General features: G+C 66.7%; 380 protein-coding genes, 7 tRNA genes and 19 pseudogenes (2 of these 406 running past the window's edge). 247 read left to right on the forward strand and 159 right to left on the reverse strand.

The annotated features are described in order from the left end of the window. On the forward strand, nt 1-1008 hold the 3' portion of the coding sequence (locus IPP91_00490; GenBank protein MBL0140570.1) for a HAMP domain-containing protein. The gene continues 702 nt to the left of window position 1, outside the view; the window shows 1008 of its 1710 coding nt (coding positions 703-1710); its start codon lies beyond the left edge, outside the window; the stop codon is at nt 1006-1008. A gap of 79 nt (nt 1009-1087) precedes the next feature. On the opposite strand, the gene IPP91_00495 is transcribed toward IPP91_00490, so the two are convergent. The 4 genes from IPP91_00495 to IPP91_00510 are packed head-to-tail and all read right to left on the reverse strand — an operon-like array spanning nt 1088 to nt 5895. Then, on the reverse strand, nt 1088-2293 hold the full coding sequence (locus tag IPP91_00495; protein MBL0140571.1) for a pyridoxal phosphate-dependent aminotransferase: 1206 nt from the start codon (nt 2291-2293) through the stop codon (nt 1088-1090). Next, nucleotides 2290-3951 carry an iron ABC transporter permease gene (locus IPP91_00500; protein ID MBL0140572.1) on the reverse strand — a complete coding sequence of 554 codons (1662 nt, stop codon included), beginning with the start codon at nt 3949-3951 and terminating at the stop codon, nt 2290-2292. Before IPP91_00500 ends, IPP91_00495 begins: the two co-directional genes overlap by 4 nt. After that, nucleotides 3948-4907 carry an ABC transporter ATP-binding protein gene (locus tag IPP91_00505; protein ID MBL0140573.1) on the reverse strand — a complete coding sequence of 320 codons (960 nt, stop codon included), beginning with the start codon at nt 4905-4907 and terminating at the stop codon, nt 3948-3950. Before IPP91_00505 ends, IPP91_00500 begins: the two co-directional genes overlap by 4 nt. Before the next feature lie 4 nt (nt 4908-4911). Next, nucleotides 4912-5895, reverse strand: a complete 984-nt coding sequence (locus tag IPP91_00510) for an extracellular solute-binding protein (protein MBL0140574.1) — start codon at nt 5893-5895, stop codon at nt 4912-4914. Nucleotides 5896-6034: 139 nt separating this feature from the next. On the opposite strand from IPP91_00510, the gene IPP91_00515 reads away from it, so the two are divergent. The 7 genes from IPP91_00515 to IPP91_00545 all read left to right on the forward strand — a co-directional run bounded on the left by IPP91_00515 (nt 6035) and on the right by IPP91_00545 (nt 18010). Next, the gene (locus tag IPP91_00515) at nt 6035-8164 is read left to right on the forward strand and encodes a PA0069 family radical SAM protein (GenBank protein ID MBL0140575.1); all 2130 of its coding nucleotides are present in this window, start codon (nt 6035-6037) and stop codon (nt 8162-8164) included. A gap of 371 nt (nt 8165-8535) precedes the next feature. Next, nucleotides 8536-8611, forward strand: a tRNA-Glu gene (locus IPP91_00520). 253 nt (nt 8612-8864) lie between these two features. Then, a complete protein-coding gene (locus IPP91_00525; GenBank protein ID MBL0140576.1) occupies nt 8865-9509 on the forward strand; it encodes a response regulator transcription factor in 645 nt (214 codons plus the stop codon). A 102-nt stretch (nt 9510-9611) separates the two neighbouring features. Then, nucleotides 9612-10001: a hypothetical protein gene (locus tag IPP91_00530; protein MBL0140577.1), complete on the forward strand. Its 390-nt coding sequence runs from the start codon at nt 9612-9614 to the stop codon at nt 9999-10001. 188 nt (nt 10002-10189) lie between these two features. Beyond that, nucleotides 10190-12661, forward strand: coding sequence for a hypothetical protein (locus tag IPP91_00535; protein ID MBL0140578.1), 2472 nt, complete (start codon nt 10190-10192; stop codon nt 12659-12661). A gap of 45 nt (nt 12662-12706) precedes the next feature. Continuing rightward, nucleotides 12707-16138, forward strand: coding sequence for a hypothetical protein (locus IPP91_00540; GenBank protein ID MBL0140579.1), 3432 nt, complete (start codon nt 12707-12709; stop codon nt 16136-16138). A gap of 18 nt (nt 16139-16156) precedes the next feature. Then, nucleotides 16157-18010, forward strand: coding sequence for a caspase family protein (locus tag IPP91_00545; GenBank protein MBL0140580.1), 1854 nt, complete (start codon nt 16157-16159; stop codon nt 18008-18010). Nucleotides 18011-18079: 69 nt separating this feature from the next. Here the strand turns inward: IPP91_00545 and IPP91_00550 are convergent, their stop codons facing one another. Further along, nucleotides 18080-19054, reverse strand: coding sequence for a DUF72 domain-containing protein (locus IPP91_00550; GenBank protein ID MBL0140581.1), 975 nt, complete (start codon nt 19052-19054; stop codon nt 18080-18082). Between the two features lie 108 nt (nt 19055-19162). On the opposite strand from IPP91_00550, the gene IPP91_00555 reads away from it, so the two are divergent. After that, nucleotides 19163-22681, forward strand: a complete 3519-nt coding sequence (locus tag IPP91_00555) for an indolepyruvate ferredoxin oxidoreductase family protein (protein ID MBL0140582.1) — start codon at nt 19163-19165, stop codon at nt 22679-22681. A 3-nt stretch (nt 22682-22684) separates the two neighbouring features. Here IPP91_00555 and IPP91_00560 read toward each other — a convergent pair whose 3' ends face one another. Genes IPP91_00560 through IPP91_00570 form a run of 3 tightly spaced genes read right to left on the reverse strand, consistent with a single transcriptional unit; the run spans nt 22685 to nt 26286 of the window. Then, on the reverse strand, nt 22685-23626 hold the full coding sequence (locus IPP91_00560) for an LD-carboxypeptidase (GenBank protein MBL0140583.1): 942 nt from the start codon (nt 23624-23626) through the stop codon (nt 22685-22687). After that, nucleotides 23619-23996, reverse strand: coding sequence for a VOC family protein (locus tag IPP91_00565; GenBank protein ID MBL0140584.1), 378 nt, complete (start codon nt 23994-23996; stop codon nt 23619-23621). The genes IPP91_00560 and IPP91_00565 overlap by 8 nt, the downstream gene beginning before the upstream one ends. A 13-nt stretch (nt 23997-24009) precedes the next feature. Next, the gene (locus IPP91_00570) at nt 24010-26286 is read right to left on the reverse strand and encodes an NADP-dependent malic enzyme (protein ID MBL0140585.1); all 2277 of its coding nucleotides are present in this window, start codon (nt 26284-26286) and stop codon (nt 24010-24012) included. A 145-nt stretch (nt 26287-26431) separates the two neighbouring features. On the opposite strand from IPP91_00570, the gene IPP91_00575 reads away from it, so the two are divergent. From IPP91_00575 to IPP91_00670, 20 genes and pseudogenes are all read left to right on the forward strand, one after another. Further along, nucleotides 26432-26743, forward strand: coding sequence for a winged helix-turn-helix transcriptional regulator (locus IPP91_00575; protein ID MBL0140586.1), 312 nt, complete (start codon nt 26432-26434; stop codon nt 26741-26743). Beyond that, a complete protein-coding gene (locus IPP91_00580) occupies nt 26740-27990 on the forward strand; it encodes an amidohydrolase family protein (GenBank protein MBL0140587.1) in 1251 nt (416 codons plus the stop codon). Before IPP91_00575 ends, IPP91_00580 begins: the two co-directional genes overlap by 4 nt. A 3-nt stretch (nt 27991-27993) precedes the next feature. Further along, nucleotides 27994-29881: pseudogene (locus IPP91_00585) on the forward strand (MFS transporter). Nucleotides 29882-29939: 58 nt separating this feature from the next. Next, nucleotides 29940-31097 (forward strand): chorismate synthase, encoded by a 1158-nt coding sequence (gene aroC / locus IPP91_00590; protein ID MBL0140588.1) that lies wholly within the window; start codon nt 29940-29942, stop codon nt 31095-31097. A 54-nt stretch (nt 31098-31151) separates the two neighbouring features. Continuing rightward, nucleotides 31152-32561, forward strand: a complete 1410-nt coding sequence (gene leuC, locus IPP91_00595) for a 3-isopropylmalate dehydratase large subunit (protein ID MBL0140589.1) — start codon at nt 31152-31154, stop codon at nt 32559-32561. Between the two features lie 14 nt (nt 32562-32575). After that, nucleotides 32576-32704, forward strand: a complete 129-nt coding sequence (locus IPP91_00600; protein ID MBL0140590.1) for an entericidin A/B family lipoprotein — start codon at nt 32576-32578, stop codon at nt 32702-32704. A gap of 37 nt (nt 32705-32741) precedes the next feature. Continuing rightward, complete coding sequence (gene leuD / locus IPP91_00605; GenBank protein ID MBL0140591.1) at nt 32742-33380, forward strand: 3-isopropylmalate dehydratase small subunit; 639 nt, start codon at nt 32742-32744, stop codon at nt 33378-33380. Nucleotides 33381-33387: 7 nt separating this feature from the next. Further along, complete coding sequence (gene leuB, locus IPP91_00610) at nt 33388-34449, forward strand: 3-isopropylmalate dehydrogenase (protein MBL0140592.1); 1062 nt, start codon at nt 33388-33390, stop codon at nt 34447-34449. Between the two features lie 80 nt (nt 34450-34529). Continuing rightward, nucleotides 34530-35658: pseudogene (gene asd / locus IPP91_00615) on the forward strand (aspartate-semialdehyde dehydrogenase). 171 nt (nt 35659-35829) lie between these two features. Further along, the gene (locus tag IPP91_00620) at nt 35830-38376 is read left to right on the forward strand and encodes a FimV family protein (protein ID MBL0140593.1); all 2547 of its coding nucleotides are present in this window, start codon (nt 35830-35832) and stop codon (nt 38374-38376) included. A 63-nt stretch (nt 38377-38439) separates the two neighbouring features. Beyond that, nucleotides 38440-39225 carry a tRNA pseudouridine(38-40) synthase TruA gene (gene truA / locus IPP91_00625; protein MBL0140594.1) on the forward strand — a complete coding sequence of 262 codons (786 nt, stop codon included), beginning with the start codon at nt 38440-38442 and terminating at the stop codon, nt 39223-39225. Next, a complete protein-coding gene (locus tag IPP91_00630; GenBank protein MBL0140595.1) occupies nt 39222-39866 on the forward strand; it encodes a phosphoribosylanthranilate isomerase in 645 nt (214 codons plus the stop codon). Before truA ends, IPP91_00630 begins: the two co-directional genes overlap by 4 nt. Continuing rightward, nucleotides 39847-41076, forward strand: a complete 1230-nt coding sequence (trpB, locus tag IPP91_00635; protein ID MBL0140596.1) for a tryptophan synthase subunit beta — start codon at nt 39847-39849, stop codon at nt 41074-41076. Before IPP91_00630 ends, trpB begins: the two co-directional genes overlap by 20 nt. Before the next feature lie 34 nt (nt 41077-41110). Beyond that, a complete protein-coding gene (locus IPP91_00640) occupies nt 41111-41932 on the forward strand; it encodes a tryptophan synthase subunit alpha (protein ID MBL0140597.1) in 822 nt (273 codons plus the stop codon). Beyond that, a complete protein-coding gene (locus tag IPP91_00645) occupies nt 41929-42798 on the forward strand; it encodes an acetyl-CoA carboxylase carboxyltransferase subunit beta (protein ID MBL0140598.1) in 870 nt (289 codons plus the stop codon). The genes IPP91_00640 and IPP91_00645 overlap by 4 nt, the downstream gene beginning before the upstream one ends. 28 nt (nt 42799-42826) lie before the next feature. Next, a complete protein-coding gene (folC, locus tag IPP91_00650) occupies nt 42827-44107 on the forward strand; it encodes a bifunctional tetrahydrofolate synthase/dihydrofolate synthase (protein ID MBL0140599.1) in 1281 nt (426 codons plus the stop codon). A gap of 12 nt (nt 44108-44119) precedes the next feature. Further along, nucleotides 44120-44767 carry an SPOR domain-containing protein gene (locus IPP91_00655; protein ID MBL0140600.1) on the forward strand — a complete coding sequence of 216 codons (648 nt, stop codon included), beginning with the start codon at nt 44120-44122 and terminating at the stop codon, nt 44765-44767. 119 nt (nt 44768-44886) lie between these two features. Then, nucleotides 44887-46413 (forward strand): amidophosphoribosyltransferase, encoded by a 1527-nt coding sequence (purF, locus tag IPP91_00660; GenBank protein MBL0140601.1) that lies wholly within the window; start codon nt 44887-44889, stop codon nt 46411-46413. Nucleotides 46414-46420: 7 nt separating this feature from the next. Next, the gene (locus IPP91_00665; protein ID MBL0140602.1) at nt 46421-47599 is read left to right on the forward strand and encodes an O-succinylhomoserine sulfhydrylase; all 1179 of its coding nucleotides are present in this window, start codon (nt 46421-46423) and stop codon (nt 47597-47599) included. Between the two features lie 78 nt (nt 47600-47677). Continuing rightward, nucleotides 47678-48496, forward strand: a complete 819-nt coding sequence (locus tag IPP91_00670; GenBank protein ID MBL0140603.1) for a hypothetical protein — start codon at nt 47678-47680, stop codon at nt 48494-48496. Between the two features lies 1 nt (nt 48497). On the opposite strand, the gene IPP91_00675 is transcribed toward IPP91_00670, so the two are convergent. Genes IPP91_00675 through IPP91_00690 form a run of 4 tightly spaced genes read right to left on the reverse strand, consistent with a single transcriptional unit; the run spans nt 48498 to nt 52227 of the window. Next, on the reverse strand, nt 48498-49220 hold the full coding sequence (locus tag IPP91_00675) for a UDP-2,3-diacylglucosamine diphosphatase (GenBank protein MBL0140604.1): 723 nt from the start codon (nt 49218-49220) through the stop codon (nt 48498-48500). Nucleotides 49221-49280: 60 nt separating this feature from the next. Continuing rightward, on the reverse strand, nt 49281-49919 hold the full coding sequence (locus tag IPP91_00680) for a peptidyl-prolyl cis-trans isomerase (GenBank protein MBL0140605.1): 639 nt from the start codon (nt 49917-49919) through the stop codon (nt 49281-49283). 20 nt (nt 49920-49939) lie between these two features. After that, nucleotides 49940-51175: a L,D-transpeptidase family protein gene (locus IPP91_00685; protein ID MBL0140606.1), complete on the reverse strand. Its 1236-nt coding sequence runs from the start codon at nt 51173-51175 to the stop codon at nt 49940-49942. Further along, nucleotides 51172-52227, reverse strand: coding sequence for a tetratricopeptide repeat protein (locus IPP91_00690; protein MBL0140607.1), 1056 nt, complete (start codon nt 52225-52227; stop codon nt 51172-51174). Before IPP91_00690 ends, IPP91_00685 begins: the two co-directional genes overlap by 4 nt. Nucleotides 52228-52477: 250 nt before the next feature. On the opposite strand from IPP91_00690, the gene IPP91_00695 reads away from it, so the two are divergent. Further along, nucleotides 52478-53935, forward strand: coding sequence for a cysteine--tRNA ligase (locus tag IPP91_00695; GenBank protein MBL0140608.1), 1458 nt, complete (start codon nt 52478-52480; stop codon nt 53933-53935). Nucleotides 53936-53991: 56 nt separating this feature from the next. Here IPP91_00695 and IPP91_00700 read toward each other — a convergent pair whose 3' ends face one another. The 7 genes from IPP91_00700 to hrcA form a co-directional block, all read right to left on the reverse strand. Continuing rightward, nucleotides 53992-55113, reverse strand: coding sequence for an ABC transporter substrate-binding protein (locus IPP91_00700; GenBank protein ID MBL0140609.1), 1122 nt, complete (start codon nt 55111-55113; stop codon nt 53992-53994). Nucleotides 55114-55190: 77 nt separating this feature from the next. Next, a complete protein-coding gene (dnaJ, locus tag IPP91_00705) occupies nt 55191-56318 on the reverse strand; it encodes a molecular chaperone DnaJ (GenBank protein MBL0140610.1) in 1128 nt (375 codons plus the stop codon). An 81-nt stretch (nt 56319-56399) separates the two neighbouring features. Further along, entirely contained in the window at nt 56400-58343 is a 1944-nt protein-coding gene (gene dnaK / locus IPP91_00710) for a molecular chaperone DnaK (protein MBL0140611.1), read from the reverse strand. Nucleotides 58344-58422: 79 nt separating this feature from the next. Continuing rightward, a complete protein-coding gene (gene grpE, locus IPP91_00715) occupies nt 58423-58983 on the reverse strand; it encodes a nucleotide exchange factor GrpE (protein MBL0140612.1) in 561 nt (186 codons plus the stop codon). A gap of 93 nt (nt 58984-59076) precedes the next feature. Next, nucleotides 59077-59427, reverse strand: coding sequence for a phage holin family protein (locus IPP91_00720; GenBank protein ID MBL0140613.1), 351 nt, complete (start codon nt 59425-59427; stop codon nt 59077-59079). Nucleotides 59428-59449: 22 nt separating this feature from the next. Beyond that, nucleotides 59450-60550: a ferrochelatase gene (locus IPP91_00725; protein MBL0140614.1), complete on the reverse strand. Its 1101-nt coding sequence runs from the start codon at nt 60548-60550 to the stop codon at nt 59450-59452. Further along, the gene (gene hrcA / locus IPP91_00730; GenBank protein MBL0140615.1) at nt 60551-61567 is read right to left on the reverse strand and encodes a heat-inducible transcriptional repressor HrcA; all 1017 of its coding nucleotides are present in this window, start codon (nt 61565-61567) and stop codon (nt 60551-60553) included. A gap of 84 nt (nt 61568-61651) precedes the next feature. On the opposite strand from hrcA, the gene IPP91_00735 reads away from it, so the two are divergent. The 4 genes from IPP91_00735 to IPP91_00750 are packed head-to-tail and all read left to right on the forward strand — an operon-like array spanning nt 61652 to nt 65953. Further along, nucleotides 61652-62527, forward strand: a complete 876-nt coding sequence (locus tag IPP91_00735) for an NAD kinase (protein ID MBL0140616.1) — start codon at nt 61652-61654, stop codon at nt 62525-62527. A gap of 16 nt (nt 62528-62543) precedes the next feature. Then, nucleotides 62544-64283 (forward strand): DNA repair protein RecN, encoded by a 1740-nt coding sequence (recN, locus tag IPP91_00740; protein MBL0140617.1) that lies wholly within the window; start codon nt 62544-62546, stop codon nt 64281-64283. A gap of 9 nt (nt 64284-64292) precedes the next feature. After that, on the forward strand, nt 64293-65519 hold the full coding sequence (locus tag IPP91_00745; GenBank protein MBL0140618.1) for a patatin-like phospholipase family protein: 1227 nt from the start codon (nt 64293-64295) through the stop codon (nt 65517-65519). Further along, nucleotides 65519-65953, forward strand: a complete 435-nt coding sequence (locus tag IPP91_00750) for an acyl-CoA thioesterase (GenBank protein MBL0140619.1) — start codon at nt 65519-65521, stop codon at nt 65951-65953. The genes IPP91_00745 and IPP91_00750 overlap by 1 nt, the downstream gene beginning before the upstream one ends. Here the strand turns inward: IPP91_00750 and IPP91_00755 are convergent. Genes IPP91_00755 through IPP91_00765 form a run of 3 tightly spaced genes read right to left on the reverse strand, consistent with a single transcriptional unit; the run spans nt 65943 to nt 67743 of the window. After that, on the reverse strand, nt 65943-66626 hold the full coding sequence (locus tag IPP91_00755; protein MBL0140620.1) for an alpha/beta hydrolase: 684 nt from the start codon (nt 66624-66626) through the stop codon (nt 65943-65945). The two genes, IPP91_00750 and IPP91_00755, sit on opposite strands and share 11 nt — an antisense overlap. 20 nt (nt 66627-66646) lie before the next feature. Next, a complete protein-coding gene (gene mog / locus IPP91_00760) occupies nt 66647-67243 on the reverse strand; it encodes a molybdopterin adenylyltransferase (GenBank protein ID MBL0140621.1) in 597 nt (198 codons plus the stop codon). After that, nucleotides 67240-67743, reverse strand: coding sequence for a DUF615 domain-containing protein (locus tag IPP91_00765; protein MBL0140622.1), 504 nt, complete (start codon nt 67741-67743; stop codon nt 67240-67242). Before IPP91_00765 ends, mog begins: the two co-directional genes overlap by 4 nt. A gap of 102 nt (nt 67744-67845) precedes the next feature. Between IPP91_00765 and pmbA the strand changes: the two genes are divergently transcribed. Continuing rightward, on the forward strand, nt 67846-69201 hold the full coding sequence (gene pmbA / locus IPP91_00770) for a metalloprotease PmbA (protein ID MBL0140623.1): 1356 nt from the start codon (nt 67846-67848) through the stop codon (nt 69199-69201). A gap of 106 nt (nt 69202-69307) precedes the next feature. Further along, nucleotides 69308-70408, forward strand: coding sequence for a TRAP transporter substrate-binding protein (locus tag IPP91_00775; GenBank protein ID MBL0140624.1), 1101 nt, complete (start codon nt 69308-69310; stop codon nt 70406-70408). Nucleotides 70409-70472: 64 nt separating this feature from the next. On the opposite strand, the gene IPP91_00780 is transcribed toward IPP91_00775, so the two are convergent. Together IPP91_00780 and IPP91_00785 are read right to left on the reverse strand one after the other, a co-directional pair. Further along, complete coding sequence (locus IPP91_00780; protein ID MBL0140625.1) at nt 70473-72308, reverse strand: TRAP transporter large permease subunit; 1836 nt, start codon at nt 72306-72308, stop codon at nt 70473-70475. Further along, nucleotides 72308-72898: a TRAP transporter small permease subunit gene (locus tag IPP91_00785; protein MBL0140626.1), complete on the reverse strand. Its 591-nt coding sequence runs from the start codon at nt 72896-72898 to the stop codon at nt 72308-72310. The genes IPP91_00780 and IPP91_00785 overlap by 1 nt, the downstream gene beginning before the upstream one ends. Before the next feature lie 324 nt (nt 72899-73222). Here IPP91_00785 and IPP91_00790 point away from each other — a divergent pair, with 324 nt between their 5' ends. Genes IPP91_00790 through IPP91_00805 form a run of 4 tightly spaced genes read left to right on the forward strand, consistent with a single transcriptional unit; the run spans nt 73223 to nt 76684 of the window. Beyond that, complete coding sequence (locus IPP91_00790) at nt 73223-74497, forward strand: serine hydroxymethyltransferase (GenBank protein ID MBL0140627.1); 1275 nt, start codon at nt 73223-73225, stop codon at nt 74495-74497. A 21-nt stretch (nt 74498-74518) separates the two neighbouring features. After that, nucleotides 74519-74971 (forward strand): transcriptional repressor NrdR, encoded by a 453-nt coding sequence (nrdR, locus tag IPP91_00795; protein ID MBL0140628.1) that lies wholly within the window; start codon nt 74519-74521, stop codon nt 74969-74971. 1 nt (nt 74972) lies between these two features. Then, nucleotides 74973-76064, forward strand: coding sequence for a bifunctional diaminohydroxyphosphoribosylaminopyrimidine deaminase/5-amino-6-(5-phosphoribosylamino)uracil reductase RibD (gene ribD / locus IPP91_00800; GenBank protein MBL0140629.1), 1092 nt, complete (start codon nt 74973-74975; stop codon nt 76062-76064). A 29-nt stretch (nt 76065-76093) separates the two neighbouring features. Continuing rightward, on the forward strand, nt 76094-76684 hold the full coding sequence (locus IPP91_00805; protein MBL0140630.1) for a riboflavin synthase: 591 nt from the start codon (nt 76094-76096) through the stop codon (nt 76682-76684). Nucleotides 76685-76715: 31 nt separating this feature from the next. Here the strand turns inward: IPP91_00805 and IPP91_00810 are convergent, their stop codons facing one another. Further along, nucleotides 76716-77513 carry a cytochrome c5 family protein gene (locus IPP91_00810; protein MBL0140631.1) on the reverse strand — a complete coding sequence of 266 codons (798 nt, stop codon included), beginning with the start codon at nt 77511-77513 and terminating at the stop codon, nt 76716-76718. Nucleotides 77514-77770: 257 nt separating this feature from the next. On the opposite strand from IPP91_00810, the gene ribB reads away from it, so the two are divergent. The 7 genes from ribB (at nt 77771) to IPP91_00845 (ending at nt 83022) form a co-directional block, all read left to right on the forward strand. After that, the gene (ribB, locus tag IPP91_00815; protein MBL0140632.1) at nt 77771-78889 is read left to right on the forward strand and encodes a 3,4-dihydroxy-2-butanone-4-phosphate synthase; all 1119 of its coding nucleotides are present in this window, start codon (nt 77771-77773) and stop codon (nt 78887-78889) included. Next, the gene (locus tag IPP91_00820; GenBank protein ID MBL0140633.1) at nt 78886-79356 is read left to right on the forward strand and encodes a 6,7-dimethyl-8-ribityllumazine synthase; all 471 of its coding nucleotides are present in this window, start codon (nt 78886-78888) and stop codon (nt 79354-79356) included. The genes ribB and IPP91_00820 overlap by 4 nt, the downstream gene beginning before the upstream one ends. Further along, nucleotides 79353-79853, forward strand: a complete 501-nt coding sequence (nusB, locus tag IPP91_00825; GenBank protein ID MBL0140634.1) for a transcription antitermination factor NusB — start codon at nt 79353-79355, stop codon at nt 79851-79853. The genes IPP91_00820 and nusB overlap by 4 nt, the downstream gene beginning before the upstream one ends. Then, complete coding sequence (gene thiL / locus IPP91_00830; protein MBL0140635.1) at nt 79850-80821, forward strand: thiamine-phosphate kinase; 972 nt, start codon at nt 79850-79852, stop codon at nt 80819-80821. Before nusB ends, thiL begins: the two co-directional genes overlap by 4 nt. Further along, complete coding sequence (locus IPP91_00835) at nt 80793-81308, forward strand: phosphatidylglycerophosphatase A (GenBank protein ID MBL0140636.1); 516 nt, start codon at nt 80793-80795, stop codon at nt 81306-81308. Before thiL ends, IPP91_00835 begins: the two co-directional genes overlap by 29 nt. Beyond that, the gene (gene ugpQ / locus IPP91_00840; GenBank protein ID MBL0140637.1) at nt 81305-82054 is read left to right on the forward strand and encodes a glycerophosphodiester phosphodiesterase; all 750 of its coding nucleotides are present in this window, start codon (nt 81305-81307) and stop codon (nt 82052-82054) included. Before IPP91_00835 ends, ugpQ begins: the two co-directional genes overlap by 4 nt. Nucleotides 82055-82218: 164 nt before the next feature. Further along, the gene (locus IPP91_00845) at nt 82219-83022 is read left to right on the forward strand and encodes a ParA family protein (GenBank protein ID MBL0140638.1); all 804 of its coding nucleotides are present in this window, start codon (nt 82219-82221) and stop codon (nt 83020-83022) included. A gap of 7 nt (nt 83023-83029) precedes the next feature. Here the strand turns inward: IPP91_00845 and IPP91_00850 are convergent, their stop codons facing one another. The 3 genes from IPP91_00850 to IPP91_00860 are packed head-to-tail and all read right to left on the reverse strand — an operon-like array spanning nt 83030 to nt 85523. After that, complete coding sequence (locus IPP91_00850) at nt 83030-83269, reverse strand: hypothetical protein (GenBank protein ID MBL0140639.1); 240 nt, start codon at nt 83267-83269, stop codon at nt 83030-83032. 37 nt (nt 83270-83306) lie between these two features. After that, on the reverse strand, nt 83307-84716 hold the full coding sequence (locus tag IPP91_00855) for a dihydrolipoyl dehydrogenase (protein ID MBL0140640.1): 1410 nt from the start codon (nt 84714-84716) through the stop codon (nt 83307-83309). Between the two features lie 57 nt (nt 84717-84773). Continuing rightward, a complete protein-coding gene (locus tag IPP91_00860; GenBank protein ID MBL0140641.1) occupies nt 84774-85523 on the reverse strand; it encodes a glutathione peroxidase in 750 nt (249 codons plus the stop codon). A gap of 113 nt (nt 85524-85636) precedes the next feature. On the opposite strand from IPP91_00860, the gene IPP91_00865 reads away from it, so the two are divergent. Next, complete coding sequence (locus tag IPP91_00865) at nt 85637-86551, forward strand: hydrogen peroxide-inducible genes activator (protein ID MBL0140642.1); 915 nt, start codon at nt 85637-85639, stop codon at nt 86549-86551. Here IPP91_00865 and IPP91_00870 read toward each other — a convergent pair. From IPP91_00870 to IPP91_00885, 4 genes are all read right to left on the reverse strand, one after another. Next, nucleotides 86548-87132 (reverse strand): DUF3501 family protein, encoded by a 585-nt coding sequence (locus IPP91_00870; protein MBL0140643.1) that lies wholly within the window; start codon nt 87130-87132, stop codon nt 86548-86550. The genes IPP91_00865 and IPP91_00870 overlap by 4 nt on opposite strands. Nucleotides 87133-87154: 22 nt before the next feature. Next, entirely contained in the window at nt 87155-88495 is a 1341-nt protein-coding gene (locus tag IPP91_00875) for a Fe-S oxidoreductase (protein ID MBL0140644.1), read from the reverse strand. Between the two features lie 84 nt (nt 88496-88579). After that, nucleotides 88580-89002 carry a rubrerythrin gene (locus tag IPP91_00880; protein MBL0140645.1) on the reverse strand — a complete coding sequence of 141 codons (423 nt, stop codon included), beginning with the start codon at nt 89000-89002 and terminating at the stop codon, nt 88580-88582. Between the two features lie 139 nt (nt 89003-89141). Further along, a complete protein-coding gene (locus IPP91_00885; protein ID MBL0140646.1) occupies nt 89142-89600 on the reverse strand; it encodes a hypothetical protein in 459 nt (152 codons plus the stop codon). 172 nt (nt 89601-89772) lie between these two features. Between IPP91_00885 and IPP91_00890 the strand changes: the two genes are divergently transcribed. Further along, entirely contained in the window at nt 89773-90354 is a 582-nt protein-coding gene (locus IPP91_00890; GenBank protein ID MBL0140647.1) for a hypothetical protein, read from the forward strand. A 22-nt stretch (nt 90355-90376) separates the two neighbouring features. Here the strand turns inward: IPP91_00890 and IPP91_00895 are convergent, their stop codons facing one another. The 6 genes from IPP91_00895 to IPP91_00920 form a co-directional block, all read right to left on the reverse strand. Further along, nucleotides 90377-91369 carry a zinc-dependent alcohol dehydrogenase family protein gene (locus IPP91_00895; protein ID MBL0140648.1) on the reverse strand — a complete coding sequence of 331 codons (993 nt, stop codon included), beginning with the start codon at nt 91367-91369 and terminating at the stop codon, nt 90377-90379. 96 nt (nt 91370-91465) lie between these two features. Further along, nucleotides 91466-92272, reverse strand: coding sequence for a Crp/Fnr family transcriptional regulator (locus IPP91_00900; GenBank protein ID MBL0140649.1), 807 nt, complete (start codon nt 92270-92272; stop codon nt 91466-91468). Nucleotides 92273-92303: 31 nt separating this feature from the next. After that, the gene (locus tag IPP91_00905) at nt 92304-92687 is read right to left on the reverse strand and encodes a response regulator transcription factor (GenBank protein ID MBL0140650.1); all 384 of its coding nucleotides are present in this window, start codon (nt 92685-92687) and stop codon (nt 92304-92306) included. Between the two features lie 137 nt (nt 92688-92824). Continuing rightward, nucleotides 92825-93472: a response regulator transcription factor gene (locus IPP91_00910; protein MBL0140651.1), complete on the reverse strand. Its 648-nt coding sequence runs from the start codon at nt 93470-93472 to the stop codon at nt 92825-92827. Continuing rightward, nucleotides 93469-94947: a PAS domain S-box protein gene (locus IPP91_00915; GenBank protein MBL0140652.1), complete on the reverse strand. Its 1479-nt coding sequence runs from the start codon at nt 94945-94947 to the stop codon at nt 93469-93471. The genes IPP91_00910 and IPP91_00915 overlap by 4 nt, the downstream gene beginning before the upstream one ends. Nucleotides 94948-95029: 82 nt before the next feature. Further along, a complete protein-coding gene (locus IPP91_00920; GenBank protein MBL0140653.1) occupies nt 95030-96412 on the reverse strand; it encodes an MBL fold metallo-hydrolase in 1383 nt (460 codons plus the stop codon). Nucleotides 96413-96612: 200 nt separating this feature from the next. Between IPP91_00920 and IPP91_00925 the strand changes: the two genes are divergently transcribed. The 4 genes from IPP91_00925 (at nt 96613) to IPP91_00940 (ending at nt 100616) form a co-directional block, all read left to right on the forward strand. After that, nucleotides 96613-97860 carry a cytochrome c3 family protein gene (locus IPP91_00925; GenBank protein ID MBL0140654.1) on the forward strand — a complete coding sequence of 416 codons (1248 nt, stop codon included), beginning with the start codon at nt 96613-96615 and terminating at the stop codon, nt 97858-97860. Then, nucleotides 97860-98732, forward strand: coding sequence for a hypothetical protein (locus IPP91_00930; GenBank protein MBL0140655.1), 873 nt, complete (start codon nt 97860-97862; stop codon nt 98730-98732). The genes IPP91_00925 and IPP91_00930 overlap by 1 nt, the downstream gene beginning before the upstream one ends. Before the next feature lie 124 nt (nt 98733-98856). Beyond that, nucleotides 98857-100263 (forward strand): NapC/NirT family cytochrome c, encoded by a 1407-nt coding sequence (locus tag IPP91_00935; protein ID MBL0140656.1) that lies wholly within the window; start codon nt 98857-98859, stop codon nt 100261-100263. A gap of 65 nt (nt 100264-100328) precedes the next feature. Next, the gene (locus IPP91_00940) at nt 100329-100616 is read left to right on the forward strand and encodes a cytochrome C' (GenBank protein MBL0140657.1); all 288 of its coding nucleotides are present in this window, start codon (nt 100329-100331) and stop codon (nt 100614-100616) included. Nucleotides 100617-100679: 63 nt separating this feature from the next. On the opposite strand, the gene IPP91_00945 is transcribed toward IPP91_00940, so the two are convergent. Together IPP91_00945 and IPP91_00950 are read right to left on the reverse strand one after the other, a co-directional pair. Further along, nucleotides 100680-100994: a class I cytochrome c gene (locus IPP91_00945; protein MBL0140658.1), complete on the reverse strand. Its 315-nt coding sequence runs from the start codon at nt 100992-100994 to the stop codon at nt 100680-100682. A 141-nt stretch (nt 100995-101135) separates the two neighbouring features. Next, a tRNA-Val gene (locus tag IPP91_00950) sits at nt 101136-101210 on the reverse strand. Between the two features lie 94 nt (nt 101211-101304). Between IPP91_00950 and gltX the strand changes: the two genes are divergently transcribed. The 4 genes from gltX to IPP91_00970 all read left to right on the forward strand — a co-directional run bounded on the left by gltX (nt 101305) and on the right by IPP91_00970 (nt 103853). Further along, entirely contained in the window at nt 101305-102687 is a 1383-nt protein-coding gene (gene gltX / locus IPP91_00955; protein ID MBL0140659.1) for a glutamate--tRNA ligase, read from the forward strand. A 49-nt stretch (nt 102688-102736) separates the two neighbouring features. Next, nucleotides 102737-102812: transfer RNA gene (locus IPP91_00960), tRNA-Ala, on the forward strand. 44 nt (nt 102813-102856) lie between these two features. Continuing rightward, nucleotides 102857-102932: transfer RNA gene (locus IPP91_00965), tRNA-Glu, on the forward strand. A 297-nt stretch (nt 102933-103229) separates the two neighbouring features. Further along, complete coding sequence (locus tag IPP91_00970) at nt 103230-103853, forward strand: lytic transglycosylase domain-containing protein (protein ID MBL0140660.1); 624 nt, start codon at nt 103230-103232, stop codon at nt 103851-103853. Between the two features lie 75 nt (nt 103854-103928). On the opposite strand, the gene IPP91_00975 is transcribed toward IPP91_00970, so the two are convergent. The 3 genes from IPP91_00975 to IPP91_00985 all read right to left on the reverse strand — a co-directional run bounded on the left by IPP91_00975 (nt 103929) and on the right by IPP91_00985 (nt 108527). Then, entirely contained in the window at nt 103929-107024 is a 3096-nt protein-coding gene (locus tag IPP91_00975) for an efflux RND transporter permease subunit (protein MBL0140661.1), read from the reverse strand. 16 nt (nt 107025-107040) lie between these two features. Beyond that, nucleotides 107041-108168: an efflux RND transporter periplasmic adaptor subunit gene (locus IPP91_00980; protein MBL0140662.1), complete on the reverse strand. Its 1128-nt coding sequence runs from the start codon at nt 108166-108168 to the stop codon at nt 107041-107043. Nucleotides 108169-108314: 146 nt separating this feature from the next. Then, nucleotides 108315-108527, reverse strand: coding sequence for a YdcH family protein (locus IPP91_00985; protein ID MBL0140663.1), 213 nt, complete (start codon nt 108525-108527; stop codon nt 108315-108317). Nucleotides 108528-108702: 175 nt separating this feature from the next. On the opposite strand from IPP91_00985, the gene IPP91_00990 reads away from it, so the two are divergent. Further along, a complete protein-coding gene (locus IPP91_00990) occupies nt 108703-109623 on the forward strand; it encodes an HD domain-containing protein (protein MBL0140664.1) in 921 nt (306 codons plus the stop codon). 164 nt (nt 109624-109787) lie between these two features. On the opposite strand, the gene IPP91_00995 is transcribed toward IPP91_00990, so the two are convergent. The 5 genes from IPP91_00995 to IPP91_01015 all read right to left on the reverse strand — a co-directional run bounded on the left by IPP91_00995 (nt 109788) and on the right by IPP91_01015 (nt 115510). Continuing rightward, nucleotides 109788-109863: transfer RNA gene (locus IPP91_00995), tRNA-Arg, on the reverse strand. A 31-nt stretch (nt 109864-109894) separates the two neighbouring features. Further along, nucleotides 109895-110491 carry a hemerythrin domain-containing protein gene (locus IPP91_01000; GenBank protein MBL0140665.1) on the reverse strand — a complete coding sequence of 199 codons (597 nt, stop codon included), beginning with the start codon at nt 110489-110491 and terminating at the stop codon, nt 109895-109897. Between the two features lie 2 nt (nt 110492-110493). Further along, nucleotides 110494-113085, reverse strand: coding sequence for a TRAP transporter permease (locus IPP91_01005; GenBank protein MBL0140666.1), 2592 nt, complete (start codon nt 113083-113085; stop codon nt 110494-110496). 80 nt (nt 113086-113165) lie between these two features. After that, nucleotides 113166-114134 carry a TAXI family TRAP transporter solute-binding subunit gene (locus IPP91_01010; protein MBL0140667.1) on the reverse strand — a complete coding sequence of 323 codons (969 nt, stop codon included), beginning with the start codon at nt 114132-114134 and terminating at the stop codon, nt 113166-113168. 29 nt (nt 114135-114163) lie between these two features. Continuing rightward, a complete protein-coding gene (locus IPP91_01015) occupies nt 114164-115510 on the reverse strand; it encodes an aspartate aminotransferase family protein (GenBank protein ID MBL0140668.1) in 1347 nt (448 codons plus the stop codon). Between the two features lie 85 nt (nt 115511-115595). Between IPP91_01015 and IPP91_01020 the strand changes: the two genes are divergently transcribed. From IPP91_01020 to IPP91_01095, 16 genes and pseudogenes are all read left to right on the forward strand, one after another. Beyond that, complete coding sequence (locus IPP91_01020) at nt 115596-116129, forward strand: redoxin domain-containing protein (protein ID MBL0140669.1); 534 nt, start codon at nt 115596-115598, stop codon at nt 116127-116129. Between the two features lie 60 nt (nt 116130-116189). Continuing rightward, a tRNA-Ser gene (locus tag IPP91_01025) sits at nt 116190-116279 on the forward strand. Nucleotides 116280-116771: 492 nt separating this feature from the next. Beyond that, nucleotides 116772-117296 carry a DUF11 domain-containing protein gene (locus IPP91_01030; GenBank protein MBL0140670.1) on the forward strand — a complete coding sequence of 175 codons (525 nt, stop codon included), beginning with the start codon at nt 116772-116774 and terminating at the stop codon, nt 117294-117296. A 104-nt stretch (nt 117297-117400) separates the two neighbouring features. Then, nucleotides 117401-120109 carry a DUF11 domain-containing protein gene (locus tag IPP91_01035; GenBank protein ID MBL0140671.1) on the forward strand — a complete coding sequence of 903 codons (2709 nt, stop codon included), beginning with the start codon at nt 117401-117403 and terminating at the stop codon, nt 120107-120109. 166 nt (nt 120110-120275) lie between these two features. Beyond that, complete coding sequence (locus IPP91_01040) at nt 120276-121130, forward strand: hypothetical protein (GenBank protein MBL0140672.1); 855 nt, start codon at nt 120276-120278, stop codon at nt 121128-121130. Beyond that, a complete protein-coding gene (locus IPP91_01045) occupies nt 121034-127039 on the forward strand; it encodes a DUF11 domain-containing protein (protein MBL0140673.1) in 6006 nt (2001 codons plus the stop codon). Before IPP91_01040 ends, IPP91_01045 begins: the two co-directional genes overlap by 97 nt. Then, the gene (locus tag IPP91_01050) at nt 127036-134127 is read left to right on the forward strand and encodes a DUF11 domain-containing protein (protein ID MBL0140674.1); all 7092 of its coding nucleotides are present in this window, start codon (nt 127036-127038) and stop codon (nt 134125-134127) included. The genes IPP91_01045 and IPP91_01050 overlap by 4 nt, the downstream gene beginning before the upstream one ends. A gap of 691 nt (nt 134128-134818) precedes the next feature. Next, a pseudogene (locus IPP91_01055) lies at nt 134819-136696 on the forward strand (hypothetical protein). A gap of 99 nt (nt 136697-136795) precedes the next feature. Beyond that, a pseudogene (locus IPP91_01060) lies at nt 136796-137473 on the forward strand (hypothetical protein). A 99-nt stretch (nt 137474-137572) separates the two neighbouring features. Next, a pseudogene (locus tag IPP91_01065) lies at nt 137573-138646 on the forward strand (hypothetical protein). 477 nt (nt 138647-139123) lie between these two features. After that, nucleotides 139124-140581 (forward strand): hypothetical protein, encoded by a 1458-nt coding sequence (locus IPP91_01070; GenBank protein ID MBL0140675.1) that lies wholly within the window; start codon nt 139124-139126, stop codon nt 140579-140581. Between the two features lie 45 nt (nt 140582-140626). Further along, nucleotides 140627-141667 (forward strand): DUF11 domain-containing protein, encoded by a 1041-nt coding sequence (locus tag IPP91_01075; protein ID MBL0140676.1) that lies wholly within the window; start codon nt 140627-140629, stop codon nt 141665-141667. Nucleotides 141668-141744: 77 nt separating this feature from the next. Further along, entirely contained in the window at nt 141745-142356 is a 612-nt protein-coding gene (locus IPP91_01080; GenBank protein ID MBL0140677.1) for a hypothetical protein, read from the forward strand. After that, entirely contained in the window at nt 142311-142625 is a 315-nt protein-coding gene (locus IPP91_01085) for a hypothetical protein (protein MBL0140678.1), read from the forward strand. Before IPP91_01080 ends, IPP91_01085 begins: the two co-directional genes overlap by 46 nt. Before the next feature lie 12 nt (nt 142626-142637). After that, nucleotides 142638-142901 (forward strand): annotated as a pseudogene (locus IPP91_01090) (DUF11 domain-containing protein). Nucleotides 142902-142949: 48 nt separating this feature from the next. Then, entirely contained in the window at nt 142950-143432 is a 483-nt protein-coding gene (locus IPP91_01095) for a hypothetical protein (protein ID MBL0140679.1), read from the forward strand. Between the two features lie 40 nt (nt 143433-143472). Here IPP91_01095 and IPP91_01100 read toward each other — a convergent pair whose 3' ends face one another. Both IPP91_01100 and IPP91_01105 read right to left on the reverse strand, forming a co-directional pair. Next, the gene (locus IPP91_01100; GenBank protein MBL0140680.1) at nt 143473-143829 is read right to left on the reverse strand and encodes a hypothetical protein; all 357 of its coding nucleotides are present in this window, start codon (nt 143827-143829) and stop codon (nt 143473-143475) included. Between the two features lie 9 nt (nt 143830-143838). Beyond that, complete coding sequence (locus IPP91_01105; GenBank protein ID MBL0140681.1) at nt 143839-144552, reverse strand: hypothetical protein; 714 nt, start codon at nt 144550-144552, stop codon at nt 143839-143841. Nucleotides 144553-144557: 5 nt separating this feature from the next. Between IPP91_01105 and IPP91_01110 the strand changes: the two genes are divergently transcribed. The 3 genes from IPP91_01110 to IPP91_01120 all read left to right on the forward strand — a co-directional run bounded on the left by IPP91_01110 (nt 144558) and on the right by IPP91_01120 (nt 151454). Continuing rightward, on the forward strand, nt 144558-149273 hold the full coding sequence (locus IPP91_01110; protein MBL0140682.1) for a DUF11 domain-containing protein: 4716 nt from the start codon (nt 144558-144560) through the stop codon (nt 149271-149273). A 32-nt stretch (nt 149274-149305) separates the two neighbouring features. Beyond that, nucleotides 149306-150235: a DMT family transporter gene (locus IPP91_01115; GenBank protein MBL0140683.1), complete on the forward strand. Its 930-nt coding sequence runs from the start codon at nt 149306-149308 to the stop codon at nt 150233-150235. Between the two features lie 232 nt (nt 150236-150467). Next, nucleotides 150468-151454, forward strand: coding sequence for a malate dehydrogenase (locus IPP91_01120; GenBank protein ID MBL0140684.1), 987 nt, complete (start codon nt 150468-150470; stop codon nt 151452-151454). A gap of 270 nt (nt 151455-151724) precedes the next feature. Here the strand turns inward: IPP91_01120 and IPP91_01125 are convergent. The 11 genes and pseudogenes from IPP91_01125 to IPP91_01175 all read right to left on the reverse strand — a co-directional run bounded on the left by IPP91_01125 (nt 151725) and on the right by IPP91_01175 (nt 159887). Then, a pseudogene (locus IPP91_01125) lies at nt 151725-151949 on the reverse strand (hypothetical protein). A 165-nt stretch (nt 151950-152114) separates the two neighbouring features. Beyond that, nucleotides 152115-152711, reverse strand: coding sequence for a YeeE/YedE family protein (locus tag IPP91_01130; protein ID MBL0140685.1), 597 nt, complete (start codon nt 152709-152711; stop codon nt 152115-152117). Beyond that, on the reverse strand, nt 152711-153244 hold the full coding sequence (locus IPP91_01135; protein ID MBL0140686.1) for a YeeE/YedE family protein: 534 nt from the start codon (nt 153242-153244) through the stop codon (nt 152711-152713). Before IPP91_01135 ends, IPP91_01130 begins: the two co-directional genes overlap by 1 nt. Nucleotides 153245-153280: 36 nt before the next feature. Continuing rightward, nucleotides 153281-154327, reverse strand: a complete 1047-nt coding sequence (gene nrfD / locus IPP91_01140; GenBank protein MBL0140687.1) for a polysulfide reductase NrfD — start codon at nt 154325-154327, stop codon at nt 153281-153283. A gap of 12 nt (nt 154328-154339) precedes the next feature. Beyond that, on the reverse strand, nt 154340-154879 hold the full coding sequence (locus IPP91_01145; protein MBL0140688.1) for a 4Fe-4S dicluster domain-containing protein: 540 nt from the start codon (nt 154877-154879) through the stop codon (nt 154340-154342). A 1-nt stretch (nt 154880) separates the two neighbouring features. Beyond that, the gene (locus tag IPP91_01150) at nt 154881-157076 is read right to left on the reverse strand and encodes a molybdopterin-dependent oxidoreductase (GenBank protein ID MBL0140689.1); all 2196 of its coding nucleotides are present in this window, start codon (nt 157074-157076) and stop codon (nt 154881-154883) included. A 107-nt stretch (nt 157077-157183) separates the two neighbouring features. Continuing rightward, nucleotides 157184-157513 carry a hypothetical protein gene (locus tag IPP91_01155; GenBank protein MBL0140690.1) on the reverse strand — a complete coding sequence of 110 codons (330 nt, stop codon included), beginning with the start codon at nt 157511-157513 and terminating at the stop codon, nt 157184-157186. Beyond that, a complete protein-coding gene (locus tag IPP91_01160; GenBank protein ID MBL0140691.1) occupies nt 157510-157863 on the reverse strand; it encodes an RNA polymerase sigma factor in 354 nt (117 codons plus the stop codon). Before IPP91_01160 ends, IPP91_01155 begins: the two co-directional genes overlap by 4 nt. Before the next feature lie 3 nt (nt 157864-157866). Next, complete coding sequence (locus tag IPP91_01165) at nt 157867-158058, reverse strand: hypothetical protein (protein MBL0140692.1); 192 nt, start codon at nt 158056-158058, stop codon at nt 157867-157869. Further along, entirely contained in the window at nt 158055-158429 is a 375-nt protein-coding gene (locus IPP91_01170) for a hypothetical protein (GenBank protein ID MBL0140693.1), read from the reverse strand. Before IPP91_01170 ends, IPP91_01165 begins: the two co-directional genes overlap by 4 nt. A 141-nt stretch (nt 158430-158570) precedes the next feature. After that, nucleotides 158571-159887, reverse strand: a complete 1317-nt coding sequence (locus IPP91_01175) for an MFS transporter (GenBank protein ID MBL0140694.1) — start codon at nt 159885-159887, stop codon at nt 158571-158573. A gap of 200 nt (nt 159888-160087) precedes the next feature. On the opposite strand from IPP91_01175, the gene IPP91_01180 reads away from it, so the two are divergent. Together IPP91_01180 and IPP91_01185 are read left to right on the forward strand one after the other, a co-directional pair. Continuing rightward, on the forward strand, nt 160088-160714 hold the full coding sequence (locus IPP91_01180) for a DUF47 domain-containing protein (protein ID MBL0140695.1): 627 nt from the start codon (nt 160088-160090) through the stop codon (nt 160712-160714). Nucleotides 160715-160733: 19 nt separating this feature from the next. After that, nucleotides 160734-161741: an inorganic phosphate transporter gene (locus IPP91_01185; GenBank protein ID MBL0140696.1), complete on the forward strand. Its 1008-nt coding sequence runs from the start codon at nt 160734-160736 to the stop codon at nt 161739-161741. 4 nt (nt 161742-161745) lie between these two features. Here IPP91_01185 and IPP91_01190 read toward each other — a convergent pair whose 3' ends face one another. The 10 genes from IPP91_01190 to IPP91_01235 all read right to left on the reverse strand — a co-directional run bounded on the left by IPP91_01190 (nt 161746) and on the right by IPP91_01235 (nt 172957). Beyond that, complete coding sequence (locus IPP91_01190; protein MBL0140697.1) at nt 161746-162423, reverse strand: energy-coupling factor ABC transporter permease; 678 nt, start codon at nt 162421-162423, stop codon at nt 161746-161748. Between the two features lie 7 nt (nt 162424-162430). Further along, complete coding sequence (gene acnA, locus IPP91_01195) at nt 162431-165127, reverse strand: aconitate hydratase AcnA (protein ID MBL0140698.1); 2697 nt, start codon at nt 165125-165127, stop codon at nt 162431-162433. Nucleotides 165128-165169: 42 nt separating this feature from the next. Then, nucleotides 165170-165619 (reverse strand): hypothetical protein, encoded by a 450-nt coding sequence (locus tag IPP91_01200; protein MBL0140699.1) that lies wholly within the window; start codon nt 165617-165619, stop codon nt 165170-165172. A gap of 163 nt (nt 165620-165782) precedes the next feature. Beyond that, entirely contained in the window at nt 165783-166187 is a 405-nt protein-coding gene (locus IPP91_01205) for a DUF3617 family protein (protein MBL0140700.1), read from the reverse strand. A gap of 13 nt (nt 166188-166200) precedes the next feature. Next, on the reverse strand, nt 166201-167652 hold the full coding sequence (locus IPP91_01210) for a bifunctional 2-methylcitrate dehydratase/aconitate hydratase (GenBank protein ID MBL0140701.1): 1452 nt from the start codon (nt 167650-167652) through the stop codon (nt 166201-166203). Between the two features lie 180 nt (nt 167653-167832). After that, nucleotides 167833-168996, reverse strand: coding sequence for a 2-methylcitrate synthase (gene prpC / locus IPP91_01215; protein ID MBL0140702.1), 1164 nt, complete (start codon nt 168994-168996; stop codon nt 167833-167835). Nucleotides 168997-169009: 13 nt separating this feature from the next. After that, a complete protein-coding gene (gene prpB, locus IPP91_01220; GenBank protein MBL0140703.1) occupies nt 169010-169894 on the reverse strand; it encodes a methylisocitrate lyase in 885 nt (294 codons plus the stop codon). 89 nt (nt 169895-169983) lie between these two features. Beyond that, nucleotides 169984-170976 (reverse strand): CoA ester lyase, encoded by a 993-nt coding sequence (locus IPP91_01225; protein ID MBL0140704.1) that lies wholly within the window; start codon nt 170974-170976, stop codon nt 169984-169986. 34 nt (nt 170977-171010) lie between these two features. Beyond that, nucleotides 171011-172075: a MaoC family dehydratase gene (locus IPP91_01230; GenBank protein ID MBL0140705.1), complete on the reverse strand. Its 1065-nt coding sequence runs from the start codon at nt 172073-172075 to the stop codon at nt 171011-171013. Nucleotides 172076-172078: 3 nt separating this feature from the next. Then, nucleotides 172079-172957, reverse strand: coding sequence for a CoA ester lyase (locus tag IPP91_01235; GenBank protein MBL0140706.1), 879 nt, complete (start codon nt 172955-172957; stop codon nt 172079-172081). 172 nt (nt 172958-173129) lie between these two features. Here IPP91_01235 and IPP91_01240 point away from each other — a divergent pair, with 172 nt between their 5' ends. The 15 genes from IPP91_01240 (at nt 173130) to IPP91_01310 (ending at nt 189889) form a co-directional block, all read left to right on the forward strand. Next, nucleotides 173130-173864 carry a GntR family transcriptional regulator gene (locus tag IPP91_01240; protein ID MBL0140707.1) on the forward strand — a complete coding sequence of 245 codons (735 nt, stop codon included), beginning with the start codon at nt 173130-173132 and terminating at the stop codon, nt 173862-173864. Nucleotides 173865-174080: 216 nt separating this feature from the next. Then, on the forward strand, nt 174081-174467 hold the full coding sequence (gene sdhC / locus IPP91_01245) for a succinate dehydrogenase, cytochrome b556 subunit (protein ID MBL0140708.1): 387 nt from the start codon (nt 174081-174083) through the stop codon (nt 174465-174467). Beyond that, nucleotides 174467-174817: a succinate dehydrogenase, hydrophobic membrane anchor protein gene (gene sdhD, locus IPP91_01250; protein ID MBL0140709.1), complete on the forward strand. Its 351-nt coding sequence runs from the start codon at nt 174467-174469 to the stop codon at nt 174815-174817. The genes sdhC and sdhD overlap by 1 nt, the downstream gene beginning before the upstream one ends. Before the next feature lie 4 nt (nt 174818-174821). Next, nucleotides 174822-176588 carry a succinate dehydrogenase flavoprotein subunit gene (locus IPP91_01255; protein MBL0140710.1) on the forward strand — a complete coding sequence of 589 codons (1767 nt, stop codon included), beginning with the start codon at nt 174822-174824 and terminating at the stop codon, nt 176586-176588. Between the two features lie 128 nt (nt 176589-176716). Next, nucleotides 176717-177412, forward strand: coding sequence for a succinate dehydrogenase iron-sulfur subunit (locus IPP91_01260; protein MBL0140711.1), 696 nt, complete (start codon nt 176717-176719; stop codon nt 177410-177412). A 27-nt stretch (nt 177413-177439) separates the two neighbouring features. Further along, nucleotides 177440-177664 (forward strand): succinate dehydrogenase assembly factor 2, encoded by a 225-nt coding sequence (locus IPP91_01265; GenBank protein MBL0140712.1) that lies wholly within the window; start codon nt 177440-177442, stop codon nt 177662-177664. Between the two features lie 25 nt (nt 177665-177689). Beyond that, a complete protein-coding gene (gltA, locus tag IPP91_01270; protein MBL0140713.1) occupies nt 177690-178997 on the forward strand; it encodes a citrate (Si)-synthase in 1308 nt (435 codons plus the stop codon). A 37-nt stretch (nt 178998-179034) separates the two neighbouring features. Further along, nucleotides 179035-181881: a 2-oxoglutarate dehydrogenase E1 component gene (locus IPP91_01275; GenBank protein MBL0140714.1), complete on the forward strand. Its 2847-nt coding sequence runs from the start codon at nt 179035-179037 to the stop codon at nt 181879-181881. A gap of 34 nt (nt 181882-181915) precedes the next feature. Next, nucleotides 181916-183115 carry a 2-oxoglutarate dehydrogenase complex dihydrolipoyllysine-residue succinyltransferase gene (odhB, locus tag IPP91_01280; protein ID MBL0140715.1) on the forward strand — a complete coding sequence of 400 codons (1200 nt, stop codon included), beginning with the start codon at nt 181916-181918 and terminating at the stop codon, nt 183113-183115. A gap of 40 nt (nt 183116-183155) precedes the next feature. Further along, entirely contained in the window at nt 183156-183416 is a 261-nt protein-coding gene (locus IPP91_01285) for a hypothetical protein (GenBank protein ID MBL0140716.1), read from the forward strand. A 25-nt stretch (nt 183417-183441) separates the two neighbouring features. Then, nucleotides 183442-184872 carry a dihydrolipoyl dehydrogenase gene (gene lpdA, locus IPP91_01290; GenBank protein ID MBL0140717.1) on the forward strand — a complete coding sequence of 477 codons (1431 nt, stop codon included), beginning with the start codon at nt 183442-183444 and terminating at the stop codon, nt 184870-184872. 202 nt (nt 184873-185074) lie between these two features. Beyond that, entirely contained in the window at nt 185075-186292 is a 1218-nt protein-coding gene (locus IPP91_01295) for an AFG1 family ATPase (protein ID MBL0140718.1), read from the forward strand. A 62-nt stretch (nt 186293-186354) separates the two neighbouring features. Continuing rightward, nucleotides 186355-187338 carry an oxidoreductase gene (locus IPP91_01300; protein ID MBL0140719.1) on the forward strand — a complete coding sequence of 328 codons (984 nt, stop codon included), beginning with the start codon at nt 186355-186357 and terminating at the stop codon, nt 187336-187338. A 149-nt stretch (nt 187339-187487) separates the two neighbouring features. Further along, nucleotides 187488-189383, forward strand: coding sequence for a propionate--CoA ligase (locus IPP91_01305; GenBank protein ID MBL0140720.1), 1896 nt, complete (start codon nt 187488-187490; stop codon nt 189381-189383). Continuing rightward, nucleotides 189380-189889 carry a mismatch-specific DNA-glycosylase gene (locus IPP91_01310; GenBank protein ID MBL0140721.1) on the forward strand — a complete coding sequence of 170 codons (510 nt, stop codon included), beginning with the start codon at nt 189380-189382 and terminating at the stop codon, nt 189887-189889. Before IPP91_01305 ends, IPP91_01310 begins: the two co-directional genes overlap by 4 nt. 45 nt (nt 189890-189934) lie before the next feature. On the opposite strand, the gene IPP91_01315 is transcribed toward IPP91_01310, so the two are convergent. Then, nucleotides 189935-190405: a DUF3617 domain-containing protein gene (locus IPP91_01315; GenBank protein MBL0140722.1), complete on the reverse strand. Its 471-nt coding sequence runs from the start codon at nt 190403-190405 to the stop codon at nt 189935-189937. An 85-nt stretch (nt 190406-190490) separates the two neighbouring features. On the opposite strand from IPP91_01315, the gene pabB reads away from it, so the two are divergent. From pabB to IPP91_01340, 5 genes are all read left to right on the forward strand, one after another. Beyond that, the gene (pabB, locus tag IPP91_01320; GenBank protein MBL0140723.1) at nt 190491-192464 is read left to right on the forward strand and encodes an aminodeoxychorismate synthase component I; all 1974 of its coding nucleotides are present in this window, start codon (nt 190491-190493) and stop codon (nt 192462-192464) included. Continuing rightward, nucleotides 192461-193342, forward strand: coding sequence for a bifunctional methylenetetrahydrofolate dehydrogenase/methenyltetrahydrofolate cyclohydrolase FolD (gene folD, locus IPP91_01325; GenBank protein MBL0140724.1), 882 nt, complete (start codon nt 192461-192463; stop codon nt 193340-193342). Before pabB ends, folD begins: the two co-directional genes overlap by 4 nt. 22 nt (nt 193343-193364) lie before the next feature. Beyond that, nucleotides 193365-194999: an acyl-CoA synthetase gene (locus IPP91_01330; protein ID MBL0140725.1), complete on the forward strand. Its 1635-nt coding sequence runs from the start codon at nt 193365-193367 to the stop codon at nt 194997-194999. A gap of 180 nt (nt 195000-195179) precedes the next feature. After that, a complete protein-coding gene (locus tag IPP91_01335; protein MBL0140726.1) occupies nt 195180-196016 on the forward strand; it encodes an alpha/beta hydrolase in 837 nt (278 codons plus the stop codon). Between the two features lie 16 nt (nt 196017-196032). Further along, nucleotides 196033-197634, forward strand: a complete 1602-nt coding sequence (locus IPP91_01340; GenBank protein MBL0140727.1) for an NAD(P)/FAD-dependent oxidoreductase — start codon at nt 196033-196035, stop codon at nt 197632-197634. A gap of 261 nt (nt 197635-197895) precedes the next feature. Here the strand turns inward: IPP91_01340 and IPP91_01345 are convergent, their stop codons facing one another. Next, a complete protein-coding gene (locus IPP91_01345) occupies nt 197896-198702 on the reverse strand; it encodes an enoyl-CoA hydratase (GenBank protein MBL0140728.1) in 807 nt (268 codons plus the stop codon). A gap of 239 nt (nt 198703-198941) precedes the next feature. Between IPP91_01345 and IPP91_01350 the strand changes: the two genes are divergently transcribed. The 13 genes from IPP91_01350 to IPP91_01410 all read left to right on the forward strand — a co-directional run bounded on the left by IPP91_01350 (nt 198942) and on the right by IPP91_01410 (nt 219785). Then, nucleotides 198942-200321: a tetratricopeptide repeat protein gene (locus tag IPP91_01350; protein MBL0140729.1), complete on the forward strand. Its 1380-nt coding sequence runs from the start codon at nt 198942-198944 to the stop codon at nt 200319-200321. Nucleotides 200322-200333: 12 nt separating this feature from the next. Then, complete coding sequence (locus IPP91_01355) at nt 200334-202712, forward strand: FecR domain-containing protein (GenBank protein ID MBL0140730.1); 2379 nt, start codon at nt 200334-200336, stop codon at nt 202710-202712. 289 nt (nt 202713-203001) lie between these two features. Continuing rightward, a complete protein-coding gene (locus IPP91_01360) occupies nt 203002-206220 on the forward strand; it encodes a choice-of-anchor D domain-containing protein (GenBank protein MBL0140731.1) in 3219 nt (1072 codons plus the stop codon). 115 nt (nt 206221-206335) lie between these two features. After that, nucleotides 206336-209677: a choice-of-anchor D domain-containing protein gene (locus IPP91_01365; protein MBL0140732.1), complete on the forward strand. Its 3342-nt coding sequence runs from the start codon at nt 206336-206338 to the stop codon at nt 209675-209677. A gap of 174 nt (nt 209678-209851) precedes the next feature. Next, nucleotides 209852-210616: an ABC transporter ATP-binding protein gene (locus IPP91_01370; GenBank protein ID MBL0140733.1), complete on the forward strand. Its 765-nt coding sequence runs from the start codon at nt 209852-209854 to the stop codon at nt 210614-210616. Next, nucleotides 210609-211313, forward strand: coding sequence for an ABC transporter ATP-binding protein (locus tag IPP91_01375; protein MBL0140734.1), 705 nt, complete (start codon nt 210609-210611; stop codon nt 211311-211313). The genes IPP91_01370 and IPP91_01375 overlap by 8 nt, the downstream gene beginning before the upstream one ends. A gap of 28 nt (nt 211314-211341) precedes the next feature. Then, nucleotides 211342-212559, forward strand: a complete 1218-nt coding sequence (locus tag IPP91_01380) for an ABC transporter substrate-binding protein (protein MBL0140735.1) — start codon at nt 211342-211344, stop codon at nt 212557-212559. Between the two features lie 76 nt (nt 212560-212635). After that, a complete protein-coding gene (locus IPP91_01385) occupies nt 212636-213520 on the forward strand; it encodes a branched-chain amino acid ABC transporter permease (protein ID MBL0140736.1) in 885 nt (294 codons plus the stop codon). Nucleotides 213521-213524: 4 nt separating this feature from the next. After that, complete coding sequence (locus IPP91_01390) at nt 213525-214502, forward strand: branched-chain amino acid ABC transporter permease (protein MBL0140737.1); 978 nt, start codon at nt 213525-213527, stop codon at nt 214500-214502. An 11-nt stretch (nt 214503-214513) separates the two neighbouring features. Further along, on the forward strand, nt 214514-216142 hold the full coding sequence (locus IPP91_01395; protein MBL0140738.1) for an acyl-CoA synthetase: 1629 nt from the start codon (nt 214514-214516) through the stop codon (nt 216140-216142). A gap of 121 nt (nt 216143-216263) precedes the next feature. Beyond that, entirely contained in the window at nt 216264-217013 is a 750-nt protein-coding gene (locus IPP91_01400; GenBank protein ID MBL0140739.1) for an electron transfer flavoprotein subunit beta/FixA family protein, read from the forward strand. 2 nt (nt 217014-217015) lie between these two features. Next, nucleotides 217016-217942: an electron transfer flavoprotein subunit alpha/FixB family protein gene (locus tag IPP91_01405; protein ID MBL0140740.1), complete on the forward strand. Its 927-nt coding sequence runs from the start codon at nt 217016-217018 to the stop codon at nt 217940-217942. Nucleotides 217943-217994: 52 nt separating this feature from the next. After that, a complete protein-coding gene (locus IPP91_01410; protein ID MBL0140741.1) occupies nt 217995-219785 on the forward strand; it encodes an acyl-CoA dehydrogenase in 1791 nt (596 codons plus the stop codon). 83 nt (nt 219786-219868) lie between these two features. Here the strand turns inward: IPP91_01410 and IPP91_01415 are convergent, their stop codons facing one another. The 4 genes from IPP91_01415 to mmsB form a co-directional block, all read right to left on the reverse strand. Further along, on the reverse strand, nt 219869-220840 hold the full coding sequence (locus tag IPP91_01415; GenBank protein MBL0140742.1) for a GGDEF domain-containing protein: 972 nt from the start codon (nt 220838-220840) through the stop codon (nt 219869-219871). Nucleotides 220841-220893: 53 nt separating this feature from the next. After that, on the reverse strand, nt 220894-221667 hold the full coding sequence (locus tag IPP91_01420) for a fumarylacetoacetate hydrolase family protein (protein ID MBL0140743.1): 774 nt from the start codon (nt 221665-221667) through the stop codon (nt 220894-220896). A gap of 177 nt (nt 221668-221844) precedes the next feature. Beyond that, on the reverse strand, nt 221845-222612 hold the full coding sequence (locus IPP91_01425) for an enoyl-CoA hydratase (GenBank protein MBL0140744.1): 768 nt from the start codon (nt 222610-222612) through the stop codon (nt 221845-221847). After that, nucleotides 222609-224285, reverse strand: a complete 1677-nt coding sequence (gene mmsB / locus IPP91_01430; GenBank protein ID MBL0140745.1) for a 3-hydroxyisobutyrate dehydrogenase — start codon at nt 224283-224285, stop codon at nt 222609-222611. The genes IPP91_01425 and mmsB overlap by 4 nt, the downstream gene beginning before the upstream one ends. 929 nt (nt 224286-225214) lie before the next feature. On the opposite strand from mmsB, the gene IPP91_01435 reads away from it, so the two are divergent. From IPP91_01435 to IPP91_01455, 5 genes are all read left to right on the forward strand, one after another. Then, nucleotides 225215-225922: an FCD domain-containing protein gene (locus IPP91_01435; GenBank protein ID MBL0140746.1), complete on the forward strand. Its 708-nt coding sequence runs from the start codon at nt 225215-225217 to the stop codon at nt 225920-225922. After that, nucleotides 225919-226893, forward strand: coding sequence for a tripartite tricarboxylate transporter substrate binding protein (locus IPP91_01440; protein ID MBL0140747.1), 975 nt, complete (start codon nt 225919-225921; stop codon nt 226891-226893). Before IPP91_01435 ends, IPP91_01440 begins: the two co-directional genes overlap by 4 nt. 3 nt (nt 226894-226896) lie before the next feature. Then, the gene (locus tag IPP91_01445) at nt 226897-228267 is read left to right on the forward strand and encodes an MmgE/PrpD family protein (protein ID MBL0140748.1); all 1371 of its coding nucleotides are present in this window, start codon (nt 226897-226899) and stop codon (nt 228265-228267) included. After that, nucleotides 228264-229244 carry a D-2-hydroxyacid dehydrogenase family protein gene (locus IPP91_01450; protein ID MBL0140749.1) on the forward strand — a complete coding sequence of 327 codons (981 nt, stop codon included), beginning with the start codon at nt 228264-228266 and terminating at the stop codon, nt 229242-229244. Before IPP91_01445 ends, IPP91_01450 begins: the two co-directional genes overlap by 4 nt. Before the next feature lie 149 nt (nt 229245-229393). Beyond that, a complete protein-coding gene (locus IPP91_01455) occupies nt 229394-230446 on the forward strand; it encodes a class I fructose-bisphosphate aldolase (GenBank protein ID MBL0140750.1) in 1053 nt (350 codons plus the stop codon). A 21-nt stretch (nt 230447-230467) separates the two neighbouring features. On the opposite strand, the gene IPP91_01460 is transcribed toward IPP91_01455, so the two are convergent. The 3 genes from IPP91_01460 to IPP91_01470 are packed head-to-tail and all read right to left on the reverse strand — an operon-like array spanning nt 230468 to nt 233988. After that, entirely contained in the window at nt 230468-232465 is a 1998-nt protein-coding gene (locus tag IPP91_01460; protein MBL0140751.1) for an acetyl/propionyl/methylcrotonyl-CoA carboxylase subunit alpha, read from the reverse strand. A gap of 14 nt (nt 232466-232479) precedes the next feature. Continuing rightward, the gene (locus IPP91_01465; protein MBL0140752.1) at nt 232480-232872 is read right to left on the reverse strand and encodes a hypothetical protein; all 393 of its coding nucleotides are present in this window, start codon (nt 232870-232872) and stop codon (nt 232480-232482) included. A gap of 57 nt (nt 232873-232929) precedes the next feature. Further along, the gene (locus IPP91_01470) at nt 232930-233988 is read right to left on the reverse strand and encodes an AraC family transcriptional regulator (protein MBL0140753.1); all 1059 of its coding nucleotides are present in this window, start codon (nt 233986-233988) and stop codon (nt 232930-232932) included. A gap of 134 nt (nt 233989-234122) precedes the next feature. Between IPP91_01470 and IPP91_01475 the strand changes: the two genes are divergently transcribed. From IPP91_01475 to IPP91_01510, 8 genes are all read left to right on the forward strand, one after another. Beyond that, nucleotides 234123-237407, forward strand: coding sequence for a methylmalonyl-CoA mutase family protein (locus IPP91_01475; protein MBL0140754.1), 3285 nt, complete (start codon nt 234123-234125; stop codon nt 237405-237407). A gap of 9 nt (nt 237408-237416) precedes the next feature. Further along, the gene (locus IPP91_01480; GenBank protein MBL0140755.1) at nt 237417-238400 is read left to right on the forward strand and encodes an oxidoreductase; all 984 of its coding nucleotides are present in this window, start codon (nt 237417-237419) and stop codon (nt 238398-238400) included. Between the two features lie 3 nt (nt 238401-238403). After that, on the forward strand, nt 238404-239219 hold the full coding sequence (locus IPP91_01485) for a cobalamin-binding protein (GenBank protein ID MBL0140756.1): 816 nt from the start codon (nt 238404-238406) through the stop codon (nt 239217-239219). After that, nucleotides 239216-239569, forward strand: coding sequence for a DUF1289 domain-containing protein (locus IPP91_01490; protein MBL0140757.1), 354 nt, complete (start codon nt 239216-239218; stop codon nt 239567-239569). Before IPP91_01485 ends, IPP91_01490 begins: the two co-directional genes overlap by 4 nt. A gap of 8 nt (nt 239570-239577) precedes the next feature. Continuing rightward, entirely contained in the window at nt 239578-240129 is a 552-nt protein-coding gene (locus IPP91_01495) for a cob(I)yrinic acid a,c-diamide adenosyltransferase (protein MBL0140758.1), read from the forward strand. Between the two features lie 59 nt (nt 240130-240188). Continuing rightward, on the forward strand, nt 240189-240497 hold the full coding sequence (locus IPP91_01500) for a hypothetical protein (protein MBL0140759.1): 309 nt from the start codon (nt 240189-240191) through the stop codon (nt 240495-240497). A gap of 141 nt (nt 240498-240638) precedes the next feature. Continuing rightward, on the forward strand, nt 240639-240995 hold the full coding sequence (locus tag IPP91_01505) for a hypothetical protein (protein MBL0140760.1): 357 nt from the start codon (nt 240639-240641) through the stop codon (nt 240993-240995). Between the two features lie 99 nt (nt 240996-241094). Beyond that, complete coding sequence (locus tag IPP91_01510; GenBank protein MBL0140761.1) at nt 241095-241343, forward strand: hypothetical protein; 249 nt, start codon at nt 241095-241097, stop codon at nt 241341-241343. A 98-nt stretch (nt 241344-241441) separates the two neighbouring features. Here the strand turns inward: IPP91_01510 and IPP91_01515 are convergent. Both IPP91_01515 and IPP91_01520 read right to left on the reverse strand, forming a co-directional pair. After that, a pseudogene (locus IPP91_01515) lies at nt 241442-242379 on the reverse strand (IS481 family transposase). Nucleotides 242380-242562: 183 nt separating this feature from the next. After that, nucleotides 242563-242862, reverse strand: coding sequence for a hypothetical protein (locus IPP91_01520; GenBank protein ID MBL0140762.1), 300 nt, complete (start codon nt 242860-242862; stop codon nt 242563-242565). A gap of 196 nt (nt 242863-243058) precedes the next feature. On the opposite strand from IPP91_01520, the gene IPP91_01525 reads away from it, so the two are divergent. Together IPP91_01525 and IPP91_01530 are read left to right on the forward strand one after the other, a co-directional pair. Continuing rightward, on the forward strand, nt 243059-243430 hold the full coding sequence (locus IPP91_01525; protein MBL0140763.1) for a TIR domain-containing protein: 372 nt from the start codon (nt 243059-243061) through the stop codon (nt 243428-243430). Continuing rightward, nucleotides 243430-244416, forward strand: coding sequence for a caspase family protein (locus tag IPP91_01530; GenBank protein ID MBL0140764.1), 987 nt, complete (start codon nt 243430-243432; stop codon nt 244414-244416). The genes IPP91_01525 and IPP91_01530 overlap by 1 nt, the downstream gene beginning before the upstream one ends. Nucleotides 244417-244853: 437 nt before the next feature. On the opposite strand, the pseudogene IPP91_01535 reads toward IPP91_01530, so the two are convergent. Next, nucleotides 244854-246014: pseudogene (locus tag IPP91_01535) on the reverse strand (IS110 family transposase). A gap of 177 nt (nt 246015-246191) precedes the next feature. Here IPP91_01535 and IPP91_01540 point away from each other — a divergent pair. Then, nucleotides 246192-246502 (forward strand): annotated as a pseudogene (locus IPP91_01540) (type II toxin-antitoxin system RelE/ParE family toxin). Then, on the forward strand, nt 246499-246840 hold the full coding sequence (locus IPP91_01545) for a helix-turn-helix transcriptional regulator (protein MBL0140765.1): 342 nt from the start codon (nt 246499-246501) through the stop codon (nt 246838-246840). The pseudogene IPP91_01540 and the gene IPP91_01545 overlap by 4 nt, the downstream one beginning before the upstream one ends. 265 nt (nt 246841-247105) lie before the next feature. Here IPP91_01545 and IPP91_01550 read toward each other — a convergent pair. Then, nucleotides 247106-247315: pseudogene (locus IPP91_01550) on the reverse strand (IS110 family transposase). 270 nt (nt 247316-247585) lie between these two features. Between IPP91_01550 and IPP91_01555 the strand changes: the two are divergent. The 4 genes from IPP91_01555 (at nt 247586) to IPP91_01570 (ending at nt 249172) form a co-directional block, all read left to right on the forward strand. Next, nucleotides 247586-247759 (forward strand): type II toxin-antitoxin system HicA family toxin, encoded by a 174-nt coding sequence (locus IPP91_01555; protein MBL0140766.1) that lies wholly within the window; start codon nt 247586-247588, stop codon nt 247757-247759. Nucleotides 247760-247766: 7 nt separating this feature from the next. Then, the gene (locus IPP91_01560) at nt 247767-247979 is read left to right on the forward strand and encodes a type II toxin-antitoxin system HicB family antitoxin (GenBank protein ID MBL0140767.1); all 213 of its coding nucleotides are present in this window, start codon (nt 247767-247769) and stop codon (nt 247977-247979) included. Nucleotides 247980-248100: 121 nt separating this feature from the next. Beyond that, nucleotides 248101-248457 (forward strand): cupin domain-containing protein, encoded by a 357-nt coding sequence (locus tag IPP91_01565; protein MBL0140768.1) that lies wholly within the window; start codon nt 248101-248103, stop codon nt 248455-248457. A 367-nt stretch (nt 248458-248824) separates the two neighbouring features. After that, complete coding sequence (locus tag IPP91_01570; GenBank protein ID MBL0140769.1) at nt 248825-249172, forward strand: nuclear transport factor 2 family protein; 348 nt, start codon at nt 248825-248827, stop codon at nt 249170-249172. Nucleotides 249173-249205: 33 nt separating this feature from the next. On the opposite strand, the gene IPP91_01575 is transcribed toward IPP91_01570, so the two are convergent. The 9 genes from IPP91_01575 to IPP91_01615 all read right to left on the reverse strand — a co-directional run bounded on the left by IPP91_01575 (nt 249206) and on the right by IPP91_01615 (nt 257956). Beyond that, complete coding sequence (locus IPP91_01575) at nt 249206-250039, reverse strand: enoyl-CoA hydratase/isomerase family protein (GenBank protein ID MBL0140770.1); 834 nt, start codon at nt 250037-250039, stop codon at nt 249206-249208. 68 nt (nt 250040-250107) lie between these two features. Beyond that, nucleotides 250108-251721 carry a methylcrotonoyl-CoA carboxylase gene (locus IPP91_01580; protein ID MBL0140771.1) on the reverse strand — a complete coding sequence of 538 codons (1614 nt, stop codon included), beginning with the start codon at nt 251719-251721 and terminating at the stop codon, nt 250108-250110. A 40-nt stretch (nt 251722-251761) separates the two neighbouring features. After that, entirely contained in the window at nt 251762-252916 is a 1155-nt protein-coding gene (locus IPP91_01585; protein MBL0140772.1) for an acyl-CoA dehydrogenase family protein, read from the reverse strand. A gap of 10 nt (nt 252917-252926) precedes the next feature. Continuing rightward, nucleotides 252927-253169, reverse strand: coding sequence for a hypothetical protein (locus IPP91_01590; protein ID MBL0140773.1), 243 nt, complete (start codon nt 253167-253169; stop codon nt 252927-252929). After that, nucleotides 253166-253444 carry a TfoX/Sxy family DNA transformation protein gene (locus tag IPP91_01595; GenBank protein MBL0140774.1) on the reverse strand — a complete coding sequence of 93 codons (279 nt, stop codon included), beginning with the start codon at nt 253442-253444 and terminating at the stop codon, nt 253166-253168. Before IPP91_01595 ends, IPP91_01590 begins: the two co-directional genes overlap by 4 nt. Then, nucleotides 253441-254619 (reverse strand): acetyl-CoA C-acyltransferase, encoded by a 1179-nt coding sequence (locus IPP91_01600; protein MBL0140775.1) that lies wholly within the window; start codon nt 254617-254619, stop codon nt 253441-253443. Before IPP91_01600 ends, IPP91_01595 begins: the two co-directional genes overlap by 4 nt. A 43-nt stretch (nt 254620-254662) precedes the next feature. Then, on the reverse strand, nt 254663-255847 hold the full coding sequence (locus IPP91_01605) for an acetyl-CoA C-acyltransferase family protein (GenBank protein ID MBL0140776.1): 1185 nt from the start codon (nt 255845-255847) through the stop codon (nt 254663-254665). 49 nt (nt 255848-255896) lie between these two features. Then, complete coding sequence (locus IPP91_01610; GenBank protein MBL0140777.1) at nt 255897-257051, reverse strand: isovaleryl-CoA dehydrogenase; 1155 nt, start codon at nt 257049-257051, stop codon at nt 255897-255899. A 140-nt stretch (nt 257052-257191) separates the two neighbouring features. Further along, nucleotides 257192-257956 (reverse strand): SDR family NAD(P)-dependent oxidoreductase, encoded by a 765-nt coding sequence (locus IPP91_01615; GenBank protein MBL0140778.1) that lies wholly within the window; start codon nt 257954-257956, stop codon nt 257192-257194. Nucleotides 257957-258043: 87 nt separating this feature from the next. Here IPP91_01615 and IPP91_01620 point away from each other — a divergent pair, with 87 nt between their 5' ends. After that, complete coding sequence (locus tag IPP91_01620; protein MBL0140779.1) at nt 258044-258988, forward strand: MBL fold metallo-hydrolase; 945 nt, start codon at nt 258044-258046, stop codon at nt 258986-258988. 81 nt (nt 258989-259069) lie between these two features. Here the strand turns inward: IPP91_01620 and IPP91_01625 are convergent, their stop codons facing one another. From IPP91_01625 to IPP91_01635, 3 genes and pseudogenes are all read right to left on the reverse strand, one after another. Then, nucleotides 259070-259429, reverse strand: a complete 360-nt coding sequence (locus IPP91_01625; GenBank protein MBL0140780.1) for a hypothetical protein — start codon at nt 259427-259429, stop codon at nt 259070-259072. Between the two features lie 173 nt (nt 259430-259602). Continuing rightward, nucleotides 259603-260488, reverse strand: a pseudogene (locus IPP91_01630) (IS481 family transposase). 96 nt (nt 260489-260584) lie between these two features. Further along, nucleotides 260585-261259 (reverse strand): Crp/Fnr family transcriptional regulator, encoded by a 675-nt coding sequence (locus IPP91_01635; protein ID MBL0140781.1) that lies wholly within the window; start codon nt 261257-261259, stop codon nt 260585-260587. Nucleotides 261260-261442: 183 nt separating this feature from the next. On the opposite strand from IPP91_01635, the gene IPP91_01640 reads away from it, so the two are divergent. The 8 genes and pseudogenes from IPP91_01640 (at nt 261443) to IPP91_01675 (ending at nt 270027) form a co-directional block, all read left to right on the forward strand. Beyond that, nucleotides 261443-263404, forward strand: coding sequence for an AMP-binding protein (locus IPP91_01640; GenBank protein ID MBL0140782.1), 1962 nt, complete (start codon nt 261443-261445; stop codon nt 263402-263404). Between the two features lie 10 nt (nt 263405-263414). Then, entirely contained in the window at nt 263415-264206 is a 792-nt protein-coding gene (locus tag IPP91_01645) for an ABC transporter ATP-binding protein (GenBank protein ID MBL0140783.1), read from the forward strand. Nucleotides 264207-264306: 100 nt separating this feature from the next. Then, entirely contained in the window at nt 264307-265203 is an 897-nt protein-coding gene (locus tag IPP91_01650) for a branched-chain amino acid ABC transporter permease (protein ID MBL0140784.1), read from the forward strand. A gap of 45 nt (nt 265204-265248) precedes the next feature. Next, nucleotides 265249-266313, forward strand: coding sequence for a branched-chain amino acid ABC transporter permease (locus IPP91_01655; GenBank protein MBL0140785.1), 1065 nt, complete (start codon nt 265249-265251; stop codon nt 266311-266313). 61 nt (nt 266314-266374) lie between these two features. Then, entirely contained in the window at nt 266375-267700 is a 1326-nt protein-coding gene (locus IPP91_01660; GenBank protein ID MBL0140786.1) for an ABC transporter substrate-binding protein, read from the forward strand. A gap of 60 nt (nt 267701-267760) precedes the next feature. Further along, nucleotides 267761-268576, forward strand: a complete 816-nt coding sequence (locus tag IPP91_01665; protein ID MBL0140787.1) for an ABC transporter ATP-binding protein — start codon at nt 267761-267763, stop codon at nt 268574-268576. Further along, nucleotides 268576-269811 carry an AMP-binding protein gene (locus IPP91_01670; protein MBL0140788.1) on the forward strand — a complete coding sequence of 412 codons (1236 nt, stop codon included), beginning with the start codon at nt 268576-268578 and terminating at the stop codon, nt 269809-269811. The genes IPP91_01665 and IPP91_01670 overlap by 1 nt, the downstream gene beginning before the upstream one ends. A gap of 123 nt (nt 269812-269934) precedes the next feature. Then, nucleotides 269935-270027, forward strand: a pseudogene (locus IPP91_01675) (gamma-glutamyltransferase). Between the two features lie 16 nt (nt 270028-270043). Here IPP91_01675 and IPP91_01680 read toward each other — a convergent pair. Further along, a complete protein-coding gene (locus IPP91_01680) occupies nt 270044-270823 on the reverse strand; it encodes a helix-turn-helix domain-containing protein (GenBank protein MBL0140789.1) in 780 nt (259 codons plus the stop codon). 155 nt (nt 270824-270978) lie between these two features. Here IPP91_01680 and IPP91_01685 point away from each other — a divergent pair, with 155 nt between their 5' ends. The 4 genes and pseudogenes from IPP91_01685 (at nt 270979) to IPP91_01700 (ending at nt 276519) form a co-directional block, all read left to right on the forward strand. After that, entirely contained in the window at nt 270979-272790 is a 1812-nt protein-coding gene (locus tag IPP91_01685) for an MmgE/PrpD family protein (protein MBL0140790.1), read from the forward strand. A gap of 12 nt (nt 272791-272802) precedes the next feature. Next, on the forward strand, nt 272803-273975 hold the full coding sequence (locus IPP91_01690) for an iron-containing alcohol dehydrogenase (protein MBL0140791.1): 1173 nt from the start codon (nt 272803-272805) through the stop codon (nt 273973-273975). A gap of 54 nt (nt 273976-274029) precedes the next feature. After that, a complete protein-coding gene (locus tag IPP91_01695) occupies nt 274030-275496 on the forward strand; it encodes an aldehyde dehydrogenase family protein (GenBank protein ID MBL0140792.1) in 1467 nt (488 codons plus the stop codon). Nucleotides 275497-275531: 35 nt separating this feature from the next. Next, nucleotides 275532-276519: pseudogene (locus IPP91_01700) on the forward strand (tripartite tricarboxylate transporter substrate binding protein). A 24-nt stretch (nt 276520-276543) separates the two neighbouring features. Here IPP91_01700 and IPP91_01705 read toward each other — a convergent pair. After that, nucleotides 276544-277098: a lytic transglycosylase domain-containing protein gene (locus IPP91_01705; GenBank protein MBL0140793.1), complete on the reverse strand. Its 555-nt coding sequence runs from the start codon at nt 277096-277098 to the stop codon at nt 276544-276546. Between the two features lie 453 nt (nt 277099-277551). Then, a complete protein-coding gene (locus IPP91_01710) occupies nt 277552-278616 on the reverse strand; it encodes an ABC transporter ATP-binding protein (GenBank protein MBL0140794.1) in 1065 nt (354 codons plus the stop codon). Nucleotides 278617-278759: 143 nt separating this feature from the next. On the opposite strand from IPP91_01710, the gene IPP91_01715 reads away from it, so the two are divergent. Further along, nucleotides 278760-279773: a Fe(3+) ABC transporter substrate-binding protein gene (locus IPP91_01715; protein ID MBL0140795.1), complete on the forward strand. Its 1014-nt coding sequence runs from the start codon at nt 278760-278762 to the stop codon at nt 279771-279773. Between the two features lie 27 nt (nt 279774-279800). Here IPP91_01715 and IPP91_01720 read toward each other — a convergent pair whose 3' ends face one another. Continuing rightward, complete coding sequence (locus IPP91_01720) at nt 279801-281453, reverse strand: iron ABC transporter permease (GenBank protein MBL0140796.1); 1653 nt, start codon at nt 281451-281453, stop codon at nt 279801-279803. 334 nt (nt 281454-281787) lie between these two features. On the opposite strand from IPP91_01720, the gene dksA reads away from it, so the two are divergent. From dksA to IPP91_01735, 3 genes are all read left to right on the forward strand, one after another. Next, nucleotides 281788-282210: an RNA polymerase-binding protein DksA gene (dksA, locus tag IPP91_01725; GenBank protein ID MBL0140797.1), complete on the forward strand. Its 423-nt coding sequence runs from the start codon at nt 281788-281790 to the stop codon at nt 282208-282210. 118 nt (nt 282211-282328) lie between these two features. Then, nucleotides 282329-283192, forward strand: coding sequence for a dienelactone hydrolase family protein (locus tag IPP91_01730; protein ID MBL0140798.1), 864 nt, complete (start codon nt 282329-282331; stop codon nt 283190-283192). Between the two features lie 73 nt (nt 283193-283265). Continuing rightward, nucleotides 283266-284018, forward strand: coding sequence for an EAL domain-containing protein (locus IPP91_01735; protein ID MBL0140799.1), 753 nt, complete (start codon nt 283266-283268; stop codon nt 284016-284018). A 42-nt stretch (nt 284019-284060) separates the two neighbouring features. Here IPP91_01735 and IPP91_01740 read toward each other — a convergent pair whose 3' ends face one another. Beyond that, the gene (locus IPP91_01740) at nt 284061-284678 is read right to left on the reverse strand and encodes a hypothetical protein (GenBank protein ID MBL0140800.1); all 618 of its coding nucleotides are present in this window, start codon (nt 284676-284678) and stop codon (nt 284061-284063) included. A gap of 179 nt (nt 284679-284857) precedes the next feature. Between IPP91_01740 and IPP91_01745 the strand changes: the two genes are divergently transcribed. The 4 genes from IPP91_01745 to IPP91_01760 are packed head-to-tail and all read left to right on the forward strand — an operon-like array spanning nt 284858 to nt 290029. Further along, the gene (locus IPP91_01745; protein MBL0140801.1) at nt 284858-286186 is read left to right on the forward strand and encodes an alpha/beta fold hydrolase; all 1329 of its coding nucleotides are present in this window, start codon (nt 284858-284860) and stop codon (nt 286184-286186) included. Further along, nucleotides 286183-286929, forward strand: coding sequence for an ATP-binding cassette domain-containing protein (locus IPP91_01750; protein MBL0140802.1), 747 nt, complete (start codon nt 286183-286185; stop codon nt 286927-286929). The genes IPP91_01745 and IPP91_01750 overlap by 4 nt, the downstream gene beginning before the upstream one ends. Beyond that, nucleotides 286926-288101: an ABC transporter permease gene (locus IPP91_01755; GenBank protein ID MBL0140803.1), complete on the forward strand. Its 1176-nt coding sequence runs from the start codon at nt 286926-286928 to the stop codon at nt 288099-288101. The genes IPP91_01750 and IPP91_01755 overlap by 4 nt, the downstream gene beginning before the upstream one ends. A 2-nt stretch (nt 288102-288103) precedes the next feature. Further along, a complete protein-coding gene (locus IPP91_01760) occupies nt 288104-290029 on the forward strand; it encodes an ATP-dependent DNA helicase (protein MBL0140804.1) in 1926 nt (641 codons plus the stop codon). Here the strand turns inward: IPP91_01760 and IPP91_01765 are convergent, their stop codons facing one another. The 4 genes from IPP91_01765 to ompR all read right to left on the reverse strand — a co-directional run bounded on the left by IPP91_01765 (nt 290030) and on the right by ompR (nt 293016). Continuing rightward, on the reverse strand, nt 290030-290629 hold the full coding sequence (locus IPP91_01765; protein MBL0140805.1) for a hypothetical protein: 600 nt from the start codon (nt 290627-290629) through the stop codon (nt 290030-290032). Nucleotides 290630-290771: 142 nt separating this feature from the next. Beyond that, nucleotides 290772-290924, reverse strand: coding sequence for a hypothetical protein (locus IPP91_01770; protein ID MBL0140806.1), 153 nt, complete (start codon nt 290922-290924; stop codon nt 290772-290774). 47 nt (nt 290925-290971) lie between these two features. Then, nucleotides 290972-292279, reverse strand: a complete 1308-nt coding sequence (locus IPP91_01775) for a HAMP domain-containing protein (GenBank protein MBL0140807.1) — start codon at nt 292277-292279, stop codon at nt 290972-290974. Beyond that, a complete protein-coding gene (gene ompR / locus IPP91_01780) occupies nt 292276-293016 on the reverse strand; it encodes a two-component system response regulator OmpR (protein MBL0140808.1) in 741 nt (246 codons plus the stop codon). Before ompR ends, IPP91_01775 begins: the two co-directional genes overlap by 4 nt. Nucleotides 293017-293206: 190 nt before the next feature. Between ompR and IPP91_01785 the strand changes: the two genes are divergently transcribed. The 9 genes from IPP91_01785 (at nt 293207) to IPP91_01825 (ending at nt 300735) form a co-directional block, all read left to right on the forward strand. Then, nucleotides 293207-293890 carry an EF-hand domain-containing protein gene (locus IPP91_01785; GenBank protein MBL0140809.1) on the forward strand — a complete coding sequence of 228 codons (684 nt, stop codon included), beginning with the start codon at nt 293207-293209 and terminating at the stop codon, nt 293888-293890. A 13-nt stretch (nt 293891-293903) separates the two neighbouring features. After that, on the forward strand, nt 293904-295403 hold the full coding sequence (locus IPP91_01790) for a DUF1800 domain-containing protein (GenBank protein MBL0140810.1): 1500 nt from the start codon (nt 293904-293906) through the stop codon (nt 295401-295403). An 8-nt stretch (nt 295404-295411) separates the two neighbouring features. Beyond that, entirely contained in the window at nt 295412-296560 is a 1149-nt protein-coding gene (locus IPP91_01795; GenBank protein ID MBL0140811.1) for a DUF1501 domain-containing protein, read from the forward strand. A gap of 92 nt (nt 296561-296652) precedes the next feature. After that, the gene (gene tsaB, locus IPP91_01800; protein ID MBL0140812.1) at nt 296653-297363 is read left to right on the forward strand and encodes a tRNA (adenosine(37)-N6)-threonylcarbamoyltransferase complex dimerization subunit type 1 TsaB; all 711 of its coding nucleotides are present in this window, start codon (nt 296653-296655) and stop codon (nt 297361-297363) included. Between the two features lie 35 nt (nt 297364-297398). Continuing rightward, nucleotides 297399-297821: a ribosomal protein S18-alanine N-acetyltransferase gene (gene rimI, locus IPP91_01805; protein ID MBL0140813.1), complete on the forward strand. Its 423-nt coding sequence runs from the start codon at nt 297399-297401 to the stop codon at nt 297819-297821. After that, a complete protein-coding gene (locus IPP91_01810) occupies nt 297793-298632 on the forward strand; it encodes a uracil-DNA glycosylase (protein MBL0140814.1) in 840 nt (279 codons plus the stop codon). Before rimI ends, IPP91_01810 begins: the two co-directional genes overlap by 29 nt. A gap of 65 nt (nt 298633-298697) precedes the next feature. Further along, nucleotides 298698-299345 carry a LemA family protein gene (locus IPP91_01815; GenBank protein ID MBL0140815.1) on the forward strand — a complete coding sequence of 216 codons (648 nt, stop codon included), beginning with the start codon at nt 298698-298700 and terminating at the stop codon, nt 299343-299345. Then, the gene (locus tag IPP91_01820; protein ID MBL0140816.1) at nt 299342-300238 is read left to right on the forward strand and encodes a TPM domain-containing protein; all 897 of its coding nucleotides are present in this window, start codon (nt 299342-299344) and stop codon (nt 300236-300238) included. The genes IPP91_01815 and IPP91_01820 overlap by 4 nt, the downstream gene beginning before the upstream one ends. Then, complete coding sequence (locus IPP91_01825) at nt 300238-300735, forward strand: TPM domain-containing protein (protein MBL0140817.1); 498 nt, start codon at nt 300238-300240, stop codon at nt 300733-300735. Before IPP91_01820 ends, IPP91_01825 begins: the two co-directional genes overlap by 1 nt. A gap of 4 nt (nt 300736-300739) precedes the next feature. Here the strand turns inward: IPP91_01825 and IPP91_01830 are convergent, their stop codons facing one another. The 9 genes and pseudogenes from IPP91_01830 to ccmI form a co-directional block, all read right to left on the reverse strand. After that, entirely contained in the window at nt 300740-301216 is a 477-nt protein-coding gene (locus IPP91_01830) for a cytochrome c-type biogenesis protein CcmH (protein MBL0140818.1), read from the reverse strand. Next, nucleotides 301213-301743, reverse strand: coding sequence for a DsbE family thiol:disulfide interchange protein (locus tag IPP91_01835; protein ID MBL0140819.1), 531 nt, complete (start codon nt 301741-301743; stop codon nt 301213-301215). The genes IPP91_01830 and IPP91_01835 overlap by 4 nt, the downstream gene beginning before the upstream one ends. 11 nt (nt 301744-301754) lie before the next feature. After that, nucleotides 301755-303736, reverse strand: a pseudogene (locus IPP91_01840) (heme lyase CcmF/NrfE family subunit). Beyond that, nucleotides 303733-304203: a cytochrome c maturation protein CcmE gene (gene ccmE, locus IPP91_01845; protein ID MBL0140820.1), complete on the reverse strand. Its 471-nt coding sequence runs from the start codon at nt 304201-304203 to the stop codon at nt 303733-303735. Before ccmE ends, IPP91_01840 begins: the two are co-directional and overlap by 4 nt. Then, a complete protein-coding gene (gene ccmD, locus IPP91_01850; GenBank protein MBL0140821.1) occupies nt 304187-304363 on the reverse strand; it encodes a heme exporter protein CcmD in 177 nt (58 codons plus the stop codon). Before ccmD ends, ccmE begins: the two co-directional genes overlap by 17 nt. A gap of 2 nt (nt 304364-304365) precedes the next feature. Continuing rightward, a complete protein-coding gene (gene ccsA, locus IPP91_01855) occupies nt 304366-305091 on the reverse strand; it encodes a cytochrome c biogenesis protein CcsA (GenBank protein ID MBL0140822.1) in 726 nt (241 codons plus the stop codon). 91 nt (nt 305092-305182) lie between these two features. Continuing rightward, on the reverse strand, nt 305183-305827 hold the full coding sequence (gene ccmB, locus IPP91_01860) for a heme exporter protein CcmB (protein ID MBL0140823.1): 645 nt from the start codon (nt 305825-305827) through the stop codon (nt 305183-305185). A gap of 79 nt (nt 305828-305906) precedes the next feature. Continuing rightward, nucleotides 305907-306554: a cytochrome c biogenesis heme-transporting ATPase CcmA gene (ccmA, locus tag IPP91_01865; GenBank protein MBL0140824.1), complete on the reverse strand. Its 648-nt coding sequence runs from the start codon at nt 306552-306554 to the stop codon at nt 305907-305909. 13 nt (nt 306555-306567) lie between these two features. After that, a complete protein-coding gene (ccmI, locus tag IPP91_01870) occupies nt 306568-307884 on the reverse strand; it encodes a c-type cytochrome biogenesis protein CcmI (protein ID MBL0140825.1) in 1317 nt (438 codons plus the stop codon). Nucleotides 307885-308055: 171 nt separating this feature from the next. On the opposite strand from ccmI, the gene IPP91_01875 reads away from it, so the two are divergent. From IPP91_01875 to IPP91_01905, 7 genes are read left to right on the forward strand one after another with little or no spacing between them, the layout of a single operon-like run. Next, on the forward strand, nt 308056-308889 hold the full coding sequence (locus tag IPP91_01875) for a hypothetical protein (GenBank protein MBL0140826.1): 834 nt from the start codon (nt 308056-308058) through the stop codon (nt 308887-308889). Nucleotides 308890-308907: 18 nt separating this feature from the next. Continuing rightward, complete coding sequence (locus IPP91_01880) at nt 308908-310650, forward strand: hypothetical protein (GenBank protein ID MBL0140827.1); 1743 nt, start codon at nt 308908-308910, stop codon at nt 310648-310650. Continuing rightward, entirely contained in the window at nt 310568-312556 is a 1989-nt protein-coding gene (locus IPP91_01885; GenBank protein ID MBL0140828.1) for a heme-binding protein, read from the forward strand. The genes IPP91_01880 and IPP91_01885 overlap by 83 nt, the downstream gene beginning before the upstream one ends. A gap of 31 nt (nt 312557-312587) precedes the next feature. Beyond that, on the forward strand, nt 312588-314408 hold the full coding sequence (locus tag IPP91_01890; protein MBL0140829.1) for a hypothetical protein: 1821 nt from the start codon (nt 312588-312590) through the stop codon (nt 314406-314408). A gap of 32 nt (nt 314409-314440) precedes the next feature. Next, on the forward strand, nt 314441-318238 hold the full coding sequence (locus IPP91_01895) for a hypothetical protein (GenBank protein ID MBL0140830.1): 3798 nt from the start codon (nt 314441-314443) through the stop codon (nt 318236-318238). Further along, nucleotides 318235-319548, forward strand: a complete 1314-nt coding sequence (locus IPP91_01900; GenBank protein MBL0140831.1) for a hypothetical protein — start codon at nt 318235-318237, stop codon at nt 319546-319548. The genes IPP91_01895 and IPP91_01900 overlap by 4 nt, the downstream gene beginning before the upstream one ends. Nucleotides 319549-319553: 5 nt before the next feature. Then, on the forward strand, nt 319554-321983 hold the full coding sequence (locus IPP91_01905; GenBank protein ID MBL0140832.1) for a cyclic nucleotide-binding domain-containing protein: 2430 nt from the start codon (nt 319554-319556) through the stop codon (nt 321981-321983). Nucleotides 321984-322017: 34 nt separating this feature from the next. Here IPP91_01905 and lplT read toward each other — a convergent pair whose 3' ends face one another. The 5 genes from lplT to IPP91_01930 form a co-directional block, all read right to left on the reverse strand. After that, nucleotides 322018-323316: a lysophospholipid transporter LplT gene (lplT, locus tag IPP91_01910; protein MBL0140833.1), complete on the reverse strand. Its 1299-nt coding sequence runs from the start codon at nt 323314-323316 to the stop codon at nt 322018-322020. Next, nucleotides 323313-324629, reverse strand: coding sequence for a GGDEF domain-containing protein (locus tag IPP91_01915; GenBank protein MBL0140834.1), 1317 nt, complete (start codon nt 324627-324629; stop codon nt 323313-323315). Before IPP91_01915 ends, lplT begins: the two co-directional genes overlap by 4 nt. Continuing rightward, a complete protein-coding gene (locus tag IPP91_01920) occupies nt 324626-326080 on the reverse strand; it encodes an HD-GYP domain-containing protein (protein ID MBL0140835.1) in 1455 nt (484 codons plus the stop codon). The genes IPP91_01915 and IPP91_01920 overlap by 4 nt, the downstream gene beginning before the upstream one ends. A 110-nt stretch (nt 326081-326190) precedes the next feature. Further along, complete coding sequence (locus tag IPP91_01925; protein ID MBL0140836.1) at nt 326191-327567, reverse strand: DUF1501 domain-containing protein; 1377 nt, start codon at nt 327565-327567, stop codon at nt 326191-326193. A 5-nt stretch (nt 327568-327572) separates the two neighbouring features. After that, complete coding sequence (locus IPP91_01930; protein ID MBL0140837.1) at nt 327573-329690, reverse strand: DUF1800 domain-containing protein; 2118 nt, start codon at nt 329688-329690, stop codon at nt 327573-327575. A 405-nt stretch (nt 329691-330095) separates the two neighbouring features. On the opposite strand from IPP91_01930, the gene IPP91_01935 reads away from it, so the two are divergent. The 21 genes from IPP91_01935 to ltaE all read left to right on the forward strand — a co-directional run bounded on the left by IPP91_01935 (nt 330096) and on the right by ltaE (nt 353057). Next, complete coding sequence (locus tag IPP91_01935; GenBank protein ID MBL0140838.1) at nt 330096-330425, forward strand: energy transducer TonB; 330 nt, start codon at nt 330096-330098, stop codon at nt 330423-330425. A gap of 491 nt (nt 330426-330916) precedes the next feature. Continuing rightward, nucleotides 330917-332224 (forward strand): HAMP domain-containing protein, encoded by a 1308-nt coding sequence (locus IPP91_01940; GenBank protein MBL0140839.1) that lies wholly within the window; start codon nt 330917-330919, stop codon nt 332222-332224. 170 nt (nt 332225-332394) lie between these two features. Continuing rightward, nucleotides 332395-334224 (forward strand): FAD-dependent oxidoreductase, encoded by a 1830-nt coding sequence (locus IPP91_01945; protein ID MBL0140840.1) that lies wholly within the window; start codon nt 332395-332397, stop codon nt 334222-334224. A gap of 157 nt (nt 334225-334381) precedes the next feature. Further along, nucleotides 334382-334849: a cache domain-containing protein gene (locus IPP91_01950; GenBank protein ID MBL0140841.1), complete on the forward strand. Its 468-nt coding sequence runs from the start codon at nt 334382-334384 to the stop codon at nt 334847-334849. A 55-nt stretch (nt 334850-334904) separates the two neighbouring features. Continuing rightward, nucleotides 334905-336602 carry an MCP four helix bundle domain-containing protein gene (locus tag IPP91_01955; GenBank protein ID MBL0140842.1) on the forward strand — a complete coding sequence of 566 codons (1698 nt, stop codon included), beginning with the start codon at nt 334905-334907 and terminating at the stop codon, nt 336600-336602. A gap of 65 nt (nt 336603-336667) precedes the next feature. Continuing rightward, a complete protein-coding gene (locus IPP91_01960; protein ID MBL0140843.1) occupies nt 336668-337504 on the forward strand; it encodes a cytidylate kinase-like family protein in 837 nt (278 codons plus the stop codon). After that, nucleotides 337505-338308 carry an FHA domain-containing protein gene (locus IPP91_01965; GenBank protein ID MBL0140844.1) on the forward strand — a complete coding sequence of 268 codons (804 nt, stop codon included), beginning with the start codon at nt 337505-337507 and terminating at the stop codon, nt 338306-338308. Between the two features lie 3 nt (nt 338309-338311). Next, nucleotides 338312-338839 carry a hypothetical protein gene (locus IPP91_01970; GenBank protein ID MBL0140845.1) on the forward strand — a complete coding sequence of 176 codons (528 nt, stop codon included), beginning with the start codon at nt 338312-338314 and terminating at the stop codon, nt 338837-338839. A gap of 12 nt (nt 338840-338851) precedes the next feature. Further along, a complete protein-coding gene (locus IPP91_01975; GenBank protein MBL0140846.1) occupies nt 338852-339214 on the forward strand; it encodes a response regulator in 363 nt (120 codons plus the stop codon). Nucleotides 339215-339226: 12 nt separating this feature from the next. Next, complete coding sequence (locus IPP91_01980; GenBank protein MBL0140847.1) at nt 339227-341023, forward strand: chemotaxis protein CheA; 1797 nt, start codon at nt 339227-339229, stop codon at nt 341021-341023. Continuing rightward, nucleotides 341020-341886, forward strand: coding sequence for a chemotaxis protein CheR (locus IPP91_01985; protein ID MBL0140848.1), 867 nt, complete (start codon nt 341020-341022; stop codon nt 341884-341886). The genes IPP91_01980 and IPP91_01985 overlap by 4 nt, the downstream gene beginning before the upstream one ends. Beyond that, nucleotides 341886-342506 (forward strand): chemoreceptor glutamine deamidase CheD, encoded by a 621-nt coding sequence (gene cheD, locus IPP91_01990; protein ID MBL0140849.1) that lies wholly within the window; start codon nt 341886-341888, stop codon nt 342504-342506. Before IPP91_01985 ends, cheD begins: the two co-directional genes overlap by 1 nt. Next, on the forward strand, nt 342503-343591 hold the full coding sequence (locus IPP91_01995; protein ID MBL0140850.1) for a chemotaxis response regulator protein-glutamate methylesterase: 1089 nt from the start codon (nt 342503-342505) through the stop codon (nt 343589-343591). The genes cheD and IPP91_01995 overlap by 4 nt, the downstream gene beginning before the upstream one ends. After that, complete coding sequence (locus IPP91_02000) at nt 343588-344091, forward strand: purine-binding chemotaxis protein CheW (protein MBL0140851.1); 504 nt, start codon at nt 343588-343590, stop codon at nt 344089-344091. The genes IPP91_01995 and IPP91_02000 overlap by 4 nt, the downstream gene beginning before the upstream one ends. Beyond that, nucleotides 344088-345428, forward strand: coding sequence for a protein kinase (locus IPP91_02005; protein MBL0140852.1), 1341 nt, complete (start codon nt 344088-344090; stop codon nt 345426-345428). The genes IPP91_02000 and IPP91_02005 overlap by 4 nt, the downstream gene beginning before the upstream one ends. A 160-nt stretch (nt 345429-345588) precedes the next feature. Next, nucleotides 345589-346086 carry a chemotaxis protein CheW gene (locus tag IPP91_02010; GenBank protein ID MBL0140853.1) on the forward strand — a complete coding sequence of 166 codons (498 nt, stop codon included), beginning with the start codon at nt 345589-345591 and terminating at the stop codon, nt 346084-346086. Beyond that, complete coding sequence (locus IPP91_02015; GenBank protein MBL0140854.1) at nt 346083-347375, forward strand: methyl-accepting chemotaxis protein; 1293 nt, start codon at nt 346083-346085, stop codon at nt 347373-347375. Before IPP91_02010 ends, IPP91_02015 begins: the two co-directional genes overlap by 4 nt. A 78-nt stretch (nt 347376-347453) precedes the next feature. Next, entirely contained in the window at nt 347454-349307 is a 1854-nt protein-coding gene (locus IPP91_02020) for a 2-oxoacid:acceptor oxidoreductase subunit alpha (protein MBL0140855.1), read from the forward strand. Between the two features lies 1 nt (nt 349308). Next, nucleotides 349309-350364 (forward strand): 2-oxoacid:ferredoxin oxidoreductase subunit beta, encoded by a 1056-nt coding sequence (locus tag IPP91_02025; GenBank protein ID MBL0140856.1) that lies wholly within the window; start codon nt 349309-349311, stop codon nt 350362-350364. Next, nucleotides 350348-352048, forward strand: coding sequence for a mechanosensitive ion channel (locus IPP91_02030; protein MBL0140857.1), 1701 nt, complete (start codon nt 350348-350350; stop codon nt 352046-352048). The genes IPP91_02025 and IPP91_02030 overlap by 17 nt, the downstream gene beginning before the upstream one ends. Beyond that, a complete protein-coding gene (gene ltaE, locus IPP91_02035) occupies nt 352041-353057 on the forward strand; it encodes a low-specificity L-threonine aldolase (protein MBL0140858.1) in 1017 nt (338 codons plus the stop codon). The genes IPP91_02030 and ltaE overlap by 8 nt, the downstream gene beginning before the upstream one ends. 127 nt (nt 353058-353184) lie before the next feature. Here the strand turns inward: ltaE and IPP91_02040 are convergent, their stop codons facing one another. The 3 genes from IPP91_02040 to IPP91_02050 all read right to left on the reverse strand — a co-directional run bounded on the left by IPP91_02040 (nt 353185) and on the right by IPP91_02050 (nt 356238). Continuing rightward, nucleotides 353185-354618: a PhoH family protein gene (locus IPP91_02040; protein ID MBL0140859.1), complete on the reverse strand. Its 1434-nt coding sequence runs from the start codon at nt 354616-354618 to the stop codon at nt 353185-353187. A gap of 120 nt (nt 354619-354738) precedes the next feature. Continuing rightward, on the reverse strand, nt 354739-355197 hold the full coding sequence (locus IPP91_02045) for a peroxiredoxin (GenBank protein ID MBL0140860.1): 459 nt from the start codon (nt 355195-355197) through the stop codon (nt 354739-354741). Nucleotides 355198-355257: 60 nt separating this feature from the next. Then, nucleotides 355258-356238 carry a 4-deoxy-4-formamido-L-arabinose-phosphoundecaprenol deformylase gene (locus IPP91_02050; GenBank protein MBL0140861.1) on the reverse strand — a complete coding sequence of 327 codons (981 nt, stop codon included), beginning with the start codon at nt 356236-356238 and terminating at the stop codon, nt 355258-355260. A gap of 140 nt (nt 356239-356378) precedes the next feature. Between IPP91_02050 and typA the strand changes: the two genes are divergently transcribed. Beyond that, a complete protein-coding gene (gene typA, locus IPP91_02055; protein MBL0140862.1) occupies nt 356379-358199 on the forward strand; it encodes a translational GTPase TypA in 1821 nt (606 codons plus the stop codon). 47 nt (nt 358200-358246) lie between these two features. Continuing rightward, nucleotides 358247-359443, forward strand: coding sequence for a DNA recombination protein RmuC (locus IPP91_02060; GenBank protein MBL0140863.1), 1197 nt, complete (start codon nt 358247-358249; stop codon nt 359441-359443). Here IPP91_02060 and IPP91_02065 read toward each other — a convergent pair. Continuing rightward, the gene (locus IPP91_02065; GenBank protein MBL0140864.1) at nt 359388-360812 is read right to left on the reverse strand and encodes a sensor histidine kinase; all 1425 of its coding nucleotides are present in this window, start codon (nt 360810-360812) and stop codon (nt 359388-359390) included. The two genes, IPP91_02060 and IPP91_02065, sit on opposite strands and share 56 nt — an antisense overlap. Further along, nucleotides 360809-361480, reverse strand: coding sequence for a response regulator (locus IPP91_02070; protein ID MBL0140865.1), 672 nt, complete (start codon nt 361478-361480; stop codon nt 360809-360811). The genes IPP91_02065 and IPP91_02070 overlap by 4 nt, the downstream gene beginning before the upstream one ends. 130 nt (nt 361481-361610) lie before the next feature. Here IPP91_02070 and IPP91_02075 point away from each other — a divergent pair, with 130 nt between their 5' ends. The 6 genes from IPP91_02075 (at nt 361611) to moaE (ending at nt 365920) form a co-directional block, all read left to right on the forward strand. Then, entirely contained in the window at nt 361611-362588 is a 978-nt protein-coding gene (locus tag IPP91_02075; protein MBL0140866.1) for a tripartite tricarboxylate transporter substrate binding protein, read from the forward strand. A 63-nt stretch (nt 362589-362651) separates the two neighbouring features. Then, a complete protein-coding gene (locus tag IPP91_02080; GenBank protein MBL0140867.1) occupies nt 362652-363089 on the forward strand; it encodes a tripartite tricarboxylate transporter TctB family protein in 438 nt (145 codons plus the stop codon). Between the two features lies 1 nt (nt 363090). Beyond that, nucleotides 363091-364584, forward strand: coding sequence for a tripartite tricarboxylate transporter permease (locus tag IPP91_02085; GenBank protein MBL0140868.1), 1494 nt, complete (start codon nt 363091-363093; stop codon nt 364582-364584). Between the two features lie 46 nt (nt 364585-364630). Continuing rightward, nucleotides 364631-365158 (forward strand): molybdopterin-guanine dinucleotide biosynthesis protein B, encoded by a 528-nt coding sequence (gene mobB, locus IPP91_02090; protein ID MBL0140869.1) that lies wholly within the window; start codon nt 364631-364633, stop codon nt 365156-365158. Between the two features lie 30 nt (nt 365159-365188). Further along, complete coding sequence (moaD, locus tag IPP91_02095) at nt 365189-365443, forward strand: molybdopterin converting factor subunit 1 (protein ID MBL0140870.1); 255 nt, start codon at nt 365189-365191, stop codon at nt 365441-365443. Nucleotides 365444-365446: 3 nt separating this feature from the next. Next, on the forward strand, nt 365447-365920 hold the full coding sequence (gene moaE / locus IPP91_02100; GenBank protein ID MBL0140871.1) for a molybdopterin synthase catalytic subunit MoaE: 474 nt from the start codon (nt 365447-365449) through the stop codon (nt 365918-365920). Here the strand turns inward: moaE and IPP91_02105 are convergent. After that, nucleotides 365917-366246 (reverse strand): winged helix-turn-helix transcriptional regulator, encoded by a 330-nt coding sequence (locus tag IPP91_02105; protein MBL0140872.1) that lies wholly within the window; start codon nt 366244-366246, stop codon nt 365917-365919. The two genes, moaE and IPP91_02105, sit on opposite strands and share 4 nt — an antisense overlap. Before the next feature lie 282 nt (nt 366247-366528). On the opposite strand from IPP91_02105, the gene soxY reads away from it, so the two are divergent. The 14 genes from soxY to IPP91_02175 all read left to right on the forward strand — a co-directional run bounded on the left by soxY (nt 366529) and on the right by IPP91_02175 (nt 380976). Beyond that, the gene (soxY, locus tag IPP91_02110) at nt 366529-366999 is read left to right on the forward strand and encodes a thiosulfate oxidation carrier protein SoxY (GenBank protein ID MBL0140873.1); all 471 of its coding nucleotides are present in this window, start codon (nt 366529-366531) and stop codon (nt 366997-366999) included. Between the two features lie 14 nt (nt 367000-367013). Then, nucleotides 367014-367325 (forward strand): thiosulfate oxidation carrier complex protein SoxZ, encoded by a 312-nt coding sequence (soxZ, locus tag IPP91_02115; GenBank protein MBL0140874.1) that lies wholly within the window; start codon nt 367014-367016, stop codon nt 367323-367325. 74 nt (nt 367326-367399) lie between these two features. Next, complete coding sequence (locus IPP91_02120; protein ID MBL0140875.1) at nt 367400-367810, forward strand: DsrE family protein; 411 nt, start codon at nt 367400-367402, stop codon at nt 367808-367810. Between the two features lie 54 nt (nt 367811-367864). After that, complete coding sequence (soxA, locus tag IPP91_02125; GenBank protein ID MBL0140876.1) at nt 367865-368674, forward strand: sulfur oxidation c-type cytochrome SoxA; 810 nt, start codon at nt 367865-367867, stop codon at nt 368672-368674. Nucleotides 368675-368686: 12 nt separating this feature from the next. Further along, nucleotides 368687-369307, forward strand: coding sequence for a sulfur oxidation c-type cytochrome SoxX (gene soxX, locus IPP91_02130; GenBank protein ID MBL0140877.1), 621 nt, complete (start codon nt 368687-368689; stop codon nt 369305-369307). Between the two features lie 73 nt (nt 369308-369380). Next, nucleotides 369381-369881, forward strand: a complete 501-nt coding sequence (locus tag IPP91_02135) for a heme-binding protein (protein MBL0140878.1) — start codon at nt 369381-369383, stop codon at nt 369879-369881. Between the two features lie 44 nt (nt 369882-369925). Further along, the gene (soxB, locus tag IPP91_02140; protein MBL0140879.1) at nt 369926-371635 is read left to right on the forward strand and encodes a thiosulfohydrolase SoxB; all 1710 of its coding nucleotides are present in this window, start codon (nt 369926-369928) and stop codon (nt 371633-371635) included. Next, nucleotides 371635-372594: an MBL fold metallo-hydrolase gene (locus IPP91_02145; GenBank protein ID MBL0140880.1), complete on the forward strand. Its 960-nt coding sequence runs from the start codon at nt 371635-371637 to the stop codon at nt 372592-372594. Before soxB ends, IPP91_02145 begins: the two co-directional genes overlap by 1 nt. Before the next feature lie 41 nt (nt 372595-372635). Then, the gene (locus IPP91_02150; protein ID MBL0140881.1) at nt 372636-373085 is read left to right on the forward strand and encodes a thioredoxin fold domain-containing protein; all 450 of its coding nucleotides are present in this window, start codon (nt 372636-372638) and stop codon (nt 373083-373085) included. A gap of 176 nt (nt 373086-373261) precedes the next feature. Next, nucleotides 373262-374185: a sulfide/dihydroorotate dehydrogenase-like FAD/NAD-binding protein gene (locus tag IPP91_02155; protein ID MBL0140882.1), complete on the forward strand. Its 924-nt coding sequence runs from the start codon at nt 373262-373264 to the stop codon at nt 374183-374185. 47 nt (nt 374186-374232) lie between these two features. Next, entirely contained in the window at nt 374233-375747 is a 1515-nt protein-coding gene (gltA, locus tag IPP91_02160) for an NADPH-dependent glutamate synthase (protein MBL0140883.1), read from the forward strand. Between the two features lie 87 nt (nt 375748-375834). Beyond that, complete coding sequence (locus tag IPP91_02165) at nt 375835-377721, forward strand: 2-oxoacid:acceptor oxidoreductase subunit alpha (protein ID MBL0140884.1); 1887 nt, start codon at nt 375835-375837, stop codon at nt 377719-377721. Between the two features lie 2 nt (nt 377722-377723). Beyond that, nucleotides 377724-378710, forward strand: coding sequence for a 2-oxoglutarate oxidoreductase (locus IPP91_02170; GenBank protein MBL0140885.1), 987 nt, complete (start codon nt 377724-377726; stop codon nt 378708-378710). A gap of 43 nt (nt 378711-378753) precedes the next feature. Beyond that, nucleotides 378754-380976, forward strand: a complete 2223-nt coding sequence (locus IPP91_02175; GenBank protein MBL0140886.1) for a ferredoxin — start codon at nt 378754-378756, stop codon at nt 380974-380976. 3 nt (nt 380977-380979) lie between these two features. Here IPP91_02175 and IPP91_02180 read toward each other — a convergent pair whose 3' ends face one another. The 3 genes from IPP91_02180 to IPP91_02190 are packed head-to-tail and all read right to left on the reverse strand — an operon-like array spanning nt 380980 to nt 385868. Next, nucleotides 380980-381285 carry a hypothetical protein gene (locus IPP91_02180; GenBank protein ID MBL0140887.1) on the reverse strand — a complete coding sequence of 102 codons (306 nt, stop codon included), beginning with the start codon at nt 381283-381285 and terminating at the stop codon, nt 380980-380982. Nucleotides 381286-381341: 56 nt separating this feature from the next. Further along, nucleotides 381342-384119: a TonB-dependent hemoglobin/transferrin/lactoferrin family receptor gene (locus tag IPP91_02185; GenBank protein MBL0140888.1), complete on the reverse strand. Its 2778-nt coding sequence runs from the start codon at nt 384117-384119 to the stop codon at nt 381342-381344. 12 nt (nt 384120-384131) lie between these two features. Continuing rightward, entirely contained in the window at nt 384132-385868 is a 1737-nt protein-coding gene (locus IPP91_02190) for a c-type cytochrome (protein MBL0140889.1), read from the reverse strand. A 328-nt stretch (nt 385869-386196) separates the two neighbouring features. On the opposite strand from IPP91_02190, the gene IPP91_02195 reads away from it, so the two are divergent. Beyond that, nucleotides 386197-387567 carry a TrpB-like pyridoxal phosphate-dependent enzyme gene (locus IPP91_02195; protein ID MBL0140890.1) on the forward strand — a complete coding sequence of 457 codons (1371 nt, stop codon included), beginning with the start codon at nt 386197-386199 and terminating at the stop codon, nt 387565-387567. Between the two features lie 15 nt (nt 387568-387582). Beyond that, nucleotides 387583-389016, forward strand: coding sequence for a hypothetical protein (locus tag IPP91_02200; protein ID MBL0140891.1), 1434 nt, complete (start codon nt 387583-387585; stop codon nt 389014-389016). A gap of 7 nt (nt 389017-389023) precedes the next feature. On the opposite strand, the gene IPP91_02205 is transcribed toward IPP91_02200, so the two are convergent. Next, nucleotides 389024-389296, reverse strand: coding sequence for a DUF2249 domain-containing protein (locus IPP91_02205; protein MBL0140892.1), 273 nt, complete (start codon nt 389294-389296; stop codon nt 389024-389026). Nucleotides 389297-389341: 45 nt separating this feature from the next. Then, nucleotides 389342-389626: a ferredoxin family protein gene (locus tag IPP91_02210; protein MBL0140893.1), complete on the reverse strand. Its 285-nt coding sequence runs from the start codon at nt 389624-389626 to the stop codon at nt 389342-389344. Nucleotides 389627-389711: 85 nt separating this feature from the next. Between IPP91_02210 and IPP91_02215 the strand changes: the two are divergent. Further along, a pseudogene (locus IPP91_02215) lies at nt 389712-390820 on the forward strand (IS3 family transposase). A 163-nt stretch (nt 390821-390983) separates the two neighbouring features. Continuing rightward, entirely contained in the window at nt 390984-391256 is a 273-nt protein-coding gene (locus IPP91_02220) for a hypothetical protein (GenBank protein MBL0140894.1), read from the forward strand. Nucleotides 391257-391349: 93 nt separating this feature from the next. Here IPP91_02220 and IPP91_02225 read toward each other — a convergent pair. The 8 genes and pseudogenes from IPP91_02225 to IPP91_02260 form a co-directional block, all read right to left on the reverse strand. Then, nucleotides 391350-391425 (reverse strand) — tRNA-Asn (locus IPP91_02225). A 40-nt stretch (nt 391426-391465) separates the two neighbouring features. Then, the gene (locus tag IPP91_02230) at nt 391466-392824 is read right to left on the reverse strand and encodes an HD domain-containing protein (GenBank protein MBL0140895.1); all 1359 of its coding nucleotides are present in this window, start codon (nt 392822-392824) and stop codon (nt 391466-391468) included. A gap of 364 nt (nt 392825-393188) precedes the next feature. Continuing rightward, nucleotides 393189-394296: pseudogene (locus tag IPP91_02235) on the reverse strand (IS3 family transposase). 357 nt (nt 394297-394653) lie between these two features. Continuing rightward, nucleotides 394654-396543 (reverse strand): HD domain-containing protein, encoded by a 1890-nt coding sequence (locus IPP91_02240; GenBank protein ID MBL0140896.1) that lies wholly within the window; start codon nt 396541-396543, stop codon nt 394654-394656. Nucleotides 396544-396681: 138 nt separating this feature from the next. Beyond that, nucleotides 396682-397382: pseudogene (locus tag IPP91_02245) on the reverse strand (ATP-binding protein). Between the two features lie 27 nt (nt 397383-397409). Continuing rightward, nucleotides 397410-398927: pseudogene (locus IPP91_02250) on the reverse strand (IS21 family transposase). Between the two features lie 1365 nt (nt 398928-400292). Then, nucleotides 400293-402353, reverse strand: a complete 2061-nt coding sequence (locus IPP91_02255; GenBank protein ID MBL0140897.1) for a peptidase domain-containing ABC transporter — start codon at nt 402351-402353, stop codon at nt 400293-400295. After that, nucleotides 402353-403582, reverse strand: coding sequence for an HlyD family efflux transporter periplasmic adaptor subunit (locus IPP91_02260; GenBank protein ID MBL0140898.1), 1230 nt, complete (start codon nt 403580-403582; stop codon nt 402353-402355). Before IPP91_02260 ends, IPP91_02255 begins: the two co-directional genes overlap by 1 nt. Nucleotides 403583-403776: 194 nt before the next feature. On the opposite strand from IPP91_02260, the gene lexA reads away from it, so the two are divergent. From lexA to IPP91_02280, 4 genes are read left to right on the forward strand one after another with little or no spacing between them, the layout of a single operon-like run. After that, nucleotides 403777-404418: a transcriptional repressor LexA gene (lexA, locus tag IPP91_02265; protein MBL0140899.1), complete on the forward strand. Its 642-nt coding sequence runs from the start codon at nt 403777-403779 to the stop codon at nt 404416-404418. Further along, on the forward strand, nt 404415-405140 hold the full coding sequence (imuA, locus tag IPP91_02270; protein ID MBL0140900.1) for a translesion DNA synthesis-associated protein ImuA: 726 nt from the start codon (nt 404415-404417) through the stop codon (nt 405138-405140). Before lexA ends, imuA begins: the two co-directional genes overlap by 4 nt. Before the next feature lie 12 nt (nt 405141-405152). Further along, nucleotides 405153-406598, forward strand: coding sequence for a DNA polymerase Y family protein (locus tag IPP91_02275; GenBank protein MBL0140901.1), 1446 nt, complete (start codon nt 405153-405155; stop codon nt 406596-406598). Between the two features lie 10 nt (nt 406599-406608). After that, complete coding sequence (locus tag IPP91_02280) at nt 406609-409683, forward strand: error-prone DNA polymerase (protein ID MBL0140902.1); 3075 nt, start codon at nt 406609-406611, stop codon at nt 409681-409683. A gap of 38 nt (nt 409684-409721) precedes the next feature. On the opposite strand, the gene IPP91_02285 is transcribed toward IPP91_02280, so the two are convergent. Genes IPP91_02285 through IPP91_02305 form a run of 5 tightly spaced genes read right to left on the reverse strand, consistent with a single transcriptional unit; the run spans nt 409722 to nt 414238 of the window. Continuing rightward, complete coding sequence (locus tag IPP91_02285; protein MBL0140903.1) at nt 409722-410543, reverse strand: phosphodiesterase; 822 nt, start codon at nt 410541-410543, stop codon at nt 409722-409724. 1 nt (nt 410544) lies between these two features. Then, nucleotides 410545-411594, reverse strand: coding sequence for an ABC transporter ATP-binding protein (locus tag IPP91_02290; GenBank protein ID MBL0140904.1), 1050 nt, complete (start codon nt 411592-411594; stop codon nt 410545-410547). Further along, nucleotides 411591-412388, reverse strand: coding sequence for an ABC transporter permease subunit (locus IPP91_02295; protein MBL0140905.1), 798 nt, complete (start codon nt 412386-412388; stop codon nt 411591-411593). The genes IPP91_02290 and IPP91_02295 overlap by 4 nt, the downstream gene beginning before the upstream one ends. Nucleotides 412389-412395: 7 nt before the next feature. Next, nucleotides 412396-413217 carry an ABC transporter permease gene (locus IPP91_02300; GenBank protein MBL0140906.1) on the reverse strand — a complete coding sequence of 274 codons (822 nt, stop codon included), beginning with the start codon at nt 413215-413217 and terminating at the stop codon, nt 412396-412398. Between the two features lie 19 nt (nt 413218-413236). After that, a complete protein-coding gene (locus IPP91_02305; GenBank protein ID MBL0140907.1) occupies nt 413237-414238 on the reverse strand; it encodes an extracellular solute-binding protein in 1002 nt (333 codons plus the stop codon). Nucleotides 414239-414507: 269 nt separating this feature from the next. Here IPP91_02305 and IPP91_02310 point away from each other — a divergent pair, with 269 nt between their 5' ends. Next, entirely contained in the window at nt 414508-415050 is a 543-nt protein-coding gene (locus tag IPP91_02310) for a hypothetical protein (GenBank protein MBL0140908.1), read from the forward strand. Between the two features lie 220 nt (nt 415051-415270). Here IPP91_02310 and IPP91_02315 read toward each other — a convergent pair whose 3' ends face one another. Next, a complete protein-coding gene (locus tag IPP91_02315; GenBank protein MBL0140909.1) occupies nt 415271-416071 on the reverse strand; it encodes a hypothetical protein in 801 nt (266 codons plus the stop codon). A gap of 146 nt (nt 416072-416217) precedes the next feature. Between IPP91_02315 and IPP91_02320 the strand changes: the two genes are divergently transcribed. Next, a complete protein-coding gene (locus tag IPP91_02320) occupies nt 416218-416688 on the forward strand; it encodes a MarR family transcriptional regulator (protein MBL0140910.1) in 471 nt (156 codons plus the stop codon). 184 nt (nt 416689-416872) lie between these two features. Here the strand turns inward: IPP91_02320 and IPP91_02325 are convergent, their stop codons facing one another. Then, on the reverse strand, nt 416873-417574 hold the full coding sequence (locus IPP91_02325) for a hypothetical protein (protein ID MBL0140911.1): 702 nt from the start codon (nt 417572-417574) through the stop codon (nt 416873-416875). A 402-nt stretch (nt 417575-417976) separates the two neighbouring features. On the opposite strand from IPP91_02325, the gene IPP91_02330 reads away from it, so the two are divergent. From IPP91_02330 to IPP91_02360, 7 genes are all read left to right on the forward strand, one after another. Then, complete coding sequence (locus IPP91_02330; GenBank protein ID MBL0140912.1) at nt 417977-418420, forward strand: MarR family transcriptional regulator; 444 nt, start codon at nt 417977-417979, stop codon at nt 418418-418420. Continuing rightward, complete coding sequence (locus tag IPP91_02335; protein ID MBL0140913.1) at nt 418410-418964, forward strand: cytochrome b; 555 nt, start codon at nt 418410-418412, stop codon at nt 418962-418964. Before IPP91_02330 ends, IPP91_02335 begins: the two co-directional genes overlap by 11 nt. A 3-nt stretch (nt 418965-418967) precedes the next feature. Then, a complete protein-coding gene (locus IPP91_02340) occupies nt 418968-419534 on the forward strand; it encodes a YceI family protein (protein ID MBL0140914.1) in 567 nt (188 codons plus the stop codon). Nucleotides 419535-419547: 13 nt separating this feature from the next. Further along, a complete protein-coding gene (locus tag IPP91_02345; GenBank protein ID MBL0140915.1) occupies nt 419548-420117 on the forward strand; it encodes a polyisoprenoid-binding protein in 570 nt (189 codons plus the stop codon). Nucleotides 420118-420202: 85 nt separating this feature from the next. Continuing rightward, the gene (locus IPP91_02350) at nt 420203-421363 is read left to right on the forward strand and encodes an aminotransferase class V-fold PLP-dependent enzyme (GenBank protein MBL0140916.1); all 1161 of its coding nucleotides are present in this window, start codon (nt 420203-420205) and stop codon (nt 421361-421363) included. Between the two features lie 10 nt (nt 421364-421373). Beyond that, a complete protein-coding gene (locus IPP91_02355) occupies nt 421374-422345 on the forward strand; it encodes a tripartite tricarboxylate transporter substrate binding protein (GenBank protein MBL0140917.1) in 972 nt (323 codons plus the stop codon). Between the two features lie 11 nt (nt 422346-422356). Further along, nucleotides 422357-422797: a DUF3429 domain-containing protein gene (locus IPP91_02360; protein ID MBL0140918.1), complete on the forward strand. Its 441-nt coding sequence runs from the start codon at nt 422357-422359 to the stop codon at nt 422795-422797. A 6-nt stretch (nt 422798-422803) separates the two neighbouring features. On the opposite strand, the gene IPP91_02365 is transcribed toward IPP91_02360, so the two are convergent. Further along, nucleotides 422804-424798: a S9 family peptidase gene (locus IPP91_02365; GenBank protein MBL0140919.1), complete on the reverse strand. Its 1995-nt coding sequence runs from the start codon at nt 424796-424798 to the stop codon at nt 422804-422806. 32 nt (nt 424799-424830) lie between these two features. On the opposite strand from IPP91_02365, the gene IPP91_02370 reads away from it, so the two are divergent. After that, complete coding sequence (locus IPP91_02370) at nt 424831-426039, forward strand: acyl-CoA dehydrogenase (GenBank protein MBL0140920.1); 1209 nt, start codon at nt 424831-424833, stop codon at nt 426037-426039. Between the two features lie 21 nt (nt 426040-426060). Here the strand turns inward: IPP91_02370 and IPP91_02375 are convergent, their stop codons facing one another. The 5 genes from IPP91_02375 to IPP91_02395 are packed head-to-tail and all read right to left on the reverse strand — an operon-like array spanning nt 426061 to nt 433558. Further along, the gene (locus tag IPP91_02375; protein MBL0140921.1) at nt 426061-426504 is read right to left on the reverse strand and encodes a DUF1178 family protein; all 444 of its coding nucleotides are present in this window, start codon (nt 426502-426504) and stop codon (nt 426061-426063) included. Between the two features lie 49 nt (nt 426505-426553). Then, on the reverse strand, nt 426554-427873 hold the full coding sequence (locus IPP91_02380) for a malonyl-CoA decarboxylase (protein ID MBL0140922.1): 1320 nt from the start codon (nt 427871-427873) through the stop codon (nt 426554-426556). A gap of 2 nt (nt 427874-427875) precedes the next feature. Beyond that, a complete protein-coding gene (locus IPP91_02385; GenBank protein ID MBL0140923.1) occupies nt 427876-429393 on the reverse strand; it encodes a malonyl-CoA synthase in 1518 nt (505 codons plus the stop codon). An 8-nt stretch (nt 429394-429401) separates the two neighbouring features. Continuing rightward, a complete protein-coding gene (locus IPP91_02390) occupies nt 429402-430655 on the reverse strand; it encodes a hypothetical protein (protein MBL0140924.1) in 1254 nt (417 codons plus the stop codon). Then, entirely contained in the window at nt 430652-433558 is a 2907-nt protein-coding gene (locus IPP91_02395) for an FAD-binding protein (protein ID MBL0140925.1), read from the reverse strand. Before IPP91_02395 ends, IPP91_02390 begins: the two co-directional genes overlap by 4 nt. 108 nt (nt 433559-433666) lie before the next feature. Here IPP91_02395 and IPP91_02400 point away from each other — a divergent pair, with 108 nt between their 5' ends. The 5 genes from IPP91_02400 (at nt 433667) to IPP91_02420 (ending at nt 438285) form a co-directional block, all read left to right on the forward strand. Continuing rightward, nucleotides 433667-434860, forward strand: coding sequence for an aminotransferase class V-fold PLP-dependent enzyme (locus IPP91_02400; protein ID MBL0140926.1), 1194 nt, complete (start codon nt 433667-433669; stop codon nt 434858-434860). Nucleotides 434861-434952: 92 nt separating this feature from the next. Further along, the gene (dctP, locus tag IPP91_02405; protein ID MBL0140927.1) at nt 434953-435948 is read left to right on the forward strand and encodes a TRAP transporter substrate-binding protein DctP; all 996 of its coding nucleotides are present in this window, start codon (nt 434953-434955) and stop codon (nt 435946-435948) included. A 79-nt stretch (nt 435949-436027) separates the two neighbouring features. Beyond that, on the forward strand, nt 436028-436546 hold the full coding sequence (locus IPP91_02410) for a TRAP transporter small permease (GenBank protein ID MBL0140928.1): 519 nt from the start codon (nt 436028-436030) through the stop codon (nt 436544-436546). Nucleotides 436547-436549: 3 nt separating this feature from the next. Beyond that, nucleotides 436550-437866, forward strand: coding sequence for a TRAP transporter large permease (locus tag IPP91_02415; GenBank protein ID MBL0140929.1), 1317 nt, complete (start codon nt 436550-436552; stop codon nt 437864-437866). 29 nt (nt 437867-437895) lie between these two features. Continuing rightward, the gene (locus IPP91_02420) at nt 437896-438285 is read left to right on the forward strand and encodes a polyhydroxyalkanoic acid system family protein (protein MBL0140930.1); all 390 of its coding nucleotides are present in this window, start codon (nt 437896-437898) and stop codon (nt 438283-438285) included. Here the strand turns inward: IPP91_02420 and IPP91_02425 are convergent. Next, complete coding sequence (locus IPP91_02425) at nt 438242-438910, reverse strand: hypothetical protein (GenBank protein MBL0140931.1); 669 nt, start codon at nt 438908-438910, stop codon at nt 438242-438244. The two genes, IPP91_02420 and IPP91_02425, sit on opposite strands and share 44 nt — an antisense overlap. Nucleotides 438911-439129: 219 nt before the next feature. Between IPP91_02425 and IPP91_02430 the strand changes: the two genes are divergently transcribed. From IPP91_02430 to pntB, 5 genes are all read left to right on the forward strand, one after another. Continuing rightward, the gene (locus IPP91_02430; GenBank protein ID MBL0140932.1) at nt 439130-440518 is read left to right on the forward strand and encodes a coniferyl aldehyde dehydrogenase; all 1389 of its coding nucleotides are present in this window, start codon (nt 439130-439132) and stop codon (nt 440516-440518) included. A gap of 4 nt (nt 440519-440522) precedes the next feature. Next, nucleotides 440523-441053, forward strand: a complete 531-nt coding sequence (locus IPP91_02435; GenBank protein MBL0140933.1) for a twin-arginine translocation signal domain-containing protein — start codon at nt 440523-440525, stop codon at nt 441051-441053. Further along, nucleotides 441050-442654 (forward strand): GMC family oxidoreductase, encoded by a 1605-nt coding sequence (locus IPP91_02440; protein MBL0140934.1) that lies wholly within the window; start codon nt 441050-441052, stop codon nt 442652-442654. Before IPP91_02435 ends, IPP91_02440 begins: the two co-directional genes overlap by 4 nt. Before the next feature lie 112 nt (nt 442655-442766). Then, nucleotides 442767-444347 carry a Re/Si-specific NAD(P)(+) transhydrogenase subunit alpha gene (locus IPP91_02445; GenBank protein ID MBL0140935.1) on the forward strand — a complete coding sequence of 527 codons (1581 nt, stop codon included), beginning with the start codon at nt 442767-442769 and terminating at the stop codon, nt 444345-444347. A gap of 12 nt (nt 444348-444359) precedes the next feature. Further along, nucleotides 444360-445772, forward strand: a complete 1413-nt coding sequence (pntB, locus tag IPP91_02450) for a Re/Si-specific NAD(P)(+) transhydrogenase subunit beta (protein ID MBL0140936.1) — start codon at nt 444360-444362, stop codon at nt 445770-445772. 57 nt (nt 445773-445829) lie between these two features. On the opposite strand, the gene IPP91_02455 is transcribed toward pntB, so the two are convergent. After that, nucleotides 445830-447512 carry an AMP-binding protein gene (locus IPP91_02455; protein ID MBL0140937.1) on the reverse strand — a complete coding sequence of 561 codons (1683 nt, stop codon included), beginning with the start codon at nt 447510-447512 and terminating at the stop codon, nt 445830-445832. Between the two features lie 226 nt (nt 447513-447738). Here IPP91_02455 and IPP91_02460 point away from each other — a divergent pair, with 226 nt between their 5' ends. Further along, nucleotides 447739-448230 carry a phasin family protein gene (locus IPP91_02460; protein ID MBL0140938.1) on the forward strand — a complete coding sequence of 164 codons (492 nt, stop codon included), beginning with the start codon at nt 447739-447741 and terminating at the stop codon, nt 448228-448230. A 122-nt stretch (nt 448231-448352) separates the two neighbouring features. On the opposite strand, the gene IPP91_02465 is transcribed toward IPP91_02460, so the two are convergent. Then, nucleotides 448353-448613 carry an acyl-CoA-binding protein gene (locus IPP91_02465; protein MBL0140939.1) on the reverse strand — a complete coding sequence of 87 codons (261 nt, stop codon included), beginning with the start codon at nt 448611-448613 and terminating at the stop codon, nt 448353-448355. A 116-nt stretch (nt 448614-448729) separates the two neighbouring features. Here IPP91_02465 and IPP91_02470 point away from each other — a divergent pair, with 116 nt between their 5' ends. The 3 genes from IPP91_02470 to IPP91_02480 all read left to right on the forward strand — a co-directional run bounded on the left by IPP91_02470 (nt 448730) and on the right by IPP91_02480 (nt 454850). Further along, entirely contained in the window at nt 448730-450283 is a 1554-nt protein-coding gene (locus tag IPP91_02470; protein MBL0140940.1) for a wax ester/triacylglycerol synthase family O-acyltransferase, read from the forward strand. 122 nt (nt 450284-450405) lie between these two features. Next, entirely contained in the window at nt 450406-453456 is a 3051-nt protein-coding gene (locus tag IPP91_02475; protein MBL0140941.1) for a DUF1800 family protein, read from the forward strand. 14 nt (nt 453457-453470) lie between these two features. Then, a complete protein-coding gene (locus tag IPP91_02480) occupies nt 453471-454850 on the forward strand; it encodes a DUF1501 domain-containing protein (protein ID MBL0140942.1) in 1380 nt (459 codons plus the stop codon). 90 nt (nt 454851-454940) lie between these two features. Here the strand turns inward: IPP91_02480 and IPP91_02485 are convergent, their stop codons facing one another. From IPP91_02485 to IPP91_02505, 5 genes are all read right to left on the reverse strand, one after another. Continuing rightward, complete coding sequence (locus tag IPP91_02485) at nt 454941-455348, reverse strand: SWIB/MDM2 domain-containing protein (GenBank protein MBL0140943.1); 408 nt, start codon at nt 455346-455348, stop codon at nt 454941-454943. Nucleotides 455349-455521: 173 nt separating this feature from the next. Beyond that, on the reverse strand, nt 455522-456301 hold the full coding sequence (locus tag IPP91_02490) for a hypothetical protein (GenBank protein ID MBL0140944.1): 780 nt from the start codon (nt 456299-456301) through the stop codon (nt 455522-455524). Between the two features lie 13 nt (nt 456302-456314). Next, the gene (locus IPP91_02495; protein ID MBL0140945.1) at nt 456315-456995 is read right to left on the reverse strand and encodes a TetR/AcrR family transcriptional regulator; all 681 of its coding nucleotides are present in this window, start codon (nt 456993-456995) and stop codon (nt 456315-456317) included. A gap of 14 nt (nt 456996-457009) precedes the next feature. Continuing rightward, a complete protein-coding gene (locus IPP91_02500) occupies nt 457010-458308 on the reverse strand; it encodes a patatin-like phospholipase family protein (GenBank protein ID MBL0140946.1) in 1299 nt (432 codons plus the stop codon). A gap of 3 nt (nt 458309-458311) precedes the next feature. Next, nucleotides 458312-458755: a phasin family protein gene (locus tag IPP91_02505; GenBank protein MBL0140947.1), complete on the reverse strand. Its 444-nt coding sequence runs from the start codon at nt 458753-458755 to the stop codon at nt 458312-458314. Nucleotides 458756-458966: 211 nt separating this feature from the next. Between IPP91_02505 and IPP91_02510 the strand changes: the two genes are divergently transcribed. Both IPP91_02510 and IPP91_02515 read left to right on the forward strand, forming a co-directional pair. Beyond that, complete coding sequence (locus IPP91_02510; GenBank protein ID MBL0140948.1) at nt 458967-460958, forward strand: SDR family oxidoreductase; 1992 nt, start codon at nt 458967-458969, stop codon at nt 460956-460958. 10 nt (nt 460959-460968) lie between these two features. Further along, nucleotides 460969-461373, forward strand: the 5' portion of a protein-coding gene (locus tag IPP91_02515; GenBank protein MBL0140949.1) for a peroxiredoxin. 66 nt of this gene lie beyond the right edge of the window; the window shows 405 of its 471 coding nt (coding positions 1-405); the start codon lies at nt 460969-460971; its stop codon lies off the right edge, out of view.

Below are 461373 nucleotides of genomic sequence, written 5' to 3' on the forward strand. Positions count from 1 at the left end.
ACGGCCATCGTTGTCGATCGCCGGGACGAGCTGGGGAAGCTGCTGCAGGCGCTTGGCGAGATGCAGGACGCGCTTCGCCGGGTCGTCGGGGACGTGCGTTCGTCCGTGCAGGACATCGCCACCGCCTCCATCGAGATCGCGCAGGGCAATGCCGACCTTTCCTCGCGCACCGAGGAGCAGGCCTCCTCGCTCGAGGAGACGGCCTCGTCGATGGAAGAGCTCACCAGCACGGTGAAGCAGAATGCAGGGAACGCGCAACAGGCGAATGAGCTTGCGGCCGGAGCCTCGAGCGTGGCGGTGCGCGGCGGCAAGGTGGTCAGCCAGGTCGTCGAGACGATGGACGGGATCTCGCAAAGCTCCAGGAAAATCGCCGACATCATCGGGGTCATCGACGGCATTGCGTTCCAGACCAACATCCTCGCGCTGAATGCCGCAGTGGAAGCCGCAAGGGCGGGCGAGCAGGGACGGGGGTTCGCGGTGGTGGCCAGCGAGGTGAGAAGTCTCGCCCAGCGCAGCGCGGAGGCGGCCAAGGAGATCAAGTCGCTGATTCAGGACTCGGTGGGCAAGGTGGAGTTCGGGGCCCGGCTCGTGGACGAAGCGGGCAAGACCATGGACGAGATCGTCACCAGCGTGAAGCGCGTGACGGACATCATGACCGACATCACCGCCGCGAGCCAGGAGCAGAGCAGCGGCATCATGCAGGTGAACCGGGCGATCACCCAGATGGACCAGGTGACGCAGCAGAACGCGGCGCTGGTGCAAGAGGCCTCTGCCGCCGCCGAGAGCCTGAAGGGGCAGTCGAGCCGTCTTTCGCAGGCGGTCGCGGTGTTCCGGCTGGGCGACGATCGGGACCACCTCGATGCGTCCGGCGCGCCGGCCCGGGCGAGCCACGCGCCGCGCGCGGAGCGATTGGTGTCTCTGCCAAAGCACGAGCGCAGAGACGTGAGCCTCGGCAGATCCGTCCAGAGAGTGGACGACGGCGGCGCGCAGGAGTGGCAGGAATTCTGACGCCTGCGCTGCACGCGACTTCCTGGCGTTCGATCCGCGGCACGCTTTTCCCGGAAGGAGTTGCTCTCCCGCGGCACGTTTACCCCAGGTTGCCGCACGCTTCCTTCAGCCGCTTCATCCCTTCCTCCAGCGTGGCGTCGGACGCGGCATAGGAAATCCGGAAATGCCCGGCCAGTTCGAATGCGCTGCCGGGCACGAGGGCCACGCCGGCCTCCTCGAGGAAATACATGCACAGGTCCATGTCGGTGGCGATGAGCTTGCCCTTGGGCGTGCGGCGTCCGAGCAGGGCGTGGCAGCCGGGAAAGACGTAGAACGCACCGTCCGGGACCGTGCACTCGACGCCTTCGATGCCGCGCATGGCGGCAACGACCAGGTCGCGGCGGCGGCGATAGGCCGCGACGAAGGGGGGGAGGAAATCCATGGGTCCGTCGAGCGCCGCGACGGCTGCCGCCTGGCTGATCGAACTCGTGTGCGAGACCGATTGCCCCTGCACGAGATTGATGCCGCGGATCAGCTCCGCCGGTCCCGCGCCATAGCCGCAGCGCCAGCCCGTCATCGCGAAAGCCTTGGAGACGCCGTTGATGGTGAGGCAGCGCGACGCCATCTCGGGCACTACCGCGGCCATGGTCGGGAAGGGCGTGTCGAGGTACCGGATTTTTTCATAGATGTCGTCGGACATGAGCCAGACGTGCGGGTGGCGCAGCAGGACCTCGGCCAGTGCCTGCAGCTCCTCGCGCGTGTACTCCGCCCCGCTCGGATTGCTCGGCGAGTTGAGCATCAGCCACTTGGTGCGGGGCGTGATGGCAGCCTGCAGCTGCTGCGGCGTGATCTTGAATCCGCTCGCGGCGGGACAGGGCACGATGACGGGCACGCCCTCGGCCAGGCGCACCATCTCCGGATACGAGACCCACGCCGGCACTGCCACCACCACTTCGTCGCCCGGATCGACCGTGGCCTGCAGCGCGTTATAGAGCACCTGCTTGGAACCCACGCCAATGGTGATCTCCCCGGGCTTGAACGCGATGCCGTTGTCGCGCTCGAACTTGCGCATGATCGCGGCGGTGAGCTCGCGCGTGCCGGGCACGTCCGTGTAACGCGTCTTGCCTGCGTCGATGGCGGCCTTGCCCGCCTCGCGGACGTGAAGCGGCGTATCGAAGTCCGGCTCGCCCTGCGCGAGCGACATGATCGAGCGCCCGGCGCGCGCAAGCTCGTTGCCCAGGCGCGTCATCTCGCGGGTCATCGGAGGCTGCACGCTCGCCACGCGCCGGCTGAGGAATGTCGTCATTGGATTGCATCCACCTTCACGCGGAAAACCCATCGCGCGATCGCGAGGGGCACGAAGATCGCCAGCATGAGGATCACGCTGTAGGCGCTGGCGAGGGCCAGACGGCCGCTATCGACCTGCTGGAAGATCTCGATCGGCATGGTGCTCATGCCGCCGTAGTACAGAACGATGGTGGTCGACAGCTCCGAAAGCGACGTGACCCACATGAGGATCGCCGCCGCGGCCACCGCCGGCCTGATGAGCGGCATGACGACCTTGAAAAAGCTGCGCAGCGGCGGCACACCGAGGCTGATCGACGCCTCCTCGATGGAATCGCGCACGTTGTGCAGGGGCCCAACGGCTGCGCGCACGCTGTTCGGGATCCGCCGCAGGAAATAGGCTAGCGCCATGATGATCCACGTGCCGGTGAGCACCAGCCAGCCGGTATTGAACGTGTTCACCAGCGCGATGCCGAGCACGGTTCCGGCGATGGTAAGCGGCAGCATCACGAGGACGTCGAGCGTGCCGGTGAGTGCGCTGCGGCGCTTCACCACGAGGTACGCAACGGCCACCGAGAAGATCACGCCCGCCACGGTGGCGATGGCAGCGAGCGAGAGCGAATTCCAGAGCGGTTGGGCGGACTTGGTGAGCGCCGTGGTCATGTGAATCAGCGTGAAGCCACCGTAGCTCAGCACCGGGCCCCTGGACGGCGTGAACGCCGTGATGACGGCGACGACGGCCGGCGCCATCGACAGCATGACCACGAGCACCACGAGTGCCGCGGCGACCGTTCCCGCGACACCGCGGATGGGAATGGCGAGCGGTGTGCGCCCCGACTCCATCTGGTACTGTCCGCGCTCGATCACGAGCTTCTGCACGGCGAGCATCACGACGCCGAGCAGCACCAGCAGCGTGGCCATGGTGGTCTGCATCTGCGGGTTGCCGCCCAGCTCGCTCACGAACTCGTTGTAGGCCTTCACCGCCAGCACCGGCGTGCGTGCGCCCAGGATCGCCGGTATGCCGAAGCTGCCGATCACGTGGGTGAAGACCACCAGCGCCGCGCCGAAGATAGACGGGAGGATGAGCGGCAGCGTCACTCCCGTGAGCACGCGAGGCAGCGGGCGCCCCAGGCTCATCGCCGCCTCCTCGAGATTGCCGTCCACCGCCTTCAAGCCGACCAGGATCATCACAAACGCGTACACGTAGCTGTTGAGCGTCATCACGAAGATGAGACCCCACCACGAATAGAGCGAGCCGATCTGCCAGTCCGCCGGCAAGAGCCACGTGTTGACGATGCCCTGCCGCCCGAGGATCAGCGTCCATGCGGCGGCGACCACCACGTCGGGGATGACGAGCGTGACCAGCGGTAGCGCCGTCACCCAGCCGGAGAAGCGGAACCTGCATCGCGCAACCAGCACGGCGAGCGCGCCACCGACGATCATCGAGGTGGCCGTTACCGCGCCGCCGAGGATGAGCGTGTTCCACAGGGAATCCCGATACGCGCGATCACGGAAGAATGTCGCGTAACCGCCGAGCCCGTAGCTGCCGTCGGTGCCTCGGAAGCTGTACGCAAACGTGGTCACCAGCGGCCAGACGAGGAACAGACCGAGGACCGCGAAACCCGCGAGCGTCACCATCGTCCACGCCGGATCGCGCTTCCAGGACATGACCGCGCTCATGTGCCCTCCACCACACGCGCATCGGCCGGAATCTTCAAGAGCACTTCCTCGCCGCGCTCGTGGACACGGCCGTGCTGCACGCTCCAGGTATCGACATGGACGATGCCTGTGGCCGTCCTGATCCGGTAACCCGTGATCGATCCCCGGAACTCGACACCCTCGATCACTCCCGGAAGGTCACCTCCCCCGATCTCGATCTCCTCGCGCCTCACCACCTTGAACTTCCCATCCCCCAGCGGAATCAGGTTCGCGCTGCCCAGGAAATCCGCGGCGTATCCATTCGCGGGCCGCGCATAGATCTCCACCGGCGTCCCCATCTGCACGATTCTGCCGCGATCCATGACCGCGACCACGTCGGACATCGCCAGCGCCTCTTCCTGGTCGTGGGTCACGAATACCGTGGTGACCTTCAACTCGATCTGCAGCTCGCGGACCATCGCGCGCAACTCCACCCGCAGCTTCACGTCGAGCGCCGCCAGCGGTTCATCGAGGAGGAGCAGTTGCGGATCGATCACCAATGCGCGCGCCATGGCGACGCGCTGGCGCTGCCCGCCCGAAAGCTTCGCGGGCGGGCGATTGGCCATCGAACCCAGCCCCACGCGCTCGAGCATCGCCATGGCCCGGGCTTTCGCCTCCTTCGCTGCCACCCCGCGCGCCTCGAGCCCGTACATCACATTGGCGAGGGCGGAGCGGTCGGGGAAGAGCGCATAGTCCTGGAACACCATGCCCACGCCGCGCCGGTGCACGGGCAACGCGGTGACGTCGCGATCGCCGAACCACACGCGGCCAGCGTCGGGCACCACGAAGCCTGCGAGCATGCGCAGCAGCGTGGTCTTGCCGCAGCCCGAGGGCCCGAGGAGGGTGAATAGGCGGCCCGACGGGAACTCGAGGTCGAGGTCCGTGAAGAGCGCCTGTCCGTCGTACGCCTGGGTGACGCGTTCGAAGCGGATGCGCATGCGGCTAGCGCGCTGCGGCGACCATTTCCTTCCACGAAGCGATGAAGGCCGGCTGCGCGGCGGCAGCCTTCACGTCATCGATGGGCGCCACCTTGAAGGTCGTGGTGCGCGGGAGGCCCACCTTGGTGGTGTCGACGTCGTCGCGGATCGGACGACGGAAGAATCTCTTCACGAGCATCTCCTGCGCCTGGCTGGAGGAAAGGAAGTCGTAGAATGTCTTCGCCTCCGCAGGATTGGGCGAGCCCTTCACGAGCGCCATGCCCTCCGGCGCGATGAAGGTGCCCTCGCTGGGATAGACGATCTCGATGTCCTTGTTGCCGCCGGAGACGTACTCCTGCGCGGCGTACTCCATCGTCATGCCGACGGCGTATTCGCCCTTGGCCACGCCGTCGAAGACCTGCGAGGCGGTGTTCACGATCGTCGCGTTCCTGGCGATGCCCTTGAGGACCTCCTTGCCGAGGGACTGCTCGATACCCCAGAGCGTTGCGAGGGACGAACTGGTCTTCTCCGGATCGCTCACGACCAGGCGGTCCTTCCAGCGCGGGTTGACGAGATCCGACCACGTCCTGGGCATCGGATCGCCCTTCAACGCACGCTTGTTCACCATGATCACCATCACGTGGGCGTTGGTGCCGACCCACAGGCCGTTCTTGTCCTTGTAGGCCGCCTGCACGCCCGCGGTCTGCGCGGACTGGTACGGCGCGAAGTAGTCCTGGTAGAGGCGCAGCACCGAAAAGCCGCCGGACCAGAAGATGTCCGCCTTTGGCGCGCCCGCCTCGGCCTTGATCCGTTGCATCATCGCGCCCGTGCTGCCGCGCACCGCCGAAATCTTGATGTCGGGGTACTTCTTGTTGAACTCCTCGGTGACGGCGTTGATGGCGTCCACGCTGTTGGAGGAATACAGGACGACTTCACCGGCATTTGCATGGATCGTGGCGAGAGCGGCGGCGGCTGCGAGGGCGAGGGAAGCCAGGCGTGTGCGGGACATGGGATCTCCGGGGTTTCAGGCAAGACGCACGCATTATCACCCAACATGGCGGACTCGGCTTTTTCTGGGCAGGCCCGGCCGGTTATCCACAATCGCGCGCGTCCGTGGATACCCGGATGAGCCCGCCATACCATTCGCCATGGCGATGAAGACGACGGCGGGAAATCACGGCGCGACGGCGAAAGGCCGGGGCGCGGGCGCCAACCCCGAGGGCCGCTTCGAGAAGGTCCGGCGCGAGGCTGTCGACGACGGCTGGCTTCGGGAGCCGACGGACGATCCGGCACGGCCGAAGACCACGGTCACCATCGAGCTGGCGAAGTCCATCATTTCGCGACACGATTCGCCTGACCTCAACTTCACGCAATCGGTGAATCCGTATCGCGGCTGCGAGCATGGCTGCATATATTGCGCATCGGGCGATACCCTGATCCTGATGGGAGATGGCCGGACGCGACCGCTGTCCGCATTGCGCGTGGGCGACGAGATTTTTGGCACGAGGCGGGTGGGATGGTACCGCCGCTACGTCAAGTCACGCGTGCTGGCGCACTGGAGCACGATCAAGCCCGCATGGAGGATAACGCTGGAGGATGGGACGTCGCTCGTCACCAGCGGGGACCACCGCTTCCTGACCGAACGCGGCTGGAAGTTCGTGACGGGCGCCGTGTCGGGCCGCCTTCGCCGGCCGCACTTGACGCTGGTCAACAAGCTTTTGGGGACCGGCGCGTTCGCCCAAGGTCCGGTGCAGGGCGGGGATTACCGGCGCGGCTACCTTTGCGGACTGATTCGCGGAGACGGGCACCTCAAGTCGTACCAATATGAGCGCTGCGGCAGGTGCTGCAACCTTCACGGTTTCCGTCTTGCCTTGTGCGATCCGGAAGCGCTGCTGCGGGCGCAGGACTACCTTCTGGACTTCGAGATTGCCACGCAGGAGTTCGCGTTCCAGTCCGGGGCCCGGGCGCGGCGCGCGATGCATGCCATACGAACCCATGCATTGCCGAAGATAGACTCGATTCGACGCCTGATTGGCTGGCCTTCGCAGGCGAACCGGGAATGGTCGGCCGGCTTTCTCGCGGGTATTTTCGATGCCGAGGGAAGCTTCAGCCAAGGCGTCCTGAGGGTTTCGAATGCCGATGCCGAATTCATCGGGTGGATCGCGAAGTGCATGAGTTCCTTCGGTTTCGAGTTCGCCGTGGGGCGCGGTGAGCGCGGGCGCCTCCGGCCGATAGAGGTGGTGAGATTGAGGGGAGGATTGCGTGAGCACTTGCGGTTTTTCCACAGCGTTCTACCCGCGATAACACGCAAGCTGGATATCACTGGCCAGGCGCTCAAGAGCGATTCGCGCCTGCGCGCTACCTGCATAGAGCCCCTGGGAAAGGCCTATCGCCTGTATGACATCACGACGGAAACCGGGGATTTCATCGCCAATGGGGTCGTGAGCCACAACTGCTACGCCCGTCCGTCCCACGCCTACCTCGGCCTCTCGCCCGGCATCGACTTCGAGACGCGGCTCTTCGCCAAGGACGACGCAGCGCGCCTGCTTCGGGAGGAACTCGCCCGCCCGGGCTACCGGTGCGAGCCGATCAACATCGGCTCCAACACCGACGGCTACCAGCCCATCGAGCGTTCGCGCCGCATCTCGCGCTCCATTCTCGAAGTGCTTCACGAAACGTCGCATCCGGTGGCCATCATCACGAAGTCGGCGCTGGTGGAGCGCGACCTCGACCTCATCGCGCCGATGGGAGCAGAGGGGCTTGCCGCGGTTGCCGTTTCGGTCACGACGCTGGACGCGGGCCTGGCGCGGCGCATGGAGCCGCGCGCGAGCGCGCCCTCGCGCCGGATCGAGGCCATTCGCCGGCTTGCCGCTGCAGGCGTCCCCGTGGGCGTCAACGTCGCCCCGATCATTCCCTTCCTCACCGACCACGAAATCGAGTCCATCCTCGACGCGGCGGCGCAGGCGGGGGCCGCCTGGGCGAGCTGGACGCTGGTTCGCCTGCCCTGGGAAGTGAAGGACCTGTTCCGTGACTGGCTCGAGCATCACGTGCCGCTCAAGGCCGCGCACGTCATGTCGCGCCTCAACGAGATGCGCGGCGGTCGCGACAACGATCCTCGCTTCCGCACCCGCATGACCGGCGAAGGGCTGCTCTCGGACCTGCTGCGCCGCCGTTTCGAGGCGGCCTGCACGCGCCTTGGTGTCGATGCCGGGCCGCCAATCCTCGCGCGCGATCGATTCCGCCCGCCCCGGATCGGCGGGCAGCTGCGCCTCTTCTAGGCGCCGCCCTCCACGATGGCGCGCGCCAGCCACTCTGGAGGGGGGGGGTTCGGTGGGGGGGTGAGCCGCCCCTGGGCGGCGGGGGGGGGGGGGAACGGGTCGGCCGGGGGCGGTCGGGGGGGGGGGGGGGGGGGGGGGGGGGGGCCGGGGGGGGGGGGGGGGGGGGGGGTGGCGAAGACGTGAGGGTGCTGATCTGTGGTTTGAAGAAGAAGCAAGAAGAGGCTTGTTCGTGGCGGGCGCATGGTCCAGGTAGGCGACTGTTGCGCCTGCAAGGGGCATAGTGGGTCAGAGCGCGAACTGGACGAATTGCATGATAATTCCGTGTCCTCGATTGCCCTCTGAACCGCGCGGCCACCCCTGCCGATTCTCTTGTCCCCATCGTCTAGAGGCCTGGGACACCGCCCTTTCACGGCGATAACCGGGGTTCGAATCCCCGTGGGGACGCCAAAAAAAAAGCGACACAGCCCGCATTGCGCGGGCTTTGTCGCTTTTGGCTCCAAACCAACGGGTTAGCTTCAAAGGGGCCAACCCCGCACTTATCGGTTCGGCTTGCGGGAGCGCAAACAATTTAACAGATGTTGCGCAAGACACGGCATATGTAGCAGACTTTCAGGACCTTCCGGTGGCACAAGAGCAGAGCCGCAAGGCTGCGGTGCGCTGAGCGCGCTGCTCACGGAAAGCAGGCAGCAGGGAGGCTTCGATGATCCGGATCCTGATCGCAGTGGAAGTGCCCTTCTACCGGGAGGGCTTGGCCGAGCTGCTGAACAAGAGCGGCGAGGTCCAGGTGGCTGCCGCCGCGAGCGACGCGGAATCGGCCGAGCGCCTCGCGCGAATCGAGCTTCCCGACCTGGTCCTCTTCGACGTGGGCATGGCCGACATCGCGGAAGCAATCGAGCGGCTCCGGGTCCTGCCTTCGCCGCCCAAGCTGGTCGCGCTGGCGGTGAACGAGACCCCCGAAGCGGTGCTGACGTGGATCGAGCACGGCGTCGCGGCCTACGTTCCCCGCAGCGCAGCGCTCGAGGACCTGCTCTCCATTCTCAAGGGCGTCGCGCACGAGGAGTTCCACTGCTCGCCGCGCATGGCGGCGCACATCATCCACCGCATGGCGCTGCTCGCCTCGGGCTCCAGGTCCGGGGCCAGCCTGATCGACGAGCTCTCCCCGCGAGAGCACGAGGTGCTCTCGCTCCTCGCGCGGGGGCTGCCCAACAAGGCGATCGCTCGCCATCTCGAGATCTCGAACGCGACCGCGAAGAACCACGTCCACAACATCCTCGAGAAGCTGAGGCTGCACCGCCGCAGCGAGGTTGCCTCGCTGATGAGCGAGTCGCATCGCCGCTCGGCCTAGGAGCCGCGCAGGGCTCGCGGGTCCGGCCCGGACCCCTCGGTCCATTGCCGCTTTCGAGCGGCGTTCGCATACTCGGCGCGTTTCTTCGAGCAGGCATTTGCGATGTCCATGACGCGCGTTGCGTTCGCGGGACTTTCCCCGCTTCGCGAGGGAATCGTCCGCGATGCCCTCGGCCGCGCGGGAAAATTCCAGGTGGTCGAGCCCTGGACGAGCCTCTCGGCCCTGCATCAAGGCGGGCAAAGAGGCGCGCAAGGGGAGGAGGGAACCGACATCCTGTTTGTCGAGCTGGAGGAGGCGCACCTGCCCGGCGCGTTGCGCGCCATGCTCGCCGGCACGTCGCGGCTGCGCATCATCGGCCTGTCGGTCGACGCGGCCTGGGCGACCGTCTTCGAGCTGCGCGAGCACCAGACGGTGCTCCTGCAATGCGTTGCCGACGATCTTTGCGCCGCCATCGATGCCGCCGCCGGCACCGGCGAGGCGCGACTGGTCTGAACCTTCGCTCCATCCAGTCCGGACCCTAGGGTTCATTTACCGCCGCCATCGGAACCTCTAGTCTCGCCGGGAGCTTGAAGGGCGAAAGGTGGCGTGCAATCGAGCTTGACGGTCGCTCGCAACCGGGGTGGATTTCCCGCCGCGGTCGCGCGAACGAAGACCAAACCCCATTCGTACGGAGGCTTCATATGGCTGCAAACGCAATTGGCCCGGTCATGGTCGGCGGGTTCGAGGAATTTGTCATCCAGGACGAGTCCGGCGAGGAATACACGCTTCTCTTCCTGCCCGATCGCAACAACGACGAACTGCAGGCCGCGCGCCAGCCGCCGGTCTTCTACTACGTGCCGGAACAGGTGAGGCTCGCGCGCAAGGGCGACACCAAGGACTTCAAGTTCCGCCACATCCACTTCGTCGGCATCGCCGACGAGTCCTCGATCGGGGTCGAAAAGGGCGAGACGCAGGGCGGCGTGCTGGCGTTCACCACGACCTCGCGCTATCCGACTTCCGTGCTCAAGCAGGCCGAGAAGCAGATCCTCGAGCGGTTCAGCGGCAAGAACGACAAGTACTGGGGCCTGCGCACGAACGTCGCGCCCTCCATCCGCATTGCGCCGATCGCGAAGAACACGACCGCGGTCGCCAACATCGCGCCGCAGGCGGACGGCTCGCTGCCCTCCGAGGCCGCGGGCACCGAAACGCCCGCAGCCGGCGGTGGAGCGGCCGCGCCTGCCGTCCCGGGCGGTGTACCTGCCGGCGGCGTTCCCGCCGCGGGGGGTGACGCTGGCTCGGCACCGGGCGCAGACGCCGGCCCGCGCGGGGTCATCACGCGCGGCTTCAACGCCATGCGTCCCGTGCCGCACGGACGCGACTTCCGCGCGCCTTCGTCCGCGCTGAATCCGTGGGCGTGGAAGATGGAGGGGCAGGGGCCGGGCTCCGTCACCGGCGGGGAGAACGCCTTCGCCGCCCTGCTCGGCCCGATGCCGAGCGAGATCCTGTGGGCCGGAGCCCACGGCGCGTACACGCCGCTGGTAGTCACGCAGAACCTGGTGCTGCCGATGTGGACGCAGCTCATGCGCGTGAAGATCACCGGGAGCTGGAGCCGCATCTTCACGCATTTCTCGAGCCACGTGAACGCGCGTTACATGTGGGCGTCGGCGGACATCAAGGCCGAGTTCAACCAGCTGCGGCTCAAGGGCGACATCAAGGTGGTGGTAGACATCGACGGCACGATGCCCGGCGGCGCCGAGCTGGAGAAGTCTATCAATCAGCGCATCGACCTGATCGTGCAGCTCTTCACGGAGCAGGCGAAGAAGGTGATCTTCGATCCCGCGCCGCCCAACCTGCAGCCGGCCGAGGCGCCGAGCGGCGGCTTGCTGGGCAGCCTCTTCGGCGGCAGCGCCGGGCTCGCGGTCAAGTTGCGCCGCGACGAGACCTACGTGGACCTGAGCTACGACGAGACGCGCTATTTCCGCTACCTGCAGCCGCACACGATCAGCTCGTCCCTGCAGGGCTTCTTCAACGAGATCCAGAACGACCCGACCGCCGAGAAGAAATACTTCCAGCGCCTGGTCCTGGGCGGCCTCGGCACCAAGGTGCGGCGCTTCGTGAAGCCGGTGGTGAACTGGCCCGACAAGGCGGCGCGCTGGGCCGGCCAACCGGTCGCTTTCCTGTCCGCACAAGTGGGCTATCCCGGGCAGCAGGGGCAGATCCAGTGGAAGCCGTGCACGTTCCAGAAGTCGGATCCCGCCGATACCACGTTCAAGCCGGAATTCGTCGAGCTTCGCAAGGACGAGGTCACCAATCCGCCGGCCAACTGGGAACCCGACAAGACCTTCGTGAAGCGCAAGGTCCACCTGCTCGAGCCGCCCGGCGCGACGGAGTTCCCGTTCCAGCAGGTCGTTGTCGAGCGCAACGTCATGGAGCTCGATGCCGGGCCCAACGGCACGCTCACGAACGACAACATCCTCGAGGTGCGCGCCGACCAGATGGGCATGCTTGACCTCGGGCCGATCGCGCTCGGCGCGTCGCTCGGATCCAACGCCGAGGTGGTGGAGGTCGAATTGCGCGTGAAGGGCCGCCGCACCGACGGCGTGGACCGTATTAACACCTCGTACCGCTTCCGCTGGACCAACGCCGACCAGGATGAGGGACGGTTCCTGATGGTGTTCACCGGACAGCCGGATTTCGTCGCGGCGTACCAGTACCGCGTGCACGTCACCGTGAAGGGCACGATCTTCACCAAGGGCCAAGCGTGGTCCGGCCCCTGGGTCGACGGGGCCGGCAACGGAGCGCTCATGGTCGATGTGCCGTCGCCGGACGCTCCGGGCGTCACCATGCGCAGCCTCACCGCGCGCGAGATGTTCGTCGAGGGCGTGGTGCGTGCCGTGGAAATCCCGGCGGCTGTCGGCGAGCCTGCTGTTGCCCCGGGCGAGCCCGGCGCGCCGCCCTTGCCGGCAGCCCCGGGAGTGGGTGCGCCGGGTGCGCAGGGTGCACCGGGCGTGCCTGTCGCTGCCGAGGCCGGGGCCCCGTCGGCGCCGGGCGAGTCGCGGACGGCTCGCGGGATACCCGAGCCGCCGCCTCCGCCTCCGCCGCCCTCCCGCGGGCGCGGCGTAGTTCCGGCGACGGCCGATCGCACGGTCTCCGGCTACGAGACGACGTCCTGACGAGAGGTCGAGGGTGAAAAGCGAGGGTCTTAACGGAGCTGCATCATGACGGCGCCCCAGGGCCCTCGCGCCGGTGTGCCGTGGCAAACGATGGAGACCGGGGTGGCGCCTCCGTGGCCGGCCCAGTGGCTCATCCTGCTGCCGGATGCAACGGAAGAGCTGGATCACGCGCTCCTCCGGGACCCGATCGTGGCGCGCGGCGCGCAGGGCGATCCGGTCTTCTCGCTCACGCTGCTGCTCGAGCGCGCGCCGCGGCCGGAGGAGGGCAACGTCTCGCCCCTCGTCGCCGGTGGTTTCCTGTCGCTCGACCTGATGCTTTCGGTTCCGCCTTCCGTGCGCGAGGCCGCCTCGCGGCAGGTCGGCCGCGACGTGATGCCGATGTTCATTCGGCAAGGCACCGTCCGGCTCGGCGCCACGCGCGAAGGCGAGTCGCAAGTGCTGGCCTCCGCGACCTGGAGCGGAACGAGCCTGCGCGCGGGACTCTCGGCCGCGCTGCGCCGGGACGAGGCGCTCGAAGTGCTGCGCGCGCTCGACGGACAAGCCGGCACACTGCTGCGCGCGAGCTACTCCGCGGACTTCCGCACATCCGCCGCGGACGCGAAGGCCATCGTCAGCGGCTACTACGCGGAGGTCTTCGATTTCTTGCGGTCGCGCTTCGGCGAGCGCGACTCGATCCAGATGCGCGAGCTGGAAGATGCATTCGCCGAAATGCTCGCTCGAGGCATTATCGATGCGAGCGGTCCAAGCGGGGGCCGCATCGAGGGGCACGAAGCGGGGCCTGCCTTGAAGGGATTCCTTCGGATCGCATCGCCGATCCTTTCGCGGGAGGCCGATGGCGGATTCCGGATCCGCCGCGAGCGGCCGCATCCCGTGATGCGATTCGAGTTCGAGGAAAGCATGGGCTGCTCGCCGGAGCAGCGGCACGCGGGCGAAGCGCCGCTCTCGAAATCGCTCGCGGGCCTGCTCGACGGGCGCAAGCGCGATGCCTTCATCCGGCTCACGGTTCCCGGCAGCGATCTTTCGCCGGAGAATCCCATCGGTCCCGCACCACGGCGCATGCGCATGCGCAGCGCGCCGCGAAGCTCATCCGGCTCCTCGCGCCTGGCGGTGCAGGGAGAAGGGGCCGTGTCCATGACCTCAGCGATGCGCGCGAACGTCCCGGCGGTCGCTGCAGGCAAGCTGGCGCATTCGGGCCTCGCGCGGATCGACACGAGCATGGTCCACGCGGCCGGCCGCGTGAATCTTTGGTGGCTCGACGATGTGGTGGCCCACGGCGGCGAATCGCCCGCGCGTCTGCCGATCGTGCAGAAGAGCGATGCGCCGCTGTGGCGCGATCGCGTCGATGCGCGCCGGTACTGGTACGCACCGGCCATCGCGCCGGTGCTGCCCGCGGCCAGCGCCGACCCTGCCGCGAGCCCGTTCCTCTTCAGCTTCCAACGCGTGGGCTCGGGACCCGGCGGGGAGGCGGCGCTCCAGGGCACCGTGCGCATCTCGGCGCGACTGGCGATGTCCGACGCGTCCAAGGCCGCGCTCAATGCGGCTGCGGGGGACGGCGCATCCCAGGTGCCGCTCGGCAACCTCTCGGTCATCTTGTCGGTGCCGTACCTGGACACGCAGGCCAATTTGCTTCGACGCGCTGCGTTCCAGGGCAGCGCCACGCTGGGCGGCGACACGCTCACGGCGAGCTTCGCGCTCATCAACAGCTCGCTGCGCATGACGTATGGCGCGCTATCGGGCGTCGAGCCCCAGTCCGAGCCCCCGCGGCTCGAGATCTCGTACACCTATCCCGCGTACGTTCCTTCCGACGAGACGAAGCTCGATGCCGCATTCGCCGGCAAGATCTCGATGACTGCCCTCGCGGCGAACAGGATCGACGCGACGCGCATCGGCTCGCGCGGCTATGCCGAAGGCGGCGCGGCGGTGTTCGATTTCGGCGGCGGCGAAGTGCGATTCCGGCCCGAGGCGCCCATGCCTTCGCGCGGCGACCGTCCGGCATTCGCCGCCGTGGCGCTCTCGCCGGCTGCGGCTCACGGGGGCGGGACGGCGGTGGCCGCGGCCGCCGCGCCCGTGACCGTCATGGCGAGCCCGGTGATCGCACCCGCCGTCGTGGCGCACGTCCAGCCCGCCATCGCGCGGCCGCCGCTCGCCGTTTCCGCCGCGGTCTCGGAGCTGCTGCGCAAGGTCCAATACGTGCGCCGGACCGTCCTGCGCCAGGAAATCCTCGACCTCTCGTTTCCGTGCAATTCAATGGGAGCGTTCTACCGCGAAGTTCGCGAGGGCCTCGGCGTAGCCATCGGCTGCACGCAGGCGATCCGCCTCGGGCAAGCCGTCGTGCGCCAGTACGAGGAGATCGCCGCGCTCGCCACGGCGAGCTTCCGCGTGTATCGCTCGCTCCAGCAGCCGGAGCGATTCCTCGTGCTTCCGGCCGCCTACCGAATCACGCGCTATTCGCCGGCGATTCCCGGCAGGGGCTGGCGTCCCGCGGTCGCGGCATTCACGGTTCTTGACCCGGGCGTCGAGGCGAACAACCGCATCCTGTTCGAGGCGACGCTGGAGCCCGACCTCGCGCTGCATGCGCGCCGCGAGCTCGTCGATCGCCTGGTGGCCGAGGCGCGCAATCCCGTGATCGAGTATCCGACCGAGATCGACGCCGAGGTGGAGTACGCGTGGCTCGTGGGAGCCGCCGCGAAGGTGGAAGTCGAAGTGCTGAAGCTGGCCGACTCCTTCCAGGTGAGCCTCGCCACCGATCTCGCCGGGGCGCTCCTGCTGAAGGCAATGATCCAGAACACGGGCGTGAGCGGTACGGCCACGTTCCGGCTTCCCGATGGCACCTCGCTCTCGACGGTCCTCTCGTTCGAGCTCGACAAGATCGTCGGACCCTGGACCACCGGCCCCCTCGAGATCGCGGCCGCCGGGACGACGGCGAGCCTGCGCAACGCGATCGAACGTCCCGTGGACGTGGATGACGTGATCGCCTATGCCAGGTCGGGCATGTCGCAACGCGTTCCGGTGGATGCGACGCTCCAGCCGGGCGAGACACGTACCGTCGCGATCCCGGCTGGAAGCACCGAGATCTACGCCGTGGCGGTGCTCGCGCCCGGAACGCAGCCGGCGATCGAGGAGATCCGCAGCTTCGTCGAGGAGGTGAGGACGAACGCGACGTTCATCGACCTCGTCAACCGCGACAACCACGGGCTCCTGCGGCTCGACGTGGAAGCGCAGATGAAGGACGTGCCCGGCGGCGCGAGGCCGGTCGCGATGGCCGGCGAACCCTCTGCTGGGTCGCTGGACTTCCTGCTGCCGATCACGACTTACCTTGCGAAGCACGTCCTGCAGTTTCGCGTGGCCAAGACGTTCCGCCCGAAGCCGGGCGAAGCGGCAACGGCTCCCCGTTTTACGCGATGGATCGACTGGGATCTCGAAACGGCGGGCGCGGTCGTGAGCCTGACCTGGGATCTCTTGGGCGAAGGCGATTAGCCAAAAGGAGACGACATCATGCCAAGAGGGCTTTCCATACACATCGGACTGAATTCCGTGGATCCCGCCAAGTACGGCGGCTGGGACGGCCAATTGAGCGGGTGCATCAACGATGCGCGCGACATGAAGGCCATCGCCGACCAGCTCGGCTACACGTCGTCGCTCATGACCGATTCGCAGGCCACTGGGGCGGCCGTCGTCCAGGCGATCGGCCAGGCCGCGCAGCAGCTTTCCGGCGGCGACACGCTGCTGCTCACGTATTCGGGCCACGGCGGGCAGGTTCCGGACGCCAATGGCGACGAAGCGGACGGGCAGGACGAAACGTGGGTGCTGTGGGACCGGATGCTGATCGACGACGAGCTCTTCGCCTTGTGGTCGCGGTTCGCCGCGGGGGTTCGCATCTTCTTGCTGTCCGACAGCTGCCACAGCGGCACCGTCGCGAAGATGATGCAATACAGCGAGATGACCCAGAGCCCGGTGATGCAGAAGGCCTATCGGCGAACGGCGCGAAGCCTGCCTCCGAAGTTCCGCCTCGCGCCCTGGGAGACGACGCACGAGATCTACCAGCGCGATGCCGACATGTACAAGTCGCTGCAATGGGTTGCCGGCGGCGACCGCGCGGCCGTCGTGGCCTCCGTGATCCTCATCTCGGGATGCCAGGACAACCAGCTCTCGTCGGACGGCGCCCGCAACGGCCTCTTCACCGAGACGCTGCTGAGCGTGTGGGACGGCGGCTCGTTCAGCGGCACGTACTCGACGTTCCACGGGGCCATCATGGCGCAGATGCCTGCGTCGCAGACGCCCAACCTGTTCAAGGTGGGCACGGCCAATTCCGCGTTCGAGTCGGAGAAGCCATTCACCATCGGCGGCACGGCGGCCCAGCCGGCCGGGCGGCCGAGCATCACCGCGCCGGCGCAATTCACCAACGCGTCGACGCCGCCCACGTTCACCGTGAACCCGGGCGCGAACCGGTACTACGCGGTGGAGGTCACGACCAATCCCTACTTCTTCAACAACGCGCAGTACGGCTCGCAGCGCACCGACGACAGTTTCTTCGCGACCTGGAAGACGCCGCCGTTCCTCGGTGGCCCCTATCCCGCTTCCTACACGATGCCGCAGGCCCCGTGGGATCGGTTGCGCGCGGGCGGCGGCGCGCTCTACTACCGCGTGTGGGCGAGCGACGCGGCGACGAGCTGGACGAACGCCGCGAGCAGCACCGCGGATGCGCAGGCGGCAAGTGCGCCATCGATCCAGCTGACGGCCGCCGGCGCCAGCACCGCGGTTCCCGCCGGCGACCAGGCACCTACCATCCAGGCGCCGGACAGCATGCCTTACGGGACAACGCCGAGCTTCACGGTGAATCCGGGCGCGGGCCGCTTCTACGCCGTCGAGGTCACCATCAATCCGTACTACTTCATGACGACCGAGTACGGCGCGCAGCGCAGCGATGACAATTTCTTCGCGTCGTGGAAGGCGAGGCCGTACCTGAGCGCGCCGGGCTATCCGGCGACGTACACGGTGCCGCAGTCGGCATGGGAGCGGCTGCGCAGCACCGGCCAGCGGCTGTACTACCGCATGTGGGCGACCGACGATGCGAATGCGTGGCGCAACGCCTCATGCACGACGCCGGATGCGCAGGCGCTGCAGGCGCGTTCGTTCGCGATCGCGCGCGAGGCGGCGCCCGAGGGCCGCGGCACGCCGGACATCGCGACACCCCTCTACAACGCCTGCCTGCACGCAATGGCCATCCAGGACAACATGGGCGCTAGCGAGTCGTTCACGGCCTTCCTCGCGGTGGCCGCGCCTGACGATTCGCGAAGGGCATACATCCAGCGAAAGATGAAGGAGCTGACGGCCGCTGCGCCGCGATGATGCCGGGCCGCCAATCCTGGCGCGCGATCGATTCCGCACGCCCCGGATCGGCGGGCAGCTGGGCCTCTTCTAGGCGCCGCCCTCCACGATGGCGCGCGCCAGCCGCTCGAGCGTGAGCGGCGCGGAGCCTTCCGCCTTGTGGTTCGCGATCACCCACGCTTCGTCGCCGCGCGCGACGCAGACCCTGCAGAGGCCGGCGATCGCGATGCGTGTGGCCGGATCCTCGTCCACGAGGCGATCGAAGGGGGCGTAGCGCGACTTTGCCTCCTCGTACGCAAAACCCCCGTGCAGGTTCCAGCGGATGATCATCGGCCCGGCGCCGAGCGTGGTGGCGGCCGCGGCCTGCACCTGCACCGCGGGCATGCGCGCGTGCACGCTCAGGCAAAGCCGAACGCCGGACTGCGCGAGCGCGCGCATGGTCTCCGGACCGATCAACTCCCGGTCGCGCAGTTCCACCGCGTAAAGCGGGCCGGCAGGCAGCCCTCGCAGGAATGCGCCGAGCCGCGCGGCGAAAGCCCGCGGTTCGCGCGTGGCCGCGCGGCCCTGCGGGGGAAACTGGAAGACGAGGGGCCCCGCCGACGCGCCCAGCCCGGCCAGGCAGGGGGTCACAAAGAGATCGCGGGCTGCCGCGGAATCCATGAAGTGCGGGCTGGGCTCGCGGGATTCGAAGTTGTAGGCGGCGGTCAGCGCCTGTGGCGCCTTCACGACGAAGCGGAACCCGCCGGGGACCTGCTCCCCGTAGCGGCGATACTCCCCCTCGGCGATCGGTGCGTAGAAGGTCCGGTCCAGTCCCACGGTGCGCAGCAGCGGATGACGGGCGTAGGTTGCGAGACCATCGCGCGACAGGACGCGCTCGGGAAGCGCGCGGTCGTAGACAATCCCCGCCCAGCCGGAGAACGCCCACGACGAAGTCCCGAGGCGGATGCCGGGAGGCAGCAGCGCGGAGAGGCGGCGAACTTCGTCATTGCGCGCGGCGGGGCATTCGCTGCCCGGCGCCGGGTCAGGGACCGTTGAATCGCCGAACAGGTCGAGCTGCGCGTTCAACGCCGGGCGCCATCAATGGTATTCTCTTGCCCCATTTGCTACCGGAGGACACAATTTTCCGGCACCGGCAACGCACTGCCCCAAAGCATCCATTTTGAGGATTCCCCGATGTCCGCTGTCCCCACCTCCCTGGAAGACAAGTATACCCGCGAGGCCGGCCGAGTCTTTCTCAGCGGCACGCAGGCGCTCGTGCGCCTGGCGATCGTGCAACGCAGCCGCGACCTTGCTGCGGGGCTCGATACGGCGGGGTTCATCTCGGGATATCGTGGCTCGCCCCTGGGCGGATTCGACCAGGCGCTGTGGAAGGCGAAGAAGCACCTTGAGTCGCACCACGTCTTCTTCACCCCGGGGGTGAACGAGGAACTCGCGGCGACGTCGGTGTGGGGTTCCCAGCAGGTGGGCCTTTTCCCGGCGTCGAAGTACGACGGCGTCTTCGCCATGTGGTACGGCAAGGGCCCCGGCGTGGACCGCTGCGGCGACGTCTTCAAGCACGCCAACGCCGCGGGTACCGCGAAGCATGGCGGCGTCCTGCTCATCGCGGGCGACGACCACGCGTGCAAGTCCTCGACGCTTCCGCACCAGTCGGAACACGCGTTCGACGCGGCAATGATCCCCGTGCTCTACCCGACGGGCGTGCAGGAGATCATCGAGCTCGGGTTGCATGGATTCGCGATGTCGCGCTTCTCGGGCTGTTACGTGGCCTTCAAGACGGTCTCCGAGACGCTCGATTCCTCCGCGTCGATCGAGGTCGATCCCGCGTTCCCGGGGATCGTCCTGCCGGGTGAAATGGCGCTGCCCCCCGGAGGCATGAGCATCCGCTGGCCCGATGCCCCCATGGAGCAGGAACTGCGGCTGCAGCGCCACAAGATCTACGCCGCGCTCGACTATTGCCGCGCAAACCGGCTCAACCGCATCACCATCGACTCTCCCAATCCGAGGCTCGGCATCATCGCGTCGGGGAAGTCCTACCTCGATGTCCTGCAGGCGTTGGCCGATCTCGGCATCGATGAGCGCCATGCCGCCGAGATCGGGATCCGCCTTTGCAAGGTGGGAATGCCCTGGCCCCTGGAGCCCAACGGGGTGCGCGAGTTTGCCCAGGGGCTCGACGAGATCCTGGTGGTGGAGGAGAAGCGCCAGCTCATCGAGTATCAGATGAAGGAGCAGCTCTACAACTGGCGGGACGACGTGCGCCCGCGCGTCATCGGGAAGTACGACGACCATGGAGAGTGGGAGGCGAGCCGCGGCGAGTGGCTGTTGCCGGCCGCCGGCGAGCTCACGCCGGCCATGATCGCGCGCGTCATCGCGGCGCGCATCGGCAAGTTCTACACCTCGAAGATCGTCGAGGCGCGCCTCAAGTTCCTCGAGGCGAAGGAGGCCGCGCTCGCCCGCCCGCGCCCGAAGGCCGCGCGCATCCCCTATTTCTGCTCCGGCTGCCCGCACAACACCTCGACGCGCGTGCCCGAAGGCTCGCAGGCGCTGGCCGGCATCGGCTGCCATTACATGGCCATCTGGATTCGTCCCGAGCAGACGATGACCTTCACGCAGATGGGAGGCGAGGGCGCGCCGTGGATCGGCATCCAGCCGTTCACCGGGATGAAGCACGTGTTCGCGAACCTTGGCGACGGCACGTACTCCCACTCGGGCCTCCTCGCCATTCGCGCCGCGGTCGGCGCGAACGTGAACATGACGTACAAGATCCTCTTCAATGACGCGGTCGCCATGACGGGCGGGCAGCCCCTCGACTGCGCGCTGACCGTCCCGATGGTCACGCGGCAGGTTGCCGCGGCCGGGGTCGGGCGCATCGTCATCGTGACCGACGAACCGGAGAAATACCGCGCGGTGGGCGACCTGGCAGCCGGGACCACGATCCATCACCGCGACGAGCTGGACGAGGTGCAGCGGATGCTGCGCGACATCCCCGGCGTCACTGTGCTCGTGTACGACCAGACCTGTGCCGCCGAGAAGCGACGCCGCCGCAAGCGCGGCACCTACCCAGACCCGGCCCGGCGCGTGATGATCAACGAGCGTGTCTGCGAGGGATGCGGCGATTGCGGCGAAAAGTCCAACTGCCTTTCCATCGTCCCGGTCGAGACCGAGTTCGGCCGCAAGCGGGCCATCGACCAGAGCAGCTGCAACAAGGATTTCTCCTGCGTGAAGGGCTTCTGTCCCAGCTTCGTGACGGTGGAAGGAGGCAGCCTTCGCAAGCGAAAGGCCGTGGCACGCGAGGAGCCCTGGGCGCTGCCCGAACCGGTGCTTCCGGCTCTCGATCAGCCATGGGGAATCCTCGTGACCGGCGTTGGCGGCACCGGGGTGGTCACGATCGGCGCGCTGCTCGGCATGGCGGCACACCTCGAGGGCAAGGGCGCCACGGTCCTCGACATGACGGGGCTCGCCCAGAAGGGCGGCTCGGTCTACTCGCACATCCGCATTGCGGCTAGGCCCGGGGACATCCACGCCGTGCGCATCGCGGCCGGGGAAGCCCGCGCCGTCATCGGGTGCGACATGATCGTCGCCGCCTCGGACGAGGCCATCGCGAAGATGCAGTCCGGGAAGACCCGCGCCGTCGTCAACGTGGATGTTTCGCCCACGGGCGAGTTCACGAAGGATCCGGACCTCAGGGTACCCCGCGACGACATGGCCGACGCGATCCGCGAGGCGTGCGGCGCCGGAGCGACCGACTTCGTCGCGGCCGGGGACCTTGCAACCTCGCTCCTGGGCGACTCGATCGCGACCAATCTTTTCATGGTGGGCTTCGCCTGGCAGCGCGGCCTGGTGCCGCTGGGGCGCGTGGCCATCGTGGAGGCTATCGAGTTGAACGGCGCCGCCGTGGAATCGAACCGGGCTGCGTTCGAATGGGGGCGCCGCGCGGCCGTCGATCTCGCTTCAGTTGGCAAGGCAGCGGCGCCCGCCGACGAGGACCCGGAAAGCCGGCGCGTTTCCGCGGATATCGAGGAGGCGATCGCGCTCCGCTGCAAGGAGCTGGTGAAGTACCAGGACGAGGCCTATGCCGCGCGCTATGGGGAGCGTGTCAGGCGCATACGCGAGGCCGAGTCGGGCAGCGTTCCCGGTTCGACTGCGCTGTCTGCGGCGGTCGCGCGCTACCTGTACAAGCTCATGGCCTGCAAGGACGAGTACGAGGTGGCACGGCTGCACACTGACGGCGAATTCCTCGCCCGCGTGGCGAGCCGGTTCGAGGGGGACTACCGGGTACGCGTCCACCTGGCGCCGCCCTTGTGGTCGAAGATGGACCCCGCGACCGGAGAGCCCCGCAAGCGAAGCTATGGCCCGTGGATGTTCAAGGCCATGGCCGTGCTCGCCCGGTTCAAGGGGCTGCGCGGTACGGCACTCGATCCATTCGGGTATTCGCAGGAGCGGCGCGAGGAGCGGCGGCTCCTCGCGGACTACGAGGCCGTGCTGGACGAGATAGTCGAACGTCTTTCCCCGGAGACGATCGCCACCGCCGTCGATCTCGCCTGCCTGCCGGAACACATCCGCGGGTTCGGCCCGGTGAAGGCGCGCCACATGGCTCAGGTCGCCGAGCGACGGACAGCGCTGCTCGCGCAGCTTCGGGACCCCGCGCAGGCCGCGGCACGAAACGCGGCGATCACGGTCAAGGCCGCGGCCTGACTTTCAGGGCCGTGCGAGCCCCGGCCAGGCCAGCGTATATCGGCCCGGGTCCAGCACGAGTCGTCCTTCCATCCCGAAGGGCAGGGTGAGCTTCCTCGCGACATGGCCGAAAGGCAGGCCCTCCAGGACCGGGCAAGGGGCGATCGCGCGAAGGCATTCGACCGCCTCTGCCATGGCGTACGCATAGCGTCCCGGATTCTGCGGGACGCAGTCCGTGAAATCCCCCAGCAGGATGGCGCCCTGCCGCACGAGGATTCCCGCATGGTGGAGCTGGAGGAACATCCGCTCGATGGCGTAGGGCTCCTCGGCGATTTCCTCCAGGCAAAGCAGGCCACCGTCGATCTCGGGAAGGTAGGGCGTGCCGACGAGGTGGGCAATCAACGAGAGATTGCCGCCCCAGATCGGCCCGCTGATCACGGCCGGCGGGAGACCATGCTCGAAGGAGACGGTCTGCGAATCCTGCGCTCCCCACAGCGTCGCACTGAAATGGTGGAGCATGAATTCGTCGGGTTCGCCATCGCCGAAGTCGCTCGTGATCATGGGGCCGTGGATCGTGGCGAGTTCCCCGAGCGCGAGCGCCGCGCAGTTGAAGGCGGTGAAGTCGCTGAAGCCCGCGAACACCTTCCTGCTTGCTCCCACTCGCACCCAGTCGATCGCCGGGAGGAGCCGCGTGAAGCCGTAGCCTCCGCGTGCCGCCAGCATCAAGTCGATGGACGGATCGTCCAGCAGGTTGTGGAATCCCTCGATTCGCTCCTCGTCGGTTCCGGCGAAATAACGCCACTGCCTGCGAGCCTGTCCGGCGACGACGACCCGGTGTCCCATCGCCTCCAGCCGGGCAATGCCTTCGTCGAGTCGGGCGGGATCCGTGCTGCCCGACGGCGCGAACACGCCGATGGTGGCGTGCGCGGCCGGGGGCCGCGGCCTGCGCGGCGGTGAATCAGCCACGGTTGCGGTTCAGCTCTTCGAAGGCGAAGAGATTGCCGTCGGGATCGCGAACCACGAACCAGCGTGTGCCGCGCTCGCTCACGCACGGTGAGACCACGACATGGTCCCCGGCGGGCAGTGTGTCGAAGCGCTTGTCGATGTCGTGGATATCGAGGTGGACCGCCGGACGGGACGGGGAAGCCGTCGCGGGATACCGGGAACGCTCGGCCAGGACCACCTTGATCGCGCCTCCGGAAAGGACTGCTCCGCGGCCCGACGCGGGCTCGCCCCAGGTCGAGACCACGGACCACCCGAGCGTGTCCCGGTAGAAGGCGAGGGACCGATCGAAATCAGCAGGCTGGATATGCAGGTGGTCGAAGCGGTCGATCATGGATTCCGGGATGCTAGCCGCGCTGCGCCAGCGCATCGACGACGGCAACTGCCGTCATGTTGATGATACGCCGGACACTCGCCGTCGGCGTGAGGATGTGCGCCGGCTTCGACGCGCCGAGGAGGATCGGGCCGATGGTGATGCCGTCGCCCGCGGCGGTCTTCAGGAGGTTGAAGGCGATGTTCGCGGCGTCCAGCGTCGGCATGATGAGCAGGTTGGCTTCCCCCTTGAGCTGCGAATGCGGGAAGGCGGCCTGCCGCACTTCCTCGGAAATCGCCGCGTCGCCGTGCATCTCCCCGTCGATCTCCAGGTCCGGCATCCGCTCGCGGATGAGCGCGAGCGCGGCGCGCATCTTGGCCGCCGAGGGTGCGTCGCTCGTGCCGAAGCTCGAGTGCGAGAGCAGGGCCGCGCGCGGCACGAGGCCGAAGCGCCGGATCTCCTCCGTGGCGAGCTGGGTCATCTCGGCGAGCTGCTCCGGGCTGGGGTTGTCGTTCACGTACGTGTCGCAGATGAAAACCGTGCGCCGCGGCAGCATCAGGATGTTCATGGCGTAGTAGTTCTTCACGCCCTGCCGCAGGCCGATCACCTGGTCCACGTAGTGCAGGTGCAGTTCGTGCGTGCCGAAGGTGCCGCAGATCATTCCGTCGGCCTCGCCCTTGTGCATCATCATCGCGCCGATGAGCGTGTGGCGGCGGCGCATCTCGATCTTCGCGTAGGGGACCGAGACGCCGCGGCGCTCCGTGAGGCGGTGGTACTCCGTCCAGTAGTCCCGGTAACGTGCGTCCCACTCCGGATTCACGACGTCGAAGTGCTCGCCTGCGTTCAGCCGGAGGCCGAAACGCTCGATGCGCTTCTCGAGCACCGCCGGCCTTCCCACCAGGATGGGGCGGGCCAGCTTCTCGTCCACCACCACCTGCACCGCGCGCAGGATCCGTTCGTCTTCGCCCTCCGCGTACACGATCCGCTTCGGGGACGCCTTCGCCGCGGCGAAGATGGGCCGCATGATGTGCCCGGACTGGTACACGAACTCGTTCAGGCGCTGGACGTAGGCCTCGAAATCGGGAATCGGGCTCGTCGCCACGCCGCTTTCCATCGCTGCCCTGGCGACGGCCGGGGCGATCTTCACGATGAGCCGCGGATCGAAGGGCTTGGGAATGAGGTATTCGCGACCGAAGCTCATCTGCTCCTGCTGGTAGGCCATCGCCACCACGTCGGACTGCTCGGCCATCGCGAGGTCGGCGATCGCGTTCACCGCGGCGAGCTTCATCGGCTCGTTGATCGTCGTGGCGCCCACGTCGAGCGCGCCGCGGAAGATGAACGGAAAGCACAGCACGTTGTTCACCTGGTTCGGGTAGTCGGAGCGGCCGGTGGCGATGATCGCGTCGTCGCGCACGGCCTTCACGTCGGCCGGCAGGATCTCGGGCTCGGGGTTGGCCAGCGCGAAGACGAGCGGATTGGCCGCCATGCGCTGCACCATGTCGGGCTTGAGGACGCCGCCGGCCGAAAGCCCCAGGAACACGTCGGCCTCGCCGATGATGTCGCCGAGCGTGCGCGCATCGGTCTTCTTCGCATAGCGCGCCTTGTTCTCGTCCATGAGTTCCCTGCGGCCCTCGAAGACCACGCCCGCGATGTCGGAGACCCAGATGTTCTCGAGCTTCACGCCCAGCGCAACGAGCATGTCGAGGCACGAGAGGGCGGCGGCGCCCGCGCCGGACACCGCGAGCTTCACCTCGCCGACATTCTTGCCCACCACGCGAAGCCCGTTCAGGATCGCCGCGCCCACGATGATGGCCGTGCCGTGCTGGTCGTCGTGGAAGACGGGAATCCTGAGCCGCTCGCGCAGCTTTCGCTCGATGTAGAAGCACTCGGGGGCCTTGATGTCCTCGAGGTTGATGCCGCCGAACGTCGGCTCGAGCGCGGCGATGACCTCGATCAGGCGGTCCGGGTCGAGCTCGTTCAGCTCGATGTCGAAGACGTCGATGTCGGCGAATTTCTTGAAGAGAACCCCCTTGCCCTCCATCACGGGCTTCGCGGCGAGTGGGCCGATGTTGCCCAGTCCCAGCACTGCCGTGCCGTTGGTGACGACTCCGACCAGGTTGCCGCGGGCGGTGAGGTGGCGAGCCTCGGCGGGGTTTTCCCTGATGGCTTCGCAGGCGAATGCCACGCCCGGGGAATAGGCGAGGGCGAGGTCGCGCTGGGTGGCCAGGGGCTTGGTTGGGGCGATCTCGATCTTGCCGGGCCGCGGGAAGCGGTGATAGTCGAGGGCGCTTTTCTTGAGGTCGTCGAGCATGGCGCTAAGCCCTTGAGCGGAAGGGAGTTTGTGCGAAGTCTAGCATGGCGGCCCGGCACCAGCGCGCGCGGCGCTTGACGAAACGAGTCGATATGACTAAACATATCGACATGACTGGAGACGTCGGAATCACGCGAGGCCACCGATGAACCGGAACTACCTGCGGGCCATCCCGCGCGAATGGCGCAACCTCTCGCTCGTGTTCGCCGCCCTGGGCGACGAGCATCGCCAGCGGATACTCCTCACGTTCGAGCCGGGCGAGCGCCTGAACGTGGGTAGCATTGTCGAGGTATCGACGCTGTCGCGCACCACGGTGTCCCATCACCTCAGGGTGTTGCGCGAGGCGGGCGTGCTCCGGTCGGAGAAGATCGGCAAGGAGGTGTGGTTCTGGCTGGACAAGGAGTTTCTCCTGTCGGCACTGGGCGCCGTGCGCGACTACCTGAAGGACAAGGCGTGAATCGCCGTGGCTTCCTTGGCGCGGCGGCGGCCGCCGCCTGCGCTTCGGCGCTCGCCGGCTGCCGCTACAGCCTGGAGCAGGGCCTCTTCAACGAGTGCCGGTCGCCCGGCGGGCATCGCCTTTTCCGCGACCGTGTAGTGCGTGCCGCGTGGGAGGGTGTCGATTCGACCCGCGTCTGGGATTGCCACGCGCACCTGTTCGGCAACGGGCGAACGGGGTCCGGGATCTACCTCAACCCCGGATTCGACCGGCCCTCGACCCTGGCGGGCCAGATGCGCAGGGCGCTCTTCTTCAACGCCGCCTGCGGGGAGGAGGACGAGGAGCGCCTGGATCGGGCCGTGGTCGAGCGCCTCGCGCATCTGGCCGACGAGCTGCCCGTCGGCGCCAAGGTGATGCTGCTTGCCTTCGATTTCACCCACGACGCCGACGGCACGCGCCGCGAGGACCAGACGACCTTCGCGGTTCCCGATAATTACGCGGCGCGAGTCGCGAGCGCACGGCCGGACCGCTTCGAGTGGATCGCTTCCGTCCATCCGTACCGCCGCGACGCCTTCGCCGCGCTCTCATCGGCGCACACGGCGGGGGCTCGCGCCGTCAAGTGGCTCCCGCAGGCGATGGGGATCGATCTGGCTCACGCGCGCTCCATCGCCTTTTACGCAGAGCTGCGGCGACTCGGCTTGCCGCTGCTGGTGCACGTGGGAGAGGAGCAGGCCGTGGAGGGCGCGGGACGGCACGCCCTGGGTAATCCCCTGGCGCTTCGCCATCCCCTGGATGCCGGGGTGAGGGTGGTGGCGGCGCATTGCGCCTCGCTCGGCGAGAGCCCCGACCTCGATGCCCATCCCGATTCGGCGAGGGCGCCACGGGTGAGGAATCTGGACCTCTTCGCCAGGCTCATGCGCGACCCACGCTACGCGAACCTCCTTTACGGCGACCTTTCCGCGGTGACGCAGGCGAACCGGGCGGCGACGGTGCCGGAACTGATCGAAGCGACCGCCTGGCACGCGCGGCTTCTCAACGGCACGGACTATCCGCTGCCGGGCATCATGCCGATCTTCTCGGTGCAGGGCTTCGTGCGGGCGGGCATGCTGGAGGAGGCAAGCGCCCGGGTGCTGACGGAACTGCGCCACGTGAACCCGCTCGCCTTCGACTTCGTCCTCAAGCGCTCGCTCGCCTGGCGAGGCGCGCGTTTCCCGGCGGCTGTGTTCGAGACGCGCCATTTCTTCGATACCGCCCATCGGGAGGCCTGAGCCATGTCTTCCCGCAGCCAGTTTGCCCTGCTCGGCGAACGCCGATTCGCGCCGCTCTTCTGGACGCAGTTCCTCGGCGCCGCAAACGACAACCTGTTCAAGTTCGCCTTCACGCTGCTGGCCACGTTCCATGCCGCCGATTGGGGCGGCGTCGAGCCAGCCACGGCCGGATTCGTGATCGGCGCGATCTTCATCGCGCCGTTCGTGCTCCTTTCGGCCACTTCCGGGCAGATTGCCGACAAGGTCGAGAAAGGTGCGCTGATCCGTTTCGTGAAGAACTTCGAGATCGCAGTCATGGCGATCGCCGCGACGGGCTTCGTCACCCGCAACCCGGCGCTGCTCTATACGTCCGTGTTCCTGATGGGTGTTCACTCGACGCTGTTCGGCCCGGTGAAGTACGCGTACCTGCCGCAGCACCTTCGGGACGACGAGCTCACGGGAGGCAACGGACTGGTCGAAATGGGAACCTTCGTGGCGATCCTGGCCGGCACCATCGCCGCGGGACTGCTGGCCCGCAGCGGTTCAGGTGGGGCGTCCGCGATCGGGATTGCATGTCTCGCGGTTGCCGTCCTGGGCCGGTTGGCCGCGAGCTATGTCCCGCCCTCGCCAGCGCCGGATCCGGGGCTCGCGATCAACTGGAACCCGTTCACCGAGACGTGGGCCAATCTCGTCATCGCGGCGCGCGACGCGACGGTATTCCATTCGCTGCTCGGCATCTCGTGGCTTTGGTTCTTCGGCTCGATCTTCCTCACGTCGTTCACGCCCTTTACCAGGGACGTCCTCGGTGGCGACGAGAACGTGGTCACTTTGCTGCTCGCCGCCTTCTCCATCGGCATCGGGCTCGGGGCGCTGGCCTGCGAGCGGCTCTCCGGGCGCAAGGTCGAGATCGGGCTCGTGCCGTTCGGATCGATCGGAATGACGGTGTTCGCGGTCGACCTCTGGCTGGCCACCCGCGGGCTTGCGCCGTCGGGCGTGAAGGACGTTGCGGCCTTCCTGCGGGAGGGTTCGTCGTTGCGCGTGATGGCGGACCTCTTCCTGCTGGCGCTCTTCGCCGGCTTCTATTCCGTCCCACTCTATGCGCTCATCCAGAGCCGCGCCGAGGCAAGGCACCGCGCCCGCATCATCGCCGCCAACAACATCCTCAACGCGCTCTTCATGATCGTGGCGGCGCTCATGGCCACGGCCCTCCTGCGTTCCGGGCTCGCGCTGCCGCAGCTCTTCCTCGTGGTCGGGCTCATGAATGCGGCCGTGGCCGCCTACATCTACCTGCTGGTGCCCGAGTTCCTCATGCGGTTCCTGTGCTGGCTCCTCGTCCATTCGGCCTACCGATTGCGCAAGAAGGGGCATCGACAACATCCCGGAGCGCGGTCCGGCGCTCATCGTCTGCAACCACGTGAGCTTCGTCGATGCGCTGGTGATCCTCGCGGCGAGCCCGCGGCCCATCCGCTTCGTCATGGACCATCGCATTTTCCGCGTTCCCGTCCTGTCGTTCGTGTTCCGCACCGGCAAGGCCATCCCGATCGCGCCGGCGAAGGAAGACGAGGCGCTCCTGAATCGCGCGTACGACGAGGTCGCGGCGGCGCTGGAGCATGGGGAACTGGTGGGGATCTTCCCCGAGGGAAGGATCACCGAGGACGGCGAGATCGGCCCGTTCCGTGGCGGGATCCGGCGGATCGTCGAGCGCACGCCGGTGCCGGTGGTGCCGATGGCGTTGAAAGGGCTCTACGGCAGCTTCTTCAGCCGCCAGGGCGGCGCGGCGATGACGAAACCTTTCCGCCGCGGCGTCTTCTCACGAATCGCGCTCGAGGTGGCGCCGGCGGTGGCGCCTTCCGGGGCCACGCCCGACGCACTGAGGCAGAAGATGCTCGCCATGCGCGGCGACTGGCGCTAGCCGGGCTGTCGATGCCTCGCGTGCTAAACTCGGCGCAACGTTTTTCCCCACCCGCATCATGTCCGGCAACACGCTCGGCACACTCTTCACCGTCACCACTTTCGGCGAGTCCCACGGGCCGGCCGTGGGCTGCGTCGTGGACGGTTGCCCGCCCGGACTCGCCCTCTCTGAATCCGATATCCAGCCCGATCTCGACCGGCGCAAGCCGGGGACCTCGCGGCACGTGACCCAGCGCCGCGAGGAGGATCGCGTCGAGATCCTCAGCGGCGTCCACGAGGGGCGCACGACAGGCACGCCGATCGCGCTGCTCATCCGCAATGAGGACCAGCGCAGCAAGGACTACGCGAAGATAGCCTCGAGCTTCCGGCCCGGCCATGCCGACTACGCCTACCTCCAGAAGTACGGAATCCGCGATCCGCGAGGTGGCGGGCGTTCTTCGGCGCGTCTCACCGCGCCGGCCGTGGCGGCAGGCGCCATCGCGAAGAAGTGGCTTCGCGAGCGGTACGGCGTCGAGGTGCGCGGGCACCTCACCCATCTCGGCCCGAACGTGATCCCGTTCGAGTCGTGGGAACAGGTCCATGCCAATCCCTTCTTCGCGGCCAATGCGACGATCGTTCCCGTGCTGGAGAGCTACATGGACCGCCTTCGCAAGTCCGGCGATTCGTGCGGCGCGAGGCTCATGGTCGTGGCCACGGGGGCTCCACCCGGTTGGGGCGAGCCGCTCTACGGCCGCCTCGACGCCGACATCGCCCAGGCGATGATGGGCATCAACGCCGTGAAGGGCGTGGAAGTCGGGGCCGGGTTCGCCGCGGCGGCCCAGCTGGGGACGGAGCATTCGGACGAAATGACGCCCGAGGGCTTCCTCTCGAACAACGCGGGCGGAATCCTGGGAGGCATATCGACGGGGCAGGACATCGTGGTGTCGATCGCGATCAAGCCCACGTCGAGCATCCGGCTTGCGCGGCGCACCGTGGACGTGGCGGGCAACCCGTCGGCCATCGAGACCCACGGCCGCCACGATCCCTGCGTCGGAATCCGCGCCACCCCGATCGCCGAAGCGTTTCTCGCGCTCGTGCTGGCCGATCACGCTCTTCGCCACCGCGCCCAGAACGCGGACGTGGTCACCTCCACGCCGCGGATTCCCGCGGCCGCAGCCTCGGTTCCGCGCGGCGGCGTGAGTTCCGCACTCGAGGATCCGGATCCCGAGGAGGCCTGAGGCGTCGAAGGGATGCCGGTCGCAGGGTATAATTTCCCTTCGCCCGGAATGCCCATGAACGCACTCACGCTCTACGACAAGCTTTGGAACGCCCATCTCGTCCACGAGGGACCGGACGGGACGGCGCTCATCTACATCGACCGCCACCTGGTGCACGAGGTGACGAGCCCGCAAGCCTTCGAGGGGCTCGGCCTTGCCGGCCGCAAGCCGTGGCGCATCGGCTCGGTGGTGGCGACCGCCGACCACAACGTGCCGACCCGCAACCGCGCGCAAGGCATCGCCGACCCGATCGCACGCCTCCAGGTCGAGACGCTAGACCGCAACATCGAGAAATTCGCCGTGCCGGTGTATTTCGGGATGTCCGATTCCCGTCAGGGAATCGTCCACGTGATCGGGCCGGAGCAGGGCGCCACCCTGCCGGGGATGACGGTCGTGTGCGGCGACTCCCATACCAGCACGCACGGGGCGTTCGCGGCGCTCGCCTTCGGCATCGGCACCAGCGAGGTGGAGCACGTTCTCGCCACGCAATGCCTCATCGCGAAGAAGGCGAAGTCGCTGTGCATCCGCGTCGAGGGCGCCTTGCCCCGCGGCGTGTCGGCCAAGGACGCGGTGCTGGCGGTGATCGGGCGAATCGGCACCGCAGGAGGCACCGGGCACGCGATCGAGTTCGCGGGCTCCGCGATCCGCTCCCTGTCGATGGAAGGCCGCATGACGGTCTGCAACATGGCCATCGAGGCCGGCGCCCGCGCCGGAATGGTCGCCGTGGACGACACCACCCTTTCCTATCTTTCGGGGCGCACCTTTTCGCCAAAAGGCGAGATGTTCGACCGTGCAGCGGCCTACTGGAGGACGCTCGTTTCCGACCCCGGGGCGCGGTTCGACCGCGAAATCGAGGTCGATGCCGCCACGCTCAAGCCCCAGGTCACCTGGGGCACGTCGCCCGAGATGGTGGTGTCCATCGACGATCGCGTCCCGGATCCCGCTCGCGAAATGGACCCGGTTCGCCGCGAGGCGATGGAAAGGGCGCTCGAGTACATGGGGCTCGATGCGGCCATGCCGATCACCGACATCGCCATCGACAAGGTCTTCATCGGCTCGTGCACCAATTCGCGCATCGAAGACCTGCGGGCGGCCGCGGCCGTTGTCCGCGGCCGCCGCGTGGCTGCCAACGTGAAGCTCGCCATGGTCGTTCCCGGCTCGGGGCTCGTGAAGCGCCAGGCCGAGGAAGAAGGGCTCGACCGTGTCTTCATCGACTCCGGCTTCGAGTGGCGGGACCCCGGATGCTCCATGTGCCTGGGCATGAACGACGACCGGCTATCGCCCGGCGAGCGCTGCGCGTCGACCTCGAACCGCAATTTCGAGGGCCGCCAGGGTGCCGGGGGCCGCACCCACCTCGTGAGCCCCACGATGGCCGCCGCCGCCGCGCTGGCGGGACGGTTCGTGGACGTACGCAGACTGGACTGAATCGGAGATCAATGATGAAACACATTCTTTTCGCCATCGCCGCCGCGCTTGCGCTGGCCGGATGCAACACGGTCGAAGGCGTGGGCAAGGACATCAAGAAGGGTGGCGAGGCCATCGAGAAGTCAGCCAACAAGAACAAGTAGGAAGGTCACGGGAGGGGGGGGCGCGGCAGGGCAGACAATGGAAAAATTCACGATACACACCGGATTGGCCGCACCGCTCGACAGGGAGAACGTCGACACGGACGCGATCATTCCCAAACAGTTCCTGAAGTCGATCCACCGGACCGGCTTCGGGCCGAACCTGTTCGACGGGTGGCGCTACCTCGATCCCGGCGAGCCTGGCCAGGATCCGGCATCGAGGAAGCCCAATCCCGACTTCGTGCTGAACCAGGGGCGCTACAAGGGGGCCACGATCCTGGTGGCGAGGAAGAATTTCGGCTGCGGCTCTTCGCGCGAGCACGCGCCGTGGGCGCTCCAGCAGTACGGCTTCAAGGCGATCCTGGCGCCGTCGTACGCCGACATCTTCTTCAACAACTGCTTCAAGAACGGGCTGCTTCCGATCGTGCTGCCCGATTTCCACCTGGACCATCTCTTCCAGGAGATCGCGGTGCACGTCGGCTATCGCCTGTCGATCGACCTGCCCGCGCAGACGGTCTCCACCCCGTCGGGGCTCGTGATGCGCTTCGACGTCGAGCCCTTCCGCAAGGAATGCCTCGTGAACGGCTGGGACGACATCGGCATGACGCTGCGCCGCCAGGACGCCATCCGCGCCTACGAGGAGCGTCGCCGCCTGTCCGAGCCGTGGATATTCTCGTGAGTGCGCGATGAAGATTGCGCTCCTGCCCGGAGACGGCATCGGACCGGAGATCCTGCGGGAGGCCGTGCGTGTCCTCGACGCCCTGCGTTCCGATGGCCTCGGGATCGAAACGCAGGAAGCGCCGGTCGGCGGCGCGGCCTACGACCTCTCGGGCGATCCGCTGCCTGCGGCGACGCTCGACCTGGTGAAGGCCGCGGACGCCGTCCTCTTCGGCGCCGTCGGCGGCCCGAAGTACGACACGCTTGCGCGCGACAAGCGCCCGGAGAAAGCGATCCTGGCGCTTCGCAAGGAATGCGATTTCTTCGCCAACCTGAGGCCCGCGACAGTCTTCCCGGAACTTGCCGACGCCTCCACGCTCAAGCCCGAGGTCGTCTCCGGCCTCGACATCATGATCGTGAGGGAACTCACCGGAGACCTCTACTTCGGCCAGCCGCGCGGGATCTCCGGCGAGAAGGGCCACCGCATCGGCATCAACACGATGCATTACACCGAAGCGCAGATCAGCCGCATCCTGCATGTCGGCTTCCGCACGGCCCGGCAGCGCGCAGGACGCCTGTGCTCCGTGGACAAGATGAACGTGCTGGAAACGACGCAGCTCTGGCGGGACATCGCCGAGGAAATCGCGCCGGAATACCCCGACGTCGAACTCACGCACATCCTGGTGGACAACTGCGCCATGCAGCTCGTCAGGAACCCGAGGCAGTTCGACGTCATCGCGACCAGCAACATGTTCGGCGACATCCTCTCCGACGAGGCATCGATGCTCACCGGATCGATCGGGATGCTCCCTTCGGCGTCCCTGGATGCGAACGGCAAGGGCCTGTACGAGCCGATCCACGGTTCGGCGCCCGACATCGCGGGCAGGGGCGTGGCGAATCCCCTGGCGCAAATTCTTTCGATGGCCATGATGTTCCGCTACACGTTCGGGCTTGCGGACGTGGCCGCGCGCATCGAAGCCGCGGTGAGGAAGGCGCTCGCTTCCGGCCTGCGCACGGCCGACATCGCCGCGCGCGGCGCGAAGGCGTGCACTACCGCCGAGATGGGGACGGCAGTCCTGAAGGCCCTCTAGACAGCCGGGGAAGGCGGGGCAGGGAGGCGGTCTCGCCTTCCGCAGCGAGAAAAGCGCCCCGGCAACTGAAAGAACGGAAAATGGAAAACAGGAAGACGGCAGGAATCATCGGTTGGCGCGGGATGGTGGGTTCGGTGCTCATGGACCGCATGCGCACGGAAGGGGACTTCGATCTCGTCGATCCGGTGTTCTTCACGACCTCGGCCCGTGGGCGCCGCCGGTCCGGACATCGGCCGGCCCACCGGGCCGCTCAAGGATGGGAACGATATCGCGGAACTCGCGAAGAACGAAATCCTCATCACCTGCCAGGGCGGCGACTACACCAAGTCGGTCTTCGCGAGGCTGCGCGCGGCCGGCTGGAACGGCTACTGGATCGACGCGGCCTCGGCGCTTCGCATGGACAAGGACGCGGTCATCATCCTCGACCCCGTCAATCGGCCGGTCATCGACCGGGCGCTGGCCACCGGGGTGAAGAATTTCATCGGGGGCAACTGCACGGTGAGCTTGATGCTCATGGCGATCGACGGGCTCCTCAAGGCCGACCTCGTCGAGTGGGTGAGCGCGATGACCTATCAGGCTGCCTCGGGGGCGGGCGCGCAGAACATGCGCGAGTTGCTGCAGCAGATGGGCGAGGTGCATTTCGCGGCCAAGGCCCTGCTCGACGATCCGGCCTCGGCCATCCTCGACATCGACCGCGAAGTGGCGGGAATCCTGCGCGACGAGTCGTTCCCGACGACGCACTTCGGCGTGCCGCTTGCCGGCAGCCTGCTCCCGTGGATCGACACTGACCTGGGCAATGGACAGAGCCGCGAGGAGTGGAAGGGGCACGCGGAGACCAACAAGATATTGGGGCGTGAGGCGTCGCCTGTCCCGGTCGACGGCCTTTGCGTGCGGGTCGGCGCAATGCGTTGTCACAGCCAGGGGCTCACGATCAAGCTGAAGAGGGACATCCCTGTCGAGGAGATCGAATCCATACTCGCCGCCGCCAACGACTGGGTGCGGGTCATCCCCAATCGGCGTCCTGAAACGCTCGAGCGCCTCACGCCGGCTGCGGTGACGGGAACGCTCGAGGTGCCGGTCGGCCGGTTGCGCAAGTTGCGCATGGGAGGCGAGTACCTTTCCGCCTTCACGGTCGGCGACCAACTGCTCTGGGGGGCCGCGGAACCGCTGAGACGGATGCTCCGCATCCTTTGCGGGGCGCATCGGTAGCCCCGGTCTGGCAGAGGCGGTCGCGGGGCAGAAAGGGAAAAAGTTGTTGAAAAAAGCCGGATTTACGCGATAATGTGAAAATCCGGGTGAAATTGAAACGACAAGCTGTTGATTCAATGGTATTTCATACCTAATTCCCGGGGTGGGAGAGGGCACACAATGCTGGGGAAAATGAGAACGGGAGTGGCCATCGCGCTGCTCGCCGGGGCATCTTTCGCGGCCCACTCCGCCGGCCTCGGAAAGCTCACTGTCAACTCGTCGCTCGGGCAGATCCTCGCCGCCGAGATCGATCTCGTTTCCGTGCAGGTGGGAGAGCTCGATACGCTTTCGGCGCGCGTTGCATCTCCAGAGTCCTACCGCGACGCGAAGATCGAGTACTCCTCGGTCCTTCGCCTGTTGCGCTTTTCGGTGGAGAAGCGGGCCAGTGGCCATCCCTACCTGAAGCTCACGAGCATCGCGCCGATCAACGAGCCTTTCGTCGACATGCTGATCGAGGTGACCTGGCCGGCCGGTCGCCTGCAGCGGGAGTATCCGATCCTGCTGGATCCGCCCGGGTTCTCCGATGCCCGGGCGACCGCTCCCGTCGCGGCCGCTCGTCCAGCACAACCCGCCGCGCCTGCGCCCGCTGCCGCATCCGCCGCCGCCGCCCCCATGCCTGCGCCGGCCGGTTCGCCCTCGGCGAAGACCGAGATGGCGGCTGCGGCGCCCGCGCTGGTGAAGGAGCCGGGAAAGGACACTTACGGACCGGTCGAAAAGGGGGAGACGCTGCGCAAGATCGCCGGGGAGGTGAAGCCCTCGGAGGTGAGCATGGAGCAGATGCTCGCGGCGCTCTACCGCGAGAACAAGGCCGCGTTCATCGACAGCAACATGAATCGCCTCAAGGCGGGCCAGATCCTGCGCGTTCCCTCTGCCGAGGAAGTGAGCAAGATCTCCGGGAAGGAGGCCAACCAGGAAGTGCGGACTCATGTTTCGAACTGGAAGTCCTATCGCGAAGGTCTCGCCGGTGGCGTTGCTTCAATGCCCGCGCGCAGCGAGTCGGCCCGTGCCGCGACAGGGCAGGTGGGCACCGCCGCCGTGTCCCCGCCTCCTGCGCCTGCTGCCGAATCCGGGGATGTGCTGAAGCTTTCCAAGACCGACGGCGCCAAGGGGGGGGCCGCTGGAAAGTCCGGAGCCGCGCAGGACCGGTTGAACGCGCTCCAGGAAGAGCTGACCGCCAAGGACAAGTCGCTTAGAGAGTCGCAGTCGCGCGTCAGCGAACTCGAGAAACAGATTCGCGACATGCAGCGCCTGGTGGACCTGAAGGGGGGCGCCCCCGTGAAGCCTGGCGAGCCCGCCAAGGCGCCCGATACGAAGGTTGCAGCCGCCAAGCCCGCCGAACCGGCGAAACCCGCGGAGGCCCCGAAGGCCGACACGAAGCCCGCCGAACCGGCGAAACCTGCCGAGGCCCCGAAGGCCGACGCGAAGCCCGCCGAACCGGCGAAACCTGCCGAGGCCCCGAAGCCCGCCGACGCAGCAAAGCCTGCGCCTGCGAAGTCGGCTGCGGCCAAGAAACCCGCACCGCCGCCCGAGCCGGATCTCATGGACCAGGCGATGGACAACCTGCCCATCATCGTGGGCGGTGCCGGCCTGCTCGGGGCCGTGGGATTCGTAGCGATGTTCATTCGCCGCCGCCGCCAGAAGGCGGAGGCCGGACCCACGAGTTCGATGACCAGCGGATTTCCCTCCGATCTGAAACCCAGCACCGGGACCGGCAAGGCCGGCGGTGGACTGGTCGACACGGGGAACAGTTCGTTCCTGACCGATTTCGACAAGACCGGGCCCGGGATGATCGACACCGACGAGGTCGACCCGGTGGCAGAGGCCGAGGTCTACATCGCCTATGGACGCGATGCCCAGGCCGAGGAGATCCTCAAGGAAGCGATGTCCCGCGACAAGAATCGTCACGAGATTCCGCTCAAGCTTCTCGAGATATACCATGCCCGCAAGAGCGCGACCGCGTTCGAGACAGTCGCCAAGGAGTTGCGCGGCGCAGTCGGCGATTCCAGCCCGATCTGGCAGAAGGCCGCGGCCATGGGCGCGCAGATCGATCCGACGAATCCCCTTTACGGAGGCGCGGCGGGCGCGCCGACCGCGGCAGTCGCCTTCGAGGCAGCCGCTCCCGCGCCGAAGCCGGATCTTGATTTCGACCTGGACTCCGCGCCCTCCGCCTCACCCGCGCCCGCTGCTGCCGAGTCGCCCGGCAGCTTCGATCTCGACCTCGGTACGGAACAAGCTCCGCAGCCCGATCTTCCCGTCGCGAACGACGTCCCGGCGCTCGATTTCGATCTCGCGCCGCCTGCGGCACCCGCGCTCGACATGCCGTTGTCTGCCGATGCGCCCAAGGACGAAAAATCCGCGTTCGACTTCGACCTCTCGGGGCTGGACTTCCCGTCCGGATCCCCGTCGGGCACGTCCGCTGCCGCGGCACCGGATCTCAACCTGTCCGGGGACACGCCATCCGCCAATGCACAGACCGCGTCTCTCAACCTCACCGATCTGGACCTCGGAGAAGGCGGTGATGCCGGGGGCGGCGATGGCGTGACCACCAAGCTCGAACTCGCCAAGGCCTACCTCGAGATCGGGGACAAGGATGGCGCTCGCGAGATCCTGCAGGAAGTGGCGAAGGAAGGATCGGCTGCGCAGAAGGCTGAAGCGCAGAATCTGATCGCCTCGCTCTGATCCCTTCGCTGTTGCAAGTCGCTTGATCGGCGGGGTTTCCCCCGCCGATTTCTTTCCCGCCCCATGCGAATCGCCCTCGGCATCGAGTACGACGGCGCGCCCTTTTGCGGCTGGCAGCACCAGCCCTCGGGATGCGGCGTTCAGGACTGCATCGAGAAGGCCCTGTCGGGCTTCGCGGCCGCTCGCGTCGAGATCGTGGCGGCGGGCAGGACCGATGCCGGTGTCCATGCCCGATCTCAGGTCGTCCACTTCGACACCGATGCGGTTCGCGATGACCTCGCCTGGGTGCGTGGACCGAACGCGCTGCTGCCCGCGGCGATCCGGATCGTGTGGGCGCAAAAGGTGCCCCAGGATTTCCATGCCCGCCACAGCGCCCGCTCGCGCACCTATCATTACCTCCTGCTCGACGATGCGGTAGCCCCCGCCTTGCTCGAGTCGAAGATCGGGTGGTTCCATCGGCCGCTCGACGTAGGCGCGATGCACGAGGCCGCCCGTTCGCTGGTGGGCGAGTTCGACTTCAGTGCCTTTCGCGACGCCCAGTGCCAGGCGAAATCGCCCGTGCGCGTCGTTCAGGAGGCCGAAGTCGCGCGCGATGGGCGTCTGGTGGTGATCGCCATCCGGGCCAACGCATTCCTCCACCACATGGTGAGGAACATCGTCGGAAGCCTCGTCTATGTCGGCGCGGGACGGCAGCCCGTGACATGGATCGCGCAACTCATGGAAGGGCGCGACCGACGACTTGCGGCGCCGACATTCGCGCCCGATGGGCTGTACCTTTCCGCCATCGAGTATGATCCGGCGATCGGCCTGCCGGCCTTCCGGCCGAATCCGCTCCTTCCGCCGCCATGATTGCCCACCGCACTCGCATCAAGATCTGCGGCATTCGCGACCCCGCGATGGCCCGGGCCGCCGCGCAGGCCGGCGCGGATGCGATCGGGCTCGTGTTCCACGCGGCCAGCCCGCGAGCGGTCGATCCCGCCGAGGCAAGGGCCATCGTCGATGCCGTTCCGCCGTTCGTGACCCCCGTCGGGCTGTTCGTGAATCGGGACGAGCAGGCCGTTCGCGATGTCCTGGCGCGCGTTCCCCTCGGCATGCTCCAGTTCCACGGCGATGAACCGCCGGCGTACTGCGACCAGTTCGGCCTGCCGTGGATCCGGGCCTTGCGGGTCGGACCGGGAGTCGATTTGATAGAATGCGAAGGTCGTTTTTCGCGTGCGGCGGCATTGCTGCTCGATGCGGATGTTGCAGGCCAGTTCGGCGGCACCGGCGTCGCATTCGACTGGTCCCTCGTCCCCGCCGCGCTCGCCCGACGGGTTGTTCTCTCGGGCGGGCTCGATGCGGCAAGCGTGGGCCGCGCCATCTGCGCCGTGAGACCGTGGGCGGTGGATGTCTCCAGTGGCGTCGAGACGTCGCGTGGTGTCAAGGACGCAGCCCGGATCGAGGAATTCGTGAGGAGTGTGAGAGATGCAGATGCACGAGCCGGTGGCTGAGCCCCGGTCTTCGCCGGCCTATGACCTGCCCGATGCGACCGGCCATTTCGGTCCGTATGGCGGCGCCTTCGTGGCCGAGACCCTCCAGGAGGCGCTGGGCGAGCTCCGGGACGCCTACGAGGCCTGCCGAAGGGACCCGGAATTCCAGGCGGAACTCGCGTATGAGCTCGAGCATTACGTCGGGCGGCCGAGCCCCGTTTACCACGCGAAGCGACTGTCCGGGGACCTGGGCGGTGCGCAAATCTACCTCAAGCGGGAGGACCTGAACCATACGGGCGCCCACAAGGTGAACAACACCATGGGACAGGCGCTCGTCGCCCGCCACATGGGCAAGCCGCGGGTGATTGCGGAGACGGGGGCAGGGCAGCATGGGGTGGCCACGGCGACCGTGGCGGCTCGCTATGGAATGGAATGCGTCGTCTACATGGGCACGGAGGACGTCGCACGCCAAGCGCAGAACGTGTACCGGATGAAACTGCTCGGTGCCACCGTGATTCCCGTCTCGAGCGGCTCGCGCACGCTCAAGGATGCGCTGAACGAGGCGATGCGCGACTGGGTCACGAATGTCGCGAACACGTTCTACATCATCGGAACCGTTGCCGGGCCCCATCCCTATCCGATGATGGTGCGCGACTTCAATGCCGTCGTCGGCAAGGAATGCCTGGTGCAGATGCCCGCTCTCGCGGGACGGCAGCCCGACTACGTGCTGGCCTGCGTCGGCGGCGGGTCGAACGCGATGGGCATCTTCCATTCCTACCTTTCCCACGCCGATGTGAAGCTCATCGGCGTGGAAGCGGGCGGCCTCGGCCTTTCGACCGGCAAGCATGCGGCGACCCTGTCGGCGGGCTCGCCCGGCGTCCTGCATGGCAACCGCACCTACCTCATGCAGGATTCGGACGGCCAGATCCTCGAGACCCATTCGATCTCGGCGGGACTCGACTATCCCGGCGTCGGCCCCGAGCATGCCTGGCTCAAGGATTCCGGCCGCGCCGCGTACGTCTCCGTGACCGACGACGAGGCACTCGCCGCATTCCACACGCTGTGCCGCACCGAAGGCATCATCCCGGCGCTCGAGTCGAGCCATGCGGTGGCGCACGCGATGAAGATCGCGCCGACCCTCGGCAAGGATCGCATCCTGCTGGTGAACCTTTCCGGTCGCGGCGACAAGGACATGCACACCGTCGCCACGGCTTCCGGCATCAAGTTCTAGCGCCGCCTCGTTCCTCGATCACGACAAGCCCCTCATGAGCCGCATCGCCGCCACCTTCGAAGGCCTTCGCGCCCAGCGCCGCGCCGCGCTCGTGCCCTTCGTCACGGCAGGCGACCCGACGCCCGCCACCACGCTCGGCATGCTGCGCGCCCTCGTAAAGAATGGTGCGGACATTGTCGAGCTGGGAGTGCCTTTCTCCGACCCGATGGCCGACGGCCCGACCATCCAGCGATCCTCGGAGCGTGCGCTTCGCGCGGGAACGGGCCTCGCCATGATCCTCGATACGGTGAAGGAGTATCGCCGCGAGGACGATCGCACCCCGATCGTGCTGATGGGCTACGCGAATCCCGTGGAGCACATGGGCGCCGAAAAGTTCGCCGCGCGGGCAAAGGAATCGGGAGTGGACGGCGTCCTCATCGTGGACTACCCCCCGGAGGAGAGCGGCGCCTGGGTCGAGGCCCTGGCGGGAGCCGGCATCGACCCGATCTTTCTGCTCTCCCCGACCTCGTCCGAGTCGCGCATAGACCTGGTGGCGCGCATGGCGAAAGGCTACATCTACTACGTCTCCCTGAAGGGGGTGACGGGTGCGGCCACTATCGACACGGCCGATGTGGAGCGCATGCTCACCCGCATCCGTGCGCGCACCGGCGTGCCGGTGGGCGTGGGTTTCGGCATCCGCGATCCGCAGACCGCACGCGCCATCGCGCGGTTCGCCGACGCGGTGGTCATCGGCAGCCGGCTTGTCGAGGAGATCGAGCGCTCGGAGCCCGGTCTGGCCGCGGCGAACGCCGGCGCCGTGCTCGCCGGGTTTCGTGCCGGCGTGGACGCGGCCGCAGGCGACAGGTCCGCCGAATGAGCTGGTTCCGCAAGCTCCTGCCCCCGAAGATCAAGCGCGAGGAGGGCACCCACCGTAAGGCCGTCCCGGAAGGCTTGTGGAGCAAATGCCCGTCTTGCGAGGCGGTGCTCTACTTCACGGATCTCGAGAAGAACCTGCACGTCTGCCCGAAGTGCGGATTCCACAACCGCCTTTCCTCGCGGCAGCGGCTGGACGCCTTTCTCGACCCGGAAGGCCGCGCCGAGCTCGCCTCGGAGGTCGTGCCGCTCGATCCGCTCAAGTTCAAGGACAGCCGCAAGTACTCCGAGCGCCTGGCCGAGGCGGAGAAGGAGACGGGGGAATCCGACGCCCTCATCGTCATGCAGGGGGCCGTGAAATCGGTCCCGGTCATCGCGGCGGCATTCGAATTCGAGTTCCTTGGTGGCTCGATGGGCTCGGTGGTCGGGGAAAGGTTCGTTCGTGCCGTGCAGGCCTGCTGCGACGAGCGCGTGCCCTACGTGTGCTTCACCGCCACCGGCGGCGCGCGCATGCAGGAAGGACTGTTCTCCCTCATGCAGATGGCCAAGACGACGGCGGCGCTGCACCAGCTGACCGCCGCCCGGCAGCCGTTCATCTCGGTGCTGACCGATCCCACCATGGGCGGCGTTTCGGCGAGTTTCGCGATGATCGGCGATGTGGTGATCGCCGAGCCTGGCGCTCTCGTGGGCTTCGCCGGTCCGCGCGTCATCGAGCAGACGGTGCGCGAGACGCTTCCGGAGGGGTTCCAGCGAGCCGAGTTCCTGCTGGAGAAGGGCGCCATCGACATGATCGTCGACCGGCGCGAGATGCGCGACCGGGTGTCCCGGCTCATCGCGTTGCTCAAGCGCGAGCCGGCGCCGGAGGCGTGAGCGCGATCGCGTCCGCGGACCGCGCGCGTTGAGCCGGCCCGCCACCCCCGGCCCCGGTGCCCTGCTGGGGGAATGGCTCGACTACATATCCGCCCAGCATCCCGCGCAGATCGCTCTCGGTCTGGAGCGCGTGCGCGAGGTGATGGGCCGGATGGGGCTTGCGTCCCCGCCCTTCGTCATCACGGTGGGCGGAACCAACGGCAAGGGATCGACCTGCGCCTACCTGGAATGCATCCTGCGCACGGCAGGCTACTGCACGGGCCTCTACACCTCGCCTCACCTCGTGCGCTACAACGAGCGCGTTCGCCTCGACGGGGAGGAGGCCGGCGACGAGGTGCTGGCGCGCACACTGGAACGCGTCGAGGCGGCGCGGGGCGCCACGGCGCTCACCTATTTCGAGTTCGGCACGCTCGCGGCGCTGGCCGCATTCGACGAAGCGAAAGTCGACGTGGCGATCCTCGAAGTGGGGCTGGGCGGGCGACTCGACGCCGTCAACCTTGTGGATGCGGACTGCTCGATAGTCTCGAGCGTGGACCTCGACCACCAGGCGTGGCTCGGGGATACCCGCGAGGCGATCGGTCTCGAGAAGGCCCACATCTACCGCAGCGGCCGTCCGGCGTTCTTCGGCGACGCCGATCCTCCTGCCTCTCTCGTGGCGCATGCCGTGTCCCTCGGGGCCGACCTGCAATTGCTCGGCCGCGATTTCCGGGCGGTCTCCCATGAGCGGCAATGGGATTTCGAGGGCCGGCAGGGCGCGAAGCGGGCGCTGCCCATGCCTGCCTTGCGCGGCTCCTGGCAGCTTGCGAATGCGGCCACCGCGCTGGCGGCGCTCGACCAGGTTGCCGCGCGCTTTCCGGTGTCGATCGGTGAGGTGAAGCGGGGGCTGACCGCGGTGCGCCTGGCGGGCCGCATGCAGGTCCTTCCCGGTCGCCCGACGGTGGTGCTGGATGTCGCCCACAATCCGCATGCGGCTCGCGCCCTGGCCAGAGGGCTGGGGGAGATGGGGTTCCACCCGAAAACGATCGCGGTCTTCGCGATCCTCGCCGACAAGGACATCGGTGCAGTGATCGATGCCGTGTCACCGCGCGTGGATCGCTGGCATGTGGCCACGGTGGCGAACGAGCGAGCCGCGTCCGCCGCGCATGTGGCGGCCCTCCTGGCGTCGCGGGACCTGGCAGGGCGCACGCGAATCTTTGCCACGGTGGCGCTCGCCTACGAGGCCGCGCTTCGGGAGGCGGGTCCGAATGATAGAATTCTCGTTTTCGGCTCGTTCCATACCGTCGCGGGGGTTCTCGAGGCTCCGCGATAACCGATGCCCGTCATGCCGAGTGATCCCACTGCCGAGCAGGTCGAATTTCGCCGCAAGGGCCGGCAGCGCCTGATCGGCGCGGTCGTGCTTGCCGTTGCTGCGGTGGTATTCGTTCCGATGCTGCTCGATCCCGAGCCGCGCCGGGAACGCGTCGAGCCGCTCCTCGCGATACCGCCCAGGGACGGCGCGCCGCCTCTGATGCCCGCGACGGCGTCCGTCGAGCCGGTAGCCAGGCCGGAACCAGCGAAAGTCCCCTTGAATCAGGCTCCCGGCCCGGCCGCTGCGCCGACGCCCGCGCCGGCGCAGGAGGCGTCCCCCGAGAGCCGGAAGACGGTGGAACCCAGGACCTCTGAATTCAAGCCTGCTGCGCCCAGGGCGCCGAGTGCAAAGCCCGAACCGAAACCCGCGCCCCCGGAGCCGAAGCTCGAGGGGTTCGCCGTGCAGGTGGGCGCATTCAAGGACGAATCGGTGCTCGCGCAGGCCCGCGAGAAGGTCGCATCGACTCGCCTTCCCCATTACGCCGAGCGCCTCGGAGGCGACGCGGGAGAACTCACGCGCCTTCGCGCGGGGCCGTTTCCCACCCGCGAGGCGGCTGACACGGCTGCCGCCCGGCTCAAGCGCGCCGGACTGCCCGATGCCCGCGTGGTGCCGTTGCCGTGAGGGCCTCGAGGAACGGGCGTGCAGCCCCCATCCATGGCGCTTGCGGCGCGCCACATTCGCGGGCAAAGCGCATACACTATCGCGGGGTCACGAGCCCCGGCCTGAGGAACGCCTGAAGCATGTGCGGAATCATCGGAGTCGTCGCGCGCAGCCCCGTCAACCAGATTCTCTATGACGGGCTCACGGTCCTTCAGCACCGCGGGCAGGATGCCGCGGGCATCTGCACGGCGGAAGGCCACAGCTTCAACATGCACAAGGGCAGCGGCATGGTTCGCGATGTCTTCCGCACGCGCGACATGCGCGGTCTCGTGGGAACGATGGGCATCGCCCACTGTCGCTACCCCACCGCCGGCTCGGCCTCGTCGGTGGCCGAATCACAGCCCTTTTACGTGAACTCCCCGTTCGGCATCGTGCTGGGGCACAACGGCAACCTCGTGAACGCGGAGGAACTGCGCAAGTCACTGTTCCTCGAGGATCGCAGGCACATCAACACGAGCTCCGATTCCGAGGTGCTGCTTAACGTCCTGGCCCACGAGATCGACTATGCCTGCGGCGGAGGCGACCGCCTTACCCCGGACGCCATCTTCAAGGCTGTGCGCGGCGTGCACCGGCGCGTCAAGGGCGCGTATGCGGTGGTTGCGATGATTGCCGGCTATGGGTTGCTTGCCTTCCGCGATCCCAAGGGCATCCGCCCCCTCATCATCGGACGGGGCGACACGGAGAAGGGCGTCGAGTTCGTCGTCGCCTCGGAGAGCGTGTCGCTCGACGCGCTCGGCTTCAAGGCGATGCGGGACGTGGCGCCGGGGGAGGCGGTCCTCATCGACCAGAGCGGCAACCTCTACAGCCGGCAGTGTGCCGACGCCCCGTCGCTCAACCCGTGCATCTTCGAATTCGTGTACCTCGCGAGGCCCGATTCGGTGATCGACGGCATCTCCGTCTACGAGAGCCGCCGCAACATGGGCAAGAGCCTGGCGGACAAGATCGTCGCCGCGGGGATCGCGCCCGAGATCGACGTCGTGATCCCGATCCCGGACTCGAGCCGTCCGAGCGCCCTGGAAGTCGCCTCCAAGCTGGGCAAGTCCTACCGCGAGGGCTTCATCAAGAACCGCTACATCGGGCGCACCTTCATCATGCCGGGGCAGGAGTTGCGCAAGAAAAGCGTGCGGCAGAAGCTCAACGCGATGGCCGTCGAGTTCAAGGACAAGAACGTCCTCCTGGTGGACGATTCCATCGTGCGCGGAACGACGAGCCGCGAGATCGTGCAGATGGCGCGCGAGTGCGGGGCGAAGAAGGTGTTTTTCGCATCGGCCGCTCCGCCCGTGCGCTTTCCCAACGTCTATGGCATCGACATGCCGACACGCTCCGAGCTGATCGCGGCCGAACGCGACGAGTCCCAGATCGCCGAGGCGATCGGGGCCGACGCCGTCATTTACCAGGATCTCGCGTCGCTGATTGCGGACGTGCGCGCCTGCAACCCCGCCATCGAGCGCTTCGATTGCTCCTGCTTCGACGGCGTCTACATCACGGGCGACGTCTCCAGCGAATACCTCGCGGGCATCGAGGCTTCGCGCAACGACGGCGAATCGAACGGCGGCACGCGTCTGTCGAGCTACCAGCTCGACCTCGGCCTCTCGGCCGTGGATTGAGGGCCCCATGACGGACGAATTCAAGCCAGCTACGCTGGGTGTCCGGGCCGGGGGTCTGCGCAGCGACTTCGGCGAGCATTCCGAGACGCTCTCGCTCACGTCGAGCTTCGTCTTCGCGAGTGCCGGGGAAGCGGCGCGCCGGTTCTCCAACGAGGAACCCGGCAACATCTATTCGCGCTTCACCAACCCGACAGTCACGATGTTCCAGTCGCGGCTCGCCGCCCTGGAAGGCGCTCAGGCCTGCGTGGCCACGGCCACCGGCATGGCCGCGGTGGCGACCACGGCGATGGGACTGCTGTCCGCCGGCGACCACCTCGTCGCTGCGCGCGGCGTCTTCGGAACGGTCGTCCCGCTCTTCAACCAGATCCTGGGGCGCTTCGGCATCGAGACGACCTGGGTCGATCCCCGGGACCTGGATGCGTGGCGGGCAGCCCTCAGGCCGCGCACGAAGCTCTTCTTCGCCGAGACGCCTTCGAATCCGGTCTGCGAAATCGCGGACATCGCGGGGCTCGCATCGATCGCGCGTGCAGCCGGGGTGATACTGGCGATCGACAACTGCATGTGCAGCCCGGCGCTGCAAAGGCCGGTCGCGCTGGGCGCAGACCTCGTGGTCCATTCGACCACGAAGTTCATCGACGGCCAGGGGCGCGTGCTCGGTGGGGCCATCGCAGGGCGCCGCGACCTCGTTGAAGGTTCGCTATTCAATTTCGTGCGCACGGCCGGCCCCGCGATCTCGCCATTCAACGCCTGGGTGTGCCTCAAGGGGATGGAGACGCTCAAGCTTCGTGTCGAGGCGCAATCGGCGCGCGCGCTGGAACTGGCGCGGTGGCTCGAATCGCATCCGCGGGTCGAGCGCGTGAACTACCCGGGGCTCGAGTCGCATCCTCAGCACGCGCTCGCGACGCGCCAGCAGTCGGCGGGCGGAGCCGTGCTTTCATTCGTCGTTCGCGGCGGCCGCGAGGCAGCCTGGCGTGTCATCGACGGGACACGGCTCCTGTCCATCACCGCAAATTTCGGCGACACCAAGTCCACGATCTGCCATCCGGCGTCGACCACCCATGGCCGCCTGTCTCCGGGGGAGCGCGAGCAGGGGGGCATTGCCGAAGGGTTGTTGCGCCTGGCCGCCGGCCTGGAGGATGCCGGCGACATCCGCGCAGACCTCGAACGGGGCCTGGCCGACGCCTGAGCGATTCCGGGCGCGGGTCATCTGCCCGTGTCCCTTCCGGCGCCGCCCACAAGGAGGCACCGATGCCGAGGGAGAGCCATGAAGACCCCGCACGTGTTCCTGATGTGCCCGCCGGAGTTCTTCGACGTCTCCTACATCATCAACCCCTGGATGAACGGCAACGTCCGCAGGATCGACAACGCGCTGGCCAAGCAGCAATGGCGATCACTCTACGACATCGTGACCGACCTGGCGGCCGTGCGGCTGGTCAATCCCCAGCCCGGCTCACCGGACATGGTGTTCACGGCCAACGCGGGCCTGGTGATGGGCAAACGCTTCCTGGCGTCGCGCTTTCGTTACCCGGAAAGGCAATCCGAGGAACCGTACTTCGCCGACTGGTTTCTCGATCGCGGCTACGACGTTTCGCTCATGCCGCGCCACCTGCCGTTCGAGGGCGCCGGCGATGCCCTTCTCGATCGCGCAAGCGCGAGGCTGTGGTTCGCCTACGGTCACCGCTCCGTGCTTGCAGCGAAGGAGGCGATCGTCGAGCGCTTCGGCGGCGAGGTCGTTCCTCTCAAGCTCACCGACCAGCGCTTCTACCATCTGGACACCTGCTTCTGCCCGCTCGAGCGGGGGTATCTCCTCTACTATCCCGAAGCCTTCGACGCGGCCTCGCAGGCCACCATCGACAGGCTCGTTCCCCGGGAGCGCCGCATCGCGATCGGCGAGGAGGATGCGCTCGCCTTTGCGTGCAATGCCGTCGCCCTGGGAGAGCGGATCGTGGTGAACCAGGCAAGCACGGACTTCGTCGATGCCCTCGCGCGCTGCGGTTTCGAGGTCATGCAAAGCCCGCTGTCGGAATTCATGAAGGCCGGCGGCTCGGCCAAGTGCCTCACGCTGCGGCTGGACGAGCCCTGAATCAGTCGAGGGGGACCGCCCGGATCACGGAAGGCGAAGCCTCGAGGTAGCCACCCGCCTCGTACCAGTCCGGCAGCACCCAGCGAATGCAAGTGCGTCCGCCGGCTTCGTGCTCGTGCCGTGCCGGCCGGTGCGTATGGCCGTGGATCATCAGGCGGCTGTCCGCCGCCACGAAGGCGGCCTCGACCGCCTCGGGCGCCACGTCCAGGATGGCCTCGCCCTTGCCGCCTTTCGCGTCCTCGCTTCTCTCGCGCATGCCGCGCGCGATCGCGACACGCTCAGCCAGCGGTCGCACGAGCGCCGCGGCCTGCCAGGCGGGGTTTCGCACCTGCGCGCGGAAGGCGAGGTACGCCTGGTCGCCGGTGCAAAGGGTATCGCCGTGCATGAGGAGCGCGCGCTCCCCGTACAGGTCGATCACCGTGGGGTCCGGGATGAGGCGGATCCCCGTCTCGGCGCAGAATCGTGAAGCGACCATGAAATCCCGGTTGCCGTGCATGAAGAAAACAGGCGTTGCGCGAGCCGCCAGGCGCAGGAAGTCCGCGATGCGCGCCGGAAAATCCAGCGACAGGCCGTCATCGCCTACCCAGTACTCGAAGAGGTCGCCCAGGATATAGAGCGCGTCGGCCACCGGGACGGTCTCGGCGAGGAACCGGGCGAACCGGTCTGCGGTCGACGGCCGCTCCTCGGCGAGGTGCAGGTCGGAGATGAACAGCGTGCGCTGCATCGGGGAAAAACGAAGGGCGACCCGGGGGGCACCCTGCTTCGGTTCAGCGGTTCACGGGGCTCAGATGCATTCAGCCTTCTCGATCACCACCGGCTCCAGGGGGACGTTCTGGTGCATGCCTGCGTTGCCCGTCGCGACCTTGCGGATCTTGTCCACCACGTCCTGGCCCTCGATCACCTTCCCGAACACCGCATAGCCCCAGCCTTGCGGGGATTCGTCGCGGTAGTTGAGGAAGTCGTTCGCCTTCACGTTGATGAAGAATTGCGCGGTGGCCGAGTCGCGCACGCCCGTGCGGGCCATGGCGAGCGTGTAGGCGTCGTTCTTCAGGCCGTTGGCTGCCTCGTTCTTGATGGGTGCCTGCGGCGACCTTTCCTTCATGTCCTTGGCGAATCCGCCGCCCTGGATCATGAAGCCGTCGATGACCCGATGGAAGATCGTGCCGTTGTAATGGCCGGCGTCGACGTACTTTGCGAAGTTCTCGGCCGAAATGGGGGCCTTTTCCTTGTTCAGCTCGATGGTGATGGCGCCCATCGAAGTGGTGAGCTTGACTTTCATCGGTGCGGATCCTTTCAGGTTGGCGGAACAGCCGGCGGGCCTGGCCGCCTCGGAACTGGCCTTCGCCTGCGCGGCGGCGCCCAGAGGCACGCCGGCAAGGACGAGGAGGAGGGAAGCGGCAAGGAGGCGTCGGGTCGGTTTCATCGGAGTCATGGGAGGGGTTTTCAGGAAATAACGGTTTCGAAGATGACGCGCCAGCGCCCCTGGTCGCGTGACCAGTACTGGCGCTTGACGGTGCGATTGGACAGGTTCGAGGAGCGGTAGTCCTGGGCAAAGGTCACGACGACCATGTCGTCGCCGTCGGAATTGCCGAAGACGCTGAGGTCCGATACGCCGACCTTCACCCACGACTTGCCGGCGTTCACCTTGCGCTTCTGGGCACGCCAGGCGACGAGATCCTTGCCTTCCGAGCGGAATCGCGGGGAGTAGTGGGACAGGTAGCGGTCCGTATCAAGGCTTTCCCAGTCGGCGCGCCATTGCTCGAAGGCGGCGAGGAACCCGCGGCGGTTTGCTTCCCAGCGATCCGGCGCGACCCACTCGATGCCGGCGCTGATGACGACGGGCGTGCGGCCCACGTCGACGTATCTCGACAGGCGCCGAAGGTCCTCGTTGGTGAGCACGACGCAACCGTCCGTGGCGAGCGGCGGACGGCTGTAGGTGGCCGAGGGCGTGCCGTGCAGCCATATGCCGTGGCCGTTTCGCTTGTGCAGCTTGTCCCACTCATTGGGGTAACTGATGGGGAAGGCGCCGGATCCGTAGAAATCGGAGAGCTTCGCCTTCGACGAGACGATGGTATAGACGCCCAGGGGCGTCCTCTGGTCGCCCTCGCGACGCTTGTCGGCGCCGTTCTTTCCCTGGCTGATGTAGAAATCGGTCACATAGCGGGGCTCGCCGTCTCGATTCGCGAAGACGAAGAGCCGCGAGCGAGCCGTGTCCACGAGGATCGCATGGGATTGCCCGGGGGCCATCTGCAGCATCGGCAGGGGAAGATAGCTGCGCGGTGGCGCTTCCAGGTAGTGCTTGAGGCGCACGCGCGCTTCGTCCTGGAGGGGCGCCAGGCTCGCGTTGGCCGAGACGGTGTGCGGCCCGAAGGCGACCGGATTGCCCGAGCGGGCCATCAGGAGGTCGCCCTGGATGAGGTGGCCGAGGCGGAAGTTGGGGGTCTTCGCGAGCGCCACGTCGATCTCGCCGAGCGCGCGACGAATCCCGATTTCGCGAAGCCCGACGATCGCGCGCACGAGCGAGGCCTCGACCTCGTTCGAGAAGGCGGGCGTGCCGAGATCGGGAGCGGCGTCGTCGGCGAAACTCGGAGAGGGCAGGGCTGCCGCGGCGAGGAGGGCGGCGGTTGCCGCGCCGGCGAGGGCGCGCACGATCGGGAAGCGTTGCGTTCGAGCCCTCACCCGCCCACTCGTTCCTGCTTGATGAGCCACTTGCCGCCAACCTTCGCGAACTTGAGCGTCTTCGTGCTGGTGGTCTTGAGCGTGTCGGACCGGTAGGACTGGCGCACCACCGCGGTCGCCGCATCGCCGTCGACCTTGATGGACTGGACCTTCACCGCGACTTCGATCGACTTCGGGCGCTCGATGCGTTCCTTGCGCTGCTTTTCCCAGGCGCTGCGGGCTTCGCCGCCCGGAGTCTCGAAATCCGGTGCGTACGCGGCGAGGTAGTTTTTCACGTCCTTGGCGCTCCACGCCACGGCCCAGGCATCGATCGCGGAGCCGATGGCTCCATTCGCGTCGGTGCCCGGCTGAACGGCGGCGGCTGGCGCGGGCTTCGCGGGTTCGGCCTTCGGCGTCTCCATCTTTGCGGGGTCGGCCTTGGCGACCTTCACCGGCTCGACTTTGGCAGGTTCCGGGTTCGCGGCAACGGGTTTCGGCGGCTCGGTCTTGACGCCCTTCGTCGGCACCGGCTTCGCACCAGACGCGGGCTTGGCTGAAACGAAGAGGTCCTTCACCATCGCGAGCTTTACCTGCGCGGTGGTGTTGGACTTGTCGAGCTGGAGGGCGCGGTCGTAGGCGCGGCTCGCAAGCTGCGCGTAGATGTCGCCGAGGTTCTCGTGCGCCGTGGCGTAGCTCGGATGCGTGTGGATCGCGAGCTCCAGGGCGGATTTCGCCTTGTCGTAGTTGCCCTGGGACGCGTAGAGCACGGCGAGGTTGTTGTAGGGCTCGGGGAGCTCGGGAAAGTCCTCGGTGAGCGCCGTGAACACCTGGATGGCCTCGTTGGTCTTCTTCTGCTCGGTGAGCACGAGGCCCTTGAGGAACCTGCCTTGCGGCTCGCGGGGCTGGACCTTGAGATAGGCGTCGACCTTGTCGAGCGCCGGCTGGAGCTTGCCTTGCCCGTAGAGTTTCTGTGCTTCGCGAAGGTCGTCGGCGGGAGCGGCGACGGCGGCACCCACCAGCGCCACGGCGAGCGCGGCGGCGGCGACAGGAAAGCGCAGGAGACGGAAGAGCATCGTGTTATAATTTGTTGAATTTATATGGAAAACAGATTCTACCAACCTTGGATGGGCTTCACAATCGGCCGGTCCACACGGATTACCGCCGATCATCGCACGCGCCGGTCGTTCTGGAGCGCTTCCAGTGCTTTGGCCGTGCGTTTCGGGTGTCGTTCCCTTTTCGGGTTCTGATGCCTGCGGCGGGCCCGGAGCCCGCCCCCCGGCAAGCTCCGTTCGATCCAAGGCCCTCCCGGGCCCCTTTCCCGCCATGTCCACGCTCACGATCTACAACACGCTGACCCGCAGGAAGGAAGCTTTCATCCCGCTCGTCCCCGGCCAGGCCGGCATCTATGTGTGCGGGCCAACGGTCTACGACTACATTCACATCGGCAACGCCCGCACGTTTTCCGTGTTCGACCTCGTCGTGCGCTGGCTGCGCGCGAGCGGGCTCGCCGTGCGGTATGTGCGCAACATCACCGACGTCGACGACAAGATCATGGAGCGCGCCCGCGGCCGCGGCGAGCCGATCGAGGCGCTCACGGAGCGCACCGTGGCCGCGTTCGCCGAGGATTGCGCTCGGCTGAACCTGCTGGTTCCGGACAGCGAGCCGCGTGCAACGCGCTACATCGGCCCGATGCTGGAACTCATCGGGGTGCTCGAGGAGAAAGGTCTCGCCTACCGTGGCGCCAATGGCGACGTCTATTACTCGGTGCGCGACTTCCGGGGCTACGGCAAGCTGTCGAGGCGAAACCTCGACGACCTTCGAGCGGGCGAGCGAGTGGCCGTGGAGGCCGCCAAGCGCGATCCGCTCGACTTCGTCCTCTGGAAGGCGGCCAAGCCAGGCGAGCCTTCCTGGCCCTCCCTGTTCGGCGAGGGGCGGCCGGGCTGGCACATCGAGTGCTCGGCCATGTCCTGCCGCGAGCTGGGCGCCACGTTCGACATCCACGGCGGCGGATGGGACCTGCAGTTTCCGCATCACGAGAACGAGATCGCGCAGAGCGAAGGGGCGAACGGCAGGCCGTTCGTGAATTACTGGATGCACTCGGCGTTCCTGAACATGGGCGACGAGAAGATGTCGAAGTCGATCGGCAACGTGTTCACGGCGCGCGAGGTGCTTGCGAGGCTCGACCCGGTGCAGGGAGGCGAGCAGCTGCGCTTCTTCCTGCTGCGGGGGCATTACCGCAGCGAGCTCAACTACACGTGGGACCTGCTCGAGGACGCCGGCAACACGCTGCGCGGCTTCTATACCGCGCTGCGCGAAGTGCCGGCCGAGCAGATGCCCTGCGATTGGTCGCATCCGTTTGCGCAGCGGTTCCGCGACGCGATGAACGACGACTTCGACACCCCGGTCGCACTGGCCGTGCTTCACGAGCTGCGCGGCGAGGTGAACCGGACGCGGTCCCGCGCGCTTTCGGGACTTCTCAAGGGGCTGGGCGCCGCGATCGGCTTCCTGCAGCAGGATCCTGTGGCGTTTCTGCAGGGGCGAGTGTCCCGCTTGGCCGATGACGCCGAAAGCGCGAAGGATTCCGGCTCCGCTGATGCGCGCGTGATCGTCAGGCATCCGGATGGCGACTTGCTGGACATCGAGGCACTCAGGGACGAGCGTACGGCGGCAAAGAAGGCGAAGGAATTTGCGCGCGCGGATGACATTCGCCGTCGGCTGGACGAGGCGGGCATCGTGCTTGAGGACAAGCCGGGCGGCTTGACCGAGTGGCGCAAGAAATGAAATAGGGCCCGGTCCGGAGACCGGGCCCTTCGCGGGTTTCCCTCCGGCGTTCGCGATCAGCGCACGAACTTCTGGTCCTTCGAGATGATCGTGAGATCGACGAATTTCGATCCGCTGTGGTTGTCGGGGCTGTAGCTCACCTTGAACCCCCCGGCATCGTAGGGATTGATCGATTCCATGGCCTTGATGAAGTTCTCGCGCGAGAGGTGCCGGCCCGCGCGGCGAAGCCCCTCGACCATCACCTTTGCCGCAATGAAGCCTTCGAGGGTGCCGAAACCAGGCTCGCCCTTGGCCTGCGCCAGGAGGGCGCGGTATTCCTTCACCACGGGCACCGACGTGTCCCAGGGGAAGGGGACCACCTGCGAGATCTGGATGCCGCGACCCTCGCGGTCGAGTTCCCTAGCCAGGGCCTTGCTGCCGACGAACGAGACGTTCCAGAACGTGGCATTCGCGCCTGCCTTCTTCATCTCCTTGATGAACGCCGCGCAGGACTTGTAGGCGCTGATCATCACCACCGCCTGCGGGTCGGCCTTGCGGATATCCGCCACGGATTTCACGACGTCGACGGTGTTCCGTTCCACGGTGCCCCTGGCCACCAGCTCGAGCTTGCGCTTCTTGAGGGCGCGCTCGACGCCGGCGAGGCCCGCCTGACCGTAGGCGTCGTTCTGGTAGAAGATCGCGATCTTGTTCACGCTCATCGCGGTGAGGTGCTGCACGATCGCTTCCGTCTCGTCGTAGTAGCTGGCGCGGACGTTGAAGACGTAGTGGTTCACGGGGTTGCGCAGGCTCTCGGCCCCGGTGAAGGGTCCGACGAAGGGCACCTTCGCCTCGGTGAAGATCGGCATCGACGCCGCAGAGGTGGGCGTCCCGACGTAGCCGAACAGGGCGAACACCCGCTCGTCGTTGATCAACTTCTTCGTGTTCTCGGCCGCGCGCGCCGATTCGTAGCCGTCGTCCAGGGTCTTCAGCACGATGCGCCGTCCGTTCACGCCGCCCTTCGCGTTCACCTGGTTGAAGTAGAGGCTGGCACCGAGCTGCATGTCCTTGCCGAGTTCCTCTGCAGGACCGGAAAGGGCGACCGACTGGCCCAGCAGGATCTGGGAATCCGTCACGCCCTGGGCGAGAGCGGCGCTCGCGCAGACGGCCAGTGCGAAAATCGATGCGACCGCGCGGATCATGATTCTCTCTCCCGGAAGTTGTGGAATCCTCCTGCAGGCCATGATAGCGCGCCCGACCGGCGGGCAGAAGGGCAGCTTCAGCCGGCGAAGAAGTCGCGCATCCGGTCCATGAAGGACTTGGCTCGCGGGTTGTGGCGGTCGCCGTCGTTGCGGTTGATCTCCTCCAACTCGCGCAGGAGTTCCTTCTGGCGATCGGTGAGTTTCACGGGAGTTTCCACCACGATCTCGCACAGGAGGTCGCCCGGGTGGCTCGCACGCACCCCCTTGATGCCCTTGCCCCGCAGGCGCAGCACCTGGCCGGTCTGCGTCTCCGCGTGGATCTTGACCTTGGCCTGTCCTTCGAGGGTCGGGATCTCGATGTCGCCGCCCAGGGCCGCCGTGGTGAAGCTGACCGGCATCTGGCAGTGCAGGTCGTTCGCGTCGCGCTGGAAAACCGCATGTTCCTTCAGGTGGATCACCACGTAGAGGTCGCCCGGCGGGCCGCCGTTCACGCCCGCCTCTCCTTCGCCGGAGAGCCTGATGCGGTCTCCCTCGTCGATGCCGGCCGGTATCTTCACCGCGAGCGTCTTGTGGCGCTTCACGCGGCCCGCCCCGCTGCAATCCCGGCATGGGTCGGAAATCGTCTTTCCGGCGCCGTGGCACGCGGGGCAGGCCTGCTGGACCGAGAAGAATCCCTGCGACATGCGCACCGCACCCGTGCCGCCACAGGTCGCGCACGTCTTCGCCTGGGTCCCGGGCTTCGCACCGCTGCCATGGCACGTGCCGCATTCCTCCATCGCGGGGATGCGGATCTTGGTCTCGGTGCCGCGCGCGGCCTGCTCGAGGGCAATCTCCAGGTTGTAGCGCAGGTCGGCGCCGCGATAGACGTTTGATCGCCCGCGGGCGCCGCCGAAGATGTCGCCGAAGATGTCGCCGAAGGCCTCGGCGAATCCGCCGAAGCCGGCCTCGCCCGCACCGCCCATCCCGCCCATCTGCGGGTTCACGCCCGCGTGGCCGTAGGCGTCGTAGGCGCGGCGCTTTTCCGCCTCCGAGAGGATCTCGTAAGCTTCCTTCGCCTCCTTGAACTTCCCCTCCGACTCCTTGTTGTCCGGGTTGCGGTCCGGATGAAACTTCATGGCGAGCTTGCGATAGGCCTTCTTGATGTCCTCCTCGGAGGCATCCCGGTTCACGCCCAGCACTTCGTAGTAGTCGCGCTTCGTCGCCATCGTTCCGTCCAGTCCTTCAATGCAGGAAAGGGTGAAGGAGGCCTTCCCCCTTCACCCTCTTGTGCGCGCAGCGGCCGTCCGTCAGGCCGGTTTCTTGTCCTTGACCTCGGTGTACTCCGCGTCCACCACGTTGCCGTCGTCCTTGCCGCCTTCAGCCTTTGCCTCGCCGCCAGCGCCGGGCGCGGCTCCCGCCTGGGACCCAGCCTGGGCGTCGGCGTACATCCGCTCGCCCAACTTCTGGGAAGCTGTCGCCAGGGCCTGGCTCTTCGCCTCGATCGCCGCCTTGTCGCCGTCCTTGAGGATCGCCTCGAGCTCCCTGGCCGTCGCCTCGATCTTTTCCTTTTCGGAGGCATCGATCTTGTCGCCATGGTCCGCCAGGGACTTCCTCACCGAGTGCAGCAACTGGTCGGCCTGGTTGCGCGCGGAGACGAGTTCGAGCAGCTTCCTGTCCTCCTCGGCGTGGGATTCGGCGTCCTTCACCATGCGCTGGATCTCGTCTTCCGCCAGGCCCGAGCTCGCCTTGATCGTGATTTTCGACTCCTTGCCCGTCGCCTTGTCCTTGGCGTTCACGTGAAGGATACCGTTCGCGTCGATGTCGAAAGTGACCTCGATCTGCGGCATGCCGCGCGGGGAGGGCGGGATGCCCTCGAGGTTGAACTGGCCCAGGCTCTTGTTGCCGGAGGCGACGTCGCGCTCGCCCTGCAGCACGTGGATCGTCACGGCCGACTGGTTGTCGTCGGCGGTCGAGAAGACCTGCTGGGCCTTGGTCGGGATCGTGGTGTTCTTCTTGATGAGCTTGGTCATGACGCCGCCAAGCGTCTCGATGCCGAGCGACAACGGCGTCACGTCGAGGAGGAGCACATCCTTCACCTCGCCCTGGAGCACGCCTGCCTGGATCGCAGCGCCCACGGCCACCGCTTCATCCGGGTTCACGTCCTTGCGCGGCTCCTTGCCGAAGAACTCCTTCACCTTGTCCTGCACCTTCGGCATGCGCGTCATGCCACCCACCAGGATCACGTCGCCGATGTCGGTGACCTTCACGCCCGCATCCTTGATCGCGATGCGGCACGGCTCGATGGTCCTCGCGATCAGGTCCTCCACGAGCGCCTCGAACTTGGCGCGCGTGATCTTCATGGTGAGGTGCGAGGGCGCGCCGTTCGCCATGGCGATGTAGGGCTCGTTCAGCTCCGTCTGCTGCGAAGAGGAGAGCTCGATCTTGGCGCGTTCGGCGGCCATCTTCACGCGCTGAAGGGCGATCGGGTCCTTGGAAAGGTCCACGCCCGATTGCTTGCGGAACTCCTCGACGATGTAATCGATGAGGCGCTGGTCGAAGTCCTCGCCTCCCAGGAAGGTGTCGCCGTTCGTGGAGAGCACCTCGAACTGGTGCTCGCCCTCGACCACGGCGATCTCGATGATGGAGATGTCGAACGTGCCGCCGCCCAGGTCGTAGACCGCGATCTTGCGGTCGCCCTCCTTCTTGTCGAGGCCGAAGGCGAGCGCGGCCGCGGTAGGCTCGTTGATGATGCGCTTGACCTCGAGGCCCGCGATGCGCCCCGCGTCCTTGGTGGCCTGGCGCTGCGAGTCGTTGAAGTAGGCCGGAACCGTGATCACGGCTTCGGTGACCGGCTCGCCGAGGTAGTCCTCGGCCGTCTTCTTCATCTTGCGCAGGACCTCGGCCGACACCTGCGGCGGGGCGATGCCCTTGCCTCGCACCTCGACCCACGCGTCGCCGTTGTCCGCCTTCGAGATCCGGTAGGGCATGAGCCCGATGTCCTTCTGGACTTCCTTCTCGTCGAAGCGCCGCCCGATGAGCCGCTTGACCGCGTACAGGGTGTTCTTCGCGTTGGTGACCGCCTGGCGCTTGGCCGGCGCCCCGACGAGAATCTCGTCGTTCTCCGCGTACGCGACGATGGAAGGCGTGGTGCGGGCGCCTTCGCTGTTCTCGATGACCTTGGGCTTGCCGCCCTCCATGATCGCCACGCAGGAGTTCGTGGTGCCCAGGTCGATGCCGATGATCTTTGCCATGTTCGCTATCCTTCGTTCGTGTACGGAACCAGCCTTGAATGTAGGGGTATTCGCCGGCCTTTCAAGCGGTTGGCGGCGACTAACCGGCCGGGGCGGTCTTTTCGCGGGCGACCATCACCAACGCCGGGCGGATGACCCGGTCGTTGAGGAGGTAGCCCTTCTGGATAACCGTCACCACCGTGTTGGGGGCCTGGTCCGAATCGACCATTCCCATGGCCTGATGGCGGTGAGGGTCGAACCGGGCGCCCTGCGGGGAGATCTCGACGAGGGCGGACTTCTCGAAGGCGCTCGAGAGCTGGCGATGGGTGATCTGCGTGCCCTGCCGGAGCGACTCGATGGTGGGCGACTCGAAGGCGAGGGCGGCCTCGAGGCTGTCCCGCACCGCGAGCAGGCTCGAGGCGAAGGACTCGATGCCGAACTTGTGCGCCTTGGAAACATCCTCGGCCGCCCGGCGGCGGATGTTCTCCGTCTCGGCCTTGGCTCTCAGGAAGTCCTCGCGGAGTTGGGCCACCTCGGCCTCGGCGGCTGCCAGGTCAGCTTGCAACTGGGCTACGCGCTCTTCCGGGGCAAGGACGGTGTCCGGTGTGGCTTCCAGCGCCGGGGCAATCGGGTCAGTCACGCGAATCTCCCTGCAAAACAAGTATTTGCAGGGCAGATGGGGGCGCGGGACAGGATTTCAAGTCGGGTCGGGAACCCGCTCATCCGGCCCGGCCCGATGGCCGGCAGGGGCCGGTCACTTCTTCGCGCCGCCGATGAGCCAGTTCACGACGACGGTGATGAGGCTGTAGAGGAGGGAGCCGATCAACGCCGAGACGAATCCCTGCACGGCGAAACCCTTCACGATCTCCGCCACGAGCCAGAAGAGCAGGGCGTTGATCACGAAGAGGAAGAGGCCCAGGGTGATGATCGTCACCGGCAGCGTGAGCACCACGAGGATCGGCCGGATCAGGGCGTTGACCAGGCCGAGTACCAGGGCGGCTATCGCGGCGGAGAAAAAGCTTTCCACGCGCACGCCGGGATAGAGATAGGCGACGGCGAGCAACGCCAACGCACTCAGGATCCATCGCAGGAGCAGGGAAGTCATTTCGTTTCCTTTCGGGATGTCGTCAGTTCGTGGCGCCCAGAGCGCGTGCCCGGGACGCGCTTTCGCGCGCCTGGGTCTCGGCCGCCTGCGCGTCCCAGTCGGTGCTCGCCCAGCCGCGGAGGTTCTCCAGTGCGATCTGGGTCAGCGCGGCCATGAACGCGGGCGAATCGTTGGTGGTGGGAATGTAGTGGTAGTCCTTGCCCCCGGCCGCACGGAAGGTGTCGCGGCCCTCCATCGCGATCTCCTCCAGGGTCTCGAGGCAGTCGGCCGCGAAACCCGGGCAGATCACGTCGACGCGGCCAGTGGCTTTCCGGCCGAGTTCCGTGAGCGTTTCGGCCGTGTAGGGCTTGAGCCACTCGGCACGCCCGAATCGTGACTGGAAGGTGACGAGCGTGCGCTCGTCGTTCCAGCCCAGCTCCGTGGCGATGAGGCGCGCGCTCTTGTGGCACTCGCAATGGTAGGGGTCGCCCTTGTCGAGCAAGAAACGGGGCAGGCCGTGAAAGCTCATCACGAGCCGGTCGGGGCGGCCATGCTTCATCCAGTACTCGTTCACCGCCCGCGCGATGGCCTTCACGTACCCGGGATGGTCGTGGAAATGGCGCACGGTCCGGATGGCGGGAACGTTTCGCATGCCGGCAAGCGCTGCGCCGACCGCGTCCATCGCCGAACCCGTGGTGCTCGCAGCGTATTGCGGGTAGAGCGGCAGCACGAGAATGCGGTCGCAGCCCTTTCCGCGAAGCTCCGAGAGCCCCGCGGCGACCGAAGGGTTGCCATACCGGCAGGCCCCGGCGACCGCCAGCGGGGACTTCACGCGCTCCCCGAGGTAGCCGCGCAGCAACTGCACCTGCCGGCCGAGGTGGACGCGAAGGGGCGAGCCTTCCTTGGTCCAGACGGCCGCGTACTTGGCCGCGCTCCTGGCAGGGCGTGTGAGGAGAATGATCCTGAGGATCAGCCACCACACCGGGCGCGGGATCTCGACCACGCGGGGGTCCCACAGGAATTCCGCGAGGTAGCGGCGCACCGCTTTCGCGTTCGGCTCGTCCGGCGTGCCGAGGTTCACCAGCAGGATGCCCGTGCGCGTGGCCGCGCCGTGCGCATGGGGGGGTTCCGGGAGGTAGGTCATTCAGTGCTGCGACAGCGCGGAGGAGATGAGCTTCGCGGTGACGTCGACGATCGGGATGACGCGCTCGTAGGCCATTCTCGTGGGGCCGATCACGCCGACCGTGCCCACGACCCGCCCATCGACCTCGTAGGGCGCGGTCACGATGGAACACTCGTCCAGCGGGACCAGCGCCGAGTCGCCGCCGATGAAGATCTTCACCCCTTCGGCACGTTCGCTCTCGTCCACGAGACCCAGGAGCTGCGCCTTGCGCTCGAAGAGGTCGAAGAGCTTCCGGAGCCGGACGCGGTCCGAGGAAAGGTCCTCCAGCTCGAGCAGGTTCCTTTCTCCGGAGAGCACGACGCCGTCGTCCGTCAGGCGCATCGGCTCGCCGCCCGTCTCGATCGCAGCGCGCATGAGCGAGGAGATGTCGTGATGCAGGTCGAGGAGCTCGCCGCGAACCCGGCTCGCGATCGACGCGAAATCGTGTCCGGAGTAAATCTGGTTGATGGCGCTGGCCGCCTCGATGAGCTGCGCGGCGCTGTAGGGCCGGTCCGTGACGAGCACACGGTTCTGCACCTCGCCGTCGGAGGCGACGATGATGAGGAGCACGCGCTTTTCCGAGAGATGGAAGAACTCCACGTGGCGCAGGGCCGCGCGGCGCCGCGGTGAGATCACCACCCCGGCAAAATGTGTGAGGTCCGACAGGAGTTGTGAAGCGGCCGCCACGACCCGGTGCGGGTCGTCCGGCAGGAGGCTGCCTTCGATCTGGGCGCGTTCGACCTCCTCCAGCGGGCGCACGGTGAGCAACGTGTCGACGAACAGCCGGTAGCCCTTCGGCGTGGGCACCCGGCCCGCCGAGGTGTGCGGGCTGGAAACGAAGCCCATCTCCTCGAGGTCGGCCATCACGTTCCTGATCGTGGCCGGCGAAAGCTCGAGGTTCGAGGCACGGGAGAGCGCGCGGGAGCCGACGGGCTGGCCGTCCGCAATGTAGCGCTCGACGAGGATCTTGAGCAGCGCCTGGGCGCGATCGTTCAGCATGCGGGACATTGTACGAAAAATCGGAGCGCCCGGAGCCGGGGTTTCGCCTTTGTTTGACCCGGACGCTGTGATCTAATGGGGCCCATGCCATTGCCCTTCAAGACCGTTGCCGTCGTGGGAAAAAGCGACGCGACGGTACTCCCGGAAAAGCTCGACCAGGTGGTTGCGGTGCTCCGTTCGCGCGGGGTAGCCGTGCTGATGGACACCCGGACGGCGCAGGCGGCGCGGACGCCGCCCGACGAGGCGATCGCACTCGAGGACCTGGCCGCACGCGCCGACCTCACCGTGGTCGTGGGCGGGGACGGAACGCTCCTTTCCTGCGCCCGTCTCATGGCCGCCCACGGCGTGCCGCTCATCGGAGTGAACCTCGGCCGGCTCGGGTTTCTCACGGACATTCCCGTTGACAGGGTGTCCGAGACGCTCTCGGCCGTCCTCGACGGCGACTTCGTGGCGGAGGAACGGTTGATGCTGTCGGCCCGCGTGCTGCGGGCCGGCCGCGAGATCTTCTCGACCTGCGCGATGAACGATGTGGTGGTGAGCCGCGCCGGTACCGGCAGCATGATCGAGTTCGCCGTACATGTGGACGGGGAGTTCATCTACAGCCTGCGCGCCGACGGCATCATCGCCGCCACGCCCACGGGTTCCACCGCCTACGCGCTGTCCTCGGGCGGGCCCATTCTCCACCCGGGACTGTCGGCCGTGGCGCTCGTCCCGATCTCGCCGCACACGCTCTCCAACCGGCCGGTGGCGATCCACAGCTCCTCGCGCATCGACATCGTTCTCGTTCGCGGGCCGGGCGCACGCGCCAACTTCGACGTGCAGTCGCACGTCGACCTGGACGCGAACGACGTGGTCGGCATCTCTGCAGCCCCGAAACCGGCGATCCTTCTCCATCCCCGCGGCTATCGCTATTTCTCCATGCTGCGCGACAAGTTGCGCTGGAACGAGCGCAACGCCTGACGGGGCGGTCCTTCCCATGCTCCGCGCCCTGGCGCTTCGCGACTTCGTGATCGTCGAGACGCTCGACCTCGAGCTGGCGACGGGGTTCACCGCGCTCACGGGGGAAACAGGCGCCGGCAAGTCGATCCTGGTCGATGCGCTGGGCCTCGTCCTCGGAGCCCGGGCCGATCCCGGGGTGATCCGTCCCGGCGCGGAACGCGCCGACCTCAGCGCGGAGTTCGACGTGTCCGGCCTGGAGGCAGCGCGCCGCTGGCTCGAGGCCAACGACCTGGAGGAAGAGGGTGGCGAGTCCTGTCTCCTGCGGCGCACGATCGACCGCACCGGACGCTCGCGCGGATTCGTGAACGGCCGCCCGGCCACCGCCACGCAGCTTCGCGAGCTGGGGGATTTCCTGGTGGACGTCCACGGGCAGCACGAGCATCAGTGGCTGTCGCAGCGCGACTACCAGCGGCGCCTGCTCGACGTGTTCGGGGGCGCCGAGGCCGAGGCGCGCGAGACGGCGCGCCTTCATGGAGAATGGCGGCGCGCCGCGCAGGCGCGCGCGGCCCGGGAGCGCGCGAGCGAATCATCCGCCCGGGAGCGTGAATTCCTGCGCGACGAGATCCGGGACCTGGAAACGCTCGCCTTCACCCCCGAGTCCTGGGCGCAGGAGTCGACCGAACATCGACGCCTGGCCCACGCGCAGGAATTGATCGCGCATTGCCGGGCTGCCGTGGAGGCCGCGGACGAGGCCGAGCCCAGCGCAACGGGCCTCATCGCGAACGCGGTCGCCCGTCTTGCGCAAGCCGCGCAGGTCGATGCGACCCTCGAGGAGGCCCGGCGCGACCTCGAGACCGCGGCGGCCCACGCCGCGGAGGCCGCGCATCACCTGCGCCGCTACCTTCAGGGGATCGAGCCCGATCCCGCACGTCTGGATGCGCTCGAACGCAGGCTACGGCTCGTCCACGACGCCTCGCGGCGCCTGCGGGTCGAGCCCGCCGGGCTTCCCGAGGCATTGGCTTCGCGTCGCGCGCGGCTTGCGGAGATCGGCGGCGACGGAAGTTCCGAGGCACTTCGCGAGCGCGAAACGGCCGCCGGGGCCGCGTATCGCGAGGCGGCCGGCGTGCTGTCCTCGAAGCGGCGCGATGCCGCGCGCCGGATGGGTGAAGAGGTGACGAAGAGGCTGCAGGGCCTTGCGATGGAAGGCGGGAGGCTCGAGGTGAGCCTCGAACCCCTGCCGGAGCCCGCGGCGCACGGTCATGAGGGAGTTGAATTCCGCGTTGCGGCGCACGCCGGCCAGCCCGCAGGGCCCGTGGGCAAGGTCGCCTCCGGCGGCGAACTGTCGCGACTCGCGCTCGCCATCCAGGTTCTCATGGGCGGACGCGCGGGCATTCCCACGCTTGTGTTCGACGAGGTGGACGCGGGAATTGGCGGGCGCGTCGCGGAAATCGTCGGCTCCCTGCTGGCGGAACTCTCGCGCCATCACCAGGTGCTGTGCGTCACTCACCTTCCCCAGGTGGCGGCATTCGCCAGGCACCAGTTGCGCGTGGCCAAGCTGGTTCAACCGCGGGGCACGCTGGCGGCGGTGGACGTGCTCGATGCGGCCGGGCGCATCGAGGAAATCGCGCGCATGCTGGGCGGCGCCCGCATCACCGAGACGACCCGGCGGCACGCCGAGGAGATGCTGGGTCAGGGAGCTGCGTCCGTTGCAGAGGCGAAAGCCGGAACGACAAGTGTCGCCGGACGAGTCCGCCAGCGCGGGCGGTCGGCCCACTGAGGAGCGCGAATGCAAGTCGCGGCGGAGAAGACCGGACTGGTGCTCTCGGGAGGCGGTGCTCGAGCCGCTTACCAGGTGGGCGTCCTGCAGGCGATCAAGGAGATGCTCCCCGATCCCTCAGCGAATCCCTTTCCGATCATTGCGGGAACGTCGGCCGGCGCGGTCAATGCGGGCGCGCTGGCCTGCGGAGCAGACGACTTCGGCAAGGCCGTGGACAACCTGCTGGACGTCTGGCGCAACTTCGAGCCGCGCCACGTCTATCGCGCGGACATTGCGGGTGTCACCGCCAACAGCTCGCGATGGCTTGCGGGCCTCTTCTTCGGCGCGTTCGTGCGCGACCAGCGCATCTCCCTCCTGGACAACCGTCCGCTCGGTGCGCTGCTCGCAAGGAGGCTCGAATTCGGCCGCATTGCGGACAACATCGCCAAGGGAGCGCTTGACGCGCTGGCCATCACCTGCTCGGGCTACACCTCGGGCCAGAGCGTGAGCTTCTTCGAGGCCGCGCCGCACCTGCCGGCATGGAAGCGCTCCCAGCGCGTGGGCATCCGCACGAAGGTCCAGGTCGACCACCTGATGGCCTCGAGTGCGATCCCGTTCCTGTTCCCGGCGCACAAGCTCAATCGCGAGTACTTCGGCGACGGCTCGATGCGCCAGATCGCCCCGGTGAGCCCGGCGCTACACCTGGGCGCCGACCGCGTGGTGGTGGTGGGCACGGCTCGAATCCGCAACGACGATCCCGAGCGCACCCGGGGCGATACCTACCCGACTCTCGCGCAGGTAGCCGGCCACGTGATGAACTCGATCTTCCTGGACAGCCTCGCGGTGGACATCGAGCGCCTGGAGCGCATCAATCGCACGATCAGCGCGGTTCCGCAGGAAAGGCTGCGGCAGCTCGGCCTCACCCTGCACCACGTGGACGTGCTGGTGATGACTCCCTCCGAGCCGCTCGATGCGATCGCGATCCGCCACGTGGGCAGCCTTCCCGGGCCCATCCGCTTCCTGCTGCGCACCGTGGGGGCGATGCGCCGCGGCGGCGCCAACCTCGCGAGCTACCTCCTCTTCGAGCAGGGATACTGCCACGAGCTCATCGCACTGGGCTATCACGACACGATGAAACGCCGCGACGAGGTGGAGGCTTTCCTCGGCGGCGCCATGTGTCCCGTGCCCGGCGCTTACGCGCGCACGGTGAAGTTCTTCGTGCCGACAGCGAAAACTCCCGAAACCGGAGAAGAATGATGGACCGACCCGTTCCCCATGCCCGTACCGACTACCCCCATGCCTGCGCAATCACCACCCGCTGGATGGACAACGACGCCTACGGGCACGTGAACAATGTCATCCACTACTCGTACTTCGACACGGTGGTGAACGACTGGCTCATCCGGCAGGCGCTGCTGGACGTGGAGAAGGGCGCCGTGATCGGCCTGGTCGTGGAAACCGGGTGCCATTATTTCGAGTCGCTCACCTATCCCGAGACGGTCACGGCGGCGATGCGCGTGGGGCACCTGGGAAAGTCGAGCGTGCGCTACGAGATCGCCCTTTTCGGCGAAGGGAAGGACAAGGCGGCGGCCCAGGGCCATTTCGTGCACGTGTACGTGGATCGCGAAACGCGCCGTCCCACGGCGCTGCCGGACCCCTGGCGCGTCGCCCTCGCCACCCTCACGCGGTGAGGATCGGGCTGGCGTAGCGCGCCACCAGCCACCGCGAGATCGCCGCCACCTCTTCGGCGCATACGGAATGCGGCATCGGATAGGCATGCCACTCGGGCGAGAGCCCGCGCGAGACGAGCGCCGCGCGCGAGGATTCCGCCAGCGCGAATGGAACGACCGGGTCCTGCGTGCCGTGCGCCATGAAGATCGCGACGTGATCGTTGGCATCCGCCAATTCGCGGTCCAGCGTTTCGCCGAGAGGAAGGTAGGTCGAAAGGGCGAGGATTCCTGCCAGGGGCTCGGTGTGCCTGAGGGCCGTGTGCAGCGCGATGGCGCCGCCCTGCGAGAATCCCGCCAGCACGATGCGGCTCGCGGCGATGCCGCGCGACTTCTCCCGCGCCAGGAACGCCTCGACCTGCGCCTGCGACTGGCGGATGCCCGTCTCGTCCGGAAGCCGCCCGATATCGGCCATCGCGATGTCGTACCACGCGCGCATGGCATAGCCGTTGTTGATGGTGACCGGACGCACCGGTGCATTGGGGAAGATGAAGCGCAGTGACAGGTTCTCCGGCAGGTCGAGTTCGCGCACGATGGGAACGAAGTCCCAGCCGTCGGCGCCCAGGCCGTGCATCCAGATGACGGTGCCCTGGGGTTCGGCGCCCGTGACGAGTTCGATATGGGAAAGCAGTTCCATGATGGGTTCTCGGGAAGGGGTCAGGGTCTCGGGGGACGGATCGCGGACTTCGGGCGGAAGGCCTTCACCACTTCCTCGCGGGTTTCGAGGTAGGGCCCGCCGATGAGGTCGATGCAGTAGGGCACCGCCGCGAAGATACCCGCCACGAGCGGCCGGCCGTCGGCGTCCCGGGTTCCCTCGAGGGTCTCGCGGATCGACTTCGGCTGCCCGGGCAGGTTCAGGATGAGGGCGCGACCGCGGATCACGGCGACCTGGCGCGAGAGGATCGCGGTGGGAACGAATGCCAGGCTGATCCGCCGCATCTGCTCGCCGAAGCCCGGCAACTGCCTGTCCGCCACGGCGAGCGTGGCCTCTGGCGTCACGTCGCGCGGCGCGGGCCCGGTGCCGCCTGTGGTCACCACGAAGTGGCAGCCGGCTCCGTCCACCAGTTCGACCAGTGTCGCCTCGATCGTCGAACGATCGTCGGGAATCAGGCGGCGCTCGAACCGGATCGGGTTCAGCAGCGCACCCGCGAGCCAGCCCTCGAGGGCCGGGATGCCTTCGTCGCGATAGACGCCCTGGGAAGCGCGGTCGCTGGTGGCGACCAGGCCGATGGTGACGGGGTCGCGCGTGCTCATGGCATGGGCCTCTCGTGATCCTGGATGATCGCGTTGATGACCTGGAAGAGCTCGCGAAAGCGCTTGGGGGGGCGCTCCGCGCTGCGTTCTTCGCTGGCCGCCGAGGCCAGGTCGAGCAGCCGGCGCGGATCCGCCTCGGGATACTCGAGGACGAAGCGATCGACGGCGCCGGCGTCGGCAATGATGTCGCTTCGCCAGCGTTCCGCCCGGTGAAAAAGCGCCGTCTGCCTGTGCGACGGCGCGTGCAGCGCGGCGAGCTGCGCGCTGATGGGCGCTGCATCGAGGCGGCGCATGAGCTTGCCGATGTACTGGAGCTGGCGGCGGATCGCTTCGTGCCTGGTCATCGTGCGGCACGCCAGGACGGCCTGGAGCAGGTCATCGGGGAGGTCGATGCGCGCGAGCTGGTCCGCGGGCATCCGCGTGAGGGTCACGCCGATGTCCTGCAGCTCGTGCATCTGCCGTTTGCGGCGGCTTTTGCTGATAAGATTCGCGTCGCTCATCTGGTCTTCGATCGCCGGTCAATGCCCGTCTCCGGCCCGCCGAAGTTTAGAGGTTTTGGCGGGTTCGCGTGCGAGCCGTCCGCAGGAAAGCCCCCTACACCCATGCCCGACACGCCCGTCGCCCCGGCGCTGCCCCTCGACCGCGCCGCGCTGCACTCCACCGCGCTTCGCGCCCTGGAACTGGCCCGTTCCCGCGGCGCCACCAACGCGGAAGCGGAATCCTCCGCTTCCATCGGCCAGTCGGTGACCGTTCGGCTGGGAGAGGTTGAGACCGTCGAGTACAACCGCGACAAGGGGCTCGCGGTCACGGTGTATTTCGGCCAGCGCCGGGGCAACGCGAGCACCTCGGACCTGTCGGACGACTCGATCGCGCGCACGGTCGATGCCGCGTGCGCCATCGCACGCCACACCGCCCCCGACGAGGCCGCCGGGCTTCCCGATGCCGATCGCCTTTTCCGGGGTGAGGCGTCGGGACTCGATCTCTTCCACCCGTGGAACCTGTCCGTGGAGGCCGCGATCGTTCTCGCCCGCGAGACGGAGGACGCAGCGCGCGCGGTGGATGCCCGGATCACGAACTCGGAGGGCGCCACCGTCTCGTCATGGGATGCCGACTTCGTCTTCGCGAACTCGCTCGGCTTCGTCGGCGGCTACCCCTCCTCGCGCGCGAGCATCGGTTGCGGTGTTCTTGCCGCGGAAGGCGAGGCGATGCAGCGCGATTACTGGTATGCCTCCGAACGCAACCCCGCGCGACTCGAAACGGCGGCGGCGGTGGGCCGCAGAGCCGGCGAGCGCGCCGTGCGTCGCCTCGGTGCACGCCGCGTCGCGACGGCTGAAGTGCCCGTGCTCTTCGAGGCCAACGTCGCCAGCTCGCTCCTGGGCCATCTGGTGAGCGCCGCGAGCGGCTCGAGCCTGTATCGCCGCTCGTCTTTCCTGATCGATGCGGCCGGCAAGGCCATTTTCTCGCCGATCGTGAATCTCGACGAGGAACCCCACCTGCCGGGCGCGATGGCGAGCGGTTGGTTCGACGGCGAAGGGGTTGCGACGCGGCCGCGCCGCGTCGTGGACGCGGGCGTGCTTACGGGCTACTTCCTGTCAACCTACTCGGCCCGCAAGCTCGGCCTCGCGACGACCGGCAATGCAGGTGGCAGCCACAACCTGATCCTCCAGCCGGGCATGGAGGATTTCGCGGGCCTGGTGCGCGCCATGGGCCGCGGCCTCGTGGTGACGGAGCTGATGGGGCAGGGCATCAATCCGGTGACCGGGGACTATTCGCGCGGCGCCGTGGGCTTCTGGGTCGAGGGCGGCGAGTTGCGCTACCCGGTGGAGGAAGTCACGATCGCGGGCAACCTGAGCGACATGTACCGGGGAATCGCGGCAATCGGGCGCGACGTTCTCGTGCGCGGGTCGCGGTCCACGGGCTCGATCCTGGTCGAACGCATGACGGTCGCCGGGAACTGAGTGAATGGCGCTTGATTCACCCGTGGGCCGCTTCTGGTAGCCTCGGGCGCGTCCGGGCGCAGGGAAGATGCCCGTGGCCCCATCCACCTTCAACGAGGAGACGTGCATGCAGCGCAGAGGATTTCTGAAGTCCGCGGGCGTGGGACTCGCGGCGGGTGCAGCGATGGTGCCGTCCCTTTCCCGGGCGCAGATCGCCGGGCTGCCCGAGGTCAAGTGGCGCATGACGTCGAGCTTCCCGAAGAGCCTTGACACGATCTACGGCGCCGCCGAGAAAATGGCGAAGCGGGTTGCGGCATGCACGGGCGGCAAGTTCCAGATCCAGATCTTCGCCGCAGGCGAGATCGTTCCCGCCTTCCAGGTCGTCGATGCCGTCCAGAACGGAACCGTGCAGGCCGGCCACACCGCGCCGTACTACTTCTGGGGCAAGGACCCCGCCTTCGCCCTGGGCACTTGCATCCCCTTCGGCCTCAACGCGCGCCAGATGAACGCGTGGATGATGTTCGGCGGCGGACTCGAGCTTTTTCGCGAGTTCTACAAGGGCTACAACATCCACAACATCCCTTGCGGCAATACCGGCGCGCAGATGGGGGGCTGGTTCCGCAAGGAGATCAAGACGGTCGCCGACTTCAAGGGCCTCAAGTTCCGCATCGGGGGCTTTGCCGGGAAGGTGATCGAGAAGCTGGGCGGCGTGCCGCAACTCATCCCCGGCGGCGACATCTATCCCGCGCTTGAAAAGGGCACGATCGACGCGGCTGAATGGGTCGGTCCCTACGACGACGAGAAGCTCGGCTTCAACAAGGTCGCCAAGTACTACTACTATCCCGGCTGGTGGGAAGGCGGGCCCGAACTCGATGCCTTCTTCAACATCAAGGAATGGGGAAAGCTCCCCAAGGAGTACCAGAACATCGTCGAGGCCGCCTGCTGGGAGGCCAATTCGTGGATGCTCGCGAAGTACGATGCCCAGAACCCGGCAGCCCTCAGACGCCTCGTGGGCAGCGGCACGCAGCTGCGCGGTTTTTCGCGCGCGGTGATGGTGGCTTCCTACAAGGCGGCACTCGCGGTCTACAAGGAGACACGCGAGAAGAGCCCGGCCTTCAAGAAGATCTACGACCACATGGTCAAGTTCCGCGAGGACCAGCTCCTCTGGTTTCGCGTCGCGGAAAAGGGCTACGACGACTTCATGCACGGCATCGGATCGATCAAGTAGCGCGGCTCCCGAAAGGCAGATGGCCCGCCATCCGGCGGGCCATTTTGCTTGCGCGACCGGGGTGCTACCTGCCGCCGCGCAGCGCCTTCTCGATTTCCTCGGCGGCCCGTTCCTCGGCGGTCCTTTCCTTCCTGCCGGGCGCCGGGGGCGTGCCGTCCTTGATCGCCTGCTCGATGGACCTGGCGGGATCCTCGGCCGGGAGCGGGACGGCGCCCGCCTTGTCGTTGGACTGCTGCAGATCCTTGAGGATGTCGTCGGGCTTGTCGCCCTGGTCCGCGCCGGGTGCGTCGAGCTGCTGCTCGAGCATCGCGGGATCGACCACGGGCGCGTCGTTCTTGTAGACCAGCACCATCTTCGGGAAGATGATCACGAGAGCGATCATCACGATCTGGATCATCACGAACGGCACCGCGCCCCAGTAGATGTGCGCGGTCTTCACGGGCGCGGTGAGCCTGCCGGTGAGCCTGTCGACGTACTCCTTGGCGGGCGCGACGCTTCTCAGGTAGAAGAGGGCGAAGCCGAAGGGCGGGTGCATGAACGACGTCTGCATGTTCACCCCCAGCAGGACCCCGAACCAGATGAGGTCGATGCCGAGCTTGTCCGCGACAGGCCCGACCAGCGGTACGACGATGAACGAAAGCTCGAAGAAGTCGAGGAAGAACGCCAGGACGAAGACGAGGATATTGACCACGATGAGGAAGCCGAGCTGTCCGCCGGGCAGGCCCACCAGCAGTTCCTCGACCCACTGGTGACCGTTGATGCCGTAGAACGTGAGGCTGAAGACGCGAGCGCCGATCAGGATGAAAAGCACGAAGGTGGACAGCTTGGCGGTGGCATCCATCGCCTGGCGCATGAGCTTGAGCGAAAGGCGGCGGCGGCCCAGGGCCATCGCGAGCGCCCCGGCGGCGCCCATCGCGCCTCCTTCCGTCGGCGTCGCCCAGCCGAGGAAAATGGTGCCCAGCACGAGAAAGATGAGCCCGAGGGGAGGGATCAGGACGAAGACGACCTGCTGGGCGAGCTTCGACAGGAACCCGAGACCCAGGGCGCGGCTCGCCAGGGCCGCGGCGAAGGCGAATGCCGCACCGGCGCCCGCGGCGAGCACGAGACGCTCGTCGAGCATGGCCTCGGGATAGGCCTTCGTGTAATACAAGTGGTCGAAGGCAACGGCAACGACCGCCGAAATGGCGACCAGGATGGCGAGCGATGGCGTTCCGCTCGAACCGTCCGGCTCCGTCAGCCGCCTTGCCCCGGGAGGAAGCGCCGGCGCCCAGGCCGGCTTGAACACCGCGACGCCGATCGCGAACGACGCATACAGGGCAGTGAGGATGAAGCCGGGGATGAACGCCCCGGCGTACATGTCTCCCACGGACTTTCCCAGCTGGTCCGCCATGATGATGAGCACGAGCGAAGGCGGGATGATCTGCGCGAGGGTGCCCGAAGCGGCGATCACGCCGCAGGCGAACCGGCGGTCGTAGCCGTAGCGAAGCATGATCGGCAGCGAGATGAGCCCCATTGAAATGACCGAGGCTGCCACCACGCCGGTGGTTGCGGCAAGGAGGGCGCCGACGAAGATCACGGCGAAGGCGAGGCCGCCGCGAAGCGGCCCGAACACCTGGCCGATCGTGTCCAGGAGGTCTTCGGCCATTCCGCTGCGCTCGAGTATCAACCCCATGAACGTGAAGAATGGCACCGCGAGCAGCGTGTCGTTCGACATCACGCCCCAGACGCGTTCGGGAAGAGCCTGGAACAGCGCCGGTTGCAGGAGGCCGAGTTCGATCCCGACCAGCCCGAAGAAGATGCCGTTGGCCGCGAGCGCGAACGCGACCGGATAGCCCAGCAGCAGGAAGACCACGAGCGCCGCGAACATGATCGGCGCCAGGTTGTGGACGAGCAATTCCATCAGGCCTTTCCGTCAGCGAGCTTGCGGATCTCGTCGGCGAGTTCCAACTCCGCCGAATGGCCGTGCTTCTGCTCCCGCGGGTCGGGGGCCGCACCGCGAAGGAAGCCGATTCGCTTGATCAGCTCCGACACGCCCTGGAGTGCCAGCAACGTGAAGCCGATGGGAACGAGGAGCCTCGCCGGCCACAGCACGAGGCCGCCCGCGCTGGGGGAAACCTCGTTTTCCACCCAGGTCCGCACGAAGGCGGGCCACGACAGGTAGATGAAGATCGAGGTCATCGGCAGCAGGAAGAAGACCGTGCCGAAGACATCGATCCAGGCCTGCGCGCGACCCGAGAACCGGCCCGCGATGACGTCGATGCGCACGTGCTCGTTGCGCAGGAGCGTGTAGCCGGCGCTGAAGAGAAACACGGCTGAAAACAGGTACCACTGCAATTCGAGGTACGCATTCGAGCTCATGTTGAATATCTTGCGAATGAGCGCGTTTCCTGCGCTGACCAGCACCGCAAGCAGGATGAGCCAGTAGACGCAGCGGCCGACGCGCTCGTTCAGGCCGTCGATGAGCTTCGAGATCCGGAGCAGCGTCTTCATCCTGTCTCCCTGGTTTGCCGGACGACCGGAGCGCTCACCTGCCTGCCGTCGTGTGCCTCGAGCGGCGTCCCGCTGTCGTCCGGGGGTGCGGACTTGCGGAGGTGCGGCAGATTATAGGCGAAGGCAGGGGAGGGGCAACGAATGCGCAAGCAGGTCGGGAATTTCCTGCCGGGCCCGAATGGCTACGTCAGCCGGCGCTGCCGTCTCTCGCGGCGCCGTGCGAGGACACGTTGGCCGATGCCATGGGGGACACGCGGCCGCGTGGTAGAATCCCTCGCGCATTCAATCACTTCCTTCAGGCCCCGGGGAATCCCGGCCCCGCCCATGTTCCCCGATACCCACACCATCGCCTCGTTTGATCCCGAAATCTGGCAGGCCATCCGCGACGAGTGCCGCCGCCAGGAAGACGGCATCGAACTTATCGCCTCCGAGAACTACGCGAGCCCCGCCGTGCTGGCCGCGCAGGGCACGGTCCTCACCAACAAGTACGCCGAGGGATATCCGGGCAAGCGCTACTACGGCGGCTGCGAATTCGTCGACGTGGCCGAGCGCCTTGCCATCGAGCGCGTGAAGACGCTCTTCGGCGCGGAATACGCGAACGTGCAGCCCCATTCGGGTTCGCAGGCGAACCAGGCCGTGTACATGGCGATGCTCAAGCCGGGCGACACGATCCTCGGCATGTCCCTGGCCCACGGCGGCCACCTTACCCACGGCGCGTCGGTCAACCTTTCCGGCAAGCTCTACCATTCCATCGCCTACGGCCTGAGCGAGGCGGAGGAGATCGACTACGACCAGGTGCGCGACCTGGCGCGCGAATTCAACCCGCGCATGATCGTGGCGGGCGCCTCGGCCTACGCGCTGCGCGCGGACTGGCAGCGCTTCCGCGACATCGCGGACGAAGTGGGCGCGATGCTGATGGTCGACATGGCGCATTACGCCGGCCTCGTGGCGGCGGGCCTCTATCCCAACCCCGTCGGCATCGCCGACTTTGTGACGAGCACGACGCACAAGACGCTGCGCGGTCCGCGCGGCGGGATCATCCTCGCCGCCGCGGAGCACGAGAAGGCGCTCAATTCCGCGATCTTTCCTTCCATCCAGGGCGGACCGCTGATGCACGTGATCGCGGCAAAGGCCGTCGCGTTCAAGGAAGCGCTCGAGCCGGGGTTCAGGCAATACCAGGCGCAGGTTCTCGCCAACGCGAAGCGCATGGCCGCCACGCTCGCGGAGCGCGGCCTTCGCATCGTGTCGGGGCGGACCGAAAGCCACCTGTTCCTGGTGGACCTGCGGGCGATCAGGGTCACCGGCAAGGACGCCGAGGCGGCGCTTGGCAAGGCCCATATCACCGTCAACAAGAATGCCATTCCGAACGATCCGGAAAAGCCGTTCGTCACGAGCGGCATCCGGTTGGGCTCGCCCGCGATGACCACGCGAGGCTTCGGCGAGGCGGAGGCGGGGCAGGTGGCCAACCTCATCGCGGATGCGCTGGAATCCCATGCGGACGAGGCGCGGCTCGCGGCGCTCGGACGGCAAGTGAACGCGTTGTGCGCGAAATTCCCGGTTTACGGGCCGGCCATGCGCGCCACCTATGGACTTGCCTGAGGCAAATCCCGGAGCCCTGCGATGAAATGCCCCTTCTGCGGCGCCGAGGACACCCAGGTGATCGACTCGCGCGTGAGCGAGGAGGGCGACTCCATCCGCCGCCGGCGCCGGTGCCAGGTGTGCGCCAAGCGCTTCACGACCTACGAGACGGCGGAACTGCGCATGCCGCAGATCGTGAAGGGCAACGGCCAGCGCGAGGATTTCTCGTCCGCGAAGCTGCGCACCGGCTTCCAGCGCGCATTGCACAAGCGGCCGGTCACCACGGAACTCGTCGATGCCGCGATCACGCGCATCGAGCAGAAGCTCCTGGCTCTCGGCGAGCGCGAAGTCGATTCGCGCCGCCTGGGCGAGATGGTGATGGAGGAACTGAGGAAACTCGACAAGGTGGCCTACATCCGCTTCGCCTCCGTCTACCGGAGCTTCTCGGACGTCGATGATTTCCGCGATGCGATCCGCGAGGTGCGGGACAAGTAGGGTGAGCTTCTCCGCCGAGGATCATGCCTTGATGGCGCGCGCGCTGGCGCTCGCCGAACGCGGGCGCGACACCGCCACGCCCAACCCGAATGTCGGTTGCGTGATTGCCAGGGCGGGGCGCGTGATCGGCGAGGGCTGGCACGCGCGCGCCGGGGAGCCGCACGCCGAGGCGATAGCGCTTGCCGAGTGCGCCGGCAGCGCGCAAGGGGCCACGGTGTACGTGACCCTCGAGCCGTGCAGTCACCAGGGCCGGACGCCGCCGTGCGCCGAGGCGCTGGTGGCGGCGAAGGTGTCACGCGTCGTGACTGCGCTCGAGGATCCCAATCCGCTCGTGCAAGGGCAGGGCTTCGCAAGGCTTCGCGCCGCCGGCATCCTCGTCGAAACGGGGCTGCTCGAAGCCCGCGCCCGGGAAGTCCACCTGGGATTCCTGTCCCGCATGTCGCGCGGCAGGCCGTGGATGCGCATCAAGTCGGCCGCCTCGCTCGACGGCAGGATCGCGCTCGCCAGCGGAGAGAGCCGATGGATCACGGGAGAAGCCGCGCGCCGCGACGTTCACGCTTGGCGCGCGCGTTCCTGTGCAATGCTCACCGGCATCGGCACCGTGATTCGCGACGATCCGGAACTGACCGTGCGGCATGTCCCGTGCTCCAGGCAGCCCCGGCGAGTCGTCGTGGACAGCCGGCTCGAGTTGCCGCCCACCGCCCGGATACTGTCGGGTGACCCGATCCTCGTGGTGACGGTGAGCAAGGATGCGCAGCGGCGCGAGGCCCTGGAGGCACGTGGCGCCGAAGTCGTGGTCGTGCCGGCCGAGGGAGCCAAGACGGACCTTGCCGCCGTCGCCCGCCTCCTGGCGAGCCGGGGCTACAACGAAGTCACCGTCGAGACCGGCGCCAAGCTGAACGGCGCGCTCCTGCGCGCGGGCGTCATCGACGAAATCGTCCTCTACCTCGCTCCCTTGCTGCTCGGCGACACGGCGCAGGGGCTGTTCGCCTTTCCCGCGTTCGCGGCGCTCGGCGAGGCGATGCGCCCGCGCATCATCGACGTGCGTGCCGTGGGAGCGGACATCCGCATCACCGCCCGCCTGGAGGCATGATCGTGTCTGACGACGGAGCTGAGTAAATCATGTTCACCGGCATCGTGACTGCCATCGGCCGCATCACTGCCGCGAGCCAATCCGGTGACGGGTTGCGGCTGCGCATCGAGGCGCCCGCTTTCGGCCTGGATGACGTGGCGCTCGGCGACTCGATCGCGCTGCAGGGGGTCTGCCACACCGTCGTGGCAAAGGACTCGACGGGCTTCGAGGTCGACACCTCGGCGGCCACCCTGGCGGTGACGACGGGCCTCGCGGACGGCCGCGAGGTGAACCTCGAAAAATCGCTCACGCTGGCCGATCGCCTTGGGGGCCATCTCGTGAGCGGCCACGTCGACGGCGTGGGGACCGTCATCGCGTTCTCCGATCTCGGCGCAAGCTGGCGCCTGGAGATCCGGATGCCCGGGGAGTTGGCACGCTATGTCGCGCGCAAGGGCTCGATCGCCGTGGACGGCGTGAGCCTCACCGTGAATGCGGTCACCGCCGAAACGTTCGAGGTGAACATCATCCCCCACACGCGGTCGGTCACCACGCTGCGCCGGCTGGTGGCGGGCAGCGCCGTGAACCTCGAGGTCGACATGACGTCCAGGTACCTGGAGCGCCTGATCGCGGAACGCGACTAGGGTGTCCGGCGGCCGGTCGCGGAGTTGCGCGTCAGTTGGGCCTTTCCTGGAACGTCGCCTCGACGGCCTGCGTTGCCCCGGCTTTGCGTACGCGCACCACGAAGACATAGGCAACCTTGGGAGCCAGCCGCACATAGGTGCCGTAGCTCACGCCGCCGGTAACGGTGGCCGGTTCCAGCGTCTTCGTTTCGCGGCCCATGCCGACCTGCTCGACATCGAGCTCCACGCTGGCGCCCGTCAGCTGCGCCTGGCTCGCGGAGTCGAACACGGTCACGTTCACATGGTGGTAGCCGCTGCCGCTCGGGATGCCGCCGTGCGCCTTTGCCTCCGGCGAGCCGGCAGGGAACGCGCGCATCTGCTCAGCGCTCACGCGCCCGAGATAGATGTCCAATCCGCCCGCCGAGACGCGTTGCGGGCCTGCGCCGGTGGGGACGAGGCCTTGCGCGCCTTTCGGCGGCTCCTTCGGCGGGCCGGCCGGATTGAACAGGTAGAGCACCGCATTGCGCAATTCGGCGTCCGTGAGGTCCGCCTTGCCGCCGCGCGGCGGCATTCCGCCGTGGCCCCGGATCGCGGAGTAGACCAGGGCATCCACGCCCCGGCTGAACCTCGGGGCCCAGGCGGCCTTGTCGCCCGGCTTGGGCGCCCCGGCAGTGCCGGCGTCGTGGCAGCGGGCGCACTGCGATTTCACCACCTCCGCGCCCGTGCGTTCCGCGGCGAAGCCGATCGACGCGCCTAGCGCAGCCGACAGGCCCATGACGATCATCCGGATCCCGAATCGCGAATGCGCGACCGGCGCGAAGCTGCGGATCGATGCCGAAACGCCATGCATGGAATTTCCTCCTTGCGGAATGCGGATTTCCTTCGTTCGAAAGAAACACCAATGCACTCCCGGGGATTTGACCTGGAGCAAGGCACGTGGAAAAAGTGGTCGGGAAGCCCGCGTTGTCTCGGGGAGTGGCGCAAGGGCGGCGGGCAGGGTCCCGATGGGCAGGCGCAGGAAGGCCCAAGGCCAAGGAAAGTCACTGCCATTGCGGGCGATTCCCCGCCCGATCGGGCAAAATAGAGGGTCTGGATGGAGAAACCCCCGTGAACATCAGCCCGACCTCAGAGATCATCGACGAAATCCGCCGCGGGCGGATGGTCGTCCTCGTGGACGCAGAGGACCGCGAAAACGAAGGCGACCTGGTGCTGGCCGCCGATTTCGTGACGCCCGAAGCCATCAACTTCATGGCCATGCATGCGCGCGGCCTCATCTGTCTCACGCTGGCGGAGGAGCGCTGCCGGCAGCTCGCCCTGCCGCTCATGGTGAGCGACAACCGATCGCCGCACGGGACCGCCTTCACCGTCTCCATCGAGGCTGCCACGGGGGTCAGCACCGGAATCTCGGCTGCCGACCGCGCCCGCACCGTGCGCATGGCGGTGGCGAAGCACGCGAAGCCCGAAGACATCGTGCAGCCCGGGCACATCTTCCCGGTGATGGCGCAGAATGGCGGAGTCCTGGTGCGGGCCGGCCACACCGAGGCCGGTTGCGACCTTTCGGAACTGGCGGGTCTCACCCCCGCAGCGGTCATCTGCGAGGTCATGAAGGCGGACGGGGAAATGGCGCGGCTGCCCGATCTCGTCGAGTTCGCGGGCGCGCACGGCCTCAAGCTGGGCACGATCGCCGACCTGATCCGGTACCGCAGCGAGAACGAGAAGCTCATCGAGCGCGTGACCGACCGGACGATCGCGACGCCGTACGGCCCGTTCCGCCTCTGCGTGTACCACGACAGTTCCGCCGACGAGCTTCACTACGCCCTGGTGAAGGGAGAGCCGGCCCCTGAACGGCCCCTCCTCGTGCGTGTGCACGAGCCGTTCCACTCGATCGACATGTTCGACTTCGACGCGAGCCGCCACGCCTATTCGGTGCAGGATGCGATGCGCATCATCGCCCACCACAAGGAGGGCGTGATCGTGCTTCTGCGCCGCCATGAGGCCGCCACGGAGGTCCTGGAGCGCTTCTCGCCCCACCCGGCCCAGAGCCGCGGCGTCCGCAAGTGGGATCCGAAGCTGCACGGCATCGGCGCCCAGATCCTGCGCGACCTCGGGGTCGGGCGCATGCGCGTCCTGGCCCGGCCCAAGCGCATCCCGAGCATGGCGGGGTTCGGCCTCGAGGTGGTCGAGTACGTCTCGCCGGACGACGCACCTCAGGTGAAGGCGGTATGACCGCGCCCGCCCCCGATCTCAAGGGCGACGGGCTGGCCGTCGCGATCGTCTGGAGCCGGTTCAATGAGGACATCGTCCGGGAACTCCTCACGGCCTGCGACCGCGAGCTGGTGAGCCTGGGCGTCGCGCCCGCCGACATCGACGTGGTGAGCGTGCCCGGCGCACTCGAGATACCCCTGGCGTTGCAGGCGCTCGCGCTGCGCACGCGCGGCTTCGGGCACCGCTACGACGCGCTGGTGGCCCTGGGCGCGGTGATCCGCGGCGAGACTTACCATTTCGAGGTCGTCTCGAACGAAAGCGCACGCGGCATCCTCGAGGTCCAGCTGGAGACAGGCGTGCCGGTCGCCAATGCGGTCCTCACCGCGAGCACGGAGCAGCAGGCGCGCGAGCGCGCGGCCGTGAAAGGCGCGGAAGCGGCGCGCGTCGCCGTCGAGATGGCCAACCTGCTGAAGGCGGTGAGCGGATGAGATCCCCCCGGCGCCGCGCGCGCGAGTTCGCGCTGCAGGGCCTGTACGAGTGGCAGCTCACCGGCTCCTCGGCTGTCGAGATCGCCGGCAACCTTGCCGGGCTCGAAGGCTATGGCGCGGCGGACACCGCCTTCCTCGAGTCGGAGCTTGCCGGCGTGATCGACCAGGCCGCGGGCCTGCAGGCGCTGCTCGAACCCCTGGCCGACCGGAAGTGGGCGGAGGTGAGCCCGGTCGAAAAGGCGATCCTCCTCATCGGTGCGTGGGAAATCTCGCGCGTGCCGGACATGCCGTTCCGGGTTTCCATCAACGAGGCCATCGAGCTCGCCAAGCGGTTCGGCGGCACCGACGGCCACAAGTACGTGAACGGCATCCTCGATCGGGTGGCACTGGCCCTGCGCCCCGAGGAAGTCGCGGCCGGCCGAACGGCTGAAAGGAAACCCAGAAAGTCTTCCCGGGGAGCCGTACGCGCCTCCCCACCGAAAAAGGCAGAAGCATGATCAAACCGTCCCCCGAATTCGACCTGATTGCCCGGCACTTCACGCGTCCCGCGCGCAATGCCGTGCTCGGCGTCGGCGACGATTGCGCCCTCGTCGATGTCTCGAACGGCATGGACCTTGCCGTTTCCACCGACACGATGGTGTCGGGCACCCACTTCTTCCCGGACGCGGACCCCGAGGCGCTCGGCCACAAGGCGCTCGCGGTGAACCTCTCCGACATGGCGGCCATGGGGGCGATGCCCTACTGGGCCATGCTCGCCCTCACGGTCCCGGATGTGAATCACGAATGGCTCGCCAAGTTCGCCAAGGGTTTCTTCGACCTGGCCGAGGAGTTCGGCGTCTCCCTCATCGGCGGCGACACCACGAAGGGGCCGCTCACGGTGACGGTCACGATCATGGGCGAGGTGCCCGCCGGCGCGGCGCTGCGCCGCAACGGCGCCAAGGCCGGCCACGACATCTGGGTGTCGGGCAACCTCGGCGACGCAGCCCTCGCGGTGGCGCACCGGCGCGGGCTGCTCAAGCTTGCCGAAGGCGAATACATGGAAGCCGCCATGCGCCTGTACGAGCCCATGCCGCGAGTAAGGCTCGGGCAGGCGCTGCGCGGCCTCGCCACGAGCGCCATCGACATCTCCGACGGCCTGCTGGCGGACCTCGACCACATCTGCTCCCTGTCGAAGGTGGGCGCCACCGTCGAAGCCGACCGCCTGCCGGTCTCCGCGATCGGCGCGAAACACATCGACAGCCCGGCGGGGCTCACCGCGGTGGTGGCGGGCGGCGACGACTACGAACTGTGCTTCACGGCGCCGACCAATGCGCGCGACAGCATCGAGGACCTCACGGAAGTCCTGGGAGTGCCGCTCACGCGCATCGGCGAGATCCGCAAGGGCAAGGGCGTCTCGCTGGTCGGGGCGGACGGAAAGCCGATCGCGGTTGACGGGCGTGGATTCGACCACTTCACGGCGTCCTGACGCGCGCTTCCTGGTCGCGCATCCCGCGCACTTCATCGCCCTGGGATTCGGGGCGGGGCTCGCGCCTCGCGCGCCGGGCACCTTCGGAACGCTCGCCGCGCTGGCGCTCTACTGGCTGCTCGCGCCGATCCTGCCGCCGCTGGCCATCGCCTTCCTCGCCGTGCCGCTCTTCTTCGTGGGGGTCTGGGCATGCGACGTGGCGGGAAGGAACCTCGGGGTCGAGGATCATGGCGCCGTCGTGTGGGACGAGATCGTCGCTTTCCTGCCGCTCGCGGCGCTTGCCTCGGCAAGCCTTTGGCTGCAGGCGCTCGCCTTCGTGCTCTTCCGCCTCTTCGATATCTGGAAACCCTTTCCCATTCGCCAGTTCGAGTCCCGCGTGAAGGGAGGGCTGGGCGTCATGCTCGACGACCTGCTGGCCGCCTGCTATGCCTACCTTGCCTTCGCCCTCGTGGTCATCGCGGTCCATCGCCTGCCCTTCTCGACATGAAACCCTGGCCTTATCCCCGCCTGACGGCCCACCGGGGCGGCGGCAAGCTCGCCCCGGAAAATACCCTCGCCGCCATTCGCCTGGGCCATTCCCTGGGCTTCCGGTCTGCCGAAATCGACGTTCGGTTTTCGAGGGACGGTGTCGAAGTCGTCCAGCACGATGCGCTGCTCGACCGCACGACGAACGGGACGGGACCGCTTGCGGAACGCACCTGGGCCGAACTGTCCTCGCTCGACGCCGGCGCACGGCATTCCGAGGCCTTCCGGGGCGAGCCCCTGGCGCGCCTGTCCGATGCGGCGAACCTGCTGCAGTCGCTGCGGATGTCCGTTCAGGTGGAAATCAAGCGTATCCCCGGGCTCCATCGGCAGTGCGGAGAGCGGGTGGCGCGGGCCGTCGCGAAATACTGGCAGGGGGCCGTTGAGGCCCCCCTGATCATTTCCTTCTCGTCCGAGGCCGTCGATGCGGCGAGGGTGGCCGAACCGGCACTCCCGCGGGGATGGATTGTCGAGGAGCCGTGGGACGGCGACCTGGCGCCCCTGGCCCGCCTCGACGTGGTTTCGCTGCATCTGGAGCACGTCCTGATCAACCCGGCGCTGGTCGCACGTGTCCATGGGGAAGGCCGCAGGCTGCTTGCGTGGACCGTGAACGACGTCGCCCGGGCCGAGGAATTACTGGCCATGGGAGTTGACGGGCTCGTGACCGACAACCTGCAGGAGTTCGCGACCCGCTTTCCGGAGTTGCTTTAGCGGGCTTCGTGTTTCTTCAACGCTTTGCGCGCCATTCTTCAGGCGCCGCTGCAGAAGCTATTGCCAAGCCCCTGATTTCGTGCCTAATATGGTCGCGAAATCCACGCCATGCTCGGGAATGCGCGCATGGCTCCCTTGGCTGCACAACTTCCCGGCAGGTTTCCGTGGCACGCATCGCTGTCTTCAACCAGAAGGGCGGCGTCGGCAAGACGACGACGACGCTCAACCTCGCGGCCGCCATCGCGGCTCACGGCGGCATGCCGCTCGCCATCGATCTCGACCCGCAGGCGCACCTGTCCACGATCGCGGGGGCGGCGCCGCGAAACGCGGACGCAAGCATCTACGCGTTCTACCGGGACGCCCGCCCGCTATCGAGCCTCGTCGTGGATACCCCGCTCGGGTGGCCGGTCATCGCGGCGCACATCGAGCTTGCCAAGGTGGATACCCAGTTCGGCAAGGGACCGAACGTCCTCAACCGATTGCGCGCAGGGCTCGCGCGGGACGGAATGGGCGAAGCCGGCTGCGTGCTCATCGATTGCTGTCCGATGCTGGGCGTGCTCTCCCTGTCGGCCATCTTTGCCGCAGAGAGGATCCTCGTGCCCGTCTCGGCCGATTATCTTGCCGTGAAGGGGGCGATACAGGTCGCGCGCACGCTGGACGCGTTGCAGCGTGTTGTCGGGCGGCGCATCGAACGCCGCTACGTCATCACGCGATTCGACGGGCGGCGCAAGATGTCGTGGGACATCCTGGGGACCTTCAAGGCCCGCTTCGGGGCGGACCTAGCCGAGTCCCGGATCTCGGAAAACGTGAGCATCGCCGAGAGCCCCTTCACCGATCGCGATGTCTTTTCCCACGCGCCCGCGAGCCGGGGTGCCGCGGACTACGCGGCGCTCTTCGAGGAGTTGGAACTGTCGGGATTTCTCGGGCCGTCCGTGGTCGCCCCGGCGGCCCTTGCCGCCGTCGCGTAGAGGGCGTTCAGGCGTCGTTGCGCCGACCCTCGTCGGCGATCAGCGAGATCACCCCTTCGAAGTCGGAAGCGTCCGAGGGCGCCGAATTGAGGACTTCCTTCGCCTCGACGACCTCGCAATGGTGGTACACCTGCCGCAGCTTGCGCTCGGCTTCTTCCCGGTCGCGGCCCTGGATCGTGAGGTTGTCCACGAAGGAGCCTCCGCGCGTGCGAATGCGGAAGCCGAATTTCTTCATTTCCACGGACATGGCGGTGCCCCTCCCGGAGTGGTCCCCGGCAAGCCGTCTATGCGGCGATGGCCCGGGGCGATCGTAGCTTCGCATCGAGGTCCCGGAGCGCCGTCCGGAGCCCTTCCTCGACCACCGGGTGGTAGAAGGGCATCTCGAGCATCGAAGCGACGGTCATTCTGTTCGCTGCCGCCCAGGCGAGCAAGTGCCCGATGTGCTCGGCCGCCGGCCCGGCCATCTCGGCCCCGAGGAAGAGCCCCGTGGCACGATCCGCGTACACGCGCAGGTGGCCGCGGTTCCTGCGCATGACCCGCGCGCGTCCCTGGTCGGCGAAGGAAACCTCGCCTGTCTCGAAGGTGCCCGGGGAGAGCTTTGCGTACCCTGCGCCCACGATCGCGATCTGCGGATCGGTGAACACCACCGCCAGCGGCATGCGCCGCTTCCCCGGCTGCACGGCCGGCATCCGCGCGGCATTGTCGCCGGCGATGCGGCCCTCGTCCGCGGCCTCGTGCAGCAGGGGGATGAAGTTCGCGGCATCGCCTGCGATGAAGAGGGGAGTGTCGCCAATACGCAGCGTGGTCGAGTCGAAGCGAGGGACGCCGGCGGCATCGAGATCTAGCCCGAGGGATTCGAGCCCCAGTCCGTCGATATTCGGGCGCCGGCCCGTCGCCGCGAGCACATGGTCGAAGCACTCCGTGCGCACGGTGCCATCGAGGCGCGTGTACTCCACCTCGACGCCATTCGCGACGCGCGCCACGCGCTTCACGCGGGCATCCGGGTCGAGGTAAAGCTCCGACGAAATCGCCTGCACGGCCGCATCCCGCACCACGGGGTCGGTGAGGGGGCCGACGCGGCCGCCGCGGCCCAGGACCACCACGCGCACGCCCAGTCGGGCCAGGGCCTGCCCCAGTTCGAGGCCGATGACGCCGGGGCCGAAGACGGCCACGGAACCGGGCAGATCGTCCCAGGAAAAGACATCGTCGTTCACCACAAGGCGATCGCCGGCTCCCGCGAGCATCTCCGGGACGGTGGGCCGCGAGCCGGTGGCAATCACGATCGCGCGGGCGGCGATGCGCGTGTGTCCCCCGACCTCGAGGGTATTGCGGTCGATGAAGCGAGCCATTCCGGCAACGCGATCGGCCGCAGGGATTCTCTCGACGCTCTCGAGGACGAAGCCCACGAACCGGTCTCGCTCTCGCTTCACGCGGTTCATGACCTGCCGGCCGTCAATGCGCTTGGCTCCCGTGAGGTGGATGCCGAAGCCCGCGGCATCGTCGATCACGTGCGACGCCTCCGCGGCGGCCAGGAGCAGCTTGGAAGGCATGCAGCCCACGCGAGCGCACGTGGTGCCGTGGGAGCCGCCTTCGATGAGCACGGCGCGAGCGCCGTGCGCCTGCGCTGCCCGATAGGCGGCGAGGCCGGCGGTCCCGGCTCCAATGACGGCAACATCTACGCTGAGGGTATTCATGGCGATCTCCTGAGATCACGCGGGCCGGGCCGGAAGGCCGGCCCGCGTGTGTGCCGCTTACGCCGCGAGTTTCCGGCTTGCCGCGAAATGAGCGGCGAGATCTTCCGCGCCGCCGATGTGACGCCCACCGATGAACACCTGCGGAGCCGTGCCGCGACCCGAAACCGCGCGTATTGTCGAAAAGGTCACGCCCTTGCCGAGCGAGACTTCCTCGTACGCAACGCCGTTCGACTCGAGCAGCGCCCTGGCGCGGGCGCAATGCGGGCAGCCGGGCTTGCTGAAGATGACGGCGGGCTCCGGGGCCTTCACGGCGGGCGCCAGGTATCCGAGCATCGTGTCCGCATCCGACACCTCGAACGGGTCGCCTTCCTTCTCGGGCTCGATGAACTGCTTCACGATGACGCCGTCCTTCACGAGCATCGAGTAGCGCCACGAGCGCTTGCCGAAGCCCAGGCTCGCCTTGTCGACGAGCATGCCCATCTTCTCCGAAAACTCGCCGTTGCCGTCCGGGATGAACGTGACGTTCGGCGCGTCCTGGTCCTTCTGCCACTCGGCCATCACGAAGCCGTCGTTCACCGACAGACACACGATCTCGTCCACGCCGAGCCCGGAAAAGGTGGCGGCCAGCTCGTTGTAGCGGGGCAGGTGGGTCGTGGAGCAAGTCGGCGTGTAGGCGCCGGGCAGGCCGAACACAATCACTGTCCTGCCGGCGAAGATCTGGTCCGTGGTCACGTCCTTCCACTGGTTGTCCTGGCGGGTGCGGAACGTGACGGCGGGAACGCGCTGGCCTTCGTTGTTCTTGAACATGGGGGTCTCCGGGGTTGGTTGATTAGCTTGATTCCGAATTATAGGGTTTATCGATTGGTATTTCCAATTAATTATGGATATACTTGCGATAGCCAACACCAATCGAGCAGCCCATGACCCTGACGGAACTGCGGTATGTCGTCGCCCTCGCGCAGGAGCGGCATTTCGGCCGCGCGGCGCAGAAATGCTTCGTGACCCAGCCCACGCTCTCGCTGGCGCTCGCCAAGCTGGAAGACGAGCTGGGCGTTCGCCTCTTCGAGCGCAACAAGAACGAGGTGCTGGTCACGGCCGTGGGGGTCGGGATCATCGAGCAGGCCCGGCGCGTGCTGGACGAAGCAGGCAAGATCCAGTCGCTCGCCCGCGGCAGCCAGGACCAGCTCGCGGGCGCCCTGCGGCTGGGTGTCATTCCCACGATCGGCCCTTACCTGCTGCCCGAGCTGGTGCCGATCCTGCGCAAGCGTGCGCCGGGCATGCCGCTCATGATCGAGGAGAACTTCACCGGCAACCTGGCTCCGATGCTTCGCGACGGGGAGATCGACGCGGCCATCATCGCGATGCCGTTCACCCTTCCGGGAGTCCAGACCAGGGCGCTCTACGAGGAACCGTTCAGCGTCGTGGTGCCCGTCGGTCACGCGTGGGCGACGAAGAAGCGCGTGCGCCCCAACGAGCTCGCCGCAGAGAACCTGCTGGTGCTCAAAGCGGGGCACTGCTTTCGCGAGCAGGTGCTCGAAGCCTGTCCCGGCCAGGCCAACACGGCAAACCCCGAGGGCGGGAAGTCGGGCAGCTCGCTCGAGACCATCCGCAACATGGTGGCGTCCGGGCTCGGCGTGAGCGTGCTGCCGGCCACGGCCCTGCAGGCGCGCTACACGAGCCGGCTGGTCAAGGAAATCCCGTTCACCGAACCGGTGCCTTCCCGGAAGGTGGCCATTGCCTGGCGTTCGAGCTTCTCGCGGCCGCAGGCAGTGAGCACGGTGGCCAAGGCGATCCTCGAAGTGAAGCTTGCCTGCCTGAAAATGTCGGCTGCCTAGGCGAGATCCTTCGCGAGCGCCGCACGCGTTTCGGCGCCCACCGGTTCGCAAGCGGCGGTGTACGCCGGGTGATCCACGCCGATGGAGAGCGCAACACCGTACTTCAGGGCTTCGGCCATCTCCTTCGTGAGTTCGAAGCGCAGAAAGTGCACGGCGGAGGTCTTCTCCTCGTTTTCGCGCTCGAGGTCCTCGTCGGCAATGGACCAGATACGGGGCGAGCCCTCGACCTGCATCCACACCCTGTCCTCGATGCCCTTCATCTTCGCGAGGGCCGCTCGCCGCTCCTCCACGTCTTCGTACTCGATGAGCATCGTGGCCTTGAAGTTGCGGCCGTCCGGAACCAGGGGATTATAGACATCGAGCTCGTCCTGGATGCCCGCCTCCTCGAAGGTCTTCTCGATGCGGAGCATCTCCTGCACCTGGTAGCGGATCGTGAGCTCGTCCTCGAACAGGAGCGTCAGGTGCTCGCCGAGGTGCACCGCACGCGGCCTCTTGTGCTCGAGAACCCTTGCACGGAAGTCCTTGCGGTCCTTGGCGTAGGCCTCGAGGGTCATGAGGGAGTCGCGGGTGATCTTGGGCATGGTGGTGGTCATGGTCTCGGGGTCACTCTGGCAGGCCGTAGGCGATTCGCAGGAGCGTGATCGGGTGCTTGAGCTGCGCCTGGCCCAGCGTGTCGCCCATCCCCTGCTCGATGTGCCGGCCGCCGAGCTGGCAGTCGGAGCTGATGTAATCGGGCTTCGGCTCGGCCATGGCGCGGAAGACGGGGCGCCCGATCTTCATCGCCGCCTGGTGGAACTCCTTCTTGCAGCCCCACGTTCCGGAGTGTCCCGAGCAGCGCTCGACCGTGGTGACGGTGGTTGCGGGCACCATTTCCAGCGCCTCGCGCGTCTTCTGGCCGACGTTCTGCACGCGCGAGTGGCAGGGGATGTGGTAGGAGACCTTGCCCAGAGGGGTCTTGAAGTCGCTCTTGAGCAGGCCGTCCTTCTGGCGGGCGACGAGGTACTCGAAGGGATCGAACATCGCCGCCTGGACCGCCTTCACATCCGGATCGTCGGGGAACATGAGCGGGAGCTCCTGCTTGAACATCAGCGTGCAGGAAGGGATCGGCGTCACGATGGCGTAGCCCTCGCGGGCCAGCTTCGCGAGGACCGGGATGTTCTTCTCCTTGCCGGCCTCCACGGCCGGCAGGTCGCCCAGCTCGAGCTTGGGCATGCCGCAGCAGGCCTCCTTTTCCGCGATCACATAGGGGACCTCGTTATGGGCGAGGATCTTCGTGAGGTCGTGGCCGATGCCGGGTTCGTTGTAGTTGATGTAGCAGGTGGCAAAGATCGCGACCTTGCCCGGCGTGCGCGAACCGTCCTTCACCGGAAACACCGGGCTGCGCGCCACGTTCGAGCGGAATTTCGTCGTCGCGTATTCCGGAACCCACGCGGTCCTGTCAACGCCCAGGGCGCTTTCCATCACTCCGCGGACGGCGCCGGACCGGTTGAGCGCGTTGGTCACCTGCGTGACGATCGGAATGGTGGCCAGCGTGCCGAGCGCATCCGTCGAGGCGAGGATCTTGTCCTTGAAGGGCACCTTGCCGCTCGCGAAATTCACCGCCTTCGCGCGCAGCATCAGGTGCGGGAAGTCGAGGTTCCACGGATGCGGCGGGACGTACGGGCACTTCGTCATGTAGCAGACGTCGCACAGGTAGCATTGGTCGACCACCTCCCGGTACTTCTCCTTCGGCACGCCGTCCACCTCGCCGCTCGGGCTCTCGTCGACGAGATCGAAGAGCCTCGGGAAGGATCCGCACAGGCTCACGCAGCGCCGGCATCCATGGCAGATGTCGAAGACGCGTTCCATCTCGGCAAAGAGCTTCGCCTCGTCGTAGAACTCAGGGTTCTTCCAGTCGAGGGGATGGCGGGTGGGGGCTTCGAGACTGCCTTCTCTCACGCTCATGGGAGTTGCGTCCTAGGGGGTTCGCCAGCAAGAAGGGGCGGTTGCCCGCCCCTTGGATTGCACTGCGGGGAAGCGGCTTCCGGCTCAGTCGGCGAGCGCGTCCAGGGCCTTCTGGAAGCGGTTGGCGTGCGAGCGCTCGGCCTTGGCCAGCGTCTCGAACCAGTCGCCGATTTCCTCGAAGCCCTCGTCACGTGCGGCCTTCGCCATGCCGGGGTACATGTCCGTGTACTCGTGCGTCTCGCCGGCGACGGCGGCCTTCAGGTTCTGGCGCGAGGAGCCGATCGGCAGATCCGTGGCCGGGTCGCCCACCTGTGCGATGTAGTCGAGGTGGCCGTGCGCGTGGCCCGTCTCGCCTTCCGCCGTCGAGCGGAACAGGGCCGCGACGTCGTTCTGGCCTTCCACGTCGGCCTTGCTCGCGAAGTACAGGTAGCGGCGATTCGCCTGGGATTCGCCCGCGAAGGCGGCTTTCAGGTTGTCGTGGGTTTTCGTGCCTTTGAGGGGTTTCATGCGGACCTCCTGGTTGGGTGAGGATGCCTCGGAGGCATCCTTCGGCTGATCAAGTTGTACTCCGGAAAGCTTAGATGCGGTAGCGGCCGGTAGTCCAATTGATTGTTCCGATACGCCTGATAGGCGGTCTCAATCCCGGCTACTTGAGGCGGCTTTCGACCAGGCGCGCCACCTGCATCGTGTCGACCTCGGTGGCGTTCTTTTCCCGGGCGAATGCGATGGTCACCAGCAGCTTGCCCTTGCGGAACATGCCGGTCTTGTTGGCCTGCAGCCAGAAGGCTCGATCGCCGACGCCTTCGATCCACTTCACCTTGCGGCGATAGATCTTCTCCAGGTTCTCGCGCTCGTACTGGAGTTCGTTCTCGGCCGCGTACTGCACTTCGCGGATCCTGAGCACCAGTACGGCAGCTCGGCGCGAATCCTCGAAAGCGCATTCGGATGGGTTTCCCGACTTGCGCGGCGAGATCTTCGAGGCGGTGCCGTCGGCGATGGAATTCACCTCGTCGATGGTGACCACCGTGCACGCGTCGGGCGGTACCGCGAAGCAGCTCGTCGCTGCGAGGGTGACGAGGAGGGCCAGGCGTCGGGGAGTCTTCATGAAGGGCGCTCCAGGAGGGCGAAGGAACTTCCCCTATCCTAAACCATGGCGCACATGGACTGCATCAAGGCGCGCGTGCACGTTGATCTATCTCAACGCCGTGCAGGCGCGTTCCTCTAGTCTCCTCGCGAAGGGTGGAGGCGCAAGAGGCGCCCGCACGCGAGGGAGTCCGATGATCCGGTCAGTTGCCGCCGACGAATTGCTGCGAAGCGCGCGCCGCGCCGCCGGCACCGCGAACGTGCGCGAGGCGGTCAGGAACCTCACGCTTCACGCGCTGCGCAGCCGGTTTCTCACCACCGAGCACATTGCTTCCGTGGCGCGAACCGTAGGTGAGGGCATCGAGAGTTCCGACGTCCTGCCGACCGCCCCGGTCCGGGAAACCCACCGGGGAGCCTGGGCCGGGCTGGAAGACGCGGTTGGCCAGGCGTTGCACGCGATCGAGCTTGCGGCGAGGCAGTTGGCCGAAGGCCGCGCGTGCCTGCCGATGGCGGATCGCGAGCGGATGCTGGCCGAAATCGCGCAGATGGAACGCTCTTTCGGCGAAAAGTGGGAATTTCCGCGCGCCGTTCCCGCCTCGCTCCGTGCACGGATCGCCTCGGTGGCCACGCTTCTCGAGCAGGCGGCGGCAATCGGGCCGTCCGCTCCTGCCGATTCCGGTCCGGAGGCCGGCGCGATCTTGTCGTTCGTGGCGAGCGGTGTCCTGCTCGGCCTGTCGGAGGATCTTCGCGAGCCTCCCGAAGGCGCAGCCCGCTGAGCGTCGTCGCGCGGGGGGGGCCCTAGCCCATCGTGAGCACCGCGGCGCCGTCGAACGCGCCGCGACGCAAGTCTTCCAGCGCCTCGTTGGCCCGTTCCAGCCGGTAAGGCACCGGCCGCGCATCGAGTTTCGTGCGCGCCGCGAGCGCCATGAAGGCAGCGCCATCCTGGCGCGTCAGGTTCGCGACAGAGCGCACGATCCGCTCTCCCCACAATAAGCGGTACGGAAAAGCCGGAATGCCGCTCATGTGGATGCCGGCGCACACCACGGTTGCGCCCTTGGTCGTTGCCGCGAGCGCGGCGGGCACCAGGCTTCCGACGGGCGCGAAAAGGAGTGCGGCGTCGAGCGGTACCGGGGGACGGGCATCGCTGCCGCCTGCCCACGTGCAACCCAGCTCGCGCGCGAAGGCCTGCGAGCGTTCGTCGCCCGGGCGTGTGAAGGCGAACACCTCGCGTCCCTCGGCCACGGCCACCTGCGCGATGAGGTGTGCCGCGGCCCCAAAGCCGTAGAGACCGACCCGGGCGGCATCGGGCGCCATGGCATAGGCGCGATACCCGATGAGGCCCGCGCACAGGAGGGGTGCGGCGTGCAAGTCGTCGTAGGCGTCCGGAAGGGCAAGGCAATAGCGTTCGTCGGCCACGGCGTATCGGGCATAGCCTCCGTCACGGTGATAGCCGGTGAAGACGGCCTCGTCGCAGAGGTTTTCATGTCCGGTTGCGCAGTGGCCGCAATGTCCGCACGTGCCGCCGAGCCAGGGGACGCCGACGCGCTCGCCCGGTCCGAAGCGCGGGGCGCCGGGGCCGAAGGCGGCAATCCGGCCGACCACTTCGTGGCCCGGGACGACAGGCATTCGCGGCGGCGGCAAGTCGCCATCGAGGATATGCAGGTCCGTGCGGCATACGCCGCAGGCCGCCACCTCGAGGAGGACCTCGCCGGGACCGGGATCCGGGACGGGGCGACGACTGGCAACGAGCGGCGTCCCCGGTGCGAAAAGCGTCATGGCGAGATCGTCCATGCTTCGACCCTACGCCAGTGGATCCTGGAAAAGAAGAAGGCGGCCGGGGCCGCCTTTGCGCGAAGGCCGTGCTTCAGCACGGCTACTGGTGCAGGTTCAGGCAGTCGCGCCCAGCATCTCCACCCAGGTCACGTTGCGGCGGGCTGCGCGATCACCGCGGCGGGCCCCTGAGCGCGCCATCGGGGAGGGATGCAGCTTCTGCAGGACGCGAAGCTGATCGACGTCGCGCAGTTCCAGTTCGCGCTGGGCGACATGGATGAGCCCGGCATCGGCCAGCGCGGAGAAGGCGCGGCTCACCGTCTCGAGGGTCAGGCCGAGGTAGCTGCCGATCTCCTGGCGCGTCATCGGGAGCGTGATGCGCGTGGCGGGTCGTCCGGCGCGGCCGCAGCGGTCGGCGAAGTTCGCGAGGAAACGCGCGACGCGGGCCTCCGCGCCGAGCGTGCCGACGAGCGAGCGCAGGGAATGATCCGTCACCAGCTCGCGGCTGATGGCGCGATAGATGAGCTGCTCGAAGTCGTCCAGGGACCGACCCAGGTGGGCGATGCTGCGAAACGGCACGACGACCATTTCACAGTCGGTGAGCGTGACGGCATAGGAGGCATGCCTGTGGTTGCAAAGGCCGTCGGCCCCGATCAGGTCGCCGCGCAGCGGGAAGCCGAGCACGAGTTGGTTGCCGGTCTCGTCGGCGACGAAGGTCTTGAGGTACCCCTCGGCCACGATGTAGAGGGCCTCGAAGGGCTCGCCCTGCGACGTGAGGCGGTGGCCCGCTTTCAAGCGCCGGTGCAGGAATGTCGTGTCCACCTGCCGCGCGCCGGCGACTTCGGGCAGGCCGAGCAGTCGGCAGGCCTCGGCGAGGGTGGATCGATGGGCATCGGCTTGGCTCGCGGCTCGGACGGTGCTCATGGGGGTTTCCTTTCGCTTGGATATCGGGGAATCAGTGGAAGACGCCGGAATCCGCTTCGTCGCGCCACCCGCTCAGGATGCCGCGCACGCGGCCGAACTCCGCGGACTTGTCGAGAAAGATTTCCGCGCCGGCGGCCATCGCGGCCTTGCGATAGGGCTCGGCGGCGAAGTTGGTCATGACGATCACGCGCATGTGCGGAAGGCGTGTGCGAACTGCGCGCAGCACCTGCAGGCCGCTTCCGCTGGGGAGCTGCAGGTCGAGGATCAGTGCGTCGGGCGGGGAACTCGTGAGGCCGTCGATCGCCGCGGGAACGTCCTCGGCGGTACCCACGATATCGAGCCCGGGAAGGTCCTCGATCGTGCGCACCAGGCGCTCGCGGACGGGAATCGAATCCTCGACGATGAAGAGGTTCATCGCGAGAGAGTGAATGCGCCGTGGGAGGTCATGGCGGCATTCTGCGCGGTGCTCCCCGTCCGTCCTATCGGCGCGGGCTGATTCGGGGGGTAGGAGACTGCCGCGTAATGGAGTAGGAATCGTCCTACCAGCGGGGATCAGGCGACCGGGGGTTCCGCGGAAATCCGGTGGCGGATCGCGTACCGGACGAGATCCGCGACGGAACTGGCGCTCATCTTCTGCAGGATCCGCGTCTTGTGCGTGCTGACGGTCTTCACGCTCAAGTGCAGCTGCGCTGCGATGTCGGAGACGCTGCGGCCGCTCACCAGCAGCTGGAAGACCTCGAATTCGCGGTCCGACAGGTGCTTGTGGGGCGCTTCGTCGCCGCGAGGCTGGACGTCCAGCGCCAGCTGCTCGGCCACGTTGGGACTGATGTAGAGGCGCCCCTCGGCGAGGCGGCGTATCGCCGAGACCAGCTGGCCGGGCGCGCTTTCCTTCGTGAGGTATCCCGAGGCGCCGGCGCGAATCGCGCGCACCGCGTACTGGTCCTCCTCGTGCATGGTGAGGACGAGCACGCGCAGCCTCGGGCTCTCGTCCCTGACCTGCTTGATGAGCTCGATCCCGCTCTTCCCCGGCATGGAAAGATCGAGCATGAGGATGTCGAACCCTCCCTCGCGGACGCGGTCGAGCACCTCGTGTCCGTTGGTCGCCTCCCCCGCGATCTCGATGCCCTCCTGGCCTTCGAGGATGCGCTTGAGGCCCTCACGCACGATGGCGTGATCGTCGGCGACGAGGACGCGGGTCACGGTCGGCTCCCGGCGGCCGGTCCATGGGGCAGGCGAATGTGAATTGCCGTGCCGCGGCCGGTGTCGCCGCGGATCTCGACGGAGCCCGCCAGCGTATAGACGCGCTCGCGGATGCCGACGAGTCCGAACGAGCCCTTCTTCCTGAGGTCGTCGGGGGCGAGCCCGCGGCCATCGTCATGGATGTCGAGGTGAACCTCCGGGCCGATCGCTCGCAGGGCCACGCGCACGTTCTGCGCGGCCGCGTGGCGACCGGCATTGGTGAGGCTCTCCTGCACGATGCGATAGACCTGGGAGGCCAGGGGTTCGTCGAGGCTTCCGCTTGCCTCGTCCACGGCGAGATCGACGGTGAAGCCGTGCCGGCGCGAGGTTTCCTCGGCCAGCCACTCGAGGGCGGCCAGGAGCCCCAGATCGTCGAGCATGAGCGGGCGCAGGTCGGCGGAGATGCGGCGGGTGGCCGCCACCGTGCTGTCGAGAACGGAACGCATCCCCCCGATCGTCTTCATGAACTTCTCGTTGCCCGGCGGGCAATTGGACTCGAGCCACGCGAGGTCCATCTTGAGCGAGGTGAGGTTCTGGCCCAGCTCGTCGTGCAGCTCCCGGGAGATGCGGCTGTTTTCCTGCTCGCGCGCCGTGCGCGAGGCCACCGCGAGCTCCCTGAGATCCTCGCGCGCCTGGGCGAGTTCGCGCCGCGTGCGCTCGCGCACGGCGACATCGCGAAGGATCACCGTGAAGAAGCGCTGGCCGCGAATCTCGTTCTGGGAGATCGAGGCATCGATGGGGAATTCCTCACCGCCCTTGCGCAGCGCCGTGACGATCCGCTGTGCCATCATCGGCCGGCTCGAGATGCCCGTGCGCCCGAAGCCGTCGACGTGACGGTGGTGATCGCGGTGGAAGCGGGCGGGGACCAGCAGGTCGAGCGGCTGCCCCAGCACCTCGCGCGGTTCGTAGCCGAAAATTCGCTCGGCCGCGCGGTTGAACAGCGTGATGCGTTGCTGGTCGTCTATGGAAATGATTGCGTCCATGGCCGAATCGACGATGCCTTGCAGTCGCATCTGGCTTTCGCGCGCGATGTCGCGCCCCTTCCAGAGTTCGTCGATGTCGTTCACCGTCCCGACCACGCGGGCGGCGCGCCCGTCCTCGCCGCGGCTCACGACGCGCGCGCGCCAGCGGATCCAGCGCCAGGTGCCGTCGCGCGCCCGCATGCGGATCTCCAGCGTGGCGCGCTCGAGGGAGCCGCTTTCCACCTCCGACATGCGCACCCAGAAGGCGGCAAAGTCGTCGGGATGGATGATCTCCCGGGCGGCATCGACGGATTCGTTGGGCCCCTCGGGATAGTCCCAGGTGGCAAGCATCTCCGGCGACCGGTAGACGCGCTTTGCGCGGACATCCCAATCGAACACGGCGAGGCCGGCCGTGAGAACGGCCTCGCGCCAGCGGTCGGCGGCTTCCGTGGGAGGTAGGTCGAGGGGGGACATGGGCGGGGAGGACGTTACGGGAAAGGTTACATCCTGCCCGAAAGGATAGCAGGAGCGGCAGGGCGCGTGCGCAGCGCTGCCCTCAGCATTCCGCCATCTCGCCAGGCCCGGGCGCCCGGACCTGCCAGCCGAGGGTTGCCTCGACGGTCGCGGCGAAGGCGAGGGCCGACGCCTCCTCGCCGTGGACGACGAAGGTGCTCGAGGGTGGCCGCTTGAAGCCTGCGAGCCACGCCAGGAGCGCCCGCTGGTCCGCATGGGCGGAAAGCCCGCCGAGCGTGTGGATCCGCGCACGTACCGGCACGGTCTCCCCGAACAGGCGAACGCTGCGGGCGCCCTCCACGAGCCGGCGGCCCAGCGTGCCCCCCGCCTGGAACCCGGTGAAAAGGATTCCGCACTCCTCACGGCCGAGGTTGTGCCGCAGGTGGTGGCGGATGCGCCCGGCCTCGCACATGCCGCTCGCGGCGATCACGATCGCCCCCGAGCGGATGGTGTTGATCGCCATCGACTCCTCGGGCGTGCGGGTGAAGCGCAGCCGGTACGGCAGGCGCCTGCGCCGCAGGGCCTGCGCGAACCGGGCGACCGAGGGATCCAGGGACTCAAGGTGCGCCAGCGTGACCTCGGTTGCCTGGCGGGCAAGCGGGGAATCGACGAACACGTTGAGGCCCTCGAGTTCGCCGCGCTCGCAAAGCTCGAACAGGAGAACGAGCATTTCCTGCGCGCGGCCGAGGGCGAAAGCGGGCACGATGAGGTTGCCACGGCGTTTGCCGAGCGTGTCTTTCACGGCACTCACGAGTTCGCGCACCGTCTCGTCCATCGACTTGTGCAGGCGGTTGCCGTAAGTGGACTCCACGAGGAGGACGTCGGCGAGCGGGACCACTTCGGGGTCGCGCACGACCGGGCGTGCCGGTTGGCCGAGGTCGCCGGAAAAAACGACGCGACGCTCGCGTCCGCCGTCGCGCAGGCGCACCTCGGCGATGGCCGACCCGAGGATGTGGCCCGCGTCTAGGAAGCGAACGCGGGCATCGGGGTGCGGGCGAAACTCCACGTCGTAGGGCACGCCGTTCACCTTGCGCATCGCGCGCCCGACATCCCCGACGCTGTACAGGGGAGCCGCGACGGGCGCTCCGTGACGCGCGGCGTGGGCTGCCTCGCGTGCCTGGATGTGGGCGCTGTCGAGCAGCATCACCGGAAGCAGGTCGGCCGTGGCGCGCGTGGTGTAGATCGGCAGGGCCGGCGCGCGGGACGACAGCACCGGAAGCAGTCCGCAATGGTCCAGGTGGGCGTGCGTGACCAGCGCGAAATCGAGGCCGGCGGGATCGAATGTTGGGAAGGCACGATTCTTCGGGCCCGCTTCCCGCCCTCCCTGGTGCATTCCGCAATCGACGGCGAAGCGCATCCGGCCGGTATCGACGAGGAAGCAGGAGCCGGTCACTTCGCGCGCGGCACCGAGGAAGCGGATCTGCATGCGCCGATTCTAACCGCGGAGGAAAGGGGGACGGCGAGCCTTCCCACTTGACCCATATCAACACCGGATACCCCCCACCGTGAGAAGTTGCACATCGAAGAAGTCCAGCGCCAGTGCCTCGCGCGCATCCCTCCGATGCGTGGCCCGGGTCCCGGGCAGAGGCGATGGCGATTCGCGCAGGGAAACTGAAGATGATTCGCGTGACGATTCGAGGGATCGCCCTTGCCCTGATGCTGGTGTTTTCGGCCCTGTCGATGGCCAAGCCGGCCGAGGGGAAGGCAGTCGATCCGAACGAGAAGTGCCTCGGCTGCCATGCCGAGGCCGAGCCCACGGACAAGAGCGCCGCGGGCAAGCCGGTCAAGATCGACCCCGAGCAGTTCGCGAAGACGATGCACGGTGCCGGCAAGGCCGCCTGCATCGAGTGCCATGCGGACGAGGGAGTCAGAAGGTACCCGCACAAGTCGGTCAAGCCCGCCCAGTGCTCGAGCTGCCACGAGAAGGCCGTGAAGGAGTACGCCACGACCATCCATGGCAAGGCGCGCGCCGGGGGCAACGGGGTGGCGGCGACTTGCTCGAACTGCCACGGCACGCATGACATCAAGCCCATCGCCGACGACGACTCGCTCATGAGCCGCGGCAGGATCGAGGCGACGTGCGGGGCCTGCCATGGAAACGAGGACCTCCTGAAGCGCGGCAAGATTCCCGGGGGCAATGTCTCCGCCAAGTACCACGACAGCGTGCACGGGAAACTGCTCCGTGGTGACAGCAAGGCGAAGGACAAGGTGCCCGTCTGCACCGACTGCCACGGGTCGCACGACATGCGCCCGAAGAGCGATCCGGCGAGCTCAATCTCCCGCGCGAATATTCCCGAAACCTGCGGCACCTGCCACGGCAAGGTCAAGAAGGCCTGGAGCGCAAGCGAGCACGGCAAGATGCGCGCGGCCAAGGTGATGACGGCGCCGGGCTGCACAGACTGCCACGGGGCGCACACCATCACGGAACCCAAGTTGCCGAAGTGGCAGGTGGACGTGATCAAGGAATGCGGCGGATGCCACGTGGAGCAGATGAAGACGTACCGCGACACCTACCACGGCCAGGTGACGGACCTCGGGTTCGCGCGCATCGCGACCTGCTCCAGCTGCCACGGCGCCCACGAAGTCCTGCCCAAATCCAATCCGATGTCCCGGGTTTCCGAGCAGCGCATCCTCGCCACGTGCCAGGCGTGCCACCCGAAAGCCAACGCCAACTTCGTGCAGTTCCAGCCGCACGCCAACAAGCACAGCAAGGAAAGCGGCCTGATCCTGTACTACACCACCAAGTTCATGCAGATCCTGCTCGCAGGCGTCTTCGCGTTCTTCGGCCTGCACACCATCCTGTGGCTCTACCGGTCGCTCGCGGAAATGAAGGCAAAGCGCGCCCGGCCGGCCAATGAAGCGGAGAAACACTGATGGCAAGCCAGATCCAGCCCGTACCGGCCACGGCGCAGGCAGGGCATCCTCCTGCCGCGCAGAAGTACTACCAGCGGTTCGACCGCATCGACCGCGTGATGCACGCGTTCCTGATGTTCACATTCGTCGGTTGCGCGATCACGGGCCTCCCACCGCTCTTCTCCGATCAGGCCTGGGCCGCCTCCCTCGCTCGCGCCCTCGGCGGGTTCCAGTCGGCCGCCCTCATCCACCGGATCTGCGCGGGCGTGATGATCACCGTGTGGTCCCTGCACGTGGTGCGCCTCTTCGTCGGCGCGGTCCGCCGCACCGGGTTCCTGGCGGTGGTGTGGGGGCCGAACTCGATGGTCCCGCAGCCGCAGGACGTCATCGACCTCTGGCGGCATTTCCTGTGGTTCGTGGGCAAGGGGCCCCGGCCCCAGTTCGACCGCTGGACCTACTGGGAGAAATTCGACTACTGGGCAGTCTTCTGGGGCATGGCGATCATCGGCGGCTCCGGTCTCATGCTGTGGTTCCCGGCCCAGTTCGCGGCCTTCCTTCCCGGCTGGATGTTCAACGTCGCCACCGTGGTCCATGGTGAGGAGGCGCTGCTGGCGGTGGGGTTCATTTTCACCATCCATTTCTTCAACGGCCACCTGCGCCCCGAGAAGTTCCCCATGGACCTCGTGATCTTCACCGGCCGCATTCCGGAGCACGAGATGAAGGACGAACGGCCGAACGAATACCGCCGGCTCGTGAGCGAAGGTCGGCTCGAGGCTGCCGAAGCCTCTCCGCCGACCCCATGGACGAAGGTGTTCGGCTATGTCGTGGGCGGCACCGCAGTCACCCTGGGCACCCTGACGGTGATCATGATCCTGTACAGCGTGCTCGCTTGAGATCGCGCGGCAGTACAATTCGTGCTTCAGGGCCGGCTCGTCCGGCCCTGCGACTGTCGGGGCGGGACCCGGGGGCCGGAGCGAAGTCGCGCGGGCTCGGGGTAACCAGGAGGAGTGAGGAGAGATGAGAATTCAATTGGGCCGCAAGTCGCTGATGGTGGGCGGCGTGACTGCCATCGTGTTGGGACTCGTCGGCGTTGCCGTGCTTTCGGCGGCAGGCATCGCGGGTTGGGAGTTCTCGAACAGCAACACCTTCTGCGCGGTGATGTGCCACTCCGTTCACCCCGAGGAAAGTGCCGCCCACAAGGTCGGCGCGCATGCGCGCGTGAACTGCGTCGAATGCCACATGGGGCGTACGTCCACCTTGAAGCAGTTGGCGCTCAAGCCCACGCATGCCAAGGAACTGTGGGGCATGATCGTCGGCTACGAGCGACCCATCACCTCCGGAACCCTGCGGCCCTCGCGGGAGGCGTGCGAAAGCTGCCACTATCCGGCCGCCGTGCACAATGACAGCGTGGCGGTGAAAATTCACTACGGGACCGATCCGGAAAACAGCGAGTCGCGCACCAGGATCATCCTGCACACCGGCATGGATGCGATCCGAGAGGGCTACACCAAGGGCATCCACTGGCATATCCAGAACGAGGTGAGCTTCATCTCGCCGGATCCGCAGCGCCGCGAAATTCCGTGGGTGCAGGTGAAAAAACCCGACGGCACGAAAGTCACCTACACCGACGGCGAGACGAAGCTCACCCGGCAGCAGATGTCGCTGCTGGAGCCGCGGGCCATGGCCTGCTACGACTGCCACAACGCCGTCGGCCACCCGTTCCCCAATCCCGCGGTGGTGGTGGATGAAGCCATCCGAACCGGAAAGATCGATCGCTCGCTGCCTTCGGCAAAGGCGCGCGCGGTCGCCCTCACCAATGCACTGGGCGAATTGACCGGGGAGCCCAAGGAACGCGAAGCGAAGATCGACAAGCTGATTGCGGATGCGACCGCCAAGGCCGCCACGGCCCCCGAGCACAAGCAGGCGGAGCAGAAGTTCAACAAGGCGATGCGGGAGATCCTGCTTGCCTCGTCCTTCCAGGAGAAGGGATTTTCGTGGAAATCGTTCCCCAACCATACGGGGCACGCCGACACGCCGGGTTGCTTCCGCTGCCACGACGGCAAGCACTACAACGACAAGGGCGAGGCCATCCGCCTTCAGTGCACGCTCTGCCATTCGCTTCCGCAGGTCACCCGGGAGAACGGCAAGGGCAGTGTCGCCTCGCTCCTTCCGGAAAAGGTCGGGGAGAAACAGCCCGAGAGCCACCAGCGGCCCAACTTCATGCACACCCATAGCGACGACGTTGGCCCGGAATGCGAGAAGTGCCACGGAACGCCGCTCAAGCAGGGCAAGCAGGGCGGAAACTTCTGCGCCAACCCGGCCTGCCACGGTCGCACCTGGCCGGGCGTGAACCTCTCCGTCGAGCCGCCGAAGCCGGCCGCGGCGGAACCGGCGAAGGCCGCCGAGCCGGCGAAGAAGGGCTAGCGCATCAAGGAATCACGGCCGCGCCAGGGATGGGCCCCGGGGCTGCCTTCAACCAGGGAGATGTCATGAAACGCTTGTTGATCGCTTTGGCCGCCGCCGGCGGCCTCATTGCCGCATCGATGCCGGCCTCGGCCGACGACGCCACCTACAAGTCCAAGGGCTGCGTGAAGTGCCACGACATGGAGAAGAAGAAGAAGGGCGCCTCGGTCAAGGACCTGACGGCCAAGTACAAGGGCGACAAGGCCGCGATCGGCAAGCTCGCCGGCACGGTGAAGGGCAAGGATCACCCCGAAGTCGATGCGTCCGACGACGACCTGAAGAAGGCCATCGGCTTCATGATCGGCGCGAAGTAGGCTCACGAAAGCAAAAAAAAACGCCGGCGCGAGCCGGCGTTTTTCATTGGAGCGAAACCCTCCTTACATGGCAAGGATCCACTTGGCGATGCCACCTGCCACAGCGGCATCCCCGCCCTTGACAGTCTTGTGATCCTCTTCCACGCCGTCGACCTTGATCTTGACGCCCTTGGAAAGCATGGCGGTGAGCTTGGCTTCCGCATCGGCCTTGCCCTTGTATTTCTTGGCGACTTCCTTGAATGCCGGGCCGTCCTTCTTCTTGTCGACCGCATGGCACTTCAGGCAGCCGTTGGACTTGGCGTCGCCGGCCGCGTCGGCGAGGGCGATTCCGGGAACGGCGAGGGCGGCGAAAGCGAGGGGGATAAACAGCTTCTTCATCAGGTTCTCCTGAGTTCGTTGGACGGTAGGCGGCGCTATTCTTTCACAACTCGCCTGTGGATTGCCACGACTACTAACGCCGGGGGGGGGGGGGGGGGGGGGGGGGGGGGGGGGGGGGGGGGGTGGCCCCCGTTTCAAACTTGGTGGGAGATACTGGGATCGAACCAGTGACCCCGCCCGTGTGAAGGGCGTGCTCTACCGCTGAGCTAATCTCCCGAAAGGCGCGCATTTTAGCCGAAATCGGCGCGACAGGCACGGTCTCGAGCAGCGTGACCCATTAGAATGCCGCTTTGCCTCGCGCCACATCCCCATGATCCGCACCCGCTTCGCCCCCAGCCCAACGGGCTACCTACACATCGGCGGCGCCCGCACGGCGCTTCTTTGCTGGGCCTACGCCCGGCGCCACGGCGGCAAGTTCATCCTGCGCGTGGAGGATACGGACCAGGAACGATCCACGCAGGCATCCGTCAGGGCCATCCTCGACGGCCTTTCCTGGCTCGGCATCGACTGGGACGAGGGACCTTTCTATCAGATGGAGCGTCTTGCCCGTTATCGGGAAATCGCCGAGCAGCTCGTTCGCGAGGGCAAGGCCTACCGCTGCTATTGCACGAAGGATGAACTCGACGCCATGCGCGAGGCGCAGGTCGCCCGCGGGGAAAAGCCGCGCTACGACAGGCGCTGGCGTGATTCCACCGATACGCCACCGCCCGGGCGCCCGGCGGTGATCCGGTTCAAGAACCCGCTCGAAGGCGCCGTCACCTGGAACGACCTCGTGAAGGGGCCGGTGACGGTCTCGAACGAGGAGCTGGACGACCTCGTCCTGCTGCGCGGCGACGCAGTGCCCGCCTACAACTTCGGCGTCGTCGTGGACGACGTGGACATGGCGATGACGCACGTGATCCGGGGCGACGATCACGTGAACAACACGCCCCGGCAGATCAACCTGTACCGGGCGCTCGGGGCGCAGGTGCCGCTCTTCGCCCACATGCCCATGATCCTGGGCGCCGACGGGCAGCGGCTCTCCAAGCGTCACGGCGCGGTAAGCGTTCTGCAATACCGGGACGAGGGATACCTGCCGGACGCGCTGGTGAACTACCTGGCGCGGCTGGGCTGGTCCCACGGCGACGAGGAAGTCTTCTCCCGCGAGCAGCTGGTCGAATGGTTCGATCTCGAGCACGTGAGCCGCTCGCCGGCCCGCTGGGACCCCGAGAAGCTCAGGTGGCTCAATGGCGAGTACCTGAAGCGCATCCCCGCCGAAGCGCTCGTGGAGGGCATCCGTTCGCGCAACCCGGCTCTGCACGCCGAGATCGTCGAGGCGATGGACCCGGTTGCCATGACGGCAGTCGGCCAGGGCAGCTGGTCGCTCGTGGGCGAGCATGAGGCCTTCCTGCACGAGCTTGCCTCGCCGGTGACCACCGATCCTGCCGTCGTCGAGCAATACCTCGACGCAAAGGGCCGCGCCATCGTGGGCGAACTGGCCACTGCACTCGAGCCGATCGAGTGGAGCGCAGCCGGCGTCAAGGCCGCGCTCCAGGCATTCGTGAAGGGCCGCGGATTGAAGATGCCGGAGGTGATGATGCCGCTACGCGTGGCGGTCACCCGCAAGGCCCAGACCAAGGCGATCGACGCGATCGTGGCCGCGCTGCGCAAGGAAGTCGTGCTCGAGCGCCTGCGACACGCGGCCCGCGGATGAAGTCGCTTTGCAAGACTTCGCGTCCGCCGGTATAATCGCGGGCTCTGTTGGGGGTATAGCTCAGCTGGGAGAGCGCTTGCATGGCATGCAAGAGGTCAGCGGTTCGATCCCGCTTACCTCCACCAACGAGTACGACGGGAACCGGAAGCCGCCAGGCTTCCGTTTTCATGTCCCCATCGTCTAGAGGCCTAGGACACCGCCCTTTCACGGCGATAACCGGGGTTCGAATCCCCGTGGGGACGCCAGTAAATTCAAGGGGTTACGGGAATCCGTAACCCCTTTTTCTTGGTTGTGTCGCTGGAGATGTCGCATACACCTCCGGAAATCCGGAACACTGCTGCGCGTCGAGGGCACTGATTTCAAGAAGGAAGCAGGCACACTCGGTTCGTGCCGGAGCGACTGCCACGACACGAAGCCCGGAGCGCGCGTCAGCCTGCTACCTCAAATTTTCGCGGATACACATTTAAATCCCATATCAATTAGCGGGTTATGCTTGATTATTCAAGTGGTTTCGTTACACTGGCCCGATTATCTGTCGTAGAATGACTCCCATGCGCTGGTCCCATGCCGTTTCGTTGGCCGCGGTTTGCGCGGCTTCCCTGCTGGGCTCCCTTGAGTCCCGGGCAGACATCTATTCGTTCACCGACGAGCGTGGCGTGGTCCATTTCACCAACATCCCGGCCCTGGACCGGCGCTACAAGCTCATTCGCCGCGAGCCGGGTTCGGCGCCGCGGCCCGCCCAGGTGTTCATGCCTACGGAAGCCGACATTCGTCGCTACCAGGGGATCGTGGAGGCGGCCTCGAAGAGCCATGGGGTGGATGCGGCGCTGGTTAACGCCGTCATTTCTGCGGAGTCGGGGTACAACCCGAACGCGCTGTCCCGCAAGGGCGCGTCGGGGCTCATGCAACTCATGCCCGACACGGCCCGCCGCTACGGGGTGCAGAACATCTTCGATCCGGTGCAGAACGTGCACGGCGGAGTGCGTTACCTGAAGGACCTGCTGGCGATGTTCAAGGGCGACATGCGCCTTGCGGTCGCCGGCTACAACGCGGGCGAGAACGCGGTCATCCGGGCAGGAAACCGCATTCCCCAGTACGCGGAAACGGCCGCGTACGTGCCCAAGGTCATCGACTACTACCACAAGTTCCGCGCCCGCCAGGGCTGACGGCCGGCGAACGCTGGAAGCGAAAAGGGCCGCTCGCGAGCGGCCCTTCTCATTTCTGCGCCGAGCCCCGGCCGGTCAGTCGGCCGCCGCCGGCTGGAGTTCCTGCTTGCCGGTCTCCGTGCGGTCTTCCTCGAGTCGCTGCTCGAAGGTCTTGTGGCGGCGGGCGAGGAGCGTGTAGGCCGTGGGCACCACGAAGAGCGTGAGCACGGTGCCCAGCAGCAGTCCGCCCACGATCACCCACCCGATCTGCTGGCGCGATTCGGCCCCTGCGCCGCTGGCCGTCGCCAACGGCACGGCGCCGAGCACCATCGCGCCCGTGGTCATGAGGATGGGCCGCAGGCGCAGCACCGCGGCCTTCTGGACCGCCTCCATCACGTCGTGGCCCTTCGCCTGCATCTGGTTGGCGAATTCCACGATCAGGATGCCGTGCTTGGTGATGAGGCCCACCAGCGTGATGAGCCCGATCTGGCTGTACACGTTGAGCGTTCCTCCGGAGACCTTGAGCGCGAAGAGCGCCCCCGTCATCGACAGGGGCACGGTGAGCATGATGATGAAGGGGTCGATGAAGCTCTCGAACTGCGCCGCGAGCACGAGGTAGATGAAGATCAGCGCCAGCACGAACACGAAGTAGATATCGGTCGAGGAGTCGCGGAATTCCCGGGATTGGCCGTTGAGGTCTGTCTGCACCGTGGGCGGCAGTACCCGTTTCGCCGCGTCCTGCATGTAGGCGAGGGCATCGCCCAGCGCATATCCGGGGGCGAGGGTGGCGGTGATCGTGGTTGCCCGGATGCGGTTGAAGTGGTTCAGGCTCTTGGGCGCCACCGACTCGCGCACCACGACGAGGTTCGAGAGCTGGATCATTTCGTTGGACTTGCCGCGCACGTAGATGTCGGAGATGTCCGCGGGTGAGCGGCGGTCCGTGGGGACGATCTGCACGATCACGTCGTACTGCTCGCCGTCCTTCTTGAAACGCGTCACCTGTCGGCCGCCCAGCATGGTCTCGAGCGTGCGGCCCACCGACTCCACCGTCGCGCCCACGTCCACGATCTTGTCGCGGTTCACGCTCACCTTGAGCTCGGGCTTGTCCAGGCGAAGGTCCGAATCGAGGTTCTGCAGGCCCGGGTTCCTGGCGGCCTCGGCCATGAGGCGATCGACCATCTGCTGCAGGACCTCGAAGGGCGCCTGGGTCATGACGACGAACTCGACCGGGCGGTTGCGCGGGGACTGGCCGAGCGAGGGCGGGTTGGTCGGGAAGGCGCGAACGCCGGGGATCTGGGCGAACTTCGGGGCGAGTTCCGTCGTGATCTCCTGCTGCCTGCGCTTGCGCTCATCCCAGGGCTTCAGCCTCGCGATGGCGAGCCCGTCGGCCACGGTCGGAAAGCCGGCCAGCGCGTTGTACCTGCTGGTCTCGGGGGTCTGCTCGTAGAGCCTCTCCAGGTGCTTGAGGTTGTCCGCCGTGAAATTGACGGTGGATCCCTCCTGCGCCGAGACGAAGCCGAAGATGACGCCGCGATCCTCGCTCGGCGAGAGTTCCGAGCGCATGCTCGCGAAGAGCACGTAGCTTGCAAGCGCGACGAGCACGGCTCCGGACACCACCCAGATGCGGTGGTGCAGCGCCAGGTCAAGGGCGCGGCGATAACCCTCCGTCATCCGAGTGAAGAAGCCCTCGATCGCGTTGTAGATCACGCTGTGCCTTGTCTCGTGCCGCAGCAGCTTCGAGCACAACATGGGCGAGAGCGTGAGCGCCACGAAACCCGATACCAGCACAGCCCCGGCGAGGGCCAGGGCGAACTCGATGAACAGCCGGCCGGTGCGGCCCGTGGCAAAGGCGAGCGGCGCGTACACCGCCGCCAGCGTGAGCGTCATCGCGATCACGGCGAAGCCGATCTCCTTGGCGCCCACGAGCGCCGCCTCCAGCCGCGGCATCCCGTCCTCGATGTGCCGGAAGATGTTCTCGAGCACGACGATCGCGTCGTCCACCACCAGGCCGATCGCGAGCACCATGGCAAGCAGCGTGAGCGTGTTCACGCTGAAGTTGAAGGCATACATGAACGCGAACCCGCCGATCAGGGCCACCGGGATGGTCACGAGCGGGATGAGCGTGGCGCGGGGATTGCGCAGGAAGACGAAGATCACGAGGGCAACCAGGACGATCGCCTCCACGATGGTGCGAAAGACGGCCCGGATCGACTCCTCGATGAACACGGACGAGTCGTACACGACCTCGATCTTCATGTCCGGAAGCGTCTTGTTGATCTCGACGAGTTCCTTGCGGACCGCCCGCGACAGCTCCAGAGGGTTCGCCACCGCCTGCTTGATCATGCCCATCTGCACCGATCGCGCACCCATGAAGCGCGTGATCACGCGCTCGTCGGCCGGGCCCACCTCGACGCGGCCGAGGTCGCGGATCCTCACGGGGTAGCCCGAGACTTCCCGCACCACGATCGAATCGAACTGCGCCGGGGTCTGCAGGTCGGTCTGGGACAGCACGGAGAACTCGCGCTTGTCGCTCTCGATGCGGCCGGCGGGGATCTCCACGTTCTGCCGCCGCAGGGCGTCCTCGACGTCGGCCGGCGTGAGCCGGTAGGCCGCAAGCTTGCTGCGATCCAGCCAGATGCGCATCGAGATCTTGCGCTCCCCGAAGATGCGAACGTCCGCCGCGCCGGGCAGCGTGGACAGGCGCGGCTTCACGTAGCGCGAGACGTAGTCGGAGACCTCGATGGCATCCTTCGTGGCGGACGTGACCGACATCCACAGGATGGGAAAGGAGTCGGCCTCCACCTTGGCGATCACGGGCTCGTCGATCGCCTCCGGAAGCCTCGCCCGCACGCGCGCGACCTTGTCGCGTACGTCGGCGGCCGCCGAGTCGGGATCGCGCGTGAGCCGGAAGCGCACCGTGATCTGGGAAGTTTCGGTGCGCGAAACCGAGGTCATCACGTCCACGCCCTCGATGCCGGCGAGCGAATCCTCGAGCACCTTCGTGATCTGCGACTCGACGACTTCTGCGCTCGCTCCGGTGTACGTTGTCTGGACCGTGACGACCGGCTCGTCGATGCGGGGATATTCGCGCACGGACAGCCGCGAATAGGAGATGAGGCCCACGAGCAGCACCGCGAGCGACAGCACCGTTGCCAGGACGGGACGGCGGATGCAGATCTCGGGCAGGTTCATGGCGGGGGCGATTCGCTCAGGAATTTCCCTTGGCCGGCGCGTCGTTCGCCTTGCCCACGGGGACATCGGCCGAGGCCTCGTTCACCACGCGAACGGGCGCCCCGTCGCGCAGCTTCACCACGCCTGCGGTCACCACCTGGTCGTCGGCGCTCAGGCCGGTGACGACCTCGACCTTGCCGTCGCGGCGCTGGCCGATGTCGACCCTCTGCCTTTGCGCCCTTCCATCCGCGACGCGGTACACATACTTGTCCTCGCCGACCGCGATGATCGATTCCTCGGGGATGACGAGCGTGTCGCGGATATCGCTCGTGAAGAGGCGCACGCGCGCGAACATCCCCGGCCGCAGGCGCCCTTCAGGGTTGGGGACCTGGGCGCGGATCACGATGGAGCGGCCGTTCGCATCGATCAGCGGGTTGATCGCGAAGACCTGGCCCGGGTACGACTTGCCGGGCAGGGCGTCGAGGTTCACCTGCAGCGTCTGCCCCGCCCTGACCTGGGAGAGGAAGACTTCCGGAACGCGGAAATCGGCCTTGAGGGGATCGATCGCCTCCAGGTTCACGACGTCCTGCCCCTCCTTCACGTAGTCGCCGACGCTCACGGAGCGCAGCCCGATCACTCCCGCGAAAGGGGCCATGAGCTCGGTCTTTGCCAGCCGGGCGTTCGTGAGTTCGACGTCGGCCTGGGCGACCTTGAAGGTGTTCTCGGCCTCGTCCGTGGCCTGGCTGGAGATGAACCCCTTGGAGCGCAGGTCAACGGCGCGTTCGTACTTCGAGCGCGAGAGCGTGAGGTTCGCGCGGGCACGCTCGAGGTCCGCCTTCTGCACCGAGTTGTCGAGGCGGACGAGCACCTGCCCGCGCGTGGCGCGCTGGCCTTCCGTGAACAGGATCTCGGCGATGCGCCCCGCGATTTCGGGGCGCACGATGATCGACTCGTCGGAACGAAGGCTTCCCACGGTGGTGATGGACTGCGGCAGCTTCACGGTTCCCACCCGGAACGCCTCGACCGCGATGCCCGCCGGGGCGCCGCCGGCGGCTTTCTGCGCGACCGGGGCGGGCGCAGGGCCGCTGCGGGAACCCGCCCAATAGGACAGGGATCCGACGGTTGCTAGGGCGGCAAGGGCGCCGGCGATGTGGGTGGTCTTCATGACGTGAGGCCGGGAAAAAAGCGATTATCGACCCTTCGCGGGGCGCTCACCTGCCGCCGCGAGGAATGCCGATTTCGAAAGGGAGCCTGCAAGGGGCCGGGAGTCCACTCCGGGCCGCTACCGGCGGAAAGCCGGGGGCGCTTTTGTCAGGCGGGAATATCGGGGACCAGCTGCCGCTGCAGCATGAAGATCTGGTCCTTGAGCATGAGTTTTCGCTTCTTGAGTCTCTTCAGCTGCAATTCGTCGTGGAAGGGGTTGAGTTCGAGTGCTTCGATTGCGCGGTCGAGGTCACGGTGTTCGAGGTTCAACTCCCCGATGCGCCGCTTGATTTCCTCGGCATTCTCCGCGATGGTCGGCATGGGTCTTTTTCCTCTGAAGATGTCCGTGAAACCTTACTCCCAAGGCGTCGAATTGGCTAGTCTTGACAGCGATCAGGCCGCCCTTGCGAGGGTCCGGAATTCCGCTCAAAATGGCGTGATAGCCCCTTGCCAAGGGGTGACAAAACAACAGGTTGCACTCAATAAGAGGCGCGCGATGCAATTCCGCCGCAATGATTTCGACGTGAGCAACCGGATCAACACCACGGACCCGGGCTGCGTGAAGCTGGAGATCGCCCGCATCCACCATGCGCTTTATCCCGGGTCCCAGGCACCGACGATCGAGCGCGCCTTCGACGATGTCGAGGCACTGTACCGGGGCGAAAACCCGGCGTACGAGAAGTGCGACACGGCATACCACGACCTGCAGCACGTGCTCGAAGTGTCGCTCGCGATGGCCCGCCTCCTGGACGGCTACGAGCGTACGCGCGGCGACGGTCCGGCGATCGGCGCGCGGCTATTCCAGTTGGGAATCGTGTGCGCTCTCTTTCACGACATGGGCTATATCCGTCGCCGCAACGACCGCCGCCACCGGTGCGGCGCCGAGTACACGCGCATCCATGTCTCCCGCGGGGCCCGGTTCCTGCGTGATTACCTGCCGACCGTCGGCCTGGGCGAGTTCGCGACCATCGCGGGGCCGGTGCTTCATTTCACCGGGTACGAGCGGGCAGTGGGCGCGATCCGCCTTCCGCATCCGATCTACCGCCTGCTCGGAAGCCTGCTCGGGTCGGCCGACATCATTGCGCAGATGTCGGACCGCTGCTACCTCGAGAAATGCCACGACCGTCTCTACCCGGAGTTCGTGGATGGCGGCATTGCGCGGCGAAAGACCAGCGCGGGCGAGGTGACCGTCTTCGCCTCCGCCGACGACCTCATCCGCAAGACGCCCGGTTTCTTCGTCTCCGCCTCGAAGCGGTTGGACCACGACCTCGGTGGCGCGTACGAATACGCGCGCGGCCATTTCGGCGGCGCCAACCTCTACATGGATGCGGTGCGGTGCAACATCCGCTTTGCCGAGAAGCTCAAGTCCGGGCCCTTGCTCCAGTTGCGCCGGATCCCGCCGGTGACCATCAACTGACCATCGTCGGGACCCGTTCGCGGTCTGCATGAATGAGGCCATCGGCAAGTTCCGTCACGAGTTGCGAACGGATGCCGACCTATGCATCCGCCACATTTGCGCGACTTTTGCGGGAGTCCAGGCAGGTACGACGGGAAACACATTCCTCGTTCCCCATGAATATCTGGCGCCCCGAACACGAATCGAACGTGCGACCTGCCCCTTAGGAGGGGGCCGCTCTATCCACTGAGCTACCGGGGCGCTGCCAAGCGGATTATCGCACGCGGAATGCTCACTGCCCCGCGGAGGGGAAGCCGTACCGGGCCTTGAAGAGCGTCTCGTCGCGTCCCTGTGGACCGGTGCCGAAAAACGGATCGCGGTTGTCGCGGAAGGCGTGGTCGATCGTCTCCCAGTCCTCCTGCGTGAGCACCTTCAGCGCGATCGGAACGACGATGCTGCCTTCCTTGCGCATGTGCTCCCGCGACTCTGCCGCATAGCGGTCGAGGATGATCGCGAAAGTCTCGATCTCGGCGGCGCTGCCGCCACGCGTGCGGCGCAGGGCTTCGTGCAGCTCGCGAAAATCCGCCGGACCGCGCGCGTGCCCGTGCTGCAGTTCGAGCAGCACCGCGTCCGCCTCGGTGGTCCGGGTGCGCACGGCCCGGAACAGGTGCTCATCCTCCTTGGGATGGTGGAGCCGGTCCATGAAGGTGTCGATGTACGACAGGATCGTCCCGAAGAGATCGTAGTTGGGATTCACCCGGCGCTCGCGAACCGGCGTGAGGTGGCGCATCAGCGAGTTGAGCGCCGTTGCGAAACCCTGGTGCTCCCCGCTGATGATCGACAGGGCGGATTGCGCCGACTTCGGCAGCGCGGTGTTGTTCTCCGTCATCGTTACGCGGCCCCCGTCGCCAATCTTGCGGAGGCCATCCGCCGGCGCTGCAGGAAGTAGATGAACGCAACGAGCGCGTAGGCCGGGATGAACACCCAGTGCTCGGAGGGCGCGTCGGAGCGGACCTTGATCTCCTTCACCTTCCAGCCCTGCTCGAAGCCGCCGCGCTTGGCGCGGCTTCCGAACTTCACGGTCGCCACGCGAACCTCGTCGCCCAGTATCGTGAAGGTGACGCCCACGGCGGAAAGCCGCGTGCGGCTGTCTGCCGGTTTTCCCAACTGGGCGGACACTGTCTTGGTGACCTCGTCGCCCTCGACGTTCGTGCCCTGCAGGACGACCACGAGATCCTCGTCCTCCGGCAGTTCCTTGACGATCTGGTAGAGCGTCTTCGCCGGCCGCGATTCCCAGGGCGAATACAACTGGTCCATGAAGAAGTTGGGCCGGAAGAGCATGAACACGGCAACCAGCAGTATCACCGTTTCCCACCACCGGCTGCGGGTCTGGAAATAGTTCATCGTCGCGGCGGCGAAGACGAGGCAGGCCACCGTGGCCGACGAGATCACGAGCAAGAGCTCCCACCAGCCGTGCACGTCGATGAGGAGGAGCTGCGGGTTGAAGATCCACACGAAGGGCAGCACCACGGTGCGCAGCGCGTAGACCGAGCCCTGGATGCCGGTCTGGATCGGGTCCTCGCCCGATATCGCGGCCGCCGCGAAGCTCGCCAGTCCCACCGGCGGCGTGATGTCGCCCATGATTCCGTAATAGAAGACGAAGAGGTGCACGCCGATGAGCGGGATGACGAGGCCCGACTGCGCGCCCAGCTCCACGACGACCGGCGCCATGAGGGTGGCGACCAGGATGTAGTTTGCCGTCGTGGGCACGCCCATGCCCAGCACCAGGCACACGAAGGCCGTGAAGAGCAGCATGATCATCACGTTGCCCATCGACACGAATTCGACGAATTCGGTCATGCGCAGGCCCACGCCCGTGAGCGTGATGCCCCCGACGATGATGCCCGCGGTGCCGGTTGCGATGGCGATGCCGATCATGCTGCGGGCGCCGTCGTTGAGTCCGAGGAAGATCTCGTGGAATCCGGCCTTCACCTCCGGCAGGGCGAAGCCCTTGCCGCGGAAGATATTGGTGAGCGGCCGCTGCGTGGCCATCAGCACGAGCTGCGAAAGCGTCGCCCAGAAGGCGGACAGCGCCGGCGACATCTCCTCGATCATGAGGCACCAGATGAGCATCCCGAAGGGGATGAGGAAGTGCAGTCCCGCCTTCACCGTCGGCCACGTCTCGGGCAGCACCGGGTTCTTCACGTCGATGTCCACCGGCAGGTCGGGGCATTTCGCCGCGATGCGCAGGCACCCGATGTAAAGGGCGGCCAGGAGGAATCCGAGCACCCAGCCGGCCGCTTCGCCCAGAAGGTTCTTGGCGGCCTCCGCCACGAAATAGATCGCGCAGAGCACGGCGATCGTCCCGGAGATCCCCAGGCCCCATCCGGTGATGCGCTCGCGCGCGCCGCGTGCGCGTCCCGGCGCAAAGGGTTCGAGCCCGATCTTCAGCGCCTCCAGGTGCACGATGTAGAAAAGCGCGATGTAGGAAAGCGTTGCCGGCAGGAAGGCGTGCTTGCAGATCTCGGTGTACGTGAGTCCGACGTACTCCACCATCAGGAACGCGGCCGCCCCCATGACGGGAGGCATGATCTGGCCATTCACCGAGCTCATGGTTTCGATCGCGCCCGCCTTCACGCCGCCGTAACCGGCCTTCTTCATGAGCGGGATGGTGAAGATGCCGCCCGAGACCACGTTCGAGACGGACGACCCCGAGATGAGCCCGTTCAGCGCGGAGGACACCACGGCCACCTTGGCCGGGCCGCCGCGCAGGTGGCCCAGGAGCGCCATCGAGACCTGCATCATGTAGTTGCCCGCGCCGGCGCGGTCGAGCAGCGCACCGAAGAGCACGTAGATGAAGATGAACGACGACGAGACTCCCAACGCCACGCCGTAGACACCCTCCGTCGTGAGCCACTGGTGCGAAAGCATCCGTTCGAGAGAGGCACCCTTGTGCGCGAGGATGTCCGGCATGTACTTGCCGAACATGATGTAGATGAGGAAGAGGATCGCCAGCACCATCATCGGCATCCCGACCGCGCGGCGGGTGGCCTCGAGCAGGAGCACGAGGCCCGTGCAGGCCACGATGATGTCCTGCAGGTTGGGCTGGCCGGGCCGCGTCGAAAGCTGCACGTAGAACAGCAGGAAATACGCGCCGGCGATCGCTCCGGCCACACCGAGGATCCAATCGTGCCACGGGACACTCTTGCGGCCGGAACTCTTCAGGGCCGGATAGCAGAGGTAGGCGAGGAACAGGGCGATCCCGAGGTGCAGCGAGCGTGCCTCGGTGTCGTTCAGCACGCCCCAGCCGAAGACGAACGGAAGCGGGGACGCGTACCAGAGCTGGAAGAGCGACCAGCCGACCGCCACGAACAGGATGAGCTTGCCGACCGGGCCGCCGACTTCGCGCCCGCCGGTGTCCGCGTCCGCCACCAGTTGCTGGAGATCGATGCTCGGTTCGACCGGGTTCTTGTTTTCTTCCACGATTCCCCCATCAAGCGAAAACGGGGCGGGCCAATGCCCACCCCGCGTGCGGCCTCATCCCGGCAGACGCCGGGCGGTTCTCACTTGATCCAGCCCTTTTCCCTGTAGTAGCGGGCGGCTCCCTCGTGCAGCGGGGCCGACAGGCCGTTCTTCACCATGTCCTCGGGCTTGAGGTGGGCGAGCGCCGGGTGCAGCTTCTTGAACTCCTCGAAGTTGTCGAACACGGCCTTCACGACGGCGTAGATGCTGTCGGCGGGCACCTTGGAGGAGCTCACCAGCGCGGCGAGCACGCCGTAGGTTTCGGTCGCCTGCGGGTTGTTCGGATACAGGCCCGCCGGGATGGAGACCTTGGCGTAGTACGGCTTGTCCGCGACGAGCTTGTCGATCGCGGGCCCGGTGAGGGAAATCAGCTTCGCCCCGCAGCTCGTTGTCGGGTCCTGGATGTTCGCGGACGGGTGGCCCACCGCGTAGAAGAAGCCGTCGATCTTGTTGTCGCAAAGGGCCGGGCCGTGTTCGTCAGCCTTGAGTTCCGAGGCCAGCGCGAAGTCGCTCATCTTCCAGCCCAGGGCGACCAGCAGTTCCTCCATCGAGGCGCGCGTGCCGGATCCGGGGTTGCCCACGTTGAATTTCTTGCCCTTGAAGTCGGCGAAGGACTTGATGTTGGCTTCCTTGCGCGCGACCACGGTGAACGGCTCCGGGTGCAGCGACATCACGGCGCGCAGGTCGCCATAGGCGCCAGCGTCCTTGAACTGGCCGAGACCCTTGACCGAGTTGTACATCACGTCGGACTGGGTCACCCCGAGGTCGAGCTCGCCGGCCTTGATGGTGTTGATGTTGAACACGGAGCCGCCGGTGGATTCCACCGAGCAGCGGATGCCGTGCTTGGCGCGGTCCTTGTTCACGAGGCGGCAGATGGCTCCGCCCGCGGCGTAGTAAACGCCGGTGACGCCGCCGGTGCCGATGGTCACGTATTTCTGCTGCGCGGCCGCGTCGGGCGCGCAGAAGGCCGCGGCCACGGCGAAGGCGATGCCGAGGGTGATTCGTTTCATTGTGGGTCTCCTCATGGTGGGTCGGTGGGTCATACCTGCGCCGTGCGCCGAAGGGCTGCGGTGCTGGTCTCGATGGCCTCGGCGAGCCGACCGACAATGTCGTCGAGGTCGGCCTGCGTGGCGATGAAAGGGGGCGCGAGCAGCACGTGGTCGCCACGCACACCGTCGATGGTGCCGCCCATGGGATAGACCATGAGGCCGCGCGCCATCGCGTTCGCCTTGATCTTCGCGTGCAGCCTGTGCGACGGGTCGAAGGGCTGCTTGGTCGAGCGGTCCTCCACCAGTTCCACCCCGCGGAAGAGGCCGCGACCGCGGATGTCGCCCACATGCGGGTGGCCGCCCAGCGCCTCGCGCAGGCGCTTCTCGAAATAGGCGCCACGGGTGCGCACAACCTCGAGCAGGTTGTCGCGCTTGATGATTCTCTGCACCTCGAGCGCCGCCGCCGCGGCTACCGGGTGCCCGAGGTAGGTGTGGCCGTGCTGGAAGAGGCCGCTGCCCTTGCGCAAGGCTTCCACGATTATCGCCTGGGCGAGCACCGCGCCTATGGGTTGGTAGCCGCCGCCGAGCCCCTTGGCGATGGCCACGAGGTCGGGAACGATGCCTTCCTGCTCGACGGCGTAAAGCGTGCCGGTGCGGCCCATTCCGCACATCACTTCGTCGGCAATGAGCAGGATGCCATGCCGATCGCAGATCTCGCGCACCCGCCTGAAATAACCCGGCGTGGGCGGCACGGCGCCCACTGTCGCGCCAACGACGGTCTCGGCCACGAAGGCGATGACCCGTTTCGGCCCCACCTCCCGGATCTTCGCCTCGAGTTCGGCCGCCAGGCGCTCGCTGTAGGCCTCGGGCGTCTCGTAGGACAGCCGATCGCGATATTCGTAGCACGGCGACACGCGCGCGACGTCGATGAGGAGCGGGGCGAACTGCTTGCGCCGCCATTCATTGCCGCCCACGGCGAGGGCCCCCAGCGTGTTGCCGTGGTAGCTCTGGCGGCGGCCGATGAAGACGCTGCGCTCGGGCTCGCCGGTCTCCACGAAATACTGCCGCGCCATCTTGAGCGCGGCCTCCATCGCCTCGGAGCCGCCGGAAACGAGGTAAACGTGGGACATCCCCCGGGGCGCATCGGCGATGAGTGTGTCGGCAAGCTCCTCGGCCACCTGCGTCGTGAAGAAACTCGTGTGCGCGTAGGCCACGCGATCGATCTGCGCATGCATCGCCGCGAGCACTTCCGGATGGCCGTGCCCGAGGCAGGAAACGGCCGCGCCGCCGCAGGCGTCGAGGTACTCGCGGCCCTCGCGATCGGTGATTCGCAGGCCCTTGGCCGATACGGCAAAGGGCAGGGTGCCGCGAAGGCTGCGGTGGAGGATGTTGGTCATGGCGGGGTGTCGGAAGGATAGCACCGAGAGGGCGCCCTTGAGGCGGCGCTGCTACACTGCCGGGCGCCAATCTATCCCATCCCCCATGGAAATCGTTCTTGTCGTCATGGTCGTCTTCTCCGTCATGGTCGTGACGTGGCTGGCGATCGCCCAGTCCGGCGAACCTCCCGCGCCCGGCGCCGAGGCGCCGGACTTCCGGTTGCAGGGGACCGACGGGGCGGATCATTCGCTTTCGGCCCTGCGCGGAGCGCGCGCCGTCATCGTTTTCCATCCCCAGGACGAAACGCCGGAATGCCTGGCCGTGGTCGAGCGGCTCGTCGCCGCGGCGCCCGCCATCGCTTCCGCCGGCGCATCACTTGCGACAGTGGTGGTGAGCGAGGTGGAGGCGGCTCGGGCCTACGGCCTCTCCCACGGAGTGGTGCCGGGCGTACTGTGCGACCCTGCCGGGCGGACGACGAAGGCCTACGGGGCGCTGGTGAACCTGGGCTTCCTGAAGTTCGCTCGCAAGCTGGTTGTCCTCGTCGATGCGCAGGGCAAGGTCGATCGCGTCTGGAAGGACCCCGTAGGGCCCCAGCACGTAGACGAGCTGCTCGCGGCCCTCACGAAGTTTCCGCGCTGAATTCCAGGGGTCGAACTCAGCGCCTCGGTCGGCTATAATCGCGCCCTTCGAGTTGCCTCCGGAGAGGTGGCAGAGTGGTCGATCGCGTCAGACTCGAAATCTGAAGTACCCTCCGGGGTACCGTGGGTTCGAATCCCACCCTCTCCGCCAGTTCCCCGACGAAGCCCGGCATCTGCCGGGCTTTTTTCGTTCCCCCCCCCCGGCCCCCGGAAAATGTTGCAAAACCCGTTGAGAAACGTTTTGCAACACTATGAAAACAAGGCATAATTCAGTTTCAAACAAAAGTTTCAATACGAGTGAGAAGGCGGATGCCACTTCAGGGCAGGTCGGGCCAGGATATTGCGACCGCGAAACGTTTCCTGAAGGCGGCCGCGCACGAGTTCGCCAAGCGCGGTGCCCGGCGACGCGCGAGAACTGGCGCCTGCCGTGGAGCCGTCTGACCGAGATCGTGTCGGCGCTGTCCCGCCCCGCGTCCGTGGCAACTCCCCCCGTGTTTCGCCTGTAAAGCGGGCAGGTACCGGAACTGTGCCTTTCGTCACAAGCCGCCGGGCGCCGCATCCCTACAATTTCACTCATGGCGGCCCACAAGGCCCATCACGGGTCCGATATCCGTTCCGGGCCACGAAAAGGAGATCGGCAGCAATGAGGGAGAAATTCAGCAGGGCCCTGGCCATCCTGGCGTTCGCCACGGCAACGGCCCCCGTGGCCCTTGCACAGGCGCCCGCCGAGCCGCTCGAGTCGCGCCTCGTCGCGAGCAAGGTCGTCTTGGTCGATGGCCGCGAAAGCCTCGTCGAGGCGACGAATGCCAGGCCGGGCGATGTGATCGAGTACACCGCCACCTACCGCAACGCCGGCAAGGAAGCGCTCAAGGGACTCAAGGCCACCATCCCGATTCCCTCGCAGACGGAATTCATCCCCGGGACGGCCCGCCCTGCGGGCGTGTCGGCGAGCCTCGACGCACGCCTCTTTGCCGATGTGCCGCTCAAGCGCACCGTGATGCGCGACGGCAGGCAGGTGGAGGAAGCCGTTCCCCCCGGCGAATACCGCGCGCTGCGCTGGCTGGCGGGAGAACTTTCCGGCGGGAAGGAGAAATCGTTCTCCGCGCGCGTCCGGGTACTGGACGACCGCCCGCCGAACGATCCTGGCGGCAAGGCAGGTGGCCGATGAGACATGGCCGATCGAATCCCCCGGAACCGGCCCCGCGCCGGTTTTCGTGCTTTTCAGGTTGTCGAAATTCGAGTGATTCAAGGTTTGAAAACAAGGAGAATTTGATGCACGCATCCCCGCAATTCGTCCCCCGGCGCAGCCGTCTTCGCGCCGCGATGGCGGCCCTCGCGCTGTTCGCCACCGGGGTGTTGTTCTCCTCGGCGCCGGTGACCGCGCTGGGCGCGCCCGCAGCCGGTACCGTGATCGGAAACCAGGCCACGGCGGAGTACCGCGATGCCGCGAACACGCTGCGCACGGCCACCTCCAACCTCGTCCAGACCACCGTGTCGCAGGTGAAGATCTTCACCCTGACCGCGAACGGTGCCCGCACGGCGGCCGCGGGCCAGCCGGTCTACTACCCGCACACCATCACGAACACCGGCAACGGCACGGACACGTACGCGCTGAATGCGCCCACGACCGGTGGCGCCTTCACGCACACCGGCCCCGGACCCGGCCCCGTGTACTACCTCGACTCGGACGGCAACGGCGTGCCCGACAACTTCACGGCGATCACCACGTCGGGGCCCATCGCCGCCGCGGGGATCTTCCGCTTCGTGGTGGCCGGCACGGTGCCGGGAGGCACCGCCAATGGCCTGACCGGGACGATGACCGTCTCGGCCACGGACACGGCCGCAGTCCCCAATACGCTGAGCAACACGGACACCACCACCGTCGCGAACTCGGCCGTCAACGTGACGAAGTCCCTCTCCATCACGAGCGGCCCGTCGCCCAACGCCGGCCCGATCACGGTGACCCTGTCGTACACGAACTCGGGCAGCGCCGCGGCGACCAGCCTCCTGCTTCGCGACATCATCCCGGCGGGCATGACCTACGTCGCCAACAGCGGCCGGTGGAGCGTCACCGGCGCGGGCGTCGTGCTGACGGACCTCGATACCCTCGACCAAGGCGGGGTCGTCTACGACTTCAACGTGACGACCGGCACGGCCGTGACGGCGACGATCGCGAGCGTCCCCGCGGGATTCTCCGGCAATGTCACCTTCGCGGTGTCCATCCCCGGCGGTGTCCCCCCGGGATTCGTCAATAACACCGCGCAGTTCCAGACGACGACCCAGGCAATCACGAACACGAACACCGCGAGCTACCAGGTGGTCCGCGTCGCCGACGTCGTCGCCAACGGTTCGATCGCGGACAGCACGAACGGGACGGGAGAGCCGGTGACCATCGGCTCCGCCGCTGCGGGCTCGACGTTCTCCTTCACGAACGTGATCTGGAACAGGGGCAACGCCGCCGATACCTTCGTCATCGGGATGGCGGGGCAGCCCTCGTGGCCCGTGGGCTCGACCTTCACGCTGCTGCAGTCCGACGGCGTGACTTCGCTCATCGCCAACACGACCCCCTCGATCCCGGTGTATTCCGGCGGCTGCGCGGCCGGCTTCGAGACCGATGCCGCCAACCAGCGCTGCGGCTACCGCGTGATCCTGCGCGTGCAATTGCCGGTGAGCGCCACGGGCGGCCCGTACTCGATCACCAAGACGGCAACCTCGAGCTTCGACAACACGAAGTCCGACACGGTGATCGATACCCTCACCCTGGTGGCCGCCAACAGCGTCGACCTGACCAACAACTCGGCCGGCGGCGCGGCTCCGGGCGCGGGCTCCACCGGCACGACGGTGATCACCACCAACATCGTCACGCCGTCCACCACCGGCCCCACGGTCACGCGCTTCCGGGTCTTCGTGAACAACACCGGGGCCATCAACGACTCGTTCAACCTCGCCATGGGGCCGCTTACGCCCGTGCCGGCGGGCTGGTCGGTCGTGTTCCGGGCCGACGGGGGCGTGGGCGATTGCAGCACGGTGGGCGCCAGCCTTACCAACACCGGCACGATCAACGCGGGCGCCGCCCGCCTGATCTGCGCGGAGACGACGGTGCCGATCACGACCTCGAACCAGGCGGCGCCCGGCAACTACGACCTCGACTTCATGGGGACCTCCGCGCTCAACGTCGCGGTGACGGATGTGAAGCGCGATCGCGTCACGGTGAATGCGGTTGCCAACGTCACCCTCACGCCCAACAACACGCAGCAGACCTTCCCGGGTGGATCGGTGAACTACACGCACGTGCTGACGAACATCGGCAACGCCGCGGACAGTGTCACCTTCCTGGCCGGTTTCCTCGCGGATTCGCGCTCGGCGCAGGGCTGGACGTCGGTGGCCTACCTCGACGGGAACTCGAACGGGATCTTCGACCCGGGCATCGACGACGTGCCGGCCAACCAGATCACGACGGCAACCACGATACCGCTGGCCGTGAATGCCTCGCGAACCGTCTTCGTGCGCGTCTTCGCTCCCGGCAGCGCCGTGGGCGCGGATCCCGCCAACGTGACCACGCTCACGGCCCGCTACAACGCGGGTGCGGCGTCGGTCGCGGCGACGGACTCCACGTCCGTCTCGGACGGCCTGGTCCTCCTCAAGGAGCAACGGACCATCAATTGCGACGGCACGCTGCCCGGCACCTACACCACGGCGGCGATCCCGCCCGGCCCGGGAACTGCGCCCAACATGTGCCTGCAGTACCGCATCACGGGCACGAACACGACGGCGGCCAATATCACGAACGTTGTGATCAGCGACATCATCCCGGCCAACACGAAGCAGGAGAACCTCTGCGGCGCGCCGGCGACCTCGCTGGGAACGATCGCCTCGCCGGGAACCGGAGCCTCGGGAACGATCGTCGCCACCTTCAGCCCCGGCACACTCACGCCGGCGCAGTCGATGATCGTGACCTTCTGCGTGCGGATCGATCCGTGATGCAAACAGTGTCACTCCACCCGGCCTTTCCAGTCTTCCCGATGGCGACCGGGTGATTTGCCAGGGGTGCGGGATACCGCACCCCCCTTTTCGATGCCTCTTCGCCAAGCGCGAGGGGGCACCGAAAAGTCCCTACCGACCCGAACCCGAGACCGAAGTCGAGACCGTGCCCGCCCAGAGCCTAGTGACCACCGTCCGCCGCCTCGCGCACCTCGCGCGCGGATTTGGCGTGGCCGCGGCCGTGCTGGCGTGGACCGCGATCGCGGCGCCGCCCGCGGGCACGCTCATCTCGAACCAGGCCACTTCCACCTCCGTGCTCGGCGGCGTGACGAGGGTAGCCACGTCCAACTTCGTGCAGGCCACCACGTTCGCGGCGCCGGGAGCCGCCACGGCCACACTCGTCGAGGGCCGGAGCATCACGGTGGAGCCGGGAGGCACGGCGTTCTTCCCGCACGTGCTGACCAACCTTGCCGTGGGCGCGGACACCTTCGCGCTGTCGGTGGTGAACCTTCCCGGGCTCTTCGACCTGTCCTCGATCACGATCCTTCCGGATGCCAATGGCGACGGCGTGCCGGATTCGACGGTTCCGCTGCCCTCGACGGTGACGGTCGCGGCCGGAGGCGTGTTCCGCTTCGTCGTGCGCGCCGTCACGCCAGCGGGCGCACCGGTCTTTACCTACGACAGCCTCCAGGTGAACGCCATCAGCATCACGCTGGGCGGCCCGTCGCTCGCGAACGTGGACAACGTGATCGTCCAGTCCTCCAGGGGCCCCGCACCCGACCTGGTTACCGTCCTCAAGTCCTTCTCGGTGGCGCAGGGGCCGTCGCCCCTGGAGTCGATGGGGGTCACCTTGCGCTTCGGCACCACCCATACCCCCGCCGCGACCTGCGCATCCTCGACGCGATTCCGGCGGGATTCACCTACGTGCCGGGTAGCGCGCGCTGGAGCGTTTCGGGCAGCGTTCCCCTCACCGATGCGGCGGGTGGCGATCCGCCGGGCATCGCGTTCGACTTCGGCGTGACGCAGCCGGGGGCATTCAACGCGGTCATCGCCTCGCTCGGCGCGGAGGAGGAGCAGACCCTCACGTTCCGCCTGAACGTCGCGCCCGGCCGGACGGCGGGCGAAGTCCTCTCCAACGTCGCGAAGGCGAGCTGGAAGGATCCCTCGGGCAACGACTCGGGGTGGCACGACAGCTCGCAGGCCGACTACCTCGTGACGGGCACCATCGACCTCACGCTGGCGGGCGACCGGATCGCGGTGGCCCAGCCCGGCACGACGGTCGCATTCAACAACCTGCTCACGAACCTCGGTTCGGAGGCCGAGACATTCAACATCGTCATCGGCACGGGCACATTCCCGGCCGGCACGCCGATGCGCCTCTACGGTCCGGACGGGACCACGCCGCTTGCGGACACCAATGGCGACGGCTTGCCCGATGTTGGCGTCGTCGCTCCCGGCCAGAGCGTGCGGATCGTGCTGAAGGCGGACCTGCCTGCCACGCTCGTGCCGGGCGAGTACACCGTCCAGAAGGTCGCGCAGTCCGCGCGCGCGCCGTCTCGCCGCGCGACCGCGAACGACGTCGTGGCCTCGGTGGGAACGCGCTGCCGCATCGAACTCACGCCGGACAACGAGTCGCAGAGCGCCTACGGGCGTCACGTGACCTACGCCCACTATCTGGAGAACCGGGGCAACTGCGAGGAGCCGGTGCGCGTGATCCTCGGCTTCATCGCCGACAGCCAGCCCGGATGGGTGTCGGCGGCCTACATCGACAATCCGCTGGCCGGCGGCGCTTCCGTGCCGGGCATGATCGACCGCACCGATACGCCGATCGTGGAGGGATGGACGGCGACCCTCCCCCCGGGCAAGGGGCTGCGGATCCTTGTGGACGTGCTCGCCCCCCCGCAGCCATCCTCGGCGAAGGTGCAGGTGGCCAAGGCAGTGGTCCAGACCAACACCACGACGCTCACGATTGACAGCGCCACCGGCGGGTCGCTGCGTGTAGTCGACAAGACCACGATCGACGACCAGGACGCGACAATCCAGCCGCAGGACGTCCTGCGCAATTTCACCGACGGCAGCTACCAGGTCGCCACGGCCTGGGCGGTACTCGGCGGCACCGCGTGGTTGCGCGCGGACGCGGCATCCTGCAATGCGAACCCCGCCGTCGCGGAGTCGCGCACGATCGTGATCACCGGGATCAACGGGGAGCGCGAAGAGGTCCTCGCGACCGAGACCGGGCCCGACACCGGCGTCTTCGTCGCACCGTCCATGCCGGTTCGGGCGCCGCCCGTGGTCGCCGGCGACCGCATCCTGCAGGGGCGCGCCTTCGACGTCCTCGATGCCGAGATCCTCGGCTGCGGCAAGCTCATCACGACGGCGATCACGCTCACGGATCCGGTCGGCATCGTCTTCGACAGCACGAGCAACGAGCCGGTGTCGGGCGCGGTCGTGACCCTCGTGCCGGCCACGGGTGGCCGCTGCTCGGCCGCCCCGGTGTCCCTCGACGGCAATCCCGCGACCACCGGTTCCGACGGCCGGTATTCGTTCGCCGCTGCGCCCGCCGGCGAGTACTGCGTGCTCGTCCAGGCGCCCAACGGCTACGCGTCGCCATCCTCGGTTCCCTACGGGCAACTGGTCCCGGGGCGCAATATCGTGGTGACCGGGCCCACGTCCGGCGGCTCCTACGGGCAGCCCTTCCGCTCCGGCGGCAACGGGATCGTCGTGGACATGCCGGTGGATCCGATCGCGCAGTCGGGCCTTTTCGTGGAGAAGGCCGCCTCGCGGGCAATCGTCGACCTGGGCGGCTTCGTCGACTACGTCGTGCGCGTGCGCAACGGGACGGGCAACGCGCTCAATCGCGCAAGCGTGCAGCTGGTCGACGACCTGCCGGCCGGCTTTGCCTACGTGAGCGGCAGCGCGCGGGTCGCCACCGGCACGCTGGTCGAGCCCGCCAACGGCGGGCCGCGGCTGGTCTTCGGGCTGGGCGGGATGGCCACGGCGCAGCAGATCGCGGTGACGTACCGCGTTCGCGTCGGCCCCAACGCGATGCAGGGCGACGGCACGAACCGGGTCCAGGCAACCTACACCGCCAATGGAGCGACGACCACGTCGAACGTGGCCACGGCCAAGGTCGAGGTGATCGGCGGCGTGTTCAGCGACCGTGGCTTCATCCTCGGCAAGGTCTTCCTCGACTGCAACGCCAACGGCGTCCAGGACGCGGGCGAGGCGGGAGTGCCCGGCGTGCGCCTCGTGATCGAGGACGGGACCTACGTCGTGACGGACGGGCAGGGCCGCTACAGCTTCTACGGGATCACGAACCGCACCCACGTCCTGAAGGTCGACGCGACGACCCTGCCGGCCGGAGCGAGGCTCGTGCCCCTGAGCGCGCGCAACCTGGGCGACGGCGCGAGTCGCATCGTGGACCTCAAGGCGGGCGAGATGGACCGCGGCGATTTCGCCGTGGCCGGCTGCGAGGGGGGGATCGCCGACGAGATCAAGGCGCGCGCCAAGGCGCTGGATCGCGGCGACGACCCGCTGGCGGCCGTGGCCGGTTCACAGCTCGCGACCGAGGCGCGCGCCGTGCCGGACTTGAAGGCACTTCCGGCAAGCGGCATCGTCGGTGCGCCGGGAACCGCGGCTGGCGCGCCGGCCCTGGATGCGCCTGCCGGCTCGTCCCGCGTGACGCCGTACGCCAACGTCCTCGAGGTGCCTTCCGCGACGTGGCCGAACCCGGCGCCGAAGCTCGCGATCGCCCCGGCAAAGCCGGTCCTGGAGCCCCTCGAGAACCTGATGCCCGGCCTCGACAAGGAGCTGGGTTTCATCGGAATCAAGGACGGCGACACGCTGCCGTTCGCGCAGGCGACGATCCGGGTCAAGGGGACGGCCGGCGCCGCGATGAAGCTCACGGTCAACGGTGCGGAAGTATCCGAGTCCCGGATCGGCAAGCGGTCCACGCTCGACGAGAAGCAACTGCAGGCCTGGGAGTACCTCGGTATCGAGCTCAAGCCCGGCGCGAACGAGCTCTCCCTCGCGCAGGTCGACGGGTTCGGAAATCCCCGCGGCACGGTGTCGATCCGCGTCATGGCGCCGGGCAAGGTGGCCAGGCTCGTCATCGAGGTGCCGAAGGAAGGCGCGGTCGCCGACGGCAGGACACCCGCGCGTGTCGTGGTGAAGGTGCTCGACGAGAACGGCCTGCCGGTCACGTCGCGCACGCCGCTTACCCTCGTGTCGAGCATCGGCGCCTGGAAGGTGGACGACGCCGATCCGGCGATGCCCGGCGTGCAGACTTTCGTCGACGGCGGGCGCGCCGAATTCCCGCTCGCCCCGCCCCTGGAGCCCGCCGCCACCTTGATCGTCGCGACGACCGGCAACCTGCGGGCCGAGGGCAGGCTCGACTTCCTCCCCGAGCTGCGCTCGCTCATCGCCACCGGCGTGGTCGAAGGCGTGGTGAACATGCGCAACATCAACACGCGGGCCCTCGTGCCGACGAGGGCCGCGGACGGCTTCGAGCAGGAGTTGCTCCATTTCTCCCGCGAATCGAGCGACGGCAAGAATTCCGCCGGTGCGCGCGCCGCCTTCTTCCTCAAGGGCAAGATCAAGGGCGATTTCCTCCTGACCGCGGCCTACGACTCGGACAAGGACACCCGCGACCGCCTGTTCCGGGACATCCAGCCCGACGAGTTCTACCCGGTGTACGGCGACTCTGCCGTGCGCGGTTACGACGCCCAGTCGACGAGCCGGCTCTACGTGCGCGTCGACAAGGACCGCTCCTACCTGCTGTGGGGCGACTTCACCACCCAGGCATCGGGCGACCTGCGGCGCCTGTCCAACTACAGCCGCTCGCTCACCGGCGTCCGGGGGCACTACGAGAACGAACGCGTGAGCGCCAATGCGTTCGCCACGCGGGACACGACGCGCCAGGTGATCGACGAGCTGCGCGCCAACGGCACCTCGGGGCCGTACCTGCTCTCCACCCCCGGCGTCCTCGCGAACAGCGAGAAGGTCGAGATCGTCACCCGCGACCGCAACCAGTCGTCGATCGTGATCTCGAGCGTTCCCCAGTCGCGCTTCACCGACTACGAGATCGAGCCGCTCTTCGGGCGCATCCTGTTCCGCGCCCCGGTGTCGAGCGTGGACCGTGACCTGAACTTCGTCTTTGTCCGCGTGACCTACGAGGTGGACCAGGGCGGCGAGCAGTTCTGGGTCGGCGGCGTGGACGCGCAGGTGAAGCTCACCGAACGCATCGAGGTCGGGGGCACCTACGTGAAGGACGAGAACCCGCTGCAGCCGTTCACCCTCGCGGGCGCCAACGCCGTCGTGAAGCTGGGCGAGAGCACCTACGTCATCGGTGAGGTCGCGCGCACGGAGAACGGGACGCAGGGTGCCACGGGTGACGCGGCGCGGCTCGAGGTGAAGCACGAGTCGAAGGACCTCAAGGCGCAGGCTTTCGTCGCGCGCAGCGATCCCGAGTTCAACAACCCGGGCGCCTGGCTCGCCAACGGCCGCGCGGAGGCGGGCGGCCGGGCGGAATACAAGGTCAGGGAAGGTACGTTCCTGCGGGCCGAGGCGCTTCGCACCGAGGACGTGTCGAGCGGCTCGGTTCGCGACGGGGCACTCGTCGCCGTCACGCAGGAGATCGCAAAGGCGACGACGATCGAGCTGGGCATGCGCTACGCGGCGGAGAAGGGCGTGACCTCCCCCATCCCGCCGGTGGAAGGGTTGCCGCCGCCCGAGCCGCTGCCCACCGAGGTGACCACGGTGCGCGCCCGCCTCACGGGCCCGTTGCCCTACGTCGACGGCGCGAGCGTCTACGGCGAGGCCGAGATGGACGTGCGCGATTCCGAACGCCGCATACTCGCGGTGGGCGGCGAGTACATTCTGCCGAATCGCGGCCGCGTCTATGCCCGCCACGAGTTCGTCTCCTCGATCACGGGCCCCTACGGATTGAACGCGACGGAACGCCAGAACACGACGGCCGTCGGCGTCGACTTCGACTACATGAAGGACGGGCGTCTCTTCAGCGAGTACCGCATCCGGGACGCGATGTCAGGCGGCGACGCCGAGGCGGCCATCGGCCTGAAGAACCTGTGGACGCTTGCCCCGGGCCTGCGGCTCGGCACCTCCATCGAGCGCGTCCATGCACTCGCGGGCACGGGCCAGAACGAGAACACCGCCGGCGCCGTGGCCCTCGAGTACACGGCCAACCCGCTCTGGAAGGGAACGACGAGGCTCGAGCTGCGCGACGCGTCGACATCGGAATCGCTCCTTTTCACCGTGGGCCTGGCTTCCAGGATCGGCCGTGACTGGACGGCGCTTGCGAGGAACGCCTACTCGCTGCAGCGCGCCAAGGATAGCGGGAGCGAAAAGGTCGTCGAGCGGATGCAGGCCGGCCTGGCTTGGCGCGACACCGAGACCAACAAGTGGAACGCGCTGGGCCGCGTCGAGTACCGCCTCGAGCAGGACGACACGCAGGTGGGCCTGCAGCTCAAGAGCTCGACCACGCTCGTGTCGCTGCACGCCGATTGGCAGCCGCGCCGGCCCTTCCTCGTGACCGGCCGCTACGCGGCCAAGTGGACGACGGACAATTCCAACGGACTTGCGAGCAAGTACCGGGCACAGGTCGTCGGCGGCCGCGCGACCTGGGAGTTCGCGCCGCGCTGGGACATCGGCCTCGTCACCAGCCTGCTGGTTGGCGAATCCTTCGACTCCCGGCAGTATGGCGTCGGCCTCGAACTCGGTTACCTGGTTTCCACCAACCTCTGGGTGTCCGCCGGATACAACGTGTTCGGGTACCGGGACGCCGACCTCTCGGGGGCCGACTACACCGCCAAAGGACCGTACGTGCGCCTGCGTTACAAGTTCGACGAATCATTTCTCGAGTCCGCGGGCGCAGCACCGGTCGTGAACAAGGTAGCGGAGGCCGTGCGATGAGCCTGCGCCGCCTGCTCCTGTCGGCGATGGCCCTCGCGACCTGTCTCGCGGCCGCACCGGCGGCGCAGGCGCAGGTCTGCGCAGCGCCGGGCTCGGGCGGCAACGTGAGCGTCACGGGGATCGTCAATACGTACTACCCGTCGGCGGGGAGCGCCTTCGCCGGCTCGACCTCCATTTCGGTCGGTGCGGCGGACGGCCGCGGCGCCGCCACACCCATCGCAGCGGGCGACCTGCTGCTCGTGGTCCAGATGCAGGATGCCGCGATCAGCTCGACGAACAGCGCCGCCTACGGCGGCAGCGGCGGCGGCCAGGGCTACACCACGCTCAACAACGCGGGCCTCTACGAGTACGTGACCGCCACCGGACCGGTGAGCGGTGGCCTTGTTCCACTGGCCGCACCGCTCGCGTACACCTACTCGCACGCTGCGGCCAATGCGGCCCAGGGCCAGCGTCGCTTCCAGGTGATCCGCGTCCCGCAGTACTCGAGCGCCACCCTTACCGGAACCGTGACGGCACCGACCTGGGACGGCGCCACCGGCGGCGTCGTGGCCTTCGACGTCGCAGGGACGCTCAATTGGGGCGGCCAGATCGTGGACGTGAGCGGCCGCGGGTTCCGCGGCGGGGGCGGCCAGTGCTCAGGCAGCAACGGCACCGGCGATACCGTGCTCAACACGGACTACCGTACGCGGGTCGGGACCGGCACGATCAACCTGGCCGGCATCGGCACCGTCCCGAACGGCCCGAAGGGCGAAGGGGTGGCGGGCACGCCGATCCTCGTCTTCACGCCCACCACGCCGAACGACAACACGGCTGGCACCATCACCAACACGGGTGGCGTCGACGGCGCCTCCGGCGGCTACCCCAGCGGCAGCTTCGGTCGCGGCGCGCCCGGCAACGCAGGTGGTGGCGGCACCGACGGCAACCCGACGGCGAACGACCAGAACACGGGCGGCGCGGGCGGCGGCAACTACGGCATCGGCGGGAAGGGCGGTTTCGGCTGGACCCCGGGCACGCCGCCCGGCTACGATGCCGGCGGCTTCGGCGGCATGTCGATGCCGGTGGCGCCTTCGCGACTTTTCTTCGGCGGCGGCGGCGGCGCGGCCGCCACCAACAACTGCACCGGAACGCCCGCCAACGGGCGGGCCTCCTCGGGTGCGGCTGGCGGAGGCATGGTTCTCATCCGGGCGACCGCGTCCAGCGGCGCGGGCACGGTCAGCGCGCGCGGCACCAACGCCAACAATTCCGTGCTCAACGACGCGTCGGGCGGCGGTGGTGCGGGCGGCAGTGTCCTGCTCTTCATCGACAATGGCGGTGCCGCCACGGGCGCGACGGTCAACATCCAGGGTGGCAACGGTGGCAGCAACACGGGCGGCGGCTCGCCGCACGGGCCGGGCGGCGGCGGTAGCGGCGGCTACGCGGCCGTATCGGGGTCGGCCACTGTCAATCTGGCCGGGGGCGTGGGCGGCACGACAGCCACGAGCGCCACGTCGACAGCGGACTACGGCTCCACGTCGTCCGTCGGGGGATTCAACATCGTGAACCTGGGACCGGGACAGATCCCGGGGTCCGGCGTCTCGACGGCGTGCTTCCCGGTGCTGACGGTCACCAAGGCCACTTCGACGCCGTACGTCTCGGCAGGCGCGCCTGCGACCTGGACGATCACGGTGGCGAACCAGGCGGGGAAGGGGGCGGCGGAATCGGTCGCAATAGCGGATGCGCTACCCGCGAACCCGAACATCACCTATGCCGCAACCAGCGCCGTCGCGCTCGCCGGCGGTGCGACCCGGCCAGTGACCACGAACCCGGGCGCAGGTACACCCACGCCCTCCTGGAGCAGCTTCCGCATCCCGGGCGGCGGCAGCGTTTCCCTCACGTTCACCGCCAATGTGCTGCCGGCCGTGGTCTCGGGCGTCTACCAGAACCCGGCCGCGGTCACGTACCTGGATCCCACGCGCACCGCCGCGCAGACCGTCACGCCGGGCGGCACGTACACGGCAGGCGGCACGGTCCCGGGGAGCAACTACGCGTCGGCGTCGACGACGAACGAGGACATCACCGTTGTCAACCCGCCGCCCGGCTTCACGAAGTCGTACAGTCCCGCAGCGGTGGCGCCGGGAGCGGCCACGGTGATGACGGTGGTCGTGAGCAATGCCAGTGCCGTCGCGCTCACCAACGCCGGGTTCGTCGACAACTACCCGCCGGGTCTCGTGAACACCGCGGCGCCGGGCGCCACGTCGAGCTGCGGCGGGACCGTGACGGCGGCCGCGGGCGGCGGGTCTCTTTCGCTTGCGGGCGCCACCATCCCGGCCAGCGGGTCGTGCACGCTCACGGTCAACGTCACCACGACCGCCAACGGCAGCTACGCCAACACGATTCCCGTGGCGGCGCTCACCAACACGCAGGGCATCACCAATACCGCGGCCGGGACGGGAACGCTCTACTCCACCGTGACAGTGGCCAAGTCCTTCAGCCCGACGGCGGTCGCGCCCGGCGCCGATGCGACGCTTTACATCGCGATTGCCAACCCGAATTCGGTGGCGGTGTCGCTCGCCAATCCCGGGCTCACGGACGGCTTCCCGCCGAACCTGCGCGCCACGGGCGGTGCGATCACGGTGACGGGGGCCGGGTGCGTCGCTTTTGCGCCGGCGGCGCTCGTAGCCAACGTCACGAGCCTCACCGTCACCGCAGGGACCGTGCCGGCCGGGGGGACCTGCACGCTCTCCTTTGCGGTGAACAGTGCGATCACCGGCATCTACAACAACACGACCTCCGGCGTCACGACGACGGCCGGCACGACCGGACCGCCCTCGAACACCGCGAGCCTCGGCGTTGGCCTCGTCAACATTGCGAAGAATTTCGGGCCGACGCAGATCCAGTCAGGCGGCACGACGACGCTCACCTACACACTCACCAACCCTACGGGCGTGGCGCAGACGGGCGGAGCCTTCGCCGACACGCTTATCAACATGCAGGTCTCGGGGGCCCAGGCGGTCGGCGGCAGCTGCACGGGCGTCACGCCCGCGGCGCTCGCCAACGGGCAGACGGTCCTCAACTTCACCGGCATCAACATCCCGGCAGGCAGTTGCACGATTACCGTGGTGCTGACGAGCAACGTCGTCGGCACGCACCCCAACGCCGCCAACGGGGTCACCACGACCCTGCTGCCGCAGGGCCCGGGCTCCAACACCGATTTCCTCACGGTCATCGGCAAGCCCTCGATAGCCAAGGCGTTCTCGCCGGCGGGCATGCCGGTGAACTCGACCAGCACCCTGACCTTCACGATCACCAACCCCAGCACGGTCGCCCTGACGGGCCTCAACTTCACCGACGCCTATCCGGTCGGGATCACGAACGCGTCGCCGCTCACCGTGGGAGGCACGTGCCCCGGCGTGGCGCATACCGCGATCGCCGGCGGCGCCACCTTCAACGTGACGGCCGGAACGATTCCGGCCTCCTCGAGCTGCACCATCACGGTCCTCGTGCTGGCGAGCGGGGCCGGGGTGTACTCCAACACGGCCTCCGGGGTGGCGAGCACGGAAAGCGGCACGGCCGGCGCGGTGTCGAACACGGCCACGCTCACCGTCGTGAATTCGCCGACGATCTCCAAGGCCTTCGGCACCAGCCCGATCTCGCAGGGCGGAACGAGCGTCATCACCTTCACGCTCACCAATCCGAACACGACGGCGCTTGCCAACCTGCGCTTCACCGACGCCCTCACGAACATGACGGCGTCCTCGGCCATCATCGGCGGCACCTGCACCGGAACCGCGAGCACGCCCGCCCTGGTGGTCGGCGCCACCTCGCTCGACCTCACCGTGCCGGCGCTGGCCGGGTCGGCGAGCTGCACGATCCAGGTGACGGTGACGAGCGCCATATCCGGAACCTGGGCGAACACGACGAGCGGCGTGAGGACGACGCAGACGCCCATCGCCGGGACGCCCTCGAACACCGCGAACCTCGTGGTGCTCTCGCCGCCCACCCTCTCGAAGAACTTCGTCAACGGCGCCATCGAGGCCGGGGGCACCGCCTCCATCGTCTTCACGCTCGTCAACCCGAATGCGTCGACGGCGCTCACCAACGTCCAGTTCAGCGACACGCTGGCGAACATGAGCCTCGCGGCGGGCACGGCGGCGAGCGACACGTGCGCAGGATCGAATGTCACGGCGACAGGGGTCGCGGCCGCCAGTACGTTCTTCACCCTCACGCTGCCCACCCTCAACGCGGGCGAGACCTGCACGATCACGGTCACGAACGTCACGTCCTCCATCGCGAGCCCGGCCGGGGGCCACCCGAATACGACGAGCACCGTGTCGAGCACGCAGACGGCGGTCAATCCCGGGGCTGCGGCCACCGGGCGCCTCGTGGTGTACCAGCCGCCCACGATCACGAAGACCTTCGCGCCGCAGACTGTGGTCCTCAACGCCACCTCGGTCATCACCTTCACGATCACGAACCCGAACACGGCGGCGCTGACCAACATCCGCTTCACCGACGACCTGCCGGCGAACCTCTCGAACAACGCGGCGCAGAACTTCATCGGGGGCCTGCGCGGCACGTGCGCCTCGGCCGTGCCCAGCGCCAAGGTGGTCGGCGTCATCGACCCCATCACGTTCAACGCGATCAACCTGGCCGCCGGCGCGAGCTGCACGGTCATGATGGACGTCTTCTCGGGGACGGCGGCCTTCTACACGAACACCGTCACGAACGTCCTCTCGGACCAGACGCCGACCGCGACGACGGGCGGATCCGACACGCTCACGGTCGGTGCCCTGATGAATCTTGCGAAGACGTTCTCGCCGGCGTCTATCGAGGTGGGCGGCACGAGCACGATGCGCTTTACCGTGACGAACACGGCGGCGGGCAACAACCAGGCGAACATCGACCTCTCCGACACGATGCCTGCGGGCATGCAGGCCGTGGGCGGCGCCGTCACGTTCGTGAACGTGTTGGGAACCTGCACGTTCAACGGCACGGTGCCGACGATCGTCGCAGGCGCGACCACGATCACGCTCACCAACTTCATCGTCGACATCGATAACGGCGACACCTGCGCCGTGGACATCGCGGTCACCGCCACGACCGTGGGCGACAAGGTGAACACGGTCACCGCGCCTGCGGCCGGCAACCCCGCCTCGATCGACAACGCCACCGACACGGCGACCCTCATCGTCTATGCGCGCCCGACGATCGCCAAAGCCTTCGCGCCGGCCAGCATCGCGGCCGGCGGCACCTCGACCCTCACCTTCACGCTCACCAACACGCATCCGACGCGGGCGCTCACGGGCGCCGCGTTCACGGACACGCTGACCGGAATGTCGGTCTTTGGCGCCCAGACCGTCGGCGGAACCTGTGCCGGCATCACGCCGGCGGCATTGGCCAACGGCGTCACGAGCCTCAACTTCTCGGGCATGACGATCCCCGCCGCCGGAAGCTGCACGGTGAGCGTCGTGGTGACCGGCCCGACGCCGGGCACCTGGCCCAATGCGTCCTCCGGCGTGAACACGACCCAGACGCCGACGGCCGGCACGGCCTCGCCCACGGTGAACCTGGTCGTCATCGGCACCAGCCTCACCAAGGTCTTCGCGCCGGCCACCATTACCGCGGGCACGGTCTCCCGGCTCACGTTCACGATTGCCAATGGCGCCGGCAACCCGGCGCAGCCGAACCTGGCGTTCACGGAGACGCTTCCCGGCAACGTGGTCGTTGCCACGCCTCCCAACGCGGCGACCACCTGCACGGGCGGGTCCGTCACCGCACCGGCCGCCGGCGGCACGATCGCGCTTTCCGGCGGAAGCTTCGCGCTCGGGGACGCTAGCTGCATCGTGGGCGTCGATGTCACGGGTACGGTTGCGGGGACCTACAACAACCTGCCCGGCAACCTCTCCGGCCTCTCGACCGGCCTGTCGGCGGCCGGACTCACCGCCACGCTCATCGTCAACACCGCGCCCGCGCTTTCGAAGGCCTTCTCGCCGGCCTCGATCGCGCCGAACGGCACCTCGCTCCTCACCTTCACCATCGCGAACGGGGCGGGCAATCCCGCGCAATCCGGGCTGGCCTACACCGACACCTTCCCCGCGAATGTCGTGATCGGCGCTGCACCCGGTGTGCAGTCGAATTGCCCGGCGGGCGGCGCGTTCGCGGCGCCGGGGTTCGCGGTCACCGCGGTCGCCGGCACGGGCTCCATCGCGATCTCCGGCGCCTCGCTCAACGCGGGCGTGGCCTCCTGCCAGGTGCGCGTGAACGTCACCGCGACCGCGGTGGGCGCCTACAACAACAACGCCGCCAACATCTCGGGCCTCGCCGGCGGACTCACGGCGAGCGGTGTGAACGCGACGCTGTCCGCCGTGGGGACCTCGCTGGCCAAGTCGTTCAACCCGACGGTGATCGGGCAGGGCGGCGTCTCGACGATGACCTTCGTCGTCACCAACGGCACCGGCAACCCGGCCCAGTCCGGCCTCCAGTTCACGGAGAACCTGCCCGGGAACGTCTTCGTGGCGCCGGTCCCCAACCTGGTGAACACGTGCGGCGGCACGGTCACGGCCACGGCCGGCGCGGGAACGATTCCCTTCACGGGCGGCAGCCTCGGCGCGGGCGTGGCGAGCTGCTCGTTCTCGGTGGACGTGACCTCGGCCTTCGTGTCCACCTACAACAACCCGTCGTCGCGGATCCTCAATGCCACCGCGACCATGGACACGAGCGGCGTGAACGCCACCCTCGTGGTTCTCGGAAACGTGACGGTCGACAAGGCGTTCGCTCCCGCGACCATCCCGACGGGCGCCACGAGCGTGCTGACCATCACGCTCACGAACGCCAACAGCCAGGCGATCACCGGCGTGGCGTTCACGGACACCTACACGGGCGCCATCGTCAACACGGCCGCGCCGGCAGGGGCCACGACCTGCGGCGGCGCGGTGACGGCCGGCGCAGGGGGGAGCTTTCGTCAGCTTGTCCGGAGGTACCGTGCCGGCCAGCGGGTCTTGCACCGTGACGGTGAACGTGACGAGCGCAACGCCCGGGGCACAGGCGAACACGATTCCCATCGGCGCTGTCACCAGCACGAATGCCGGTGCGAACAATGCCGCCGCTAATGCGACGCTCACCGTCGTCGCGGCGCCCGTACTCGCAAAGAGCTTCGTCCCGGCGACCATCGGTCCGGGCGGCACGAGCGCGCTTCGGCTGGTCTTCACCAACCCCGCGGCCAACACGGCGGCCTTGACGGGCATTGCCGTCACGGATCCGCTGGGCACGTTCAACCTGAGTGTCGCCGGGCCTGCGACAGCGTCGTTCACGCCGGCGGCTTGCGGTACCGTCCAGTCGCGGGCGGCAGTCGGGGCGGGGGGCTTCGGCGCTCTCGCGGCGGGCCACCTGGAGATCCGCTTCGACGTGGCGAGCCTCGCCCCGGCTGCCACCTGCCAGATCGACCTCAACGTGACCTCCGTCACGCCGGGCGCGGCCAACAACACGACGGCGGCACCGGCAGCGACGGGACCGGTGGCGGTGACGGGCACGGCGGCGAGCGCGACGCTGACGGTGGTGCAGGCCTCGCTCACCAAGGCGTTCGGTCCGGCCACGATCAACCAGGGCGGAACTTCCACGCTCACCTTCACGCTCGCCAACGGCGCCGGCAACCCGGCGCAGTCCGGCATCAACTTCACGGACACGCTGCCGGCCAACGTGGTGATCGCCGCGACGCCGGCCGTGACGAGTTCGTGTCCGTCGGGCACGGGCGTGGTCACGGCGACTGCCGGGACCGGCGTCATCACGGTGGCCGGTGCCACGATGAATGCGGCGCAGGCCTCGTGCACGGTCACCGTGGACGTGACCAGCAACACGGCGGGGATCTACAACAACACGAACGCCGGCAACATCACGGCCACGCAGCGGGTGACGACGACTGGCGTGAACGCCACGTTGACGGTGCAGGCGCTGCCGACGCTCACGAAGGCGTTCAGCCCGACGACGGTGGGGGTGGGGCAGAGCTCGGTGCTCACTTTCACGATCACGAACCCGGCCGGTGCACCGGCCAGGACGGCGCTCACCTTCACGGACGCGCTGCCGGCCGGCGCGGTGATCGGTACGCCCAATGGCCTCGTGAACGGCTGCGGCGGCGCGCCCACCATCACGGCGACGGCGGGGACGGGGACGATCACCGTCGGCGGCACGGGCGTTAACGCCGCCATCGGCGCCTCCGTCTGCACGATCACGGTGAACGTGACGAGCAATACGGCCGGTGCGTACGTGAACGGCGCCGCCCAGGTGACGGCCATCGCCGGGATGTTGAACGGTGTCACGAACCAGACGCTGACGGTCACGCAGGCCTCCCTCACGAAGGCGTTCTCGCCGGCGACGATCAGCCAGGGCGGGACCTCCACGCTCACCTTCACGCTCGCGAACGGGGCGGGCAACCCGGCGCAGGCGGGGATCAACTTCACCGACACGCTGTCGGCCAACGTGGTGATTGCTGCGACGCCGGCCGTGACCTCGAGCTGCCCGAGTGGAGCGGGCGTGGTCACGGCGACTGCCGGGACCGGCGTCATCACGGTGACCGGTGCCACGATGAATGCGGCGCAGGCCTCTTGCACGGTCACCGTGGACGTGACCAGCAACACGGCGGGGATCTACAGCAACACCAACGCGGGGAACATCAGCGGGGCGGCCAACGTCACGACGACGGGGGTGAGCTCGACCCTCACGGTGCAGGCGCTGCCGACGCTCACGAAGGCGTTCAGTCCGACGACGGTGGGGGTGGGGCAGAACTCGGTGCTCACCTTCACGATCAGCAATCCGGCGGGCGCACCTGTCCGCACCGGTCTTACCTTCACGGACGCGCTGCCGGCCGGTGCGGTGATCGGCACGCCCAATGGCCTCGTGAACGGCTGCGGCGGCGCGCCCACGATCACGGCGACGGCGGGGACGGGGACGATCACCGTCGGCGGCACGGGCGTGAACGCCGCCATCGGCGCCTCCGTCTGCACGATCACGGTGAACGTGACGAGCAATACGGCCGGTGCGTACGTGAACGGCGCCGCCCAGGTGACCGCCATCGCCGGGATGCTCAATGGCGTCACGAACCAGACGCTCACCGTCACGCAGGCCTCCCTCACGAAGGCCTTTGGCGCGGCATCCATCAATGACGGATTGACGACTACCCTCGTCTTCACGCTGACGAACGGCGCCGGCAACCCGGCGCAGTCGGGGATCAACTTCACCGACACGCTGCCCACCGGACTCGCGGTCTCGTCGGCTACGCCGGCCTTGGCCTACTCCGCGGGCTGCTCGGGGCCGGCGACGGGTGCATACGTAGCGGGCACCCGCGTGCTGACCCTGGCTGGGCTCGCGATGAGCGGGGCAACCGCCATTTGCACGATCACGGTTTCGGGGCTCACCAACGCCACCTCCCAGGTGAACGCCAGTTGCCCGGCTGCGGCGTTCACGAACGGCGCGAGCGCCATGGGCGCGCTGGCCAACGTGACCAATGGGGTCACCGACCAATGCCTCGTGGTCAACCGCGTCTCGCCTGCGCTGACGAAGGCCTTCGCTCCGGCGACGATCAATCAGGGCGGGACCTCGACGCTCACCTTCACGCTCGCCAACTCCGGCACGAATCCCGCGCAGTCGGGGATCAACTTCACCGACACGCTGCCGGCCAACGTGGTGATCGCCGGCACGCCGAACGTCACGACCAGCTGCCCGAGCGGGACGGGCGTGGTCACGGCGACTGCCGGGACCGGCGTCATCACGGTGACCGGTGCCACGATGAATGCGGCGCAGGCCTCGTGCACGGTGACGGTGGACGTGACCAGCAACACGGCGGGGATCTACAGCAACACCAACGCGGGGAACATCAGCGGGGCGGCCAACGTCACGACGACGGGGGTGAGCTCGACCCTCACGGTGCAGGCGCTGCCGACGCTCACGAAGGCGTTCAGCCCGACGACGGTGGGGTGGGGCAGAACTCGGTCCTCACCTTCACGATCACGAACCCGGTCGGGCGCACCGGCCAGGACGGCGCTCACCTTCACCGACGCGCTGCCGGCCGGCGCGGTGATCGGCACGCCCAATGGCCTCGTGAACGGCTGCGGCGGCGCGCCCACCATCACGGCGACGGCGGGGACGGGGACGATCACCATTGGCGGCACCGGGGTGAACGCCGCCATCGGCGCCTCCGCCTGCACGATCACGGTGAACGTCACTTCCGCGACGGCCGGCGCCTATGTGAACGGCGCCGCCCAGGTGACCGCCATCGCCGGGATGTTGAACGGTGTCACGAACCAGACGCTCACCGTCACGCAGGCCTCCCTCACGAAGGCGTTCTCGCCGGCGACGATCAACCAGGGCGGGACCTCGACCCTCACCTTCACGATCACGAACGGGGCGGGCAACCCGGCGCAGTCGGGGATCACCTTTACCGATACGCTGCCGGCCAACGTGGTGATCGCCGCGACGCCGGCAGTGACGAGTTCGTGCCCGTCGGGCACGGGCGTGGTCACGGCGACTGCCGGGACCGGCGTCATCACGGTGGCCGGTGCCACGATGAATGCGGCGCAGGCCTCGTGCACGGTGACGGTGGACGTGACCAGCAACACGGCGGGGATCTACAGCAACACCAACGCGGGGAACATCAGCGGGGCGGCCAACGTCACGACGACGGGGGTGAGCTCGACGCTCACGGTGCAGGCGCTGCCGACGCTCACGAAGGCGTTCAGCCCGACGACGGTGGGGGTGGGGCAGAACTCGGTCCTGACCTTCACGATCAGCAATCCGGCCGGCGCACCGGCCAGGACGGCGCTCACCTTCACCGACGCGCTACCGGCCGGTGCGGTGATCGGCACGCCCAATGGCCTCGTGAACGGCTGCGGCGGCACGCCCACCATCACGGCGACGGCGGGCACCGGCACGATCACCATTGGCGGCACCGGCGTGAACGCCGCCATCGGCGCCTCCGTCTGCACGATCACGGTGAACGTGACGAGCAATACGGCCGGTGCGTACGTGAACGGCGCCGCCCAGGTGACCGCCATCGCCGGGATGCTCAATGGCGTCACGAACCAGACGCTCACCGTCACGCAGGCCTCCCTCACGAAGGCCTTCGCGCCGGCGACGATCAACCAGGGCGGGACCTCGACGCTGACCTTCACGCTCGCCAACGGCGCTGGCAACCCGGCGCAGGCGGGGATCAACTTCACCGACACGCTGTCGGCCAACGTGGTGATCGCCGCGACGCCGGCGGTGACGAGTTCGTGCCCGTCGGGCACGGGCGTGGTCACGGCGACTGCCGGGACCGGCGTCATCACGGTGACCGGTGCCACGATGAATGCGGCGCAGGCCTCGTGCACGGTCACCGTGGACGTGACCAGCAACACGGCGGGGATCTACAACAACACCAACGTGGGGAACATCAGCGGGGCGGCCAACGTCACGACGACGGGGGTGAGCTCGACCCTCACGGTGCAGGCGCTGCCGACGCTCACGAAGGCGTTCAGCGCGGTGAACCTGGGTCTGGGGCAGGCGACGACGCTCACGTTCACGGTGACCAACACGGCGGGCGGGGCGGTCAACCGCACGGGACTCTCGTTCACGGACACGCTGCCGGCCGGCCTCACGATCGCCAACCCGCCGGTGCCGGCGACCAACGGGCAGTGCGGCACGCCGGCGTTCACGGCGGTGAACGGCACGCAGCCCTTCACGGCCGCCTCGATCGACGTGAACGCGGGGCAGACGTGCACGATCACGCTGACGGTGACGGGATCCACGCTGGGGGCCAAGGTGAACGGGGCGGCCCAGATCACGGCGATCTCGGGCATGACCAACGCGGTCACGAACCAGACGGTGACCGTCACGCAGGCATCCCTCACCAAGGCCTTCGCGCCGGCGACGATCAACCAGGGCGGGACCTCGACGCTCACCTTCACGATCACGAACGGGGCGGGCAACCCGGCGCAGTCGGGGATCAACTTCACCGACACGCTGCCGGCCAACGTGGTGATCGCCGCGACGCCGGCGGTGACGAGTTCCTGCCCGAGCGGGACGGGGGTGGTCACGGCGGCCGCCGGGACCGGCGTCATCACGGTGACTGGCGCCACGATGAACGCGGCGCAGGCCTCGTGCACGGTGACGGTCGATGTCACGTCGAACATCGCGGGGACGTACAACAACACGAACGCCGGCAACATCACGGCCACGCAGCGGGTGGACACCACGGGGGTGAGCTCGACGCTGACGGTGCAGGCACTGCCCACACTCACGAAGGCGTTCAGCCCGACGACGGTGGGGGTGGGGCAGAACTCGGTGCTCACCTTCACGATCACGAACCCGGCGGGCGCCCCGGCCAGGACGGGGCTCACCTTCACCGACACGCTGCCGGCCGGGCTGGTGATCAGCACGCCCAACGGCGTGGCGGGCACCTGCAGCGGGACGCCGACGATCACGGCCACGGCAGGCGCCGGTGTCTTCACGGTGGGCGGGACGGGGGTGGACGCGGCCGTGGGGGCCTCGACCTGCACGATCTCCCTCAACGTGACGAGCAATACGGCCGGCGCCTACGTGAACGGCGCCGCTCAGGTGACCGCCATCGCCGGGATGTTGAACGGTGTCACGAACCAGACGCTCACCGTCACGCAGGCATCCCTCACGAAGGCCTTCGCGCCGGCGACGATCAGCCAGGGCGGGACCTCGACGCTCACCTTCACGATCACGAACGGGGCGGGCAACCCTGCGCAGGCGGGGATCAACTTCACCGACACGCTGCCGGCCAACGTGGTGATCGCCGGCACGCCGAACGTCACGACCAGCTGCCCGAGCGGCACGGGCGTGGTCACGGCGACTGCCGGGACCGGCGTCATCACGGTGACCGGTGCCACGATGAAGCGCCGCCCAGGCCTCGTGCACGGTGACGGTGGACGTGACCAGCAACACGGCGGGGATCTACAGCAACACCAACGCCGGCAACATCTCGGCCACGCAGCGGGTGGACACCTCGGGGGTGAGCTCGACCCTCACGGTGCAGGCGCTGCCGACGCTCACGAAGGCGTTCAGCCCGACGACGGTGGGGGTGGGGCAGAACTCGGTCCTGACCTTCACGATCAGCAATCCGGCGGGCGCACCTGTCCGCACCGGTCTTACCTTCACGGACGCGCTGCCGGCCGGTGCGGTGATCGGTACGCCCAATGGCCTCGTGAACGGCTGCGGCGGCACGCCCACGATCACGGCGACGGCGGGGACGGGGACGATCACCGTCGGCGGCACGGGCGTGAACGCCGCCATCGGCGCCTCCGTCTGCACGATCACGGTGAACGTGACGAGCAATACGGCCGGTGCGTACGTGAACGGCGCCGCCCAGGTGACCGCCATCGCCGGGATGTTGAACGGTGTCACGAACCAGACGCTCACCGTCACGCAGGCCTCCCTCACGAAGGCGTTCTCGCCGGCGACGATCCAGCCAGGGCGGGACCTCCACGCTCACCTTCACGCTCGCGAACGGGGCGGGCAACCCGGCGCAGTCGGGGATCACCTTTACCGACACGCTGCCGGCCAACGTGGTGATCGCCGGCACGCCGAACGTCGACCAGCTGCCCGAGCGGCACGGGCGTGGTCACGGCGACTGCCGGGACCGGCGTCATCACGGTGACCGGTGCCACGATGAATGCGGCGCAGGCCTCGTGCACGGTGACGGTGGACGTGACCAGCAACACGGCGGGGATCTACAACAACACCAACGCGGGGAACATCAGCGGGGCGGCCAACGTCACGACGACGGGGGTGAGCTCGACGCTCACGGTGCAGGCGCTGCCGACGCTCACGAAGGCGTTCAGCCCGACGACGGTGGGGGTGGGGCAGAACTCGGTGCTCACCTTCACGATCACGAACCCGGTCGGCGCACCGGCCAGGACGGCGCTCACCTTCACCGACGCGCTGCCGGCCGGCGCGGTGATCGGCACGCCCAATGGCCTCGTGAACGGCTGCGGCGGCGCGCCCACCATCACGGCGACGGCGGGGACGGGGACGATCACCATTGGCGGCACCGGGGTGAACGCCGCCATCGGCGCCTCCGCCTGCACGATCACGGTGAACGTCACTTCCGCGACGGTCGGCGCTTATGTGAACGGCGCCGCCCAGGTGACCGCCATCGCCGGGATGTTGAACGGTGTCACGAACCAGACGCTCACCGTCACGCAGGCCTCCCTCACGAAGGCGTTCTCGCCGGCGACGATCAACCAGGGCGGGACCTCGACCCTCACCTTCACGATCACGAACGGGGCGGGCAACCCGGCGCAGTCGGGGATCACCTTTACCGATACGCTGCCTGCCAACGTGGTGATCGCCGCGACGCCGGCGGTGACGAGTTCGTGCCCGTCGGGCACGGGCGTGGTCACGGCGACTGCCGGGACCGGCGTCATCACGGTGGCCGGTGCCACGATGAATGCGGCGCAGGCCTCGTGCACGGTGACGGTGGACGTGACCAGCAACACGGCGGGGATCTACAACAACACCAACGCGCGGGAACATCAGCGGGGCGGCCAACGTCACGACGACGGGGGTGAGCTCGACGCTCACGGTGCAGGCGCTGCCGACGCTCACGAAGGCGTTCAGCCCGACGACGGTGGGGGTGGGGCAGGAACTCGGTCCTGACCTTCACGATCAGCAATCCGGCCGGCGCACCGGCCAGGACGGCGCTCACCTTCACCGACGCGCTGCCGGCCGGTGCGGTGATCGGCACGCCCAATGGCCTCGTGAACGGCTGCGGCGGCGCGCCCACCATCACGGCGACGGCGGGCACCGGCACGATCACCATTGGCGGCACTGGCGTGAACGCCGCCATCGGCGCCTCCGTCTGCACGATCACGGTGAACGTGACGAGCAATACGGCCGGTGCGTACGTGAACGGCGCCGCCCAGGTGACCGCCATCGCCGGGATGCTCAATGGCGTCACGAACCAGACGCTCACCGTCACGCAGGCCTCCCTCACGAAGGCCTTCGCGCCGGCGACGATCAACCAGGGCGGGACCTCGACGCTCACCTTCACGCTCGCCAACGGCGCTGGCAACCCGGCGCAGGCGGGGATCAACTTCACCGACACGCTGTCGGCCAACGTGGTGATCGCCGCGACGCCGGCGGTGACGAGTTCGTGCCCGTCGGGCACGGGCGTGGTCACGGCGACTGCCGGGACCGGCGTCATCACCGTGACCGGTGCCACGATGAATGCGGCGCAGGCCTCGTGCACGGTCACCGTGGACGGACCAGCAACACGGCGGGGATCTACAACAACACCAACGTGGGGAACATCAGCGGGGCGGCCAACGTCACGACGACGGGGGTGAGCTCGACCCTCACGGTGCAGGCGCTGCCGACGCTCACGAAGGCGTTCAGCGCGGTGAACCTGGGTCTGGGGCAGGCGACGACGCTCACGTTCACGGTGACCAACACGGCGGGCGGGGCGGTCACCACCTGGGACCTCGTTCACGGACACGCTGCCGGCCGGCCTCACGATCGCCAACCCGCCGGTGCCGGCGACCAACGGGCAGTGCGGCACGCCGGCGTTCACGGCGGTGACGGCACGCAGCCCTTCACGGCCGCCTCGATCGCGTGAACGCGGGGCAGACTGCACGATCACGCTGACGGTGACGGGATCCACGCTGGGGGCCAAGGTGAACAGGGCGGCCCAGATCACGGCGATCTCGGGCATGACCAACGCGGTCACGAACCAGACGGTGACCGTCACGCAGGCATCCCTCACCAGGCCTTCGCGCCGGCGACGATCAACCAGGGCGGGACCTCGACGCTCACCTTCACGATCACGAACGGGGCGGGCAACCCGGCGCAGTCGGGGATCAACTTCACCGACACGCTGCCGGCCAACGTGGTGATCGCCGCGACGCCGGCGGTGACGAGTTCCTGCCCGAGCGGGACGGGGGTGGTCACGGCGGCCGCCGGGACCGGCGTCATCACGGTGACTGGCGCCACGATGAACGCGGCGCAGGCCTCGTGCACGGTGACGGTCGATGTCGTCGAACATCGCGGGGACGTACAACAACACGAACGCCGGCAACATCACGGCCACGCAGCGGGTGGACACCACGGGGGTGAGCTCGACGCTGACGGTGCAGGCACTGCCCACACTCACGAAGGCGTTCAGCCCGACGACGGTGGGGTGGGGCAGAACTCGGTGCTCACCTTCACGATCACGAACCCGGCGGGCGCCCCGGCCAGGACGGGGCTCACCTTCACCGACACGCTGCCGGCCGGGCTGGTGATCAGCACGCCCAACGGCGTGGCGGGCACCTGCAGCAGGACGCCGACGATCACGGCCACGGCAGGCGCCGGTGTCTTCACGGTGGGCGGGACGGGGTGGACGCGGCCGTGGGGGCCTCGACCTGCACGATCTCCCTCAACGTGACGACAAGCAATACGGCCGGCGCCTACGTGAACGGCGCCGCTCAGGTGACCGCCATCGCCGGGATGTTGAACGGTGTCACGAACCAGACGCTCACCGTCACGCAGGCATCCCTCACGAAGGCCTTCGCGCCGGCGACGATCAACCAGGGCGGGACCTCGACCCTCACCTTCACGATCACGAACGGGGCGGGCAACCCTGCGCAGTCCGGCATCAACTTCACGGACACGCTGCCGGCCAACGTGGTGATCGCCGGCACGCCGAACGTCACGACCAGCTGCCCGAGCGGCACGGGCGTGGTCACGGCGACTGCCGGGACCGGCGTCATCACGGTGACCGGTGCCACGATGAGCGCCGCCCAGGCCTCGTGCACGGTGACGGTGGACGTGACCAGCAACACGGCGGGGATCTACAGCAACACCAACGCCGGCAACATCTCGGCCACGCAGCGGGTGGACACCTCGGGGGTGAGCTCGACCCTCACGGTGCAGGCGCTGCCGACGCTCACGAAGGCGTTCAGCCCGACGACGGTGGGGGTGGGGCAGAACTCGGTCCTGACCTTCACGATCAGCAATCCGGCGGGCGCACCTGTCCGCACCGGTCTTACCTTCACGGACGCGCTGCCGGCCGGCGCGGTGATCGGTACGCCCAATGGCCTCGTGAACGGCTGCGGCGGCACGCCCACGATCACGGCGACGGCGGGGACGGGGACGATCACCGTCGGCGGCACGGGCGTTAACGCCGCCATCGGCGCCTCCGTCTGCACGATCACGGTGAACGTGACGAGCAATACGGCCGGTGCGTACGTGAACGGCGCCGCCCAGGTGACCGCCATCGCCGGGATGTTGAACGGTGTCACGAACCAGACGCTCACCGTCACGCAGGCCTCCCTCACGAAGGCGTTCTCGCCGGCGACGATCAGCCAGGGCGGGACCTCCACGCTCACCTTCACGCTCGCGAACGGGGCGGGCAACCCGGCGCAGGCGGGGATCACCTTTACCGACACGCTGCCGGCCAACGTGGTGATCGCCGGCACGCCGAACGTCACGGCCAGCTGCCCGAGCGGCACGGGCGTGGTCACGGCGACTGCCGGGACCGGCGTCATCACGGTGACCGGTGCCACGATGAATGCGGCGCAGGCCTCGTGCGGTGACGGTGGACGTGACCAGCAACACGGCGGGGATCTACAACAACACCAACGCGGGGAACATCAGCGGGGCGGCCAACGTCACGACGACGGGGGTGAGCTCGACCCTCACGGTGCAGGCGCTGCCGACGCTCACGAAGGCGTTCAGCCCGACGACGGTGGGGGTGGGGCAGAACTCGGTCCTGACCTTCACGATCAGCAATCCGGCGGGCGCACCTGTCCGCACCGGTCTTACCTTCACGGACGCGCTGCCGGCCGGCGCGGTGATCGGTACGCCCAATGGCCTCGTGAACGGCTGCGGCGGCGCGCCCACGATCACGGCGACGGCGGGCACCGGCACGATCACCATTGGCGGCACGGGCGTGAACGCCGCCATCGGCGCCTCCGCCTGCACGATCACGGTGAACGTTACTTCCGCGACGGCCGGCGCCTATGTGAACGGCGCCGCCCAGGTCACCGCGATCTCGGGCATGACCAACGGCGTCACGAACCAGACGCTGACGGTGCTGAACCGCCCGACTGTCGCGAAGAACTTCGGAGTGGCTTCGATCGCGTCGGGTGGAACGACGACCCTCTCCATCACGCTGTCCAACAGCAACGGCGTCGCCGTGACCGGCGTAGCGTTCACGGACGTGTTCCCGGTGGTGCCGGGGGCAATGACGCTCGCCAACACAACGGTCACGAATACCTGCGGCGGCGCGGTGGCCGACAGTGGCGCGGGTGTCCTCAACGTGGGTGACGCGGGCATCCAGCTCACGGGCGGTACGATTCCCGCGGGCAGCGCCTGCACAGTCACCGTCACGATCACCGCCGCCGCGCCAGGTACCTACACGAATACGCTGGCAGCCGGCGCCGTCTCGAGCGCCAATGCCGGCACCAATGCGGCGCCTGCCAGCGCGAACCTGCTCGTCTCGGCCGCGCCGGCCATCGGGAAGGCGTTCGCGCCTGCCGCGATCGCCGCGGACGCCACCTCGACCATCACGTTCACGCTCACCAATGCCAACGGCATCGCGCTCACGGCGGCGACCTTCACGGACACGCTGGCCAACATGGCGATCAGCGCCAACGCAGCCGCGGGCGGCACGTGCGCGGGCGCGGCCGGCAATGCATTCACGGCCGGCCAGACGGCACTCTCCGTCGCGGGGCTCACGATCCCGGCGAGCGGTTCGTGCACCGTGACCGTGGTGGTCACGAGCGACATCCCTGGCGTACAACCCAACCAGGCGTCCGGGGTCGCGTCGGCGGAAGCGGTGACGGGCGCGGCTTCCAACATCGCGACGCTGACGGTGGGGGCAGCATCACCGACGATCTCCAAGGCTTTCGCGCCGGCAACGATCGCCTCCGACGGCACGTCGACGATGACCTTCACGCTTTCGAATGCCAACGGGATCGCGCTCACTTCGGCGGGATTCACGGACGCGCTCACGAACATGGCGATCTCGGTGGCCGGTGCGGCGGGCGGCACTTGCGTCGGGGCGGCAGGAAACGTCTTCGTGGGCGGGCAGGCGGCCCTGACCCTGTCCAATCTCACGATCCCCGCCAATGGCTCGTGCACGGTCACCGCGGTGGTGACGAGCGACCGGCCGGGCACCCACAACAACACCACCTCTGGGCTTTCGAGTGCGCAGGCGCCGGTCGGCCCGGTGTCGAACACGGCGACCCTGACGGTCAACGCCGCTGCGCCGACGATCGCAAAGGCGTTCTCGCCCGCGATCATCGCCGCGGGCGCGTCGTCGACAGTGACGTTCACGCTCACGAACACGCTGGGTGTCGCTCTCACGGCCGGGGCCTTCACCGATACGCTGGCGAACATGGCGATCGTGTCCACCGGGCCCGCCGCCGGTACTTGCGGTGGCGCGGCCGGCAACGGGTTCACCGCCGGGGACACGGCGCTTTCCTTCACCGGGATCACGGTGCCCGCCAATGGATCCTGCACTGTGACCGTGGTCGTCACGAGCAATCTTCCCGGAGCGCACAACAACACGACGTCGGTCTTCACCAGCGCCGAGGCGCCGGCGAGCGCCGTATCCAACACGGCGACCCTCACGGTATCGGCCGTGGCACCGGTCATCACCAAGGCCTTCACGCCCGCGGCGATCACGTCGGACGGGGCGTCGACAATCACGCTCACGATCACCAACCCGCTCGGCACCCCGCTCACGTCGGCCGGCTTCACCGACGCGCTCGCGAACATGTCGGTCGCCGCGGCCGGGGCGGCGGGAGGCACCTGCGCGGGCGCCGCCGGGAACTTCCTCATCGCTGGCCAGAGCGCCGTCGCCATCACCGGTCTCACCGTGCCCGCCTCGGGCTCCTGCACGGTGACCCTGGTGGTCTCCAGCGACATTCCGGGCGTGCATCCGAACCAGACCTCCGGCGTGTCCAGCACGGAGGCGCCTCTCGGCGCGGCCTCCAACAGCACGACCCTCACGGTGACGGCCTCGTCGCCGACGATTGCCAAGGCATTCTCGCCCGCCGGAATCATGCTGGGCACGACCTCCACGATCACCTTCACGCTCGCGAACGGCAACGGCATCCCGCTGACCGGCGCCGCGTTCTCCGACACACTCGCCAACATGCAGGTCAACGCCAATGGCGCGGCCGGCGGATCGTGTCCAGGGGCGGCGGGCAACGCGCTCACGGCGGGCCAGACGGGCCTCGCCTTCGTCGGCCTCACCCTGCCGGCCAACGGCTCGTGCACGGTCACGGTGGTGGTGCTCGGCAACGTGATCGGCACGCACCCGAACCAGGCGAGCGGCGTCTCGAGCGCCGAGGCGGCGACGGGCGCGGCCTCGAACATGGCCAATCTCACGGTCCAGCCCCAGCCGCCGACTGTCGCCAAGCAGTTCACGCCGACGAGCATCCTTGCCTCCATCGGTGTGTCGTCGCTCGTCGTCACGATCGGCAACCCGAACCCCATTGCGATCACTGTCACGTCCGTCACCGACAACTATCCGGGCGTCGTGGTGACCGCCGGTACGCCCGCCACCTCGACCACCTGCGCGGGCGGCGCGGTGACGAACTCCGCCACGTCGGTCACGTTGACCGGCGGCACCGTGCCGGCCAACGGCTCATGCACATTCCAGATCAATGTGTCGGCGCCCACGCAGGGGTCCTACACCAACACGATTCCCGTGGGCGCGCTCACGACGAGCGGCGGCTTCAATACCGTGGCCGCCAGCGCGACGCTCACCGTCGATCCGGTGGCCGACGTCCTGGTCGTCAAGACCGCGCCGGCGGCCGTCGGGTCCGGCCAACTGCTCAGCTACACGATCAACGTGGTCAACAACGGGCCGGACGCCGCCAATGGCGCGCAGGTCGCCGATACCGTCCCGGCGCAAGTCACGGGCGTGAGCGCGTCCTGCGGCGCGGCCACGGGCGGGGCAGTGTGCGGCGCGGTCAATGTCGCGGGCAACGTGGTGACCAGCACCATCACGACGCTGCCGGCGGGAGCGTCGGTCACCTTCACCGTCAGCGGCACGGCGACGGGCCTGGGAGCGACGTCGAACACCGCGACGGTGACGGCCCCCGCGGGCGTCTTCGACCCGGTCGCCGGAAACAATTCGTCCACGGCGAACACGACGATCCTGGCCCCGGACCTCACGATCGCCAAGACGCATGCGGGCAATTTCACCTCGGGCGTGAACGGCACCTACACGATCAGCGCGAGCAACGGCGCCGGATCGCTGGCCACGACCGGGGTCGTCACGGTCTTGGACACGCTGCCCGCCGGGCTCACCTATGTCAGCGGCTCGGGCGCCGGATGGACCTGCGGCGCGGCGGGGCAGGTCGTCACCTGCACCACCTCCAACGTGATCGCCGCCGGCACCTCGGCACCCGCCATCACGCTCACCGTGGCCGTTTCGTCGACAGCCATTCCGTCGGTGCTCAACATCGTCACGGTGAGCGGCGGCGGCGAGCCTGCGGCGGCGGCCAACAACAACACGGCCTCGGACAACACGATCGTCGTGGCAGCCGCGGTGAACACGTTTGCGCCGGACGGGGCGCAGACCGGTGTCCCCGGCTCGGTCGTGTTCTATCCGCACACGTTCAATGCCGGGCTCGCGGGCAGCGTCGCGTTCTCGACCACCGCGGTGGCCACGCCGGCGGTGCCGGGATGGTCGCAGACGATCTACCGCGACACGAACTGCAACGGTGCGCTCGACGGTGCCGAAGGGGCCGCGCCACTCGCCGGGCCCGTCGCCACGGTTGCCGGGGCCGCGGTTTGCATCATCGTGCGCGACAGCATTCCCGGGGCCGCGCCCTACAACGCCCAGAACGTGATTGCGGTGACCGCGACGTTCAACGGGGCGCAGACCTACGTGCGCACGGATACCACGACGGTCGGCGCGGCGGCCGGGGCGGGGCTCACGCTCGCCAAGACCGTGCGCAACGTCACGCAGGGCAGTCCCGCGGGAACGTCCGGCACGGCGCTGCCCAACGACATCCTCGAGTACACGATCACCTACACCAACACGAGCGCGGGCCCGGTCTCGGCGATTGTCGTCACGGACGCCACCCCGTCGTTCACGCTGTACCAGTCGGGCGCCTGCGGCGCGCTGCCCGCGAGCATCACGGGCTGCGGCGTCACCACGCAGCCGGCCGTCAACGGCACGGGTTCGGTCATCTGGACGCTCACGGGAACGCTCCTCTCGGGTGGCAGCGGCTCCGTGTCCTACCAGGTCCGCGTGAGCAATTGAGCGCCGCCAGCGCGAACCCGTAGAATCGCCGGGTGCACACGGCAACGATCCCGCGGCCTGGCCCGCGCCTCCTCGGCGTCGCGCTCGTCGTCTTCTCCGCGGTCGCCTTTTCCGCGAAGGCGATCATCGTCAAGCTGGCCTACCGTCAGGGTATCGACGCCGTCACCCTGCTCGCCCTTCGGATGGCGATGGCGGCGCCGTTCTTCGTCGCCGTGGCCTGGTGGTCGAGCCGGAAAGGGCACGCCGTGGCGCTCAAGCGGGCGGACTGGCGGGCCATCGTCTTCCTCGGGATGGTCGGGTACTACCTCGCGAGCCTCTTCGACTTCATCGGCCTGCAGTACATCACCGCCGCGCTCGAGCGCCTGGTGCTGTTCCTCTATCCCACCTTCGTGGTGCTCATCTCGGCCGCGTTGTACGGCCGCATCATCGTCGGACGCGACGTGGCGGCTCTGGTCCTTTCCTACGCAGGCATCGCCCTCGTCTTCGCCAACGACCTGGCCACCCGGCAGGAGAACGTGCTGGCGGGCGCCTTGTGGGTGGGACTGTCGGCGTTCTGCTATGCGGTGTACCTGATCGGCAACGGGCGAATGGTGAAGAAGATGGGAAGCGTCCTCTTCGCGAGCCTGGCCTCGGTCGTTTCCTGCGTGGCGGTGGTGTCGCACTACTTCGTCGTCCGCGAGGCGCCGCTGCTGTGGACCCAGCCGGCGGCGGTCTACGGGCTCACCTTCGTGATGGCGGTTTTCTCCACCGTGCTGCCCGTGATTCTCATGTCGGTCGGAATCCGGCTGATCGGCTCCAGCCACGCCTCCATGCTCGGGACCGTGGGGCCGGTCGCCACGATCGTCCTGGGCTTGGTCTTTCTCGACGAGCCCATCACCGCCATCCAGTTGGCCGGCGCCGCGCTGGTCATGGCGGGTGTGCTGGCGATTTCCCTCGCCAAGGCGCCGCGGAAGGGGGATTAGGAAAGGGGGCAGCGTGAGGGACGGCTCCGCGACGTTTTCGTCAAGGGGCTGTTCCTCAGGCTGTTTGCCCTTCATCGCTGTTCCCTTTTCTTGATCCGCCTCAAACCCGGTGCCGGTCCGGATTGCTGCGCTGCGATATACTTTTGCGGGGCCGTTGTCGAGGGCGCGAGGAGTGCCGGGCGGCGGCCGGAAAGCCCGCATTTCAATCGAGAAGACCCCTGAAGGAGACCCCATGAAGAAGCCCATGCGAGTAGCCGTCACCGGCGCTGCCGGCCAGATCGGCTACGCCCTGCTGTTCCGGATCGCCAGCGGCGAGATGCTCGGCAAGGACCAGCCCGTGATCCTGCAACTGCTCGAGATCCCGGACGAGAAGGCGCAGAAGGCCCTCAAGGGCGTGATGATGGAACTGGATGACTGCGCCTTCCCGCTGCTCGCGGGGATGGCCGCGGCCTCCGATGCCAAGGTCGCGTTCAAGGACGTGGACGTGGCGGTCCTCGTAGGGGCGCGACCGCGCGGGCCGGGCATGGAGCGCAAGGACCTGCTGGAGGCCAACGGCGCCATCTTCACCGTGCAGGGCAGGGCGCTGGACGAAGGCGCGTCGCGCAACGTGAAGGTGCTGGTGGTCGGCAACCCGGCGAACACCAATGCCTACATCGCCATGAATAGCGCGAAAGGTCTCTCGCCCGCCTGTTTCACCTCGATGATGCGGCTGGACCACAACCGCGCGGCCTCGCAGCTGGCGGCGAAGACCGGCAAATCGGTGGATTCCTTCGAGAAGCTGGTCGTCTGGGGCAACCATTCGCCCACGATGTACCCGGACTACCGCTTTGCCACCGCCGGCGGTCAGTCCGTGAAGGCACTGGTGAACGACGACGCCTGGTACAAGGACACCTTCATCCCCCTGGTGGGCAAGCGAGGCGCGGCGATCATCGAGGCGCGCGGGCTTTCGTCGGCCGCGTCTGCCGCCAACGCGGCGATCGATCACGTGCGTGACTGGGCGCTCGGATCCAGCGGCAAGTGGGTCACGATGGGCGTGGTTTCCGACGGCTCCTACGGCATTCCGGAAGGCGTGATGTACGGCTTCCCGTGCACGACGGCCAACGGCCAGTACCAGATCGTGAAGGGGCTCGAGATCGACGAGTTCTCGCGCCAGCGCATGGACAAGACGCTCGCGGAACTCGAGGAAGAGCGCGCCGGGGTCAAGCACCTTCTGGGCTGACGCTTGTGCGCCCGAAGGGCGCGGCGGCACGAAATGAAACGGGGCGGCCAGGGCCGCCCCGTCTCTCTTGAGGCTTTCGCGCGGGGATGCCGCGCGCAGTCAGGCTTAGCAGCCGCCCTTCTTCTTCTTGGCGTCGGCAGCGGGCTTCTCGTCCATCTTGGCGGCATCAGCCTTGGGATCGGCAGCCTTGGCGGTGGCCTTGGCGGCCTTGGGGTCGGCAGCCTTGGCGGTGGCCTTGGCGGCCTTGGGGTCGGCAGCCTTGGCGGTGGCCTTGGCGGCCTTGGGGTCGGCAGCCTTGGCGGTGGCCTTGGCGGCCTTGGGGTCGGCAGCCTTGGCGGTGGCCTTCGCGTCCTTGGGGTCGGCAGCCTTGGCAGCATCGGCCGTGGCAGCCTCGGCCTTGGCGGCAGGGGCGGCAGCCTTGTCCAGCGCAAAAACGGCAGGGGCCTGCGCCATCACAAACGCCCCGGCAACCAGGGCAGCGAGCAGCTTCTTCATCAGTAAATCTCCGGAATCATAGTGGGGGAATGTGCGCTCTACTTGTTTTGGCGCGGCGCACACTATAGTGGAAACCGGGGGCACGTGCCGGGATTTCGCCGCTATTTCCGAGGCGAAACATCGTCGAAAAATCCCGGTTTGGCCTGCCGAAGCACGAAACCGGGGTCAATCGCCCGGACGCAGCCCGGAAAATCGCCGCTCGGCAGCGCTCATGCCCCATGCGGCCAGGGCCAGGAAGGCGATGAAGGCGAGCACGAACCAGCCCATCGGGATTCCGGAGAGGCCGGGCAGCGTCACGTCCGGATGGGCCGAGGTGGCGAGCCAGGTGTCGAACCCGGAGAGGAATTCCGCATAGGCATAGGAGGCGATGAAGATGCCGACGATGAAGGCGAGCCCGTCGAGCCGTCCGGTGGCGCACGAGGCGACCGCCGTGCCGGGGCAGTAGCCTCCGATCACGAAGCCCGCTCCGAACACCAGGCCGCCGATGATCGCAGCTGGGTAGTTCGATGGCTCGATGTAGAGCTCGGCCAGGTCCAGCATGCCCAGGGACGAGAGGATGAAGATCCCGGCCATCGCCGTCACGATCGCCGTGAACATCACCTTCACGACGGCCATGTCATAGAGGTAGAAGACCGCGACCAGCTTCTTCGCGCTGCCGAACCCGGCCTTCTCGAGGAAGAAGCCGAAGCCGATTCCGATGAGGACGGCGAGGCCCAGCGAGACGCCCTGGGTGAGTTCCATCGTCGAGGAAAGGGGAAACATCAGAGCCACTCCTTTCGAGCCATCCAGGCCACTGCGTAACCCGCGGCAAAGACGGAGAGCATGAAAACGAGGCTTCCCGCGTTGAGAATGGCGGCGCCCGTGAGGGCCTGGCCGCTCGTGCAACCGCGCGCGATCTTCGCGCCGATCCCGGCGATGATTCCGCCGACCAGGGCGAAAACGAGGCGCTGCCCGTTGGTGAGGCGGGGCCCCTTCTCCACGCTGATCGAGAATCGCCCGGCGGCGTAACCGGAGACGGCCGCGCCGATGAAGGAGCCGATCACCAGGTACACGAGCCACGCGGTGAGCGGCGTGCCGCTGGCGAGGTAGCGGGCGTGGACGGCGCTCGCCTGGGCGTGCTCGGGCGAGAGGGTGTTCGCGATCCACGCGGCGACCGATGAGAACGCTCCCGTGGCGCCGAGCCCGCGACCCGCGATGAGGTAGGCCGAGAGCAGGACGAGGCCCAGCCCGAAGCCGGCGACGTAGGGGTTCCAGAACGGCGAGGGTGAGGACTTCGCCTCGACCCTGGAAGGCATGCCGGCTGCTGTCGTTGAGTTCATCGAGTGCCCCTTCTACATTCCGATGGCGGCGATCATGTGGCTCGCCTGGCCGGCGTTGACCATGACCCAGCGCAGCGAGAAGCCGCCGATAAGCACGAAGATCGCGGGAACAATCGAGTGCGGGATGCGATGCCCGAGTTCGAGGGCTTGCAGCACAAGCGGCGCGACGATGCCCACCGCGATGACGCCGCCCCAGAACACCAGAGCGTACTTGCCGGAAAGAAGCAGATCCACCGATGCGAGGTGCGAGGCCGAGCTGGACAGCAGCCCGATGAAGAGCAGGCCGATGAGCACGAGCTCGACCGCGAGGAAGCCGAGGTCCGCCTTGATGAGGCTGTCGGCCGTGCGCGGCTCCGGAGGGCGCTCACCCAACGGCTGCACCAGCATCGCGAACGCACCTGCGAGGAATCCGCGCGGGGCAGGGTGACGCGGCACGAGGCTTGCGACGAGGTGCACCATGGCGGCGGCCGCGGAAAGGCCGGAGAAGAGGAATAGCGGGCCGAGAACGGCGCTGTTCCAGAGCGGGCGCGCGACCATCGTGGAGAGCAGGATGCCGGTGTATATGCCCAGCCCGATGCCAAGGCCGACGTTGAGGACGCCGAGCGTCTTCACCTTGCCGGGGCTCGCGACAATCGCGTCCGACAGGCGCTGCAGCACGGGCAGGCGCTCGCCCAGCCACGGCCAGGCCTGCGGCAGCCGGATGAGGGCCGACACGAGGATCACCGGATAGACGAGCAGCAGGATCCAGGAGCCCCACGACATCGGCGACATCGGCTCGAAGGCCATGTAGACGCGGTACACGAAGAGCTTGTGCGAGAGGTCCAGGAACAACGCGCCCATGCCGAAGTTCATGAGCATGAAGCCCAGGATGGGCGTCTGCACGCTGTAGAAGCTCTCTGCGCGCTCGCCTTTCGCGAGCTTGAGCATGTTGATCCCCGCGAGGACCATCATGCCGGCGATCATGCCGCCGAAGAAGAGGTACACCGGGATCTCCCAGCTCCAGACCGAGAGCACCGGGTCCACGAACGGATTGTGGCGGGTGGTGGTGATTTCGAGCATGGTCGTGATCTCTCAGGTGAGGTAGAACACGCGGGGCTTCGTGCCGGCTTCCGGCAGCAGCGTGTGGTGCTTGCGCGAGGCGAGCAGCTGTCTCACGGCGCTCTTCGGATCGTCGAGGTCGCCGAAATGCATGCACCGCGTCGGGCAGACCGACACGCAGGCCGGATCCTTGCCCTCCTTCACGCGGTGCAGGCAGAAGGTGCACTTGTCGGCGTAGCCGTCGGGGTGGATGAAACGCGCGCCGTAGGGACAGGCAGCCAGGCAGGCCTTGCAGCCGATGCACATGTTGGCTGTCACCTGCACGGTCTTGCCGAACTCCTCCACGTGGCTCGCGCCCGTCGGGCAGCAGGTCACGCACGGCGGGTTGTCGCAGTGGTTGCAGCGTTCCGAGCGGATCTCCAGCGAGAGCGTCGGGAATTCCCCGCGCAGCTCCGTCACGATCCAGTCGCGGCAGTGGCCCTGCGGCACGTCGTTCTCGGTCTGGCAGGCGACCACGCAATCCATGCACCCCACGCACTTCAGGGTGTCGATGACCATTCCGAAGCGTGGCATCTCACGCCTCCTTTTCGAATGTGACGAAGTTCCGGTGGATGCTTGTGCCACCCATCAGCGGATCGACCTTGTAGCGCGTGTTGAGCTGCGCGGCGCTGGCGCCCTTCAGGTAGGCGCTCTTGAGCATCCTGTTCGTGTGGCCGAAGCCATAGACCATGTAGAGGGTGTCGGGCCGGATGCGCTGCGTCGCCTTCACCTTCACCCGGTTGGAAACCACGCCGTCCTGGTTCTTCAGCTTCACGTACTGGCCGTGCTTGAGTCCCGCCTTGGCCGCGGTCTGCGCGTTCACCCAGACCTCGTTCTCCTTCATGAGGTCGCGCAGCAATACGTTCGTCTGCGTGCGGCTGAACGTGTGCACGGGCGAACGTCCGGTGATGAGCGGGAAGTACCCGGCGGGCGCCGACTCGGGCGCGGTGTATTTCGGCACCGGGTCGAAGCCCGCCTTGGCGAGCTGGTCCGACCAGAACTCGACCTTCTTCGACGGCGTGTCGAAGGAAATCGCCGCACCTTCCTCGATGGTGATCGGTGTCTTTTCGCCCATCACGATCCCGTCCTTGCGGAACTTCGCGTAGTCGATGCCGCTCTTCTCGCAGCGCTTCGCGAGGTACTCGTCCATGTCCTTGAAGGGCATGAACTCGCCCACGCCCAGCCTGTCGGCGAGCTGCTTGGCGATCCACCACGCCGGCTTCTGTTCGGCGGGCGGGGGCACCACGGGCTGGCGAAGCGCCGCCCATCCCTGCCGGCCCCAGGCGACGTAGAGGTCGTCGTGACGCTCGAGGAACATGGCGTCGGGAAGCACCACGTCCGCGTATCCGGCGATCTCGCTGGGGTGTGTGTCCACGACCACCAGGAGGTCCAGCTTCGAGATCGCCTCGATCGTTTCCTTTTCGTTGGGCAGCGTCTGGACGAGGTTGGTCGCGTAAACAACCCAGCTCTTGATCGGGTAGGGCTTGCCGGTGATCGTCGCTTCGCGCAGGCCCGTGGTGACTTCCTCGTCGGCGAATGGCCACTTGTGGTCGGGGTTGTCGAGCTTGGGCTTGCCCGCGGCGGGGAATTTCGGGAACGGATAGCCGCCGACGCTCATGCCGGCCTGCAGGAAGAGGCCGCCCTTGCGGCCCCAGTTGCCCAGCAAGGCGTTCAGCAGTGCCGTCGCGCGGGCGCGCTGCGTGTCGTCGCCGTACCAGTTGACGCGCCGCCCGGGGTGGACGAGGGCGGCCGGCCTGTGGCTTGCGATCTCGCGCGCCGTGGCGCGGATGGTGGCCGCGGGGATTCCCGTCTCGGCTTCCGCCCACTCGGGCGTGTTCGGCGCGATGGCCGTGGCGAACTTGTCGAATCCGTGGCCGTATTTCGCAACGAAATCCCTGTCGTAGAGGCCTTCGGCCACGAGCACGTTCATCCATGCGAGCACGAGCGCTATGTCCGTGCCCGGCTTGATCGGGAGCCAGTACTTCGCCTTGCTTGCGGCCACCGAGTAGCGCGGGTCCACCACGATGATGGTGGCCTTGTTGGCGATCGCCTCGGCGAACTCCTGCACCTGCGTGTTGTGCATGTTCTCGCCCAGGTGCGTGCCGATGAGCACGAGGCACTTCGTGTTGGCGATGTCGGTGGGCTCCGGCGAACCCAGGCCCGTGCCGTAGGTCAGGAGGTAGCCCACGTCGCGCGGTCCGCGGCATTGCGCGAACGAGGGAGCCGCCTTGTTCACGCAGCCATAGGCGCGCATCACGTGCTCGAAGAAGCGCGCGCCCGTGCCGTGCTTCCACAGCGCGATCGACTCCGGGCCGTGCTCGGCGGCGATCTTCTTCATCTTTTCGGCGATGTGGTTCAGCGCCTCGTCCCACGTGACCGCCTTGAATTCCTCCTTGCCGCGCTCGCCGGTGCGGATGAGGGGTTTGGAGAGACGATCGGGGTCGTAGTGCGTGCCGACCGCGCCGGTGCCGCGCGGGCAGAGCCGGCCGCGGCTCATCGGGTCGAGCGGGTTGCCCTCGAACTTCCAGAGCTTGCCGTCGCGGACGTGGGCGATGCCGCCGCACTTCCAGAAGCACATTTCGCAGTAGGTGGCGATCGTCTCGACCTTGCCGGTCGGGGGCTTTGAGCCCATGGCCAGCGAGGAGACGACCGGTACCTGGGAGCCGACCGCGCCGGCCCCGAAGGTGGCAGCGGAGATCTTGAGAAATCGCCTGCGGGAGAGGGGTTCCATCACGGCCTCGTGTCGAGGGGGGAATGGCCCATTTAATCCCGAGTTCAATTAGCCCATGCTGATATAGGTCAAGGGGGTGGCGCCTCTGAAAAACGGCCGTCAGTCGCCTAGTTCTCCTCGGCAGCGAGCACGGCGGCGGTCACGGCCATTGCCACGGCAAGGCCCATGGCGACCAGCGCGGACGGCGTGTTCGGCTGCAGTCGCGCGAGGTCGAGAAATCCTTGCACGACCGAGGTCCCGGCCGGCGCGAGCGCCCAGGCAAGGACGCTGCCGATCGCGGCCGAGCCGAGCACGAGGGCCGGCCGAAACCAGGCACGGGAAAGCCGGCGGGGCGGAAGCGCGCGCTCGATGCGAAGCGAGAAGCCGTCATCGGGAACGGCACGGCGCCCATCTTCGCGCAGCCGCCGGTCGATGGCATCGTGCCGGGTTTCGTTCATCGAAAGTCCTCGCCGAGTTTCGCGCGCAGCTTCGCCTTGCCGCGCAGGATGTGGGTCTTCACGGTGCCGAGCGGGATGCCCAGCGCCACGGCGGCTTCCTCGTGGCTCAAGTCCGCGTAGTAGCAGGCGGTGATCGCGGCACGCTCACCATCGGACAGGCTCCCCAGGGCGTGCTCGAGGTCGATGCGCTCGACAGCCGGCACGGTGTGCGCGGATTCCTCGGCAACGGGCGCGTTGTCCTGGTCATCGAGCAGGACCTCGCGACGCCTGCGCGCCTCCGAGAGCCAGGCATTGAAGGCGATGCGGTAGATCCAGGTCGAGAAGCGGGCATCGAAGCGGAACGAGCGCAGGTTTCACCACGCAAGGAGGAAGGTCTCCTGCGCGAGGTCGTCGGCAAGCCCGTGGTCGCCCCTGGCCAGGCGCCGCAGCACCGAGCGAACCATCGATTGGTGGCGGCGCACCAGACGCGTGAATGCCTGGCGGTCGTCGCGGGCGACGATGGCCAGGACGAGTTCCGAATCGGCCGGTTCCGGCCGGTCGTTCATCGGGGCTGGCGCGAAGGCCCGGGGCGCTCGAACGGGCGCGAGTCGATCTTCCAGGCCACGAGGAGCGCAATGCCCATGAGCCCGGGGATGAGCCCGATGGACCACGGGAAGCCCCGCTCCCAGAAGAAGACGGAAAGCGCGATCCCGAGCGCGAGGAGCACCAGGCCCCCCTTCGGGCTCGGGCGAATTTCGGGCGGGTGGAGCAGTTCCGGCGGGACCGGCAGCCCCTTTTCCGCAAGCTTCAGGATCGTCTCCTGCTGCATGCGGTTTCGGTGGTGCTTGTACACGAGGATGATCGCGATGACGACGAGCGGCAGGCCGAAGCTGGCCAGCATCGCCGTCATGGCGACCACGGCTTCCGAGGTTTCCATGGCTGACTCCTGGGGCTGAAGCGTCCCACATTGTCGGGTTTGGCCCGCGCGCCGGGCAAATCGCCGTTCGGGGGGAGGGATATCCATGCTCCTGTGACGCACCCGGAGCCGCCCGTGGATTCAGGCCGATCCCCGGCAGTGTCAGCCGGCCAGCTCCTCGGCCACGCTCTCGGTGGCGGTGGGCTCCTGCGGCGGTGTGAGGGTCTTCATCCGGGCGAGAGGCGAGGTCCACGCAACGAGCGGGATCATCGCCAACGCCCCGGCGCCAGCCAGCAGGATGGTTACCCTGAGGCCCCAGTGCTCCGCGATCCAGCCGCCGGCAAGCCCTCCCAAGGGAGCCGTGGCCACGGTGAGGCAGATCATCGTCGCCGTGACGCGCCCCAGCAGCCGGTCCGGCGTCACCGTCTGGCGCAGCGTGAGGTAATTGATGAAGAAGGTCATCGCGGAGAAGTCGAGCAGGAAAAGCCCCAACCCGAAGATCACGGAGGCGACGACATGTCCTCCCGACGCGGCGCCCAGCACAAGCCAGGCGACACCGGTGCCGCCCAGGGCCACGAGCATCGTCGGGCCGAACCCGTAGCGGGCGTTGAGCGGGCCGACGGCGCCCGCGGCCGCGAAGGAACCCACGCCGGCGAGCATGAACAGCACGCCCACGTGCCCGGCCGAAAAGCCCAGTTCGCGGGCCGCGAAGAGGATCACGACGGCGACGAAGGCATGACGGAACATCTGCCACGCGGCGAGCGCCCAGGCCAACGCGCGCAGCAGGCGGTTGCGCCACACCGCCATCAACCCTTCGCCGATTTCGCGCCAGATGCTTTCGCCCGACACCTTCGGCGCATCGGTGGCCGCGGGCGGGATGCCGCGCAGCATCCAGGCGGAGACGATGAACGACAGCGCGTCCAGCAGGATGGCGATGGGGGCGGTGAGCCACTGGATCATGGCCCCCGCCATGCCCGGGCCCACGAGCTGCGCGGCGGAATCGGAGAGCCCTATCTTTGCGTTGGCTTCGACGAGGTTCTCGCGCCCCACACGCTCGGTCATGAAGACCTGGTAGGCGGGCCAGCCGATCACCGAGCCCACGCCCACGAGGAACCCCGCCGCGTAGAGCACCGGCATGGACAGCACGCCCAGCCAGGCGCACACGGGCACCGCGGCGAGGGCGAGGCCGCGGCCGAGGTCCGCCCAGATGATCACCGGCAGTTTCCTGGTTCGATCGACCAGCACCCCGGCGAAGAGCCCGAAGAAGGGATAGGGAAGCGCTTCGAGGGCCGTGAGCACGCCGACCTCGAACGGCGTGGCGTTGAGCACCAGCGCCGCCGTGAGGGGGAGGGCGAGGAACGTCACCTGGCCGCCGAAGTGCGTGATCGTGAGCGAACCCCAGAGCTTCACGAAGTCGGGGTTGCGCCACAGGCCGGTGAGCCAGCGCCGCGGGTGAAATCTGGAGAGCAACGTATTCATCGTTTCTGTCGTCCGGCCTCTTGGGCCGGCGTCGCGTTCCTTCGCCCGGCCCGCGCGGGGGTCGCGCAGGGCGGTGCGGAAACGGCGCAGGGGGAATGGCGCGCAATTATATCGAGGGCGCCGGAGTCCGGACAGCCGGGGTTTGTTAAGATCCGTCCTGCAATCCTGCCTGACCCCGCCACGACTCCCGGAGCCCTGAAATGTTCGGCCGCCTGCTACCCAAGGAGGGACGCTTCTACGACCTCTTCAACGCCCATGCCGAGCAGGTATTGCGCGCCGGCCGCGAGCTGGTCGTGCTCTTGCAGGCCTTCCCGAACGTGGAGCCTCACGCGCGCCTGATCGACGAGGCCGAGCACTCCGCCGACCGCATCACGGCCGAGGCGATGCGGCTGCTGCACAAGACCTTCATCACCCCCATCGACCGCGACCAGATTCACGGCCTGGTGAACGCGATGGACGACATCTGCGACCTGATCCAGGACGTGACCGAGTCGATCACCCTCTACGACATCCGCGCGATCACGCCGGAGACCACGCGGCTCGCCGACATCGGCCTCAAGTGCTGCGAGCGGGTGAAGGACGTCATCGCGCTTCTCGGGCAGGACGGGCAAGGCGAGGCGGTTCTCAAGACGTGCGACGAGATCGACCGCCTCGAGAGCGATGCGGACCGGGTGCTGCGGTCCGCGATCTCGCGGCTGTTCCGCGAGGAGCAGGACGTGCGCGAGATCATCAAGATGAAGGTGATCTACGAGCAGCTGGAGGCCATCACGGACCGCTGCGAGGACGTGGCGAACCTGGCAGAGGGCATCGTCCTGGAAAACTCGTGACGCCGCGGCGCCACTCACCATGAGCGGTCTCGAAATCGGCTTCGGCACCCTGGCGCTGCTGGTGGCGCTGGCGCTCGCCTTCGACTTCATGAACGGGCTGCACGACGCGGCCAATTCCATCGCGACCGTGGTGTCGACGGGCGTTCTCAAGCCCCAGCACGCAGTCGCGTTCGCGGCTGCATTCAACTTCATCGCGATCGCGGTCTTCCAGCTGAAGGTCGCGTCCACGGTGGGCAAGGGCATCGTCGATCCCGTCGTCGTCGACCAGTACGTGATCTTCGGCGCCCTCGTCGGGGCGATCGCCTGGAACGGCATCACCTGGTGGTGGGGGCTGCCGTCGAGTTCCTCGCACGCGCTCATCGGCGGCCTCATGGGGGCCGTGGTCGCCAAGGCTGGCGTGGGGCCGCTCATCGGCAGCGGGATCGGCAAGACGGTTCTCTTCATCTTCGTCTCACCTGCGCTCGGGTTCCTGCTCGGGTCGCTGCTCATGCTCGCGGTGTCCTGGGGTTCCCGCTACACGACGCCGGCGCGGATGGACCGATGGTTCCGGCGGGCGCAACTCGTGTCTGCTTCCCTCTACAGCCTGGGGCACGGGGGCAACGACGCGCAGAAGACGATCGGCATCATCTGGCTGCTTCTGATCTCCGCCGGGGTCACCGGGGCGAACGAGTCGGTGCCGGCATGGGTCATCGTGTCGTGTTACGTGTCCATCGCCATGGGGACACTCTTCGGGGGGTGGCGGATCGTGAAGACGATGGGCCAGCGCATCACCAAGCTCAAGCCCGTCGGCGGCTTCTGCGCGGAGACGGGCGGCGCCATCACGCTTTTCGTCGCGACCGGATTGGGCATCCCCGTTTCCACGACGCACACGATCACCGGTGCCATCGTCGGCGTGGGAGCCACGCGAAAGATGTCGGCGGTGCGCTGGGGCGTGGCCGGCGGGATCGTCTGGGCGTGGGTCTTCACCATTCCGGCGACGGCGTTCATCTCCGCCGTTGCGTGGTGGGCCGGCCAGTACATCCTGTAGCGGTTCAGCCGGGGTCGCCTGGCGGCCTCAGGTAGCGCGCGTCGTCGAAGGTCACCATCCAGCGCGGCTCGTACACCACGAAGATCGCGGTGAGGATTCCGGAGAGGAATGCCTCTGCCCATCCGAGCAGCAGGCCGTAAGGCAAGAACCCGGCGGCGAGGCTGTCCCACGCGGCCGTTCCGACGGCATAGTGCGCGGCAGCCGCCATGGCGACGGTGGCCACGAAGGTGGCGCCCGGCGCGAAGAACCCCGCGAGGAAGATGTAGGTGAACACGTTCCGCGGAAGCCATCGATCGGCTGCCAGGCGAAGTGCATCGAGAATCGTGACGGGCAGCCAGGCGGCCAGCAGCCACGTGGCACCGGCCCCCGCCCAGTCGCCGCCCCGCCAGAGCAACACGGCGAACACGGCCGGCGCTCCGGCCACGGCCGCCAGATCGCGCCCGAACATCAGGGCCACGAGGGGCGTGGCGAGGAGGTGAACCGCGGGGCCGCCCCCCAGCCGCGCGCAGAGCGACCAGGCCAGCGCGATGGCAAACGCGGCGCCGATCCAGCCGTGCAGGCGGAAGCCGTCGGCCAGGAGGTGCCATGGCGCGCGCCTCGCGGCCCGTGCCAGCAGGACCGCGGCGACGATGCCGGTCGTAATGGCCCAGCCGGCGGGCAGCGGGGTGCCGAGGAAGTCTATGGTGCGGTCAGGCGGCCACGAGTTCGCGCAGCACGAAGGGCAGGATGCCGCCGTGCAGGTAGTAGTCCACCTCGATGGGCGTGTCGATCCGCAGCAGCACCGGCACTTCCTTCCTCGTGCCGTCCTTGCGGTGGATGACGAGCGTCACGTCCATCTGCGGCTTGATCCCCTTCTCGAGGCCCGTGACGTCGATCGTCTCGTCGCCCTTGATGCCCAGCGACTCCGCCGAGTCCGACCCCTTGAACTGGCAGGGCAGGACCCCCATGCCGACGAGGTTGGAGCGGTGAATGCGCTCGAAGCTGCGCACCACCACGGCCTTCACGCCCAGGAGCTGCGTGCCCTTGGCTGCCCAGTCGCGCGACGACCCGGTGCCGTACTCCTCGCCGCCGAAGACGACCGTCGGCGTTCCCTCGGCCACGTACTTCATGGCGGCGTCGTAGATCGGCATCTGCTCGCCGGAGGGCTGAAACAGCGTGACGCCGCCTTCGACGCGCGTCCCGTCCGCCTTCGGAGGAAGCATCAGGTTCTTCACGCGCACGTTGGCGAACGTGCCCCGCATCATGACTTCGTGGTTGCCGCGGCGCGCGCCGTAGCTGTTGAAGTCCGCTTTCATCACGCCGTGGCCGATGAGGTACTTTCCGGCGGGGGAAGTGTCCTTGATCGATCCCGCGGGCGAGATGTGGTCCGTGGTGACGGAATCGCCGAAGATGCCCAGCAGGCGCGCCCCTTTCACGTCCTTCGCGGTGCCCGCGCTCATCCCGAACCCCTGGAAGAACGGCGGTTCGGCGATGTAGGTCGACGTGGGCCAGCTGTAAACCTGGCCCGTGGCCGAGGCGATGCCCTTCCAAAGCGGGTTGGTTTCCGCCAGGTTCGTGTACATCCGCCTGAAGACCGCGGGGTCCGTGGCGAATTTCATGAGGGACTGCACCTCATCGGAGGAGGGCCAGATGTCCTTCAGGTACACCGGGCCGTCCTTGCCCTGGCCGACGGGATCCTTGTCGAGGTCCTTGAGCACCGTGCCGGCGATCGCGAAGGCGACGACCAGCGGGGGGGAGGCGAGGAAATTGGCGCGGATGTTGGCGTGGATGCGCGCCTCGAAATTTCGGTTGCCCGAAAGGACCGCAGCGCAAACGAGGTCGTTGTCCACGACCGCCTTCTCGATCGGTTCGGCGAGCGGGCCCGCGTTGCCGATGCAGGTGGTGCACCCGTAGGCGGCGACGCTGAAACCCAGCTTCTCGAGCGAAGGCAGCAGGCCGGCCGCCGTAAGGTATTCGGTCACGACTCGCGAGCCGGGCGCGAGCGACGTCTTGATGTGGGGCTTGACGGTGAGGCCTTTCTCGACCGCCTTCCTCGCGAGCAGTCCCGCGGCGATGAGCACGCTGGGGTTCGAGGTGTTGGTGCAGGAGGTGATCGCGGCGATGAGGACGTCGCCGGAGCCCAGATCCGTCCCGTCGCCGACCTTCACGCGCCGGGCGAGGTCATCCGCCTTCTTCGAGAAGCCGTTCTGCGCGACCGGCGCGGAGAAGAGCTGCGTGAACTTCGCCTTGAGGTTGCCCAGGTCGATGCGGTCCTGCGGGCGCTTGGGGCCGGCGACCGAGGGCCGGATCGAGTCGAGGTCCAGTTGCAGCACCGCCGAATAGTCGATGTCGCCCTTCTTCGGCATGCCGAAGAGGCCCTGCGCCTTGAAGTACGCCTCGAGGGCCGAGACCTCCTCGGTGGTGCGCCCGGTATTGCGGAAGAACTCGATCGTGCGCGCGTCGACCGGGAAGAAACCCATGGTCGCGCCGTATTCGGGCGCCATGTTCGCGATGGTGGCGCGGTCGGTGACGGCGAGCGTCTCGGCGCCCTCGCCGAAGAACTCGACGAACTTGCCCACGACCTTGGCCTGGCGCAGCATTTCCGTGACCGAGAGCGCGAAGTCCGTCGCGGTCACGCCTTCGCGCAGCTTCCCGGTGATGTTCACGCCGACCACGTCGGGAGTGAGGAAATACACGGGTTGGCCGAGCATGCCCGCTTCCGCCTCGATGCCGCCCACGCCCCAGCCCACCACCCCGATGCCGTTGATCATGGTGGTATGGCTGTCGGTGCCCACGAGCGTGTCGGGGTAATACAGGCCGGCCTTCTGGAACACGCCACGCGCCAGGTACTCGAGGTTCACCTGGTGCACGATGCCGATGCCGGGGGGCACGACCTTGAAGGTGTCGAAGGCCTGCATGCCCCACTTCATGAACTCGTAGCGCTCGCGGTTGCGGCCGAACTCGAGCTTCATGTTGAGATCGAGCGCGTCGGGGCCGCCGTAATGGTCGATCTGCACCGAATGGTCCACGACGAGGTCCACGGGAACCAGGGGCTCGATCATCTTGGGATCCCTGCCCATCTTCGCGGCGACCCCGCGCATCGCGGCAAGGTCGGCCAGCAGCGGCACGCCCGTGAAATCCTGCAGCACGATCCGGGCGAGGACGAAGGGAATCTCGTCGGTGCGCGCGCCGGTCGCGCTCCAGCCTGCCAGCTGCTTCACGTGCTCCTCGCCCACCTTCTTGCCGTCCATGTTGCGCAGCACCGACTCGAGCACGATGCGGATGGAAACCGGCAGGCGCTTCACGTTGGGGAAAGTCTCGGCGAGCGCAGGCAGGGAATAGAACTGGCCGGTCTTGCCTGCGGCGGGCACGAAGGTCTTGAGGGTATTGAACGCGTTGTGGGGCATGGTCGTCTCGGCTCGTTGTCGATGGGTTTGCTGCAGGGCGGGTTACTTCTGCCCGGTCGGTCGGATCTGCACGTCGTATTCGAGGCCCTTGTCGTCGCGGCACACGCCGCCGCCGGTGCGGCCGCTGCCGCCGCGCAGCTCGCAGCGAAGCCCCGCTCCGTCGGCTGAACGCAGGAGGGCCTTGGCCTCGCCGCCCTGGGGATTGTCCATGCTGACGACACCACCCATGCCAAAGCCGCCGCCGTAACCGCCGCGACGGTAGCCGTAGCCCCCCGAAACATAGCCGGTGGTGCGGTCGGCAACGACCTCGACCCAGCTGCCGGAATAGGTGACGCCCTCGATGGTGATCGACATGCCGCCCTCCGATCCGCCGGAATCCTCGGCAAGGCCCTGGTAGAGCTTGCCGCTGTCGCGGGGCATGAGGGTGAGCTGGTAGGTCGTAGCGCAGCCGCCCAGGAGCAGGGCGGCGGCGAGCAAAAGAGATCGCATCATCGTTTCTCCGCGGGCGGGGCTCGCGACCCCGCGCCGGTCGGTCCAACCCCCATGTACTCCCTGATGCCGTGTCCGCGAGGCCCGTCCTGCGCCGGCCTTCGCTCGAATCCGCCATCAGACCATAGCGCGGGCCGGGGTGCCATTGACGGCGGTTAAGTCGGGCCTACTTGCAGCTGCCCAGGCGCTTGCCGACGACGCGCGTGCGCATCGGCTTGCCGCCCGCCTGCAGGCCGCTCGTCACGACGACAAAATCGAATGCATCTCCGCGCAGCGTGCCGGTCACGTTGCCGGTCGTCTTCATGCCATCCTGCTGGCACTGGATCTGGTAGCTCACCTTTCCGGGCGAGCGCTTCATGCCGGAGACCTTGCAGTTCGATTCGCTCTCCACACCCGTCTTCGAGAGCCCCTCGTCGATCTCCTTCTGGGTGATGCAGTCCTCGTCGACCACGGGCTTGCCGGCCATCGCGGGCAGGTCCGTCGTGGTGGTCGTCCGATAGCGTCCGGGCAGCAGGTCTTGCGCGGTCGCAGCGAGAGGCAGGGCGACGGCCAACAGTATCAGGGCGCGCATGGGGAATCCTCGGTCAGATGGCCATCAGGTCGACGAACTCGTGCACGGGGGTCGCCTGCAGCGCCTTCGCGTCCAGGCAAAGCTCGAGAATCGCCTTCTGCTGCTTCGACGGGAAGCGCCGCGCAAGGTTCACCCGGAACTTCTCCACCAGCACGGGCATGCCTTCCTTGCGGCGGCGCTTGTGGCCTATGGGGTACTCGACCACGATCTCCTTCATCGTCTTGCCGTCGCTGAACTCGACCGTGAGGGCGTTGGCGATGGAACGCTTGTCCGGGTCGTGGTAATCCCTCGTGAACTTCGGGTCCTCGACGCAAACGATGCGGTCGCGAAGCGCGTCGATGCGCGAATCCTTCGCCACCGCGTCCTCGTAGTCGCCAGCCGTGAGGCGGCCGAAGAGGATGGGCACGGCCACCATGTACTGGATGCAGTGGTCGCGGTCCGCCGGATTGTCCAGCGGACCCTTCTTGTCGATGATCCGGATGCAGGCCTCGTGCGTGCGGATGGTGATCCGCTTGATGTCCTCCGGGGCCTTGCCGGCCCTCTTCAGCTCTCCGTGGATCGTCATCGCCGCCTCCACCGCCGTCTGCGAATGGAACTCGGCGGGGAAGGAGATCTTGAAGAGGACGTTCTCCATCACGTAGCTGCCGTAGGGTCGCTGGAACTTGAAGGCGTTGCCCTTGAAGAGCACGTCGTAGAAGCCCCAGGTCTTCGCGGAGAGCACCGAGGGGTAGCCCATCTCGCCCGTCTTCGCGATGAGCGCCAGGCGCACGGCGCGGCTGGTGGCGTCGCCCGCGGCCCAGCTCTTGCGGGAGCCGGTGTTGGGGGAGTGGCGGTAGGTGCGAAGCGACTGGCCATCCACCCAGGCGAGCGAGACGGCGTTGATGATCTCGTCGCGGGAAAGCCCCAGCATCTCGGCGACGACCGCGGTGGAGGCGACCTTCACGAGCACCACGTGGTCCAGGCCCACCTTGTTGAAGCTGTTCTCGAGCGCGATGCAGCCCTGGATCTCGTGGGCCTTGATCATCGCGGTGAGTACGTCCTTCACGGTGAGGGGCTTTTTCCCCGCGGCGACCGCGTTCCTCGAGAGCCAGTCGGCCGTGGCCAGGATGCCGCCGAGGTTATCGGAGGGGTGGCCCCATTCGGCGGCGAGCCAGGTGTCGTTGAAGTCGAGCCAGCGGATCATGGCGCCGATGTTGAAGGCGGCCTTCACCGGGTCCATCTGGAACGGGGTTCCCGGAACCCTGGCGCCGTTCGGCACGACGGTGCCGGGCACGACAGGCCCGAGCATCTTCGTGCAGGCCGGGTACTCGAGGGCCTCGAAACCGCAGCCGAGGGTGTCGATGAGGCAGTAGCGGGCGGTCGTGTAGGCCTCGGCGCTTTTCACCTTGTACTTGATGACGTAGTCGGCGATGTCGACGAGGACCTTGTCGGGCTTGGGGCGGACATTGGAGATGTGGGCGGACACGGGGACGATTTCCTGTTCAGTGGGACAAAAGCGGGGGACACGGATGAACACGGATGAACACGGATAACGGCAATACGGGAGCTGGAATGTCGGGAAACGCATGCACCACGACGTTGCCCGAGCCCGATTTGCATTTATCCGTGTTCATCCGTGTTCATCCGTGTTCCTGTCTTTGGGCAACTACTTGCGCTTGTCGATCGGCACGAAGGGCAGGTTATCGGGGCCGGTGTAGTTGGCCGAAGGCCGGATGATCTTGCCGTCGATCCGCTGCTCGATCACGTGCGCACACCAGCCGGAGGTGCGGGAGATCACGAAAAGCGGCGTGAACATCGCGGTGGGCACGCCCATCATGTGGTAGCTCGTGGCGCTGTACCAGTCGAGGTTCGGGAACATCTTCTTTTCGCGCCACATCACTTCCTCGATGCGCGCCGAGATGTCGAAGAGCTTCATGTTGCCCGCCTCCGTGGAGAGCGAGCGCGCCACTTCCTTGATGACCTGGTTGCGCGGGTCGGAGATCGTGTACACCGGATGGCCGAAGCCGATGATCACCTGCTTCTCGTTCACGCGCTTCACGATGTCGGCTTCCGCCTCGTCGGGGTTGTCGTAGCGGCCGATGGTGTCGAAAGCGAACTCGTTGGCCCCGCCGTGCTTCGGGCCCTTGAGCGCGCCGATGGCGGCAGTGACCGCCGAATACATGTCCGAGCCCGTGCCGGCAACGACGCGGGCCGTGAACGTGGAGGCGTTGAACTCGTGCTCCGCATAGAGGATGAGGGAAGTGTGCATCGCGCGCACCCACAGGTCGGATGGCTTGCTCCCGTGCAGCAGGTGCAGGAAATGCCCGCCGATGGATTCGTCGTCCGTCTCCACCTCGATGCAGCGCCCGGAGTGCGAGTAGTGATACCAGTAGGCGAGCATGGAACCGAAGGAGGCCATCAACCGGTCCGCGATGTCGCGCGAGGGAGCCAGCTTGTGCTCGTCGCCTTCCGGCAGCACGGAGCCCAGCACGGAGCAGGCGGTGCGCAGGACATCCATCGGGTGCGTGGAGGCCGGGATGCACTCGAGCACGTCCTGCACCGCCGCGGGGATGCCGCGAAGCGACATGAGCTTCCTCTTGTAGGACTTGAGCTCGGTCGCGGTCGGGAGCTTGCCGTGCACCAGCAGGTGCGCGATCTCCTCGAATTCGCACTTGTCGGCCAGGTCGAGGATGTCGTAGCCGCAGTAGTGGAGGTCGTTGCCGGTGAGCCCGACGGTGCACAGAGCGGTGTTTCCGGCAGTGACGCCGGAAAGGGCCACGGACTTCTTGGCCTTCGGGGCGACGGCGGGGGCAGCGGCAGCTTCGGACATGGCGTTTCCTTTTCTACTTGGCCTTGGCGAAAAGGGCGTCGAGTTTCTGCTCGAACTCGTGGTAGCCCAGGTAGTGGTAAAGCTCCTCTCGGGTCTGCATCGTGTCCACGACCGCCTTCTGGTGGCCGTCGCGGCGAAGGCTCTGGTACACGCCCAGCGCCGCCTTGTTCATGGCGCGGAAGGCGGACAGCGGGTAGAGCGCGATCGCGACGTCGGCCGAGGCGAGTTCCTTCACCGAGAAGAGCGGGGTCTTGCCGAACTCGGTGATGTTGGCCAGGATCGGCACCTTCACGGCGGCGGCGAACTTGCGGTACATGTCGAGGTCGGTGATCGCCTCGGGAAAGATGCCGTCGGCGCCGGCTTCCACGCAGGCGCAGGCGCGGTCGATGGCCGCCTGCAGGCCCTCGACGGCCAGCGCGTCGGTGCGCGCCAAGATGAAGAAGCCCGGATCGGTCCGGGCGTCGGCCGCGCTTCTCACGCGATCGACCATTTCCTGCTGCGACACGAGCTCCTTGCCGGGGCGGTGTCCGCAGCGCTTGGCACCCACCTGGTCCTCGATGTGCAGGGCGGCGGCGCCGGCCTTGATGAGCGACTTCGTCGTGCGCGCCACGTTGAACGCGCTCGAGCCGAAGCCCGTGTCCACGTCCACCAGGAGCGGCAGGTCGCACACGTCGGTGATGCGGCGCACGTCGGTCAGCACGTCATCGAGGCTGGAGATGCCCAGGTCCGGCACGCCCAGCGAGCCGGCCGCGACGCCGCCGCCGGAAAGGTAGATCGCCTTGAAGCCCGAGGCCTTGGCGAGCGTGGCGTGATAGGCGCAGATGGCGCCGGGCACCTGCAGCGGCTTTTCTTCCTTCAGGGCGGCGCGGAACCTGGCGCCGGGGGTCAACAGGGTCATCTCGGTGTTCTCTCGGGGGCAGGTTGCGCTTCGGTGAGGGCGGAAAGGGTTGGGGGGGCGTCGTGGTGCGGACGGTGCGACCCGCCCCGTCAGTCGAAGAAAGCGCGCGCCGCGTCCTCGGGCATCTTCACGCCGGTGATCCGGGCCTTTTGCAGGAGCTCCCAGAAATAGCGGTAAGTGGCGCGGTCGTGCAGCTCGCCCTCGAACTGGATCGGCCCCCAGCTCGCCTTCTGGGCTTCCAGCAGGATGGCTCCCGCGGTCGCGACTTCGTTGAGATCGGGCTTCATCGCATCGACGATGGGCTGGACCTGCGAGGGATGGATGCTCCACATGCGCAGGAACCCGAAGTCGCTGCGCGCGCGCCAGGCGTCGCGGAACACGTTGTAGGCGTTCTTCAGGTCCAGCGACACGTTGTGCGCCGGCACCACGCCGTGCGCCAGCGCCGCGGCCACGACGTCCGTCTTGGCGCGGGCGACGAGCGGATGCTCGAACTGGCCCGGGGAGCGCATGTTGGCGGCGTGAATGGCGCCGTGGTGGCCGCTCACGAAGTCCATGAGCCCGAAATCGAGCACCTGCACGCCCGGAAGCTGCGCGATTTCCCAGGCATCATGCAGCGCGCCGTGCGTCTCGATCAGCACGTGCACGGGAATCTCGCGCTTCACCTTCCTGCGCTTGGCCACCGCCTGGATGGTGAAGATCATTTCCTCGGCCTGCGCCACCGAGGTGCACTTCGGGATCGTCACGTAGGCGATCACCTTGCCGGCGCCGCCCACGAGGATGTCGATGTCCTTCTTCCAGTGCGGGTGCGTGTAGTCGTGGATGCGCGCTCCGGCCATCGCGAACCGGTTGGCGGGGGAGTGCAGCACATCAACGATCATCTCGGCGTGCTGCTTCTCGCGGCCGGTCTCGGCCCCGTCCTCGCAGTCGCAAGTGATGTCGAAGACGGCCCCCAGCTTCTCCTGCAGGTCGAGCGCCTTGGTGATGAGCCTCTCGGACCCCGCGAAATGCTCGCAGGCGGGAATCACCGGGAAGGGCTTCTCGCCGGCGAAGAGGGCGTCCTTGGGGTGACGGGGAGCGGGCATGGTGTCCTCCGGATGGAAATTCGTATTCTAGGCGCTAGCGATTGCGCGGGACGAGAAGGGAGAGGTCGAGGTCCAGGACCACGGCCGGATCCTTCGCGCCCGGGGCAGGGGTCGCCAGCTGCGCGAGCTTCGTGTTCCTGGCGCCCAGCATCCGCACGCGCAGCGCCCCGACGTCGCCGCGACCGGGAATTTCGTCTCGGGACAGGATGATGGAGCGCGCCACGATCGTGTCGCCGGCAAAGGTCGGGTTCGCATGCGTGCCGCCGTGGATGGCAGCGATGGCGAAGGCGTTGCCCAGGCCGTCGTGGGAGAGCGCGCGGCAAAGCGAGATCACGTGGCCGCCGTACACCAGGCGCTTGCCGAACTGGTTTTCGCGTGCGGCGAAGGCATCGAAGTGGACGCGCGCCGTGTTCTGGTACAGGCGCGTGGCGAGCATGTGGTCGGCCTCCTCGATCGTCATCGCGCCGGGATGGTCGATGGATTCGCCGGCCGAGTAATCGTCCCAGAGACGCCCGCTTCCGGTGGCCTTCGGATCGAGCGCGCCGGGCGTGAGGGATGCGGATACCGCGAGGCTCGAGGTGGGGATTTCGCGCGGCAGGTCCGGCACGACGGCGGCCGGCGCCGGGGCATCGGGATTGCCTTTCGCAACCATGACCCATCGCGCCCAGGTGAGGACCTCGGTGCCGTGCTGGTTGAAGGCGCGAGAGCGCACGTAAAGGACGCCGCTCGTGCCGCTGGAATTCTGCTTGAGCCCGATCACCTCGCTTGCAGCCGCGATCGTGTCGCCGGGGTACACGGGTTCGAGAAAGCGCACGTCGGCGTACCCGAGATTGGCGACGGCGTTGTACGAGACGTCGTGCACGGTCTTGCCGAACGCGATGTGGAACACCAGCAGGTCGTCGAGCGGCACGGCGCGATGCCCCAGCGCGGCAGCGACGGGTGCGGCGCAGTGCACGGGGTTCCTCGAGCCGGTGAGGGCGAGATAGAGTGCGCAGTCGCCTGCGGTGACGGTGCGCGGGGTCGCATGGACTAGGCGCTGGCCGAGCGCGTAGTCCTCGAAGAAGTATCCGGCCAGCGGCCGCGCGACCGGGGGGGGCATCGCTTACTGGCCCGCTTCGAGCTGCTGGATCATTTCCGCGAGCGCGAGGAGCCGGCGCGCGGCCTTGAGGTGGTGGCCTTCGATGAGGCGGCCGTTCACGACCACCACGCCGCGCCCCTCGCGATGCGCGTCCTCGAGCGCCTGGATCAGTTCCGTGGCCGCGGCGAGGTCGTGCGGCTTGGGCGTGAAGGCGTCATTGCAGTAGGGGAGCTGGAAGGGGTGCACGAGGCTCTTGCCGTCGAAGCCCAGGTCGCGGGCGAGCCGGCAGGCAAACTCGAAGGACTGCATGTCCTTCAGGTCCGTGGAAATGCCGTCCACCACGGAGCGGTCGAACGCGCGCGCGGCGAGGAGCACGCGCGACAGGGAATATTGCAGGGCGATCCGGTCGGGCGTGCGCCGCGCGTGCAATTGCGTGATGAGGTCGGAGGTCGCCATCACGACGCAGGCGATCCGGTCGGAGGCGCCGGCGATTTCCTCCGCGCGCAGGACCGCGAGCGGGCTTTCGATCATCACCATGATGGGCAGGTGCCTGCCGCCGGCGGCGTCGAGCGCCGCCAGGGCCTGCAGCACATCGGCCTTCGATTCGACGTTGGGGAAGAGGATCGCGTCGGCGCCGATCGCGGCCACGGCCTTCACGTCGTCCTCGCCCCAGGGGGAGTCGAGGTCGTTCACGCGCACCACCACTTCACGTCGCCCGAAGCCCCCGCTGAGCACCGCCTCGACCACGTTCCGGCGCGATTCCACTTTTGCCTCGACGAGAATCGGGTCGCCCAGGTCGAGGATCACCGAATCGACCTTGAGGGTGCGTGATTTGTTGAGGTAGCGCGTGCTGCACCCGGGCACGTAGAGCATCGAGCGGCGCGGGCGGAAATAGGGGGTCATGGCGGCAAGTCTCTGATTTGGCGGGAAAAGCGCAATTGCCGTCCCCGGTTTCCCGCAGGGCGGAAGCGCTTGCTGCTGCGCAGCATGCTACGCCGCGCCCGCGCGGGGTGTCAACAAGACTTGTATCTTATATAAGACAAAGGAGGGGCCGGCCTGTGCTAGGATTTATCGCATGTCCGAAGCGCATCCGCCGCCGTCCTTCCGGCCGCTCTACGAGCAGATCAAGATCCTCATCACCCAGAGCCTGGTGGCGGGGGAATGGAAGCCGGGCGAGGCGATCCCGTCCGAAATGGAATTCGCCGCCCGCTACCGCGTGAGCCAGGGCACGGTGAGGAAGGCCATCGACGAGCTGGCTTCCGAGCACATCCTCGTGCGCCGCCAGGGCAAGGGCACGTTCGTTGCCTCCCACAGCGAGCCTTCCTACCAATACCGGTTCCTTCGCGTGATGCCCGACAGCGGGCAGAAGCTCACGCCGCACAACGTGCTTGTCGACGTGCGCAAGGGCAAGGCGAGCGCCGAGATCGCCCGCGCGCTGGCGGTCAAGGCGGGCTCTGCGGTCCAGGTGATCAAGCGACTCCTGGAATTCCAGGGCCGGCCGGTGATCCTGGACGAGATCGTCCTGGCGGCCAGCCGCTTTCCCGGGCTCACCGTGCCCAAGCTCGAGGTGTACAAGGGTTCGATGTACAGCTTCTACGAATCGGTCTACGGGCTGCGCATGATCCGGGCCGAGGAACGCATCCGGGCCGTCCCGGCCGAGGAGCCCGTGGCCGCGCAGTTGCGGGTGCCCCCGGGCACGCCGCTGCTTTGCGTCGATCGCATCGCGTTCACCTACGGCGACATGCCCGTGGAATGGCGCCGGGGACTGTGCCTCACCGAGGGATTCTCGTACTTCAACGAACTCGCGTGAGACGCGCTCCCGGCACCCGGTAAAACCCGGATTCCGGGGCACGCAGCAGGGACTTTCGATTGTGCGGTTGCAGCAAATCCACGGTAGAATCGCCGGGATTTCAGCGTAGCGGGAAGCGATCGGGGACAGACCCCGATCAGTGCTCGAGCGCGACCGCCAGGTGAAGGCAGGAAACGTTGATCGGGGTTTGTCCCCAGTTCTGTCCAGGATCCAGCAATGACAACTGCGCCCAAGCAGAGGCCGAAGTACTACGATCTGAACCTCGCGCACCTGCCTGTACCGGGGCTTGTCTCCATATTCCACCGAATCTCCGGCGCGCTGCTCTTCTTTCCCGTCATTCCCGCCTTGCTCTACTTGATGCAGGCGACCCTCGGCACGGAAGCCGGCTGGCTGCGCTGGAAGGGCGCGCTTGCGGACCCGATGGCCAAGGCGATCCTCGTCGCCTTCGTCTGGCTCTACGCGCACCATTTCTTCGCCGGCATCCGCTACCTGCTGCTCGATCTGCATGTGGGGATCGCGAGGGAGCCGGCGCGCGCCTCCGCCCGGCTCGTTTTCGGGCTGGGCGCCGTGGCCACGCTGCTCATCGCGTGGAGGCTCTGGTAATGGCCAGCGCGAAGAACCCCGTCGGCGCGCACTACGGGCTCGGTGCCTGGCTGCTGCAGCGCCTCACCGCCGTGCTCATGGCGGCCTGGACGGTCTTCATGCTGGCGCTCGTCCTGTGGAGCCCGCCGGCAAGCTACTCGGACTGGAAGGCGATGTTCTCGGGCTCCTTCGTACGCCTGGCCACGATGCTCTTCTTCCTGGCGCTCCTCTACCACGCCTGGGTGGGCGTGCGCGACATCGTCATGGACTACGTGAAGCCCACGGGACTGCGCCTGGCGCTGCAGACGCTCGCGGGAACGGCGCTCGTGTTCTACCTCGTGTGGTCCGTTTCAATCCTCTGGGGCAGGTGACGCGATGGCGATTGCGGTTCGCAAGTTCGATGCGGTGATCGTGGGGGCCGGCGGCTCGGGCCTGCGCGCCGCGCTGGAGCTTTCCAACACCGGCCTCAGGGTCGCGGTGCTGTCGAAGGTCTTCCCGACACGCTCGCACACGGTGGCCGCGCAAGGCGGGGTGGGTGCCGCGCTCGGCAACATGGGCGAGGACAACTGGCACTGGCACATGTACGACACCATCAAGGGCTCGGACTGGCTGGGCGACCAGGATGCGATCGAGTTCATGTGCCGCATGGCCCCCGAAGTGGTGATCGAGCTCGAGCACTTCGGCATGCCCTTCGACCGCAACGAGAACGGCACGATCTACCAGCGTCCCTTCGGCGGCCACACGCAGAATTTCGGCGAACGCCCCGTGCAGCGCTCGTGCTGCGCGGCGGACCGCACCGGCCACGCGATGCTGCATACGCTCTACCAGCGCAATGTCCTGGCGAAGACGCAGTTCTTCGTCGAGTGGATGGCGCTCGACCTCGTGCGCGATGCCGACGGCACGGTGCTGGGGGTGACGGCCCTGGAGATGGAGACGGGGGACGTCGTCCTCTTCCAGGGCAAGGCGACACTCTTCGCGACCGGGGGAGCAGGGCGCATCTTTTCCTCGTCCACGAATGCCTTCATCAACACGGGCGACGGCCTGGGCATGGCCGCGCGCGCCGGCATTCCGCTCGAGGACATGGAGTTCTGGCAGTTCCATCCCACGGGGGTTGCCGGCGCGGGCGTGCTCATCACGGAGGGCGTCCGGGGCGAGGGCGGGATCCTGCTCAACAAGAGCGGCGAGCGCTTCATGGAGCGCTACGCGCCGACCATGAAGGACCTCGCCTCGCGCGACGTGGTGTCGCGCGCCATGGCCACCGAGATCAAGGAAGGGCGGGGCGCGGGAGAGCATGCCGACTACATCCTGCTCAAGCTCGACCACCTCGGGCCCGAGGTCATCGACAAGCGCCTGCCGGGCATCCGCGAGATCGCCCTCAAGTTCGCCAACGTCGATTGCGCGAAGGACCCGATACCGGTCGTTCCGACCGCCCACTACCAGATGGGCGGTATTCCCTCCAATTACCGCGGCGAGGTCGTCGTGCCGATGGGCGGAAATCCGGCCGCGGCCGTGGCCGGGCTGTACGCCGCGGGCGAGTGCGGCTGCGCCTCGATCCACGGCGCCAACCGCCTGGGGACGAACTCGCTCACCGACCTGCTGGTGATGGGCAAGAGTGCGGGCCTGAGCATGACGGAATTCATCCGCACGCAGGGCGCCGCGCATCGGGTGCTGCCGCGCGATGCCGGGGACCGATCGATCGCCCGCCTGGCACGACTCGACGCGCAGGAGGGGGGCGAGGACGTCTCCGCCGTCCGCGACGAGATCCAGCGCACGATGCAGGCGCACTGCGGCGTGTTCCGCTTTCCGGACCTCATGCACCAGGGCGTCGAGAAGATCCGCGCGCTGGGCGGGCGGATGGCGCGAACGCAGGTCAAGGACAAGTCGAAGGTCTTCAACACCGCCCGCATCGAGGCCCTCGAACTCGACAACCTTTACGAAGTCGCGCGCGCGGCCATGGTCTGCGCCGAGGCGCGCAAGGAATCGCGCGGGGCGCACGACCGCGCGGATTTCCACGCGCGCGACGACCAGAACTGGCTCAAGCACTCCCTCTGGTACAAGGAGGGCGACCGCCTCGACTACAAGGCGGTGAACCTGAAGCCCCTCTCGGTGGATTCCATCGAGCCCAAGGCGCGGGTGTATTGATGGGATCGGGTTGCGCCAGGATCGAATGGGGACGGGTTGCGCCATGGCAAGAGTCCCGCTGACCGAATTCGCGATACTCCCTTGACCGGACAACCTGTCTCCACGAGATTTCCACGCAACCCGTTCCCATGAAATTCAGAATCCAGCGCTACGACCCGGACAAGGACGCCCGTCCCTATTTCCAGGATTACGACGTGGCCATGGGCCCGGCGGACCGGATGCTCCTCGACGCGCTGGTGCGCATCAAGTCCATCGACGACACCCTGTCGCTTCGCCGGTCCTGCCGCGAAGGCGTGTGCGGGTCGGATGCGATGAACATCAACGGCAAGAACGGACTGGCGTGCATCACGAAACTGGCCGACCTTGCGGAGCCGGTGGTCATCAAGGCGCTGCCGGGGCTGCCGATCATCCGCGACCTGATCGTGGACATGACGCTGTTCTTCGACCAGTACCACTCGGTGAAGCCCTGGGTCATCGACAATGCCCCCATGCCGGAGAAGGAACGGATGCAATCGCCCGAGGAGCGCGCCGAGCTCGACGGGCTTTACGAATGCATCCTCTGCGCCTGCTGCTCGACCTCGTGCCCGTCCTTCTGGTGGAACCCGGACAAGTTCGTCGGGCCAGCGGGGCTCCTCAACGCCTACCGCTTCATCGCGGACAGCCGCGACCAGGCCCTGAACGAGCGTCTCGACGACCTCGAGGATCCCTACCGGCTGTTCCGCTGCCACAGCATCATGAATTGTGTCGATGTCTGCCCGAAGGGGCTCAATCCGACGCTTGCCATCGGCAGGATCAAGGAATTGATGGTCCGCCGGGCCGTATAGGGAATCGAAGCCGTGCACTCGCGAGAGATGGAACGGCTCAAGTGGCGCAGCCGCCGCGGGTTGCTCGAGCTCGATATCGTGCTCACGCGCTTCTGGTCGGAATGCGGGGAAGAGCTGGACGATTCGGACGCGGGGCGGCTTGCGAAACTGCTGGCCATGCCGGACAACGATCTTCTCGACCTGGTGATGGGGCGGCGATCATGCCCCGATCCGGCCCTGCAACCGCTTTTGCAACGACTGAAGGCCGCCTGAGGCGGCCACCCACTGGGAGAAACGCATGGAAGCCAAAGGCAAGGCAACGCTCACCTACGATGACGGCAAGACCCTCGATCTGCCGATCTACGGCGGTTCCGTCGGCCCGGAGGTCATCGACATCCGGGCGCTCTACGGCAAGACCGGCAAGTTCACCTATGATCCGGGCTTCCTGTCCACGGCGAGCTGCAGCTCGAAGATCACCTATATCGACGGGGACGCGGGCGTCCTCATGTACCGCGGCTATCCGATCGAGCAGCTGGCCCAGCACTGCGACTTCCTGGAGGTCTGCTACCTGCTGCTCAACGGCGAGCTGCCCAAGGCGGCGCAGAAGGCGTCGTTCGACCGGACCGTCACGATGCACACGATGGTGCACGAGCAGCTCGCGCGCCTCTTCCAGGGCTTCCGGCGCGACTCCCACCCGATGGCCGTGATGGTGGGCGTGGTGGGCGCGCTGTCGGCGTTCTATCACGACTCCCTCGACATCAATAACCCGGAGCATCGCGAGATCTCGGCCTTTCGCCTCATCGCGAAGCTGCCGACCATCGTCGCCATGGCCTACAAGTACAACATGGGCCAGCCGTTCATGTACCCGAAGAACAACCTCGACTACACCTCGAACTTCATGCGCATGATGTTCGGCGTGCCGGCCGAGGAATACGAGGTGAACCCGGTGCTGGTGCGCGCGCTGGACCGCATCCTGATCCTGCATGCCGACCACGAGCAGAACGCCTCCACGTCCACGGTGCGCCTGGCCGGATCGTCGGGCGCCAACCCCTTTGCCTGCATCGCCTCCGGCATCGCCTGCCTGTGGGGGCCCGCCCACGGCGGCGCCAACGAAGCGGCGCTGCAGATGCTCATGGACATCCAGAAGGATGGCGGCGTGGACAAGCTCGGCGAGTTCGTGAAGAAGGTGAAGGACAAGAACTCCGGCGTGAAGCTCATGGGGTTCGGCCATCGCGTGTACAAGAACTACGACCCGCGCGCCAAGCTGATGCAGGAGACCTGCCGTGAAGTGCTCGACGTGCTGGGCCTGCACGACGACCCGCTCTTCAAGCTCGCGATGGCACTCGAGAAGGTGGCGCTGGAGGACGAGTATTTCGTCTCCCGCAAGCTCTATCCCAACGTCGATTTCTACTCGGGCATCGTGCAGCGTGCCCTGGGCATCCCGGTCTCGATGTTCACGTGCATCTTCTCGCTTGCCCGCACCGTGGGCTGGATCGCGCAGTGGAACGAGATGATCTCCGATCCAGAGCTGAAGATCGGCCGCCCGCGCCAGCTCTACAACGGCGCCACGAAGAGAGACGTCGTTCCGCGCGCCAGTCGCGGCTGAGCGAAACGCGACCCCGACCCCGCCACGCGGAGGCCCCATGTCCAGCGTCATGAAGCAGTTCGAAGCCTCCTCGCACCTCTACGGCGCCAACGCGCCGTTCGTCGAGGAGCTCTACGAGCGTTACCTGGCGGATCCGGCTTCCGTGTCCCCCGAGTGGCGCGCGCAGTTCGACGCCTGGCAGGCTGCCGATGGCGGGAGGGACGTCGCGCACACGCCGGTGATCGAGGCTTTCGCGGCGGCGGCGAAGCGCGGCCCGGGGGCTTCGCCCACGGCGGTCGGCGCGGACGACGAGAAGCAGATGAAGGTGCTCATGTTCATCCGCGCGCACCGCACGACGGGATCGAACTACTCGAACCTGGACCCGCTCAAGCGCATGGATCACGTCCCGGTGCCGGAGCTGGAACTCGACTATTACAAGCTGGGCGAGGCGGACCTGGACACCGTCTTCTCGATGGGCTCCTTCGGCAACCGCCGCGAAAGGAAGCGGCTGCGCGAAATCGTGGCGATGGTGCGCAAGACGTACTGCGACACGATCGGCATCGAGTACATGTACATCTCCTCGATGGAGGAAAAGCGCTGGCTGAGGGACCGGTTCGAGGGAACGCTTTCGACGCCGAAGGTGACGCCCGATGAAAAGCGCTTCCTACTGGAGCGTCTCACCGCCTCGGAAACCCTGGAGCGCTACCTGCACACGCGCTACGTCGGCCAGAAGCGCTTCTCGGGCGAGGGCGGCGAAAGCCTGGTCCCGCTGCTCGACATCGTGATCGAGGAGGGCGGCGCGCAGGGCCTGAAGGAGGTCGTCATCGGCATGGCGCACCGCGGGCGCCTGAACGTGCTCGTCAACAACCTGGGCAAGGTGCCGGCGGACCTCTTCTCCGAGTTCGAGGGCAAGAAGGCGGCGGAACTTGCCGCCGGCGACGTGAAGTACCACCAGGGCTTCTCCTCGGATATCCAGACGGCGGGCGGCACCGTCCATCTCACGCTCGCCTTCAATCCCTCGCACCTGGAGATCGTGAACCCGGTGGTGGAGGGGTCGGTGCGCGCGCGGCAGCATCGCCGGGGTGACTTCAAGGGGGACCACGTGCTCCCTCTCCTCATCCACGGCGACGCGGCCTTCGCGGGGCAGGGCGTCGTCATGGAGACGCTGGCGCTGTCGCAGACGCGAGGCTATCGCACCGGCGGCACGATCCACGTGATCGTGAACAACCAGATCGGCTTCACCACCTCGGATACGCGCGATACGCGCTCTTCCCTTTATTGCACCGGCATCGCCAAGATGATCGAGGCGCCCGTCTTCCATGTGAACGGCGACGACCCCGAGGCGGTGTCGATGGTGGCCCGCGTTGCCCTCGACTACCGCATGAAGTTCCACAGGGATGTCGTGATCGACCTGGTGTGCTTCCGGCGCCTGGGACACAACGAGCAGGACGAGCCCTTCGTCACGCAGCCGCTCATGTACAAGAGAATCGCGCAGCACCCGGGCACGCGCAAGCTCTACGCGGACAAGCTCGAGCGCGAGGGCGTGATCGCCCCGGGGCTTGCGGACAAGCTGGTCACCAGCGTGCGCACGGCGCTCGACGCGGGCAAGCCCACGAACCCCAGGATCCTCTACGGCCTTCGCTCCTCGCTCGCCGTGGACTGGGCGCCCTACATGGGCGTCGAATGGCGCCGGCCGGCCCGCACCGCCGTGTCGATGGAAAAGCTCAAGGCTCTCGCCATTCGCCTGACGGACATCCCGTCGAATTTCAAGCTGCACCCGACGGTCGAGCGCCTGCTAGCCGCCCGGCGCGAGATGGGGCTGGGCAAGGTGCCCCTGGACTGGGGCATGGCCGAGAACCTCGCCTACGCGGCGCTGGTCGATGAGGGCCACCCGGTACGCCTGTCCGGACAGGACAGCGGCCGCGGGACCTTCGCGCACCGCCACGCCGTCATGCACGACCAGAACCGGGAGAGGTGGGATTCCGGCGCCTACCTGCCGCTGCAGCACATCCGCGAAGGGCAGGCCAATTTCCTGGTGATCGATTCGCTGCTGTCGGAAGAGGCGGTGCTCGGCTTCGAGTACGGCTATGCGACGGCGCACCCCTTCGAACTGGTGATCTGGGAGGCGCAGTTCGGCGACTTCGCCAATGGCGCGCAGGTGGTGATCGACCAGTTCATCGCCTCGGGCGAGGCCAAGTGGGGGCGGCTGTGCGCCCTGACGATGTACCTTCCGCACGGCTACGAAGGCCAGGGCCCGGAGCATTCGTCGGCGCGGCTGGAGCGCTACCTGCAGCTTTGCGCCGAGCACAACATCCAGGTGGTCGTCCCGTCAACGCCCGCGCAGTTCTTCCACATGATCCGCCGCCAGATCCTGCGGCCCATGAGGAAGCCCCTGATCGTCATGACGCCCAAGAGCCTGCTGCGCCGCAAGGAGTCCACCTCGTCGATGGAGGACCTTGCCACCGGCGGCTTCCAGTGCGTGATCGGCGACCCGGCGAAGCTTGTCGCCAGGAAGGTGAAGCGCATCGTGTTCTGTTCAGGCAAGGTCTATTTCGACATCGCGGCCGAGCGCAACAGGCGCGCCATCGAGGACATCGCCATCGTGCGGCTGGAGCAGCTCTATCCCTTCCCGCATGCCGAGTTCGCCGAGCAGATTGCGCTTTACGCCAACGCGAAAAGCGTCGTCTGGGCGCAGGAAGAACCGGCCAACCAGGGGGCGTGGCACCGCATCCAGCACTACCTGCTGGAGCACCTGCGGCCCGAGCACGTGCTTTCTGCGGCGCAGCGCAAGTCCTCTGCCTCGCCGGCGGTCGGCTACCTGCAGTTGCACAACCAGCAGCAGAAGGAAATCATCGACGCGGCCCTCACGCTGGACGCCGCTTCCTCCAGGAAGGCCGGGGCCTGAAGGGCAGGCCGGCCCATTGCGCGAAGGAAACGACATGCAAGTCGAAGTGAAGGTCCCCCAGCTCTCCGAGAGCGTCTCGGAAGCCACCCTGGTCTCCTGGCACCACAAAGTGGGCGAGGCGGTCAAGCGCGACGAGAACCTGATCGACATCGAGACCGACAAGGTGGTGCTTGAACTGCCGGCGCCCGTCGACGGCGTGCTCGCGAGGATCGTGAAGCCGGACGGCAGCAGCGTGACCTCGGGCGAGTTGATCGCTGTGATCGACACGGCGGGCGCTGCGGCCGCCGTCGCGCCGGCCATCGACCCGGCCCAGGCTGCGAAGACCGCCGCTTCCGCCCCCGCGGGGAAATCCGCCTCCCCTGCGGCTGCCAAGCTCGCCGCCGAGAAGGGCATGGACACCACCTCCCTCGCCGGCACGGGACGCGACGGCCGTGTCACGAAAGGCGATGTCCTGGGCGCCACGGCGCCCGCGCCTGCCGCCACCACGCCTGCCGCGAAGCCGGCCGCCGCGCCGGCCTCCATTCCCGTCGGCAGTCGCGCGGAGCAACGCGTGCCGATGTCGCGCCTGCGCGTGCGCGTGGCCGAACGCCTCGTGCAATCGCAGTCGACGGCGGCCATCCTGACCACGTTCAACGAGGTCAACATGGCGCCGGTGATGGAACTGCGCGGCCGCTACAAGGACAAGTTCGAGAAGGAGCACGGCGTGAAGCTGGGCTTCATGTCGTTCTTCGTGAAGGCCGCGGTGGCGGCGCTGCGCAAGTACCCGGTCGTGAACGCCTCCATCGACGGAAACGACATCGTCTATCACGGCTATTTCGACGTGGGCATCGCGGTGGGCAGCGAGCGCGGCCTGGTGGTTCCGATACTGCGCAACGCCGACCAGATGTCGATCGCCGACATCGAGAAGGCCATTGCCGATTTCGGCAAACGCGCCAAGGACGGCAAGATCACCATCGAGGAGCTGACCGGCGGCACGTTCTCGATCTCCAACGGCGGGGTTTTCGGCTCGATGCTCTCCACGCCGATCATCAATCCGCCGCAGAGCGCGATCCTGGGCGTCCATGCCACCAAGGAGCGCGCGGTCGTCGAGAACGGGCAGGTGGTGGTGAGGCCCATGAACTACCTCGCGCTCTCCTACGACCACCGCATCATCGACGGGCGCGAGGCGGTGCTGTCGCTGGTGGCCATCAAGGAGGCGCTCGAGGATCCGGCGCGCCTGCTGCTCGATGTCTAGGGGAGCGTGATTGGCGCGTCGCAAGAACTGGAGGCCCGCGATGCTCCTGCGGCGGGCCTTCTTCTTCGTGCTGGGGTCGCTCCTCGTGGGTTTCCTCGCCGTGTTCTTCCAGCAGTCGCTGGGCCTGTACCTGCCGCGCCACTTCGCGGTGTCGCTGGCCGTTGGGCTCGCGGTGGCCACGACCTTCTGGCTGCTCGGGCTCCTCAAGCATCCGCCGATGTTCCTGAAGAACGTGCATCCTCTCGCGGCGGGCTTCTGCGCCGGACTCGGCGTGCATATCGCGAGGTTCTGGCTTCGCTAGTTCCCACCCAACCTACGGAATCGCCATGTCGCAAATCTTCGACGTCGTCGTGATCGGCGCCGGCCCCGGCGGCTACATCGCCGCGGTGCGCGCCGCCCAATTGGGACTGAAGACCGCCTGCATCGAGGGCTGGAGGAACGCGAAGGGCGAACTCGCCCTGGGCGGCACCTGCCTGAATGTCGGCTGCATCCCGTCGAAGGCGCTTCTCGCCTCGTCCGAGGAGTTCGAGCGGGTGAACCACCACCTGGACGAGCATGGCATAACCGTGGCCGGGGCGAAGATCGACGTCACGCGGATGCAGGCGCGCAAGGACGGCATCGTCTCGAAGATGACGAAGGGAATCGAGTATCTCTTCAAGAAGAACAAGATCACCTGGGTCCCGGGGTTCGGCAAGTTCGTCGCGGGCGGGGACGCCTACACGATCGAGGTGGTGAACGGGGACCGGAAGGAATCGGTGCAGGCAAGGCACGTCATCATCGCCACCGGGTCGAAGGCGAGGCACCTGTCCAACGTCCGCGTGGACAACGTGACGGTGTGCGACAACGAGGGCGCGCTCGCCTTCACGGCGGCTCCCAGGCGGCTCGGGGTCATCGGCGCGGGCGTGATCGGGCTGGAGCTGGGCAGCGTCTGGCGCCGGCTGGGGTCCGAGGTCACGATCCTCGAGGCGCTGCCCGTCTTCCTGGGCGCCTGCGACGAGGCGGTGCAGAAGGAGGCGTGGAAGACCTTCACGAAATCGCAGTCGCTCAACATCAGGCTGGGCGTGACGATCGACAAGGTGTCGATGCGCAAGAACGCGGTGCTCGTCGATTACACGGACGACAAGGGCCTGGCGCAGAAGCTCGAATGCGACAGGCTCGTGGTTTCCGTGGGACGGGTCCCGAACACGGACGGGCTGGGCGCGGTGAACGTGGGGCTCAAGGTGGACGAGCGCGGCTTCGTGGAGGTCGACAGCCACTGCCGCACCAACCTGCCCGGCGTCTGGGCCATCGGCGACGTCGTTCGCGGTCCCATGCTGGCGCACAAGGCCGAGGACGAGGGCGTCATGGTCGCCGAACTCATCGCCGGCCAGAAGCCGCACATCGACTACGACTGCATCCCGTGGATCATCTACACGTCGCCCGAGGTGGCGTGGGTGGGCATGACCGAGCAGAAGGCCAGGGCGGACGGCATCGCCGTGAAGACGGGCCAGTTCCCGTTCGCGATCAACGGCCGGGCGCTGGGCACGGGGCAGACCCAGGGGTTCGTGAAGATCGTGGCGGACGCGGCGACCGACCGCGTCCTGGGCGTGCACATCGTGCATGCCCACGCCTCCGACCTCATCCAGGAGGCGGTGACGGTCATGGAGTTCAAGGGCGCCAGCGAGGACATCGCGCGCATCTGCCACGGGCACCCGACGCTCTCCGAGGTGGTGCGCGAGGCGGCTCTTGCCGTCGACAAGCGCTCTCTCAACTCATAGGGACAGGGGCTGGCGGAACCCAAAGGCGTTGGACACGGATGAACACGGATAAAGGCAGATGAAAGTGTTTCGGGATTCGAGGTCCGTTCGTCGCAAGCCTGGAAGACGCCATTCATCTGCCTTTATCCGTGTTCATCCGTGCCCCTGCTTTTGGCCGGGGTAACTCGCCCATGTTCATCCGCGTCTCCCGCCTTCGGGTTCCATGACCGACACCGCTGACATCCCGTCGCTCGAGGACGAGGAGCTCGAGCCCGTAGACCCCGATCAGTACTCGGGCCCGCTCGAGTGGTACTGGCACTTCCAGCAGCGCCCGGATTTCGAGACCGACAGCGAGCAGCTTCGCGTGTTGGGCGAGCTCGAGCGCCTGTTCGGCGAACTGGAGGACTACCGCCAGTATCGTGCGGGCAGGCTCAACCGCCTGGTGACGAATCTCGGCGTGGGGCGAAAACCTCCGCGCGGCATGTACATCTGGGGCGGAGTGGGGCGCGGCAAGTCGCTCATGATGGACGCGTTCTTCAAGGTCAGCCGCCACCGCCGCAAGCGCCGCGTCCACTTCCACGAGTTCATGCGCGAGATCCACGCTCGCATGCGCGCGCTCACCGGTGTCGAGGATCCGCTGGATGCGGTCTCGACCGACATCGCGAGAGAGCTGCGGCTGCTGTGCTTCGACGAGTTCCACGTGAGCGATATCGCCGACGCGATGATCCTGGGGCGCCTGCTCGAGCTGCTGGTCGAAAAGGGCGTGGTCTTCGTGATGACCTCCAACTACGAGCCCGACGGGCTCTATCCGAACGGGCTGCAGCGCGCGCGCTTCCTGCCTGCCATCGAGATCCTCAAGAGGGAACTGGACGTGATCGGCCTGGGCGGCGGCACGGACCACCGGCGCCGCATCCTGGAGGGCTACCGCCTCTGGTATTCCCCGCCGGGCGAGGAGGCCGACCGGCAGCTGGCGCTCTTTTTCGAGGCGATGACCAAGGCCACGTTCGAGAGCGATGGCACGATGGAGATCGGCGGCCGGGCGCTGGCCTTCAGGCAGCGCGCAAAAGGCGTCGTGTGGTTCGATTTCGAGGCCTTGTGCATCCAGGCGCGATCGCAGCTCGACTACCTCGACATCGCCAGCGGCTACCATACGGTGCTGGTGTCGGGGGTGCCGCAGCTGACGCCTTCGCAGACCGATGTCATTCGCCGCCTCACGTGGCTCATCGATGTCCTCTACGATCAGCGCGTGCGATTGGTGATGTCGGCCGAGGTGCCGCCGGAGGACCTGGTGGCTCCCTCCACGGACGTCACCGGCCCGGGAAAGGTGATCCGGAACGAATTTGCGCGCACGGCGAGCCGGCTTCGCGAGATGCAGTCCCGGGATTATTTCGCGCGCAAGCACGCCTCGGCGGAGAATCCCCAGGTGCTGCGGGCGAGGTAGCCCGGGGACAGGCCCGCAAGGAGCCCGGGGGTCTGTCCCCCGCGCAACAGGAGACTGCGAACATGTTCAACGCCATCTATCTCACGCGGGATTCGGAGCAGTTCCAGGCCCGCGTCTCGGAACTCGACGAAGGCTCGCTGCCCGAGGGCGACGTGACCCTTCGCGTCGATTATTCGACGATCAACTACAAGGACGGGCTCGCGATCACGAACAAGGCGCCGGTGGTGCGCAAGTGGCCGATGGTGGCCGGCATCGACGGCGCCGGTGCCGTGGAGGCATCGAGCCACCCGATGTGGAAGGCGGGCGATCGGGTGATCCTGAATGGCTTTGGCGTTGGCGAGACGCACTGGGGATGCCTTGCGCAGAAGGCGCGCCTGAAGGGCGACTGGCTGGTGCGCCTGCCGGAAGGGTTCACGGCCCGCCAGGCCATGTCGATCGGGACCGCAGGCTACACCGCCATGCTGTGCGCGCTGGCGCTGGCGAAGCAGGGCGTGACGAAGGAACAGGGCGACATTCTGGTGACGGGCGCAACGGGCGGCGTCGGCAGCGTCGCCATCGCGATTCTTTCGGGCTGGGGCTACCGCGTCATCGCCTCCACCGGCAAGGTGTCGGAGGCGGACTACCTCCGGTCGCTGGGCGCCTCGGACGTGATCGACCGCAACGAGCTTTCGCAGCCGGGCAAGCCGCTGCAGAAGGAGCGGTGGGCCGGCGTCGTGGATTCGGTGGGCAGCCATACGCTGGCCAATGCCTGCGCGCAGGCCAGATACCGGGGTGTGGTCGCGGCCTGCGGCCTCGCGCAGGGCATGGATTTCGCGGCGAGCGTGGCCCCGTTCATCCTGCGCAGCGTCCGGCTCATCGGCGTGGACAGCGTGATGGCGCCGCGGGCCGATCGCGAAGAGGCGTGGAGGCGCCTGGCCTCCGACCTCGACCGGCACAAGCTCGACGCGATCACGACGGAAGTCACCCTGGCCGAAGCCATCGCCCGTGCGCCGGAAGTCCTTGCGGCCCGCATCCGCGGCCGGATCGTGGTGGACGTGAACCGCTGACGCCGGGGCCACGCGGGAGTAGGGAATACCCTGATCCGCGCTCCTGATTCGTTGAGGCGAATCAACTAAGCTCCCGCCCACTCCCCTACGCTACAAACGGCCCGCCGACAGAAGCCGGAGCCCACGCCATTCCGCCAGGAGAAAGCCCCATGACCACCTACAAGGATTTCCACGCGCGCTCGATCCAGGACCCCGAGGGCTTCTGGGGGGAGCAGGCGAAACTGATCGACTGGCACCGGCCCTACGACAAGGTCCTGGACGCCCCGAAGCCGCCATTTCGCTCCTGGTTCGCGGGCGGCCTCACCAACTTGTGCCACAACGCGGTGGACCGGCACCTCGCCGCGCGCGGAGACCAGAAGGCGCTCGTCTGGATTTCCACGGAAGTGAACGAGGAGAAGAGCTGGACCTACGCGCAGCTCGCCGACGAGGTGAACTGCTTCGCGGCGATCCTCGGGTCGCTGGGCGTCGGCAAGGGCGACCGCGTCCTCATCTACATGCCGATGGTGCCGGAGGCGGTGTTCGCCATGCTCGCGACGGTGCGTATCGGCGCCATCCACTCAGTCGTTTTCGGCGGCTTCGCCGCGGCAAGCCTCGCCGCGCGCATCGACGACGCGCAGCCGAAGGTGATGGTGACCTCGGATGCGGGCGCGCGCGGCGGCAAGCCCATTGCGCTCAAGCCGCTGGTCGACGAATCGATCCGGCTGTCGAAGTCGCCGCCCGCCCACGTGGTGATCGTGAACCGCGGCCTGGACACCGCGATGACGAGGGTAGCTGGCCGCGATCTCGACTACGCGCAACTGCACGCGAAGCACGCGGGCGCGAAGGTGCCGGTGACCTGGCTCGAGTCGAACGAGACGTCCTACATCCTGTACACGAGCGGCACCACCGGCATGCCCAAGGGCGTGCAGCGCGACACCGGCGGCTACGCAGTGGCGCTCGCTGCCTCGATGAAGCACATCTACTGTTCGAAGCCCGGGGAGGCGTACTTCTCGACTTCCGACATCGGTTGGGTCGTCGGGCATTCCTACATCGTCTACGGGCCGCTCATCAACGGGTCGACCACGATCATGTACGAGGGCCTGCCCATCCGGCCCGATCCGGGCATCTGGTGGAAGATCGTGTCGGACTACAAGGTCACCTCGATGTTCTCTTCTCCCACCGCCATCCGCGTGCTCAAGAAGCAGGACCCGGCCTACATGTCGAAATACGACGTGAAGTGCCTCAAGTACCTCTTCCTCGCCGGCGAGCCGCTCGACGAACCCACGGCGCGGTGGGTGGCGGATAACCTCGGCTGCCCGGTGGTGGACAACTTCTGGCAGACCGAGACCGGGTGGCCCATCCTGTCGGCCTGCCTCGGCGTCGAGGACACGCCGCGCAAGTTCGGCTCGCCTTCCTTCCCGGTGTACGGCTACAACGTGAAGCTGAAGGACGAGGTCACGGGCAAGGAGACGGGTCCGGACGAGAAGGGCGTGCTGTGCATCGTGCCGCCGTTGCCGCCGGGCGTGATGACCACGGTCTGGGGCGACGACGAACGATACGTGAAGACCTATTACGGAACGTTCAAGGACGAAATGGTCTACTCGACCTTCGACTGGGCGGTGCGCGACAAGGACGGCTATTACTTCGTGCTGGGGCGCACCGACGACGTGATCAACGTCGCGGGCCATCGCCTGGGCACGCGCGAGATCGAGGAGGCCGTGCAGGCCCACGCCGGCATCGCGGAGGTTGCGGTGATCGGCGTGGCCGACTCGTTGAAGGGCCAGGTGCCGGTTGCGTTCGCGGTTGCCAAGGACGCTTCGAAGACGGCCACGAAGGACTTGGCCGCGGCGCTCGAGAAGGAGGTCATGGCCACCGTCGACAAGCAGCTCGGCGCCATCGCGCGGCCTTCGCGCGTGCACTTTGTGACGGTGCTTCCCAAGACGCGGTCGGGAAAGCTGCTGCGGCGCTCGATCCAGGCGCTTTGCGAAGGGCGTGATCCCGGCGACCTCACCACCATCGAGGATCCGGGCGCTCTCGAGCAGATCCGCAACGCGCTGAAGGGGTGACGGGCTACCTCGTCCCCGACGTCCTGGCGCCGGGACTGCGGCTCGTCTTCTGCGGCACGGCGCCGTCGAAGGCCTCCGCCAGCGCGCGCGCCTACTACGCGAAGCCCGGTAACCGCTTCTGGCCGGCGCTGCACGCGGCCGGGTTCACGCCGCGCCGGTTCCACCCCTCGGACTACGCGGCGCTCCTCGAGCTGGGGATCGGCCTCACGGATCTGTGCAAGGGGCACGCGGGCAACGATGACGAGCTGCCCCGCGGCGCGCTCGATGCGGCGAGCCTGCGGGAAAAGATCGAGCGCTTCCGCCCGGGGGTGGTGGCCTTCACCAGCAAGAACGCGGCAAAGGCGTTCCTGGGACGCGACGTCGACTATGGCTGGCAGGCGGAGCGAGTGGGTAAAACGCGCCTCTTCGTGCTGACGTCGCCCTCGGGTCAGGCGAGGCGCTTCTGGGACGAGCGCCCGTGGCGGACGCTATCGAGTTGGGCGCGGAGCAATGAACCCGGTTCGTGAACCGGGTTCACGTACCGGGTTCACTGCCGATTCGTTGCTTCGAGGCTACTTGGCGGGGCAGGGGCCGAGGTAGCGGCCTTCCATCTTCTGCGCCATGTTCATCTTCTGGCCGCCCTGGTCCATGGCCATCTTCATGTTCATGTTGAACCCTTCCGGGACGAAGGTGATGGTTGTATCGGCCGTCATCGCAGCCTCTCCCTTGCAGACCGTGCGGTAGGTCGCCGTGTTTCCGGACATCTTGAAATCCTTGACCTCGCAGTTCGGCGGGCTCTTGCCGTCGCGGCCCTTGCCGACCTGGCCCTTCTCGATGTCCTGGGGCGTCACGCAGTGCTTCATGTTCGAGGTGTGCTTGCCCGCGCCTGCCGGTAGGCCCGGCACCTGCCCCATGTCCATTTCGATCTTGTAGGCGTACATCCCGGGCTTCATCTTGCCCTTCATCGCGTCCGTCGGGTTCTGGGCTTGAGCGGCGACGGCAGCAGAAAGGGCGGCGGCAACGAGTACGGCTGCGGTTTTCATGGTGATCCCTGCGTGGAGTGAAAAAAGACGCGACGAGGATACCATCGGGCCGGAGAAGGTGGGGCCGGACGGCTAGAATGGGCCCATGGCGCGCACCCTCGAGCTTCCCTACAACGAGTCCACGGGCTGCGCCGACCGCCATGCATGGTTCGAGCGGATTCGCCCCCTGGGGTGGGCCGTGTTCCTGGACAGCGGCGAGCGAGCGCGCACCGGCGGACGCTTCGACATCCTGGCGGCCGGGCCGCAGGCGAAACTCGTCCTGCGCGACGGCCGGTGCGAGATCGAGCGCATGGCCGAAACCGCGACCCTTGCGGAAAGCGCCTTCGCCGGACTGCGCTTGCTCCTCGCGGAAACGACGCCCGGCGACACGGCATGGCCCATTGCCGGTGGGGCCATCGGCTATGTCGGCTATGAGCTGGGAAGGCAATCCGCGCGCCTTCCCCCGGCGAAGCCCGGAACCACGGCCTTCATGCCCGAAGCGGCTGTCGGGCTCTATCCGTGGACGGTCGTCGTGGATCACGCGGAGAGGAGGGCGGCGCTCACCTCGCTTGCCTCGTATCCCGATGCGGACGCCGAAGCGCTGCGGGAGGTCCTGCTCGAGGGGGAGCCGCGGACGCGCGCGCCGTTTTGCGTGACCGGCGAGATCGCCTCGTCCCTCGAGCGCGAGGCCTACCTGCCGCGCGCGGCGCGCATCATCGACTACATCCGCGCCGGCGACACCTACCAGGTGAACCTCACACGCGAGTTCCGCGTCGCCTACTGCGGAGATGCCTGGGAGTTCTACCGCCACCTGCACGACACCAATCCGGCGCCCATGGGGGCCTTCCTCGAGTACCCGTTCGGTTGCGTGCTGTCGAGCTCGCCGGAGCGCCTGATGACGGTCGAGGCGGGGGTGGCAATGACGCAGCCCATCAAGGGCACCCGGCGGCGGCGCGCGGACCCGGGCGAGGACGCACGCGTGCGCGCCGAGCTGGAAGCCTCGGCCAAGGACCGGGCGGAAAACGTGATGATCGTGGACCTGCTGCGCAACGACTTCGGCCGCGTGTGCGAGCCCGGAAGCGTCGCGGCGCCCAGGATCTGCGAACTGGAGAGCTTCGCCACGGTGCATCACCTGGTGAGCACCGTGACCGGTCGCCTGGCGCCCGGCCGCGACGGCGTGGATCTGCTGCAAGCCTGCTTCCCCGGGGGGTCGATCACCGGGACGCCCAAGCGGCGCGCGATGGAAATCATCGACGAGCTGGAGCCGCACCGGCGCGAGGTGTACTGCGGCGCCATCGGCTACGCAACGACCGCCGGCCGCCTGGACGTGAATATTCCCATCCGCACCACGCTCGCGGCCGGGGGCGAGCTTCGCTTCTATGCCGGCGGCGGGATCGTCGCCGACTCCTCGCCGGAGTCGGAGTTCGAGGAGACCGAGGTAAAGGTCGCGGCCATCCGGCGTGCCCTGTCGCGGTTCGCCGCCGGCGGCGCACCGCACTCGGCCAAGTCGCTCATGCGCCGCGAGCTTCTCGCCCACCGCGACGCGCTCTTCTCGGGGGGCAGTTCTGCCTTCGCCGGCCGGATCACCGCGCGCCTTCGCGCGCTCATCGAATACCGCCGGGCCAGGACGGTGCTCGCCACGTTCAGCTTCGGGACCGAATGGGACACGCGCGCCTTTGCCGATGGGGTCCTTTCCGACGGCAAGGTCCTCGTGCTGCCTCGCGTCGTGCGCGAGCCGAGATCGCTCGAACTCTACGCGGTGACGGACCTGGGAGCGGACCTGGTCCCGGGCGTGTGGAGCATCGAGGAGCCCGATCCCGCCCGCTGCCGAAAGGTGGCGCTTTCGGAAGTCGACTTCGCCCTCGTGCCTGCGTTATCTTGCAACCGCAAGGGCGTGCGGCTGGGCTACGGCGCGGGCTATTTCGACCGACTGCTCGCGGGCGCGGGGACGCGGACGTTTCGCGTCGTGGCGCTTCCGGCGGCGCTGGTGCGCGAATTCATCCCGTGCGAGCCGCACGATGTGCCCGTGGACGCCCTGCTCACCGAAGATCATTTCCAGAAAACGAAACCGTCCCCATGACCTCCCTCCCCATCGACGGCAAGGCCATCGCCGCCGACATCGCCCTGGAAAACGCCCTGCGCGCCGCGCGCCTTCGCGACGCGGGGACTGTGCCCGGACTCGCCGTGGTCATCGTGGGCGATGATCCGGCCAGCCGTGTCTATGTGCGCAACAAGGCGCTCGCCTGCGAAAAGGCGGGGCTCAACTCCTGGGTGCACGCGATGCCCGCCAACACGCCTCAGGAGCGCCTCATCACCTTCGTGCGCAGCCTGAACGCCGACCCGTCGGTGCACGGCATCCTCGTGCAGTTGCCGTTGCCGAAGCCGCTGGATGCCCGCGCCGTCATCGAGGCCATCGATCCGGCCAAGGATGTGGATGGATTTCACTACCACAACGTGGGCGCCCTGGTCGTCGGCGAGCCTGCGTTCTGTCCCTGCACGCCGTGGGGCGTCATGAAGATGCTCGAGCACGAAGGCATCGCCGTCGAGGGCGCGCACGCGGTGATGGTCGGCCGCTCGACGATCGTCGGCAAGCCCATGGCCCTGATGCTCGTGAACGCGGGCGCGACGGTCACCGTGTGCCACTCGAAGACCCGCGACCTGGCGGGCATCACGCGCCAGGCCGATATCCTCGTGGCCGCGGTGGGGCGGGCGCGCATGATCGGTGGCGACATGGTGAAGCCCGGTGCGGTCGTGATCGACGTGGGCATCAACCGGCTGCCCGACGGGAAGCTCTGCGGTGACGTGGACTACGCATCGGTGTCGCAGGTGGCCTCGCGCGTGACGCCGGTGCCTGGCGGGGTGGGGCCGATGACGATCGCGATGCTCGTCGCCAACACCTTGCGGGGCGCGGAGAAGGTGGCGGGCCTGGCGGCGCCGATGCCGACTCGCTTCGCTTGAGTTTCGCAGGAGGCAAGGACAGATGACCCAACCGTACGCTTCGGGCCTGGATCGCAACGAGGCCAACTACACGCCGCTCACGCCCGTTTCCTTCCTGGCGAAGGCGGCCACTGTGTACCCGGACCGGACGGCGGTCATCCACGGCGCCCTGCGTCGCCCGTGGAAGGACGTTTACGCCCGCTCCCGTCGCCTCGCCTCGGCGCTCGCACGGCGCGGCGTGGAACGCGGCGACACGGTGGCCGCCATGCTCCCCAACATCCCGGCGATGGTGGAGCTGCACTTCGGGCCGGCGATGATCGGTGCCGTGCTCAATACCCTGAACACACGCCTGGATGCGGAGGCCATCGCCTTCATGCTCGACCATGGCGAAGCGAAGGTGCTCTTCACCGACCGGGAGTTTTCCGCGACGATCGAGAAGGCGCTGTCGCTCTGCCAGTCGAAACCGCTGGTGATCGACGTGGACGACGCGATGCACGAGGGCGGGGCGCTCCTCGGTGAAAAGGAGTACGAGGACTTTCTCGGGGAAGGCGATGCGCAGTTCGAGTGGAGTTTTCCTCCCGACGAATGGGACGCCATCTCGCTCAACTACACGTCGGGCACGACGGGCAACCCCAAGGGCGTGGTGTACCACTACCGCGGCGCCTACCTCAACGCGATCAACAACATCCTCGACTGGTCGATGCCGAAGCAGGCGGTGTACCTGTGGACGCTGCCGATGTTCCACTGCAACGGCTGGTGCTTCAACTGGACGATGGCGGCGGCCGCCGGCACGAGCGTGTGCCTGCGAAAGGTGGATCCGAAACTGATCCTGGATCTCATTCGCGAGCACCGGGTCACGCATTATTGCGGCGCGCCCATCGTGCACTCGATGCTCCTCAACGCGCCTGCCGAATGGAGGGAGGGCATCGACCACGAGGTGCATTGCCTCGTCGCCGCGGCGCCTCCCCCCGCAGCCGTCATCGAAGGCATGGGCCGCATGGGCTTCGACATCACGCACGTGTACGGGCTCACCGAGACCTACGGGCCGGCGGCGGTGTGTGCCAAGCACCCCGAGTGGAGCGAACTGCCGCTGGAGGAACAGGTGCGCCGCAACGGCCGGCAAGGCGTGGCCTACCTGCTCGAGGAGGGCATGACCGTGCTCGATCCGCACACCCTGGAACCGGTGCCGTGGGACGGCGAGACGATGGGCGAGATCATGTTCCGCGGCAACATCACGATGAAGGGCTATCTCAAGAACCCGAAAGCCACGCAAGAGGCGTTCCGGGGCGGATGGTTCCACTCGGGCGACCTCGCGGTGATGCAGCCCGACGGCTACGTGAAGATCAAGGACCGCTCGAAGGACGTGATCATCTCCGGCGGCGAGAACATCTCCTCGCAGGAAGTGGAGGACGTGCTCTTCAGCCATCCGGCGGTGATGCTCGCTGCAGTCGTCGCCCAGCCCGATCCCAAGTGGGGCGAGACGCCCTGCGCGTTCATCGAGCTGAAGGAAGGCGTGACGGTCACGCAAGGCGAGGTGATCGAGTTCTGCCGCTCGCGCATGGCGCGCTTCAAGGTGCCCAGGAGCGTGATCTTCGGCCCGCTGCCCAAGACTTCGACGGGGAAGATCCAGAAGTTCCTGCTGCGCGAGCGCGCGAAGAGCCGGAGCGCCATCGAGTGACGCGTGGGCAAGGCTTGGGACACGGATGAACACGGATTACCCGATGAGTTGTGAATCGATAGCCGCAATTCGAAGCGCGGTCACTCCGATGCCACGGTGCGTAACAGGCAAATCGAGATATTTGTCCGTGTTCATCCGTGTTTATCCGTGTCCGAAGGATTTGCTGCAACCATGAACACAATGCGCGAAGGGTCGGTCCGCTGCCTGGACCCGCACGGATTCCACCGCATGCGCTGGGTGGAGTGGGGCGATCGGGACAATCCGCGCGTGCTGGTGTGCGCCCACGGCCTCACGCGCTGCGGGCGCGACTTCGATTTTCTCGCCGGAAAGGTGGCGGATGCCTATCGCGTCGTCTGCCCCGACATCGTGGGCAGGGGGCGGAGCGACTGGCTGGCCGTGAAGGCGGACTATGGCTATCCCGTGTACTGCGCCGACATCGCGACGATGCTCGCTGCGATTGGTGCGGAATCGGTGGACTGGGTGGGCACCTCGATGGGGGGCCTCCTCGGGATGCTGCTCGCGGCCCAGCCGCGAACGCCCGTCGGAAAGCTCGTGATGAACGACGTCGGCTGCGTGGTGCCGAAGTCGGCGCTCGAGCGGATCGCCGCCTACGTCGGCCGGGATCCGGCGTTCGACTCGATCGAGGCGCTGGAAGCGGCGATGCGGATGGTCAGTCCCTTCGGCAAGCTCACGCCCGCGCAGTGGCGGCACCTCGCGATGCACGTGGCCCGCCGCGACGGCACGGGCCAATGGCGTTTCCGGTACGACCCGGGTGTCGCGCTCCCCTTCAAGGCAGGGCCGCTGGCGGACGTGGACCTGAGTGCGTTCTGGATGGCGGTAAAGGGGCCCGTGCTCCTGATCCGGGGCGAGCAGTCGGACCTCTTCACCCCGGAAGTGCACGCCGGGATGCTCGCGCGCCCGGGCACGGAAAGCCTTGTCGTCGCCGAGACCGGCCACGCGCCGATGCTGATGGACGAGGCGCAGGCCGAGGCCGTCCGCGCCTTCCTGGTCGCGTGAGCGCCGACCGGTGAGCCTGAAGCGGCGCGACTTCGACGCCGTGATCGTCGGCGCGGGGCACAACGGCCTCGTGTGCGCCTGCTATCTGGCGAAGGCGGGCCTGAAGGTGGGAGTCTTCGAGCGACGCGAAGTCGTGGGGGGCGCTGCGGTGACGGAAGCGTTCCACCCGGGCTTTCGCAATTCCGCGGCGAGCTACACGGTGAGTCTTCTCAACCCGAAGGTGATCCGCGACCTGCGCCTTGCCGAACACGGCCTCAGGATCGTGGAGAGGCCCTACTCGAACTTCCTGCCCACGCAGGACGGTCGCTACCTCAAGGCGGGCGGTGGAATCGCGGCATCGCAAGAGGAGATCGCGAAGTTCTCGGCGCGGGATGCGCAGCGCCTCCCGGGCTATTACGACCGGCTGGAGAGCGTGGCCGATGTCCTTCGCGACATGCTCCTGGAGACGCCGCCCAACGTGGGCGGCGGCCTCGCGGAGATCTTCGGCGCGTGGAGGACGGCGCGCCGGCTCAACCGCCTGCCGCTCGCCGCCAAACGCGATGTGCTGGACCTCTTCACGATGTCCGCGGGCGATTGGCTCGACCGGTGGTTCGAGTCCGACCCGATCAAGGCCTGCTTCGGGTTCGACAGCGTGGTGGGCAACTTCGCGAGCCCGTGGTCGCCCGGCACGGCCTACGTACTGCTGCACCACGTGTTCGGCGAGGTGAACGGAAAGAAGGGCATCTGGGGACACGCCATCGGCGGCATGGGGGCCATCACGCAGGCCCTGGCCGGGGAAGCGGCCGCGCGAGGCGTGAGCGTGCGCACGGGCATGGCGGTCGAGCGGATTCTCGACGCAGGGGGGCGCGCCTGCGGGATCGCGCTCGCCGACGGCAGCGAAGTCACGGCGCGCTGCGTCGTGGCAAACGCGCACCCGACGACCGTCGCAAAACTCGCCGGCGGCACGGCGTGGCCGGAGGCTTTCGGTCACTACCAATCCGAGAGCGCCACCTTCCGCATGAACGTGGCGCTTTCCGAATTGCCGGACTTCTCCTGCCTGCCGGGCACCGCGGCCGCGCCGCACCATTCGTCGGGCATCGTCCTCGCGCCCTCGCTCGCCTACATGGATCGAGCCCATGCGACGGCGCGGGAGGAGGGATGGTCGCGCGAGCCCATCGTCGAGATCCTGATCCCCAGTACCGTCGACGAGACGCTCGCCCCGCGCGGCGCCCATGTTGCCAGTCTCTTCTGCCAGCACTTCCGATACGCGCTGCCCGCCGGGCGCCGCTGGGACGACGAGCGAGAAAAGGCCGCCGATGCCGTGATCGATCTCGTCTCGCGTCACGCACCCAACTTCCGCCGAAGCGTTATCGCACGCCGGATTCTCTCGCCCCTCGATCTCGAGCGCGAGTTCGGCCTCGTGGGCGGTGACATCTTCCACGGCAAGCTCACGCTCAACCAGCTGTTCAGCGCGCGCCCCGTGCTCGGGCACGGCAACTACCGCATGCCGCTGGCGGGTCTCTACCTGTGCGGCGCCGGCGCGCACCCGGGCGGCGGGGTCACCGGCGTGCCGGGGCACAACGCGGCGCGCGAAGTCGTCCGCGACTGGCGTCGCGGCGGCCGCTGGCAGCGGGTGTGACCAGGCAGGCGCAGCCGGATGATCGAAGCGGGAAGGGAAAGCAGAAAACAAAAGTGAGTGGGGTTTGTTGCTGGTTTTTGGCCAGATGAAATTGCCGCGAGATTCGACTTCGGCAACACCTCGCAAGCGGATCGGTTCGTGACGCCCGGCGCAATTTGACCTGGCCAAAAACCAGCAACAAACCCCACTCACTTTTTTTTCTGCTTTCCCTTCCCCTGCGCCATTCTCCGCGGCCGGTCGCTACCGCCAGTTCGCCGGTCGCTACGGCCAGTTCGGCGGTCGCTTCTCCAGGAACGCGGCGACGCCTTCCTTGGCGGACGGAGCCGCGAAGCTGCAGGCGATGGTGCGCGAGGCGTCGTCATAGGCGGGCGCCATGGCGGCCTCGAGCTGCCGGTAGAAGAGCGCCTTGCCGGTCGCCAGCGTGTCGCGAGGCTTGGCGATCAGCTTGTTGGCCAGGTCGCGCGCGGCTTCCATCACGCGGTCGGCGGGACAGATGCGATTGACGAGGCCCCAGTCGAGGGCCGTCTCGGCATCGATGAAGTCCCCGGTGAAGAGCATCTCCGCGGCACGCTTGCGGCCGAGGTTTCGCGAGAGCGGCACTGCGGGCGTGGAGCAGAAGAGCCCGAGATTGACCCCGGACACCGCGAAGCGCGCATCCTGGCTCGCGACGGCGAGGTCGCATTGGGCGACGAGCTGGCACCCGGCGGCGGTGGCGAGCCCGTTCACGGCGGCGATCACGGGCTGGGGCAGGGCGACGAGCTTCTGCATCACGGCGCTGCACTGGGCGAAGAGCGCCTCGACCCGGGCCTGGGTGGGGAGGGCACGCATCTCCTTCAGGTCGTGGCCGGCGCAAAAGGCATTGCCGGCGCCGGTGATGATCACCACGCGCACGGATTCGTCGCGCGCGATGTCATCCAGCGCTTGCTGCAGTGCGGCAAGCAGGGTGCCGGAGAGGGCGTTGAACTGCCGGGGGCGGTTGAGCGTGAGGCAGGCAACGCCGCCTTCGTTGCGGCGCAGCAGCAATTCAGGCTCGATTTTCGCAAGGCCGGTGGCGAGGGGTTCGTCCATTGAGGGCTCCGGAAGGGCGAGACGGATGGCGCTTTGTGATAATTATCGCATTGTTTTTGTTGATAAAGTCTTCAATTTCCGGGCTGAAAAGCCGATTGCATCGATTCCATGATGGGCTTAAGATCAGGCGGCATCTGCGGATGCGGCGTGCTTTTGTCTTTGTATTCAGGGTGCAAACGCGAATCCTGCACCCGGGTTGTGATACATCACATTCCTTCAGAAAAAAAATGAGAGCCACGATGGAACGACGCGCACGCTGGATCACATCCTTCGTTGCCCTGGTGCTGGCGGCCGGAGTCGCCGGCCCCGCGCTGGCCAACCCCGAGGCGCTCGAGAATGCGAGGCGCCTGCTGAATCAGAACAACCCGAAGCAGGCTTACATGGAGCTGATCAAGCTCGAGTCCCAGCTCGCCGGAAACGTCGATTACGATTACCTCCTGGGCGTGGCCTCGCTCGACAGTGGCAAGATCGACGACGCGATCATCGCGTTCGAGCGGGTGCTCGCCGTGAATCCGAACCACGCCGGTGCGCAAATGGACCTGGCGCGCGCCTACTTCGTGGCCGGATCGCTGGACCTCGCGGAAGCTTCGTTCACGCAGTTGGCCGCCTCGAACCCGCCTTCCATCGCGCTGCAGACGATCAACCGCTATCTCGAGGCGATCAAGGCCCGCAAGCGGCAGACCGCGGGGGGGTGGTCCGGCTGGGCGGAACTGGGCATCGGCTACGACGACAACATCACGGGCGTGCCCACGGATTTCGGCGCGGCCGCGCAGCAGTCGTTCGGCATCGTCGGCATCGAAGCCACCGGCAACTCCATCAAGCGCAAGGCCGCCTACGGCACGGCAGCGGCAGCGGCCGAATACTCGCACCCGCTTTCCGGGGGCTGGAGCCTTTTCGGCGCGGGCGAGGTGAAGGGGCGCGGCTACGACGGCGAATCGGATTTCAATTCGCTCAATGGCGAGGTGCGTGCAGGCGCGACGCTGAACGACGGCGCGACGCAATGGCGAGCCATCGGCGGATACCAGCACTTCGACCAGCAGGGCGCGGCCGACACCGACCCGATGATCACCAACGACCGTCGTACCGGGTACGGCCTGGGCGAATGGAGGTATTACCTCGATCCGCGTCGGCAGGTGGGGCTGGGCCTGCAGTATTCGCAGGTTCGTTTCCCGACCAACGATATCGAGGACTTCAACCAGATCCTGCTCTCGGGGTCGTACCTGCAGTCTTTCGAGACCAAGGGCGTGCCCCTGCTGGTCCTCTCGGCCTTCGTGAGCGATGACAAGGCGATCAACGATTTCCCCGACAGTACGACGAACAAGAGCAAGAACCTCGCCGGCCTGCGCAGCTACGTCCAGTACGCTCTCGATCCGAAGGTGAACTTGTTCAACGCGCTCGGTGTCGTGTTCCGCCACGACAAGGACGCTTATGCCCGCTCGACGACTGTCGAGTACGGCAAGGACCGTTTCGGCGAGTTCCTCCTGGGCCTGAACTGGGAGTTCCGGAAGTCCTGCACGATGCGCGCCCAGTGGTCGTACACGCGCAACACGTCGAACATCGATTTGTACGCTTTCAACCGCAACGAGGTCTCCACGGCTGTTCGTTGCGAGACCAACTAGGGAGCCATGGCCATGGTTCAGTGCAAGAAGCTTGCATCGGTTTTCATCCTGAGCGGCCTCGCTTGCGCCGGTTCCGCGTTCGGGGCGAGCGGTACCTTCACGTTCGTGACGGGCGACGTCAACGTGCAGCGCGCCAACGGGCAGCGCGTTCAGGTCACCAAGGGCACTCCGGTGAACCAAGGTGACGCGATCGTCACCGGCGGGCATGGCATGGCCCAGCTCACGATGGTGGACCAGGCGAAGATCTCGCTTCGTCCCAATACCCAGTTCCAGATCGAGCAGTACGCCGACCGGCCTGATTCCGACCAGGGGGCGCTCCTGAACCTCGTGCGCGGCACCTTGCGCACCTTCACGGGCCTCATCGCCGCCCGCACCCGGGACCGCTTCGTGATGAAGACGAAGGTGGCCACCGTGGGCATTCGCGGTTCCGGCAACGTGCTCTTCGCGGGCACGGCCCCCGATTGCGATCCCGAGAAGGTGGATGCAGCGGGCGCCGGCTGCGACATCACCGTGAACCACACGATCGAGGGCAGTCACGCCGTCACCTTCGGGGACTTTTCCGGCACCGGGCTTCCGCCGCAGCAGGGCGGAGCGCAGACGCTCATCACGGGCCCCGGCCAGACGGTTCTCGTCACTGGCAAGGGCGAGGTGAAATACATCCCGACCCCGCAGTTCATCGCCGATTCGGCGTCTAACCCGACCGGCGCGGCCAAGACCAAGGGCGACGGCGGCGCAGGTTCGGGCGACTCGCGCAACTTCGGACCCAATGACAGCAGCGGTTCGAGCACGCAGCAGGGCACCTCGAACACGGTCCCGGTAGGCAACAACGGCCTGGGATTCACGTTCGTGGACGCGACGGGCAACCTGGGCTCCGACACGTCGAACCTTCGCGATATCGTCATCTCCTCCACGGGGTCCGCGTTCGAGGGGCAGGCGACGGGCGATGACGTGACGGTCGAGGGAATCGCGCTTCGGTCTTATCGCTCCTATGCGGGCACGCAGAGCAGCCTGGTGCCCACCATCGCCGGCGGCACGCAGCGCGACGTGCAGTTCATCTCGGAGGCCTCCATCACCCTGGGCCGCTGGGAAAACGGCTCGCTGGGCTACTACGGCGCGGGAAGCACGTCGCCCACGCCCGGCAGCATCCACTGGATCTATTCCGCCTCGGGCTATCCCACGTACCTTTCGGACGTCCTCACCGGCACGGCGACCTACACGCTGGCCGGGGCGACCACGCCGACCAACCAGAACAACACGGTGGGCACGCTGGGCAGCGCCACGCTCAATGTCAATTTCACGAACCGCACCCTCAATGCCATCCTGGGCGTCTCGATGCCGGGCGCAGGGGGCAACGCAGGAGGAAGCTGGTCGCTCAATGCGCAGGGTGTCCCGTTCGCGTTGAACAGCTTCTACGCCTCGACTTCGGACCGGTTGGTCGTGACCAACGGCAGCGGCCAGTCGTCCGCGAGCAATGCCAACCTGACCGGGAGCTTCGAGGGCAGCTTTGTGGGCCAGCAACTGCAAGGCGCGATCCTGGGATACGGCATCGCGGACCAGACTTCGTCCAGCTCCTCCAACTACAACGTCATTTCGGGCGTGGCCGGCTTCACCGGTCCTGCGCAGCCCGGGTCGTCCCCGTACCGCGACGGCCTCATTTCGGATCCGACGGAAAGCCTCGCGAGCGGCGTGACGCAGGTTCGTACGTATGCCACGGTGAACCGACCGGCAGAAGTGGTCGTGGATGCGGCCACGGGCGGCGTAACCGAATTCGCCGCACCTTACGCGGCCTATGGCGGACACGCGACGTACGCGCGCGGAACCGCGACCGTCCTCCAGGCAGGCACCGACCCTGAAACGGGAATGGTGTGGGGCCGCTGGTCCGGCGGAACAGCTACGGTTTCCAGCAACGGGCAGACGACCAACCTGAACCTCGCGAATTCGAGCCTGCACTACATCTTCTCGGGCTCGCAAAGCGGCCCGGTGAACCTGCCCCTGACGGGAACGGCCAGCTACGACATCATCGGCTCGACGAGCCCCACGGACCGGTCGGGGCACGTCGGCACGCTCAATACGGCTACGCTGAACGCCAACTTCACGAACCGCACGGCGGACGCGGTGGTCAACGTCACCGTCAACGGGCAAACGCTCAACGGCTTGGCGAACTCGATGCCGATCTACCGCGACCAGTATTTCTCGGCCTACACGCCGAGCCCGATCCCGGGGGCGTCGACCACGTCCCAGCTCATCCTGACGTGCAGTCCCACTTGCGGCCCCGGCTCGGGCGGCAGCATCGATGGCTTCTTCGCCGGGCGATCGGGACAGCGGGCGGGGATGAACTACAACTTGAACGGCAATGCCGGCGCGGTGGCCTTCGGCCGCCGCGGAGGGTGAAAGGGTGCTGGAAGCGGGGAAGCAGCCGCTGTAGGTTGCGATGGGTGGGCTCGTAAGGTATCAGCCAGAAATTTGAGGATAACGGGCCTGCGCCGCGAGGCGGGGTCCAACGGGACGATGCCGGGATAACGGCACGCCCGCATCGAGGTGCGACATGTCTCATGTGACCAGGTGGTTCCGGACAGCAAAGAGCGCGTCCTTCTTCTCTATCGTGCTCACTGCAGCCGCCGTGGCATCGTGGCACTCGCCGCAGGTCATGGCGGCGGCCCCGGCAGTCCGGGGCGCCCCGATGAGCAAGGTGGTCGCGATCACAAAGGCGGGCCTGTCGGCCAAGAGTTGCATCGTTCCTGCGCCGCTCATCGTCATCAGTCCCGCAAGCCTTGATTTCCCCGCGACGTCGGCGGGAAACTGCTCTTCTCCCCTGCCCTTCACGGTGACGAACGCGGGGACGAAGAGCGTCGGAATCAACTACATCAATGCAGGGGGGGAGGGAACCGACTTCTCGCTGTTTTCGAGCTCGTGCAGCGAAGTGACCCTCGCGCCCAATGGGACCTGCAGCGGCTCCGCCGTCTTCTGTCCCCTATTCTCCGCGCCCGGCGTCAAGACAGGGCAACTGGTCGTCTATCACGACGCAGGCAACAATGCGATTCCGCTCAGCGGCACGCTGACTCCGCCGGCGCCTGTCGCTGTCTTCTTGCGCTCCCCCAGTGGGAACATCGATTTTGGCATGAACTGGCTGGGCGCTCCCAACCCGACCATCGACATCACGGTCCAGAACACGGGCGCGGCCGCGATGACCGTGAGCCCCGTCACGGTGACCCCGCCGTTCTTTGAAGGTCCCAACAATTGCGGCGTCGTCAACCCGGGCGGAAGCTGCACGATCACGGTCGGATACACCGTTTCCGCAACGCCCACCATGGGCGAGGAGTACGGGACGCTCACGATTCCGCACTCGGCCCCCGGTTCACCCGAGGTGATCACCCTTGAAGGCGAAAGCGCTCCGAGGCCTGGCGTCACGTTGGCGCCTGCGCCGCCTCCGACGATATCGCCCCTTTACCTGTGGATGGAGCAGGGAAACACGACCTATGACTACGTCTATTTCACGAACCTTTCCGGGGCGCCGGTCATCCTCACCTCCGTCGACCTGGGGAGCGGCGGCAGCGGCTACTTCTGGAACGAGTCCGACACCTGCAACCCATTGCCCCTCACGCTGGCATCGGGCCAGTCCTGCTCGGTATATATGGGGTATGACTCATCCAGCGCGCCCGTCACTTCGCCGGGTTACGACGCCGACTCGCTCATCTTCACCGCCGACGGTACGCCGTACACCGCGAACCTCTATGCCGAAGTGGCTCCGCCGTATCCGACCCTGACCACCGATGTCGGACTGCTGGACTTCGGCACGGTCAATCTCGGTTCCCAGAGCGGCTGCCAGAACTTCAAGATATCGAACTATGGAAGCCAGCCGGCACCATTCTTCCTCAACGGCCCCTACTATGGCGAGTTCGTGGCCACCGGCTGCACGATCCCGACGCCAGCCTGCACGGCGACTTCCGTAACGCCGCAGACGCTCAATGGGGGCGAATTCTGCTGGGGTTCGTTCAGCTACAAGCCCACGATTGCCGGGCCGGCCACGGACGGAGTGGACGTCGTGGACGGGAATTTATACTGGGGCTATCCGGCAGGGGTTTCGCTTACCGGCACGGGCTACCAGGCGGGGCCGCGCGTCCAGGTTGACCAACCCTACCTCGACTTCGGTTCGCATCCGCTCGGCGTGTCGGCGCCTTCGCAGACGGTCACCTTCACGAACTCCGGGGACGCGAGCCTGACGGGCTACCTGTCTCCGCCCGGAGCTGTCGGGTTTAGCATCCTGGGCAATACCTGCGGCGGACCCTCGTCGACCGCCACGGTCACGATCCTTCCGGGCGGAACGTGCACGGCCACCTTCGGCTTCACGCCGACGCCCCCGGTAGGGTATGTCTACGACTGGGCGACCTTCATTTCCGATGCCCTGAACAACGGGTCCCTGGCGGTGGACATGGACGGCACCGGCACCGCGGCGCCGGAGCCTTCGGCCGATTTCTATCCGATGGAGATCCATTTCGGGAACGTCCCGGCGAACACGTCGAGTGCGTCGCAGGCTGTCTCCTTCGCCAACACGGGCAGCGGGCCAATGTCGATCAGCAGCATCGTGTCTCCGGGCGGCCAGTTCGCAATGTCGCACGATTGCCCGCTGGCTCCCGCCACGCTGGCGCCGGGTGCCTGCTGCACGATCCAGACGACGTTCAATCCGACGGCGGCTGGCCTGCAATACGGCACTATCGACATTACCTGGACGGATCCCGCTGCGCTGCCGCCGAGCCCGCTGCTCGCCCAGATTCCCGTGGACGGCACCGGCGTTCCGCCGCCGAGCATCACGGCATCGCCAGCGGGAGTCGGATTTGCGGACCAGATCATCAGCACGGTGAGCGGCCCCGTCCGGGTCCTGCTCAGCAACACCGGGATCACGGACATCACCGTCACGGGTTATGCCGTGAGCGGCGATTTCTCCGCCTCCGCTCCCGTGGCACTTCCGCCGGTACCGGTCTCGGCTCCGCTGCTGAAGCGCACTATGCCGGTCAGAGGCAAGGCGGCAGGACCGAAAGCGGCATCGCCTCCTGCCTTGCCCTGCGGGCCAGGCTATCTCGAGAAAGGATTGGCCTGCTACATCGATGTTTCGTTCAAGCCGACCGCTCTCGGCCTTCGCACCGGCGCCCTGGTCCTGGCGTTCACGGGCGGGACCGGAAGCCCGGCCGTTGTACCGCTATCGGGCAACGGAACACCCAAGGACTTCCCCGCGATCTCGGTTTCGACCGAAACTCTCGCGTTCGGCGAGGTCGTCATCGGCGTGACGTCCAGCCTGAGAGTGACGGTATCGAGCATCGGCACGTCCCCGCTTGCAGTCACCGGAGTGAGAACCTTCGGGCCGGCCTTCGCGGCGTCGACGGGTTGCACGGCGTCGCAGGCACCGGGCACATCGTGCGAGGTCACCGTGGACTGCAGGCCTGTCGCGCTCGGGCTGGCGACCGGCGACCTCTACATCGACCACAACGCGTCGGGAGGCTACAAGAACCTGAAGCTCAGCTGCACCGGCGTGCCTCTGCCGAAACCGAGGATCGATGTCTCGGCCACGGGAGTGAGCTTCGGCAACCAGGCGCTCGGAACGACGAGTTCCTCGCAGTCGGTGGTCATCAAGAGCGTGGGCACCGCGCCCCTCGCCATCCGAGGCATCGGCACGAACTCGCCCTTCGCGGCGACCCATGGTTGCCCGGCGACGCTGGAGCCGGGATCCAGCTGCATCGCCAGGGTGAACTTCACGCCGATGAGGTCTGGCGGGCAGGCGGACAAGCTCGGCATCGGAAGCAACGATCCCGACCGCCCGGCGATCAACGTGGACCTCTCCGGCACCGGTTGCCGACCGTTCACGGTGGCGGCCGGCCGGCGGGGAACCAACCTTTGCGCGCCCTGAGAGGCGAATCCGGTTGATGCAGAGACAGAGCTGAGGAAAACGGGCCTCCCTCCGCGAGGGTGGGGCCGCACGGGACGATGCCGGGATAACGGCACGTTCCCAATGGAGGTGCAATATGGCACGAATGACAGACTGTTTCAGCACCGTGAATCGCAGGGCTCTCCTTTCTGTCCTGCTTCTCGCGGCCGCCCTGGCGTCGTGGCAGTCGCCGGCGGCGTCGGCGCAGCAGCCGGGAGCGCGTCAGGCGCCCATGAGCAAGGTGCTCGCGCTCATTCGCGGCAACAAGGCGCTCGGGAGCTGCCATCCCGCCCTTGCGGTCTCCATTTCCCCGTCGCCAATCGTTTTCCCCAGCGCCATTCCAGTTGGCACGAGCGGATGCGCTTCCCCCCAGTCCTTCACGGTGACCAACGCGGGGAACGTGAGCCTGGATGTTGCGTATGTGTCGACTGACACGGAGATGTATGGAGGCAGCGCCCCCTTGTCGGCGAAGAGTTATTACGGGGACTATTCCTTCGACTCGAGCGGATGCAGCGAATACACGCTCGCTCCCGGCGCGTCGTGCACCGGGTCCGTGACCTTCTGCGCGCAGCCGTCTGCCAGCCAGGGATCGAAGTTGGGCACGCTTTTCGTCTATACGAGTGCGCCGAGCAGCCCGCACGCAGTCACCCTGACGGGCACGGTCGGGCCGGGGCCGCTGGCGCCAGTATTCTCCGCCACGCCGGATTACCTCGACTTCGGCAACGTGCCGCTGGGTTCGACTTCAGACGCGCAACATGTCACGGTGCGCAACATCGGAAGCGCACCGATGACGGTGAATTCCATCACCGCGACGCCGCCGTTCGCGGTTGATGACGACGGGTGTACCGCGGTCCCAGTCCCACCGGGTGACGTGTGCGGGATCGACGTCACCTTTATCGCCGGGTCGGCCCCGCAATCCGAGGTCTCCGGGACGCTCACCATCAATCACTCGGCCGCGGGCTCGCCCGGGTCGGTCTCCCTGTATGCGAATGCCGTCGCATTGCCTGGCGTCACGCTCCTGTCGCCGACCGGCTCCATCCAGGAGGACCTGAATATCGATGTCGAAGTCGGTTCGGTCATCTCGGCAACCGTCTTTTTCAAGAACCTGAGCCCCGGCAGCATTACGATCTACGACCTCTTCCTGGACTGCGTCGAATGCGGCATCTCAATCGTCAGCGACAACTGCTACAACAATACGATTGCCACGGGCCAGACCTGCTCCGTCGATCTTCAGCTCGACGCCACCTATGAATCCGCCGGAAACACCCTGTCGGACATTCTCTACTTCGGGGACGGCGAGAGCACCTACCAGGTCGACCTGTACGGCTACGTGACCGCGCCCTATTCCTCGGTCGATATCACGCCCTGGTACAACGATTTCGGCGCGGTGGGCGTCGGAAGCCAGAGCGCCTGTGTCAATTTCCAGGTGACGAACATGAGCTCGGCGACCATCTACCTGAGCGCCCAGGGACCGTACTACGGCCAGTTCACGGCTGCGGGATGCACGCCTCCCGGCGCCACTTGCTCCGGGAGTGCGATGGCACCTGAGGAGTCATGCTGGGCTTCGCTGCGATATGCGCCCTCGGGCACGGGTTATGCGTCTGACTATCTCGATATCTATTATTCCGACGGGGAAAGCAGTCCGGCATATGTCGCGGGTGCCTTTTACGAAGGGTACGGTATTCAGCCCGGGCCGATGATCGACGTGTATCCAGGCTACTGGTCGTTCGGCAGCCAGCAGGTCGGAAGCCCGGCGCCCTCACGGGCGTTCACGGTGACGAACATTGGCGACCAACCGCTGAACATTTCCGCAGCGTCGGTCGCTGGCCCCGAGTTCACGGTTTCGCCCGACGCGGCCTGCACGCCGCCGGCGACCCTTGCGCCGGGATCCAGTTGCACGATCACCGGCAATTTCACGCCGTCCGCGGTGGGGTACTTCACCGACAACCTCACGATCACCTCTGACGCGGTGAATACCACCGCGTACGTCATCAGCATGGATGGCAGCGGGGCGCCACTGCCCACGCCGTCGGCCGACTACTACCCGATGTCGCTCGATTTCGGAAGCGTGCCCTACAACGCCACGAGCGCTGCAAAGACCGTCTTCTTCGCCAACCCGGGCAGCGCCCCGATGGCAATCTCGAGCATCCTGTCGAGCGCCGGCGACTTCCTGGTCTCCCACGATTGCCCGGCGATCCTCGATGCGAATTCCTGCTGCCGCATCTTTGCGCAATTCCATCCGACGACCGTGGTGCCGCAGACCGAGATGATCACGGTGACCACGGACGCAGGGGATAGCCCGCATCAGATCACGGTCACGGGCACCGGCATTCCGCCCCCGAGCATCACGGCGAGCCCGGCCGGGTTTGCCTTCCCCGACCAGGTCGTCGGGACCGCTAGCGCCCCCGTGGCCATCGTGTTCACGAATACCGGGATCACGAACGTCACGGTCTCGGGCTATACGGTGAGCGGCGACTTCCAGGCGTCGGCCCCTGTGGCGATGCCGCTGATTCCCGCGTCCGCGCCACTGCTGAAGCGTGGCACGACAGCCCACGGCAAGGCAGCGAGGTCGAAGGCCGCGGCGCCGCCGCCGATTCCCTGCGGCCCCGGGGACCTTGCCATCGGGGACGCCTGCTACGTGACGGTGGTATTCAAGCCGACGGCGCTCGACCTTCGCACCGGCTCCCTCGTCCTGGCGTTCTCCGGCGGGACTGGCAACCCCGCGGTGGTACCGCTGGCGGGCTACGGCATGCCGGCGGAATTCCCGGCCATCTCGCTCTCGACAGATGTCATCGACTTCGGCGAAGTGGTCGTGGGGACGAGTTCCAGCAAGTTGCTGACCGTGACGAGCACTGGCACCGCGCCGCTGGTGGTTTCCGGAGTGTCCACGCCGGGAGCCGGGGGCATCTTCCTGGCCGAAACGGCCTGCCGCACCGTGGCGCCTGGAGCCTCCTGCGCCATCACCGTGACCTGCACGCCGAGCTTGTTCACGAATGTCACCGGCGACCTCTATGTGGACAGCAATGTCCGCGGGATCAAGCATGTGACGCTCATCTGCACGGGCGCGAGAAAGCCGGTACCGAAGATCGATGTCTCGCTCACCTCGATCGGGTTTGGCAATCAATCGCTCGGGACGTCGAGCAACGCGCAGCAGCTCCTCATCAAGAGCGTTGGCACGGCGCCCCTCGCCATCCGCGGCATCGGCACGAACTCGCCCTTCGCGGTGGACCATGCCTGCCCGGCGACGCTGGAGCCGGGGTCGAGCTGCATTGCCAGGGTGAATTTCACGCCGATGAGGCCTGGCGGGCAGGCTGACAAGCTCGGCATTGGAAGCAACGACCCCGATCGCCCGGCGATCAACGTGGACCTCTCCGGCACCGGCTGCCGGCCGTTCTCGGTCACGGCGGCAAGGCGGGGGACCGACCCCTGCGGGCCGTGAGCCGCCGAACCCGGGACGTCCGCGCCACCGGTAGCTTGTGACACAAACCCCCGCCTCGGCGGGGGTTTGCCTTGCGACTCCCGGAAGGCGTGGGTTAGGATTCCGCTCTACCCGCCGAACGGCGTCCGGAACCCCGGATAGAAAGCGTCGCGGCACACCTCCCTTGCGGAAGCGATGGCCGAAGACATCATCCTCGAAACCCGCGGGCTCACGAAGGAGTTCAAGGGCTTCGTCGCCGTGGACCGCGTGGACCTCAAGGTCAGGCGCGGCACCATCCATGCGCTCATCGGGCCCAACGGGGCGGGGAAGACCACGACCTTCAACCTGCTCACGAAATTCCTGCCGTCCACGGCCGGGTCCATCCTTTTCAACGGCCACGACATCACGCACGAGAAGCCCGCGGACGTGGCCAGGCGAGGCATCATCCGCTCCTTCCAGATCTCCGCCGTCTTCCCCAACCTCACGGTGCTGGAAAACGTGCGCATCGCCCTGCAAAGGAGCCTGGGGACGAGCTTTCATTTCTGGCGGGCGGAGTCCTCGCTCGATGCGCTCAATGACCGGGCGCTGGCGATCCTGGACCGCGTGGACCTGCGTCGATTCGCGCAGACCAACGCCGTCGAGCTCGCCTATGGCCGCAAGCGCACACTCGAGATCGCGACCACGCTCGCGATGGAGCCGGAGCTGATGCTGCTGGACGAGCCGACCTCCGGCATGGGCCGCGAGGACGTCGATCTGGTCAAGAACCTCATCAAGGACGTGGCGCGCGGCCGCACGGTGCTGATGGTCGAGCACAACATGGGCGTGGTCGCGGGCATCTGCGACACGATCACCGTGCTGCAGCGCGGCGCGGTGCTCACCGAAGGTCCTTACGCCGAGGTCGCCGCCAACCCGCAGGTGATCGAGGCCTACATGGGCACTCCGGAGGCCGCCCATGGCTGAGGTCCTTCGCATCGAGCACCTGAACGCGTGGTACGGCGAGTCGCATATCCTTCATGGCGTGGACCTGACCGTGAACAAGGGCGAGGTGGTGACGCTCCTGGGGCGCAACGGCTCGGGGCGCACGACCACGCTCAAGTCGATCATGGGGCTGGTGGGGCGGCGCTCCGGATCCATCGTCGTGAACGGGCAGGAGACGCTCACCTGGTCCACGCACAAGGTCGCCCGCCTGGGGATCGGCTATTGCCCCGAGGAACGCGCCATCTTCTCGAGCCTCTCCGTCGAGGAGAACCTCATGCTCCCGCCGCGGATCGGCGAGGGCGGCATGAGCGTGGACGAGATCTACGAGATGTTTCCCAACCTGCGCGAGAGGCGAAGCACCGCGCAGGGGACCAAGCTTTCCGGCGGCGAGCAGCAGATGCTCGCCATGGCCCGCATACTGCGAACCGGCGCGCACCTGCTGCTGCTGGACGAGATCACCGAAGGGCTGGCTCCCGTGATCGTGCAGGCGCTGGGCCGTATCATCCTGAAACTCAAGGAACGCGGCTTCACCATCGTGCTGGTCGAGCAGAACTTCCGCTTCGCCGCGCCGCTCGCCGACCGGTTCTACGTGATGGAGCACGGAAAGATCGCGGAGAAGTTCACCGCAAGCGAACTGGAGAGTAAGACGCAATTGCTTCACGAATTCCTGGGTGTGTAGTCAAACAATGCATAGAGGAGACTCGAAGATGATTTTCAAGCGCAAACTGCTTTCCGCCGCCGCCATGCTGGCCCTCACGGCCGGCGCGGCGCATGCCCAGATCTCGGGCAACGTCGTGAAGATCGGCATTCTCAACGACCAGTCGAGCCTCTACGCCGACCTTTCCGGGCAGGGCTCCGTCCTGGCCGCGAAGATGGCCATCGAGGATTTCGGCGCGGCGAAGAAGGGGATCAAGACGGAAGTGATCTTCGCCGACCACCAGAACAAGCCGGACGTGGGCTCGCAGATTGCCCGCAAGTGGATCGATTCCGAAGGCGTCGACGTGATCGTCGACACGCCGAACTCTGGCGTGGCCCTCGCCGTGAACGACGTGGTGCGCGAGAAGGGCAAGGTCTTCATCAACTCCGGCGCCGCATCCTCGGACCTTACCGGCGCGAAGTGCTCGCCCAATACGGTTCACTGGACCTATGACACCTGGATGCTCGCCAACGGCACCGGCAACGCCATCGTGAAGACCGGCGGCAACACGTGGTTCTTCATCACCGCCGACTATGCCTTCGGTCACGCGCTCGAGCGCGACACCGAAGCGGTGGTGCTCAAGGCCGGCGGCAAGGTGCTGGGCAAGGTGCGCCACCCCCTCAACACGCAGGACTTCTCCTCGTTCCTGCTGCAGGCGCAGGCGTCGAAGGCGAAGATCATCGGCCTGGCCAATGCCGGCGGCGACACGACCAACTCGATCAAGCAGGCCTCCGAGTTCGGGATCGTCAAGGGCGGCCAGAACCTGGCGGGCCTGCTCGTGTTCCTCACGGACGTGCACGGCCTGGGCCTGGAGAAGGCGCAGGGCCTCATCTTCACGACGACCTTCTACTGGGACAGGGACGATGCCGGGCGGGCATTTGCCAAGCGCTTCTCGGCGGCCAACGGCGGGAAATACCCGACGATGGTGCACGCGGGCGTGTACGCGGGGGTGCTGCACTACCTGAAGGCGGTGGAAGCGATCAAGAGCGACGACGGCACGAAGGTCGTGGCCGAGATGAAGAAGCTTCCCACCGACGATCCGCTCTTCGGCAAGGGCATGATCCGCGCCGATGGCCGCAAGATCCACCCGGCGTACCTCGTGGAAGTGAAGAAGCCGTCGGAGTCGAAGGGTCCCTACGACTACTACAAGATCAGGGCGACGATTCCGGCCGATCAGGCGTTCCGCCCGCTCGACCAGGGCAACTGCCCACTCGTCGCCAAGAAATAGGGAAGATCGGGAACCGTGATCGAGCGGACGCCCTTCGGGGCGCCGCTCATCACCAACAGACAGCCTGCTGACTGACATGACAGAGATATTCGGCGTTCCCACCCAGGCGTTGTTCGGGCAACTCTTGATCGGCCTGATCAACGGCTCGTTCTATGCCCTTTTGTCGCTGGGACTCGCGGTCATCTTCGGGCTGCTCAACATCATCAACTTCACGCACGGCGCGCAGTACATGATGGGCGCGTTCGCGGCGTATTTCCTCCTGGAGAAGCTGGGGCTCAACTACTGGTGGGCGCTGGTCCTCGCGCCGCTGGCGGTGGGCTTCACGGGCGTGGTGTTCGAGCGCCTGATGATCTCGCGCCTCTACAAGCTGGACCACCTTTACGGTCTGCTCCTCACCTTCGGACTCGCCCTCGTCATCCAGGGGGCGTTCCGGCATGAATTCGGCTCGACCGGCCTGCCGTACTCTTTCCCGGAAGTCCTCACCGGCGGCAACAACCTGGGCTTCATGTTCCTGCCCAAGTACCGTGCGTGGGTCATCGTGGCCTCGCTCATCGTCTGCGTTGGCACCTGGTTCGTGATCGAGCGCACCAAGCTCGGGGCCTACCTGCGCGCGGCCACGGAGAACCCGGCCATGGTGCAGGCATTCGGCGTCAACGTGCCGCGGATGATCACGCTTACCTACGGCTTCGGGGTCGGCCTCGCGGGGCTGGCCGGCGTCATGGCGGCGCCCATCTACCAGGTGAATCCGCTCATGGGCGCGGACACGATCATCGTCGTGTTCGCGGTCGTGGTGATCGGCGGCATGGGTTCCATCATGGGCGCCATCGTCACCGGCTTCGGGCTGGGCGTCATCGAGGGGCTCACGAAGGTCTTCTATCCCGAGGCGTCCAACACGGTCATCTTCGTCATCATGGCGATCGTCCTCATGATCCGGCCCCAGGGCCTCTTCGGGAGCCGCTAGGGTCATGACGGACGACGCCTACAAGCCGCACGCCTCGCGCGACGACGCGGCCGAGGCCCGGTATCACCGCCGGGCATTCCTGGTGATGATGGTCCTTTTCATCGCCGCACCCGCCGTGGTGTACCCCGTATTCGCGATGAAGGCGCTCTGCTTTGCCCTGTTCGCCTGCGCGTTCAACCTGCTTCTCGGCTTCGGCGGGCTGCTTTCCTTCGGCCACTCGATGTTCCTGGGAATGGCCGGCTACGTTTCCGCCCACGCGGCCAAGGTGTGGGGACTGCCGCCGGAATTCGCCATCCTCGCGGGAACCGGCGCCGCGACGCTGCTCGGCTTCGTCACCGGGCTGCTCGCCATCCGCCGGCAGGGCATCTACTTCGCGATGATCACGCTGGCGCTCGCGCAGATGGTCTTCTTCTTCTGCCTGCAGGCGCCGTTCACGGGCGGCGAGGACGGCATCCAGTCCGTTCCGCGCGGCTCCTTCCTCGGGTTTCTCGACCTGCGCAACATGACCGTCCTGTACTACGTCGTGCTCGCGATCTTCACCGCGGGCTTCCTGCTCATCTACCGGATCATCCACTCGCCTTTCGGGCAGGTGCTCAAGGCGATCCGCGAGAACGAGCCGCGCGCCATCTCGCTGGGCTACCGGACGGAACACTACAAGCTCGCCGCGTTCGTCCTTTCGGCGGGCCTCGCCGGGCTCGCGGGCGCCACCAAGGCCATCGTCTTCCAGCTCGCTTCCCTCACCGACGTGCACTGGTCCATGTCGGGCGAGGTGGTCCTCATGACGCTTCTGGGCGGCATGGGCACGATCTTCGGGCCCGTGGTGGGCGCCTTCGCCATCATCACGATGGAGAACTACCTGGCCGAGCTGGGCTCCTGGTTCACGATCACGCAGGGCGCCATCTTCGTGGTCTGCGTGCTGGCGTTCCGCCGCGGCATCATCGGCGAGCTCGAGGCGTGGCTCAGACGCCACCGAAGCGGCTGACAGGTGCGCCCATGCCGCGATTCCGCGCCGCGGATCTGCCTCGCAACGCCGCCAACCACGTCGCGCTCTCACCAGTTTCCTTCCTGAGGCGCGCGGCCGAGACCTGGCCGGGCAAGGTGGCCGTGCGCCACGGCGAGGCGGTGTTCACCTACACGCAATTCGAATCGCGCTGCCGCAGGCTCGCCTCGGCGCTCGCGAATCGCGGCATCGGGCGCGGCGATACCGTCGCGATCATGGCGCCCAACGTACCGGCGATGCTGGAGGCCCACTACGCCGTTCCCGGCCTGGGCGCCGTGCTGAACGCGCTCAATTTCCGGCTGGACGCGGGGACCATCGCCTACTGCCTCGCGCACGGCGGCGCGAAGGTGCTCATCACGGATCGCGAGTTCTCGCCCGTGGTGGAAAGGGCCCTGTCGCTTTGCAAGAAGCGGCCCCTCGTCATCGACATCGACGATCCGCTGGGCTCTGGCGGCGAACTGCTGGGAGAACTCACCTACGAGGTCTTGCTGGAGGAGGGCGATCCCGCCTTTCTCCTTTCCGGTCCTCGCGACGAGTGGGACTCGCTGGGGCTGCTTTACACGTCGGGCACGACGGGGGATCCCAAGGGCGTGGTCTATCACCACCGCGGCGCGTATCTCAACGCCCTCGGCAATGCGCTTGCGTTCGGCCTCACGCCGAAGTCCGTGTATCTGTGGACGCTGCCGATGTTCCACTGCAACGGCTGGACATACACGTGGGCCGTGACCGCGGTGGGCGGCACCCACGTGTGCCTGAGGAAGGTGGACCCGGCGCTCATCTTCCCGGCCATCGCCCGCCACCGCGTCACACACCTGTGCGGCGCGCCCATCGTGCTGAACCTCCTGGTGCACGCGCCCGACGAGGTGAAGATTCGGCCCGGCCACGAGGTCGAAGTCGCCACCGGAGGCGCCGCGCCACCTTCGGCCATCATCGAGGCGATGGAGAAGATGGGCTTTCGCGTGACGCATCTCTACGGGCTCACGGAGAGCTACGGCCCGGCCACGCTCTGCGCCTGGCAGGACGAGTGGGCGGGGCTCGATCTCGAGGCGCGCGCCCGCCTCATGGCCCGGCAGGGGGTGCGCTATCCCACGCTCGAGGACGTGCAGGTCGCCGACCCGCTCACCCACGAGCGGGCAACCCGCGACGGCAAGACCCTGGGCGAGGTGATGCTGCGTGGCAACACGATCATGAAGGGCTACCTCGCGAATCCGAAGGCTACCGAAGCCGCGTTTCGCGAAGGCTGGTATCACACCGGGGATCTCGCGGTGTGGCATCCCGACGGCTACATCGAGGTGAAGGACCGCTCCAAGGACATCATCATCTCGGGGGGCGAGAACATCTCTTCGCTCGAAGTCGAGGAATGCCTGTATCGCCATCCGGCGGTCATGGAGGCGGCTGTCGTCGCCCGGCCTGACGAGAAGTGGGGCGAGACGCCGTGCGCGTTCGTGACGCTCAAGCCGGGCGCGGGACAGGTCGCTCCGGCAGAGATCATCGCCTGGTGCCGCGAGCATATCGCCCACTTCAAGATCCCGCGCACCGTGGTATTCGGGGAACTGCCCAAGACTTCGACCGGCAAGATCCAGAAGTTCGTCCTGAGGGAGCGGGCGGGCAGGCTCGCGTAGCCGCGGGCGGAGGCTGCGCGACGCCGTGCCCGTTACCCGATTCGGGGGGGACTGAAATGCCTCGTTCGGTTATAATTCAAACGCTCGTTTGAAACCTCCCTGACTTCCGGATCCCGCTGCCATGAAAATCCTCGTTCCCGTGAAGCGAGTCGTCGATTACAACGTGAAGGTCCGCGTAAAGGCGGATTCGACCGGCGTCGAGCTCGCCAACGTCAAGATGTCGATGAACCCCTTCGACGAGATCGCCGTCGAGGAAGCCCTCAAGCTCAAGGAAGCGGGCAAGGCGACCGAGGTCGTGGCCGTCTCCGCCGGCACAATGGCCTGCCAGGAGACACTGCGCACGGCGCTCGCCATGGGGGCGGACCGCGCGATCCTCATCGAGACCGACGCGGAACTGCAGCCGCTTGCGGTGGCCAAGCTCCTGAAGGCGGTGGTTGCGAAGGAGTCCGCGCAGCTCGTCATCGCCGGCAAGCAGGCCATCGACGACGACGCGAACCAGATGGGCCAGATGCTTGCGGCACTTCTCGACTGGGCTCAAGTCACCTCGGCCTCGAAGGTCGTGGCCGACGGCGGCAAGCTCACCGTCACGCGCGAGATAGACGGCGGCCTGGAAACGGTGGAGGTCGCCTTGCCGGCGGTGCTCACCGCGGACCTGCGCCTCAACACCCCACGCTACGCTACGCTGCCCAACATCATGAAGGCGAAGAAGAAGCCGCTGGATACCCTCAAGCCCGCGGACCTCGGCGTTGACGTGGCCCCGCGCCTGAAGACGCTCAAGGTGGCCGAGCCGCCGAAGCGCAAGGGCGGCGTGATCGTGAAGGACGTGGCCGAGCTGGTCGCGAAGCTCAAATCCGAAGCGAAGGTGATCTAGCCATGGCCGCTCTCGTCATTGCCGAACACGACAACGCGAAATTGAAGCCCGGCACGTCCAATGCCGTGACCGCCGCCGCGAAAATGGGCGGCGAGGTGCACATCCTGGTCGCCGGGCAGGGCTGTTCCGCCGCTGCCGCCGAAGCCGCGAAGCTCGCGGGCGTGACCAAGGTCCTGGTGGTCGACGCCGCTCACTACGCAGGCGCGCTTCCGGAAAACCTCGCCGCGCTCGTCACGCCGCTTGCCAAGGCGTATTCCCATGTCGTGGCCGCGGCTACGGCGGTGGGCAAGGGCTTCATGCCGCGCGTGGCGGCGCTGCTCGACGTGGCGCAAGTCTCCGAGATCATCGCCGTGGAGTCGCCGGACACCTTCGTGCGGCCGATCTACGCCGGCAACGCTTTTGCCACCGTGCAGTCGCCCGATGCGATCAAGGTAGTGACCGTGCGCTCCACCGGATTCGACGAGGCCGCGGCGACAGGATCGGCCCCGATCGAGGCGATCGCCGCCGGCCCCGATACGGGGAAGTCGCGTCTCGTCGGCCAGGAACTCACCAAGTCGGCCCGTCCCGAGCTGGTGGCCGCGCGGCGCGTGATCTCGGGTGGCCGCGGACTGGGCAGTGCCGAGAGCTTCAAGCTGATCGAGGCGCTGGCCGACAAGCTGGGTGCGGCCATCGGGGCCTCCCGCGCGGCCGTCGATTCGGGTTTCGTCCCGAACGACTACCAGGTCGGGCAGACGGGCAAGATCGTCGCCCCCGAGCTCTACATCGCGGTGGGAATCTCCGGCGCCATCCAGCACCTGGCCGGCATGAAGGACAGCAAGGTGATCGTGGCGATCAACAAGGACCCCGAGGCGCCCATCTTCCAGGTGGCCGACTACGGGCTCGTGGGTGACCTCTTCCAGATCCTTCCCGAACTGATCGCGCAGATCTAGGGCCGCGCTTTCCCGCGATGGCGGGGCCGACGGCGAACTCAAGGAGACTTTCGTGGGCGAATATGCCGCACCCCTGAAGGACATGCAGTTCGTGCTTGAGCACGTGGTCGGCCTGGACCAGGTGAACACCTTGCCGGGGTGCGACGAGGTGACGCAGGACGTGGTCGACGCGATCCTCGAGGAGGCGGCGAAGTTCGCGGGCGAGGTGCTCTCTCCCCTCAACGCGATCGGCGACAAGGTCGGCGCGACGTTCAAGGATGGCGAGGTCACCACGCCGCCGGGATTCAAGGAGGCCTATCGCCAGTTCGTCGAGGGGGGCTGGGGCAGCATCATCACGCCACCGGAGTTCGGCGGGCAGGGTCTTCCTCACCTCCTGTCGACGCCCATCGAGGAGATGTGGGGCTCGGCCAACATCGCCTTCAAGCTCTGCCCGATGCTTACGGTGGGTGCCATCGAGGCGCTGCACAGCAACGCCTCCAGCGAGCTGAAGCAGCGCTTTCTTCCCCACATGGTGTCCGGGCAATGGACGGGGACCATGAATCTCACGGAGCCGCAGGCGGGCAGCGATCTTTCGCTCGTGCGCGCCAAGGCCGTCCCGCAAGCCGACGGGACATTCGGGATCACCGGGCAGAAGATCTTCATCACCTACGGCGAGCAGGACTACACCGAGAACATCGTGCACGCGGTACTCGCCCGCATCGAGGGTGCGCCCGAGGGCGTGAAGGGCATTTCGCTCTTCGTGGTGCCCAAGGTCCTCGTGAAGGCGGACGGCTCGCTCGGGGAGCGCAACAGCGTGAAGTGCGTGTCCATCGAGCACAAGATGGGCATCCACGCGAGCCCGACGGCGGTGATGGCCTACGACAACGCCACCGGTCACCTCGTCGGCGAGGCCAACCGCGGCCTGGAATACATGTTCGTGATGATGAACGCCGCGCGCCTGGGCGTGGGGCTGGAGGGCGTGTCGCTCTCCGAACGCGCCTACCAGCGTGCGCGCGACTGGGCGAAGGACCGCCTGCAGGGCAGGCCCGTGGGCGTGGCGGGTGCGGCGAAGACCGCGCCCATCATCCAGCACCCCGACGTGAAGCGAATGCTCCTCACGATGAAGGCGAGCGCCGAGGCCACGCGCGCGCTGGCCTACCAGGTATCGGCTCTCCTGGATCGTGCGCACAGGCATCCCGACGATGCCGAACGGCGCCACTGCCAAACGCTCGTCGATCTCCTCATCCCGGTCGTGAAGGGCTGGTCCACGGAGACGGCCATCGAAGTCGCCTCCCTGGGCATCCAGGTGCACGGAGGGATGGGCTTCATCGAGGAAACGGGCGCCGCGCAGTACCTGCGCGACGCGCGCATCTCCACCATCTACGAGGGCACCACCGGCATCCAGGCCAACGACCTCGTCGGGCGCAAGGTCGGGCGCGAGGCGGGCGTGACCATGAAGGCGCTCATCGTCGAGATGCGCGGAATCGTGGCGGAACTGGCCGGTTCGGACGACGCGGAACTGCGCGTGATCGGCGGCCGTCAGGCGAAGGCCCTCGACGCGCTCGAGCGGGCGACGGACTGGATTGTCACGGTATTTCCGACCGACCCGGGCGCCGTGGCCGCCGGCTCGGTCTACTACCTCAAGCTCTGCGGCCTCGCCATCGGCGGCTGGATGATGGCGAGGGCAGCCGTCGCCGCAACCAAGCTGGCCGCAGCGGGGCAGGGCGACGCGGAGTTCCTGCGCGGCAAGCGGCTTACGGCGCGCTTCTATGCCGATCACTTCCTGCCGCAGGTGGATGCCCTGGCCGAAACGTTCGTGTCCGGCGGGCAGCTCGTCAGGGCCGCGGAGGAAGCGCTGCTTTGATCGAGGCCCTGCTGGTCTCGGCCGGCATCGTTGCGCTGGCCGAGATCGGCGTCCCGGCGCTGGGCTGAGTCCCCGGGTGGCCCTCAGGCCGCCACGGCCTGCCGGGCCGGGGATCCGGTGACGACCTCGTGGAAATAGCAGACCTGCGATCCCTCGTGCCCCTTCCACAGGTGCTTTGCCTCGAACATGGCGCGATCGGCATCCGCGAGCAGCCCCGCCTTGCCGGCTCCGAACCGGTACTCCGCGACCCCGCAGCACACCGTGAGCAGCAGTTCCTGCCCCGGCGCCGTCTCGCAAGGGCTCGCGGCGATCGCGGCCAGGATTCGCTCCATGACCATCTTGAGGGCGCGGTTGCGGTGCAGGCCCACGATGAATTCGTCGGCGCCCCACCGCGCCACCCAATCGCCGCGCCGCGTGTTGAGCTGCAGGATGGCCGCCATGTGCGAGATGCAGGCATCCCCCGCGCTGTGGCCATGTGCCTCGTTGATGGCCTTGAACCCGTTCAGGTCGAAGAACGCGACCTGGAAGGACTCGAGGTCGCGCTCGGCACGCGCGATCTCCTCCACGAGACGCTTCTCGCCCGCGCGGCGATTGTAGATGCCGGTGAGGTCATCGGAATCGGCAACGCGCTCCAGGCGGTTGATCGTCTCGTTGAGCTGCGTGAGCGTGTATTGCGTGCCCTCCATGAGCCGTCCGGCCTGGTCCGGGAAATTGACCGGCAGGTCGGGAAGCTTGCGGCTCTCGAGGTAGCCGCGCAGCGCCTCCGCCGTAAGCTCGACGGGAACCAGGATCTCGCGCAGCAGCCACATCGTGCCCAGGAACCCGGCGAACGAGGCGAGGACGAGGGCCGCCAGCAACGGGTACATCGTCGCCACGTCCGCCCGGGCGACGAGCAGGTAAACGATGAAGACCGCGAGCGGAGTCTGGGCACTCACGAATGCGGCCACCGCGAACTTGCGCGCGTAACTGTCGCGCAGGGCCGGGATCGCGATGAGGCGCCGGTAGATTTCCATGCGCCCGATGACGGTGGATCCGGACGGGATATTGCTGGGCATGGCGTGACTCCTCGGGGAACGTCCCTATTCTGGCGGTGTCCCCCCGGTTGGCGTCAACCCCCGATGGGGTTGCGAAGCGTGCCGATCGACTCGATCTCGGTTTCCAGCAGGTCGCCGGGCTTGAGGAACTCGGGGGGATTGCGGGCGAAACCCACCCCTTCGGGGGTGCCCGTCGAGATGACATCGCCGGCCTCGAGGGTCATGCCCAGGGACAGGTCGCTGATGAGGCGCGGCAGCTTGAAGTAGAGGAATTTCGTATTCGAGTCCTGCTTCGTGACCCCGTTCACCCGGCAGGTCACGCGCAGGTTGGCGTGGTCCAGGCTGTCGGCCGTCACCAGCACCGGGCCCATCGGACAGGTGCCGTCCAGGCTCTTGCCCTTGTGCCACTGGCCGCCGTGGCGGCGCTGCAGGTCGCGCCAGGAGACGTCGTTGATCACCGTGTAGCCAAAGACATGGTTCATCGCGTCCTCGGCCTTGATGTTCTTGCCGCCGGGGCCGATCACCACGCCCAGCTCCACTTCCCAGTCCAGGGACGTGGAGATCGCCGGGTCGAAGGGAACGGGGTCGAAGGGGCCGGTGACCGCCGTCGGCGCCTTGCTGAAGAAGACGGGCCATTGCGGCAACTCGCGGTTGTCCTGGAGCTTCTTGGCGCCTTCCTCGAAATGCTCGAGGTAGTTCCAGCCGACGCAGAAGACGTTCTTGGCCGGGCGCGGAATGGGCGCATGCAGCTTCACCTCCGTCATCGCCACGGCTCCGGCGGGGGGCTTCGCGGCCAGGGCGTCGAGAGCCTTCCGCGCCGGCGCGCCGCCCCGGATGATACCGAGCATCGTGGAGAAGTCCACGTCCGGCGTGGCCGCCACGTGGGCTGGAATGTCGATGATGCGGTTGCCTTCGACGACGACGCCGGGGCGAGGGGTGCCGCCCGTGGCGGGGGAGTAGGTGACGAGTTTCAAGGCGTTTCTCCTGGGGTGTCAGCGATGATGCGTGGGCGTCGGGCCGGCCATTCAGTCGTTCTTCCAGGCGGGGGCGCGTTTCTCGAGGAATGCGCTTACCCCCTCGAGCTGGTCGGAATGGTCGAAGAGGTCCATGAAGCGCTCGCGCTCGAGGGCGAGACCCGCACGGCGCGGGACGGCATTGCGCGCATTGTGGATGAGACTCTTGCAGTATTCGACGGAGCGCGGCGAAAGCGTCGCCACGCGCGCGGCCATGGCCATCGCCTTCGCCAGTCCCTGGCCTTTCTCGGCCACTTCCTCGACGAGGCCGATGCGCAGCGCCGTGGCGGCATCCACGCGCTCGTTCGTGAGGATCATGCGCTTGGCCCAGCCTTCGCCCACGAGGCCCGGCAGGTTCTGGGTGCCGCAGCCGGCAGGCAGGAGCCCCACGGCAGGTTCGGGCAGCGCCATCTGCGCGTGGGACTCCGCGATGCGGATGTCGCAGGCGAGGCAGCATTCCAGTCCGCCGCCCATGGCATAGCCGTTGATCGCGGCGATGGTGACGAAGCGGGCGTTCATCAGCGCCTCGAACGCCGAGCCGAAGCAGGCGATGAAGTGACGGGCGTAGACCTTGTCCTCGGCGAACTTCTTCAGGTCGGCGCCGGCGGAAAAGAACTTCTCGCCCGCGCCGGTGATGACGGCGGCATAGACGGAGCGGTTGGCGACGAGCTCCGCGACCAGGTTTTCCAGGACGCGCAAGTCCTCGGGCGTCCAGGTGTTGGCCGGCGGGTTGTCCAGGGTGATGACGGCGGTGTGGGCTTCGAGGCGGTGGGTGATCATCGGTCGGTGGGGCCTTGCGGGCCGGTTGCCTTGAGGTATTGGAGGATGACGCTGGAGAAGTCCTTGCCCCCGTGCCCGTCGGCCGAGTGCTTCTGGTACACCTGCTGCGCGATCGCGCCCAGCAGCACCGGCACCTTCGCGCTCCTGGCCGCATCCGTGACCAGGGACAGGTCCTTGAGCATGAGGTCCGCCCCGAAGCCGCCGGTGTATCCCCGCGACGCAGGGGCGTTCTCGAGTACGCCGGGGTAGGGATTGTAGGTGTCGGAGCTCCAGCAACGGCCGCTGGACGTGTTCACGATCCCGGCGAACACCTTCGCGTCCATGCCGAGCGCGGTGGCGAGCGTCATGGCTTCCGAGGTCGCGATCATCTCCACCGCGAGCATCATGTTGTTGCAGATCTTGGCCACCTGCCCGTTGCCGCTGCCGCCGCAATGGACGATGTTGGTTCCCATGCAGGAGAGCACCGCCCGGGCCGCCTCGAAGTCCTTCGCGGACCCGCCGACCATGAAGGTGAGGGTGCCGGCCTCGGCGCCGGCGGTGCCGCCGGAGACCGGCGCATCGACCATGGGCAGGCCCCGGGCCAGCGCGTCGAAGGCGACCTCGCGGGCGGTGAGCGGGTCGATGGTCGAGCTGTCGATGAGGAGCGTGCCGGCCTTCGCGTGCGCGATCACGCCGGACTCGCCGCAATAGACGGTGCGAACGTGAGGCGAGGAGGGCAGCATCGTGATCACGACATCGACGTCCGAGACGCATTCGGCGATGGAGCCCGCGCGCTCGGCGCCGTGCGAGGCGGCCTTGGCGGCCAGTGCCGGCACCACGTCGTGCGCCTTCACTGTGTGGCCGTGCTTGAGGAGGTTACGGCACATGGGATTGCCCATGTTGCCCAGACCGATGAAACCGATCTTCATCGCCGCTACTTCAGGCTGATGGTGGTGTTGACCGCGCCGGCCGTCGCCGCGTCGTCGAACCAGCGCGCCGTGACCGTCTTCACCTGCGTGTAGAACTGCATCACCTGCTTGCCGTAGGGGCCCAGGTCGCCGAGCTTGGAGCCGCGCGAACCGGTGAAGCTGAAGTAGGGCACCGGCACCGGAATGGGCACGTTGATGCCGACCTGTCCCACGTCGATCTCGTACTGGAACTTGCGCGCCGCGGCGCCGGACTGCGTGAAGATGCCCGTGCCGTTGCCGAAGGGGTTGGCGTTGATGAAGGCGATGGCCTCGTCCAGAGTATCCACGGAGACGATGCACAGCACCGGGCCGAAGATCTCCTCCTTGTAGATGGTCATGGACGTCTTCACGCCGGAAAAGACCGTGGGCCCGATGAAGTTGCCGTCGGGATAGCCGGGCACCTTGAGGCCTCGCCCGTCGAGTTCGAGCTTCGCGCCTTCCTTCACGCCCGCGTCCACCAGCGTGCCCACGCGCGCCAGCGCCGCCTTCGAGATGAGGGGCCCGAGGTCCGCACCCGCTTCCGTGCCGCAGGTCACCTTGAGCGTCTTCGCCTTCGCCACGATGTCGGGGATCCACTCGTTCGCCCTGCCGACGAGCACGCACACGCTGATGGCCATGCAACGCTGTCCGGCAGCGCCGAAGCCCGCGCCCACCACGGCGTTCAGGGACTGCTCCTTCGAGGCGTCGGGCAGCACCGCCGCGTGATTCTTGGCGCCCATCATGCATTGCGCGCGCTTGCCGTGCGTGGAGGCGAGGTTGTAAACGTGCGTGCCGACATGGGTCGAGCCCACGAAGGACACGGCGCGCACCTCCGGATGGGAACACAGCGTATCCACGGCGACCTTGCCGCCGTGCACGACGTTGAGCACGCCCCTGGGCAAGCCGGCCTCCAGCGCGAGTTCCGCCAGCAGCATGGGCGTCATCGGATCCTGCTCGGAGGGCTTGAGGACGAACGTGTTGCCGCAGACGATCGCCATGGGAAACATCCACAGCGGGATCATCGCGGGAAAGTTGAAGGGCGTGATGCCGACGCACACGCCGATGGGCTGGCGGATCGCGTACACGTCCACGCCGTTGGCCACCTGTTCGAGATGCTCGCCCATCTGGATGGAGCCGACGGAACAGGCGTGCTCCACGACCTCGAGCCCGCGGAAGACGTCGCCTTCGGCGTCGGCCAGCGTCTTGCCCTGCTCGCGCGTGAGGCAGGCGGCGAGCTTCGCCATGTCGCGCCGGATGAGCGCCTGGAACCGCAGCATCACGCGCATGCGCGCGCCCACCGGCGTGTGCTTCCAGGTCGCGTAGGCCGTCGCCGCGGCAGCCACGGCGGCGTCGAGTTCGGCGGGCGTGGCGAAAGGCACCCGGGCGAGGACCTGCTGCGTGGCGGGGTTAACCACATCCTTCCATTCGGTGCTCTTCGAATCGACGAACTCGCCGTCGATGAGCAACTTCACGGCGGGAACGGCCTGCGCGACGGCCTGGAAGCTTGCGGCCATGGAATTCTCCTCGGAGTCGTCCGCCGGCGGGGCGGGCGGGGGGGTGTTTCGGGTCGGGAAGCGTTACGGCGATTATAAGTCTTGGCGCCGATCCGGCTGTGGCTGCGGTGCCGGGTGACGGGGCTTGATATTCATATCGTATACGATATGCTGATGCCCGCCATGTTCCCCTGGATCCGACACCCGACTCCGTCATCGATCGCCTCCGTTCGCGATGTTTCGCTCGCGAAGGTGGTGCGCGACGACATCCTGGGCATCATCCTGCGCGGGGAACTCGCGCCGGGAAGCCGGATCAACGAGCCGGACGTGGCCGGGCGCCTCGGCGTGTCGCGCGTGCCGGTGCGCGAGGCGCTGCGCGAGCTCGAGGCCACGGGCCTGGTCGTCTCGCGCAAGAACGCGGGGGTGTTCGTCCGCGAACTCGCCCCAGGCGAGGTGACGGATCTCTACGAGTTGCGGGGGGTGCTCGACGGCCATGCCGGCACGCGCGCCGCGGCGCTCGCCGAGGTGCCGCGCAGGGCGCTGTCCCGGTTCCTCGATACCGCCACGGCGGCGATGCGCAAGGCGGCGCGCCGCGGGGACGTGCCTGCGTACTATGCGGAGAACCTGCGCTTTCACTGGGCCATCGTGGAGGCGGCGGGCAACGGCAAGCTCTCGGACACCTACCGGGGCATCGTCCAGCACCTGCATCTCTGGCGGCTGAAGAACCTCGCCCAGCCCGTGGGCATGGCCGCCTCCATCGCCGAGCACGACGCGATCGCGAAGGCCATCCGCGAGGCCGACCCGGCACGCGTGGGCGGACTCCTGACCAACCACGTAAGCGCCGCACGCCAGCGTCTCGAAACCCACCTCTCGGAGGAAAGATCATCATGAGATCGCGCTGCTTCGCCCTTGCCGCCTCGATTCTCGCCGCCGTCCTGTTGCCGGGCATTGCTGGCGCGCAGGGCTACCCGAACAAGACGGTCAAGATCGTCGCCCCCGTGCAACCGGGGGGAGGCGTGGACCTGGTCGGCCGCACCGTAGCCGAACAGCTCACGCGCACGATGGGCCAGTCGTTCATCGTCGAGAACCTCTCCGGGGGCGGCGGCGTGATCGCCTCCCAGGTGGTGGCACGGGCCGCGCCGGACGGGTACACGCTGATGGTGGGCTACGTGGCCACCCACGGCACCAATCCTGCGGTTCGCAAGGTGCCTTATGACGCCGTGAAGGATTTCACCGCGATCGCGATGGTGGGCGGCACCCCCAACGTGCTGGTCGTGCACCCCTCGGTGCCGGTGAAGAACCTCGAGGAATTCGTCGAGTACGCGAAGGCGAATGGCGGGAAGCTGAGCTACGGCTCGGCGGGGCAGGGTACGCTCACGCATCTGGCGATGGAGCAGTTCAAGGCCGCCTCGGGCATCGATGCCACGCACGCGGCCTACCGCGGCATCGGTCCGGCGATCACCGACCTCCTGGGCGGACAGACTCAATTGATGATGCCGGGGCTGGCGGCGGCCATTCCGCACATCAGGGCCGGCAAGATGCGCCCCCTCGCGGTCACCGGCCTCAAGCGCCACCCGCTGCTGCCGGACGTGCCCACCTTCGAGGAATCGGGCTACAAGGGCTTCGACGGCGTGCAGTGGTACGGCATCGTCGGCCCGGCGAAGATGCCGGAGGCGGTGACGCGCAGGCTGAACGAGGAGATCAACAAGGCGCTGGCCGACCCGGCGCTTCGCACCCGGCTCGCCGGAGAGGCCCTGGAGCCGATGCCGATGTCCCCGGAGGAGTTCGGCCGTTTCATCCAGGCCGACATCGCGCGCTGGAGCGCGCTTGCCCGCGATCGCAAGATCTCCCTCGAGAACTGAACGATGGCACGCAATACCCAGGTCGCAGCCGACCTCGACGCCCCACCCGTCACCCGTACGCTCGCGCACTTCGTCGCCACGCATCCGTCGCGCGGCTGGCGCCGCACCGTGGACCACGAGGCGCACCGCACCTTCCTCAACTGGGTGGGTTGTGCGGTCGGTGCCGCGCGCCACGAGGCTGCGCAGGCCGCGCTCGACGCGGTGGCCATGCTGCAGCCGTCCCGGCAGGCGACGCTCCTCGGGCGTTCGGAGCGGGTCGACATGGGCAGCGCAGCGCTCATCAACGGCATCAGTTCCCATACTTTCGATTTCGACGACACGCACCTGAAGACCATCATCCATCCGGCCGGGCCCGTCGCCTCCGCGATCTTCGCGCTGGCCGAAACCACCGGGGCGTCGGGGCGCCAGGTCATCGACGCGCTGGTCCTGGGCATCGACGTGTCGTGCCGGCTCGGGAACGTGATGTACCCGGATCACTACGATCGTGGTTGGCACATCACCGGCTCGACGGGAACGCTCGGGGCGGCGGCCGGTTGCGCGCGACTGCTGAGCCTCGACGAGGAAAGGACCGCCATGGCGCTTGGCATCGCAGCCTCCCAGCCCGTCGGGATGCGCGAGCAGTTCGGCACCATGACCAAGCCTTTCCATCCCGGGGGCGCTGCACGCGCCGGACTCTTCTCGGCACTGCTCGCGAAGAACGGATTCACGGCGAGCGCGAAAGCCGTCGAGGCGCCGCGCGGCTTTGTCCAGGTCGTCTCCACCAAGTGCGACTGGAATGAAGCGACCGAAGGGCTGGGCGAGCGCTTCGAGATCTCCTTCAACACCTACAAGCCCTTCGCGTGCGGCATCGTGATCCATCCCGCCATCGACGCCTGCGCGCAGCTTCGCGCCCGCGGCGTGAACGCGCAGGAGGTCGAGCGCATCGAGCTCAAGGTGCACTCGCTGGTGCTGGAACTCACGGGCAAGAAGGAGCCGCAGGACGGCCTGCAGGGCAAGTTCAGCGTGTACCACGGCTGCGCCGCGGGCCTCATCTTCGGGCGGGCGGGGGAATCGGAATACGGTGACGCGATCGTGCGCCGCGAGGACGTGACGGCGCTGCGCCGCAAGGTCGTCGCGACCGTGGACGATTCCATCGGCGAGGCCTCGGCGGACGTGACCGCGGTGATGAAGGACGGAAGGCGCGAGCACGTCTTCGTGGAACATGCCATCGGCTCGCTGGAAAGGCCGATGACGGATGCCGACCTCGAGGGCAAGTTCCGGATGCTGGCCGAACCCGTGATCGGCGCGGAGCGCGCAGCGAGCCTGATCGCCGCCTGCTGGGAGCTCGAGAAGGCGCCGACCGTGCAGGCGCTCGCGGCGCTGGCGCGGCCATGAGCGCACGGCAGACGATCGTCGTCCTCGACGACTACGAGCAGGCGATGCGGCGCTTTGCAGACTGGACCGCCATCGACGGCAAGGCGGACGTCGTGGTCCACTCGGAAAAGCTTCGCGGTGCCGCGCTCCTCGATGCGATCCGTGACGCCGACGCCATTGCCGTCGTGCGCGACCGCACGCCCTTCAAGGCGGATCTCCTTGCGCAGCTGCCGAAGCTGCGCTATCTCGTCTATACCGGCGTGCGCAACACCCAGCTCGACGCGGCGGCGTTCGCGGCGCGCGCCATCCCGGTGAGCCACACCGAGAAGGATCCGGGCAAGGACAGCACGGCGGAGCACACCTGGGCGCTCATGCTGGCGGCCTCACGCCGCCTCGAGGCGGGCATGGCGATGGTCCGCGAGGGGCGCTGGCGCGATGGTGGAGCGCTCGCCAGCATCCTCCGGGGAGAGCGTCTCGGGCTCGTGGGCTTCGGCGAGATCGGCCAGCGCGTGGGCCTCGTGGGAAAGGCCTTCGGCATGGAACTCGTCACGTGGAGCCCGCACATGACGCCGGAGCGGGCAGCGGCGGGCGGGGCTAAGGCGGTGCCGCTCGAGGAGCTTCTCGCCACGTCGAAAGTCGTGAGCCTGCACCTCGTGCCGTCGGAGGCGACTCGCAGGCTGCTCGATGCCGGGCGGCTTGCGACGATGCGTCCGGACTCGATCCTGGTGAACACGTCGCGTTCCACGCTCATCGACATGACCGCGCTGCCTGCCGCGCTGGAAGCGGGCCGCCCCGGCATCGCCGCGCTCGACGTTTTCGACGAGGAACCGCTGCCTGCGGATTTCCCGCTGCGAAGGCTCGCCAACGTGGTGCTCACGCCGCACGTCGGCTTCGTGGCCCGGCCCGTTTACGAGAAATTCGCCCGGGGAATGGTCGAATGCCTCGACGCGTGGCTGGAGGGACGCCCGCTGGTGAGGGTGCTCCCGCCGCCGGGCTGAGCCTCGCGGAGGTGAATACCCCGTGCTTTGCTGATCGCGGTCAAGGAGGGGGGCTTGCCCTGCGGTCCTGCTGCCCGCAGGCTATGAGGTGATTCCGCGCGAGGGCCCGGGCCATGGGGGCCACGGCCACGCGCCTCGTGGAGTACGCCATGACCGACATCCTCTCCCTCCTCGGCGCCGACGCCGATACGCTCCTGGGCCATTCCTGCCGCGGCATTCGCAAGGAAAGCCTGCACCTGCCCGGGCCGGACTTCATCGACCGCGTGGTTTCCGATTCCGACCGCAGGCCGCCGGTCCTGCGCAGCCTTGCGGCGCTGTTCGGCCACGGCCGCCTGGCCGGCACCGGCTACCTGTCGCTGCTGCCCGTTGACCAGGGCATCGAGCACTCGGCAGGGGCCTCCTTCGCGCCGAACCCGGCATGCTTCGATCCGGCCAACATCGTGCGGCTCGCGATCGAGGGCGGGTGCAACGGCGTTGCCTCGACGCTCGGCGTACTCGGCTCCGTCGCCAGGCGCTACGCCCACCGCATCCCGTTCATCGTGAAACTCAATCACAACGAGCTGCTTTCCTACCCGAATACCTTCGACCAGAGCCTCTTCGCCGACGTGGACCAGGCTTTCGACCTGGGCGCGGTCGCGGTGGGCGCGACGATCTATTTCGGTTCGGCGGAATCGCGCCGCCAGATCTGGGAGGTGTCCCAGGCCTTCAAGCACGCGCACGAGAAGGGGATGGCCACGATCCTGTGGTGCTACCTGCGCAACAACGCGTTCAAGAAGGACGGCGTGGACTATCACGTGGCGGCGGACCTGACCGGCCAGGCCAACCACCTCGGCGTCACCATCGAGGCCGACATCATCAAGCAGAAGATGGCCGAGAACAACGGCGGCTTCAACGCCATCGGGTTCTCGAAGACCCATCCCAAGGTGTATTCCGAACTCACGACGGACAACCCGATCGATCTCGTCCGCTACCAGGTGGCCAACTGCTACATGGGGCGCGCCGGGCTCATCAATTCCGGGGGTGAGTCGACGGGCGCAGGCGACCTGGCGCAGGCCGTTCGGACCGCGGTCATCAACAAGCGGGCCGGCGGCATGGGCCTCATCTCCGGTCGCAAGGCGTTCCAGAAATCCATGGCAGAGGGCGTTACGCTGCTCAACGCCATCCAGGACGTCTACCTGTCCCCGAAGGTGACCATCGCCTGAATAAAGGGGACAGACCCCTTTTCAGGAAATGGGGTCTGTCCCCTTTGATTCGCGGAAGTTGATCAGGAGCGCGTCGGCGGGCACGAGGTCGCCTTCGGCGTAGGCGACACGCTCGATCACGCCGTCGCGCGGGCTCACGATCGTGTGCTCCATCTTCATGGCCTCCAGGATCATGAGCGACTGGCCCTTCGAGACGGCATCGCCCACGCCCGCGAGGAGCTTCACCACGCGCCCCGGCATGAGCGCGGTGAGCCGCGCATCGGGCAGGAGATCGGCAGGCTCGTAGTGGAAAGGGTCGACGAGCCGCAGCTCGTGCCGGCCCGAGGGAGTCGAGGCGGACAGCAGGTCCCCGTGCCGGACCACGCGCGCGAAAAAGGTCTCGTCGTCGAGCGCGATCTGCAGCCGCTCGCCGTCGGAAGGCCCCAGAACCACGCGATGACTGCGGCCTGCGAAGCGGATCATCGCGTGGCCCGCGCCCATCTCGGCCTCCACCGTCACCGACTCTGCGTCGGCGCGGCGGAACTCGAGGGTGCGTGCAGCCGGCTGGTTGAGCCGCCAGCCCCCCGCGTCATCCCAGGGGGACGTGCCAGTCCGCGCGGCGCGCTCGTCGAGGTGCACCCGCGCAGCGCCGGCCACCAGGGCCTCGAGGGGAAGCTCGCCCACGGGCGGCAGGAGATCGGCACGGTGCGTCTCGATGAACGCCGTGTCGGTCTCGCCGGCCAGGAACGCACGGTGGGCCACGAGCCGCTCGAGGAAGGCGAGGTTGGTGCGCACACCGAGGATCTCGGTCTGCGCAAGCGCGGAGAGCAGCCGCCGCGCGGCTTCCTCGCGGTTGTCGCCCCAGCTCACGAGCTTGCCGATCATGGAATCGTAGAAGACGCTCACCGCGTCGCCCTCGCGGATGCCCGTGTCCAGGCGCACGTCGGGTGCCTCGGGCGGCGTGCGCAGCACCGCAACGCGGCCAGTCTCCGGCAGGAAGCCGTTATCGGGGTTCTCGGCGCAGAGGCGCACCTCGATCGCATGCCCGCCGGTGAGTATTTCGGACTGCGAGAGCGGCAGCGGCTCGCCCGCGGCCACGCGCAGTTGCCATTCGACGAGATCCTCGCCGGTGATCATCTCCGTCACCGGGTGCTCGACCTGCAGGCGCGTGTTCATCTCCATGAAGAAGAACTCGCGGTCGGCGCCGACGATGAATTCCACCGTTCCCGCGCCGCGGTAACCGATGGCGCTAGCGGCCGCGACCGCGGCCTTGCCCATGCGGCTGCGCAGCGCGTCGTCGAGGAACGGGGAGGGCGATTCCTCGAGCACCTTCTGGTGGCGGCGCTGAATGGAGCATTCGCGCTCGAAGAGGTGGACGAAGTTGCCGTGGGTGTCGCCGAACACCTGGAACTCGATGTGATGCGGGCCCTGGACGAAGCGCTCGAGCAGCACGCGGTCATCGCCGAAGGCGTTCTTCGCCTCGCGCCGCGCGGCCGCGAGCTGGGCGTCGAACTCCTGCGCGGTCAGGACGAGGCGCATGCCCCGACCGCCGCCGCCGGCAATGGCTTTCACGAGGAGCGGGAAGCCGATCTTCGCGGCCTCGCCACGCAGCAGCGCATCGTCCTGCTTCTCGCCGTGGTAGCCGGGCACGACCGGCACGCCGGCCTTCTCGAGGATGGCCTTGGCGCGGTCCTTGAGGCCCATCTTGCCGATGGCCTCGGGCGTGGGGCCGATGAACACGAGCCCCGCCGATTCGACGGCGCGCGCGAAGCCCTCGTTCTCCGAGAGGAACCCGTAGCCCGGGTGGATGGCCTGCGCGCCGCTGGCCATCGCCACCTCGATGATGCGATCGCCGCGCAGGTAGGAATCGGCCGGGCGCGGCCCGCCGATCGCCCACGCCTCGTCGGCCATCTCCACGTGCAGCGCTTTCGCGTCGGCCTCGGAGTGGACGGCAACGGTGCGCACCGCGAGCGCGCGGCAGGTGCGCATCACGCGGCAGGCGATCTCGCCGCGGTTGGCGATGAGGATCTTGTCGAACATCGTGAGCCGCGGTCTCAGGCGACTTCCGGCGCACCCTGCCAGAGAAGCTCGTAGCCAAGCTCGCGGGTTTCGGTGCAATGGGAGGCCAGCGCCTCGAACTTGGCCTTGAACACGGCGTCGGCGTGCGAGCGCTCGTGCTCCTCGAAGGAGTTCCAGTAGGTCACGATGGCGAGGTGCTCGTCGGCCGGCTTCGGCGTCCCGAGGGAGCCTTCGGTCGAGGCGAAGCCGGTGAAGCGGAAGACCTGGCCGGCGATGAAGCCGCCCTTCGCGCCTCCGTAGGTTTCCTTCACCGTGTTGCACATCTCGCCGAGCGCGAGTTCGACATCGTCGATGCTCGTGCCGGGCTTGAGCCGTGCGGTGTTGAACAGCATCTTGGCGCCGAATGGAATCGAGATCGCGTCGAACATGGTCTTGTGCCTCGAGATTGGGACGTCATTATTGTACTTCGGCCGTGTGCGGGCACCCTATCGCCGCGAGGCGAAGCGCCTGCGCCACGCGCTGGGCGCCTCGCCCGTCCACGCCTGGAAGGCGCGGAAGAATGCCGAAGGCTCGGAATAGCCCAGGTCCGCGGCGACGCGGGCGACCGTCTCGCCCGGCGTTGCGAGCCGCGCCAGCGCGAGATCGCGGCGCAGGGCGTCGCGCACGGCGCGGAAATTGACGCCCTCGTCCTGCAGGCGGCGGTGCAGCGTGCGTGGGGAGACATTCATCTCGCGGGCCGCCTCCTCGAGACCGACAGCGCGGGGGAGCGCGCGCGCGAGGATTGCGCGCAGGCCCTGCGCAAGCTCCCTGTCGCGCCGGTAGAGCATGGTGATCTTGCCGGGGGCGCCGTCAAGGAACGTGGCGAGCGCGGCTTCGTCGCGCCGCACCGGCAGGTCGAGGAGCCGGTCGTCGAGTGTCGCCTCGAGCCGCGGGCCGGGAAAGGACGAGTGCTCCGTGTAGATGAGCCCGTAGTCCGAAGCGTGCGCGGGCCGCGCGTAGGGAAAGCGCACGGCGTCCAGGCGAAGGCTGCGGCCGGCGAGCCAGCACGCCAACGCATGCAGCAGGCGCAGGAGCCACTCGAAGGCGAACACGCGGCAGGGGTCGTTCGCCTTCGGCCTCAGGGGCCGGACCTCCTCGATCACGAGCGTGGCGGCGGGCTGGCCTCGGTTCACGGCGATGCGCAATTGCGGCAGGACGAGGCCCAGGAAGCGCGCGGCGCGATCGAGCGCCTCGTCCAGGCGCTGCGCCCCGATGACGCCGCGGCAGAGGAATTCGAAGGTGCCCGGGCGCAGCGGCGCCTCGAAGAGGGCGAAGGCCTCGTCTCCGTGCGCGCGGATGGCCGCGCCGTAGAGCGCCACGTAGGCGGGCAGGGGCACGCGCAGTCGCAGATGGGATAGCACGGCGGGGTCGATGCCGGCCTCGCGCAAGAGGGCCGCGAGGTCGAGGCCGCGCTCGGCGAAGCCGGCCAGGAGCCCGGTCACGAAGCCGGCGGCGACTGTTGCACGATCCGCGGCACGGACTGCGGGGATGCGGCGTTTCGCCATTGTGTGCTGACCTCGAGCCTGTGGCTGCCGGAGGGCAGCCAGAGATGGCGGATTTTACACGATATGAGTCGCCGCCGGCCATGGAGCCGCCTCGTCGTCGTGGCCTATCATGTCGTCACGACCGAGGAGCGACCATGACCGACCTGTCCGTCCGCAAGAAGCTCGCGTCCTACAAGCCGGCGCACAAGGTGCGCATCGTCACGGCCGCCTCGCTCTTCGACGGGCACGACGCCAGCATCAACATCATGCGGCGCATCCTGCAGGGCATGGGCGCGGAGGTGATTCACCTCGGGCACAACCGCTCGGTCGAGGAGATCGTCACCGCGGCGCTGCAGGAGGACGCGCAGGGCATCGCCGTCTCCAGCTACCAGGGCGGCCACGTCGAGTTCTTCAAGTACATGATCGACCTGCTGCGCGAACGCGGCGGCGAGCAGATCCGCGTCTTCGGCGGCGGCGGCGGCGTCATCGTGCCGGCGGAGCTGAAGGAGCTGCATGCCTATGGCGTGACGCGCCTCTTCTCGCCCGAGGACGGCCAGAAGCTGGGGCTGCAGGGGATGATCGGCTCCATTCTCTCGGACACCGATCTCGATCTTTCGCCGGCCGCACCGTCCTCGCTCGACGCGCTGGCGGAGCCCGACGTCACGAAGCGCTGGCGATCGCTCGCAAGGCTCATCACCGCACTCGAGCTGGGCAAGGCCGATCCGAAGCTGCGCGCGGCGCTTCAGACGCAGGCCGCGACGCGCCAGATGCCCACCCTCGGCATCACCGGCACGGGCGGCGCGGGCAAGTCGAGCCTCACCGACGAACTGGTGCGGCGCCTGCGCCTGGACCAGGACGACGCGCTCTCGATCGCCGTCATCTCCATCGACCCGTCGCGGCGCAAGAGCGGAGGCGCGCTGCTCGGCGACCGCATCCGCATGAACGCCATCAACCCGTGGGCGAAGGGTGCGCGCGTGTACATGCGCTCGCTCGCCACGCGCGAGGCCGGCAACGAGCTGAGCCAGGCGCTGCCGGACGTGATCGCCGCGTGCAAGTGCGCCGGCTTCGACCTGGTCGTCGTGGAAACCTCGGGCATCGGCCAGGGCGACGCGGCGATCGTTCCGCTCGTCGGCGCGAGCCTGTACGTGATGACGCCGGAGTACGGGGCGGCCAGCCAGCTCGAGAAGATCGACATGCTCGACTTCGCCGACTTCGTCGCGATCAACAAGTTCGACCGCAAGGGCGCGGCCGATGCGCTGCGCGACGTTTCCAAGCAGGTGCAGCGAAACCGCCAGGCCTTCGATCGTGCCCCCGACCAGATGCCCGTCTTCGGTACCGTGGCGTCGCGCTTCAACGACGACGGCGTGACGGCTCTGTACCAGGCGCTGCTGCCGAAGCTCGCCTCGCTGGGGCTCGCCACAGGCGCATCCCGGCTTCCTGCGGTGGCGACGCGCCACAGCACCCACCAGACACCGATCATTCCGCCCAACCGCACGCGCTACCTGGCTGAAATCTCGGAAGCCATGCGCGGCTACAAGAAGCACGCGGCCGGCCAGGCGCGGATCGCGCGCGAACGCCAGCAACTGACCGAAGCGCGCCGGATGCTTGTGGCCGAGTGCCGTGAGGAGAACGCGAATCTGGGGGCGCTCGCCGCCGATCGCGAGTCGAAGCTGGACGCGCGGGCGAGGAAGCTCCTCGACCAGTGGCCGCAAATGCGCCAGGCCTACGGCGGCGACGAGTACGTGGTGAAGATCCGCGGCAAGGAAGTGCGCACCGCGCTCACGCACACCACGCTTTCCGGCAGCAAGATCCGCAAGGTGGCGCTTCCGCGCTTCGAGGACCACGGCGAGCTGCTCAAGTGGCTGCTGCTGGAAAACGTGCCGGGTTCATTTCCCTTTACAGCGGGGGTGTTTGCGTTCAAGCGCGAGAACGAGGACCCCACGCGCATGTTCGCGGGCGAGGGCGATCCTTTCCGCACCAACCGGCGCTTCAGGATGCTCTCCGAGTCCATGCCGGCCAAGCGCCTTTCGACGGCCTTCGACTCGGTGACCCTCTACGGCCAGGAGCCGGACCTGCGCCCGGACATCTACGGCAAGGTGGGCAACAGCGGCGTGTCGATCGCCACGCTCGACGACCTGAAGGTGCTCTATTCGGGGTTCGATCTCACTGCGCCGAATACCAGCGTGAGCATGACCATCAACGGGCCCGCGCCCACGATCCTCGCGATGTTCATGAACACCGCGATCGACCAGAACCTCGACAGGTTCCGCGCCGACAACGGACGCGAGCCGACCGACGACGAGGCGCAGAAGATCCGCGAGTGGGTGCTGGAGAACGTGCGCGGCACCGTCCAGGCCGACATCCTCAAGGAGGACCAGGGCCAGAACACGTGCATCTTCTCCACCGAGTTCTCGCTCAAGGTGATGGGCGACATCCAGGAATGGTTCGTCCACCACGGCGTGAGGAACTTCTACTCGGTCTCCATCAGCGGGTACCACATCGCGGAGGCCGGGGCGAACCCGCTCTCCCAGCTCGCCTTCACGCTGGCCAACGGCTTCACCTACGTGGAGGCCTACCTCGCGCGCGGCATGCACATCGACGACTTCGCGCCGAACCTGAGCTTCTTCTTCTCCGCCGGCATGGACCCGGAATACACGGTGATGGGGCGTGTGGCGCGGCGCCTCTGGGCGGTGGCGATGCGCGACCGGTACGGCGCCAACGAGCGCAGCCAGAAGCTCAAGTACCACTGCCAGACGAGCGGGCGCAGCCTGCACGCGCAGGAGATCGCCTTCAACGACATCCGCACCACGCTGCAGGCGCTGATCGCCACCTACGATAACGCCAACAGCCTGCACACCAACGCCTTCGACGAGGCGATCACGACGCCGACGGAAGAAAGCGTCCGGCGGGCGCTTGCCATCCAGCTCATCATCAACCGCGAATGGGGGCTGGCGAAGAACGAGAACCCGAACCAGGGTGCCTACATCATCGAGGAGCTGACCGAGCTGGTGGAGGAGGCGGTGCTCAAGGAGTTCGAGGCGCTCTCCGAGCGCGGCGGCGTGCTGGGGGCGATGGAGCTGGGCTACCAGCGCGGCAAGATCCAGGAAGAGTCGCTGCACTACGAGCACCAGAAGCACACCGGCGAGTACCCGATCATCGGCGTGAACACCTTCCGCAATCCGCATGGAGATCCCGCGCACGACACGCTCGAGCTTGCCCGCTCCACGGACGAGGAGAAGAAGAGCCAGCTCGGGCGCCTGCACGGCTTCCACGAGCGGCATGCGCACGAGGCGCCCGCGCAGCTCGAACGCCTCAAGCGCGCGGTCATTGCGAACGAAAACGTGTTCGCTGTGCTGATGGACGCGGTGCGCTGCTGCTCGCTGGGGCAGATCACCCACGCGCTCTTCGAAGTCGGCGGGCAGTACCGCCGCAGCATGTAGGACGCGGGCATGTTCAACGGCATCGTGCTCACGCAGGAAGGCAAGGCGACGAAGGCCACGCTGCGCCCCATCGACGAGGCAGAACTGCCCTCGGGCGACGTGGATATTCGCGTCGCGTACTCGACCATCAACTTCAAGGACGCGCTCGCCATCACCGGCCGCGGCGCCATCGTGCGCAAGTGGCCGATGGTGCCGGGAATCGACCTGGCGGGAACGGTCGAGTCGAGCCGGGTGCCGGAGTGGAAGCCCGGCGATCGCGTCGTCGTCACCGGGTGGGGGCTGGGCGAGACCCACTGGGGCGGGCTCGCGCAGATGGCACGGCTGGACGCGCGGTGGCTGCTTGGCCTGCCCGCCTCGTTCAGCCTGCGCCAGTCGATGGCGATCGGCACCGCGGGCTTCACGGCGGCGTTGTGCGCTCGCGCCCTCGAGCGGCACGGCCTTGTCGCCGGAGATGGCGAAGTGCTGGTGACGGGCGCTGCCGGCGGCGTGGGGTCGATTGCGGTCGCGCTTCTTGCGGGAATGGGTCATGCGGTCGTGGCCTCCACCGGAAGGCCCGCCGAGGCGGACTACCTGCGCGAACTGGGCGCCGCGCGGGTCATCGATCGCGCGGAGCTTTCGAGCCCGGGCAAGCCTCTCCAGGCGGAACGATGGGCGGGCGTGGTGGACACGGTGGGCAGCCACACGCTCGCGAATGCATGCGCCGCAACGCGCTGGAACGGCGCGGTGGCGGCCTGCGGACTGGCGCAGGGCGCGGATTTCCCCTCGACCGTGATGCCCTTCATCCTTCGCGCCGTCACCCTCTACGGCATCAACAGCGTCCTTGTCCCGAACGACGAGCGCAAGCGCGCCTGGGATCTCGTCGCGCGGCACGTCGATGCCGCCAGGCTCGAGCGCATGACCGCTGAAATCGGGCTTTCGGAGGCGATCGCCTTCTCACCCTCGGTGCTCGACGGGAAGGTTCGCGGCCGCACCGTCGTCGACGTGAACCGCTGAGCCGTGCCGTACCCGCGCCGCATCGTCTGCCTCACCGAGGAACCGACCGAGGTGCTCTACGCCCTGGGCGAGGAGGCGCGCATCGTCGGCATCTCCGGGTTCACGGTGCGCCCGGCCCGCGCCCGGAAGGAGAAACCCAAGGTCTGCGCGTTCACGAGCGCCAAGGTGGACGAGATCACGCGGCTCACGCCCGACCTCGTGATCGGCTTCTCCGACATCCAGGCCGACATCGCGCAGGCCCTGGTGAAGCGTGGCATCGAGGTGTGGATCGCGAACCACCGGACAGTGGACGGCATCGTCTCGTACATCCGGCGGCTGGGCGCGATGGTGGGGGCGGGCGCACGGGCCGAGGAATACGCAGAGCTGCTCGAAGCGCGCGTGGAGGCAGTGCGCGCGCTGGGCCGGGCGCTGCCCCGGCATCCGAAGGTGTATTTCGAGGAATGGGACGACCCGTGCATCAGCGCCATCGGCTGGGTGAGCGAGTTGATCGGCATCGCGGGCGGCCAGGACATCTTCCCGGAAAGGGCCGCGTGTGCCATGGGGCGGGACCGGATCCTGGCCGACCCCGCGGAAGTCGCCCGCCGCGCCCCCGACATCATCATCGGATCGTGGTGCGGCAAGAAGTTCCGGCCGGAGAAAGTGGCCTCTCGCCCCGGCTGGTCCGCGATTCCGGCCGTGCGCGACAGCGAGCTGCACGAGGTGAAGTCGCCGCTCATCCTGCAGCCGGGCCCCGCAGCGCTCACCGACGGGCTGGACGCGCTGCAGGCCATCATCGCCCGCTGGGCGGGGCGCGGAAACCGGTGCATGGTGGCGGCATGAACGCGCTGCCCGGGAAGATCGCGTCGCCCTGCATCGGCGTCTGTACCCTCGACGCGGCGGGGCGCGCGTGCCTCGGCTGCTGCCGCACGGCCGACGAGATCGCCGTGTGGGTGGCGATGACGCCGCAGGAGCGCGCCGAGGTGATCGGGCAGCTTCCCGAGCGCCGCCGGCGGATCGATGCAGTCGCCACACCGCTCGAGCCGCGAAGCTGCGCGCAATGCGGCATCGCGTTCGGCTGCGGCGCCAACGGCCCGGAAGGGGCGTGCTGGTGCGGATACTATCCGGTCGTGACGCCGAAGCTTGGCGCCACGTGCCTGTGCCCCGCGTGCCTCGCGGCGGCCGCCACCTGAGGAATGCCATGGGACACCGACTCTCGAAGATCTACACCCGCACGGGCGACGACGGTACGACCGGGCTCGCCGACGGCTCGCGCATCGGCAAGGACGAGCTTCGCGTCGCGGCGATGGGTACCGTTGACGAGCTAAATTCCTGCATCGGCCGCGTGCTGGCGCACGAGGTGCCCCCGGAAGTTCGCGGGTGCCTGGAGCGTGTCCAGCACGATCTCTTCGAACTGGGCGCGGAGCTGTGCCAGCCGGGCGTGGCAAAGATCGACGAGAGCCACGCCGCGCGCCTGGAGCGCGAGCTGGACGCCTTCAACGAGCCGCTTTCCCCGTTGAAGGAATTCATCCTGCCGGGCGGGACGATGGTCGCCGCCGATGCGCACGTCGCGCGCACCGTCTGCCGCCGGGCCGAGCGAACGCTCGTCGCGCTCGACAAGCAGCAAGCCGGCGGGGGCGGGGGGCGGCGCTACATCAATCGGCTGTCGGACCTGCTCTTCGTGATCGCGCGGGTACTCAATCGCGCCGCCGGCCGCACGGACGTCCTTTGGCAGCCCCGGAAGGGCCCCTAGCGGCAATCGGATAGGGTTCGCGCCTCAGCCTCGCCCCCGGGCAGAACGGAACCAAGAAGCTGCTCGCGCAATACGGCGAGCGGCTGGTTCGCGTGCGCTATCGCTACGATGCGGAACGCAAGCTTCGGCTGAAGACGGTGGAGCTGATCGTCGAGAGCGCGCCGTGGACGCCTCGCCCGCGGAAGCGTCGGCGCGAGCCCGGCGACCTGGTCGGGGTGCGCATCGACTACGGGGAGATCGAGCTTCGCGGGAGGATCAAGGCCGCCGGGGGCATCTGGCGGTCGCGGCATCGCCTTTGGGAAATCGACTGGAAGACGGTGCGGGAACTCGGGTTGGAGGAGCGGGTTGTGGAGGAGGGGGAGCGGTAGGAAACGCGCAGGACGAGATATATAGCCGCATATTTCCACAGCTACTGGTATCCATTAACATATGCCAATATATGACTTGAGCGCCCGCCGGGCGCTCCCTATTTATCGTTAGGACTCAATTGTCAAGGAAAAAGGAAGTGTATGAATAACAAAATCATGAAATGGGGCGCACTGGGTCTCTTAACACTTGTTTTCTTTCCAATTCTCGCAGTGTATGACTCGCTCCTGACCCCTTTCAGCGCCTTCCTAGTGTTCTGGCTCTGCATGTTCTGTGTCTTCTTATTTTCGAAGTGGTCTCTTGAAACAAGAGGCTTTTTCTTCTTGGCGGTTTCATTAGCGTTAGCCTTAATTGGAAAGGCCGCATTCAAAGACCAAATGCTGTCCGGTTTTTTCTCGGAATTCATTCTCCTTACTGGTGCAGGGGTCGGTGCTAACTTTGTCGCGGCAGGATTACTTCGGCATGAAACGCAAGCTATAAATGGCAAGAAGGAGTCCTAACAAATCATTCCACCGGACCTGCGCGAAAAGCCGCGCAGGCCGGTGAATTCAAACGTTAGATTGCTTACTGAAGCGTCATCGCGTCGTTGGAGACAGAAAATGAGCGGTCCGCCGAGAAACACCGTAACAGTTTTGCGATCGCCAACCTCGCAGAGCGCGAATGAAATGGAGACAGATGCACTAAATGGCATCGGCACGATTCCCGGTGTAATCGACGTGGAGATTGAGTCGGCCGATTCCGATTCGGTGACGCTGTCGTATACCTGGACGGGTACCGCCGACTTTCAAGCTACCGATGAACACCTCGCGAAATACGGTCTTCGTAAGCGATGGAAGAATGAGGCGTAAGCAATCTAACACCGCGTTCGAGCGGGCCGTGGGTCATTGTGGCGCGCCGCTGAGGCGCGAAGCGGCAGCGTGGCCGGCCGCTCAACTAGGTGTGGTTTCTACGACCGTTGTTCACGAACTTGCGGCCGTCGGCTGATGGGTGGGAGGTAATTGAGGCTAGCATGTGGTCGCTCCTGATTGTAGAAGGCAAGCCATCGGGCGAGGTGCTGCGTGCGGATAGCGCTGGTGAGGTATGCGCGTCCGTAGGCCCATTCCCTGAGCATGGTCTGGATGAAGCGCTCTGCCTTGCCGTTGGTTTGCGGGTGTAGGGCTTGGTACGCAGATGTCGCAGCTCCAACGTGTGGCAGGCATCACGGAATCGATGGGATCGGTAGCCTGTGCCGTTATCGGTGAGCAATCTCTTGATCGTGATTCCCTGCTTGGCATACCAGCTCGTGGCGCGATGCAGGAAGGCTGCGCATGTGTCCCCCTTTTCGTCGGGCAGGACTTCGGCGTATGCAATCCGGGAATGGTCATCGATGGCAACGTGGACGAACTCCCACCCCGCGCCGTAGCTCTTGCTGGTGCGGTTGCCGGTGACGCGATGACCCGGACTGCGGAATCTGGCGAGTTTCTTGATGTCCAGGTGAAGCAGATCGCCAGGCCGGCGTCGTTCATAGCGACAGGGCGGCCGTACAGGCTCGAGGGCGTGCTGTGGGCCCAGACCTCGGCGTGCCAGTACCGCGCTGACGGTCGAGCGCGCAAGCCCCAGTTGCTCTCCGATGGCTCGTGCGGGCTGACGGAAGTGCCGGAAGTACTCAACAAGTTCGGCCCAGTCGTCCGGCAGCGCGTGTGGCTGCCGATGCGCTCTCGACGAGCGGTCGCGAAGACTGGCCAGCCCATCGTCTCGGAAGCGCCTGAGCCACTTGTACGCCGTACGCGGGCTGATACCGGCGGCGTGCGCCGCCTCGCAAACACTCCAGCCCGCCTCCAGAATGCGGCGGACAAGCAACTCTCGACTGGCAGGTGTGGTGCGGGCATTCTCATGGATGTTCATCCGGGCTTCTCCCTTGATGTTGGTCGGCTCGCACCAACCAGCTTCTCGGGTTTAGCTCGGATGAACAACCTTCATAGAAATCACAACTAGGTCGTTAGCCCTTTGGAAATGGTACGGACAAATAGTCAATCACGAGCACCAAAACTCATCGGCGATTTCGGTGAAGGGATAGTGACATACGCCCTAATTCGCGGTGGCTATGAAGTGGCGCACGTTGATCACGTTGGTGCCGATCTCATCGCGGAACGCAATGGCGAACGTATTGCCGTATCCGTGAAAACGCGGAATCGAGACACTAAGACTAGTGAAAGTGAGATGGTTGTCATTGCCGATGACAACATTGCAAAGCTCAAGTTCTTTTCCAATCAATTTGGCATGCGGCCAGTCTTTGCCCAGGTTGTGTGCCACAAGAAGACCAACTGCATCCATCTCTTCATGATCAAGGTGTCTGACATAGAGACGCATATGAAGCAGGCTCAGCACGGGTACAGTCTGTCATTCGGGAGCCGAGGCATTCAGGCTAGTAAAGCTATCCCCGGCATGAAATATAGCTGCTGGTCGGGAGAGTCTATTGATGTCGTATAGGGCTAACCCGGCGTTGCAGAGGACGCTGCGCCAAAAATGCGCGGCGCTGCGCTTCTGAACTTGAGCGTTATGCCTCCAATCACAGGAGATAATCATGGCCGACAAGAAAGTCGTTTTCGTAGCCTTCGCAATCGAGGATGAGAGCATCCGCAACATGATCAAAGGCCAGTCGTTGAATACCGATTCGCCGTTCGAGTACATAGACATGTCGGTGAAAGAAGCCTACGACGAAGAATGGAAGAAGAAGGTGAGGACTCGCATTATTCGGTCCGATGGCGTCCTCGTGATCGTCAGCAAGAAATCCCTCAATTCCAGTGGGCAGAAGTGGGAGATTCAATGTGCAAAGGAAGAGAAGAAGAAGATTCGCGGCATCTGGGCCTACAAGGAGGATCGCACCGACCTCGCTGGCGTGAATACGATGGTCTGGACTTGGGAGAATATTGCTGCCTGGATTGATAGCCTCTGATGCGCAAAGCACTCGTCGTTGGTATCGACCACTACGCCAATGTTTCGGCGCTCTATGGTTGCGTGAACGATTCGTTCACGGTTAAGGCCATGCTTGATCGGCACGCCGATGGGTCCGTGAATTTTGGTGTGAAGCATCTAACCGCCACTGGGCCAAGCGATCCCGTTGGGCGCGACGAGCTTCGGCAGGCCATCGAAAGCCTGTTTGCCGGTGATGGTGAGGTTTCACTGTTCTACTTTGCCGGGCATGGTCACATCGAAGCAACCGGCGGTTACCTTTGCTCTTCCGACGTGAAGACCGGAAACGACGGCGTGCCATTGGCTGAGATCATGACCATGGCTAATCAGTCGAAGGTTCAAAACCGCGTGATCATTCTCGATAGCTGTCACAGCGGCGTCGCGGGAGGAAGCGCGTTGCAGCAGAAGGTGGCCGAGATCAGCGATGGGATGACCATCCTTACAGCATCGACCGCTGAACAGTATGCAACTGAGGAAGACGGTGCCGGTGTCTTTACCAGCTTGTTAGTCGACGCGCTCGGCGGTGCTGCCGCAAACCTAGTCGGAGATGTGACGCCGGGCGGTGTCTATGCGCACGTCGACCAGTCGCTCGGACCGTGGGCACAGCGGCCCGTCTTTAAGACTAACGTCAAGCGCTTCGTTTCCTTGCGGAAGGTGCAACCCCTCTTGGAGCTTGCTGAGCTTCGCCGGATTGCAGAGTTCTTCCGGGCTCCCGGCTTCCAGTACCAACTCGACCCCACATATGAGCCGGAGCGACATGAGTCCTGGGCCACGAACCCGCAAGGCATTCCAGCGCCGGACCCTGATCACAACGCGATCTTCAAGATCCTACAGAAGTACAACCACGTTGGTCTTGTCATCCCGGAGGGTGCTCCGCACATGTGGCATGCAGCCATGGAGAGCAAGACCATTCGCCTCACGGCTCTCGGCGAGCATTACCGGCGCCTGGCAGCGAAAGGGCTCATATGAGCAGCCGCTTTTCTCAGCAACCTGTTCGGGAATCGGCATAACAACCGGTTGCAACAGACGGTCCGCTGCGCGACCCGCCGCTGAACCGGAGCGTTGATATGGCTTTACTCTGTCAAGAGGGTGCATTGAATCCTCCGGGGTATTCGGATGAGGTTTGCGGATCTGTTGCCGGACGGGGAACGCGGCGGAGCCGGGTGTGGATGCGACGGTTGTTCATGCTGATATGCGTGGGTTGGTTACCGACAGATCAAGTGTTCGTCGCGGGGCTTCCTGCGGTCTAGGGACTGAGATCGCCGCTTGCGCGGGCACCAATAACGTTTTCGTGGATTCCCCTGTGGCCGTGGCTGCGTCGCGTTCCCGGTCCGGCATCGGATGGTTGTCTTGGTTCGAGTTCTCCCTCAAGACCTTGCATTGATCGAATGGGTGCATGCATGGGTTCAATGGCTTGCGGTCGCGGCGGTGGGGACGTTGCGGGGCAAGCCCTGCCAACCTGTTGCGTTGACCTCTTTGGCGATGGCCCACACGAAGCCCGTCAACTCGCGGGCTACGGCCACCGCGCACTTGTTCTTCGGCACGCGGCGCGCCAGCAGTCGCGTGAACTTGGCATGCAATCGCAGCTGCGCCTTCCACGCGATGTCGGTCACCGCTTTGGGCAGATCGGCCTGGCGCGTGGCGATGATCGGCGTCACCCGTGCGGGGTGTCGGTAGTGCCAGGCAACCTCGACCAACATGCGCCGTGCCGCGCTGTTGCCGGCCTTGGTGATCGAGCCCTGGCGGCGTTTCTGGCCCGAGGAATGCTCCCCGGGAACCAGTCCGACATAGGCCATCAGGCGACGCGGAGCGTCGAAGCGCTCGAAGTTTTGCGCTCGCTTACCAGCGTCATCCCCGCCAGCAGTTGCACACCGCGCAAGGCTTGCAGCGCCTCCACCAGCGGCGCCAGGCCCCACGTGGGCAACACCTCGCGCATGGCTTGCTCCAGACGCCCGATGCGCTGGCTGGATTCGGTGATCGAGTACAGGTACTCCTGAAAGGCGATTTGCTGCACCGGGTAGCCCATCTTCAGTGTCGCCAACCAGCGCAGATGGGCACCCGTCCACGAACTCTTGCCCGCGTAGGGGATGCCATTGCGCAGCAGCAGCGCCTTCAGGCGATGGCGCCCATTACGACGCTCACGCACGGCGTCCTCACGAGCACGCACCAGATCGCGCACCGCCTCGTCCGCCTCGTCGGGAACCCGTATTGCCGTCAGGCTCACCCGCACGCGCAAGCCGGGCCAGCATCATCGCGTCACGACGGTCGGTCTTCACGCGCTCACCCGATCGCTTCGGGATGGACGACGGCGCCACCACGTCACAGGCAATGCCGAGCGTGTGCAGATGTCGCCACACCACGAACCCGCAGGGGCCAGCCTCGTAGACCACTTGCAACCGGTGACCGGTGCTGATCCACTTGCGCAGCGCTTTCGACAATGCTGGCAAGTCCCCGCCAATGCTGCCCAGGTGCCGGACCTCACCATCACGAGCGCCATGCGCCGTCGCAATGTCGATGCTGTCCTTGTGCACGTCCAGTCCCACGTACAGAATGCTGGATTCGTTCATGGCTCGTCTCCTGGCTGAGTTTCAACGGCCCTCGTGGCGCATTGATGTGGCTCTGCACGCCTTCGGCGTGCAATTCACGGTATCCCGGGAGACGGGCCGCCTCAACTCAACAAGCCATCTTGTCTAGACGTCGTTCGGGGCATCGTGATAACATAGCGGATATGCTATACGCTTGTTGTGATCTGGTCCGTCACCTTCTTCAGCGGCCGAGTCGAGTCAGAGATCCTCTCTCTGGCGCCGGGCTTCGTCGGCCGGTTCATCCGATACGCCGAGCGAATGGAGCAGTTCGGGCCAGACTTGGGAATGCCGCATACCCGTGCCATGGGTGGCGGCTTGTTCGAACTCCGGATAAAGGCCGCGGAGGGAATTGCGAGGGTGTTCTACTGCACCGTGATTGACAGGCGCATCGTCTTCTCGTGAAGACGACCGACAAAACCCCGCTCAAGGAACTCGAGATCGCGCGGCGCCGAATGAAGGAAGTGACATGACCAGCACGCTGAAACAATTCAAGAAGCGAGCTCTTGCTCGCCCGGAAGTGAAATCGGCCTACGAGGCCTCCGCTGAAGAGTTTGCCTTCCTGGACGAGGTCCTGAAGGCGCGCGCAGCGGCCGGACTGACCCAGGCCGAGGTCGCCGAGCGCATTGGCACCACGCAATCCGCCATCGCGCGATTGGAGTCTGCGGGAACAAAACACTCCCCCTCCATAGCCACGTTGCAGAAATACGCGAAGGCGCTGGGACATACGGTGCAGGTGCGGTTAGTGAAAGAACGACGTCTAACACCGCGTATATGGACTCCCCCCGGAAGGAAAAAGACTGATCGATAGTTGTGGCAAGTCGGGAGAGCCTGCAGTCGTATATCCGGCATCGTGAGTGGGCTCGTTGTGGCCCGTGCCGACATGGAATCTGCGAACACCGAAGCGCCAATCGTTACGAGCGGCAAGCGTGCAGCTGCCGGCAGTGTTATCGGCGTCTAGCGGTGTGGGGGTGACCCTGGGTGCCATGATGGGCGATCAATCTCTACGCAAGGCTCGAGGTGGTTGAGAGGTGTGGAAAGGTTTTCAGGCCGGTAACGGAAACGCCGTGCGGGTAACCGTTGAGCCATCGGGCCCAGTAGTGGGCAGAGCCGCACGCTTCCATGATCACCAGGCCCACCGCGCGGTTGGCGAACCAGCGCTCGAACTGGGTACGCGAAAGGCGATGCGATTCGATCACCCGCCAGGAGCTGTCTGCGACAGCAAGCTGGAACACGGATTTCGCCAGATCGACACCCACGACCGGCAAAGCGGCGGTAGCATTCATCTTGGACTCCTTCTGGTTGATCACTGACACCCCACACCACATGAGGCCAGCTGGCACGATGATGCTGCACCACAATCAGGGGGAGTCCATCCCATCATTGGAGCGGACCGTGATGCATCGTGGATGCTCCGTGCTCGCAATAGATTGCGTGCTTGCCGGTGCGGAACCGCAGCAGTGGCCGGCCGCTCAACTCGGTCGTTAGACTGCAACTTGTCCGCCTCTGCGCCGATCAAAGAGTGAGGAAACTGGGGGCCTCCTAAAGTCAGCGAAATACTGCGCCTTCTGAACGATGACGGGTGGCATCTGGTGACGACGCGCGGCAGCCATCGGCAGTTCAAACATCCGACTAAGCCCGGGCGCGTTACGGTGCACGGTAAACCCGGCGACGACGTCGCTCCGGGTACACTAAATAGCATCCTGAAGCAGTCCGGGCTCAAGAAGTGAGGGTCACATGCGCTATGCCGTAGTAATCGAGAAGGCTGAAGGCAACTTTTCCGCCTACGTACCCGACCTCCCTGGGTGCATTTCTACTGGCGACACTGTTGCCGAGGCCGAACAGTCCATCCGTGAAGCCATTGAGCTTCATCTCTCGGGAATGCGGGAAGACGGAACACCTATCCCGCCACCCTCGATCCAAGTCGACTACGTGGAAGTTGCAGGCTAATTATCGTTAGGCATCAGGGGCCGGCGCGGTGCCGCACTTGGAGAATGCCATGGGACACAAGCCTGAAAGCGAGAATCGCGAGCCAGTGATCCTTGGACCGGGCGAGGGTCGCAAGTACCCGATGGGACGTATTTCGGCTGTGTTCAAGGCCGACGGAAGCGAAACCCAGCAGCGCTACTCAATCTCGGAATGGTGGCTCGAGCCGAACACCAAAGGGCCGGGCCCTCATTCGCACCCGGAAGATGACGTCTTCTACGTGATCGAAGGGACGATGAGCGTTCTCATCGACAAGGTGTGGAAGCACGCCGAGCGCGGATCCTTCGTGCTGATCCCTGGCGGAGTCACGCACGACTTCGAGAATCGCGGCACGGTACGTGCAGGAATCCTGAACGTGTCCGCTCCAGGCGACTTCGAGCCGCACATGCAAGGCATAGCCGAGTGGTTTGCGCGGCATCCACCGGGGGACACTGATGCCTAACCCGTCGAATATGGACTCTGGCCGCCCCTGGCCGCGGCCGAGGCATCGTGCGGCCGCTCAACGCAATCGTTGGGTATATAGAGGGAGGAGCGACTGATCTATCAACGGATTGACGCACCCTTGGTGCCTTACTTCGTGTAAGCCGCATAGAAGCGACCCTACCCGATGCGGAACACATCGCTCAATCCGACGGCCAAAAGACCGCGTTTTCGGCTTCCGTCCGCTGCGCTTCGGTGCGGCTTAGCTTGAACGATAGGCTCACTTGAACAGGCGTTCGAATCGGGCGGGTAACCAGGGAGCTCTCTGAAGTGCGCAAACCGTCAAGCCTTCAGGCTGTGAAGACACTGTTTGCTGCGTCAGGCGGTGTATGCGCATTCCCAGGTTGACCAGTGCTGAAGATCCCGTCCAGCGCCAGCTCGATGCCTACAACGCCCACGACCTCGAGCGCTTCGTGGCGGAGTACGTCGACGACATCCGGGTCTTCCGGCCTCCAGCCACGCAGCCCGTGCTGTCCGGCAAGGCGGCGTTCGCCGAGCATTACGCGAGGAACCGCTTCAATCTCCCCGCGTTGCACGCGAAGCTCGCAAGCCGCATCGTGTCGGGCAACATCGTCGTCGATCACGAAGAGATCACGGGGCTCCCGGAAGGGAGGCGCTCGGCCGTGGCAGTGTACGAGGTGGCCGACGGCCGTATCCGAAACGTCTGGTTCTTCTAGCGGACCGGAAACTCGACCGTTAGAGGATCGAGGCTAGGCGCCCGGAGGTGGCGGTTCGTCCTCAGTCTCTGCCTCGGGCTCCGGCGGCAGCCACGAGGCGCGGCGCTTCTCCAGGAATGCCGCAACCCCTTCGGTGCCTTCGGGTGAGGACCGGATCCGCGCGATGCGTTCGGCGGTGTCCTGGATCAGCTCGCTCGTGACAGGGCGCCCGGCCACGGCCCGGATGAGCGACTTGGATTCGAACTGGGCAGCCGGCCCGCAGGCGAGGAGGGCCTTGACGATCTTCGCGATCTTTTCATCGAGGTCCTCGTCGTCCTTGGCCAGTTCGTGCACGAGGCCCAGCCGCCACGCATCGGAGGGGTCGATCGGTTCACCCGTGAGGAAGTAGCGGCGCGCGGCGCGCTGGCCGATCGCGGCGACCACGTAAGGGGAGATGACCGATGGAATGAGGCCGAGCTTGGCTTCCGTCAGCGCAAAGGTCGCGGAGAGCGTGGCCACTGCGATGTCGCAGCAGGCCACGAGACCCACCCCGCCCCCATAGGCGGGTCCCTGCACACGGGCGATGGTGGGCTTGCGAAGCTCGGACAGCGTGCGCATGAGCGCGGCGAGCGCCATCGCGTCGCGCCGGTTGGCGTCAACGGAAGCGCCGGCCACGCGACGCATCCAGTTGAGATCCGCGCCCGCGGAGAAGGATCGCCCGACGCTCGACAGCACGACGACGCGGATGCCGTCCTCGGCTTCCATGGAGCGAAGCGCCTCCGTGAGTTCGACGATCAGCGCGTCGTCGAAGACGTTGTGCCTCTCGGGGCGATTGAGGGTCACCAGGCCCACGGGGCCCTGGCGTTCGATGGCGAGGCTGGTGGTCATTGTTGCGGTTTCCTCGTTATCGCCTCACCCCGGCCCTCTTCCATGAGAGAGGGCCGGGGTGAGGGGGGTTACATGCGGAAGACGCCATAGCGCGTCTCCTCGATCGGTGCGTTGAGGGCAGCCGCGAGTCCCAGGGCCAGCACGCGGCGCGTGTCCACCGGATCGATCACGCCGTCGTCCCACAGCCGCGCGGTGGCGTAGTACGGATGGCCCTGGCGCTCGTACTGTTCGCGGATCGGGGACTTGAACGCCTCTTCCTCTTCCGGCGTCCAGGCACCCCCCTTTGCCTCGATGCCGTCGCGCTTCACCGTGGCCAGGACGCTAGCGGCCTGCTCGCCGCCCATCACCGAGATGCGCGCGTTGGGCCAGCTCCACACGAAGCGGGGATTGAAGGCACGGCCGCACATGCCGTAGTTTCCCGCGCCGAACGAGCCCCCGAGGATCAGCGTGAGCTTGGGCACCTTCGCGCAGGACACCGCGGTCACCATCTTGGCGCCGTCCCTGGCGATGCCCTGGTTCTCGTACTTGCGGCCCACCATGAAGCCGGTGATGTTCTGCAGGAAGAGGAGCGGGATGCCGCGCTGGTTGCACAGCTCGATGAAGTGGGCGCCCTTGAGCGCCGACTCCGAAAAGAGGATGCCGTTGTTGGCGAGGATTCCGACCGGCATGCCGTGCAGGTGCGCGAAGCCCGTGACCAGTGTCGTGCCGTAGAGCGCCTTGAACTCGTGGAAGTCGGAGCCATCGACCAGGCGCGCGATGATCTCGCGGATGTCGAACGGCTGGCGCGGATCCTTCGGGATGATTCCGTACAGTTCCTCGGCCGGAAACAGCGGGTCGCGGGATGCGGAGGCGGTTGCGCAGGCGGGTCGGCCGCCGGCGCCTTCGCAGTGACGGATGATCTCGCGGGCAATGGCGAGCGCGTGGCGGTCGTCGTCCGCGAGGTGGTCTGCCACCCCCGAGTTGCGCGCATGGACTTCGCCACCGCCCAGCTCCTCGGCCGTGACGACCTCGCCCGTGGCCGCCTTCACCAGCGGCGGGCCGCCGAGGAAGATCGTGCCCTGGTTCTTCACGATGATCGACTCGTCGCACATCGCCGGCACATAGGCGCCGCCGGCGGTGCAGGAGCCCATCACGACCGCGATCTGGGGGATGCCCGCGGCCGAAAGGTTCGCCTGGTTGTAGAAGATGCGGCCGAAGTGTTCCCTGTCGGGAAAGACCTCGTCCTGCAGCGGCAGGAAGGCGCCGCCGGAATCGACGAGGTAGATGCAGGGGAGCCGGTTCTGCGCGGCGATCTCCTGGGCGCGCAGGTGCTTCTTCACCGTGAGCGGGTAATAGGTGCCGCCCTTCACCGTGGCGTCGTTGGCGACTACCACGACCTCGCGTCCTTCCACCCGGCCGATGCCCGTGATGATGCCGGCCGACGGAGCCTCGTCGCCGTAGAGCCCGAAGGCCGCGAGCTGCGAAAGCTCGAGGAAGGGCGAGCCGGGGTCGAGCAGCCCGCGCACGCGTTCGCGGGGCAGGAGCTTGCCGCGGGCGACATGCTTCTTCTGCGCTTCCGCGCCGCCTCCCGCGGCGATGCGGGCTATTCTCTCGCGCAGGTCCACGGCCAGGGCCGCATGGTGGTCCCGGTTGGCCCGGAAGGCTTCCGAGCCGGTGTCGAGCCTGCTTTTCAGTTGTGGCATGGCGCGGGGCGGGCCGGGTGCGGGAAAGGGGCGGCCGCGTTCATTCGGCCAGGCTGCGGGCGATGAGCATGCGCTGGATCTCGCTCGTGCCCTCGTAGATCTGCGTGACGCGCGCGTCGCGGTAGTGGCGCTCGACCGGGTAGTCCTTCACGTAGCCGTAGCCGCCGTGGACCTGGATGGCCTTCGAGCACACCCACTCCGCCATCTCGGAGGCGAACAGCTTCGCCTGCGAGGCTTCGGAGAGGCAGGGCGTTCCGGCCGCGCGAAGGCGGGCGGCATGCAGGACGAGCAGGTGCGCCGCGTTGAGTCGCGTGTGCATGTCGGCCAGCATGTTGGCGATCGACTGGTGCTCCACGATCTTCTTGCCGAACTGCGTGCGCTCCTTCGCATAGGCAATGGCCGCCTCGAGCGCTGCGCGCGCGATGCCGACGGCCTGCGCGGCGATGCCGATGCGGCCTCCCTCGAGGTTCGAGAGCGCGATGGCGAGCCCCTTGCCGCGCGGGCCGAGCAGGGCTTCCGGGGAAAGGCGGCAATCGGAGAGCAGGATGGGGCAGGTGTCGAGCGCGCGGATCCCGAGCTTCTTCTCGGGCTTCTGCACCTGGAAGCCGGGGTTGTCCGTGGGAACGAGGAAGGCCGACAGGCCCTTCTTGCCCAGCGCCGGATCGGTCACGGCGAACACGACGCCCAGCTTCGCGCGGCGGGCATTGGAGATGAACTGCTTGTTGCCCTCGAGAACCCAGCCTTCGCTGCCCTCGGTTGCGCGCGTCCTGAGGTTGTTGGCTTCGCTCCCGGCCTGCGGCTCGGTCAGGCAGAAGCACGCGATGGCGCGGCCGCTCGCCAGCTCCGGAAGCCACGCCTTCTTCTGCGCCTGGCTCCCCCACGCCTGCACCAGCCCGCAGCCCAGCCCGTTCTGCACGCTCATGAGCGTCGCCGTCGCGGCGCAACCTGAGGCGATCTCCTCCACGGCCAGCACGTACGAGACGTAATCGGCGCCCGTCCCGCCCCACTCGTGCGGAACGGTCATGCCGAGGAAGCCCAGCTCGCCCAGCTTGGCGACGACTTCGTCCGGGATCCAGCCTTCCTCCTCCCACCGCCCGGCGTGTGGGGCGAGTTCGGCCCGGGCGAAATCCCGGGCCGTGTCGCGGATCATGCGCTGCTCGTCGGTCAGGAAATCGGCCTGGGCGCGCGTCAGCATGAAGCAGGGCTCACTTCGTGTCCTGCTCGGCCTTCTCGACGCTTTCGCGCGCCTTCCTGTCGAGGTCGGCCCCGAGTCCCTTGGCGTCCTCGAGCGCCTTCACCTGCGTGCCGAAGGCGCCTTTCTTCGCGCGCTCGAGAGCCTCCTTCTGTTCCGTGGCGGCATCGGTCGGGGGAGACTCCTTCTTCCCGCAGCCGGCCACCATCAGGGCGAGCAGGACCAGGACGGTGGCCGACGCAGCCCGGACCTTCATGCGCGTGCTGCCTTGACGCGCTGGCGGATGTCGGCGCGCACCCGCGGTGGCAGGTGGTTCCACCGCACGCCGGCAACTGCGCCCGCCAGGGCGAGGCAGGAGGGCAGGCAATCGCGTTCCGGATTGGCCAGACGCAGCTTCTGCCAGGCGTCCCAGAAGCCCACGCGCAGGAGCGCTTCGAGGGAATCGATGCCGACGCGGCGCAGCTCGGAAGCCAGGTTGGGCCCGATGCCGGGCGTGTTTTCGATGGGGGTGATGTTGATCGTGGGATTCACAGAACCTCCAGTGCGACCGCGGTCGCCTCTCCGCCGCCGATGCACAAGGCGGCGACTCCCTTCTTCAGGCCGCGCTTCTTCAGCGCGTAGATGAGCGTGGTGATGATGCGCGCGCCCGTGGCGCCGATCGGGTGGCCCAGGGCCACGGCGCCCCCGTTCACGTTGACCTTGTCCGCCGAAAGGCCGATGTCCTTCATCGCGGCCATCGCGACCACGGCGAAGGCCTCGTTCACCTCGTAGAGATCGACGTCGGAGGCCTTCCAGCCGGCCTTGGCCAGCACCTTCTGGATTGCGCCCACGGGCGCCGTCGTGAACCATTCCGGCTCATGCGCGTTGGAGGCCTGCGCCACCATGCGCGCAAGCGGCTTGGCGCCGCGCTTCTTCGCCTCCGACTCGCTCATCAGCACCAGCGCGGCGGCGCCGTCGGAAATGGAGGAAGAGGTCGCCGCAGTCACCAGGCCGTCCTTGTTGAAGGCGGGGCGAAGCGTCGGGATCTTCTCGACGTTCACCGTGAAGGGCGTCTCGTCGTCCTTCACCACCTCGTCGCCCTTGCGTCCGGACACGGTGACGGGCGCGATCTCGTCGGCGAAGAGGCCCGACTTCGAGGCGTTGACCGCGCGCGCCGTCGACTCCTTCGCGTAGGCGTCCATCTGCTCGCGCGTGAAGCCGTACTTCTCGGCGGTCTTGTCGGCGAAGACGCCCATGGGCTTGCCGTCGTAGGCGTTCTCCAGCCCGTCGAAAGCCATGTGATCGAGCACCCGCTGGTGGCCGTAACGGTAGCCGGCGCGCGCCTTGGGCAGCAGGTGCGGCGCGTTGGTCATGGATTCCATGCCGCCGGCCACGACGATGGTGGCGTCGCCCGCGAGGATCTCGTCCACGGCCATCATCGCGGCCTTCATGCCCGAGCCGCACATCTTGTTGATCGTGGTGCAGGGCGTGGCCTTGTCCAGGCCCGCGCCGAGCGCGGCCTGGCGGGCGGGCGCCTGCCCCTGACCGGCGGGCAGGACGCAGCCCATGATGAGGTCGTCGACTTCCTTTGCGCCGACACCGGCCTGCTCGAGCGCAGCCTTGATGGCCGCGGCACCGAGCTGCGGGGCGGCGAGGGAGTTGAACTTGCCTTGCATGGCGCCGATGGGAGTGCGCTTGGCGCCGACGATGACGATGGATTCCGACATGCGTGCTTCCTTCCTTTCCAGTCCTTGAGGCGGGTCCTGCGGATTACAGGCGTTCGAAGATGGCGGCGATGCCCTGGCCGCCCCCGATGCACATGGTGACGAGGCCGTAGCGCCCGCCCGTACGCTGCAGCTCGTAGAGGCACTTCACCGTGAGGATGGCTCCCGTGGCGCCGATGGGGTGGCCCAGGGCCACCGCGCCGCCGTTGGGGTTCACCTTCGCCGGATCGAGGCCCAGGTCCTGGGAGACGCTCATCGCCTGCACCGCGAAGGCCTCGTTGGATTCGATGACGTCCATGTCGGCGGCCTTGAGGCCGGCCTTCTCGAAGACCTTGCGCACCGCAGGGATGGGGCCGATGCCCATAATGTGGGGTTCCACGCCGGCGTGGGCGTAGGCCACGAGCCGCCCGAGCGGCTTCACGCCGGCCTTCGCGGCCGCGGAGGCTTCCATCAGGACCACCGCGGCGCCGGCGTCGTTGATGCCCGAGGCGTTGCCCGCCGTCACCGTGCCGTCCTTCTTGAACGCGGCGCGAAGCTTGGAGAAGTCCTCGGCCTTGGCGTCGCGGCGCACGTGCTCATCCGTGTCGAACATCACCGGACCCTTCTTGCTCTTCAGCTCCACCGGGACGATCTGGCTCTTGAAGTGGCCGGCCGTGATGGCGGCGGCGGCGCGGCGGTGCGATTCAAGCGAGAACGCGTCCTGCTGCTCGCGCGTGAAGCCGTATTTGGCGGCGATGTTTTCTGCCGTGATGCCCATGTGGCCCGTGCCGAACGGATCGGTCAGGGCGCCGACCATCGCATCGATGATCACGCCGTCGCCCATGCGCTGGCCCCAGCGGGTGGTCGGGAGGAAATACGCGGCGCGGCTCATGCTCTCGACGCCTGCGCCGATGGCCACGTCGATGTCGCCCAGGAGGATGTGCTGCGAGGCCGAGACGATCGCCTGCAGGCCGGAGCCGCAGAGGCGGTTCACGGTGAGGCAGGGCGTTCCGACAGGAATGCCGGCTTCGACGGCCGCCACGCGCGAGATGTACATGTCGCGCGCTTCTCCATGGACGACGCTGCCCAGCACCACGTGCCCGACCGTGGCCGGATCGATCTTCGCGCGCGCGACGGCTTCCTGGATCACGATGGAGCCCAGCTTCGTCGCGGGGACGTCCTTCAGGGACGAGCCGTAATCGCCGATCGCCGTCCGGGCACCCGAGACCACCACCACTTCACGTGCAGCCATTGCCGTTCTCCTGTCGTTTGCGTGCGGTTTGCGTAAGTTGTTGCGGCGATCAGGCGCTTTCCTCGTAAAGCTCGCGCCCGATGAGCATCCTTCTGACCTCGTTGGTGCCCGCGCCGATGTCGTAGAGCTTGGCGTCGCGCAGCAGGCGACCGGCGGGGAAATCGTTGATGTAGCCATTGCCGCCAAGCGCCTGGATGGCCTCCAGGGAAACCTGCACGGCGCTTTCGGAGGCGAAGAGCAGGCACGCCGCGGCGTCCTTGCGGGCGGCGCGGCCGCACCCCTGGTCGAGTGACCCGGCGACGCTATGGGCGAAGGCGCGCGAAGCCTGGAGCTTCGTGTACATGTCGGCGAGCTTGCCCTGCATCAGCCCGAAGGTGCCGATGGGCTGGTCGAACTGCTTCCTTTCGTGGACGTAGGGAACCACGAGATCGAGCGCCGCCTGCATGATGCCGATGGGCCCGCCGGAGAGGACGCAGCGTTCCGTGTCGAGGCCCTTCATGAGCACCCGGGAACCTTCGTTCACCTGCCCGAGGACGTTTTCCTCCGGGATCTCACAGTCGGCGAAGACCAGCTCGCAGGTGTTGGAGCCGCGCATGCCGAGCTTGTCGAGCTTCGGGGCTGTCGAGTAGCCCTTCATGCCCTTTTCAACGATGAAGGCGGTCATGGCCTTCGAGCCCTTGTCCTTTGGCGCGGTGCGCATGTAGACGACGAGGACGCCCGCCTCGGGCCCGTTGGTGATCCACATCTTCGAGCCGTTGGCGATCCAGCGATCGCCCTTCTTTTCGGCGCGGCACGCCATGGACCCCACGACGTCGGACCCCGCGCCCGGCTCGCTCATTGCGAGCGCGCCCACCCGCTGGCCGGAGCACAGTCCGGGCAGATACTTGCGGCGCTGCTCATCGGTGCCGTTGAGGAAGAGGTTGTTGACGCAAAGGTTCGAGTGCGCCCCGTAGGACAGCCCGACGGAGGCCGAAGCGCGCGAGATCTCCTCCATGGCCACCACGTGGGCCAGGTAGCCCAGGCCCGTGCCGCCGTATTCCTCCGGCACCGTCATGCCCAGGAGTCCCAGCTCGCCGAATCTGGCCCACATGTCCGCGGGGAATTCGTTGGCGCGGTCGATCTCGGCGGCGCGGGGGGCGAGCTCGGCTTCGCACAGGCGCCGCGTGCTGTCGCGCAACGCGTCGAGCTCCTCGGGGAGATCCATGTCGAACGGCAAGGCGGCTCCGATGGGTGCGGCCCCCGGGAGGGGCGGGAAGGCCGCCCCGAAGGCGGCCGTGGATTGCAATTATCGCCCGAAACCGCCCCTCATTGCAGGCGCGGGGGCGGGCGAACCCGGCAGGGGCGCTACTTGGCGCCCATGCGGATCGCGCCATCGAGGCGGATCACTTCGCCGTTGAGCACCTCGTTCTCGAGGATGTGCTCGACCAGCGCTGCGTATTCGTCCGGACGGCCCAGTCGCGGGGGGAAGGGGACCTGCGCGCCAAGGGACGCCCGAAGCTCTTCGCTCATGCCCTGCAGCATGGGCGTGTCGAATATGCCGGGGGCGATGGTCACCACCCGGATGCCGAAACGGGCGAGTTCGCGCGCGATCGGGAGCGTCATGCCGTTCACGCCTGCCTTCGATGCCGCATAGGCGGCCTGGCCGATCTGGCCCTCGAACGAGGCGACCGACGAGGTATTCACGATCACGCCGCGCTCGCCCGACTCGAGGGCCGGCTGCGCGCTCATCTTCGCCGCGGCGAGCCGGATCACGTTGAACGTCCCGACGAGGTTGATCCGGATGGTGCGCTCGAAGGTGGCGAGCGAATGTGGCCCGGTCTTGCCGACCACCCGTTCCCCGGGAGCCACGCCGGCGCAGTTGATCGCGCCGTGGATGCCCCGGAAAGCCGAAACGCACAGGTCCACGGCCGCCTGGACCTGGGCTTCGTCGGTGACGTCGGTACGGATGAACCGGCCCCGGCCGCCAAACTGCTTCGCTACCCAGCCGCTGGCGTCGTTCACGTCGGCAACGACGACGTTGGCGCCTTGCGCGAAGAGCCGCTGGGCGGTGGCGGCGCCGAGACCGGAACCGCCTCCGGCAATGAGGAAGACGCGATTTTCGATTTTCATGGGGGAGTCCGGAGGGAATCGGGGGCGGGGAGGGTGCCTTGAGCGCCCTCGGCAATTATAGGCGAGCGGGCGGATAGAATCCGCCCCATGGACGCTCCTTCCCGCGCCGGCGCGATGGCGATGCTGCCGCCCACAGTCAGGGTCATCGTTCGCGGCTGGCTCAACTGCAACCAGATCGTGCTGCGCGCGCCCGGGGCGAACGTTCTCGTCGATTCGGGCTACTGCACGCATGCGCAGGAGACGCTTCGCCTGGTGGACGCGGCGCTGGAAGGCGAGGGCCTTGCCGGGCTCGTGAACACGCATTGCCACTCCGACCACATGGGAGGCAACGCGGCGATCGCGGCGAGGTACGACTGCAGCGTCTCGATCCCCGAGGGGGAAGTGAAGCACATCGTCCCGTGGACGCCGCAGAGCGTGTGGATGGCGCAGTTCGACCAGCAGGCGGTGCCTTTCGAGTTCCACGACACGATCGCCGCCGGCCAGTCATTCGAGGCGGGCGGCCTGCACTGGGACGCGCACGCCGCGCCGGGGCACGACATGGATGCGCTCATGTTCTTCAACCCCTTGCACCGCATCCTCATCTCGGGCGATGCCCTGTGGGAGAACGGGATGGGGTTCGTATGGCCGGAGGAGGGGGCCAATCCCCACATCGAGGCGGCGCTGGAGGCCCTGGCCACGGTCGAGCGGCTGGCGCCCGCGGTCGTCATTCCCGGTCACGGAATACCCTTTGCGGACTCGACAGGCGCCATCGCGGTGGCGCGGTCGCGACTCGAAGCCTTCGCGCGCGATCCCGCCAAGAACGCGCGTCACGTGGTCAAGGTGATGTTCGTGTACGCCCTGCTGGACAAGGGCGGGATGCCGGCGTCCGACGTGGCCGCCTATCTCGACCGCATTCCGTGCTACCGGCGGCTGGCCGAGCGATTCCTCGCGCTCGATGCGGTGGCGATGGCCCGCTGGCTGCTGGGCGACCTGGAGAAGTCCGGCGCTGTGCGGATTTCGGGGGGCCGGGTGTGGCCGACGGCAGCCGCATGAGCAGTCACCGGCATCCAGCGCCGCAATGAAACAGGGGCCGGCTTACCGCCAGCCCCCGTGAAGACTCGCGCGAGCCGGGATCTAGTCGATCCGGACCGGCGTGGCCGAGGCGACAGTCACCCGGCGCAGGAGGTGCTTGGCGATCTGGCGATCGGCACTGGCCGCCTGGGCCAGCAGCTGGCGCGCCCGGGCCGGGTCGCGCTGGATCGTGTCGCCATAAAAGGATCCGCCCAGGGTGAGCATGTGGCCGGCCAGTTCGGCGGCACGTGCATCGCCCGTCGCGGCCAGCTTTTCGTAGATCGAGAGTGCATTGGCGAAGTGCTGGACCTCGTATTCCGCGTTGGCCTGTTCCCATGCTTCCGGAGAGGCGGACGTGGCGGTCGAAAAGGCGGCAAGGGCCAGCGCTGCGGCGGCGGACTGGATGAGTCTGGTCATGGTCATCGGTTTCTCCCTGATCGTGGCGCCGGTTCCCCCCGGACGTGACGCCAGTGTCGGGGCAAGGCGCGTGTGCCGATGTGAGGCGCCTCACACCGGCGATTTCAGCTGTAATGGCGCGGGCGCCGGCATTCACGGGTGGGCCCGGAAGATGCGAGAGGCCGTGCTAGGTGTGGTTTCTACGACCGTTGTTCACGAACTTGCGGCCGTCGGCTGATGGGTGGGAGGTAATTGAGGCTAGCATGTGGTCGCTCCTGATTGTAGAAGGCAAGCCATCGGGCGAGGTGCTGCGTGCGGATAGCGCTGGTGAGGTATGCGCGTCCGTAGGCCCATTCCTGAGCATGGTCTGGATGAAGCGCCTGCCTTGCCGTTGGTTTGCGGGGTGTAGGGCTTGGTACGCAGATGTCGGCTCCACGTGTGGCAGGCATCACGGAATCGATGGGATCGGTAGCCTGTGCCGTTATCGGTGAGCAATCTCTTGATCGTGATTCCCGCTTGGCATACCAGCCGTGGCGCGATGCAGGAAGGCTGCGCGTGTCCCCCTTTCGTCGGGCAGGACTTCGGCGTATGCAATCCGGGAATGGCCACCGAGGGCAACGGGGCGAACTCCACCCCGCGCCGTAGCTCTTGGTGCGGTTGCCGGTGGGGCGGGGAGCGGGGGGGGGGGGGGCGAGGTTCTTGATGTCCAGGTGAAGCAGATCGCCAGGCGGGCGTCGTTCGACAGGGCGGCCGTACGGCTCGAGGGGCTGGGGCCCAGACCTCGGCGTGCCAGTCCGCGCTGACGGTCGAGCGCAAGCCCCAGTTGCTCTCCGATGGCTCGTGCGGGCTGACGGAAGTGCCGGAAGTACTCAACAAGTTGCCCAGTCGTCCGGCAGCGCGTGTGGCTGCCGATGCGCTCTCGACGAGCGGTCGCGAGCTGGCCAACCCATCGTCTCGGAAGCGCCTGAGCCACTTGTACGCCGTACGCGGGCTGATACCGGCGGCGTGCGCCTCGCAAACACTCCAGCCCGCCTCCAGAATGCGGCGGACAAGCAATCTCGACTGGCAGGGTGGTGGGCATCTCATGGATGTTCATCCGGGCTTCTCCCTTGATGTTGGTCGGCTCGCACCAACCAGCTTCTCGGGTTTAGCTCGGATGAACAACCTTCATAGAAATCACAGCTAGGTCGGAAAGCTGCGAAGACCCTCGAGGTCCACGATTCTCAGGCCGCCGTATTCCACTTTCAGGAGGCCCGCGCCTTCCAGGACCTGCAGCGCCTGGTTCACCCGCTGTCGCGAGACGCCCGAGAGGTAGCCGATCTCTTCCTGCGAAATCTGCACGTCGGGCCTCATGGCGGGGTAGAGCACCGGGTTGAACAGGGCGGCGATCGAGCGGGCCACGCGCGCATCGGGCTCGAGGAGCCGCTGGTTCTCCACCATGGCGATGAACTGGGCCAGCCGCTCGTTCAACTGCATCAGCAGGAAACGGTTGAACGCGATATCCGTGTCGAGGAGCCACTCGAAAGTGGGCCTGGGCATCATCGCGAGGCGGGTGGCGCGCAAGGCGACGATGTCATACCTGCGCGTCTGGTCCTTGAGCAGCGACCCTTCGCCAAACCAGCCGCCGCCGGCAACACCGAGGAACGTGGTCGTCTTGCCTTCCGGGGAGGCGCTGGTCATCTTGACCAGTCCGTTGACGATGCCGATCCAGTTCTCGACGGGGTCGCCTTTCCGGCAGACGAACGAACCGGCCGGCACGTCCTTCACCCCGGTTTCCGCCTCGACGCGGGCGCGCTGGTCCGCGGACAGGGACTTCGTCCACAGGGAGGCATCGAGAAGGTCGGTCAGGGTTTTCACGGGGTGCGCAGGCGAGATTGTCAACGAAAAGACAACTGACCGCGAGGCCCTGCCGCTACACTGGCCCCGCAGGCGACCCTTCCCTGATGGGTCGTGCGTTTCGCGCGAGCTCAGGAAGCGGACTCCCGAGGTGGGCGGGGGGCACGCGACAAAAGATCCCACTTCCGGAGGAGGGTTCTGCCGATGGCCACCGCCCTAGCGGTCGCCGATACGTTTCCCAAGCTGCTGCTCGCCCATGCCCGCGACCGGGGGAATCACCCCGCCATCCGCGAGAAGGACCTGGGCATCTGGCAGAGCTGGACCTGGCGCCAGGTCGGCGACGAGGTGCGCCTGCTCGCGGCCGGGCTCGCCGGGCGCGGTTTCACGCGCGGCAGTCACCTCGCCGTCATCGGCGACAATCGTCCGCGCCTGTACTGGGCCATGCTGGCCACGCAGTCCCTGGGCGGGATCCCCGTCCCGTTCTACCAGGACGCCCCGGCGCAGGAGATGATTTTCGTCTTCCAGAACGCCGGGATCGAGTTCGCCATCGTCGAGGACCAGGAGCAGGCCGACAAGCTCTTCGAGATCCTGCCGCAGTGCCCCGATCTCAAGCACATCTTCTACGACGATCCGCGCGGGTTTCGCCATTACCAGCGCGACGAGCTCGCTTCCTACGATTCGCTGCGCGAAGCGGGCGAAGCCTGGGCCAGGGAACACCCGGATTACTTCGACGCGGAAGTGGCCAGGGGGTGCGGTTCGGACACCGCGATCATGCTCTACACCTCGGGCACCACCGGCAATCCCAAGGGCGTGGTGCTTTCCCACGACAACCTGGTGCTCGCGAGCCACGCCTACGCGGAGCTCGACAGCCTGCGCGACGACGAGGAAGTCCTCGCGTACCTGCCCATGGCGTGGATCGGACAGAACCTGTTCTCCTACGCGCAGTGGCTGGTGGTGGGGTTCCGGATCAACTGCCCGGAATCGTCCGAGACGGTCATCGCCGACATGCGCGAAATCGGCCCCACCTATTACTTCGCCCCCCCGCGCGTGCTCGAGGCACTGCTTACCCAGGTGACGATCCGCATGGAGGACGCGGGGCGGATCAAGCGCTGGCTGTACCGCTACTTCATGGACCTCGCGCGCCGGGTCGGGGCGCGCCTGCTGGACGGGCGGCCGGTGCCGGCAGTCGACCGGCTGCTCTACGCGCTCGGGGGCCTCGTGATCTACGGCCCGCTGCGCAATACGCTCGGCATGTCGCGCATCCGCGTGGCCTACACGGCAGGCGAGGCGATCGGCCCGGACCTGTTCGTCTTCTACCGCTCGCTCGGCATCAACCTGAAGCAGCTCTACGGCCAGACGGAGACCTGCGCCACGGTCTGCGCGCAACCCAACGGGCAGGTCAAGCCGGACACGGTCGGCGTTCCGATGAAGGGGGTGGAGGTTCGCGTGCTCGGCTCGGGCGAGATCGTCCTGCGCTGCCCGGGGCTTTTCGTCGAGTACCACAAGAACGAGGAGGCGACGCGCGAAGCCAAGGACGCCGAGGGGTGGTATCACACCGGTGACGCGGGCTACTTCGACGCGGAAGGGCACCTGAAGATCATCGACCGCGCCAAGGACGTGGGCAAGCTGCAGGACGGCACGCTCTTCGCGCCCAAGTACCTCGAGAACAAGCTCAAGTTCTTCGCCGCGATCAAGGAAGCGGTCGCCTTCGGCGACGCCCGCCCCGAGGCGACCGCCATCATCAACATCGACATGCAGGCGGTGGGCGACTGGGCGGAGCGGCGCGGCATCGCCTACTCCGGCTACCAGGACCTGGCGGCCAAGCCCCAGGTCTACGAGCTCATCCGCGAGTGCGTGGAGAAGGTCAACGCCGACCTCGCCGCGGACGAAAAGCTCTGCGGCAGCCAGATCCGTCGCTTCGTCGTCCTGCACAAGGAGCTCGATGCGGACGACGGGGAGCTCACGAGGACGCGCAAGGTGCGCAGGCGCTACATCGCCGAAAAATACGAGACCGTCGTGCACGCCCTGTACGGGGCGACGGAAGATCACTGCTGGGTCGAGGCGCAGGTGCGCTTCGAGGACGGGCGCACGGGCACCGTGCGCGCCCAGCTCGCGGTGCGAAGCGCGAAGACCTTCCCGCCGCAGGCCGCAAGGAAGGCAGCATGAGGCAACGGGCATGAATGCGGCCGCGCGCGAATTCGGCGACGTGATCCTCCGGCTGGACAACATCTCGCTTGCCTTCGGCGGCGTGAAGGCGCTCACCGACATCAGCTTCGACGTGAGGGAACACGAGATCCGCGCCATCATCGGCCCCAACGGGGCGGGCAAGAGCTCGATGCTCAACGTGATCAGCGGCGTCTATCACCCGCAGCAGGGGATCGTCACCTACCGGGGCGAGACGCGCGCTGCCATGGAACCGCACCACGCCGCGCGGATGGGCATCGCGCGCACCTTCCAGAGCCTGGCCCTCTTCAAGGGCATGTCGGTCCTGGACAACCTGCTCGCCGGCCGCAACCTGATGATCCGCTCCAACATCCTCCTGCAGGCGCTGCGCGTGGGGCCGGCCCTGCGCGAGGAGATCCACCACCGCAAGCGCGTCGAGGAGATCATCGACTTCCTCGAGATCCAGCACGTGCGCAAGACCCCGGTGGGGCGCCTGCCTTACGGCCTGCAGAAGCGCGTCGACCTGGGCCGCGCGCTCGCGGCGGAGCCGAAGGTGCTGCTCCTCGACGAGCCGATGGCCGGGATGAACGTGGAGGAAAAGCAGGACATGTGCCGCTTCATCCTCGACGTGAACGACGAGTTCGGCACCACCATCGTGCTGATCGAGCACGACATGGGCGTCGTGATGGACCTCTCGGACCGCGTCGTGGTGCTCGACTACGGCAGGATGATCGGCGACGGCACGCCCGACGAGGTGCGCGCCAACCAGTCGGTGATCGACGCGTACCTGGGCGTGAAACACTAGGACCGCCATGAACCTCTTCCAGAAGAGATGGATGACCCACGTGCTGTTCGTGCTGCTCGCGATGGGGACGGTGGCGCCGCTCTTCGACGCCGACACGCGCCTGCCGCAGTGGATCGAGGTGGTGCTGGGCGGGCTCATGTCAGGGGTGCTCTATTCGCTCGTGGCGCTAGGCCTCGTGCTGATCTTCAAGGCTTCCGGCGTGTTCAACTTCGCGCAGGGAGCCATGGTGCTGTTCGCGGCCCTTTCGCTCGTCCGGCTCATGGAGGTGATGCCGTTGCCGCTCGCGCTTGCCGCCTCGGTGGCGATCATGGTCGCGCTCGCCTGGTTCATCGAGCGGCTGGTGCTTCGCCCGCTCGTCAACCAGGAAGGAATCGTGCTCTTCATGGCGACGCTGGGCATCGCCTATTTCCTCGACGGGCTCGGGCAGTTCGTCTGGGGGAGCGAGGTCTACACCCTCGACGTGGGCATGCCCAAGGAGCCGAAGCTCCTGCTGGAGAGCGTCTTCGAGGGCGGAATACTCGTCGGCATGGAGGACGTGATCGCGGCGGCGATCTCCGCGACGCTGGTTGGCTTGCTGGCGCTCTTCTTCCAGAAGACGGGAACGGGCAGGGCGCTTCGCGCCGTGGCCGACGACCACCAGGCGGCGCAATCCATCGGCATCCCGCTCAACCGCATCTGGGTGATCGTCTGGAGCGTGGCGGGAATCGTGGCGCTCGTGGCCGGGGTCATCTGGGGTTCGAAGCTGGGCGTGCAGTTCTCGCTTCAACTCGTGGCGCTCAAGGCGCTTCCCGTCGTGATCCTGGGCGGGTTCACGTCGATCCCGGGTGCAATCATCGGCGGGCTCATCATCGGGCTGGGGGAAAAGATCTCCGAGGTCTATCTCGGACCCTACCTGGGGGGCGGCATCGAGAACTGGTTCGCCTACGTGCTCGCGCTCGTGTTCCTGCTGTTCCGGCCCGAAGGGTTGTTTGGTGAAAAGCACATCGACCGTGTTTAGCGCCCCCTCACCCCAACCCTCTCCCGGGGGACAGGGGGATATCCCGTGATCTACCGCGAAACCGGCCAGTACAAGACCTCCTACGAGGCGGACCAGCAGCTCTTCCCCATCCTGCAGGACAAGGCGTTCATCCTGCTTGCGCTTGCCTTCGTGTTCGGCGCGGTGCCGTTCCTTGCCAGCGAATACCTGTTCCGCGCCATTCTGATTCCATTCCTCATCCTCGCCCTCGCGGCCATCGGGCTGAACATCCTCGTGGGTTTTTGCGGACAGGTCTCGCTGGGCACCGGGGGCTTCATGGCGGTCGGGGCATACGCCGCCTACAACCTCGCCATCCGCCTCCCGGACCTGAACCTTCTCGTCGTCTTCCTGCTCGCGGGCCTCGCCGCGACGGTCGTGGGCGTGGTCTTCGGGCTGCCGAGCCTGAGGATCAAGGGCTTCTACCTCGCGGTGGCCACGCTCGCCGCGCAGTTCTTCCTCGACTGGGCATTCGCGCGAATCGGATGGTTCACCAACTACGCGCCGTCGGGTTCGGTCGCTGCGCCGGCGCTCACGATCTTCGGCTACACGTTCGCATCGCCCGTGCAGAAGTACCTGCTGGTGCTCGCCTTCGTCTGCGTCTTCGCGCTGGTCGCACGCAACCTCACGCGCGGGGCGATCGGGCGTTCGTGGATGGCCACGCGCGACATGGACGTGGCCGCCGAGGTGATCGGCATCCGGCCTCTCTATGCCAAGGTGACGGCCTTCGCCGTGAGCTCGTTCTTCGTGGGGCTTGCCGGCGCGCTCTGGGCGTTCGTGTACCTGGGCGCCTGGGAGCCGCTCGCCTTCGACGTGAACCGCTCGTTCCAGCTGCTCTTCATGGTCATCATCGGCGGGCTGGGTTCGATCCTGGGCTCCTTCCTCGGCGCGGCCTTCATCGTCATCCTGCCGCTGGTCCTGAACCAGCTGCCGGGCTGGCTGGGCATCCCGCTGTCCACCGCCCTGATCTCGCACATCGAGTTCATGGTCTTCGGAGCATTGATTGTCTTCTTCCTGATTGCGGAGCCCCACGGGCTCGCGCGGCTGTGGGCCATCGGGAAGGAAAAGCTGCGTCTCTGGCCGTTCCCGCACTAGGCCAGGCCACTGCGCGTCCAGTCACGTCGTCGTAACCAGCTGCACCACCACAAGGAGGAGAATGAAGATGAAAGCGAATCTGAAATTCAAGGCGGCCGCCGCGGCTGTTGCGGTCGCCGCTGCCCTGGGCGCCGTCCTTGATGCCGCCGCGCAGGCCAACGAGATCTTCGTCCCGGTGCTGGTCTACCGCACCGGCGCCTACGCGCCCAATGGCGCGCCCTGGGCCGACGGCTTCGTCGATTACCTCAAGCTCGTGAACGAGCGCGACGGCGGCGTGAACGGCATCAAGATCGCGTACGAGGAATGCGAGACGGGGTATGCCACCGATCGGGGCGTCGAGTGCTACGAGCGGCTGAAGAGCAAGAAGCCGGTCGCGGTGAACCCGCTGTCCACGGGCATCACGTTCGCCCTCACCGAGAAGGTTGCGGCCGACAAGATCGTCCTCATGACCACGGGCTACGGACGCGCCGATTCGGCCGACGGAAGCGTGTTTGCATGGAACTTCCCGTTCCTCGGCACGTACTGGTCGGCGGCCGACATGCTCGTGCAGCACGTCGCCAAGAAGGGCAGCCTCAAGGGCAAGAAGATCGCGCTCGTCTACCACGACTCCCCGTACGGCAAGGAGCCGATTCCGGTCCTCGAGGCACACGCCAAGAAGCACGGCTTCCAGCTCATCAAGCTGCCCGTAACGCACCCCGGCGTCGAGCAGAAGGCCACGTGGCTTCAGGTACGCCAGCAGCGCCCCGACTATGTCTTCCTGTGGGGGTGGGGCGTCATGAACTCCACGTCCATCAAGGAGGCGATCGCCGTTTCCTACCCGCGCCTGCAGATGTACGGCGGGTGGTGGTCGGGCGCCGAGCCGGACGTGCTTCCCGCGGAAGCGGCGGCCAAGGGCTACAACAGCATCACGCTCGGCCACTCGAGCGAGCATGACAAGCCGGTGCACAAGGACATGATGAAAGTCCTCTATGCCAAGGGCAAGGGAACAGCGGCCAAGAAGGAGGAGGTCGGCAGCGTCATGTACAACCGCGGCATGATCTCCGCGATGCTGTTGATCGAGTCCATCAAGTCCGCGCAGGGCAAGTACGGCAAGCGCGTTGTCACCGGCGAGGAGGTGCGCTGGGGCGCCGAGAACCTGAGCCTCGATGCCGCGAAGATCAAGGCGATCGGGTTCGAGGAAATCGTCCAGCCGCTCAAGACCTCGTGCCGGGACCACGAGGGCGTGCGCAAGGGGCGCATCCACACCTGGGACGGCACGCAGTGGACCTATACCTCGGATTGGCTCGAGGCGGACAACAAGTTCATCCGCCCGATGGTCGAGGCGAGCGCCGCGAAGTACGCCGCGGAGAGGAAGATCACGCCGCGCGACTGCTCCAAGGAGAAGTGACCGGGCAGCGAACCGCGGGAGGGCTGTGCCCTCCCGCGCCTCCTTCCACAGGCAAGTGAAATGGCAGAAGACGCGAAGCCCCTCCTCGAGGTCAACGGCATCGAGGTCATCTACAACCACGTGATCCTGGTGCTCAAGGGCGTGTCGCTTTCCGTGCCCGAAGGCGGGATCGTGGCGCTGCTCGGAGCCAACGGCGCGGGCAAGACCACGACTCTCAAGGCGATCTCGAACCTGCTTCGCGCCGAGCGCGGCGAGGTGACCAAGGGCCTCATCGAATTTCGCGGCGAGCGCGTCGACAGCATGACGCCCTCCGACCTCGTGAAGCGCGGCGTGATCCAGGTGATGGAGGGCCGCCACTGCTTCGCGCACCTCACCGTCGAGGACAACCTGCTGACGGGCGCGTACACGCGCAGCGCCACCCGCGCGGAGGTCCGGTCCGAGCTCGAGCGTGTCTACGAATTCTTCCCGCGCCTGAAGCTGCGCCGCACTTCGCAGGCGGGCTACACCTCGGGCGGCGAGCAGCAGATGACCGCCATCGGGCGGGCGCTCATGGCACGGCCCTCGATGATCCTGCTCGACGAGCCGTCGATGGGACTGGCGCCGCAGATCGTCGAGGAGATCTTCGAGATCGTGAAGAACCTGAATGCGAGGGAAAAGGTGACCTTCCTGCTCGCCGAGCAGAACACGATGGTGGCGCTTCGCTTCGCGGACTTCGGCTACATCCTGGAGAACGGCCGCGTCGTGATGGAAGGCAGCGCGCACAACCTTTCCGAGAACGAGGACGTGAAGGAGTTCTACCTGGGCATCTCCACCAGCGGAAGGAAGAATTTCCGCGACAGCAAGAACTACCGGCGCCGCAAGCGCTGGCTCTCGTGATGGGCGGGCATTTCGACGCGCTCGAGACGCGCGATGCGCAGGCGCGCGAGCGCGACCTGATGACGCGCCTGCCGGGCCTGGTGGCGCACGCGCGCGCAGGCAGCGGCTATTTCGGAAAATTGCTCGCGGCGGTGGACCCGGCCAGCATCATGACGCGCGAGGCGCTGGCGACGCTCCCGCTCACGCGCAAGTCGAGCCTGATGGAGCTTCAGAACGCGCAGCGGCCCTTCGGCGGCCTCAACGCCACGCCGGCCTCGGGGCTGGCGCGCATCTTCGTCTCCCCGGGGCCGATCTACGATCCGGAAGGCCGCCGTCCCGATTTCTGGCGCGCCGCGCGCGGGCTCTTCGCCGCCGGCTTTCGTCCCGGCGATGTCGTGCTCAACTGCTTTTCCTATCACCTCACGCCCGCGGGCAGCATGTTCGAGACGGGCCTGCACCGCATCGGATGCGCGGTGATCCCGGGCGGGGTCGGGCAGACGGAGATGCAGGCGCGCGTGATCGAGGACCTGAAGCCCGTGGGCTACGTGGGTACGCCCTCGTTCCTGAAGCTCATCCTCGAGAAGTGCGACGAACTGGGCACGGACTCGACGTCGATCAGGCGCGCGCTTGTTTCAGGCGAGGCTTTTCTGCCGCCGGTTCGCGAATTCGTGCGCGCGCGCGGCATCGAGGCATACCAGGCCTACGGCACCGCGGATCTCGGCGTCATCGCCTACGAGACGCCGGCGCGGGAAGGTCTCGTGGTGGACGAGGAAGTCATCATGGAGATCGTCCGTCCGGGGACCGGTGACCCGGTGACGGAAGGCGAAGTCGGTGAGGTGGTGGTCACTCCCTTCAACGAGGACTACCCGCTGGTGCGCTTCGCCACCGGCGATCTCTCGGCCTGCCTCCCGGGGCCGAGCCCGTGCGGACGCACCAACAGTCGCATCAAGGGGTGGATGGGGCGTGCCGACCAGGCGACCAAGGCCCGCGGCCTGTTCGTGCATCCGGAGCAGGTCGCCAGCGTCGTGGGCCGTCATGGCCTCGGGCGCGCGCGCCTCGTGGTCGGGAACGAGGGCGGCAACGATCTCCTCACGCTTCACGTCGAGCGGGACGGCGCTCCCGATCCGGAATTGCTGCACGCGGTCGAGGCGACGTTGCGCGACGTGACCAAGCTGCGTGGGGAAGTCCGCTTCGTTGCGGCGGGATCGCTGCCCAATGACGGCAAGGTGATCGAGGACGCACGCAAGTACGCCTGAGCGGCGCTGCATCGCGGAAAGGGGACAAACCCCATTTCCTGAAATGGGGTCTGTCCCCTTATCCAATCGACCCATGACGCCTGCCAGCTACCATTAGCGCCACTGCCTACCTGCCGTCGAGCGATGGTGGCCATGGCCTCGACCATCACCGTCGTCTATCCCCGCATGAACTCGATCGGTGGGGACGGCTTCTGGCTGGTGAGCGACCCGGCGAAGGGCACGGAAGACCCGCTCAGCCGTTCCCCTGGCCACCCCTTGCAGTGATCCGGTTGAGCTTCTCGGCCACTTCCAACAGAGCAGGCAGCACCTCCCGCACGAACCGGGCCTGGGAGTAGCCTGCGGTCGACAGAGACACCGCGAGCGCGTAACGCCGCGGGCTGGCGGGGGTGAGCGGAACCGCAACGGCCCCGTACCCCAAACTCAACTGGTCCGCCACGACCTCGTACCCGCGTCTGGCCGCCTCCTGGATCGCCTTCGTGAGCTGGGCACGATTGACGAGGGTCTTGGGCGTCATCTTCTCGACCCGCATCCTCGTCACGAAGTCGCGGATGTCCTCGTGGTCAGCGCCGATGAGCACGCGGCCCATGGCGGTGCAGTGGGCGGGCATGCGCATGCCAATGTGCAGGTTCATCGTCACGAGCTTTCGCTTCTCCGCGGCGGCGACATTGCGCCCGACGAACACGATCTGGTCGCCCTCGAGGACCGACAGGCTCACCGCGCCACCGGTCTGGTCGGCGAGCTCCTGCATGTAGGGTGCGGCGAGGTCCGGCACCGACATGCTTCCCAGGGCGGCGTACCCCAGTTCCAGCACCAGCGGGCGCAGCGAGTAGCGCTTGAGCGCCTCGTCGTAAGCCACATACCCCTCTTCCTCGAGCGTGATGAGGAAGCGCCGGCAAGTGGTCTTCGTGAGCTCGACGGCGGCAGAAATGTCGGTGAGCGACGGGGTGGGAATGTCGTTGAACATCCTGAGGATTCGAAGTCCCCGGGAAAGGGAGCGGTTCTGCTTGATCACGCCGTGGTCTCTCCGCCGATGGGTGCGCCGGTGCGGTGCCGCATCGCAACATCGCATTGCGCGATCGCGAGGTTGCGCGCCGGCCGTATACCCCCTCATAATGTCACAAGATGATTGATGGTGTCACTAGGTGACACTGTGGAGATCGAGGCGCCATGGAAGGACGAGGCGACGGCGGGGAACTCGCGAAGGGGCTGGCGCATTTCGTGAGGATCTGGGAGGGACTTCAGGGCCGCGTAGTCTCCAGGCGGCTGGAAGGCGCACTCGGACGGTCGATCTCCTGCGAGACGCAGGACGGCGAGACGGTCGTCGTGCGCCTGTCGCGAACCAAGGCGGAGCTCGGGGCGCCGGATCCCGCCTTCGCTCCGCATGCCACCGTCCGCATGGCGTGGCAGGACTGGGAACGCGTCCTCACCGGCGAGATGCACGTCATGGCGATCATCCTTGCCGGACGAGCCCGCTTTCCGAAGGACCAGCGACGGCTCCTGATGCAGTTCTCGATGCTGCTGCAGACGGCGATGCTCTCGGCTGGGGCGTCGGCCGCACGCGAGCCGCGGGCACCGAGAGCGGCCACACGGGCGGCGCGCCCGCCGGTCACCCGCACTTACGCGCATTTCGCGTGCGAATTGCGGTACGAGGACATCCCCGCGGACGTGGTGGCAATCGCGCGCGAGCAACTCGTGGCCACGATCGGTTCCTGCTACACGGGAAGCATGATGCCCGCCGCGCGGAGTGTCCACGCCGGGCTCGCGATCATGGGCGAGGGGGGCCAGGCCACTCTCTTCGGCGCCCGGGGCCGTATGCCGGCACCGGCCGCTGCCCTTTACAACTCGGCGGTCGCCCAGGTCCTCGACTTCGACGACTGGGTGATCATCAGCCACTCGGGCGCCGCGGTCGTGCCCACGGCGGTGGCCACCGGCGAAGTGGCTGGTGCCTCCGGCCGAGACCTCATCGCCGCCGTCGTGATCGGAAACGAGATCAACGGGCGCACCTCGCGGGCGATCCAGCGCGGTGCCTACGTCGGCAACTCCATGCCGAACCATCAGGTCGAGACGGCCCTCGTGGCGAGCCGGCTCCTTGGCCTGGACCCGCTGCAGGCGCAGCGCGCCGTGAGCCATTCCGGCTTCCTCGCCATGGAAAGCTGTCACACCGGCTGGATGACCGACAGCAAGGTGCTGTGCAACGGACTGCCCGCGATGTGGGGCATCACCTCCGCCGCGCTCGCCAAGGCGGGCCTGCTGGGCAATCTCGACATGATCGAGCATCCCGCGGGGCTGCTCGCCACCGTTTCCGAAATCGTCGACGAGGAGGAACTCCTCAAGGGCCTGGGCACGGAGTGGTACACGCGAACGCTCAACACCAAGCGCCACCCGTCCTGCGCCTACAACCTCACGGCGATCGAGTGCGCCCTCGCGCTGCACCGGCGTATCCCCGGCTTCGACCCTGCGCGGGTGGCGTCGATCGAAATCGAGGGCCCCGGTGTCATGCTCTACGTGGCTGCCCGCTTCCAGGCGCTGGAGCCGGATGTCTACGAACAGATCCGCGAGGGCTCGGCCACTCACGTGGCGCTCTGCTTCGATGCGGGCTTTGGCGCCCTGGCGGCCCTGGCCGATGGGGAGTTCTCCTATCGGCAGTACCTCGCCGACCGCATCCAGTCCCCGGCCATCCAGCGCCTGCGCTCGCGGGTGAGCTTCAAGGCCGACCCGGAAATGCACGCCGCGTACTACAGCGACTACCAGTACGGGGCGCGCGTTCGCGTGCGCATGGACGACGGCGCCGAGTATGTCGAGGAGCGCCGCCAGCTCCTGGGAGCCCGCGACCGCCCCTTCGATCACGCGGAAAAGTTCCGCGAGGGGGCCTGTCTCTTCATGTCCGACGCACGCGTCGAGCAGGCGCTCGCCACGCTGCGTGGCATCGACCAGGTCGAGGACATCCGCACCGTCATGAAGCACTTCGAACCCGAATAAGGAGCCGAACCGATGGAACTGAACGAGCCGCTGCACAAGATCAACTTCTCCGTCACCTGGCCGCCCGGCACCACGTTCGGCGTGGGCAGCGTCTCGACGCTCGGGGCCAGGGCAAAGGCGCGTGGCGCGAGTCGCGCGCTCCTCGTCACCGACGCCGGTCTCGTCAAGGTGGGGCTTGCCGAGAAGGTGGCCGGCCACCTGCGGGCGGCTGGCGTCGAGACCGTGTTGTTTGGCGAGGTGAAGCCCAACCCGACGATGACGGAGGTGACCGAAGGCGTTGCGATGCTGCGCAGGGACGGCTTCGATTTTCTCGTGGCCCTGGGCGGCGGCAGCTCCATCGACGCGGCCAAGGTGATGTCCATGCAGCTCCTGAGCGCGCGCTCCATCGAGGAGATCGAGGCCAAGGGGGTGGACGATGCCACGGGCACGCCCATCGGTTTCATCGTGGTGCCCAGCACCTCCGGCACCGGGAGCGAAGCCACCACCGGCGCACTGGTGAAGGATGCGAGCGGCAAGAAGTATCTGGTACGCAGCGTCCGCTGCCGGCCTGCCGAGTCGATCCTCGACCCTCATCTCACCGTTACCGTGCCGCCGCGCATGACCGCTTCCACCGGGATGGATGCCTTCATCCATGCCCTGGGCTCCTACACCAACGCCCAGGTGAACCCCATCGGCGACATGTGCGCGCAGGAGGCGATGCGCCTCGTGAACGGCAATCTCGCCACCGCCATCGCGGACGGCGGCAACCTCGCCGCCCGCTCGGCGATGATGCTCGCGAGCCACCTCGCCGGCATCGCGATCTCGATGAAGGGCAACGACGCGATCCACGGCCTGAGCACGGCCGTCGAGTCGATGATCGACTGCACCCACGGCGAGAGCCTGAGTGCGCTCATGCCGCACGTGCTCCGGTTCAACCTCGAGGCCGCCGCGCCGCGCTACGCCAACATCGCGCGCCTCATGGGCCGCAGCGGCGCCGAGGAGCCCGGGCTCGCCGCCCAGGGCGTGGAGGCGATGATCGGCCTGCGCGACCGGGCCGGCACCTGCAGGCATCTCTCGGAGCTGGGCATTGGCGCCGACATGATCGAGCGGCTCACGACGCTCGCCGCGAAGGGCCGTTCCACCCAGATCAACTGCCGGCGTCCGGGCAACGAGGAGATCACCGCCCTCTACCGCGCGGCGCTCTGAACCATTCCGGCCGCCGGCAGGGCCGGTGACCGACACCGAGAAGGCAGAAAAGCGATGAAACGCGAAGAAGTGCTGCGCAAGGGTCCCTATCCCATGCTGATCGACGGGAAGGAGGTGCCCAGCCTTTCGGGCAAGACCTTCCCTTCGATCGATCCGTCGACGGGCAAGGTGCTCGCCGAGGTCTACGAAGCCGGCGTGGAGGATGTGAGCCTCGCCGTCGGGGCGGCGCGCAAGGCGTTCGACAAGGTGTGGAGTTCGACGCTGCCGCGCGAGCGCTCGAAGAAGCTCATGAAGCTCGCCGGGCTGCTGGCCGGCAAGGCGGAGATGTTGTCGTGGCTGGAGTGCTATGACGCCGGCAAGCCCATCGCGGCTTCCCGGGCCTGGCTCGCGGGCGGGCCCGGCACGCTCGAGTACTACGCAGGCTGCCTCCTGGGCCTGTCGGGCGAGACGCTGGACGTCTCCGACAGAACCCTCCTGGATTTCACGCTTCGCGAGCCGCTTGGCGTGTGCGGCCTCATCGTGCCGTGGAATTTCCCCCTGAGCATCGCGCTGCTCAAGATGGCGCCGGCCTTGGCGGCGGGCAATTGCGTGGTCATCAAGCCGTCGGAGGTGACGCCGCTTTCGACGGTGGAGCTGGGCGCGCTGGTGGCCGAGGCCGGATTTCCTCCCGGGGTTGTCAACATCGTGAACGGCCCCGGCGATCCGGTGGGCGCTGCCCTCGTTCGCGATCCGCGCGTGGCCAAGATCTCCTTCACGGGCGGCACGGAATCCGGCAAGCGCATCTTCCGCGAGGCGGCGGAGACGGTGAAGCGCCTCACGCTGGAGCTGGGCGGGAAGTCCGCTTCGCTCGTCTTCGCGGATGCGGATCTCGACAAGGCCGTTAACGTGGCATTCACCGACATCGTGCGAAACAGCGGCCAGGTGTGCGGCGCATGCACGCGCGTGCTGCTCGAGGAATCCGTCGCGGATGCCTTCGTCGAGAAGCTCGAGACGAAGCTGCGGGCCGTGAAGGTGGGGGCGCCGGAAAGCCCCGACACGGAGATGGGGCCCCTGGTGAGCAGCGCGCAGGCGGGAAAGGTGCGCAAGTACCTGGACATCGGGAAGTCGGAGGGCGCGAGCGCGAAGGCCTACGTGGACCTCTCGGGCCGCGGCGACCTGGCGAGCGACGCGTTTCTCCCCCCGATGCTCTTCCATGGCGCGACGAACGCCATGCGCGTGGCGCGCGAGGAGATCTTCGGGCCGATTCTCACCGTGATGCGCTTCCGCACGGAGGAGGAGGCCGTGGCCATCACCAACGACACCCGCTACGGGCTCGCCGCCTGCGTGTTCACGCGCGATGCGACACGCGCCATGCGGATGGTGCGCACGGTTTCGGCGGGCACCGTCTGCGTGAACACGGGGGTGCGCTCATCTGTCGATGCACCGTTCGGCGGCTTCCGGGAAAGCGGCATCGGCAAGGAGCGCGGCAAGGAGGCGTTGCTGGACGACACGCAATTGAAGAACGTTCGATTCGGGCTCTAGCAGGAGCGGTTCAAACAAACGGCAAGGAGGAAACCATGTTGGCACGGGCAAGGCATCTGGCGGTTCTGTTCTCGGCAGCACTCGCGCTCTTCGGTCTGTCGGCGGGCGTGCAGGCACAACAGTACCCGACGAAGGCGATCCGCTTCATCGTTCCATGGCCGCCGGGCGGGGCGGCTGACATCATGGCGCGCCTGATCGGCGAGGGGCTCTCCAGGGAGTTCGGGCAAACCGTCGTGGTCGACAACAGGCCCGGCGCCGGCGGGCTCACGGCCACGGAGCAGGTGGCGAGAATGGAGCCGGACGGCCACACGCTGTTGCTGGGCAGCACCGGGCCCAACGCGATCGCGGCCAGTCTCTACAAAAACCTGCGCTACGACCCGGTGAAGGACCTCACGCCGGTCACGCAGATCACGGAGCTCCCGCTGCTGCTCGTGGTGAACAAGGACTTCCCGGCAAACAACGTGAAGGAGCTCATCGCCTACGCGAAAGCCAATCCCGGCAAGGTCAACTTCGCCTCGGTGGGCTCGGGAACGGCCCAGCATCTCGCCTCGGAGATCTTCAAGATCGCCGCGGGCATCGACATCGTGCACGTGCCGTACAAAGGGCAGCGCGCCGGCCTTCACGGACCTCGCGGGCGGCGCTGTGCAGATGCTCTTCGACAACATCCCGGCTTCGCGCGCGATGCTGCAGTCGGGCAAGGTGAAGGCGCTCGCGGTGAGCACCTCGACGCGCTCCTCGGCGATGCCCGAAATTCCCACGGTGGCCGAATCGGGGCTGCCGGGCTTCCACGTCTCGGCCTGGCAGAACATCGTGATGCCGCCGGGCTCGCCCTCCGAGGCCGTGAACCGCGTGAACCGCGAGGTGGTGAAGTTCCTCCACTCGCCCGAGATGCGCAAGCGCATCACCGACATGGGCGCCAACGTCGTCGGCAACACTCCGGCGGAGGAGGCCCAGCGCATCAAGGACGAGGTGGAGAAGTGGGCCCGCGCGGTGAAGGCCGCCGGAATCTCGCTCGAGTACTGACCCGCGCGGCGGGCCGGGACGGGATCAGCCCTTGAGCGTGCGGAAATGCCGGTAGTAGTCGATGACCTTCGGGACGTAGGCCGCGGTCTCGGTGTGCGGCGGCACGCGATTGCCGGCGCGGATCACCGCGTACGCCCCCGCGTTATAGGCGGCAAGCGCCAGCTCGACGTTGCCGTCGAACCGGGCGAGGAGATCGCGCAGGAGGCGCACGCCGCCGCTCACGTTCTGCGCCGGATCGAAGAGGTCGCGCACCCCGTACTGCGCGGCCGTCGCGGGCATGAGCTGCATGAGGCCCGAGGCGCCGGCGGGCGAGATCGCGTCCGGGTCGTAGGAGGACTCGGCGAAGATCACCGCGTGCACCAGCGCTTCATCGACGCCGTGCACTCGGGCTGCGCGCGAGACGATGGGGGCGAACCTGCGCACGTCCGCCTCGGAAGGCAGGTCGAGGTCCGGATCGGCTGCCTGTAGCGATGCGGCGCGGGCGGGCGCGGCCTGCCCGATGGCTGGGATTGCCTGTTTCGCGTCGGCTTGCGTTACGGCCGGGCCGATGCCTTCTCCGGCTGCCAACGGCACCGCCATGAGGGCAACGCCCAGCAGGGCGACCGCGAGGACAAGACTCTCCCAGGTAGTTCGTATTCGATCTTGCAATGGGCACCTCCGTGGAATGCGCGCTACGCCCGGGAATCACGGCGATGCTGCGCTGCACAAAAGGTCGCCATTATACGAGGAGCTATAGGAGGAAATGCTCTAAAGTTGCGTCCGTATTTTGTGTATTGCACCATGATGGTGCAGCCGTTGGAAGGCATTGATCCGACAAGAGAAAATAAATACGCTTAGCGCTCCTTCAGGCCCGACCGGACCGCGCCGGTCACTTTCGCAGGGGAGGCCAGGCGCCGCTAAAGGTCGCGCCGCGCTCGCCCCCGCCATCGCAGATTTGCTCCCCTCGTTGCCCGACGCGGCATCCGCCAGATGTCGCACCGGCCCCTCGGTTGATTCCGCCCCGGGGAAGCAGGGCGCCATGAAGAGCCCGGGCTAGTCGTCCGCGCCGTCGGCACGAGGGAATGCGACGACGTGATCCACGTCCAGCTTGATGCCGATTCTTTCTCCGATGGCGTGGTTGTGGTGCGAGGGCACCAGCGAAAGCAGGAGCTCTCCGTCGTCCAGCTTCAGCGTGTAGAGGAACTCCGCGCCCCGGAAGGCCTTCTTGACGACTTCGGCCTTGAGCACGGCCTCGTCATCGTGCTGCACGTCGTCGGGACGAATGAGGATGGCGACCTTCATCCCCGGCTTCAGTTCGCACCCGGGGCAGTGCTTGAGCGCGCCGAGTACCGTGTCGATGCCGTCGCTTTCCGTGGCGAGCCCGTCGATCAGGATGCCCTCTCCGACGAAATCCGCCACGAAGCGAGAGTTCGGGCGGTGGTAGAGGTTGTAGGCGGTGTCCCACTGCTCGATGCGTCCCTTGTGCATCACGCCCACGGTGTCGGCCATCGCGAAGGCCTCGTTCTGGTCGTGTGTCACCAGGAGTGCCGTCGTTCCCCGGGCCTTGAGGATCGCGCGCACCTCGATGGACAACCGCTCCCTCAGGTCGCCATCCAGATTCGAAAAGGGTTCATCGAGAAGCAGCACTTGCGGACCCGGGGCCAGGGCACGGGCAAGCGCTACGCGCTGTTTCTGGCCGCCGGAGAGCTCGTGCGGGTACTTCTTTCCCGACCCCGGCAGACCGACGGCGGCCAGTAACTCGGCGGCGCGCTTCGCCCGTTCCGGCCGCTGAAGCGACCGCAGGCCGAAAGCCACGTTGTCCAGGGCATTGAGGTGGGGAAAGAGGGCGTAGTCCTGGAAGACAAGGCCGACGCGCCGCTCCTCGGTCGGAATCGTGAGCCCCTGTCGGCTCACCACTTCGCCGCGAAGCCGGATCTCGCCGCCGTGCACGGCCTCCAGGCCCGCAATGCACCGCAGGGCCGTCGTCTTGCCGCACCCGCTCGGACCGAGGAGGCAGCCGATCTCGCCCTCCGCAAGGTCGAGATTGAACCCCTCAATGATCGGGGGTATTCCGGGGTAGGAGAAGCGTAAATCATGGGCTGTTAGGGTATGGGGCATGAGAATGATTATAGCTGATGGAGCCGTAAGTTGTTGATATGGCTAAGGTCAATCTTTTCTAGGGGGCAGAGCTTTCTGATCCTGTTGACAAATACGAATCATTCCCAATAATAATAACACCATTCCGTGCCATAGGAGCGTCCATGAATCCCCTCATCCCGCTGCTTGCCTTCCTGTTCCTGGCCCTGCCCGCGTTGTCCCAGGAAAACGTCCTGAACCTCTATTCATCCCGCCACTACCAGACCGACGAGGCTCTCTACGACAACTTCACGAAGAAGACGGGCATCAAGATCAACCGCATCGAGGCCAATGAAGACGCCCTCCTGGAACGGTTGAAGAACGAGGGTGCCCGAAGCCCCGCCGATGTGCTGATCACGGTGGATGCGGGGCGGCTTTGGCGCGCGGAGCAGATGGGGCTGTTCCAACCCGTCAAGACAAAGGTGCTGGATGAGCGCATCCCCGGCGAGCTTCGCCATCCCGACGGCCTCTGGTTCGCCTTCTCGGTACGCGCCCGGCCGATCTTCTATCTCAAGGGCGCCGTGAATCCCGGCGAGATCCGCGACTACGAGGATCTCGCCAACCCGAAGTGGAAGGGCGCCATCTGCGTGCGCTCGAGCGCCAGCATGTACAACCTGTCGCTCATGAGCTCGATGATCGCGGGCGACGGACCGGTGAAGGCGCAGGAATGGGCCCGGGGCGTGGTGGCCAATTTCGCGCGCAGCCCCAGGGGCGGGGACACCGACCAGATCAAGGCCGTCGCGGCAGGGGAATGCCGGATTGCGATCGCCAATACCTACTACTACGTACGTCTGATGAGATCCTCGAAGCCCGACGAACGCGCAGTGGCCGAAAAGGTCGGCGTGATCTTCCCGAACCAGTCGGGACGCGGCACGCACGTGAACATCTCGGGCGCGGGCGTTCTCAAGCACGCCCCCCATCACGCTGCGGCGGTGAAGTTCCTCGAGTACCTCGCGAGCGACGAGGCGCAGGCCTACTTCGCCAACGGCAACAACGAGTATCCCGTCGTCGGCAAGGTGAAAGACAACCGCGAGCTCGCCTCGCTGGGCGACTTCCGCAAGGACAGCCTGAACGTGACGGTGCTGGGGAAGAACCAGGCCGCGGCGCAACAGCTCTACGATCGCGCCGGCTGGAAGTGACAGCCGTCTCGCGCGCGGCGCCCGCGGTCACGTTGATTGCGGCGCATCGGGCCGCACCATGCGGCGCGCGGCAAGGATGAGCGGCAGGAGCCCCACGGCAACGATGGCGAGCGAGGCGCCCGCCGCTTCCGCCAGCCGCTCGTCGGCCGCGAAGTTGTAGGCCTGCACGGCCAGGGTGTCGAAGTTGAACGGCCGCATCACGAAGGTGGCCGGCAGTTCCTTCATCACGTCCACGAACACCAGCAGCGCCGCCGTGACGAGGCTGGGCCGCATCATCGGGATGTGCACCCGCGCGAGGGTCTCCGCAGGCCCGAGTCCGAGCGAGCGGGCCGCGTCCTCCATGGAGGGGGTGATCTTCGCGAGTCCCGCCTCCACGGATTGCAGCGCCACCGCGAGGAAGCGGATGAGGTAGGCGTACACCAGGGCCGCGAGGCTTCCCGTGAGCACGAGGCCGACAGACAGCCCGAACGCGTTTGCAAGGGCGTCGGCGACAAGGTTGTCGATCTTCGCCGCCGGGATCAGCACGCCGATGGCTATCACCGCACCGGGCACGGCGTAGCCGAGAGCCGCGACGCGATTCACTGCGACCGCGGTCGTGCTGCGCGAGATGCGCGCGCCATAGGCCATTGCGACAGCCAGCGCCACGGCAATCACTGCGGTGACCGAAGCCACGAGAAAGCTGTTGGTGGCAACCGCGGTGAACCGCGCGCCGAACGGTGCACTCCCGCCCTGGAGGGCAAGTCGCGCGAGGATGGCTGCAGGGATGGCAAAGCCGATCGCGAGCGGCGCGATGCAGGCGGCGAGGGCCGCTGCAGCCGCGCCTCCCGAAAGCGCCACGCGAACGCGGCGACGGGGCGAGGGCGAGTCGTGAAACCGCGCATTCCGACGCGCCAGGCGCTCGGTGGCGAGCAGCACCGCCACGAACGCGAGCAGGATCATCGAGAGCTTCGCCGCGGACACGGGCTCCCCCATCGAAAGCCAGGCGCGGAAAATTCCCGTGGTGAAGGTCTGCACTCCGAAATAGGACACGGTTCCGAAATCGGCCAGCGTTTCCATGCAGGCAAGGGCCGCGCCGGCGGCGATGGCGGGCCGCGCGAGCGGCAGGCTCACGCGGAAGAACGCCTGCCAGGCAGGAAGCCCGAGCGTGCGTCCGGCCTCCGACAGCGACGGGGATTGCTCGAGAAACGCAACGCGCGCGAGCAGGTACACATACGGATAGAGGACGGCCACGAACATGGCCGCGGCGCCGGGCAACGAGCGAATCTCGGGAAACCAGTAATCGCCCGCCGCCCATCCGAAGCTCGCGCGCAGCGCCGACTGGACGGGGCCCGCGAACTGCAGCGCGTCCGTATAGGCGTACGCGATCACGTAGGCGGGCATGGCGAGCGGAAGCGCAAGCGCCCATTCGAGATGGCGCCGCCCGGGGAACTCGCAGCCGGCCACCAGCCACGCACAGGCCACGCCCACGACCGTGGTGCCGGTTGCCACCAGTACCACCAGCGCGAGGGAATTGAACGCATATTCCGGCAGCACCGTGGCCGACAGGTGCGCCCACGCCTCGCCGCCGGGCAGGAAGATGTTTGCGCCGACCACGGCAATGGGTGCGATCACCGCAAGTGCGACGGCGATCGCGATGGCATTCCACGAACGCATGATCGTTCCCGGCGAGGTTCGCGGCATGTCCCGGGCCGTATCGAGGGCACTCATGCGCGAAGTGTATCAATCGCGCGAATCCGCGAGACGGGCACCCTGTTCACGGGGTCCGTTCGCCGATCGCCCGGAGGGTCGGGCGCGATCCTGGCGACATCGCTTGTGGCGTGCCAGGCCATCTCGCCGCCAGGGAGTGCAAACAATAATTGAAACAATGCCTTGTGATTGTGCTGGCGGCCCCGGCCCCGGAGCGGCCCGGGGGTGCGAAAGGATTTGCCGCGGGGGCGAGCGTCCGCTAAACTAGCGCGCTTTTCCAACGGGGCGAACCTTAAGCCCCCACGCGTTCTAAAAGAAGCGAGGAGAAATGGCCAGCAAGACGAAAACCCCGACCGAGGCGGAAGTCCTCAAGATGCCCAAGTCGGAGTACATGAACGCGGCGCAACTGCGATTCTTCAAGGAGCAACTGCTCGAATTGCAGCGCCAGCTCCGCGAGAACGCCGGCGCCACCACCGAACACCTGCGGGAGCTTTCATTCGCTCCCGATCCTGCGGACCGGGCAACGCTCGAGGAGGAGCACGCCCTGGAACTGCGCACGCGCGACCGCGAAAGGAAGCTGCTCAAGAAAATCGACAGCTCGCTCGCCCGCATCGAGGACGGATCCTACGGTTTCTGCGAGGAGACGGGCGAGCCCATCGGGCTGCAGCGTCTCATCGCCCGGCCCACGGCCACGTTGTCGATCGAGGCCCAGGAACGCCGCGAAATGAAGCAGAAGCTTTACGGCGAATAGCAAGCGCAAATCGATTCAAGGAAGGGGCGCCTTCAGGCGCCCTTTTCACTGGGGGCGAGGGCTCAATGCAGGCTGCTCGCCCGTCCCGCCACCGACACCATGTCCCGACCAGGAAGCCATGAGCCACCCCGACTTCATCAATTTCGAACCGAAGACGCAGTTCACGAGAAGGGAGTTCGTCATGACCACGCTCGCCACCGGATTTGCCGCGGCCGTCCAGCCTGTGGTCGCCTCCACGCAGATCACGACCGACGCCAAGGGGCTTGCGGCGGGCGAGGTGAAAATCGCCGTGAAGGATGGGGAGATTCCCGCATACCGGGCGATGCCGGAAGGCGGAAAGAGCCTGCCCACCGTTCTCGTGGTGCAGGAGATCTTCGGCGTCCATGAACACATCAAGGACATCTGCCGCCGCCTTGCCAAGGCCGGTTACCTTGCCATCGCGCCGGAGCTGTACGCACGCCAGGGCGATGTGTCGAAACTCGATGACATCAGCCAGATCCTGCCCATCGTCTCGAAGGTGCCGGACGCGCAGGTGATGTCCGATCTCGACGCCGCCGCCGCCTGGGCCGCGCAGCATGGCGGTGACGCGGCCCGGCTTGCGGTGACCGGTTTCTGCTGGGGCGGCCGCATCACCTGGCTCTACGCCGCGCACAACCCCAAGGTGAAGGCGGGCGTGGCCTGGTACGGCCGCGTGGCGGGGACGACGAACGAGCTCATGCCGGCCAACCCCATCGACCTCGTGGCGAAGATCAATGCCCCGGTGCTCGGCCTTTACGGCGGCGCAGACGCGGGCATCCCGAACGACACCGTGGACAGGATGCGCGCGGCGCTGAAAGCCGCAGGCAAGAAGTCCGAGATCCACACCTACGCGGACGTGCCGCACGGATTCCACGCCGACTACCGGCCGAGCTACCGCAAGGAGGCGGCCGACGACGGCTGGAAGCGCCTTCTGGCCTGGTTCAGGAAATACGACGTGGCCTGAACGGCCAACCAGTCCCGCCGCGAAATCCGTTCCCGGCGAGCGGCGCGGCGGCCGGCGCGGGATACCTTCCTCCATGAAAGCGCGGCTCCCCCCGAACGGTCTCGACGGCCCGTTGCCGTTGGCCGGCGTTCTCGAGGCAAGGGCCGTCTCCGTCGTCTTCCAGCCGATCCTCGCGCTGGCTGACGGCGGGATCATCGGCCACGAGGCCCTGGTGCGCGGACCGGCGGGAAGCTGGCTGGAATCCCCGACCGCGCTTTTTGCCGCGGCGCGCGAGGCCGGACGCTACGAGGAACTCGCGATCATCTGCATCCAGGAGACGCTGCGCGCGTTCTCGGCGAACGGCTCACGGGGGCTCCTCTTCCTCAACATGTCGCCGCGGCTGGTGCAGAGGGCCGGATTCGATCCCGCTCGCGCCAGGCGCTTTCTCGAAAGCCTGGAACTGTGCCCGGCCAGCGTGGTGATCGAACTGACCGAGGACTTCCCCGCGATCGACATGCAGCACCTGCGCGACTCGCTGCTGCTCTACCGGTCGATGGGCTTTCGCGTGGCGCTCGACGACCTCGGCGAAGGATTCTCGACGCTGAGGCTGTGGTCGGAACTGCGGCCCGAATTCGTGAAAGCCGACAAGCACTTCGTGAGCGGCATTGCCCGCGATGCCGTCAAGCGGCAGTTCCTGCGCTCGATCCAGCATATCGCGCTGCGCTGCGGCTCGCAGGTCATCGCGGAGGGGATCGAGGTCGTCGAGGATTTTCGCGCCGTTCGCCGTATCGGCATCGCGCTGGCGCAGGGGTGGTTCATCGGGCGGCCTGGGGCCGGCCTTGCCTGAACGGGGATGCGCAGCGGCCGCTCTTTTTTTTGCTGCGATTCGCTATGACCGAGGCAGGCGACGTCTCCAGACCTGCCAGCGTTCGCGTCCTGCAAAGACGTCGATGGAGTCCTCGACGGGAAGATCCTCGATAAGGTCGAACGCGGGGGCAAGCAAGGTGTCCAGCTCGGCCTGCCCTTGCAAAGGGAATGGCGGCCCGCGCTTCTCATCCGCGAAGAAGAAGCAACCTGCGAGGAGGGCACCTGGCGCAACAAGCCCGGCGATGCGCGCAGCCCAGTTCCCCCGGAGCCGGCGGGGCAGGGCGCACAGGAACGCACGCTCGTAAACGAGCGCCCAGGGACCCTCGATGCCGGGAGCGAAGAAATCGGCCAGGCGCACGCGTCCGGCGAAAGGACCGAGCACGGGCACGGCGGCTTCGAGCGCCGCGGCGCTGAAATCTATCCCCTGGACTTCGAGGCCGGCTTCGGCAAGAAAGCGCACGTCGTGCCCGGAGCCGCAGCCTGGCACCAGGACGGGGCCTTCGGGCCGGTGTGCTGCGATGTGCCCGCGCAGCCGCGCCGGCACGGCACGCGCGTCCCACGGCGTGACGGCGGCCCGGTAGCGCATCTCCCAGAACTCGGGCGAGGCGGGGTCGGTGCGGGGAAACTCCGGCGCGGGCATGGCCGGGATGGTAGCGCCTAACAGCTATACTTCGCCTTCCCAAGACGCACCTGCGACCCTTCTTGATCGCACGATTCCTCCTGGCGGCGGCGATACTCTGCTGCGCCTCATGCACTCCCGAACCCGACCGCGGCAGGTTGACACTGACCGAATGCCGTCTGCCGGGGTTGGAGCGTGCCGTGCTCTGCGGCAGCCACGAGGTCTGGGAGGATCGCACCGGCCGCGCCGGCCGGCGCATCACGATCCAGGTCGCCGTGATTCCCGCGCGACGCCGGTCCGCCGAGCCCGATCCGCTCGTCGTGCTTGCCGGCGGCCCGGGGCAGGGAGCCATCGCCCTCGCGCCGCAAGTGACTTCGCTCTTTTCCCGGCTGAACGATTCGCGCGACATCGTGCTGGTGGACCAGCGCGGGACCGGGGACTCCCATCCGCTCGACTGCGCTCCCGACGAGGGCGGGTCGCTGCAGACCGTGTTCGAGGATTCCCTGCCGGAGCGGATGGTGCAGGAATGCCTCTCGTCGATTGACGCCGATCCGCGGTTCTACGCCACGAGCACGGCCGTCGCCGACCTGGACGAAGTGCTCGGCGCCCTGCGCTACGGGAAGGTGAACCTGTGGGGCGGCTCCTACGGAACGCGCGTGGCACTGGAGTTCATTCGCCGCTATCCGGAGCGCGTTCGTACCGCGACGCTCGATGGCGTGGCCCCCATGGACATGAAGCTGCCGCTTTCGTTCGTGGCCGACGGCGAGGCCGCCTTCGACGCGCTCGTGGCCGATTGCGAGGCCGAGGAGCCGTGCCGCAAGACTTATCCCTCGCTGCGGCGCGACGTGAGCGGATTGCGCGCCCGTCTGGCGCGGCAGCCGGCGCGCGTGTCGATCGCCGATCCGGTGACGGGCGAGCTGCAGGGCGTGCGAGTCACCGAAAACGTATTCCTCTCCGGGCTCTTCCGGCCGCTCTATGCGCCCGAGCTCGCGAGCCTGCTTCCGCTCGCCATCGCGCGCGCATCCGAAGGCGATTTCAACCCGCTGCTGGCCCAGAATCTCGAGTACACCGAGGACGTGGCCGACAACCTGTCGGTGGGCATGCACCTGTCGGTCATCTGCTCCGAGGACGTGCCGCGAATCACTGCCCGGGATCTCGCGGCGGCCTCGAAGGCGTTCTTCGGCCGCACGCTCGTCGATGATTTCATTCGCGCCTGCCGGCACTGGCCGCGCGCCGAGGTGCCCGCGGATTTCTACGAGCCCGTGCGTTCGACGGCGCCGGTGCTCATCCTGTCCGGCGGCATCGACCCGGCCACGCCTCCGCGTCACGGGGAAGCGGTGGCGGCGGGGCTGCCCAATTCCAGGCATGCCGTGGCGCCCCGGCTTTCCCACGGCGTGAGCGGACACGGTTGCGCCCCGCGCCTGATCGAGAAGTTCGTTCGCAGCGCCGATGCGCGCTCGCTCGATGTCGCCTGCCTCGCGCGAATCCCGCGGCCGCTCTTTTTCCTGCCCGTGGGCGCGAACCCATGATCGAAGCGGCGGATCTCGCGAAGCGATTCGGCGCCGTGCAGGCGGTGCGCCGGGTGACCCTCAACGCGCCCGACGGGCGCGTGACCGGCCTGCTGGGCCCCAACGGCGCAGGAAAGACGACGCTGCTGCGCATGATTTCGACGCTCCTCGCGCCCACCGGGGGCAGCGTGCGCGTGGACGGGATCGACGCCGGCCGGGAGCCGCTCGCAGTCCGCGCACGCATCGGGGCTCTTTCCGACGCGCGCGGCCTCTATGCGCGGCTGACGGCCCGGGAGAACATCGCCTATTACGGCGAGCTTCGGGGCATGTCGCGCTCGCGCATCGCCGAATCGATCGGCCGGCTCGCCTGCCTCCTGGAATTCGAGCCGCTCCTCGACCGGCGCACGGAGGGATTCTCCCAGGGCGAGCGGATGAAGATCGCCATCGCCCGGGCCCTGGTGCATGACCCGCCCAACGTGATCCTCGACGAGCCCACCAACGGCCTGGACGTCATGACGACGCGAAGCCTGAGAGAAGCGGTGCGGCGGCTGCGTGACGCCGGCAAGTGCATCCTCTTCTCGAGTCACGTGATGCAGGAGGTGGCCGCGCTGTGCGACGAGATCGTCATCGTCTCGCACGGCGAGGTATCGGCCAGCGGAACGCCCGCAGCCATTCTCGCGGCGGCGGGGTGCGAGGATCTCGAGGAGGCCTTCGTGCGCCTCACGGGCACTCCAGGCGTCGCCTCCGCGCAGGCCGGGACATGATTCGTCGCGCGATCACGGTCTTCGTGAAGGAAATCCGGGACGCGCTGCGTGATCGGCGCACTGCGCTCATGGTGCTCGTGGCCTCGGTTGTCATCGGCCCGCTCACGCTGGTGCTCGTGGCGCAGTTCGTGTCCGGGCTCGAGGAGCGCGCCTCCACCCTCAAGGTTCGCCTCGCAGGTGGTGAGAACGCACCGGCGCTTGTCAACTTCCTGCAACGCGCCGACGTTGATATCGAGAAGGCTCCCGAGGATTACATCGCGCGAGTGAAGGAGGGCACTCTCGATGCGGTGATCGTGGTGCCGCGCGATTTCCACGAGCGCTGGCTGGCGCACGAGGATGCCCGGATGGAACTCGTTTTCGACGACTCCCGCACGGAGGCAGCGCCGGCAATCCGGCAATCGGAGCGGCTGCTCGAGGCGTTCAACCACGAGACGGCGTACCTGCGCCTCATGGCGCGTGGCGTGAGCCCGTCGCTCAACGACAGCCTGAAGATCGATCGTGTCAACGCGGCCACGCCGCGACAGAAAGGGGCCGTGCTGCTCTTCCTCATCCCGATGTTCGCCATCCTGGCGCCGCTGCTTGGCGGGATGACGCTCGCGATCGACGCGACGGCCGGCGAGCGCGAGCGCGGTTCGCTGGAGCCGTTGCTCGCCAACCCGGTGTCCACCGCGGCGTTTGCCATGGGCAAGTGGCTTGCCGCCTGGGCAAGCGCCGTCGCGGTGGCAGTGATCACGCTCGCGGGGTTCGTCCTCGCCGCGGCCCTCTATGCCGAGCGCAAGCTCCCGGCGCTGCTGCAATTCGGCGTGCCGGAACTCGCACGCTTTGTCGCGATCATCATTCCCCTCGCAGCGTTCACCTCGGCCGCGCAGATGCTCATCTCCACCTACGGGCGTTCCTACCGCGAGGCGCAGACCTACGTGAGTTACCTCGCCACGGCGGTGTCCTTCGTGCCGCTGATCGTCATGTTCAGCGGCGCGAAAGAGGCCCCCTGGCAGGCAGCGGTGCCCGCCCTCGGACAGCTCATGGCGTTGCAGCGAGTGCTGCGTGGCGACGGCCTGTCCGTATTCGATGCCGTCGTGCCTGCCGGCGTGTCCTTCGCGCTGGCAGCCCTGGCGGTCGCCGCTGTTGCCCGGCTCCTGCGCGACGAGCGCATCGTGTTCGGCCGTTCGTGAGCATCGACCTCGCGCCCCACTTCGCCGCAGGCGGCACCTTCGAGCGCGCGCTCGAAGGATGGCGGGTGCGGCCGCAGCAGCTCGAATTCGCGCAGGCGGTGCTCGCGGCGATCGAATCTTCGGGGGTGCTGATCGCGGAGGCCGGCACCGGTACCGGAAAGACTTTCGCCTATCTCGCGCCGGCCCTCATCGCCGGGGGCCGCGTCATCGTCTCCACGGGCACCAAGACGCTGCAGGACCAGCTCTTCCACCGCGACCTGCCCCTGGTTCGCGACACGCTGGGCGTCCCGGCCAAGCTCGCGTTGCTCAAGGGTCGAGCCAATTACGTGTGCCTGCACCACCTGGAGGAGTCCTCCGCCGAGGGAACCTTCGCCTCGCGCGAGGATGCGCGGGACATCCACGCGATCGTCCGCTTCGCCGGTCGCACGGCCACCGGCGACAAGGCGCAGTGCCTCGAGGTGCCCGAGCTCTCCGGCGCCTGGGCCCGCGCCACCTCCACGCGTGAGAACTGCCTGGGCTCGAAATGCCGTCATTACGAGGATTGCTTCGTGATGAAGGCGCGCAAGGAGGCCAGCGACGCCGACCTGGTCGTCGTGAACCATCACCTCTTCTTTGCGGATGTGGTGTTGCGCGACGAGGGCGTGACCGACCTCCTGCCCAGCGCCAACACGATCGTTTTCGACGAGGCGCATCACCTGCCCGACCTCGCAAGGCTCTTTTTCGGGGAGTCGGTGTCCACCGCGCAGGTGATCGAGCTCGCGCGTGACGCGCGCGCGGCGCAGATCCTGCACGCCCGGGAAAGCCCGGCCATCGGGGAGGCGGCCATGGCCGCCGACCGGGCTGCCCGCGACGTGCGCATCGCGCTGGGCGTTGGCATCGGGCGATTCGGTGCGGCACAGCTCGGGGCGAATGCCGAGCTCGCGCAGGCGCTCGACTCGCTGGACGAGAAGCTCGGCGCGCTGGGCGAGCTGCTCGCGGCACAGGCCGAGCGCGCCGACGAATTGCGCAACGCGCACACGCGCACCGAGCAAATGCGGGCGGCCGTCTCTGCCTGGCGGGGTGAAGCGGGCGAGGGGGCCGTACGCTGGGTGGAGACCTATGCGCAGTCGGCGGTGCTCAACCGGACGCCCCTGGATGTCGGCCCCATCTTCGCGCAACAGCTCGCAGGCGCAAAGCGTGCCTGGATCTTTACCTCCGCCACGCTATCGGTCGCGGGCGATTTTCGCCACTACCAGTCGGAGCTGGGTCTCGCGGAGGCGACGGCGCGTCATTGGGAGAGCCCGTACGATTTCGCCAACCAGGCGCTGCTTTACGTTCCGGAGGGCCTGCCGGAACCCAACAGCCCGGGCTATACCGAGGCCGTCATCGATGCAGCTTTCCCGGTGATAGAGGCGGCGCAGGGGCGCGCCTTTCTCCTGTTCACGAGCCTTCGCGCGATGGACATCGGACACGCGTGCCTGAAAGAGAAACTCTCCGGCGCCGGACTCGACTGGCCGGTGTTCCTTCAGGGGTCCGCCGGCAAGAACGAGTTGCTCGAGCGCTTTCGCGACACGCCCAACGCGATCCTCATCGGCAGCCAGTCCTTCTGGGAGGGCGTGGACGTGAAGGGCGATGCACTGTCGCTCGTGGTCATCGACAAGCTGCCCTTCAACCCGCCTGACGATCCAGTGCTCGCCGCGCGCATCGACCAGATCAACCGCGCCGGCGGCAACGCCTTCATGGAATACCAGGTGCCGCGGGCTGTCATCGCCCTGAAGCAGGGCGCCGGACGCCTCATCCGGGACGAAACGGATCGCGGCGTGCTCATGATCTGCGACCCGCGGCTGGTGTCCAAGCCCTACGGAAAGCGCATCTGGCGAGCGCTGCCGCCGTTTCGCCGATCACGCAGCCAGGAGGAGGCCGTGGGCTTTTTTCGCGCAGCCGGCTGATCAGGGCGGGGCCGGACTGTATTCGGGGCGAACGAAGCGCCAGCCGCTGAGGCAATGGCGCACCTGCGGAAACCAGGCCCGGGCAGAGTCGCAATAGTTGAGATGCAGCGGGCGCTGCGTCGGATCGCCATCTTCCCCGGCGGCTGCGGGCGGCACCTGGGTGGTGGGCGGGGAGGACTCGCCTTGCGTGACGCGTTCGCGCCAGCAATCCTCGTTCGGATCGCAAGCGTAAGCGTAGTCGGGGGCGACGGGACCGTAGGCATAGGAGGGGTAGTACGAAGGGCCCCAGGTGCCGTTCCATCCCCATGCCCAGGGAACGCCGAGCGCGAGGCCCCACCCCAGGCCCCACCCCCAATAGGACGCGCCGTAGTACGGGTAGCCGCCGTAGTGCCCGGCTCGGCCGTAATGACCGCGATATCCGTATCCCTGCGTGCCGGAATACGAGGACCGATGGCCGCCCTGGCCGGAGCCGCCCGGAGGCCTGGCGCCCGATGATCCGCCGGAGAGCGGATGGAAAGCGGGGGCCGACACCGCCGGCCCGAACGCAAGCAGGCCTGCGGCAGCCAGGCAGGCAAGAAAAGCAGTGCGCGTCTGGCTCATGCAGATCTCCTGATTGCACGAATCGATGATCGACACCACCACCAACGTCGCAGGCGGGGCGCGCGTTGACCGCTTCGGCGTCCCGGCCCGCGGGATCGTGACAGGTTCGCGCCAAGCCCGGCCGCGCTGCCCTGAGGCCGCGCTAGCCCTTTCTCTTCTTGCCGGTCGCCGCGCGTTTTACAGGCACATCTTCTCCCGGTTTGGGCTGGTCGCCGAGTACCGTCTTCAAGGGACATACGGAAAAGGCCGGGCACTTCTTGCAGCCAACGGCGATGGCGATCGGGCAGACGGTCATGGGAACTCCTTCGGTGAACAGCAATTTTACCACCCTGCGGTACGCCCCTATGCCGCGACCGGAAAGGCCACCGACGCCGAGAGCCCCCCACCGTCGCGCGGCGCGAGATCAAAGCGTGCCCCGTGGACCTTGGCAATGCGCGCCACGATGGCAAGGCCCAGGCCCGCTCCCGAACGGCCGCTGCGTGCCTCGTCGCGGCGCGTGAAGGGCTCCTTCAGGCGCTCCATGTCACCGGGGGGAATCCCGGGGCCGCGGTCGCGGACGCAGACCGTCGCCTCGCTCGCGGAAGCGCAGGTTCGAACGAGGACCTCGCCGCCGCCGTGCTTCACGGCATTCTGGATCAGGTTGTCCACGAGTCGCTGCACCGCCAGAGGGCGCAGCATGAGGACGGGAAACTCGCCCAGTTCACATTTGACCTGCGCCCCGGCGCGCGCGGCGCGCTCGGCGCAATCCCGAACGAGCGAAGACAGGTTCACGGGCACGAACGCCTCCGCGGCCTCGCTGCGCGCGTAGTCGATGAACTGGTCGATGATCGCATTCATGTCCTCGATGTCGGCCACCATGCCCTCCTGCGTGCCGGACTCGACTCGCCCTTCGAGCATCTCCACGTCGAGCCGCAGCCGCGAGAGCGGCGTGCGCAGGTCGTGAGAGATCCCCGCGAGGAACGTGGTTCGCTCGCGCTCCTCGCTCTTCAGGCTCTCCTTCATGCGATTGAAGGCGCGAGCCACCGCGCGCACCTCCGACGGGCCGGTCTCGGGGACCGGCGCCGGATCGCCGCCCTGGCCCAGGTCTTCCGCGGCCTTCGCAAGGCGCGTGAGAGGGCGGTTGAGCCGCCACGCGATGAGGGCGGTGGCGAGGATCGCGATCGCCACGCCGGCCAGCATCCAGTAGAGAAGGGCGTCGGTGCTGGCGCGTTCGACGCGGTTGCGCGGGAACGCCACCCAGAAGTCGCGGTTGCCGGCGCGAAGCCGGACCCACAGCACGCCCGGCGCGCCCGGCCGGACGAAGACTTCCGCGTCGCCGCCGAACACACCCTTGATCCGCTCGCGAAACATGCGCAGGCCCGGCATGTCGCCGGCGGGGACGCCGGGCTCGTTGCCGCGGGCGGGGAAGACGCGGATGCCTTCCTTCTCGGCCAGCCGCTCGATGAATTCGCGGTCGGAGCCCGGCGGCAGTGAGTTGAGCGCCGCCTGGATCGTCTTCAGGTGGCTCACGAACTGTCCGATCCCCATGGCCAGGCGCGGCTGCTGCACCTGCTGGCGGAAGAGCCAGAACGAGGCGGCCTGCGAGGCGACCAGCGCGATGACCAGCACCGCGAGCGTGCGCCAGAAGAAGGACCCCGCCCACCATTTCATTTCTGCGGCGTCCCGTCGGGAACGAACACGTAGCCGAAGCCCCAGACGGTCTGGATGTAGCGGGGACTCTGCGGATCTTCGCCCAGGAGCTTCCTCAATCGCGAGACCTGCACATCGATCGATCGGTCGTAGCTCTCGTGCTCGCGGCCGCGCGCGCGGTCCATGAGCTTGTCGCGCGAGAGCGGCTCCCGGGGATGCTCGGCGAACACCTTGAGAACGGAGAATTCGCCCGTGGTGAGGGCGATGGGCTCGCCATCCTTCGCGAGGGCGCGCGTGCCCAGATTCAGCGAGTAGGGCCCGAAGGTGACGATGGTCTCCTCCCGCGCCGGGGCGCCAGGCGCAGGCGGGGGCGATTGCCGGCGCATCACGGCATTGATGCGCGCCACGAGCTCGCGCGGATTGAAGGGCTTGGCGAGGTAGTCGTCGGCGCCCATCTCGAGGCCCAGGATGCGGTCCACGTCGTCTCCCTTGGCGGTGAGCATGATGACGGGAATGTCGTTGCCGGTCGCGCGCAGGCGCCGGCAGATCGCGAGCCCGTCCTCGCCAGGCAGCATGAGGTCGAGGACCACGAGGTCGTAGCGCGTGCGCTTGAAGTTGTGCTCCATCGCCGCGCCGTCGGGAACCGTCTCGACGCCGAAGCCCTGCTCGGTCAGGTAGCGCTTGAGGAGGTCGCGAAGCCGCAGGTCGTCGTCGACGACGAGAATACGGTGCCTGGTCGGGGGGAGCATGGGAGCCATCGTAACGGCTGCGGCGGTACGGGCGCCGCGTGCGCTTTGTAATGAGATGTTAACAGCGGTGCCCGGGGCGCCCGGTTGCTTACAACCGGTTACGATCGTGCAGGCTCGCGGAAACGCCTTGGGGGTGCGCAGCGGGATAGGCTCGGTTCACGTGCAAGACAGTCCATTCCCAACCACCACGGAGTAAACCATGAAAGCCACCACGATCCTCGCCGCCGCAGTCTTTGCCACGTTCGCCGTTTCCGCGCAGGCCGATTTCTTCGCACCCCGCAGCACCGGGGCGGGTTATGGTCCCGGCGCTGGCCCCGGAGCCGGCATGCGCGGCGCCGGAATGCTCGACCGCGTCAAGGCTGCCGACACGAATGGCGACGGCATGATCAGCCGCGAGGAAGCCCAGGCCTCCCTGCCTCGGCTCGCTGCGAACTTCGATGCGATCGACGCGAACAAGGACGGCTTCATTTCGTTGGCCGAAATCGAGGCGGCCCGCGCGGCCCACGGACCGGCGGGACGCGGCGAAGGCTGGAAGAAGTGGGACACCAATGGCGACGGCAAGCTGAGCCGTGACGAAGTGGCCAATGCCCCGCGCCTGGCGCAGGAATTCGACGCCCTCGATACGAACAAGGACGGATTCCTCTCAGCCGAGGAATTGCAGAATGCGCGTCGCGCCCATGTCGCCGGCGGTCCGAATCGCGGGGAAGGGTGGAAGAAGCTGGATGCGAACGGCGACGGCCGGCTTTCCCGCGATGAAGTCGCCAACGCGCCGCGACTGCTGCAGGACTTCGATGCGATCGACACGAACAAGGACGGATTCCTTTCAGCCGAGGAACTGCAGGCCGCCCGTGGCCGCTACGCCGGTCGCGGACGTCCGTCCTGAGGCAGCAAGCCTCATGCACCACCTGATCGCGAGACTCGCCCGGATCGTTTTCTTCGCCGGCGCGAGTCTCGCGGGCAGTTGCCTGTCCGCCTGGGCCGAACCCCTCGGGGAGGCGGACGCGCGACACCTTCTGGCGCGCACCGGTTTCGGCGCCACGCCGGCGGAAGTGGCGGACTTCGCCCGCCTCGATCGCAGGGTCGCCGTCGAGCGCATTCTTGCAGGTGCCCGGACGCAGGCGACCTTGGCGCCGCCATCGTTCGTCGAGGAACCGTTCTTCCCGTACTACAAGGTGCGCGCCCTTTCCGCGCAGGAGCGCATGGCGTACCAGCGCCGCAATGTCGAAGAGGGCCTGCAGCTTCGCGAGTGGTGGTTCCGCGAGATGCTCACCACCGCTTCGCCGCTCACGGAACGCATGACCCTCTTCTGGCACGGCCATTTCGCCACCAGCCAGCAGAAGGTGCGCAGCAGCCTGCTGGTCTATCGGCAAAACGCGCTGCTGCGCAGCCACGCCCTCGGCAATTTCGGGAGCTTGCTGCGCGCGGTGTCGAAGGACCCGGCCATGCTCGTATATCTGGACAGCGCGGGCAGCCGGCGTGAGGCGCCCAACGAGAATTTCGCGCGCGAGGTGATGGAGCTCTTCACGCTCGGCGAAGGCCACTACGCCGAGAAGGACATCAAGGAGGCTGCGCGTGCGTTTACCGGTTGGAGCCTCGATCGCGACACCGGGGAATTCCGCTACCGCCCTTTTTTCCACGACGGCGGAATGAAAACGATATTCGGCCGGTCCGGACGCTTTGACGGCGATGACGTGCTGGCGCTCCTCCTCGAGCGCCCCGAGGCCGCCACCTTCATCACCAGGAAACTCTGGAAGGAATTCGTGTCCCCGAACCCCGACGAGCGCGAGGTGCAGCGGCTCGCGGCCGTGTTCCGCGAGGCGCGCCTGGAGGTGACACCACTCATTCGCGCGATTCTCCTGGCCGACGCGTTCTGGTCGCCCTCGAACCGGGGAACGATCGTCAAGTCGCCGGTCGAGCTCGTGGTGGGCACGCTTCGAACCTTCGAGATCAGTCCCACGACGCTTCGCCCGGCCGTCGCGGGCGCCGCGTTGCTCGGGCAGAACGTGATGTCTCCCCCCAACGTGAAGGGCTGGCCCGGCGGCGATGCGTGGATCAACTCCGCCACGCTCCTCGGGCGCAAGCAGTTCCTCGATCGCCTCTTCCGGGGTTCCGACGCCATGGCGGCGATACCGATGCAGGCCATGACCGCGCAGGGGGGAGCGACGGCCGAGGCAACGCCCGAGGCTCGCTTTCGCCACATGATGGAGCGCGGGATGGCGACCTATTCCTTCGACTGGGACCGGTGGGCGCGCGCGTTTCCGGGCGAGGCGGGCCGGGCAGCCCGTGTGCAAGGCGTCGTGCTCGCGATCGCCCCGGTTGACCCGTCCGCGGCCTTGCTGGATGGCCCTGCGCTCGTTCGCGCGCTCACGGCCGACCCGGCTTACCAGCTCAAGTAGGGGCCGCCATGAAGCGCCGCGACTTCATTCGCTTCGCCGCCGTGGCCCCCGTGGCCGCGTGGTGCCTGCCGTCGCTCGCCGCCGCGTCGCGGCGCCTCCTCATCCTCGTGGAACTCAAGGGCGGCAACGACGGGTTCAATACCGTCGTGCCATTCGCGGATCCGGCCTACGCACGGTTGCGGCCGCGACTTGCGCTCCCGCGGGAATCGTTGCTCGAGATCTCCGAAACGGCGGGGCTGCATCCCTCCCTCGAGAAACTGCTGCCCCTGTGGAATGACGGCGGGCTTGCGATCGTGCAGGGCGTGGGATATCCGGCGCCCAACCTCTCGCATTTCCGCTCGATCGAAATCTGGGACACGGCCTCGCGCAGCGATGAATACCTCGACGAAGGGTGGCTCACGCGTTTTTTTGCGAAACGCCCGTCACCCCCGGGCTACGCGGCGGATGGAGTCGTCGTCGGGTCTGCCGACCTCGGACCCCTGGCCGGCACGGGCGCCCGGACGATCGCCCTGGCGAACCCCGAGCAGTTCCTGCGCAGCGCAAGGCTCGCCAAGAGTGAGGCGGGCGCATCCAGCAACCCTTCGCTTGCGCATATCCTGCGCGTCGAACACGACATCCTGCTTTCCGCCGAGCGGCTGAAGCCCGGCAGCGACCTGGGGACGAGCTTCCCCGCGGGCCCCTTCGGTGCGGCCATCAGGACAGCGGTGCAGCTCGCCGCCAACCCGGAAGGCGTATCCGTTATCCGGGTGACGCTCAACGGATTCGACACGCATGCCAACCAGCTGGGCACCCATGCGGGACTTTTGCGGCAGTTGGGCGAAGGACTTGCCGCCTTGCGCGAAGGGCTGCTGGAAGTCGGACGATGGAATGACGCCCTCGTAGCCACCTATGCGGAGTTCGGGCGCCGTCCGCGCGAGAATGAAAGCAGGGGCACCGACCACGGGACGGCGGCTGCCCATTTCGTGATGGGCGGGCCAGTGAAAGGAGGTTGGTACGGGGCCGCACCACGCCTCGACAGCCTCGACGCTTCGGGCAATCCCGCATTCACCGTGGACTTCCGAAGCCTCTACTCGACCCTCCTGGAGGGGGCATGGAGCGTGGAGACTCGCAGCCTGCTCGGCGGGCAGTTCGACAAGCTGGGGTTCGTCCAGGCTTGATCTGGTTTAAGAAATAACATTAAATATATAGCGTAACATATTGTTATCTAGATAATAACTAGGCCGGGCTGCCAGCGAGCATCGTCGGTATAATGGGCCCATTTCCCGGACCTTCGCCTTCCTTGAACCTCCTGGCCGTCGAGACTTCCACGGAGTTGTGCTCAGTCGCCCTCCTGCGCGGCGACGAGCTATTCGTTGAGGAAATCCTCGCACCCAACCAGCATGCCGAACGGCTGGCCCCCATGGTCCGGCAACTGCTGGATCGAGCGGGGCTGACCGCGCGCGACATCGATGCGTTTGCCTTCGGACAGGGGCCGGGCTCGTTCACCGGCCTTCGCATCGCCTGCGGCATGGTTCAAGGGCTGGCGTTCGGATCGGAGCGGCCTGTGGTGCCCGTCCCGTCACTGGTTGCCCTCGCCGAGCAGGCCAATGCAAGCCGCGTGTTGACGGCACTGGATGCGCGCATGGGCGAGACCTACCTTGCCGCCTACTCCCGCATGGGAGGCGACTGGCAGGCGGCCATCGAGCCGGGCCTTTTCCCGCAATCGTCCCTGCCCGCGCTTCCGGGTCGGGATTGGGTGGCCACCGGCAGCGGGTTCGATTCGTTCGACTGGCTGCGCGAAGCCTATGCGTCACAGGTGTCAACGCGGATCGGCGGCGACCTGCCCCGGGCGGGTTCCGTGGCGCGCGTCGCCGCGCGAAGGCTGGCGCGCGGCGAATCGGTACCACCGGAGCAGGCGGCACCCCTGTACCTGCGCGACAAGGTGGCCTTGACCACTCGCGAGAGGCAGGCCGCCCGGTGAGCGCGCTTCCCAGGCTCCAGGTCGGTTACCGTCCCATGCGCCCCATCGACCTGGGGGCGGTCGCCGAGCTCGAGAGGGCCCTTTACCCCTTCCCCTGGAGCCTGGGCAATTTCCGGGATTCCGTGAACGCCGGCTACGACTGCTGGGTGGCCTGCCACGGCGAGCAGGTCATCGGCTATGCAATCCTCATGGTCGCTCTCGACGAGGCGCACCTCCTGAATATCGCCGTGGGTCCCGTCTGGCAGAACCAGGGCATCGGGCGTGCCTTTCTCCAGTTCATGCTCGACAGAGCGCGTGAGGCCCGTTGCATGATCGTTTACCTCGAGGTCCGGCCCTCCAACGTGGCTGCCCGCCATCTCTACCGCGAGGCGGGGTTCCAGCAGATCGCCATCCGGCCCTCCTACTATCCCGCCCCGTCGGGGCGGGAGGATGCCTTGTTCCTCGGAATCACTCTCTAGACCCATGGACGATCGAATACTCAAGGAACTCGAATTGCTGACCGTGGCCCGCCTCTACGGGCTCGCTTCGCCACCCGTTCGCGCGGCGTCTCCCGTCCCGACGCCGGCCCCCGTGGCGCCGGTCCCCGTAGCGCCGGCACCGACTCGGGCGATCGAACCGAGGCCGCCACCGGCGGAAGCGGCTCGCCGCACGCCCCCGCCGGCGGCCCCGCCTTTCCCGGAAGGCGTCGAATCGATGGACTGGGCCGCGCTGCGTGCTGCCGTACGCGACTGCCGGCGATGTGCGCTGTGCGAGCAGCGCAAGCAGGCGGTATTCGGCGTGGGCAACGAATCCGCCCCGTGGCTCTTCGTCGGTGAGGGCCCCGGCGCGGACGAGGACGAGAAGGGCGAGCCGTTCGTGGGGCAGGCCGGCAAGCTCCTCGACAGCATGCTCGCGGCGGCGAAGCTCGCTCGCGGCCGGGAGGTCTACATCGCCAACGTGGTGAAGTGCCGCCCGCCGGGCAATCGTGTGCCGGCGCTCGAGGAGGCCGCGGCGTGCGCTGCGTGGCTCGACCGGCAGATCGACCTCATCCGGCCGCGGATCATCGTGGCGTTGGGCAAGACTGCAGCCATCCGCCTGACGGGCAACGAGTCGAGCCTCGCGAGCCTGCGTGGCAAGGCGCACGCCTACCGCGGCATCCCGCTCGTCATCACCTACCACCCGGCCTACCTGCTCCGGAACCTGCCCGACAAGGCCAAGGCATGGGAGGATATCCTCTTCGCGAGGCGAACATTCGGCGCGGGCGCCTCCCGAGAACGGCACGACCCTTGAATCGGACCCTTCCCATCCCCATGATTGCCATGCTTTCCAACCCCCAACCGGGAGTACCCCTTTCCATGCGCAAGTTCCTGACCCTTTTCGCGCTCGCCGGCGCGCTGGCCCTTTCCGGCTGCGGCTACAACGATTTCCAGACGAAGGACGAAGAGGTGAAGGCAGCGTGGTCCGAGGTGCTGAACCAGTACAAGCGCCGCGCGGATCTCATCCCCAATCTCGTTAGCGTCGTGCAGGGCTACGCCGCACAGGAGAAGGACGTCCTCCTGGGAGTGACCCAGGCGCGCTCGAAGGTGGGCTCGATGCAGATGACGCCCGAGGCGTTGAACGACCCGCAAGCCATGAAGAACTTCCAGGCCGCGCAGGGAGACCTCTCGAGCGCGCTTTCCCGCTTGATGGTGGTGGTCGAGAACTACCCGCAGTTGAAGAGCGACGCCAGGTTCGGTGAACTGCAGGCGCAACTCGAGGGCACGGAGAATCGGATCACCACCGCGAGGAACCGCTACATCAAGACGGTCCAGGGATACAACATCCTCGCGCGCCAGTTCCCGACCAATCTCACGGCGATGCTCTTCAGCTACAAGGAGAAGGCTAACTTCACCGTAGAGAACGAAAAGCAGATCGCCGAGCCGCCCAAGGTCGATTTCACGGCCAAGCCCGCCGCCGCGCCCGCACAACCCGCCGCTCCGGCCCAGCCCGCGCCCGCCAAGTGACCCGCACCGCCGGCCGCCTCCTCTGGGGGGCGGCCGTGTCCTTTTTCGTCGCGTTCGCGGCCCTGGCCGCGGACGTGTCGGAGCCCATTGCCGTCCCGAAGCTCACGGACCGCGTTGTCGATCTGACGGGCACGCTGGCTGCGCCCGAGCGCGACGCCCTTGCCGCGAAGCTCAAGGCCTTCGAGGCGACGAAGGGATCGCAGGTCGCGGTGCTCATGGTGCCTTCCATCGGCACGGAGACTATCGAGGAATTCGCGACGCGGGTCACCGACGACTGGAAACTCGGTCGCAAGGGCGTCGACGACGGCGTGCTCTTCGTGATCGCAAAGCAGGAACGGCGCATGCGCATCCAGACGGGGCGCGGCGTGCAGGGCGTCCTCACCGACGCGCTTTCCCGGCGCATCATCGCCGAACTCGTTTCCCCGCGTTTCCGCACCGGCGATTTCGCGGGAGGCATCGACGCGGGCGTGAACGCCATCCTGAAGGCGATCGAAGGCGAGTCGCTTCCCGTGCCCGCGAAGCAGGCGTCGCGGGGAACGGCCCCTTCATCCTCGTCGTCGTCCGCGTCGATCGAGAATTTGTTCTGGCTGGCGATCGTGGTGGTCCCGGTGGTCGGGATGATCCTTCGCGCCCTCGTGGGGCGCTTTCTCGGCGCCGCGCTCACCTCCGGCATCACGGGGCTTGCGACGTGGTTCATCTTCGGCAGCCTCTTCGTCGGCGGCATCGTCGGCGTCATCGCTTTCATTGCCGTGCTGATGGGCATCCGCTTCGGCGGGCCGGGCGGCTGGTCCACGGGAGGATCGTCGGGGGGAGGCGGGTGGTCCAGCGGCGGTGGCGGCTTCAGCGGGGGCGGCGGAGGCTTCGACGGCGGCGGCGCCTCGGGAAACTGGTGATGGATCTGCGACGATTCTGGCGGCACATCGTGATGACGCGCTGGACGGCGGGACGGGCGTTCTCGCCTGCCACGCGGGAGGCAATCGCCCGCGCGGTGGCCGAGCACGAAAAGCGCCACCGTGGCGAGGTGCGTTTTGCCGTGGAAGCCGAACTCTCCTCGATGCAACTGTGGGCCAACCTGGGTTCGCGTGCCCGCGCGATCGAGGTCTTCGCGAGGCTGGGCGTCGGAAACACTGCCGAGAAGACAGGCGTGCTGGTCTACGTGCTGCTTGCCGACCAGAAGGTGGAGATCGCCGCCGACCGCGGCATTTCGGACCGGGTTGGACAGGCCGGGTGGCAGTCGATCTGCGCGAAGATGCAGGAAGCGTTCCGCGTCGGGCATTTCGAGGAAGGGGCAGTGACCGGAGTCACCGAGATTTCGGCACTGCTTGCGAAGCACTTCCCGGCCGAAGGGGCCAACCGGAACGAGTTGCCCGACGAGCCAGTGATGCTCTGAACGTTCAGGCTTTGGTCTTCCCGTTACCGTCGGATTGCAGCAGTGCCTCGATCTCGCGCCGGCGAGCGGCATCGGGCAATGGCGCCTCGCCCGTGGCCGCATTGCGGCGGCGGATCATGATGACCAGCGCGGCGAACCCCAGGAGGATGAGCAGCCCCGGCCCGACCCAAAGCAATGCGGTGGCCGCGTTGAAGGGCGGCTTGTAGAGCACGAAGTCGCCGTAGCGGTCCACCATGTAGCTGCGGATCTCGTCGTCGGTCTTGCCGGCGGCGATCATGCTGCGCGTCTGCTGGCGCAGGTCCAGCGCGAGCGGCGCATTGGAATCGGCGATGGTCTGGTTCTGGCACACGAGGCAGCGCAGTTCCTCGGCGATCGACTTCAGGCGCGCCTCCACCTTCGGGTCCGGATGGGCGATCTCGTTGGACTGGCCCCACGCGGCGAGCGAGGCGGCCAGGGCGAGGGACAGCAGGAAGCGCTTCATGCGTTGAGTTTCGCGAGGAGGGGAAGGATCGTCTTCTCGAGGGCCTCGGGAGTGATCGGGCCGATCTGCTTGTAGCGGATCACGCCTTGCTTGTCGATCACGAAGGTCTCCGGCGCGCCATAGACCCCGTAGTCGATGCCCACCTTGCCTTCGAAGTCCCAGGCCGACAGCTGGTACGGGTTGCCATGCTGCTGCAGCCATTTCGTGGCGTCGGCCCTGGCGTCCTTGTAGTTGAGGCCCACGATCGGGACGAGGCCCTGGCGGTTCATGTCGTTCAGGACCGGGTGCTCGACCCGGCAGGACACGCACCACGAGGCCCACACGTTGAGCAGCCACACCTTGCCCTTCATCTGTTCGGGCGAGAAGGCAACCTGCGGTTCCTGCAGCGTCGCCAGCGTAAAGGCCGGCGCGGTCTTGCCGATGAAAGGCGAGGGGACCTCGCGCGGGTCCTTCGTGAGGCCGACGGCCAGGAAGATGCACATGACCACGAAGATCGCGAGCGGGATGATGAACTTGAGAGATTTCATGGCTTGTCGGGCTAGTCCCCGGTTGCCACGGCGCCCGCCGGGGCGCCAGCCGGACGCCTCGCAAGCCGGTAGCGGCGATCGGCGATGGCCATGAATCCGCCGAAGGCCATCAGGAGGCATCCGCCCCAGATCCAGTCCACGAAAGGCTTGTGGTAGATGCGCACGCCCCAGGTGTTGCCCTCCACCTGCTCGCCGAGGGAGACGTAGAGGTCGCCCGTCAGGCCGGGGTGGATGCTGGCCTCGGTCATGGTCTGGCCTGAGGCCTGGTAGATGCGCTTCTCCGGGTGTGCCGTCAACATGAGATCCGGCGAACCGGCTCGGCGCACCTCGAAGATGCCTTGCATGGAGGCGTAGTTGGGGCCCGGCAATTCGCGGGTTCCCACGAACTTGAACTCGTAACCCGCGATCGTGGCCGTCTCGCCCGGGGACATGCGCACGTCGCGCTCCGTCTCGAAGCCTTTCACCATCGTCACGCCGATGATGAAGGCGGCTACGCCGACGTGGGCGAACTGCATGCCGTACCAGGAGGCGGTGTTGGCGCGAAGCTTCCCCATGAGCGTGGCCTGCGGCGAAGTCCTGATGCGATTGCCGAACTGGACGGCCGTGGCGAGCACCACCCAGAACGCGAGAAAGAGCCCCAGGGCCACGAGCCCGGACCACTTGCCCTTGGCGAGGGGCACGATGATCGCGCACGCAATGGCCACGCCGAGCGCCCACTTCAGTCGCGTGGCGAGCTCGGGGAGGTCGGTCTTCTTCCAGCTGGCCATCGGGCCGATCGCCATCAGGAACACCGCAGGCGCCATCAGCGGGAAGAACACGGTGTCGAAGTAGGGCGGGCCCACCGAGATCTTGCCGAGGTTCAGCGTGTCGAGCACCAGCGGGTAGAGCGTGCCCAGCAGCACCGCCGACATGGCGATCGTGAGGAGCACGTTGTTCGCGAGCAGCATCGACTCCCGGGACGCTCCCGAGAACTTTCCGCCGAGGCCCACGCGCGGCGCGCGCCAGGCAAAGAGCGTGAGCGACCCGCCGACGACGATGGCCAGGAAGCACAGGATGAAGACGCCGCGCCTCGGGTCGGTCGCGAAGGCGTGCACGGACGTGAGGACGCCCGAGCGAACGAGGAAGGTTCCCAGGAGCGACAGCGAGAACGCAACGATGGCGAGCAATACCGTCCAGCTCTTGAACGCGCCGCGCTTCTCGGTCACCGCCAGCGAGTGGATGAGGGCGGTTCCCACGAGCCACGGCATGAAGGAGGCGTTTTCCACCGGGTCCCAGAACCACCATCCGCCCCAGCCCAGCTCGTAGTAGGCCCACCAGCTTCCCAGCGCGATGCCGATGGTGAGAAAGCACCAGGCGGCCGTCGTCCAGGGCGCGACCAGCGTGCCCACGTGCTGTCGAGGCGACCCTCCACGAGTGCGGCGATCGCGAAGGCGAACACGACGGCGAAGCCCACGTACCCCATGTAGAGCAGGGGCGGGTGCATCACCATGCCCGGGTCCTGGAGCAGCGGGTTCAAGTCGCGGCCATCCTCGGCGGGCGGCAGCAGGCGCTCGAACGGGTTGGACGTCGTGAGGATGAAGAGCAGGAACCCGATCGAGATGAGGCCCATGATCCCGATCACGCGGGCGGCGATCCGCTCGGGCAGGTGACGCGACAGGAGCGCCACGGCCGCGGTCCAGCCGCCGAGCATGAGGACCCACAGGAGCATCGACCCTTCGTGCGAGCCCCAGGAGGCCGCGAACCGGTAGTGGATCGGCAGGCGCAGGTTCGAGTGGTTGGCGACGTTGGCCACGGAGAAATCGTTGTTCACGAAAGACGCGGCGAGCGCGGCCCACGCGAGCAGCACGAAAAGAAACTGCCCCAGGGCAACGGGCCGCGCGGCCGATACCCAGGCGTTCTTGCCGAGTGCCGCGCCGGCGAGCGGCAGGAATGCCTGCGCGAGCGCGAGGAGCAGCGCGAGGACGAGTGCCAGCTGGCCGATCTCGGGGATCATCGTTTCACGCTCCCTTGCCCTGCGAAGTTTTCCTTGGCCATCGGGTGCCCGGCCTGCTTGAGGGCCATGGCCGCTTCCGGTGGCATGTAGTTCTCGTCGTGCTTGGCCAGCACCTGGGACGCCTTGAACGTGCCGTCCGGGGTCATGCGTCCCTCGGCCACCACGCCCTTGCCTTCCTTGAAGAGGTCCGGAAGGATACCCGTGTAGCTGACCGGCACGGACTCGGCGCCGTCGGTCACCGTGAAGGTCACGGAGAGCGCGTCCTTGTGGCGCACGACCGTGCCGCCCTCGACGAGGCCGCCGACGCGGAAGTTGCGGTCCAGGGGCACTTCCTTCTTCGCCACCTGCGTTGGCGTGAAGAAGAACACCAGGTTGGACTGGAATGCATTCAGCACGAGCGCCGCTGCCACGCCCAGGGCGGCAAGCCCCCCGACGATTGCAACAGCGCGCCTAGTTCTCGGTTTCAAGATCCCGCTCCTCGTCGATGGCGGCCAGCGCACGATTGCGCCGAACCCGCAGCAAAACGATTTCGACCACGATGGCGGCGAGAAGTGCCCCGTAGGACATCCACACGAAGAACGCGTGGCCGCCCATCGCCCAGAAGTCCGCCCAGCTCGACCACCAGATCGTCATGCCGCCCCCAGGTCGCGAACCCACTGGCTGCGACGCTCTCGCTCCAGGATGACTGAGCGCACACGCACCAGCGTTGCTCCGATCGCGTACATCCAGGCCGCCAGGCTCATCACGAGCATGCCCGTGAGCATCGTCACGTGCATGCTGGTGCCCTTGAAGCTCACGCTGGAACCCTGGTGCAGCGTGTTCCACCACTGCACCGAGAAGTAGATGATCGGCAGGTTCACCACGCCGATGAGCGCGAGGAGGGCCGCCGCGCGGTCGCCCCGGCGCGGGTCCTCGAAGGCGTTGGCGAGCGAGATGAACCCGAAGTAGAGGAAGAGCAGGACCAGCTCGGAAGTGAGCCGCGCGTCCCACACCCAGTAGGTGCCCCAGGTGGGACGGCCCCAGAAGGAGCCCGTCCACAGTGCGATGAAGGTGAGCATCGCGCCGGTCGGGGCGATTGCGCGGGCCATCATGGCCGACAGCCGCGTGTTGAAGACGAGGGTGAGCCCGCAATAGCAGGCCATGACGAAGTACAGGAACATCGACATCCAGGCCGTGGGGACGTGGATGAAGATCACCCGGTACACGGCGCCCTGCTGCGCATCGGTGGGCGCCACGAGCAGCCCGAGGTACAGGCCCCAGGCCGCCAGTACGGCGGCCAGGATGAAGAACCAGGGCGCCAGGCGCCCGGCGAGCCCGTAGAAGGTGGAAGGCGACGAGAAATAGAACCAGTTCATGGGGTTGGCGTGGATTTCCTGATTCGGGAGTATCGCCCGCACGGGGAAAATCCGGTTGCGGGATCGCAAAATGCCAATTTATGTTGTGAAATCAATCGACTGCGATGCGGACGGCGGCGCCCACGGCCCATGGCAGCCCCACGAGCGCGGCAATGAGCGCGGCGGCGAGCAGGGAGAGGTGCGGGGCGGGAGAAAGGCCGGTGGCCTGGGCCTCCGACGCGCCGGCGCCGAATATCAGCACGGGAACGAAGAGCGGCAGGGCGAGCAGCGCCAGGAGCATCCCGCCGCCCCTTGCGCCCAGGGCGAGAGCCGCACAGGCCCCTCCCAGCAGCGATAGCACCGGCGTGCCGATGGCGAGCGAGGCTGCCTGGATGAGGAGCGTGTCCGGGGCGAGTCCGTATTGCAGCCCGATGAGCGGCGAAAGCAGGGTGAGTGGAAGCCCGGACACGATCCAGTGCGCCGCGATCTTGCCGGCCGCCCAGCCGAGCGCGGGGTGGGGCGAGAGCGTCATCTGCTCCAGCGAGCCGTCCGCGTAATCGGCGGCGAACAGGCCGGGCAGCGCGAGGAAAGCGGCCAGCAGGGCACCGACCCAGATCACGCCGGGCCCGATGCGCGCGAGCAGTTGCGGCTCGGCGCCGATCCCCAGGGGAAAGAGCGAGGCCACGAGCGCGAAGAACGCCACGGTGAGAACGGCTTCGTCCGGATGACGCCACGCCAGCCGCAGGTCGCGGGCCATGGCCCAGCTGAACCCACCCGAGAACGAGCCCTGCGCCTGGATGCGGGTGGCGGAGTTCGCGTTCATTGGCGCGATGCCATCATGCGAGGCGAAGCTCGCGGACCACTCCCGAGGAGGGAGCCAGCCGGTGATGGGTGGCGGCGAGGGCGAGTCCGCCGCTGGCCAGATGACGGTCGAGCAGATCCACGAATTGCGCCTGCCCGGCGTCGTCGAGTGCGGTGAGCGGCTCGTCGAGCACCCAGAACTCGGCGGGATCCATGGCGAGGCGCGCCAGGCCGATGCGGCGGCGTTGTCCGGCGGAAAGGCGCCGCGCCGGGATTCGGCGGCGCTTCTCCAGGCCGACGGCGGCCAGGGCTTCGCGCCGCTCCTGGTCCGTGGAGCCGACTCCGCGAAGGCGCAGCGAGAATTCGAGATTCTCTTCGGCCGTGAGGTCGTCCTTGAGCGACGGCAGGTGCCCCGCATAGGCGGTTCCGGCGCGCATTCGCTCCGGATCGATCTGGGATGATTTGCCGTGCCAGAGGACCGTTCCTTCGTCCGGTCGCGTGAGGCCCGTCACGCAGCGAAGCAACGTCGTCTTTCCGCAGCCGTTGGGGCCGCGCACGCACAGCAACTCGCCGCTCGCCACTTCGAAGCCGATTCCCGAGAAGAGCAGGGCGGGCCCGCGGCGGCAGGCGAGGTCGCGAACCTGGAGGATATCGGGCGCGCCGCTGCGATGCTTTTCAGTCATCGAGTGTGGTGCCTCAAGGCACGACCCGGTCGATCACGATGGCCACTGCCTTGGCGCCGGGTGCGACCGGCTTGCTCGTGCCGACGAGGTCGCCGGGCTGGATCACGGCGCCACCGGCCTTGGAGACGCGCGCCTCGATCACCACCGAGGGGGTCGTGGAGAGCTTCACCGCCGGCGACATGCCCATGGAGTCGTCGAGCTCGAAGGCCCTGGGCAGTTCGCCCGCGCCACCGCGGATGATGGCCAGCGGGATGCGCGAACCGGTTTCGGCCCGCGCGTAGATGAACAGCGTGTCGGTGGGCGCTGTCTTTCCGGCCAGCGCGTCGGCGAGCCGCACGGTGCCGGACACGGACTTGCCCGCAACCGCAGCGGCCTTGGCCGGCGCAGCGTCGGTCGGCGGCATCGATGCAGGTGCCTTTGCCGGGGCGGCAGGCGCAAGCGTGGCCGGGGCAGCGGCAAGGATCTTCGAAGGCGGCTGAGGCTTGCCGGCCGCGGCCGCGCGGGAGCGCACGTCCTCGATGACGTTGCGCACTTCGGCTGCATCTTCCGATCCCGGGGGCACGACGGCGTACAGGCGCTCCCAATACGCGAGCGATTCGGCGAAATCGCCGCTGTTCAGCTTCGCGCTGGCGGCAAGTGCCAGGGCCTTCGGGTGCCGCGGATCCACCTGAAGCGCGCGCATCACGAGTTCGGTGGGCTCGCCCGCCAGGTTGCGGCCGCGCGATGCGCCGAGCGCGTCCGCGTAATCGGCGAGCACCGAGGCCTCCTGCGGGGCGATCTTCGCAAGGTGCGCATAGGCCGCGAGCGCCTTTTCGGTCTTGCCGGTCGCGGCGAAGGAACGCGCGAGCAGCATCCACCCCTGCACATCATCGGGCTGCTCCTTCATCTTCTGCTCGAGGGCGGCGACCATCTCCTCGATCTGGTGATCGCCGGGCGTCGCGGTGGCCGCCGCCGCGAGCAGCTTCGGATCGGTCGCCTCGGGCGTGCCGACCCAGAGGTAGAAACCGACCGCGACGGCGGGAATGAGGAGCGCGAAGAAGCCGGCCACCGCCCAGGGGCGGCGATAGGGGCCGGCAGGGGCTTCTGCAGCGGTGGCGAGGTCCTCCTCGGCCCGCGAGGCGAGTTCCGCGAGCGCGGACTCCCGTGCGTCCTTCGCGAGAAGGCCCACGCTCACGTCGGCCTCGATCTCCTGCCGCTGGCCGCGCAGGACGGCAAGGTTGGCGTCGCGCAGGGTGGGGCCGGAGATCGCCCGGGGGCGCAGGAGGGGCACAAGCACGAAGGCGAGAGCCGCCACGATCAGGAGGGCGGCCACGATCCAGAAAGTGAGCATCGGGGAGGAGGCGGGCGGGCAGGAATGCGACGCAGGATTATACCGGAGGCGGCGACGTGTTTCCCTTGCGAACGGTCAACGGGCCGTTACAATGCGGTGGCGCATCGACGTTGCGATCGGCAATGCCGTTCCATTTAAAACGACAATAGAGCGGGGAAGGGAGTGCAGCCGGTGCGGCACCAGTCGATCCTGGAGTACGCGCGTTTCCGATGGTTCAAGGCGGCATTGTGGCTTTCGCTCGTCGCGGGCGCGGCCTATGTCTGGCACGACCCGCCCCTCAAGCCCTACGGAGGCACCTGGCTCGGCTACACGCTGGGAACCCTCGGGGCGCTCCTCATCCTGTGGCTGCTGTGGTACGGCGTGAGGAAGCGAAGCTACGCTTCACGTGCCGGCACGGTGCAGGGATGGCTTTCGGCCCACATCTACCTGGGCACGGCCCTCGTCGTCGTGGCGACGCTGCACACGGGCTTCGAACTGGGCTGGAACGTGCACACGCTGGCCTATGTCCTGACGGTCGCCACGGTCGCGAGCGGGTTTTACGGCGTGTACATCTATCTCTCGGTACCGGGTTTGATGACCGCCAATCGCGGCGAGGAAACGCTCGATGCGATGCTCCTGAAGGTGGCGGACCTCGACCGCGAGATTCGCGACCGGGCGCTCTCCCTCCCGGACCAGATTCTCCGCGTGGTGAACGCATCCATCGACGGCACGCGGATGGGCGGCAGCTTCCTGCGTATCGTTTCCGGACGTGACCTGACGTGCCCGACGGCCGCCGCGGTCCGGGACCTGCCCGATATCGGCAAGCGCCTTACCGGCGACGTGGCGAAGCTGAACCACGAGGTTTATAGCCTGCTGCTGCAGAAGAACGAGATTCTGGAGCGTGCGCGCCGAGACCTGCGTTTCAAGGCCCGGCTCGATCTCTGGCTGTACCTTCACGTTCCTCTCGCGATCGCCCTGCTCGCGGCGCTCGCCACGCACGTGGCCTCGGTTTTCCTCTACTGGTAGCGGGCTCCGGGAGCCGACTTGAAACTGCTCGTCATTTCACAGAGCCGCAATCGCGCCGGGCGCATCGTGCAGGTGCGCCGGGACGTCACGGCCGACTGGGTGCGGGTGGGTCGCAACGCTTCGAGCGAAGTGCTGCTTGCCGATTCGCGAGTTGCGCTGAGCCAGGGCCTCATCGTCGATCGCAACGGTCCCGTCTACACCGAAGGGGAGATGGGGACCACGACCAACACGACGCGCAAGGCCGTGCGATCCGTGCGGCTGGCGCCCGGCACCACCATTGACGTCGGACCTTACCGGCTGACCGCCATCGCCACTCCCGAGGGTTATTCCGGGGCGATCACCGTGGAACTGGTGCGGCCCGCGGGTGAGATGGCGCCGGAGTTCCTGGCGAGGGCGGGCAAACTCACGCTCGCCTCGCTCGGGCTGTCCCGCCGGGCGATCGCCCTTGCGCTTTTCGGCCTTGTCGCGATCGTGTTCTTCCTGCTTCCGGCCGGCCGCATCCTCGACCTGCCCTGGCGGCAACCGAGCGGGATTGCCATCGCGAGCGACAGCTTCTGGAATCCGGGTCAGGTCATGCTCGCGCACCAGCCGATCGAACGCAGGTGCGAGGCGTGTCACGAAATCGCTTTCCGGCATGTGCGCGATGCCGCCTGTCTCGAGTGCCATGCGAAAATCGGCCATCACGTCGGGCAGGACCTCAAGCCGGCCGTCCTCTTCGCCGGCACGCGCTGCGCCGAGTGCCACCGCGATCACAAGGGTGCAAGGACCACCGATCGCGACGACGATCGCTTCTGCGTGGATTGCCATCGCGACGTGCGCTCGAAGGCGAACGGAGCGCAGTCGCAGAACGTTACCGATTTCGCCAGGGACCACCCGGCCTTCCGGCTCACGCTGCCTGCGGACAAGGGCTTCAAGCGCGTGCGCCAGACAAGCGCGCCGATGCAGAAGGCCTCCAACCTCGTCTTCACGCACGCCGTTCATCTCGACCCCGCGGGCGTCAAGCACCCTGACAAGGGCAAGGTGAAGCTGGATTGCGCAGCATGCCACCAGCCCGACGCTTCCCGTCGCGGCTTCGAACCGGTGACGATGGCGAAGCATTGCCAGGACTGCCACCGGCTCGAATTCGAGCCCGCGATAAGCGCGCGCCAGGTGCCCCACGGAAGGCCGGCCGAGGCGATCACGGTGGTGCGCGAGTTCTATGCGAACCTCGCGCTGAACGGCGTCAGGGACAGCTTCGAGAAAGCGTTCGGCGTTCCGGGCGAGGGGCTTCTGCGCCGCGTCGGCGAGCCCACTGCGGCCCAGCGCGAGGCGGCGCTTGGGCTGGCCTCGAAGAAGGCCACGTACGTGGCGAAGGAGATCGTCGAGATACGCCTGTGCCTCACCTGCCACGTGATCCTGCGCACCGATGGCCCCCAGGGCAGCGAGTGGACTGTCGCCGAGGTGCAGGCCAACAACCGCTGGATGCCGCACGCGCATTTCGACCACAAGAGCCACGCGCAGTCGAAATGCACCGTTTGCCACGACGTAGCGAAATCGAAGCCCGGCGCCGACGAGGCGAAATCGAAGCGCAGCCTGGACGTGGCGATGCCGCGGATAGAGGGCTGCCGCGAATGCCATGGTGGCTCGAAGCCCGTGGAGAAGAAAGTCACTTCCAACTGCCTGCTCTGCCACGGCTTCCATGAGCAGGAGTATCCGTGGGACCCGCAGTTCAAGCCGAAGGCCGCCAGGCGCGCCGCTTCCGGAGGGATCGGTGCGAGCTGAAACCCTGCTTGCGGCAATCGGAACCGCCGCGCTGGCGCTCTGTATTTCGGGTTGCTCGGGCTCCTCGGGCAACGCCGGATCCACGGCCTGCGTCCCGAACTGCAACGCACCCGCGAACGCTCTTTCCGAGGACGACGTCCGCCGGGTCATCGCGCAGGCGGTTGGGGAGGCGGGGGCGCGCAACGCAAGGGCAACCGTCGCCATCGTGGACCGGGCAGGCAATGTTCTCGCGGTGTTCCGGATGGCCGGCGCCCGGCAGACGATCGACATCCTTTCCGGGCTCGGTGTCGAAGGGGGTCTCGACGGGTTGCGCGACACGCTGCCCTCGACCGCGGGGGCCATCGCCAAGGCGATCACGGGCGCCTATCTCTCGTCGTCGGGGAACGCCTTTTCCACGCGCACGGCGAGCCAGATCGTGCAGCAGCATTTCCTGCCCGGCGAATCGCAGGCGCCTTCGGGCCCACTCTACGGCGTGCAGTTCTCGCAGCTTTCGTGCTCGGACGTGAACCGCAACACGGGGCAGGGCACGGTGGGGCCGAAGAGGTCCCCGCTGGGGCTTTCCGCCGATCCCGGAGGATTGCCCCTCTACCGAAACGGCGCCGTCGTGGGCGGAATCGGCGTGATGGCCGACGGCCTCTACGGGCTGGACCTCGTGGTCACCGATCTCGACGAGGACCTGGACGAGCTGATCGCGGTGGCGGGTACTTCCGGCTTCGCGGCACCGTCCGATATTCGGGGCGAGCGCATCACCGCCGATGGCAAGACTTTCCGGTATGTCGATTCCGAATCGCTCGTCACGGACCCCTCGAGTGCGCCGGCGTTCTCCGCGCTTCCCGGCGAACTCGTCGCGGTGCCGGGCTATGTCGATGCCGCCGTGCACCCGGGCGTTTCCTACGGAACGCCCGACTCCGGGTATCGCCCCGCCACCGGGGTGTTCGCCGCCCTCGGGGCCTATGCGCTGGTGGACTCCGCGAACGCCGAGCGTTTCCCGCCTCGGGCCGGCACCGGCACCGGCGCCCTGACGGCGGTCGAGGTTTCGCGAATCCTCGAGGAGGGCATTCGCGTTGCGAATCGCGCGCGCGCGCAGATCCGCCGCCCGCTCGGCTCGTCGGCGGAGGTAACGCTGAGCGTGGTCGACCTGAATGGCGATGTGCTGGGACTCGTCATGACAGCGGACGCACCGGTCTTCGGGACCGACGTCGCCGTGCAGAAGGGCCGGGGTGCGCTTCTCTTTTCGCGGCCGGATGCGTTCGCGCTGCTCACCGGGCTCCCCGCGGCAAGCTACCTCGTCCCGGCAGGCGCCACTTCGTCCATCGGCGCCTATGCCGTTGCCTTTCGCGATTTCGTGGGTGAGGGCGGTGAGCTCGACGGGCGTACCGCCTGGTCCATGCGCGCCATCGCCAACCTGCATCGCCCGACCTTTCCCGACGGCATCTCGGGCGCGCCGCCGGGGCCGCTCTCCAAGGGCCTCGACACGTGGAGCCCGTTCAACGTGGGCTTCCAGCTTGACCTCGTCTACAACCAGCTCGTGAAGGGTGCCCTGGGAGACACGTCGACAGGCTGCGCCGGACGCGCGGCCGCAGGGGCGATCGCGGGTACGCCCGACGCGGGCTTGCCGGTCGCGCGCAACGGCGTGCAGATCTTTCCGGGCGGCGTGCCCGTTTACCGCGCCGGGGTCCTCGTCGGCGCCGTCGGCATCTCGGGCGACGGCGTGGACCAGGACGACATGGTGGCGCTCCTCGGGCTCGCCAACGCGGCGCTTGCGATGGGCACGGGATTCGGCAACGCGCCGGGCGCGATGCGCGCCGACCAGCTCTCGCCCCGGGGCGTACGCCTTCGTTACGCGCAATGCCCGCAGTCGCCGTTCAACGGTTCGACGGAGCAGAACGCCTGTGCGGGCCTCTGAGAGCGCGCGCTTCCTGCTTGTGGCGCTCGCGATGACCGGCGTTTGCACATTTCCCGTGGCGCTGGCGCAGGAAGGACTCAAGCCCGCGGCGAACGAGGACTCGAAGCTCCCCCAGGAACGGCCGGTGGACACGCAGATTGGCCCGCGCCGCGCCGGGGACTCGAAACCCCTGGAGTTCTTTCCGCCGCCCGCGGACCCGAGCCAGGTCCCGGCGCCAATGGCCGGAACGCTGCGCCAGGCCATTCCGGTGCCGGATCGCTGGCGCATCATGCAGGCGCTCGGGTTCACGTTTCCCCTCTCCGATCCCTACCACCAGAACATCCTGAAGGGCGACCTGCCCATTGGCGACGACCCCTGGTTCAGGGAGCAATTCCCCGACCTCGCGCGGCGGCTTTCCCCCGACTGGTTCTTCAATGTCGGCGCGGTCTCCGACACACTGGCGGAGGCGCGCCGTCTGCCCACGCCGGTGGGCCCGCAGACGACCCGCAGGCCGGGGTCCGACGACGTCTTCGGGCAGGGCCGGCAATCGACCATCGCGCAGACCGTCATCCTGTCCTTCGGGCTCATCAAGGGCGACACGACATTCAAGCCGCCGGATTACGAGTTTCGATTCGTTCCCGCCCTGAACGTGAACCAGTCGCGTGTCGAGGAAGTGCGCGCGTTGACGCTCGACCCGCAGCAGGGAACGACGCGCACGGACTCCCACGTGGGCATCCAGGAACTCTTCGCCGACGTGCACCTGCGAAACGTCTCGGCGCAATACGACTTCGATTCGATGCGAATCGGCATCCAGCCGTTCACCTCCGACTTCCGTGGATTCGTCTTCCAGGATGTTCCCTTCGGCGTGCGGCTCTTCGGCACGCGCGACAGCAACCAGTGGCAGTACAACCTCGGCTGGTTCCGAAGGCTGGAAAAGGACACGAACTCCGGCCTGAACGACGTCACGGTCCGGATGCGCAGCGACGACCTGTTCGTGGCCAACGCCTACCGCCAGGACTTCCCGATCCCGGGGTTCACGTCACAGGCAATCGGCATCCTCGACGTGAACCGGGAGGGCAGCGGGGCCTATTACAACAACAACGGCTTCCTCGAGCGGCCCTCGTCACTGGGCGACGAGCGCCCGCACGACTACACGGTCGGCTATCTCGGCTACAACGGCGATGGGCACATCGGTCGCTGGAACCTGCAGGTCTCGGTGTACGCGGCGATCGGCCACGACGAGCGCCATCCCCTGGCTGGCCGTCCGCAGGACATCCGCGCCGGGTTCGCGGCGGCGGAACTTTCGCGCGATTTCAGCTGGATTCGGCTGCGCCTGAATGCACTTGCGGCCTCGGGAGACAAGGACCCGTTCGACGCCAGGGCGACCGGCTTCGACGCCATCCTGGAGAACCCGCAATTCGCCGGGGCGGACACGAGCTTCTGGATCCGCCAGGCCGTGCCGCTGGTCGGCGGCGGCGGCGTCGCGATCTCCGGTCGCAACGCGGTGCTGCCCAGCCTGCGTTCCTCCAGGGACCAGGGGCAGTCCAATTTCGTGAACCCGGGGCTGCTGCTCGTGGGGATGGGGATGGATGCGGACGTGCTGCCGCAATTGCGCGCCGTCGCAAACCTCTCCTACCTGCGCTTCCAGGATACGACGGTGCTGGGCGTCCTTCGTAACCAGGCGCCGCCGGACCGCGAGATCGGTTGGGACGTGTCGGCCGCGGTCCAGTACCGTCCGCACATGAGCCAGAATCTCGTCCTCAACGCCTCGGCCGCAGCGCTCGTGCCGGGCAAGGGCTTCAAGCAGCTCTACGACGAGGACCGTCGCGGGCCGCAGTATTCCATTCTCCTGAACCTCCTCCTGACCTACTGACCGACATGGCCGATGAACGAGCCGACGGGAACATGAAGTCGCGACTGCCCATCGCCGTGGTTGCGATCGTCCTCGCCCTCGCGGTGCACGCCGATTCCGGAAGCGGGAAGCCCGTGGCGAGCGCGCATGCCCCGCATCCGCCCGCGCCCGCGAAGCAGGCGCCGGAGCAGGCACAGGCGAAAAGCGCCGGATGCCTGAGCTGCCACACGACGACCGACCGCCACACCATGCACCAGAATCCGGCCGTGGTGCTCGGCTGCGCCGACTGCCATGGCGGCGATGCGACGGCCGCGAAGCCCGACCGAGCCGGGCGAAACGACGCCGCATACGCCCTTGCGCTCGGGAAAGCCCATGTGCTGCCACGCTACCCGCTGGCGTGGAAATGGCCCTCGAGCGCCAACCCGGAAGGCAGCTACACGCTTCTCAACCGCGAGGCACCCGAATACATCCGCTTCGTGAACCCGGGCGACCTGCGCGCGGCGCGCGAGGCCTGCGGGGCGTGCCACCTGCCGATCATCCAGGCCTCCGAGCGCAGCCTCATGGCGACCTCCGCGATGCTCTGGGGCGGGGGGGCCTACAACAACGGCATCCTGCCGTTCAAGCGCTACATCCTCGGCGAGGCCTATACGCGCGAAGGCATCGGCGCCACGCTGCTCAATCCGGTGAAGCCCACCGAGTTCCTCACGCTCAAGGGCATCCTCCCGAGCCTCACGGCGCTGCCGGCATGGGAGACGGTCCCGCCAGCGGACGTCTTTCGGGTCTTCGAGCGTGGCGGGCGCGTGATCTCCTCGCAGTTTCCGGAGATCGGCCTGCCCAACAGCAGTGGAGTGCTGCAGCGCCTGGACGAGCCGGGCCGGCCGGACCTGAAGCAGTCGAATCGCGGGCCCGGCACGGGAAGCCGCATCGCCCTGCCGGTGCTCAACATCACGAAGACGCGACTGAACGACCCGCACCTGTGGTTCCTCGGCACCAATGATCAGCCCGGCGACTACCGCTCCTCCGGCTGCAGCGCCTGCCATGCCGTGTACGCCAACGACCGCGACGAGAAGCACTCGGCGATCTACGCCCGATTCGGCCACGCCGGGGAAAGCGACTCGAAGGACCCGACGATCCCGCGCAAGGAGCCGGGGCATCCCATCCGCCACGAGTTCACGCGCGCGATTCCGTCTTCGCAGTGCATGGTCTGCCACATGCACCAGCCCAACGTGTTCGTGAACAGCTACTACGGCACGATCATGTGGGACTACGAGTCCGACGCCCCGTTCATGTGGCCGGAGAAGCAGAAGTATCCGTCCCACGAGGAGGCGAGAAGGATCCTCGACCGCAACCCCGAGGAGGCGTCGATTCGCGGAAAATGGGCGGACCCGGCGTTTCTGAAGGGCGTCTCGAGCCTCAACCCGCAGCTCAAGGACACGCAGTTCGCCGACTACCACGGCCACGGATGGAACTTCCGTGCCGTCTTCAAGCGCGACCGCAAGGGCACGCTCCTCGACAAGAACGGCAAGCCCGTCGCCGACGACGATCCGCAGAAGTTCAAGAAAGCGGTCCACCTCACCTCGATCCACCTCGACCTGGGGTTCCAGTGCGTCGACTGCCACTTCGGGCAGGACATGCACGGCAACGGCCACATCTACGGCGAGGTCGCCGCCGCCGTCGAGATCGATTGCCGAGATTGCCACGGCACGGCGACCCGGTACCCGACGCTGCGCACCTCGGGGCCGGCGGCCCGGCCCGGCGGGATGGACCTGTCGCTGCTGCGAACCCAGGATGGGCGCAAGCGTTTCGAATGGCGCGACGGCAGGCTCTACCAGCGTTCCGCGGTGTATCCCGAACGCGAATGGGAGATGACGCTGGTGAAGGACACCGTGACGCCCGGCAACCGGCGGTACAACGAAAAGGCGGCCCGCGCCAAGCTCATGCACGTGGGCGAGGAAGGGCGCAAGGGGCAGTGGGGCCCGGGCTCGAAGGAATACGCGCATTCGGACGAGAAGATGACGTGCTTCACCTGCCATCTTTCGTGGACCACGAGTTGCGGCGGCTGCCACCTTCCGGTCCAGGCCAACGCGAAGACTGAGCGCCACCACTACGAAGGCGGCGAGACGAGGAACTTCGCGACCTACAATCCGCAGGTTGCGCGCGACGATTTGTTCCAGCTCGGCAGGCACGGCCCGGTGAAGGGCGGCAGGATCGCGCCGGTCCGCTCGTCGTCCGCGCTGGTGCTTTCTTCCACCAACATCAACCGGGAGCGCATCTACGTCCAGCAGCCGCCGGTGGCGGCCAGCGGCTTCTCCTCGCAGGCGTTCGCGCCGCACTATCCGCACACGGAAAGGAAGACCGAGACGAAGGGCTGCTCCGACTGCCACGTGTCCGACAAGGGGGACAACAACGCGATCATGGCGCAGCTGCTGCTGCAGGGAACCAACTTCGTGAATTTCGTGGGCTTCAACGTCTGGATGGGCCAGGAGCGGCACGTGCAGGCCGTGCAGGTCACCGAGTGGGAGGAGCCGCAGGCCGTGATCGGCAGCTACCTGCACCGCTACGCCTACCCCGATTGGTTCGCCGACCACGAGAAGCGCGGCCGGCGGCTGCCGGAGGCGCACGATCACGGGACAGGAGGGCCGGCGGGCTGCGTCATGATCCGGGGCGAGTATCTCTATTCCGCGGAAGGGCCGGGCGGCATGCGCGTGTATGACGTGGCCTCCATCGCGAACAAGGGCGTGTCGCAACGCATCATCACGGCGCCCTTCTCGCCGCTCGGCCAGGACACGCACGTGGTCTCCAGGAACGCGACCTGCGTGGCCTTGCCCACGAACCAGCCCATCGCGCCCAGGCGAAACGAGGGCGACCTGATGCGGATCACCAACCAGGAGCAGGCCTTCCATCCCATCTACAACTACGCGTTGATCACCGACGCCGAGGAGGGCCTGATCCTCGTTGACGTGAACACGCTGGCCGACGGGGAGCCGCGCAACAACTTCCTCACGCGCGCGGCGACGTGGAACGAGGACGGTGTCCTCAAGGGGGCACGCCATCTCACGATCGGCGGGCACTACGTGTACGTGACCGCCGACGCGGGGCTGGTCGTGCTCGACCTCGACGATCCCCTCAGGCCGCGCCGGGTGGCCGTGGTTCCCCTCGAGGGCGCGCGTGCCTCGGCGCTGCAGTTCCGCTACCTCTTCGTGGCCGACCGCGAGGGGCTGAAGGTGATCGACGTGACGGTTCCCGAGAAGGCGCACCCCGTTCCCGGCGCACTCGTGCCGCTCGCCGACGCCCGGCGCATCTACGTGGCGCGCACGTACGCCTACGTCGCGGCCGGCAGGGACGGGCTCGCCATCGTCGACGTCGAGGCGCCCGAGCGCCCGAGGCTGCAGGCGAAGTTCGACGACGGCGGGAAGCTCGTCGATGCGACGGACGTGGTCGTGGCGACGACCAACGCCTCGGCGTTCGCCTACGTGGCCGACGGCGGGGGAGGCCTCAAGGTGCTCCAGCTGACCTCGCCGGAGATCCAGCCGAAGTTCTACGGCTTCAGTCCCGAGCCGAGGCCGCGCGTGATCGCGTGGCGCGAAACCGCTTCGCCCGCCCTGTCGCTCGCAAAGGGGCTGGATCGCGACCGCGCGGTGGACGAGACCGGCGGCCAGATCGCGGTGTTCGGGCGCATCGGCTCTCGCCCGTTCACGCGCGCAGAGCAGGGGCGGTTCTACCTGGGACCGGACAACGATATCTGGTCCGTGAGCGACACCGGCAAGCCCGGGGATTTCCGGGACGCGCGGACGGCGACGGGCCTGCGCCCGGAGCCGCCCGGCGGCACGCGGAAGGCGGAGGTGCGATGAGAACGATTCTGGCGCTCGGATTGGCGCTGGCGGCAATCGGCGCGCGGGCGGGGGAAGCGCCGCCGCTGCCCTACGAGGCCAGGGCGATGCACCTTGGCGTGGTGAACTGCGCCTCGAGCCTGTGCCACGGCTCGATCAGCGAATGGAAGGGGTCGAACGTCCTGCAGAACGAGTACGTCACGTGGTCGCGCGTCGACAAGCACGCGCTGCGCGCAAGCCAGGTGCTCTGGAATGAGAAGAGCAGGCGCATCGCGGCGAACCTGGGGCTCAAGGTGCCGGCCCACGAGGCGAAGCTCTGCGTCGATTGCCACGGCCACAATCCGCCGCCGGAACGCCGCGGGGAGCGCTTCAAGGCCTCGGACGGCGTGAGCTGCGAGGCATGCCACGGTCCCGCCGAGAACTGGATCAAGTCCCACGTGGCACCCGGAGCCACCCACGAGGAGAACGTGAAGAACGGGCTCTACCCGACGGATGAGCCGGTTGCGCTCGCGCGGCTGTGCCTGTCGTGCCACTCCGGCAACAAGGACAAGTTCGTCACGCACCGCATCATGGGCGCGGGCCACCCGCGGATCAGCTTCGAGCTGGACACCTTCACGCAGACCCAGCCGCCGCACTTCGTCGTGGACGCCGACTGGCAGAAGCGCAAGGGCCGGTGGGACGGCGTGCGGGTCTGGGCCATCGGGCAGGCGCTCGCGGCGCAGGAAAGCCTCGACGTCGTGCTCGACCCGAAGCGCGGGCGCGACGGGCTTTTCCCGGAGCTTGCCGTCTTCGACTGTCATGCCTGCCATCACCCGATGTCGGAGACCCGCTGGAAGCCGCGCGTGGGCACACGCCCGGGCACGATCCGGTTCAACGACTCGAACCTGCTCATGCTGCGCCAGATCGTACGGCAGGTGACTCCGGCCGATTCCCCGGCCTTCAACGACCTCGTGCTGCAGCTTCACCGGGCCGTGGCGGGCGAGGGCGGGGATGCGATCGAGGCGGCGCGGCTGCTGCGCGCCGGGCTCGACACGGTCGTGGCGAAGCTGCGCGTGCACGACTTCGACGATCGCGACCTGCACGCCATCCTCGCGGGGCTCCTCGAGGACGGCATGGCCGGCCAGTTCGCCGACTACGCGGGCGCGGAGCAGGCATCGATGGCGGTCGCGAGCGTGCTCAACTTCCTCGCGAAGCGGGGCGCCATCGCCGACGTGCGCGGCGCCAACGCCGCCCTCGACCGTCTTTTCGAGACCGTGAAGGACGATGAGAAATTCCGCCCCGAGCGATTCCGATCCGCGCTGGGCGGCCTGAAAAACACCGTGGCGAGGTGACGGACATGTCCTCCCAGTTCGACCAGCGCACCCAGATCGATTGGTTCGACGTAGGCATCATCGGCTCGGGACCGGCGGGACTTTCCGCCGCAGCCCATGCCGCCGAGCTCGGCGTGTCGCACGTCCTGCTCGAGAGCGAGGCCCAGGCTTCCAACACGATTTTCAAGTACCAGAAGGGCAAGCACGTGATGGCGGAGCCGCAGATCCTGCCCCTGCGCAGCCCGATGAGCTTCGTGGCCGGAAAGCGCGAGGAAATCCTCGATAAATGGGACGAGGAGATTGCGAAGCACAAGGTGAACATCCGGTACGGCCAGGAGGCCTGCGCCATCGCCGGCGAGGACGGCGCGTTCGAGGTGCGCACGAAACAGGGCGAAGTGTTCCTCTGCCGCAGGATCGTTCTGGCCATCGGCCTGCAGGGCAACCTGAGGAAGCTGGGCGTGGAGGGCGAGAGCCTCGAGGGTGTCCAGTACCAGCTCGACGACCCGGGCGAGTACGAGGACGAGACCATCGTCGTGGTGGGCGCGGGAGACGCGGCCATCGAGAACGCGCTCGCGCTCGCGGAGCAGAACCGCGTCATCCTGGTCAACCGCAACGAGGAGTTCACGCGCTGCAAGGACGGAAACCTCACGCTGGTCCTGAGCGCGATCAAGGAAGGCCGGGTCGAGATCCGCTATGGCACGTCCGCGGCAAAGGTCGAACGCGCGGGCGGGGAAGTGCCGCTGCGGTTCAGCGTGAAGTCCCCGGACGGCCCGGACACGATCGAGTGTCACCGCATCATTGCCCGTCTCGGCGGCATCCCGCCTCGCAAGCTCGTGGAAGGCTTCGGCGTGACCTTCCCGTCGGCGGACCCGAACGCGGTGCCGCAGCTCTCCGACACCTACGAGTCCAATGTGAAGGGCCTCTACATCGTGGGCGCGCTGGGCGGCTACCCGCTCATCAAGCAGGCGATGAACCAGGGCTACGAGGTGGTCGAATCCGCCCTGGGCAGGAAGGTGGAGCCCGCCGACGAGCCCCTGCTCGCCAGGAAATTCGCGAACTTCTCGCGCACGAAGTCGGTCTCGCAGGTCCTGGACGTGATCCAGTCCACGGTTCCTCTGCTGGCCGGGATCAACCGCCTGCAGCTGCGCGAATTCCTCCTCGAAGGGGACCTTCGGACGCCTCCCGAAGGCGAAGCGATATTCGAGCGCAACGACTACACCAATTCGTTCTTCATGGTGGTGGCGGGCGACGTCCGCATCGAGACTGACGGCGGCGGGGAGTTCTCGCTGGGCGCCGGCCAGTTCTTCGGCGAGCTGGGCCTCGTTTCAGGGCGGCGCCGATCGACCACGGTGCGTGCCGGCCCCCATTGCGTCCTCGTCGAGGCGCCGCGCCGCCCGATGCTCAAGCTGATCGCCTCCGTCGAGTCGATCAGGAAGCAGATCGACGAGACGTTCCTCAAGCGCGCCGTGCGCGCCTATCTCGCGCCGATGCTTCCGGAGGAGGAACTCTCCGAACTTGTCGCGGGCGGCGTGGAAGTGCGCCAGTACGGCGGCGGCGAGGTCTTGTTCGAGGAGGGTGCTGCCCCCGACGGCCTGTACCTGCTGCGCCGGGGCTCGGTGATGGTCTCGCGCCGGATCGCGTCGCGCGAAGTGGTCCTGTCCTATCTCTCGGCGGGCAACTACGTGGGCGAAATGGCCCTGCTGACCGACTCGCCCCGATCCGCCACGGTGCGCGCGGCGGTCACCACCGAGGCCATCGTGCTGGATGCCGGCGCCTTCAAGCGCGTGCTGGGCCGCAACCCCCTATGGCGGGAGGAGATGGAAACGCGCTTCCTCGAGCGCCTGCGCGTGAATGCGGCGATGGAGGCGACGCCCGATCCCGGCAACGTCATCGCGTTCCTCCTGCAGCAGGGCGTGGGCGAGGCGACCGACGTCCTCCTCATCGACGAATCGCTGTGCGTGCGCTGCGACAACTGCGAGAAGGCCTGCGCCGACGTGCACGACGGCACCTCGCGTCTGGATCGGGAGGCGGGGCCGACCTTTGCCGAGATCCACGTGCCGACCTCCTGCCGCCATTGCGAGCACCCGCACTGCATGAAGGACTGCCCGCCGGACGCCATCCACCGCTCGGCCAACGGCGAGGTGTACGTGAACGACAGTTGCATCGGCTGCGGCAACTGCGAGAAGAACTGCCCGTACGGTGTTATCCAGCTGGCTCCCGTCGATCCGAAGCGCCGGCGCCCGAGTCTGTGGTCGTGGCTGGTGCTCGGCGTGGGCACCGAACCGGGCATGGAACCCAAGCCGAAGGGCAAGGACATCCCGAAGAAGGCCGTGAAGTGCGACATGTGCAAGAACCTGCCGGGCGGCGCGGCCTGCGTGCGCGCCTGTCCCACGGGCGCCGCCATTCGCGTGAGCCCGGACGAGTTCCTCAACTACGCCGGGGCCACGGAACGCTGAGCAGGGGGGAGGAATCCGGGACAGGCCCGGCGCCCTAGTGCTTCGCCTCTCCAATGAGGCGGTCGAGGTTCGGGTCCGCTTGGTGATTGGCGGCGTTCCAGCGCATCACGAGGAACATCGCGCAGGCGACGAACCCGCCGAACATGACGATGATGACGTTGATGTGGAGGTTCGCCTTGATCATGACTGCGTAGAGCGCCAGCATCACGAGGATGCTCACGTTCTCGTTGAAGTTCTGCACCGCGATCGAGTGACCAGCCGACATGAGCACGTGCCCGCGGTGCTGGAGCAGCGCATTCATCGGGACGACGAAGAACCCGGCCATCGCGCCAACGAGGATGAGTAGGGCGTACACCAGGGGCATCCAGGTCACGCCGATGAGGGTCATCACGCAAAAGCCCATCGCGATGCCCACCGGGAGCACGGCCACCGCGCGCTTGAGGGAAATGAGGCGTGCGGCGAGCACCGCGCCCATCGCAATGCCGATGGCGGATACGCCCTGCAGCATCGCGCCCTGCGAGAGCGGCAGGTTCAGGTGCTGCTCGGCCCACTTGATGACGATGAACTGCAGCGTCGCCCCGGCGCCCCAGAAAAGCGTGGTCACCGCGAGCGAGATCTGGCCCAGCTTGTCCTTCCAGAGCGTCCTGAAGCAGCGCGCGAAGTCCGAGACGAGCCGGGTGGGGTTGCGCTCCTGGTGCGAGTAGCGCGCGCCGGTGTCGGGGATGGCCAGGTTGAAGAGCGCGGCAACCAGGTAGATGAACGCGATCACGGTGATCGCCGCCTCGGGCGGCGTGTCCACGCCCGTGTCGACCAACGGGAAATCGAACGACAGCAGCGCGGCCGACACCTTGGGCCCGATGAGGATGCCGCCCATCACGGTGCCCAGCACGATCGACAGCACCGTGAGGCCCTCGATCCAGCCGTTGGCCACGACAAGCTGCTCGGGGGGCAGGAGCTCGGTCAGGATCCCGTACTTGGCCGGCGAATAGGCGGCCGCGCCCAGACCCACGACGGCGTAGGCCGTGAGCACGAACCAGTAGGGCTCGAGGCTGGGGATGTCCACCATGTTGTGGAAGAAGAGCAGGGCGCAGCCGGCGATCTTGATCAAGTTCGTCGCGAACATGACATGGCCCTTCGGCATCGAATCGGCGAACGCGCCGACGAAGGGGGCGAGGAGGACATAGGAAACGGTGAAGAAGAACTTGAGCAGCGGCGTGAGCCACGCGGGCCCCTCGAGCTGCAGGAGAAGGGCGATGGAGGCGATGAGCAGGGCGTTGTCGGCCAGGGACGAAAAGAACTGCGCGGCCATGATCGTGTAGAAGCCGCGCTTCATCGGCGCTTGTCCCGTGCCGTCCACCAGGAGCGGAAATCGCGCTCCGGAAGGGGCCGGCTGATGAGGTAGCCCTGCGCGAGGTTGCACCCCATCCGCGCCAGCTCGGCGCGCGTGGCCTCCTCTTCGACCCCCTCGGCGACGGCCCTCAGGTCGAAGTTGTGCGCCAGGTCGATCACGGAGCGCACGATCTGGTGGTCGCCGCGATCGGCGAGCAGCCCGCTCACGAAAAGCTTGTCGATCTTGAGCTCGTCGACGGGGAAGCGCTTGAGGTAGGCGAGCGACGAGTAGCCGGTGCCGAAATCGTCGATCGAAAGCTGCACGCCCGTGCCCTTCAGGCGCGTGAGCATGGCCATGGTGCGCTCCGCATCGCCGATCATGGAGCTCTCCGTGATCTCGAGCGTGATGCTCCCGGGCGGGACGTTCCAGGTGCCAAGAGACTGCGCGACGATATCAGGCAGATCCGCGTCCACGAGCGTGCGCGTGGACAGGTTCACGCTGAACCGGGGCGCGATGCCTTCCTTGGCGAGGTGGGCGGCGGTTCGCAGCACCGCATTCAGGACCCAGTAGGTGAGCGTGCCGATGGTCCCGGTATTCTCGGCGATGCCGACGACGGTAGCGGGCGAGATGTACCCGGACGTGGGATGCCGCCAGCGCAGCAGCGCCTCGGCAGCGACGGGGCGGCCATCCACCAGGTCGATCTGCGGCTGGTAGTGGACCTCGAGCTCGTTGGCGCGAATGGCGCGCTGAAGGTCGATGTCGAGGCCATGGTAGACCTCGGCCTCGACGCTGTCGTCGCTCTGGTAGACGTGGTAGCCCTCTTCGCGGGTTCCGGCAATTCGTCGCGCGACGTCGGCCGCCATGAGCAGGCGCGCGGGATCGGCGGCATGCTCGGGAACCGTGGCGATGCCGACGCAGGGGCGCAGGATCGCCGTGCCCCCCTCGTGGGCGATCGGCCGGTCGAGCGCGCGAAGGCACTTCACGGCGGCCAGCACGGCCTGCGTCGGGTGCGCGATGCGTGGCAGGACGATGCAGACCTGCTCCTCGCTGAGCGGGGCCATCCGGTCCTCGGAACGCAGCGCCGGGCGCAGGCGCTCGAGCACGAGAGAGAGCGTGAGCGCCGCGGGCGGTCCCTTGAGCAAAGCCTGCAGCCGGTCCACCCGGCGCAGTTCCACGAGCAGCACCGCGAGCCGCCCATCGGTTGCCTGCGCCACCGCCGCCTCGCGGTCGAGGAAGCGCAGCAGATCCTCGCGCGCGCCGTCGCTCGGGGAGGGAGCGCGCCGGCTGGGATCGGCAGGGGGCAATGGTGGGTTCAAGAAAGGTAGTTTTCGCGCGGATTGAGCCCGTAGGCGCCGGTCGGCAGGCTGCGGCGGATGAAGGCGGGCTCCTCGCCCCCCAGAAGGGGGTCATAGAGCAGGTCCACCATGATCGGGTAGGCAGAGGGCGATTTGTCGGGTGCGGTGAGCAGGAGCACGCGTGGCTTGAGCCTGCGCACCTTGTTGTGCGAGACGACGACGGCGACTTCTCCCGTCGAGAGCTCGATCAGCGAACCCACCGGAAATACGCCGATGGCCTGCACGAACTGCTCGGTCAGCGGCTCGTGGAAATAGTCGCCGCCCCAGGAGGTGATGCTGCGCAGGGCCTCGTAGGACGAAACGGCCTCGGCATAGGGCCGGGCCTTGGTCATCGCCGCGAAACAGTCGGCGATGCCCGCCATGCGGCCGAAAATCCCGATCTTTTCCGCCTTGAGGCCGTGCGGATAGCCGCTGCCGTTCATCCGCTCGTGATGCTGCGCGATGCCCTCCAGGACCTCCGCAGGCCAGTTCGGCGTCGCGGACAGGACCTCCAGTCCGATGGCGACGTGCCCCTTCACGGTCTCGAATTCGTCCGGGGTGAGGCGTCCGTGTTTTTCAAGCAAGGCGCGCGGGAGGCGGATCTTTCCGATGTCGAGTAGAAGGCCGATGGTGCCCAGTTGCGCCAGCTCGGCACGCGGAAATCCGAGGTGGCGGCCGAAGGCAACCAGGTAAACGGCCACCTGCAGCCCGTGCCCGTAGGTCGTGATGTCCTTCTCGCGCAGGCGCGCCACCCACATGAGCGCATCGGGGTTGCGCACCATGCTCTCGACCATTTCGTCCACCACTTCCTCGACGCGCGCGATCGCGACGGGGTGTCCCGCCCACACGTCGGCGGCGAGCTTGCGCAGCATTTCGGAAGAGCGGTCGTAGGCGGCGCGCGCCGGGGCGACCTCCTCCTCGACCGGACTCGTGTCCGGATAGATCGTGACCTGGACCGAGGGGGGGAGGAACGACTCCCGCCGCGCGTCGGGGGAAAGCTCGGAGGGCAATTCGGGCAGGCCCCTGGGACGTCGCCGCACCAGGCTGCGCAGGGAATCCATGAACCCCTGAACACCCCACCTGCGGCGAGCGGGCCGGTACTCGCGGGCGGCGGGTTCGGGCGGCAGGGGAGCCTGCGCGGTGCCGGGAGGAGACTCGATGGTCACCGACGGCGCGGCTGCCGCCCGGCGCGTTGCCTCGGCCGATGCGGTCGACGGCGTTATGGTGACCGCGATGGGCTTGCGGAACTCCTCGCCCGTCGAGCGGGCGCGATCGATCACCACGTTCTTGCACATGCGCTGCAGCTCGGCGATCTGCAGGCCGTCGGCGATCAGGAAGCCCTGGATGGGGAAAGGCGTGTCGATCCACGGGCGATCGAGGTCGGCAACGAACATGCCGATCCTGAGGTCCTTGGTGGCCACCTTTGAAAACATGATTGCGTCGGAATCGTCGTGGAAGTGCCGCGCGAGCGCCGGCCAGCGGCCATTCTACGGGATAAAGCGCGGCCCAACCCTCCTGCGGACAGGTCGGGCCGGACTCGGGATCAGGCCAGGAAGCCTAGATCCGAAGCGGGAAATCGCGAGAGGTTCGGGAAGATCGTGGCCAGGTCGACGCTCGATGCGCCGAACCACCGCGCGAGGGTTGCGCCGTACTGATCGACCGCGGTCGTCGGTATCCAGCGCCCTTCGGAATCCACATCGTCGGGTCCCGCGCGTTCCAGCACGGGATAGCTTCCGTACAGGGAGCCGCCGCGCACGGCGCCGCCCAGGATGAAGTGGTGGTTGCCCCAGGCGTGGTCGGAGCCGCCTCCGGAGGCCGGCATGAAGGTGCGGCCGAAATCCGACAGCGTGAACGTGGTGACCTGGTTCGAGACACCGAGCATCACCGTGGCATCGTAGAACGCCTTGAGCGCTGGTGAAAGCTGGCCCAGCAGGGTCGTGAGCGTCGCCAGCTCGTTCGTGTGCGTGTCGAAGCCGCCAAGAGACACGAAGAAGACCTGCCGCCTGGCTCCCGTCTGCGCGCGCGCCTCGATCAGCTTCGCCACCTGCAACAATTGCTGCGAGAGGGACGAAGTCTGTCCCTGGAAGAGCGTCGCAACCTGGGAATTGTTCGCCGTGAGGATAGGGTTGACCACGGCGGAAAGGGAAAGCGCCTGCGAGGTGATGTCGCCCGCCGCCTTCGTGTACAGGTTGTCCCGGTCCGCGGCGAGGAGCGCCTGCATCGCCGCGAGGCGGGCGTTCGACACTGCCGTGTTGTTGAAGCCCTGCAGGGCGAGGCCGCCCGTGGCAGGCAAGGCCAGCGGAGAAGTGGCATTGCCCGTGGTGAACAGGCTCGTGCCCGCGATCGAGGTGATCACCGGGAACGCCTGCGCGCCGTTGGCGGTCGTCATCGAGTCCGCCAGCCGGCCGCCCCAGCCGGTGCGGCTCGCCTTGCTCGACTCCGCGGATTGCCATTGCGTCTGCTGATCGGAATGCGAGAAGAGGTTGTCGGGACGAAGCGAGGCATAGTTCGCCCGCGTCGTGGGCGCGTTCAGCGTGCCGACGTTGGCGAGGATCGCGAGCTTGCCTGCGCCGAACAGCGGCTGGATTTCCGACAGCTCCGGATGCAGCCCGTAGGGGACGCCGGAACCCGAGGGTTGTACCGGCAGCAGCTGGGCCTGCGCGATGTTGACGCCCGAGCTTTCCGGGCGGACGGCCGAATACCGGGCATAACCGGCGCCGTCGATCGGGATGACGACGCTGTTGCCGTCCATGCCGCCGAAGAGGAATACGCAGACGAGCGCCTTGTAATCGGCGGGAGCCGCCTGCGCGTGGGCAGCGGTGGCGAGGCTCGCCAGGCCGACGGGCGCCAGGCGCCCGACGAGGCCGGTGGTGGTGAGGGCGCCCGCACGGCGCAGGAAATCGCGGCGATCCGTCTTCATGGCCTTCATCGCTCCACCTGGTACTGCGGCGAGGTGACGACGAGGTACGCCGCCGCGCGGGTTCTTCCGAGGGGGTCCGTGGCGGGCAGCGCATTCACGGCGGTGACGATCGCGCCCTTCATCGCCGCGCTCATCCGGCCGGCCAGCAGGTAGCGGTTGAAGCGCTCCACGAGCGCGCCGGCATCGGATGCGGCGGCCTGGTAGGCCGAAAGGTCGAGCGCGGACCCGGTGGCGCCGAAGACACTGGCATCGGGGTTGATCTGCGCCGAGTAGATGAGCGCATTGGCGATGTTCGAGCGCGAGATCGCCGTGCTCGTCGTCTGGATGCCGAACTCGGGCCCGAGCAGCGTTGTCCCGGGCACGGTTTGGTCCGGGGGGTAATGGTTGAAGACCGACGGGGGATAGAACACGAACTGCCCGAGCAGCGAGGAGGCGCCCCTGAAAAAGACGCCGTCGGTGCGCCCGCCCAACGCCCGGGTCATGGCCGTCATGAAGAGAGCCGGCTCGGAGAGCTTGCCGTAGGCGGGATCGATCTTGCGGGCGCCCCGGGCCTCGGGGTCGATCAGGATCGCGCGAACGACCGCACGCAGGTCGCCCCGGAGCCCGACGCCGTTGTCGGCGAACACGGCGGCCACGCGGCTTACGTAACCGGGCGTCGGGTCGCTCGTCACGAGCTTCTGGATCAGCTGCTTGCCGATGAAGGGGCCCACGTTGGGGTGGTTGAAGATGTTGCGGTGGGCAAAGGCGAGATCGACTTCCATCGTCTGGTTCGCCGGGGCCATGACGCCATCCAGGAGCAGTTTCGTTCCGCTTTCGTGGTTCGTCACGACGGGGATCATGTTCGCGAGGTAGTTGCGCGGGTTGTTGCCGCGCGGGTTGGCGCCCGGAAGCGTCGGATACGTCCACCCGGTGAAGATGCGCGCGAAGCCTTCGATCTCGTCCAGATCGTAGGTGGGTTCGGGCTTGCCGGCGGCGTTCAGGCGCAAGGTTCCGTCCGCATTGAGCTTCCAGAGGCCGATGGAGAAGAGCTGCAGGACTTCGCGGGCGTAGTTCTCGTTGGGGTTCGTGCCGGTGGCGGCATTCGCCTTGTTGTTGTTGACCATGTCCAGGTAGTCGCCCATCACGGGCGAGAGGGAAACGGCAAGCAGGAGGTCGTAGTAGTTGCCGAACGCGCCGTCGCGGAAGATCTGCTGGTAGTGGCGCATCGCATAGTTGCGACTGTTGTCCAACCCCGAGGTCACGAAGATCTGCGAGAGCGCGAAGGCCACCCGGCCGCGCAGCTGGTCGGCCTGCGTGACGGCCTGACGGAAGAACTCGAGCTGCAGCTGGAACAGCGTGTAGTTGTCGCGGGCGCAGTAACTGTCCGGGCGAACGGGCTGCGTACGGTCGTCCACGCACGAGTCGGGGCGATTGGACGGGGTATAGGCGTAGGCGGTGTATGGCGTGATCGGGAGCGCGAACTGTTCATCGACCCATGCCGCGGGCCCGGCTGCCAGTACCCTCGCCAGGTCGGCCTGCGTCGGACCGAACGTGGCCTGGCGAAGCAGCCGAAGGGCGTCCGCATCGAGATCGGCCTGGGACAGGGGCGCGCACATCGCAACCCCCTCCGGCGCGCTGCCCGCGGCCACCGTCCTGGCCTGCACGGTCGCGTCCACGGTGAAGCGGTGGTTCGAATCGTTGCGAGCCGCGCCGTTGTTGTAGGACCTGAAGACCGGCGTCGTGCCCGGGCTGCACGCGCCCCCGGCCACGGGCTCGATGTAAAAGGCGATGCCTTCGTAGGTCCAGCCGATCGTGGTCTTCAGGAAGGCGCACTCGCCGGCGTTGGCTGTGTAGAAGTGCGAATTCGGTCCGATTCCGGGCGTGCCGTAGAAGCGGCAGACGGGAACGGCGTCGGGCGCGTCTCCCGCAGCGGCGTAAACGCCGAAGGTGCCGCCGGTCCGGCTCCAGCCCGGACCGGCGCCGCCGGATTCGACGATCGACATGTCCACGGGATTGGCCGTCATGAAGTAATGCCCGAGGCCGGCGTTGTAGTACTCCACGGCGGTGGCGGTGGGGGTGGACGCCGCGATGGCGCCGGCCGGCAGGGCGAGCAGCAGGGCGATCCCGCCACGAATCCGTCGCATCACATCCTCCCGGGCGCGGCCTCGAGCGCCACCCCTGTAATCGTCGTTTACCGAAACTTGCGGGTGCATGGGCACGAGGCCATCCTGGCGTCCGGGTTGTTTCGGAATTGTGGAGCACCCCATCGCCGTTTGTAACACTTTGTAGGCGATTGCCCCTGGCCGCGCGGTGAACTGGAGCACATCCGGCGGGCAGGATCCTCGGTGGAATCCGGGTTCTCGACCTCGCCCGTGTCCCGGCCTCGTACCGGGTCCCGGGGGGAGGGGAAGCGCGCACCCGGTGATCGTTACTTTTCCAGACCTGCCGCGCCGCGGACAAAGCTACAACCGCAACATTCGACGGGGTGTACCGGCGTCCGGCGAGCACTACAATGCGAACTTGTCCAATCCCTCGATAGATTGACTGCCATGCGTAAGCCCGCTTTCATCAAGACCGCGGCGGCGCTCCTCGGAGTTGCGGCACTGTCCCTGTCCCTGCTTGCCGCGGCCGCGGAAAGACCGCTCAAGGGCGATCCTCCCGAGTATCCCCGCGAGGCGATCAAGGCGGGATACAGCGAAGGATTGGTCAAGGTCCGCATGACCGTAGATCCCACGGGCGAAGTGAGCCGCGTCGAAGTGGTCGATGCCAATCCGCGGCGCGTTTTCGACCGCGCCACGGTTCGCGCCCTTTCGCAGTGGCGTTACGCCTCCGCTGCGTCGGCGCGCGTGATCGAGATGGAACTGCACTACAAGCAGTAGGCCGGTTCTTCGGGACGCGGACCGCTTGCCGGCGCCGCTCGTGTCCCGCGGCACCGCCGGAAGCGCGAACCCGGAATGCGATAGCAGGAACTCCCCACATGAAAGCTACCGGCCTGCAGTTCAGGTTCCTGCTCGTCGTAACGGGCTTCCTCGCCGTCGCGATGGCGGCCAGCGTCATTTCCCTCTTCCGCGTCTACGATTCCACGCGGGACCTCGACCGCATCTCGCGCGAGGACTTCGATTCCCAGCTGTCGATTCTGCAGGCCACGGTGAACTTCAAGGTTCAGGTCCAGGAGTTCAAGAACGTGCTGCTGCGCGGCGACGACGCGGCCTCGTTCGAGAAAACCTGGAAGGCGTTCGAGGCGGCGGAGCAGGCGACGGACGGGGAGACGCGCCAGGCCAAGGCGGCGACGCCGCACCGCGAGGTCCGCGACCGGCTGGACAAGTTCCTGGCCGAACACAAGGCCGCAGGCGAGGCCTATCGCCGCGGCATGGAGGTTTTTCGTTCCAGCCGCGCTGATCCGCGCGCAGGCGACAAGGCCGTAGCCGGCATCGACCGGCGGCCCACGGAGACGATTCTCGAAGCCGGCAAGACAGCGAGGGACCTCGGCGCCGACGCCGTGACCCGGGCGGTGAAGGGTGCGGAAAGTGCGCTTCGCTTCGCGATCGCCATGACAGGCGCCGTGATCGTTCTGGTCATCCTGGCGGTGTGGTATTTCGTGCGCCGCGCGGTGCTTCTGCCGATCGAGGCGGCGGTGGGTCACGCAGACCGGATCGCCCGGGGAGACCTCACCGCGGACATCCGCTCATCCTCGCGCGACGAGACGGGGCAACTGCTGCGTTCCCTGGCGGCCATGAACGGCAGTCTGGCGCAGGTCGTTTCCCGGGTGCGCAATTCGGCGGAGGCCGTGGTCAGCGCCGCCCGTCAGGTGGCCGTCGGAACCACGGAGATGTCGCAGCGCACCGAGGAGCAGGCCTCCAGCCTCGAGGAGACCGCGGCCAGCATGGAGGAACTTGCGAGCACCGTGAAGCAGAACGCCGAGAACGCCCGCCAGGCGGACGAACTGGCACGCAACGCCTCGCGGCGCGCGCAGCAGGGAGGATCGGAGGTCGTGCAGGCGGTGGTTACGATGTCCGGCATCAGCGACAGCGCACGCAAGATCGGCGACATCATTTCCGTCATCGACGCGATCGCCTTCCAGACGAACATCCTGGCGCTCAACGCGGCTGTCGAGGCGGCGCGCGCGGGAGAGCAGGGGCGGGGATTCGCGGTGGTCGCGGCGGAAGTGCGCACGCTGGCCCAGCGCAGCGCCCAGGCCGCGAAGGAGATCAAGGGCCTCATCGCGGACTCGGAGGCGACGGTCACCAAAGGGACTCTCGTGGTCGAGCAGGCCGGTGACACGATCCAGGCGCTCGTGGTCGACGTGCAGCGGGTGAGCGACCTCATGCGCTCGATCGCCGAGGCATCGTCGGAGCAAAGCCGTGGCGTCCAGCAGGTGAACCGCACGGTCACGGAGATGGACAAGGTCGTGCAGCAGAATGCCAGCGTCGTCCAGGAATCGATGGCGGCGGCCGAATCGATGCGCCAGCAGGCCGGTTCGCTCCTGCAGGCGGTCGGTGCCTTCCGCATTTCCCGCGATGACGCCGGCGTTCCGGTTCTCGAGGGCGATGCCGGGGAATCCTCGGGCGCCGCGCCGGCGCGTGCGGCGAAGTCGGGACCTCGACCGGCGCTAACCGGGAGGGGAATCGCGGCGGCGGCACGCACGATATCTGCAGACGACGATTGGGAGCAGTTCTGACCCGCTGACCGGCCGTCGGCAAGCCTCGGCCGGCTTGCGCACATGCGCGTTGGACGATTGGGGACTGCGCGCCGGTATACTCCCGTTTCCGAGCGATCCCCGGGCAGAACCATCAGGGCCCGAGTGGTCGATCCGGACGACCGACCCGATCCGACCAGGAGTAGCGCCGTTTGAAGCCGACCGACATCGGAGTTCCCGATTATTTCCACAAGGTCGTGGACTGCCAATGGGCATGTCCCGCCCACACCCCGGTACCGGAGTACATCCGTCTCATCGCGCAAGGGCGCTATTCCGACGCCTACATGGTCAACTGGCAGTCCAACGTGTTTCCCGGCATCCTCGGGCGGACCTGCGACCGTCCCTGCGAGCCCGCCTGCCGGCGCGGCCGGGTCGAGGAAAACCAGGGCGAAAAGCCCGAGCCGGTGGCGATCTGCCGTCTCAAGCGCGTCGCGGCCGACTACAAGGGCGATATCCGCGAAAGACTCCCCAAGGCCGCGGCCAAGAAGAACGGCAAGCGCGTGGCCTGCGTGGGGGGCGGCCCCGCGTCCCTCACCGTGGCGCGCGACCTCGCGCCGCACGGCTATCACGTGACCGTCTTCGAGGCGGATCCGCGCGCCGGGGGCATGATCCGCACCCAGATCCCGAAATTCCGCCTGCCGGAGAGCGTCATCGACGAGGAGGTCGGCTACATCCTCGACCTCGACGTGGACTTCCGCCCCAACCACCGCGTCGAGTCCCTCCGGGAGCTGCTCGGCCACGGCTACGACGCCGTCTTCGTCGGCTCGGGCGCTCCGCGCGGCCGTGACCTGGACATCCCCGGGCGGTCGGAGGCCGCCAAGCACATCCACGTGGGCATCGAATGGCTGGCGTCCGTCTCCTTCGGCCACATCGACCGGGTGGGCAAGCGGGTGATCGTCCTGGGCGGGGGCAACACCGCCATGGATTGCTGCCGTTCCGCCCGGCGCATGGGCGGCGAGGACGTCAAGGTAATCGTGCGTTCCGGGTTCGAGGAGATGAAGGCGAGCCCCTGGGAGAAGGAGGACGCGGTTCACGAGGGGATCCCGATCCTCAACTGCCTCGTGCCCAAGGCGTTCGTGCACTCGGAGGGCCGCCTCACCGGCATGACCTTCGAGAAGGTCCGGGCCGTCCGCGACGACCAGGGACGGCGCAGCCTGGTTCCGACGGGCGAGCCGGACCAGCATTTCGAATGCGACGAGGTGCTGGTTGCCGTCGGCCAGGAGAATGCCTTTCCGTGGATCGAGCGCGACATCGGGATCGAATTCGACGCTTGGGGAATGCCCGTCCTGGATCCGGCGACGCTGCAGTCCACCCGGCCGGAAGTCTTCTTCGGCGGGGACGCCGCCCTGGGCCCGAAGAACATCATCTGGGCGGTCGCCCATGGCCACGACGCGGCCATCTCGATCGACAAGTACTGCCAGGGCGAGGACGTCAAGGTCCGGCCGGCGCCCCTCACCAACCTCGTGTCCCAGAAGATGGGCATCCACGAGTGGATCTACGACAACCAGATCGTCACCGACGCGAGGAGCCGCGTTCCGCTCAAGGAACTCACCATCGCGCTGAAGGACATCCGCCAGGAGGTCGAGCTCGGCTTCGACCCGGAACTCGCCTGGAAGGAGGCGCAGCGCTGCCTCAATTGCGACGTGCAGACGGTGTTCGCACCGCGCCTTTGCATCGAGTGCGATGCCTGCGTGGATATCTGCCCGATGGACTGCATCACCTTCACCGCCGACGGGGAGGAGGCGGAGGTGCGGGTGCGCCTGAGCGCCCCGGCCCGCAATCCCTCGCAGGACCTATACGTGGGGGCCGGGCTCAAGACCGGCAGGATCATGGCGAAGGACGAGGACGTGTGCCTGCATTGCGGCCTGTGCGCAGAGCGCTGCCCGACCGGCGCCTGGGACATGCAGAAGTTCCTGCTCGAGATGACGCATGCCGGGCCGGGCTGCCGGCAGGGCGGCGGCGCGCGCCGGCTGGCCGCATAGGCCGGGGCGGGAGAGGGCCCCCTTACAGGGGTAACAAGGGTGACGGGCGTTCTGTGAACTGCCACATACGCGCCGGGCATTCCCCCGGACACAATGACCTGCGCCATTTTCCGCAGCATCCCAGGCCTTCCCGGCCACAACCATGAAGGGGGTACGCATGAATCGAATCGCTTCGATCTTCCTCGCCGGTCTTTTCGCCTTCCTTGGCGCGATGCCTGCCACCGCCCAGGAAAAGAAGGGCACAGCCGCCGAGGCCACCGCGATGGTGGACAAGGCAATCGCCTACATCAAGAAGAACGGCCGCGACAAGGCGTTCGCGGAATTCAACAACCGCAAGGGCCAGTTCACGGACCGCGACCTCTACGTGGTCGTCTACGACTTGAAAGGCAAGGTCCTCTCCCACGGCGCCAACGCCAAGATGATTGGCCGGGACGTGATCGACCTGCGCGACAACGACGGGAAGTACTTCGTGAGGGAACGCGTCGAGATGATGTCCAAGAGCCCCAACGCCAAGGGCTGGCAGGACTACAAGTTCATGAACCCGGTCACCAACCAGATCGAACCCAAGTCGATGTTCCTGCAGCGCTACGAGGACATCATGGTCGGTTGCGGCATCTACAAGTAGGCGAACCCCATCCGTCGGGGGGTGGCCGGAAGGCCGTCCTCCGGGAGACTTCGACATGATCCTTCGAAACCTGAAAATCGGCACCCGCCTGGCAGTCGGCTTCGGCATGTTCGTCGTCATGATGGTGGTCGGCGCGATCGGCGGCACCGTTCTCATGACGAAAGGCCGGGAGGACCTCACGGGCGTGCTTCAGGCGGCGGCGGCCAAGGAGAACCTGGCCGCCGAGATGAAGGCGCTTGCCCTCGAGCAGTCCGCGGTCATGCGCAATATCGGCCTGCATTCCGACATCAAGGCGATGCAGGGCGAAGAGGACCGTGCCCGGGCGCTCGGCAAGTCCTATGACGAGGCTCGCGAGAGGATGGGGAAACTGCCGTTGCTCGCGTCGGAGCGGGCGATCATCGAGACACTCGCGAAGCTCGACAAGGAAGTCGACAAGCCCTTCCTCCAGGCGCTCGGCCTGTCGACCAGCTTTCGCAACGAGGAGGCGGCCAAGGTGCTGATGACCGACCTCGACCCGATCGTCCAGAAGACGCTTTCCGAGTTGAACCGCCTGATCGAGATCCAGCGCAAGGCGAACCTGGAAGCCATCGACGCTGCGGCCGCCGCCGGAAACCGGCTTGCCTTGCTCGTCTATGTCGTCTCCGCGTTCGTGGTGATGGTGGCGGCCTACATCGGTTTGGTCATCGCGCGAAGCATCACGGGCCCGTTGCGAGAAGCGGTGGAAGTGGCCCGCCGCGTCGCCTCCGGTGACCTGACGTCGCACATCGAGCCGAACGGCCGGGACGAGCCGGCGGCATTGCTCGTCGCCCTGCGCGACATGAACGAGGGACTCGGCCGGATGGTGAACCAGATTCGCACCGGGTCGGAAGCGATCGCCGCCGGCGCCGGGCAGGTGGCCGCGGGCAACCAGCAGCTTTCGAGCCGGACCGAGCAGCATGCCAGCTCGCTCGAGGAGACCGCCTCCACGCTGGAGGAATTCACCACCACCGTGCGGCAGAATGCCGAGCACGCGAAGCAGGCGAGCCTGCTGGCGGGCGGCGCCTCCACGACCGCGGAGAAGGGCGGGCAGGTGGTGAGCAAGGTGGTCACCACGATGCAGGAGGTCACCGAATCCTCCAAGCGCATCTCCGACATCATCGGCGTGATCGACGGGATTGCCTTCCAGACCAACATCCTGGCGCTCAATGCGGCGGTCGAGGCCGCGCGCGCGGGCGAGCAGGGCCGGGGCTTCGCCGTGGTTGCCTCCGAGGTGCGCAGCCTGGCACAGCGCTCGGCCGCCTCCGCCAAGGAGATCCGCGGGCTCATCGAGAACTCGGTGGGCCGGGTCGAGGCCGGGGCCAGGCTGGTCGAGCAGGCGGGCAAGACGATGGACGAGCTGGTCTCTTCCGTCCGGAAGGTCGCGGAGATCATGACCGAGATCGCCTCGGCGAGCCACGAGCAGAGTTCCGGGATCGACCAGATCAACAAGGCGATCACGCAGATGGACACCGTGGTGCAGATGAACGCCTCCCTTGTCGAGGAGGCCACCGCCGCGGCCACCAGCATGGCGAACCAGGCCGCCGGCCTGGCGAGGGTGGTGTCGGTGTTCCGCGTGGACGAGGCGAGTGTCGCCGAGCCGAAGCTGGCCTCGGTCGGCGGGGTGCCGAGGCGTGCGCGGCATGCCACGGGAGGAGAGGGGCGTACTGCGATCGCCCCGCGGCGCGAGCCCTCGATGCCGGCCCGGGACGAAGAAGAGGAGTGGAAGGAGTTTTGACCTGCGGCCCCACCAGCCGCGCGAGCGCACCGCAACGGAAAAGTACAATAACAGGAATGTACGCAATGCCAATGATCGCCATGACGCGCGAGATGGGCTCCCTCGGCAAGGACGTCGCCGAAGGGATCGCTGCCCGGTCCCACAAGAAGGTGGTCTATCACGAGATCATCGAGCCGATCGCCAACAAGATGCGCCTGCGCAAGAGCCACGTGGAGCGCTTCCTGGACGGCAAGGCGGGCATCTGGGAGCGGCTCACCACCGACAAGACGAGCCTGTCCATATTCACGGCCGACGAGACCTTCCGCTTCCTTCGCGACGGCTCTACGGGCGTGATCCGCGGCTGGGGCGCGGTCCACCTGCTCAAGGAGGTCCCGCACGTTATCCGGGTGCGCGTGTGCGCGCCGCTCGAGATCCGCATCGATCGCATGATGGAGCGCCTGGGCACGGACGACCGCGAGACGGTCGCGAACGAGATCAACCTGTCCGAGGAAGCGCATACGGCGATCACGAAGCGTCATTTCGCGGTGAACTGGCGCGATCCCGAGAACTACGACATCGTCCTGAGCACGGAGCGGCTGAGCGTCGAGGAGTGCGTCGACGAGATCGAGAACATGATGGCCAGGAAGCGCTTCCAGGAGACGCAGGACTCCGTGCGCAAGGTGGAGGGGCTGTCCCTCGCCTGGAGCGTGAGGTCGGCGCTCCGGCGCGACTCCCGCACCGCCGGCGTGAGCATCTCCATCACTTGCGACGAAGGGGCGGTGCAACTGCTGGGCGTGGTGGAGACGCAGGCCGAGGCGGCCGCGGCTGCGCAGGTCGCGGCCGGGGTCGAGGGCGTGGCGCGCGTGGACAACCAGTTGAAGGCGACCTCCGATTCACGGTCGCGGTATCGGCGCGAGGGGTGAGTGGGGGCGCGAATCGTCATCAGCCTTGAGGGGGCCATCGTTTACGAGTTCGCGCTTTCGAAGCCCGTGACTGTCGTCGGGCGTCATCGGGACTGTGACATGGTGATCAAGCATCCCGCCGTGTCCGGCCGCCACATGCTGCTGCGCCTCGTGGGCACCAGCGTCTACGCCGAGGATCTCGGGAGCACCAACGGCCTCGTCGTCAACGGGATCCTCACGGAGAACCACGTGCTCCATCACCTCGACGCGATCGAGATCGGGCTTCACAAGCTGCATTTCTTCGATGACGCCCTGCTCTCGGGGAAGATCGGGAGCCTCGAGTGCACGGTGCTGACCGACTACGAGCGGACCGTCATGTCCGCCCACGTCGCGGCGGAGAGGCTTGCGGCCCCGGCCACGCCGACCGCGAAGCAGGGATGGGACGATCTGGCGCATGCGATGGTGATGGAGCGTGATCCTTCGCTTCGCGCGCCGAAATCCCGGCCCGCCGGCGTCGATGCGGCGCCCACGGCCTGCGAGCTGACGTTGCGCGTGGTAAAAGGTCCGCACGAGGGAGAGACGCTGCAGCTCGAGCGGGCGCACACGATGATCGGCCATGCCGGCGGCGACACCGCGCTGGTGGTGCGCCGCGGGCAGTCCCTGTTCATCGCGCGGCTGTCGGGACAGCAGCTGCCGCGGCTCAACGGCCGGGACCTCGGCCCGGGCACGCATCCGCTCGCCCCCGACGACGTGATCGAAGTCGGGGGGGCGAGGTTCCAGGTGATTCAGGCAGCACGCAATCCGGCCGTAGCGCCGCAGGGGTGACCGATGACTCAGGCAACGAGGGAAGCAAGGGACGCGGAACAGGCAGCCGACCTGCTCGTGACGGTGGCGGAGACGCTCAACGAGCGCCTGGCGGTCACCGCCGATGAGCTCGCGCGCAGCCAGACGATGCTTCGGGAAGCCTCGGAGGAACTGATGACCGCGTTCCGCGGGGCCGCCGACCGGATCGTCGCCGCGCAGCGCGCGGATGCCGGGGAGCATGAAGGCCGCGCGACGGAGTACGGGGTGGTCCTGGAACACCTGTACCGCGCCGTGCACCACCTGCAGTCGCACGACCTCGTCAACCAGCTGATCGACGCCCAGAAGCTGCGGGTGGACAAGATGCGCGCGAAGCTCGGCGAGGCGGTCAACCTCTCGCACCCGCCGTTGAACCACCCTGCACAGGCCGAGGAGTGGATCGAGCGCTCCCGTGCGATGCTCGACTGCATCGTGGCGGGCATCGCCCAGATCGACCAGGATGCCTCAACACACCGCCGCGAACCGCCGAGTGCCGGCAGCGTCGATCTCTTCTGAACAGGATCCCCGATGAAGACAATTCTCGCCGTCGACGACTCCGCCACCATGCGCGAGATGGTCGCGTTCGTCCTTGAGTCCGCCGGATACCGCGTGATCGAGGCGGAAGACGGGGCGCGTGGGCTGGAGCGGGCCGGCACGACGTCGTTCGATCTCGTGATCACGGACCAGAATATGCCCAACATGGACGGCCTCACCCTGGTTCGCTCGCTGCGCGAGCTGCGCGAATACAAGAGCGTCCCGATCCTCCTGCTCACCACGGAATCCTCCGATTCGATGAAGGCACAGGGACGGGCGGCTGGCGCGACCGGGTGGCTCGTGAAGCCCTTCGACCCGGCAACGCTTCTCGAAGTCGTTCGCAAGGTTCTTCGATAAGGGGCGCACGAGATGGCAATCGATCTCAGCCGTTTCATCGCGACGTTCTTCGACGAGGCCAGGGAGCATCTGGAGGTGATCGAGGAGCGGGCGATGGCCCTGGGCTCGGGCCAGCAGGACCCGGAACTGCTCAACTCGATATTTCGCGCCGCCCACTCGATCAAGGGCGGAAGCGGGACGTTCGGGTTCACGCAGCTCGCGGACGCGACGCACGAGATGGAGACGCTTTTCGACGGCCTGCGCAAGGGTCTGGGCAGCGCCGACGAAACCACCGTTCGACTGCTGCTGGACGCCTGCGACGTATTCAAGGCCCACCTCGCGCGCCTGAAGGCGCGTGACCGCGGTGCCGATGCGGCCATGGACGACATGCGTCAACGGCTCGGGAACTATCGAAGCGGCGCGCAGGCGAATAAGGCGCCCGAAACGCCTCCGGCGTCGGACCCGGCCCCGACGGAGGAGTCCTTCTTCGGAACCGTGGAGGAATCGAAGGACGAACCCAGGCCGCAGGGCACGGCCTACGGCCTGTTCGAGGAAGCGCCGGCCGCCAAGCCGGCGGAGGCGGAAAAGTACGGACTGTTCGAGTCCGCGGTGACAGGCTCGGAGAAGAACCGGCGCATGGGCGACCAGTCCTCGATACGCGTAAGCGTGGAGAAGATCGACCGCATCGTGAACCTGGTCGGCGAGCTCGTGATCGCGCAGGCCATGATGCAGCAGGCGGTGGGCTCCGAGGCCGGACGCGAGGACGAGTACCTCAACCATACCCTCGCCACGCTCGACCGCAACACGCGCGACCTGCAGCAGACGGTGATGTCGATCCGCATGATGCCCATGGAGTTCGTCTTCAGCCGCTTCCCGCGGCTCGTCTACGACGTTTCCGCACGGCTCGGGAAAAAGGTGGAATTGCACACCCAGGGGCACGAGACGGAGCTTGACAAGGAGCTGATCGAACTCCTCGTCGACCCGCTCACCCACGTGGTGCGAAACGCCATCGACCACGGCATCGAGCCGCCCGAGGAGCGGCGCCAGGCGGGCAAGCCCGAGACGGGGACCGTCGGGATGCGCGCCACGCACCGCGGCGGCAGCGTCATCATCGAGGTCTCGGACGACGGCCGCGGGCTCGACCGCGAGCGAATCATCGCCAAGGCGCGCGAGCTGGCAATGCCGGTCGACGACGCCATGAGCGACCAGCAGATCTGGGCCCTGGTCTTCGAGGCCGGGTTCTCGACCGCGCGGGAGGTGACCAGCGTCTCCGGCCGCGGCGTGGGGATGGATGTGGTCCGGCGAAACATCACGGCGCTCGGCGGAAGCGTGTCCGTCTCCTCGATACGCGGCGAAGGGACGACGCTCACCATCCAGTTGCCGCTCACGCTGGCGGTGCTCGAGGGCATGATCGTGAGCGTCGGCAACGAGCAGTACATCGTGCCGCTCGAGTTCGTCTCGGAAGCGTTCAAGCCCGGGCCGGGCGACATTCAGAGCATCGTGAACCAGCCTTCGTTGGTGGCGGTGCGCGGGGAGCACCTGCCGATCGTGAGGCTCGAGGAGGTGGTGGAGCTGCCCGCGAGCGAGGATGCCAGGCCGGAGCCCATCTGCCTGGTCGTCGAAGTCGACGACCGGCGCACCGCGCTGCTGGTCGACAGCCTGATCGGGCAGCAGCAGCTTGTGGTGAAGTCGCTGGAGACGAACCTGCACGGGGTCTCCGGCGTGACCGGGGCGACGATACTCGGCGACGGGCGGGTCGCCCTGATCCTGGACGTGAGCACGATCACGCGCACGCTGGCCACGCGCGCCGTGCCCCGGAGGGCGGCGTGAGCGCAGCCGCCGAGCCGCGTCGGGGAGGCGCCGGTCCCGCGGGACGCGAGTTCCCGTTCACCGTCGAGCACTTTCGCCAGATCAGCGACCGTATCTGCGAGTTCTCCGGGATACGCCTGCCCGAGACCAAGCGCGAGATGGTCTATGCGCGGCTTGCGCGCCGCCTGCGCACGCTGGGAATCGGGTCGTTCGACGACTACGTGCGCTTCCTCGAGCTGGAGCCTGCGGAGTGGGAGCACTGCACGAACGCCCTGACCACCAACGTGACCGCGTTCTATCGCGAGGAACATCATTTCACGATCCTGGCGGAGCACGCCCGCGCCACGGCGCGGGCAGGCGAGCGCTTCCGCGTCTGGAGTGCGGGCTGTTCCACCGGCGAGGAGCCGTACACGATCGCCATGTGCCTCACCGACACTTTCGGCGCGGCCGACTTTCACGTGCTCGCCTCCGATCTCGACACCCAGGTCCTCGCTTCTGCGCGCGAGGGCGTCTACCCGCTGCAGGCGGTCCTGCGCCTTCCGGAGCCGAGGCAGAAGCGATTCTTCCTCAAGGGCACGGGCCGCCACGAGGGAAAGGCGCGAGTGCGGCGCGAGATCGCCTCGCACGTCGACTTCCTTCGCGTGAACCTCATGGATGCGCAATGGCCGGTCCAGGGCGGGCTCGATGCCATCTTCTGCAGGAACGTGATGATCTACTTCGACAAGCCGACGCAGCGGCGCCTGATCGAGCGCTTCGCCGCTCTCCTCAAGCCGTCGGGCCTGTTCTTCGCCGGTCACGCGGAAAGCCTGCTCGATCAGGGGCGGGTTTTCCGTCTCCGGGGGCAGACCGTCTACCAGCGCGCCGACGCGCCCGGGGCCGCGTGATGCGCGACGACGACCCGCCCCGCGAAGAGCGCTCGAACCGCTATTTCGATCCGCACTTCAAGATCGACACGGCGAAGATCCTGCCCGGCGAGTACTACGCCACGGACCGGGACATGGCGCTCGTCACCGTGCTGGGCTCCTGCGTGTCGGCCTGCCTGCGCGACCGGGAGGCCGGCATCGGCGGGATGAACCATTTCATGCTCCCGGACGAAGGCAAGCTCGCCGGCTCCCACGGCAACATCAGCGCCGGTGGCCGGTACGGCGTGCATGCGATGGAACTGCTGATCAACCAGATACTCAAGCTGGGCGGCCGGCGCGACCGGCTCGAGGCGAAGGTGTTCGGGGGCGGCAACGTGCTGCAGGGCTTCATGCTCTCGAACGTGGGACAGCAGAACGCGGAGTTCATCGTCGAGTACCTTAACCTCGAGCGCATTCCCATCGTCGCCCGCGACCTGCTGGAGGATTGCCCGCGCAAGATCTACTATTTCCCCCGTAGCGGGAAGGTGATGGTCAAGCGGCTGCGCAAGGTGAACAACGACACGATCGTACTGCGCGAGCGCGACTACGGCGCCCGCCTCTTCCATGCGCCCCTCGAGGGCGGAGCGGAGCTGTTCAAATGAGCCGGATCCGGGTCCTCATCGTCGACGATTCGCGGATGATCCGCGACGTGCTTACCGACATCCTTCGCGAGCAGCCCGACATCGAAGTCGTGGGCGCCGCGGCCGACGCCTACGAGGCCCGTGACATGATCCGCGACCTCAAGCCCGACGTGATCACGCTGGACGTCGAGATGCCCAAGATGAACGGGCTGGAATTCCTCGACCGCCTGATGCGCGCCCGGCCGACGCCGGTCGTGATGATCTCGTCGTTCACGGAACGGGGCTCCGAGATCACGTTCCGGGCCCTCGAGCTGGGCGCCGTGGAGTTCGTGACCAAGCCGAAGCTGAATGAAATGCCGCCCGACGACTACGGGCGGATGATCGCCGAGAAGATCCGCGCGGCCAAGAGCGCGCGGCTCAAGGTGCCCAGGCGCGCGGAGGCGCCCGGCGAAAAGCCCGCCCCCGCGCCCGCGGCAGTGGTCAAGCGTCCCGTGCCTAAGGGCGTCAAGACCTCGGAACGGCTCATCGCGGTGGGCGCATCGACAGGGGGCACGGAGGCGATCCGCGATTTCCTGATCGGCATGCCGGTCGACTGCCCGGGCATCGCGATCGTCCAGCACATGCCGGAGAACTTCACCCGCATGTTCGCCGAGCGGCTCAACGGGCTCTGCGAGATCACGGTGAAGGAGGCCGAGCACAACGATCCCATCCTCCCGGGCCATGCCTATATCGCCCCCGGCGGGCGTCACCTCTGGGTGAAGCGCGAGGGCACGCAGCTCCTGGCCAAGCTCTCCACCGAACCGCCGATGAACCTGCACCGCCCCTCGGTGGACTTTCTCTTCCTGTCGGCCGCGAAATTCCTCGGGCCTGACGTGGTCGGCGTGATCATGACCGGGATGGGCCGGGACGGCGCCGAGGGCATGCTCGAGATGAAGAAGGCGGGTGCCTGGAACATCGCCCAGGACGAGGCGACCTCCGTCATCTTCGGCATGCCGCGCGAGGCGATCGAGCTCGATGCGGTGCATGAGGTGGCGCCGCTCTACCGCCTGCGCGAGCGCGCTCTCGCGCGCAGCGCCCCCGGCGCCAGGCGGGAGGCCGCGCGATGAGCATCGGAACGGCGCAGCAGGCGATGGGCATCGGCGCAGCGGCCGAGGCCGCGGGCGAGCTGGAGCGAAGGGAATTCCTCACCTGCCGGCTCGGGGAGGAGGCCTACGGCATCGATATCCTCCAGGTACAGGAGATCCGCGAGATCGACCACGTCACCCGGGTGCCGCACGTTGCTGCGTTCGTGCGCGGGGTGATCAATCTGCGCGGGGCGATCGTGCCGGTCGTGGACCTGGGCCTCATGTTCGGCTTCGCGCAGCCCATTGCGCTCAAGGGCGCGAGCGTCATCGTGCTCAACGCGGAGCGCCGGCTCGTGGGACTGGCGGTGTCGGGCGTGTCGGACGTGATCGCACTGGCAACCGAGGAGATCCTTCCCGCGCCGGATCTGGGCGACCGCGCCATCGGTGCGGCGATCGAGGGCATCGGCCGGCGCGACGGGGCGAGCGTGATGCTCCTCGACGTGGGTCACGTGCTCAGGCGCGTTCGCGCGGTGAAGCCGTGAGCATCAAGACCGGCATGCCGCCGGGACAGGGCGCTGATGCCGTCCGCGACGTGCCCAGCCGCATCGGCCCCTATGAAATCCTCGGCGTGCTGGGTCGCGGCCAGTCGGCGACGATCTATCTCGGCCGCGAGCTGTTTCCGGCCCGGGAAGTCGCCATCAAGGTCTACGACCCGCAGCGGCTCAACTCCGAGGACCGGCAGATCTTCCGCTCGCTGTTCCTGAAGGAGACGCTTCTCGCCAAGCGGCTGACCCACCCGGCCATCACGCAAGTCTACGACGCGGCCTTCGACGACGATCGCGCCTACATCGTCATGGAATACGCGCAGGAGGGCAGCCTCGAGCGGTTCACCACTGCCGAAGGCTTGCTCGAAGCCCCCAAGGTCGCGCAACTGCTGGAGAGCTGCTGCGACGCGCTGTCCTACGCCAATGCCCAGGGCGTGATTCACCGCGACCTGAAACCCGCCAACATCCTGATGGCGGCCGACGGGGAGGCGAAAGTGGCGGACTTCGGCGTGGCCTTCTCCAACCTTGCCTTCGACTCGACCCGGACGATGGTCGTGGGGTCCCCGGCTTACATGGCTCCCGAGCAGATCGGCGGCCAACCCTCCACCGCCCGGACCGACATGTATTCCCTGGGGATCGTCCTCTACAAGCTTCTGACCGGGACGCTGCCCTTCACGGCGGAATCGCCCGCCGCCCTCGCGGCCTGCATCATGATGGGAAACCTGCCGCCGCCGGGCAAGGTCCGGCCGGGGTTGCCGCCGATGCTCGACCTGATCTTCGCGCGGGCGACGGAGCGTGACCCGGCGATGCGCTATCCGACCTGGGAGGATTTCGCCGCCGACCTGCGCACGGTCGCCCAGCCCGGGGGCGAGATGACGGAGGCCGAACGCCTGGTCCGCCTGCGCAAACTTTCGTTCTTTCGCCAGTTCACTGCCGAATCGGTCGCGGAAGCGTCTTCGATGGGCCGCTGGTTCACGCTTCGTGCCGGGTCGCAGCTCGTCGGCGAGGGCGATCCGGGGTACTCCCTGTTCGTCCTGGCGCGCGGGCAGATGCGCGTCACAAAGGCAGGAACGCTGCTCGGCATCCGCGGTGCCGGCGAGTGCCTGGCGGAGACCGGCTTCCTGCGCGGCTCCGGGGCGCATCGCTTCAGCACGCTCACGGCCGTCACCGACTGCGCGCTCATCGAGTTCGACCCTGACGTGCTGTGGCTTGCCAGCGCCGAGACGATGCAGCAGTTCCACAAGGCGTTCCTGGCGACGATGGCCGAACGGCTCGTGCACGCCGAAACCGCCCTCGCGGAACTCCTCGGTGGCAAGAACGTGACGCTCTACTGATGCGGGCCAACGGATGAGAGTCGCCAGTCTCCAGTTTAAGCCGCTCGCGTCCGCTGGCGCGACGCCCGCGAGCGAGATGCCGATGGCCGCCCTTGCCGCGCCTGGCCGAGCGCGGGCGGTCGCGCTGGCCGATCCCCATGAGTGGAAGGAGTTCTAGGCAATGCGACCACGCCAGGCAATACGTGAGGCAACCCGGGAAGTGCTCGTCTTCCGGCTGGGCGGCGAGGAATACGGAGTCGATATCCTGAAAGTGCAGGAGATCCGCGGCTACGACAAGGTGACCGCGCTGCCCTCGGCCCCCGATTTCCTCAAGGGCGTGGTGAACCTGCGCGGCACGATCGTGCCGGTGCTGGACCTGCGCGTTAAGTTCGGCCTGCCGGAGCCCACCTACGACGCCTTCACGGTGGTGATCGTGCTACGGATCGTTTCCCGGGTCATCGGGATCGTGGTCGATGGCGTCTCCGACGTCGTGCAGCTCACCGCCAACGAGATCAAGAGCGCCCCGCGCCTCGGGTCCCTCGTGGATGCCACCTACCTGGCCGGCCTCGCCACGCAAAGCGATCGCATGATCCTGCTGCTGGACATCGAGAGTTTCCTGTCCGCGCGGGAACTCGACCTGCTCGGGGGGGTGACGGCCTCCGCCGACAACGCTGCATGAAGCGATATCTGCGGTTCGTCGCCCGCCATCCATACCTGCTGGTGGCGCTGATCGTGGTGTTTTTCCTGCCCTGGGTGTGGATGGCGTTCCTCGTGCCGGCCTGGGCACTCCTGACTTCGCTCGCACTGGTGCCTCTGGCGGCTTTCGCGGGGCTGGCGCTCGTCGTGCGGGACATGACCGCCGAGGAGGAGGAGGAGCCCCCCGACGCCGGGAGCGAACCGTTCATCAAGTGGCGCAAGCGCACGCGGCTTTTCCAGCAAGTGGTGATCGGCCTGGACACCATGCTGGAGCGCTGGGATGCGGCTGCGGAAATCAACCGCAGGAAGCTCGAGATGGTGACCGAGTCCGTCGAGGACGTCATCCGGCTCACGGAAAGCGCCGTCACCGAGATCAGCAAGAGTTTCCGTGTCGTGGTCGCCAGGGCGAACGAGCAGACGGAGGCGGTGATGTCGCTGCTGAAGGGCGAGGGGGAGAGCGGGGCGAGCGGCATCCTGTCGCTTCCGGAGTTCATCAAGGCCTACGACTCGCAGCTGCTGAACGTCACGTCGCACATGACGAGCTTTTCGCAGGCCGCCGACGAGATGGCGAGCCACCAGAAGCGCATCACCGAGCACGCCCGGGTGATGGAGGAGACGATCGACGGCCTGCGCAACATGGCCGCGCAGATCTCCCGCATCGCGCTGGACGGCTCCGTCGCCATGACATCGCAGACGTTCACGTCCCAGGACTTCGTCGAGATCACGGACCGCATCCGCGGGATCAGCGCCGAGGCGCACGACCTCACCCGGAAGACTCGTCAGGGCCTGGACGCGATCGGTGACGAGGTCAGGCAGGGCAACCGCCGCACGACGCAGGTGGCCGAGGCCGCGCGCCGCGCGGTGGGGGTTGCGCGGGCGGAGATCTCCTCGCTCAATGCCGCGACGACCGAGCAGACCCGCAAGATCGAATCGACGCTGCAGCGCATCAACGCGCTCTCCGTCGAGATCCAGAGGGACATCAACCAGATCATCGTGGCGATGCAGTTCCAGGACATCACGCGGCAGAAGCTGGAGCGCCTGCACAAGCCCGCGCTGGGCGCGGCGGCCGATTCCCTGTCGCTTCTGTCGCACGAAACCCGGGCACTCCTGCAGCGTGACCTCTACCGCGCCGTCCGCGCCTACTCGGAAAGCGCCCTCAAGCCGCAGTTCGAGGACAGCAAGGGCGAGCAGGCGCGCCGACTCGACGAGGCGGACCAGCCGGCCGAAGCCGACGGGACCCGGCCGCCGGACAAGAGGGTCGAAATCTTCTGAAGTTCCGGGGGCCCGCCCCGCAGGCGCGGCTCAAGGTAAACTTGCGCCTTTCCGTCCCCCTGGCCGCCATGGCGCGGCATGCCGATGAAGCTGGAAGCCGTCAACGATTTCGTCATCAAGTTCGCGAACGTGAACGGGTCGGGCTCCGCCTCGGCCAACACGCTCTTCGCGAAGGCCATCATGCGCATGGGCGTGCCGGTCAGCCCGCGCAACATCTTTCCGTCCAACATCCAGGGGCTCCCGACCTGGTACGAGGTGCGCGTGTCGGAGGCCGGGTGGCTGGGCCGGCGCGGCGGGGCGGACCTCATGGTCGCCATGAATCCGCAGACCTGGGAAAAGGACGTGGTCGAGATCGAGCCGGGCGGCTATCTTTTCTACGACTCCACCAAGCCCCTGCACACCGACAAGTTCCGAAGCGACGTGACCGTGCTCGCGATGCCGCTCACGGAGATCTGCAACGCCACCTATTCCGACCCGCGCCAGCGCCAGCTCTTCAAGAACATCATCTACGTGGGGGCCCTCGCCGCGCTCCTCGACATGGACATCGCGGAGGTCGAGAAGCTGGTCGCCGAGCAGTACAAGGGCAAGGAAAAGCTCCTGGAGCCCAACCTGAAGGCGCTGCACCTGGGGCGCGACTACGCGCTCGCCCACCTGCCGTGCCCGCTCGGCATCACCGTCAAGCGCTCCGACAAGGTGGGTGACAAGGTGTTCCTCGAGGGCAACAGCGCGACGGCCCTAGGCGCCGTGTACGGGGGAGCGACGGTCTGCGCCTGGTACCCGATCACACCGTCCTCCTCCGTGGCGGAAGCCTTCGCCCGTCACTGCCGCAAGTTCCGCACGGACGCCGCCACCGGCAAGAACAACTTCGCGATCGTGCAGGCGGAGGACGAGCTTGCCTCCATCGGCATGGTGATCGGCGCGGCGTGGAACGGTGCGCGGGCGTTTACCTGCACCTCCGGCCCGGGCGTTTCGCTCATGACGGAATTCATCGGGCTCGCGTATTTCGCCGAGATTCCGTCGGTGATCGTGAACGTCCAGCGCGCGGGCCCGTCAACCGGCATGCCGACCCGCACCCAGCAGGCGGACATCCTTTCCTGCGCCTACGCCTCGCACGGCGACACCAGGCATGTGCTGCTGTTTCCCGCGGACCCGAAGGAGGCGTTCGAGATGACCGCCGACGCGCTCGACCTCGCCGACCGGCTGCAGACCCCGGTCTTCGTGATGACCGACCTCGACATCGGCATGAACGAGCGCCTCTGCGATCCCCTCGAATGGGACGATTCGCGCACCTACGACCGCGGCAAGGTACTGACCCACGACGACCTCGAGTCCGGCAAGCGTTTCGGCCGCTACCTCGACGTGGACGACGACGGAATCACCTACCGCACCTACCCCGGCACCCACCCGAAGCGGGGGTCGTTCTTCACGCGCGGCACGAGTCGCGACCGCTACGCGCGTTACACGGAGGAGGGCAGCGCCTACGTGGACAACATGCAGCGGCTGCTGCGCAAGTTCGAGACCGCCAAGCAGTACGTTCCAGCGCCCGTGCTGCACGAATCGCCCACGCCGGCGCGCCATGGCGTCATCTACTACGGCTCCACGGCCTGCGCCATGGAAGAGGCGCTGGCGGACCTCGAGCTCGAGGGAGTGCCGCTCGATGCGCTGCGGGTGCGTGCCTTCCCGTTCCAGGACTCGGTGATCGATTTTGCGAAGGCCTACGACCACGTCTTTGTCGTGGAGCAGAACCGCGACGGGCAGCTTCGTACCCTCCTGATCAACGAGGGCGTCCTGGATCCCGCGCAGATTTCCTCCATCGCGCATTACGACGGGACGCCGATCACGGCCCGGTTCATCCGGAGCGAGATCGAGGAACGTCTTGCGGCATTCAACGTAAGGCCGCTGCGCCGCAGCGCAGCCGCAGGAGAGCGCTGACATGACCTATCTGGCCAAACCCAAGCTGCACCACCCGGACCTCCCTGCAAACTCGCTGGGATTCACGCGCCGCGACTACGAGGGCACGATCTCCACGCTCTGCGCCGGTTGCGGGCACGATTCCATCAGCGCCGCCATCGTCCAGGCTTGCTGGGAGCTCGCCATCGAGCCGCACCGCGTGGCCAAGCTCTCCGGCATCGGGTGCTCGTCGAAGACGCCGACCTACTTTCTCGACAAGTCGCACGGCTTCAATTCGGTGCACGGGCGCATGCCCTCGGTGCTCACGGGAGCCAACCTGGCGAACCGCCACCTCATCTACCTGGGAGTCTCGGGCGACGGTGACTCCGCTTCTATCGGCCTGGGCCAGTTCGCGCACAGCATGCGCCGCGGCGTGAACATGACCTACATCGTCGAGAACAACGGCGTGTACGGGTTGACCAAGGGGCAGTTCTCGGCCACCGCGGACCGCGGGTCCAAGTCCAAGCGCGGCGCCGTGAACAGCGAGGAGGGCATCGACCTCGTGTGCCTCGCGCTCCAGCTGGGCGCCACCTACGTGGCGAGAAGTTTTTCCGGCGACAAGGCGCAGCTGGTGCCCCTCATCAAGGGCGCGCTCTCCCATCATGGCGCGGCGTTCATCGACGTGATCTCCCCCTGCGTGGCCTTCAACAACCACGAGGGATCGACCCGCAGCTACGATTACGTGCGCCACCACAATGAAGCGGTGAATGCCCTCGACGTGATCACCGTGCACAGGGAGATCACCACGGCGTATGAGCCCGGCACGCTTCAGGAAGTGCGCCAGCATGACGGTTCGGTGATTCGGCTTCGCAAGCTGGACGGGGACTACGATTCCAGCAGCCGGATCTCTGCGATGAGCCACGTCCAGACTCGCTACGCCAAGGGCGAGATCGTGACCGGGCTACTCTATATCGAGCCTGATGCGGAAGACCTTCATGCGAGTCTCGGCACGGTCGATCGTCCGCTCAACGAACTCGGCGAGCCCGAGCTCTGCCCCGGCTCCGCCGCGCTCGCGAAGTTCAATGCATCGCTTCGCTAGATTCGCGTTCGCGGCCTTCGCCTGCCTCGCAGCGCTTTCCACCGGCGCCGGCGCACCTGACGTGCCGCCCGCAGCGGCGATTGCGGACGCGCCTGCTGCGACGCAAGCGCCACCGGCCCCGGCAACGCCTGCCGGGGCGGCATCACCCGCGGGGGGCAGGGTCGCGACGCTCAAGGTCTTCAACCGGACCATCACCGAATTTCGCAGCTCGTTCCTGGGCTTCCTTCCCGAGGAGCGTACGCGACGCGGGGCCGACGCCTTGCGCGACATTCTCGCTGAAAGCGGACCGGGCGAAATCGCGGTCAAGACGATCCCCCAGGGTCGGGCGATCACCGTGGACGGCAAGCTCGCGTTCATCCTGCAGCCCGCGGATGTGAACGACCTCGGCAGCGAGACGCTTGATTCGAAGGCAGACCACGCGGCGAAGGCGCTCAAGCGCGTGGTCGAGGAAACGCGCGAAGCACGCAACGTCGAGAGGCTGCTGGGCGCTTTCGTGAAAGTCGCGATCGGCACGGCCATCGCCCTGGCGATTCTCTGGGCGCTCAGGCGGGTACGAGGCTGGATCGCCCTGTCACTGGCCGGCCTCGCAAGCCGTCATGCCGGGCGGTTGCTCGTCGGCGGACAGGCCGTGGTCGGCCGCGAACAGGTGTTCACAGGCGCCCGGGCACTTACCGCGGGAATTTATTGGCTGCTGGTCGCGGCGATCGTCTACGAGTGGCTCGGCTTCGCGTTCATCCAGTTTCCCTGGACGCGGCCCTGGGGCGAGGGACTGCAGGATGCCACCCTCAATTTAGCCTCCTCGGCGGCGACGGACGTCGCTGGGGCGCTGCCGAACCTGGTCGTGGCGGCCGCGATCTTCATGATCGCGGCGGTCGCCACGCGCACCTCCAACCGCTTCTTCGCGCCGTTCGTGGCCGGCGAGAGCCAATCGGGTTGGCTCGACCGTGACACCGCGTTGCCCACGCGCAATCTCACCGCGGCAGCCCTGTGGATATTCGCGCTCTCGATGGCCTATCCGTACCTTCCCGGCGCGCAGAGCGACGCGTTCAAGGGCCTTTCGGTGCTGGTGGGGGTGATGATTTCGCTTGGATCCACGAGCATCATCGGGCAGGGAGCCAACGGGCTCATCCTCATGTACACCCGCACGATTCGCCCCGGCGAATACGTGCGCATCGGCGAACACGAGGGGACGGTGGTGGAACTGGGCGCGTTCACCACGCGCATCCGCACGGGACTGGGCGAGGAGCTCACGATCTCCAATTCTCTCATTGCCGGTGCGGTCACCAGGAACTACTCGCGGGCCGTGAAGGGCGTGGGCTTCGTGCTCGACACGACCGTCACCATCGGCTACGACGCGCCATGGCGGCAGGTGCAGGCGATGCTCGTCGAGGCGGCGAAACGCACCTCGGGCGTGCTGGACAATCCCGCCCCGGTCGTCTTCCAGACGGCGCTCGCGGATTTCTACGTCGAATACCGCCTGGTCACGCAAGCCGTCCCGACCGACCCGCGGCCCCGGGCCATGGTCCTGGCCGAGCTGCACGCGAACATCCAGGACGTGTTCAACGAGCACGGGGTGCAGATCATGTCGCCGCACTACCTGGGCGACCCGGCCGAGGCGAAGGTCGTGCCGCCGGCTCGATGGCACCTGGCGCCGGCGCCCCCGAAGGACCCGCCCCGTGGTTGACCTGCGTAGCGACACCGTCACGCGCCCGTCGGCCGCCATGCGGGACGCGATGGCGCGCGCCGAGGTGGGCGATGACGTCTTCGGCGACGATCCGACTGTCATCGCGCTCCAGGAGAAGGCCGCCGCGATGTTCGGCATGGAGGCGGGGCTCTTCTTTCCCTCCGGCACGCAGTCGAATCTCGCCGCCCTCATGGCCCACTGCGCGCGTGGCGAGGAGGTGATCGTCGGCCAGGACGCGCACACCTACCGCTACGAAGGCGGCGGCGCCGCGGTCCTCGGTTCCATCCAGCCGCAGCCGCTGCAGAACCTCCCTGACGGCACGCTCGACCTCGCGATGGTCGAGGCGGCCATCAAGCCGGACGATCCGCACTTCGCCATCACGCGCCTGCTCGCTCTCGAGAACACGATCGGCGGCAAGGTCATCGGCCGCGACTATCTCGCGAAGGCGGTGACGCTGGCCTGGAAGCGAGGGCTGGCCACGCATCTCGACGGCGCGCGCATCTTCAACGCCGCGGTGAAGCTCGGCATGCCCGTGAATCTCCTGTGCGCGGGCTTCGACACCATTTCGGTTTGCCTGTCGAAGGGGCTCGGTACACCGGCCGGCACGGTCCTCGTGGGTCACCAGGGGCTCATCGACCGGGCCAGGCGCATCCGCAAGATGCTGGGCGGGGGAATGCGGCAGGCGGGCATTCTCGCCGCTGCCGGGCTGTACGCCCTGGAGCGGAACGTTTCGAGGCTGGCGGAGGATCATGCCAACGCCGAGCGGCTGGCGCGCGGGCTGGCCGGCGCAGGCTGTGAAGTCGAGCCGGTGCAGACGAACATGGTCTTCGTGAAGGTCGCCAGGGAGCGCTGCGCAGCCCTTCAGGAGCACCTGAAGGCGAGCGGGATCGTCGCCATCGTGTCGCCGCGCACGCGACTGGTCACGCACCTCGACGTGGACGAAGCCGGCATCGATCGCGCGACTTCCGCGTTCGGGTCGTTTTTCCGCAGTTCCGCAGCGGCGGACTGACCCTCACCCCGGACTCCTGTCCTGAAGGAGAGGGGCGATGGGCCGGAACCGTGCCTTACCTCCGGCTCCGCTCCTGACAAGCGCAGAGAAGCCTGCCGCCGGAAAAGGGTTGGGGATAAGGGCGCGCCTAAAGCACTTCCGCCGCGTGGTCCGCCAGCCGCGAGCGTTCGCCGCGCGTGAGCGTGACATGCCCGCTGTGCCCCCACCCCTTGAAGCGGTCCACCACGTAAGTGAGGCCCGATGAGCCCTCCGTGAGGTAGGGCGTGTCGATCTGCGCCACGTTGCCCAGGCAAACGACCTTCGTGCCCGGCCCTGCGCGCGTGATGAGCGTCTTCATCTGCTTGGGCGTGAGGTTCTGCGCCTCGTCGATGATGAGGTACTTGTTGATGAAGGTCCGGCCGCGCATGAAGTTCAGGCTCTTCACCTTGATGCGGCTGCGGATGAGGTCCGCGGTGGCCGCGCGCCCCCAGTCACCGGCCTCGTCGTCGGTCTTCATCAAAACGTCGAGGTTGTCCTCGAGCGCCCCCATCCACGGGGTCATCTTCTCCTCTTCCGTGCCGGGGAGGAACCCGATGTCCTCGCCGACCGGGACCGTCACGCGAGTCATGATGATCTCGCTGTAGACCTTGTATTCCAGGGTCTGCATGAGGCCCGAGGCCAGCGTGAGGAGCGTCTTTCCGGTGCCGGCCTGTCCCAGCAGCGTCACGAAATCGACCTCCGGGTCCATGAGCAGGTTCAGGGCGAAGTTCTGCTCGCGGTTGCGCGACGTGATGCCCCAGACGTTGTTCTTGTGGTGCGAGTAGTCCTTCAGGGTCTGCAGCGTCGCGGTCTTGCCTTTCACGTCCTTCACGATCGCGTAGAAAGGGCGGTCGCCCTCGTGGAAGACGAACTGGTTCACGAGGAGCGAAGGGCACAGCGGGCCCTTCACGCGGTAAAGCGTGCGGCCGTGCTCCTGCCAGCTCTCCACATCCTTGCCGTGCTTGTCCCAGAAGTCCTCGGGCAGCCCGAGCATGCCGGTGTAGAGGACGTCGGTGTCCTCCAGCACCTTGTCGTTGAAGTAGTCCTCGGCCGCCAGCCCGATCGCATGCGCCTTGATGCGCATGTTGATGTCCTTGGACACCAGCACGACCTGGCGCTTGGGGTGGCGCTGCTTGAGGTGCATCGCCACACCGAGGATCACGTTGTCGGCCTTTTGCGAAGCGACCGAATCGGGGATCTCGACGGTGACGGAGTGCGTCTGCAGGAACAGGCGCCCGAGCCCGTCGCCGTGCGTCCTGCCCTTGAGCGCGTAGCCCGATTCGATGTCGCCGGCCCCGGAGGAGACGATCTCGTCGAGGAAGCGGCTCGCCTGCCGGGCGTTCCTCGCCACCTCGCTCATGCCCTTCTTGTTGTCGTCCAGCTCCTCGAGCGTGACCATCGGGAGATAGACGTCGTGCTCCTCGAACCGGAAGAGGCTCGTGGGGTCGTGCATGAGCACGTTGGTGTCGAGGACGAAGAGCTTCACGGCGGCCGATTGCCGTGCGGCCCGGCCCTCGCCGTGGCTGTCGCGTTTTCGTTGCATGGGAGCCTCCGCGGAATCCGTGCCGTGGGAAGACGCCTCGCCGGCGTCGGAACGCCGCGAGTCACGCAGGTTGTCGTTGGGCATCAGGACAGGGTGCCAGGGGTGGAAATCCGCCGGGGATCAGAGCGTGCGGGCGAAGTCGAGAACTTCCTTCGCGTGCCCGGCCACCTTCACGCCGCGCCATTCGCGGGCAATCCGGCCTTCCCGGTCGATCGCGAAGGTGCTTCGCTCGATGCCGCGCACCTGCTTGCCGTACAGGTTCTTCATCCTGATGACGCCGAAGATGCCGCAGGCCGCTTCGTCGGCATCGGAGAGCAGTTCGAAAGGGAACGTCATCTTCTGCCTGAACTTCTCGTGCGAGGCGACCGAGTCGCGGGAGACGCCGAAGACCGACCAGCCGGCTTTCGCGAACTGCGCATGCAGGTCGCGGAACTGCACTCCCTCGTCGGTGCAGCCCGGGGTGTTGTCCTTCGGATAGAAATAGAGGATGAGCGGGTGGCCCTTGAAGGCCGAAAGCTTGAAGCGCTGGTTGCCGGTGGCGGGGAGCTCGAAATCCGGAACTGCCGTGCGTTCGCTCATCCAGGGGATCCAATGGGTTGACCGCGACCTATGGTGGCCAACTTCCCTGAAAAACGCAAGCTATGGGGTTGATGGGGAAGGAAGAAAGGCCGGCCCCTGCATGGAAAGCGTGCCGCTGCGGCCCGGGATTTCGCCGTCGCGGACCGAGTGCAGGGGAAGGGCTGTCGGCTCCAGTGCGGCGTACAGATCGCGCATTGCCACGAGCTGGTAGCCCTGATCCTTCCAGCCCTCCAGCAGACGCTCGAAGGCGGGCGCGAGCTTCATGCCCTCCAGCTCCGCATGCAGCGTGAAAACGTGGTCCGGGCAGGGGCCGGGAAGCGTCTGCCCGAGCGGCACTTTCGTGAGTTCGAGAATCGCTTCAGCCACGCTGGCCTGCGTCACGCCGTCCAGGCCGATGAGTTCGTCGAGCGTGGGGAGGGTCGTGGGAACCTGCGGGCACGCGACGATCTCGGCGCGGTGGACGGGCATGAAGGGGCACGTCCCGCGCGTGTCCGAGCAGTAGTCGAACCCGAAGCGCTGGGTTCGGCGATACGCGTGCACGTTCATCTGCCAGCCGGCGGCGCCGTGGACCTTGGGCTCCTGGGCGAAGACCTCGCGAAACCGGTCGCGCGCGGCAGCCATCTGGCGTTCCGTCCAGGCCTCGTCGGCCGAGCCCACGCCGTCCTGCCATTTCACGTGATCCCAGGTGTGGATGCCGACCTCGAAGCCCGCGTCTCGCACGCCTCTCAGGATGGGCGCACAGCGCTTGCCGATGTCGGGCCCGGGAAGCAGGGTGCCGTAGAGGAGGGTGCGGATCCCGTAGTGCGAAAGCACCGACGTGCGCCCGACCTTGCCCAGGAATCCCGGACGCAAGACGCGCGCAATGGCCCGCCCCGTATGGTCGGGTCCGAGGCTGAAGAGGAACGTGGCGCCCGCCCCGTGCTTCTTCAGCAGGTCGACGAGGCGTGGCACTCCTTCGCGCGTGCCGCGATAGGTGTCCACGTCGATCTTGAGGGCGAGTTTCACGGGCGGAGCAGGGCGAAAGGTCGCGGATGCTAGCATACGCGCCCGCCGCGTCCCCACTTCCCGGGCCCCACTCGCACGTCGGTGCGCACCGGCGCATGATGTCGAAATCGCCTTTGCCGTCAGGCCGTGCTAAACTGTTGAGTTTTCTGCGATTTTCGTCGCAGCCAAGGACCCCCATGTCGCGCCCGCTCCGCAATATCGCCATCATCGCCCACGTCGACCACGGCAAGACCACGCTCGTCGACAAGCTCCTGCAGCAGGCTGGCACTTTCGCCAAGCACCAGCACATCGTCGAGCGCGTGATGGACTCGGGTGACATCGAGAAAGAGCGCGGCATCACCATCCTCGCCAAGAACACGGCGGTGGATTATCACGGCGTGCACATCAACATCGTGGACACCCCCGGTCACGCGGACTTCGGCGGCGAAGTCGAGCGCGTGCTCTCGATGGTCGACGGCGTGCTGCTGCTGGTCGATGCGGTGGAAGGCCCGATGCCCCAGACCCGCTTCGTCACGCGCAAGGCGCTGGCGCAGGGGCTCAAGCCCATCGTGGTCGTGAACAAGGTGGACCGCGAGAGCGCGCGTCCCGACTGGGTCGTGAGCCAGACCTTCGACCTCATGGACAAGCTGGGGGCCACCGAGGACCAGCTCGATTTCCCGGTGATCTATGCCTCCGCGCTCAACGGCTGGGCCGCAGTCGAGGCCGGCAAGGTCGGCGAGGACATGCGCCCGCTCTTCGACGCGATCCTCAAGCACGTGCCGGCGCCCACGGGCGACCCCGAAGGCCCGCTGCAGTTGCAGATCAGCGCCGTGGACTACACGAGCTTTCTCGGGCGGATCGCAGTCGGCCGCATCCGTCGCGGCACGATCCGCAAGGCCCAGGAGGTCGTGATCCTCTCGGGCGACGCAGCGCCCCGCAAGGCGAAGATCGGGCTGGTGCGCTCCTTCCAGGGCCTGGAGAAGGTCGAGATGGAATCCGCCGCGGCAGGCGAGATCGTGTCCGTCACGGGCATCGAGGACTTCACGATCGGCGCCACCTTTGCCGACCCCATCACGCCGGAGGCCCTGCCGTTCCTGGGCGTCGACGAGCCCACGCTCACCATGAACTTTCAGGTGAACAAGTCGCCGTTCGCCGGGCAGGAGGGCAAGTACGTCACCAGCCGGCAGATCCGCGACCGCCTCACGCGCGAGCTGCTCGCGAACGTGGCGCTGCGCGTGGAGGACACGGAGGACGCCGATATCTTCCGGGTGTCGGGGAGGGGCGAGCTGCACCTCACGATCCTCATCGAGAACATGCGCCGCGAAGGCTACGAGATCGCGGTGGGCAAGCCGCGCGTCGTGGTGAAGGAAGTCAACGGCGAGAGGCACGAGCCGTGGGAATTGCTCACCGTCGACGTCGAGCAGGACAACCAGGGCCGTCTCATGGAGGAACTGGGCCGGCGCGGCGGCGAGCTGCAGGACATGGTGCCGGACGGCAAGGGCCGCGTGCGCCTCGACTACAAGATCCCGTCGCGTGGACTCATCGGCTTCCACATGGAATTCATGACGCTCACGCGCGGCACGGGGATCAAGAGCCACGTGTTCGACGAATACGGCCCAGTGAAGGGGGAGTTGCCCTCGCGCCGCAGCGGCGTGCTGATCTCCTCGGAGCAGGGTGAGGCCGTTGCCTTTGCGCTCTGGAACCTGGAGGCGCGCGGTCGCATGTTCGTCTCCCCGGGCGAGCGCGTCTACGAGGGCATGGTGATCGGCATCCACACGCGCGACAACGATCTCATCGTGAACCCGGTGAAGGGCAAGAAGCTCACCAACGTGCGTGCCGCAGGCAAGGACGAGAACGTCCTGCTCACGCCGCCCATCATCCTCACGCTGGAAGGCGCCGTGGAGTTCATCGACGACGACGAGCTGGTCGAGGTGACGCCCAAGAACATCCGCCTGCGCAAGCGCCACCTGCTGGAACACGACCGCAAGCGCGCCTCGCGCGAGGACCAGGCCGCCTGACCGGGCCCGTGGACGCCGTCCTCCTCGCTCTCGCCGCCGTCGCCGCGATTGCCGCGGTGGCCGCGCTCGTGGTCGCCGTCCGGGTCGCCCGCCGGATCGAGGTCCTCCCGGAAGCCGTTGCCGGCGACCGCGAGTCCCACCACCGCGCCATACTCACCGATCTGGCCAGCGGGCTGGCCAGTTCTTCCGACCGCATCGCCTCGCGCCAGAGCGAGGAGGGCGACCGCCTGCGCCGCGCCGTGGGCGACGAGCTGGCCCGCAACCGCGAGCAGCTGCAGAACTTCGAGCGCGCGCTCCAGGAAAAGGTTGATCTGCGCCTGGCCGAGATCGGCGGCAAGGTGAGCGAGCGGCTCGACGAGGGCTTCAAGCGCACCAACGAGACCTTCGTGAGCGTGATGACGCGCCTGCAGACCATCGACGACGCGCAGAAGAAGATCGAGACGCTCACCACCAACGTGGTGAGCCTGCAGAACCTGCTGGGCAGCAAGAGCTCGCGCGGGGCGCTGGGCGAGCGCCAGCTCGAGGACATCGTGAAGAACGTGCTCCCCGAGGCGGCCTACGAATTCCAGTACACGTTCCAGACCGCGAAGAACCTGCGCGCCGACTGCGTGCTGAAGCTTCCCGAGCCCAGCGGGATGATCGCCATCGACTCCAAGTTCCCGCTCGAGAACTACGAGCGCATGATCTCGGACGGCCCGGACAAGGTGACGCCGGGCGTGTTCAAGGCCGACGTGCGCCGCCACATCGACGACATCGCCTCGAAGTACATCATCCCGGGCGAGACGGGCGACGGCGCGGTGATGTTCCTGCCCGCCGAATCCGTGTTCGCCGAGATCCACGCCCGCCATCGCGACCTCGTGGAGTACGCGGGCACCCGGCACGTGTGGATCGTTTCACCCACCACGCTGATGGCGGTACTCAACACCGCTCGCGTGGTGCTGAAGGACGTCGAGACGCGCAAGCAGATTCACATCATCAAGGACGAGCTCGGCAAGCTCGGGCGCGAGTTCGGCCGCTTCGACGAGCGCCTGAAGAAGCTCGCCGAGCACATTCGCCTGGCCCACGAGGATGCGGGCCAGGTGCAGATCACCGGCCGAAAGATCAGCGAGAAGTTCGCGGCGATCGAGCGCGCGGAGCTCCCCGGCGCGAAGGAAGCCGGCGCGGTGCCGGAGGCCAGCCCGCCCCAGCTTACCGTGGTGCCGAAGCCGGAGCAGCCGGCGGCGGGAATCGAACCCGCACCTTGAGGCCGACGCCGCCCGGACCGTCGGTGAGCTCGATGTCCGCGCCGTGCGCGCGGGCGATGTCCCTCACGATAGACAGTCCCAGCCCGACCCCCGGCTGCTCGCTCGAGGTCAGTCGGTAGAAGGGGTCGAAGATGCGCTCGCGGTCGGCGGCGGCGACGCCTTCCCCGTTGTCTTCGACCTCGATGGCGGGCGGCTCGCCCGCTGCCGACAGCCGTACGGTGACGCGTCCTGCCTCCGGCGTGTAGCGGATTGCGTTGTCGACGAGGTTCTTCACGAGTTCGCGCAAGAGCGTGGGGTCGCCGCGCATTGCCACGGCGTGGTCGCCCTCGAATCCCAGGTCGATGCGCTTGGCGACGGCCCCGGCTCCCAGGTCCAGGCAGGCCTCGCGGGCAACCTGCGCGAGGTCGAGATCGCCGAAGATCGGCGCGGCGAGACCGTGCTGTGCCTTTGCGCGCATGAGCAACTGGTTGGCGAGATGGATCGTGTCCCCGACCGAGCGGTCCATGGCCGCGAGCGTCTCGCGCAGCTGCGCGGGATCGTCCTCGCGAAGTGCGAGCCCGGCCTGCGCGCGCAGCACCGAAAGTGGCGTACGCAGCTGGTGAGAGGCTTCGGCGATGAAGCGCTCCTGCCGGTCCAGCGTGTCCTTCAGCCGCGCCACGTAGCCGTTCATGCCGACCACCAGCGAGCCGATCTCGCTGGGAACGCCGCGGGTATCGATGGAAGACAGATCGCCCGCCTTGCGCGCGTCGAGCTCGGAGCGCAGCCGCGCCAGCGGGCGAAAGGCTGTCCGGACGACCACCAGGATCACCAGCGCCGCCAGGGCGACGAGCAGTCCCTGGCTGATGAGGGTGGAGACCATGAGATTTCGTGTCTGCGATTCGCGCGAGACGAAGGTCTCGGCCACCTGGACCAGGGCCATGCCACGGTCGTTCTCGTCGAATACGGGCTGATAGAGCGCGACCACTCGAACGGCCTCGCCGCGGTACTGGTCATCGTAGAAATGCGCCAACGCGAAATATTCCTCGGAACGCGGCACTCCCGGCGGCATGGGGGGAAGGTCGTCGTAGCCCGAGACGGACTTCCCGTCGAGGTCACCGACGCGGTAGTAGACACGCCCGCGCAGGTCCGATTCGAAGAAGTCGAGCGCGATGTAGGGCACCTCCACCGCGACGTGTCCACGGCGCAGCTCGACCCGGTCGGCCACGGTGCGTGCGACCGCGAGGAGCGAGCGGTCGTAGGCCGTGTTCACCGCCCTGAGAGCCGTGCGGTAGGCGCTCACGGAATTGATCGCCACCAGGACCGCAAGGGCCGGCACAAGCCACCAGAGCAGGCGCGACTGCAGGCTGCGCGCGGGCCCGGCCGTGTTCATGGAGCAAGCTCCTCCAGCAAGTAGCCCAGGCCGCGCAGGGTGACGATACGCACGCGCGCGCCGGCGAGCTTGCGGCGCAAGCGGTGCACGTAGACCTCGATCGCGTCCGGGCTCGCGCCGCTCTCGAGGGGGAACAGGCGCTGGTGCAGCTGGTCCTTGGCCACGACCTTGCCCACGCGCAGCAACAGCGATTCCAGCACGGCATGCTCGCGAGGCGTGAGGCTGAGGAGCTTTCCGTCCAACTCGAAGGCGCGGCTCGCCGAGTCCAGCACCAGGCCTGCGCACGACGGCCGCAATTCGCCGCCCGCCTGGGTCCGGCGCAGGAGCGCGCGGATTCGCGCCTCCAGCTCGCCGATCTCGAAGGGCTTCGCCAGGTAGTCGTCGGCCCCCAGGTCCAGTCCGCGCACGCGGTCGGAGACCTCGGACCGCGCCGTCACGATGAGCACCGGGGTACGCGAGCCTCGCGTGCGCATCCGGCGAAGGACCTCGAGCCCATCCATCCGGGCGAGCGAAAGGTCCAGGATCACCAGGTCGTAGTGCTCGGTGCACAGGCGCGCATCGGCGTCCGCCCCATTGAGCGATCGCTCGACCGTGTAATGGCTCTTCTCCAGCGCGCGGCCTATCCACCGCGAAAGCTCCACGTGATCCTCGACCAGCAGGATTCGCATCGTCCCCCCCATGAGCCTGAAAGCCACTTGTAAGCATTGCGGCCTATGATGCATTGTAGGCACCAGAGGGGTTCGAAGGCTCGGCCTGGAAACCCCCGTCGAAAACAACCCGTTCTTCCGGAGGAGTTCCATGCGCAAGCCGTTCGCGATTCTTGCCGTATCCACATTCGCCGCCGTGACGAGCCTTTCCGCGCTCGCCGCATTCGACAAGCCCGAGTGCATCGCCGGCGCCAAGCCGGGGGGCGGATTCGACCTGAGCTGCAAGCTTGCGCAGCAGGCGCTGCGCGACCTGAAGATCACGCCAGAGCCGATGCGGATCACCTACATGCCGGGCGGCATCGGTGCCGTGGCCATGAATACCGTCGTGGCCCAGCGGGCGGGTGACGGCAACGCGATCGTCGCGTTCTCCGGAGGCTCGCTCCTGAACATCGCCCAGGGCAAGTTCGGCAAGTACACGGAAAGCGACGTCAAGTGGCTGGCCTCGATCGGGGCCGACTTCGGCTCGATTTCCGTCGGCAAGAACGCCCCCTGGAAGAACTTGAAGGAACTCGCCGCCGCGCTCAAGGCCGATCCCTCGAAGGTGCCGATGGGCGGGGGGGGCACCGTGGGCAGCCAGGACTGGACCAAGGCGGCGCTCTTCGCGAAGATGGTGGGCGTCGATCCGAAGGCGATGCGCTGGGTGTCGTTCGAAGGCAACGGCGAGGCGACAACCGCGCTCATGGGCAACCACATCCAGGTGATGTTCGGTGACGTATCGGCCGACGAGCCGCAGGCCGAGGCAGGCAACATCCGCATGCTGGCCGTCTTCGCCGACAAGCGCATGGTGGGCAAGTCGGCGGGGATCGCGACCGCCAAGGAGCAGGGCTACGACATCCAGTGGCCCATCATCCGTGGCTTCTACATGGGGCCGAAGGTCTCCGAAGCCGACTTCAAGGCCTGGGCCGATGCGTTCAAGGCTATGTATTCGTCAAAGGAATTCGGCGAAATGCGCGCCCAGCGGGGACTTCAGCCCTTCGATCTCACGGGCGCGGAACTCGACAAGTTCGTGAAGGACGGGGTCGCCCGCTACCGCAAGATCGCCGAGGAATTCGGCCTGGTGAAGAAATAGCAGACTGAGGCAGGGAGCCCCCGGACGCCTTCCGGGCCCGGGTTTCCCGTCACGGCCGCCACCATGAGCGACAGGCTGTTTGCCTCCCTCTGGCTCTTCATCATCGCGCTGATCGCGTGGATGACCTGGCAGATCGAAGTGCCGTTTTCCTACGAACCCATAGGACCGCGCGCATTCCCGTGGCTGCTTTGTGCCGGCATGGCGCTCGCCTGCGTCCGGCTGATGTTCCGGCCCGGGGCGGAGCCCAAATGGCCGCGCGGGGAGCTCCTGTGGAAGTCGGCTCTCCTGCTGGTCGCCCTCGTCGGATACGCCTTTTTGTTCGAGATCCTGGGCTTCGTCGTGGCCACGATCCTGGTGAGCGTCGCGGTGGGACGCAGCTTCGGTGGGACCTGGCGCGCCAGCCTGATCGCGGGAGTCGGTCTGGGCATCAGTCTCTGGATTCTTTTCGACAAGCTGCTTGACGTAACGCTGCCCGTGGGCAGGATCTTCGGCGGAGCCTGACATGGACACGTTCCAGCACCTCGCACAGGGCTTTGTCGTCGCCTTCAAGCCGCTGAACCTGGGGGTCGCCTTCGCAGGATCCTTCATCGGCACGATCGTCGGGTTGCTGCCCGGCCTGGGCCCGATCAACGGGGTCGCGATCCTGTTGCCCATCGCGTTCGCCCTCAAGCTGCCTCCGGAAACAGCGCTCATCCTGCTCGCCGCGGTCTATCTGGGGTGCGAGTTCGGCGGGCGGATCTCCTCGATCCTTCTCAACATCCCCGGGGACGCCGGCGCGCTCATGACGGCGATCGACGGGTACCCGATGGCTCGCAAGGGCCTCGCAGGCGTAGCGCTCTCCATATCGGCATGGAGTTCCTTCGTCGGCAGCGTCGTCGCCGTCGTGGGGCTCGCGCTCTTCGCGCCTCTGCTTGCGCAATGGGCGCTCGCCTTCGGGCCGGCCGAGTACTTCGTGCTCATGATCTTCGCGGTGTGCTGCCTCGCGGGGATGGTGGGGGATCGCCCGGTAAAGACCCTGCTCGCCTGCCTCATCGGGCTCTTCCTGTCGACGGTCGGCATCGATGCCGGCACCGGCGTCTATCGCTATACGTTCGGTGACGTGCATCTGGCAGATGGCGTCCAGTTCATCGTGGTCGTGATCGGGCTGTTCAGCGTCAGCGAAATCCTCCTCATGCTGGAGCTGAGCCACGCGGGGCAGTCGGTCATCAAGGCGACGGGCCGGAACCTCTTCAACATGAAGGAATTGGCCGCCACGTGGTGGGGCACGGCGCGCTCGAGCCTCCTCGGCTTCGGGGTCGGCGTGCTCCCTGGCGCGGGGGCCACGATCGCGAGCGCGATCGCCTACATGGTCGAGAAGAACCTCAACGACACCGAGGGCACCTTCGGCAAGGGCGACATCCGCGGCGTCGCGGCGCCCGAGGCGGCGAACAACGCCTCGGCGATCGGATCGTTCGTCCCGATGCTCACCCTCGGCGTTCCCGGAAGTGGCACCACCGCCGTCATGGTGGGCGCGCTGACCTTGTACAACATCACGCCCGGGCCGCTGCTGTTCCAGCAGCAACCCGAGATCGTCTGGGGCCTCATCGCATCGCTTTTCATCGCCGCCGTGATGCTCCTGGTGATGAACATTCCGCTGGTGGGCTTCTTCGCGAAGATGCTGCACCTGCCGCAGTGGATACTCGTGCCCGGCATCGTCGCAATCAGCTTCGTGGGGGTCTACGCCGTACACGCCACGACGTTCGACCTGGTCCTCATGACCGCCCTGGGCGTCTTCGCCTTCGTGCTTCGAAAGCTCGGCTTCCCGATGGCGCCCCTCATCCTGGGTTTCGTGCTGGGCGACATGATGGAGCAGAACCTGCGCAGGGCTCTTGCGATCACCGACGGCAAGCTGGGGATCCTGTTCGAGAGCCCGATCACCTGGATACTCTGGACGCTCTCGGTGCTCGTCCTTTTCGCCCCTCTCGCCATGCGCCGGCTTCGCGCCCGGGCTCGCTGAGGGGAACCGGAAGGCCCCACCCGGGCATGCGCTATCATCTTGCCGCATGAAAGCGCTCGGCATTGCGGGATACAGCGGCAGCGGCAAGACCACGCTGATCGAGAAGATCGTGCCCATCCTCCTGAAGGAAGGGCTTCGGGTGTCGCTGATCAAGCATGCCCACCATCAGTTCGAGGTGGACCAGCCCGGCAAGGATTCATTCCGGCATCGCCAGGCAGGCTGCACCGAGGTGCTGGTGAGTTCATCGCGCCGCTGGGCGCTGATGCACGAGTTGCGGGGTGACCAGGAGCCCACCCTCGACGTGCTGCTCCGGCATTTCTCGCCCTGCGACCTGGTCCTCGTGGAAGGGTACAAGCACGATCCCGTTCCCCGGATCGAGGTCCACCGCAAGGGGGGCGACCGGCCGCTGCTGTTCCCCCGCGATCAGCACGTGATCGCGGTGGCGACCGACGAGCACCTCGACACCAGGTTGCCGCAGTTCGGCCTGGACGACGCGCCCGCCATTGCAGGATTCATCCTGAAGTTCGTCGCCGGCCAGGAGGGGCGCCCCCGCCTTTCCGCGATACCCGACTGACCCCGGCCAGGAACCGAGACGACGGCCCGCATGATCACGCTTCTCTACTTCGCCAGCCTTCGCGAGCGAGTCGATTGTGCCCGCGAAGAGGTCCCGCTGCCCCCGGGCACGCCCACGGTAGGCACGGTGATCGACCGGCTTCGTGCCCGCGACGGCCGCTGGTCGGAAGCGTTCGCGCCCGGTTGCGCCTGGCGTGTAGCGGTCAACCAGCGGATGGCGGATCTCGCCACGCCCGTTAAGCCGGGCGACGAGGTGGCGTTCTTCCCGCCCGTCACCGGAGGCTGAGCCATGGCCCATGTGAGGGTGCAGGAGTCGCCCTTCGATCCGGGCCGCGAAATCGCGGCGCTCACCGAGGGACGGCGCGATGTCGGTGCCGTGGCGACCTTCGTCGGCTGCGTGCGCGACCTGAACGAGGGCGCCGCGGTCAGCGGCATGACCCTGGAGCACTACCCCGGCATGACCGAACGGGCTCTCGAGGAAATCTGCACGCAGGCCGCGCAGCGCTGGGATCTCATCGATACGCGGGTCGTGCACCGCGTCGGCCGTCTCGAGCCGGGCGAGTCCATCGTGCTGGTGGCCGTCTCGAGCGCGCACCGGGGCGAGGCCTTCGCCGCCTGCGAGTTCATCATGGATTTCCTGAAGACCCGCGCGCCGTTCTGGAAGAAGGAAGCAACACCTTCCGGCGAGCGCTGGGTGGAGGCGCGGGCAAGCGACGACCAAGCGGCCGCGCGTTGGTCAGAGGACGGACCGGCGCAATCCTAGATGCTGCAGAACACCTCGCGCATCATCGCGATCATCTTGATGATGCGCTGGTCCTCGATGCGGTAGAAGACCTTGTTCGCCTCCTTGCGAGAGGCGAGAAGGCCGCGTTCGCGCATCACGGCGAGATGCTGCGAGATGTTGCTCTGCGAGGTGCCGACGGACTCCACGATTTCCTGGACCATCAGCTCGTTCTGGCCCACGAGGCAGAGGATCTTCAGCCGAAGCGGGTGAGCCATCGCCTTGAGGGCCTCGCTCGCCTCCCTGATGTCCTCGCCGCGGCCGGTGAGGTCGAAGATGTCCTTGGTTGCGGTCTTGTTGGCGGCCATCGTCGAATCGTAACCCATAGGGGAAGCCCCCGCTAATATTAGCAACCATTAATTCATGGGGCGGCGGAATCGGGGGTTGTCCCGTTACCTACCCATTCGGGTAAAGTCCGTAACCCGATGCGGGGATAGACCCTGGGGCCGCATACCCCCCAGATTCTGCAAACCCCATTCGGGGGCATTCGGTGCATCCAGGCTGCCAGAGGTCTCCTGAAAAGGGGGCGCACCATCGAGTGTTTCCACGGAACGCAACCCATCGACGCACGAGGATTCGAGGAGCGAGTGATGAACGACGATCGCAGGAAGGTGCTCAAGGGCACCGGGGGTATGGCAGTCATGGGGCTGACGGTCTCCGCGGGCCTCTTCAAGCCGGGCAGCGCCTGGGCGCAAACGTGGAACAAGGCCGCGTTCGAGACCAAGAACACGGCCGACACGGTGAAGGCCCTGGGCGGGGCGACCGCCATGGAGAGCAAGGAGATCGCGATCACCTCGCCGGACATCGCGGAGAACGGAGCCGTCGTCCCGTTCACGATTTCGAGCCGCCTTCCGAAAACCGAATCGATCGCGCTCCTGATCGAGAAGAACCCGAACACGCTCGCCGCGAACTTCGACATTCCCGCGGGCACCGAGGCCGGCGTCACCACGCGCGTGAAGATGGGGCAGACCTCCAACGTCACCGCGCTCGTGAAGGCCGACGGCAAGTTCTACTACACCACCAAGGAAGTCAAAGTCACCCTCGGTGGCTGCGGCGGCTGATCCAGGAGGAGACCATGGCAGATCCGATGAAGATCCGGGCGGCGATGTCCGGCGACAAGGTTGAAGTGAAGGTTCTCATGAGCCACGAGATGGAAACGGGGCAGCGCAAGGATTCGAAAGGTGCCGCGATCCCGGCGCATTTCATCCAGAGCGTCACCGCAACGCACAACGGCAAGGTCGTGCTCTCGGCCCAGTGGGGACCGGCCGTCTCGAAGAACCCGTTCATGTCCTTCAAGTTCTCGGGCGGAAAGCCGGGCGAGAAAGTGTCGATCACCTGGACGGACAACAAGGGCGACAAGCGCACCGACGAAGCAACGATTTCGTAGCGCCTCGGCGGGCCTCGATGCCCGTCGGTCCCATAACAGCAGGAGGAGCCCGCATGAACAGCAGCCTCGCAAGGATGGCCGCCGTCGCGGCCATGATATTGGCGTTCAGTGGTACGGTCCTGGCCGACCCCAGCAGCAAGGTCGTGTACCACATCAATGAAGGCGTCGACAAGGCTGCACCCCTGCTTCGCAACGTGCGCAATCACCTGGATGCGGAACCTCAAGCCAAGATCATCGTGGTCGCGCACGGCCCCGGCATCGACTTCCTCCTCGAGGGCGCGAAGGACAAGAATGGCAACCCGTTCGACGTGACGGTGGACACACTGCAGTCCCGGGGCGTGGAGTTTCGCGTGTGCAACAACACGCTCGTCGTGCGCAAGATCGACCCGAAGACGGTGATCTCCCAGGCGAAGATCGTCCCGTCCGGCGTGGCGGAAATCGGGCGACTGCAGGCCAAAGAGGGCTTCGTTTACCTGAAGCCCTAGCGGAACCCGGGCGTCGAACCCAGAACGAGACAAAGGAGGAGCACCGTGAACCAGATCCTGAATCGGGTGGCGCGCGCCGCCCTTGCCGTCGCCGCGTTTTCATCGGCCACCGCGTTCGCGCAGGGACGCTCGGCGGTCGAGGAGATCGAGCGGTACAGGCAGGCCCTCAGCGACGGCAATCCCGCCGAGTTGTGGGAAGCGCGCGGCGAAGGCATCTGGAAGGAAACGCGGGGCCCGAAAGGCGCGACGCTCGAGAAGTGCGACCTCGGTCTTGGGCCGGGCGTCGTGAAGGGCGCCTACGCGGAACTGCCGCGCTATTTCGCTGATTCCGGCAAGGTCGAGGATCTCGAGTCGCGGCTGGTGACGTGTATGGTCACGCTGCAGGGATTCACTCCCGAGCAGGCGAAGAAGGATCCGTTCGGCGGTCCGGGAAAGAAGGTTCCCATGGACGCGCTGGTGGCCTTCATCACGTCCGAATCGCGCGGCGTCACGATGAACGTGAAGACGAACCACCCGAAGGAAACGGAAGCCTACGAGATCGGCAAGAAGATCTTCTTCCACCGGGGCGGGCCGTACGATTTCGGATGTTCCACGTGCCACGGCGTCGACAACATCCGCATCCGCCTGCAGGACCTTCCCAACCTGACCAAACAGGCGGACGCCCAGCGCGCCTACACCTCGTGGCCCGCCTACCGGGTTTCACAGGGCGAGGTCCGGTCGTTCCAGTGGCGCCTCGAGGACTGCTTCCGCCAGCAGCGATTCCCGCATCTGGAATTCACCTCGGAAGCCTCGATCGCACTGACCATGTTCCTGGCGAAAAACGCCAACGGCGCCCCGTTCAACGCGCCGGCGATCAAGCGCTGAAGGAGAGACGACATGAAGACGAAATTCATTGCCCTTTCGGCACTCGCCGCGCTGGCGGCTGGTTGCGCGACCACGCCCTCCGACGATGAGATCTCGGCCAAGGCCTACGCGGCCATGAAGGCAGGATTCAAGGAGCGAGGGCAGGCGAAGCTCGACCGGCTCGACCAGGACGAGTTGCAGCGCCTGTGCTCGACCGATTCGGGGGACAGGACCCTGCCGAAGGACGTCTCCGACCGCATCGAAAAGCAGCAACTCGCCACGATCAAGTTCCCGGCGGATGGCAAGTTGCTCGGCGACTGGAAATCTGGCGAGAAGATCGCACAGTCGGGGCAGGGGGGGCAGTACAGCGACGACCCCAAGAAGCCCTCCGGGGCGAACTGCTATGCCTGTCACCAGCTGACAAGGCAGGAGCTCTCGTACGGGACGATCGGGCCCAGCCTCTACAACTTCGCGAAGGTTCGCGGATACGGCCCGGACGCCCAGAAATACGCCTGGAGCAAGGTCTACAACTCCCATGCGTTCGCGGCCTGCTCCAGCATGCCCCGGTTCGGATACAAGGGAATCCTCACCGAACAGCAGATCAAGGATGTCGTCGCACTCTTGATGGACCCCAAGTCGCCCGTCAACCAATAGCGCTAGGGAGGAGTTCCACCCACCCCGGGGCGGGTTATGTGCCCGCCCTTTATTTCGCCAAGGAACATTAGCCATGACTAATGCATTTGCCAGAGCCGCAGTGGCCTTTCTTCTTGTCTCGAGCCCGGTGGTCGCCGTGGAGCCGGCCACCTTCAACGTGAAGGCGCTAACGCCGGAGACCGCCCTCAAGGCCGCGCAGGTGGCGCTCGCCAAGTGTCGCGCCGATGGCTATCAGGTGTCGGTGGCCGTCGTGGACCGCTCCGGTCTCGTCCAGGTGATGCTGCGCGACCGATTTGCCGGCGCTCATTCCCCGGACACCGCGACGAGCAAGGCATGGACGGCCGTGTCATTCAGGACGAACACGACCGACCTGCAGAAGATAACGCAACCAGGTCAGCCCTCCTCCGGTATCCGCAACCTGCCGGGAGTCGTGGCCGTTGGTGGCGGGGTGAAGATCGAGGCTGGCGGATCGATCGTCGCCGGCATCGGCGTCTCGGGCGCTCCCGGCGGCGACGCAGACGAGGTATGCGCCAATGCCGGCATCAAGGCGATCGCCGACTCCCTCGAGTTCTGACCGCGTTCCAGGGTCGATCCGGCAATCGAGATCAAGGCACTTTGATGGACCGTCGCGAATTCCTGAACATCCTCGCCATCGCCTCTGCCGCGGGGCTGCCGATTTCCTCCCGTGAAGCGCTGGCTGCTGCGGATGGCGCCAGGCTCTACGACGTGCCCCGCTTCGGCAACGTGAGCCTGCTGCACATGACCGACTGCCACGCGCAGCTCATGCCGATCCACTTCCGCGAGCCGGACGTCAACCTCGGCATCGCGGGCGCCGCGGGCAGAGCGCCCCACCTCGTGGGCGAGCACCTCCTCAAGGCCTACGGTGTCAGCGCGAAGAGCGCTCAGGCGCACGCCTTTACCTATCTGGACTTCACGCAGGCTGCGAAGACCTACGGCAAGGTGGGCGGCTTCGCCCATCTCGCCACGCTGGTGAAGAACCTCAAGGCCTCACGCCCGGGCGCGCTCCTGCTGGACGGCGGCGACACGTGGCAGGGAAGCGCGACGGCGCTGTGGTCGAACGGGCAGGACATGGTGGATGCCAGCAAGCTTCTCGGCGTCGAAGTGATGACGGGGCACTGGGAGTTCACCCTCGGAGCCAAGCGCGTGAAGGAGATCGTGGACAACGACTTCAAGGGCAAGGTGGACTTCCTCGCCCAGAACGTGGTCACCGCGGATTTCAACGACCCCGTCTTTGCGCCGTTCGTGATCAAGCAGATCAACGGTGTGCCGGTCGCGATCGTCGGGCAGGCGTTCCCGTACACGCCCATCGCCAACCCGCGTTACCTGGTGCCCGACTGGACCTTCGGCATCAAGGAGCCGGAACTGCAGAAGGCCGTGGACGAGGCAAGAGGGAAGGGCGCGCAGGTCGTCGTACTCCTCTCGCACAACGGCATGGACGTGGACCTGAAGCTCGCCGGCCGCGTCACGGGGATTGACGCGATCCTGGGCGGGCACACGCACGACGGCGTCCCGCAGCCGGTGGAAGTGAAGAACGCGAAGGGCGTGACGCTGGTCACCAACGCGGGGTCGAACAGCAAGTTTCTCGGCGTGCTCGACTTCGACGTGAAGGGCGGCCGGATCGCCGGCTGGAAATACCGACTGCTGCCGGTCTTCGCGAACCTCCTCGCGCCGGACCCCGAGATGGCGGCGCACATCGCCAAGGTCCGCGCACCACACGAAGCGAAGCTCACGGAGAAGCTCGCCGTCACGGAAGGACTCCTTTATCGCCGCGGCAACTTCAACGGCACCGTGGACCAGGTGATCCTGGATGCGCTCATGCAGGTGAAGGGCGCGCAGATTGCCTTTTCGCCGGGCTTCCGCTGGGGAACGACGCTCCTGCCGGGTCAGGCGATCACCACGGAGCACGTCATGGACTGGTCGGCCATCAGCTATCCGCAGACGACCCTCAATGAATTGACGGGTGAAATGATCAAGACCATCCTCGAGGACGTCTGCGACAACCTCTTCAACCCCGATCCTTATTACCAGCAGGGCGGTGACATGGTGCGCGTCGGCGGCCTCACCTACTCGTGCACGCCGGGCGCATCGATGGGCCAGCGCATTACCGACATGCGCCTCGCGGGCAAGCCCATCGCCGCCGACCGCAAGTACAAGGTGGCGGGATGGGCGCCGGTCGCGGAGGGCGCGAAGGGCGAACCCGTCTGGGAGGTCGTCACGAAGTACCTCCAGGACAGGAAGACGATCGCCCCGGTGAAGCTCAACCTGCCGAAGCTGGTCGGAATGGAAGGCAACCCGGGGATCGCCTGATGCGGCTGGCCGGCCTTCTCGCCGCAATTGCCTTTGCATCAGCCGCGGGAGCGGCCGGGGCACAGGATTACCCGGTGGTGAAAGTCCGCGTCGAACCGGTCAAGGTCACCGCGCGGGTCTGGTACGTCCAGGGCAAGGCGGGTGTCGCAAACGCGACCAACGAGGCCTACAACGCCAACGCCGGTTTTGTCGTCACGGACGATGGCGTGGTCGTCATCGATGCCCTGGGTTCTCCCGCCCTCGGAAGCGAACTGGTCAAGGCGATACGCCGGATCACCAGCAAGCCGATCCGCCGCGTCATCGTGACGCACTACCATGCCGACCATTTCTACGGTCTGAAGCCCTTCAAGGATGCGGGCGCCGATATCTGGGCGCATCGAGCAGCCCTCGAATACCTCACGGACGGGGAGGCCGAGCGGCGCCGGGAGCAGCGCACGCGCGATCTGTCTCCCTGGGTAACCCAGGACACGCCGCTCATCCCTGCCGATCGGTGGCTCGACGGCGACGAATCCTTCATCCAGGGCGGCATCCGCTTCGAGATCCAGCATTTCGGGCCTGCCCATACTCCCGAGGACCTCGTGATCGTGGTGCCGCAGGAAGGAGTCGTGTTCTCCGGCGACCTCCTGTTCACGGGCCGTGTGCCCTTCGTGGGAGAGGCTGACAGCAAGGCGTGGCTCGTCCGCCTCGGGCGCCTCATCGACCTGAAGCCCCGCCTTCTCGTCACCGGGCATGGCGAGGTCTCGAAGAACCCCGCGAAGGACCTCGAACTCACGCGCGACTACCTTACTTTCCTGCGCACCGAGATGGGCAAGGCGGTCGAGGACTTCGTCCCGTTCGAGGACGCCTACAAACGCACCGACTGGAGCCGGTACGCGAATCTGCCGGCCTTCGAGGCGGCCAACCGCGTCAATGCCTACGGCACTTTCCTCCTCATGGAGCGCGAGTCGCTGGGCAAATGAGCAAGGGCGCGGACCGCCGCAAGTTTCTCCTCGCTGCGCCGGTGCTTGCATTCGCGGCTGCCGGGCTCGCCGCACCCAGCACAGCGCTTCCGCTGGCGACCGACCTGCGCGCCGACGCCCGGCTCTCGCGCGCACGAAAGGAACCCATCGTCATCCTCTTCAGCCTGCCGGGCTGTCCCTATTGCGAGATCGTGCGGCGCTCGCACCTGGCCCCGATGCATCGCGATCCGCGCGAATCGGGGCGCGCGATCATCCGGCAGATAGACATCGACAGCGACGTGGCCCTCGTGGGCTTTGCCGGCGAGCGCACGACCCATGCCCGGGTCGCCAGGGCTCACGACGTGCGAGCGGCACCTGTCGTGGCGTTCCTGGACGGTGAAGGAAGGGCGGCGGCCGATCCCCTGTCGGGAATGCTCCTGCCGGACTTCTATTCCGCGTACCTGGACGCCGCGCTCGAGTCGGCGCGGGCCCGCCTTGCCGCGCGGAGTTGAGCAGATACCCCCCGGCGGGCTAAACCCCCGGACGACTTGCGTCAGATCAAGAGCGGACCCCTCCGGACGCCGTAGTGTCACCAAAGTCCTACAAGATCGGCCCGCTCCGGGGCCAGGGCCCCGGCCGGCGGGCGTGTCACAACAGGCAATTGCCAAGCCGAAGAGGGGTTTCCACCATGGATTCGACCCAAACGTCGTCCTACGAGATCGTTGCCCGCGAGGATTTCTCCGACGTCACGTTTCTGCTCGAAGTTCGCCATCCGATGCTGGCCAAAGCCGCCAGGGCCGGCCAGTTCGTCATCGTGATGGAGCACGAGCACGGCGAACGAATCCCGCTCACCATCGCCGACTTCGACCGCGAAGCGGGCACCATCACGCTGGTCATCCAGGCGGTGGGCAAGACGACCCGCGAAATGCAGCAGAACTGCCAGGCGGGCACGAGCCTGTACGCCGTCGTCGGCCCGATGGGCATCCCGAGCCAAATCGGATCCAGGAAAAAGGTGGTCTGCGTGGGTGGCGGGCTTGGTGTCGCCCCCATCTACCCGCAGGCACGCGCCTGGAAGGAAAGCGGCGCCTACGTGATCGGCGTGCTGGGCTTCCGCAATCGCGGGCTGGTCTTCTGGGAAGACAAGTTCCGTGCGTGCTGCGACGAACTCATCCTCTGCACCGACGACGGATCAGCCGGCATCAAGGGCCTGGTCACGGAGGGCATCAAGCAGACCATCGCGAAGCATCCGGACATCGAGGAACTGGTGGCCATCGGCCCGCCAGTGATGATGAAGGGCTGCGCGGAGGCGACTCGCGCCCACAAGATCAAGACGATGGTGAGCCTGAACCCGGTGATGGTCGATGGCACGGGGATGTGCGGCGGGTGCCGCGTGAAGATCGGCGAGACCGTAAAGTTCGCCTGCGTTGACGGCCCCGACTTCGACGGCCACCTGGTCGATTTTGACGACCTGATGGCGCGCCTGAGCCGCTACAAGACGGCGGAGAAGGAAGCGCTGGATCGCTTCCAGGAAAGTTGCAGGATCCGGGGCGAGGAAGCTGCATCCTCGGAAGCGGTTGCCGCCGTCGACGACCGTCCCTCGACGGACGGCTGAAGCGGTCGAGGAGCGACACGAAAGCCAAACAGGAGAGAGCGCCCGCCATGGCCAAGAAAAGGACGATCCGGACGATTCCGCAGGAGCGCACGCCCGCCCAGGAGCAGGATCCGCACGAGCGCGCCCGCAACTTCAAGGAAGTGTCCCTCGGCTATCGCCTCGAAGAGGCGCTCGTCGAGGCGGAGCGGTGCCTGCAATGTGCCGATGAGCCGTGTGTCCGCGGTTGCCCGGTCGGCATCGACATCCCGGCCTTCATCCAGAAGATCACGGAGAAGCACTACCACGGCGCCTACGATGTCATCACCGACACGAATCTGCTGCCCTCGATCTGCGGACGGGTGTGCCCGCAGGAAAACCAGTGCGAAGGCGTCTGCACGGTCGGCGACACGCTCGAGCCCGTGGCCATCGGCCGCCTCGAGCGCTTCGTGGGAGACATGGCCATCAAGGAAGGCTGGGCCAACATTCCCTACATCGAGCCCAACGGATACCGGGTCGGCATCGTCGGCGCCGGTCCCGCGGGAATGGCCTGCGCGGCGGACATGGCCAAGGCGGGCTGCGATGTCGTGGTGTACGAGGCGTTCCACCAGCCCGGTGGCGTCCTGAAGTACGGTATTCCTGATTTCCGCCTGCCCAACGAAGTCATCGACGCGGAGATCGAAAAGCTTCGCCAGCTCGGCATACGCTTCGAATGCAACACCCTCGTGGGGCGGCTTTTCACGATCGAGCAGATGGTCACCGAAATGGGCTTCCATGCGGTGTTCATCGGCACGGGCGCCGGCTACCCGAGTTTCATGGGCATACCCGGTGAGTCGCTGAACGGGGTGCTCTCGGCGAACGAATTGCTCACCCGCGCGAACCTCATGCGCGCGCGCGATTTCCCGAACTTCGATACGCCGCTGCAACCAGGCAAGCGCGTCACGGTGATCGGCGCGGGGAATACCGCCATGGATGCGATGCGCGTATCGCTTCGCCTCGGGGCGGAAAAAGTCTTCTGCATCTACCGGCGCTCCAAGACCGAGGCGCCAGCCAGGGTCGAGGAAGTCCACCACGCGGAGCAGGAAGGCATCGAGTTCAACTGGCTCACCAGCCCCATCGAGTTGCTGGGCGATGCCGGGAATGCCGTGCGCGCGATGCGCTGCATCCGCATGGAACTGGGCGAGCCCGACGATTCCGGACGCAGGAAGCCGGTGCCGGTGCCGGGCAGCGAATTCGAGATCGAAACGGACATGGTGGTCTTCGCGATCGGCACCAACGCCAATCCGATCCTCGGGCAGACGGCGAAGCTCAAGCTCAACAAGCGCGGCTACATCGAGACCGACGACACCCTCGCGACCTCGATTGCGGGCGTCTATGCCGGCGGCGACATCGTCACCGGCGCCGCGACCGTGATCCAGGCCATGGGCGCCGGGCGCAAGGCCGCGCGGGGCATGAAGGCGTACCTTGGCCTTGGCGACACCGACGGCATTTACGCTCCCGATTCCGACGACCCGAGCGGGCGTCGCTTCGGCATCGCGATCGAGGAGCACAACTTCGCGCGAGTGCGGCTCCTTCAGACCCCGTAGCCCTTCGACATCCAGACAATATCCCCGCTTTTGACGAATCAGCCCCGAGGCAAACCCATGAGTGATACGGCCCAACTGGACCGCAAGATGCAGGCAGGAAGCGGCGTCCCCCCCCCTGTTCGGAGCAAGCCCGTCGTCAACCTGCCCGAGCACATCGTCGAGGTGATCAGCGATTCGGGCGAGGGCGCGCAGCGCTGCGGACAGGCGCTCGCCGGAATCGCCGCGCGCAGCGGCAACGGCATCTGGACGGTGGAGATCATTCCCGCGGAAATCCAGCCGCCCGCGCGAAGCGTGGCGGGGGCCAGCGGCATACGCATCCGGATGGGAGCGAAGGAGGTCACCAACGGCGGTGACGAAACCGACCTTGCCGTGGCGTTCAACGAGCAGGTGCTCATCGGCCGCGTTCGCGCTGGCGAGTTGAAGGCCGGCGCCACGATCCTGCTGGAGAACACCTGGCGGGAGAGCCGCGACCCGTCGATCGTGAAGTCCTTCAACGAGACCGTCGCCTCGCTGGTCAAGGACGGTTTCCGGTTGATCGAGATCCCGCTCGAAAAGGAGTGCCGAGCGCTCATGTCCGATGCGAGGCGCGGCAAGAACATGTTCGTGCTCGGCATGCTCTGCAGCATCTACAGCTTCGACCTGCAGCTCGCGCGCGACCAGGTGGCACTCACCTTCGGCAAGAAGGATCGGGCCATCATCGACTCCAACGTGAAGCTGCTCGAAGCGGGCTTCGCCTGGGGCGAACACAACCTCGACTTCAAGTACGCGATTCCGGCCGAGCGCAGCAAGGTTGCCCAGATGGTCGTCAACGGCAACACGGCGATAGCGCTGGGTGTGGTCGCCTCCGGCATGGACATCTGTGCCATGTACCCGATCACGCCGGCGACTTCCGCCTCGCATTACCTGTCCGACTGCTTCGAGAAGGTCGGCGGCATGGTGCACCAGGCCGAAGACGAGATCGCCGCCTGCGCTTTCGCGATCGGCGCCTCCTACGCGGGCCGCTGCGCGGTGACCATCACATCGGGCCCGGGCTATTCGCTCAAGCAGGAGGGCCTGGGCCTCGCGGTCATGGCCGAGATCCCGCTGGTGGTGGTGAACGTCCAGCGTGGCGGCCCGAGCACGGGCCAGCCGACGAAAGTGGAGCAGGGCGACATGCTCACGGCCGTCTATGGAAGCCACGGCGACGCGCCCAAGGTCGTGATGGCGGTGAGCGGCATCGAGGACTGCTTCTACTCAATGATCACGGCGCGCAAGATCGCCGAGACGTTCAACATGGTCGTGGTCGTGCTGTCGGACGCGAGCCTGGCCACGGCCCAGGCTCCGTTTCCGCGGCCCACGTTCAGCGAGGACTGGCTGGCGCCCCCGGTGGACCAGTCGCCGATTCCCGAGGGGGCCAAGCCCTACGACTGGGACAGCGTCACCGGCATCGCGCGGCGCTTCGTGCCCGGGCAGCCGGGCGGCATGCACACGGTGACCGGCCTTGCCCACGACCGCATGAGCAAGGTCGCCTACGATCCGTCGATCAACGAGGAGAGCCTGCGCGCGCGCAGCCTCAAGCTTGCGGCGCTGCAGAAGACCCTGAAGACCCCGCCGGTGTTCGGCGATCCCGAGGGCGATCTCCTGGTCGTCGGCTGGGGCAGCACCAAGGGCGTCATCGAGGAGTCGGTCGAGCGCCTGCGCGCCGAAGGCCTCAAGGTCTCCTCGCTGCACATCCGCTTCATCCAACCAATGCCCTCTGGCATCGGCGAGATCATGAGGCGCTTCGGCAAGGTGATCGCGGTGGAAGGCGGCTGGGGCGATCGCATGGAGGACCAGCTCATCGACGCGGACAACCGCCGCTATACGGCGCTCGCGATGATGCTGCGCTCGCGCTTCCTGGTGGATGTCGATTGCTGGAGCGAGGCCCGCGGGCAGCCGATCAAGCCGGGCATCGTCGCGAAAGTGCTGCGCGCAAAACTCGAAGAGGGGAAATAGTCATGGGCAAGCCGCTCACCCAGTGCATCATAAAACTCCACGAAGAGCACCACGATCTCGAGGACTACCAGGGAGGCGTCCCGCGCTGGTGCAACGGCTGCGGCGACAATGCGATCCTCGCCGCGGTGCAGCGGCTCTGCCGCGACGAGAACCTGGCGCCCGAGCGCACGGTTTTCGTGTCGGGCATCGGCTGCTCCAGCCGCTTCCCGCACTACATGAAGACCTACGGATTCCACGGTATCCACGGCCGCGCCTTTCCGATCGCGGAGGGTGTGAAGTTCGCGCGGCCCGACCTGCACGTGTTCGTGAACACCGGTGACGGCGACTGCTGCAGCATCGGCGCCGCGCACTGGATCCACGCGATCCGCTACAACATGAACCTCACGGTGATCCTGCACGACAACCACGTGTACGGGCTCACGAAGAAACAGGCGTCGCCCACGTCGCCCATCGGATTCAAGAGCAACACGACCCCCCGGGGGTCCATTCTCGAGGCGCTTAACCCGCTCACGGTGACGCTCGGCGTGCAGAACGTCTCGTTCGTCGCGCAGGCGGTGGACTGGATGCCCGAGATGGTCTACGACATCGTCTCGAAGGCCTTCCACCACCGCGGCTTTTCGTTCATCCGCATCCTCCAGCGCTGCCCGGAGTTCCTGCCCAAGATGTTCGAGCCCTGGCTGCACGACCCCGGCAAGACGTTGCTCCTCACCCACCCGAACGGGCTGCAGCCGAGCGCCGAGACCAGCCGGATCTACAGGAACCAGCGTGAGCACGATCCGCTCGACATCCATCGCGCCAGAGAGATCGCCTCGTCGGAGGATCCGATCCCGGTGGGCATCCTCTACCGGAATCCCGAGATTCCCTGCTACGAGGACCTGCGCGGGGCCGGGCGCCCCCGCACCGTCGAGGGCGTCCGCAAGGGGCTCGAAGCGGAGTTCGACAAGTTCACGATCTGGCCGGAATCCGGTAGCCAGCAGCGCGCCGCCTAGGCGCAGGACGCGATAACGACAGTAGAGGCGAGTGGCAATGGACATGGCAGCGCGATTTCAGGACCAGTTGGTCTTTCACCTGACGGGCCGTCGCACGGGCGATGGCCTGGTTCCTCTCGACACGGACGCAATGCGCCCGGCGCTCTTCGCCGGGTACCGGGACCTGACTCGCATACGTCACGACTTCCCGCTGGTTCTGGCGGACAGCGGCACCGCCGACGGTTTCGCCGCGTCGCTCTCACTCCTTGTGAACCATGTTCTCGAGTCCCTCGCACCGCGCGGCATCGAGGGTGAGCGGCTGAGGAAGCACGTCCTGCGGCTCGAGCGCGAGTTGCGCGCCATGCTGGCCGCGGGCGAGCGGGGCTCGCTGTCGGAACTCTGGGCGATTGCAGCCGCAAGGCTCGCCTCGGATTCGGACGAGAGCGTGGCCAAGGTGCTCGCGCTTGCGGGCGATGCGCTCAAGCTGGACGGCGAGCTGGCCGACTGCGACGAGCGCCTGCCTGCACACTTCATGACCCATGCCTGGCGCCACGTCCAGGCGCAGAAGGCGGCGCTATTTCACGGCCACCTCGACAACCTGCAGAGAAAGCTCTCGGACATCGTGAGGGCCGCGTTCGCGCACTCCGAAGCGGGCCAGCAACCCGATGCGCTGCGAGCCGCATTCGGGGCGCAGCCCGCCGACGACTTCGATTTCGCGGCAATGTCGCGCCTCGTCGTGAGAGGCACGCCGAAGGACGAGCTGCCGGCAGCGCGTCGCCGCCGTATCGAGTGGGCGCTCTCGGTGCTCAAGGGCCAGCGCTTTCACGCGTCCCCGACGGGGCTCGCCGCGGGCGAGGCGCCTCACGACTTCCTGTTCGACAACATCGCTGCCGCCGTGGCGGCCTATCGCGAAAGGCTCCCGCAGGCGGTCGAGCTCGTGAAGGCGATCGCGATCGCGGACCTGGAGGCGCGCAACGGCTACGACGAGGCGGACCACGGCCCGTTCTTCGAGGCGTACGGCGAGCATTCCCTTACCGCCGACGACCTGTCGCTGTTTCCGGACACGCTGGTCTGCATCCCCGCCGAGCGCAACGACGCGCCGGAGAACGCGGGCCTGATGGACATGCTGTCCTCGGGCCTTCCGGTCAAGGTGGTGGTACAGGTGACCGACCTTCTCGAGGAGGCGTCGATCGGTACCGGGCACTTCGCCTTCGGTGTGCGAAGTGCGCGCCTTGCGACCACCGCGATGGGGCTGGGCGGGATGTTCGTTCTCCAGGCCGCGAGCTCGAGCCTTTATCGCATGCGCAACAGGATCGAGAGCGGCATGGGGTGCCCGGGACCGGCGCTCTTCACCGTGTTCGCCGGGGCGCCGTCCGCCGCGGGCGAGCTTCCGCGCTACCTTACCGCCGCCGCCGCCATGGAGTCGAGGGCCTTCCCGGCCTTTGTCTACGATGCTGCGGCGGGCGATAACTGGGCGACGCGCTTTTCGCTGGAACACAACCGCAATCCCGACACCGACTGGCCGAGGGAGCCGTTCGAGTACGCCGACGAGGCGATGCAGCGGGTGCGGGAGCAGGTGGCCTTCACCTATGCCGACTTCGCGATGTGCGACCGCCGGAACACCGAGCACTTTGCCGTCGTGCCCCGCGACCGCTGGACTGCTGCATTGATCCCAGCCGCGGATTGGCTGGAGCTGCCGGAAAGGCAGGCGGCCGAGCGCATTCCATACCTGCTGGCCGTGGACGCAAAGGACGCGCTGCACCGGGTCATCGTCGATGCAAGGATGATGCAGGCGACCCGCCGCTGCCTGCTGCTTTGGCACCGGCTCCAGGAGCACGGCGGTATCCACGATTCGCATGCCGAGAGGCTGCTCGCCCGCGAGAAGGCGACTTGGGAAGCACAAAAGTCCGAGGAGATGGACGCGCTTCGCCAGTCCGCGGCTGCAGCAGTACCCGCGGTAGCGGCAGAAGCCGCTGCGCCGGGTCCGGCTGCGTCCGCGTCGGCTGCGCCGGCGCAAGCCGCCGAGGAAAAGCCCCCGTCGGACGACCCGTGGATCGAGACGGCGCGCTGTCCGAGCTGCAACGAGTGCCAGCTCATCAATCCGGAGCTGTTCGGCTACAACGACAACAAGCAGGCCTTCATCAAGGATGTGAACGCCGGCACCTTCAAGCAGCTCGTCGAGGCGGCAGAGACCTGCCAGGTCGCCATCATCCATCCCGGCAAACCCCGCAATCCGGGCGAGCCGGGGCTCGAGGACCTGATGAAGCGCGCCGAGGCCTTCAACTGAGGTCTATTTCTCGGGAAGCTTGTAGTAGGTCGCGTTGAGGAACGCAGCGATGTCTTCCTCGTCTTCCGGGAAGAGGCCGATATTGAGCTCGGAATTGCAGAGCGCGACCTGCGACTTGAGCTTGGCCCAACTCGCGACCCTGCGGTCGCTTCTCAGGTAGACGGTACCGGCGGGGCCATCGATCTTCTTCTCGTGGCACGCCTCGCACTTGTGCGAATCGACGAGTTTGCGGCCCTGCGCGGCATCCAGCGCGGCAATGGACGCGAGCGGTATCAGGAGCGCAAGGCAGGCTGCGTCACGCAGTTTCATCGCGGGAGTTCCGGCAAGGGCGACCGGCGCAGTCTACACCGGCCTTGGCAACGTGATCAAAAGCTCCAGCGTGCGTTGATTCCGACGTTACGCCCGGGTTGTGTGTAGCGATCGAGGCCCACGGTCACATTCGCCAGTCCGCGAACGTCCGACCACAGCCAGTACTTGGCGTCGGCCATGTTGAAGATGCCCGCTGCGATCTCCAGGGTCGGAAGCACCTTGACCCACGTGGTCAGGTCTGCGGTCGTCCACGCCGGTGGCACGAACCGCGTGCCGGTCGACCGATCGACGCGGGATTGCTCCCAGGCGTGGGTCACGTGAAGCGATGTGCCCCATCGAGATGTCTCATAGCCGACGCCCGCCACCAATTGCGGAGGGTCGATGGAATTGAGGGGAACGTCCTTGCTCATGTCGTCGCCCCGCGGGATCGCGAAGGCGGCGCGGGCCGTCCATCCCTTCGAGAATCGCCACGCGGCCTTCGCCTCGACACCATAGATCCGGGCGGACGAGACATTCTGCGACTGGAAAGTGCCTGTGGCGCCCGGGACGCAACCCGGGTCGCCGGGACAGGGCAGGGCCGCCCGGGAGACGATGAGGTCGTCATAGCTCGTGTAGTACGCCGTGACCATGGCTTCAACGGTGCCCGACTTCAGCCGCAAGCCCGCTTCCGCCCCGCGGGAATGCTCCGGCTGGAGGTCGGGATTGGGGATGACCGTGTAGCCGGAAGGCAGATTCGTGAGGCCGATGTTCAGGTCCGAAGCCGGTGGCGCCCGGAAACCCGTGGCGAGCTGGCCGTTGAAGGTCACGGCATCGCTCGCACGGTAAAGGAGCCCCAGCTTGGGCGACAGGGCCTGGTCGGAGAGCGAGGCAACGGGTCTTCCCGGATTGCCGGAGGCAAACAGGTCGTCCGGCTGGGGCCGCAGGCGGAACGCGTCGAAGCGCAGCCCCGGAATCCACGTAAGGCGCGGATCCAGCCAGGCGACGGAATCCTGGACGAAAAGGCCGAGTCGATCCGTGTTGGTCACCGGGAAGTCCCGCGTCGGCAGCGCCTCGCCGCCCACCACGTTGGTGACCTCGCCGGTATTGAGGTTGGTCTGCGTGCCGTCGCGAATCTCGGTGGTCTGGATACGCGACAGCTCGGCGCCGAACACGACGCGATGATCCAGCCCGCCCCAACGCGGTTCCGCCTGGCCGATGGCGACGACCCCGGCTTCCTCGGCGTCGTAGCGGAAGAGCGGCTCGCGCAGGCAGCTTACGTTGCCCGCCGCCGTCAGGCAGACGGCCGTGGTGTTCGTCCGCAACTCGTGCGTTTCCTGCTGCGTGCGCGATTGCTGCGCGTAAGCGGTGATCGACAGGCGCGTGGCGGGTCCCAGTCCGTATGCCAGCGCTTCGATGCTGTAGCGGGTGCGGCGCGCCTGGTCCTCGCCCGTGAGGCTCTGCGTCTTCGTCGATTGCGGATTGAGCGAGAGGACGTCCGTCATCACCTCCCGATAGAATCTTTCCGCGGTGAGCGTGTAGCGCCAGCCGGAGTCGGTCGGAATCACCCATTTCAGGAGCTGGCTGTCCTGGTGCGTGTCCTGCGGATTCGGTTCGGTTCGCGGTGCTCCCGTCCCCCCGACCGTGCCCTGGTTCTTCATTTCATGCCCGTCGCTGCTCTCCGCGCCGATGAGAATCTGCGTCGTCCCGGCCGCGAGCGCGAGCGCCCCGCCCACGGAAGTCGAATCGTCCGCCCCTGCGTTGCCGGCGTACGCCTCGCCGCCGTACGCCTTGCCACTCGCCAGGAAGGGAGCCGCATCCAGCGTCGTGAAGGCGACGACGCCCGCGAGCGCATCCGAACCATGGATGGCGGAGGCGGGGCCGCGGACGATTTCGACCTGCTTCAACAGCCCCAGCCCCAACGCATTGCGCGAGGCATTCGAGAAACTGCCCACGCGGTAGCTGTCGGGCAGCCGGATGCCATCCACCGTCATCTGCACCCGGTTGCCGTCCAGGCCGCGGATGTTGAGGTTCCCGAGCCCGAATCGCGTCGTGCCGTTTTCGATGGAAACGCCGGGCTCGTAGCGAAGCAGGTCGCGCAGGTTGCCGGTCACCTCGCGAAAGGCCTCCTGGCGCTCGATCACGCTGACTGTCGCGGCCACGGACTCGATATCCTCCTCGACTCGGCTTGCGGCGGCGATGACCGTCACGGGTTCCAGTCTTGCGGCTTCGGACGCAGGACGGGCCACCCCACGAATTGGCGCAGGAAGCGGCGATGCAACTGCCCGGGGCGATGCCTCGCTTTGCGCGGGGGCATCAACTTGCGCCACGATGCGGCGCACGTCCAGGTTCAGGACATTGAGCTTGCCCGGCGTCGCGGGATCGGCCCAGGCCACGTGGATCTGCTTCTCATCGGGTGTCGGCAGGGGCAGGGGAGCATCGAGGGGAATGCGGCGCACCGGCAGCGGGCCGCGGTCGGCGATGCCTTCGCCCATGCGGTAGTCGTGCACGAGCCCGTCGAAGACGGGGTCCGCCTTCTCTCCATAGGGAAGCTCCCACGCTTCCGGCAGCGCCTCGAACCCCGCCAGGAAGCTCTTGCGGCGTGGCAGGTCGATGATCCAGCCGAGCTTGCCCGTGCGGCGGCTGCGGTCGACGAGGGCGATGCGGCGCAGCTCCAGGCCATCTTGGGCGGAGAAGACGACGAGTTCGCCTGCCACATCGTCCGTCGCGAGCCGGTAACGCCCGTCAGCGGAGGCAGCATCGATCGCCGCAGCCCGTGGCGCGGCTGCCGCGATCAGGCTTGCAGCGGCGGAAATAAAAAGGCCGGCGGTAAACCGCCGGCCAACAGGAAACTGCATAGAACAGCTCTGTCAGTAGACGTCGTGCTGAGTATTGTAGAGGTTGAAGTGGCCGGTCGGCGTGATGAGCTTCGGATCCTTGATCACGGCCTTGAGCTTGAGCGTCTTGTCATCGACCACGACCAGTGCTGAAGTCTGGTTCTTGGCGCTCCACACGGCGAACCACACTTCGTCGCCCGCCTTGTTGTATTCGGGCTGCACGACCCGTCCCGCGCCGTCGCCGATGCCGGCCCATTCCGCGATCGGCAGCGTCTTGAAGCCCTTGTCGAGGTTGTTGATGTCGAACACCGCGATGGACTTGGAGAGCTTGGGATCGGGGTTGAGGGGCGTGTCCACCCAGAGGTTCTTCGACTTCGGGTGCGTCTTGATGAAGAGGTTCCCGCCGCCCTGGCCATCGAGCATCTGCACCACCTTCCAGGCGTTCTCCTTGTGCTTCACGGGGTCGGTGCCGATGAGCGCGATCTTCTCGCTTCCCAGGTGGCCGGTCGCCCAGACGGGGCCGAACTTCGGGTGCACGAAGTTGGCGCCGCGGCCCGGATGCGGGATCTTGTCCACGTCGACCAGCGCGGAGAGCTTGCCTTCCTTCGCATCCACCACCGCGATCTTGTTCGACTGGTTGGCCGCCATCAGCACGTAGCGGTGCGTCGCGTCCCAGCCGCCGTCGTGCAGGAAGCGCGCAGCGGGGATCTCGGTCACCGTGAGGTTCTTGATGTCCTTGTAGTTCACCATCAGGATCTTGCCCGTCTCCTTCACGTTGATCACGAACTCGGGCTTGAAGTGGGAAGCGACGATGGCGGCCACGCGCGGCTCGGGGTGATATTCCTGCGTGTCCACCGTCATGCCTCGGGTGGCGACGATCTTGAGGGGCTCCAGCGTGTCGCCGTTCATGATCACGTACTGCGGCGGCCAGTAGGAGCCGGCGATGGCGTACTTGTCCTCGTAGCCCTTGTACTTCGAGGTATCGACGGAACGCGCCTCCAACCCCGTGCGGATCTCGGCCACGTTGTCGGGCGTCTCCATCCACAGGTCGATCATGTTGACCTTGGCGTCGCGCCCGATCACGAAGAGGTAACGGCCGGAGGCCGACACACGGGAGATGTGCACCGCGTAGCCCGTCTTCACGATGTTGATGATCTTCTTGGAGTCGCCGTCGATGAGGGCGACCTCGCCCGTGTCACGCAGGGTGGTCGAGAAGATGTTGTCGATCTTGTACGAGTTCATCTTCTTCTTGGGGCGCTTGTCCGGCGGCACGAGCACTTTCCACGTCGCCTTCATTTCCTTCATGCCGAACTCGGGCGGGGTGGGAGGCGTCTGCTGGACATAGCGCGCCATCAGGTCGACTTCGGCGTCGTTCAACTCGCCCGAGGTGCCCCAGTTGGGCATGCCGGCAGGAGAGCCGTACTTGATGAAGACCTTCAGGTATTCGGTACCGCGCTCGATCGTGATGTCCGGGGTGAGGGGCTTGCCGGTGGCGCCCTTGCGCAGCACGCCGTGGCAGCCGGCGCAGCGCTCGAAATAGATCTGGCGGGCCTTGTCGAACTCCGCCTTGCTCATTCCCGGGGCCTTCGGGTTGATGTCCTGATACATCTCCACGTTGACAAGCGGCGAGCCAGCGGCCTGGTACTTGATCTCTGCCTCGGTGGTCGGATGCTCGGGCTTCTTTTCCTGCGCGAAGGCGCTCGCCACCGAAAAGGCGAGCAAGGCCGCCGCGACGGGAGCGTGGCGTTTGAGAGTGGCGAGAGCGAACATGTTGCGTTTCTCCTTGGCGTTGTGGATGCGGGACGGGGCTCGGCCGCAACGTGACGACATTGTGGGGAATGCCCCGGGGGGTCTTACATGAACTGGTTCAAGAAAGACCCATGTCGTCCTGGGGGCATTGGGTGGAGCGCGATAGGGTAGTGGGCGGTAAGATCTTGTTATCGCTGGCCATTCCGTTCACGTCGTCAGCTTAGGCTTACCGCGGCGGCGCCAGTTGATCGGCGTCAAGCACCCAACACGTGCCGGCCGATAGCGTGTCTTGAGCGCGGGGTACACTGGCGTTCGAGATATCGCTTCGCCCATTCCGGAGACAAGAGCCATGAACGACACCATCAAGTACGTCCTCGACGAGGGACGCATCCCGAAATCCTGGTACAACATCGCCGCCGACCTGCCGAAGCCGCTTCCGCCCGTCCTGCACCCGGGAACGAAGCAACCCATCGGACCGGATGACCTGGCGCCGCTGTTCCCGATGGAGCTGATCCTCCAGGAGGTTTCCACCGAGCGCGAGATCGAGATCCCCGGCCCGGTGCGCGATGTCTATCGCCAATGGCGCCCAACGCCGCTCTACCGGGCGCGGCGGCTCGAAAAGATCCTGCAGACCCCGGCCCGCATCTATTACAAGTACGAGGGCGTCTCGCCCGCGGGCAGCCACAAGCCCAACACGGCGGTGCCGCAGGCGTTCTACAACAAGCAGGCTGGCGTGAAGCGTCTCATCACGGAGACCGGGGCAGGGCAGTGGGGCAGCTCGCTCGCCTTCGCGGGATCGGTCTTCGGGCTCGAGGTGGAGGTCTTCATGGTGCGGGTTTCCTACGACCAGAAGCCCTATCGCCGGGCGCTGATGGAAACTTACGGGGCGCGCTGCATCGCCTCGCCCTCCAACGAGACGAACTCGGGCCGCGAGATCCTCGCCAAGCGACCGGACCACCCCGGCAGCCTCGGCATCGCCATTTCGGAAGCCGTCGAAGTGGCCGCGCAGCGCGATGACACGAAGTACGCCCTGGGCAGCGTGCTGAACCACGTGCTCCTTCACCAGACCGTGATCGGCCAGGAAGCCATCATCCAGTTCGAGATGGCCAACGACTATCCCGACGTGATCGTGGGATGCACCGGGGGCGGATCCAATTTCGCGGGGATCGCGTTCCCGTTCATCGGGGCGCAACTGCGCGGCGGCAAGAAGGTGCGCGTGGTGGCGGTCGAGCCTGCAGCTTGCCCGAGCCTTACGCGCGGCAAGTACGCCTATGACTTCGGCGACACCGCGCACCTCACGCCGCTCACCAAGATGCACACGCTGGGCTCGACCTTCACGCCGCCGGGGTTCCATGCGGGCGGGCTTCGCTACCACGGCATGGCGCCGCTGGTGTCGCACCTGCAGGAACTCGGTCTGATCAGCGCGACCGCCTATCACCAGGTAGCGTGCTTCGAGGCCGGCGTGCAGTTCGCGCGGGCCGAAGGCATCGTGCCGGCGCCGGAAGCCAACCACGCGGTCAAGGGCGCCATCGTCGAGGCCCTAAAGTGCAAGGAGGAGGGCGTCTCCCGCTCGATCCTCTTCAACCTGTCCGGCCATGGCCACTTCGACATGCAAGCCTACATCGACTACTTCGGCGGAAAGATCAAGGACATCAACTACGACGAGAAGGAGCTCGCCATGGCGCTGGCGGGGCTGCCGTCCGTGGCGGAGCCGGCCTGACGCGGGTGTTCCCCCGTGGGTGGTGACCCCCTCTATCTCGCGATAGACCAGGGCACGCACGCCAGCCGCGCGGTGGTGCTCGACGCGCGTGGCGCGGTGATGGCTGCGGGGTCGAAGGACATCGGCCTCACCCGACCGCAAGCCGACTGGGCCGAGCAGGACGGCGAGGCGATGGTCACCTCCATCTACGCCGCCGTCTCACAGGCGCTTTCGGCGCTTGGGGACCGCCGGCAGGATCTGGCGGCGGCGGGCCTCGCCAGCCAGCGCTCGAGCTGCGTCTGTTGGGATGCCAATTCCGGCCGACCGCTGTCTCCCGTGTTCAGCTGGCAGGACCGTCGGGCGCACGTGTGGCTGCAGCAGTTCGAGCCGCATGCGGAAGAAGTGCACCGAAAGACCGGGCTGTTCCTTTCCCCCCACTACGGCGCGAGCAAGCTGCGCTGGGCGCTGGACAACCTGGCGGCCGTGCGCGAAGCCAAGGCAGCGGGAAAGCTTTGCTGGGGGCCGCAGTCGAGCTTCCTCGTATTCCGGCTCACGGCTGAACACTCGATGTTCGCCGACCCGCAGTGTGCGGCGCGGACCCAGTTGTGGAACCTGCACACGCGCGATTGGGATCCCGCGCTGGTTTCGCTCTTCGGCCTGCCCCCCGGTTTTCTTCCGAAGAGCGTGCCCACGTGCCATCGGTTCGGCACGATGCGCGTGGGGGACACGTCAATGCCTCTCGTCGCGGTGAACGGCGATCAGTCCGCTGCCGTGTTCGCCTTCGGCTGGCCGGAGGAGGATTCCGCTTATGTGAACATCGGCACCAGCGCCTTCGTGCAGCGCGCCGTCACTCACACTCCCGACTATGCGCCGCGCAGCCTGACGGGGATCATCCTCGACGACGGCAGCACCACGGTCTACACCGTGGAAGGCAACGTGAACGGCGCCGGTGCTGCGCTCGAGTGGCTGAAGGACGGATTGGGAATAGAGAACGCCGTGGAACGGCTTCCGGAGTGGCTGGATCTGCCCGGGGAACCGCCCCTCTTTCTCAATGGAATTGCCGGGCTGGGCGGGCCGTTCTGGAAACCGGACTTCGTCTCGCGCTTCGTGGGCGAGGGCGAGCCCTGGCAGAAGGCCGTGGCGGTGGTGGAAAGCATGGCGTTCCTGCTTCAAGCCAACATCGACGAGATCGGGAAGTACGTACCGGCGGCACGGCGCATGCGGGTCAGCGGGGGAGTGTCGCGCCTGGACGGTCTTTGCCGGCGGCTGGCCACCGTGAGCGGGCTGCCGGTGCATCGGCGCGATGATGCGGAGGCTACGGCACGGGGCATCGGCTACCTGGCAGCCGGCAGGCCGGCAGCATGGAACAACGCCGCCGCCGAGGAAGTATTCTCACCGGAGGGCAACGAAGCCCTCTGCCGGCGCTACGCCCGCTGGCGGACGCTGATGCGAGAGGCGACGGGAATCTGAGGTGGTTCTACTGCTGCTTCACCACGAAGTCGATCACGATGGCACCCGGATCGCGCTGGCGGTACTCGATGGCCACCGCTTCGCCGTAGCGGGCGCGCAACTGGTCGAGAAGGGGCAGGGGATCGTGATCGTTCACGAAGCGCATGGTCTCGCCGGGGCGCAGGGAGTCGAGCGCGCCGAAGATGGCGGCATGGCGGAAGCGCTTGGCGACTCCGCGGGCGTCGAATGGGTAGATCTGGTCCGGAGAGAGGTGGATATGGGGGTGGGCAGGCTGGTTCATCGAACTTTCTCCTTGAGATTGGATCGGAATTGAAGTCGCGGGCGGTCAGGCCGGCGTGGATTCGCCCATGTCGAGTTCGGTTCGTTTGGACTTCACCTTGGCCCATTCTTCGGCATCGGCAAGTGCTTCCTTGGTCTCGACGATGACCGGCCAGACCTTCGCAAGCTGCGCGTTGAGTTCGATGTACTCCTGCTGGTCCTTCGGCACGTCGTCGACGGCGAAGATCGCCTCCACCGGGCACTCCGGCACGCACAGGGTGCAGTCGATGCACTCGTCCGGGTCGATGGCCAGGAAGTTGGGGCCCTCGCGAAAGGCGTCGGTAGGGCACACGTCGACGCAATCGGTGTGACCTGCCTGGGTTTTTCGGACCGATCATAACTTGAGAGAATGGCTCCTGCTCTGCCAAGAGGAGCCCATGAAGAAAAGCCGATTTACAGAAGAACAGATGGTCGCGATGTTGCGCGAGGCCGACCGGACTACGATTGCCGACGTATCGCGCAAGTACAAGGTCAGCGACCAGACGTTGTACAGCTGGCGCAAGCGTTTCGGACAGCTCCAGCCTGCGGACGTCAAACGGCTGCGCGCCCTGGAGGCCGAGAACGCCAAGTTGAAACGCATGCTCGCCGAGCGGGAAATGGCGATCGATACCCTGAAGGAAATCAACCGGCGAAAGTGGTAAGCCCGCAGGCGCGTCGTGAGCAGGTTGTGTTGGCCGTGCAGCGCGGCCACTCGACCAGACGTGCGTGCGGGCTGATTGGCGTGGCGCGATCGATGATGGGATACCAGTCGATTCGAGCCGAAAGAGACGTGCCGGCGATTTCGGCCATGCGCAGGCTCTCGGCGCAGTATCCGCGCTATGGCTATCGGCGCATCCGGATCTTTCTGGGACGCGAGGGCCACGGGATGGGGGCCAGAACAGGCTCATCGCCTCTGGAAGTCGGCAGGACTGCAACTGCCGCGGCGCCGGCCGCGACGCCGCATTGCGACGAGCCGCCCGCGTCCCTTGCCGCCCCAAGCCCCGAACCATGTCTGGGCCTATGACTTCGTGTTCGACGCCTGCGCCAACGGCCAGCAGATCAAGTGCCTGACGGTAGTCGATGAATTTACCCGGGAATGCCTCGCGATCGACGTAGCCGGGAGCATCCGCTCGAATCGAGTGATCGAGGTGCTCTCGCGCCTGGTGAGTCTGCACGGAGCGCCGACGGCCTTGCGTTCCGACAACGGCCCCGAATTCGTCAGCCGCGCCATTCTCGAGTGGCTGACGCGCTCCGGCATCCATACGGCCCCATTGATCCCGGAAAGCCTTGGCAAAACGGCACCGACGAGAGTTTCAACGGGAAATTCCGGGACGAGTGCCTGAGCCTCGAGTGGTTCCGAAGCCGCGAGGAGGCCCGCGTCGTGATCGAGCAGTGGCGCCGACACTTCAACCATGTGCGTCCGCATTCGAGTCACGACTACCTCACGCCCGTTGAATTCAAGCTACGCTACGATTCCACAACCGCGGGGGCCATTTCCAAGTTATGAATGGCCCGGAAATCCCCATGCAGGTCAGGTGTGCTTGCAGCGGATGCAGGATTCGGTGACGACGTAGGTCATGCGCGGCTTTCATTAAGCTGCATATATAATACTGGTTAAGATTATCACTCCGTTCGGGCTGCCGCAACGGGGCTGGCGGGAGGCAAAGGCCATGGCGGAAACGATCCAGGTGTGGCAATGCATCGGCTGCGGGCGCGTTGAAGGGCCGGCCCAATGCATCGGAGTCTGCGAAGACCGGATCGTCGACATGGTCAACGCGGCCGACTACAAGGCTGACCTCGCCCAGGCCGAGGCCAGGGCTGCGGCGCTGGAGGAGGTGGTCAGGCGGATCGCCCTGACCTTCCCGAAAAACGGGGAATGGGAAAGCACCTGGCGGGCACTCCAGGCGCAGGCGAAGCGGGCTCTTGGGCCGGTGACGCAATAGTTTCAAGCGGGAACTGATGCGCGACGCGACGGAAATTTAAGGACGCACCAAAGACAAAGGCCCGCCGTGATGGCGGGCCTTCTTCCTGAAAGCTGGCTCCCCGACCTGGACTCGAACCAGGGACCTGCGGATTAACAGTCCGTCGCTCTACCAACTGAGCTATCGGGGAATCGGTGAACCCGGAATTATAGGTTTCCGGGCGATTCCGGTCAATTCAGAGGAGTGCCGAGCGGCGGGGGGGACGACGAAAGACCTGCTGAATCACGTCCCTGGGCCAGCATTTCCTTGATGCGGGCGCGGGCCTTGAGGAACGGGGAATTGCGGGCGGCTTTTCCGAGGTAGGCGTCCAGATCAGCATTTTCCGTGGCCAGTCGGCGGACGAGGGCGAGAAAATGGTCCGTGAGCTCGGGGTCGAACTGTCGGCCCCTGAGAGCAGAAATCTGGTCCAGCGCTGCCTCGGTGGCGATGGCCTTCGCATAGGGCCGGCCATGAGTCATCGCGTCAAAGGCGTCGGCAAGGGCAACTATGCGGGCACTCTTGGGAATGGACATGCCCTTGAACTGGCGGGGATAGCCCGTGCCGTCCCACCATTCGTGGTGACAACGGGCGATCTCCTCAGCGACGCGGACCTGGGGAATGTCGCTCTTCGAAAGGATCTCGGCCCCGACGATCGTGTGGGAGGCGATGAAGTGCTTTTCCGCTTCCTTCAGGGTCTTTTCGTCGAGAAGAATTTTTTCCGGGATGCCGATCTTGCCGATGTCGTGCAGGCGGGCGGCGATGTCCAGGGCATTGCATGCATCCCGATCCCAGCCGATTTCCCTGGCGAGTAGGGCTGAGAGGCGGCCGACTCGATAGCCGTGCTCGCCTGAGATATCTTCGCGGATGTCGGCGGCAATGGCCATGCGCTCGAGCATTTCGTGGCGGGAGCGGGAGACTTCACGCTCTGCCACTCTGACTCTTAGTTCGGCCTCAACCCGCTCGTGTTCGCCAAGATTCCTTCTTAACGAGGCGGCTACTGAATCCTCTCGAACACCCAAAGCCCGTAATTGGGTTGCAACTGATTCGGAAGTGACGGATCTGGCGTGCGCGAGCAGTTCTCGCAATACGCGCAAGGCATCTTCTGGACGATCAAGGTCGCCGTACAGTCTTGCAAGTTGTGAGAGTGAATCGAGGTAGAGGGGAACCATGACCCCCTTGAGGGACGCGGCCACCTCTTCCACCATCGTCAAACCACGATCGGGGTCACCTAAATAGACTTCGGTCAGGCCCTCGCAAAGGCGAGCAGTGCCTTCCGTGCGTCGTGACGGAAAGCGATTTGCCAGCTCTCGGATATACATTGCGTGATTCTTTGCCATTGAATACTTCTTGTTTCCAACCAAGATCATAATCAAATTAAGCTCTCTCAGAAGGCGGACCACGGCACTCTTGTGAGAGTTCGGTAATCCACTCAATTCAATCGCTTTAGATGCGTATGTTTCGGCAGTTGAGCACTCCCCTAAGAGGTGCATTGCAAGAGCCGTATTATTGAATACGCAAGCGCGCTGATCATCTGCGTCAGCACTATTCATGCTAATGAAATCAAGGGCTCGATTCGCGCACGCCACACCCTCGCTATATAGGCCTGAGTCGATAAGAGTTGATGAGAGATTTGACCAAGAGACATACTGGGCGTATCTATCGTCTAACTTGTAGGCAAGCGAGAGCGCCATGGTGTGAAACTCAATTCCACGGCAGCGGTCACCGGTCTCGGCGTATACGATACCAAGAACGCTCAAGTATCTGCGAAGATCAGGTGATCTGCGGGTACGCCTTGCGAGGTCGACTCCATATTTGGCAAGAACGATCGAGTCGACGGTACTGCCGGTCAAATACAAGTGATGGCAGCAGTGGTGTAGTAGATCCAAGTGACCTGCATGGGGATTTCCGGGCCATTCATAACTTGGAAATGGCCCCCGCGGTTGTGGAATCGTAGCGTAGCTTGAATTCAACGGGCGTGAGGTAGTCGTGACTCGAATGCGGACGCACATGGTTGAAGTGTCGGCGCCACTGCTCGATCACGACGCGGGCCTCCTCGCGGCTTCGGAACCACTCGAGGCTCAGGCACTCGTCCCGGAATTTCCCGTTGAAACTCTCGTCGGTGCCGTTTTGCCAAGGCTTTCCGGGATCAATGTGGGCCGTATGGATGCCGGAGCGCGTCAGCCACTCGAGAATGGCGCGGCTGACGAATTCGGGGCCGTTGTCGGAACGCAAGGCCGTCGGCGCTCCGTGCAGACTCACCAGGCGCGAGAGCACCTCGATCACTCGATTCGAGCGGATGCTCCCGGCTACGTCGATCGCGAGGCATTCCCGGGTAAATTCATCGACTACCGTCAGGCACTTGATCTGCTGGCCGTTGGCGCAGGCGTCGAACACGAAGTCATAGGCCCAGACATGGTTCGGGGCTTGGGGCGGCAAGGGACGCGGGCGGCTCGTCGCAATGCGGCGTCGCGGCCGGCGCCGCGGCAGTTGCAGTCCTGCCGACTTCCAGAGGCGATGAGCTCGTTCTGGCCCCATCCCGTGGCCCTCGCGTCCCAGAAAGATCCGGATGCGCCGATAGCCATAGCGCGGATACTGCGCCGAGAGCCTGCGCATGGCCGAAATCGCCGGCACGTCTCTTTCGGCTCGAATCGACTGGTATCCCATCATCGATCGCGCCACGCCAATCAGCCCGCACGCACGTCTGGTCGAGTGGCCGCGCTGCACGGCCAACACAACCTGCTCACGACGCGCCTGCGGGCTTACCACTTTCGCCGGTTGATTTCTTCAGGTATCGATCGCCATTTCCCGCTCGGCGAGCATGCGTTTCAACTTGGCGTTCTCGGCCTCCAGGGCGCGCAGCCGTTTGACGTCCGCAGGCTGGAGCTGTCCGAAACGCTTGCGCCAGCCTGTACAACGTCTGGTCGCTGACCTTGTACTTGCGCGATACGTCGGCAATCGTAGTCCGGTCGGCCTCGCGCAACATCGCGACCATCTGTTCTTCTGTAAATCGGCTTTTCTTCATGGGCTCCTCTTGGCAGAGCAGGAGCCATTCTCTCAAGTTATGATCGGTCCGAAAAACCCAGGCAGGTCACAAGCGTAGTGCGGCATTCGCACTTCCACGAAGCCGGACAAGGCAGTTTCCTATAGTTCGGAATTGCGCGGTAGCGCTTCCTGACTGAGTCCGAAGCAAGTCCAGAGAGTGGGGTACGAGACTGCTTAGAACCACGCGAATGCGTGGATCTGAGGAAAGTGGGCTAATTCGCGTAAGGCGGTCAAGAGACATCGAGAGTTCCGAGATGCTCACTTTGCCTCCCGCAAATTGCTAGTCCAAATAGATATTGAGAAGCGCCGCCTTTCTACAGACCAAGTTTAATAAATGTTACCGCTGAAGGTCAAGCCTGCTACCACTTCCGGTCTCGCCACCTTCCTTGCTCTTGCGGAGCGTTTCCCAGATCTTGGATCTCGCCTGCAAGAACGGGGAAGCTTGGGCGGCCTTTCCGAGGTATCCATCAAGATCCATATACTGCTTTCGGAGCTTGGCAATTAGAACCAGGAACACATCCGTTAGTTGAGGATCAAACTGGCTACTCTTGAGACGCGCAATTTCCGCAAGGGCATTGTCGATGGGCCAAGGCTCCTTGTATGGGCGCTTATGGGTTAGTGCATCGAATACGTCAGCCAAGGCAGTAATTCTTGCCGAAAGGGGAATTGCTGACCCCGAAACATTTCCTGGATACCCGCCTCCATCCCACCATTCATGGTGGTGACGCGCGATTTCCTCTGCCATCTGCATATGAGGAATGTTGCTCTTCGAGAGCAACTCAGCACCGACGGTCGTATGCGTGCGCATGATTTGGCGCTCTGAATCATTTAGCTTGTCGGGCTTCAACAAGATCGCATCGGGAACGCCTATTTTGCCAATGTCGTGCAAGCGCGCAGCAAGTTCGACCATGAAACATGTCTCGTGATCGCATCCGTACTCTTCGGCAATCAGTCCCGAGAGCATTCCAACTCGATATGAATGTTCGCCCGTGGAGTCGTCCCGCAGTTCGGCAGTAACTGCGAGGCGTTCAAGCATCTCTATCCGGGACCTAAATAGCTCTTGTTCGGCAACTTTTCCTCTCAATGCCGCCTCTTGCCTTGCCAACCTGACTTCTTCCGAGTTCTTTCCTTCGGAAACCTGACCAAGTGTCTCTAGATGCCGTTTAACGTGATTGAGCGCATTTTCTTGCTGCGTTTGCTTGATTGCCTCCATCATTTCGCGAAGATAAATCAACGCCCGCTCGGGCTGCCCGACAAGCTCAAACGCTTTGACTAGAGCACCCAAAGTATCTCTCAGCATTGAGCGGACCTGTCGCGCACGCTCTAATGTTGCAGTCAAACGAGAAATGCCAACGTCGACCTTTCCCGCATGAACTTCGTACAGTCCCTCTGCAATTGCGGCCGCGATTTCCGCTCTCGGCGACTGCGATTCGCGAGCATAAACTCGCGCAATCTCGCATCGCTCCCGAGCTTTATCGAGGTTATTTACTTCCAGCAGCAGTCTGGTGTAGTAGTTTTCGCGAAGTACTCGGGACAATTTATCGGCTGCGGTAACAGGTGTCGCGCTTTCCCTCACTGCAGTTTCTGCAGCTCTTATCCCTCTCCCGAAATCCTCTAGATGTAATGCGCAAAGCGCAATATTCGAATATGCATTCGGTCGAATTGCAGCGAGGGCCGGGGCATTCGCAGACATGTCAATCGCATGCTCGAAGCACACGATTGCATCACGATATTGGGCAGCATAGAGGAGTGCCACCCCAAGGTTTATCCATACAATGCATTCAGAAGCGCGGTCCCCAAGCTGCCGAGAAAGATCAAGGGCCTTGGCATAACACTCGACGGCCGCCGAGATATTCCCGGTATCCGCCTGTGTAACGCCTAGCAGTGTTAGCGCTTTTCTGTGAAGCAGCGCAATGTTTGCTTTATCAGCGAGTCGGACGGCCTCACTCGCAGGATCGATCGCCGCAAATCCTTGCCCGGTTACATAGAAGTAGTGGGAGGCATCCAGGAGGCATCCGATTCGATCTTCGGCACTTTGTGTTCCTGGTATGCGCTTAATAGCCGTCACCACAGACCGAACATATTCGCTCGACGCGGCGGAGCCGGCCTGAACACGGGCCCCCACTTCGGCAGCAACTCTGGCCAGAGCCGAGCGAAAGCGGCCAGCGTCCAGGGCGGGGGCTGGCTGGGAAATCAGTTGGAGGTCTTCGTCGGTTTGATTATTCACAAGTCGTTGTTTTCACAAATCAATTCAATTATGCTTTGTAAGAGTGTGATCTAGTGCGGATTCCGGTGAAGTCGGGCCGGCGTTCCGGCGGAAGCCGGGCCATCGTTCCGGTCGATGCCGGGCCGTGGCGTGATGCGCGCCCTTGAGGGCGAGGCGATAGCTGTTGTGAACGAGCCGGTCGAGGATTGCGTCGGCAAGGGTGGGGTCGGCCAGGTGCGTGTGCCACTGTTCGACGGGCAGTTGGCTGGTGACGATGGTGGAGCGGCGGTCATAGCGGTCGTCGAAGATTTCCAGGAGGTCGCGCTTGGTCTGCTCGGCGAGCGGGGTGAGGCCGAAGTCGTCGAGGACCAGGAGGTCGACCTTGGCCAGGAGCTTGAGGAAGGCGGAGCGGTTTTGCAGCGCGTGATAGCGGGCGAGTTCATCGACGAGCCGCGGCAGGCGGAAGAAGCGCACCGAGAAGTCCGCACGGCAGGCCGAGTGGGCGAGCGCGCAGCCCAGGAAGCTCTTTCCGACGCCGGTGGGCCCGGTGATGAGCACGTTCAGTGTTCGGCGATCCAGGCCAGGTCGCGCACCCGGACCATGGCGCCGGGGTCGAGGCCGCGAAGGGCGCTCGTGTCCATGTCCTCGATGACGGCGCCCTGCGGCAAGCGAGCCCAGCGCAGGCGCTGTGCCAGGCGAGCCGAACCGCGCTCGGTGATCTCGTGCTGGATCATGAGCCCGAGGCGCTCCTCGAAGGTAAGTTGCGAACGATCCGGGGTGCACAGTTGCTGCTCAAGGGCGGCGGCCATGCCGCGCAGGCGCAGTTGCTGGAGTTGCTCGACGAGCGGTTGGGTCAGCATCGATGTCCTCTGGGGTGGGTGACGGGCCTACTGGAAGTACTTCTCGCCGCGCACGTTGTCGTGCTCCAGGGGAGCGCGGCCTGGGCGGGCGGGGCGGGCGCGGGCGTGTTGATGAGCGTTCGAAGCGAGCGGTAGCTGAAGCTGCGGATCGCAACCGCCCGCGTGGCGGCCCCTCGAGCGCCTCGGGGCTGAAGTCGCGCGCAAGGCGAAGGATCCCCAGGCTCGAGCGCAGGCACTCCTCGGGATGGCGCCTGCGGTGCAGTTGCTCGGTGAGCACCTCGGCGGTGGCCGGTCCGATGGCCAAGGCGCGCTGCATCAAGCGCTCGTGGGTGAGGTCGATGACGGCGCTGTGCCGCTCGGGACGATGATCGGCGAGGGTCACGAACTGCCCGCGCGAGGGCGCACGCAGGTGCGTGGCGACCAGGTGCTGGCGATGGAAGATCTCAATCACACGCGCGCTCAGGGCGTACCTCGACCGTGCGTCCGACCAGCTTGTAAGGCACGGAGTAGTAGGCGCGCTCGACCTCGACGTGATAGTCCAGGTGCACCTTGGCCTTCTTCCAGGTGGCGAATTCGTAAGGCCTGTGCGGAAGCGGGCGCAGCGCCGCACGCTCGATGTCGGCAAACAGGCTCGCGCGGCACCCTTCGCGCTTCTTGAAGGGGCGAGCGTTGAGATCGGCCACGAGGAGCGCGATCGCGGCATTGAGTTCGCCAAGCGAGAAGAACGTCCGGTTACGAAGACGGGCAAGGATCCAGCGCTCGACCACCAGCACGCCCGCCTCGACCTTGGCCTTGTCGCGGGGCTTTCGCACCCGCGCCGGCAGAATCGCCACCGCGTAGTGCTCGGCGAAGTCCTGGTAGGCGGGATTCAAGTCCGGCTCGTAGCGGTGCGCCTTGTGGACGGCGCTCTTCAGGTTGTCGGGCACGAGGGCACGAGGAACGCCGCCGAGGAATTCCAGAGTGCGCACCTGGGAGCCCAGCCAATCGGGCAACGCCTGCGTCCAGGTCGCTTCCGCATAGGTGTAGCTGCTCGCGCCCAGGACGGCCACGAAGATCTGGGCGGCGCGAGCTCCCCGCTCGTGCGATCCACGACCGGCATCGTCTGCCCGGCGTAATCGAGGAAGAGCTTGTCGCCGGGAACGTGGTTCTGGCGCAGGACCAGATCCTGGTTGGCGAGCCAGCGCCGGTACTGGTCGCAGAAGACGCTGTACCGCCAGCCATCGGGGAGCCTCGCCTTGTACTCCTGCCAGAGCAATTGCCGCGTCACCCCGGGGCGCTTGAGCTCGGTGCAGAAACGCGAAGTCCGGCTGCGGGGTGCGAGACAGCGGCACTCGCGCTGGTAGAGCCGCGCCTGAAGGCCCGCCTCGTCAAGCCCGGCCGGCAGCGGCCAGCCCACGCCCGCGGCGCGCGCGGCGCAGGCACTCCTGCACCGTCGAACGGGCGCTCCCTGACGGCCGCGGCAATCTCGCGGTCGCTCAGACGGACTTCAAACTTGAGACGCAGAACCTCTCGGATCTTCCGCATGGGTAACCTCGGTTGCGCCACCGCCGGACTCCTTCCAGATGGGAAAGGAGCCCACGGTAGCCCTGGTTACCCGCATCACCCCCGGCCGGCATGGACCGGAACGCTGGCCCGGCATGCTCCGGAATGGTGGCCCGGCATGCTCCGGAACGCTGGCCCGGCATGGACCGGAATCCGCAATCTAGTTCACACTCTTGTCAATACCATAAAGAAGGGGTAGGTGAAATTTGCCGACGAACCCATGGGGCCGTTAGACCTAAGCCCGCGCGCAAGCTACTACATCCTGTGACTTCCAGATTCCTCATAGGGGTTGGTATTGTTTTGACGTATCCGCACGACAGAATTAGGATTTTCGCCTTGCCTAGCTGGTCGAATTTGTATTGCGTTTTCGTATTCACCATTTATTTGGGAGACACCAATGGAATTCTCCAAGATCGAAATGACCGTTGTTGAAGAAACCATCCAGGAAGCTGCCCTTAGCGACGTTCGCGAACTCAGCGATCTTCAACTGGCCCTCGTCGGCGGCGGCATCGGCGACATCGTCTGGGGCTGACCTCTTAACACCTACCAGGAGTGATCCACATGGAATTCACCAAGATTGAAATGAACGTTGTCGAAGAAACCATCCAGGAAGCTGCCCTCAGCGACGTTCGCGAACTCAGCGATCTTCAACTGGCCCTCGTCGGCGGCGGCATCGGCGACATCGTCTGGGGTTGACCTCTTAACACCTACCAGGAGTGATCCACATGGAATTCACCAAGATCGAAATGACCGTTGTCGAAGAAACCATCCAGGAAGCTGCCCTCAGCGCCGTTAGCGAACTCAGCGATCTTCAACTGACCCTCGTCGGCGGCGGCATCGGCGACATCGTCTGGGGCTGACCTCTTAACACCTACCAGGAGTGATCCACATGGAATTCACCAAGATTGAAATGAACGTTGTCGAAGAAACCATCCAGGAAGCTGCCCTCAGCGACGTTCGCGAACTCAGCGATCTTCAACTGGCCCTCGTCGGCGGCGGCATCGGCGACATCGTCTGGGGCTGACCTCTTAACACCTACCAGGAGTGATCCACATGGAATTCACCAAGATCGAAATGACCGTTGTCGAAGAAACCATCCAGGAAGCTGCCCTCAGCGACGTTCGCGAACTCAGCGATCTTCAGCTGGCCCTCGTCGGCGGCGGCATCGGCGACATCGTCTGGGGTTGACCTCTTAACACCTACCAGGAGTGATCCACATGGAATTCACCAAGATCGAAATGACCGTTGTCGAAGAAACCATCCAGGAAGCTGCCCTCAGCGCCGTTCGCGAACTCAGCGATCTTCAACTGACCCTCGTCGGCGGCGGCATCGGCGATATCGTCTGGGGCTAATGAAATTCTCCCTCGCTTAGCCCAACTCTATAATTCGGAATCTTCCTGAGATTGAATCAGGGCGATGACTGACGATTATTAGTGATTGACCAACTTTGGAAATTGCATCGGAGATTTTTCTCTCCAGTGAAACATCCAGCTGATCAAACGCCTCATCCAGAAACAAAACCTGCGGTTTCCTGTAAAGAGCCCTAGCCAGTAGCACTCGCTGCTTTTGCCCGCCCGAAAGCGCCGCACCCAGCGAGCCGACGATTGTGTTGTACCCCATGGGCATCGCGGAGATATCCGCGTCGATCATGGCCAGGCGTGCGCAATCGCGCACGCGTTCGGGGTCATGCTCGGGATCGAAGAAGCTGATGTTGTCCTCGATCGTGCCGACGAAGAGCTGGTCGTCCTGCATCACGGCGCCGATGCGCCGCCGGTATTGGGATAGGTCCAGGTCCTTCAGGTTCCGCCCGTTGATGAGCACCGCACCCTCGGTGGGCTCGAGCAGCCCCACCAGCACCTTGATGAGGGTGGTCTTGCCGCACCCCGATGGCCCCACGATGGCCACCGTCTCCCCGGGTGCCACCGAGAAGTCCACCCCCCTGAATGTGAACCCCTCCGGACCGTAGGCGTAACCCACGCCTTTGGCCTCGATCGTGATCGGCGCGCCCGTGATTTCGCCGGGCAGCGATGGTCGCGATGGCTCCTCCTCCGCAAGCGCGATGTCGGCGATCCGCTCGGCATGCAGGTCCAGCATCCGGAAGTCGTTCCATTTCTCCACCAGCGCGTTCACCCGCCCCAGGAACACGATCTTGAAGCCCAGGAACGCGTAGAGCATCCCCACGGAGAACTTCCCGTCCATCACGGCGATCGCGCCAAGCCAGATCACTGCCACGTTTTCCACCCCGAAGATGAGGGCGGCTGCTCCACGCTGGGCAATGCCCACGTTCTGCACCTTGACCCCGGCGTTCACCTGGTCCACGACCAGGTTCTGGTAGGCCGCCCGCCGCTCGTTCTCGCGCAGGTTCAGCTTGATGGCCATCATCCCGCGCAGCGTCTCGATGAAGTGCGTGCCGCTCTTCGCCTCGTGCGAGAGCTGCTCGTCGGTCGCGTAGCGCTGCGGGTAATAGAGCCCCCAGCGCACCGCCACATAGAGAAGGGTCGCGCCTATCACGATGGTGGTCAGCGTCATGCTGTACCACCCCATGACGATAAGGGTCAGGACGACCATCAACCCGTCCACCACCGTCTCTACGAAGGTGGTCGTGAGCGTGCGCTGCACCGCGTCCACGCTGCGGAACTTGGAGACGATGTCGCCGATGTTCCGCTTCTCGAACCACGTCAGCGGCAGCTTGACCAGGTGCGCAAAGAGGGTGGAAAGCAGCCGCAGGTTCAGGTTGGTCGAAAGATAGACGCTCACCCAGGCTCGCACGGCCGAAACTGCGACGGTGATGATGACGAGCACGCCGAAGGCCACGCCGAGCACGGTCAGCAGGTCCCGGTCGCGCCCCACCAGCACGCGGTCCACCACGAGTTGCAGGAAGAAAGGCATCGCGATGGCGAAGACTTCCAGGGCGAGCGACAGGATGAGAATCTGCGCCAGCGTTCCCTTGAGTCCTCGCGCCACGCCCAGCAATTGAGTCGCGCTGATCTCCTCGCGTTCGTCGCGGGGCTTGAAGCTCGCCGTCGGCGAGAACTCCATCGCCACCCCGGTGTAATGACGCGACGCTTCCTCGATTTGCAACACGCGACGGCCGCGAGCGGGATCGTGGAGGACCAGCTTGCGGCCCTTCACGGCCACCAGCACCACGAAGTGGTTCATGTCCCAGTGCAGCACGGCCGGAAGCTGAAGCTTTCCCAGCGACTCCAGCGTGGCCTGTACGCCCCGGGCGGTCAGCCCCATGCCCTCGGCGATCTGCGCCAGGTTCTTGAGCGTCACGCCCTTGAGCGATGGCGAAAGGCGCACGCGCATGGCGGAAAGGTCGGTGCGGTAACCATGATAGGAGGCAACCATCGCCAGGCATGCGATGCCGCATTCCGGCGCCTCGCTCTGCAGGATCACCGGCACGCGCCGGCTGAAGATCCCGGTCATCAGAGCCTTCCTCGCAGTTGCAGCACGGGCTCGAAAAGCCATTCCAGCAGGGTGCGGCGTTCGAGCAGGATATCGGCGTTCACGAGCATCCCGGGCCTCAACGCGATCTCGTTGCCCAGCGCCACCACGCTCTGGCGCTCGAGCTTCACGTCCACGCGGTAGACGGACTCCTTCACCGTGAGCTGCCCGATCTTCTCGCCGGGCGTCCACACGTTGCGGCTGATCTCGGAGACCGTGCCCTTGTATTGCCCGAACCGCTCGTGCGGAAAGGCTTCATAGCGCAGAACCACCTCCTGCCCCTTGGCTATGAAGCCGATGGCGCGGGAGGGGACGAGCAGCTCCACGTGCAGGCCGCTGCCTTTGGGAAGCACCGTGGCGAGCGGCGTGTCCGCCGCGACGGACTGGCCCACCGCCACGGCGATGTTGGTGACGGTGCCGCTCACCGGCGCCTTGATGATGGTCTCGCGCCGTGCCTCGGCGCTGGCGAGGTTTTCCTGCAGCTCGGAAAGCTGGCGCGCCACCTGGTCCACCTGCCCGCGAGAGCGCAACTGGATCGAGGGCTCCTCCATCCGGCTGGCGGACAGGTCTCGATCCACCTGCAAGCGCGTGCGGCGCAGCGCCTGCAGCTTGATCTCCTGCTCGGTCACCTCGTCCTGCTTCTGCTTCACCACGAGGTCGGAGACGAACTTGTCCCCCGCCAATTGCTGGAAGCGCGTGGCCTGGTCCCGGGCGCTTTTCACCCGTGTCTCCTGCAGCTTGATCTCGCGGTCGGCCTGGGCCAGCTCGCCCTCCAGGTCCTTCATCCGCTTCCTCACCTGCGCCGCCTGCTGCTCGCCCAGCTCCTTCAATTGCGATTGCTCACGCTCGAGGAGGAGCTTCCGGCTGGCAAGCTCATTGGCGGAAGTCTCGGCGGTGGACCGGTCGTAGGCGATCTTGGCGATGGGCACGCCGGCCCGGACTTCGTCGCCTTCCTTGATCGAAAGCTCGGAAACGCGCCCGGCATCGGGGATCAGGACCCGGGCGGCGCCCACGTCGAGGGCAAGGCTGCCTTCGACGCGCTCCCGGCGCGTGTATTCGCCCCAGATGGCTACTCCGAGGAGCAGCAACGCGATCGCGGCGGCGAGCAGCGTATAGACCCAATAGGCCACGGGGCGGGCGAGGGTCGTTTCGCCCAGGTACTTCTCGCGTTGGGCATCGATGGCCTCTTGGCGGAAGAGGTTGCGGCTCAAAGGGCGCGCTCCGGGGCCGGTGGGAAGAGGAGCTTGTCGTCGTGTCTGCGGGGCATGAGCGACGGATTGTAAGTTGAAAAGGGGTCGGGTTACTTTGCATTGCCCGTTTGAGCGCCAGGCACCGATGCAAAGTAACCCGACCCCTTTTCAAGGGGGCTTGCGCTCCGGAATGCATAGGTGATAATGTTTTCACCATGCATGAGCTGACTGCCCGCCAGGCCGAAATCCTCGCCTACATCCGCGACCACCTTGCGGAAGAGGGCCGTCCGCCCACGCGGCCGGAACTCGCGCGCGCCTTCGATCTCACCTCAACCAACGGGGTGCAGAAGCACCTCCTCGCGCTCGCCGCCAAGGGGGCCATCGAGCTGATCCCCAATGCCGCCCGCGGCATCCGCCTGCTGGAAGCCGCGGGGCTTCCCCTCGTGGGCCGCGTGGCCGCCGGCAGCCCCGTGCTCGCCATCGAGAACGTGCTGGGCCGCTACCCGATCGATCCTTCGCTCTTCAATCCCCGCGCCGATTACATGCTGCAGGTGCGCGGCCTGAGCATGCGCGACGAAGGCATCCTCGATGGCGACTGGCTCATCGTCCACCGCACGAGCGAGGCGAAGAGCGGCCAGCTCGTCGTGGCCCGCCTGGGCAACGACGTCACGGTAAAGCGCCTCAAGATGCGCGGGATGAAGGCCGAGCTCATCCCCGCCAACCCCGATTTCCAGACGCTGCACCTGGATCTCAGCCGCGACACGCTGGAGATCGAGGGGGTCGCTGTCGGCGTCGTCCGCAACCTCTCGGTCGGGCTCCCCCAGGCAACGCGTGCGCGCAAGGTCTCCCGCTCATGAACGCGATCGTGGACCCCGCCAAGCTCCCCGGCGTCTGGCGAGCAGGGGAAGTGGATCGGGCCGTGCCCGCCGGCATTGCCTCGGGTCATGCACGCCTGGATAGGGAACTGCCCGGCGGCGGCTGGCCGCGCGCTTCCCTCATTGAAATCCTCCACGACGGCGCGGGCCTGGGTGAGGTCTCGCTCCTCTTCGGCGCACTCAGGACGGTCGCGGAAGAGGGCCGGGCCGTTGCCTGGATCAACCCGCCGCATCTCCCCTATGCGCCTGCGCTGGCTTGCGCCGGCGTGCCGCTCGACGCTTGCCTGGTGGTCCGCCCCGCCTCGGCCGAGGATGCGCTCTGGTCAGCCGACCAGACGCTACGCTCGGGCGCGTGCGGGGCGGCTCTTTTCTGGCTGCCCGAAAAGACCGACTACGCCTGGCTGCGCCGCTTGCAGATGGCGGCAGAATCCGGGCGCACGCTCGCCGTGCTCTTCCGGCCGGCATCGGCTTCCATGATCGCTACGCCTGCGCATCTACGCGTGCTCGTCACGAGCCAGGACGGGCAGTTGCTCGTTTCGCTTCCGAAGAGACGGGGGCCGCCGCTGCTGCGCCCGATTGCCATTCGCCTCACCGGGCGCCCCGCGAGAAATGGGGACGGATTCAGAAGAATCGGGGACAGGTTCGGCTCCTCCACGGGAGGAACCGAACCCGTCTCCATTCTTTCTGCGCGCGTTTCGGTCTGAAAGGCCGATCCCGTGCTCTGGGTCGCGCTCGAATTGCCTGCATTGCCCCTGCAACTCGTTGAGCGCGCTCGGGCAATGCCGACGCCGCTCGTCATTGGCGAGGGCCCCTCGCAACGTCCCGTGGTGGCGCATGCCAATGCGGCCGCACTCGAGGCCGGGGTGAAGGAAGGCATGGCCGTCGCTGCGGCGAAAGCCCTGGCCGGAGACCTGAAGTGCATCGAGCGGGACGAAAGCGAGGAGCGCGAGGCCCTCGAGCGCCTGGCCGGCTGGGCTGCGCAGTTCACGCCCGCGGTCTCGATCGAACCCACGGGGCTCGTGCTCGAGGTCGAGTCGAGCCTCAATCTCTTCGGCGGGCTCGCGAAGCTCCTTTCGGCCCTGCGTGGCGGAGTGCGTGCGTTGGGCTTGCAGGCCACGCTGGGCATCGCGCCCACGCCACTGGCCGCACGGGCCTTCGCCCGGGCCGAAGCGCGCGGCATCGCGATGCGCAGCTGCGCGGAAATGGCGGACCTGTCCTCGCGCCTGGCCGACCTGCCGCTTTTCCTCCTCGAGTGGCCGGGGCGCACGCTGGAACTCCTCGCCGATCTGGGCATCGTCCGTGTGAAGGATGCGCTGGCGCTGCCGCGCGGCGGCTTTTCGCAGCGCTTCGGCCCGGAGGCACTAGCCAGGCTCGACCGGTTGGCCGGCCGCGTGCCCGATCCGCGGCTCGCTTACGTGCCGCCCGCCCGTTACCGTGCGCGGCTGGAATTGCCTGCCGAAGCGGAGGGCGTGGAGGCGATCCTCTTTCCCCTGAAGCGGCTGCTCGCGGAGATGGAAGGTTATCTTCGAGGGCGCGGCGCGGGCGTGCAGGAACTCGACCTCGACCTCGAGCACGGGAAGAAGAGCCGCACGCGCCTCACCCTTTCCTTCGCTACGCCGGAACGCGAAGCCGAGTTCATCCTCGCCATTGCGCGGGAGAAACTGGGCCGCTTGGAGCTTGCTGCGCCCACGATCGCGCTGCGCCTCGTGGCGGATCGCCTGCAGCCCTTCGCCCCGCGGGAGGGAACCTGGCTTCCCGGCCGGGAGGAGCGCGCCGTGGGCCGCGCCCGCCTTATCGAGCGCCTCGCAGCAAGGCTGGGGCAGGGCCGCGTCTTCGGGATTGCGCTCGCGGACGACCATCGCCCCGAGCGGGGCTGGAGGAATCCCCCAGCCGCATCGCCCCGTGCCGCCTTCGACGGCGGCGCGCGCCCCGCATGGCTCCTGAATCGCCCGCAAAAGCTCGTGGCCCGCGCCGAGGGCCCCACACTGCAGGGCGTCTTGCAACTCGTCGCCGGGCCGGAACGCATCGAGACCGGCTGGTGGGACGGGGCACCGGTCAGCCGCGATTACTTCGTCGCTGCGAATCCCGCCGGCGAGACGGTCTGGATCTACCGCGAACGGCGAGATCCCGGCGCGTGGTACCTGCACGGCGTCTTCGCATGAGGCGCCGACCATGGTGCCGGGCTATGCAGAGCTGCACTGCGTCTCGAACTATTCCTTCCTGCGCGGCGCGTCGGATCCGGAGGAACTCGTCCACCGCGCGGCTCAGCTCGGCTATGCGGCACTCGCCATCACCGACGAATGTTCCGTTTCCGGCATCGTGCGCGCGCACCTGGCGGCAAAGGATGCCGGCATCCGTCTCCTGGTTGGCACGGAGATTTGCCTTGCCTGCGGGCTGAAGCTCGTCCTCCTTGCGCAGTCGCTCGCCGGTTATGAGTCGCTCTGCGAGCTGATCACCCGTGCCCGCCGCGCAGCGCCCAAGGGCGAATACCGGCTCGCTCGCGACGACTTCCCGGCCTCGACCGAGGGCCTGCTCGCCCTGTGGTTGCCGGCAAGGGAGGCGAAAGCGGAGGCGGGGGTCTGGCTTGGCGCGCAATTCCCGGGCAGGGCATGGATCGCGGTGGAACTGCACAAGGGGCCGAACGATGCGGCGCGGCTCGAATCCCTCTCGGCGCTGGGAGAAACACTCGGCCTTCCGCTCGTCGCCACGGGCGATGCGCACATGCATCGCCGCAAGCGAAAGCGCCTGCAGGATGTCCTCACCGCCATCCGCCTTCGCATGCCCGTCGCGCAGGCCGGCCGTCGCCTGCAACCCAACGGCGAGCGCTACCTGCGTCCCATCGGCAGGATTGCATCGATCTACCCGCCCGCGCTCCTGGCCGCCACGTTCGAGGTCGCCGCACGCTGCGCCTTCTCGCTGGACGAGATTCGCTACGAATATCCCCGCGAGCTGGTGCCGCAGGGCGAGACGCCCTCAACCCATCTGCGAAAGCTCGCCTTAGAGGGCCTCGACCGCCGCTACCCCGGAGGCCCGCCCGCCTCCGTCGCGGCCACCGTCGAGCACGAGCTTCGCCTCATCACCGAGATGGGCTACGAGCCCTTCTTCCTCACCGTGCACGACATCGTGGTCTTCGCACGCAGCCAGGCGATCCTCTGCCAGGGGCGCGGGTCGGCTGCCAACTCCGCCGTCTGCTACTGCCTGGGAATCACGGAGGTGGACCCGGGCCGCATGTCAGTCCTCTTCGAGCGCTTCATCTCCAAGGAGCGCAATGAACCTCCCGACATCGACGTCGATTTCGAGCACCAGCGGCGCGAGGAGGTGATCCAGTACATCTACCGGAAGTACGGACGGGAGCGGGCCGCGCTCACGGCGGTGGTCATCACCTACCAGCCGCGCAGCGCCCTTCGTGACGTGGGCAAGGCGCTGGGGTTGTCGCTGGACCAGGTGGACCTGCTGGCCAAGTCCCTCTCGTGGTGGGACGACCGCGATGCCCTGAAGACTCGCCTCGTCGAGGCGGGCTTCGACCCCGCCAATCGCGTGGTGAAGCAGGTGGTCGAACTCACCGGGGAACTGGTCGGCTTTCCTCGCCACCTTTCACAGCACCCTGGCGGCTTCGTGATCGACAACCGGCGACTCTCGCGTCTGGTCCCGGTCGAGAACGCCTCGATGCCGGACCGCACGGTGATCCAGTGGGACAAGGATGACCTGGACGCGCTCGGGCTCCTCAAGGTCGACGTCCTGGGCCTGGGGATGCTCTCCTGCATCCGCCGCGCCATCGATCTGGTGAACGGATACCGGAAAACGAGCCTCACGATGGCTGGCATTCCCGCCGAGGATCCCGCCGTCTACGAGATGGCCCAGCGCGCCGACACCATCGGCGTCTTCCAGATCGAGTCGCGGGCGCAGATGTCGATGCTGCCGAGGCTCAAGCCGGCCTGTTTCTACGATCTCGTGATCGAGGTGGCCATCGTGCGGCCCGGCCCGATCATGGGCGGCATGGTGCATCCCTACCTTCGGAGGCGACAGGGCCAGGAGGCGGTCACCTATCCCAGCGAGGCCGTGAGAGGGGTCCTGGAACGCACGCTCGGGGTGTCCATCTTCCAGGAGCAGGTGATGCAGTTGGCCGTCGTGGCGGCTGGTTTCACGCCCGGGGAGGCCGACAAGCTGCGCCGGGCCATGGCCGCCTGGCGCCGCCGCGGGGGCATCGAGCCCTTCCGGGAAAAGCTCGTCAAGGGAATGCGGTCCCGCGGCTATACCGAGGCCTATGCCGAGCAGATCTACCAGCAGATCCAGGGGTTTGGCGAGTACGGCTTCCCGGAATCCCACGCCGCCAGCTTCGCGCTTCTGGTCTACGTCTCCTGCTGGCTCAAGCGCCACGAGCCGGCGGCCTTCGCCTGCGCGCTCCTCAACAGCCAGCCGCTGGGCTTCTACAGCCCGTCCCAGATCGTCCAGGACGCTCACCGGCACGGAGTCGAGGTACGGCCGGTCGATGTCCTGGCAAGCGAGGCGGACAGCTCTCTGGAGCCAGGAGCACGCGGGGAACCGGCTATTCGGCTTGGGCTCAAGCTGGTCGGAGGACTTAAAGTTGAATCTACGAATTCAATCATAATATCAAGAAATAAAAGGATTTTCGAATCCGTTGATGATCTGGCTTACCGGGCGGGACTGGAAAAAGCAGACCTCGCCAATCTGGCCCGGGCGGACGCGCTGGCGACGCTTGCCGGCCACCGGCGCGAGGCCCTGTGGTCTACGCTGGCCGTGGATTCGGCAACGCGGCTGGCGCTCCCGTCTGGGGTCGAGGCATCAAAGCCTGGCCTCGAAGCGCCGACCGAAGGCCAGGAAGTCGTGAGCGACTATGCCTCGATTGGCCTCACCCTGCGACGCCATCCGCTCGCCATCCTCCGGGATCGGCTCCGCACCCGGGGTCTGCGCACGGCCGAGGAAGTAGCCGGCGCCCGTCACGGCCAGTGGATTCGCACCTCGGGCATCGTCACTTGCCGGCAACGCCCGGCCACGGCGAGCGGCGTCCTCTTCGTGACCCTGGAGGACGAGACCGGCTACGTGAACCTGGTCGTCTGGAACGATCTGGTGGAAAAGAACCGCCGCCAGATCCTGGGCTCGCGGCTGCTCGCAGTCGGCGGGCAGGTGCAGAAGGAAGGGCTCGTCGTTCACGTCCTGGCGAAGCGATTCGAGGACCTTTCCAGGCTTTTGGGTGAGCTTCGAACGGCGAGCCACGATTTTCACTGACCGCATCGATACCGGGGCCGCGAACCTGCAAGGCCGCCTCAGTCGATCAACTTGCCGCTCTCGTCGTAGAACGGGAAGCGCCCGCCGTAGTCGCCGATGAAGGTGATGTGGCTCACCAGGCCCGCGCCTTCGCGCCAGTAATGCAGTTCGCAGGTCGGCGGCTCGAGGACGAAATCGTGCGAGGCATCGGCGTTCAGATCGAAAACACAGGAATGCGACGGGCTCGGCGCGATGCTCGCCGTGACCCCGTGCCAGGCAAGGTGGATGGGACGGTGGACATGGCCGCACAGAATGCGTGTGACCTGCCGATGGCGTTCGAGCAGCGTCCCGAGCGCGTCGCCGTTGTGGCAGTTCTGCCAATCCATGTTGGCGAGCCCCGTCAGGAACGGCGGGTGGTGCATGAACAGCACCGTCGGGCGGTCAGGCGCACGTTCGAGTTCCGAGTCAAGCCAGGCGAGGCGCCGGGCGCACAGCTCGCCACGCGGCTCGCCCGGCACCACGGTATCGAGCCCGATCAGGCGCAGCGGATAGTCTTGCACGACGTAGTGCAGGAACTCGCCTGTCTGCGGCAGGTAGGCATGATCGGCGAACGCCCGGCGCATGGCGCCACGCTCGTCGTGGTTGCCCGGCACGACGTACAGCGGCATGCGAAGCGGTGCCAGGATCTCGCGCAGCAGGGCATATTCCTCCGGCCTGCCCAGATCGACCAGGTCTCCGGTCAGGAGGACGATGTCGGGCCGCGGGTCGAGCGCGTTGAGGTGCGCCACGCAGTTCGCCAGCTTGACTGCGGAATCCACCTGGCGGTAGGCGAGCCGGCCCGCGGCCTTGATGTGGGTGTCGGTGACCTGGGCAATCAACATTTCAGTCGCGCAGCCGAAGCAGTGCGTCCGGCTCGATGCGCAGCCCGATGACCTGGCCGACCTGGAACTCGCGGTGCTCCGTGGTCTCGACCACCACCGTCCGGTCGGCCACGCCCGTCACGTGCAGGCGCGTGCGGTCGCCCAGGAAGAACTGCTCCTCCACCACCCCGCGCAGCGGCGCCCCGGCCTCGTCGACGATGCGCGCGTCGTTCGGGCGGAAGAGGACCTGCATCTCGCCGGAGCCTTCCTGCCCCCTCCACTCGATATGTCCGCCCGGCAGCGCCAGCGACCCGTCGCGCAGCGTTCCGGTGACGCGGTTCATCGTGCCGATGAAGTCGGCGACGAAGGAGCTCGCCGGCTTGTAGTAGATCTCGCGCGGGGTGCCGGTCTGGACGATCGCCCCCTTTTTGATCACGGCGATGCGATCCCCGATTGCCATCGCCTCGCCCTGGTCGTGGGTGACGTAGGCCGCCGTGATGCCGAGGGAATGCAGCAGCACGTCGATCTCGATGCGCAGCCGCTCGCGCAGCAGCGCGTCGAGCGCGGTGAGCGGCTCGTCGAGGAGCAGCACCCGCGGCTGCACCGCAATCGCCCGGGCGAGTGCCACGCGCTGGCGCTGCCCGCCGGAGAGCTCGGTGATGCGCCGTTCGCGCAGCTCCGCGATCTGCATCATCGAGAGCATCTCGTCCACGCGCTTCTTTCGCCTGTCCGGTGCGACGCCGTGGACCTTCAACCCGTAGGCAATGTTGTCCTCGACGTTCATGTTCGGAAACAGCGCGTAGGACTGGAACACCATGCCGACGTTGCGGTGCTCGATCGGCTGGTTGGTCACGTCCTCGTCGTCGAAATACACGCGCCCGCCCGCATCCGGCAACTCCAGCCCCGCGATCACGCGAAGCAACGTCGTCTTGCCGCAACCGGAGGGACCGAGGAAGACCACCGTCTCGCCCCCCCGCATCTCGAGAGAGGTCTTCTCGAGCGCACGCGTGCCGTTGGGAAACGTCTTGGCACAGTCCACCAACCGAATTGCGGTGCCGGTCTTGCGGTTCATGCGTCTTTTCTTGTGCGGTTGCTCCGGACGCCATAGCGCTGGAGCGCGACGAGCAGCGGGGTGATCATGATGAAAAAGACGAGCGTATAGGCGCTGCCGATCTCCAGACGCATCGAGGCGTAGCTGTCCGCGAGCCCCACGGGCAGCGTCATGGTTTCCGGAGTATGCAGCATCCAGGTGAGGTTGAACTCGCCGATCGACAGCGTCACCACGGTGAGGGCGCCGGCGACGACTCCCGAGCGCGCGTTCGGCAGGACGATGCCGAAGAAGCGCCGCCAGAAGCCCGCACCCAGGCTCGCAGCGCTTTCCTCGAGGACGCGGAAGTTGAACGACGACAGCACCGCGAGCACCGAGCGCACCATGAAGGGCAGCGTGTAGAGCACGTGCCCGACGAGGATGAATCCCCAGCTGGTGCGGAAGTCGCGGAAGCCGCCGTAGGTGATGATCAGGGCCAGCGCGATCGCGAGGCCCGGGATGGCGACCGGCAGCACCAGGAATTCCTCGATGAGGCGCGTCATCATGCCGGGGCGCTTGGCGAGCACGTAGGCGGCGGGGACGCCGATGACCAGCGTCACGGCGAGGGTCGCGAGCGCAATGTACATGCTGCGGAAGATGGTCGGCGCGTAGAGCTCCCAGACCACGCCGATCCAGCGAACGGTGAAGCCGCTCTTCACGCCGACGAAGAAATTCTCCGTCAGCCCCGCGACGATCGACATGAATACCGGCACCAGCAGGAACGAGCACACCAGCAGCGTGAATGCGAGTTGCAGGTAGAAGTAGGGCGTTCGCCGCATGGCCGCCTCAGCCCGCCGCCGCCGCGGTCGCGCCCGCCGCCACCCGGGAGATCGCCAGCGTGGCCCAGGTGATGACCCCAAGCACCATGCTCAGCGCCGCCGCCAGGCCGATGTTGGCGAGCAACGTGAACTCGGTGTAGATCACGATCGGCAGCACCTTGATGTCGGTCGCCAGGGTGAACGCCGTGCCGAACGCGCCCATCGAGGTCGCGAAGCAGATCGCGCCCGAGGCGATCAGCGCGGGTTTCAGGGCCGGCAGGATCACGTCGACGATTACCCGCCACGGGTTGGCGCCCAGCGACTTGGCCGCCTCCTCCAGCGCGGGGTCGAGCTTTTCCGCCGCCGCCATGATGGTGAGGATCACCCGCGGAATGGAGAAATAGATGTAGCCCGTGAAGAGGCCCGCGATGGAATAAGCGAACACCAGGCGGCCCGCGCCGAAGTGGGAGGTGAGCTCGCCTATGAGGCCGGTGCGCCCGGCGAGCATGATTACCATGAAGCCGACCACCACGCCCGGAAAGGCAAGGGGCAGGGTGAGCATCGAGATCAGCGCCTCGCGCCCGAAGAAGTGGTTGCGCTCGAGGAACACGCCCGCGATGCCAGCGATCACGAGGGTCGCGACGGTGACCGTCACCGACAGCACGATGGTGGAGGTGAGTGCCCCGAAGTACTGCGGGTTCGTGACCACGGCCGTGTACGCTGCAAGGCCGAGCTTGCCCGTTGCGCCGACAAGCGCCAGGCGAGCCAGCGGGAGCAGAAAAAAAGCGGCGCCGACGATGATCGCCGGCGCCACCATCAGCAGCAGGTTGCGGCTCTCGCTACCTCGCATGGGCGGGCGCGGTGGACCGCTAGCGGACCTCTTTCTGGTACAGATCGCGGAAGGCGTTCTGCCCAGCTTCCATCTTCGCGTAGTCGATCACCTTGGCGCGCTTGTACTCTTCGGCGGGCGGGAACTTGGCGGCGATCTCCGGGGTCATGGCGGACGCCCGGATCGGCCTGAGGTAGGCGTTGGCCCAGATCGCCTGCCCCTTGTCAGACATGAGGTAGTCGAGCACTTTCCTGGCGTTCTCGGGGTGCGGGCCGTTCTTGACCAGGCTCATCACGTAGGGAAGCACGATGGTGCCTTCCTGGGGAATCACGAACACGCAATTGCACTTGTCCTTGTACTTGCCGCGAAGCGTGTTGAAATCGTAGTCGAACATGATCGGGATTTCGCCGGAGAGCACGCGCGCATACGAGGTCTGCAGCGGCACGATCGGACGGTTCTTCTTGAGGTCCTTGAAGTACTTGATGCCCGGCCCCCAGTCGCTGGTGGTGCCGCCGAGCGCGAGGTTGGCCGCGGTTGCCGCGGCGTACCCCACAGCGGCGCTCGTCGGGTCGAGATAGCCCACCAGCCCCGCATACTCGGGCTTCAGCAGGTCCTTCCAGGATTTCGGCACTGGCACGCCACGCAGCGCGTCGACGTTCACGAAGAAGCCGATGGTGCCGTAGTGGATGGTGAACCAGCTGCCGTCGGGCGCCTTGAGGCCAGCCGGAATCTCGTTGAAATATTTGGGGGTGTAGGGCGCGATCACTCCCGCCTCGCCCGCCTTGATGCCGAAGGTCACGCCGAAATAGGCAATGTCGGCTACCGGGTTCGCCTTGTCGGCAATCAGCGTCGAGAGCGTCTGCCCGGAGTTCTTGTTGTCGTGCGGGATGTCGAGTTTGAGGTCCGCCTTGATCGCCTTCAGCATCGTGCCCCAGTCGGCCCACTCGAACGGGCAGTTGTAGCAGATGACATCGGCAGCTGCAGCTGGCCCGGCGAACGCGACGGCAGCGGCGAATCCGGCAAGCACGGTTCTGATCTTCATGGTCCCCCCTTTGTCTTGATCGTAGTCGGCAAATCGTATGTCGGGTAAGTTCCGGTTCGCTGACGAACCTCACAGCCACGCCCGGGCGTGGAGGACGTTGAGCCTGATTGTGTCATACCCGACGGCGCTCCTGAATCGGCAGGGAAGAGCGGCGTAAAACGGACAAGTAGGCCTCGTCGAGTAGCGGCCGGGGGAATAGTGTAGCTAGCCTACACTTAAAGAGACACTTTAATTAGATATTATAAGCTATTGATATAACGTAATGTATAATGCCAATTCGGCAATACTTCGAGATGCCAGAAAGCGAAACGGACGTCATTCCGGTCACGTTGTCCGCTCTTGTAGCGGTAGCTTCGTTTGCCGCCATCTGCCTGGCCTTTCACGCGTTCAGTGGAACGGGTTGGGTCCCGATTCTCGACAGCGCGAATCTCGCGCTCCACGAGGCGGGACACCCGCTTACCGGACTATTCAGCAGCCGTGCGAGCGTCTACGGCGGTACGCTGTTCCAGCTCGCATTCCCCGTGGCCGTGGCGGTGCATTTCCACCGTCGCGGGCATGCTGCCGGAACCGCAGCAGGAGCCGTATGGCTCGGCGAGAATTTGTTGAATGTCGCGCGCTATATGGCCGACGCGCGCGTGCAGGAATTGCCTCTGGTGGGAGGCGGCGACCACGACTGGGCCGAGATCTTCAGCCGATGGCACATCCTTCACCGGGACACGCTGATGGCTGGGCTCACGCGATGGGTGGCCGTGTTCGTGATGCTCGCAGCGATCGTCTGGCTGTTCCGGTTATGGCAGGCCGGGCGCGAATGAGGGCCCGGCCTTGTGCGGAGCCGCCTCCGGGCAGCCTCCTGAATGTCGCATAATTTGTATTATGTAAACTGTTATCCCAGTCGGTCCTGACCCACCGATGAAGTGAAAAGCGACGAGGCGCTTGGGGTCATCGGGGACATCGGTGTGGACCACGGCGCGCAGCGCTCCCGAATCGCGAAGCTGGTTGGGCCTTCGCAGCCCGCTTGAGCCAAAGCGACGCTCAGAACGAATAGGCCACGAAGGCGACCAGCCGGTCGTCGCTCCAGTCCATTCCGTTGAAGGTGAAGTACAGGGGGTTGGCATCGGTGCCCTTGTAGTACGCCCCGGCCGTGAACCCGCTGCCGAAGTCGTACGTCGCGCCTAGCTTCCAGACCGTGTAGTCGAAATTCCCGTTGTCGAATTGCTGCCCCGCGGCAGGCTGCGAACCCCGATATCGCTGGTGGCCCACCACGCCATTCAGCGTGAGTTTCGCCGTCACCGGGTGGTTCACCGAAAGCTCGAGATAGTCCGAACCCTCGCTGTCTGGAACGCCGAATAACTGCGTGAGCGCGTAGGAATACCTGAGCGTGGCCGGCCCCCAGCCGAGACCCGCGTACACCTCGGTGGTATTGGGGCTACCCAGGTTGGGCTCGAATGACGGTGTCGACGGGTACTGGTACCGATGGACTCCCAGGTCCGCCGTCCATCCGGGAGCGAGGCTCCTGCGATAGCCGCCATAGAAATCCCACTCGACCTTGGCGTCCGTGGGCTTGCCCAGCACTTCGCCCGTGTCCTCCAGCCACTTGACGTTGCTGAGGAAGGTTCCAGCATAAAAGCCGCTCGCGTGGGCATAGTCGAGCGTGAGCTGAAGAGCGGGATCCTCCGACGTCTGGGCAAGGCCCCGGTATTCGTACTCCGAATACAGAGCCGCCTTTCCGCTGAACGAATGACCACTGTCGGCGGCCGACGCGACAGTGGCGAATGCAATCGTGGCCAGGCCGGCGAGGGATGACAGCTTGGCGAGAGGGCGATCAAGGACCATTCGATATTGCCTTTCAAGTGGTTTCCGAGGCATTTTGCTCGATAAGGTCCATGGCATGGCAGCACCATGCGCCATCTGATATACGAATTGAAAACCTGCTTGCCAATCAGTGTATTGCCATGAATAATAGTCTGTACTAGAACTATATGAGCATTCCCTTGCCCAGAGCCGTCGTGGTTCCCGTGATCCGTGAACTGGCCCGTTGCTACCTGGCCTTCCAGCGGGTTTCGGAGGCCCATATCCGCAAATCCGGCCTGACGGCGCCCCAGTTCGACATCGTAGCCACGCTGGGCAATACCTCCGGCCTGTCATTCAAGGAACTCGGCAGCCGAACGCTCATCACCAAGGGAACCCTGACCGGGGTCGTGGATCGCCTCGAAAGCCGCGGCCTGGTGGAGCGCGTGGCCTGCCAGCAGGATGGCAGTTCCACCCTCGTCCGGCTGACACCCGCCGGCGACCGGATGTTCGACTTTGTATTATGTCAACACACGGCGTCTGGCGAGGACCCCGGGCGCACCCGCGCCTCTCTAGTCGCAATCCACTACTTCTCAGTGTCGTCTCGCTTCGGCATCCCGTCATGGGTGCTGTTGTCGCGGATAAACTTTCGCTCAACGTAGACGATCGCGAACATAGCGATGCAGTAAATGACTACCACGTGCGGCTGCGTGAAGTCGACGTTGAAGAACTCCCGCATTCCGGCGGCCATGCCGATTATGGTGACTGCCGCCATTACGAGCCAAGCCAGCTCCTGCCGGGGACTCAGTTCGGAGGGCGCACGTTGCATAGGGGTCGGCTTCTTCATCAGTAAGGCATCCACATCCAGAACGCGTCCCCGAAGGCGTCGTACATCATAACCCCCCACCCGTATGCGCCGAGCCCCACGACAACGGCCGCCATGCCGCCGAAGCCCCAGAAGGCCAACCCGGCGGCGAACGCCGCATCGGACTCGACCCCGGCCAGGATGGCGTAGGATGCCGAGCCTGCGAATCCTGCCCACCACATATACGCCGCAACGCGGTCGGCGAATGCGCGGATGTCCTGCAGGATCGCCTCGACGGAGCCGCCTTGTGCGTGCGCCCCCACCGCTGCCTGGGCGGCGGCGTCCTCGCCAACCGTGGTCGGCTCATCGTTCTGGACCCACACCTTGTCACTGGTTCGCAGCACGAAGCGCACGGCCTGAGCGTTGTCGAAGACCACATCGTAGAGCTTCCCGTCCCGCCGCATCATCGAGGGGCGGATGTCCGAGTCGTTCGCGAAGTAGGTGTCGATGTTGATCTTCGCCCCGTGGATGCCTCTGACGCGGTCCCGGTGATCGTAGGTGATGTCGGATGCCTCGCCGTCATTGCCGATCATACGTGAGGCTCGCCCGTCCGATCCGATCTCGATATGTGCGCGACGATCGCCCTTCTTCAGTTCGGGCGCGAAGAAGCCTTCGCCCCCGCTACCGCTTCGGTCTTGCAGCGCTGGCGAGGCAAGCGCCTGCAGTGGCGCGAGGGTCGTCACTTGGAGAACACATGCCACTGCTGCGATAGCTCTATTCAAGGAACAGTTTCCTGTATTGCGTTTAGCCGCGAATTGTTCACGAAGCAATCGAGCAAAATCGATTCAATTTTATACGTTAAAATAGTGTACATTTTAGTTAACGCTGTCAAATGCCGTGAATATACTGCGGAAGCGCGCCACCGGACCGCACTTGATGCGTCTCGTGCCGAGGAAGGTGGCCTTATCCGTCCACGAGATCGTTTCTACTGGACCGGGGGCATTCAGGTCACCCCTTGGCGCCGATGGACGGAGGAGACGTCACAAGGCGGGTCGTGCCCCAAACGAAGAGATGCTCAGTTCTGCCTTGCAGATCCCCTGAAATAAGGGCATAATAGTTCGTGTTAGAACTATTAATGGTCTAAAGTGTCGAAGGATATCGCGGTGCCGGTGATCCGGGAGTTGGCCCGGTGTTACCAGGCTTTCCAGCGGGTTTCCGACACCCACGTCCGGCGGACCGGGCTGACCCCGCCCCAGTTCGACATCGTGGTGACGCTCGGTAATACGCCCGGCCTCTCGTTCAAGGAACTTGGCAACCGCACGCTGATCACCAAGGGAACGCTGACCGGGGTCGTGGATCGCCTCGAAAGCCGCGGCCTGGTGGAGCGCGTGGCCTGCCCGAATGACGGTCGTTCCACCCTTGTGCGCCTGACGCCCGAGGGGCAGCTCCTTTTCGGGAAGGTGTTCGAACCGCACTTGGATTTCCTGGCTCCTGCCTTCGAATCGATGCCGGAATGCGGACGCAAGGAACTGGAGAAGCGCCTCAAGCAACTGCGCGAGGCCCTGGAGAAGAAAAGCGATGAGCTCTAGCAACACCACCGAATTCACCGCCACCGCCATCGGCCTGCACTGGATCGCCGCGCTCCTCATCATCGGGAACCTGGCTTTCGGCCTCTACATGGTGGACCTGCCCCTCTCGCCTTCAAAGCTCAAGTACTACTCGTGGCACAAATGGGCAGGGGTCACGATCTTCCTGCTTTCGGCGGTTCGCCTCCTGTGGCGCCTTTCGCATCCCTCGCCCGCCCTGCCCTCGTCCATGCCCGCCTGGCAGCGCACCATCGCGAAGGCGTCGCACCACATGTTCTACGTGCTCTTTTTCGCCGCCCCCCTCACGGGATGGCTCTTCAGTTCCGCCGCGGGATTCCAGACGGTCTATTTCGGCGTGCTGCCCCTGCCGGACCTCCTGTCGAAGAACAAGGACCTGGCGGACATCCTGAAACTCGTCCATCGGTTCACCAACTACACGCTCGCGTCCCTGGTCGTGTTGCACGCGGCCGCGGCCCTCAAGCACCACGTCGTCGATGGCGATGACGTGCTTGCCCGCATGCTCCCGTTTCTCAAGACAAGGTCCTGACCCATGAGACTCCGTCTGATTGCCAGTGCCGCCGTCGCGATCGCGATCGCCCTCCCCGCCCTCGCCCAGGCGCCGCAGAGAATCGCCGCCGACAAGAGCCAGATCCGCTTTGCCTTCAAGCAGATGAACGTCCCCGTCGAAGGGCGCTTCCGCAAGTTCGACGCGACGGTTTCGTTCGACCCGAAGAAGCCCGAGGCGACCAGGGCCGAGTTCGAGGTGGACCTCGGATCCATCGACCTGGGCAATCCCGAAGGCGAAACGGAAGCCAAGCGAAAGCCATGGCTCAACATCGAGGCATTCCCCAAGGCGAAGTTTGTCGCGACTGCCGTCAAGTCCACCAGCCCGGGAAAATTCGAGGCCACCGGCCCCCTCACCATCAAGGGCGCCACCCAGAACATCACCGCACCGTTCACCGTCGTGGACGCGAGCGGGGCTCGCACCGTCGAGGGGCAATTCCCGCTCAAGCGGCTGCAATTCAAAATCGGCGATGGCGCCTGGTCGGACACGGACACCGTGGCCGACGAGATCATCGTCCGCTTCAAGTTCGTCATTCCGTCCACCACCAGGTAAGGAGCTTGTCCCGATGAAACGCATTGCCCTCGCCGCGCTGGTCGCCAGCGCGCTGTCCACTGCTGCCTTCGCGGCTCCGGAAACCTTCACCATCGATTCCGGGCACACCTACCCGAGCTTCGAGATCGGCCACTTCGGCTACTCCATCCAGCGCGGCCGGTTCAACAAGACCAGCGGCAAGATCACCCTAAACGCCGCTGCGAAGAAGGGCATGGTCGACATCACGATCGATGCCGCATCGATCAGCACAGGCAACGAGAAGCTCGAGGCGCACCTGAAGGGCGAGGATTTCTTCAACGTGGCGAGGTTTCCCACGCTCACGTTCAAGTCGGCCGGATTCACCATGGATGGCGACACAGTCAAGATGGTGCCGGGCGAACTCACGATCCTTGGCGTCACGAAGCCTGTGACCCTTACCGCGAGCCAGTTCAAGTGCGCGGACCATCCGATGGCCAGGAAGAAAGCCTGCGGCGGCGAGTTCACCGCGAAGATCAATCGGACCGACTTCGGCATGAAGTACGCGGTGCCCAACGTCGCCGACGAAGTTACGCTGCGCATCAACGTGGAAGCCTTGAAGGACTGAGGGAAGTTCGCGCCTGCGAAATGAGGCCGGCACCGCCGGCCTTTTTTCTTGCACGCCGGGCAGCGACACCACAAAATTGGCGGCCATGCTCGCCTCCCACTTCTCCCGCTTCTTTGCCGCGAACCCGGATCTCCTTCACTTCGCGGCCCACAGCCACCATCCCTGGCCCGACGTCACGGAATCCGCGCACGCACGCTACTGGACCGACTCGGCCACGCTCGCCGATCGCAAGTGGGCGCATGTCCTGGGCAAGGTGCTTCCGGACTCCCAGGCCCACATCGCGCGGCTTCTGTCGCTGTCGGATGCGAGGCAGGTGGCCTTCGCGCCCAACACCCACGAGTTCGTGGCGCGCCTGTATTCCTGCCTCGACTGGTCGCGCCCGGTGCGCGTCCTGGCGAGCGCGCACGAGTTTCACAGCTTCCGGCGCCAGACGAGGCGCCTGGCGGAAACGGGCAGGCTTTCGCTCACCGAGATCCCGGCCGAGCCCTATGAGACGTTCGACCGGCGATTCGCGGCTGCGGCATCGGGCGGCGAATGGGATTTGGTGTGGGTATCCCATGTCTTCTTCGATTCCGGGTTCGTCGTCCGTGACCTCGAAGCGATCGTGAATGCGTCGCCGCCGGCAGCGGTCGTCGCCATCGACGGGTACCACGCCTTCCATGCATTGCCGGTCGATCTTTCCCGACTCCATCGGCGCGCCTTCTACATGGCGGGCGGCTACAAGTACGCGATGTCGGGCGAAGGCGCGTGCTTTCTCGCCATTCCGCCGGGCTGCGACCTGCGGCCGGCGGACACGGGCTGGTACGCCGCGTACGATTCCCTGTCCGGCAAGCCTGGTGCGGCGGTTCCCTATTCCGCCGACGCGTTCCGGTTCTGGGGCGCAACGTTCGACCCTTCCGGGCTGTATCGCTTCAACGCGGCGATGGATTGGCTTTCGAGCCTGGGCGTCACGGTCGCCGCCATCCATGCCCACGCGAAACACCTGCAATCACAATTCCTCGACGGTCTCGATGGCCTGGCTCTCGAAAGATTGCCCCGGGATAGCCTCGTACCGCCGGCCGGATCGCCACGCGGCAATTTCCTCACTTTCGACCTCGAGTGCGCCGAGGACGCCCAGCAGCGCCTGGCGGCACGCGGCATCTACATCGACCGGCGCGATCGTCGCCTTCGCTTCGGCTTCGGCGTGTATCACGACGAGGCGGCCGTGAACGCCCTGCTCGAAGCGGTCGACGGAGCTCTGCGATAAGATCGTCCCCATGAACGTCCTGAGACTCGCCGCTGCCGCCGCGCTCGTGGCGCTGGCGGCGCCAGCCGGCCTCGCCGCCGGGGCTTTTCCGGCCAAGCCGATCCGCTTCGTGGTGCCCTACCCCGCCGGCGGCCCGCTCGATATCGTAGCCCGCCTTCTCGGTCAGAAGATTTCCGCGAGCATCAAGCAGCCCGTGGTGGTGGATAACGTACCCGGGGCAGGCGGCAACATCGGCGCGAATGCGGTCGCAAGAGCTGTCCCCGACGGCCACACGATCCTCATGGGCGCCGTCGCCACGCACGCGATCAACCCGACGCTTTATCCGGGCATTCCGTACGACGCGCAGAAGGACTTCATCGCCGTCACGCAAGTCGCCTCCACGCCCAACGTGCTGGTCGTGAACCCCGCGGTCAAGGCCCTTTCGGTGGCGCAGTTCATCACGCTGGCGAAAGCGCAGCCCGGCAAGCTCAACTTCGGGTCCGGCAGCACGGGCAGCGCGGGCCACCTCGCCGGCGAGCTCTTCAAGTCGATGGCCGGCGTGGACATGGTTCACGTTCCCTACAAGGGTGCGGCAGCCGCGATGCAGGATCTCGTCGGAGGGCGCATCGACGCCATGTTCGACAACCTGGCCTCATCGCTCTCGCAGGTGAAAGGCGGCCGCGTCCGGGCACTCGCGGTCACCACCGCCAGGCGCTCCGATCTGGCGCCCGACCTGCCCACGATCGCCGAGTCGGGCCTGCCCGGTTTCGACATCAGCACGTGGTTCGGGATCTTCGTGCCGGCCGGCACGCCGAAGCCTGCCGTCGATCGCCTGCATGCCGAGTTCGTCCGGGCACTCGCCGCTCCCGATGTGCGCGAGAAGATGCTCGCTCTCGGCGCGGAGCCGGTCGGCAGCACGCCTGCGGAGTTCGCCGCCTACGTGAAGACCGAGGCCGCCCGGTACGCGAAGCTCATCAGGGCTTCGGGCGCCACGGTCGACTGAAAGGACGTGCCATGGTTCGACGCCTGGCCTGGTTTCTCGCCTTCGCAGGTGCCGTTCCCTTCGTTCTCGCGACGGGCGCGCTCTACGCATCGGACGCCTCCAGCGTTCGCGTGCCCGCCATCACCGCGCTCGTCACCTACTCAGCGGTGATCCTGTCCTTCCTCGGGGGCATCGAATGGGGGCTTGCGATCCGCGACGAGAGCGGAAACGAGGCCACGCGCGTCGCCGCGCTCGGGCTGAGCACCGTGTCATCGCTCGCCGCGTGGGCCTTGCTCTGGCTTCCCTCGCCCAGGTGGCAGGTGGGCTCCGCCCTGGCTCTCTTCGCTGCGGTGTGGGTTGCCGACCAGTGGATGGCGGGCCGGGGCCTGCTGCCGAGCTGGTTCGTGGACCTTCGCACCGTTGTCAGCGTACTGGTCGTGCTGATTCTCGCCGTCGCCCTCTTCCGGCTCTAGGCGCCTTCACTTCCGGCGCTTGCGGCGCGCGGGCGCGTGGCGCTCGAGCCAGGCAAAGAACTCCCGGTACCAGAGCCTGGAGTTCTGTGGCTTCAGGATCCAGTGGTTCTCATCCGGGAAGAACACCAGGCGCGCGGGAACGCCCCTTGCCTTGAGCGTGTTGTAGTAGGCGAGCGCCTGCGAATCCGGCACGCGGTAGTCGAGGAGGCCGTGCATCACCAGCGTGGGTGTCTTCATGCGTTGCACTTGCGCCCGGGGATTCTGCCTGTCCACCTTGCCCGGGTCGTCCCAGTAGAAGGCTCCCAGTTCCTTGGGATGCCAGTACCAGGCATCATCGGAGAACATCGCCACCCAGTCGAAGCATCCGGCGTGGCAGACGAAGGCCTTGTAGCGGTCCGTGTGGCCGTTCATCCAGGCGACCATGTAGCCGCCATAGCTCCCCCCGGCGGCCAGCAGGCGGCGGCGGTCGATGTATCCGGTGCGCAACATGAAATCGGTCCCGGCCTCGACGTCGGCGTACTCGCGCTTGCCCCACTCGCCATTGATGGACTCGAGGAAGCGCTGTCCGAACGACGACGAACCGTGGTAGTTCACGCAAACGACCACGTAGCCCTGCGCGGCAAAGGCGTGGTTGTTCCACCGGAAATGGAAGTTGTCGCCCCAAATCCCGTGCGGCCCGCCGTGGATGTTGTGCAGCAGCGGCCATTTCTTCGAGGGATCGAAGTTCGGCGGGTAGATCGCCCACATCTGCACTTTCCGGCCATTCCAGCCGCGGATCTCGAACTCGCGCACTTCCCCCAGCGCAATCCCGGCCATCACGTCGTCGTTGAAGCGGTCGATCCGGCGCTCGCCCCGGTCCGGCGAAGTGCAAAAGACCGCCGGAGGCGTGCTCATCGCGTTGCGCACGAAGACGATCGCGTTCTGCGCGACGGCGAATTCGGAGACCGTACCTCCCAGCGCCGCAATTTCCGGGTTGCTTTCGCCCAGCCGCCAGCGGAACGCGTGAGTGCGGGCGCGATCTTCCGAGACGAACACGAGCGACGAGGAGTCTGCCTCCCAGGCGAGCGGCCCGTGCACGTCCCGGTCCCACGCATCCGGAAGCGGTTTCAGCCGACCGGTCCTGCGCTCGATGAGTGCGATGCGCGATTCGGCCACCGGGCTGCGGCGGATGTCCCGCGTGAGGAGCGCCAGCCATCGTCCGTCTGGCGAATAGCTCGGGCTCCCGTGGCTCAGCCGGGAGCCCTTCGTGACCGTGCTGAACCGCTTGCCGCGCAGGTCGAGCACGACGACGTGGTATTCGTGGTCGAAGCGTTTTTCCTCGGCCGGGTCGAAAGTGAAGGCAATTTCACCGCCTTCGGGCGCGATGTCGTAGTGATGCGCGGACGGATCGGCGGCCGGCAGTTCGTAGGGCGTACCCGAGAAGAGGTCCGTGATGCGCTGCGTGGCCACATCGACCACGAAGAGCCGGGGCACGCGGCCATCCGAGAGCCAGTGGTCCCAATAGCGGTAGGCCTCGTGCTCCACGACGTGTGCCTTGACCTTGGAGTCCTTGTGTTCCTTGTAGCGCGCCTCGTGGGCCTGGTAGCCGACCGCGTCGGGCCACACCCAGGAGATGAACGCCACGCGGCGCGAATCCGGGAACCACTTGATGCCGGAAACTCCCGTGGGCATCTGCGTGACCCGGCGCGCCTCGCCCCCGTCGGGCGCGATGAGCCAGAGCTGCGGTTCCTCATCCTTGTCGCGCTTCGCGACGAACGCGATGTTCGTGCCGTCCGGCGACCAGCGGGGCTCGCCGTCCTTTTCCCCGGCCTCCGTCAGGGCCCGGGGCTCACCCCCGAACGTGGAGAGGAGCCAAAGCTTGGAGCGGCCCTTGTTCTCCTCCATGTCGTAGGTGGTGACGGAAACGCACACCTGCGCGCCGTCGGGTGAAAGGGTGGGCTGCGCAGGTCGCGCAATCCGCCAGAGGTCTTCGGCGCCGAGGCGTTGGGATTTGGTGGCCATGGCGAGCGATTCTACCGGCGGCGGGCGGTAGAATGGGCGCAAATTCGGGAGATCCCATGAAGCCCAGCGATACCAAGCCCGCTTTCCGGTGGGAAGACCCTTTTCTCCTCGAGGACCAGTTGTCCGAGGAAGAGCGCATGGTTCGCGACAGCGCCCGCGCCTACTGCCACGAAAAGCTCCAGCCCCGGATTCTCGAGGCCAATCGCCACGAGCGATTCGACCGTGCCATCCTGAACGAGATGGGGGAACTCGGCTTTCTGGGCTCCACGATCGAAGGCTATGGCTGCGCGGGTGTGAACCACGTTTGCTACGGTCTCATCGCACGCGAGATCGAGCGCGTCGATTCGGGCTACCGCTCCACGATGAGCGTGCAATCCTCGCTCGTCATGCATCCGATCCATGCCTACGGCACCGAGGCCCAGCGCGAGAAATGGCTTCCGCGCCTGGCGACCGGCGAGCTTGTCGGGTGCTTCGGCCTCACCGAGCCCAACTATGGGTCCGATCCGGGCGGGATGATCACGCGCGCGCGCAAGGTGGACGGCGGCTGGCGGGTGAGCGGCGCCAAGATGTGGATCTCGAACTCGCCCATCGCGGATGTCTTCGTGGTGTGGGCCAAGGATGACGCGGGCGACATCCGCGGCTACGTGCTCGAGAAAGGCATGAAGGGGCTTTCGGCCCCAAAGATCGAGGGCAAGTTCAGCCTGCGGGCCTCCGTCACGGGCGAAGTGGTGATGGACGAGGTTTTCGTCCCTGACGACAACTTCCTGCCCAACGTGAAGGGGCTCAAGGGTCCGTTCGGGTGCCTGAACAAGGCGCGCTTCGGGATCGCCTGGGGAGCCCTGGGCGCCGCGGAGTTCTGCTGGCAGGCGGCGCGCCAGTACACGATGGACAGGAGCCAGTTCGGGCGACCTCTCGCCTCCAACCAGCTCATCCAGAAGAAACTCGCGGACATGCAGACGGAGATCGCCCTGGGACTGCAGGCGGTGCTGCGCGTGGCGCGCCTGCTCGACGAGGGCCGTGCCACGCCGGAGATGATCTCCCTGGTTAAGCGCAACTCCTGCGGCAAGGCGCTCGACATCGCGCGCGTGGCGCGGGACATGCATGGCGGGAACGGGGTCAGCGACGAGTACCACGTGATTCGCCACATGCTGAATCTCGAGGCGGTCAACACCTACGAGGGCACGCACGACGTGCATGCGCTCATCCTCGGGCGTGCGCAGACGGGAATATCGGCTTTCTGACCGCGAACGCCTCGCGCGCCTTCAATGCAGTTCTTCGTCCAGCACGATGCCCGGCGGTAGTGGCACGGCGTCGATCCCCTCCTCGCGCAGCTCGACCGCTTCATCGGCCGACACGCGACCGCGGATCCCGCGCGACGATTCTTCGCCATAGTGGATCCGGCGCGCGACTTCGGGAAACATCCGCCCGACGTCCTCGGTATGGGTCGCCACGTAGGACTTGAGCTTCGCGAGGGCAGCCGAAAGCTCCGGTGCGGAGACCGGATCCCGGGCGACCACGGGCATCGTCTGGGTGCCGCGAGCCCCCGTGTTCACGTAAGGAGCAGAGGGCAACCGGGCGACGCTTTGGTCATCGCATAGCGGGCAGCGCACCTCGCCGCCCGCGTGCTGGCGGTCGAACTCGTCCGCAGAGGCGAACCAGCCCTCGAAGTCGTGCCCTTGGCTGCAGGAGAGTCGAAAGACCTTCATGGAAAGGAAATGGGGAGCGGAAGCGGTAATTCAACTTCCACGCCGCCACTCATGTCCCCGCCATGCCGCGCCGCTCGCCTTCCGCGAGCCGGGCCATGCGTTCGACCGCGGGCGAACAGGCGACCACATGGCGGTTCACGTAGCTCTCGTGGTTTCGCTCCACGTCGTCGAGGGCATAGACGTAGTTCACCATCAGGCCGAGCGACTGGTGCAGCCCTTTCATCGAGGCATCCGCCCGCCAGTTGATGCGCTCGAGGCGGGCGCCATTGCCCAGGTGGAAGCGGGCCACCGGATCGAGCACGTGCCCATCCTTCCACTCGTGGGCAAGGTAGCGCACCCCGAGGGCCTCCAGGGGTTCGCGAAGCTCGTCTCCAGGCAGCCTTGCCGGTTGCGCCTGCGCGGCAAAGCGAATGGGCGGGGCCGAGGCGAGTCCCTGATCGATCGGCTGGCCCCGGAGCCACTTGCGGAAACCCGGCATGGGAGAGAGCGTGGCGAACTGGCGCAGGTTGGGCAGCTCCTCGTGGAGATCCTGGGCGACCTGCTTGATCAGGAAATTGCCGAAGGAAACGCCCTTCAGCCCCGGCAGGCAGCTGGTGATCGAGTAGAAGACCGCGCAGCGCGCCTTCCTCGGGTCGCCGACGGCACTGTCCGTGGAAAGAATTGGCGCCACCGCGGACGGCAACTCGTCCACGAATGCGACTTCGACGAACACGAGCGGTTCGCCGGGCAAGGCGGGATGAAAGAAGGCGAAGCAGCGGCGGTCCCGCTCGAGGCGGCGCTTGAGGTCCGGGAACCCCTGAATTTCGTGGACCGCCTCGTACGCGATGAGCTTTTCGAGGATCGACGCAGGCGTTCCCCAGTCGATGCGCCGGAGTTCGAGAAATCCGCGGTTGAACCACGACCCGAAGAGGTGCGTGAGATCGTCGTCCACGGCGGCGAGCTGCGGGTTGGCGGGAAGCGCTTCCAGAAGCACCTTGCGCATTCCCACCAGCGCCACGGTGCCGTTGGGCGCCGTGTTCATGCGCCGGAACACCTCCTGCCGCGGCGGCTCGGTCACTTTCTGCAGCCGGGCGAGAGTCGCCGGGCCGGTGTCGCGCCGGTAGGCCTCGGCGGCCGCCAGCACCTCGTCGGGATCGGGCGAGAAATCGCGTGCCAGGATGTCGAAGAAGAGCCGACGGCCGTCCTCGTCCAGCCCGTTGTACAAGGCAACCGAGCGCCGAGCCATCATGGCGCCCGACGATTCACCCCTCTCGGAAATCAGCGTGTGGAGCAACTTGGCCAAGCGCAGCGCACGCCGCTCGCTGCGCCCGCGGGTGGCTGCGGCGAAGGTGCCGACCAGCCGATCGATGATCGCGCGCGTGCCGGGCATGCTCACCCCGCAAGCGACGAGTAGCGGTCGCGAAGGACGTTCTTCTGCACCTTGCCCATGGTGTTTCTCGGCAGTTCCTTCACGACGAAGACGCGCTTCGGCACCTTGAAGTTCGCGAGACTGGACTTGAGCCAGGCGATGACTTCCGCTTCCGTGGGCACGGGCTGTCCGGGGCGCGTGACGACGACCGCCGTCACGGCCTCGCCGAAATCCGGGTGTGGCACGCCGATCACCGCGGATTCCGCCACAGCGGGCATTTCGTCGATGGCCAGCTCGACTTCCTTCGGGTACACGTTGTAGCCGCCGGTGATGATGAGGTCTTTGGATCGCCCGACGATGGACAGGTATCCGTCATTCGAGAACGAACCGACGTCGCCGGTCCGGAAGAATCCGTCGGTCGTGAACTCCTCCTTGGTCTTCTCGGGCATGCGCCAGTAGCCAGACAGCACGTTGTCACCCTTCACCTGGATTTGGCCGATCTCCCCCGCCGCACAGGGCTCGCCGGTGTCGCCGACGACGCGAACCTCGGTTCCCGGCAACGGCAATCCCACCGTTCCGGGCCGCCGTTCGCCATCCAGTGGATTGGAGGTGAGCATGCCGGTCTCCGTCATGCCATAGCGCTCGAGGATGCGCTGGCCCGTCTTCATTCCGAATTCCGCGTGCGTCTCCGCGAGCAACGGCGCCGAGCCGGATATGAACAGGCGCATCCGCGAGCACGCGTCGCGATCGAGCCCGGCCTCATTCAGCAGGCGCGTGTAGAAGGTGGGCACGCCCATGAATACCGTGCTGCGCCGGAAATCCTCCAGCGCTGCGTGCGAATCGAACTTCCCGTGAAAGCGCATTGCCGTCCCGTTCATCAGCACACAGTGGCACGCCACGAACAGGCCGTGCACGTGAAAAAGCGGCAGCATGTGCACCAGGACATCCGTCGGGCGGAAACCCCAGTACGCATGAAGCACCTTCGCGTTCGACGCGAGATTGCGGTGCGTGATCATCGCCCCCTTCGAGCGCCCCGTGGTTCCCGAGGTGTAGAGGATCGCCGCGAGATCGTCGGCGCGCCTGGGCGCCGTGTCGAACCGGGGTTTCCCGGCACGGGCCGCCTCGACGAAGCTGCCCTCCCCGTTCTCATCCAGCGTGAACACGTGCCGGATGCCGCGTTTCGCCGCGAGGGGCTCGAGCCAGGGCGCCGAACGCGGTTGGGCGACAACCGCGCCCGGCTCCGCATTCTCGAGGAAGTACCCCACCTCCCCTTGCTGGTAGGCGCTGTTGAGCGGGAGGTAGACGAGGCCCGCGCGCAGGCAGGCCAGGTAGAGCAGCAGCGCCTCGGGTGACTTCTCGACCTGCACGGCGATGCGGTCGCCGGGAGAAAGGCCCAGCGCGGCAAGGCAGGACGCGTATCGGGCGCAGGTCTGCTCGGCCTCGCCATAGGCGATCTCGCGTCCGTCAGGCAGGATCAGGAGCGCTCGCGTGCGGTCAGCCGGAAAGCGCGATTCGAACAGCGAGTAAAGGTTGTCGTTCATGCGCAGGCTCACGGCACCAGGCCGAGCTTGAGTTCCACGTCGGCGACACCCGCGCTGCGGTACTCGGCAATGTCGGCAATCGCGTCCCGGTTCACGCCCAGTATGCTCGCGAGCGCCGCGCCGGGCAGGACCTGGACATCCGCGCCGAACAGCACGGCAACGCGCGAGGCCGGCGACGCCAGCGCCACGTACACGCCCCCACCTGCGCGGTCGAGAATCGTCAGCTCGACGTGGGTTCCCCGCGCGGCAAGCGCCGCGAGCGCCACGCCCATATCGACAATGAACTCGGTGAGGACGACCTTCTCGTCCTCGAGCCGCGCGGCATGGGATTCGCAATCGAGGATGACCTCGAGGCGAGCCGGCGCCTGGATCGCCAGCCGCCAGGCCGCCTGCGCGAAGCGCCACGCCCTCTCGGCGCCGACGTGTGACCTGCCGGCCAATCCCAGGATGGGCACCGTGACGCCATCGCGGGTCGCCTCTCCGGTGATGACGCCCTCGCACTCCAGGGCCTGGTAGCCCTGCGGAAAGAGCTTCTCCAGTTCCTTGCGGCGCAAGGCTTCCGGTTGGCGCGTCGTGAGCCCCTTCTCGAGTCGGGCGAAAAGCAATTGATGGCGTTCGTGGAAGGTACCCCATGAGCCCGCCCCAGCGGCCAGCGCCTCACGCAGCCATGCGGCGAGATCCATGCCGGGCACCCAGACGGTGTTGGCGTCGCTTGCCTTGGCGCGCGCGCCGGCCCCGATGGATGCCGCCGCAATGGCCCGGAACATGTCGTCCAGCGCGTTTGCGCCGGCCGTCTGCGCGAGGATCGACGGGCCGGACATCGCGAGCTGCGTTTCCGGGCTGAACAGCCGCTTCCCGGCCACGTGCGCGAGCATGCTGGCCCCACCGTAGCAGTTGCGTCCCAGGACCACCGCGATGGACGCGCCGGCTATGCGTGCCGCCAGCGCCTCGCGAAACAGGCGCCGGAAAGCGCCGAGCGCGTCGAGCCCTTCGGAGACCCGGGCGCCGGCCGAATCGAGGTAAAGGATCAAAGGTGCTTTCTCGCGCGCGGCGATCGCGAGAAGCGGTACCAGCCTGGACACCTCGCTCTTGCCGATCGACCCGCTGGCGATGCGATTCTCGATCAGCGCCAGGCGCACCGGACGGCCGTCCAGAACCCCCTTGCCGATCGTGAGGTTGGCGACCGGGGTGCCGAGCGGCTCGAAGCCGAGCGTGCTGCGCAGCGCATCGAGTACGTTGGCTGCTGCGGGAACGGCATTCATGACGCCAGCGCGGCTGCGAGGGCCACGGCGGGATGCACGGCCTCGCGCGATGCGCCGTGTTCGATCTGGTGACGGCAACTCGTCCCCGCGGCGACGACCACGGTCGCCACACTGGCGGCGCGGATGGCCGGAAGGAGCGAGGCTTCTCCCATCGCCATCGAGACGTCGTAATGCGCGCGCTCGTAGCCGAACGAACCGGCCATGCCGCAGCAGCTCGATTCCACCGCGCTCACGCGCGCCCCCGGGATCGCGCGGAGCGCATCCATGGTGTCCTCGAAGCTCCCGAAGGCCTTCTGGTGGCAATGACCGTGCACGAGGATCTCGGACACAACGCCCTCGCGCCAGGCGATCTTCGCGCCTTCGCGCACGGCGCCGGCCACGAAGGACTCGAAAGAGACCGCGAGTTCCGAGAGCGCGGCTGCGCGGGAGTCGCCGGGATGCATCGCGAGGAATTCGTCCTTCAGCGAATAAAGGCATGACGGCTCCAGCCCCACGACCGGCGTGCCGCGTTCTATCCATGGCGCCAGGGCATCGATCATCCGTCGCGATTCCGCCTTCGCACGATCCACCATGCCAGCCGAAAGATACGTCCGGCCGCAGCAAAGTGGCCGGGCATCGGTACCGCGAGCCGGTACCACCTCGAAGCCGGCGGCCTCGATCACGAGCCGGGCCGAGGCGAGGTTGTCCGGCTCGAACCAGTTGTTGAAGGTGTCGGCGAAGAGCACCACCTCGCGTCCCCCCTTCGAGGCGTGCGCCGGTTGGCTGGCGAGCCACGGCTTGCCGCTGAAGGCGGGCAGCTTGCGGCGGGAATCGAAGCCGGCCAGCGCGCGCATCGCGTGCGAAACTCCGGGAAGCCGCTGCGCCATGTTCACGAGCGGGGCGAATCGCGACGCCCACCGCGCATAGGCCGGCAGCATTCCCACCAGCCGGTCGCGCACGCTGTAGCCGTTGCGGGCCCGGTCATGGTGCAGGTATTCGATCTTCATGCGCGCCATGTCCACGCCCGTGGGGCATTCGCGGCGGCAGCCCTTGCAGGACACGCACAGGTCGAAGGCCTCCTTGACGGCAGCCGAGGCGAAGCCGTCCACGCCGAGCTGACCCGAAAGGGCGAGGCGCAGCGTGTTGGCCCGGCCTCGCGTGAGGTGGGCCTCGTCCCGCGTTACCCGGTAGCTGGGGCACATCGTCCCGGCGTCGAATTTGCGGCAGTGGCCGTTGTTGTTGCACATCTCCACGGCCCCGGGAAGACCGCCCCACGCACTCCAATCGAGTACCGTGGCCGGCGCCTGGGCGCGATAGTCCGGCTTGTAGCGCAGGAGCGAGCGGTCGTCCTGCTTCGTCGGGTTCACGATCTTGCCCGGGTTCATGAGCCCTTTCGGGTCGAACCATCCCTTGATTTCGGAGAGCGCCGCCGTGAGCCGCGGCCCGAAGAAAGGCGCGATCCACTCGGAACGCACCAGGCCGTCGCCGTGCTCTCCCGAATAGGCGCCCTTGTAGCGGCGCACCAGGTCGGCCGCCTCCTCGGCGATGGCGCGCATGCGGATCGTCCCGTCGCCCTTCATGTTGAGGATCGGGCGCACGTGCAGGCAGCCGACCGATGCGTGAGCGTAGAACGTGCCTTCGGTGCCGTGCTTGCGAAAGACCTCCGTCAGCTTCGAGGTGTATTCCGCCAGGTGCTCCAGCGGCACGGCGCAGTCCTCGATGAAGGACACCGGCTTCCCGTCGCCCTTCATCGACATCATGATGTTGAGGCCCGCCTTGCGCACCTCCCACAGGGCCTTCTGTTGCCCGGCATCGAGAAGCTCGACGACGCCGTCCGGAAAGCCCAGGTCCGCCATCAGCTCTGTAAGTCGCTTCACGCCACGCACCTGCTCGTCGCGGTCCTCCCCGGCGAACTCCACGAGGAGGATCGCGTCGGGCTGGCCGCGAACGTAGGCATTGATGGTCGGGGCGAAAGCCGGAATCGCCCGCGAGAGCTCGATCATCGTCCGGTCAACCAGCTCGACGGCGCAGGGCCCCAGCTTCACGATGTGCTGCGCGGCGTCCATCGCGTCGTGGAAGCGCGGGAAATGCGCCACGCCTAGCGCCTTGTGCTTCGGGATGTCCGCGAGGTCGAGCGTGATGCGCTCGAACCACGCGAGCGTGCCTTCGCTGCCTACGAGGAGCTTGGCGAGGTTCTGCCCCTCGGAGGCCAGGCAGTCGAGGTTGTAACCCGCGACATGGCGCGAAACCTTGGGGAATCGCGCCTCGATCTCGTCCTTCTCGCGATCCCAGAGCGCCGCCGCCCGCGCCGAAAGCGCGCGGATGGCCGGATGGTTCATCTCGGCCGCCGGCCCGAAGCGGCCGCGCGTTCCATCGGCGAGCCACGCGTCGATCGCGGCGACGCGGTGGACCATATAGCCGTAGGCGATGGACCGCGACCCGCAGGAATTGTTGCCCGTCATTCCGCCCAGCGTTGCCTGCGCGGCCGTCGAGACATCCACAGGAAACCACAGGCCGTGCCGTCGCACCTGGGCATTGAGATGGTCGAGCACGATGCCCGGCTCCACCACCGCGCGCCTCGTCACCGGATCGACCTCGACGAGCCTGTTCAGGTGCTTGCTTGCATCGACCACGAGCGCCGCGCCCACCGTCTGGCCCCCTTGGGACGTCCCTCCACCGCGAGGCAGAATGGGCACGCCCTCCTCCGCGGCGATCTGCAGCGCGATGACCGCCGCCTCCATCGTGCGCGGCACCACCACGCCCACGGGCTCGATCTGGTAGATGGACGCGTCGGTCGAATAGTGGCCCCGGCTCGCCTTGTCGAAGAGCACGTCGCCTTCGACTTCCCGTTTCAGGCGCTCGGCGAGCGGGTGGATGGGGGCGTTGCGATCCGGGGAGAAGCGGATTGGGAGCGTGGTGGTCATCAGGGTCTTTACTCGCCCGCGGATGGAGTCCCGCGGCCGTCTGCGGCATTATGGGCAGAAAACACCGCCCCGCTGCAATGACGCACGTGGCTGAACGAAGGAGATTCCATGCCAGCCGGACGCCATTTCCTGCAGATCCCGGGACCCACCAATGTTCCCGACAGGGTCCTGCGGGCCATCGACCGCGCCACCATCGACCACCGCGGGCCCGAGTTCCAGGCATTGGGGCAGGAAGTGCTGGCCGGCATCAAGCGCATCTTCAAGACGCGCCATCCGGTGGTGATCTACCCGGCCTCCGGGACGGGAGCTTGGGAAGCCGCTCTCGTGAACGTGCTTTCCGCCGGCGACAAGGTGCTCATGTACGAATCCGGGCAGTTCGCCGCCCTCTGGTGCAAGCTCGCCAGGCGACTCGGGCTCGAGATCGAGCTGATCCCCGGCGACTGGCGACGAGGCGCCGAGGCACCCGCCATCCAGGCTCGCCTCGCAGCTGACAAGGGGCACGCCATCAAGGCCGTGTGCGTCGTGCACAACGAGACCTCGACCGGCGCCACGACCCGCGTTCCCCTGGTGCGCAAGGCCATGGACGACGCGGGCCATCCCGCCCTGCTCCTCGTCGACACGATCTCGTCGCTCGCCTCCATCGACTACCGCCACGACGAATGGGGCGTTGACGTGACCGTCGGCGGCTCGCAGAAAGGCCTCATGCTGCCGCCCGGGCTCTCCTTCAACGCGCTGTCCGACAAGGCGCTGGCCGCGCAGAAATCGGCGAAGCTGCCGCGCTCCTACTGGGACTGGGGCGAAATGCTCGGCCCCAACGAGAAGGGGTTCTTCCCCTACACGCCCGCCACCAATCTCCTCTACGGCCTCAGGGAAGCAATCCGGATGCTCGAGGAGGAAGGCCTGGACAACGTGTTCGCCCGCCATGACCGCCATGCGGAAGCGACTCGGCGGGCGGCCGCGGCGTGGGGACTCGAGGTGCTTTGCGCGGCCCCGGAGGAATACAGCTCCTCGCTCACTGCGCTCCTGGTGCCCGCCGGCCACGACGCCGACAAGCTCCGTGCCGCGATCCTCGACCGCTTCGACATGTCGCTCGGCATGGGGCTGGGCCGCCTGGCTGGAAAGGTATTCCGCATCGGGCACCTGGGCGATATCAACGACCTGACGCTCATGGGAACGCTTTCAGGTGTCGAGATGGGCCTCGAAATCGCCTCCATTCCCCATCGCAAGGGCGGAGCGCAGGCCGCGATGGACTACCTGGCGAGTTGCGCCCGCCCTGCCGCGAGCGCGGCCAAGGCGGCTTGATCGCGGCGGTTTACATCCCGGCCCGCATTCGCGTAACTTCCGGGCACTGCCGCACGAGACGGTACCCCATCGAACCAGTACGAGGAGACCCCATGAAGAGCCTCATCCGGCAAGGCGCGCTTGCGCTCTTCGCCACGGCCGCCCTGGCGCTGCCGGTCCTGTCGCAGGAAATCAAGATCTCGCACCAGTTCAAGGCCAATACCGATGGCCGCGACAAGGCCACGCGCGTCTTCGTCGAGGAAGTGAACAAGAAGGACCCGAGCCTCAAGTTCCGGATCTACCCGGGCAGCTCGCTGAACATCAAGCCCGTGGCGCAGTTCGACGCCCTTCAGTCGGGCACGCTCGAGATGGCCGTTTTCCCGATGTCCTACGCGGTCGGGAAGGTGCCGGAGATGTCGATCACGATCATGCCCGGCACGATCACGAGCATCGACCACGCCATGCGCCTCAAAGGCACGGCCTTTCACAGGAAGCTCCAGGAAGTGGCCGAGAAGAACGGCGTGCACATCGTCACGTGGTGGTGGACGCCCGGCGGCTTCGCTTCCAAGATCCACGAAATCGGCGGCCCGGACACCGTCAAGGGCGAGAAAATGCGCGCGGCGGACCCGACCTTCGAAAGCATGCTGAAAGCCGCGGGCGCCTCCGTGATCAACATTCCCTCCACAGAGATCTACCCGTCGCTGCAGTCGGGGGTTCTCACCTCGACCCTGACCTCGGCCGAGACCTTCGTGAGCATGCGCATCTACGAGCAGACGAAGTTCGCCACCGTCGGTGGCGACTACACGTTGTGGTGGCTGCTGCAGCCGCTGGTGATGTCCAAGTCCGCCTGGGACAAATTGACGCCCGCGCAGAAGAAGATCTTCGAGGAGGCGGCCGACAAGAGTGACGTTTTCTTCGCTGAGGGACAGCGCCAGGCGGTGAAGCACATGGAGGATGCCTACACGAAGGCGGGCGCCAAGGTGCGCGCGCTCACCAAGCCGGAATTCGAGGCCTGGATCGACCTGGCGAAGAAGACGTCGTGGCCCGAGTTCGCCGCGAAGTCCCCCGACGCGAAGCAGCTCCTGGATTTGATCACCGCGGTCAAGTGAGCCTCGCGGGGCGGCGGCAGCCGCCCCGACCTGCTCTCGAGGGCCCATCGCAGCGACCCGCGGACCGCCGGAGAAATACGTGCGTCAATTCGTTCGAATCGTGGATCGCGTGTCAGACGCGTGCGCGGTTGCGGCCTCGATCATGCTTGTCGGGGCGATGCTGATCGTCGTCTGGATGGTGATCTACCGCGCGCTTGGGAACTCCACTTATTGGGAGATCGAGGCTGCTGTCTACCTCATCGTCGGCGCGGTCCTCGTGGGTTCCCCGTTCTGCCTCAAGACTCACGGCCACATCGGTGTCGATCTGGTATCGCACCTGTTGTCGCCCGCTGCCCGTCGTGTTCTTGCGCGTGTCCTGGCAATTTTCGGCATCGTGGTGTGCGTTTACCTGGCATGGAAGGGCCTCGAACTCACCGTGGAGGCGTGGCACAAGAAGGAGGGCAGCGGCTCGCTTTGGAACCCGCCCCGGTGGCCCTTCTTCGCGATGATGCCCATCGGCCTGGGGCTCACGGCATTGCAGTACGTGGCGGAGATATTCCGCGAGGATCCGGACGGCGCGCCCGATACGGAAGCCCCCATTTCCGGGCAGGGGGCCTGAAAGGTGAACGAACTCCAGATCGGCCTTCTCATCCTCGTGGTCACGACGGCCGTCCTCTTTTCCGGCTTTCCCATCGCCTGGGGGCTCGCGCTCGTCTCCATTTCGTTCCTCCTTATCTTCAAGGGTCCCACGAGCCTCGCCGTGGTGGCCATCCAGTTCATGGACGAGCTCAATTCATTCGCGCTCCTCACCATCCCGCTCTTCATCCTCCTGGGGGCGGCGATCGGGGTCTCCGCGGCCGGCAAGGACATCTACAACTCCCTCTACCGCTGGCTCGCGCGCGTTCCGGGCGGGCTCATCATCGCGAACATCCTTGCCTGTGGCATGTTCTCGGCGGTCTGCGGGTCGTCCCCCGCGACTGCCGCGGCCATCGGCAAGGCGGGCGTGCCGGAGATGATCCGCCGCGGCGTGCCGCCGGCCCTTGCCACGGGTGCCATCTGCGCTGGCGGGACGCTCGGGATCCTCATCCCGCCGTCCATCACGATGATCCTCTACGGCCTCGCAACGGAAACCTCCATCGGGCGCCTGTTCCTGTCCGGCGTGGTTCCGGGGATCCTGCTGGTGCTGCTCTTCTCGGCGTGGGCCTGGTTCGCCACGCTGGTGGCAAAGCGGGAACTGGTCGTGCTCGACGAGCACTTCACGCTGAAGGAGAAGATGGAAGGCATGGTCCGCGTGGGACCCTTCCTCGCGATCATCGGCGCCATCGGCTACTTCATGTACGGCGGACTCGCCACGCCCTCGGAGATCGCGGCGATCGGCGCCTTCCTCGCGCTGGTGCTGGTGATCGTGATCTACAAGGCCTGGCGCCTTTCCGACCTGTGGCACATCTTCCGGGACACCGTGCGCGAGTCGAGCATGATCCTCATGATCATCGCGGCCTCGGCCCTCTTTTCCTACATGATGTCGCTCCTTTATGTCTCCCAGTCATCGGCGGAATGGCTGGTCGCGATCAATATGAACAAGTGGGTGCTGCTGTTCGTCATCAACCTGTTCCTGCTCCTCATGGGATGCTTCCTGCCACCGGTGGCCATCATCCTCATGCTGATGCCGATCCTCACGCCGGTGCTGGAGGCCCACAATTTCGACCTGATCTGGTTCGCGGTGCTGCTCACTATCAACCTCGAGGTCGGGCTCATCACCCCGCCGGTCGGGCTCAACCTGTACGTCCTGCGGGGCGTTGCGCCGGAGATTCCACTCGGCGTCATCCTGCGCGGCTCCGTGCCTTACGTCTTCATCATGCTGGCGTTCATGGTCCTGATGTGCTTCGTTCCGGGCATAGCCACGTGGCTGCCGGACATGCTCATGGGCCCCGGCCGCTGAAGACCCGCCCGCTTCTCGAGGGAGATCGCATGGCCGACATCGACATCACGCGCAACCATGACCTGGGCATGAAGGCCGCGCGCGACGCGGCGGACCGGATGGTCGAGGATCTCGGGAAGAAATTCGGCCTTAGCGGCGGCTGGACGGGGAATACGCACCACTTCGACCGCCCCGGGGTGACGGGAAGCCTGCACCTCACGGACAAGCACCTGCACCTCACGGTCACGCTGGGCTTCCTTCTGAAGATGATGAGGGCCCCGCTCGAGGCGGCGATCGTCCGCGAACTCGATTCCCTGTTCGAGAAGCACGCCGGAAAGACGGGACCCAAGCCCGCCCGCGGGCCCGCGGAGGTGGCAACACCGGTGAAGAAGCCCGCTAGCCCGAAATCGGGTTCGGGTGGCCGGAAAAAAGCCGGTTGAGGATCTCGCTCTCGCGGCCCGAGATCGTCGCGAGGAAGTGCTCGGCTCCTCCCATGTGGCGAAACGCCACGAACCCCCGCTCGAGAAACGTCTGCAGTTCTTCCAGTCCCAGCAATTTCGCCGGGCCGCGCATGACCTTGAGCGTCGCGAACAGGAACGGCATGACCACCAGCTTGTCCAATCGTCGCCCCACGTTGTCGATCAACTCGATCTGGCGGACCCGTTCCGCGCGAGCCCCCACCCGCCGGTACGCCCGCGCGTAGCTCGCTTCGGTCACCGGTCCGGGATCGATCGCGGCGGCCATCCGCCGGTCCAGGTCCTCGGAGAGCGCGTCCACCTCTATCGCCAGGGCCGCGGTTTCGACCGCCCCGCGCGGGAGGGTGCGGACCATGATCGGGTAGATGCGCCGCATTGCCTCGTCGCGGCCGCTGAAATCCTTCGCCCCGTACAGGTCGCCGAGAAAGAAAGCCGTCGCTTTCGCGTAGCGCGGATCGACCAAGAGGTCGGCATAGGTGCGCGCGAGTCGCACCGCCTGCCACGACTTGACGTCGACAAGGCGAGGCGGCTCGTGCCCGTGCGCTTCCCGGCCGCGCATGTCGCGCAGGTTCTCGAGGTGTCGCCGCAAGGACTCGGGAGCGGTGTCTGTATCTGGTGGGGCCATGGTCCGGGTTGCCTCGGGGAAATGCCACGGCTATTCTAACGAGTGATTGAAACGCTCGTTTGAATCCCCGTCAAGGCATACGCTTATTTTATTTATTATCTATTTATCTCAATACTTTATGAGCCCCTTCTAACGTTGTCTCTCAATACTGAACCCACCACTGCCCGTACCTCGCAAGACCCGTTGAGGGCCGAATTCGAACGCCACCAGGAGGCCTTTGCCCGCGATTCCTTCCCCGGTGCCGCCGAACGGATAGACCGCCTGAATCGGCTGGAAACACTCGTGAAGGACCATGCCTCCGAGTGGGCCGAGACGATCGCCAGGGACTTCGGCAGCCGTTCCCGGCATGAGACGCAGCTTCTCGAGGTATTTCCGTCCCTGGAGGCGCTCCGGCAAGCACGCAGCCATGTCAGGCGCTGGATGCGCCCCGAGCGCCGCTCGACCAGCCTCTGGTTCATGCCCGGCCACTCGAGCGTGGTGCCGCAACCGCTGGGGGTGGTGGGCATCGTGGTTCCATGGAACTATCCGCTCTACCTCGCGATCGGCCCCCTCGTGCCGGCGCTGGCGGCAGGCAACCGGGCGATGGTGAAGATGTCGGAAACCACGCCCGCCACCGGAGAGCTGCTCGAGCGGCTCGTGAAACGCTATTTTCCCCGTGGCGAGATCTCCGTCGTGAACGGCGGCCCGGAAGTCGCCCGGGACTTCTGCCGCCTGGCCTTCGACCACCTGCTCTTCACGGGCTCGACGAGCGTGGGACGCCAGGTCATGCGCGCAGCCTCGGACAACCTCACTCCCGTCACGCTCGAACTGGGCGGCAAGTCCCCTGCCATCATTGGCCGTGGCTTTGCGCTGGACGAGGCGGCGGACCGGGTGATGTTCGGCAAGTGCCTCAATGCCGGCCAGACCTGCGTCGCGCCCGACTACGTGCTCGTGCCGGAAGAGTGCGTCGATGCATTCTCCGATGCCGCCCGGCGCTCCGTGGCAGCGATGTACCCGACGCTCGCCGGCAACCCCGACTACACCGCCATCGTGGACGAGCGCCATCGGAATCGCCTCGGGCAGCTGCTCGAGGACGCGCTCGCCAAGGGGGCCAAGGCGATCGAGATCAACCCGGCGGGCGAGGATGTCGTCGCTGCCGGCAAGCGCGCCCCCACCCTCCTCGTCGGCGTCGACGACTCGATGACGGTGATGCGCGAGGAGATCTTCGGCCCGCTGCTTCCGCTCGTTCCCTACCGCAGCCTCGACGACGCCATCGCCTACGTGAACGCCCGGCCGCGGCCCCTCGCGCTCTATCTTTTCGAGCATGATCGCGAGGCCATCGAACTGGTGATCCGGCGAACCGTATCCGGCGGGGTCACGGTGAACGAGACCATCCTCCACATCGCCCAGGACGACCTGCCTTTCGGGGGGGTGGGCGAGTCGGGGAAAGGCCATTACCACGGCCGCGAAGGATTCGACACCTTCTCGAAGAAGAAGGCCGTCTTCCGCCAGTCGCGGCTCAATGGCCTGAAACTCTTCCGCGCGCCGTACGGCAAGCGCTTCGAACGCCTCGTGCGCCTGTTGCTGCGCTAGCACCATGCCCACGCGGCGCCAGTTCCTCAAGGTGAGCATCGCCGCAGGCGCCGTGCTTGCCGGCGCAGGCTGGCTTGCATGGCATCGAGGTTCCGCCCCATTCGGCAGTTACCAGTGGCTGGACGAACGCTCGGCCTCGATCACGGCAGCCCTGGTGCCCGCGGTCCTGGAAGGCGCGCTCCCCACCGGGGAGCCGGCCCGGCGCGAAGCCGTGCGCGAGACAATCGAGGCCTTCGACCGCGCCGTTTCGGGCCTCTCCCCCGCCGTGCAGAAGGAAATCGCCCAGTTGTTCTCCCTGCTGGGCCTTGCCGCGGGACGATTCATCGTAGCCGGCGTCCGCTCCCCGTGGGCCGAGGCGACGGGCGAGGAGGTGACGGCATTCCTCAAGCGCTGGCGCACGAGCCGCTTCGGCCTGCTTCGGGCAGGCTACCAGGCGCTCACGCAGCTGATCATCGCAGCGTGGTACGGCAATCCCGCCTCGTGGGCGCGCATCGCCTATCCCGGCCCCCCGACCCTGGAATCGGGACACTCATGATCGCGGACCCGATCCGGGAGGGCATCGCCGGCGGCTGGAAGGTGATCGACGCCTCGGCGCTCGACCATCCCCTCACCCTGGAGGCCGACGTCGTCATCGTGGGCAGTGGCGCGGGCGGCGGCGTCACGGCCGAGGTGCTCACGCAAGCCGGGCTTACGGTCGTTATCGTCGAGGAAGGGCCCCTCAAGAGCTCGACTGACTTCCGCATGCGCGAGCGCGAGGCCTATCCCCAGCTCTACCAGGAATCGGCGGGCCGCCAGACGAAGGACAAGGCGATCACGATCCTGCAGGGGCGAAGCGTGGGCGGCTCAACGACGGTGAACTGGACGTCGAGCTTTAGAACGCCGCCCCGGACACTGGCGCACTGGCGAGCCGTTCACGGGCTCGCGCAGACGGGCGAGGCGGAACTCGCCCCGTGGTTTGTCCGCATGGAAGAGCGCCTCGCGATCGCCCCCTGGCCGGTCGCACCCAACGAGAACAACGATATCCTGCGACGCGGCTGCGAGAAGCTGGGCATACCCGCGGCGGCCATCCGGCGCAACGTGAAGGGCTGCTGGAACCTCGGTTACTGCGGCATGGGGTGCCCCACCAACGCGAAGCAGTCGATGCTGGTCACCACGATTCCTGCCGCGCTCGCGAAAGGGGCGACCCTCCTGCACCGCGCGCGCGTGGACAGGCTCGTGACGGCAGGTGACCGGATCACCCTCGCCGAGGCGCGTGGTGTGGCAGGGTCCGGGTCGCCCCCCGGCCAGCACCTCATCCGCCTGGCCGCCCGCCATTTCGTCCTTTCATCGGGCGCCATCGGAACACCGGCAGTGCTGCTGCGCAGCGCCCTGCCCGATCCCCACGAACTCGTGGGGCGCCGCACCTTCCTGCATCCGACGGTGGTCTCGGCGGCCGTGATGCCGCAGCCGGTCAACGCGTTTGCAGGTGCCCCACAGTCCATCTATTCGGATCATTTTCTCGATTCCGTCCCCGTCGACGGCCCGATCGGCTACAAACTGGAATCCCCTCCCCTGCATCCGATACTCGCCGGCATCACGCTCCCCGGATACGGAACAGGCCACGCCGGATGGATGAAGGAATTCGCCAACCTGCAGGTCGTCATCGCGCTGCTGCGCGACGGATTCCACCCCGGTTCCCCGGGCGGACGCGTGATGCTGCGCGCGGACGGCAGCCCCGAGCTGGACTACCCACTCGGAGAATTCCTGTGGGAGGGAATGCGCCGTGCCTACCTCGCCATGGCGCAGATCCAGTTCGCCGCAGGGGCAAGGACGGTCATGGCGTTGCACGAGGATGGCCGCCCGATGTCGAGCTGGGCCGAGGCGAAGGCGTCCATCGCGGCGATGCCGATGGAAGCGCTCCACACGCGCGTCGTCAGCGCGCACGTGATGGGGGGATGCCCCATGGGCCCGGACCCCCGGCGCGCGGTGGTGGACGAACGCGGGCGGCACCACCACGTCGTCAACCTGTCCGTGCACGACGGCTCGGTCTTTCCGACCAGCATCGGCGCCAATCCGCAGCTGTCGATCTATGCGCTTGTCGCGCGAATGGCGAGCGACCTGGCGCAAGCCCTCGCTCTGCCTGCGAGGACCTCGTGAAATGCCCTTCCGCCGGACGCGGCAAGGCGCCGCTTCCAACAAATCGCTACACTGTTTGCCCGCAAGCATCATGCCGCAGGTTTCCGACAACCATGTCCATGAGGTCAAGAGCATGCCCCTGAAGATTGGAGTGCCGCGCGAGACGTTCGCCGGGGAAAAGCGTGTTGCCACCGTGCCCGATGTCGTGGAAAAGCTCATCAAGCTCGGCTTTTCGGTGGCCGTGGAGTCCGGGGCGGGTGACCTGGCGAACTTCGGCGACGACACCTACCGCGCGGCGGGCGCCGAGATCATCGAGGGCGCCGCCGCACTCTGGGCGGCTTCCGACATCGTTTTCAAGGTTCGCGCTCCGTCCGCCGAGGAGGTGGGCCTGATGCGCGAGGGCACCACCCTGGTGAGCTTCGTCTGGCCGGCGCAGAATCCCGACCTGATGCAGCAGCTGGCGGCGAAGAAGGTCACCGTGCTGGCGATCGACGCGCTGCCGCGCACGCTGAGCCGCGCCCAGAAGATGGACGCGCTGACCTCCCAGGCCGGCGTCGCCGGCTACCGCGCTGTCATCGAGGCCGCCAACGCCTTCGGCCGCTTCTTCAACGGGCAGATCACGGCCGCCGGCAAGGTGCCGCCGGCCAAGGTCTTCATTGCCGGCGCCGGCGTGGCTGGCCTGGCCGCGATCGGCACCGCCGCGGGACTGGGCGCAATCGTGCGCGCCAACGACACCCGTGCCGAAGTGGCCGACCAGGTCGTGTCGCTGGGCGGGGAATTCGTCAAGGTCGATTACGAGGAAGAAGGTTCCGGCGGCGGCGGCTACGCCAAGGTGATGAGCGAGGGCTTCCAGCAGGCCCAGCGAGAGATGTACGCCAAGCAGGCCAAGGAGGTGGACATCATCATCACCACCGCGCTGATCCCCGGCAAGCCGGCGCCCAGACTGATCACCGCCGAGATGGTGAAGAGCATGAGGCCGGGCAGCGTCATCGTCGACATGGCCGCAGAGCAGGGAGGCAACTGCGAGTTGACCGAACCCGGTCAGGTCGTCGTCAAGCACGGCGTCACCATCGTCGGCTACACCGACCTGGTCAGCCGCCTGTCCAGGCAGTCGTCGACGCTGTACGCCACCAACCTGTTCCGTCTTGCCGAGGAGCTGTGCAAGACCAAGGACGGCAACATCGACGTCAACATGGAAGATGGCGCCATCCGAGGCCTGACGGTGATCAAGGAAGGCGCCATCACCTGGCCGCCACCGCCGCCCAAGCTCTCCGCTGCGCCGCCCCAGGCGGCAAAGCCCGCAGCGCCGCCTCCCGCCCCCAAGGGCCACGGCCCCGGCGCGCCGATGGCGGCGAGCACCCTGGCCATCGTGTTCGGCGCAGGCGCCGCAGCCTTCGCATTCGTCGGCGCCTACGCGCCCGCGAGCTTCCTCGCCCACTTCACGGTTTTCGTGCTCGCCTGCTTCGTGGGCTACATGGTGGTCTGGAACGTGACGCCGGCATTGCACACGCCGCTCATGAGCGTGACCAATGCCATCTCCAGCATCATCTGCATCGGGGCGCTGGTGCAGATCGCACCGCCGGCGCTGGCCGGCGTCGACCGCGCCGACGAGCTGATCCGCTGGATGGCCGTCGTCGGCATCGCGCTGACCGCCATCAACATGTTCGGCGGCTTCGCCGTCACCCAGCGCATGCTGGCCATGTTCCGCAAGTAGGGGAAGAAGAGAATGTCCGAGAGCCTCGCATCCGTCTCCTACATCGGAGCCACCATCCTCTTCATCCTGAGCCTCGGGGGCCTTTCCAACCCCGAGAACTCCCGCCGCGGCAACCTCTACGGCATGATCGGCATGGCGCTCGCCGTGATTGCCACGGTCTTCGGCCCGAGAGTGACCCCTGCGGGCCTCGGGTGGATCGCCGGCGCCATGGCCGTGGGCGCGAGCATCGGCCTCTTCGCCGCCCGCACGGTGAAGATGACGCAGATGCCCGAGCTCGTCGCCCTGATGCACAGCCTGGTCGGCCTTGCCGCATGTCTGGTGGGCTACGCAAGCTACATCGACACCTCGACCCAGCTCACCGGCGCCGAGAAATCCATACACGAAGTCGAGGTCTACCTGGGCATCCTGATCGGCGCGGTGACCTTCTCGGGCTCGATCATCGCGTTCGGCAAGCTCTCCGGCAAGATCGGCGGCAAGCCGCTCCTGCTGCCGGCGCGTCACTGGCTGAATCTCGCCGGTCTGCTGGTGGTGATCTGGTACGGAAGGGCATTCCTGGGCGCCCACAACGTGGCCGACGGCATGACCCCGCTCATCGTGATGACGGTGGTTTCGCTTCTGTTCGGCATCCACATGGTGATGGCGATCGGCGGCGCCGACATGCCTGTCGTGGTCTCGATGCTCAACAGCTACTCCGGCTGGGCGGCGGCAGCCACCGGCTTCATGTTGTCGAACGACCTGCTGATCGTCACCGGTGCGCTCGTGGGCTCCTCCGGCGCGATCCTGTCCTACATCATGTGCAACGCGATGAACCGCAATTTCATCAGCGTGATCGCCGGCGGGTTCGGCACCGGCGGCGGCACAGTCGCCGCGAAGGGCGATGCCGCTGAGCCGGCCGGCGAAGTCACGCCGATAACGGCAACCGAGACCGCCGAACTGCTTCGGGAGGCGAAGAACGTGATCATCGTTCCCGGGTACGGCATGGCAGTCGCCCAGGCGCAGCACACCGTTTACGAGATCACCAGGCACCTGCGCGACATGGGCATCAACGTCCGCTTCGGCATCCACCCGGTCGCCGGCCGAATGCCCGGCCACATGAACGTGCTGCTCGCTGAGGCGAGGGTCCCCTACGACATCGTCATGGAAATGGACGAGATCAACGTGGACTTCCCGGATACCGACGTTTCCATGGTCATCGGCGCCAACGACATCGTGAACCCGGCCGCACAGGAGGACCCGGCGAGCCCCATCGCAGGCATGCCGGTGCTGGAAGTCTGGAAGGCGAGGACCTCCATCGTCATGAAGCGTTCCATGGCCTCTGGCTATGCCGGGGTCGACAATCCGCTGTTCTACAAGGAGAACAACCGGATGCTCTTCGGGGACGCGAAAAAAATGCTGGACGAGGTGCTGGTCGCGCTCAAGGCCTGACCCGGCGAGGCACCCCCCTGCAGCAGGCTCCCCCGGAATGCGGGGGAGCGACCTCCGTCAGTTCGCGTCCGCCGGCGCGGGCGCGTTCTTGACTTCCCGGCGCAGGACCTTGCCGACGTTCGTCTTCGGCAGCTCGGTCCAGAACTCGATGATCCTGGGCAGCTTGTATCCCGTGAGATGCTTCCTGCAGTGCTGCAGGACCGCTTCCCGGGTGAGGGCGGGATCCTTCTTCACGATCACGAGCCGCACCACTTCCCCGGACTTGTCGTCTGGCGCGGCCACTGCGCACACCTCGAGGATGCCGGGCATCATCGCCACCACGTCCTCGACCTCGTTCGGGTAAACGTTGAAGCCCGAGACCAGGATCATGTCCTTCTTCCGGTCCACGATCTTCACATAGCCGCGAGCATCCATGATGCCGATGTCGCCCGTGCGGAAGGCCCCGTCGGGAAACATCACCTTCGCCGTCTCGTCCGGTCGGTTCCAATAGCCCTTCATCACCTGCGGGCCGGCGATGCAGATCTCGCCCGTCTCGCCGATGGGAAGGATGTTTCCGGCGTCATCGCGGATGGTGACGATAGTCGAGGGCAGCGGAAGGCCCGCCATTCCGTTGAAAGGCGCGTTCGGCACGAGCGGGTTGATGCAGGCGCCCGGCGAGGTCTCGGTGAGGCCGTACGCCTCCAGCAGCGGGGACTTCGTCACCTCCTGCCATCTTTCCGCCACGGCGCGCTGCACCGCCATGCCGCCACCGAGCGAAACCTTCAGGTGGCTGAAGTCGAGCTGGGCAAAGCCCGGCGTGTGCATCAATCCGTTGAACAGCGTGTTCACGCCGGGAATTACGGAGAAGCGGTGCTTGCGCAGTTCCGCCACGAATCCCGGCATGTCGCGCGGGTTGGGGATGAGAACGTGGTTGGCGCCCATCTTCATGAAGGTGAGGCCCGCCGTCAGGGCGAAGATGTGATACAGGGGCAACGCGCCAATGACGGTCTCACGCCCATCCTCCAACCCCGTGCTCACCCAGGCGGACACCTGCTGCAGGTTCGCGACGATATTGCCATGCGTGAGCATGGCGCCCTTCGAGACGCCGGTCGTCCCGCCGGTGTACTGGAGGAAGGCGATGTCCTCCTGCCCCAGGGGGGGAGGCGCCAGCCTGTGGCTGCGCCCCGTCGCCAGAGCGTCGCGGAGTGGCACGGCGCCAGGCAGGCTGAACGGCGGAACCATCTTCTTCACGCGCTTCACCACGAAGTTCGCGATGAGCGACTTCGGGAAACCCAGCAGGTCGCCGATCTGCGTCGTGACGACGGTCTTCACCTTGGTGCGCCCGATCACATCCCCGAGCGTATGCGCGAAGTTCTCCAGGATCACGATGGCCTCGGCGCCGGAATCGTTCAGCTGGTGTTCCAGTTCGCGAGGGGTGTACAGGGGATTGCAGTTCACGCCGACCAGCCCCGCGCGGAGCAAGCCGAAGATCGCGATCGGGTACTGGAGAATGTTGGGCATCATCACCGCGACGCGCGCCCCCTTGCCGAGCCCGGCGGCGTTCTGCAGCCAACTTCCGAAATCGCCGGAAAGGCGGTCGAGATCCCGGTACGACACCGAGACGCCCATGCACGTAAAGGCCGGGAGGTCGGCGAACCGCCCGCAACTGCCCTCGAAAATGTCGCGGATGCTTGCGTACGCGCCAAGGTCGATATCGGCGGCAACGCCGGGGGGGTAGGACTTGAGCCAGGGATGTTCCATTATTTCCTCTCGATGGCCGGGGATACCTTGTCCCTGGTGCCTGGTGTGCGGCCGGGCATTCGGGGCGACCTTTGCAGCGCCACCGGCATCGGCGGGGCAAGTCTACCTCACGGCAGGCGCAGGTGAAGAATAGTGTGATTGCTCTAATTCTCCCACCTAGAATCTGATCGTAGTTAAGGTGGCCGGCCCGAGGGGGGCGCGGCGCCAGACATCACAGGAGGAAACCATGGCAACCCGGAAAACGAAAGCACGCGCCAAGCCCGGCCTGACCGCGGCGGACAACCAGTTCGCGCAGGCGGTCACGCAATCGGCGCAGAAGATCTGGCTCGCAGGACTGGGCGCGTTCGCCCGTGCCCGCACCGAAGGCGACAAGCTGTTCGACCTGCTCGTCGAGCAGGGAAAACTGATCCGTACGAAGAGCGGCACTGCGGCCGACCATGCCCTGAAGAGCGTCCGCTCCCAGGCCGATGCGACCTTTTCCAACGCGCAGGGCAAGTGGGACAAGCTTGAGCAGGTGTTCGAGGACCGGGTTTCCCGCTCCCTGAACCGCCTCGGCGTCCTCACGAGCAAGGATGTGGACGAACTCGCGCGGCAAGTGTCCGATCTCAACGACAGCGTGCGCGACCTGATGGGCGGCGCTGCAGCGAAGCGCACCCGCAAGGCACCGGCCAGGAAGAAGGCCAGCGTGCGCAAGCCCGCACGCCGCAAGGCGAAATGAAATGACTCGGGGAGGGCAACGCCCTCCCCGCACCAGGCTCCTCCTCCATCCTTGTCCGAGCCCCGGCACCAGCCGGGGACCGAAGGATGTTCAAGGCCCGCGGAAATTTCGCGGGCTTTTTTTTAGTTTCGCGTGACCCGGTCCACCAGTTTCACGTAGGCGCTCATCGCGTCGCCCGCGCTCATTCCCTTCAGCTTCGCCCACGCCTCGTACTTGGCGCGGTTCACGAAATCCGTGAACCCGGGCTTGTCGCCCGCGACATCGCCTTCGGTCGCCTGCTTGTAGTGCGCGTAGAGCTTCAGTTTCAGGTCGTTGCCCGGGTCCTTCTTCGCCTTCAGGACCGTCGCCGCGGCCGCTTCGAACTGCTTCTTCACATCCGCCATCGCTCGTCTCCTCGCACACTTGCCTGTTCGGGGTGGTGCTAAAGTTAGCCCAACCAGCGCCGCGCCGCAACGGTGGCGAGCCATCCCGAACGATCGAATCGAGGAGCCGAATTCCCATGTCCCCGCCGCGCCGAGAACGCATTTCCGGTGTCGATACCGCGTGGTTGAGAATGGACCTGCCGACGAACCTCATGGTCATCGTGGGGGTGATGATGTTCGAGGGTCGGCTGGACTTGAAGCACGTCAAGCGCACGATCGAGAACCGGTTTCTTGCCTTCCATCGTTTCCGGCAGAAGGCGGTGCAGGACGCGACAGGCGCCTGGTGGGAGGACGACGAGAATTTCGACATCGATTCCCATGTCCACCAGGTTGCACTGCCCGGCAAGGCGGGCAAGGCGGAACTGCAGGCGTTCGTGAGCGACCTCGCGTCGACGCCGCTGGATTCCTCCCAGCCCCTCTGGCAGTACCACCTCGTGGACACCTACAACGGCGGCAGCGCCCTGGTGATGAGAATCCACCACTGCTACGCCGATGGCATCGCGATGGTGCAGGTCATGCTCTCCATGACGGAGGCAACGGCGAAGGCGAGCCTCGCGCGTCCGCATGCACGCATCGAAACGGCCGACTCGGGAGAGTCGGATTTCTGGCTGCAGATACTGAAACCGGTCACGGACGCCCTCGAGGGCGCCCGGAGTGTGGGCCGCAACCTCCTGGGCCAGGGCCGGGAACTCGCGGCAAACCCGGCCATCGCGCAGGAGGCACTCGAAGGCGCCACGCGCAAGGGAATGGATTTCGCCGCGGAGATCGCGCGGCTCGCCTTGATGAGCAGCGATTCGCAGACCTGCTTCAAGGGCCGCCTGGGCGTGCGCAAGCGCGTGGCGTGGGCCGAGCCCTTCCCGCTCGAGGAAGTGAAGGTGATGGGCAAGGCGCTGGGCTGTTCCATCAATGACGTGCTGCTCGCGATGGCGACGGGTGCCCTGCGGGACTACCTCGCTTCCAGGGGCGAGCCCGTGGACGGAATCGAGATTCGGGCCATCGTTCCCGTGAACCTGCGGCCCGAAGGCAAGGGACGCGAACTCGGCAACCAGTTCGGGCTCGTGTTCCTCGAATTGCCCATCGGCGTCGACCATCCTCTCGAGAGGCTCCATGAGGTCCGCAGGCGGATGCAAGCCCTGAAGGGCTCGTACCAGCCCCTCATCGTCCTGGGCCTGCTGCATACCGTGGGCCATGGGCCGAAGATCCTCCAGGAGCAGATCGCGTCGCTGCTTGCCCGGAACGCCTCGGCGGTGATGACCAATGTGCCTGGTCCGCAGCACCCTCTCTATTTTGGAGGACGCCGCATCACCGAGCTGAATTTCTGGGTGCCGCAGTCCGGCGGAATCGGCATGGGGGTGTCTCTCCTCTCCTACAACGGCCGGATCCAGTTCGGCCTCATCACGGACGTGGCCCGGGTGCCTGACCCGGATCGAATCGTCGCGCGCTTCAGCAAGGAATTCGAGAAGCTCATGTGGCTCACACTGATGTCTGAGTGGGAGGATTCGCAATCGCCGCCCTCCCCGGCAGCCGGGGCGCAGATGGTCGCCCCGCCTGATTCTGCCCGTGGCTCGAAGAGGAACGCGGCCAAGACGGCCGGCCCCGCAAAGATTCCGAAGCGCTTCCGCGGCCTCTGACCCGCGGGGCGTTCGCGCGATCTTGCGCGCAAGGGTTTCGCAGCCCTCCGGCTGTAGCCCTCCGGCGACAATTCATCTCAACAACGAAACACCAAGCGCCTGAAATACAAGGCGTTTCCGCCATGGCATCGAAGTTGCGTTGGCTCCGCCCGCACACGGACATCCATGGGAGGAACCTCGTGATTGCAACCCGTTCCATCCGCGCCCTCCGGCGCCTTGCGTTGAACGCCATCCGCGGGATCGCGTTCGCCCTCCTCCTGCTCGTCGGCATCGAAGGGCCGGCGCGGGCGGCGAACTACACCGACATCTGGTGGAACGCCAGCGAATCCGGTTGGGGGCTCACGCTCACCCACCACCACGACAAGGTTTTCGCCGTCTGGTATATCTACGACGACACCGGCAAGCCGTTATGGCTCGTGATGCCCGATGGCGCCTTCTCGAACAACGGGCGCACGTTTTCCGGCGACGTCTACCGCACCACGGGACCCTCCTATCGCGAGCCGACCTTCTCCAGCAGCCGGGTGACCCGGAACAGGATCGGCACCGCAAGGATCGATTTCGACCCCGATGACGTCTCCGCGACCGTCTCCTACTCCACATTCGAGAAGACCATCACCAAGGCGGTGAAGCGCCAGCCATTCGGGGCGGCGCCGGCCAACCCGCCTTTCGATTTCAGCGACCTCTGGTGGAATCCCGGCGAGTCGGGCTGGGGTCTCAACCTGACCCACCATGGCGACAACATCTTCGGCGTCTGGTACACGTACGACACGAACCAGCAGCCGTTGTGGATCGTCATGCCCGGCGGGACCTTCAACGGCAACACCTTCACGGCCAAGCTCTACACGACCACCGGCTCGCCGTACGACAAGCCCTTCATCACCTCCAATACGAAGCTCACCGAAGTCGGCATCGCCACGATCGTTTTCGAGGGCGCGACGGCCACGTTCACGACAACGGTCAACGGCCATACGCAGACCAAGACGATTTCCCGTCAGCCCTTCGGCACGCCCACGACCAACCGGCCTCCGGAGGTGATGCTTGCGGTTTCAGGGCCGGCCGATCCGGTCATCGCGCCCGCCAGTTTTGTCCTCGAAGCCGCCGCAAGCGACTCCGATGGGCGCATCGCCAAGGTGTCGTTCTTCAAGAACTACGAGAAGATCGGCGAAGCCTCCACGGCGCCCTACCGCATGACCGTGACCGGTCTCGGGGCAGGAACGTACCGGTTTTCGGCCCAGGCGACGGACGATCTCGGCGCAACCTCGGAAATCAAGAGCACGACAAGGGAAGTCAAGGTCGGCGGGGCAACGCCACCACCCGCGACGAACAAGCCCCCGAAAGTCACGCTCACGGCTCCGGCGGCAAACGCCGTTTACGTCCAGGGCGCGGCGGTGACGCTTTCCGCAACCGCCTCCGACCCCGACGGCACCGTGGTCAAGGTGGAGTTCATCGCCAACGCTGCGAAGATCGGTGAGGCCACCGCCTCGCCGTGGACCGCAACATGGGCCGGCGCGACGCAAGGCACCTACAGCCTCACGGCCGTGGCGACCGACGACAAGTCAGGGACGACGATCTCCGCAGCCGTCGTGGTCACGGTGGCCGGTCCGGCCCAGTTACTCGATTCGAGCACCCGGGATGCGGCGCGCTTCCTCACGCAATCCACCTTCGGAATGAAGGGCGTGGAAGAGGTCGATGCGATCAAGACCCAGGGATACGAGGCCTGGATGAACGCCCAGTTCGCGATGAACGCCGCCTCTCACGTCCAGTACGTGAATGACCGCAAGGCCGCGGGTGACAAGGTCCAGGAGGAGCGTGCCTACGAGGCGATCTGGCAACAGTGGTTGACCGAACCGGGGCAGCTTCGCGCGCGCATGTCCTTCGCGCTGTCGGAGATCTTCGTGATCTCCAACATCGCGCCCGACCTCGACACCTACGCCATGGCCTCATACATGGATGTCCTCAACCGCAACGCCTTCGGCAACTACCGCCAGCTGCTCGAGGAGGTGACCCTGCATCCGGCCATGGGCTACTACCTCAACATGATCGGCAGCAAGAAGGAGGACGCGGCCAGGGGCACTCACCCGAACGAGAATTACGCACGCGAGGTGATGCAGCTCTTCTCGCTCGGCCTCCACAAGCTCAACCAGGACGGCTCCCCCATTCTCGACGGCCAGGGCCTGCCGCAGCCGACCTACGACGAATCCGCCGTCAAGGGTCTGGCAGCCGCCTTCACGGGCTGGAGCTTCGCCGGCAACGACACCAGCAAGCCTTCGGTCTTCGATCCGGCCAAGGAGAACTGGCTCGACCCCCTGATCCCGTGGGAGACATGGCACGACAATGCCGCCAAGACACTCTTCAACGGCATCACGATCCCCGCCAACCAGGGCGCGCGAAAGGACCTCAAGGATGCGCTCGACGCGATCTTCAACCATCCGAACGTGGGCCCGTTCATCGGCCGGGAGCTGATACAGCGGCTCGTGACCTCGAACCCCAGCCCGCCGTACATCGGCCGCGTCGCGGGCATCTTCAACAACAACGGCCAGGGGGTGCGCGGCGACCTGCGCGCCGTGATCCGGGCCGTCCTCCTCGACCCCGAGGCGCGCGACCTCGCCATCACGGGCAATCCGGGCTGGGGAAAGCAACGCGAACCGGTGATCCGCTTCGCCAACTTCCTGCGTGCACTGAAGGCGACGAGTCCGAGCGGCCGCAACAAGATCTGGTACCTGGACAGCGCCGACGAAGGGCTCAACCAGAGCCCGCTCCTGGCGCCCAGCGTGTTCAACTTCTTCGCGCCCAATTACCGCCACCCGGGTCCGCTATCCGCGGCGGGACTCGTCGCACCGGAATTCCAGATCACGACCGAGACGAGCATGGTGGGTGGACTGAACTTCTTCGCCCACCTGGCGCGGAACGGCTACTACGGCAGCGGCGATACGCGCCTCACGCTCGATCTCGCCGGCCTGAACCAGCTGGCAGCGAATCCGGCAGCCCTGGCGGACCGGCTGAACCTGATGTTCATGAACGGCGGCATGTCCGACGCGACGCGCAGCACCCTCGTGTCCACCCTCGGGGCGATGGCCGCGCCGAAGACGGGATCGGGATCTTCCATCACCGACCGGGTCAAGGCGGCCCTGGTGCTGGTTGCCCTGTCCCCCGAATTCGTGATCCAGAAGTGAAAGGAAATCAGACCATGACGAATCGACGGGAATTCCTCAGGAAGCTCGCGGTGGCCTGCGTGGCCACCGGGGGCGTGGGCGCGTGGAGCGACCTGCAGCGCATCGCGGCGGCGGCAAGCCTGTCGCCGGGCGCCCCCAAGGCCGCGGGCGAGGACTATCGCGCCCTCGTGTGCATCTTCATGTTCGGGGGCAACGACGGCAACAACATGGTGATTCCCAGCGGCTCGGAGTACCTGCAGTACGCGTCGGGGCGAACACCCGCCCTCGCCCTTGGCCAGTCCACGCTCCTGCCGCTGAGCGTCCAGAACACGCCCGGCCGCGCCTTCGGCCTGCATCCCGCGATGGCAGACTTCCAGGGCCTCTTCAACCAGGGCAAGGCCGCCATCGTGGCCAACGCGGGCCCGCTGCGGGCACCGACGACCCGCGCCCAGTACCTCGCTCGATCAGTTCCGATTCCGCCGGACCTCTATTCGCACAGCGACCAGCAGGCCCAATGGCAGAGCTCGATCTCGGATGGCGCTCCCCGGTCGGGCTGGGGCGGACGGCTGGGCGATCTGATGAAGACCGCAAACGGCGCGAACCCGAGCTCCACCTTGATCTCGGTATCGGGCTCCAACCTGTTTCAGGTCGGGACGACCGTGTCGTCCTTCAAGGTTTCGCCGGGCAACCTGCTGGGGCTCGACTTCTACAAGGGGACGAGCTCGACCGATCCTCTCTCCAAGGGGATCACGGACCTGCTCGCGCTTCCCTCCGCGAACCTCTTCGAAGGTGCCTGGAAGGACGTGATCGACCGCGCGATCCAGAACCAGCAGATCCTCGCCTCCGCCCTGGCCACGGTGCCTCCGTTCACCACGGCGTTCCCGAACACGGGCCTGGGCAACCAGATGCAGATGATCGCGCGCCTGCTCGCCGTTCGCCGGGCGCTCGGCTTGAAGCGCCAGGTCTTCTTCGCCTCCATCGGAGGGTTCGACACGCACGGCGACGACCAGCTGCAGCGCCAGGCCGAGCTCCTGGGCGAGGTGAGCGCGGCCATGACGGCGCTTCACGGCGCAAGCGTCGAGCTCGACTGCGCCGACCTCGTCACGAGCTTCACCGCCTCGGACTTCAACAGGACCTTTCCCTCCAACGGCAAGGGCTCCGATCACGCCTGGGGCAATCACCACCTTGTCGCCGGCGGCGCGGTGCGGGGCGGGCGGATCTACGGGACTTTCCCGACGCTCGTGCGCGGTGGCCCGGACGACACGGGCAGCGGCGGCCTGTGGATACCCACGACGGCCGTGGACCAGTACGCTGCGACGCTGGCCACCTGGTTCGGCGTGGGCACGGGCGAGTTGGGCGCGATCTTCCCGAACCTCGCGCGGTTCCCGGCGGCCAACCTCGGATTCATGTCCTGACGGCGGCCTGACCGCCAAATGAAGCGGGCCGGCATTCGCCGGCCCGCTTCACTTCCAATCGCACCGGCGACGCCGGCACCGGGCACCCCGTTACTTCAGGTGCTTGGAAACGAGCTTGGTCATCTCGAACATCGAGACGGTCTTCTTGCCGCCGAAAACTTCGCGCAGCTTGTCGTCCGCATTGATGTTGCGACGGTTGACCTTGTCCTGCAGGTTGTTCTTCTTGATGTAGGCCCACAGTTTGCTGGTCACCTCGGTACGAGGCTGGGCAGCGGCACCAATCACGGCAGCGAGAGCAGCGCTCGGCATGAGGGGCTTCATGAAGGCGGCGTTGGGCTTGCGCTTGACTGCCGGCTTCTTGGCTGCGGGCTTCTTGGCCGCGGCTTTCTTGACTGCGGGTTTCTTGGCCGCGGGCTTCTTGGCGGCCGGCTTCTTCGCCGCGGGCTTCTTCGCCGCGGGCTTCTTCGCCGCGGGTTTCTTGGCTTTCTTCGCTGCCATTCGGAATCCTCCAATCAGATAGTGACGTTTGGTTCAGCAGATCTCGCCCATACAGGCGTGACAGGCGAGAGAATGCACACGGCAAAAACGGTTTGTCAATGAATTTTCACTCTGAAAACGCGCTTTTCCGCTCTGCGTCGCCGCCAGACAACACGCGCGGTTGCGTCGCGATTTCATTCGAGCTCGTTTCTGGCCGCCTCGACGTCGATCTTCTCCATGGCGTCGCGCGGCTCGCAAGCCGCCGCTTTCGCGTAGAGAGCGGAAACTTCCTCCAACGCCTTCTTGCCATGCATCATCACGAGCCCGTTGGCGAACTCGGAATGGGCGATGGACGAATCGGGCGCGAGCTTGAGCGCCTTGCGGAAGTGCTCCTCTCCGGCTCCCCGCTTCGCCCCATAGGTGAGGCCTCCCACGAGCGCGCCCACCTTGTCGATCACCTCGGCGTGGTAGGTTCCCATCGCCGTGTGGGCCTCCGCATGCTTCGGGGCGAGCTTGAGCGTCGCCTCGAGCGCGGCGCGGATCCTGCCGCCCAGGCCCTGGGAGAGCGCCTTCACCACCGAGATGCCCTGGCTGTATCGACCCGCAGCGTAGGCGTACTGGTAATGCGCGTTGGCATTCCGTGGTTCCGCGGCGGCCTGGGCGTGCGCCCGTGCCATCGCCTGCTCGAGGAGGGCAAGGCGCACGGCCTCCTTCTTCTCGAGGCCATTGGCGTAGATCGACTGCGCCTTGTTGGCTGCGGTAATGCCCCCGCCCCCGGCCGCCAGGCCCAGCTCGACCGCCTCCGCGAACGCGCCGCGATGGTAGGCACGCCAGGCTTCCTGGACCTTCGGGTCCTTCGGAAACGGCTCGCAGTCGCCGCGGTGCAGTCGATCCCAGTTCTTTCTGAGCGCCTCTCCCGCGTAGGTGAACGGCTTGGCCGGGTAAGGAAAAGGGGTCCACTTCGCCTTCGTCATTGTTCGCTCCTCGCTAGTCGATGTAATCGCGGCCCAGGCGCTCGAGATGCTGCCTCGCCTCGCCCATCAGGTAAGGGGCGACCAGGGACATCACCTGGAACGCACCGGTGCCCGGATCGCCCGGCTGGACCGGCTCACGGTCTCCGCGGACCGCGCGGAAATTGAGCCAATAGGTCGCGACGACCAGCACGTTCAAGGCGAGCGCACGGATCTCGCCCGGACTCGCATTCATCATCCCGCCTCCCACGAGGCCCCGGCAGAGCCCCTCGACAGCAGCGAGTTTCGCCTCGAGGATCCGGTTGAAATGTTCCCGCAGCCGGCGGTTGCGGCCGACGATGTCGTCGAGATTGCGGTACAGGAAGCGGTAGTCCCAGATCGCCTCGAACATGAGGTGCAGGTAGAGCCAGAGGTCCTCGATCGCCGCAGCGCCGGCGGCTGGCTCAGGCGGGGCGATGGAGATGCGCTCCTCGAATCGCTCGAAGAGCCGCTCGACGATCTGGCCCTTGTTGCGGAAGTGGTAGTACAGGTTCCCCGGGCTGATGTTCAGCTCGTCGGCGATCATCCCGGTGGTGACATGCGCCTCGCCGCGCCCGTTGAACAGCTCGAGGCTCACGGCAAGGATGCGCTCGCGCGTGCGCTGGGTGCGCACCGCGTTGCCGTCGAGGGCAGGCCGGCCGGCGGAGGATTTCGCCATGGCCGGAGAGGTTATCACGCCGGGGCGCGATCCTCGGCGGCGAGCCAGCGCCGCAGGTCCACCAGGGTGTCGCGAAGGTCCGAGGCAGTCATCGGCAGCTGCGTGGCGGCAGGGATGAGGCCCGGGCGACCCCGGCGTTGCAGCCCGAGGCGCCGGTTCGGGTCCTTGAGCAGGTCGATCCGCAGCCGCACCCCGTGACGGGCGAGCAAAGGCTCCAGTTCGTGGCGGCGCCGCAGGAGGTCGCGCCGCGTGCGCTGGTACGCGTGCTCGCAGAGCCCGGCCCGGGTCGAGTAGCTGAAGATGTTGGTGAAGAAGATTTCGCTGTCGTCTGCGTCCGGCTCGAAAAGGATGACGTCCGCGTCCCGATACTCCTTGCGGTATTTCGAGAGCCCGGTCGCCATCCGCGAATGGATGATCGCGCGAAAGGTCTGCGACAGGACGGTCGGAAGCCCGCCCTCGACAAGCTGGTGGTGGCGCCCCCTGCCTTTCTCGGCAGCAAGGCCCGCGTCGTAGGGAACGATCGGATTCACGCAGATCACGAGCTTCGCCCCGTCGTTCAGGGCTTCCGAGGCGTGCAGCGTCTTCCTGAGCGCCCCATCGACGAAATGGCGGCCATCGATCACGACCGGCGGAAAGAGCACCGGCAACGCGGCGCTGGCCTGCACGGCCAGCGAGATGGGAACGTGCTCGTGTCCCGGACGCCCGAAGCTCACGCTTTCGCCGTTGTCCAGGTCAGTCGCGACCAGGTAGAGACGGCGCTTGAGTTGGCGAAAATCGTCCGTCCTTCCCGGCTGGGTGAAGACGGCGTGCAGGTACTTGTGGATGGTGTCGTTGTCGAAGACGCCGGTGGGGATGGCCCTTCCCAGCGCCGCAAACGATTCCAGGGCCCCACGCGAAAGCGGGCTCTGCAGGTACTGCCAAAGGCTTCGGGCCAGGATCGACGGTACCGAGCGGGCACGCTGCAGGTATTCCCGGAATGCGGGGCGCATGAAGACCTCCGGGGTAAGCGTCCCCTCGGCCTCCTCGCCCCCGATGAAGATTCCGTAGATCTCGGATACCGGGATGCCGTTGGCGAGAGCCGCGCTGAGAAAGCTGCCGGCGCTCACGCCGACATAGACATCCAGGTCATCGAGGTCGATTCCGTCGAACGATTCCTGCAACGCCATCAGGGTGCCGATTTCGTAGATGACCCCGAACGGGCCGCCGCCCGCCAAGGCAAGACCCATCCGCGGTTTCGCCGGGTCACGCGAGGGCCGACGCGAAGGCACTCGCGCCTTCGCTCCGGCCTTTCCGCGGACGGGGCTTCGGGACATTCCCTACCGGGCAGCCCGAGCCCGCGCGCGATGGAGCTGGTCGACGCTCGCCTGCAACTGCGAGACCTGGCGAGACAGCGCGCGAACGTCGCGCACCGTCGGGACGCCCAGCTTGGAGATCGTCCGGGAGACGCGTTGCTCGAAGACCTTCTCGAGGTGGGAGACCGCCTCGAAAGTCTTCTTCTTGGCCTCTTCGGCACGGGCACATGCCACGGCGCGGGCCTTTTCGGCCTTGGCAAGAGCCATCCGGCGGCTGCGCGCCTCAAGGGCAGCGCCCTGCTTCACGAGGGCGTCGAACGCCCCGACTGCCGATTGGCGAACGCCGGAGGCCGCTTGAACGCCGGCCTCGAGTGCCTTCTGGGCGGAGGCGCGGATCGTACGGACCGCCTTGGCGGGTGTGACTGCGGGCTTGCGGGTCTTGCGGGCAGTGCGAGTGGCGCGGGCCATTTTTCTTCCTTTCGTCATCGATTGCGATCCACCGGCTCCCCCTGTCGGGGAGCCATGTCCGGGGCGAAATTGCCCTCGGTGTCAGGATTCAAGTTATTGGAAAGGATTAGAGGGGTCACACTAAATTTGCGGCCACGAAGTGCTCGCGTCGCACCTCGCGCCCCGCGTGTATTATTCGCCCGGCACCCCAGCGCTCCCCGAGGAGAACTCCATGTCCTATTTCGTGACCGGCGGCACCGGATTCATCGGCCGCTTCCTCATCGACCGCCTGCTCGAACGCGAGGGCACGGTATTCGTGCTCGTGCGCAAGAGTTCGGTCGGCAAGCTCGATGCCCTGCGTGCCCGCTGGGGAAGCCAGGAAAAGCGCGTCGTGGCCGTGGTGGGCGACCTGGCCAAGCCGAAGCTGGGCGTGGCGGCGTCCGACCTCGCTAAATTGAAGGGCAAGGTGAACCACCTCTTCCACCTCGCCGCCATCTACGACCTCTCCGCCGACGCGGAGAGCCAGCAAAGGGCGAACATCGACGGCACGCGCCACGCCGTCCAGTTCGCCGGGGCCGTATCGGCCGGATGCTTCCACCACGTGAGCTCGATAGCCGCCGCAGGTCTCTACGACGGCGACTTTCGCGAGGACATGTTCGAGGAGGCCGAGGAACTCGACCATCCCTACTTCCGCACCAAGCACGACTCCGAGGGCATCGTGCGCACCGAGTGCCGGCGTCCCTGGCGCGTCTACCGCCCGGCCATCGTGGTCGGCCATTCGAAGACGGGCGAGATCGACAAGATCGACGGGCCGTATTACTTCTTCAAGCTCATCCAGAAGATGCGCAAGGCCCTGCCCCAGTGGATGCCCACGGTGGGCATCGAGGGCGGGCGCATCAACATCGTGCCGGTGGATTTCGTCGTCGATGCGATGGACCACATCGCCCACAGGAAGGGGCTGGACGGTGGCTGCTTCCACCTGACCGACCCGGAGCCGCGCCGCATTGGCGAGGTCCTGAACCTCTTCGCCAAGGCTGCGCATGCGCCGCAGATGACGATGCGCGTGAACGCCAAGATGTTCGCGTTCATCCCGTCCTTCGTGATCGATTCGGCGATGTCCCTGGCCCCGGTGCGGCGGATCCAGAAGCAGGTCCTCTCGGACCTGGGCATCCCGCAGGACATGTTCAAGTTCGTGAACTACCCCACGCGATTCGACAACCGTGAATGCGCCAAGGCGCTCAAGGGGTCCCGGATCCGCGTGCCGCCGCTCGAGGACTACGCGTGGCGACTGTGGGACTATTGGGAACGCCACCTCGACCCCGACCTCTTCATCGACCGTTCGCTCGCCGGCAAGGTGAAGGACAGGGTCATCGTGATCACCGGCGGCTCCTCCGGCATCGGGGAGGCCACCGCCTACAAGATGGCCGAGGCCGGCGCCCAGGTGGTAGTGGTGGCCCGCGATCCGGAAAAGGCGGCCCCGGTGATGGCCAGGATCAAGGCGATGGGGGGCAAGGGCAGGTTCGTCTCCTGCGACCTCGCGGACATCGCCGACTGTGACCGCCTCGTCGCCACGGTGCTCAAGGAGTTCGGGCGCTGCGACTTCCTGGTGAACAATGCGGGACGATCCATTCGCCGGGGGATCGCGTCATCGTTCGATCGCTTCCACGATTTCGAACGGACGATGCAGCTCAACTATTTCGGCAGCCTTCGCCTCATCATGGGCTTCCTCCCCGCGATGATGAAGCAGAAGAAGGGGCAGGTGATCAACATCTCCTCGATCGGCGTGCTCACCCAGGCGCCCCGGTTCTCCGCCTATGTGGCATCCAAGGCGGCCCTGGATTCGTTCACCGGTTGCGCGGCGAGCGAGTTCGCCGACAACAACATCACGTTCACCACGATCAACATGCCGCTGGTGAAGACGCCGATGATCGCCCCGACCAAGATCTACAACCACGTGCCCACGCTCACGCCGGAACAGGCGGCCGACCTCGTCGTGGAGGCGATCGTCTACAAGCCGGTGCGCATCGCCACGCGCCTGGGCATTTTCGGCGCACTCCTGCACGCCGTGGCCCCGAAGGCCACGCAGATCATCCTCAACGCGGCCTTCCGCATGTTCCCCGACTCCACCGCGTCGCAGGGCCGAAAGGACGGCGCGCCCAGGGACGTGGAGCTGTCTCCGGAGCAGGTGGCGTTCGCGCAGCTCACGCAAGGCATCCACTGGTAGGCGCCGGCTCATGGGAAAGGCACTCCAGGCCGGCGACCCGGCCCCCGACTTCGAAGGCGTCACCACCGACGGCGCCGGCGTGTCGCTCGCGGATTTCAGGGGCCGCAAGCTCGTGATGTACTTCTATCCGATGGACGACACGCCCGGCTGCACGAAGCAGGCGTGCTCGCTTCGCGACCACAACGCTCAGATCGTGGCCAAGGGTGCCGCCATCCTCGGGGTGTCCACCCAGGACGAGGCCTCGCACCGCAGGTTCACGGAGAAATACCGGCTCAACTTTCCGCTGCTCGCCGACAAGGGCGGCGTGGTGAGCCGCGCGTACGGGACGATTGGCGGAGCGGGGTTCCTCTCGGCCGCCAAGGCTCTCGTCGGCATGGCCGACCGGGTCACCTTCGTCATCGACGGGAAGGGTCGC

The sequence above is a fragment of the Betaproteobacteria bacterium genome (assembly GCA_016720855.1).
Lineage (GTDB): Bacteria > Pseudomonadota > Gammaproteobacteria > Burkholderiales > Usitatibacteraceae > FEB-7.

Excerpts from the sequence above, each read along its gene's own strand:
- IPP91_00495 (MBL0140571.1), bottom strand. The coding sequence starts at position 2,293 with ATGACGACATTCCTCAGCCGGCGCGTGGCGAGCGTGCAGCCTCCGATG.
- IPP91_00500 (MBL0140572.1), bottom strand. The coding sequence starts at position 3,951 with ATGAGCGCGGTCATGTCCTGGAAGCGCGATCCGGCGTGGACGATGGTG.
- IPP91_00505 (MBL0140573.1), bottom strand. The coding sequence starts at position 4,907 with ATGCGCATCCGCTTCGAACGCGTCACCCAGGCGTACGACGGACAGGCG.
- IPP91_00510 (MBL0140574.1), bottom strand. The coding sequence starts at position 5,895 with ATGTCCCGCACACGCCTGGCTTCCCTCGCCCTCGCAGCCGCCGCCGCT.
- IPP91_00515 (MBL0140575.1), top strand. The coding sequence starts at position 6,035 with ATGGCGATGAAGACGACGGCGGGAAATCACGGCGCGACGGCGAAAGGC.
- IPP91_00525 (MBL0140576.1), top strand. The coding sequence starts at position 8,865 with ATGATCCGGATCCTGATCGCAGTGGAAGTGCCCTTCTACCGGGAGGGC.
- IPP91_00530 (MBL0140577.1), top strand. The coding sequence starts at position 9,612 with ATGTCCATGACGCGCGTTGCGTTCGCGGGACTTTCCCCGCTTCGCGAG.
- IPP91_00535 (MBL0140578.1), top strand. The coding sequence starts at position 10,190 with ATGGCTGCAAACGCAATTGGCCCGGTCATGGTCGGCGGGTTCGAGGAA.
- IPP91_00540 (MBL0140579.1), top strand. The coding sequence starts at position 12,707 with ATGACGGCGCCCCAGGGCCCTCGCGCCGGTGTGCCGTGGCAAACGATG.
- IPP91_00545 (MBL0140580.1), top strand. The coding sequence starts at position 16,157 with ATGCCAAGAGGGCTTTCCATACACATCGGACTGAATTCCGTGGATCCC.
- IPP91_00555 (MBL0140582.1), top strand. The coding sequence starts at position 19,163 with ATGTCCGCTGTCCCCACCTCCCTGGAAGACAAGTATACCCGCGAGGCC.
- IPP91_00565 (MBL0140584.1), bottom strand. The coding sequence starts at position 23,996 with ATGATCGACCGCTTCGACCACCTGCATATCCAGCCTGCTGATTTCGAT.
- IPP91_00570 (MBL0140585.1), bottom strand. The coding sequence starts at position 26,286 with ATGCTCGACGACCTCAAGAAAAGCGCCCTCGACTATCACCGCTTCCCG.
- IPP91_00575 (MBL0140586.1), top strand. The coding sequence starts at position 26,432 with ATGAACCGGAACTACCTGCGGGCCATCCCGCGCGAATGGCGCAACCTC.
- aroC (MBL0140588.1), top strand. The coding sequence starts at position 29,940 with ATGTCCGGCAACACGCTCGGCACACTCTTCACCGTCACCACTTTCGGC.
- leuC (MBL0140589.1), top strand. The coding sequence starts at position 31,152 with ATGAACGCACTCACGCTCTACGACAAGCTTTGGAACGCCCATCTCGTC.
- IPP91_00600 (MBL0140590.1), top strand. The coding sequence starts at position 32,576 with ATGAAACACATTCTTTTCGCCATCGCCGCCGCGCTTGCGCTGGCCGGA.
- leuD (MBL0140591.1), top strand. The coding sequence starts at position 32,742 with ATGGAAAAATTCACGATACACACCGGATTGGCCGCACCGCTCGACAGG.
- leuB (MBL0140592.1), top strand. The coding sequence starts at position 33,388 with ATGAAGATTGCGCTCCTGCCCGGAGACGGCATCGGACCGGAGATCCTG.
- IPP91_00620 (MBL0140593.1), top strand. The coding sequence starts at position 35,830 with ATGAGAACGGGAGTGGCCATCGCGCTGCTCGCCGGGGCATCTTTCGCG.
- truA (MBL0140594.1), top strand. The coding sequence starts at position 38,440 with ATGCGAATCGCCCTCGGCATCGAGTACGACGGCGCGCCCTTTTGCGGC.
- IPP91_00630 (MBL0140595.1), top strand. The coding sequence starts at position 39,222 with ATGATTGCCCACCGCACTCGCATCAAGATCTGCGGCATTCGCGACCCC.
- trpB (MBL0140596.1), top strand. The coding sequence starts at position 39,847 with ATGCACGAGCCGGTGGCTGAGCCCCGGTCTTCGCCGGCCTATGACCTG.
- IPP91_00640 (MBL0140597.1), top strand. The coding sequence starts at position 41,111 with ATGAGCCGCATCGCCGCCACCTTCGAAGGCCTTCGCGCCCAGCGCCGC.
- IPP91_00645 (MBL0140598.1), top strand. The coding sequence starts at position 41,929 with ATGAGCTGGTTCCGCAAGCTCCTGCCCCCGAAGATCAAGCGCGAGGAG.
- IPP91_00655 (MBL0140600.1), top strand. The coding sequence starts at position 44,120 with ATGCCGAGTGATCCCACTGCCGAGCAGGTCGAATTTCGCCGCAAGGGC.
- purF (MBL0140601.1), top strand. The coding sequence starts at position 44,887 with ATGTGCGGAATCATCGGAGTCGTCGCGCGCAGCCCCGTCAACCAGATT.
- IPP91_00665 (MBL0140602.1), top strand. The coding sequence starts at position 46,421 with ATGACGGACGAATTCAAGCCAGCTACGCTGGGTGTCCGGGCCGGGGGT.
- IPP91_00670 (MBL0140603.1), top strand. The coding sequence starts at position 47,678 with ATGAAGACCCCGCACGTGTTCCTGATGTGCCCGCCGGAGTTCTTCGAC.
- IPP91_00675 (MBL0140604.1), bottom strand. The coding sequence starts at position 49,220 with ATGCAGCGCACGCTGTTCATCTCCGACCTGCACCTCGCCGAGGAGCGG.
- IPP91_00680 (MBL0140605.1), bottom strand. The coding sequence starts at position 49,919 with ATGAAACCGACCCGACGCCTCCTTGCCGCTTCCCTCCTCCTCGTCCTT.
- IPP91_00690 (MBL0140607.1), bottom strand. The coding sequence starts at position 52,227 with ATGCTCTTCCGTCTCCTGCGCTTTCCTGTCGCCGCCGCCGCGCTCGCC.
- IPP91_00695 (MBL0140608.1), top strand. The coding sequence starts at position 52,478 with ATGTCCACGCTCACGATCTACAACACGCTGACCCGCAGGAAGGAAGCT.
- IPP91_00700 (MBL0140609.1), bottom strand. The coding sequence starts at position 55,113 with ATGATCCGCGCGGTCGCATCGATTTTCGCACTGGCCGTCTGCGCGAGC.
- dnaJ (MBL0140610.1), bottom strand. The coding sequence starts at position 56,318 with ATGGCGACGAAGCGCGACTACTACGAAGTGCTGGGCGTGAACCGGGAT.
- dnaK (MBL0140611.1), bottom strand. The coding sequence starts at position 58,343 with ATGGCAAAGATCATCGGCATCGACCTGGGCACCACGAACTCCTGCGTG.
- IPP91_00720 (MBL0140613.1), bottom strand. The coding sequence starts at position 59,427 with ATGACTTCCCTGCTCCTGCGATGGATCCTGAGTGCGTTGGCGTTGCTC.
- IPP91_00725 (MBL0140614.1), bottom strand. The coding sequence starts at position 60,550 with ATGACCTACCTCCCGGAACCCCCCCATGCGCACGGCGCGGCCACGCGC.
- hrcA (MBL0140615.1), bottom strand. The coding sequence starts at position 61,567 with ATGCTGAACGATCGCGCCCAGGCGCTGCTCAAGATCCTCGTCGAGCGC.
- IPP91_00735 (MBL0140616.1), top strand. The coding sequence starts at position 61,652 with ATGCCATTGCCCTTCAAGACCGTTGCCGTCGTGGGAAAAAGCGACGCG.
- recN (MBL0140617.1), top strand. The coding sequence starts at position 62,544 with ATGCTCCGCGCCCTGGCGCTTCGCGACTTCGTGATCGTCGAGACGCTC.
- IPP91_00745 (MBL0140618.1), top strand. The coding sequence starts at position 64,293 with ATGCAAGTCGCGGCGGAGAAGACCGGACTGGTGCTCTCGGGAGGCGGT.
- IPP91_00750 (MBL0140619.1), top strand. The coding sequence starts at position 65,519 with ATGGACCGACCCGTTCCCCATGCCCGTACCGACTACCCCCATGCCTGC.
- IPP91_00755 (MBL0140620.1), bottom strand. The coding sequence starts at position 66,626 with ATGGAACTGCTTTCCCATATCGAACTCGTCACGGGCGCCGAACCCCAG.
- mog (MBL0140621.1), bottom strand. The coding sequence starts at position 67,243 with ATGAGCACGCGCGACCCCGTCACCATCGGCCTGGTCGCCACCAGCGAC.
- IPP91_00765 (MBL0140622.1), bottom strand. The coding sequence starts at position 67,743 with ATGAGCGACGCGAATCTTATCAGCAAAAGCCGCCGCAAACGGCAGATG.
- pmbA (MBL0140623.1), top strand. The coding sequence starts at position 67,846 with ATGCCCGACACGCCCGTCGCCCCGGCGCTGCCCCTCGACCGCGCCGCG.
- IPP91_00775 (MBL0140624.1), top strand. The coding sequence starts at position 69,308 with ATGCAGCGCAGAGGATTTCTGAAGTCCGCGGGCGTGGGACTCGCGGCG.
- IPP91_00780 (MBL0140625.1), bottom strand. The coding sequence starts at position 72,308 with ATGGAATTGCTCGTCCACAACCTGGCGCCGATCATGTTCGCGGCGCTC.
- IPP91_00785 (MBL0140626.1), bottom strand. The coding sequence starts at position 72,898 with ATGAAGACGCTGCTCCGGATCTCGAAGCTCATCGACGGCCTGAACGAG.
- IPP91_00790 (MBL0140627.1), top strand. The coding sequence starts at position 73,223 with ATGTTCCCCGATACCCACACCATCGCCTCGTTTGATCCCGAAATCTGG.
- nrdR (MBL0140628.1), top strand. The coding sequence starts at position 74,519 with ATGAAATGCCCCTTCTGCGGCGCCGAGGACACCCAGGTGATCGACTCG.
- IPP91_00805 (MBL0140630.1), top strand. The coding sequence starts at position 76,094 with ATGTTCACCGGCATCGTGACTGCCATCGGCCGCATCACTGCCGCGAGC.
- IPP91_00810 (MBL0140631.1), bottom strand. The coding sequence starts at position 77,513 with ATGCATGGCGTTTCGGCATCGATCCGCAGCTTCGCGCCGGTCGCGCAT.
- IPP91_00820 (MBL0140633.1), top strand. The coding sequence starts at position 78,886 with ATGACCGCGCCCGCCCCCGATCTCAAGGGCGACGGGCTGGCCGTCGCG.
- nusB (MBL0140634.1), top strand. The coding sequence starts at position 79,353 with ATGAGATCCCCCCGGCGCCGCGCGCGCGAGTTCGCGCTGCAGGGCCTG.
- thiL (MBL0140635.1), top strand. The coding sequence starts at position 79,850 with ATGATCAAACCGTCCCCCGAATTCGACCTGATTGCCCGGCACTTCACG.
- ugpQ (MBL0140637.1), top strand. The coding sequence starts at position 81,305 with ATGAAACCCTGGCCTTATCCCCGCCTGACGGCCCACCGGGGCGGCGGC.
- IPP91_00850 (MBL0140639.1), bottom strand. The coding sequence starts at position 83,269 with ATGTCCGTGGAAATGAAGAAATTCGGCTTCCGCATTCGCACGCGCGGA.
- IPP91_00855 (MBL0140640.1), bottom strand. The coding sequence starts at position 84,716 with ATGAATACCCTCAGCGTAGATGTTGCCGTCATTGGAGCCGGGACCGCC.
- IPP91_00860 (MBL0140641.1), bottom strand. The coding sequence starts at position 85,523 with ATGTTCAAGAACAACGAAGGCCAGCGCGTTCCCGCCGTCACGTTCCGC.
- IPP91_00865 (MBL0140642.1), top strand. The coding sequence starts at position 85,637 with ATGACCCTGACGGAACTGCGGTATGTCGTCGCCCTCGCGCAGGAGCGG.
- IPP91_00870 (MBL0140643.1), bottom strand. The coding sequence starts at position 87,132 with ATGCCCAAGATCACCCGCGACTCCCTCATGACCCTCGAGGCCTACGCC.
- IPP91_00875 (MBL0140644.1), bottom strand. The coding sequence starts at position 88,495 with ATGAGCGTGAGAGAAGGCAGTCTCGAAGCCCCCACCCGCCATCCCCTC.
- IPP91_00880 (MBL0140645.1), bottom strand. The coding sequence starts at position 89,002 with ATGAAACCCCTCAAAGGCACGAAAACCCACGACAACCTGAAAGCCGCC.
- IPP91_00885 (MBL0140646.1), bottom strand. The coding sequence starts at position 89,600 with ATGAAGACTCCCCGACGCCTGGCCCTCCTCGTCACCCTCGCAGCGACG.
- IPP91_00890 (MBL0140647.1), top strand. The coding sequence starts at position 89,773 with ATGATCCGGTCAGTTGCCGCCGACGAATTGCTGCGAAGCGCGCGCCGC.
- IPP91_00895 (MBL0140648.1), bottom strand. The coding sequence starts at position 91,369 with ATGGACGATCTCGCCATGACGCTTTTCGCACCGGGGACGCCGCTCGTT.
- IPP91_00900 (MBL0140649.1), bottom strand. The coding sequence starts at position 92,272 with ATGAGCACCGTCCGAGCCGCGAGCCAAGCCGATGCCCATCGATCCACC.
- IPP91_00905 (MBL0140650.1), bottom strand. The coding sequence starts at position 92,687 with ATGAACCTCTTCATCGTCGAGGATTCGATTCCCGTCCGCGAGCGCCTG.
- IPP91_00915 (MBL0140652.1), bottom strand. The coding sequence starts at position 94,947 with ATGTCCCCCCTCGACCTACCTCCCACGGAAGCCGCCGACCGCTGGCGC.
- IPP91_00920 (MBL0140653.1), bottom strand. The coding sequence starts at position 96,412 with ATGCAGATCCGCTTCCTCGGTGCCGCGCGCGAAGTGACCGGCTCCTGC.
- IPP91_00930 (MBL0140655.1), top strand. The coding sequence starts at position 97,860 with ATGGCAAGCCAGATCCAGCCCGTACCGGCCACGGCGCAGGCAGGGCAT.
- IPP91_00935 (MBL0140656.1), top strand. The coding sequence starts at position 98,857 with ATGAGAATTCAATTGGGCCGCAAGTCGCTGATGGTGGGCGGCGTGACT.
- IPP91_00940 (MBL0140657.1), top strand. The coding sequence starts at position 100,329 with ATGAAACGCTTGTTGATCGCTTTGGCCGCCGCCGGCGGCCTCATTGCC.
- IPP91_00945 (MBL0140658.1), bottom strand. The coding sequence starts at position 100,994 with ATGAAGAAGCTGTTTATCCCCCTCGCTTTCGCCGCCCTCGCCGTTCCC.
- gltX (MBL0140659.1), top strand. The coding sequence starts at position 101,305 with ATGATCCGCACCCGCTTCGCCCCCAGCCCAACGGGCTACCTACACATC.
- IPP91_00970 (MBL0140660.1), top strand. The coding sequence starts at position 103,230 with ATGACTCCCATGCGCTGGTCCCATGCCGTTTCGTTGGCCGCGGTTTGC.
- IPP91_00975 (MBL0140661.1), bottom strand. The coding sequence starts at position 107,024 with ATGAACCTGCCCGAGATCTGCATCCGCCGTCCCGTCCTGGCAACGGTG.
- IPP91_00980 (MBL0140662.1), bottom strand. The coding sequence starts at position 108,168 with ATGAAGACCACCCACATCGCCGGCGCCCTTGCCGCCCTAGCAACCGTC.
- IPP91_00985 (MBL0140663.1), bottom strand. The coding sequence starts at position 108,527 with ATGCCGACCATCGCGGAGAATGCCGAGGAAATCAAGCGGCGCATCGGG.
- IPP91_00990 (MBL0140664.1), top strand. The coding sequence starts at position 108,703 with ATGCAATTCCGCCGCAATGATTTCGACGTGAGCAACCGGATCAACACC.
- IPP91_01000 (MBL0140665.1), bottom strand. The coding sequence starts at position 110,491 with ATGACGGAGAACAACACCGCGCTGCCGAAGTCGGCGCAATCCGCCCTG.
- IPP91_01010 (MBL0140667.1), bottom strand. The coding sequence starts at position 114,134 with ATGAAACGAATCACCCTCGGCATCGCCTTCGCCGTGGCCGCGGCCTTC.
- IPP91_01015 (MBL0140668.1), bottom strand. The coding sequence starts at position 115,510 with ATGACCAACATCCTCCACCGCAGCCTTCGCGGCACCCTGCCCTTTGCC.
- IPP91_01020 (MBL0140669.1), top strand. The coding sequence starts at position 115,596 with ATGGAAATCGTTCTTGTCGTCATGGTCGTCTTCTCCGTCATGGTCGTG.
- IPP91_01030 (MBL0140670.1), top strand. The coding sequence starts at position 116,772 with ATGAGGGAGAAATTCAGCAGGGCCCTGGCCATCCTGGCGTTCGCCACG.
- IPP91_01035 (MBL0140671.1), top strand. The coding sequence starts at position 117,401 with ATGCACGCATCCCCGCAATTCGTCCCCCGGCGCAGCCGTCTTCGCGCC.
- IPP91_01050 (MBL0140674.1), top strand. The coding sequence starts at position 127,036 with ATGAGCCTGCGCCGCCTGCTCCTGTCGGCGATGGCCCTCGCGACCTGT.
- IPP91_01070 (MBL0140675.1), top strand. The coding sequence starts at position 139,124 with ATGAACGCGGCGCAGGCCTCGTGCACGGTGACGGTCGATGTCACGTCG.
- IPP91_01110 (MBL0140682.1), top strand. The coding sequence starts at position 144,558 with ATGCGGCGCAGGCCTCGTGCGGTGACGGTGGACGTGACCAGCAACACG.
- IPP91_01120 (MBL0140684.1), top strand. The coding sequence starts at position 150,468 with ATGAAGAAGCCCATGCGAGTAGCCGTCACCGGCGCTGCCGGCCAGATC.
- IPP91_01130 (MBL0140685.1), bottom strand. The coding sequence starts at position 152,711 with ATGTTTCCCCTTTCCTCGACGATGGAACTCACCCAGGGCGTCTCGCTG.
- IPP91_01135 (MBL0140686.1), bottom strand. The coding sequence starts at position 153,244 with ATGCCTTCCAGGGTCGAGGCGAAGTCCTCACCCTCGCCGTTCTGGAAC.
- nrfD (MBL0140687.1), bottom strand. The coding sequence starts at position 154,327 with ATGCTCGAAATCACCACCACCCGCCACAATCCGTTCGTGGACCCGGTG.
- IPP91_01145 (MBL0140688.1), bottom strand. The coding sequence starts at position 154,879 with ATGCCACGCTTCGGAATGGTCATCGACACCCTGAAGTGCGTGGGGTGC.
- IPP91_01150 (MBL0140689.1), bottom strand. The coding sequence starts at position 157,076 with ATGGAACCCCTCTCCCGCAGGCGATTTCTCAAGATCTCCGCTGCCACC.
- IPP91_01155 (MBL0140690.1), bottom strand. The coding sequence starts at position 157,513 with ATGAACGAAACCCGGCACGATGCCATCGACCGGCGGCTGCGCGAAGAT.
- IPP91_01165 (MBL0140692.1), bottom strand. The coding sequence starts at position 158,058 with ATGAACGACCGGCCGGAACCGGCCGATTCGGAACTCGTCCTGGCCATC.
- IPP91_01170 (MBL0140693.1), bottom strand. The coding sequence starts at position 158,429 with ATGGAAACCTCGGAAGCCGTGGTCGCCATGACGGCGATGCTGGCCAGC.
- IPP91_01175 (MBL0140694.1), bottom strand. The coding sequence starts at position 159,887 with ATGAATACGTTGCTCTCCAGATTTCACCCGCGGCGCTGGCTCACCGGC.
- IPP91_01180 (MBL0140695.1), top strand. The coding sequence starts at position 160,088 with ATGTTCGGCCGCCTGCTACCCAAGGAGGGACGCTTCTACGACCTCTTC.
- IPP91_01185 (MBL0140696.1), top strand. The coding sequence starts at position 160,734 with ATGAGCGGTCTCGAAATCGGCTTCGGCACCCTGGCGCTGCTGGTGGCG.
- acnA (MBL0140698.1), bottom strand. The coding sequence starts at position 165,127 with ATGCCCCACAACGCGTTCAATACCCTCAAGACCTTCGTGCCCGCCGCA.
- IPP91_01200 (MBL0140699.1), bottom strand. The coding sequence starts at position 165,619 with ATGATGCGATCTCTTTTGCTCGCCGCCGCCCTGCTCCTGGGCGGCTGC.
- IPP91_01205 (MBL0140700.1), bottom strand. The coding sequence starts at position 166,187 with ATGCGCGCCCTGATACTGTTGGCCGTCGCCCTGCCTCTCGCTGCGACC.
- prpC (MBL0140702.1), bottom strand. The coding sequence starts at position 168,996 with ATGTCCGAAGCTGCCGCTGCCCCCGCCGTCGCCCCGAAGGCCAAGAAG.
- prpB (MBL0140703.1), bottom strand. The coding sequence starts at position 169,894 with ATGACCCTGTTGACCCCCGGCGCCAGGTTCCGCGCCGCCCTGAAGGAA.
- IPP91_01225 (MBL0140704.1), bottom strand. The coding sequence starts at position 170,976 with ATGCCCGCTCCCCGTCACCCCAAGGACGCCCTCTTCGCCGGCGAGAAG.
- IPP91_01230 (MBL0140705.1), bottom strand. The coding sequence starts at position 172,075 with ATGCCCCCCCCGGTCGCGCGGCCGCTGGCCGGATACTTCTTCGAGGAC.
- IPP91_01235 (MBL0140706.1), bottom strand. The coding sequence starts at position 172,957 with ATGACCCCCTATTTCCGCCCGCGCCGCTCGATGCTCTACGTGCCCGGG.
- IPP91_01240 (MBL0140707.1), top strand. The coding sequence starts at position 173,130 with ATGTCCGAAGCGCATCCGCCGCCGTCCTTCCGGCCGCTCTACGAGCAG.
- sdhC (MBL0140708.1), top strand. The coding sequence starts at position 174,081 with ATGACAACTGCGCCCAAGCAGAGGCCGAAGTACTACGATCTGAACCTC.
- sdhD (MBL0140709.1), top strand. The coding sequence starts at position 174,467 with ATGGCCAGCGCGAAGAACCCCGTCGGCGCGCACTACGGGCTCGGTGCC.
- IPP91_01255 (MBL0140710.1), top strand. The coding sequence starts at position 174,822 with ATGGCGATTGCGGTTCGCAAGTTCGATGCGGTGATCGTGGGGGCCGGC.
- IPP91_01260 (MBL0140711.1), top strand. The coding sequence starts at position 176,717 with ATGAAATTCAGAATCCAGCGCTACGACCCGGACAAGGACGCCCGTCCC.
- IPP91_01265 (MBL0140712.1), top strand. The coding sequence starts at position 177,440 with ATGGAACGGCTCAAGTGGCGCAGCCGCCGCGGGTTGCTCGAGCTCGAT.
- gltA (MBL0140713.1), top strand. The coding sequence starts at position 177,690 with ATGGAAGCCAAAGGCAAGGCAACGCTCACCTACGATGACGGCAAGACC.
- IPP91_01275 (MBL0140714.1), top strand. The coding sequence starts at position 179,035 with ATGTCCAGCGTCATGAAGCAGTTCGAAGCCTCCTCGCACCTCTACGGC.
- odhB (MBL0140715.1), top strand. The coding sequence starts at position 181,916 with ATGCAAGTCGAAGTGAAGGTCCCCCAGCTCTCCGAGAGCGTCTCGGAA.
- IPP91_01285 (MBL0140716.1), top strand. The coding sequence starts at position 183,156 with ATGCTCCTGCGGCGGGCCTTCTTCTTCGTGCTGGGGTCGCTCCTCGTG.
- lpdA (MBL0140717.1), top strand. The coding sequence starts at position 183,442 with ATGTCGCAAATCTTCGACGTCGTCGTGATCGGCGCCGGCCCCGGCGGC.
- IPP91_01295 (MBL0140718.1), top strand. The coding sequence starts at position 185,075 with ATGACCGACACCGCTGACATCCCGTCGCTCGAGGACGAGGAGCTCGAG.
- IPP91_01300 (MBL0140719.1), top strand. The coding sequence starts at position 186,355 with ATGTTCAACGCCATCTATCTCACGCGGGATTCGGAGCAGTTCCAGGCC.
- IPP91_01305 (MBL0140720.1), top strand. The coding sequence starts at position 187,488 with ATGACCACCTACAAGGATTTCCACGCGCGCTCGATCCAGGACCCCGAG.
- IPP91_01315 (MBL0140722.1), bottom strand. The coding sequence starts at position 190,405 with ATGAAAACCGCAGCCGTACTCGTTGCCGCCGCCCTTTCTGCTGCCGTC.
- pabB (MBL0140723.1), top strand. The coding sequence starts at position 190,491 with ATGGCGCGCACCCTCGAGCTTCCCTACAACGAGTCCACGGGCTGCGCC.
- folD (MBL0140724.1), top strand. The coding sequence starts at position 192,461 with ATGACCTCCCTCCCCATCGACGGCAAGGCCATCGCCGCCGACATCGCC.
- IPP91_01330 (MBL0140725.1), top strand. The coding sequence starts at position 193,365 with ATGACCCAACCGTACGCTTCGGGCCTGGATCGCAACGAGGCCAACTAC.
- IPP91_01335 (MBL0140726.1), top strand. The coding sequence starts at position 195,180 with ATGCGCGAAGGGTCGGTCCGCTGCCTGGACCCGCACGGATTCCACCGC.
- IPP91_01345 (MBL0140728.1), bottom strand. The coding sequence starts at position 198,702 with ATGGACGAACCCCTCGCCACCGGCCTTGCGAAAATCGAGCCTGAATTG.
- IPP91_01350 (MBL0140729.1), top strand. The coding sequence starts at position 198,942 with ATGGAACGACGCGCACGCTGGATCACATCCTTCGTTGCCCTGGTGCTG.
- IPP91_01355 (MBL0140730.1), top strand. The coding sequence starts at position 200,334 with ATGGTTCAGTGCAAGAAGCTTGCATCGGTTTTCATCCTGAGCGGCCTC.
- IPP91_01360 (MBL0140731.1), top strand. The coding sequence starts at position 203,002 with ATGAGCAAGGTGGTCGCGATCACAAAGGCGGGCCTGTCGGCCAAGAGT.
- IPP91_01365 (MBL0140732.1), top strand. The coding sequence starts at position 206,336 with ATGGCACGAATGACAGACTGTTTCAGCACCGTGAATCGCAGGGCTCTC.
- IPP91_01370 (MBL0140733.1), top strand. The coding sequence starts at position 209,852 with ATGGCCGAAGACATCATCCTCGAAACCCGCGGGCTCACGAAGGAGTTC.
- IPP91_01375 (MBL0140734.1), top strand. The coding sequence starts at position 210,609 with ATGGCTGAGGTCCTTCGCATCGAGCACCTGAACGCGTGGTACGGCGAG.
- IPP91_01380 (MBL0140735.1), top strand. The coding sequence starts at position 211,342 with ATGATTTTCAAGCGCAAACTGCTTTCCGCCGCCGCCATGCTGGCCCTC.
- IPP91_01385 (MBL0140736.1), top strand. The coding sequence starts at position 212,636 with ATGACAGAGATATTCGGCGTTCCCACCCAGGCGTTGTTCGGGCAACTC.
- IPP91_01390 (MBL0140737.1), top strand. The coding sequence starts at position 213,525 with ATGACGGACGACGCCTACAAGCCGCACGCCTCGCGCGACGACGCGGCC.
- IPP91_01395 (MBL0140738.1), top strand. The coding sequence starts at position 214,514 with ATGCCGCGATTCCGCGCCGCGGATCTGCCTCGCAACGCCGCCAACCAC.
- IPP91_01400 (MBL0140739.1), top strand. The coding sequence starts at position 216,264 with ATGAAAATCCTCGTTCCCGTGAAGCGAGTCGTCGATTACAACGTGAAG.
- IPP91_01405 (MBL0140740.1), top strand. The coding sequence starts at position 217,016 with ATGGCCGCTCTCGTCATTGCCGAACACGACAACGCGAAATTGAAGCCC.
- IPP91_01415 (MBL0140742.1), bottom strand. The coding sequence starts at position 220,840 with ATGCCCAGCAATATCCCGTCCGGATCCACCGTCATCGGGCGCATGGAA.
- IPP91_01420 (MBL0140743.1), bottom strand. The coding sequence starts at position 221,667 with ATGCTCGGTATCATCCGGGGCGGCGCGCCGGCGCGGAAGGCTCTCGAC.
- IPP91_01425 (MBL0140744.1), bottom strand. The coding sequence starts at position 222,612 with ATGATCACCCACCGCCTCGAAGCCCACACCGCCGTCATCACCCTGGAC.
- mmsB (MBL0140745.1), bottom strand. The coding sequence starts at position 224,285 with ATGCATGATGGGCGCCAAGAATCACGCGGCGGTGCTGCCCGACGCCTC.
- IPP91_01435 (MBL0140746.1), top strand. The coding sequence starts at position 225,215 with ATGTTCCCCTGGATCCGACACCCGACTCCGTCATCGATCGCCTCCGTT.
- IPP91_01440 (MBL0140747.1), top strand. The coding sequence starts at position 225,919 with ATGAGATCGCGCTGCTTCGCCCTTGCCGCCTCGATTCTCGCCGCCGTC.
- IPP91_01445 (MBL0140748.1), top strand. The coding sequence starts at position 226,897 with ATGGCACGCAATACCCAGGTCGCAGCCGACCTCGACGCCCCACCCGTC.
- IPP91_01450 (MBL0140749.1), top strand. The coding sequence starts at position 228,264 with ATGAGCGCACGGCAGACGATCGTCGTCCTCGACGACTACGAGCAGGCG.
- IPP91_01455 (MBL0140750.1), top strand. The coding sequence starts at position 229,394 with ATGACCGACATCCTCTCCCTCCTCGGCGCCGACGCCGATACGCTCCTG.
- IPP91_01460 (MBL0140751.1), bottom strand. The coding sequence starts at position 232,465 with ATGTTCGACAAGATCCTCATCGCCAACCGCGGCGAGATCGCCTGCCGC.
- IPP91_01465 (MBL0140752.1), bottom strand. The coding sequence starts at position 232,872 with ATGTTCGACGCGATCTCGATTCCATTCGGCGCCAAGATGCTGTTCAAC.
- IPP91_01470 (MBL0140753.1), bottom strand. The coding sequence starts at position 233,988 with ATGGCGAAACGCCGCATCCCCGCAGTCCGTGCCGCGGATCGTGCAACA.
- IPP91_01475 (MBL0140754.1), top strand. The coding sequence starts at position 234,123 with ATGACCGACCTGTCCGTCCGCAAGAAGCTCGCGTCCTACAAGCCGGCG.
- IPP91_01480 (MBL0140755.1), top strand. The coding sequence starts at position 237,417 with ATGTTCAACGGCATCGTGCTCACGCAGGAAGGCAAGGCGACGAAGGCC.
- IPP91_01490 (MBL0140757.1), top strand. The coding sequence starts at position 239,216 with ATGAACGCGCTGCCCGGGAAGATCGCGTCGCCCTGCATCGGCGTCTGT.
- IPP91_01495 (MBL0140758.1), top strand. The coding sequence starts at position 239,578 with ATGGGACACCGACTCTCGAAGATCTACACCCGCACGGGCGACGACGGT.
- IPP91_01505 (MBL0140760.1), top strand. The coding sequence starts at position 240,639 with ATGAATAACAAAATCATGAAATGGGGCGCACTGGGTCTCTTAACACTT.
- IPP91_01510 (MBL0140761.1), top strand. The coding sequence starts at position 241,095 with ATGAGCGGTCCGCCGAGAAACACCGTAACAGTTTTGCGATCGCCAACC.
- IPP91_01525 (MBL0140763.1), top strand. The coding sequence starts at position 243,059 with ATGGCCGACAAGAAAGTCGTTTTCGTAGCCTTCGCAATCGAGGATGAG.
- IPP91_01530 (MBL0140764.1), top strand. The coding sequence starts at position 243,430 with ATGCGCAAAGCACTCGTCGTTGGTATCGACCACTACGCCAATGTTTCG.
- IPP91_01545 (MBL0140765.1), top strand. The coding sequence starts at position 246,499 with ATGACCAGCACGCTGAAACAATTCAAGAAGCGAGCTCTTGCTCGCCCG.
- IPP91_01560 (MBL0140767.1), top strand. The coding sequence starts at position 247,767 with ATGCGCTATGCCGTAGTAATCGAGAAGGCTGAAGGCAACTTTTCCGCC.
- IPP91_01565 (MBL0140768.1), top strand. The coding sequence starts at position 248,101 with ATGGGACGTATTTCGGCTGTGTTCAAGGCCGACGGAAGCGAAACCCAG.
- IPP91_01570 (MBL0140769.1), top strand. The coding sequence starts at position 248,825 with ATGCGCATTCCCAGGTTGACCAGTGCTGAAGATCCCGTCCAGCGCCAG.
- IPP91_01575 (MBL0140770.1), bottom strand. The coding sequence starts at position 250,039 with ATGACCACCAGCCTCGCCATCGAACGCCAGGGCCCCGTGGGCCTGGTG.
- IPP91_01580 (MBL0140771.1), bottom strand. The coding sequence starts at position 251,721 with ATGCCACAACTGAAAAGCAGGCTCGACACCGGCTCGGAAGCCTTCCGG.
- IPP91_01585 (MBL0140772.1), bottom strand. The coding sequence starts at position 252,916 with ATGCTGACGCGCGCCCAGGCCGATTTCCTGACCGACGAGCAGCGCATG.
- IPP91_01590 (MBL0140773.1), bottom strand. The coding sequence starts at position 253,169 with ATGAAGGTCCGGGCTGCGTCGGCCACCGTCCTGGTCCTGCTCGCCCTG.
- IPP91_01600 (MBL0140775.1), bottom strand. The coding sequence starts at position 254,619 with ATGTCGGAATCCATCGTCATCGTCGGCGCCAAGCGCACTCCCATCGGC.
- IPP91_01605 (MBL0140776.1), bottom strand. The coding sequence starts at position 255,847 with ATGGCTGCACGTGAAGTGGTGGTGGTCTCGGGTGCCCGGACGGCGATC.
- IPP91_01610 (MBL0140777.1), bottom strand. The coding sequence starts at position 257,051 with ATGGATCTCCCCGAGGAGCTCGACGCGTTGCGCGACAGCACGCGGCGC.
- IPP91_01615 (MBL0140778.1), bottom strand. The coding sequence starts at position 257,956 with ATGAAAATCGAAAATCGCGTCTTCCTCATTGCCGGAGGCGGTTCCGGT.
- IPP91_01620 (MBL0140779.1), top strand. The coding sequence starts at position 258,044 with ATGGACGCTCCTTCCCGCGCCGGCGCGATGGCGATGCTGCCGCCCACA.
- IPP91_01625 (MBL0140780.1), bottom strand. The coding sequence starts at position 259,429 with ATGACCATGACCAGACTCATCCAGTCCGCCGCCGCAGCGCTGGCCCTT.
- IPP91_01640 (MBL0140782.1), top strand. The coding sequence starts at position 261,443 with ATGGCCACCGCCCTAGCGGTCGCCGATACGTTTCCCAAGCTGCTGCTC.
- IPP91_01645 (MBL0140783.1), top strand. The coding sequence starts at position 263,415 with ATGAATGCGGCCGCGCGCGAATTCGGCGACGTGATCCTCCGGCTGGAC.
- IPP91_01660 (MBL0140786.1), top strand. The coding sequence starts at position 266,375 with ATGAAGATGAAAGCGAATCTGAAATTCAAGGCGGCCGCCGCGGCTGTT.
- IPP91_01665 (MBL0140787.1), top strand. The coding sequence starts at position 267,761 with ATGGCAGAAGACGCGAAGCCCCTCCTCGAGGTCAACGGCATCGAGGTC.
- IPP91_01670 (MBL0140788.1), top strand. The coding sequence starts at position 268,576 with ATGGGCGGGCATTTCGACGCGCTCGAGACGCGCGATGCGCAGGCGCGC.
- IPP91_01685 (MBL0140790.1), top strand. The coding sequence starts at position 270,979 with ATGGAAGGACGAGGCGACGGCGGGGAACTCGCGAAGGGGCTGGCGCAT.
- IPP91_01690 (MBL0140791.1), top strand. The coding sequence starts at position 272,803 with ATGGAACTGAACGAGCCGCTGCACAAGATCAACTTCTCCGTCACCTGG.
- IPP91_01695 (MBL0140792.1), top strand. The coding sequence starts at position 274,030 with ATGAAACGCGAAGAAGTGCTGCGCAAGGGTCCCTATCCCATGCTGATC.
- IPP91_01705 (MBL0140793.1), bottom strand. The coding sequence starts at position 277,098 with ATGGCGGTGCCGTTGGCAGCCGGAGAAGGCATCGGCCCGGCCGTAACG.
- IPP91_01710 (MBL0140794.1), bottom strand. The coding sequence starts at position 278,616 with ATGCCCCATACCCTAACAGCCCATGATTTACGCTTCTCCTACCCCGGA.
- IPP91_01715 (MBL0140795.1), top strand. The coding sequence starts at position 278,760 with ATGAATCCCCTCATCCCGCTGCTTGCCTTCCTGTTCCTGGCCCTGCCC.
- IPP91_01720 (MBL0140796.1), bottom strand. The coding sequence starts at position 281,453 with ATGCCGCGAACCTCGCCGGGAACGATCATGCGTTCGTGGAATGCCATC.
- dksA (MBL0140797.1), top strand. The coding sequence starts at position 281,788 with ATGGCCAGCAAGACGAAAACCCCGACCGAGGCGGAAGTCCTCAAGATG.
- IPP91_01730 (MBL0140798.1), top strand. The coding sequence starts at position 282,329 with ATGAGCCACCCCGACTTCATCAATTTCGAACCGAAGACGCAGTTCACG.
- IPP91_01735 (MBL0140799.1), top strand. The coding sequence starts at position 283,266 with ATGAAAGCGCGGCTCCCCCCGAACGGTCTCGACGGCCCGTTGCCGTTG.
- IPP91_01740 (MBL0140800.1), bottom strand. The coding sequence starts at position 284,678 with ATGCCCGCGCCGGAGTTTCCCCGCACCGACCCCGCCTCGCCCGAGTTC.
- IPP91_01750 (MBL0140802.1), top strand. The coding sequence starts at position 286,183 with ATGATCGAAGCGGCGGATCTCGCGAAGCGATTCGGCGCCGTGCAGGCG.
- IPP91_01755 (MBL0140803.1), top strand. The coding sequence starts at position 286,926 with ATGATTCGTCGCGCGATCACGGTCTTCGTGAAGGAAATCCGGGACGCG.
- IPP91_01765 (MBL0140805.1), bottom strand. The coding sequence starts at position 290,629 with ATGAGCCAGACGCGCACTGCTTTTCTTGCCTGCCTGGCTGCCGCAGGC.
- IPP91_01770 (MBL0140806.1), bottom strand. The coding sequence starts at position 290,924 with ATGACCGTCTGCCCGATCGCCATCGCCGTTGGCTGCAAGAAGTGCCCG.
- IPP91_01775 (MBL0140807.1), bottom strand. The coding sequence starts at position 292,279 with ATGAAATGGTGGGCGGGGTCCTTCTTCTGGCGCACGCTCGCGGTGCTG.
- ompR (MBL0140808.1), bottom strand. The coding sequence starts at position 293,016 with ATGGCTCCCATGCTCCCCCCGACCAGGCACCGTATTCTCGTCGTCGAC.
- IPP91_01785 (MBL0140809.1), top strand. The coding sequence starts at position 293,207 with ATGAAAGCCACCACGATCCTCGCCGCCGCAGTCTTTGCCACGTTCGCC.
- IPP91_01790 (MBL0140810.1), top strand. The coding sequence starts at position 293,904 with ATGCACCACCTGATCGCGAGACTCGCCCGGATCGTTTTCTTCGCCGGC.
- IPP91_01795 (MBL0140811.1), top strand. The coding sequence starts at position 295,412 with ATGAAGCGCCGCGACTTCATTCGCTTCGCCGCCGTGGCCCCCGTGGCC.
- tsaB (MBL0140812.1), top strand. The coding sequence starts at position 296,653 with ATGGGCCCATTTCCCGGACCTTCGCCTTCCTTGAACCTCCTGGCCGTC.
- rimI (MBL0140813.1), top strand. The coding sequence starts at position 297,399 with ATGCGCCCCATCGACCTGGGGGCGGTCGCCGAGCTCGAGAGGGCCCTT.
- IPP91_01810 (MBL0140814.1), top strand. The coding sequence starts at position 297,793 with ATGCCTTGTTCCTCGGAATCACTCTCTAGACCCATGGACGATCGAATA.
- IPP91_01815 (MBL0140815.1), top strand. The coding sequence starts at position 298,698 with ATGCGCAAGTTCCTGACCCTTTTCGCGCTCGCCGGCGCGCTGGCCCTT.
- IPP91_01825 (MBL0140817.1), top strand. The coding sequence starts at position 300,238 with ATGGATCTGCGACGATTCTGGCGGCACATCGTGATGACGCGCTGGACG.
- IPP91_01830 (MBL0140818.1), bottom strand. The coding sequence starts at position 301,216 with ATGAAGCGCTTCCTGCTGTCCCTCGCCCTGGCCGCCTCGCTCGCCGCG.
- IPP91_01835 (MBL0140819.1), bottom strand. The coding sequence starts at position 301,743 with ATGAAATCTCTCAAGTTCATCATCCCGCTCGCGATCTTCGTGGTCATG.
- ccsA (MBL0140822.1), bottom strand. The coding sequence starts at position 305,091 with ATGAACTGGTTCTATTTCTCGTCGCCTTCCACCTTCTACGGGCTCGCC.
- ccmB (MBL0140823.1), bottom strand. The coding sequence starts at position 305,827 with ATGGCCCGCGACCTGCGGCTGGCGTGGCGTCATCCGGACGAAGCCGTT.
- ccmA (MBL0140824.1), bottom strand. The coding sequence starts at position 306,554 with ATGACTGAAAAGCATCGCAGCGGCGCGCCCGATATCCTCCAGGTTCGC.
- ccmI (MBL0140825.1), bottom strand. The coding sequence starts at position 307,884 with ATGCTCACTTTCTGGATCGTGGCCGCCCTCCTGATCGTGGCGGCTCTC.
- IPP91_01885 (MBL0140828.1), top strand. The coding sequence starts at position 310,568 with ATGAGCAGGAGTATCCGTGGGACCCGCAGTTCAAGCCGAAGGCCGCCA.
- IPP91_01890 (MBL0140829.1), top strand. The coding sequence starts at position 312,588 with ATGACCGGCGTTTGCACATTTCCCGTGGCGCTGGCGCAGGAAGGACTC.
- IPP91_01895 (MBL0140830.1), top strand. The coding sequence starts at position 314,441 with ATGAAGTCGCGACTGCCCATCGCCGTGGTTGCGATCGTCCTCGCCCTC.
- IPP91_01900 (MBL0140831.1), top strand. The coding sequence starts at position 318,235 with ATGAGAACGATTCTGGCGCTCGGATTGGCGCTGGCGGCAATCGGCGCG.
- IPP91_01905 (MBL0140832.1), top strand. The coding sequence starts at position 319,554 with ATGTCCTCCCAGTTCGACCAGCGCACCCAGATCGATTGGTTCGACGTA.
- lplT (MBL0140833.1), bottom strand. The coding sequence starts at position 323,316 with ATGAAGCGCGGCTTCTACACGATCATGGCCGCGCAGTTCTTTTCGTCC.
- IPP91_01920 (MBL0140835.1), bottom strand. The coding sequence starts at position 326,080 with ATGTTTTCAAAGGTGGCCACCAAGGACCTCAGGATCGGCATGTTCGTT.
- IPP91_01925 (MBL0140836.1), bottom strand. The coding sequence starts at position 327,567 with ATGAAGACGGATCGCCGCGATTTCCTGCGCCGTGCGGGCGCCCTCACC.
- IPP91_01930 (MBL0140837.1), bottom strand. The coding sequence starts at position 329,690 with ATGCGACGGATTCGTGGCGGGATCGCCCTGCTGCTCGCCCTGCCGGCC.
- IPP91_01935 (MBL0140838.1), top strand. The coding sequence starts at position 330,096 with ATGCGTAAGCCCGCTTTCATCAAGACCGCGGCGGCGCTCCTCGGAGTT.
- IPP91_01940 (MBL0140839.1), top strand. The coding sequence starts at position 330,917 with ATGGAGGTTTTTCGTTCCAGCCGCGCTGATCCGCGCGCAGGCGACAAG.
- IPP91_01950 (MBL0140841.1), top strand. The coding sequence starts at position 334,382 with ATGAATCGAATCGCTTCGATCTTCCTCGCCGGTCTTTTCGCCTTCCTT.
- IPP91_01955 (MBL0140842.1), top strand. The coding sequence starts at position 334,905 with ATGATCCTTCGAAACCTGAAAATCGGCACCCGCCTGGCAGTCGGCTTC.
- IPP91_01960 (MBL0140843.1), top strand. The coding sequence starts at position 336,668 with ATGCCAATGATCGCCATGACGCGCGAGATGGGCTCCCTCGGCAAGGAC.
- IPP91_01970 (MBL0140845.1), top strand. The coding sequence starts at position 338,312 with ATGACTCAGGCAACGAGGGAAGCAAGGGACGCGGAACAGGCAGCCGAC.
- IPP91_01975 (MBL0140846.1), top strand. The coding sequence starts at position 338,852 with ATGAAGACAATTCTCGCCGTCGACGACTCCGCCACCATGCGCGAGATG.
- IPP91_01980 (MBL0140847.1), top strand. The coding sequence starts at position 339,227 with ATGGCAATCGATCTCAGCCGTTTCATCGCGACGTTCTTCGACGAGGCC.
- cheD (MBL0140849.1), top strand. The coding sequence starts at position 341,886 with ATGCGCGACGACGACCCGCCCCGCGAAGAGCGCTCGAACCGCTATTTC.
- IPP91_01995 (MBL0140850.1), top strand. The coding sequence starts at position 342,503 with ATGAGCCGGATCCGGGTCCTCATCGTCGACGATTCGCGGATGATCCGC.
- IPP91_02000 (MBL0140851.1), top strand. The coding sequence starts at position 343,588 with ATGAGCATCGGAACGGCGCAGCAGGCGATGGGCATCGGCGCAGCGGCC.
- IPP91_02010 (MBL0140853.1), top strand. The coding sequence starts at position 345,589 with ATGCGACCACGCCAGGCAATACGTGAGGCAACCCGGGAAGTGCTCGTC.
- IPP91_02015 (MBL0140854.1), top strand. The coding sequence starts at position 346,083 with ATGAAGCGATATCTGCGGTTCGTCGCCCGCCATCCATACCTGCTGGTG.
- IPP91_02020 (MBL0140855.1), top strand. The coding sequence starts at position 347,454 with ATGCCGATGAAGCTGGAAGCCGTCAACGATTTCGTCATCAAGTTCGCG.
- IPP91_02025 (MBL0140856.1), top strand. The coding sequence starts at position 349,309 with ATGACCTATCTGGCCAAACCCAAGCTGCACCACCCGGACCTCCCTGCA.
- IPP91_02030 (MBL0140857.1), top strand. The coding sequence starts at position 350,348 with ATGCATCGCTTCGCTAGATTCGCGTTCGCGGCCTTCGCCTGCCTCGCA.
- IPP91_02040 (MBL0140859.1), bottom strand. The coding sequence starts at position 354,618 with ATGCAACGAAAACGCGACAGCCACGGCGAGGGCCGGGCCGCACGGCAA.
- IPP91_02045 (MBL0140860.1), bottom strand. The coding sequence starts at position 355,197 with ATGAGCGAACGCACGGCAGTTCCGGATTTCGAGCTCCCCGCCACCGGC.
- IPP91_02050 (MBL0140861.1), bottom strand. The coding sequence starts at position 356,238 with ATGCTAGCATCCGCGACCTTTCGCCCTGCTCCGCCCGTGAAACTCGCC.
- typA (MBL0140862.1), top strand. The coding sequence starts at position 356,379 with ATGTCGCGCCCGCTCCGCAATATCGCCATCATCGCCCACGTCGACCAC.
- IPP91_02065 (MBL0140864.1), bottom strand. The coding sequence starts at position 360,812 with ATGAACACGGCCGGGCCCGCGCGCAGCCTGCAGTCGCGCCTGCTCTGG.
- IPP91_02070 (MBL0140865.1), bottom strand. The coding sequence starts at position 361,480 with ATGCGAATCCTGCTGGTCGAGGATCACGTGGAGCTTTCGCGGTGGATA.
- IPP91_02075 (MBL0140866.1), top strand. The coding sequence starts at position 361,611 with ATGCGCAAGCCGTTCGCGATTCTTGCCGTATCCACATTCGCCGCCGTG.
- IPP91_02080 (MBL0140867.1), top strand. The coding sequence starts at position 362,652 with ATGAGCGACAGGCTGTTTGCCTCCCTCTGGCTCTTCATCATCGCGCTG.
- IPP91_02085 (MBL0140868.1), top strand. The coding sequence starts at position 363,091 with ATGGACACGTTCCAGCACCTCGCACAGGGCTTTGTCGTCGCCTTCAAG.
- mobB (MBL0140869.1), top strand. The coding sequence starts at position 364,631 with ATGAAAGCGCTCGGCATTGCGGGATACAGCGGCAGCGGCAAGACCACG.
- moaD (MBL0140870.1), top strand. The coding sequence starts at position 365,189 with ATGATCACGCTTCTCTACTTCGCCAGCCTTCGCGAGCGAGTCGATTGT.
- moaE (MBL0140871.1), top strand. The coding sequence starts at position 365,447 with ATGGCCCATGTGAGGGTGCAGGAGTCGCCCTTCGATCCGGGCCGCGAA.
- IPP91_02105 (MBL0140872.1), bottom strand. The coding sequence starts at position 366,246 with ATGGCCGCCAACAAGACCGCAACCAAGGACATCTTCGACCTCACCGGC.
- soxY (MBL0140873.1), top strand. The coding sequence starts at position 366,529 with ATGAACGACGATCGCAGGAAGGTGCTCAAGGGCACCGGGGGTATGGCA.
- soxZ (MBL0140874.1), top strand. The coding sequence starts at position 367,014 with ATGGCAGATCCGATGAAGATCCGGGCGGCGATGTCCGGCGACAAGGTT.
- IPP91_02120 (MBL0140875.1), top strand. The coding sequence starts at position 367,400 with ATGGCCGCCGTCGCGGCCATGATATTGGCGTTCAGTGGTACGGTCCTG.
- soxX (MBL0140877.1), top strand. The coding sequence starts at position 368,687 with ATGAAGACGAAATTCATTGCCCTTTCGGCACTCGCCGCGCTGGCGGCT.
- IPP91_02135 (MBL0140878.1), top strand. The coding sequence starts at position 369,381 with ATGACTAATGCATTTGCCAGAGCCGCAGTGGCCTTTCTTCTTGTCTCG.
- soxB (MBL0140879.1), top strand. The coding sequence starts at position 369,926 with ATGGACCGTCGCGAATTCCTGAACATCCTCGCCATCGCCTCTGCCGCG.
- IPP91_02145 (MBL0140880.1), top strand. The coding sequence starts at position 371,635 with ATGCGGCTGGCCGGCCTTCTCGCCGCAATTGCCTTTGCATCAGCCGCG.
- IPP91_02155 (MBL0140882.1), top strand. The coding sequence starts at position 373,262 with ATGGATTCGACCCAAACGTCGTCCTACGAGATCGTTGCCCGCGAGGAT.
- gltA (MBL0140883.1), top strand. The coding sequence starts at position 374,233 with ATGGCCAAGAAAAGGACGATCCGGACGATTCCGCAGGAGCGCACGCCC.
- IPP91_02165 (MBL0140884.1), top strand. The coding sequence starts at position 375,835 with ATGCAGGCAGGAAGCGGCGTCCCCCCCCCTGTTCGGAGCAAGCCCGTC.
- IPP91_02170 (MBL0140885.1), top strand. The coding sequence starts at position 377,724 with ATGGGCAAGCCGCTCACCCAGTGCATCATAAAACTCCACGAAGAGCAC.
- IPP91_02175 (MBL0140886.1), top strand. The coding sequence starts at position 378,754 with ATGGCAGCGCGATTTCAGGACCAGTTGGTCTTTCACCTGACGGGCCGT.
- IPP91_02180 (MBL0140887.1), bottom strand. The coding sequence starts at position 381,285 with ATGAAACTGCGTGACGCAGCCTGCCTTGCGCTCCTGATACCGCTCGCG.
- IPP91_02185 (MBL0140888.1), bottom strand. The coding sequence starts at position 384,119 with ATGCAGTTTCCTGTTGGCCGGCGGTTTACCGCCGGCCTTTTTATTTCC.
- IPP91_02190 (MBL0140889.1), bottom strand. The coding sequence starts at position 385,868 with ATGTTCGCTCTCGCCACTCTCAAACGCCACGCTCCCGTCGCGGCGGCC.
- IPP91_02195 (MBL0140890.1), top strand. The coding sequence starts at position 386,197 with ATGAACGACACCATCAAGTACGTCCTCGACGAGGGACGCATCCCGAAA.
- IPP91_02205 (MBL0140892.1), bottom strand. The coding sequence starts at position 389,296 with ATGAACCAGCCTGCCCACCCCCATATCCACCTCTCTCCGGACCAGATC.
- IPP91_02220 (MBL0140894.1), top strand. The coding sequence starts at position 390,984 with ATGGCGGAAACGATCCAGGTGTGGCAATGCATCGGCTGCGGGCGCGTT.
- IPP91_02230 (MBL0140895.1), bottom strand. The coding sequence starts at position 392,824 with ATGAATAGTGCTGACGCAGATGATCAGCGCGCTTGCGTATTCAATAAT.
- IPP91_02255 (MBL0140897.1), bottom strand. The coding sequence starts at position 402,353 with ATGACCGGGATCTTCAGCCGGCGCGTGCCGGTGATCCTGCAGAGCGAG.
- lexA (MBL0140899.1), top strand. The coding sequence starts at position 403,777 with ATGCATGAGCTGACTGCCCGCCAGGCCGAAATCCTCGCCTACATCCGC.
- imuA (MBL0140900.1), top strand. The coding sequence starts at position 404,415 with ATGAACGCGATCGTGGACCCCGCCAAGCTCCCCGGCGTCTGGCGAGCA.
- IPP91_02280 (MBL0140902.1), top strand. The coding sequence starts at position 406,609 with ATGGTGCCGGGCTATGCAGAGCTGCACTGCGTCTCGAACTATTCCTTC.
- IPP91_02285 (MBL0140903.1), bottom strand. The coding sequence starts at position 410,543 with ATGTTGATTGCCCAGGTCACCGACACCCACATCAAGGCCGCGGGCCGG.
- IPP91_02290 (MBL0140904.1), bottom strand. The coding sequence starts at position 411,594 with ATGAACCGCAAGACCGGCACCGCAATTCGGTTGGTGGACTGTGCCAAG.
- IPP91_02295 (MBL0140905.1), bottom strand. The coding sequence starts at position 412,388 with ATGCGGCGAACGCCCTACTTCTACCTGCAACTCGCATTCACGCTGCTG.
- IPP91_02300 (MBL0140906.1), bottom strand. The coding sequence starts at position 413,217 with ATGCGAGGTAGCGAGAGCCGCAACCTGCTGCTGATGGTGGCGCCGGCG.
- IPP91_02305 (MBL0140907.1), bottom strand. The coding sequence starts at position 414,238 with ATGAAGATCAGAACCGTGCTTGCCGGATTCGCCGCTGCCGTCGCGTTC.
- IPP91_02310 (MBL0140908.1), top strand. The coding sequence starts at position 414,508 with ATGCCAATTCGGCAATACTTCGAGATGCCAGAAAGCGAAACGGACGTC.
- IPP91_02315 (MBL0140909.1), bottom strand. The coding sequence starts at position 416,071 with ATGGTCCTTGATCGCCCTCTCGCCAAGCTGTCATCCCTCGCCGGCCTG.
- IPP91_02320 (MBL0140910.1), top strand. The coding sequence starts at position 416,218 with ATGAGCATTCCCTTGCCCAGAGCCGTCGTGGTTCCCGTGATCCGTGAA.
- IPP91_02335 (MBL0140913.1), top strand. The coding sequence starts at position 418,410 with ATGAGCTCTAGCAACACCACCGAATTCACCGCCACCGCCATCGGCCTG.
- IPP91_02340 (MBL0140914.1), top strand. The coding sequence starts at position 418,968 with ATGAGACTCCGTCTGATTGCCAGTGCCGCCGTCGCGATCGCGATCGCC.
- IPP91_02345 (MBL0140915.1), top strand. The coding sequence starts at position 419,548 with ATGAAACGCATTGCCCTCGCCGCGCTGGTCGCCAGCGCGCTGTCCACT.
- IPP91_02350 (MBL0140916.1), top strand. The coding sequence starts at position 420,203 with ATGCTCGCCTCCCACTTCTCCCGCTTCTTTGCCGCGAACCCGGATCTC.
- IPP91_02355 (MBL0140917.1), top strand. The coding sequence starts at position 421,374 with ATGAACGTCCTGAGACTCGCCGCTGCCGCCGCGCTCGTGGCGCTGGCG.
- IPP91_02360 (MBL0140918.1), top strand. The coding sequence starts at position 422,357 with ATGGTTCGACGCCTGGCCTGGTTTCTCGCCTTCGCAGGTGCCGTTCCC.
- IPP91_02365 (MBL0140919.1), bottom strand. The coding sequence starts at position 424,798 with ATGGCCACCAAATCCCAACGCCTCGGCGCCGAAGACCTCTGGCGGATT.
- IPP91_02370 (MBL0140920.1), top strand. The coding sequence starts at position 424,831 with ATGGGCGCAAATTCGGGAGATCCCATGAAGCCCAGCGATACCAAGCCC.
- IPP91_02375 (MBL0140921.1), bottom strand. The coding sequence starts at position 426,504 with ATGAAGGTCTTTCGACTCTCCTGCAGCCAAGGGCACGACTTCGAGGGC.
- IPP91_02380 (MBL0140922.1), bottom strand. The coding sequence starts at position 427,873 with ATGCCCGGCACGCGCGCGATCATCGATCGGCTGGTCGGCACCTTCGCC.
- IPP91_02385 (MBL0140923.1), bottom strand. The coding sequence starts at position 429,393 with ATGAACGACAACCTTTACTCGCTGTTCGAATCGCGCTTTCCGGCTGAC.
- IPP91_02390 (MBL0140924.1), bottom strand. The coding sequence starts at position 430,655 with ATGAATGCCGTTCCCGCAGCAGCCAACGTACTCGATGCGCTGCGCAGC.
- IPP91_02395 (MBL0140925.1), bottom strand. The coding sequence starts at position 433,558 with ATGACCACCACGCTCCCAATCCGCTTCTCCCCGGATCGCAACGCCCCC.
- IPP91_02400 (MBL0140926.1), top strand. The coding sequence starts at position 433,667 with ATGCCAGCCGGACGCCATTTCCTGCAGATCCCGGGACCCACCAATGTT.
- dctP (MBL0140927.1), top strand. The coding sequence starts at position 434,953 with ATGAAGAGCCTCATCCGGCAAGGCGCGCTTGCGCTCTTCGCCACGGCC.
- IPP91_02420 (MBL0140930.1), top strand. The coding sequence starts at position 437,896 with ATGGCCGACATCGACATCACGCGCAACCATGACCTGGGCATGAAGGCC.
- IPP91_02435 (MBL0140933.1), top strand. The coding sequence starts at position 440,523 with ATGCCCACGCGGCGCCAGTTCCTCAAGGTGAGCATCGCCGCAGGCGCC.
- IPP91_02440 (MBL0140934.1), top strand. The coding sequence starts at position 441,050 with ATGATCGCGGACCCGATCCGGGAGGGCATCGCCGGCGGCTGGAAGGTG.
- IPP91_02445 (MBL0140935.1), top strand. The coding sequence starts at position 442,767 with ATGCCCCTGAAGATTGGAGTGCCGCGCGAGACGTTCGCCGGGGAAAAG.
- pntB (MBL0140936.1), top strand. The coding sequence starts at position 444,360 with ATGTCCGAGAGCCTCGCATCCGTCTCCTACATCGGAGCCACCATCCTC.
- IPP91_02455 (MBL0140937.1), bottom strand. The coding sequence starts at position 447,512 with ATGGAACATCCCTGGCTCAAGTCCTACCCCCCCGGCGTTGCCGCCGAT.
- IPP91_02460 (MBL0140938.1), top strand. The coding sequence starts at position 447,739 with ATGGCAACCCGGAAAACGAAAGCACGCGCCAAGCCCGGCCTGACCGCG.
- IPP91_02465 (MBL0140939.1), bottom strand. The coding sequence starts at position 448,613 with ATGGCGGATGTGAAGAAGCAGTTCGAAGCGGCCGCGGCGACGGTCCTG.
- IPP91_02470 (MBL0140940.1), top strand. The coding sequence starts at position 448,730 with ATGTCCCCGCCGCGCCGAGAACGCATTTCCGGTGTCGATACCGCGTGG.
- IPP91_02475 (MBL0140941.1), top strand. The coding sequence starts at position 450,406 with ATGGCATCGAAGTTGCGTTGGCTCCGCCCGCACACGGACATCCATGGG.
- IPP91_02480 (MBL0140942.1), top strand. The coding sequence starts at position 453,471 with ATGACGAATCGACGGGAATTCCTCAGGAAGCTCGCGGTGGCCTGCGTG.
- IPP91_02485 (MBL0140943.1), bottom strand. The coding sequence starts at position 455,348 with ATGGCAGCGAAGAAAGCCAAGAAACCCGCGGCGAAGAAGCCCGCGGCG.
- IPP91_02490 (MBL0140944.1), bottom strand. The coding sequence starts at position 456,301 with ATGACGAAGGCGAAGTGGACCCCTTTTCCTTACCCGGCCAAGCCGTTC.
- IPP91_02495 (MBL0140945.1), bottom strand. The coding sequence starts at position 456,995 with ATGGCGAAATCCTCCGCCGGCCGGCCTGCCCTCGACGGCAACGCGGTG.
- IPP91_02500 (MBL0140946.1), bottom strand. The coding sequence starts at position 458,308 with ATGTCCCGAAGCCCCGTCCGCGGAAAGGCCGGAGCGAAGGCGCGAGTG.
- IPP91_02505 (MBL0140947.1), bottom strand. The coding sequence starts at position 458,755 with ATGGCCCGCGCCACTCGCACTGCCCGCAAGACCCGCAAGCCCGCAGTC.
- IPP91_02510 (MBL0140948.1), top strand. The coding sequence starts at position 458,967 with ATGTCCTATTTCGTGACCGGCGGCACCGGATTCATCGGCCGCTTCCTC.